Below are 457,520 nucleotides of genomic sequence, written 5' to 3' on the forward strand. Positions count from 1 at the left end.
TTGTGGGATACCCCTTGCCGGCATCATTGCCGCGTAGACCGGCCGGGGAGGGTCTGTGACCGCTCCCCGGCCGTCGGTGAGGTCAGCTGCAGGGCTCCTCCCTGGCCCGGCTGACCCTCACCTGGAGCCCCGTCCCTGGAGCCGCCTTCCCTGGCCGTGCCATCCCTGGCAGTTTCGTTCCCGGGAGAGGCCGATCAGCGGTTGCGGCCTCCGCCGCTGCCGCCACCGCCACTGCCGCCACCACCGCCGCCGGCCTTCACGGCCGTTACGACGGTGGTCTCCGTTACCACGTCGTTCGATGCGTTGACGTCTTCATCTGCCATGACTTCGGCCGTCCATTCGATGGTCGTGGCGTAATCCATGCTGAAGAAGAACGTCCAGCTGGTGGAGTAACCGGCCGCCAGAGTGAACGGTTCGGTGTACTCGGTTCCGGCGAACACTTCGGTCGCGGTGACGATCCCGCCGTCTATCAGGTACAGCGGTCCTACCACCTCACCGTCGCTGCCGATGCCGGTCAGCTTCACGAAGCCGGTCGCGTCAGCGGGTCCCGCATTGGCGACGGTCAGCGTGCCTTCCCGGCCTTCGGTGTCGGCCACCATCCGCTTCGGCACCTGCAACCCGGAGTCGGCGCTGATCGAGACGTCGTAGTAGACGTCCGCGCTGGCCTCACAGGGCACCGGTGTGGCGTAGTCGCCCGGCACCGGCCATACGTGCATGTAGTCGATCACCGCCCGGCTGTCGTCGGCAGCCGTAGCGAACGCGCCGATGTTCTCGCCGGGATAGCTCCCTGCGAGCTCGGGAACCACATCGAGGATCGGTGCTTTCGCAATCTCGAAATAGTGGTTCTGGGTATCGAACTCGTGCAGGTATTCGAAAATGCCGACATCCGTCCCGTAGATATCCGAGTAGATGTAAGCCGGTGCCGGAAGGGCGCCGAATGTGGCGTTGCGGTCGTAGGTGTAACCGAGCACACCGCTTCCGTCATCGTAGCTCGAGAAATCCAGGAAGCACTTCTGGACGTGCTGGATGGCTCCCATCACCTCCTCTTTCACGCTGATGCATCTCCTGTCGAGCACTGCACTTTCCGGAGTCTCGGTGAGGCCGAGGATTTCGTTCAGATAAACGACAAGATCGACTCCGACGAAACCGGACTTGTCCGACGCCGCGCCGAGGCTGGTCGCTGCCGCGTCGATCCAGGACCGTCCGAGGTCGATGTTATCGCCGAGCGTGCCGTTCATCATGAGCGCCTGGTACATGGCCAGGTGCTGCAGCGGGGAGTCGATGGTGGAGGTCTTCACGTAGCTGTCCTCCACGGCCGGTGTCTCCGGGTTGTCACCGATGATCACACTGGACGCGACCGGCCGTCCGGCAGGGTCCAGGCTGATACAGCCAGCGGTCGCTAGGGTCAGGCTTGCTTCCTCGAGCTGCGACTCGAACACGGAGTCCGGCGACCGCGACTCGTTGATGCGGCCGAAATCGACTTCCTGTGTGTAGATGGAATAGGGCCCCTCCGCGGAGCAGGTAGCAGGATCAACCGGAATCAACAGGCACTCACCATCCAGCGGGTGGCCGGAATTCTCGATCATCCCACAGCCATCGAATGTCTCCGCTGCCAGCGGCTGCTGGCAATCGTCGGCCGTCAGGATCGGCACGCCCCACGCATCCCGATACAGGATGAACAGGTCGCCGTAGTCCGGCGGCTCGTTGCCGCTGTCGTGACCTCCGCCGTTGCCGCCGCCGACGCCGGGTGGCCGTTCGGCCATGACGCCACTGCTGAATGCGAACAATCCGACGAGGATCGCTGTCAGCACATAACAGATTCCTTGTTTCTTCATGACAGGCTCCTCCTGCCCCCAATGCCTGCCGCGGGCGGATGCTGCGGGGCGCTGCAGCTGGCGTCCCCGGATGGGGCCGGAGCACCGCGGCGGGAGGTGAAGCGAGGAAGTGGTCCGTCGCGCCGTCTTGTTCGATTTTCGCGCATGGCACCTTCTCCTTGCCTCCTGGGTTCCATGCTAGGGCCGGCGTTTAAAGGGCTGCGCCACCCTGAGTAAACGGTGCGTAATTTCGTTGTGAACTTTTGTAAGCGCCGTCAACCGGGCGCGGCGACGGAACGCGAATCGGTCAGCGCCCCGCCCGCCGGACCGCCGCAAGCAGGTCGGTCTCGCCGTAGGGCTTCGCCAGGATGGGGTAGTCGCCGTCGCCGGCACGGGCGGCCTGGTCGCTGTAGCCCGTGGTGAGCAGGATGCTGATGCGGGGGTAATGACGGCGGACCCAGTCGGCCAGTTCGAGGCCGCTCGTGCCGCCGGGCATCACGATGTCGGTGAACAGCAGTGCGACTTCCGCGTGCCTCATCAGCAGTTGCCGGGCCGTGGTGGCGCCGGATGCCTCCAGTACGCGGTAGCCAGCGGTGGAAAGCGTGCGCGCCGCGTAGCGCCGCAGCCTGGCCTCGTCCTCCACCACCAGAATGGTCTCGGCGGCCGCCGCCTGCGGCGCTGCGGCTTGCGCGGCGCCGTCATGCTCCTGCGCTTCCGCCGCTTCCGGGAAGTACAGGGTTACCGTCGTGCCGCTGCCCGGCTCGCTCTCCATGCGCAGGTCGCCGCCGGACTGGCGGACGAACCCGTAGACCATACTGAGGCCGAGTCCGCTGCCCTTGCCCGGGCCCTTGGTCGTGAAGAATGGTTCGGTCGCCCTGGCCAGCACGTCGGCGCTCATGCCCTCACCCGTATCGGTGATGCTCAGCGCCACGCAGGGTCCGCCCGTCATGTCGAGACTGCTCCCGGCGCGGATCTCTTCCCGCCGCGCCGCGATCCGGATTCCGCCGCCGCCCGGCATCGCGTCGCAGGCATTGATGATCAGGTTCAGCAGCGCGCTCTGCAGCTGCTGGGTATCCACCCGCACGGGCAGCGCAACGGTGTCGGTGTCCAGTGCAATCTCCACTCGGTCTCCCGCCACCCGCTCGAGGAAGCGGCGGTTATCGCGCAGAAAGACGCCGAGGTCGATCGTCTCGGGCTTCAGGGTCTGCTTGCGAGAGAAGGCCAGCAGCTGCTGGATCAGGCCGGTACCGTCCTCGGCCGCCGAAACCGCATCGTCGATCAGCTCGGCGGCTTCGGTATCGCCGGACCGTACACGGCGCTTCAGCAGCCGCAGGTTGCCGAGGATGACCGTGAGCAGGTTGTTGAAATCGTGCGCGATACCGCCCGTGAGCCTGCCCAGTACCTCCATCTTCCGTGCGTGTGCCAGTTCGAACTCCCGCTCCCGACGCTCGGTCGTGTCCACGAAGCTGACCACCGCGCCGACGATCTCGCTATCGCGGCGCATCGGCTGCGTACGGTATTCGGCCGGGAAGCCGGTGCCGTCGGCGCGCCACAGCATCTCGTCGTCGAGCCGCAGCGATTCCCCATGGGAGATGGCGCGGGCAGCGGGGCATTCCTCCCTGCGGTGGGGGCTGCCGTCGGGGTGGGTGTGGTGGATCAGTTCGTGGATATCGCGGCCGAGGAGTTCGGCTTCGCCGCGGTAACCCAGCTGGCCCACGGCGGCCCGGTTGGCGAACGTGCAGCGGCCGTCGAGGTCCATGCCGAAGATGCCTTCGCCGGTGGAGGCGAGGATCAGGCGCAGCCGCTCCTCGCGTTCGTGCAGCGCGCGGACCATCGGGTTGCCCAGGCGCAGGAACAGGAAAGTGGCGGCCCCGATCAGCGCCAGCGCGACGGCAAGGACGAGGGCGCCGGCACGGAAGAACGGTGCCCGGATCTCGGCCAGGTCGATCTTGGCGACAACACCCACCCCGAGTGACTCCACCGCATCGTACGCGGCCAGTACCCGGGTGCCGTGATAGTCGCTGCCGATTACCGTGCCCCTCTCGCCCGACAGGGCGCGATGCATGGGCTGGGAGAAGGGCGAGCCCCAGGGCACCGGGGCCGGCGCCTCTCCCACGGTGTGGTGATGGCGCATCAGGAACACGATGTCGTCGCCTTCGCGCCGCCCGAGCGTCACCTCGGTGGAGCCCAGGATGGTGTGCTCGTGTGTGAACGCCTGGCGGATCTGGGCGAGGGTGGCGTCGGCGGCGGAGCCCGGGTAATCGTGGCGATAGCGCTGGTCGAACTCGCTCATCTGCTCGATCAGCCGAGCCAGCGTATGGGCGCTGTCCACGAGCTGCTCGCGCTGGCGCTCGAACGCGGTGTCGTAGAGCACGCCGATGGCGACAGCCGTGGCCACCGTAACGACGGCGGTCATCGTGAGTATCAGCAGGGCTATACGCCTGTATTCCGCCACTGCGGGATCCTGCGGTCTGTCGCCGCCCTCCGGCCTGTTCGGCAGCCGATTTTCCCGCCAGTCTGAACCCGCACCCCGATTCGCGCTATCCGCAGGGTCCGCATAAATCGCGATAGAAATCCCATGCCGATGGGACATACTGGATTCTCATCGCATGAAGCCGGGAGAAGGTCCTATGGTCAGGGCGAGCGGCATTCTCGTCGTGGACGATGACCCCCGCCTGTGCCGGCTGCTGTCCCGCTATCTGACCGCGGAAGGCTATACGGTTCGCACTGCGGGCTCCGCCCGGGACATGCGCGAGATGATGGCCCTGGAGGAACCGCGGCTCGTCATCCTGGATCTGATGCTACCGGACGAGGATGGTCTGAGCCTCGCACGGGAGATACGAGCGCATTCCGACATCGGCATCCTGATGCTGACCGGCAAGCGGGAGCCGGTGGACAAGATCGTGGGACTGGAACTCGGCGCCGACGACTACATGACCAAGCCCTTCGACGAGCGCGAGCTGCTGGCGCGGGTGCGCAGCATCCTGCGGCGCGTCGCGCCGTCCGAACGCCACGACTCCGGCAACGGCTCCGTTCTGACCTTCGACGGCTGGACGCTGAATCTCGCGGCTTGGGAGCTGACGGATCCGGCAGGTACTCCGGTCGAACTGACCACCCACGAGTTCGAACTCCTGGCGGCACTGGCATCTCATGCCGGACGCGTGCTGAGCCGCGATGCTATCCTGGAAATCGTCGCCGGACGGGACTGGACGCCCTACGACAGGAGCGTCGACGTACTGGTAGGCAAGCTGCGCCGCAAGCTGGGCGACGACCCCCGCGCGCCGCGCATGATCAAGACCGTCCGCGGCGCCGGCTACAAACTGACCCCCCACGTCGACACGATGTAGGAGGGCCTTCAGGCCCGATCCGGTTGGGGGATCGGGGCTAAAGCCCCTCCTACCAGCCCCTCCTACATGCTTCGATAACGCATCAGCGTTCCTTGCGTTGACACGGACGGCCCTTCCAATTCTACGTATTCACGGATGCCCGGCTGCGGCGTTCAATGGACCCTGCGAGGGAGCACGGAAGAGTGACATGGAGGGTTGAATCATGCGTACCAGGAATCTTCTGGTTGGACTCGCCACCACGGCGCTGCTGGCCGGATCCGCCATTGCGGCGGCCGACATGCAGGGCGCCGGCAGCGGCGGGCAGGGTTCCGGCGGCGAACGCGGCGCTGTCGCGCGCGATGCGCAGATGGATCGGGACCGGACCATGGACCGCGATCGCCTGATGGAACGTGAGCGTTTGCAGGATCGCGAATACGCGATGGCCGGCGACAAGGACCAGGATCGCGACCGCGACCGCGACAAGGACCAGATCCGGGACCGCGACATGGATCAGGACATGGATCAGGACCGCGACCGCGACATGGATAAGGACATGGACCGCGACCGCGACCGCGATCGCGATCGGATTCACATGGATGACGAAGGCAAGGGCATCTTCGCCGGTGGACTCATGACCGAGCAGGAGCGTGCACGTTACCGTGAGCGCCTCAACAATGCGGAGTCGGAGCAGGAACGCGAACGCATCCGCGCCGAGCATCGCGAGCAGATGATGGAACGGGCCCGCGAACAGGGCATGACGCTGCCCGAGACCGAATAAGCAACGGAGTGCCGCTATGAATGCCAAGCACGCTGAGTGCCCGGGACGGACGGTGGTGGTGTCGGCGACGCTGGCGGTGCTCGCTCTGGCGGGCGCCGCCGGTACGGCGCTGGCGGAGGAGGGTCGCACGACCCTCACCGTCGGCGCCGAATACACCACCGGCGACTACGGGGGCGACAGCGATATCGACGACATCTACGTGCCGGTCACGCTGTCCTGGACGGGCGAGCAGTTCTCGCTGCGCGCGACGGTGCCATACGCCTACGTGAGTGCGCCCGAAGGCTCCATCATCGGACGCCGCGGCGACGTGATCGTGGGCAGCGGTGACGACGTGTCCGACAGCGGCATCGGTGATGTCCTGCTGTCGGGAACCTGGCTGGGCCTGGCCGAGAGCGACAACGCGGTGCTCGACGTCACCGCCAAGGTGAAGCTCGGTACGGCCGACGAGGACAAGGGACTGGGCACCGGCGAGACCGATTATTCACTGCAGCTGGACGGCTACGTGTTCCAGCGCGACCTCATGTGGATGGGCACGGTCGGCTACAAATGGCGGGGCGATCCCGCGGGACTCGACCTGGACGACACCTGGTTCGTCGCCGGCGGCGTTGCCCTGTGGGCAGGCCGTGACAATCGCGTCGGCACGCTGGTGAGCTACCGGCCCGAGCTGATCGACGGCGGCGATGCCGCCACCGAGGTCTCCGTGTTCTTCGACACCGAGGTCTCGCCCCGGCTCGGCGCCCAGGTGTACGCGCTGGCCGGCCTGTCCGACGGCAGCCCGGATTGGGGCGTCGGCGGATCGGTGAGCTGGTCGTTCTGAAGAGGATGTAGGAGGGCCTTCAGGCCCGACCCGATTGAGCCGTAGGAGGGGCTTCAGCGCCGATTCATTCCAATGGTCGGGCCTGAAGGCCCTCCTGCCCGTGCGCGCTTCGTACGTGGTCTCCACGGTGGTGTCCTGCGGCGCACACGGTCCACAGTGACAGGCTGCAACGCGCAGATCAGCTTCAAGGTGGAACCCACAGGACAGGACGCTGCATGAGATTCGTCGACGAACTGCCCCATCAGGTACGCGAACTGGAGAACGTGGAGGTGCCGATGCCGGACGGCGTGCGTCTGGCGCTGCGCATCTGGATGCCGGAAGACGCGGCCGAGCGCCCCGTGCCGGCGATCCTCGAGTACATCCCCTATCGCAAGCGTTACGGGACGGCGGCGCGCGATGCGCTGGCTCATCCCTACATGGCCGGTCACGGGTATGCGTGCATCCGTGCCGATCTGCGCGGCAGCGGCGAATCCGAAGGCGTGCTGGAGGACGAGTACCTGCAGCAGGAGCTGGACGACGGTTGCGAGCTGATCCGCTGGGTCGCCGAACAGCCCTGGTGCGACGGCAACGTCGGCATGATGGGTATCTCCTGGGGCGGCTTCAACGGCCTGCAGATCGCCGCCATGCAGCCGCCGGCGCTGAAAGCCATCGTCACGCTGAGTTCCACCGACGACCGTTACGCCGACGACATCCACCACATGGGCGGCTGCCTGCTGGGCGACAATCTGTCCTGGGCGTCGACCATGTTCGCCTACAACACGATGCCGCCGGACCCGGAGCTCGTGGGTGACCGCTGGCGCGACATGTGGTTCCAGCGCCTCGAAGGCAGCGGCCTGTGGCTGGCCAAGTGGCTGCGGCATCAGCGCCGCGACGCCTATTGGCGCCACGGCTCGGTGTGCGAGGACTTCGGCGCCATCCGCTGCCCCGTCTATGCCGTCAGCGGCTGGAGCGACGGCTATTCCAACGCCGTGTTCCGGCTGCTCGAGAACCTGGACGTGCCACGCAAGGGTCTGGTCGGCCCCTGGAGCCACAAGTATCCCCATATCGGCATGCCCGGCCCCGCCATCGACTTCCTGGGCGAGATTCTGCGCTGGTGGGACCAGTGGCTGAAGGGCGTGGACACCGGCATCATGGACGAGCCTATGCTGCAGGCCTGGATGCAGGACAGCGTGCCGCCGACGACGAGCTATCTGGAGCGGCCCGGACGCTGGGTGGCCGAGCCCGCCTGGCCGTCGCCGAACGTGGTGGAGCGCCGTTATCGCTTCACCCGTCATCACCTGCGGCCGCCGGAGACGGAGGTGGAGCCCTACGCGATCGGTCTGCAGTCGCCGCTGACGGTGGGGCTGTTCGCCGGCAAGTGGTGTTCCTACGCGGCCGGCCCGGATCTCGCCCACGACCAGCGCCACGAGGACGGAGGCGCGCTCGTATTCCAGACCGACCCGCTGCAAGAGGAAGTGGATATCCTCGGCCAGCCGGTCGCCGAACTGGAGGTTTCCGCCGACCGCCCCGTCGCCATGCTGGCCGTGCGACTCTCCGACGTGCTGCCGGACGGCAAGGCCACCCGGGTCACCTACGGCCTGCTGAACCTGACCCACCGCAACGGCAGCGAGGAGCCGGAGCCGCTGGAACCCGGCCGGCACTACCGGGTGCGGGTGACGCTGAACGAGGCGGCCCACCGCTTCCCCGCCGGCCATCGCCTCCGGGTGTCGGTCTCCACCTCCTACTGGCCGCTGGCCTGGCCGGCGCCGGAAGCGGCGCGCATCGAGCTGCACGTGGCCGGCAGCAGCCTGTCGCTGCCGGAGCGCCCGCCGCGCCCCGAAGACGACGAGCTGCAAGGCTTCGGCGAGCCGGTGGGCACGCCGCCGCTGGAACGCCGGGTGATAGACGGCGGCCATCACAACTGGATCGTGCACACCGATCTCGCCCGGGATATCTCGACCCTGGAGGTCATCAACGACTCCGGGCGCTACGTGATCCGAGATATAGACCTCGAGGTGGGCGCAAAGGCGCTGGAGTGGTACAGCTCCCGCGCGGACGACGTCGCCACGGCCCGCGGCGAAACCTACTGGGAACGCAGCCTGGCCCGCGGCGACTGGCGCATCCGCACCGAGACCCGCACGGTCCTCACTTCCACACCGACCCACTTCCACATCACCGCCACCCTGGACGCCTGGGAAGGCGACAAGCGGGTGTTCAGCCGTAACTGGGACGAAGCCATAGAGCGCGACCTGGTCTGACGGGTTCTTTCCTGGCCGCCCTGGATGCGGCACGGCTTCGATGGGCATGTAGGAGGGCCTTCAGCCCCGATCAGCGTTCGGCCACCTCACGCGAAGATCGGGGCTGAAGCCCCTCCTACATGCTGGTCAGGCCTTCGGCTGCGGCCGCTATGCCGGCGGCGTGGCGCTTCATGTCCGCCCAGGGGTCCTCGATCTGGCCTAGCCGGCGGAACAGGTTGCCGATGTGGTAGCGCTGCGCCGTGAGGTCGCCGGCGCCCAGTTCGTCCCAGGCTAGCGGCGTCGCCACCGGCGCACCGGGCTTCGCGCGCAGGCTGTAGGGCATCACGGCCGTCTGGCCGTACGCGTTGCGCATGACGTCCAGGTACAGGCGGCCCTTGCGCTTGTCCTTGCGCTGCTCCGCCGTGAGGGTGTCCGGGTGGCGTTCGGCGAGCAGGTCGGCGGCGCGGCGCGCGAAGTCCCGGACCGCATCGAAGTCTGCGCTGCGGTCCAGCGGGACCACCACATGCAGGCCCCGGGAGCCGGTGGTCATGACGTAGGGCGTGAGCCCCAGCTCGCGCAGGAAGTCGGCGGTGAGTCGGGCCGCGTCGCGCACGGGCCCGAAGTCGTCGTCGGGCGGGTCCAGGTCGATCACCATCCGGTCCGGGTGGTGCAGCCGGTCGCGCCGGCTGAGCCAGGCGTGGATGGTCAGCGTGCCCTGGTTGGCCAGGTAGACGAGCCCGGCGGCGTTGCGAACCACGATGTGTTCCACCTCGCCGCCGCCCACCCGGTCTGCTGTGACGCCCTCGACATAGTCGGGGAAGTAGTCCGCGCGGGCCTGCTGGTAGAAGCCGTCTTCGCCCAGGCCGTCCGGGAAGCGCTGCAGGGTAAGGAAGCGGTCCGCCGCCCAGGGCAGGGCGTATTCCGCCACGTTGCGGTAGTACTCGATCACGTCGCCCTTGGTGATGCCGGCGTCCGGATAAAGCACCTTGTCCTCGCTGGAGGTTTCCACCACGAGGCGCCCGAAGCTCAGTCGGCGGCTTTCTTCAGACATGGCTCGTCTCAGACATCCTGGTCAGACACTTTGAGGGCGCTCCCGCCGCACCTTCTTCGCCGGCTTGTCCTCGCGCAGGCCGATGTAGCGCGGGTGGCGCAGCTTGCCGTCGTCGGTCCACTCGGTGAAGCCGAATTCGCCGACCAGTTCGGGCTTCACCCAGTGCGGGTTCTTCTCCCGCACCTCGTCGTCGAAAGCCGGTTCGTCCCGTTCGATGTCCTGCATCCGGCCGTGCAGATCCTCGAGCGTCTCGTCGTCGAAGCCCGTGCCTACCTTGCCGGCATAGCGCAGCTCGTCGTCTTCGTAGTAGCCGACCAGCAGCGCGCCGAAGCCCTTGCGCGAGCCCTTCGGGTCCGTGTAGCCGCCGATGACGAGTTCTTGGCGGTTGACGCACTTGAATTTCAGCCAGTCGCGGGAGCGGGAGTGAACGTAGCGGCCGTCTGCCTTCTTCGCGATGACGCCCTCCCAGCCTTTCTTGCAGGCCTCCTCGTAGTACGCCTCGCCCTCGGTGTTGCGATGGCGGGTGTAGCGCAGCCGGCCGCCGAAATCGAAGGCATCGCGCAGCAGACCCTTGCGGCTGCGCAGCGGCAGTTCGTCCAGCATGTAGGGATCGAGGTAGATCAGGTCGAAGAGATACAGCCAGACGCCGATGCCGGTGGCGCGCGCCTCGTCCGGGTCGCTGATGCCGATGCGCTGCTGCAGCCGGCTGAAGCTCGTCACCTTGCCGTCGAAGGCCACGATCTCGCCGTCGGCGATGAAGCGTTCCGGCCCGGCTTCCTCCAGTGCTTCGACCAGTTCCGGGTAGGTGTCGTTCAGCTTCTTTTTATTACGCGACAGGATGCGCAGCCCGCGCCCGTCGCGGAACACCAGGCAGCGTTCGCCGTCCAGCTTGCGCTCGTAGATCCAGTCTTCCGAGGAGAAATGGTCGTCGGTGAGGGTGGCGAGCATGGGGGCCGTCCAGTCCGGCATGCCCTCGCGCTGCAGTTTCTCCCGGGAGGCCTCCGGGAGCGACGCGAACGGCTCCTTCACGAGTCGTCCTCGCCGCCCTTCGCGATCTGATGCATGGTACGGCCGGTCTTCACGGAACGGTTCTGGGTATTGGTCGGGTTGCGGCGGGCGTCGGCCTCGTCGTCGTCCATCTTGATCAGCAGCCACTGGGACTTCTCGCCCGCCTCGATACGCTTCAGCGCATAGCCGCCTTTCAGTTTCTCGCCGTCGAGCCATACCTCGATCAGGCCGCCGCGCAGCGAGCCCGGCATGTCCAGCGAGTCCTCGCCCTTGTCGGCGCGCAGGTTGCGATAGGTGCCGGCGTCCCAGACCATCACCGTGCCGCCGCCGTACTCGTCCTCCGGGATGACGCCCTCGAAGTCCGCGTAGTCCAGCGGGTGATCCTCGGTGCGGATCGCCAGGCGCTTCTCGCGCGGATCGGTCGAAGGCCCCTTGGGTACGGCCCACGACTTCAGTGTGCCGTCGAATTCCAGGCGGAAGTCGTAATGCAGGCTGGATGCGTCGTGTTTCTGGATCACGAAGCGCCGGCTGCCGTCGTCGTCACCATTTCCGCTGCCGCCGGTCGCCGGCTCCGGCGTCCTCGAGAAATCCCGCTTCTTCCGATACGGGCCGAGGCTGTTCTTGTCCGAAGGCATGGATTCAGACTGACGCAGGGAAATCGGCGGCGCAAGTCGCACAAGTCGCAACCGCCCTTGTAACCGGGACGGACTCGCGCCAGCATCGGGCAGTCCGACCGCCGAGGAGATCCCATGGTTCGTAACTGGTTCTACGGCCTGTCCCTGACGGTGCTTACGGTCATCGGCCTCACGGCGCTGCGCTGGCCCGGCGCGCTATGGGCGCTCGTGCCCGTGCTGCCCCTCGTAGCGCTGGGGCTGCGCGACGCGCTGCAGACCCGGCACACCATCCTCAGAAACTTCCCTCTCATAGGCCACTTCCGCTATCTGCTGGAGGGCGTGCGGCCGGAGGTCCAGCAGTATTTCATCGAGTCGAATATCGATGCCTACCCCGTGGAGCGCGAATTCCGCAGCGTCATCTACCAGCGGGCCAAGGGCGATCTGGAGACGCAGCCTTTCGGTACCCAGCGCGACGTCTATCGGGTCGGCTACGAGTGGGCCGAGCACTCCATCGCCGCGTTGGAGCCGCCGGCGGATGTGCCCCGCGTGACGGTGGGGGGGCCGGATTGCACCCGCCCGTACGCGGCTTCGCTGCTGAACGTCTCGGCCATGAGCTACGGCTCGCTCTCCGGCCGCGCCATCCTGGCGCTCAATCGGGCGGCGAAGGCGGAGGGTTTCCAGCACAACACGGGCGAGGGCGGTCTGTCTCCCTATCATCTCGAGCCCGGCGGCGATCTGGTCTGGCAGATCGGCACGGCCTACTTCGGCTGCCGCACGGGGGACGGACGCTTCGACGACGAACTCTTCCGCAGCCAGGCCGCGCGGGAGAGCGTGCGCATGATCGAGTTGAAGCTCTCCCAGGGGGCCAAGCCGGGCCACGGCGGCATCCTGCCCGGCGTCAAGGTGACGGAGGAGATCGCTGCCATCCGCCGCGTGAAGGTTGGCGAGACCGTGTTCTCGCCGCCGAGCCACCGGGAGTTCTCGACGCCGGCCGGCCTGATGGAGTTCATCGCCCGGCTGCGCCGGCTGGCCGATGGCAAACCGGTCGGCGTCAAGCTCTGCATCGGCCGGCGCAGCGACTTCTTCGCCCTGTGCAAGGCGATCCTGGAGACCGGCATCAAGCCCGACTTCATCACGGTGGACGGCGGCGAGGGCGGCACCGCCGCCGCGCCGCTGGAGTTCTCGAATTCGGTCGGCATGCCCGGGCGGGATGCCTGGATACTCGCACACACCGCGCTCGTGGGCGCCGGCCTGCGCGACGACATCCGGCTGTTCGTCAGCGGCAAGATCCTTACGGGCTTCCATATGATCCGTGCCCTGGCACTGGGCGCGGACGCCTGCAACTCGGCGCGCGGCATGATGTTCGCGCTCGGCTGCATCCAGTCCCTGCGCTGTAACACGAACCTGTGTCCGACAGGCATCACCACCCAGAAGCCGTCCCTGGTCTACGGGCTGCACGTGGAGGAGAAGAGCCGCCGGGTCGCTCGCTGGCACCGGGAGACGCTGAAGGGGATGCTGGAGTTGCTCGGTGCCATGGGCTTCACGGACCCCCGCGACCTGCGCCCGGAGCACATCTTCCGCCGGGTCGACGACCTGCGGGTGCGGAACATGAAGGAACTCTACGACTTCCTGGAGCCGGGGCAGCTACTCGAGGACCGGGACCTGCCCCGCGGCATGCGCGACGAATGGGACGCCGCGCGGCCGGATCGCTGGAGTCTGCAGCCGGAGGCCGGCCAGCACGGCGGCGGAAAGATTCGCGAGGAGTGAGCCCTCAGGCGTCGCCGTATTTCGGCAACGCCTCGGTGATGGCCTCGCTCACGCCGAAGATCTTCGCCATCAGCGCCACGCGCATCCACATGCCGTTTCTCTCCTGGCGCCAGTACATCGCCCGGGGATCCCGGTCGACCTCGGGCTGGATCTCGGGGCCCCTCGGCAGCGGATGCATGACGGCGGTGTCCTTCTTCATCAGCCCGAGTTCCCGCTCCCCGACCGTGAAGGGGGCGAGATTCACGCCGGAGGACTCGTCCGCCACGTCGTGCTCGAACTGCATGCGCGTGACGTATAGGGCGTCCAGATCGGGCAGTATCTCGTGCAGGCGCCGCGTCTCGTGGAACTCGACGCCGTGTTCGGTCAGGAAGTTCTTTATGTCCGGTTCCATCTCGTAGGCCGGCGGCGCGATGAAGACGAGTTTGACGCCCTCGTAATAACGCATCAGCCGGCTCAGCGAACGCACCGTGCGGCCGCGTTTTAGGTCCCCCATCATGCCGATGGTCTTGCCGTCGATGCCGCCCCGCTGCTCGAAGCTGCGCTCCAGCGTATAGATGTCGAGCAGGGCCTGGGTAGGGTGCTGGTCCTTGCCGCTGCCCGCGTTGATGATGGGTACGGGCCGCGGAATGTTGTTCATCAGGGCGGCAGCGCGGGCGGCGTAACCGGCCTCGGGCGTGCGCATGATGATCAGGTCCACGTAGGAGCTGAACGTGCGGATGCTGTCTTCGAAGGTCTCGCCCTTCACCTCGGAGGAGACCTCCGGGTTGCGGATCTCGCTGGTGCGGATGCCGAGCACGTGGCAGGCGTTGTTCATCGACAGGAACGTGCGGGTGCTCGGCTGGGTGAAGTAGAGCATGGCCCGCCGGGTGGGCAGCAGGTGCTGCAGGAAGCGGGCGCCCTCGGCCGGCTTGGCGACGGTGCGCACCGCGGTGGTCAGTTCGCAGAGCTCGTCCAGCAGCGGACGGTCGAAGATGTCGGTATCGACGATATGGAACATGGGCTACTCCGGCGGCCGCGGCGATTATCGGCAAAGCCGCCGGGGCTGTCGATGCCGGTAATCCACCATAGCCGCCTCCCCGGGGGGGCGGTCGGCCGGTTTCGATCGATATCCGCGGTCGGACTGGACGATGCCGCCGTCCGCCTTCTATAGTCGCGGCGAACCGCCCCGGAATCCGAAGTCGTTGAGAGCTACCCTATGCAGCCAAGCCCGCAGAGCCTGGTCCGCTCGTTCCTGCTGACCGCCCTCCTGGTCCCGTTCCTGGGCGGCTGCGCGTCGCAACCGGAGTACCCGGGCGCCACGCCGGATCCGCTGGAGCCGGTCAACCGGGCGACCTACCAGTTCAACGACACGTTCGATCGGCTGCTGCTGAAGCCGGTGGCGAAGGGCTACAAGAAGGTGACGCCGTCGCTGGTACGCCAGGGCGTCGGCAACTTCTTCAGCAATCTCGGTTATCCCTTCGTCATCTTCAACAACCTGCTCCAGGGCAAGCCGGGGGCCGCGCTGTCGGACACGGGGCGGTTGCTGGTGAACACGACGGTGGGGCTCGGCGGGCTGATCGACGTCGGCTCCGATATCGGGCTGGAGGAACACGACGAGGACTTCGGCCAGACCCTGGCGGTGTGGGGCGTGCCGGCCGGACCCTACGTAGTGCTGCCTTTCCTGGGGCCGGCGACACTGCGCGACGCGATCTCGCGGCCGGCGGATATCGGCTTCAACGGCCTGTACTACATCGACGAGTCCTCGATCCGTGACAAGCTGTTCGTGCTGGAGATCGTCGACATGCGGGCCCGGCTGCTCTCCGTAGATTCCCAGATCCAGGCGTCGAACGATCCCTATCTCTTCGTCCGCAGCTCCTACCTGCAGCGCCGGGAGTACCTCATCTACGACGGCGATCCGCCGATGGACGACTTCTTCGAGGACGAATTCCTGGACGAGGAATGACGTAGGAGGGCCTGTAGGAGGGGCTTTAGCCCCGATCCCTTAAAAAATCGGGCCTGAAGGCCCTCCTACATGGAGATTTACGCCGCCTGCGGTTTGTCTTCTGCGCCTTCCGGTTCCAGCGCCGCGTCCAGCGCCTGGTCCACGTTCTCCAGCCAGATGAATTCGAGCCGGTCGCGGGCCGATTCGGGCACGTCCTCCAGGTCCTTCCGGTTGCGCGCGGGCAGCAGCACCGTATGGATGCCGGCGCGCAGCGCCGCGAGCACCTTCTCCTTGATGCCGCCCACCGGCAGCACCAGGCCCCGCAGGCTGATCTCGCCGGTCATCGCCACATCCTTGCGCACGTTGCGGCCGCTCAGCAGCGAGGCGAGGGCGACGAACATGGCCACGCCGGCGCTGGGCCCGTCCTTCGGGATGGCGCCTGCCGGCACGTGGATGTGCACGTCGTTCTCCTCGAACGCCTTCGCGGCGGCGTCGAGACGGTCCACCCGGCTCTTGTTCAGGCTGAGCGCCGCCTGGGCGCTCTCCTTCATGACGTCACCGAGCTGACCCGTGAGGATCAGCTTGCCCTGACCGGGGATGCGGCTCGCCTCGATGAAGAGGATGTCGCCGCCTACCGGCGTCCAGGCGAGACCGGTGGCGACGCCCGGCACGCTGGTGCGCAGCGCCACCTCACTCTCGAACTTCGGCGCGCCGATGATCGACTGCAGGTCTTCCGCGGTCACGTGTACGGAGTCCGCCGTGCCTTCGGTGATCTTCATCGCCGCATGGCGCAGCACCGCGCCGATCTGGCGCTCCAGGTTTCGCACGCCCGCCTCGCGGGTGTAGCCGTCGATCAGCTTTTCGATGGCCTCGTCATCGATGGCCGCCTGCTCGGCGGTCAGACCATTCGCCTCGAGCTGGCGGCCCACCAGGTAGCGCCGGGCGATCTCGAGCTTATCCTCCTGGGTGTAGCCGGGCAGCTCGATCACCTCCATGCGGTCGCGCAGCGGCCCCGGGATGTTGTCCAGCACGTTGGCCGTGCCGACGAACAGCACCTTGCTGAGGTCGAAGGGCACGTCCAGATAGTGGTCCTTGAACGTGGAGTTCTGCTCCGGGTCCAGCACCTCCAGCAGGGCCGACGACGGGTCGCCGTGGAATCCCACGCCGAGCTTGTCCATCTCGTCCAGCATGAACACCGGGTTGCGGGTGCCCGCCTTGACGATGCTCTGTACGACCGAGCCCGGCATGGAGCCGATATAGGTGCGGCGATGGCCGCGGATCTCGGCTTCGTCGTGTACGCCGCCGAGGCTCGCGCGCACGAACTCCAGGCCGAGCGCACGGGCGATGCTCTGGCCCAGCGAGGTCTTGCCGACGCCCGGCGGGCCCACGAAACACAGGATGGGGCTGCGCCCGGTCGGATTCAGCTTGCGCACCGCCAGATACTCGAGGATGCGCCGCTTCACCTTGTCCAGGCCGTAGTGGTCCTCGTCCAGGATCTCCCGGGCCCGGGCGATGTCGATGTTTTCCTCGTCCTCCTTCGACCAGGGCACGGAGACCAGCCAGTCGAGGTAGGTGCGGATCATGGAGTGCTCCGCTGCGGCCTCCGGCATCGCCTTCAGGCGCTTCAGCTCCTTGCGGGCCTGCTTCTCGGCCTCCGGCGGCATGCCGGCCTCGTCGATGGCCCGCTCGATCTCCTCCGCCTCGGGTGCGCCCTCGTCCTCGCCGAGCTCCTTCTGGATGGTCTTCAGCTGCTCGCGCAGCAGGTACTCGCGCTGGCGCTCGTCGATCTTGTCCTGGGTCTGCTCGTCGATCTCCTTCGAGAGCTTGAGCACCTTCAGGCGGTGGGTCAGGAATTCCGCCAGCCGCTCGAGGCGCTCGCGCACCTCGACGGTCTCCAGGATGAACTGCTTCTCCGCCGGCTTGATGTCGATGAGTCCTGCGACCAGGTCGGCCAGCAATCCCGGCGACTCGATGCTCTGCAGCGCTGTCGGAAGTTCCGGCGGCACCTGGGGCAGCAGCTGGATCAGCTCGCCGGCCTTCTGCTTGACGTGATTCGCCAGCGCCTCGGCCTCCGGGCTGGTGCCTTTCGGCTCCGGGATGGTGTCGAAGCGCGCCGCCATGAACGGCAGACCGGGGACGAAGTCGAGTACCCGGAAGCGCTCCTCGCCCTGGCAGATGAGGTGGTGCATGCCGTTCGGCGCGGTAATGTAGCGCACGACGCTGACGACGGTGCCCACCTTGTACAGGTCTTCCGGGCCGGGTTCGTCCACGGCGGGATCGCGCTGCAGCACCAGGCCGAGCTTGCGATCGTTCTTCACGGCCTCCTGGGCCGCGGCAATGGAGATCTCGCGGCCGAGCGCCACCTGTGTCACCGCTCCGGGGAAGACGATGAGATTGCGCACGGGCAGGACCAGCAGGACATCCTCGGGGATGCGGGACTCGCCGTTCTCTTCCTCCGCGCGGGGTTCGATCTGTTCGTTGCGTTCGTTCACTGCGTCACAGGGATGTGGTTGCCTCTGGAACGCAGAGATAGTGTCGCAAGCGCTCCCTTTCAATCCCCGGCGCTCGTCGTTGGCATCGGCGCTGGTCGAGTTTTCCCGACCGGATGGTGACTCAGCCGCGTGGGTTCCAGCCGTGGTTGGGATGGCGTTTGACCAGACGCGGGTCGCGGAACAGCAGGATGAGCAGTCCGCCCGCCACGAAGCCGCCCACGTGCGCCCAGAAGGCCACGCCGCCGCCCTGGGAGCCGATGGTGCTGAAGCCGCTGATCAGCTGCAGCAGGAACCAGTAACCGAGCATGAACACGGCGGGCACGGCGATGGTGGTGATGTAGAAGCCGAACACGATCAGCATGTGCACCCGCACCTTCGGGTACAGCAGGATGTAGGCGCCCATGACGCCGCCGATGGCACCGGAAGCGCCCACCATGGGGATGGTGGAGTCCGGGTCGAACACGGTCTGCAGGGCCGCCGCCGCGAGGCCGCACAGCAGGTAGAAGATAACGAAGCGCGTGTGGCCCATGGAGTCCTCGACGTTGTTGCCGAAGATATAGAGGAACCACATATTGCCGATCAGGTGGAACCAGCCGCCGTGCAGGAACATGGATGTGATGGTGGTGTACCAGGTGGAGCTGTCGCCAAGCACGCAGGTGATGCCCGGTCCCAGCGGCACCCGCGTGCCGGGCGACGCCGTCTGCAGCACCTCGCCGGGAATCAGTGCCAGGTTGCACATCGAGCGCGAAAGCGCCGGCTCCGTGCCGAGGCCCTGCACCAGCACCCAGGCGAGCACGTTCAATCCGATGAGTCCCCAGGTCGCATAGGGCGTCAGGAAATGCGGATTCTCGTCGCGTAGCGGAAACATCGATGGCTCTCGTTCGTGCGGCGCCGGGCTATCATGTAGGAGGGCCTTCAGGCCCGACCGGTTAATGAATCGGGGCTAAAGCCCCTCCTACAGGCACCCTGTAGGAGCGCCTTCAGGCGCGATACGCGGTCGGGCCTGAAGGCCCTCCTACACGGTATAGGCAGACAGGATGGTGACGATGCCACAGCTTTTCAAAGTGATCACTGCGATCTTTCTTATTGCGGGTGCGCCGGTGCAGGCCGCGAGCGTCGCCGTCATAGGCACCGGAGACGTCGGCGGCGCGCTGGGACCGCGGCTCGGCGCGCTCGGCCATACGGTGGTCTACGGCTCGCGGACGCCGGAGGCCGATCGGGTGCGCGAACTCGTCGGGAGCACGCCGGGCGAGGCCTCCGCTGCGTCCCCGGCCGGCGCCGCGGCGGCGGCGGAGATCGTGATCCTGGCCGTGCCCGCCGCGGTGGCGGTCGAGTTGACGCAGAGCCTGGGCGATCTGGCCGGCAAGATCGTCGTCGATCCCACCAATCCGTTCCGCTTCACGGACGACCGGCTGGCGGTGCGGACGATCGACGACTCCATCACGGAGCGCATCCAGGCAGCCGCGCCGGGCGCGCGGGTGGTCAAGGCGTTCAACACCCTCTCCTGGCAGACCATGGCGGATCCGGCCATCGCGGGCGGGCCGGTGACCATCCCGCTGGCAGGCGACGACGTGGAGGCGAAGGCGCGGGTCGCCGGGCTGGTCCGGGAGCTCGGATTCGAGGCGCTGGATGTTGGCCCGGCGCGCTACGCGCGTGAGATCGAGGGTATGCTGATACTCTGGATGAACGCGCGGCTGAGCGGCCGGGGATTCGACTACCACCTGCGTCCGACTCCCGGACGCCTGTGATCAACGGAGAGCGGACATGAAACGCAGCGGTGCCTGGCTCGCGGCGAGAGCCCTGGAGAATATCGGTGTGCGTTACACCTTCGGCGTGCCTGGGGTGCACAACACGGAGATCTACGACGAGCTGAACCGCAGCGAGCAGATCACGCCCGTGCTGGTCACCCACGAGCAGGGCGGCAGCTTCATGGCCGAGGCCTGGAGCCGGGTCTCGGACTCCATCGGCTGCCTCGTGATCGTGCCGGCCGCCGGCATGACCCACGCCATGAGCGGCATCGGCGAGGCGTATCTCGACGGCGTGCCGCTGCTGGTGATCTCGGGCGGAATCCGGCGCGATTCCGGCCGGCACTACCAGCTGCACGAGCTGGATCAGCAGCAGGTCTTGGACGGCATCACCAAGGCGGCCTTCCTGGTGGACCGGCACGAGGACGTGGTGCCGAGAATCTACGAGGCGGCAGAGATCGCCACCTCCGGCCTGCCCGGGCCGGTGTTCGTGGAGATCGCGAGCAACGTGCAGATGTTCACGGCCGACGTCGACGAGCCGCAGCCCTACCGGCCCTCGTACGAGTCGCCCCGGCCCGATGCCGCCCTGGTGGAGCGGGCGGCGGAGATGCTGCTGGCGGCGGAGCGGCCCGGTCTCTACCTCGGCTGGGGCGCGCGGGAGGCCACGGAATACAGCGTGGAGATCGCGGACCTGCTGGGCGCGCCCGTCGCGACGACGATGCAGGGCATCAGCGTGTTCCCCCACGACCACGCCCTGCACACCGGCATGGGCTTCGGGCCTTCGGCGGTGCCGGCGGCCCGCAACGCCTTCGCGAAGGTGGATTGCCTGCTGGCCGTGGGCGTGCGCTTCGCCGAACTCGCCACCGGCAGCTACGGCATGGAGATACCGGAGCAGCTGATCCATGCCGATATCGACCCGCGGGTATTCGACAAGAATTACCCTGCCACCGTCGCCGTCGAGGCGGACGGCTCGAAGTTCATGAGGGCGCTGCGTGACGAGCTGAAGAAGCGGCGCGAGACGCCGGTGGCGCACAACGAACTGCGACAGCGCATCCGCGAAGACAAGGAGGCCTTCTTCGCCAGCTGGCGGGAGAAGACCAGCGACGAGAAGGTGAGCCCCGGCATCTTCTTCCGCTCGCTGCGCGAGCAGCTCGACCGGGACTGCTACGTGGTGGTGGACGACGGCAACCACACCTTCCTTACGGCCGAACAGTTCCCCGTGTACGAGTCGAGACATCTCATCTCGCCCACCGACTTCAACTGCATGGGTTACTGCGTGCCCGGCACCATCGGCGTGAAGCTCGCGCATCCGGACAAACAGGTGTGCGCCATCGTCGGCGACGGCGCATTCATGATGACGGCGCTGGAGATTCTGACAGCGGCGAGCAACGGCATAGGGGCCATCTTCTTCGTCTTCCACGACGGCGAGCTGGCGCAGATTTCGCAGTTCCAGTCGCTGCCGCTGAAGGAGAAGACCTGCACGGTCATCGGCGACCTGAAGGTGGAGGGCGTCGCGACGGCCACCGGGGCGGCCTATCTGCCCATGGCGAACGACGGCGACGTGGACCGGGTGATCGGTGAGGCACTGGCCATCGCCGCCGACGGGCGGCCGGTCATCGTGGACGTGAACATCGACTATTCCCGCAAGAGCGTGTTCACGGAGGGCGTGGTCAAGGTCAACCTCGGCCGCTTCCCGTTCCGCCAGAAGGTGCGCTACATCGGCCGGGCGCTGAAGCGCCACACCGTCGGCTAGATTCCCGGCCGGCCGTTCGGTCAGGCGGCGCGGCCGGCGAGTCTGCCGCCGAGCAGACAGCCGCCGAGGAAGGTTCCCTCCAGGCCGCGCTTGCCGTTCATGCCGCCGCCGCCGAAGCCGGCCGCCTCGCCGGCGGCGAACAGGCCGGGGATCGGCTGCCCCGCGGCGTCCAGCACGCGGGAGTCCAGGTCCGTCTGCAGGCCGCCCATGCTCTTGCGGCTGATGATGAATTCCCTGATGACGACGAACGGGCCGGCCTTCGGATCCGCTATCTTCTGCGCGTTGCAGGTGCGCAGACGGTCGCCGGTCCAGCGGCGGGCGAAGGCGATGCGGCGCAGCTGGTCGTCGTTGTGGAAACGCGGCCCGAGATCGATCAGCCGGTCGTAACGGGTCACCGCCTCCTCGACCGCGTCGAGTTCCACCGAGCCGTCGCCGACCAGGTCGTTCATCTGCGCCACCAGCTCTTCGAGGGTGTCGGCGACGAGGAAGTCCGGCGAGTTCGCGACCAGCTCGTCGAACAGCCAGCGGTTGCCCCGCAGCAGGTCGCGGGCCACGGCGAGCCGTTTTTTCTCGCGGAACGACGGATTGAATTCGGCGCCGGAGATGGCGAGCTCCTTCAGCGCGATCTTCCGGTTCAGGAGCTGCCAGGAGTAGGCTCGCTCCTGGCGGCAGATCTGTGCGACGAGGTCGTGGGTGTCGTAGCCGGTCACCAGCGGCTGCGGGCCGATGCGCTCGCCCCGCCAGTTGAGCCACAGGGCGGATTTCGGGGGCACCAGGGACAGGCCGTGGTGGGGCTTGCGGGGCTTCCAGTGCGGGATGCCGGCCGCGTAGTTCCACTGCCAGTCCAGGTGGGTGATGTTCGCGCCGTGGGCTGCGGCCGCGTCGTGCAACATGCCGTCGGCGTACTTGTGGGAGCCGTTCAGGATGACCTCGGGCGGGTCGCTCCAGTCCGTGTGCCAGTTCTGGCGCACGCGCTCCAGGTCGCCGTTGATGCCGCCGGCCGCGATGATGACGGACTCCGCCGTGGCCTCGAACGCCTCTCCGCCGTCCTCCATGCGGCCGCGGCAGCCCGTGACGCGCCCTTCATGCGTCGTCAGCGTACCCACGCGATGGCCGAACCGGCACTCCAGGAACTCCTTGCGCGGGTGGTCGAGCAGCCGCTCGGCCAGCACCACGGCGAGTTCGTGGCCGGTCCCCCAGACGATGTGCCAGCGGGGCACCGAGTTGCCCGGCACGTACAGGCCACGTTCCACCCACAGCGGCATGGGCATGAAATCGACGCCGAGGCCGGTGAGCCATTCATAGACATCGGGTACGGAGCGTTCCACGTAAGCCTCGGCCCAGGCGCGCGGCCAGTGGTCGTCGGGGCCCAGTTCGCCGAATGCCAGCCAGTCGTCCAGGCCGAGGGCGTGGCTGTCGCGGATGCGGTGCTTGCGCTGCAGGGGCGAGTCGGCGAACCAGATGCCGCCGAAGCTCTCCTTCGCCAGGCCGCCGAAGTTCTCCTCCGCGTCGCGGTCCAGGATCAGCACCCGCCGGCCGCGTTCCAGGGCCTCCCACGCGGCGGCGATGCCCGCGATGCCGCCGCCGATCACGATGACGTCTGCCTGGTAGCGGTGCATTTGCTCCCCTCCTGCCGGCGCGGCTGCCGGCTCTGGATTTCTGCCGGATCACCCCCAATTATGGCGCGGCGCGGCCGGTCCGTCTTGCGGGCTGCCCGGATTCCACCGTCGGGCAGGGGTGCGATGTAATGAACGATTTGCCGCCACCGGCATCGAATTCGAGGCCGCAGGCGCGGGAGGCCTTGACTGATTTGGTGCTATAGTTGACTATAACACCATGTCCGGCGTCCACTCGATGAACTTGCCGGTGGACCCGTGGAAAGCCTCGAAACGACGGTTGCCCATGAAACGAAAGATACTCCGCTTTACTGTGATCGTTGCCATCCTCGCCACCGCGGTGGGCGGCACGATATTCATGTCCCGGATGAAGCCGCCGCCCCAGACACGGGAGGTCGCGGAGATCGATCCGCTGGTGGAAGTGATGCCGCTGGAGGAGACCGCGGTGAACTTCCGCGTCACCACCCAGGGCACCGTCAGGCCGCGCACGGAGACCGTGCTGAGTGCCGAGGTCTCCGGGCCCATCGTCTGGACCTCGCCGAAGTTCGTAGCCGGCGGCGTCTTCGAGAAGGGCGAGGAACTGCTGCGCATCGACCCCACCAACTACCGGGTGGCCGTGGAGCAGGCGGAAGCGCTGCTGAAGCAGCGTGAGATCGAGTACGAGGGGTCGAAGAAGCTGCGGCTGAGCGGTTACCGGGCCGAGGCGGACCTCGCCTCCGCGGCGGCTGCGCTCGCCACCGCCCGCGCGGAGCTGACCCGGGCGAAGCGGGATCTGGAGCGCACCCGCATCACGCTGCCCTACGACGGCATGGTGCGGGCCAAGGAGGCCGACATCGGCCAGTACGTGACGCCGGGCACGCGGCTGGCCGTCACGTTCGCCACGGATTACGCGGAGATCCGCCTGCCGCTGACCGACCAGGACCTTGCGTTCGTGGACCTGCCCGAGCCCGGACAGCTTACCGAGGGCGGCGCGGTCGAGGGGCCGTCCGTGCGGCTGACCGCCGTGCGCGAGGGCCGGGCGGGCACCTGGCAGGCGCGTATCGTGCGCACCGAGGGCGTGGTGGACGAGACCAACCGGGTGACCTACGCCGTGGCCCGGATCCAGGATCCCTACGGCCTGGAGGCCGGCAACGACGAGCGCACGCCGCTGCCCATGGGCACGTTCGTGGCGGCGGAGATCGACGGCGTCACCATGGGCGACATCATCCGGGTGCCCCGGCGGGCGCTGCGGGCGAACAACCAGCTGCTGTTCGTCGACGAGGACAGCCGCCTGCGCATTCGTTCGGTCGACATCATCCGTGCCGACGCGGAGTACGCGTACCTGCACAGTGACTCCGTGAAGGGCCAGCGCATCACGCTGACGGCGCTGGAGTCGCCCATCAACGGGATGCGGGTGCGGACCGAAGCCGGCGACCGCGCCGAAAGGGAGCGCCTCGCCGCCGGCGCGGAACAGCAGGGCGGCGCCCAATGAGCAGACCGAAGCAGACCACGGACCAGAAGGGCATCATCGCCTGGTTCGCCAGCAATCACGTTGCCGCCAACCTGCTGATGTTCCTGATCATCGCCTTCGGCGTGGTCTCCACGTTCACCATCCGCAAGCAGACCACGCCCGACTTCGAAGTGGATACGGTGGTGGTGCGCGTGCCCTACCTCGGCGCCGCTCCCCAGGAGGTCGAGGAAGGGGTGGTGATCAAGGTCGAGGAGGCCATCCAGGACATCGACGGCATCATCGAGATCCGCTCGACGGCAAGCGAGGGCATGGGCACCGTGCGCGCCGAGGTGGCCCAGGGCGAAGACCTGAACGAGGTGCTGAGCGAGGTGAAGACCCAGGTCGACGCCATCGCCACCTTCCCGGCCCTCGCCGAGAAGCCGGTGATCTACAAGGAGGAATTCCCCATCCACGTGGTGTTCCTCTCGATCTTCGGCGACATGGATGCCTACATGCGCAAGGAGGTCGCCCAGGAGGTCCGCGACGAGCTCATGCGCCTGCCGGCGGTGAACCAGATCCAGATTCTCGGCGACCGGGACTACGAGATCAGTGTCGAGGTCTCCGAATACGTGCTGCGCAAGTACGGGCTCACGATGAGCGAGATCTCCCAGGCGATACGGGACTCCTCCGTGGACATGCCCGGCGGCGCCATCCGCTCCGAGGGCGGCGACATCCTCCTGCGCACCGAGGGCCAGGTGTATACGGGGCAGGAGTTCGCGCAGCTCGTGCTGCGCACCTATCCGGACGGCACCCGACTCACGCTCGGCGACATCGCCAACATCGACGACGGCTTCGTGGAGACGGACGGCTTCGCCCACTTCAACGGGGAGCGAACCGCCGTGCTGCGGGTGCTCGCCAGCGGTAATCCGAACGAGCTGGAGACCGCCGCGGCGGTGAAACGCTACGTCGCGGAGAAGCGCCCGTCGCTGCCGGACGGCGTGGACATGGAAGTCTGGGTGGACCGGGCCTACTACCTGCAGGACCGCCTCGACCTCATGCTGAAGAACATGTTCCAGGGTGCGATCCTGGTCTGCCTGATCCTGTCGCTGTTCCTGCGCATGAAAGTGGCGGGCTGGGTCATCGTCGGCATACCGGTAACGTTCTTCGGTGCGCTGTGGCTGATGCCTCACATGCCCTGGCCGGTGACCGTGAACGTGATCAGCCTGTTCGGCTTCATCCTGGTGCTCGGCATCGTCGTGGACGACGCCATCATCATCGGTGAGAGCATCTACACCAAGACGCGGGCGGACGGCCACACGCTGGACAACGTCATTGCCGGGGCGAAACGCGTGGCGGTGCCCGCCACCTTCGGCGTGCTGACCACCATCGCCGCCTTCGCGCCGATGCTGTTCGTGGGCGGGTTCGCCGGGCCGTTCTTCGAGGCCATGTCCGTGGTGGTGATCCTCTGCCTGCTGTTCTCGCTGGTGGAGTCCAAGCTGATCCTTCCGGCGCATCTGGCGAACGCGAATATCAAGCCCATCGACGAGGACGACCTGTTCCGGCCACAGCGCCACATCCACTGGCGCGAGCGGGTGCCGCGCTTCTTCCAGAAGCTGCAGCGTCATACCCAGCACGGCCTGCGCTGGCTGGTCGAGACGAAATACCTGCCGTTCCTGGATCGGGCGATACGCAACCGCGGCATCAGCACCACGGTGTTCGTCGCCATCCTCATCCTGACCGTCGGCGTCATGCAGAGCGGCATTGTGCGCACGGTGCTGTTCCCGGAGGTACCGGGCGACTTCGTCCAGTCCAGCCTGCAGATGCAGCAGGGCACGTCGCCGGAGGCGCGCAATGCGGCGCTGTATCGCCTCGAGAATGCCGTCTTCGAGATCAATCGCGAATACACCGCCGCGAACCCGGGCGCCCCGGAGCCGGTGGAACGGGTCGGCATGTTCACGAGCGGCGAAGTGGGAGGACAGGCCATCGTGGAGCTGCACCGCGGCGAGAACCGGCCGATCGAGGGCGAGGAGTTCGCCGACCTCTGGCGCGAGAAAGTCGGCGACATCGCGGGCATCAAGGAACTGGATTTCCGCGCGGGCGATCACATGGGCGGCGGTGCGCCGCTCAGCTTCGGCCTGTCCGGCAGCAATTACGAGACGCTGGAGCAGGCGGCCGAGGAGCTGCAGGCGAAACTGGCCGAATACGAGGGCGTGTTCGACATCCGCAATTCGTCGAGTTCGGGCGGCAAGGAGATCCGGCTGTCGATCAGGCCCGAGGCCGAGGCGCTCGGGCTGAACATGGCATCTCTCGGCCGCCAGGTCCGCCAGGCGTTCTACGGCGAGGAGGCACAGCGCATCCAGCGTGGCACCGACGAGCTCAAGGTGATGGTGCGCTATCCCGAGGAGGAGCGGCGCTCCGTGGCCGATCTGGAGAACATGCGTATCCGCACCCCCGACGGCGCCGAGGTGCCGTTCGGGTCGGTGGCGGAGATCGAGTTCGACGAGGCGTACTCCAGCATCACCCGGCTGAACAGGAAGCGCACGATCACGGTGTCGGCGGACATCGATCCGAGCCGGGTCGAACCCGGCCCGATCATCAGGGAGATCAGCGAGGACTACATGCCGGGCCTGCTGGCACGCTATCCGGGCGTGACCTACGGCCTCGAGGGCGCGAGCCAGGAGGAGCGCGACTTCGTCCGCAACATCTCGGTGGCGTCCATCGCGGCCCTGTTCCTGATCTATGCGCTGATCGCCATCCCGCTGCGTTCCTACTCCCAGCCGCTGATCATCATGTCGGTGATCCCGTTCGGTCTCATCGGCGCGGTGCTGGGGCACATCGTCATGGGCGAGGCCATCAGCATGTTCTCGCTGTTCGGCATCATCGCGCTCGCCGGCGTGGTGGTGAACGACAGCCTGATCCTGATCGACTTCGTCAACCGGGCCCGCGCCGAGGGCATCGCCCGGCTGGAGGCGGTGAAGGACGCGGCGCAGCAGCGCTTCCGGCCCATCATCCTGACCTCGCTCACCACGGCGGCGGGACTCGCACCCATCATGGCGGAGACCAGCACTCAGGCCCAGTACGTGATCCCCATGGCCATCTCACTCAGCTTCGGCATCATCTTCGCCACGATCATCACGCTGTTCCTCGTGCCCTGCCTGTATCTGCTGCAGGAGGATTTCGGCCGCGGCCTGGGCGGCCTGCGGGACTTCCTGCTCGGCCGCGAGCCGGAGCGCCGCTCGGCCTGATCCGCGCCGGACGCGCTGCGATGAGCCGTGCGCGCTCCGCGGCGAGCCGTGCGGGAGCCGCGGGTCGGCCGTGACATACTGGGGGTTACGAGCGTGCCGGAACAGGTGCCGATGAAACCCGATGAATTGCTCAGCGACCGCAGGCGTCTGTTCTGGATCCTGAACACGGGCGGCTGGGTCGGGTACGGTCTCGCCGCCTATCTCGGCGCGCTGGTCTACGAGAAGCCGGACGCCTATTCCCTGGTGATCGCCGGCGCCGCCGTCACCGGCTTCCTGCTGACATTGCCCCTCAGGCTGTTCTACCGCCGTCTCTGGTCGCAGCCGCCGCTGGTCATGGCGGCCGGCGTCGTGGCCGCCTGTTACGCCCTGGCGCTCGTCTGGCGCGTAGTCGTCAACCAGAGCTACTGGACGCTGGTGAAGGACGGCTGGGAGCCGACGGCGCTGACCGACTACGTCGGCGGCGTGATGGGATCCTTCTACATCCTGCTTTGCTGGAGCGGGCTCTACTTCGGTATCAAGTACTACCGCATGCTGCAGGAGCAGACGGAAAAGGCGCTGCGGGCGACGGCCGCCGCCCACCAGGCGCAGCTCAGCATGCTGCGCTATCAGCTCAACCCCCACTTCCTCTTCAATACGCTGAACGCCATCTCCACGCTGATCCTGGATCGGGACAACGAGCGGGCGAACCGCACCGTGTCACGGCTCAGCGACTTCCTGCGCCATACGCTGGACGACGCCGACCCGATGCGGCTCGTGCCCCTGGAGCAGGAGCTGCGTGCGCTGGATCTCTACCTCGATATCGAGAAGGTGCGCTTCGGCGACCGGCTCATCGTCGAGTGGGACATCGAGGACGATACCCTGCAGGCTCTGGTGCCGAGCCTGATCCTGCAGCCCCTGATCGAGAACGCCATCAAATACGCCGTGAGCCCGATGGAGGAGGGCGGCACGCTGCGCATCGCCGCGAGCCGGCGGGACGGCCGACTCGCCCTCACCGTCGCGGATACCGGCCCCGGTCTGCAGGCTTTGAAAGGTGGCGATTCGGCGAAAGACACGCGACGCTCCTGCGGCGTGGGCCTGCGCAACGTGCGTGAGCGTCTGCAGCACCTCTACGGAGACGAACAGTCGTTCCACCTGACCGAGAACCAACCGCGTGGGCTCGCCGCGCATCTGGAGATCCCATACCGCACCGATGACCACCCTGCGCACACTGATCGTCGATGACGAGGACCTGGCCCGCCGGGGGCTGGAGCTGCGGCTTACGCGGCGCAGCGACGTGGAGGTCTGCGGCACCGCCCGCAACGGCCGGGAGGCACTGGAAGCCGTGCGTTCGCTGCGCCCGGACGTGATATTGCTCGACATCCAGATGCCGGGCATGAGCGGCTTCGATGTCCTGGAGCGGCTGGCGGGCACGAACATGCCGGCGGTCATCTTCGTCACGGCCTACGACCGGTTCGCCATCCGCGCCTTCGAGGCCAGTGCGCTCGACTATCTCCTGAAGCCCATCGACGACGAGCGCCTGGCGGAGGCCATCGCGCGCGCCCACCGGCGTGTGGCGCAGCGCCGCGCCCGGGAGCACCGCGACCGGCTGCTGCGACTGGTGTGCGAGATCTCGGGCCGCGAGCTCAGTCTCGAGGACGCGCTCACGGAGGCCGGCAGGGAATCGACGCACTACCCGCGGCGCCTGACCATCCGCGACGGCCGGGAGACGTCCTTCGTACCGGTGGACGGCATCGACTGGGTGGATGCGGCCGGTGACTACATGTGCATCCATGCCGACGGCAGGACTTGGGTGATGCGTGGCACCATGAAGCAGCTGGAGGCCTTGCTGGACCCGGCGGACTTCGTGCGCATTCACCGCTCCGCCATCGTCAACCGCCACCGGGTCGCAAAGCTGCGCGCTCATCGCAACGGGGAATATTTCGTGGCGCTTACCTGCGGCGAGGAGCTGAAGCTCAGTCGCGGCTACCGGGACAACGTGCGCCGGCTGCAGACGGCGCCCTGATCCGACGGCTCGACCCGACATCCGGGAAAGTAGCCGACGGCCCGGTGGCCTGACGCTCCGGGGAGACGACGCCAGGCCACCGGGCCGTCGGGGCGACCCACGGACCGGACTCAGCGCCGGGCGAGCTTCGTGGCGCCGTCGCTGGCCGCGTGGATGCTCGAGAGCACGGGGCTGTCGATGGTCCGGACGGCGCGCTCCAGCGCCTCGGCCGTGCATTCACGCTCGGCCGCCATACGGGCCAGCGAGCGCCGACCCGGCGCGCTGCAGCTCTGCTCCGCGGCGGCCTCCAGCCGTCCATAGAGCTTTCCGGCCAGCAGGACGTCCTGCAGGTCCGTGGCGTGATAGCGAACGGTGACGCCGCCGTCGCCGGCACGGGCGGCGCCGGCCACCGCGAATGCGGCGAGCAGGCCGAGCAGCGTTGCGATGAGGGCGAGCCGAGGTTTCGGCTCTCCGGTGTGACGAGTGATCCTGGTGTACATGACGCAGTCCTCCTGAGCGTTGTGACCGTCAGGAAGTGAGATGCGCGGGTGGTTCCCATGGTTTGGCGGTCCGCGACGAGGCGTGCCGACCGTGCGGTGAAGCGGGAACCGGAGGCCGGAAACCGGAACCGAAAATACGCGGAGCCGCGGCGCTACTGTTCCGAGTCTGCGATCTGCAGGGCCTCGCCCGACCCCTGCAGGCGTTCCAGCACCGGAAACTGGATGCTCATGCCCGGCCGCACCCGGTCGAGCTGGAGGTCGGGGTTGTACTGACGCAGCAGCCACACCGGCACGTCGTAGTCGCGGCGCGCGAGCAGCCATACCGACTCGCCGCGCCGCACGCGGTGGGCGACTGCGTCGCGGATGCGGTATTTGCGGAAGAAGCGCTCCTGCAGATCCTGATGATAGGCGAGCCGCCGTTCCTCGAAGGCCTGCCGCTCCACGTCCTCGAACACCAGCCGCAGCCGGTCGCCGATGCGCACGGGGCGGCGGAAGCTGTAGCCGTTCGCGTCCCGCAGCCGCTGTGTGCGGATGCCCAGCCAGTCCGCGTAGTGGCCGAGGGTTTCCATGGCCTGGATCTCGATGGTGCCATCCTCGGCCACGGAATAGTCGGCGGGGTCCGCCGCCAGCACCGTCTGGCTCGTGGCGAGACCGCTGCCGGCCTCGTCTTCCGGCAAGCCCTCGGCGCCGCCGACGGGTCCGTCGATGGGTTCGGGGCCGATCAGGGCGGCCGCCACCAGGGCGGTGTCGTAGCCGGGCGCGCCGCGGCCGCGGCCGGCCGGCGCCGGGGCCGGCACGGGCGCCGGTGTGCTGGCGGCCGCGGCGGCCAGACGGACGGTGTCTTCATCCGTGGGCAGCCGCAGGACCTGTCCGGCCCGGATATGATGCCGGCTGCGCAGCCCGTTCATGGCCACGAGGTCGGAGACACTAACGTCGTAGAAGGTGGCGATGCCCGACAGCGTGTCGCCCCGGGCGACCGTGTGGATGACGTCCGGCAGCTGGCGCGCGAAGACCGTGTCCGGCCCCAGTCCGGCGAGCAGCGTTTCCATATCCCCGCCGAATGCACCGGTCGGCAGCCGCAGGGTAAAGCCTTTGGGGATGTGCTTGTTGCCGCTCCAGACCGTGTGCTGCAGGGCGGGGTTGTAGCGCTCCAGTTCACGCACGCCGATGCCGAGCGCGCCGGCCAGGCCACGCGCGCTGGTGTAGTTGTCCACCGTCAGTAACTCGTGCCGCTCGGGCCGCTCGAAGGCGACATCGCCGAAGTACTTCTCCGGCTGCCGATCCACCTGTAGCGCCGCCAGGAACGCCACGTAGAAATTCCGTGAGGCAAAGCCGAAGGCGCGCCCGCGGTAGTCGCGCACGATGGTCTCGATGTCCCTGGTGCCGAGCTGGCGGGCCGCCCGGCGCATGCCGGCCACGCCGTGGTTGTAGCCGGTCAGCGCGAGCGGCCAGCTGCCGGTGACGGCGTAGTTGTTCTCGAGCAGGCGGGCTGCCGCCACGGTGGAGAGGAAGGGGTCGCGTCGCTCGTCCACCACATGGTCGATGCGCATGAAGCGCCGCCCGGTGGAGCGGGTGAACTGCCACATGCCCGCGGCGCCCACCTTGGAGTAGGCCTCCGGGTTGAAGGAGGACTCGACGTGGGGCAGGGCGACGAGTTCCTCCGGCAGCCCCCGCTCGGCCAGCACCTGCTCGATGTAGGGGCGGTAGCGTCCCGAGCGCCGCAGCCCGGCCAGGAACCGGTCCGACTGGCCGAGCTGGAATCGCACCTCGCGCGCAGCCTGCGCGAGTCGCTGGTTGCTGACGTCCTCCGGCCACAGCGCCAGCACGCGCCGCTCGTCGGCGGAGAGACCGCTGCGCTTGCCGCCCGCCAGCCGTTCCAGGATGCGGCGGTAGTGATCGCGGCGCTCGCGGATCTCCCGGTAACGGGCGCCGCGGCTGCGGCCGTCGAAGTCCAGCGTCTCGTAGCGCACGGCCAGGTTGCGGGCATCGTGCAGCACGCCGCCTTCGCTCGACACGCCGGTGTAGATATGAGTCCAGAACGCGATGTCCGGCTCGAGGCCCGCCGGGCGCGGGAACGACTCGCTCGCGCCGGCCGTAGCGGCGAAGCAGAGGGTCAGGGCGACGAGGGCCCGGGTGTGGCGCCAGCGCGCTGTCGACATTCGGGGTCTCCGGGGCCGCCGGGGAGCGGCGACAGGCCATACCTGCAGTGTGTCTTTCACAGTGTGCGAGTGCTTGCGCCGCCGGGGCAACGAAAGGCATCACGCTTTCTTGTTATTGCTTCGAGGAATACAGTATCGAAAAGGGCGTTGCAAGAGGGCGCCAGGCAGAGAGCAAGCCACGGGGACCGAGATGAGAAGGCTGAGTATCGCAGACAGCAACTTCCTGCTGGCGGAAAACCGGGAGACGCCCATGCACGTGGGCGCGCTGAATGTCTACACGCTGCCGAAGGGCGTCTCGCAGCGAAGCTACATGAGGGAGCTGTTGTCCATACTGCGCCGCGACGACCCGCTGCTGCCGCCGTTCGGTGAAAGGCTCGACCCCGGCCTGCTCGGCAGGACCGGCCTGGTGCGGCACTGGGTCCCCGATGAGCATATGGACATGGAGTATCACGTGCGTCATGCGGCCCTGCCCAAGCCGGGCCGTTACCGGGAACTGTTCGCGCTGGCCTCGCGGCTGCACAGCACCCTGCTGGACCGCAACCGGCCGCTGTGGGTCATGTACGTGATCGAGGGGCTGAGGAAGCGCCAGTTCGCTACCTACTTCAAGGTGCATCACTGCGCCATCGACGGCACCCGGGGCGTGCACCTGATGCAGAGCATGCTGTCGCCGTCGCCGGAAGGCCATGTCGACTACTCGCCGTTGTCGCTGCAGGCCTGGGAGACCTACAAGCACCGTATCGGCAGCGATAGCGGCGCCGGCTCGCCCTCGCCGACGGACCTGAAGGCGGTGGCCGAGGCACTGCGCCAGCAGCTCGGCGTCACGGTGGACGTGCTGGGCGGGCTGCGCCGCTACGGTCAGGTGTGGCTCGGCATGGGCGGCCGGCTGGCGGCGCCGTGGCACCGGGTGCCCCACGGGCTGCTCACACAGAAGATCTCCGGCTCCCGGCGCCTGGTGGCGGAGTCCTGGCCCTTCGACCGGGTGCACGACGTGGGCAGGGCACTGGGTGCCACGCTGAACGACGTGGTGCTGGCGATGTGTGCCGGCGCCCTGCGGCGCTATCACGAATCCCAGGGCGAGTTGCTGGACCGCCCGCTAAAGGCGCTGGCGCCCATCTCGGTGCGCACCGGCGGCGACATTGATTCGGCCAACGCCATCGGCTTCATCATCACCAGCCTGGCCACTGACATCCCGGATCCTGAGCGACGCCTGCGGGCCATCCAGGCCTCGATGCAGGCAGGCAAGGACCTGTACGCGACCCTCTCGCCGGAGGCGGCCAGCCTGTTCACGGCCGTCGCCTTCTCGCCCATGCTGCTCACCAACTTCCTCGGCACGGCGAACTGGTTCCCCGCCTACAATCTGGTGATCTCGAACGTGCCGGGACCGAAGCAGCCCATGTACTGGAACGGGGCGGCACTGGACGGCATCTACCCGATGAACATCGTCGTCCACGGCCAGGCGATGAGCATCACGCTCGTGAGTTATGCCGGCAATCTCGACTTCGGCGTCGTCGCCTGCCGCCGCTCCGTGCCGCGGGTGCAGCGCATGCTCGCTTATCTCGAGGAATCGCTGACGGAACTGGAGTCCGTCGCCGGCACCCGGGCCGCCTGAAGGCCGTCAGGGCGTGGCGTAGATCTCCACGGCCACCCGGCCGTCGGTGCCGATGCTGGCCCGGTACATGCCCGGGGTGTTGTGCGGCATGGCGATGTTGCCCGCGGCGTCCATGGCGATGACGCCGCCGTCGCCGCCTGCGGCCGGCAGCACCTCGTGGATCAGCCTGCCGGCGGCCTCGTCGATGCTCATGCCGTCGCGCACGTGTTCGCAGATGCTGTGGGCGACGACGTAGCGGATGAAGTACTCGCCGGTGCCTGTGGCGCTGACCGCGCAGGATTCGTTGTTCGCATAGGTTCCCGCGCCGATGATCGGCGTGTCGCCCACCCGGCCCCAGCGCTTGTTGGTGAGACCGCCGGTGGAGGTGCCCGCCGCCAGGTTGCCGTCCCGGTCCAGCGCGACCGCGCCCACCGTCGAATACCAGCGCCCGGCCTCGCCGGCACGCGCCGCGGTCTCCGCCTTCCTCGCCTCCTGCAGCTGCCGCCAGCGCCGCTCGGTGTGGAAATACGCGGGGTCCACGAGTTCGAAACCCTGCTCGACGGCGAAGGTCTCCGCGCCTTCCCCGATCAGCATCACGTGACGCGATTCGGTCATGACGGCGAGCGCCAGGTCGATGGGATTGGCGATGCGGCGCACCGCGGCCACCGCGCCGGCGTTGAGCGTGGCGCCGTCCATCACCGAGGCGTCCAGCTCGTTCTCCCCCTCCGCGTTGAATACCGCCCCCTTGCCCGCGTTGAAGAACGGCGAGTCCTCCAGGATGTTCACGGCGGCCTGCACGGTATCGAGGCTGGTGCCCCCCTCCGTCAGTATCCGGTGGCCGACGCGCACGGCCTGCTCCAGCTCGGCGCGGATGGCCGCCTCCTGTTCGGGCGTGGTCTCCTCCCGGCTCATGGTGCCGGCGCCGGCGTGGATGGCGATGGCGACCGGGGCTTCGGCGGCGGGCAGCGCCGTCGGCGTCGCCATGCCGGCGAGCAGCCCGACGGTCAGCGTCAGTGCGCGGGCGGTCTGTCTCATGGTGTCTCGCGGTCGGCGCGGGTCAGGCGTCGGGCAGCTCGTAGAAGTTGAAGCGCGTGCCCTTCTCGCCGGTCACGATAACACGGCAGTCGCCCCAGCTCTCCGGGATCTCCCAGGTGATTCCCTCGCGCACCCGGTCGTCGTAACGATGCCAGTCGCAGCGGATCTCCAGACGTTCGGCCGTGCCGTTCACGTCGTCGATGGAGAACGCCCGCCGCAGCGGCCGGTAGTGCCAGCTCGTGCGGCAGTCGTCGCAGGCCGCCGCGTCGCCGATGGCGGCCTCGACGAGTATCGGCGCGTTCCCGGCGGCGCTGGCGCGGATCTGCTCCACCGCGTCGGCCAGCGGGCCGAGGCCTTCCTCGTCGCCGCCTGCAGCGAAGTACTCCTCGCTGGTCTCCAGGGCCGTGCCGTAGTCGCCGAGCCGGATCTGAAGCGCCAGGATGGCTCTGAGCAGGCCGGGGTAGAGACTGTCCTCCACATAGTCGCCGTCTCCCGCGGCGGCCCGCTTCAGTGCCGCGAGCTGGGCGCGCTCGTCGCCTTCCTCGCCGGCCACGATCGCCTTCAGCATCCACAGCCGGGCCACCTCGTACAGGTTTAGTCGGCCGTTCCCGGTCTGCGTGATCAGCCGCTTCGCCCGGTCGATCTCGCCGTCCTCCAGCAAGCGTGAAATCTCCGCGTGGATACGATGGAAGCGGGGGGTGGCGCCCAGTACCTTCGGGTCGATCGTGAAGCGGATCATGACGCGGGTGCGCGATTGCTCGATGGGTTCGCCTTCCCGGGTGGCAGGCTCGAAACGCCACTGGCGCGCAGCGTCCAGCGCGGCATCCTCGAACAGCGAGCTGCCGCTGGAATCCTCGACGATGGGGTCGACCACCTCGCCGGACTTCGTGACGACGAAACTGAGCTGCACCCAGCCCTGGCGTTCCCGTTTCAGCTCGAAGCGCGGGTAGGCCGGCGGCGTCCGCTCTATGGGCTTTGCGCGAGTCCCGTGGAAAGGCAGAGCGTCTTCGTCGGGATGGGGAATGGCCGGGGCGGCCGCCAGGTACAGGACCCCGAGCATGGTCAGCCTCGTTCCAGTCCTTGCCATCAACGTCCCCCGCATGCCAATCATTAAATGAGTAAAATAGACCATATAAGGAATAAATTTCAAACCGGGCCGCGGGATTCGAAGTTCCCATACCGGTGCTAGACTGCGCGCATCCCAGCCTGGAGTGCCGTGACATGACTGCCCAGCATCCCGTCAACATCCGCCTCATCGACCACGTGGTCATCCGGGCGCGGGACCCGGGCGCCCTGCTGGCGTTCTACGGGGAGGTGCTCGGCTGTCCGCTGGAGAAGGAGCAGACGGGCATCGGCCTGTATCAGCTGCGGGCGGGCGCCTCGCTGATCGACATCGTCGCCGTCGACGGCGAGCTCGGCCGCAACTTTCCGCAACCGCCGGCGGACGATGCCCCGAACATGGATCACTTCTGTGTGCAGGTGGAGCCGTGGGATGCCGACGCTATCCTGGCGCACCTGCGCGCCCACGGCGTGGAGGCCGGCGAAGTCGTGCAGCGTTACGGCGCGCTGGGCTACGGGCCGTCCATCTACATCCGGGACCCGGAGGGCAACACCGTGGAGCTGAAGGGACCGCCTGCGGACGCGGCCGGCGGCTAGCGGCCGCTTACTCCTTGCGCTCGACCCGCTTGTCCACCCGCTCGGCCATGTCGCGCATCCCGTCCGAGATCTCCACCCGGTAGGGATCGGCCGCCACCGGCAGCAGCGAGAGATCCCGCGGCAGGGCAGCCATCTGCGCCGCGGCGCGTTCGCGGATGTCGGTCAGTGGCTCCGGCTCCCCCAGCCGTTCGCCGGCCCGCATGACCGGCCCGAGCAGCGGTTCGCCGTCCAGCGCTTCGTCCACCAGGCCGATGACGTCGTGGTCGAAGCTGCCGTCGTCCCGGTAGTGGCGGAACACCTGCTTGCGGCCCGGCCAGGTGGCCTTGCCGGCCGATTTCTTCCGCCGCGGGATGCCGGCGTATTCCTGGATCTTGTAGACGCAGTCGAGATAGGGCGCGTCGGCGGAGACGTCCAGGTCCGTGCCCACTCCGTAGCCCGTCGCCGGTATGCCGGCGGCGGCCAGGCCGGCGATGCGGTCCTCGTTCAGCCCGCCGCTGACCATTATCTCGATGTCCTCGCAGCCGCCCTCGTCGAGGATGCGGCGCACGGCTTTGGCGCTGGCACAGAGATCGCCGCTGTCGATGCGCACGCCCCGGATCGTGAAGCCTTCCGGCTCGAGCTTGCGGGCCAGCTCGACCACTTTGCGCGCGCCCTCCTCGGTGTCGTAGGTGTCGATGAGCAGCACGGTGTTCTCGGGCTGGCTGCGGCAGAAGTCTTCGAACGCCTGCATCTCCGAGTCGTGGGCCTGGATGAACGAGTGCGCCATGGTGCCGAATAGCGGGATGCCGTAGAGCTCGTTGGCGAGGACGGTGGCCGTCCCGTCGAATCCGCCGATCCAGGCGGCCCGTGCGGCGAACAGGCCTGCCTCGGACCCGTGGGCTCGGCGCAGCCCGAAGTCCACCAGCCGCTGGTGGTCGTGGGCGGCGAGGCGCATGCGTGCCGCCTTGCTGGCGATCAGCGTCTGCATCTGCAGCAGATTCACCACGCGTGTCTCGATCAGCTGGGCCTCGGGCAGCGGCGCCACCACCCGGGCGATGGGCTCGTTGCCGAAGAAGGCCGTTCCCTCCGGCATGGCGTCCACGTCGCCGGTGAAGCGCATCTCCGCCAGCGAGTCTATGAAGGCATCGTCCAGTTTCTCCGTGCGCCGCAGCGCTTCCAGGTCACGCTCCTCGAAACGCAAATCGACGAGGTAGTCGAGCAGCTGTTCCAGGCCCGCCGCCAGCAGGAAGTTGCGGTGGTCGGGTAGCTTGCGCACGAAGAACTCGAACACGGCGGTGTCGTCCATGCCGATGTGCCGGTAGGCCTGCAGCATGGTGAGCTGATAGAGATCGGTCAGGTTGGGGCTGCCGAGGCGGTCGAGCCAGCGTGAATGGCTCAGGGGATTGCTCATCCGGGGGTTCCTTCGCTCAGGCCGCTTCGAGATGCTCGAAGTCGGTCTTCACCGCGCCCTCCTTCTCCATGGCGGTCACGGCCTTCTCGCCGTCGTTCGGTTCGACGTTGACGGCCCTGACGGCGTCCTCCAGCAGCACGACCTCGTACCCGTTCACCAGCCCGTCGCGCACGGTTTCGCGGACGCAGTAGTCGGTGGCCAGTCCGCCCACGAACACGCGCTTCACGCCGCGCTCCTTCAGCCACTGGTTCAGCTCGGTGCCCTGGAAGCCGCTGTAGGCCTCCTCGTCCGGCGTCTCTGCCTTGGAAACCACCTTGGTATCGCCGTGCAGGTCCAGTCCGGTGGCGAATGCCGCACCCTTCGTGCCGGCGACGCAGTGCGGCGGCCAGGGACCGCCCTGCTCCTCGAACGAGCAGTGGTTTTCCGGATGCCAGTCCCGGGTGGCTACGATGGGCAGCCCCAGGTTCTCGAACAGCTCCGAATATTTGTTGAGGACGGGGATCACCTCGTCGCCTTCCGGCACGCCCAGCGCGCCCCCGGGCAGGAAGTCGTTCTGGACGTCGACCAGGATGAGTGCGTCGCCCTTGTGTGGTTTCAGCAGTGCGTCTCGCGGGGCCATGGAACCCTCCGGTCCGTTGATGTACCTACTGTAACAGTGGGCCCGCTCGACTAGCATCTCAAGGGTGAAGGTATTCGCGCCTGCCACCTCCCGCACCTTCGCCGAGGCGGTCTGCGACCGGCTCGGCACGCTGCCGGCGCGCCTGCGCGAGCGCGATTTCGACGATGGCGAGCACAAGATCCGCCCGCTCGAGCCGGTGCGCGGCGACGACGTCTACGTCATCCATTCCCTCTACGGCGAGCCGGGACAGAGCGTCAACGACAAGCTGTGCCGGCTGATATTCCTGCTTGGCGCACTGCGCGACGCCGGCGCCGGGCGGCTCACTGCCGTCATCCCCTATCTCGCCTACGCCCGCAAGGACCGCAAGACGAAGAGCCGCGATCCCGTCACCACCCGCTACGTGGCGGGCATGCTGGAGTCGTCCGGGCTGGACCGCGTGGTCACCCTGGACGTGCACAACCTCGCCGCCTACCAGAACGCGTTCCGCTGCCGCAGCGAGCACCTGGAGGCGAAGCGGCTGTTCGTCGAGCACATTCGCGAGCGCATCGGCGACGAGCCGATCGCCGTCGTCTCCCCCGATGTGGGCGGCGTGAAGCGGGCTACGGCGTTCCGCGAGGCGCTGGAGGAGGCGCTCGGTCGCGAGGTCGGCGACGCCTTCATCAACAAGAAACGCAGCCGGGACGTGGTGAGCGGGGATACGGTGGTCGGCCACGTCGAGGACCGTGTCGCCATCCTGCTGGACGATCTCATCAGCACCGGCACCACCCTCGCCCGTGCGGCCGGCGCCTGCCGGGAGCTGGGTGCGGGCCGCGTCTTCGCGGCGGCCACCCACGGCCTACTGGTGGATCCGGCCAGCGAGAAGCTCGCGGTGCCGGCGCTGGACGGGGTCATCGTCACCGACAGCGTGGCGCCGATCGGCCGCATCACCGATGCCTTCGCTGGCCGACTCACGACCCTGAGCGTGGCGCCGCTGATCGGCGACGCCATCCGCTGCCTGCACGAGAACGGCTCGCTCGTGCGGCTGCTGGGCGAGGAGGAAGACTAGCCCCGGTCCTGGTCAGCGAGGGCCTCGTCGACGAACTCCCGGGCGAGAGCCAGGTAGCGGCGCGCCTCAGCGATGTAGTGCTCCCGGCCGAACGAGGGGTCTTCCAGGTGCCAGGCCGAAAGCACGGCCCGCACCATCGCGCGGCGGCTGAAGTAATAGGCCATCAGCGACGGCTCGGGCGTGTCGGCACTCGCCGCCTGCCACGCCGCCAGCAGGCGGTCGCGCAGGTCCTGCCCGCCGGCCCGCTCGCATTCCAGCGCGAGGAAGGCCACTTCCTCGGCGCTGTCCTGCACGCGCAGGTCGCGGGAGAATTCCAGGCAGTCGATCACGGCGAAGCGCTCGCCCAGATAGACGTGTTCGGGCCGGAGGTCGCCGTGAGCCTCGACGATACGCCCCGCTTCGGCCCGGGCGCCGATCGTCTGCCGGTGGGCGCGCACGTAGCGGCGCTGATCGTCGAGGATGCCGGGCCAGGGGTCGTCGGCGAGTGCGTCGTCAAGCGCTTCCAGATGCCGCCGCTGCTCGTCGTTCTGGGCGAGCAGGCGAGAGACGTAGGCCTCGGCCTCCAGCGGCTCCGGCGCGAGGTCCGCGTAGAACTCCGCGAGGTGTCGCGCCACCCGGGCCAGCTGATCGTCGCCGACCCGGCCGCGGGCGATCAGCTGCTCCAGCATCTCGTCCTCGGGCAGACGGCGCATCTTCACCAGCCAGTCCACCGCGCGGCCGTCGCCGCCGAGATGCAGGCGGCCGTCCGGGTCCTCGGTGAGGGGTACGACGTCGAGGTAAACCCAGTCCGCCAGGCGGCGGTTAAGCCGGAGTTCCTCCCGGCAGTAGTATTCGCGGTCTTCCAGTCGCCGGTAGTCGATCACCTGCGCCCGGATGGCCTTCTTCATCTTCCAGGCGTGGCGTTCGGTCAGGAACACCCACGCAAAGTGGGTCTCGACCGGCTCGACGGCGGATACCGGCTCCGGATAACCGGACGGCGATGCCAGGAAGCGGACTTTGCGCCCGGCCTCGTCGGGGCGGTCGCCCGGCGCGTCCTGCGAGCGGGTGCCTTCTTCGTCCGGGGTGGAGGGAGTCACGGCGCCATTATAGGCCGCATCGCGGCCGTTACGGATTTGCACCGCCGGCACACGGCGTCACACTGGGGTGTGCACTCAGCAAGGAGAGCGAGATGACGGTATTCGCAGACCGGAGGCAGGCCGGCCGCGAGCTCGGGAAGGAGCTCGGCCGGCGGACCACGGCCCGCTCACCGCTCGTGCTCGGCCTGCCGCGGGGCGGTGTCCCGGTGGCCGCCGAGGTCGCGAAAGCACTCGAAGGGGAACTGGACGTGCTCGTCGTCCGCAAGGTGGGCGTGCCGGGCCAGCCGGAACTGGCCGCCGGCGCCATTGCCTCGGGCGGCGTGCAGGTACTGTCGGACCGCGTCATGGGCATGACCGGGCTCGACGCGGAAGACCTGCGCCCCGTCGTGGAACGCGAGCAGGCGGAACTCGAGCGCCGGGAAAGGGCCTACCGCGGCGACCGGCCGCCGCTGGACGTCGGTGGCCGCGAGGTCATCCTGGTCGACGACGGCATGGCGACCGGTTCCACCATGCTCGCGGCCGTGAGAGCGGTGCGCAAGCTCGGCGCCGAACGTATTATTGTCGCGGTGCCAACAGCGTCCACCGAGGCTGCGGCAGACATGGGGCAGGAAGCCGACGAAGTCGTCTGTCTGGACACCCCGTCGCCCTACATGGCCGTCGGCTACTGGTACAGCGATTTCGGCCAGACCAGCGACGAGGAAGTTCGGGAGCTGCTCCATGAGACAACGACCGCAAGTACACGCACCGACCGATGATGCACTCGGCGATCTCGACGCCGTCGGCGTCGCCGGGCGGATAGCAGCCGGGGACATCAGCGCGGCCGATGCGGTGGCGGCGGCCATCGCGAGACTGCGTGCCGTCGAGGGGGTGCTCAATGCGGTGGCGGCTCCCCGCTTCGAGCAGGCCAGGCAGGAGGCGGCGGGCGCGATCGGCGGCGGGTTGCTCGCCGGCGTGCCCTCCGCCATCAAGGACAACGTGGATCTCGCCGGTATGGTGACCCGCCACGGATCGCGTGCCACCCCGGAGCGCAGCTACGACGCCGACAGCCCCATCACCGCCCAGTTTCGCTCGACCGGGCTCCTCGCCATCGCCAAGACCGCCCTGCCGGAGTTCGGCCTCACGGCCACGACGGAGCGCACCTGGGCTCCGCCGACGCGCAACCCCTGGAACACGCGCCATTCCACCGGCGGCTCGTCGGGCGGGTCGGCGGCGCTGGTGGCGGCGGGCGTCGTCCCCATCGCCCACGGCAACGACGGCGGCGGGTCCACGCGCATCCCCGCGTCCTGCTGTGGTCTCGTCGGGCTGAAGCCCTCCCGTGGCCGTCTGCTCACGGTGGAACTCGCCGAACGGCTACCCGTCGACATCATCGCCGAAGGCGTGCTGACACGCAGCGTCCGCGACACCGCCGCCTTCTATGCGGAGGCCGAGAAGCACCGCGCCGGCGCCGGCCTGTCGTCCCTCGGTTACGTCGACGGCCCGTCCGCCACGCGGCTTCGCATCGGTTTTACGACGCGCCATCCGCTCGGAGCCGAGTGCCACCCCGAAGTCGTCGCGGCGGTCGAGAATGCCGCATCCGTCTGTCGCCGGCTGGGTCACCGGGTAAAGGAGATCCCCGCGCTCGCGGATGCCCGTATGGCCGGGGACTTCTTCCTGTACTGGGCCCGCCTGGCCACGGCCATCCGCTTCCTCGGCCGATTCGCGTTCGGCCGCGGCTTCGACCGGCGCGAACTCGAGCCGCTCACGCTGCAGTTGAGCCGGCATTATCTGCGGAACTTCTGGCGCAGCCCCGGCGCGATCCGCCGGCTGCGCCGCTTCGGCGAGGAACACCGGCGGCGCTATGCCGACTGCGACGTCATCGTGACCCCGGTGCTGGCGCGGCCGCCGGTGCCGCTGGGCTACCTGGCACTGGACATCGACTTCGACACGGCCGCGGAGCGTCTGATGCACTACGCGGCGTTCACGCCGGTGCAGAACGTGGCCGGCACACCGGCCATCTCGCTGCCGCTCGGCCATAGCGTCGAGGGGCTGCCCATTGGCGTGCAGTTCGCCGCCGGCATGGGCGAGGAGCGTCGGCTGCTCGAGCTGGCCTACGAGCTCGAGGCCGCCGTGCCCTGGTCGTACTCGGATTCCGGTATGTAAGTCCCACGGCAGCGGCCGGCCGGCTCGATCTGTTACCGTCGGACCATGGCTGACAATCAAAAGAAACCCCTGATCGCCCGCGGCTTCCCGTTGTTCACCATCTTCGGCTTCGAGGTGAAGCTGAATCTCACCTGGCTGCTGCTGGCGCTCCTGATCACCTGGACCCTCGCCGAGGGCTTCTTCCCGGAGCGTTACCCCGACCTGGCGACGCAGACCCGCTGGTGGATGGGCATTGCCGGGGCCTTCGGGATACTGCTCTCCATCGTCTTCCACGAGCTGTCCCATTCCCTGGTGGCCCGCTATTACGGCCTGAGAATGGGCGGCATCACACTGTTCGTGTTCGGTGGCGTGGCGGAGATGCGCCACGAGCCGAAGGAGCCGAAGGTGGAGCTGCTGATGGCCGGCGCCGGCCCGCTCTCGAGCCTGGTGCTGGCGGGCATCTGCTGGGTGCTGCACGCGGGGGCGGAGGCGTCCGGCCTGCCGACGCCCGTGACCGGCGTGCTCTACTACCTCGCGGTGATCAACGTGGCCCTGGCCGTCTTCAACCTGATCCCGGCCTACCCGCTGGACGGTGGGCGGATGCTCCGGGCGGCCCTCTGGGCCTGGCGCAATGACATCCGCGATGCGACGCGCATCGCCAGCAACATGGGTTCGGGCTTCGGTCTCATCCTGATCTTCCTGGGCGTTCTGTCGCTGATACAGGGCTTCTTCGTGGGCGGCATGTGGTACATCCTGATCGGGCTGTTCGTGCGCGGGGCAGCCAAAGGCTCCTACCGCCAGCTCATCGTGCAGCAGCTGCTGGAGGGCCGCCGGGCGCGGGACGTGATGAATACCGACCCGGTGACCGTGGAACGCTCGCTGAGCCTGCGGGATTTCGTCGACGACTACGTCTACCGTTACCGCTCCCGCCTGTTTCCCGTGGTACAGGAGGGCGAGCTCAAGGGCTGCGCCACCGTGGAGCGGGTGAAGGAGATCCCCGAGGAGCAGTGGGAGCAGACGGCTGTCGCCGATATCGTCGACTCCTGCTCCGACGAGAACACCGTCCGCCCGGACGAGGAACTCACCGACCTCGCCGCCAGCCTGTTCGGCGCGTCCGCCGGCCGGCAGCGGCTGGTGGTGGAGGACGGCCGTCTGCTGGGTGTCGTCTCCGTGGACGATCTGCGCGAACTGCTGCAGCTCCGGCTGGAGCTGGGCGACGACGCGGAGGCGTCGGACGGCCGCAGCTAGGCGCCGGGTCAGCGCACGACCATGACAGTGATCGGGGCGCTGGATGCCACGTAGGCCGCGTTGGAGGCGAACATACGGTCGTCCACGTCAGGGATATGGGATGCCATGACCACCAGGTCGGCACCGCTCTCCTCGAGCGCCCGCATGAGCGCTTCACGCACGTCCAGGCTGTCGTCTTCCGGTATGACCGCCCTCGCGGTCGCCTCGAAGCCGTGCCGCTCCGCCTGGTCGAGGGCGAAGGTGTCGAGCGCCTCCCGGAACTCGTCCGCTTGCGCTGCGGTGAGGGGCGCCGCCCCGGGCGCCACGCTGACATAGCAAACCGGTATGCGATAACCCGCGGCCAGGTCGGCGGCGGTGCGCAGTGCCTTGTCGAGACTGTCGAGGTGGGCGAGGTCCACCGGCACCATGATCTTGTGATATGAGCCCATCGGGATGCTTCCGTCCGTTCAGGTGCTTCCCCGCTCGTGCTCGGGTACCGACGCCATGGCGTGCTCAGCCATGGCCGTAATCGTCAGCGACGGATTGACGCCCGGATTGGCGGGCACGGCTGCGCCGTCGCAGACCAGCAGATTGCGGTAACCGAAAACGCGCTGCCGGCTGTCGATTACACCGGTGTTTTCATCACGCCCGATGACGGCACCGCCGAGGATGTGCGCGGTGGTCGGTATGTTCGCCAGAGCCTCCATCAGCATGCTTTGAGGCAGGCCGCCGGTTCGCTCGGCCAGCCAGGCGGCGGCCCGGTTGGCGGCCTCGATATAGGTGGGGTTGGGTTTCTCGGGATCCTGGGCGGTGTTCAGGCGGACGCCTGTTCCGAAGCGCCGCGGCACGGCCTCGAAGCTGATGGCGTTGTCCAGCGTCTGCATTACCAGCAGCACGACGGTTCGGCGGGCCCAGCCTATGGGCCACAGCGATTTCAGAAAGCGCACCGGATGGCGTACCGCCTGGCCGGCCAGCATCAACGGCCGCGTGAGTCGGGTTCCGTTGCCGGTCAGCAGCGTGAACAGCGTGCCCATGAAGTCCCCCCGCCGCCCGTAGGTCACCACTTCGATATGGGTGTCTTGGTCGACGTGGATGCTGGCGCTGATGGCGACACTGTTCCAGATGTTCTGCGATTCGTCCGGCAGCGTGACCGCGAGCACGGACTCGCTGTTGGTGCGCACCAGCTGACCCAGACGATCGCTGATGCGTGGCAGCGAGCCACGGTGCTTGCAGTTGGCCAGCAGCCGGTTTGTGCCGAGCGCGCCCGCTGCCACGACCACACCGGCGGCCCGATAGCGTCGGCCGTTGCGTCGCAGCCAGGCCCCCGGCCGCGCTGCGGTGAGTATGTAGCCATCGCTGCCATCCGGCCGTCCGTCCGGGCGGATATCGGTGACCTCGGAGTCCGGGATGATCGTGGCGCCGCGCTTCTCGGCAAGATGCAGGTAATTCTTCACCAGCGTGTTCTTGGCGCCCTCCCGGCATCCGACCATGCATGCACCGCAGCGCGTACACCCCGTGCGAGGCGGTCCTTCGCCGTCGAAATACGGATCGTCCACGGTCTTGCCGGGCTCTCCGAAGTAGACGCCGACAGGGGTCCGGCGGAAGGTCTCCCCGGTGCCGAATTCCTCGGCGATGGAGCGCAGCAGATCGTCGCCGGGACTCTCGAACGGTACCTCGGTCACCCCCAGCATCCGCTCGGCGGTGTCGTAATGGGGTTTCAGTGCGGCGGACCAATCGGCGAGATCGGACCATTGCGGATTGGCGAAGAACGGAGGCGCCGCCCGGTAGAGGGTATTGGCGTAGACCAGGCTACCGCCGCCGACACCGGCGCCTGCCGCGATGAATACGTCGCTGAACGGGACGAGTCGCATGATGCCACGCAGCCCGATGGCAGGCGCCCAGAGGAAGCGGCGCAGATTCCAGGCAGAGGCGGCAAAATCCTCGTCCCGATAGCGCGGCCCGCTCTCGAGTACCGCCACCCGATAGCCCTTCTCGGTCAGACGCAGGGCGGCGACGCTGCCGCCGAACCCCGATCCGATCACAATCCAGTCGTATTCGTCGTCGGCCTCACGCATACGCCACCCCCGCTGCGATCATACACCCGGGATGATGGTAACGGGCTTCGCGTCTATCATGCGACATCGGAAACCCACGACAGCACGAATAACCCGAGTCGTAACAGAGGATCGATGAATGAAGGCGTCCGACCTGCTGGTCCGTTGTCTCGAGGCCGAGGGCATCGAATACATCTTCGGTGTGCCCGGCGAGGAGAACGCGGACTTCATGCTCTCGCTGGAGGGAAGCGAGAAGATCCGATTCGTGCTGACCCGTCACGAGCAGGGCGCCGCCTTCATGGCGGAGATCTACGGGCGCCTCACCGGTAATCCGGCCGTTGTCTGGGGACGCTGGGGCCCGGCGCGACAAACCTCATCACGGGCGTCGCCGACTCCAACATGGACCGCGCACCCATGCTGGTGCTCACGGGTCAGGGCTCGACGCTGCGCCTGCACAAGGAATCCCACCAGATCATGGACGTGGTCGGCATGTTCGAGCCGGTCACGAAGTGGGCCACCACCATCCACAACGCCCGCACCATCCCCGAGATCGTGAGGAAGGCCGTCCGGCTTGCGCGCACCGAGAAGCCGGGCGCCGTGCACATCGAGCTGCCCGAGGACGTGGCCAAGCGGGACGTCGAGGCCGAGCCGATGGAACCGCGGCGCTTCCGCCGTCCCGGCCCCGACGACAAGATCGCCGACCGGGCCTTCGCCATGCTGGCCGAGGCGAAGCGACCGGTGATCATCGCGGGAAACGGTGCCATCCGCCGCCGTGCCTCGAAGCAGCTTAGGGTCTTCTGCGAGTCCACCGGCATCGGCGTGCTGAGCACGTTCATGGCCAAGGGCGCCGTGGACATGGACGCCGACTACTGCCTCTACACGATCGGTCTCGGTGCCAAGGACATCCCGACGCTCGCCATCGACGAGGCGGATCTCGTCATCACGCTCGGCTTCGACATGGTCGAATACCACCCGCGGCTGTGGAATCCGAACCGGGACAAGACCATCATCCACGCCGACTTCCTGCCGGCGGAGATCGACCAGCACTATCACCCCGAGGTGGAACTGGTGGGCGACCTCGCCCACACACTCTGGATGCTGAACGAGCGGGTGCGCGGGCGTGGCCTGCCGGACTTCGACCTGGCTTCCCAGCGGGCGGTCCGCAGACGCATGACCGAGGAGCTCGCCGCCTACTCCGACGACGATACGGAGGGCGTCATCCGGCCCCAGAAGATGCTCTGGGATGCCCGCCAGGTGATGGGCCCCTCGGACATCCTGTTATCCGACGTGGGGGCCCACAAGATGTGGATCGCCCGCCACTACCACTGCCACGAACCCAACACCTGCCTGATACCGAACGGATTCTGCTCCATGGGCTCGGCCCTGCCCGGGGCCATCGCCGCGAACATCGTGCATCCGGACCGCAAGGTGCTCGGCATCGCCGGCGACGGCGGCTTCCTGATGAACGTGCAGGAGATGGAGACGGCACGGCGGCTCGCCAGCGACATCGTCATGCTGGTGTGGGAGGACGGCGGCTACGGCCTGATCAGCTGGAAGCAGGAGGACGAGTTCGGCCGCCACACCGCGCTGGGCTTCGGTAACCCGGACTGGCTGAAGCTTGCGGAGTCCTTCGGCTGGGGCGGGCACCGGGTCGAGCGCTCGGCCGAGTTCCGCTCGACGCTGGAGGCGGCCTTCGCGGAGAAGGGGCCGAGCCTGGTGGTGGCCCCGGTGGACTACCGGGAGAACCGGGAGCTGACCCGCCGCCTCGGCGAGATTATCGGGGCGGGGATCGTGGGGGGCTGATCGGACCGCGGCCCGCCGGGCTCCAGGCGAGCATGAGCTGTCCGGCGTAGTAGAGCGGCAGGCTCCAGACGTACGGCGGGAACTCCGGCGCCAGGAACTGCCGCGCGGCGACGCCCAGATCCGAGAAGTAGAAGGCCATTGCGCCGACCGGCAGCAGCCAGGTGGCTCCTGCCCCGCGGGCGCCGACGGCGCCGATCACCATGAGATTGATGACGACGAGATAGGCGAGCACCGGGATGCGCATCCCGTCGCCCACGTGGGGCATGAGCCAGATGGCGACGCCGCTGGAGAAGAGCAGCACCGCGACCGCCGCGCCCGCCACCCAGCCGAGATCGACGCCGCGCAGCAGGAACGCGGTCAGATAAGCGAGGTGCCCGAGCAGGAAGGCGACCAGTCCGAGCAGGAACCAGGAGTCGGTGGTGCCCAGCAGAAACGCATCGCCGAACCAGGACAGGCCCAGACCGGCGAGCAGCGCTCGGCCCCACCCCGTCTCCGGCGCCCCTGCCGACACGGCGACGACGATGAAGGCGGTGGAGGCCGTCAGCTTGGCGATGGCCGCCGCGATGACGAGCCCCTGCAGCTGGAAGCCCACCAGCGCCGCGCATGCGGCCAGCGATATCACCGTCCACAGAGTCCGCCGGTGCTTCATCCGGCGCCGCTCACGGATTGAATCCGACGGCGTCGCCGACGTGGATCGTCAGCACGAGGAAAGCAATGGCCAGCGCGAACAGCTTGACCAGGAGCGGCACGATGAAGCGCACCCAGGCGGTGTAGGGGATGCGCCCGAGCGCGAGCGCTCCCATTACCAGCGCGCTGGTCGGGATCACCATGTTGGTGAAGCCGTCGCCGAACTGGTAGGCGAGCACGGCGGTCTGCTGGGGCACGTCGGTGAGCGTGGCCAGCGGCGACATGATGGGCATGGTCACGAAGGCCTGGCCGCTACCGGAAGGGATGAAGAAATTGCAGATGGTCTGCACGGCGAGCATGCCCACCGCCGAGGCCTCCGGCCCGAGTTCCGTCAGCACGCCGGCGATGGCGTGGATCACCGTGTCGATGACCTGACCGTCGGAGAGCACCACCTCGATGGAGCGGGCGAAGCCCACCATGAGCGCGGCCGCGGTCATGTCGGCGGCGCCGCTGATGAAGGTCCGGCTCGTCTCGCCCGCCGGGATGCGGCCGATGATCGCCGCCAGCAATCCGATGCCCAGGAACACCGCGTTCAGTTCGGGGATGTACCAGCCGTACGCCTGTACGCCCCAGACGAATCCGACGATGCCGCCGACGAAGACCGCGAGCACCGCGATGCGGCTCGGCGAGAGCTCGACGTCGTGGGGCGGCTCGAAGCCGGTGGAGTAGTCCACGTGCGCCACCAGGCTGGTGGAGGGGTCGCGCTGCACCCGGCGGGCGTAGCGGTAGAGATGGTGGAAGGCCACGGCCAGGAAGGCGGCCATCATCACGAGGCGGAACTGCCAGCCCGAGGTGATGGGGAGGCCTGCGATGTTCTGCGCGATGATAACGCCGAACGGGTTGGTGCCGGCGCAGGCCCAGCCGATGCCGTAGGGGATCCAGACCATGCCCATCGCCACGATGGCGTCCATGCGCATCGCCAGACTCATCGTCACGATGATGGGCACCAGCGGCACGTATTCCTCGCCCATCCCTATCGTGAACGCCCCGAGGCTGAACATGACCAGGCAGCCGGCGATCAGTATCCAGGGGCTCGCGCCGAGACGGGCGACAGACTTGTGCAGTACCGCGTCGATGGCGCCGGTGCGGCGCAGGATCGCGATAACGCCGCCGACGATGAAGATGAGGAAGATGATGTCCTGGGCGGCGGCCATGCCCTTCGGGATGGCCATGAGGAAGTGCCAGGGCGGTATCTCGGCGCGCTCGTCGGCGGTCACCGGTTCGTAGGTGCCTTCGACCACCATCGAACGGCCGGGGTTGTCCGGATAGGGCTGGCGCTCGAACTGCCCCTGCGGGATGGCATACACCAGCAGCTGGGCCACGACGATGATCGAGAAGATCAGTACCAGCGAATCGATGGACCAGCCGCGTTTGGTCATGCGTCTCCCTGTGGGAGGGCCTTGTAGGAGGGCCTTCAGGCCCGATTGAATGATGGATCGGGGCTAACGCCCCTCCTACCTGTAATCCCCGGGTGTCAGGTCTTCGATGCCTCGAAGATGCTCTGGATGGCGTCGTCGAGCATCCCGTTGAACTCGTCGTCGCTCTGCTTGACCGACAGGCCCTCGGTGAGCGCCCGCGAGAAGCTCGCTACCATGCGATGCTGCTTCTTCAGCCGCTCGTCGGCCTCCTTGCGGCTGTAGCCGCCGGACAGCGCCACCACCTTCAGCACGTTCGGATGGTCGATGCAGTCGGCGTAGAGGTTGTCCACCTCCGGCAGCGTCAGCTTCAGCATCACGAGCCTGCCGTCTGCGAGCTTGTCGAGGTGCTCCATGATGTGCCGGTGCAGGATGGCTTCTGCCTCCGTCTTCTCGGGGCAGTGGATGTCCACCTCCGGCTCGATGATCGGCACGAGGCCGGCGTCGATGATCTGTTTCGCCACCTCGAACTGCTGCTCGACAATGGCCTTGATGCCATCGTCGTTCGCCTGCTTGATCACCGAGCGCATCTTGGTGCCGAAGATGCCCTTGTCCTTCGCCTTTTTCAGCAGCGCGTCGAGGCCGGGGATGGGCTTCATGAGCTGGACGCCGTCCTTCTCGTCGGCCAGGCCCTTGTCCACCTTCAGGATGGGCACGACCCGCTTGACCTCCCACAGGTACTCGGCGGTGGGCCGGCCCTCGATCTCCCGGTCCATGGTGTTCTCGAACAGGATGGCGGCCAGGATGCGGTCGCCGTTGAAAGCCGGGCTGGTGATGATGCGGCTGCGCATCTGGTGGACGAGGTCGAACATCTGATCCTCGTTGGACCAGGCATTCTCGTCGATGCCGTAGAGGCGCAGCGCCTTCGGTGTGCTGCCGCCGCTCTGGTCCAGCGCTGCGATGAAGCCGTCTTCGTTCCTGAATTTCTCGAGTTGCTGATCGAAGTTGCTCACGGTAGGCCTCGTCGTGTGGTTGTTCGTGGGGTTCTGCCGCCATTCTACGTCATGGCGCGCGCCAGGCGGAAAATCGGGCGTCGCCCGGTCCGGGGCGTCAGCCCGCAGCCGGCACGCTCAGGTAGCGCTCGCCGCGGTCGCACAGCACCGTGACGAGGGTATGGCCGGGGCCGAGTTCCCGCGCCACCTTCATGGCCGCCAGCACGTTGGCGCCGGAGGAGATGCCAACGAGCAGGCCTTCCTCTGCCGCCAGGCGGCGCGCTGCCGCCTTGGCATCCTCGGTGGCGATGCGTACGACTTCGTCGATCTCGCCAAGGTCCACGAGATCCGGGATGAAGCCGTCCGCGAGCCCCTGGATGCCGTGCCTGCCCGGCACGTCGCCGGACATGACGGCGGATTCGTTCGGCTCCACGGCGACGATACGCGCCGGCACGTCCGCGCCGCGCAGCGCCCGGGAGACGCCCATCAGCGTGCCGCCGGTGCCCACACCCATCACGAAGGCATCCAGCCGCCCGGCCGTCTGGCGCACGATCTCGGGGCCTGTGGTCATCTCGTGGGCCGCCGGGTTGTCCACGTTCTTGAACTGGCGTGGCAGGAAGACCCGGGGATCCCGCGCCGCCTCCTCTTCGCTCTCGCGCACGGCGGCCTGGATGTCGTTGATCTCCTCCAGCAGCCGCAGCTCGGCGCCCAGCAGCTCGATCATGCGGCGGCGCTCCTCGCTCACCGTCTTCGGCATGACAATGGTTACCGGATAGCCGCGAATCGCCCCGATCATCGCCAGCGCGATGCCGGTGTTGCCGGAGGTGACCTCGAGGATGCGCGAGTCCGGTCCCAGGTCGCCGCGCCGCTCCGCCTCCAGGATCATGTGCCGGGCGATGCGGTCCTTGATGCTGCCTCCGGGGTTCAGGTACTCGGCTTTGGCGTAGACCTGGCAGCCGGTCTCTTCGCTGGCGCTGCGCAGCAGCATCAGCGGCGTGCAGCCGATGGAATCGAGCACGCCGGAGGTCACGAGACAGGTGGGCCGTTCCCGGGGACAGGGGACGAACTGGACGGGCTCGCTGCTGACTGCGGACATCGGACTACCTCGTGTCGGTTCGGGGCGCAGGTCGTCTAGCTATGACAGAACGGCCCGGGCCGGACCATACGTAGTGCCCGTCACCGGGGCGACGAAATTGCACAGTGGACTCCGATATGGAAAATGGAATCGCGACAAGTCGGTGCGGGGGATGCGAGGCATGACCGACGAACGGGACAACGACCCATTCTCGACCGGGGCAGGACTGGACGTCCTGTCCCGCGTTTCCGGAAGCGGCGGCGAGGCGCTGATCGGTCGGGAGCTGGGTGATTACCGGATTACGGCCCTTATCGCAGAGGGCGGCATGAGCCGGGTCTATCGCGCCGAGCGCACCGACGGCAGCTTCGAGCGCGACGTCGCCATCAAAGTCTCGCCGGCGAGCGGTCTCAGCCGGGAGTTCCGGGAGCGTTTCCTGCGCGAGCAGGGCATGCTCGCCGGCCTGAATCACCCGAACATCTGCCAGCTCTACGACGCCCAGGTAACGGAGGAGGGCTGGCCCTACATTGTCATGGAACTCGTCGACGGCGTTCCCGTCGACGAGTGGTGCCGGGAGCGCGCGCAGGACCGTGAAGCTGTCGTCCGACTGATGATCGGCATTGCCGACGCGCTCGCCTACGCACATGCCCGGCTGATCGTACATCGCGATATCAAGCCTTCCAACGTCCTGGTGAATGCGGACGGCCGCCCGAAGCTCCTCGACTTCGGCATCGCCAAGCTCCTGGAGCCGGACGTGACTGCGCTCACCCGGCTCTCGCCGATGACGCCGCGCTACGCGAGCCCCGAGCAGCTCCTCGGCGACGAAGTCACCATCGGCTCGGACATCTACCAGCTCGGACTCCTGTTTTGCGAGATGCTCACGGGCGAGGCGCTGAACCCGGACCAGACGTTGTCGGACGCGATCCAGCGGGCGGCGTCGAAGCACGCGGTGCCGATCCCCGCGGACCTGCGGCGGCGCCTGCCGCGGGATTTGCTCCTTGTCATCGAGCAGTGCCTGCGCGTGGCGCCGGAGGAGCGCTACAGCGATGCCAACGCGCTGAAGCGCGACCTCGAGGCCTGGCTGGGAGGCTTTCCTGTCAGTGCTGCGGGTCAGGGTGCCGCCTATCGCTTCCGCAAGCTCGTCGCACGGAATCGGCCGGCCACCCTGATAACCGTCATCTCGACGGCCGCGATCATAAGCGGCAGCCTGTGGTACACGTACTCGCTGGCCGAGGCCCGATCGCTGGCCGAGCGTCGTGCAGAGACGTCGAACCGCATGCTGCAGACCATGTCGCAGCTGATCTCCGATACTTTTTCCGGCCTCATCGCAGCGAATGCGGAGCGGCAGGTCGGCGGCGCGGTTTATATCGAGTCCGTGCTGCGTGAAACCGTTACCGTGGTGCAGTCCGAACTTGCGACGGAGCCCGCCGCCCGCGCGGAATTGCTGCGCGTGCAGGGCACCATCGAAATGGTCCTCGGCGATTACGGGGAGGCCGCGGAGACTCTCGAGGCGGCTTACCGCCTGACGGACGCCGCTGAATCGCCTTCGGCGGCGATGCAGATCCTGCTCGACCGGACAGAGGCCGCCGCGCGGAGCAAGGACATGAGGACAGCGAGGCAGATGTTGACGGAGATCGAGCCGCTCCTCGAAAGTCACGATTTTTCGCCGACTGTGCGCGCTCGGTATCACCATCAGGTGGGTCAGCTCCTGCAGCTCGAGGGCGAGTTCGCTGCCGCCGTGGAGGAGTTCGAGCGGGCGCTGGAATTGCTGGAGAACCCGGGTGCGGACGGCAGCCGGTTGATGGCCGATACCCACTACGAGATGGCCTTCGCCTACAGCGAGTGGCAGAAGCACGAAGACGCGCTCGCAGCCGCACGGCGTGCAGTGGCCGTGCTGGAGGAGACCGAGAGCCCGATGAGTCATCTTCTGATCGATCCGCTGCGTCAGATCGGCTGGTCCAATCTCAGGATGAGCGATTTCGCAGCGGCCGGGGAGGCCTATTCGCGTGCAATGGAAATCGCGACGGCGAACTTCGGCGATACGCATCCGCTCGTCGGTACGGTACACGACAGTCTGGGTGCGCTGGCCTACTACGAGGCACGCTTCGGCGATGCCATACGCCACTACGAGGAGCATCTGAGGATACTCCGGGTCTTCGAGGGGGAGGATTCGCGCAATCAGGTCACCCCGCTCGTGAACCTGGGCCTCATGTATGTAGACACGGGACGGATGGCCGAGGCGGGGGAGAATCACAGGCTGGCGCTCGCAGCCACGGATCCGTCCCGGCCGGAGGACCGCAATGCGCGGCGCGTCATCATGGCGAACGAGGCGCGGCGCCTGTCGGCGATCGGCGATCACGCGGCGGCGGCCGAGCTGCATGGGGAGGTGCTGGATCTCACCCGGAAGTTGCTGGATGACGACAGCTTCGAAGTCGTGGAGCAGCAATCGTCTTACGGTCTGGCCCTGTTGAGGGCGGGCCGGCCGGAGCAGGGGCGGCGAGAATTCGAGGAGAGTCTGCGCCGCTACGGCGAGATCTGGGGCTTCGACGGGGAGGGCTATGCGGCCTTTGGCGAGCGTGGCTGGCCGTTCGATCTGGCACGGGGCGACGTGGATGCGGCGTTCGGCAAGCTGCGGGCGCGCGTCATGGAAAGGGTGGAAGAGGACAATCTGGACGTCATCTATTGGGCGGAGCAGCTGGGGGTGTACGCGACGCTGTGCCTGCGAAAAGACGATCTTGCCTGTGCACGCCAGGCGCTGGACTGGGCAGCGCTCGGCACGGCGACGGCACCGGAGCATCCATGGTCTTATTTCGTGCAGGTGGTGGAGGCGGAGTACTGGCAGAGACGGGGTGAGCTCGATCGCGCACGCCGGATCGCCGCCGAAGCTCTGTCCGGGTTGACCGCAAAGTATCCGCTGCATGAGGAACGCATCGGGCGTGCCAGGATCGTGCTGGACCGCTGAGGCGCGCGTCAGTCGCCGAGCGGCGCCGGGCTTGCCATGAGGCAGAGCGTCCGGGAAGCTCTGACCATGGCCTCCGAGATCACCATCCTTCTGGAATCATGCCGCGCCGGCGAGCAGGGCGCGCTCGACCGCCTCGCCGCCGTCCTCTACCCTGAACTGAAGGCCATGGCCCGCCGCCGTACCGCCGGCAAACCGGGCCTGGGCGCCACCACGCTGGTGCAGGAGACCTTCCTGAAGCTGCTCTCCGGCGGCGAGCTGCAGCCTGAGGACCGCCGGCAGTTCTTCGCGCTGGCGGCCACGATCATGCGCCAGGTCATCGTCGACGAGGTCCGCTACGCCATGGCAGGCAAGCGCGACGGTCGCGAGGTGACGCTGACCGAGTCCGTCATGCCGGTGGAATCGCAGGAGAAGGCCCAGTTCCTGCTGGAAGTCGACGAGATGCTCGGCATTCTGGAGGCGGAGGATGAACGCCTGGCGCGCGTCTTCGAATGCCGCTACTTCGCCGGCCTGACGACCGCCGAGACGGCCGAGGCGCTCGGTGTCTCCGAGCGCTCGGTCGAGCGATTCTGGTCGTCCGCGCGTTCCCGCATCGCGGAGCTGATGGAGGAGACGAGGCAGTAGAGCTGCCGGCGCCGCCCGGAGGCCGCGTCCGCCTGTCGGGCCGCGCACTCCCGGAACAACGCCTTGCCGCCGCCGGGTACGAGCCGCTCGCGCACGTCCGGGTCGGGGCCGCTGCGCTCCCCCGTCTGCCGAGGGCGCCCGGGCATCAGTAGTAGTGCTCCAGCGAGAGGGTGATGCGATCGCGGTCGGCGAACTGGCCGAACAGGCCGTCGGCGTCTCCGTGGAACGCGTCGAAGCCGACCTCGAGGCTGGTCTCGTCGCCGACCAGCCAGGTGAGCGCGCCCCGCAGCATGCCGTCACCCTGCCCCACGTCGCCGTACCAGCGCAGCTCCGCCGACAGCCGGTCCTGGGCGAAGTTGCGCCGCAGGAACAGCGTGGCGAGCCGGTTCGTGGCCGGCCGCACCAGCCCGGCGGGCGCGGACTGCACGTGGTCCACAAGGTACTGCAGGCTGACGAAGGTGTCGAAGGGGCCGCGGAAGTCGACGCCAAGTCCTGCCGTGTGCTGGTCCAGCGGCTCGGCGGCGAGCACGCCGTCGCGGCGCAGGTTGAACTCCCGGCCGGGCCGCAACGCGAGTTCCGTCCTCAGCACGAACCGCCCGAGGGAGTAGGCGGCGCTTAGTCCGTAGAGCTCACGGCGCTCGTAGTAGCGTTCGAGCACCGGCCCGGCCGGAGAGACCTTCACCCGCCCCAGGGGCTCGAAGTCGGAACCGGAGAGGGCGACCAGCGACAGGTCCCATCCGCCGAGCATGCGCGACAGGCGGAGCCCGAACGCGGAGTCTTCCAGGCCGTGTTCCGGTTCCTCCGTGCGCACGGGCAGGCGCGGCGCACCGGGCGGCGCGCCGTAGCGGAAGCGCGGTGCGGTGAGCTCGAACCAGGCGCCGTCCGTCGGGATCTCGTGCCCCGTGGCATCCGGGATCCAGGCGAACTCCGTGCGCCACGGGCCGATAAAGAGGTCCGCATAGGCGCTCCAGAGGCCGATGCGGGAGTCCGCGAAGTCCGCCAGGATGAACTCGCGGAAGTGCTGGGGATTGAGCGAGTCCATGACCTTCAGGCCGTCGAGGACGCCCCAGACGATCTGTTGCCTGCCGAAGCGCAGCAGTAAGCCGGGCAGGAAGAACTCGACGTAGGCGTCACGGAGTTCCGCGATGACCTCGTCGCCGATGCCTGCCGGCCGTGACAGTGGGGCATAGGTGTCGGTATCCGGGTCGCCCGGCACCAGGCGGTCGCGGCCGTCCCAGACGAGGCGCGCGGAGGCGACCAGCCGGGCGCCGTCGCCGAGTGCGGTCTCGACGGCGGGCTCGAGTTCCAGGCGGGTGCTCAGCGTGTCGTCCGTGCTCGTCGCATGGCCGTAGTGCAGCGCCGTGCGCAGTTCCGCGTTGCCGGCGCCGTGGGCCGTGCCGGTCAGGACGAGCAGTGCGAGCAGAGGCAGGCATCTCATGGCCGTCTCCATTGCCGTCTCCCTAATAGCCCGGGAGCCCGCGCTGCAGGCTGCCTTGCCGGAACAGATGCTCGGGGAGGTCATCCAGGTACTCGACCGTCTCGAAGTCGAAGACGGTCCGCGACTCCGTCTGGTGGTTCACCGCCTCGATGCGGGTGGCCGTCCAGTAGCCGTCGATGTTCTCGACCGCTGCGACAGTGACGGTCTTCAGCAGCCGGCCGTCGACGTCGGTGAAGTCGATCGACAGCGGCAGCCAGGTATTGGCATCGATGACGGCCTCGAAGCCGCCGTAGCCGAGCTCCCGCGCGATGGTCTCGGTGCGCGGCCTGCCGGAAAGGCGGTGGCGCACGCCGGCGGCCGCCTCCTCGCGGCCTTCATAACTGAACTCGTAGTCGGCGAGGTCGAACTTGAGCTCCGATTGCATGTCGCCGTAGCTGAAGTCCGTGCTCTGGAACGATTCCCAGCGCTCGCCTGCGGAGACACGTCGGGACCGCCGCGCGGCCGGGATATAGAACCAGCGATCATCCTCGGCGCCCTCGGCGTGCCGGTCGTGGACGAGGAACGCAGTCCACCTCCCTCTCTTCGGCGCGGTATAGGTGATGCGGGTGCGCCGCATCTCCTCGTCGTTGAGCTTCATTATCACCGCCGTGTGCTCGATCTTCCGGCCGCTTCGCGGCTCGACGGTGATCTGCACCAGCCGTTCCGTCGCGGTGCCCTCCGGCCGTGCGGCGACCCGCTCGGCGATCTCCCGGCCGGTGGGCGTCTCGGCGCGTGACTCCGCCGGCACCGCGCCGATTGAAAGTGCGAGTGCGAGCCCGAGGCTCGCTGCCGCCGCGCCGGTGGATGCCGACGCGGTTCGCGGCAGCCGGCCCCGAAGCCGCTGCCTGACGGCGAACAGCGCGGGCACGATGAACAGCGCCGTGAGAAAGCTCGCGAAGGCGGCCACCGTCACCAGGCCGCCGAAGCGCTGCAGCGTGGGCAGCTCGCTGGTGAGCAGCACCGCGAAGCCGAGCCCGAGGGCGGCGGCGTTGAAGAAGCAGGCGCGGGCGGTGCCCGGCATCGCGGTCGCAATCGCCTCGCCGAGATCCTCGTCGAAAGCCCGCAGTGCGTGCCGGATGCGGTCGATGAGGTGGATGGCGAAGTCCACGCCCACGCCCACCGATATCGCCGCGAACATGGAAGTGGCGGGCTCGAGGAACACGCCGAGATAACCCATGACGCCGTAGAGCACGAGCACCGTGAAACTCACCGGGATGAGCGCGATCACGCCGGCCCAGATCCTGCCGAAGGTGAGGCAGGAGATGGCGAGCACCATCGCGAGCGACAGTCCCACGCTGAGGAAGTGGGAGTCCTGCAGCCGGCTCATCCAGTGGTAGCCGATGTTGACGTCGCCGGCCAGCGTGGCCGTCAGCCCGCCTCGGTCGAACTCCTTCCGCACGTACTGCTGCAGAGCCTGGACGGTGGGCGCCGTCTGCGAGTAGTAGTGGGCATCGAGCACGCCGCGCACCAGCGCCGTGCGGTAGTCGCCATCGATCTCCTCGGCGAGGTCGCCCGGGTCCCCGGTCACCTCGTAGAGGAAGAGATACTGGCCGACGGCGTCGTCGCCGTCCGGCAGTACCCGGGCCGTGCCGGTCTCCTCGATGGCCCCGTGCAGCAGTCCGATGTAGTCCGCTATCGAGACCGTCTTCTGCACGTGGGGCAGCGACTCGAAGTAGTCCTGCAGCGCGAGGATCCGCTCCATCGCCTCGCCGGTCAGCAGCCCTTCGTGTTCGTCCGCCTCCACGATCACGTCGAGGAACGCGGTGCCCGCGAAGCGCTCGTTGATGCGCTCGTCGGCGATGCGCAGGGGCTCGTCCGCGGCGAAGTTCTCCACCTGGGAGCGGTCGATGCGCAGCTGCAGCGCACCGGCGCCGGCCACGACGACGAGCAGGGCGAAGGTCCCGAGTACCAGCGCGGGCCGCGCGGCGCTCCAGTCCCCGATGCGGGCGAAGAAGCGGCCGATCGGGTCGGGCCGGCGCATGCGCCAGTCGGCGAACGCGGGACTGGGCGCGGGCTTCAGCAGAACCAGCGCGTTGGGCAGAACGAGTACCGAGAAGGCCCAGGCGAGGCCCACGCCCAGCATGGCGTACCAGGCGAACGCCGTGATGGGCGGCATGATGGAGGCGATGCCGATGCCGGCGAATCCGGCCATGGTGGTCAGCGTCGTGAGTGTAATCGGCCGCGCCATCTCGACCATGGCCTGGATTACCTGCTCGCGCGCCTCGCCGTCCGGGTGCCGGGCGCGGAGCACGTAGTAGGCCGTGAGGATGTGGATGGCGTCCGCCACGGAGATCGCCACGAGGATCACCGGCAAGGCGTTGGTGATGGCGAAGTAGGGTGTGCCGACCCAGGCCATGATCCCGAGGGCGCCGCCGGCAGAGCCGAGGATTACGAACACGGGTCCCAGCAACGCCGTGGCCCGGTGGAAGGCGAGATAGATGAAGCCGAGGACCAGCAGAAAGACCAGCGGCTGCAGCTTGCGCGCGTCCCGGTCGATGTAGGCCCCGAGGTAGCCGCTGACGGCGGCGGGGCCGGCCACCAGGAGTTCTGCCGGGGCGTCGTCGTATTCGCGCACGAGTTGGCGCACCGCCTCGTAGGTCTCGGCGGCGAGATCGTCGTCGATCAGCTCCGCCATGATGACGGCGCCGGTCTCGTCGTCGCTCACCAGCGCATCGACATGCGGCGGCATCGCGCGCCAGCGCTTTGCGGCGCCGGCGGCGGCCGCTGCGGCGGGCAGGCCGGTGCGATCTACGTAGCGCTCCACGTACACGGCGCCGTCCTCGCCGCGGATCGAGGATTCGGTGGCGATGCTCGCCAGGCGATCGGGGCGGACGTTCGGGATACGCGCCACGCGCTCCGAGACCTCGCGCACCAGTTCCAGTATCTGCGGGCGGAAGACCGAGCCGCCGTCGGTAGTCATGACGGCGATGGCCATCGGCTTGGAGATGCCGAAGAGTTCCTCTGCGCGGTCGTTCGCGAGCACAGAGGGGTGATCGTCCGGGATGAAGGCCTCCACGGAGGTGTCCTTGACGAGGCGCGTCAGGCCGGCGATGCAGAGGCCGATTACCAGCAGTCCCGCTATCAGCGTGACGACCGGGCGGGCGACGACGCGCCGGAAGAAGCCTTCGGTGAAGTCGCGGTCGAGGAACATCATTCCGCTCCCGCTAGGCCGGGCGCCACCGCCCCGGCCTCGGCGGCGTGGGTCGTCGCCGTGTCGAAGATCCGTTTCTCGAGGGTCAGCCAGTCACGCAGATAGGCGGGCGGCGCGGGCCGCTCCGCTCCGGGACGCACCGCCGTGACCACCTCGGCGGCAGGCACCCATTCGCCCCGGTAGCGCATTGCGGCCCGAGTCGTGCCGACGGCCACGCACCGGTCCGAGGCGTCGATGAACGCGTGTTCCAGGAAGAACCACCGATGGTCCCAGTACAGCAGGCGCGTGCGGACCCGGTAGAGCTGAAACACCCGCAGCGAATGGCGGAAACGCACGACGCCGCCGCCGAGCAGTGCGGCCCAGCCGTACTGGCGCATGGCGGCGATAACGCCCATTCGGGTCATCCACTCGGTCCGCGCCACATCCATGATCTGCAGATAGCGGCCGTTGTTCATGTGGCCGAAGGCGTCCAGGTCGTTGAACCAGACGCGGAAGCGGCTCTCGGCCGGCTCCTCGGGGTGTATCCCCGCGCCGAGCAGGCCGTAGAGGTAGGCCCGCAGCAGACGGAAGTAGAGGTTCATTGTTCGTTCTCCTCCGATCTCTGTGGCGGTCCGCGGTCGGGCGGACGCCGTTCATGACTTCCCTGTTGAGAGAGATCGGAAAAAGGACGAAGAATCCGCCAAACGGGGACGGGGGAGGAACGGATCAGTCGCCGAGGCGGGCCTGCACCTCGGCGTGGAACTCGGCCACGGCGGCCTCGGCGGTGCCGAGCGTCAGTTCGGTGACGGCACCGGTGGCGAGTCCCTCCTGGCCGAGGCGGGCGGCGCGGAAGTCCTCCGCCGCGAACACCCCGCCGTCGAGGAGTTCGAAACTTCGGGCCCAGTGCTCCTCGGCCTGGTCGTCGGCCGGCGGCTCGGGGATGAGCATGAAGTCCTCCACCAGCGTGCGGTCCACGGCACGGGGGTAGAGCAGCATCACGTTGATGTAGTCCGGGCTGACGATGATCACCGCGCCCGGGAACAGGCTGTAGGAGAAGGTGACGTAGTGGCGGAGATGAGCCAGGGAATCGAGGTCGGCGGCGCGCAGGAATTCCTCGCGGCCGACTGCGCTGCGAAAGTGGGGCCCGACCCGGTCGCCCGCCGTTATGGAGTCGGCGAAGAACGGCGCGATGGTGTCCTTGTGCAGTCGCTGCACGTGGTAGGACTCCAGGAACGCATCCATGATCAGCTTCCAGTTACCCGCCACGTCGTGGGTGCGGCGCCGGTACAGGTGCATGCCGGGCAGGCCCAGCGCCTCGAAGTCCGCGGGCAGCTCGCCGAGGAAGGCGTCGAAATCCGGCGCGGCGCCATCGAGTGCGGCCCAGACGAGTCCGCCGGCTTCGTGGCAGGGCAGTGCCGCCAGACCGTAGTCCCGCTTGTCCATGCCCGGGAACGTATCCGGCCGCGGCAGCCCGCGCAGGCTGCCGTCCAGATTGTAGGTCCACGCGTGATAGGGGCAGACGAGGGCGCCGGTGCGGCAGGCCTCGCCGCCCTCGACGAGGCGGGTGCCGCGGTGACGGCAGACGTTCAGGAACACGTGCGCCCGGCCGTCGCGGTCGCGGGTGACGAGCAGCGGCACGCCGTGGCCGTCGTGGGTTACCGCGTGTCCGGGCGCGGGCAGCAGGGCCGAGGGCGCCAGCGGAACCGGCAGCCGGCGGAACAGCGCGGAGCGCTCGGCCTCGAAGCGGTCCCGGTCCAGGTAGCCTGCCGCCGGGACGTGCCGGATCCCGGTGCCCGCATCATCGCCGCAGCCGGCCGACTCGACGAGCTCGGCCACAAGGCGTCTCAGCGCGGGTGTCAGCGTCCCGCTGCCTGTCGCTGCGATGTCTGCCGTGTCACTGGCCAAGAGCATCCCCCTCCCGCCGAAAGCTTAGCACCGTTCGGCGCCGGGTACAGGCGGCGCAATGGTCCATAATGTCGGCCGATTCAACGGAGCGGGAGGTTCGATGGGCACGAGACCGCGGGTCGTCGTGATCGGCGCAGGCGTGGGCGGCCTGGCGGCGGCTCTGGAGCTCGCGTCCGCCGGCGCGGCGGTGACCGTGCTGGAGCGTCACGGCGTGCCCGGCGGGAAGATGCGCGAGGTGCGCGTCGGCGGGACGGGGATCGACTCGGGCCCCACCGTGTTCACGATGCGCCGGGTCTTCGACGAACTGTTCGCCGCCGCCGGGCAGCGGCTCGACGATCACCTGCAACTCGACGCCGCGGATCTGCTGGCCCGGCATGCCTGGCCGGACGGCAGCCGGCTCGACCTGTACGCGGACGTGGAGCGCTCGGCCGTCGCCATCGGCGAGCTGGCAGGCGCGGCGGAAGCCGAGGCCTACCGTCGCTTCGCTCGTCATTCCCGGCGCGTGTTCGAGACGCTGGACGAGCCGTTCATGCGGGCCGAGCGTCCCGGCATGTTCGGCCTCACCCGGAAGCTGGGCCTGCGCGGTCTGCCGGACCTGCTGGCGATCAATGCCTTCCGCTCGCTCTGGACGGAACTCGGCCGCCATTTCACCGATCCCCGGCTGCGCCAATTGTTCGGCCGCTATTCCACCTACTGCGGCTCTTCCCCCTTCCGCGCGCCGGCGACGCTGATGCTGATCGCCCATGCCGAGCGCGCAGGCGTCTGGGTGGTGCGCGGCGGCATGCAGAGGCTCGCCGAGGCACTCGCCGGGACGGCGGAGGCCGCGGGCGCGGAGTTGCGTTACGGTTGTCACGTGTCGCGTGTGCTCACCGGCGGCGACGGCAGTGTCGCCGGCGTTGAGGTGGACGGCGGCGAGCGCCTCGCTGCAGAGGCGGTGGTCTTCAACGGCGACGCCGCCGCGCTGGCCGGCGGGCTGCTGGGCGACGAGGTGCGCCGGGCCGTGCCCGGCCGTGTCGCGCCGCCGTCGTCGCTGTCCGCCCTGACGCTCTCGGCGCGGGCGCGGGCGAGCGGCTTTCCGCTCGCCTATCACACGGTCTTCTTCGGCGACGACTATCCGGACGAGTTCGACAGCATCTTCGCGCGCGGTTCGATGACGAAGTTGCCCACCGTATACGTCTGCGCGCAGGATCGTGGGCCGGCGGCGCGGCCCGGCGACGGCGAGGAGCGCATCTTCTGTCTCGCCAACGCGCCCCCCGGCGACATGGATGCGGCTACAGTGGCCCGCTGCCGCAGCCGGATCCTCGCCGCGCTCGAACGCCACGGGCTGGGTCTGGAGCCGGCGGACGGGGCGATGCTGACGACCGCGCCGCCGGATTTCGGTGTGCTGTTTCCCGCGACCGGCGGCGCCCTGTACGGCCAGCCCACCCACGGCTGGCGATCGTCCTTCCTGCGTCCCGGCTCCCGCTCCCGGCTGCGCGGGCTCTATCTCGCGGGCGGCAGCGTGCATCCGGGGCCGGGCGTGCCCATGGCAGCACTGTCCGGACGGCTCGCGGCCGCCAGCGTGCGGGCCGACCTGGGCCTCCAGGGCGCCTGAACGGGCGCGGCGGCCGGCAGCCGTTTTTGACACGGCCCCGAGTCCGGCTGTTACCCTGCGCGCCTGTTGCCGCGGCATCGACGGTGCCGCGCTTCCCCGATTTAACAAGGAGCGTACCGACGCCATGTCTATGAAGTCCCAGAATTTTCTACGTCCGCTGAACCTCCTTCGCGCCGCCGGGACCGCCGCCGTGCTGGTGTTCGGTGCGGCGAGTGTCGGCGCCCAGCAGATGCCGGAAGGGCATCCGGGCGGCATGATGGCGCCGAATGCCCAGGGCCAGGGCAACGAGCTCATCCAGAAGGTGCAGGCGAAGCGGGCCGAGATTCAGCAGCTGAACCAGCAGCTTATGCAGATCCAGGAGAAAACCATCGAGGCGAATCCCGAGCTCGCCAAGCAACGTGACGACCTGATCTCGTTCGTGGACGAGAAGATGGCCGAGACCGGCTACGATGCCGAGGCGGCCCGCGGCCGCATCGAGGAGCTGCAGGGCGAGATGCAGAGTGGCGAGCTGTCCGCCGAGGAGCAGCAGCAGAACCGCCAGCAGCTGCGCCAGGAGATGACCTCCATGCAGCAGGCCCAGGGCCAGATCATGCAGGACGAGGAGTTCCAGGCGAAGCGCGAGGCGCTGAACGAGAATCTCGTCGCGGCGATGCAGGAGCAGGACCCGCAGACCGACGAGCTGATCTCCCGGCTGCAGACCGCCCAGCAGGAATACCAGCAGCTCGCCCAGCAGGCGATGCAGCAGCACGGCGGCGGCATGGGCTCCCCCAACTAACAGGTCGTAGGAGGGCCTGCAGGCCCGACTCTTCCTGCCAGATCCCCTTCTATTGTGGCCGTCGTGCGGGGTGGCGTGAAGGAAGCGCCAGTCAGTGTCGCCTACTGACTGATGCCAAGCCTTTCCGCTACGGGCCCGTCAGCGGGTGGGGCGGGTTGCGTGGGTCGTCCGGGCCGACTGGAGCCAATGGACAATGGTAGGAGCGGCTTCAGCCGCGATTGATCGGGCCTAAAGGCCCTCCCACATGAGCGTCCCCCGGAGCCCGCCCCAGTCGATGGCGGGCCAAAGCCGATAGAAGGATGCCGCAGCCAGAAGAGCGGATCGGGGCTAAAGCCCCTCCTACCTTGGTTGCGGGTCCGGGACGATCTCGTCCAGTACCTTCGCCGACGAGATGACGCCGGGCAGTCCCGCGCCGGGGTGGGTGCCCGCACCGACCAGGTAGAGGCCGTCGAGCTCCTCGCTGCGGTTGTGGGGGCGGAACCAGGCGGTCTGCAGCAGGATCGGCTGCAGGCCGAAGGCCGCGCCCTTCACCGACCAGAGGCGGTCGCGGAAATCCGCCGGCGTCATCATCCTTGACGTGACCACGTGCTGCTCGAGATCCGGCAGCACGGTCTCCGACAGACTCTTCGCGATCGCCGCCCGATAGCGTTCCGCGGTCTCCGACCAGTCGATGCCGCTGTCCAGATGCGGCACCGGCGAGAGCACGTAGAAGGCGTCGCCGCCCGACGGCGCGAGCGACGGGTCCGTGGCCGTCGGCCGGTGCAGATACAGGCTGAAGTCGTCCGCCAGCCGTTGGCGGCGGAAAATGTCGTCCAGCAGTTCGCGATAGCGCGGCCCCAGCAGGATCATGTGATGGGGCACGTCGTCGTAGCGCCGGTCGGTGCCGAAGTACCAGACGAAAAGGCTCATCGAGTAGCGGGCGCGGGAGAGCTTGCGCTCCGTCCAGCGCCGCGGCCGCACGTGTTCGGGCAACAGATAACGATAGGTTGCGGCCGAGTCCGCGCTGGAGACGACCACGTCGGCAGCCACCGTCTCGCCGTCGCGCAGCCTGACGCCTGCCGCCCGGCCGCCTTCCACCAGGATCTCGCGCACCGGCGCGTTGTAGCGGATCTCCCCGCCGAGGGATTCGATGAGTCCCACCATGCCTTCCACCACGCTGCCGGTTCCGCCCATGGCGAAGTGCACGCCGTGGCGGCGCTCCAGCTGGGCGATCAGCGCGTAGACCGCGGTGGCGGTGAACGGATTGCCGCCGACCAGCAGCGGATGGAAGCTGAATACCTGGCGCAGCTTCGGGTGCGAGATGTAGCGCGAGACCAGACCGTACACAGAGCGGTAGAACTGGGCGCGGAAGAGATCCGGCAGCGATCCGAACATGGAGCCGAAAGAGTCGAAGGAGGCCGCCATCAGTTCGTCGAAGCCGATGTCGTAGAGCTTCGCGCTGGCCGCCAGGAACCGTTCGAAACCCGCCACGTCGGCCGGGTTGAAGCGGGCGATCTCCCGCTTCATGGCCTCGTCGTCGCCGCTGTAGTCGAAGTGGTCGCCGTCCGCGAAGCGGATGCGATAGTAGGGGTCCATCGGCACGATCTTCACGTCGTCCTCGAGCCGCCGGCCGGCCAGCTGCCAGAGTTCCTCCAGCAGGAAAGGCGCCGTGATGATCGTGGGCCCGGCATCGAAGGTGTAGCCGTCCTGGCGGAACACGTAGGCGCGCCCGCCCGGGGCGTCGAGCTTCTCGAACAGCCGCACGCGATAGCCCCGCGCGCTCAGGCGTATGGCGGCGGCGAGCCCGCCGAAGCCCGCACCGATGACCACGGCGGTGGACCCTGCGGTCGACGGAGGATCGTTCCACGGACCAGTGCTCACCGTGCCGTCTCCCGCGACCAGCGCCGCGCCAGATCCGCCGAATGAAAGACGAGCGCGCACAACAACCAGACGGTGACCCACTGCCAGCCGCCGCCGGTCAGCGCCGCCCGCAGCGCGAGTGCGAGACTGCCGCCGGCGCCGGCGTTCAGTATCGCGGGCAACACGGCGATACCGCGGCCGGTGCGCCGATGCCAGAACGCGAGCAGGAACACCTCGAGCACCAGCACCGCCAGCACGATGTCGACGATGCGGCCCGATTCGATCAGCGACTGCACGTGGCGCTCCTCCCCTGTCCCGTTCGCGAAAGGGCATGAGAATAGCGGACCGGATTGCGCCGGGGAATCTCGGTCTGACCGTCGTCGCGGTTCAGCCGGCGTTCAGCGCAACGACGTTCCAATGTACCCACGTCATCGGAAATGGCTGGAGCAAGGGAGACGGACATGGAACGCACATCTCACACGGCGAAGAGACACGCAGGCCGGCGGTCATCACGCGCGTTGCCCGACTGGCCCGCTCGGTGGTTCCCCGCACTGGTGGTCGCCGCGGCCCTTACGGTCGCGGCCGGGGCTTTCGCCGCGGACGCATCCGGCATCGAGCCGCAGACCCGCACCGCCGACGGATTCGCCGCGGAACGCGGCGACAGCGAGCGCCGCCCGGCCTCGGCCCTGGAGGCGTTCGAGGGCGGCGGTGCGACGGCGGAGCATAGTAAGACTGCCCCGTCCTCGCCGGAACAGCGTGCCGTCTCCTGCTGCGGCTTCCGCATCTACGACGCGCAGACGCGGCTGTTCGACGACCTGGACCGGGACGGCTACTACACGTGGCTTCAGGTGACGTTCGACGTGGATACCGATTACACCGAAGCGGACGTCTATGCGGACATCTGGCTGCGCGAGCCGGGCGGCTCCTATACGCTGATCCACGAGACCGATGTCTTCACCATCCGCGGTTCGTCGTCCAGCGACGATTACGAGGTGGAGGCGGAACTGGTGGCCGGTTTCCCGCCGGGCCTCTACGATGTGCTCGTCGAGGTCTACGATGCCTGGGACGACCGCTTCGTCGCCGATTTCGACGCGGCGGATTCGTCCGACCTCGGCCTGCTGCCGCTGGAAGACATCTCCTTCGACGGCGACGCCCCGCCGCCGGTCGTGTACGCGGACGGCAGCGGCGGCTCTGGCTCGTTCTCGCTGGCAGGACTGGCGGCGCTGGCCGGGCTGGGACTGTGGCGCCGACGGCGTCACAGTTTCCGCGGCCCGGCGGGCCGGTGATGCCGCGGGTGAGAAACGGATCACAGCCGCTCCGCCGGCTGCCGGTTCCAATCGCGGGGTCAACGCCACGGAACCTGCGACGGATCATGCCCGAAGCCGACATCATCCCCTTCCCGCTGGAGCGCCGGCGCCCGATCGGCTGCCCCCAGTGCGGCACCTACAGCGACGTGCAGCAGGTGGGTCGCCTGACCTGGGCCTGGTGCGACCGCCACGGCGTGCGCTGGGTCGTGGCCGATCGCCCGCTGCCCGGACCGGCGGCCTTCGACCGGCGGCGGCTGCGTCGCATGGTCGAGTTCCTGGCGGAGTTCACCGAAGTCTCGATGACCTGACCGCCGGGCCCTCCCGCGCGAAAACCCTGATCCGATAAGGGCTTTTCCCGATGACGGCTGCAGATCGGCTGCGGCTACCATGGCTTGTGCGGCGCGCGGATTCTTGTTCCGTGCGCCGGCCCGGCCACGGCATCGGAGCTGCGGGAGGTCAGGGCGATGCAGAAGAAGTCTCCTGTCTCCGGACGCGAGGCCAGTGTGACGAGCGCGATGGATCATGTGCTGGAGGCCGAGCAGGCTGCCCGTGATGCCATACGCGCCGGCGAGCGCCGTGGCGCCGCCATCATCGCCGAAGCCAACGAGCAGGTCCGCCGTATCGAGCAGCGTGCTGCCGAACGCATACGGCGTGCGCACGATCTGTGCGCCGATGCCGTGCGCCGGGAAACCCGTCGGGCCGAGGAGCGCGGCGAGGCGGATGAAGAACCCCTGAATCTCAGTGACGAGGAACGTGAGCGGGTGCGTCGCGCGGCGGATCGCCTGGCCGCGCATCTGTGCGGCGGAAGCGAAGATGACCGGCGCGGGCTTTAGCTATGTGCAGGCACGCATACAGGCGCGGCACGGCAGGCGCCCGGACGATTCGGACTGGAGCCGCCTCGAATCCTGCGAATCGGCCCACGCTTACCTGGAGGCGGCACGCACCGGCGTGCTGGCTGTCTGGGCGGAGGGCCTGAACGCCGAGGACGGCATCCACCGGCTCGAGGCCTCCCTGCGCCGTTCCTGGCGTCACTACGTGCAGCAAGTCGCATCCTGGGCCCCGGAGCCCTGGCGGGATGCGATCGAGTGGTGCGGCTGCCTGCCGGATGTGCCGACGGCCGCCCATATCGTCGTGGCCGAAGAGCCGCCGGAATGGCTGGTCGCGGATGGGGGAACCGAAGCGGAGGCGCCCGGCAGCCTGGACGAGTGGCGCGAGTGGTGGTGCGCGCGCATGCCGTCGACGGACTCGGACGAGCAGGCCGGGCTCGCTGCGCTGGAGAAGGCCGTCGATGACTGGATCGCGGAAAACCGGGATCCGGAGCAGGCCTCCGTCTCCCGCGCGGCCAGTCTGCACGAGCGCCTCGAGCACCGCGTGACGACGGTGTTCCGGCGCCACGCGCTGGGTCCCGCCGCCGTGTTCGCCCATCTGTTGCTGACCGCGCTGGACGTGCAGCGCTTCCGGGGCGGGCTCGTGAGGCGGCAGGCATTATCCGGACGGGGGGTGGCGGGAGCCGCTGCATGAGCTTCCGTTCGCGCCCCGCCCGCTGGTTCGAGGTCCTCACCCCGCGCTCCGAGGCCACCGCCGCACTGAAGGCGCTCGCCGATACGGGCGCGGTGGAACTGCAGTCCCACAGCACCAGCGCGGAGAGCGTTGCGACGCCCGAGCTGCAGGCCGTGCTGGCCGAGTACCGGGAGTTGGCGCGGAGCTACGGCCGCTACTGGCCCGAACCGCCGCCCGCCACGCCGAACCTGGACCCACGAAGCGCCGAGGCCTCCGTGGCGGTCCTGCGCGGCTGGGCCGACGACGCGCAGCCCCTCATCGCGCGGCTGGAGGAACTGCGGCGGGAACGCTCGAAGCTGACCCGTCTCGAACGCCTGCTGAACGAGGCGCCCGAGGCGCTGCCGAGCCCCGCCGGACTTGCCGCGGCGGGTCCGACCATCGGCTGCGGCCTGTTCCGCATGCCGCCGGAGACCTGGCCGGAGGGCGTGCCCGCCGGGGTCATAATCCAGCGCATCGCCCTGGACGACGAGACCTATCTGCTGGCGGTCGGACCCAGGGGCGAGTACGAATCCCTGGCCAGCATACTGACGGGCATGAAGGCGGAGCCGCTGGCTCTGCCCGAGGGGCTCGCCGGCGAGCCGGACGCGGCGCTGGCCGAGATCCGCGATCGCCTCGCCGAACTGGGCCGCGAAGACCAGCACCTGGGCGAACGGCTGCAGTCACTGAACGACGAGCACGGCATCGCGCAGATCATCGGCGCCTTCGAACTGCTCGACTGGATGGCCCACCACGTGCCGAGTTTTCCCAGCAGCGAGAGTTTCGCCTGGATTACCGGCTGGACCAGCGATACCGACGGCGCGGGGATCCACGCTGCGCTGGAGGAGGCGGGTGTCCGCTACCTGATGCGCCTGTGCGAGCCGCCGGCGGGCTATCCGATACCCATGCTGCTCAGGAACCCCTCCTGGGCCCGACCGTTCGAATTCTTCGCCCGCCAGTTGGGCACCCCGGGCGGCGAGGAGACCGACCCCAGCATGATCGTGGCCGTCCTCGCGCCGCTGATGTTCGGTTTCATGTTCGGCGACGTCGGTCAGGGCGCCGTGCTGCTGGTCGCCGGCCTGTTCCTGTACCGGAAGATCCCCCCGCTCGGCATCCTCATCCCCGGAGGCATCGCCTCGATGGGCTTCGGCCTCGCCTTCGGCAGCGTGTTCGCGCGGGAGGACATTATCCCGGCGCTGTGGCTGCACCCGCTCGAGCAGCCGTTGACGCTACTGGGCACGTCCCTCGGCTTCGGCATCCTCGTGCTGCTGCTGGGCCTGGTGCTGGACGCCGTGCAATGGCGCTGGATGGGGCAATGGTCCATCTGGTGGCACCGGCGCGTGGGACTCATGGTGTCCTTCCTCGCGCTGGTGGCGAGCTTCTTCGATGTGCGCTTCCTGTACGTCGCGGTGGCCGGTTCTCTCTGGTATGTCTTCGGCGAGGCGTTCGTCAGCGCCGGGGAGCGGACGCCCGCCGCCCTGGGCCAGGCCGCCGGCGAGTTCGTCGAGTCCCTGTTCCAGCTGGCGGTGAATACGGTTTCCTTCGTCCGCGTGGGCGCCTTCGCACTCGCCCACGCCGGGCTGGGCGTCGCCGTGGTCGGCATGGCCGAAGCCACCGGCAGCGTGACCGGGATGCTGATCGTGCTGGCGCTCGGCAACGCCCTGATCATCGCCCTCGAAGGGCTCATCGTGGGCATCCAGACCACCCGCCTGCTGCTGTTCGAATTCTTCATCCGATTCCTGAAGGCGACCGGCCGTCCGTTCCGGCCGCTGCCGCCGCCCGAAACCCGCACACCCACCAAAGGGAGTAAAGCATGACCAGTATGAAGATGATCCTCGCAGGACTCATCGGCCTTGCCCTGATCACCGTCGGACTCGGCGCGTTCCTGATGATCACCAGCCTGCCGTTGCTGGCTGTCGAGGAAGGCGTCGCCGGCGCCGGCATCGGCGAGGGCGCCCTGCGCTGGGGCTTCGCCGCGGCAGCCGCGTCCGCGGCCCTGTCCGCCGCCGCCGGCGGCTATGCCGTGGCCAAGGTGGGCAGCGCCGCCGTCGGAGCGCTGGCGGAGAAGCCGGAGCTGTTCGGCCGCATCATCATCCTGGTCGGCCTGGCCGAGGGTATCGCCATCTACGGGCTCATCGTCGCCATCCTCATCCTGAACCGACTCGGCTGACGTGCTCGGGGCGGTCTTCATCGGCGACGAGGTCACCGGCGCGGGCTACCGGCTGGCGGGCCTGCGTGTCGTCGCCGCGGGTCCCGACGAGGCGGGAGAAGCGCTGGCGTCGGCTCGCCGGGAGGATGCCGCGCTGATCCTGATCGGGGCCGGCAGCGCCGGCGGCATCGACGGCGACGAACTCGAGCGTGTGCACCGCCAGGGTGCGCCGCCGGTCGTGGTGGTGCCCGACGCGCAGGGCGGCGAGCCGCCCGATCTCGCCGCGGTCATCAACAGGGCATTCGGACTGGAGCAGTGAACGGACAATGAACGACACAGGCGGCATCGTCGAGAGGCAGGTCGACAGCATGGTCGGGCTGGTGCGGCGCTACGAGGCGGCCGAGATCGAGAAGATCCTGGACCGCGCCTACGAGACCGCGCTGGAGCGGGTACATGCTGCCCGGCGCGATGCGCGGCAGCGGGTGCGCGAGGCAATCGAGGAACTGCGCGGCGAGGTCGACGCCGGCATCACGCGCGTGCGCGCGGGCGACGAGGCGCGGGCACGTCGCCGTGAGCTCGGCAAGGCCCGCCTGGTGCTGCGGGCGGGCAGGGAACTCCTGGCCCGGTCGCTGCAGGCGCGCTGGCAGGAGCCCGCCTCGCGGCAGGCGTGGGCGTCGTCGCTGCTCGAGCAGGCGGCGGCCGTGCTGCCGTCCGGCACCTGGGAGGTGGAGTACGCCGCCGGCTGGCCGGAGGAAGAGCGCGAGGCGTTCTCGGCACGTGCCGGCGAGGCGGCCGGCGAACCGCCGAGTCTGAACGCCCGCGAAGACATCGCCGCCGGTCTGAGGATCGGGATAGTCATCGAGGGTGCCGGCGCGAGCCTGGACGGGACGCTCGACGGCTTGATGGGCCGGGGCCCCGAACTCGAAGCCCGGCTGCTGGCCGAGTACTACGGCCTGGCCGACGGGCCGGACGGGCCGGACGGGCAGGACGGATTTGGCGGAGGCGCATCATGACCGTCGCGACCATCCAGTGGATCGGCGGACCGGTGCTGCGCGCGCGCACGCAGCAGCCCTTTCACGTGCAGGAGGCCATTCATGTCGGCCCCGACAAGCTGCTCGGCGAGGTCATACAGCTGCAGGGCGACGTCTTCACGGCGCAGGTCTACGAAAGGACTTCCGGACTGCAACCCGGGGACCGTATCGAGGGCACGGGCCGGGCGCTCAGCGTCGGCCTCGGGCCCCATCTGCTCGGGCAGATATTCGACGGGCTGCTGCGCCCCCTCGGCGACGAGGGCGAGCTGTTCGTGCGTGCCGGCATGACGGCACAGGGCGCGGAGACGCAGCGCTACGCCTTCACGCCGGCCGTCGCCGCGGGCGACGAAGTGGAACCCGGACAGAGCATCGGGCGGGCCGGCGAGAAGGCCCATGCGGTCGAGTGTCTGGTGCCGGCGGGTGCCGGCGGCCGCGTCGCCGAGGTGGCGGAAGCCGGCGAGTACGGTCTCGAGGACGTGGTGTGCCGCATCGAGCCCGACGGGCCCTCGCGCGGCAATGGCGGCAATGGCGGTGACGGCGCGGAGATCCGCCTCATTCAGCACTGGCCGGTGCGCCGGCCCCGCCCGGTGGCGCAGAGACTGCCGGTGGGCGCGCCGCTGATCACGGGCCAGCGCATACTCGACACCCTGTTCCCCATCGCCCGTGGCGGGCGCGGCATGCTCCCGGGCGGCTTCGGCACCGGCAAGACCATCCTGCAGGAGGCGCTCGCCAAGTGGTGCGATGCCGACGTGATCGTCTACGTCGGCTGCGGCGAGCGGGGCAACGAGATGGCCGAGGTACTGGACGAGCTGCCGAAGCTGGAGGACCCGCGCACCGGCCGTCCGCTCATGGAGCGCACGGTGATCATTGCCAATACGTCGAACATGCCGGTGGCTGCGCGGGAGGCGAGCATCTACACCGGTATCACCGTGGCCGAGTTTTTCCGTGACCAGGGCCGGCACGTGGCGCTCATGGCCGACTCCACGAGCCGCTGGGCCGAGGCCCTGCGGGAGGTCTCGGGGCGCCTCGGCGAGCTGCCGGCGGAGTCCGGCTATCCGGCCTATCTCAGCTCGCGTCTGGCGGACTTCTACGAGCGCGCCGCGCGGGTGAAGACGCTGGGCGGCGAGGAAGGTTCGGTGACCATCATCGGTGCCGTGAGTCCGCCCGCCAGCGACTTCTCGGAACCGGTGACCATGCATACCAAGCGCTACGTGCGCTGCTTCTGGGCGCTGGACCGGGAGCGGGCCCAGGCCCGTTTCTACCCGGCGGTACACCCGCTGCACTCCTACTCCGAGGATGCGGTCGAACTCGCCCGCTGGTGGAAGAGCCAGGGCGACCCGGACTGGGACCGCAAACGCCAGCGGGTGCTGGTGCTGCTGGAGGAGCAGCAGAGCCTTGAGCGCATGGCGCGCATCATCGGCAAGGACGCGCTGCCGCCGGTGCATCAGGTGACGCTGCTGAATGCGGAACTGGTGAACGACGGTTTCCTGCGCCAATCCTCGTTCTCCGAGACCGACCGCTACTGCTCGCCGGCCCGTCAGCAGGCCATGCTCGACCTGTTGCTGAAGTTCATCACGCTGGCCGAGCAGGCGCTCGCGGCCGGTGCGAGCCCCGCGGACATCGCCGCCGTTCCATCCCTTGCGCGTCTGCGCCGGCTGGGCGAGGAGGTGGGCGAGGACGAACTCGAGAAGATCGACGAACTCCGGCGCCAGGTGGAGGCCGAGTTCCACGAACTCGACGGAGGCGGCGGCGACGGCGGGGAGAAAGCGGCCGCCAGCCGGGAGGAAGCCGTGGCTGAAAGCGAGGGCAATGGCCAGGACGATGGCGAGGCGAATAACGATGGAAGCTGAAATCACCCTCACGGGCGCCGCCCGCCGCCTGGAAGGCCCGCTTCTGTTTCTGCAACGCACGGTCAGCGTGGGCCTGGATGCTGCCGTCGAAGTCATCGGCCGGAACGGCACGCTGCGCTACGGGCGGGTGGCCGCGCTGGGCGACGATGAGATCGTGGTGGAGATCCTCGGCGCCACCGAGGGCCTGAGCCTCGACGACACGCGCGTTCGCATCCGCGAGAAGCCGCTCGAACTCGGTGTCGGGCCGGGCCTGCAGGGGCGCATCCTCGACAGTCTCGGCCGGCCCATCGACGGCGGTCCGCCGATCCCCGCCGAGCGCTACCTGCCGGTGGACGGCTCGGCCATCAACCCGGTGGCCCGGCATCGGCCGCAGGATTTCATCGAGACCGGCGTCACCGCCATAGACCTGATGAACAGCCTCGTGCGGGGCCAGAAGCTGCCGCTGTTCTCCGGTGGCGGCCTGCCCCACGACCGGCTGGCCATCGACATCGCCAGCCGGGCGCGGCTGCTGGGGGAGGAGGCGGGCGCGTTCGCCATTGTCTTTGTCGGCATCGGCGTCTCCCACGACACCGCCGAGCGCTTCCGGGCTGCCATGCAGGAGACAGGCGCGCTGGAGCACACGGTGATGTTCCTGAACCGGGCCAGCGAGCCCAGCACCCAGCGCCTGCTGACGCCGCGCTACGCGCTGACCGCGGCGGAATATCTGGCCTTCGTCGAGTCGCGCCACGTACTGGTGATCATGACCGACATGACCAACTACTGCGAGGCGCTGCGCGAGGTGTCCGCCGGCCACGGCGAGATTCCCAGCCGCAAGGGCTATCCCGGTTACCTGTACTCGGACCTGGCCACCATCTACGAGCGCGCCGGCTGTCTGCGGGCGCGGGAGGGCACGCTCACCCAGCTGCCGATACTGACCATGCCCGGCGACGACATCACCCACCCCATCCCGGACCTCACCGGCTACATCACCGAGGGTCAGATCGTGCTCAGCCGCGAGCTGGACCGCCGGGGCGTGTACCCGCCCATCGACGTGCTTGCCAGCCTGTCCCGCCTGATGGACGACGGCATCGGCAAGGGAGTCACGCACGCCGACCATCCGGCCCTGGCCCATCAGCTCTTCGCCGCCTATGCGCGCACCGCGAAGATCCGGGTGCTGGCGAGCGTGATGGGTCATGAGGGTCTCACCGAGACCGATCGGCAGTATCTCGACTTCGGCGATGCGTTCGAGCAGAAGCTCATCTCCCAGGAAGGCCCGCGCCGGCTGGACGAGAGCATGAAGGTGGGGTGGGAGATACTGAAGGGCCTGCCGCGGGCCGAGCTCTCGCGGCTGAGCGAGGCGCAGGTACGCGAGCACCTCGGCAAGGCGGCGCAGGCCGGCGAAGGCGAGGGCGGCGCGGACGACGATGGCTGACTTCCGCCGCCAGCAGTCGGCCAGCCGCGGTCAGCTGCAGGAGCTGCGCGACGAGCAGAAGGTCGTGCGCGAGGGCTTCGAGTTCCTGGAGCAGAAGCGGATGCTGATCGCCAGCGAGATCATGCGCGAACTCCGCCGCCACCAGGCGCTGTACGAGGAATTCTCCGCCGCCCACGCCGATGCCGTCACCGCGCTCGGTCGCGCCGTCGGCTTCCACGGCCTGGAGGGCGTGCAGGTCTATCCATCGCGGCCGTTCGAGGATGGTTCGTTGGCGCTGGACGAGCGGAGGTTCCTCGACCTGCGACTGTTCGAGGCGAGCACGCAGGGCGAGACCGTGGATCGCTGCGCGCCCGCGGTGCTGCCGTCCATCGAGGCGGAACTCTGCGCCGAGGCGTTCCGCGCGCTGATCGACGGCGCGGCGAGAATGGCCGCCATCGCCACGAACATCGCGCGCCTGCTGCAGGACTACCGCAAGACCGAGCGCCGCGCCCGGGCACTGGAGAACGTCATCCTCCCGGAGATCGACGAGACCGTAAGGGACTTCGAGGACCAGCTCGAGGCGATGGATCAGGAGGACGCGATCCGGGTCAGGATGCGTCGGGGCTAGCGCCCGGTGAGGCGGCATCGTCCACGGCGTCGTGCCATTGCGCGGCGACGGATTCGATCGACTCCTGCCAGCGCTCGGTGCTGTGGGCGCCGCGGAGGTAGGGCGCGAAACGCAGCTTCACCAGGGTCATTAGCACGTCGTCGGCTTCCGGGATCGTCTCCGGCCTCTGGCGGGTGAGCCGCTTCAGTTCCTCGAGGGCACGGAAAGGGGCCTCGGTGTCGCCGAACCAGGCCTTCACGTGTGCCGTCTGAAGGATGGCGCGGGCCGATTCCAGCGATTCGAGTTCCTGCATCGCGTTCGCCGCCGCCGCCTCCTGTCCGAGCTCGCGCAGCGCGATCGCGTCGACGGCATGACGATCGGCCGGATAGGCGAACTCGTCGACGAGGCTCCGCGCTTCCTCGTAACGTCCCTGGTGGAGGCGGGCCAGCGCGATCAGAAAAGCGGGGTTCAGGGCCGGGTTCAGAGCGATCGCCTGATTGAGCTCTGTGAGCCCTTCGTCCGCACGGCCGGCGAGGATCAGCGTGAGTCCCAGGTTGTAATGGTACGAAGACGCCAGCGGGTTGACGGCGATCGCACGCCGCGACAGCGCTATGGACCCGTCGAGATCGCCCGTCCACATCCGGTATCCCGCGTCGAGCACGAGGATGAGGGGGCTGTTCGGCGCGAGTTCGCGGGCACGCTGCATGTGCCGGCGGCCGGCGGCATACTCTCCCACCGACCAGAGCAGCTGGCACATCCGCGCGTGTGCCTCCGCCAGGTTCGGATCGAGGGCCAGGGCGCGTTCCAGCGCCTGACGCTGGGCCTGCCGGGTCGCGGCGAGCGAGCCCCGACCCTCGTCGTAGAAGCCCGCCATCGCCACCGCAGCCATACCCACCCAGGCCGGCGCCAGAGTCGGGTCGATGTCCAGCGCCTGCCGGTAGCTCGTCTCCGCACGGGCGACGTCACCAGCGCCGCGGCGGTTCCAGAAGAACTGGCCGCGGAGATAGTGTCGGTAGGCTGCGGGATCGTATTCGCCGGATTGGGGGTCCGGGCCACCCAGGTGCAGCTCCAGGACGTCGCCGATCGCCGTGGCGATGTCCTGCTGGACGCTCAGCACGTCCTCCAGTGTTCGCTCGTATGCCTCGGACCATATCTGTGTATTCTGCCTTACGTCGACCAGCTGCGCGGTGACTCGGACGGTGCCGCCGGCCTGGCGGACACTGCCCTGCAGCACGTAGCGGACGCCGAGTCGGGCGGCGATCGCGGGGATGTCCAGGCCGGCATCGCGGAGGGCGAAAGACGAGGTCCGTGCGATGACCAGCAGGTCCCCGGACTGATTCAGTCGATGCAGCACTTCGTCGGCGATGCCGTCCCCGAGATAGGTCGCGTCGCCGTCGGCGCTCATGTCCTCGAACGGCAGTACCGCGACGGATTTCTCCATCGGGATCCGTTCTGCGTGGCCCGGCCCGTCGGGTCCGCCCGTCGTCAGGAGTCCGGGCAGGTAGGCGAGTGCGGTGACGGCGACCACGGCGAGACCCAGCACCAGGATGGCCGACCGCCGGCGGCTGCTTGCACGGGGCCCGCCATGCGGTGTGCCCGCAGTGTTCTCCACTGCCTGCACGTCCGGCAGCAGCCGGTACCCCTGGCCGCGGATCAGAGCAATGTACCGAGGGTGTCTGGCGTCGTCGCCAAGCGCCTGGCGGAGCAGCTTCACACGCTGCGTTATCGTCTCCGGGCTGACCACTCTCCCCGCCCAGATACGCTCTGCGATCTCGTCCTGCATGACGACGGCCGGTGCCCGGTCCACGAGTAGCATCAGCAAGCGGTAGGAGAGCGGCGGCAGCTCGATATGCTCATCGCCCCGGGTGAGCTCATGCGTCCCCGTATCGAGAGTCAGATCCCCGATCCGGTAGCACTTCCGGCTGTGTTCGGTCTCTCCCATGCGTAACCGTCCGCGGGCGGGCAGGGGGTCGTTCAGTGTCCTCCGGGCGGCCGCGTGACGCAACTTCATGCTTTCTTCACGCTGTCTTCATGCAGCCCGTCGCCACTCCTCCTACCGTCGGGAGTACTGCGGAACCGGCCAGGGCAGGGCCGGCCGCTGTCTTCAAATAACAAGAGCGGAGGGAGAGAGATGCGATCACATACGAATTTGACGCTTTGCAGCATGCTGTTACCGGCGGCGCTTCTCTATTCGGCAGCTGTCGCAGCAGGGCCGCAGTTCTCGGGCTGGAGTCCGAGCACGTTCACCGGCCTGGCTGGCGGATGCCCCATTGAAACGCGGGACGGAAACAGGCTGTTCGTCGCGGGTGGCTTCGAGGGTTCGCTCGATATCTTCTACTACGAGCGGAACGGTCGCTCCGGAAGCTTCGGCAACCGGACCAAGGTGGCGGATCCGGTGAGTAAGCCGCCGACGGCGGAAGGCGACGTGCAGGACTTCTGTCCGACCCCGCTGCCCGGAAACATGCTGCTCTTCGTTTCCAATCGCGGTGGCGGCTGCGGTGGCACGGACATCTATGTCTCCTACTACAACCCGGGTCAGGACGTCTGGAGCGAACCACGCAATCTCGGTTGCGCACCGGCCGGGCCGAACACCGCCGGCAACGAACTGAGCCCGTCACTCGTGCAGACGGCAGCGGGGACGCTGCTCTACTTCTCGACAGGACCGGACGCGGCCTCCGGGTACGTCGCGGGCCAGGACATCTACGAGAGCCGCATGCGCATCGATGGTTCGTTCGAGTCCGGCATGGCGGTAACGGAACTCAATACGCCGAGTGCCGACCGGCAGCCGAACGTGGGTCGCGGGGGTCTCGAGATCGTATTCGCGTCCAATCGTGATGCCGACGGCACAGGCGATATCTGGTACGCGTCGCGGAATTCGATCGATGAGGCCTGGTCGGCGCCCGTCAATCTCAGCGATACCGTGCTTTTTGCGACGGCAGCTGCCGACGAGAGCCGCCCGTCGCTGTCCTGGGATCTGAAACGCCTCTACTACGGCAGCGGTGGCGTGCACGTGAGCACGCGTACGGAGGGCGACGGATCTCGGTAACGAGCCGCCCATCATTCCCTGGATCGGCGATGCTCCACAGCCCGCGGCGCGACCGGCGTCGCGGGCTGTATTCTCCGGCGGGCCGACTGTCTACCCCATGAACTTCAGGAATTCCCGTCGTGTCTTCGGCCCGAAGGTCAGGTGGTGGGGGTCGCGCCGGTCGGAGTACTCGGCGCGACGCTGTTCCACGAGATCGTTCCCCGCCCGCATCCGGGCCTCGTCCAGCGAGATGCCGTAGGGCTTCAGCGCATTCAGTCCGAAGATCTTCGCCCGCAGCGTGTCGGTGATCTCGGGATAGCCGTGCTCGTCTCGCACTTCAGGCGCGATCTGGAACGCGCGGAAGGCCTGAATCTGGTCCTGGGGCGAGCCGTACCAGATCGAGTCGGTGCCCCACAGCACGTTGTCCTCGCCCAGGTGCTTCACCAGCTTGCCGATGCCGTGGGCGGCGCCGTCGGTGTCGCGCATGAGCCCGCGCCAGGTGCTGCCCAGTTCTGCGTAGACGTTCGAGCCCTTGCCGATGCCAGCCTCCTCCAGCGAGCGGATCAGGCCGTCCAGTCCCTCGCCCCGGTCGGGGTCGTAGGGTCCTTCGGGCTGACCGGGTATCCAGCCGGAGTGATAGATCAGGAAGTTCACGTCGGGGAAGCGCTTCGCGGCCGGGCCGACGTCGGTGCACAGCGAGTGCTCGTAGGACTGGCGGCCGAACGGGATGCCCTTGTGGATGCAGATATTCTTCACGCCGAGTGAGCGGGCCTTCTCGATGAAGCGGATGCCCACGTCGTCCGTGAGATAGAAGCCTTCTCCATCCGGTCCCCACTGGGTGTAGGTCTTCCACGCCGAGACGCCGTACTTTTCGGCGAGTTCGTCCATGTCCTCGAGGTCGCCTTCCTGGTTCGGGTTCACCCGGCCGTGGATCAGCAGCCGATGGGTGCCCTCCAGTTCGTCGACGATGCGCCGCGTGGCGTCCGCCTCCTCGATGGTGAGCGGCTCGGCATTCCGGCGGGAAGGCACGAAGGAGAGCACCATCATGTCGGTGTCGGCATCCAGGAACACGTCCTTCACGAAGTCGTCTGCGCCGAGGCAGCGCATGTAGTCGCGGCTCACGTAGTCGAACTTCGCGCATTCCTCCTTGCGCTCCTGCGCGACGCTGGGCGGCACGTAATGACCCTGCACGTCGAAGATGAATTCCTTCTTGCCGATGCCGGCCTCGGCGAGTTGCACGTCCAGGCCGGTCTCGTCGTCGAGGGCGAAGAATCCGGCGCCCTTGCCGGCGGCCGCGTTCGCCCGGTTCATGGCCAGCAGCGAGGTGGCGGCGCCGGCCGCGCTGATGAGGAAAGCGCGCCGCGGCATCCCGAGGCGTTTCGCGTTCTCGCTCGCGGCCTCCTGGGCGAGCGCATTCGCATGTTCGTTGCGCGGCTCCAGCGGGATGGGTGCGTACTCGGCGTTGGATGTTGAGTCGAGTTTGATGGGCAGGCGCTGGCCCTCGGGATCGAAGCGGTATTTCATGGCGGCCTCCTCTCGGCGTCCCGCCAATCTGCGGCGTCGGGAATCGGCTGTAAAGTGGCGTTGCGGCATTTTTCCTTGAGCGGGCGACCAATTTGCGTGCGTTCGATTGTGCCCTGCCGGGGGCATGGCTAACCTCTCCCGCGCCCTGGTCCGAAGAAGACCAGTCCAATGAACACAAGGACGAGACCATGACGAGAATCGCCGCTTTCCTGTGCACTTTGCTGACCGCGGTGCTGGCGCAACCCCTGCAGGCGGAGGTCGAACGCCGGGCGCTGAACGACGGCAACCTGATACTGGAGGACATCCCGGCGATCCCGCAGACGATCGTCGACGATCTGAACAGGTATCAGAACGTGCGTTCGGCGGGCTTCCTGGACTGGACGGCGGACGGCGAGAGCCTTTACGTGTCCACCCGCTTCGGCGAGGTGGAACAGATTCACCGGGTGGACATGCCCGGCGGCGCGCGTCACCAGCTCACCTTCTTCGAGGAGCCGGTCTCCCAGGTATCGCGGCAGCCCGAAGGCTCGCACCTCGTCTTCGCCATGGATGCGGGCGGCAACGAGTTCAGCCAGCTGTTCGTCTTCGATCCGGTTCTGTCCCGCTCGCGAATGATCACCGACGGAGAGTCGCGCAATGGGGCCGTGGTCTGGGCCCGGGACGGCGAGCGCATCGCCTTCCAGAGCACGCGGCGCAACGGCGCCTCCAACGACGTCTGGATGATGCCGCTGCAAGAACCCGGGGAGGCGCGCCTGGTGCTCGCCGCGCCCGACGGCACCTGGTGGGGCCCGGTTGATTTCGACGAGGCCGGCGAGCGTCTGCTGATCCTGAATTACGTGAGCATCACCGATTCCCGTATCCACCTGCTCGATCTGGAATCCGGCGATACCACACTGCTGGCCGGCGGCGACGGCGACCTCTCAAGCAACTGGCCGCTCGGCTTCGATCACGCCGGCGAGGGCTACTGGTTTATCACCGACCGGGACGGCGAGTTCAGGCAACTGGCCTGGCAGCCGCTCGAGGCCGGCGCCGAACCGGTCATCGTGACGGCCGACATCCCGTGGGACGTGGAGGGCATGGCATTCAGCAAGGACCGGCGCCGGGCGGTGTTCGCGGTCAACGAGGACGGCCTCAGCCGGCTCTATCTGCTGGACCCGGCGAGCCGCGAGTACCGCGCCGTCGGCGGCATCCCCACCGGCCTCGTCGGCAGCGTCGGTTTCAGCCCGGACGGCAGCCGCCTCGCGATGACGCTGAACACGCCGCAGACGCCCAGCGACACCTTCGTGCTCGCGCTCCGCGAGGATCCGCTTGCCCACAGCGAGCTGACCCGCTGGACCCACAGCGAGGTGGGCGGCCTGGACACCGACACCTTCGTCGAGCCCGAACTGGTGCGCTTCGAGAGCTTCGACGGCCTGAGCGTGCCCGCCTGGCTGTACAAGCCCGAGGGAGACGGCCCGTTCCCGGTCGTGGTCTCGATACACGGCGGACCCGAGAGCCAGGCGCGGCCGGCATTCAGCAGCACCTACCAGATGTGGCTCGCGAAGCTCGGCGTCGCCGTGGTGGTGCCCAACGTGCGCGGCTCCGCGGGCTACGGCAAGTCCTACCTGGCCATGGACAACGCCTACAAGCGGGAGGACCCGGTGCGCGACATCGGCGCGCTGCTGGACTGGATCGGCACGCGGCCGGACCTGGACGCCGACCGCGTGGCCGTGTTCGGCGGCAGCTACGGCGGCTACATGGTGCTGGCCAGCGCCGTGCACTACAGCGACCGGCTGAAGGCCGCCGTGGATATCGTCGGCATCTCCAGCTTCGTCACCTTCCTCGAGAACACCGAGGACTACCGCCGGGATCTCCGCCGGGCGGAATACGGCGACGAACGCGTCCCGGAGATGCGGGCGCATCTGGAGAAGATCAGCCCGCTGAACAACGTGGAGAAGATCGCCGTGCCCATGCTGGTGGTGCAGGGCGAGAACGACCCGCGGGTGCCGGTGACCGAGGCCGAGCAGATCGTCGAGGCGCTGCGAGAGAAGGGCGAGACGGTGTGGTACATGAACGCGCTGAACGAGGGCCACGGCTACCGCCGGAAGGAGAACCGGGACGTCTACCAGCAGGCCGTGGTGCTGTTCCTTCGCCGCCACCTCCTCGACCAGGACTGATTGGCGGGGGCGGCCGGCCCGGGGGTATGCTTGCCGCATGCAGAAGCTCAGCCTCCTCGATGCCACGTTTCTCTACGCGGAGACGGATAACACGCCCATGCACGTGGCCGGGCTGCAGCATTTCGAGCTGCCCCCCGACCAGGATGCAGACGCCTTCTACGAATCCCTGAAACGCTTCGTCGAGGCGCGCGCCCACCTCGTGCCCTTCATGATGCGGCGCCTGCGCCCCGCGCCGCTGGGCATGGATCATCCCGTCTGGGTGCTCGATACCACCTTCGATAACGACTACCACGTGCAGCGGATCACCCTGCCGGCGCCGGGCACGACGGAGCAGCTGGAGGAGGCCGCTGCCGAGCTCCACGCCCAGCCGCTCGACCGGGCCCGTCCGCTCTGGCGGTGGTGGTTTATCGACGGCCTCGAATCCGGCCATGTGGCTTGGTACACGAAGTACCATCATGCCTGCCTGGACGGCATGGGCGGGCAGGCCATATTCGAGATCTTCTTCGGCCCCACGCCGGAGCCGCCGCCCGTGCCCGTCGGACCGGAGGAGCTGGACGAAGACGACCCGGGTACCTGGGGCCTGCTGAAGGACACCGCGCTGCGCTTCGGCGCCAATCCCGTGCGCTTCGCCCGCATGCTGCCGGACCTCGCGCGCACCACCCAGGATCTGGCGACGAGGGCGTTCCGCTCGGTCGGCGGCATGAGATCCGTCATGCCGCGGGTGCCGCGCACGCGCTTCAGCGTCGCCATCGGCCCCGAGCGGGCCCTGGCCCTCGGCTCCATCCCGCTGGCGCCGCTGAAGGCCATCGGCAGGGAGCACGGCTGCACCGTCAACGATGCCTTCATGGCCGTGTGCGCCGGCGCGCTGCGCGGCTACCTGGAGCAGCTCGGCGAACTGCCGGAGCGCTCGCTGGTGGCGGGCACGCCGGTGTCGGTACGCAAGCCGGGCGACACCAGCCTGCACAATCAGGTGAGCATGCTGATGTGCGACCTGGCCACGGACCGCGAGGACCCCGTCGAGCGGATGAAGGCGATCCGCGAGTCCATCGACGGCGGCATCGAGGTTGTGCGCCAGCTCGACAACGTGCATCTCGGCGATCTCACCGTGCTCGGGCTGCCCATCGCATTTCAGGGTGTGGCCACGCTCGCCAACCGGCTCCGCCTCGGCAGCATCATCCGCCTGCCGATGAACCTGGTGATCTCCAATATCCCCGGCCCGCGGCAGACGCTGTATCTGAACGGGGCGCGCCTGCTCACCCACTATCCGGTGTCGATCCCGAGCCACGGCAACGCGCTCAACATCACCGTGCAGTCCTACGGCGAGCGCATGGACTTCGGCCTCGTCGCCTGCCGGCGGACCGTGCCGGATGTACACACCCTGCGCGACCATGTCCTGGAGGCCTGGGACGAGCTGCAGCGTGCAGCCGGCAGGGATCCCGTGCCGCCGCTGGCCGTCGAGCCCTCCGCCTGACCCGCGTCGGGACCTCGCCGCACCCTGGCTCGGTCCGCGCAGGGCCGCTCAGCCCGTCTGCGCCTCCCGTGCCTTGCGCCGCCGCCGGTTTGCGGCGAAGGCGAGACCCTGGGCGTTGATGTCCAGATCCATCGCCAGCAGCTCCCAGGTCTCCGGCCGCCGGCCCAGCTCGCCGAGGCCGTCCAGCAGGCCGGCGTAGTAATCGCGCAGGCGCGTCAGCACGTAGTCGTAGAGTTCGTCGTCCGCCAGGTCGGACGCCTCGGCATCGAGCATCAGCGCCTGGGCGAACTCGAGATGGCGGATCAGCTGGGCCGCGGTCGTGTCGATCTCGGTCACTTCGCCGAAATGGGTGGGGTAGACCCGCGATGGCCGGAGGCCGATGATGCGCCGCACGGCCTCGATGGCGAGTTCGCCGTCGAAGTCCGTCGGCGTGGTCGACGGGAGGGCGAATGGGCCGGCAGCCTGCAGGGCGGGATAGTGCAGGCCGAAGGCATCGCCGCTGAAGACGCTGCCAGTGGCGCTGTCGGCGATGCAGAAATGATGATTGGCGTGGCCGCGGGTGTGCAGGAACGTGAGTTCCCGGTTACCGAATTGCAGCCGCTCGTTGTCGGCCATCTCGCGCACGCGGCCCTCGGGTACCGGTTCGATGGTGCCGTACAGGCGCTCGAACTCGGCCTCGCCGTAGACCTTGCTCGCGCTGGCTACCAGTTTCGACGGGTCGATCAGGTGGGGTGCGGCGCGGGGATGAGCGATCACGGTGGCGTTCGGGCAGGACTCGGCGAGGGCCGCGGTGGCGCCGGCGTGATCCAGGTGGACGTGCGTGACGATGAGATAGCGGACCTGCTCCGGCCGCAAGCCCGCGTCGTCCAGCGCGCCCAGCAGGTGCGGCATCGCGTGATTGGTGTTGTTGTCGACGAAGGCGGCCTCATCGCCCTCGACGATGAGATACGCCGCGGCCAGTTGCGGGCGGTCCAGGTAGTGGCAGTCGATGGTGATGACATCGTTCATGAGTGCCAGCTTCCCGCCTTGTCGCCGTCATGGCAAGCGTCGGGAGCGGCACCAAAGGGGTGCGCCGGTTTGCTCACCGCGATGGCTGGCCTGGCATTGACAGCTACGACGTGGGTTGCTGTCGCCGTAGTCCATTCTCGACTAACGAGAACCGGGTTCAAATAGAAAGCCATCTGCCCGAAAGCTGCGCTCTTGGTTCGTTGCGGCAGGGTTTCCGCTATCGACCCGAGCAGGCATCGCCTCAATTTCGAGAAAATGCGTCGACCTTTTTTACATTCGCGGACATGCACACAGTTAGGAGGTTCGTAAATCATTGTCGATACTCACAATTCCAGTACTGGCCCAATTCCTGCAAGACGCTTGATCAGTGGTTCTTAGCGTACAGGGGAAGACAGTGACACGATTGAAGAATATCTACCTCGCCTCGCTTGCAGTAATGCTGCTGCCTGCAGCGTCTCATGCGGATATCGTGACCTGGACAGATTGGACTGAGATTGGCGGTGCCGCGGCAATTGGGGATCTTGGAGGTATATCCGTTACGGCATCTGCCAGCGGTGCCTCGATGGACGGAGTGTCTCAAACTGGTTGCGGTACCAACTACTGGACCGAACCCAATGCGAGTGATCCAGCATATACGGGGGGCACTGCGGATAACGCGCCGACTGCTTGCGAGCAGGTCGGTCTCAATTCCGCTGTTACGGTGAACGTGACCTTCGGCTCATCGCTCGACAATCTTTACATGGCTCTGTTGAGCGTAGGGCAGCCCAATGTAACGGTTACCTATGACTTTGATACGGAATTCACGGTTGACAGCGACGGAGTTGGCTATTGGTCATTCGCCAACGGCGGCGCCCCTGGACCTTATGTCTTAGGTGCGGGCGACACAATCTCAATGAATGAGTTTCATGGCCTGCTGCGATTTGATGGGCCGATCTCTTCACTGAGTTTTACAACGTCGCCGAACGAAAACTGGCATGCGTTCACGTTTGGCACCGTAACCTCTGTCCCGGAACCTGGCACCCTCGCCCTGCTTGGCGCTGGCCTAATCGGCATGGGTTTCGCTCGTAGACGCAAAGCGGCATAAGAACCGTTCACCGTCTGCGATAGCCCCGCCTAGTGCGGGGCTTTTTATTTCCGATCCTGGCCGGAAAACGACCTTCGACGGCGCTCGAGTTGGGATTTCTGCAGTCGATCCGAAGCGGAGCGCTCGGCACTTTCAGCTGGACTGACGGGCGTGGACGCGGATCACCTAACGGTGATGGCGGGCAGTGGACGATGACTGAATGGCCGCTGCACGCTCAGGGCTGCTCACCGCCCTCGGGTCCATAGAAGATAACCCAAGCAGCGAAATCGTCGGAGAATTGTTCGAATCGGTGGGAAACCCCTGCCGGCACGAAAAGGGCTTCCCCTGCTTCGAAGTTGTGGCGCTCGTCTCCGACGACAAACCGGCCGTAACCAGACTGGACGATGTAAACCTCGTCTTGCTCGTGTGGTTGCTGAGTATCGGTGCCGCTGGGCTTGTAAAAACCGATCTCGAGCGAGCCGTGTTGCAGAAGGGTTCCGTATATCCCATCGTCAGCCGCTTCCACCGCTGCCAATGCAGCGTGCGTCGTCATTCGTGTCGTCATGCCAGTTCGGGCCTCTCGCGGATGTCGTATGTGAAGTAGAGATGCTAGCCGTTGACTGTCGCAGCATGCCAATTCGCTGAAATTCTGCCGAAAATAGCTGGATTCGCGATACGAGCCTTGTTCGCTCATGGTCGGAACGGGATTTCTCGCCGATGAGGGCGTTTTCCTGAACCGTCAGCTAGACTGATGGCCACTGGTCAGGAGTGGCCAGTGATCTCAATCAGGGGGAAATAAAATATGGCAACGACCCCGGTCTTTTCGCATGCGGTATTCATGACGCGACGCTTCGAGGCAATGAAGGCGTGGTATATGACGGTCTTTGGCGCGGAGATCGTGCACGGGGATCCCGCTCTCGCATTTCTCACCTATGACGACGAGAGTCATCGCTTTGCAATCGCGAATCTCGACGTGCTGAAGCCTGACAGGCCCGCGAATTCAGGCCCCGGCGATATCGGTGTCAATCATATCGCGTACACCTACGCCTCGGCGGCAGACTTGCTCGACACGTACGCGAGACTCGAGGAGCAGGGACTCAGTCCCTACTGGGCAGTTCATCACGGCTTCACGCTTTCCTTCTATTACCAGGACCCGGACGGTAATCGAATCGAGCTTCAGGTCGAATCCTGCAGTTCCAGAGATGCCTTCGACTATATGCGAAGTGAAGCCTTCGCAGAGAATCCGGTCGGGGTTGAAGTGGACCCCGAGGCGCTCCTGGCACGCTACCGCGGGGGCGCGAGTGAAGCCGAGCTGACCGCACGGCCCGAAGGAAAGCCATCAGCGATTCCTGAGGCTCATGGCATTGCCTGAAAGGTGAGGAACTGATCCGGATCTGTCCGAGGTTGGCCGAGAGTACACATCGGGTTGATCATGGCTTGGCAGTGTGTCCCGTCAGGCGGGTGAAGCCCGATTCAATCACCAAGGGATCCTCGATAGTCAGGCAGCCTCATGGCATAGACGGGCGTATCGATGTGGCGCACGAGGATCGCCATATCGAACTCACGGAAACTGGCAATACGGAACCGACCAAAGCAATGGGCGAGGTTGACCGGGTGTCGCGATCGGTCGGCGGCATCCGCAATTGGGTCCAGCCTGGCATTCCGATTAACGACGTGCCACTCCGCTGAGTCGTCCAACGCGATGGAATGTAGGGTCGGCCCATCGAGCGGGGAGTAATACACGAGGGCTTCCAGCCTCGGTGAGTATTCCAGTCCGGCAAATTGTCGAATGCGTGGTTTCTCACCCTGAGAAGCCACGGCTGATCCGGGTCCGGCGGGTTCGTCGGGATCAATCAGCTCCAGTCGATCCCGGCAATGAAGAGCTACGGCGAGCTTATCCATCATGGGCTCGTACGTCATCGCGTTGTGATTGGCCTCACCCGGGAATTTGTTCGGATGGAAGTCCCGCCATCGGCCGGTCGTGCCGTCGGTGTTCTCATCATCGGGGCTGTAGCCAACGAATGCATTTCCGCCGCCATCATCGCCGCTGTGTCCCCACAGGATTCGACGTTTCGGATCCCATGTCGTGAATCCACCCGAGTTGAGAATCGCCGACGGATGCCGTGGTCCGTGCCGCCAGGTGAGGGAATCGAGATTGAAGAGGTGTGGAATCGGCGTCGCCTTGACTCTCGGCCCGAGTTCCGTCTGCCCCTTCAGGAGCAGGTAGTCATTACCTGCCGGGTCGTACTGCACGTAATCGTACGTATGCGGTGGCAATGGTGATCCATCGGGATACGTCGAAGTCTCGTAAACGGCCCCTTCGCCGTAGTCTTCGGGGTTGCCAGTCACGAAACCCGTCGTCAGCCGATTCCATCCCCGGCTGGCCACATCAAACGCATGAACGTCCGAACCGAAGTAAGTGGTATGGCCGCCCCCGAATATGACCATCGCGCCCGATTCGCCGAAGCGCGTTGCGAAGATGGCACTGTTCCAGGCCTCCGTGATGGCGCAGAATCCCATGCGGCCACGCCATGGGGCTATCCAGTCTCTCCCCAGCGCTCGCCGGATTCGCTCCTTTACGTCGAGAGGTGGGTTAAGCAAGGGGTCCCGCGCTGGATCCCCGTCTTCCAGGTAGCGCGTTCCTGCGGGAGTCCGCGGCAAGCCCAGATCAGGCTCGTCGCCGGAAATACGGAACCAATGACCCGGTTCCATCCGCCCTGCCCAGTCGGGCGCCTTTACCGCCTGCTCGCTCAAAGCGGGCTTTCGCGAGGCCAATCGAAAAATTTCCCGGTCAGGCGCAGAACCCATCGAGGCTGGTTGATCCACGGACGAAGGTCGGTCATCCGGCTGTTCCGATCACTCCCTGCAGCTCCCCGAACGCCGCCTCCAGACACTCCGCATAGAACGCGGGGTCCGGCATCATCTTCCGGTCGCAAACGAAGGCGATCGCCAGACGGCCGTCGTAGCTGGTGACGGTATGGGCCAGCGCCAGGTCGTCCATGATGCTGGCCATGCCCGTGAATGCGAGCAGCCGGGCGCCGCACAGATAGAGCGGGCGCTCCGGTCCGGGCGTGATGCTGACCACCAGGTTGTGGTTCTTGCGGTACTGGCGGCCGGGCCCGAGGTTCGCCGAGATGGTGCGTGCCGCCAGATTCATGGTGGTCGCCGGCAGGATGTCCTGCAGTTCGCTCATCTCGCCGGCGTCCACTGCGCTCTCCACGCGGGCGTTCTCGATCTCGCCGTGGATGCCCGCAAGACGGGCCTCGGCGTCGGCGACGTGAGTCATGAGCTTGATGCGGGCCAGCTGGACCCGGTGGCCGGGCAGGCCCTCCTCCGACTTCTCCTGATGGTGGAGCGGCAACAGCGCCCACAGGGAGGCGGCCGGCAGCTCCTCCTTCGCCTCCAGGTAGCCGCGCACTGCCCCGGCGCAGATTGCCACCGCCACGTCCTCTGCGGTGCCCCGCGCCAGGCTGGCGGCGATCTCCCGGACGGTTTCCATGGCGAAGAAACGGGTGTCCCACACCCGGTGGGGCGTGATGCGGTGGTCGAAGCGCGTGACCGGTGCCGGGCCGTGCTCGGTGCGCAGCAGCTCCTGCGGCTTGCTCCGGCTGCTGCCCACGATCGGCAGCCGGTCGATCAGGCTCTGGCCGGTCTCGAGGATCTTGGTGGTGTTGTTGAACCAGGAGAGCAGCAGCAGCTCGCCCAGTCCCGGCTCCTGCTCGGCGTGCCAGCGCGCGCCGGGCGGGGCAGCCGGGGCGTGAGGCGCCAGGTCGTGCAGCGCGATGGTGAAGTCTTCCTCGGTGGCGTCGTCGACGGCCGCGTGATGCACCTTCGTCATGACGGCGAAGGCGCCGTCGGGCAGGCCCTCGATGCTGTCCAGTCCCTCGATGACGTACATCTCCCAGGGCGGCCGCGTGAGATCCAGGGGGCGCGCGTGCAGCCGTGAGAGCTGGATGCAGAGATGGCGCCAGTCGCCAGGCTCGGGCAGTGCGATGTGGCGCAGGTGGAAATCGAGCTCGAAGTGGGGGTCCTCGATCCACCAGGGGTAATCCAGGTCGAGTGGCACGCGCACCAGGCGCTGGCGGAACAGGCGCGAGGTATCGAGCCGCTGCTCCATGTGGCGGCGGATGGCGTCGAAGCGAACCTCGCCGCCGGCGGCAGTGGCGGGGTCGTAGATGTAGACGGTGGAGACGTGCTGGTGCCGGCCCGGACGGTCGGAATAGAGAAAGAAGGCGTCGGATCCGCTGAGTTGTCTCATGCTTGGCTCTCGCCGGCCATTGTACCCCGATGGCGTGGTCGTAGCGGTGCCGTTACTCCTGTCGCGGCTCCCACTGCCCGAGCTTGTGCAGGAAGAGTTCGCGGATGCGGCGGGACTGCGGCGCGATGTTCCGCAGCGTCCAGCCCTCGGTCGACACCGGCGGCAGCACCGTCACCTTCACCTCGGCCGGGCGCACGATGAGGCTGCCGTTCGGCAGCGCATCCTGCGCGTTGTGGATGACGACGGGCACTATCGGTACGCCCGCCTGGCGGGCCAGATGGAAGGCGCCGCGATTGAACGCCCCCAGCCGGCCGTCCCGGCTGCGGGTGCCCTCCGGCGCGATGGCGACGGAGCGGCCTTCCTCCAGGGCGGTGACGGCAGGTTTCAGCGCCTTCCTCGGGCCGCCCACGTTGTCCTGATCGATAAACACGGTCCCCGCGACGGTGAGCGCGGGGCCGAGTAAGGGCTGGCGCTGCACCTCCTTCTTCGCGATTCCGACCACATCCTCCCGCAGGAGCTTCGCGACGATGAGCACATCCATAGCGCTCTGGTGGTTGAAGACGAACACCGCGGGTCGGTCGGACCAGAGGTGCTCTTCGCCTTCGATCATCAGCCGGAGGCGGGCGATCAGCGGGGCAAAGTTGGTCCACGTCGCCAGCGACAGGTTCAGCGCGTCCTGTGCGCTTGCCCCCAACAGGCGCAGCGGCAGCCCGGCCGCGAAGCTCGGCAGGATACTGCCGAAGGTGGTGAGCGTGCGGGCGACGTCCAGCGGCCCGATGCTGCCGCGGCTGTCGAAATCGTGCAACGGCCAGCCCTGGCGTTCGGCGACGGGGCGGAGATGGCGGTCCGGGTTGATGACGACGGGATTGCCGACCGCCTCCAGCAGCGGCAGATCCTCGCTGCCATTGGAGTAGAAGTAGCTCTTCTTCAGGGAGATCCTGCGCGGGCGTGCGAATGCCCGGGCGGCCGTGAGCTTGTTTGCACCGTAGCAGGGTTCGCCCCGGATGGTGCCGGTGAAGCGGCCACCGGTCACGCCGAGTTCGGTGCATAGCACGTGCTCGATGCCCAGGTGATCGGCTAGCGGCTCGGCCTGATAGCGAGTGGCGGAAGTCACGATGGCGACGGTGTGGCCCCGGTCCCGGTGCGCGCGCAGCAGGGCCTTGATCTCCGGGAACACCTGAGGAATCAGCCGGTCCCGGCAGACCTTCTGACCGAGCCGTATCAACTCCGTCTCCCGCTGGCCGCGCAGGTTCGCGACGGAGGCCGCCATGCCGTCCTCGAAATCGCCGGTTTTCGTGAGGTAGCGGGCCGACATCGTGACGAGGTCGCGGAGCTCGTCGACGCCGACCTGGCCGGCCTTCAGCCGTTCCACGAAGAAATCGCCGACCGAGTGGCCGGCGATGATCGTGCCGTCCAGATCGAAGAACGCGCCGACGCTGCGGCCGCCGACGCCGTCGCGCACGCTGCGGGTAACCGCCGCATAGGGCTCCCTGTTCATGCCCTCACCATGCCCGTCGTCATGCCGCTCGCTCCTTGTGGATTCGCTGCCTGTGGATACGCCTGCCATAGTAGGCCGGGCCCGGCCCGCCCGCCAATGGACGCCGACCGCGGCAGATCGGCTGCCGCTCCCGCTGCGGGTCGCCGCGGGTACAATGGCCCGGAATGCACCGGTACGAGGATCGCTACGAGGATAGCTGATGCCGGATGGCGAGGACGCAGATACCGGGCGGGTGCAACCGCCCTTCCTGGGCTACGCCTTCGCCGAGTTGCCGCGGGCGATCCTGGAGTTCATGTGCTTGCTGCCGGCCCACCCGCTGGTGCTTACCGCGCCGCGGGGAGACGGCCATCCGGTCATCACCGTGCCCGGCTTCCGCGGCAACGACACCTCCATGCTGATCCTGCGCCGTTATCTGAAGCACTGGGGTTACGATCCGCATCCCTGGGGGCTCGGCACCAATCTCGGTATCGGTTACGACCGCACCGAGTACGAGGAGCGCTTCGTCGCCCAGCTGGAGCGCGTCGCCGGGAAGACCGGCCGCAAGGTCACCCTGATCGGCTGGAGCCAGGGCGGCGTCATCGCCCGCCAGGCCGCGAAGATGCGCGGCGATCTCGTCCGCCAGCTGATCACGATGGGCAGTCCCATCGGCGACACGCCGGAGGCCACCACCATCTGGCGGATCTACCAGCGCACCTCGCCGGAGGACATCACGCCGGAGTTGCTCGCCTTCCTGCGCGAGGTGGCCACGCCCGTTCCCGCCGTGCGCTGCACCTGCATCTACAGCCACACGGACGGCGTGGTGGCACCGGCCATCGCCCAGGACCGGGTATCACCGCTGGCCGAGAACATCAGCGTGGTCGCCAGCCATTTCGGCATGGCCGTGAACCCGGCCGTGCTCTACATCGTGGCCGATCGGCTGGCCCAGACCGAGGACGGCTGGCACCCGTTCAACCCTAATCCCGTCGCCCGCTTCCTGCACGGGTGAAGGAGGAGCCGACATGCTGAAGCAGTTATCCGGTCTCGATTCCCTGTTCCTTTACGCGGAATCGGAGCGGGCGCCGCTGGAAGTGAGTTCGCTGCAGATCTACGACCCTTCCACGCATCCGGCAGGGCGCGTGAAGTTCAGCGAGATTCTCGCGACCTTCGCGGAACGCATCGACCGATCGAAGGTGTTCCGCAGGAAGCTGCTGCCGGTCCCGTTCGCGCTCGACTATCCCTACTGGGTGGAGGACGAGGACTTCGACCTCGAATACCACGTGCGCCACATCGCCCTGCCGAAGCCCGGCGACTGGCGTCAGCTCATGGACCTGGTCGCACGCCTCCAGGCGCAGCAGCTCGATCTCGCCCGGCCGCTCTGGGTGGTCTACATCATCGAGGGACTCAACGAGGTGCCCGGCGTGAAACCCGGCTGTTTCGGGATGTTCATGAAGATGCACCACGCCACCATCGACGGCGTCAGCGGCCAGGAGATCCAGGCGGCCATCCACGACTTCGAGCCGGTGCCGGCGGACGGCTCCGGCTACGAGCCCGAGCCGGGCCGCGCGCAGCCGGCGCCGGGCGCGGCCCGGCTGCTGCTGCGCAGCCCGTTCAGTAATCTCGCGAAGTCGCTGCGCCTCGGCGGTGCGGTGGCCGCCGCCGTGCCGGGCGTGGTGAAAGCCGGCCTCGCCGGCCGCGGTCGGGAGCGCTCACCGGTGCCGAAGACAGTCTTCAACCGGGGACGCGTGTCGCCGAGCCGGGTGGTGGACGGGCACGTCTACGACCTGGCCGAGGTGAAGGCGGTCTCGAAGGCGCTGGAAGGCACCATCAACGACGTGGTGCTGGCAGTCGTGGCCGGGGCGCTGCGGCGTTACCTCGCGGCCCGCGGCGAACTGCCCGAGGAGACGCTGGTGGCGGCCTGCCCTATGAACGTGCGGGGCGAGGATGACCACGGCCGCGAGGTGGACAACCTTGTGAGCGCCATGCTGACGCCCCTGCACACGGAGATCGCCGACCCGCTGGAGCGTGTGCGTGCCATCCACGAGGGCACGGAGGAGGCGAAGGCGGTGATGGAGGCGATCGGCCCGCGGCGGATGGCGGAGATTCCGATGAACCTGCCGTCTCTCGTCGCCCGCGGGCTGTTTCCCCTGCTGATGGAGCTGACGGTGCGCTCCGGCACGGTGGCGTTCAATACGATGGTGACGAACGTGGCCGGCATCCAGAAGCCGGTCTACCTGGCCGGGGCCGAGATGGTGGCCATGCTAGGCATGGGTCCGGTGGTGCACCAGGCCGGCCTGTTCCACGCCGCGTTCTCCTACAATGGCGTCATCTCGGTCATGTTCACCGCCTGCCGGCAGATGCTGCCGGATCCGGAGATCTACGCGGAGTGCATCGATGCGTCCTACCGGGAGGTGCGTGATGCGGCGCTGGCGGGCAAAGGGGGTCGGCGGGCAGGCGGCGCCGGGAACGAGGCATGAGCATGGAGCGGATGGCGGCTCTCGCCGATCAGCCCGAACCCTCCATCCGGGACGAGTTCTCCGTCGACTGGCTGGACTACCACGCGCGCTACGATGCCGATGTGGTAGCCGCGGTGGACGTGGATACCGGCCGCAGTTTCACCTACGGAGAGTTCAACGACCGGCTGCGGCGGCTCGCCGTGGGTCTCAAGTCCGCGTACGGGCTCGAGAAAGGCGACCGCATCGCCATGCTCTGCCAGAACTCGACGGACGTGTTCGAGACTCTGTTCGCCGGCTGGGAGCTGGGCGCGGCGCTCATGCCGCTGAACTGGCGGCTCAGTGCCCGCGAGATCGCGGCCATCCTGAACCACGGCGAGCCGAGCGTGGTGATCTGTGACGAGGAGTTCGGTCATCTCGTCGAGGGGACGGGGCTGCCGAAGCTGGAGCGCAGGAGCGATCCGGCAGACAGCGAGTACGAGCAGCTGATCGAGTCCGAGAGCGGCGATGCGCTCGAGCGCGCGCACCTCACCATCGACGACCTGGCCACGCTGCTCTACACGTCCGGCACGACGGGCATGCCCAAGGGCGTGATCGGCACCTTCCGGATGATGCGCGACACCATCATCCACGCCGCCCTGCACGGCGATCTCACGGCCAGTTCCCGCTCGCTCACGTGTGCGCCCATGTTCCATTCGGCCGGCTTGTACGGGTTCTCCATGCCCGTCTTCCACTACGGCGGCACGCTGTGCGTCATGAAGAAATGGGACCCGCGGCGCTTCCTCGGCATGCTGACCGATGCCGCGGCCGGCATCACCCATTGCCTGGGCGTGCCCGTCCAGTACGCCATGATGGCCGAGCTCCCCGAGTTTGCCGAGGCCGAATTCCCCACCCTGCGGGTGGCCGGCGTCGGCGCCGCCCCGGTCTCCACGGACCTGCTGGCGGCGTGGGCGGCCAAGGGCGTGCATCTGGCCCAGTCCTACGGCCTCACCGAGGCATTCAGCGTGGCGATCCTGCCGCCCCGGCAGGCGGCGGGTCGGGTGGGCTCGGCCGGGCACCGGATGATGCACACCCGGCTGCGCATCGCGGACGAGGCGGGCGACGAACTCCCGGACGGCGAGGTCGGGGAAATTCAGATCAAGGGGCCGGCGGTGACGCCCGGTTACTGGAAGGCGCCCGAGGAGACCGCCAGGGCCTTCGTGGACGGCTGGTTCCGGACCGGGGACGCGGGCCGGCTCGCGCCCGACGGCACGCTTTATATCGTGGACCGCTACAAGGACATGTACATCTCGGGCGGGGAGAATGTCTATCCCGCCGAGGTGGAAAACGTGCTGTGCGAGCTGCCGGAGGTGGCGGCGGCCGCGGTGGTCGGCGTGGCCGACGAGAAGTGGGGGCAGGCGGGCCTGGCGGCGATCCGGCTCCGCGCCGGCGCGAGCGCGGACCCGGACGAGCTGCTGGCCCATTGCGCGGACCGCCTGGCACGGTACAAGCTGCCGAAGTACGTGCGCTTCGTCGAAGCGCTGCCGATGAGTGCGCAGGGCAAGGTGCTGAAACAGGAACTCAAGCGCCTGTACGATCCCGCGGGAAGTGCCGGCGGGACGACTGAACAGAGGAAATGAACGTGAGCAGTGACAAGCGCGAGATCTCGCTGGTGCTGGGCAGCGGCGGCGCCCGGGGCTACGCCCACGTTGGCGTGATCCGCTGGATCGAGGAACACGACCTGAAGATAACCTCGGTGGTGGGAGCGTCGATGGGTGCGCTCATCGGCGGCTGTTATGCGGCGGGCAAGCTGGACGAATACGCGGAGTGGGCCTCGGCCATCCGCAAGAGCGACATCGTGCGACTGCTGGATTTCACCCTCAGCAAGTCCGGCTTCGTGGACGGCACCCGCATCATGAACGTGCTGAAGGATTTCGTGGGCGACCACGAGATACGGGATCTGCCGGTGCGCTTCACCGCCGTGGCCTCCGACATCGCCCGCGAGAAAGAGGTCTGGATCAGCTCCGGCTCGCTGTTCGAGGCGATCCGGGCCTCCATCGCCCTGCCGTTCTTCTTTGTGCCGTTCCGTAAGGACGGCCGTCCGCTGCTGGACGGGGGCATACTGAATCCGGTGCCCATCGCGCCCACCTTCGACGATCCCACCGACTTTACCGTGGCGGTGAACCTCAACGGCCCGCCGGACGAGAACCTGCGGATGCCGGGCAAGCGCAAGGCGCCGTCCGAGGAGAACCGGAAGGACAAGCAGGGCCTCATCGACCGCTTCCTCGATCGCCTGCACGACCAGTTCACTCGTGACAGTTCGGACGGGTGGAGCATGCTCGACATCGCCCAGCAGACCTTCGACACGATGCAGAGCACCATCGCCCGCACCAAGCTCGCCGCCTATCCGCCGGACGTGGTCATCTCCATCCCCCGGGACGTCGCCAGCATCATGGAGTTCGACCGGGCCGACGAACTCATCGAACTCGGCTACCAGGCCGCGGACCGCCAGCTCAGCCGCTTCCTGAAGCGCCGCGCCCGCCTGGAGAAGGAAGAAGAGGAGGCCGCCGCGCAGGAAGAATCGCAGGAAGAATCGTAAGAAGAATCGTAAGAAGAATCGCAGGAGGGCCTTCAGGCCCGATATCTTCCCCGTTCGACCTCGCAAGGAAACCACCGCCCGCCGGTATTGTCTGAACGGTTGATCGAGAACGTCTCCCGAACCCATGCACATCCTCCTCCTCATCGTCATCGGTATCGCCGTCCTCCTGGGGCCCGGTCTCTGGGTAAAGCGTGTGATGGAACGCTACAGCCGGCCCGCCGACCGTTATCCGATGACCGGCGCCCGGCTCGCGCGGGATCTGCTGGACGGCGCCGGCCTCGAGAAGGTGCGCACCGAGAAGACCGAGCAGGGCGATCACTACGACCCCATCGAGAAGGTGGTGCGGCTCAGCCCGGACAACCATGACGGTCGCTCGCTCACCGCCATCACCGTGGCTGCCCACGAGGTGGGTCATGCGTTACAGGATGCGGGCGGGTTCGGGCCGCTGCGCTGGCGCACGCAACTGGTGCGCTGGATCTCGCCGATCGAGCGCGTCGGCGCCGGCCTCATGATGGCCGCGCCGGTGATGGTGGCCGTGACCCGGGCGCCGGTCGCTGGTTTGATGATGTTCCTCGGCGGCCTGCTCACGCTGGCTTCGGGCATCCTGGTGCACGCCACCACCCTGCCGACGGAGTTCGACGCCAGCTTCCGCCGGGCGTTGCCGCTGCTGGCGAAACGTCGCGTGCTGCGGGAGGGCGACGAACGCCATGCCCGGAAGATCCTCCGGGCCGCGGCCATGACCTACGTGTCCGCGTCGCTGATGAGTCTGCTGAACGTGGCGCGGTGGTGGGCGATATTGCGGCGTTGATGCGACGCCGCAGGTAGGAGGGCCTTCAGGCCCGACTTGCCCGCGCATCGGGCCTGAAGGCCCTCCTACGCTTCCTTGCCAGCGCCGCCGCGGGTCTGCGGGGCGGCCCGTTGGTTACATCAGCGCAACGCAAAGCCTATTGACTGTCTTTAGACCGGCGTTCGGATCAGAGTCCGGGCGCGCGTCCTAACTATCTGATCAAAATAATAAAATAAACGGATATCGAGACGACATAAGTGGAGCGATTGGCATAAAAGCAACAATTTATTTCGAGCGACTTTGCAATGCAGCACCAGTCTAGGCACACTAGTTGCTTATCGGACACAGCATTGCTGTTGACGCGGTGCGGCGCTGTCCTGCCGCACCGCCCGATCCGTGAAGCGTCTGAGGGAGATTCGAGTCGGCACCCGGCACGGGTGGCGTCCTCCGGGCGCTGCGGATATCCGCAAACTGCCGGCGCAAAGCCGCAGCGGACGAAGCAGAACCAAGAAACAGAACGTCATGGCCGGCTCCGGCTATGGCCACAACGAAATCGAAGCGACAAACAGGAAGAGGTTATGAGACGGAATACGAAGATTCGCGCGGCCGTCGTATCGGCCCTTGCGGCTGGCGCCGGCTCGACGGCAGTCACGGCAGTCCAGGCGCAGGAAGCTCCCGCGGCCCCGAAGAAAAGGGCCATCGAGGAGATCGTCGTTACGGCGACGAAGCGGCAGGAGTCCATGCAGGACGTCCCCGTCGCGGTCTCGGCTCTACAGGGTGACAACCTCGAGGAGCTGCGCATCAGCAGCTTCCAGGATTACGCGCTGTACCTGCCCAATGTGACCAGCCAGGGCACCGGTCCGGGCCAGCAGGAGATCTACATCCGCGGCGCCGCGACTTCGCAGACCATCCTCACGCTGTCGTCGGTCCAGGGTCTGCAGCCCTCCGTCGCACTCTATCTCGACGAGCAGCCCGTGGCCCTGCAGGGCCGCAACCTCGACGTCTACGCCACCGACCTCGCCCGCGTGGAGGTCCTGCCGGGGCCGCAGGGCACCCTGTTCGGCGCGAGTTCCCAGGCGGGCACGGTGCGGCTGATCACGAACAAGCCGGATCATTCGTCATTCCAGGCCGGGTTCGATACCAGCATCTCGAACACGACCGGCGGCGAGATGAGCAACTCCGTCGAGGCGTATTTCAATCTGCCCATCTCGGATACGCTGGCGTTTCGGCTGGCTGCCTACAACGACAACCAGGGCGGCTGGATCGACCACATCCTCAACGATCCGGACAACGGCGGCTGGAACGGCAGCACCGTCGTCATCGACCGCATCTCGGGCGGCCCGCTGCCGGATCCCGAGAATCAGGAGATCCCGATCCCGCGTAACGATCAGCTCGTCGAGGGTGACTTCAACGACGCCACCTACACCGGCGGCCGCTTCGGCCTGTCCTGGCTGATCAACGACCGCTGGGACCTGCTGGTGCAGCACACCCAGCAGACGCTCGACACCGAGGGCGTCTGGGCCTACGACCCCAACCTCGACGGCGAGAGCTCGGTCAACCGCTTCGCGCCGGACGCGAACGAGGACGACTTCGGGCTCACCACCTGGACCCTGAACGGACGGCTGGCCATGCTGGATGTCGTCTACACCGGCGGCTATCTGGACCGGCAGGTGAATTCCACCGTCGACTACACGTTCTACACGAACGGCGGCCTGTTCTCGGCCTACTACGTATGCTCGGACTTCTCGGACACGACCGGCACCTACTACGACGAGTGCTTCAATCCGCAGAAGTTCTACAAGGAAGACACCGAGAACACGCGGATGACCCACGAGTTCCGCGTCAACACGCCGGACGCCAATCGCTGGCGCCTGACCGCGGGCGTGTTCTACGACGACCAGGAACTGGCCAGCACCGGCTGGTTCAAGATCGCCTCCACGGACAGCCCCTATTTCGAGAACGTGGGCGCCGCCCGCAGCATCCCGCAGGTGGAGGGCACCCGCTACGGCGGCCAAGACATACCCGGCGAGGTCAGCTTCGTCAACGACGTGACGCGCACGACGGATCAGATCGCCGTGTTCGGTCAGGCCGAGTTCGACATCACCGACCGGCTGACGGCCGCCTTCGGCGCACGCTGGTATGAGATCAACGACGAGTACAAGGGCGCCACGACCACGGTCAATGTGACCGAGCGGCTGCGGGCGCTCGGCATCGGCACCGAACAGGCGCTGGCCGACGCCGGCTTCACCGACGGCGACGGCGACGGCACCATCGACGTGTTCGCGGCCATCCAGAGTGGTCAGCTCGACGTGAGTGACCTCGACAGCGACGGCGTACTGACCCAGGACGACGTGATCCTGCGCTTCTCGCTGGATTGGCGCGTGACCGACCGTATCCTGCTGTTCGGTAACTACGCCGAGGGCTTCCGCCCGCCGGTGACGAACCGGGTCGGCGGCGGTGCCGCAAGGTCGGGTAACCCCACGTTCGAGGGTTTCCGCATCCCGGTCTACTCCCAGACGGACGATCTGCAGAACTACGAGCTCGGCTTCAAGGGTGACTTCTTCGACGATACGCTGCGCCTGAATGCGACCGCGTTCTACTCGGAGATCACGGACCTGCAGACCTCGCGTTTCGATCCCACGAACATCAGCTTTCTGTGGTTCGCGGACAACGTGGGTGACGCCGAGATCACGGGTATCGACGGCGACTTCATCTGGCAGCCGACGGCGAATCTCACCATCGCCGGCGCCTTCAGCGTGCTCGACACCGAGATCACCCGTCTGAACGAAGAGCTGCAGGGCATCGCTGCCCCGGTGGGCAGCGAGCTGCCGTTCTCGCCCGAGTTCTCCGGCAACGTCCGGGCCCGCTACGGCTTCGACATGCCGGCCATCGGCGAGGTCGAGAACCTGCGCGGCTACGTGACCGGCGGCGTCGCCTACACCGGCGAAAGCAAGGTCGGCCTGAAGATGGACGCCTACGTGGTCGAAGACACCATGCAGCGTGTGTATCAGGTCTCGGGCTCCGGCCTGGAGATCGAGCGGGAGGCGGATGCCTTCGTCGGCGCCGCACCCGGCACCGAGCTGCTCGACCAGACCGGCATCCCCGGCGGCCGCTACGTTCAGGAGTCCTACACCATCGCCAACCTGGCGTTCGGCGTGGAGAAGGACACCTGGACGGCCGAGTTCTTCATCGACAACGTGTTCGACGAGAATGCGCAGGTGTACATCGACACCCAGCAGTTCACGCCGCACGTGGTGACGAACCGGCCGCGGACCTACGGCATCCGCCTGTCCTACGACTTCCTCTGAAGCATCAGGCGAGTCCGAAGGAGGGCAGGCCCGCATTGCGGGCTTGCCCTCTTTTCGTTCAGGGTTTAGAAGAGAGATCGGCGGGGCGGCGGGCCCGGCGTGACGGGCGCAGGTCGGTATCGGATCGTGAGTGAAGCAGCGGCAAAAGGCGAACGAACGGCACACGAGCGTGCGCTCGCCGGCGCCCGGCAGCTCATCCAGGCGGCGCGCTTCGAGGAGGCCGAGGCCGCCATGCTCGACGTGCTCGGCGAATCGCCGGCGCCCTTGCTGGAAGCCGAGGCTCGCTACACTCTGGCCGTCGCCCGGCGCTACGCGAAGAACTACGAAGCCGCGCTGCAGGCGGCGGACGAACTGCTGGCCCTGCGCCCGGAGTACGGCCGGGCCTGGCAGGAGAAGGGCTACACCTGGCTCGCCATGAACCGCCCGGCGGAGGCGGCGGCCGCATTCGCGCAGGCCACCGAGCTGAATCCGGGTCTGACCGGGAGCTGGAAGGCCCTGGTCAACCTGTACCGCAACGCGGGCCGGGAGCAGAGAGCCCGGCATGCGCAGAACCAGATCGAATACCTGGCGTCGCTGCCGCGGGAGCTGCTCGCGGTGATCGACCTCATCCACGAGGGCAAGCTGTACAAGGCGGAGCAGCTCTGCCGCCGGTTCCTGCAGGAGCACAAGCAGCACGTCGAGGCCATGCGCCTGCTGGCCGACATCGGCGTACGCCTGAAGGTGCTCGACGACGCCGAGTTCCTGCTGGAGACCGCGGTGGAACTCGAGCCGGAGAATACGCGTGTCCGCGTCGACTATCTCAGGGTGTTGAACCGCAAGGGCAAGTTCCGCCAGGCCCGGGAGCAGGCGCTAACGCTGCTGGAGCGGGAGCCGGACAACCCGGTCTTCAAGCTCGCCTCGGCCAGCGCACTGACCGGGCTGGGCCGCTTCGAGGAGGGCCTCGAGCTATACCGGGAGTGCATCGGCAAGACCACGAACAAGGCGGGCATCCACGTGATGATGGGTCATGCCTTCAAGGCCATCGGCCGGCTGGACGATGCCATCGGCGCGTATCGGGAAGCGACACGGCTGCGCCCGGACTACGGCGATGCCTACTGGAGCCTCGCCAACACGAAGACCTACCGGTTCGCCGAAGAGGAGATCGAGGAGATGCGTCGCCGCGAGGCGGAGCCGGGCATTGCGGCCGACGACCGCATCCACCTCTGTTTCGCCCTCGGCAAGGCCCTGGAGGACCGGGCGGAGTACGAGGAGTCCTTCGGCTACTACCGGCGTGGCAATGCGCTCAAGAAGGAACGCTCCGGCTACGACGCGGACAAGACCGAGGCCATGATCCAGGCCCAGATCGACGTGTGCACGCGGTCTCTCTTCGAGCAACGAGCGGACGTGGGCTGCGGCAAGCCCGACCCGATATTCATCGTCGGGCTGCCCCGGGCCGGCTCCACGCTGCTGGAGCAGATCCTCGCGTCCCATTCCATGGTGGACGGGACGATGGAACTCCACGACATCCTGGCGCTGGCGCAGCGGCTGCGCGGCCGCACCGCCGTCGACGAGGGTCGCTACCCGCGCATACTCACCGAACTCGACGACGACTATTTCCGCCGCTTCGGGGAGAAGTTCATCGAGGACACCCGGGTCTACCGGGGCGACGCGCCGTTCTTCACGGACAAGATGCCGAACAACTTCATGCATATCGGCCTCATCCGCCTGATCCTGCCGAATGCGAAGGTGATCGACGCCAGGCGCCACCCGATGGCCTGCTGCTTCAGCGGCTTCAAGCAGCTGTTCGGCGAAGGCCAGGACTTCACCTATGGGCTGGAGGAGATCGGCCGCTACTACCGCGACTATGTGCGGCTGATGGACCACTGGGATGCCGTGCTGCCCGGCCTCGTGCTGCGCGTGCACCACGAGGACGTGGTGGAAGACCTGGAGACCCAGGTGCGGCGCATCCTGGATTTCTGTGGGCTGCCCTTCGAGGAGGCCTGCCTGGAGTTCCACAAGACCGAGCGCAGCGTGCGCACGCCGAGTTCGGAGCAGGTCCGCCAGCCCATCTACCGCAGCGGCCTCGAGCAGTGGCGCCACTACGACCCCTGGCTCGATCCGCTGAAGGCAGCGCTGGGGCCCGACGTGCGGCGCAGCTACGGGATCGACCAGGACATTGACCAGGATCGGCCCGGTTGATCATCTCTCACCGGCACCGCTTCATCTTCATCGCCGTGCCGAGAGTCGCCACGCGGGCGCTGCGCCAGGCCCTCACCATGCATCTCGATGCCATGGACTGGCAGCAGCAGAACCTGTTCGCCGAGTATCGGTTGCCGGTACCCGACCTCGCGGCGGAGGAGCACGGACACCTGTCGGTGCGCGACATCCGGCCCCGGCTTCCTGACGAGCTGTGGAACGCGTATCTCAAGTGCGCGTTCGTCCGTGACCCGTTCGAGCGCTTCGTCGACACTTTCCTGTCGCTGGAAGAGGGGGAAGTGCCGTCCCCGGCCGAGGCGACGCCACGCATGAAGCGCGAACTCGCGACGGAGCGTTTCCGGCGTCGGCGCCTCACGCTGCCCCAGTCCGATTTCCTGATGGACACCGAGGGCGCCCTGGCCACGGACTTCATCGGGCGGTTCGAGACGTTGCAGTCGTCCTGGGAAGCCCTCTGCGGCCGTCTCGGTCTCGAGCCGGCGCCGCTGGAGCGCCGCCGCGTGCCGGAGCGCCGCGAATGGCTGCGCTATTACGACGACGAACTCGCGGGGATGGTGGCGGACTACTATCGGGACGACCTGGCGAACTTCGGCTATGTTGCCCCTGTCGACTCCTAGTCCGCCTCCCGCTCGATATCGCAGCAGAGCACCCGGTCGGGCGGCCTGCCCGCTTCCGTGCTGAGCACGGCGCCGCGCACCGGGTTTGGCCGGAACACCGTGCAACCCTTCAGGCCCAGCTGCCAGGCGCGGGTGTAGACCTCCTCGAAGTCCGCGCGGGAGCAATCCTCCGGCACGTTGATGGTCTTGGAGATGGCGTTGTCCACCACCTCCTGCAGGGCTGCCTGCATGGCCAGGTGTTCCCGCGGCGCGATGTCCCTGGAGCAGCGGAACGATTCCGGCACGGACTGCGGCCGGCCGTGATGCTCGCGCCAGTGGGCGTAGGCATAGTCGGTCACGTCGAAATTGCGGTAGTCGCCCGACTCGTCGAGCACCTGCCGGTGCCCCTCGAGCGCGAAGATGGGCTCGATGCCGCTGGAGACGTTGCCGGCCAGCAGGCTGATGGTGCCCGTGGGCGCGATGGCCAAGAGATGACTGTTGCGGATGCCGTGCCCGGCGATCGCGTCGCGGATGTCCGCGGGCAGGCGCTGGATGTAGGGACCGTCCAGGTACGGTTCGCGCTCGTAGCAGGGGAAGACGCCCTTCTCCCGCGCCAGCTCCACCGAGGCCCGGTAGGCAGCATCGCGGATGACCGTGAGCCACTCGCGGGCCCGGTCGCGGCCGGCGTCGCTGTCGTAGGCGATGCCCAGCATCGCGAGCGCATCGCCGAGGCCCGTGACGCCCAGCCCCACACGGCGGGTCGTGCGGGCCTGCTCCTGCTGGGCGGCCAGCGGGAAACGGGACGCGTCGATCACGTTATCCAGGAAGCGCACGGCTACCGGCACGACGTCGCGCAGCGCGTCCACGTCCAGGGCGGCATCGCGGCCGAATGCGTCCCGTACGAAGCGCGTCAGGTTCAGCGATCCCAGGTTGCAGGCGCCGTAGGGCGACAGCGGTATCTCGCCGCACGGATTGGTGGCGGTGATCCGTTCCCGGTAGTGGAGGTTGTTCTCCCGGTTGACCGCGTCGGTGAACAGCACGCCCGGCTCGGCCGACTCCCACGCGGCGTTCATGATGTGGCGCCACAGTTCCCGGGCGGCGATCCGACCCTGCACGCGGCAGGGCACCGGATCGGTCCCGCCCGTCCAGACCCGCTGCACGGATTCCTCGCCGCCCTCTCCGGGGAAGCACAGCGGCCAGGCGTCGTCGTGCGCCACTGCCAGCATGAACTCGTCCGGCACCTGCACCGAGACGTTGAAGTTGGTGAGCACCCCCGCCTCGCGCTTGGCATCCACGAAGGCGAGGATGTCGGGGTGGTCGCAGCGCAGCGTCCCCATCATCGCGCCGCGGCGCGCGCCGGTGGACAGCACGGTGGCGCACATGGCGTCCCAGACCCGCATGAAGGACACCGGGCCGGACGCGATACCGCCGACGTGGTCGGTGCGGTGACCGGCCGGCCGCAGCGTGGAGAAGTCGTAGCCCACGCCGCCGCCCCATTGCATGGTGATGGCGCCCTCCTTCACGTGCTCGAAGATGCTGTCCAGCGAATCCTCGATGACGCCCATCACGAAGCAGTTGAACAACGTGCGGTGCCAGGCGGTGCCGGCGCCGGCCAGGATGCGTCCGGCCGGCAGGAAGCGGAAGTCGTCCAACAGCGCCTCGAACTCGCGGGCGCGGGCATCGCGATCGGCGTTCTCCGGCGCCGCCACGGCCGTCGCCACCCGCCGCCACGTGTCGCCGATGGTCTTCTCGGCATGACCGCCGGGCGGATGGTAGCGGTACTTCGAGCGCCAGATGTGCTCGGCGAGGCGTGTCTGGAAGTAATGGCGGGTCATCGCCGCGGCCTCCGTCTCAGTCCTGCGTCTGCGCGAGGCGCTCGACGAACCAGTCCCGCGCGAGGCGTTGTACCTCCTCCAGGGCGCCGGGCTCCTCGAACAGGTGGGTCGCGCCCTCGACGATCGCGATCTCGGCCGGGCAGCGCATCCGCTCCCGGGCGCGGCGGTTCAGTTCGAGGACCTGCGGGTCGGCGCCGCCGACGATGAGCAGCGTGGGCGCCTGTACCCGCGGCAGCTCGTCCCCGGCGAGGTCGGCGCGTCCGCCCCGGGAGACCACGGCAGCCACCCGGTCGGGCTTGCGCGCCGCGGCGATCAGTGCGGCCGCAGCGCCGGTGCTGGAGCCGAACAGGCCCGCCGGCAGGGCGGCGGCCGCGGACTGCTCTGCCAGCCAGTCCAGCGCGCCGCCGAGGCGACGCGCCAGCAATTCGATATCGAAGCGGAATTCCCGGGTGACCTCGTCGACCCGTCCTTCCCCCGCGGTCAGCAGATCGAACAGCAGGGTGCCGAGTCCGGCCGAGCGCAGGTACTCTGCGACGGCGTTATTGCGCCGGCTGTAGCGGCTGCTGCCGCTGCCGTGGGCGAACACCACCACCCCGGCGGCGTCCTCCGGTATCTCCAGCCAGCCGGCGAGCGTGGCGTCACCCGCCCGGATCGCCGATTCGGCTCTCGCTCTCCGGTTCTCCATACCGATCGCCACCTCCGCTGTGCGCCGCGGCGGCACCGGCGGCGCGGTCTCTCGCCGGCGCCATGCCGTTCCATGCTAGGCCGGCCCTCGGCGGGCCTTGAATCAGAAGATATACCTAAGGCGCTGCGACGCCCGACCAGTCCGGGACGAGGCAGCCGGCCTGCACGCGGATCCGCGCGGCCTCGCCAGGGGCGGCCTTCTCCAGCCGGCGCGCGAGCCATTCCGCGTCTTCCGGTCGGGCCGTCACGAGGCGCAGCCGCCGGATCGCCAGTGGCACCATGGTCAACGCCGTCGCGCGGCCGCTGCCGGGGTCGACGGTGACGAAGTACATCAGCGACAGCCAGGGGCGGAACGCCTCGTGGCCGCCGATGCCCTCGTAGTCGTTGAGGAAGTCGCCACAGCCGTAGAGGATCAGTTTGCCCCGGTGACGCTCCATACCCTTCGGGTGATGGGACGAATGGCCGTGGATGACGTCTGCGGCCCCGCTGTCGACCAGCCGGCGGGCGAAATGCCGTTCGTCCCGGCTGATCTCGTAGCCCCAGTTCCCGCCCCAGTGGATCGACGCCACCGTGACGTCGCCCGCGCGCCGGCCGGCAAGCATCGCGTCGGCTACGGCGTCGGCGGTCTGCGGCGCGAGATCCGGCAGCCGGTTGACGCCCGCCCGGGCCCGGCCGGCCGCCCAGTCCTCCGGCACGCCGCCCGAGCCGAGGGCAAACCCGTGCACGACCACCCGGGAGCCGTCCGCCAGCGGGAACACAGCCGGTTTGGCGGCCGCGGCCGCGTCCCTGCCGGCGCCCGTCACGGCGATGCCGGCCCCCTCCAGGGTGGTCAGGGTTTCCTCCAGCCCCCGGTAGCCGAGGTCCATGACGTGATTGTTCGCCAGCGTGCAGCCGTCGATGCCCGCCGCCCGCAGGCAGGCGACGTTGTCCGGATGCATGCGGTAATGGATGCCCTTGGACGGCCAGAAGTCGTTGCTGGTGGTGATGCCGGTCTCGAGATTGACGAAGCTGAGGTCGTGCGGCGTTCCGGCCCACACCGGGAGCGCCTCCCCCCAGACGTAGGCGGGATCCACCGGCTGGGGCACCGGGCCGCTCTCCCGCTCGGCCAGGCGGACGTAGTCCATGGCATTCCTGACCCAGGGTTCGTGCAGCTCCGGCGGCACGGAGCGGGCCTGGATCTGGTCGATCCCGCGGCCGGTCATCACGTCACCGCACAGGAACAGCGTCGGGCTGGACCGGGATTCGCCGGCATCCGCCGCCATGGTTGCGTCCCTCGCGCTACGAGCCCGCCTCCAATATGGATCGTCGCGGGCAGGCGCTGCATCCGGGGAAGTGACTACCGGTCCGACTTGCGGCTGGCATTAGTCGTCCGCCGGCGCAAGAATAGCGGGTCATGAAGCGCTTCCTCTTACTCTACGCCACCCGTGAGGGTCAGACCGCCAAGGTCGCCGAACGTATCGCGGGGCAACTGCGTGCCGCCGGGGCCGAGGTGACAGTGATAGACGCGGCAAATACCCTGACCGCGGATGCGCTCGAACTCGCGCGCTTCGACCGGCTGGTATTCGGCGCGTCCATGCACGCCGGCGGACTCGAGAAGGAACTGGTGGGTTTCATCAACGGCCACGCGGACGGGGTGCGGCGCCAGGCGCGTTCCCTGTTCGTGGTGCTGCTCAGCGCGGCGGCGAAGGACCCCGCGCTGCGGGAGGAATGGCTCGGCGATGCGCGCGACAAGATCGAGTCACAGCTCCGCGTGCCGTTCGAGCACGTCGAGATGATCGCGGGTGCGCTGAGCTATTCGAAGTACCCGCTGCCGCTCAGGTGGATGATGCGGCGTATCGCCCGCAAGGCGGGCGGGGACACCGATACCAGCCGGGACTACGAGTACACGGACTGGGAGCAGGTGCGCCGTTACGCGCAGTCGCTGCTCGAGGACTGAAGGAGGACGGCTTGGCGGGGGAGAACGGCCAGTGGCTCGAGGGCGGCTGCCATTGTGGCCGGGTCCGTTTCCGCGTGCGCGTACGGGAGCCGCGGGCGCTCGCCTGCAACTGCTCCATCTGCGCGAAGAAGGGTTTCCTCAACCTGATCGTGGCGCCGCAGGACTTCCGTCTGCTCGAGGGCGAGGACTCGCTCTCCACCTACCGCTTCAACACGGGCGTCGCCGAGCACCGCTTCTGCCGGGTCTGCGGCATCCATCCGTTCAGCCGGCCGCGCTCGCATCCGGGCAGCTACGACGTCAACGCCCGCTGCCTGGACGGCGGCTTCGACTTCCTCGAGATCACGCCCTTCGACGGCCGCAACTGGGAGGAGAACGTGGCTTCGATCAGGGACGAGGCTGACCGCGAACGCTAGCCGTTGAACTTGCCCGCGTTGCGCACGGGCGCCGGGACCTGGGGCTCGAACTCGCGGGCGTCCGCGAAGGCCTTCCCGAAAGCCGGCCGCTGCGCCAGGCGCGACAGATAGGCGCGGAAGATCTCGTCCCGGCACAGCCCGTAGCCCCGGGCCCAGGTGACATTGTGGCCCACCACGCAGTCGGCCGCCGTGAACGCGTCGCCGCAGACGAAGCCGTGGCGCTCGAGGCGCGCCGCGAGCTGCGGCTCCACCTCGGCCTCGAACTTGTCGCGGTAGCGCCGCGCCGTCCGCGGGTCCTGCTGGTCGTCCGCCAGGACGTGTTCGTGGATGCGGATCTGCCAGAGCATCATGTCCATGGACGAGGCGCCGAAATGGGGCATCTGCAGGTAGTCGGCGCGCTGGCGGGACAGGGCGTCCGGAGGTGGCGCGAGTCCCTTGTCCGGGAAGGCGTCGGCCAGCCAGGCCACCATGGCGCCACTCTCGAGCATGTTCATGACCGACCCGTCCGCGAAGGTGACCTCCAGCGCCGGCACGTTGTGATGCGGGTTGCGCTCGAGGTACGCCGTCCGGTACTGCTCGCCCCGGTAGAGATCGACGGTTATCACCTCGAAGTCGTCGTCCAGCACTTCGTGCAGGGCCCATTTAACGCGGGCGCTGCGGGTGGCGGGGAAGTGGAATAGCTTGAAGCGGACGGGTTCCATGGCGGTCTCCTTGCAGCGGGCGCGGGCAGCTCGGCGGTGCCGGAGCATCATAGCGCGTCGGCGCGGCGCGGATGGTATGAGCGGCGCCATTGACATCGGGTGACAATCGGGCGGCAATAGCCGGCATGGATCCCGAGGAAAGACCCGGAGGCCGTTCGCTGCGGCCGCTGGCCACGCTGTGGCCCTTCATCCGGCCCTATACCCCCACGCTGTTTGCGGCCCTGTTCGCCCTGCTGGTGGCCGCGGCCGCGATGTTGGCGCTGCCGGTCGCGCTGCGCTACCTCATCGACCGGGGCTTCGGCGACGGCGACGTGGGCACCATCAACCGCTACTTCGGCTGGTTCATGGCGGCGGCCGCCGTCTTCGGGGGTTTCGCGGCGTTGCGTTTCTATCTGGTGTCCTGGCTCGGCGAGCGGGTGGTCGCCGACATCCGCAGCACCGTGTACGACCGGGTCATCCGCATGGATCCCCTGTTCTTCGAGGTGACCCGCACGGGCGAGGTGCTGTCGCGTCTCACCACCGACACGACGCTGGTGCAGAGCATCTCCGGCGTGAGCCTCTCCATCGCGCTGCGCACGAGCCTGACGCTGATCGGCGCGCTGATCATGCTGATGCTGACGAGCTTCCGCCTCGCCGGCTACATCCTGCTGCTGATCCCGCTCGTGATCGTGCCGCTGATCGTGGTGGGCAGGCGCATCCGCCGGCTGTCGCGCACCGCGCAGGACCGGGTGGCCGACACCAGCGGGCTGGCCGGGGAGACGCTGAACGCCATCCAGACGGTGCAGGCGTTCTCGCTGGAGGAACAGGTGAGCCGGCGCTACAGCGACGCCGTCACCGAGAGCTTCGACGCCGCGGTACGGCGCACCAAAGCGCGCGCCGGCATCACCGCCATGGGCGTGATCCTGGTGTTCGGGGCCATCACCTTCGTGCTGTGGCTCGGGTCGCGGGCGGTCGTGGCCGGCCAGATGACGGGCGGCGAACTCGGGCAGTTCCTGTTGTATGCGGCCTTCGTCGGCTCGTCGGCGGCGGCGCTGAGCGAGGTCTGGGGCGAGATCCAGCGGGGCGCCGGCGCCATGGAACGGCTGTCCGAGCTGCTGGAGGCCCGGCCGGCCATCGCGCCGCCCGCCGATCCCCTGCATCTGCCCGGCCGGGCGAGCGGGCGCATCGCGTTCGAGGACGTGACCTTCCATTACCCGTCCCGGCCGGAGACCCCGGCGCTCGCCCAATTCTCGCTGGCCATCGAGCCCGGCGAGACCGTGGCCATCGTCGGGCCGTCCGGTGCCGGCAAGAGCACGAGCTTCCAGCTGCTGCTCAGGTTCTACGATCCGCAGACCGGGCGCATCCGCTTCGACGGCGTCGATATCGCCCGGGTCGATCCGCGGGAGTTGCGCGGCCAGATCGGCCTGGTGCCCCAGGAGACGGTGCTGTTCGGCGCGAGCGCCATGGAGAATATCCGCTACGGCCGCTCCGGCGCCGACGACGAGGCCGTGATGGCTGCGGCGCGGGCGGCGGCCGCCGACGAGTTCATCCGCGAGCTGCCGGAAGGCTACGACACGTTCCTCGGCGAACGCGGCCTCAGGCTGTCCGGCGGGCAGCGCCAGCGCATCGCCATCGCCCGGGCCATGCTGAAGGACCCGCCGGTGCTGCTGCTGGACGAGGCCACGAGTTCGCTGGATGCGGCCAGCGAGCGCCTGGTGCAGCAGGCGCTGGAGGAGCTGATGCGCAACCGGACGACGCTGGTGATCGCTCACCGGCTGGCCACGGTGAAGCGCGTCGACCGCATCGTGGTGATGGACCGCGGCCGCATCGTCGCGGTGGGCAATCACGAGGAACTGGTGGAGAAGAATCCGCTCTACGCCCGGCTGGCGGAACTGCAGTTCGGCACGGAAGAGTAGGAGGGCCTTCAGGCCCGATCAGTTCAGGCCCGATCAATTCAGGCCCGATCGGACGCGCGGATCGGGGCTAAAGCCCCTCCTACGGGCGCGCGTCGCGGCTGAAGCCGCTACTGCAGGTCGTCGGCGACGCCGCGGTGCAGGGTACGCCGTATCGTGCCTCTCGGCACGAGCTGCCACGCCCGCTCGTGCAGGTAGTAGATCAGCAGTTTGACGACCGGTTCCACGGTGCCGACAGCAAGCGCCACCGCAAGCTCGCCGGTGACCGCCAGTGCGATGAGGGCGGTGGTGATGGTGCCGGTGATCCGGTAGGTGACGGCCTTGAGGATGCTGCGGAGCGGGGATTCCCTCTCCGTCGGCGGTGCGACTGACAACCACATGGTGCGGCGCCTCCGGGACGCCAGTCCAGACGGACGCCGCGGATCATGCGCCCGGTCGGGCCGGCACGCAAGAGCCGGCCGTCACGGTCCCCGATTATCCCCGCGCGATCAGGACCGGCCGTGCCGCGGTTGTCGTTCCAGGAACCCGGACCAGGCGGCGAAGAACTCCGCCGGGCATTCGAAGTGAGGCAGTGCGCCGGTGTCGAAGGGATGCACCGTCCAGTTGTCGCGGTCGGCCGTCCAGTCGGCACCGCTGAAGTCCTGGAAGTCGCCCTTCGTGCCGTGGGCCAGCCATACCGGCTGATGCAGGCGTTCGTAGACGTCGCGGATGTCCTTGCTGAACAGCCGCCCGCTCAGGAACGCATAGGGTGCGTGCTCGGCGCCCGGCTGGTGGGTGGTGAGATCGTCGTAGGCGGCCAGGCCCTCGTCGTAGTCGTCCGACCCCCAGGTGCGCTTCAGGAAGTAGCGGATGCTCTTCGGGCGGACCAGCAGGCTGTACAGGCCCCGGCGCCAGAGAGGCACGGTGAGCGCGGCGTGCAGCAGCGGCACCTCACGGTTGCTGCCCTCGGCCTGCCGCAGGCGCTCCGCATCGGCCGTGAAGCCCGTGGGCGTGATCAGCGCCAGCGTGCTGAACCGATCCGGCGCCTCGGTGGCGGCTCGGGCGAGGAACTCCGAGGCGAGGGACAGGGCGAGGGTATGCACCGGCGCGCCGCCGCAGTCGGTGGCGATGCGCTCCAGCATGTCGTGCACCGCATCGGTGTAGAGCCTGGCGTTGTAATGACGCCGGGAGCGCTCCGCGAAGCCGAAGCCGGGCAGGTCCGGGGCGTACACCCGCCGGGTGCCCCGGTAGTTCTCGAAGACCGGCTTCACCTCGTAGACGGAGCCTGCCGCGTTGATGCTGTGGATCAGCAGCATCGGCGGGCCGTCGCCGGCGACGTAGTAGCTCAGGCCGCCGGCGCGGCCGCTGAACTCGATGCGTTCGGCGTCGACGGCTTTCGGCAGCTCTGGCACGCGGTCCCTCCGGGCAAAATGACCTCGTCGAGGGTACACGAGCGGGCCCGGCGATGCCGGTCGTTCCGCGCCGCGCACGGGGACAGACAGCGGTGCGTCTGGGCGGCCCGCGGGCGCGGGATCAGCGCTGGTTGTCCACCAGCAGCTCCGGATTGCGCCGCTGCATGTCGAGTTCGCGAACCTTCTCCGGGCTGAGGATGAAGGCGAGCATGTCGCCGACCGTGCAGTGGGCTTCCAGCGGATGTCGCAGGTGCTGGCCGGTGTCGATCACGTACATGTTCCGACGGCCGTCCTTCACCCGGGTGAGGATGCCGGCGCGGTCCAGCTCGCTCACGAGTCGGGATGCCGAGCGTTCCGTGATGCCGACCCGCTCGGCCACGTCACGCAGCCTGGCGTGGGGGTCCTCGGCGAGGCATACCAGTATGTGCGCGAAATTGCTGAAGAAATTCCAGTGGCTGGGCGAGTCGTTCATCGCTGTCGTCCGCGGTGCTGGACACGGTTATGGTAGGGCCGAAATAACGCGAAAGCAATTTCTGGTCTTTTCGGTCTGGTTTGGTGGCGTGACGGTGTGATACCGTCCGCTGAACGTCCAATCGCAACCGCAAAGGAAGCATCGATGAATACACCTGTCAGCACCATATCGAGGACACGTGAGAGCACTGTCGCGACCAACCGCGTGCTGCGAAACACGTACGCCCTGCTGGCGATGACGCTCGCATTCAGCGCGCTGACCGCCGGCGTATCCATGGCGCTGAATCTGCCGCACCCGGGACTCATCATCACGCTGGTGGGCTACTTCGGCCTGCTGTTCGCGATCACGAAATTCCGTGACCGCGATTTCTCCGTGCTGCTGGTATTCGCCCTCACGGGCTTCATGGGTTACACCCTCGGGCCGATCCTGAATGCCTATCTCAGCATCCCGAACGGCGGCCAGGTGGTGGCCATGGCGCTCGGCACCACCGCGGTCGCATTCCTCGGCCTGTCGGGCTACGCGCTGAAGTCCCAGCGGGATTTCAGCTTCATGGGGAGCTTCCTGATGGTGGGCATCCTCGCCGGTTTCTGTGCCGGGCTCGGTGCCATCTTCTTAAACATGCCCGCGCTCTCGCTGGCCGTGTCCGGGCTGTTCGTGCTGCTGATGGGCGGCCTGATCCTGTGGGAGACCAGCAACATCATCCGCGGCGGCGAGACCAACTACGTGATGGCGACTGTCACCCTGTACGTGGCCATCTTCAATCTCTTCACCAGCCTGCTGCACATCTTCGGCGTCATGGGCGACGAGTGACCCGTGCCGGGAGCCGTTGACTCGCGTCGCCGAGTCAACGGCTCCCGCGTCAGGCCGTCAGCTTCAGGGTCACGTAACCCGCATACAGACCCAGCAGCAGGGCGCCATCCAGGCGCTGCAGTCCGCGTCGGCGGACCAGGAACAGCACCAGCACCAGAGCGGTCAGTCCGAACAGCCACGGCAGGTCGAACGTCAGGACGCCGCGGTCGAAGGCCAGCGGTGCGATGAGTCCGGCCGTGCCGATCGGTACCAGCGTGTCGAAGATATTGCTGCCCACGATGTTGCCCACCGACAGGGAGACGCTCTTGCGCAGCACCGCATTCACCGAGATGGCGAGTTCCGGGAGACTGGTGCCGAGGCCGATCACCAGCGCCGAGATCAGCGTCTCCTGCAGGCCGAATGTTTCCGCGATACCCACTACCGATCGCACCGTCAGCTCGGAGGCGAGAGCCACGACCAAGAGCCCCGCGGCAAGCCGTATCCACGCCGCCACCCCGCTGCCGGCGGCGCCGAATTCCTCGAGACTGTCGCCGACCTGCTCCCGCGCCAGCAGCGCGACGACGTACATGACGTAGACCACCACCAGCGCGGCACCCTCCACCCGGGAGACGAGCCCGTCCAGTGCGAACAGGCCCAGCAGCGCCGTCGCGCCCAGCAGCATGCCGCCGTGGCGGTAGACGTAGCGCCGCGGCAGGGTCAGATACGTGAGCACGCCCGCCGTGCCCAGCACGAAGCTGATCTGGGCCACGGAGCTGCCAACCGCGCTCCCGACCACCACCCCAGCGGCCTCGCCCGAGAGCAGATTGCGGATGCCGGCGTCGATGGCTACGGCGAGCTCGGGCAGGTCGCTGCCGACGGAGAGCACCAGCAGCCCCACGATGAACTCCGGCAGGCCGTAACGCCGCGCGATCGCCAGGGCACCGCCGACCGTGAGCTCGGTGCCCAGCACCAGCCCCGCGAGACCGAGTATCAGCAGCAGGAAATCCATACGCGCTCTGCAGCCGCTTCCGCCGCAGCCTAACTTAGCCGATGGGCGCGCCGGTCGCCCCCGTAATTTCCGCTATGGCCCCGTCGCAGACGCTGGGCGAGACTGGTCCGGCAGGCAGGAGCCCGACAGTTATGGCCGGTCACGGCACCAGAGGGACAGAGCGATTCCGCATCTCCGCGGATGCCCTCCATGTGCGCTCCGACCTGCGTGACTGCGATTTCGCCAGCACCGACGACCTGCCCGTCCGCGAGCAGGTGGTGGGCCAGAGCCGAGCTCTCGGCGCCGCCCGCCTCGCCGTCGCCGTGGACCGCGACGGCTACAACCTCTATGCCCTGGGCGAGCCGGGCAGCGACCGCCACGGTGCCATGCGTCAGCTCCTGGAAGAGGCGGCCGCGCAGCGCGAAGTACCGAGCGACTGGTGCTACGTGCATGCCTTCGACGACCCGCAGAAGCCGCGGGCACTGGAACTCCCCGCCGGCGAGGGACGCCGGCTGCGCGAGCGGATGAAGCAGCTGATCGACGACGTCTGGTCGTCGGTGCCGGCCGCCTTCGAGAGCGACGAGTACCGCCATCTGCGCTCGGAGATCGACGAGGAGTTCGAGGAGCGCCACCGCCACGCCCTGGAGGAGATGGCGGAGGATGCCGAACGCAACGGCCTGCGGCTGCTGCAGACGCCGGGCGGTTTCGCCTTCGCGCCGGTGCGTGACGGCAAGGTCATCGACGAGGAGGCCTTCGGCGAGCTGCCCGAGGACGAGCAGGAGGAGATCCGCCGCAAGATCGCCGAGTTCGGCGAGCGGCTGGTCGCGCACCTGCGCCAGCTGCCGGCCTGGCAGCGGGAGCACAACGAGCGCGTGCGCCAGCTGGACCGCCAGGTGGGCGTCTCCGCCGTAGGGCCTTTCCTCGAGGAGCTGAAGGAGCGCTACCGGGCGCTGGGGAACGTGAGCGCCTACCTGGAGGGTGTGGAGCAGGACCTGCTCGCACACCTGCCTGCCCTGATCAACCCGGAACCGTCGCCGCCGTTCATGCCGCAATCCGGCCGGCGTCAGCGCCCGAAGTTCCTGCAGCGCTACGAGGTCAATGTGGTCGTGGATAACGGTGGGCTGGATGCCGCGCCGGTGATCTACGAGCAGCACCCCGTGTACCACAACCTGGTGGGCCGCATCGATCACTACGCGGAGTTCGGCTCGCTGGTCACCGACCACCGGATGATCCGCGGCGGCGCGCTGCAGCGTGCCGGCGGCGGCTTCCTGGTCATGGACGCAGACCGGCTGCTGCGCGAACCTTTCGCCTGGCAGGCGCTGAAACGCGCGCTGTCCGGACGCGAAGTCACGATCCAGAGCCTGCAGCAGATGCTGAGCCTGATGACGACCGTGACGATCGAGCCCGAGCCGATCCCGGTGACGGCGAAGATCGTGCTGGTCGGCGAGCGCTGGCTGTACTATCTGTTGAGCGAGTTCGACCCGGAATTCTCCGAGCTATTCCGCGTGGCGGCAGACTTCTCCGACGTGATCGACCGCGACGGCGGGCACAGCGAGGAACTGGCCGCGCTGATCGCCGGGATGGTGCGCCGGGACGGGCTGGCGCCGTTCAGCCGCGACGCCGTCGCCCGGGTGGTGGAGCACAGCGCCCGGCTGGCCGGCCACGCGGACAAGCTGTCGGCCCGCATCCGTCCGCTCGGCGACCTGCTGGCCGAGGCGTGTCACTGGGCCCGGGAAGCCGGGCGCCGGCGCGTGGACGAGGAAGACGTCGAGCGGGCGCTGACGGAGTACGAGCATCGTCACGACCGCATACGCGAGCGCCACCGGGAGGCCATCGCCCGCCGCTCGATCCTGGTGGACGTCACCGGCGAGGCGGTGGCGCAGGTCAACGGGCTGTCGGTGCTGCAGCTGGGCAAATACGCCTTCGGCCATCCCACCCGCATCACGGCGACCGTGCGCGTGGGCGATGGCAGCCTGCTCGACATCCAGCGCGAGGTGGAGCTCGGCGGGCCCATCCACAGCAAGGGCGTGCTCATCCTCGGCTCCCTGCTGGGCGCACGCTACTCGCGGGAGGTGCCCCTGTCCCTGTCGGCCAGCCTGGTATTCGAGCAGACCTACGGCGGGGTGGAGGGCGATAGTGCCTCTGTGGCGGAGTTCTGCAGCCTGGTATCGGCGCTGGCCGAGGTGCCGGTGCGCCAGGGCATCGCGGTCACCGGCTCCGTGAATCAGCACGGCCGGGTGCAGGTGGTCGGCGGCATCAACGAAAAGGTCGAGGGTTTCTTCGACGTCTGCAGTGACGCCGGCCTGACCGGCGATCAGGGCGTCATCATTCCGGCCGACAACCGCAAGCACCTGATGCTGAGGCGTGACGTGCGCGAGGCCGTGGAGGCCGGGCGCTTCCACGTCTACGCGGTGGCTACAGTGGACGAGGCCGTCGAGCTGCTGACCGGCGAGCGCGCGGGCGTCGCCGACCGTGACGGCAAGTACCCGCCCGGGACGGTCAACGGCCGTGCCCAGGCGACGCTGTCCGGTTTCTCCGAAGGCCGGGCCCGGTTCGTCCAGCGGCAGCTCGACATCGTCGGGAAGGCCGGCATCGGCATTGGCGACGGCGATGGCGACCCCGAGTGACCGAAGACTCAGCATCGCCGTCGCGCTGGATCCGGCCGCGCCGCTGGAGAGTGTGCTCCGGTCTGCGCTGTCCCTGGCCGGGCCCTCCGCCACCCTGATCGGTGTCTTCGTGGAGGACACGGAGGCCACGGAACTGCAACGCTCCGGACTCGCCCGGGAGGTGACGACGCTGGGTGAGACCCGGTCGATCGGCGGCGGGCGCCTGGCCCGGCAGCTGGCCGTGCGTTCGCGCGCCGTGCGGCTGTCCTTCGAGCGCGGCGCGGCCAGCCTCGGCGTGCAGCACTCCTTCGAGGTCCTGCGCGGCCCGGGTATCGAGGGTCTGCGCCGCCGGCTGGAGCAGCTGGACGCGCTGGTGATCTCGCGGGCATATCGGCGGGCGGGAGTGCGCAGCTGGTACGGGCTGCCCGTGCACCGACTGGTCGGTAGCGCCGGGCGGATGGTGCTGTTCGTGCAGGAGGAGTGGTCCAGTGGCCGTCGGGTGGTCCTGCTGCCTGCCGAGGGAGAGCGGGGGGCGGCGACTCGGGCGCTGGCCGGGCGGATCGCGGCCGCGGAGGCGCTGGAGGCCGTCGTGCTGGCCGAGCCGGAGACAGGGGCACCGGCGCCGGCCGGATTCCGGTTCCGGCCGCTCGCCCGGGCGACGCCCGCGGAGGTGGCGGCCGCGCTCGGCGCCGAGGACGCGCGGGTGCTGATCGTCCCCCGGGAACACCCGCTGGCCGCGCCGGCCGCATTGGCCGAGCTGCTCCGGCGCACGGATGCCTCGGTCCTGCTCGCCTGAGTTCGGTAAACCCCGGTGTTGAAAGGGCCGGCTGCGGGCGTAGATTGGGAGGGAGACGGACGGAGACCGGCCGCTGGCGGCCGGGAGGAGAGCGTATGGATACCGCCGCTCACGCCCGCGCGGACGAGCTGCGCGAGGAAAGGGACCGGATGGTCACGCGCCAGATCGAGGGCCGGGGCGTACGGTCCGTTGCAGTGCTGGAGTCGATGCGACGGGTACCCCGGGAGGCGTTCCTGCCCGAGCATCTGAGGGAGTTCGCCTACGACGATAATCCGCTGCCGATCGGGGAGGGCCAGACCATCTCCCAGCCCTACATCGTGGCGATGATGATCGAGGCGCTCGCCCTGGAAGGCGGCGAGAAGGTGCTGGAGATCGGCGCCGGCTCGGGCTACGCTGCCGCGGTCCTCGGCGAGATCGCCGGCGAGGTGTACACCATCGAGCGCGTGGGAGCGCTGGCCGATCGCGCCCGCGAGGCCCTCGCTTACCTCGGCTACGACAATGTCCACGTGCTCCATGCCGACGGCACACTCGGCTGGGCCGATGCCGCGCCCTTCGATGCCATTGTGGTGGCCGCCGCCGGGCCGGGGGTGCCCGACTCGCTGAAGAGCCAGCTGAAGGTGGGCGGCCGCCTGGTGATCCCGGTCGGGCCGCGGCCTTATGCGCAGGAGCTGGTCCGGGTTACCCGCGTCTCGGAGTCCGACTTCGCCACCGAAGACCTGGCCGATGTGCGCTTCGTGCCGCTGGTGGGTGAGCAGGGCTGGGACGCCGGCGGCGGCGAGTCCGCAGCGCAGACCGGCCGCCGGCCGGCCACGCTGGAGGCCAGCATCGCGCAGCGGGCGGAGCCCTTCGACGACATCGACGGCGCCGGCCTCGACGGCCTCATGGCCCGCATCGGCGATGCGCGCATCGTCTTGCTCGGCGAGGCGAGCCACGGAACGTCCGAGTTCTACCGGATGCGCGCGCGCATCACGCGGGAGCTGATCGAGCGCAAGGGTTTCGACTTCATGGCCATCGAGGGCGACTGGCCGGACGCCGCCCGGGTAGACCACTACATCCGCCACCTGGAATATCCGCCGTCGGAGTGGACCGCCTTCGCCCGCTTCCCCACCTGGATGTGGCGCAACGAGGAGGTGCGCGAACTGGTGGAGTGGCTGCGCCGGCATAACGGCGGCCTGCCCGGGCCGGAGCGCTTCGCCTTCTACGGGCTGGACCTCTACAGCCTCTACACCTCCATCCGGGCCGTGCTGCGCTATCTCGACGACGTCGATCCGGATACCGCCGCGCTGGCCCGCCGCCGCTACGGTTGCCTGACCCCCTGGCAGACCGATCCGGCCACCTACGGCCATGCCGCGCTCACCGGTTCCTACCGCAGCTGCGAGGAGGACGTCGTGCGCATGCTCACCGATCTGCTGGAGCGGCGCGAGGAGTACGTGGCCGCCGACGGAGAGCGCTTCCTGGACGCGATGCAGAACGCCCGGCTGGTGGCCAACGCCGAGCGCTATTACCGCAGCATGTACTACGGCTCCCGCAGTTCCTGGAACCTGCGCGACACCCATATGTTCGACACCCTGTCGCTGCTGCTCGAGCACCATGGTCCCGAAGCGAAGGCCGTGGTCTGGGCGCACAACTCTCACATCGGCGACGCCGATGCCACCGAGATGTCCGCCCGCGGCGAGACCAATATCGGCCGCCTCTGCCGTGAGGCCTTCGGCGAGGGTGTCTACACCATTGGCTTCGGCACCCACGGCGGCACCGTCGCAGCCGCGTCCGACTGGGACGGGCCAATGGAGGTGAAGATCGTGCGGCCGTCGCTGGCCGACAGCTACGAGCGCCTGATGCACGACACCGGCGTCGGCCACTTCCTGCTGGATCTCTCCGACGACGGGGAAACCGAGTTGCGCGAGGCGCTGTCGCGGCCGCGCCTGGAGCGGGCGATCGGTGTGATCTATCGTCCCGAAACGGAACGCATGAGCCACTATTTCGAAGCGGTGCTGCCGCGGCAGTTCGACGAGTACGTCTGGTTCGACAGCAGCCGCGCCGTCACGCCGCTCGCCACCGACGAGCTGGAGGACATGCCGGATACCTATCCGTTCGGACTGTAGCCTCCGCAGGGCGTCAGCAGGACTCCCGGCCGACGCTTGAAAAACGGCTTCCCGGCCACGATCTATATGCTGACGGGCGGGAGTCTCGCGTATCGAGCAGGGCGTATGAAGTACAAGGACTATTACAAGATCATGGGTGTGGACCGGGATGCCACCCAGGACGAGATCAAGCGCGCCTACCGCAAACTCGCCCGCAAGTATCACCCGGACGTCAGCAAGGAGGCGGATGCCGAGGCCCGCTTCAAGGAAGTCGGCGAAGCTTACGAAGTGCTGAAGGACCCGGAGAAGCGCGCCGCCTACGACCAGCTCGGCGCCGACTGGAAGGCGGGGCAGGACTTCCGTCCGCCGCCCGACTGGGACGCCGGTTTCGAGTTCTCCGGCGGTGATTTCACGGGCGGCGACGCCTCGGCGTTCAGCGACTTCTTCGAGTCGCTGTTCGGCGGCCGCGGCATGGGCGGCGGCATGGGCAACTTCCGCCAGGCCCGCGGCGGCGGTTTCAGCGCCCGGGGCGAAGACCATTACGCGAAGATCCTGATCGACCCGGAGGACGCCTTCGAGGGCGTCACCCGATCGATCAGCCTCACTGCACCGTCGGTGGACCGTGAGGGGCACGTGCGCACCCGGCAGCGCACGCTGAACGTGCGTATACCGAAGGGCGTGCGACCGGGCCAGCACATCCGCCTGGCCGGCCAGGGCACGCCGGGCATGGGCGGCGGCAGCGCGGGCGACCTCTACCTGGAAGTGGAGTTCCGGCCCCACCCCCTGTACCGGGTGGACGGTGCCGACCTGCACCTGGACCTGCCGCTCGCTCCCTGGGAGGCCGCCCTGGGCGCGAAGGTGGAAGTGCCGACGCCGAAGGGCACGGTGGATCTGACCATCCCGCCCAACACGTCGGCGGGACGCAAGCTGCGCCTGAAAGGTCGCGGGCTGCCCGGCAAGAACCCGGGCGACCTCTACGCGACGGTGCGCATCGAGACGCCGCCGGCCGACACGGAGGACGAGAAGGCCGCCTACCGCCGCTTCGCGGACCAGTTCGAATTCGATCCGCGCGGCCGCATGGTCAGGCGCGGCACGGAGGCGGGCCGCTGACCCGCCCGGGACGGAGTCATGAGCGAACGTCACAGCAGGGACACGGGCACGGAGATCACCGGCTTCATCCTGGAGGAGACGACGACGCTGGGGCTGCGGGAACTCAGCAGCGCCTGTGCCGTGCAGGCCGAAGACATCATCGAGCTGGTGGAGGAGGGCGTGATCGAGCCGGTCAGCTATCGCCGCCGGAAGTGGCAGTTCACGGGCGCCAGCCTGACCCGTGCCCGCCGGGCCGTAGCGCTGCAGCGCGATCTCGGCCTGAATATCGAGGGCGCCGCGCTGGCGCTCGATCTCATCGACGAGCTGGACCGCCTGCGCTCGCGACTGCGCGCCGTCGATCCCGGTTACTGAGTCCACCCCCGCACGTTAGGTAGTTGCCGGCATGGGGCCGGCCGGTGTCCTGCGTTACGGTCATCCCGTGGTCCTTTGCAAGGAGAGTGTCATGAGGCGCGCGTGCGTGCTGCTGCTCTGCTGCCTGGCCGTGGTTTCTGTCCGGGCAGCGGATATCGAAGAAGGGAAGCGAATTTTCGGATCGGTCTGCGCATCCTGCCACGGCCCGCAGGGAAAGCCGGATCCGGACAGCCCGGTAGTGCAGGCCCTGGACCCCGAGCCGGCGGATCTGTCGGACCCGCTGTTCAACAGCCGGGAGCCGCGCGGGGACTGGGTCATGGTGGTCGAGCACGGTGGCCATGCAATGGGCCTGTCCGAGCAGATGCCCGCCCAGGGCGAGAACCTCACCGACGGCGAGATCGAGGCCGTGGTCGCTTACGTGAAGACGCTGGCGGACACCAGCGAATATCCGCCGGGCGAGATGAACCTGTTCCTGCCGGTGCGCACCAAGAAGGCCTTCCCGGAGGATGAATGGGTGTGGAAGTCCCGTCTGGAGAACCGGGACGGGGAGGACGTCTTCCGCAACGTGATCGAGTTCGAGAAGCGGGTCGGCAAGGCGGGCCAGACGATAATCGAGATCATCCATGCCGACGACGGCGTCGACTCCGAGTTCGAGGAGGTGGAGGTCGGCTACAAGCACGCCTTCGCCTGGAGTCTGGAGAACCGCTCGCTGTGGTCGGCGGCCTTCGTCGTGGCCGTGCCGCTGCGGAGCGAAGGCGAGGTGGAACTCGCACCGTACCTGGCCTACGCAAAGCAGTTGAACGACGCGGCCATCTTCCAGGGCAGCGCCCGCGTGAAGCTGCCGGTGGACGACTTCGATCAGGGCGAGCTCGAGCTGGCCGGCATCGTGCACTACACCTGGAGCCCGTGGCCCCGCCGCGTGTTCCCGGCGCTGGAGCTCACGGCCACCGCGCCGTTCGACCGTAACGGGGAGGACGCCGTGCAGTTCACGGCGCTGCCGCAGGTGCGCATCGGCCTCACGCGGGGCGGCCACGTGGCCCTGAACCTGGGCGTGGAGTTACCCCTGAGCGATCAGGCGTACGACACTCGTTATCACCTGACCCTGCTGTGGGACTTCGCCGACGGCGGGTTCTTCAAGGGCTGGTAGCGCCGCTCAGAACTTCAGCGTCAGACCGGCCGTCGCCTGCCACTGGGTGACGGTGCTGCCGTCGGCCTCCAGCAGGCAGACGTTGTCGCTGCCTCCGGCGACGCAGAACAGGTTCGAGTCGCTGTCTACGAAGCTGGTGAAGGCGCGGGCTTCCAGCCGGAAGGCCAAGCGTTCGCCGGCTGCGATGCGCAGGCCTGCGCCGAGGGAGGCAGAGAAGAAGGTCTCGTCGTCGAGGTCGGCGTCTTCCGCGTCGGCCGGGGCGAAGCGCGAGATGCCCAGCGTCATGACGACGTAGGGCCTGACGTTGCCCCCCTGCACGATGTAGGTGCCGCCGCCGTGGAAATAGTCGACGTCCACGTCGACCACGGGCGTGCCGGCGAACAGGTCTCCGGTCGTGAACTCGCTGCTCTGGCGCGAGTAGTAGACCTCCCACTGGGTGTTGGCCTCGGCGCGAAAGTTCGCCGTCAGCGCGAAGCCGCCGCCGTCCTCGATGTCCAGGTCCCCGCCGTCCGCGCGGTCGAAGCTGCCGCCGTAGCGCCAGGCGGCCGAGGCGGTGAGTTCGATGTCGCCGGGTTGCTCGTCGGCGGCCGCGGGCGCCGGGCTAAACGAGGCGATGACCAGCAGGGCGAGCAGGGTCGTGGTGGCTGCGCGGTGGGGCGTGATGGTGGGTCTCTCGTGCATGGCTCGAGTCCATGGAATTCCTCCGCGTATGGTAGCGTACGACGCGACCCCCGGAAGGACTCGCTCATCCGCAAAGGCTTCAGACTCATCGGCGACGTCGCCCTGGCCGCAGGCTGCCTCGGCCTGGCGCCGCTGGCCAAGAAAGCCGCGCTGACGGCCGGTGCGGCGCCGTTGCCGCTGTCCGTTGCCACGACGGCCGTGGCGGCGGTGGTCGCGCTCTCGCCACTGCTCGCCGCCGGGCCGGGGCGTACGCTGGCGGGCCATGGCCGCGGGACCTGGCGGCATGTATTCCTGGTTGGGGCGATGGGCTCCGGCGCCGTCGTGCTGCTCAGCGTGCTCGCCATGACGGAGACCACGGCCACCAACCGCAGCCTGTTCCAGTCCATGTATCCGGTGGCCACCGCCGTCGCGGCCCGTTTCCTGCTGGCCGAACGTCTGAGCGGGGTCGCCTGGCTCATTATCGGTGCGATGAGCGCCGGGCTTTTCCTCATGAATACGGGACCCGGGGGTATCGTGATCGGCTGGCCCTTTTGGGCGCTGGCGGCGACGCTGCCGCTGATCGGCCTGGCAGACGTCTATGCAAAGCGCACGTTGCGGGACGCGGATCCCCGCTTCGTGGCCGCCGGAAGGCTCTTGTTCGGCACGGCGGTACTGCTCGCCGTGCTGCCCTGGACGGCACCGGCGCAATGGTCCGCGCTGACCGCGGTCTGGTGGTGGGTGCTCGGCGCGGGCGTCGCGATGGCCGGCGGCGTGCTCGGGCTATACCGGGCGATGCAGACCGCCGGCGCCAGCGTGGCCGCCGCGTTCGTCGGCCTGGCTCCGGTGCTCACCGCCACGGCGGAATGGCTGCTGCTGGGCACCGCTTTCGCGCCCCTGCAGCTCGCCGGGCTCGGCCTCGTCGTGGGAGGGGCCGCGGCGCTGGCATTCCGCCTGTAGCGGGCGATCCGTCGGCGCCGATCGTCGTGCCCGTCAATTCCGACAGGGCGGAAGCAAAACCCGAAGCAAGCCTCTGCAGGTGCTTTTGATATACTCTGTGGGTATGAATCTCGAACACGCACTCGCAGACCCCTCCAGCGAATTCGAAACACCGGAAGCCGTCCTGACGCAGCAGGGCCTGACGCCGGAGCAGAAGAAGGCCATCCTGGAGCGCTGGCGTCAGGACGCCGAGCTGCTGCAGCAGGCCGAAGGCGAGAACATGGCCGGCGGCGAGCCGAGCATGCTCGCCCGCGTGCAGCAGGCGCTGGCGCGACTCTGACCGCGCGCCGACCGGCGGTTTACGCCGGTCGCCATAGGCCGCCCGGCCTGGCCGGCTAGGGCGGAGCCGGGTCCCCCGTGCGGTACAGCACCCGATAGAGCACCGGTACCACGCCGAGCGTCAGCGCCGTGGCGAAGGCCAGGCCGAAGATGATGGCGATGGCCATCGGCTCCCACATGGGCCCGCCGCCGATCCACAGGGGGATCAGTCCGCCGATCGTTGTCGCGGCGGTCAGTAGTATCGGCCGCGCGCGCTGGCGCGCCGCCGCCACGACGGCCTCCGCCTGCCCGAGCCCGTTCTCTTCCTGCTCGATCCGGATCCGGTCGAGCAGCACGATGGCGTTGTTGATGACGATGCCGGCCAGTGATATCACGCCGAGCAGTGTCATGAAGCCGAAATAGGAACGCGCGATCAGCAGCCCCGCGATCACGCCGATGAACGCCAGCGGGATGGTGGTGAGGATGATGGCGGGCTTGCGCACCGAGTCGAACTGCAGCACCAGCAGCAGCACGATGAGCATGACCGCGAACGGCAGCTTCTCCATGATGGAGGCGTTCGCGTCCGCGGAAGTCTCCGCCTCGCCACCCAGGCTCCAGCTCACGCCGTACGGCCAGTCGGCGGATGCCTCCCGCAGCCACGGCTCGATGTTTTCGATGACCTCGCTGGAGGTGTAGCCGGGCTCCAGCAGCGCCTCCGCGGTCATGGTGCGCTGACGGTCGCGCCGCTTGATCACCCCCGGCTGCCAGACGATCTCCGGCACGGCCACCTGGCTCAGCGGCACCGTGCGCGAGCCGCCGTGCGCATACACGGCGATGTTGCCGAGGCGGTCCGGATCCAGGCGTTCCTCGCTCGCGGAGCGCAGCACGATCGGAATCAGGTCGTCGTCTTCCCGGAACTCCGTCGTCTCCAGGCCCGAGAGGTAGGTCTGCATGGCGATGGCCACGTCCTGGTTGGTGACGCCGGCCTGCTGGGCGCGGGTCTCGTCGATGCGCACCTCCACCTTCTTGGTGCGGGCACCCCAGTCGTCGGTGACCTGGGCGGCGCCTGGCGTCTCGCGCAGCTTCGCCTTGACCTCGTCCAGCAGCGAGAACAGCGTCTCCGTGTCTCGTCCCTTCAGGCGGATGGCAATCGGCGGCCAGGCAGGCTCGCCCATCGGCAGGGGGCGCACGGTGACCTTGGCGGGCGGGAAGCGCTCCAGCACGAAGGATTCGATCTCGGGCACCACCAGCCGGTCGATGGTCGCGCGCTCGCCGGTGTGGCCGAGGATCAGTGCATAGCTCGGATTCGGCGGCTCGGGGCTGTACGACAGGATGAAGCGCGGCGCGCCCTCGCCGACGAAAGCCGCCCACTGCTCGATGCCGTCCCGCTCTTCGCTGTCGGCGAGTTCCGTCGCGATGAAACGCTCGAGTTCCGCCGTCATGGCGTCCGTGGCCTCGATCGGCGAGCCCACCGGCAGCTCCAACTCGGCGGTGAACGTGGTCCGGTCGTTCGGAGGGAAAAAGATGTCCGGCACCCAGCGCAGCGCATACAGCGACAGGGCGAATACGGCGACGACGGCGGCGAGAGTCATGCCCGGACGGGCGAGGACGGCGCGCAGTATGGCATCGTAGCGGCGCATCGCGGGCCCGTCCGCTGCGTCCGGGTCCTGTTCTCCGACCCGCAGGAACGTGATGCACAGCAGCGGTATCAGCGTCAGCGCCATCACCCAGGAGGAGAGCAGGGTGATCGTCACCACCTTGAACAGTGGCGCCGTGTACTCGCCGGTGGACGACTCCGCCAGGTAGATCGGCAGGAAGGCGGCGGAGGTGGTGAGCGAGGAGATCAGCAGCGGCAGGCGCAGCTCCCGGGCCGAAGCCAGCGCCGCGGTCTTGCCGTCCTCGCCGTCGCGCATGCGTACCATGATGGACTCGGACATGACGATGGCGTTGTCCACCAGCATCCCGAGCGCAATGATCAGCGCGGCCAGCGACACCTGGTCGAGCCCGATATCGAACAATCCCATGAGCGCGAAGCTGGAGAGGATGGCGGCCGGCACCAGGCTGGCCACCACCAGCCCGGTGCGCACACCGAGGAAAGCCAGCATCACGAGGCCGACGACCAGGACGGCCTGCACGAGGTTGGAGACGAAGTCGTCGATCTTGTCTTCGACCACCTGCGGCTGGAACTGGAGCACGTCCAGCTCGAGGCCGATGGGATAGTTGCCGCGCACCCGCTCGAGAACCTGGCGAACCGAGCGGCCGAGCTCGATGATGTTGCCGCCTTCGCGCATCGAGACGGCCAGTATCAGGCTGGGTTCGCCGCTGTAGCGCACCCGCTGGTCGGGCGGGTCGATGTAGCCGCGGCGGACCTCGAGCACGTCGGACAGACGCACGATCTCACCGCTGGTCGGGATGCGGATGAGCGTGTTGCGGATGTCGTCCACCGAGGCGAAGCTGCCGCTCGGCTCGAGCACGATCTTCTCGTATTCGGTGGTGATGTCGCCGCCGGGCAGGACGATATTGCGCGCCTCCAGGGCCTCGCGCAGCTGCAGCGGGGAGAGCCCGTATTCCGACAGCACGGTGTTGTCGAACTCGCCGAAAATGCGCTCCTCCTGTGCCCCCGCCACCTCCACCTTGGCGGCGTCGGGGATCAGCAGCAGCTCGTCGCGCACCCGGTCGGCCACTTCCTCCAGTTCCCGGTAGCTGTAGCCGTCGCCGGTGACCGCGATCTGGATGCCGTAGACGTCACCGAACTCGTCGTTGACGAACGGGCCGCGCACGCCGTCGGGCAGGTCCGGCGCCACCCGCTCCACCTTGCGGCGCAGGTCGTCCCAGATCGGCTGCATCTCCTTGTATTCCTCTCGGATGTCCACGTAGATGACGGAGACGCCCACCTTCGAGCTGCTGCGCACCGTGTCCAGTTCCGGCATCTCCTGGATCACCCGCTCGAGCTTGTCGGTGACCAGCATCTCCACCCGTTCGGGACTCGCACCGGGGAAGACGGTCTGCACCATCGCCGTGCGCACGATGAAGCCCGGATCCTCCGCCCGCGGCATCTCGCGGTAGGCGAGGCCGCCGGCGACGAACAGGATCAGCAGCGAGACGACGGTGATGCGTCGCTTCTCGAGCGCGATGCGGGTGATATCGAGCATCAGTCCCGGTCCAGCAGGCGCACCTTCTGGCCATCGGCGATGCGTCGCACCCCGGCGGTGACCACGAGCTCATCCGCCGACAGGCCGCGGGTGATGACCATGCCGTCCGGGTCGGGACGGCCGGTCTCGACGGCGCGGCGGCGCGCCGTGTAATGGCCGGATCCGTCTCCGGCCGGCTCCAGTACGAAGACGAATCGTCCCTGCCGATCCTCGCCCACCGCCACCGTCGGCACCATCAGCTCGCCCCGGTCGCCGGTGGCGGGCAGCAGCAGTCTCGCCTCGGCGGCCATGCCGGAGCGCACGACCCCGCAGCCGCCGCCGAGGGCGATGGTGACCGGGTAGGTCGCGCCGCGGGGGCCGGTGGCCACGCCCACCTCGGAGACCGTGCCGGCTATCTCCTGCAGATCGACGGCGTCGATGGACACCGTCGCGTCCATGCCGCTGCGGATGCGCTCGATGTAGGTCTCGGGCACGTTGACGACCACTTCAGCGCAGTCGCCGCAGTTCACGCGGGCGATCGGCTGGCCGGCCTGGACGTTCTGATTGACCTCGGCGACGAGTCTCGCGACGGTGCAGTCCGCGGGCGAGTAAAGGCGGGTGTAGGAGAGCTGCAGCCGCGCCGCCTCGAGTTTCTGCCGGGCCGCGTTCACGGAGGCCCGCGCGGATTCGAACGCGGCGCGGGCGCTGTCCAGGTCGCTGCGGGAGGCGTTGCGATTCTCGTACAGGCCGCGCACGCGCTCATAGCTGGCCGCCGCATTGCGCTCCTGGGCGCGGGCCTGAGCCAGTCCGGCTTCGGCTTCCTCCAGCCGCACCCGGTAGTCAGTGGGGTCCAGCCGGCCGATCAGCGCTCCGGCCTCCAGCCGGTCGCCGAGCGCCACCGGCAGCTCGACGAGGGTTCCGCTCACCTTGAAGGAGAGGTCGGTCTCCATCTCGGCCTGGGCGACGCCGGAGAAGGTCTCGGCCTCCTGCGTGCCGGCCGCCACAACGCGGCTGTAGCGCACCGGCCGCACCTCCGGCTCCGTGCTCGGGGGCGTCGCCTCGCAGGCGGTGAGCAGCGCGAGCGAGATGGCGAGCGACATGACCAGGGCAATGGTGGCCACGGCCGTCCGCGGCGATTCAGTTCTCTTCATGGCTGCTCCCTGTGTCGCTGCCGCCGTCTTCCACGAACGCCAGCGCACGGCGCAGGAATTCCTCCCGATAGGCCGGCTCCAGCACCAGGCGGAAATCCGCCGTTGCCCGCAGTACGTCCATCACGTCTATGAGGTAGCGGAAGCGGGCGTTCTCCGTCCCCAGCTCCGCATCGAGCAGGGCGTCCTGGGCCTCCAGCAGGTCGGTGATGGAAGCGGCGCCGCGGCCGTAGGCGTCCGAGACGATGTCCAGGTTCTCCCGCGCCGCCCGGGCGGCTCCCTCGGTGAGGCCGATGGACTGGAACGAGGCACCGGTCGCGTGCAGCGCGATGCGCATCCGAGCCTCGATGTCCTCTTCCGCGGCGAGCCGCTCGGCCTGCAAGCGGCCGAGTTCCAGTTCGGCCGCCGACAGCCGCGCCCGCAGGGCGCCGCCGCTGAATATGGGCCAGGAGGCCGTCAGGGCGACGTTCCATGAGCGGTCGTCCTGCTGGATGAGGCCCTGAAACAGCGACGAGCCGGAGCCCGCGCCGCTCGCCTGGATGCGCTCGCCGGCTCCGGCCTGGAGCGCGATCTCCGGTATGTAGAATTTGCGGCGGGCCGCGAGTCGCTGGCGCTCGCCGGCGGCGATGCGCTCGTCCAGGCCGGCCAGCTCCGGCGAACGCTCCAGCGCTTCGCGGACCAGAAATGCGCGGAACCGGTCCCAGGCGCTCTGGGAGTCGATGAGGCGGCCGAAGCGTTCGGAGCGGAAGTATCCCAGCGTGGTGTCCACGCTGTCGTCGGCCGGTCGGGGCGGCTCCTCCTGGGAGGCGCCGAGTAGCTGGCCGAGGCGCACGCCGGCCTGATCCAGCGAGCGTTCCGCGTCGATCAGGTCCACCCGGTCCGTCGCCAGGCGGCTCTCCCAGCGCAAGACGTCGGCGCGGCCCGAGTAGCCGATGGATTCCCGCACACGGGCCAGCTGCAGGTTCTCACGAGTGATCTCCAGGTTCGCCTGGCGCACCTCGTAGATGGCTCGGGCGCGCAGTACCTGCAGATAGGCCTCGCCCGCGGAACGCATGACGTCGAGTTCCCGCGCGCGGTAGTCCAGGATGCTGGCATCGACCCGCCGGCCCGCGGCGCGCCAGTCGGCGACCGCGTCGTCCGAGTAGACGACCTGGCGGGCGCTCAGCTGCAGGTCGGTGCTGCGCTCCGGCTGCAGCAGTGCCCGGTCGGCATCGATGTGGGTGCGGGCCGCCTCCAGGCCCAGCTGCGGCAGCAGCCGCGAGCGCGCCGAATCGAGTTCGGTGGCGGCGAGCTCGGGGCCGTAGGCGGCGGCCTGCAGCCGACGATTGCGCCGCACGGCGATGGCCAGCGCCTCGGTGAAGGAGAGCCGCTCTCCCCACTGGCCGGGCTGCGCATTCAGCAAGCGGGCGTCGGCCATGACGGAAAAGTCGGGCTCGTAACCCAGCCGGTCCGCCACCGCCATGTTGATGGTCAGCCACTGCGCGTAGTTCAGCGCCACCGGGATGCCGGCGGCATCGTCGCCGAGCAGGATGCGCTGGACGTTGAGCGCGATGCGCCGCGCGGCGACGATGTCGGCCTGCTCGCCACCGCCCAGGTTCATCAGCAGGCCGTGGTCCAGTTCCTCGCCGCCCAGCATCGAGAAAGAGGGCAGCTCCATGGCGATCAGCCGGTCGGCGAGCCGACGCACGTCGTCTGCGCTGAAACGCAGCAAAGGCGTTACGTAGACGGCGTCGGCGTCCGTCAGGCGGCTGAATACGGACTCGGGCGAGGGGCCCGTCGGCACGATCTCCACCCGGATGCCGAAGCGCTGCTCGATCTCGGTTTCTTTCTCGCGGCGCAGCCGCGGCATCGCCGCCAGGATGTCGGCATCGACGAGGATGGCGAGATCGTCGAACTCGACGGCGCGGCGGAAGCTGCGCACCTGCTCGCCCATGCTGCGGAAGTCGGTCAGGTAGGTGAAGTTCCGCTTCCCGCTGGCGCCGTCCGCCAGCGGGAAGCCCTGCAGCTCCGGGTCCGCCACGATCGCGGCCACCACCGGTTTCGGCAGGGTATCGATGTCGGCGGCGGCCTGGCTGGCGAGGACGCCGAGGGTGATCACCACGTCGATGCGCTCGTCGGCGAGCTGCGCCTCCAGTGCGGCGCGGGCGCCGGCGAGGGTCCAGTCGCCGAGCCGCGTGGTCTCCTCCCCCATCTCGAGATTCCATTCGCCCTGCAGCAGCGCGGCGATCTCGTCGCGGACCCGTTCGCGGCTGAATATCTGTCGGCTGAGCGGCCCGTCCAGCACGACGCCGACCCGGGCGACCGGCAGCTCCTCGCCGAGGCCGGTTGCTGCCAGCGCGAGCAGTAGTGCGAGAGTGAGGCCGCGTGCGATCATACGCGCCATAGTATGGGCGGCAGAGAGCGGAGGCCATTGTGCGTGTTACGCATGTGCAGGCGGTAGCGCCACGTCTGGCGGCGATCCGCTGCTCGATTGCGGCTGTCGGTGCGGCCATTCTGACCGCGATCGGTCTGTTCTCCGCCACGCCATCGCACGCCCAGGAGGCTGCGGAATCGCTGGCCACGGAGGTCACCGCGGCCCTGATCCAGTCACGGCTGGAGCAGGTGCAGGCGTCGTCGGCCTACGACGACGAGACGAAGACGGCGTCGACGGAGCTGTACCGCCGCGCACTCGCGAACCTCGAGGCCGCAGAGGCGCACCGGCAGGCGGCGGCGCGTTTCGAGCAGGCGCAGGTGAGTGCCCCGCAGCAGACCGAGGAGATCCGCCGGTCGCTCGCCGCCACCGCTGGCCGCGATCCGCTGGCCGGACTGGATTTCGGCGAGGATACGCCGGCGCGGGAGATCGAGCAGCGCCTGCAGCAGGAGCGGGCGGCGGTAGCCGCGGCCCAGGCGGAGCTCGCCGAGCTGGAGCAAAAGCTGGCTGCGGCACAGACCAGACCCCAGGCGGTGCGCCAGAGGCAGGGGGGCGTCGCGCAGGAGACGAGGGAGGTTGCGGCCCGGATGACCCAGGCCGCGCCCGCCGGCGAGAGCGATATCGTTACCGAGGCCCGCGCGTGGGCGCGGCAGACTGCCGTCCGCGCGCTTGCCGAGGAGGGCCGCAAGCTCGACCTGGAGCTCCTCAGTCTGCCCATGAGAGTGGAGTTGCTCGAGGCACAGCGCGGCGAGACCCGCCGCACGCTGGAGGCCGCCCAGGCAAGGGTGCGCGAGTTGCAGTCGGCGCTGGGCGAGCGGCGCCGGAGCGAGACGGCGCGGGTAATGGCCGAGATCGCCCCCGGCGAACTGGGCGAGGCCGCGGAGCACCCTCTGGCCCGGGATCTGCTGGAAGGCAACCTCGCGCTGGCAGAGGAGCTCAGGGAGCTGAGCCGGCGCCTGGATCAGCTGACGGCCGACGACGAGAGTGCCCGGGCGCGGCTGCAGTCGCTGGAGCGCCGTTTCCAGAACGCGCGCCAGAAGCTGGAGGTGGCGGGCGTCAGTCCGGCGATGGGGCGTTATCTGGGAGCGGAGCGGCGCGACCTGCCGGCGCTCGCCGACTACCGCCGCGATTCCCGCGAGCGGGAGGAACGGATCGCCGAGGCCGGGCTGCGTGACATCCGGCTGGAGGAGGCGCTGCAGCAGTACCGCGACGTGGACGCGCGGGTGGAGGAACTCCTGCAGGCGCTGCCGCCGGTGGAAGCCGGGACGTTGCGCGGACCGCTCGAGCGGCTGGCCGGCGTGCGTCAGGATCTGCTCCGGCAGCTGTCCGAGGTGAATGACGACTACATCCGTCTGCTGTCGGAGTACGAGTACACCGAGTCCCAGCTCTATCGCGTGGTACGGGAATACCGGGACTTCCTGTCCGAACGCCTGATGTGGGTGCGCAACCGGCCGACGCTGGGGCCGGCCGGGCTTATGGCACTGCCGGGGGAAGTCGCCGCTTTCCTGGCGCCCGGGCAATGGCTGGAGGCTGCAGAGGTCTTTCTGCTGCGGCTCACTCGCTCGCCCCTGCAGATGCTGGCGGTGCTGGCGCTGCTGGTCTTCTGGTGGCGTCTCGGCGTGCTGCGGGCCGCGCTGAGGGCGAGCGCGGCGAAGGTCGGCAAGCCGTCAGAGGACACGTTCGCGAGTACGCTGCGGGCCGTCGGCATCACTCTGGTGATGACCGTGCCCTGGCCTCTGTTCACCGGGGTCACCGGTTACGAACTCAGCGCTTCGTGGCAGGCGACACCGGCGTCCCGCGCCGTGGGCACCGCATTGCTGCAGATCACGCCCCTGCTGTTCTTCCTGCGCGCATTCCGGATCCTGTGCACGCCGGGCGGCGTGGCAGAAGGCCATTTCCGCTGGGCGCCCGAGGGGCTCGCGCGGCTGCGCCGGCAGATGGATCAGCTGATGCTCACCCTGCTGGTGCCGGGCTTCGTTCTGGTGACGGCCATGGGATTCCACCAGGCCGCCTCCGTCGGCGCCCTGGTCCAGGTCGTGTTCCTGGTACTGATCGGCGGTCTGATGGTGTTCCTCTATCGGTTGCTGGTGCCCCGGCGCGGGATCTTGAAGGCCCTGCAGCGTCGGGAGGGCGACGAGCCGGTCCTCGCCTGGCCCTGGTTCTGGCTGCTGTTGTCGCTGGCACTGCCCGCCGCCCTCGGACTGATGGCGCTGGCGGGCTTCCTGTATTCCGCCGGCACTCTGCTCGGCAAGCTGATCAATACCCTGTGGCTGGTCTTCGGCCTGGTGCTGCTGCGCGAGCTGGTAGTGCGCTGGCTGCTGGTGATGCGCCGCCGCCTGCTGTTGCGAGAGGCGCTGCACCGGCGCGAAGCCGCCCGCGCCGCGCGGGAGGCCGAGGGAACCATGCCCGCGGCATCCGACGAGTCGGCAGCCGTGGCCGTCGAAGCCCCGGTGGATATCGGCTCGCTCGACGCCGATACCCGCAAGCTCGTCAACGTGGCGCTGGCCGTGACCGCGTTCCTCGGATTCGGCGGGATCTGGTCGGGGATGCTGCCGGCGCTGGGCGCCTTCAGCGACATCACCCTGTGGCAGTCCGTGCAACAGGTCGGCGGCGAGGAACGCATCCGTGCGGTCACGCTCATGGATATTTTCGCGGCAGCGCTCGCCGTCCTGCTGACCGTGGTCGGCGCCCGCACGGTTCCGTCCCTGCTGGAGATCGTGCTGCGCCAGCGTCCCTCCGTGACACCGGGCAGCCGGCTCGCCTTCGCCACGCTCGCCCGCTACAGCATCGCCGGCATCGGCCTTACATTCGTGCTGGCCACCATCGGGGTGGACTGGTCGAAGCTGCAGTGGCTGGTGGCGGCGCTGGGTGTCGGCATCGGCTTCGGTCTGCAGGAGATCGTGGCCAACTTCATCAGCGGACTGATCATCCTGATGGAGCGGCCCGTGCGGGTCGGCGATATCGTCACGGTCGGCGATACCAGCGGCGCCGTCACCCGCGTGCAGATCCGGGCCACGACGATCCGCACCTGGGACCGGCAGGAGTTGCTGGTCCCGAACAAGGAGTTCATCACCGGCCGCGTGCTGAACTGGTCGCTCTCGGACGAGATCATCCGCATCCACTTCATGGTGGGCGTGGCCTACGGCAGCGACGTCGAGAAAGCGCTGCTGCTGATCGAGGAGGCGGCACGCGAGCACCCGAAGGTGCTGGACGACCCGGCACCGCTGGTGACCTTCGAGTCCTTCGGTGACAACTCGCTGAATCTGGGTCTGCGCTGCTTCGTGCCGGCACTGGATGTGCGCCTGGAGACGAGCACGGACCTGCACCGGGCCATCAACCGCAAGTTCAACGAGGCGGGCATCGTGATCGCCTTCCCGCAGCGCGATGTGCACCTGGACACGACGAGCCCGCTGGAGATCAAACTGATGCGCGGCGCCGACCTGGCGGCAGCCGAGTGACGGTCGGCCGGGGAATCAGTCCGGCTCGTTGCCCGGCTTCCACTTGATGTTGCACCCGATGCTCGGCTTCTGCGGCTCGGGCACCGGCCGCCCCTCCAGCACGGCGTCCAGGGCGGCGCGGAGATCGGCGCCGGTCACCGGCTCGTCGTTGCCGGGCCGGCTGCCGTCCAGCTGGCCGCGGTAGGCCAGGCGACGGTCGGCGTCGAAAACGAAGAAGTCGGGCGTGCACGCGGCGCCATAGGCCTTCGCCACCGACTGATCCTCGTCCACCAGGTAGGGGAAGCTGTAGTCCCATTCGGCTGCCTCCTCGCGCATCTTCGCAGGGCTGTCGTCCGGATGCGTGGAGGCGTCGTTGCTGTTGATGCCGAATACCGCGACGTCGCGCAGCGTGTAGTCCCGCGCCAGCCGGGCGAGCTCCCCGCGCACGTGCTTCACGTAGGGGCAGTGGTTGCAGATGAACATGACCAGCGCGGCGGGCGCGTCCGCGGCATCCGCCAGCGAGTGCTCGGCCCCCTCGCAATCCGGCAGGGTGAAGGCCGGGGCCTCGGTGCCCAGCGGGAGCATGCGGGATTCTGTCAGCGCCATCGCTCGTGTCTCCTGTCAGGGTGCCATTACGGCGTACCCGGTCATGGTAGCAGCGCCGCCGCCTGCATCCGAAGTCCGCAGCGGCACGAAACACTCCCCTGCACGCCGGACCGGCCTGGACGAGGTCGGCGCGGAGGAGGTCGGGGCGGCTCGATCGTTGTATCTGTTGAGAGGGCGACACAGGACATGAGGATAGCGGTCATCGGTGCGGGCGTGTCCGGACTGGTCGCGGCACGCGGACTTGCCGCCGAGCACGAGGTGGTGGTGTTCGAGGCCTCGGACCGGCCCGGCGGGCATACCCATACGGTCGACGTGGAGGCGCCCGAGGGCGCGCTCGCGATCGACACCGGGTTCATCGTCTACAACGAGCGCAATTACCCGGAGTTCGTGAAGCTGCTGGCCGAACTGGGCGTGGAGAGCCAGCCCACCGCCATGAGCTTCAGCGTGCAGTGCGAGCGCAGCGGACTGGAATACTGCGGCAGCTCCATGAACGGGATCTTCGCCCAGCGCAGCAACCTGCTGCGTCCCGGCTTCTACCGTATGCTGCGCGACATCCTGCGCTTCAACGAGGAGGGCACGGCGCTCGCCCGCTCGGCCGCGCCGCAGGGCGAGGAGCTGACCGTCGGCGAGTACCTGGAGTACAACGGCTACTCTTCGGCGTTCCGTGAGCAGTACCTGCTGCCGATGGCAGCGGCCATCTGGTCCGCCTCGCCGGAGCGGGTGGGCGACTTCCCGCTCACCTATCTCGCCCGCTTCTTCGACCACCACGGCCTCATGCAGCTGTCGGACCGCCCACGGTGGCGGGTCATACGGGGCGGCTCGCGGCAGTACCTGGAGCCCCTGATGCGGTCGTACGCCGACAGCGTGCGGCTGGCGACGCCGGTGCGAAGCGTCGCCCGGCATCGTGACGGCGTCACGGTGACGCCGCAGGGCGGGGCGCCCGAGCGATTCGACTACGCCGTGCTCGCCTGCCACAGCGACCAGGCGCTGGCCATGCTCGCGGACCCGAGCGACGCGGAACGGGAGGTGCTGGGCGCCATCGGCTATCAGCCGAACGAGGCCGTGCTGCACACCGACGAGCGCCTGCTGCCGCGCCGGCGCCGCGCCTGGGCGGCGTGGAACTACCATCGGCCCCGGCAGCCGCAGCGCCGCGTCGCGGTAACCTACAGCATGAACATCCTGCAGTCCCTGCCGACGGAGACCCAGTATCTGGTGACACTGAACCGCAGTGCCGATATCGACCCCGCGAAGATCATCCGCCGCATCGATTACGATCATCCGGTATACGACGTTCCCTCCGTCGAGGCACGGGGACGGCGGCGGCAAATCAGCGGCGTCAACCGGACCGCCTACTGCGGCGCCTACTGGGGTTTCGGTTTTCACGAGGACGGCGTGCAGAGCGCGCTGGCGGCAGTGGCGGACGTGCGCGGCAGCCGCCGGGAGCAGATGAGCGATGCAGAGCTGTATCTATCGCGGGTGGGTTAGGCACCGCCGCTTCGGCGCGCCGGAGCACGACTTCCGTTACCGCCTGTTCATGGTGTTCCTGGACCTGCAGGAGCTGGACCGGCTGCGCGGGCGCCTGCTGCTCTGGTCGGCGCGCCGCTTTGCCCCCGTTCGTTTCCGCCGCGCCGACCATCTCGGCGATCCGTCGCGCCCCCTGGACGAGTGCGTCCGCGAACTCGTCGCCGCCCGCACGGGCCGCCGGCCCGCGGGCCGGATCTTCCTGCTGTCCCATCTCGCCTACTTCGGCCATTCCTTCAATCCGGTCAGCATCTATTACTGCATGGACGAGGGCGGCGAGGAGATGGAGGCGGTCGTGCTCGAGGTGAACAACACGCCCTGGGGCGAACAGCACTGTTACGTGCTGGCCGGCGATTCCCTGCGCCCGGCCGCCGGCGGCCGGCGCGCGGGTTTCGACAAGGACTTCCACGTCTCCCCCTTCCTGCCGATGGACATGCGCTACCAGTGCTACTTCTCGCGCCCGGGCGAGATGCTGTCGGTGGCCATGAACGACTTCCAGGACGGCGAGCTCCGCCTGCAGGCCTCGATGGTGCTGCGCCGCCGGCCGCTCACCGGCCGCGAGCTTGCACTGGCCCTGTTGCGCTATCCTTTCATCACGCTGAAGGTCGTGGCGGGCATCCACTGGGAGGCGCTGCGCCTGTGGCTGAAGCGGGCGCGCTACATCCCGCACCCCGGAAAACCCGTGTAACTGTAGGAGGGCCTTCAGGCCCGATAATCCAAAACCGTCATGAGACACCACGACATCGCCATCGCCGCCAAAGACCGCCGGGAGAGGAAACTGCCGTGGAGCGATTCGCTGGCCCGCCGCGGCCTGCTCGGCCGCCTGGCCGGTATCCACCGCGGCAGGATGGTCGTGCGCGAAGGCGGGCGGGAGCACCGTTTTGGTGCAGCGTCCGCGCATTGCCCGCTGGACGTGACCGTGGACATCGTCGACCCGCGCGCCTGGGCGGAGATCGCGCTGGGCGGCGCGCTCGGCGCCGGCGAAGCCTACATGCGCGGCTGGTGGAAGGCCGACGATCTGACCGGCGTCGTCAGGCTGTTCCTGGTGAACCGGGACGTGCTGGAGAGCATGGACCGCGGTGCCGCCCGGCTGCTGCACCCGGTGTTCCGGCTCGCGCACCGGCTGAACCGTAATACCCGCCGCGGCAGCCGCCGCAACATCCAGGCTCACTACGACCTGGGCGACGATCTGTTCCGGCTGTTCCTGGATGACACCATGATGTATTCGGCGGCGGTGTTCGACGAGACACACAGCACGCTGGAGCAGGCTTCACGGAACAAGATCCGACTGCTGTGCGAGAAGCTGGATCTAGCCCCCGATCATCGGCTGCTGGAGATCGGCAGCGGCTGGGGCGCGCTGGCGGTCCATGCCGCGAAGGAGTACGGCTGCCGGGTCACGACCGTCACGCTCTCGGACAACCAGCTGGCCGCGGCGAAGCGGCGCGCGGAGGCGGAGGGCGTCGCCGACCGGGTCGACGTGCGGCTCTGCGACTACCGCGACCTCGATGGCACCTGGGACCGGATCGTCTCCGTCGAAATGCTGGAGGCGGTCGGCCACGAGTACTTCGAGACCTATTTCCGCAAGGTGGACGAGCTGCTCGCCGACGATGGGCTGATGGTGCTGCAGACGATTACCATTGCCGACCAGAACTACGAGCACGCGCGGCGCTCGGTGGATTTCATCAAGCGCTACATCTTCCCCGGCGGCGGCCTGCCCTCCGTCACGGCCATGCTGGACATCATGACCCGGGCGACGTCGCTCACGCTCTGCGACCTGCAGGAGATCGGCTTCGACTACGCCCGCACCCTGGCCGAATGGCGCCGGCGCTTCATGGCGAACCTGCCGGCGGTGCGCGAACTCGGCTATTCCGACGTGTTCATCCGCATGTGGGAGTACTACCTCTGCTATTGCGAAGGCGGCTTCCGCGAGCGCGCCATCGGCGACGTCCAGATGGTGCTCGGCAAGCCCGGCAATCGCAGCCCGGTCGGCGGTTACCGCCTGTGAAGCGTCGCCGGAATATCATGAAGACGGACCGACGGCGTTGAGGAAACGGCGCATCGTCATCGTCGGCGCGGGTTTTGCGGGGCTCGCCGCCGCCACCGCGATTTCCCGGCGCTACGCCGTGACCGTCGTGGATCCGAGCGCCGCGTTCGAGTGGACGCCGAACATCCACGAGATCCTCTCGGGCCTGAAGAGCCGCCGCGACGTGCTGCTCGAGAGCCGCGCGCTGGTGGAGAGTGCCGGCCACCGCTTCCTGCAGGACGCGGTGGAGCGGCTGGACGCGGGCACCCGACGGGTGCACACCGCCGCCGGCACCTCGCTCGGCTACGACGCCTGCCTGCTCGCACCGGGCGGGATCAGGGTGCGCGCCGGCGTAGCCGGCGCCGCGCAGCATGCCGTCGACTTCCGACACGCCGGGGATGCCGCCGTCATCGGGGAGCGGCTGAGCACGCTTGCCGCGCGCGGCCGTGCTTCATCGGCGTCGGTGGTGATCATCGGCGGCGGCGTCTCCGGCGTCGAGGCCCTCGGTGAGATACTGCGCCAGCACCGTGACAAAGTGAGTCTGACCGTCCACGTGGTCGAGCGCGAGCCGGAGATCCTGCCCGGCCTGCCGGCGGCGCTGGCCGCAGACGTTCGCGCGCGCTGCGCCGGGTTGCCGGTCCACTGGCACACCGGTGCGGGCGTCTCCCGCCTCACGGCGAAGTCCGTCGTCCTGGCTTCCGGCGAGCGCCTTCCCGCGGATCTCGCCATCTGGTCCGCCGGCCTGGCGCCGCCGCCCTTCCTGGCGGAATCGGGACTGATCCCCGCCGGGCGGGGCTGGGTGCCCGTGCGCGACACGCTGCAGAGCGAGGCGTGGCCCGCGTTGTTCGTGGCGGGCGACTGTGCCGGTCTGCCCCAGCCGCTGCGCAAGCAGGCCTACCACGCCCTGGACATGGGCGAATATGCCGCCTGGAATCTGCAGCATTTCCTGCGCGGCCGGCCGCTGAAGCCGTTCCGGCCGACGCACAAGCCGCTGCTGATCTCGCTCGGCGACCTGGACACCTACCTGGTCGCCGGAGAGCGGGTACTGGCCAGCCCCCTGCTCGCCGCCGCCAAGGAAGGGGTCTACCAGTACTACATGACCCGTCTCTCCCTCGGCCTGCCCGCCCCCCGCCTCGCGGCCGGCCTGCTCTCCCGCGCGACCAACGCCCTGCGCAAACAGGTGTTGCCAGATGCATTCACGTGTGCAAGTCTTGCGCGGGTCCGGGGGAGCCGCATCGTCAGCGCCGCCGACTAGCACCTGGCGCCCTGGCGTCATATAGGTGAAATCCGTCAGTGACCTGCGCCGCATACGGACGGGCGGTCGCTGAGGGGGGGTGCTACGCTCAGTCGGACACGCTGCGCGGGGATAGCTCGCAGCGGCAGCACAACAAGCTGAAAAAGATTCGATGAGGGGTCCTATGAACAGAATAACTGTGCCGGTGCTTCTGGCGCTGGTCTGGTCCGTCCTCGCGCTACCGGCCCCCGCGTCGGCAGCCGAGTTCACCATCGGGGACATCGAGGGGAGCTTCAACTCCGAGATATCCATCGGCGCCAGCTGGCGTCTCGACGAGATCGATCCGAGTCTCGTGACGCCGGGCAACTGGCCAGGCGGCACGGCGTCCAGTAACACCGCCGACGACGGTAACCTGAACTTCCTGGACGGCAAGATCTACTCGCTGATCCTGAAGGGCACTCACGATCTCGAGCTCCGCTACGAGAACATGGGCGTGTTCCTGCGCGGCAAGTACTGGTACGACCAGGAACTCGAGAACGGCTCGCGTCCCCACGGCAACCTGCTGAACCAGTACTTCCCCGGCCAGGAGTTGAACGATTCGGACTTCAACGACTTCGCGAAGGCCTCGGGCATCGAGCTGCTGGACGCCTTCTTCTACGCCGACCTGACCATCTTCGACAACGTGCCGCTGGACTTCCGCATCGGCCGCCAGGTGCTGTCCTGGGGCGAGAGCACGTTCATCCAGAACGGCATCAACTCGATCAACCCCGTCGACGTCTCGGCGTTCCGCCGCCCGGGCGCGGAGATCAAGGAAGGCCTGCTGCCGGTGAGCATGGTGTCCTTCAATGCCGGCATCACCCCGGCGCTCAGCGTCGAGGCTTTCTATCAGCTCGAGTGGGAGCGCACGGTCATCGACGGCTGCGGCACCTACTTCTCGCAGACCGACCCCGCGGCCCAGGGCTGTAACGGCGTGACGCTGAACGGCTTGCTGCCCGACCGGGTGAACTACGCGAACGGCCTGTTCATCACCCGCACCGAGGACGACATCCCAGACGACGGCAAGCAGTTCGGCGTGGCATTACGCTACTTCGCCGAGAAACTGAACTTCAGCGAATTCGGCCTGTACTACATGCAGCTGCACAGCCGCACGCCGTTCTTCAGCGGCGTCGTGTCCGCCAACCCGACGCTGCCCGACGGCAGCCTCGGTCCCCCGGACGGCAACCCGGACTTCGCCCCCTTCATCCCGGGCAACCCCTTCGGCGGCAACCCGCAGTACACCATCGATTATCCGGAGGACCTGAAGGTCTTCGGTGCCAGCTTCGCTACCAACGTGGCCGGCTTCGCGCTCTCCGGCGAGGTCAGCTACCGGCCGGACTCGCCGGTGCAGCTGAACACGGTGGATCTGCTGCAGGGCGCCGTGGGCCTTGCGCCCTGGAGCCCCGTGACGCCGCGCGTGCTGGCGACGCCGCCGGGCGGCACGGCGCAGGGTTACGACGACTTCGACGTGCTGCAGTGGCAGTTCACGGTGGTGAAGTTCTTCGAGCAGGTGCTCGGCGCCGACCGCCTGTCCCTCGTGGGCGAGGTCGGCGGCAACCGGGTGAGCTCGCTGCCGGACCCCCTGTCCTCCACTCGCTACGGACGCTCGCCGATCTACGGCACGCCCGCCTTTACACCGATCCCGCTGGCATCCCTGGGCATCCCGCTGCCGGGCGACCTGACCTGCGAGGGCTTCTTCCCGCCACCGCCGTTCGATCAGCTGATCGACCCGATCGTGCCGAATTACACGCCGTCAAACTGCACCACGGACGGCCTCGTGACGGATACGAGCTGGGGCTACCGGATCCGCGGTTCGCTGACCTACAACGATGCGTTCATGGGCATCAACCTGACGCCGAACTTCGCCTGGTCCCACGACGTGGATGGCGTATCGCCGAACACGAACTTCAACGAGGGTGCCAAGGCGTTCAGCATCGGCCTGAATGCCGAGTACCTGAACAAGTACACGGCGTCGTTGTCCTACACGGACTTCAGTGGTGGTGATTACAACACGCAGAAGGACCGGGATTTCCTGTCCGTGAGCTTCGGCATCATTTTCTGATATCTTGAATTAACGAATGCAATGGTGAAACGAATGCGCAGATCAGCAATCTCCATGGTGTCGGCCGCGGCTTGCCTGCTGGCCGGAACCGCCGTGGCGGGCGTCTCGCCCGAGGAGGCCGCGCGTCTGGGTGGCCCGGAACTGACTCCGATGGGCGCCGAGCGCGCCGGCAATGAGGCGGGCACTATCCCGGAGTGGACCGGTGGTCTCACCGAGCCGCCGGCGAACTACGTGGACGGCGGTCCGCTGGTGGATCCCTTCCCCGAGGACGAGCCCCTGTTCGTGATTACGGCGGAGAACTACCAGCAGTACGAAGAGAACCTCACGCCCGGGCAGATCGCCGTCCTGAAGCGATATCCGGACACGTACCGCATGCCGGTCTACAAGTCCCGGCGTACCGCAGGTTATCCCCAGGAAGTCTACGACCAGGTCAAGTCCGGCGCCGTGGACGTCCAGCTCGTCGCCGGCGGCAACGGTCTGGAGAACCTCGCTTCCGACTTCCCGTTCCCCCTGCCCGAGAGCGGTATCGAGATCGTCTGGAATCACGTGATGCGCTACCGGGGCGGCAGCTTCAAGCGCACCTACGCGCAGATCCCGGTGCAGGCCAACGGCGCCTTCAGCCCGGTGATCTTCGAGGACCAGCTCACCTACGCACGCTACCTGGAAGACGCACCGGACAACCGGCTGTTCTACTACAAGCAGCGCATCGTCGCGCCGGCCCGCCTTGAGGGCGACGTGCTGCTGGTGCACGAGAACATCAACCAGGTGAAAGAGCCGCGGGCGGCCTGGGTGTACAACGCCGGTCAGCGCCGGGTACGCCGCGCGCCGGACGTCGCCTACGACGGTCCCGGTACCGCTTCCGACGGTCTGCGCACCGCGGACGACCTGGACATGTATAACGGTGCCCCGGACAAGTACAACTGGAAGCTCATCGGCAAGAAAGAGCTCTACATCCCGTACAACGCCTACCGGCTGGCCGACAAGAGCCTGTCCTATGAGGACATCGTCATGCCGGGACACCTGAATCCGGAGTACCTCCGTTACGAGTTGCACCGGGTCTGGATCGTCGAAGCCACGCTGAAGGAAGGCGAGCGTCACGTCTACGCCAAGCGCGTCTTCTACGTGGACGAGGACATGTGGCAGATCGCGGTGGCCGACCAGTACGACGGCCGCGGCGAGCTCTGGCGGGTCAAGGAGGCCCACCAGATCGTCCATTACCAGGCGCAGGTGCCGTGGGCGATCGCCACTTCGTCCTACGACCTGATCTCCGGCCGCCACCTGCCGATCGGCCTCGATAACGAGGTGGACGGTTACGGCTACGTGTGGGGCTACGAGGCGACCGAACGCGAGTACACCCCGGCGGCTCTCAGGAGGTCCGGCATCCGGTAGTCAATCGACAGCGCTGCCGGCCGCCGGGTGATGGCGGCCGGCAGCGATTTCTGCAGAGGGGGAGTCTTTGAAGAAAGCGATTGCAGCGCTGCTGTGCCTGTGGAGCGTGGCAGGCATGGCGCAGGAGCCCTTCGCCTATCGGCCGGCGATCCCGTCTCCGGACGCCGACCACGCCCTTCTGGTCGACCTCGACTGGTCCGGCGACCGACTCGTCGCGGTAGGTGAGCAGGGCCACATCATCTGGTCCGACGACGGCGGCACGGCATGGCAGCATGCCGATGTGCCGGTCTCTCTCATGCTGACTGCCGTCGATTTCCCGCGTGCCGAAGCCGGCTGGGCGGTCGGCCACGAAGGTATAGCGCTGACGAGCGCCGACCGCGGCGAAACCTGGTCTGTCGCGCTTACCGGAGAAGATATCGCCGAGTTGCAGATCGAGGCGGCACAGGAGCTTATCGACGAGGCCCGCGCCAGGCTGGAGAACGCAGCGGACGATGAGCGTGAAGACGCCCAGTGGGCGCTGGAGGAGGCCGAGTTCGCCCTCGAGGATGCCGAGCGCGCAAGAGATGAGGGCATCACCCATCCGGCGCTCAACGTCCGGTTCGAGAACGAACGCACGGGCTATATCATCGGCGCTTACGGCCTGCTGCTGCGCACCGACGACGCCGGCGAGGCCTGGAAACTGCACTCCCACCGGCTGGACAATCCCAACGGTTATCACCTCTACGACATCGGACGCAGCGAATCCGGTGCACTGCTGATCGCCGGCGAGGCCGGTCAGTTGCATCGCTCCAGCGACAACGGCGATACCTGGGAGGCGCTGGACTCTCCCTACGAGGGTTCGTTCTTCGGCGTCCTGACGACCGATGAGGGCAGCGTACTGATCTTCGGTTTGCGCGGACGGATCTTCCGCTCGGAGGACGACGGCGATACCTGGACGGCCATCGACGCGCCGGGCGAGAGTACGCTGTTCGGCGGTCAGGTGTTCTCCGACGGCCGCATCGTGCTGGTCGGCGCTGCCGGCACGGTCCTGGAGAGTCGTGACGACGGGCAGACTTTCACCACTCTGCCGCTCGACAGCCGGGCTTCGCTGGCCGCCGTCGAGAAAATCGGCAACGGCCGGATGTTCATTGCCGGTTTCGGCGGCGTCCGCACCGGTCTCGACATGGCTGGGGGTGACGCACCATGACGGAAGACACAAATCAGGAGTCGCCCGGCGGCGAGGACGAAGAAGCCCGGCAGCGCCGCTTGCAGGAGCAACTCGCCCGCGAGGCGCACGTCGCGCCGCTGCTGTTTTCCAATCGCCCCATCATTCTGCTGCTTTTCGCGGCGGTCACGGCGTTCCTCACCTTCCAGGCAAGTCAGCTGCGCCCCGACGCGAGCTTCGAGAAGATGATTCCGGTCTCGCATCCTTATATCGAGAACTATCTCGAGAACAAGCAGGATCTGGCCTCGCTCGGCAATTTCGTGCGCATCATCGTGCAGACCACGGAAGGCGATATCTTCGACGCGGAGTTCCAGGAGACACTGCAGGAGATCACCGACGAGGTCTTCTACATTACCGGCGTCGACCGCTCGAAGCTCGAATCGCTGTGGACTCCGAACGTACGCTGGAGCGAGGTCACCGAGGAAGGCTTCCGCGGTGGCGCGGTCATCCCGGACGACTACGACGGCTCGCCGAGAGCGCTGCAGCAACTGCGTGAGAACATAGACCGGTCCGGCCAGATCGGCCGGCTCGTGGCGAACAACTTCCGTTCGGCGGCGATCATCGCCCCGCTGGTGGACGTGAATCCGGAGACCGGCGAGAAGCTTGATTATTACGAGTTCTCCCAGGATCTCGAGCGCCTCGTGCGGGACAAGTACGAATCCGACACGATCAAGATCCGCATCACGGGTTTCGCGAAGGTCGTCGGCGACCTGATCGAGGGCGCGACACTGGTGGCCTCGTTCTTCGGCATCGCCTTCCTGATTACGCTCGTTCTGCTCTACTACTACTCCCGTTGCCACTGGGCGACGATGATGCCGCTCGTCTGTTCGACCATGGCGGTGATCTGGCAGCTCGGTCTGCTGAAGACCCTGGGTTACGGTCTCGATCCCTACTCCATGCTGGTGCCGTTCCTGGTGTTCGCCATCGGCATCAGCCACTCGGTCCAGATCATCAACAACGTCGCCAACCGGTTCAGTGCCGGTGCCACCGCCGAGCAGGCCGCGCGCGGCACCTTCCGGGTGCTGTTCGTGCCCGGCATGGTGGCACTCGTCAGCGACGGCATCGGCTTCCTGACGTTGATGGTGATCGACATTCCGGTCATCCAGGAGCTGGCGCTGACCGCCGGTATCGGCGTCGCCGTCATCATCTTCACCAACCTGTTCCTGCTGCCGGTGCTGCTGTCGTACACCGGCATCTCGAAGCACGGCGTGCGCCACCTGCAGAAGCGCCGGGAGAAGCCTCATCCCACCTGGCAGTTCTTCGGCAATTTCGTCCTGCGCGGGCGGGCGACGCTGGCGATCGGCGTCGCGATCGTGCTGGGCGGGCTGGGTTTCTACTTCAGCCAGGATCTGCGCATCGGCGACCTCGACCCGGGCGCGCCGGAGCTGCGACCGGACTCGCGCTATAACCTCGACAACGCGTTTCTGACCAGCAATTTCTCGACCGGTACCGATGTATTCGTGGTGATGGTCGAGACGCCGCCGCAGCAGTGCGGCGAATACGAGACCCTGGCGGCCGTCGATCGCTTCCAGGAGGTGATGAGCGATACCCGGGGCGTGCAGTCCGTCGTCTCGCTGGTGAACGTCTCCAAACTGGTCATCCAGGCGATGAACGAGGGCAATCCGCTCTGGCATACGCTGAGCCGCAACCAGTACATCCTCAACAACTCGCTCTCCCGGGTGCCGTCGAACCTGATGAACGTGGACTGCAGCATGGTCCCGGTGCTGTTGTTCCTGGAAGACCACAAGGCCGAAACCCTGCAGCGCGTGGTCGCCGACGCCGAGGCCTTCGCCGAGGCGAACAACAGAGACGACCTGCGTTTCGTCCTGGCCGCCGGCAACGCCGGCATCGAGGCGGCCACCAACGAGGTGATCGCCAAGGCGCAGTACCAGATGCTGGCGCTGGTGTACGGCGTGGTCAGCTTCCTCGTGCTGCTCGCCTTCCGCTCCTGGCGCGCCGTGATATGCATCATCCTGCCGCTGGCGCTCACTTCCGTGCTGGCGCAGGCGCTGATGGCCTTCCTCGGCATCGGCGTGAAGGTGGCGACGCTGCCCGTGATCGCGCTGGGCGTCGGCATCGGCGTGGACTACGGCATCTACATCTACAGCCGGCTCGACTCCCACCTGCGTGACGGCCTCGGCCTCAAGGCCGCCTACGACCGGACGCTGCAGACGACCGGCCAGGCCGTGGCGTTCACCGGCATCACCCTGGCGGTGGGCGTCGCCACCTGGATCTTCTCTCCCATCAAGTTCCAGGCGGACATGGGTCTCATGCTGACCTTCATGTTCCTGTGGAACATGCTGGGCGCGCTCGTGCTGCTGCCGGCTCTGGCACGCTTCCTGATTGGCGCCGGGCCGGACCACGATGCCGAGCCACGGCTGTCCGGCGCCGCCGGCACGGCGAGCTGAGTTTCCCGGGGCCGCGCCGTGCGGCCCCCGGGTTTTGCGGATGACGACACCCGGGCAGTCGGGTAGCATCCCTGCGGAGGGCTGAACGGAAGCGGTCTCCCCGAGAGCTTTTGTTGGAGTACGACCATGATCGAAGAAGTCAGGAAGCAGCAGCGCGCATTGCAGGACGCCAAGAAGGACTTCCGCAAGGCGGCCGAGTCGGCGACCAAGCGGCTCAGCCGGGAGCGCGACCGCTTGATGCGCGAGGTCAAGAAGGCCAATAAGCGCGTCGAGAAATCCCGCAAGGACATGCAGAAGAAGGCGGAGCAGCTCGCCAAGGCCACCAGTGACAGGACTCGCAAGGAGCTGAAAGAACAGATCGCGAATCTGAAGAAGACGGTCGGCGAGGCGCGGGAAGAAGCCGCCGACATGCGCAAGGATCTCAAACTCGTGCGCGACGATCTCAATTCGGCGCGGAAACACCTCACCCATGCGCTGCGCATCGACAAGGCGATAGATCAGGTCGAGAAGCAGATCGAGAGGATGACCGGCAGGAAGAAGAAAAAGAAGAAGGCCGCGGCGAAGAAGACTGCGGCGAAAAAGACGGCGAAAAAGAAGCCTGCGAAGAAGAAAGCCGCAAAGAAGAAAGTGGCGAAAAGAAAGGTCACGAAGAAGAAGACCGCCCGGAAGACGGCGCGCAGGAAGACGGCCTCGAAGAAGGCATCTGCGAAGAAAACCGCCAGCTGATCGTTACCCGCGCGGCATCCGTCCCATAGCGGTGACCGGATGCCGCCGCCGGGGCCCCGCGGGTGCCCGCAAGTCTCTGACTGCGTGGTAAATCCCGAGCGAGTACGCGCTTGCCGCAATGGCCAGCAAAAACGCAAACGATTATCATTCGGCTCCGAAACAGAGAGCTGAAATGACCCTGAAAGACCTCAAGAACGGCGATCGCGTCCGGATCGCGTCGGTCGATCCCTCGGATCCGGGCGTCCAGCGCCTGATGACGCTCGGCCTCGTGGAGGGCGCGGAACTCACCTTCCTGCACCGCTCCCTGGGCGGTGACCCGCTGGAATTCCGTCTCCATGGGACGTCCATCTCGCTGCGCAAGGACCAGGCCAGGCGGTTCCGGGTGGAGCCCCTGGAAGGTAATAACGTCCCCGAAGGGGAATGAGCGATAACCGGGAAATAGCCGTCCCCCTCTCGTCAGTCGCGATGACCCGCCGGGCAGCGGGCACCATTGCGCTGGTCGGTAATCCGAACGCGGGGAAGAGCACGGTCTTCAACCGGCTCACCGGCATGCGCCAGCATACCGGGAACTATCCCGGCGTTACCGTCGAGAAGAAATCCGGGCGCGCGTCCCTGCCGGAGGGCGAGTTCGATCTGATCGATCTGCCCGGCACCTACGGTATGAGTCCCTACTCCGCGGACGAACGCATCGCCGTGGACGTGCTGCTCGGCCGCATGCCCGGCACGCCGCCGCCGGACGGCATCCTGGCGGTGGTCGATGCGACCCAGCTCTATCAGAGCCTCTATTTCCTCCAGCAGCTGGTCGAACTCGAACGGCCGCTGCTGGTCGCGCTTACCATGACCGATATCGCCCGTCGCAACGGCACGCACATCGACGTGGAGGCGCTGTCCGCGAAGCTCGGCGGCATACCGATCGTCCCGGTGGTGGCGACCACGGGCCGGGGCTTCGCCGAACTGAAGAGCCGCCTGGCGCAGCTGCCGGAGACGGCGCCGCCACCGAAGATCGGCTTCTGGCCGGCACTGCGGGAGAAGGCGGAGCGCCTGAGAGAGGAGCTGGCGGACCTGCCGCCTCACGTCGGCATCGTGGACATCGAGCGTGCCCTGGTGGATGACGACCCGGCCACCGTGGCGTGGCGGCAGCAGACCCTGGGCGAGCACGGCCGGCAGACGCTCGCGGACGCCAGGCGGGAGCTGTTCGGTGAAGAGCCGCCGCGGGCCGTCGAGGCGCGGGAGCGCTACCGCTGGATCCGGGAGGCCCTCGCGGACGTCCAGCAGCAAGGCTCCGCCATCGAGCGCCAGGGGGCGCGAGTGGCCGCCTGGTTCGCCCGCCCCTGGCCCGCCACCGGCCTGTTCATCCTGTCCATGGCCGTGGTCTTCCAGGCCGTGTTCGCCTGGGCGACGCCCATGATGGATCTCATCGACGTGGCGGTCAGCGGCGCAGGGGGGTTCCTGCAGGCCCGGCTGCCGGACGGGTTCCTCGCGAGCTTCCTGGTGGACGGCGTGATCGCCGGCGTGGGCAGCGTGGTGATCTTCCTGCCCCAGATCATGATCCTGTTCCTGTTCCTGATCCTGATGGAGGATACGGGCTATCTCGCGCGGGCGGCCTTCCTGGTGGATCGCGCCATGCGCAGCGTCGGGCTCTCCGGTCATTCGGTGATTCCGCTGCTCTCCGGCTTCGCCTGTGCCGTGCCGGCCATCATGGCGACCCGCGTGATACCGAATCGGCGCGACCGCATCGCCACCATACTGGCCGCGCCGTTCATGACCTGCTCGGCCCGGCTGCCCGTCTACGCGTTGCTGATCGCGGCCTTCGTGCCGGACCGCGGCGTCGGGCCGCTGAACCTCCAGGGCCTCGTGCTGTTCGGCCTTTACATGCTCAGCATCTTCGGCGGGGTCGGAACCGCGCTCTTGCTGAAGCGCTCGGCGCTGCGCGGCGAGCGTCCCACCTTCATGCTGACGCTCCCCGAGTTCCGCTATCCCAACCTGCGCACGGTGGCGATAAAGCTGTTCGACAGGGCGCGCATCTTCCTGCGCCGCGCCGGCACGGTCATCTTCTCGGTGGCCGTGATCATCTGGGCGCTGGCCTATTTCCCCCGCTCCGACGTCGTGGAGCAGGCGGCGGATCAAGCCGCCGCCCGCGCGGTGGCGTCTTACAGCGGCGAGGTGCTGGAGGAGCAGCTACGCCGGATAGAGAACGAGGCGGCTGCCGCCCAGCTCGCCCAGAGCTGGCTCGGGCGTGCGGGTGAGACCATCGCTCCGGTCTTCCACCCGCTCGGCTGGGACTGGCGGGTGTCAGCTGCGGTGCTGGCCGGGTTCCCGGCGCGGGAGGTGGTCGTGGCCGTGCTCGGCACCATCTACGCGGTCGGCGCCGAGGCCGACGACGAACGCCTGTCGGCGCGCCTTAGAGCCGCGACCTGGCCGGACGGCAGTCCCGTATTCACGCTGCCGATGGTGCTCGGGCTGCTGGTGTTCTACGCCTGGTGTCTGCAGTGCGCGGCAACACTCGCCGTCATCCGCCGGGAGACCAACAGCTGGCGCTGGCCCGTCTTCGCCTGGTCCTACATGACCGCGCTCGGCTACCTCGGTGCCTTCACCGTCTATCAGGTATTCAGCTAGTTCAGCCGCACGATGGCGTAGTTCAGGAAGCCGGCGAAGGTCACCCAGGCGAGATAGGGGACCATCAGCAGGGAGGCGGCCAGCGAGATCCGTCTCAGGCCGACGATCAGGGCCACGATCGACAGCCAAAGCAGGACCAGCTCCGCCAGCGCCCAGTCCGGGCGCTTCACCTGGAAGAACATCACGCTCCAGCCCAGGTTCAGGAAGGCATTGAGCCCGAACAGCGCCAGGATGCGGCGCCGGTCGGCGGCGCCGTCGGCGGCAGACCAGGCCAGCACTCCGCCGATGCCGGCCAGCACGAAGATGCTCGTCCAGACCGGCCCGAAGGCGACGTCGGGCGGCTTCCAGTCCGGCTGCGCCAGGTCCTGATACCAGGGGCCGAGGTCGGTCAGCAGCCCTCCGCCGGCGCCCATCGCCAGGACGGCGATGGCGGCGACGAGAATCGGGAGCGGGCGTACGGTCCCCGCGCTCACGGCGAGACGATCCCCAGCAGGTGGGCGAGGTCCTTGAAGAAGATGCGTACGTGGGCGACCGGCTTCGCACGCACGAGACGCTTGTTCATGTACGCCTCCCAGGTGAGGCGCTGCACGTCCGGATCCTCGCAGATGCTGACGAAGCGTTCGCGGCGCTTGTCCGACGAGTACCAGAAACGTTGTAGCAGGCCCAGCACCCAGAACACCCGGCCGTGCTCCTTCAGGAAGCGCTTGCGTGCCTGCTTCAGTGCCTTCGCCTTGCCGGTGGCGCAGAATTCCTCAACCGCCTCCGCGGCGTACTGGCCGCCGACCATCGCGTAATAGATGCCCTCACCGGAGGCCGGCGCCACGATGCCGGCCGCGTCGCCGGCCAGCAGGACGTCGCGGCCGTTGTCCCAGCGCTTCAGGGGCTTCAGAGGTATCGGTGCGCCCTCACGCCGCACGGTCTCGCACTCGCTCATGCCGGTGGCCGCGCGTAGTTCGGCCACGGCGCCGCGCAGGGAGAAGCCCTTGTTGGCGCTGCCGACCCCCACGCTGGTGTGTTCGCCATGGGGGAAGACCCAGGCGTAGAAGTCCGGCGACAGGTGGCCCTGGTAGTAGACGTCGCAGCGCTTGCCGTCGAAGTCTCCCTGCCCTTGGGCCGGCGAGCGGATGATCTCGTGATAGGCGGCGACGTAGGGGATGGCGTCGCCGCCGGGCACCATCTGGTTCGCCACCCGTGAGTTGGCGCCGTCTGCGCCGACGACGGCCCGGGCGCGGACTGCCCGCGGCGGCGCGGCGCGGCCGTCCTCGCGGGCCCGGTAGTGCACGACCGCCGTGCCGTCGGCGTCCCGGGTGATTTCGCGGAACGTGCCCTGCCGCCGGTCGGCGCCGGCGGCGGCCGCCCGCACGCGCAGCCATTCATCGAACTCCTCCCGGTCCACCATGCCGACATAGCCGCCGTCGATGGGCATGTCGACGCCGCGGCCGGACGGCGCGACCATGCGCGCGGAATCCACCCTGGCAACCAGCAGCGCATCCGGTATCTCGAAGTCCCGGATCAGGCGGGGCGGGATGGCGCCGCCGCAGGGCTTGATCCGCCCCTCCCGGTCCAGCAGCAGCACGGAGCGGCCCCGGCGGGCGAGAGTGGCGGCGGCAGTGGCCCCGGCGGGTCCGCCGCCGACGACCACTACTTCGAATTCTTCCATGTCGTTTCCTCTGTCATTGTCTGCCCGTCTCTGTCGCCAGCCGCACGGGGCCGGGCTGCGGAGTCTCGGTGTCGTCTGCTCCGGTATGGCCGACCCGGGCCGCGAGGACGGTGGCCACCAGGAACATCACCGCCTGGCTGGCGAACACCGCGCCGTAGGCGGTGGCCGGCAGGCTCACCAGGCTGCGCATCACGTCGACGCCCATGGTGCCGAGAAAGCCGCCCGCGCCGAAGGCCACGGCCTGGGCAGCGCCCCAGAGGCCCATGCGGACCCCTTCCCGGCGCTCCCTGCCGGCTGCCACCAGCGCCATCATCGAGCCGATGGCGGCCACGGCGAAGGCGCCGTTGGCCATGCCGAGCGCGAATACGCTGGCCCGGAGCGGCCATTCGTCGGCGAAGAAGCCGCCGGCCGCCAGTGCCACCAGGGCGATGGCGGAGGCGATGCAGCCGCCGATGGTCCAGCCCCTCAGGGTGCCGAAGCGCCGCGCACCGACGGCAACCAGGATCATGCCGACGAGCATTCCCGTGTTCTGCACGCCGGCTAGCTGCGTGGACTGGCCTGGTGTCAGGCCGAAGACCGTGCCGGCGAAGGGCTCGACGATCAGCTCCTGGCCGCTGTAGGCGAGCATGGAGACGAATACGAAGACGGAGAACCGCCGGGCCCGCGACTCGGACCAGACTTCTGCCAGAGCATGGCGGAACGGCGGCCCCGGTTCCTCCTCGGCGGCCGCGGCGCCGGCAGCGGCGGCAGGAGAGGCTGCGCTGCCACGACCCTCCAGGTTGTGGATGGTGATAAGCGTCAGCAGGAACGCCGCGCCGCAGACGACGCTGGTCACCGTCACCAGCCGCGGCAGAGAGAAGGGGTCCAGGAAATGACCCGCCACCCCGGCCGTGACGGCGAAGCCGGCGATCATCATCAGCCAGACCGTGGTGGCCGCCGGGGCGCGTCGCTCCGGCGTGACCCGCTTCGCTAGCAGCACCAGCAGCGACGTGCCGGCCGCGCCGACGCCGACGCCGATCAGCAGGAAAGCCAGCGCGGCCAGCGCCGCCCCGGCGACCGGGTCCGTGGCCATCCAGGCCGTGGCGCAGGATGCGGTGATGCCGCCGATCCCGAGCACCGCCATGCCGCCGATGATCCACGGCGTGCGCCGGCCGCCCAGGTCCGAGCCATAGCCGAGCCGTGGCCGGGAGACCTGGACGGCGTAGTGCAGCGCCACCAGCGCGCCGGGCAGCATGGCGGCGAGCCCGAGTTCGACCACCATGACCCGGTTCAGCGTGGAGGTCGTCAGCACGACGATGGAGCCGAGCGCGGTCTGCACCAGGCCGACGCGCAAGATGCCTATCCAGCCCAGCGGCTTCACGGCGTGAGTTCCAGGGCGCGCAGCCCGAACGCGCTGATCATCATCCCGGAGACGTACAGCGTGATGCCCGTACCGTTGTACCAGGCGGCCTTGCCGCGGGGGTCTTTCAGCAGCGTCGGCATGAGCGCGAGCTGGCTGGCCAGTACGGCGGCGACGCCGAGAGCCCATGGCACGAGCCCCCACCACCACAGGAAGCCGATGACCGCCACCTGGGGCAGTGCCATGGTGGCGCAGGCGAGGGTGGCCGCGCGTTCCGGCCCGATGCGGGCCGGGATGGAGCCAACGCCCATGCGCAGGTCGCCTTCCACGGACTTGAAATCATTCAGCGTCATGATGCCGTGGGCGCCCGCGCTGTAGAGCGCTGCCAGGACGAACACTCGCCCGTCGGGCATGGCGCCGCCGATCATCACTGCCGCGCCGGTGATCCAGGGCAGTCCCTCGTAGCAGGCGGCGACGGCCGTGTTGCCCCACCAGCCGTTCTGTTTCAGGCGCAGCGGCGGCGCGCTGTACACCCAGGCGAGGACAAGTCCGGCCACGGCGGCCGCAAGCACCCACGTCCCGAGGGCGGTGGCTACCGCCAGCGACAGCATCGTCCAGGCGATCGCGATATAGAGCCCCCAGCGGCCGGGGATGCGGCCGGACGGGATCGGGCGGTTCGGTTCGTTGATGGCGTCGACGTGGCGGTCGAACCAGTCGTTCGCCGCCTGGCTGGTGGCGCACACCAGCGGGCCCGCCAGCGCGATGCCCGCTGCGATCACCAGCCAGCTGCCGGCCAGCGGCACGCCGGAGGAGACGACCCCGCACATGAAGGCCCACATCGGCGGGAACCAGGTGATGGGTTTCAGGAGTTCCAGGACGGCCCCGGGCGCCGGAGCCGGCGCGTGGACGCTGCCGGTGGCCTGTCCGACCATGGGTCAGGCCTCGGTGTCGGGTCCCAGGTCGCCGAGGCCGTAGCGTCTGAGTTTGACGTAGAGGCTCTGACGACTCAGCCCGAGGAGCTCGGCCGCGGACGCGCGGTTATCGTCGGTCAGCTCGAGGGCGGCTTCGATGCAGAGCTTCTCGATGAGGTCGGTGGCCTCGCGGACGAGTTCCTTCAGCGGCACGCGGCCCACCAGGTCCTTCAGCTGCTCCACCGAACGAGGCAGGGCCTGCATGGCCTGGTTGTCGGTTGTGAGCCGCGGGCCGACGTCCCGGATCACGAAGCCGAAGCGCAGCCGATCCTCGCTGCGGATGGCCACGGCGGAGATCTCCACTTCGGTGACGGTGCCGTAATTGCCCTGGACGGAAGTGGAGAACAGGCGCACGGAACCGTGCTGACGCACGTTGGCGATGAGCACGTTCAGATCCACGCCCGGGCGGCCGAGCCACTGGTCCAGCGACTCGCCCTTGGCTTCGTCCTCGCCGGCGAGTTGCGCCAGCTCCAGGAAAGCCGCGTTGGCGCTGACGATGCGCCCGTCCTGGCTGGTGACCACGATGCCGTCCGGCGCACTCTCCACGATGCTGGCGAGCTGGCGCTTCGCCTCGGAGAGCGACGAGTCAGCCTCGCTTCCGTCCAGCGTATGCAGGCGCACCAGCATGAGCGTTCCGCTCTCCTGCCGCAGCAGGGCGGCCCGCAGGGTGAGGCGGCGATCGTCGGGCAGTCTGGCCTGTATGTCCTCGGCGCGTCCGGCGGCTCGTACCTCGGCCAGGAAGTCCTGGATCGCCGTCGTATTCTTTTTCGTAAAGGCATCGGCGAGCGGCCGGCCGACGATTTTCTTGCTGCGCTCGCCCAGCAGTTTCTCCGCCACCGGATTCACTTCCAGCACCTTCTGACTGCCCGCATCGAGGATCAGCACGGCCTCGGAGGCGGTCTGGAACAGGAAGCGGTAGCGGGTCTCGAGCTGGCGCAGGTTCCAGTAGTCGCGCTCGACAGATTGCTGGGCGTCCACCAGCCGCTGCTGTAGGTTTGCGATGGCATGCAGGTCGCGGCCCACTGCCACGATATTGCCGTCCTTGCGCAGGCGCACGGTGCAATAGCGCACCGGTATGTTGCGGCCTTCGGCCGTGAGATGGTTGACGTGACGCCAACGCGGGCTCTCGCCCCGGGCCGCGTCCTCCAGCAGCGCCTCCACCTTCGGCCGGCTGTCGAGAGCCACCGTCTCGAGCCACGGCTTGCCCAGCCAGTCGTCACCGAGCTCTGGCGGCAGATCGCTGCCGCCGAGGGACAGATCGACGATGACGCCCTTGGCGTCGATCACCAGCGCGATGTCGGCGCTGGCCGCAATCAGGGTGGCAATGGTATTGGCGGTCAGCTGATCCAGGGTGCGGGCCGCGGAGCGGAAGGCCCTCGTTATGGCCGTGTGCCGGCTACCCCTTGCGCTTGCCTGATGCGGGTTGGTCACTAATGCCTCTTCAATTGCCGGGGCAGTCCCAGCGCTTCCAGCGGAGCCTGGCGCCCGTCCAGGGCCGTCGCGTCGGCGCCGACTTCGCGCACCAGCTCGGGGTTGTCGATGAACACCCGGCCGCCGACGAGCACGCCGATCTCCGGGTTGCGGGATTGGTTGCGGATGGTCTGGATCCACTCGGTCAGTTCGTCAAGGCGATCGTCGCAGCTCACCGAGAAACCGACCACCGAGAATTTCTCGGAATTCACCACCTGCAGGACGTCGCTGTGGCTGGCGGACGGGCCGCCCCAGACGTCCCAGCCCTCGCGGCGGAAGAACTCGGTCACCATCAGCAGGCCGAAAGTATGCTGTTCGCCGGGCACCGGCGCCAGCAAAGCCCGCTTTATCTCCACGCCGTTGCCTGCGCGCATGAAACCCGGGCTCATCTCGCGCACCAGCTGGTGCAGCCGGCACAGACCGACGGTCACTTCGGTGAAATCGCAGAGGTCGTCTTCCCACAGGCTGCCCAGGTAGCGGGCCGTCGGGCCGAGCAGGTCGAGGAACAGTCTTTCCCGCCGGATGCCCTTGTCGCGCATCGAGCGGACGTAGGTCAGGGCGAGTTCCTGGTTCGGCGACAGCACCAGCGCGGCGAGTTCGCGCACTGCCTCCGGGTCCACGCCGGGCCCGGCGTGCTCCTGCTGGTCGTCGAGGTCGACCTCTTTCTTATGCGCCAGCACTAGTCTCGGGATGGTTTCGGATTCGATGATGCGAACCAGCTGGGCCAGACGGTCCCGTGGTACCTCGCAATCGTCATCGTCCTCTCTCCATCGGTCCTCGTCCGTTTCGCCGCTCTTCGCCAGCGGATGATGTTTTGGTCCCTGGTCGTCTCCGGCCAGATGCCGAGCTCCCCGTCCGGGCATCGCGCGCCTCCTGTTGTGTCTTCTGCGGCCGGCCGAAATTCTCCGCCCGGGCCGCCGCGGGCCCTTTGAGGCCCCGCTCCGGCATCCACCGTCCTTACCGCTCTGCGGCGGGGCTGGCGGCGGATGTGCTCCCCTCGGGGGTAGTTTATCCGACAGCCGGCGCGCGTCCTTGCAGGGACGCGAGTCCATCTTCGAATTCTCCCCGCAACTTGTCAAGTCTTGTTTACGTCTGGTTTAGTTGACAGATCGAAACAAGGCGTCTAGATTCGTTGACAACAGCACCGAGACCAGCGAGACACGTGGTCGCATGACCCGGCACAAGAACAGAAAACCTCTTTACACCGACGCGGAGCGCCAGAGGCGGGACCAGTCCCGCTGGACACTCGTTCAGGGCATCCTGGCGCCGCTCCAGTTCCTCGTATTCCTGGTGAGTTTCGCCCTGGTGATCCGATATCTCGGCACCGGCGAGGGCTATTACGCCGCGACCGTCTCCGTCGTCGTCAAGACGTTGATTCTGTACGCAATTATGGTGACGGGGTCGATCTGGGAGCGGGTGGTGTTCGGCCGCTGGCTGTTCGCGCCCAGCTTCTTCTGGGAGGACGTCGTCAGCATGCTCGTCATGGCGCTGCATACGGCTTATATCGCGGCTCTTGTCTTTGGAATTATGGAGGCGCGCCATCAGATGCTCCTCGCGTTGGCAGCGTACTTGGCTTATGTCGTCAACGCAACGCAGTTCCTGCTGAAGCTGCGCTCCGCGCGGCTCGAGCAATCGGCGCCGCGGACGGTGCACGGCGGGGCAGCGGGGTATGCCGTCGAATGAACCGGAGCGCGGCAGCCACCAGCCTCCCGAACGGCTGCTCGGAGCGGTCGGTACTCCGCGAGCGAGGCCAGCGGGAGGTCTTCTGCGGCCTCACGGGCATCGTCTGGTTACACCGCAAGATCCAGGATGCTTTCTTCCTGGTGGTGGGCTCGCGCACCTGCGCACATCTTATACAGTCGGCCGCCGGGGTCATGATCTTCGCCGAGCCGCGCTTCGCGACGGCCATCCTGGAGGAACGCGACCTCGCGGGCCTGGCCGACTGCAACGACGAACTGGATCGCATTGCCGCGCAACTGCTGGAACGGCGGCCCGAGATCCGCACCCTGTTCCTGGTGGGCTCCTGCCCCTCGGAGGTCATCAAGCTGGACCTCGCCAAGGCGGCCGAGCGCTTGTCCCACGCCCATCGGGGCCGGGTCCGCGTGCTCAACTACTCGGGCAGCGGCATCGAGACCACCTTCACCCAGGGCGAGGACAACTGCCTGCAGACCCTGGTGCCGGAGCTGCCGGACGGCGAACGCTCGCTGCTGGTGGTCGGGACCCTGGCCGACGTGGTCGAAGACCAGTTCGCCCGGCTGTTCCGTGAGATCGGCATCGATGATGTGAATTTCCTGCCGCCGCGAGCCGCGGCGGAGCTGCCGCCGGTGGGCCCCGGCACCGACGTCCTGCTGGCCCAGCCATTCCTCGGTGAGACGGCGAGGGCGCTGGTCGCGCGGGGCGCACGGCTGATCGACGCACCCTATCCCTTCGGCGTGGAAGGCACGCTGGCCTGGCTCGAGGCGGCCGCCGCCGCCAGCGACATTCCTGCCGAGCGGGTCCGGGCAGCTACCGCCGCGCCGGCATCGCGCGCACGACGTGCCCTGGAGCGCTACCGGGAGAAACTCGCCGGTCGGCGCATCACCTTCCTGCCCGATTCCCAGCTCGAGATCCCGCTGGCCCGCTTCCTGCACGAGGAATGCGGCATGGAGCTGGTCGAGGTGGGCACGCCCTACCTGGACCGCCAGGTGGTCGCGGCCGAGCTGGAGCGCCTGCCGCAGGACGTCCGGTTGTCCGAGGGTCAGCACGTCGAGCGCCAGCTGGACCGGGTCCGCGAGGATGCGCCGGATCTCACGGTCTGCGGGCTCGGGCTCGCCAATCCGCTCGAGGCGGAGGGCTTCCGCACGAAGTGGTCCATCGAACTCGTCTTCACGCCGGTGCACGGCTTCGAGCAGGCGGCGGATCTCGCCGAGCTGTTCGCCCGGCCGCTGAACCGCATGGAAAGGCTGGCGGTGTAACGTGCAGCTCACCCTCTGGACATACGAAGGTCCGCCCCACGTCGGGGCCATGCGCATCGCCACTTCGATGGAGGGTGTGCATTACGTCCTGCACGCGCCCCAGGGCGATACCTACGCAGACCTGCTGTTTACCATGATCGAGCGGCGCCCGACTCGTCCGTCGGTGACCTATACCACCTTCCAGGCCCGCGACCTCGGTGGCGATACCGCGGGTCTCGTGAAGGAGACGCTCAGGGACGCTTATGACCGTTTTCGTCCCCGGGCGATGCTGGTGGGCGAGTCGTGCACCGCCGAGCTGATCCAGGATCAGCCCGGCTCGCTGGCCGAGAGCATGGATTTCCCTGTGCCGATCGTGCCGCTGGAGCTGCCGTCCTACTCCCGCAAGGAGAACTGGGGCGCCAGTGAGACCTTCTATCACCTCGTGCGCACCCTGCTCACCGCCCGGATACCGGCGCCGGGCAGCGAGCCGGCACCCCGACCCGATGGACGCAGACCCGGTGCCAACCTGCTCGGCCCGTCGGCGCTCGGCTTCCGCTGTCGTGACGACGTGCGCGAGATCACCGGCCTGCTCGAAAGCCTCGGCGTGGACGTCAACGTTGTGGCGCCGGAGGGCGCGACGCCGGAGGATCTCCAGCGCATCCCCGACGCGGACTTCAACGTCTGCCTCTATCCGGAGATAGCGCACACCACCTGCGCTTGGCTGGAGCGCATGTTCCGCCAGCCGTTCGTGAAGACGGTGCCCATCGGCGTGGGCGCTACGCGGGACTTCATCGCCGAGGTCGGCGAACTGGCCGGGCTCGACGTCAGCGACGCGCTGGCCACCTCCGCTTCGCGCCTGCCCTGGTACTCGCGCTCCGTCGACAGCACCTATCTCACCGGCAAGCGGGTGTTCATCTTCGCCGACGCCACCCATGCCGTGGCGGCGGCCCGGATCGCCAGGGAAGAGATGGGCTTCGACGTCGTCGGCCTCGGCACCTACAGCCGGGAATTCGCCCGCGAGGTGCGCCAAGCCGCGAAGGAATACGGCGTGGAGCCGCTGATCAGCGACGACTACCTGGAGGTGGAGGCGAGGGTGGCCGAACTCGAGCCGGAACTCGTTCTCGGCACCCAGATGGAGCGGCACATCGCCAAGCGTCTCGGCATCGGCTGCGCCGTCATCTCCTCGCCGGTGCACGTGCAGGACTTCCCCGCGCGCTACTCGCCGCAGATGGGCTGGGAAGGCGCCAACGTCATCTTCGACACCTGGGTGCACCCCCTGATGATGGGCCTGGAGGAGCACCTGCTGACCATGTTCCGGGACGACTTCGAATTCAACGACGAGGCCATGCCTTCCCATCTCGGCCACGGCCGCAAGCCCGCCGCCGGTGAGCGTGCCGCGGAGACCGCCGCCGGCCACGACTTCGAAGACACCGTCGACACTACCGTCGCGCGGTGGACGGAAGACGCCGAGCAGGAGCTGAAGAAAATCCCGTTCTTCGTCCGCGGCAAGGCCCGCCGGAACACCGAGCGCTATGCCACGGAACAGGGCGTGGCGAGCATCACCGTCGAGACACTGTACGATGCCAAAGCACACTTCGGCCGCTGATCAGACGGCGCTGAACTTCGTCATGGTGACGCTCGACAGTCACATGGCGAGTGCCGTCGAGCGCGCCCATCGTCAGCTGCGCCGCGAACTGCCGGGGCTGTCGATGCATCTGCACGTGGCCACCGAATGGTCCGCCGACGAGGATGCGCTGGCCCGCTGCCGGGAGGACATCGCCCGGGCCGACATCATCGTGGTCACCATGATGTTCATGGACGATCACATCCAGCCCATCCTCGAGGATCTGCGTGCGCGCCGGGACGGCTGCGACGCGCTGGTGTGCTGCATGTCCGCCGCGGAAGTGGCGAGGCTCACGAAGCTGGGCAATTTCCGCATGGACGGCAGCCAGAAGGGACCGCTGGCCTTCCTGAAGAAGCTGAAGCCGAAGAAGACCGAAGGCGGCGGCAGCACCGCCGGCGCACGCCAGATGGCCATGCTCCGGCGCCTGCCGCAGATCCTGCGTTTCATCCCCGGCACCGCCCAGGACGTCAGGGCCTACTTCCTGACCCTGCAGTACTGGCTGGCCAGCTCCGACGACAACGTCGCCAACATGGTGCGCTTCCTGATCGGCCGTTACGCCGACGGCCCGCGGCGGGCGTTGCGCGAGCGGGTGAAGGCGGCGTTGCCGGCGGAGTACCCCGAGGTGGGCGTCTACCACCCGCGCCTCAGGCAGCGCATGGGCGAAGACGCGCGCCGGCTGCCCAGGACGGACGGGCGCAACGGCACCGTGGGGCTGCTGGTGATGCGTTCCTACGTCCTCGCCGGTAACACGGATCATTACGATGGCGTCATCGCCGCGCTGGAGGCGCGCGGCCTCAGGGTGATACCGGCGTTCTCCAGCGGCCTCGACGCCCGTCCGGCGGTCGAGCGCTTCTTCCGCCGCGACGGCGAGACACTGGTGGACGCGGTCGTCTCGCTGACCGGCTTCTCCCTGGTCGGCGGCCCGGCCTATAACGACTCCGCGGCCGCCGAGCAGCTGCTGGGCGAACTCGACGTGCCCTATCTGGCCGCCCACGCCGTCGAGTTCCAGTCACTGGAGCAGTGGGAGGATTCCACCCTCGGCCTGATGCCGGTGGAGTCCACGATGATGGTGGCCATCCCCGAGCTGGACGGTGCGACGGCGCCGATGCTGTTCGGCGGCCGCTCCACGGCCGCCGCCGAAAACCGCAAGCGCGACATGCATCCCCAGCCGGAACGCGCCGCCGCCCTGGCCGCCCGGGTGGAGCGCCTGATACGGCTGCGGCGCACACCGGTGGCCGAGCGCCGGGTGGGCCTGGTGCTGTTCAACTTCCCGCCGAATTCCGGTGCCACCGGCACGGCGGCGCACCTCTCTGTGTGGGCCTCGCTGCTGAACACGCTGCGCGCGCTGGCGCGCGACGGCTACGACGTGGAGGTGCCCGAGAACGAGGATGCACTGCGCGAGCGCCTGCTCGGCGGCAACGCCGGCCGCTACGGCGCCGACGCGAACGTCTGCGCCCGTATCGGCACCGACGATCACGTCCGCCGTGAAACCTGGCTCGCCGACATCGAAGCCCAGTGGGGACCGGCCCCGGGCCGGCATCAGACCGACGGCAGCTCGATCTTCGTGCTGGGCGAGCACTTCGGCAATGTGTTCGTCGGCATCCAGCCCGCCTTCGGCTACGAGGGCGATCCGATGAGGCTGCTGTTCGAGCAGGGTTTCGCGCCGACCCATGCCTTCTCCGCCTTCTACCGTTACCTGCGCGAGGATTACGCGGCGCACGCGGTGCTGCACTTCGGTACCCACGGTGCGCTCGAATTCATGCCGGGCAAGCAGACCGGCCTGTCCGCCGCCTGCTGGCCCGAGCGGCTCATCGGCGACCTGCCCAACCTCTACCTGTACGCGGCCAACAACCCGTCCGAGGGCACCATCGCCAAGCGCCGTGCCGCCGCCACGCTGATCAGCTATCTCACGCCGCCGGTGGCCCAGGCCGGCCTCTACCGGGGCCTGGCCGACTTGAAGGCCAGTATCGAGCGCTGGCGCGCACTGCCGCCGGAGTCGGGCAGAGAGGCCGGCGAACTCGCCGCCCTGGTCCAGGCCCAGGCGGCGGAGCTGGATCTGGCCGCACTCGAGCCCGAGTGGACCGCCGGCGCGGCGGAGGCCGAGATCGCCCGGCTGAACGAGGCGATGCTGGAACTGGAATACGCCCTCATACCCCACGGTCTGCACGTCGTGGGCGAGGCTCCTTCGGAGGCCGAGCGGGCCGACATGCTGGCCGCCATCGCCGAGGGCGCCACCGGCGAGCGGCCGCCAGCGGCTGTGGTGGAAGCGCTCGCGGCCGGTGCGTCGGCCGCCGAGGCACTCGCCGCGGGCGGTCTGGAGAAGAACGAGACGAATCTCGAGGTGTTCGGCGAACTGGCCACTGCAGCGGCGCTGCTGTCCGAAGACCACGAGATAGACGCCATACTGAAGGCGCTGGACGGGCGCTTCGTCCGGCCGGTACCGGGCGGCGACCTGCTGCGCACCACCGACATCCTGCCGACGGGGCGCAACCTGCACGGCTTCGATCCGTTCCGCATGCCGAGCGCGTTCGCGCTGGCCGACGGCGCACGCCAGGCGGACAAGCTGCTGGAGCGCCACCTGGCCGAAGGCAACTGCCTGCCGGAGACCACGGCGCTGGTCCTCTGGGGCACGGACAACCTCAAGAACGAAGGCGCACCGATCGCTCAGGCGATGTCGCTGATGGGCGCGCGCCCGCGTTTCGACAGCTACGGCCGCCTGTCCGGCGCCGAGCTGATTCCGCTGGCCGAACTGGGCCGCCCGCGCATCGACGTGGTGGTGACGCTGTCCGGCATCTTCCGCGACCTGCTGCCGCTGCAGACCCGCATGCTCGCCGAGGCGGCCTGGCTGGCGGCCGGCGCGGACGAGCCCTGCGACCGGAACTTCATCCGCAAGCACGTGCTCGCCTACCAGGAAGTCCACGACTGTGACCTGGACACCGCGGCACTGCGCGTGTTCAGCAACGCCGCCGGCGCCTACGGCTCGAACGTCAATCACATGATCGACAGCGGCTGCTGGGACGACGAGGACGAGCTGGCCGACACCTACACCCGGCGCAAGTGCTTCGCCTACGGCCGCAGCGGCAGGCCCGTGCAGCAGGCCGACCTCCTGAAGAACGTGCTGGGCGGGGTGGAACTGGCCTACCAGAACGTGGATTCGGTCGAGCTCGGCGTCACCACCATCGATCACTACTTCGACACCCTCGGCGGCATCAACCGTGCGGTGAACTCGGCCGCCGGCCAGAGCGTGCCCGTGTATATCGGCGACCAGACCCGGGGCGAGGGTACCGTGCGCACGCTATCCGAGCAGGTGGCGCTGGAGACCCGCACCCGCATGCTCAACCCGAAGTGGTACGAGGGCATGCTGAAGCACGGCTACGAGGGCGTGCGCCAGATCGAGTCCCATATCACGAACACCATGGGCTGGTCGGCCACGACCGGTCAGGTGGCGCCCTGGGTGTATCGGCAGCTGACGCAGACCTTCGTCCTGGACGAGGAGATGCGCCAGCGGCTGGCCGACCTGAACCCGACGGCCTCCGCGCGGGTGGCGAGCCGCCTGCTGGAGGCCCACGAACGACGATACTGGACGCCCGACGAGAGCATGCTCGAAGCATTGCAGCGGGCGGGCGATGAACTGGAAGACCGGCTGGAAGGCGTGGTCGAGGGGGTAGCAGTAGCATGAATGTAACGAGCGTTCCGATGTCCGAGATCGGCAAACGGAGCCGTGGCCTGGACGGCGAGGGCAGCGTGCAGGTGCACATGGAGCCCGAGAAGATCGGCCGGGCGAAGGTGTTCGCCGTCTACGGCAAGGGAGGTATCGGCAAGAGCACCACCTCGTCGAATCTCTCCGTGGCGTTCTCGAAGCTCGGCAAGCGGGTGCTGCAGATCGGCTGCGACCCGAAGCACGACTCCACCTTCACACTCACGAAGCGGCTGGTGCCGACGGTCATCGACGTGCTCGAGTCCGTGGACTTCCACCCGGAGGAACTCAGGCCCGAGGACTTCGTGTACGAAGGCTACAACGGCGTCATGTGCGTCGAGGCCGGCGGTCCGCCGGCGGGTACCGGCTGCGGCGGCTACGTCGTCGGACAGACGGTGAAGCTGCTGAAGCAGAATCACCTGCTGGACGACACCGACGTGGTCATCTTCGACGTGCTCGGCGACGTGGTCTGCGGGGGCTTCGCGGCGCCCCTGCAGCACGCCGACCGCGCCCTGATCGTCACCGCCAACGACTTCGATTCCATTTTCGCCATGAACCGGATCGTCGCGGCCATCCAGGCGAAGGCAAAGAACTACAACGTGCGCCTCGGCGGCGTGGTCGCGAACCGCAGTGCCGGCACCGACGAGATCGATCGCTTCAACGCCGCCATCGGCCTGGATCGGGTGGCGCACTTCCCGGACCTGGACGTCATCCGGCGCAGCCGGCTGAAGAAGTCCACGCTGTTCGAGATGGAGGACGCCGAAGGCCTGGAAGCGGTGCGCCAGGAGTACCTCCGCCTGGCCCAGGCGCTGTGGGACGGCACCGACCCCATGGACGCCGCGCCGATGAAGGACCGGGACATCTTCGATTTTCTGGGATTCGACTGATGACGACCATGACCTACCAGGAACGCCGCGGCGAGCTGGAAACCTATTTCGACCGGACGGCGGTCGACGCCTGGCGGAGGCTCACCTCCGACGAGGCGGTGGGACGCATACGCGCCACGGTGCGTGCCGGCCGCGACCGCATGCGTGAGCGGCTGCTGTCCTGGCTGCCGGGGAACCTGGAGGGCCGCACGGTCCTCGATGCGGGCTGCGGCACCGGCGCGCTGGCGGTCGAGGCCGCCCGCCGCGGCGCCTGCGTCACCGCCGTCGACCTGTCGCCGACGCTGATCGAACTGGCCCGGGATCGTCTGCCGTCCGAGCTCGGCGCGGGTCGCATCGACTTCCGCGTGGGCGACATGTTCGACGAGAGCCTGGGCAGCTTCGACCATGTCGTGGCCATGGACTCGCTGATCCACTACGACGCGTCGGACATCGTCCGCGTGCTGAGCGGCTTCGGCCGGCTGGCCGGCACATCTGTCCTGTTCACGTTCGCGCCGCGCACGCCCGCGCTGGCGCTGATGCATGCCGCCGGCCGCCTGATCCCGAACCGCCATCACCGTGCGCCCGCCATCGTGCCGGTGGCCCGGGATGCGCTGCACCGGCGCATCGGGGAAGCCCCCGCCCTGGAGGCCTGGCGGACGGGCCGCGACGCACGCATCGCCAGCGGTTTCTATACCTCCCACGCCCAGGAGCTGATCCGCGCATGAGATCCCTGAACGGCAGGCTGGCGAAGAGCTGGCGGGGCGTGAGTCCCGCGCTGCTGCCCTTCGCCGATGCGGCCTCGGCCGAGCTGCCGCTCGGACGTCTGCTGCGCCTGTCGCTGTTCCAGGTCTCCGTCGGCATGGCCATGGTGTTGATCGCCGGCACCCTGAACCGGGTGATGATCGTCGAGCTGGGCGTGGCCGCCTCGCTGGTGGCCGCCATGGTCGCCCTGCCGATCGTGTTCGCGCCGTTCCGGGCACTGGTGGGCTTCCGTTCGGATACGCACCGCTCGGTGCTGGGCTGGCGCCGCGTACCCTACATCTGGTTCGGCACCCTGTTGCAGTTCGGCGGCCTGGCCATCATGCCGTTCGCCCTGATCCTGTTGTCCGGCGACTCGAATGGTCCGGCCTGGATCGGCCATGCCAGTGCCGCGCTCGCGTTCCTGCTGGTCGGCGCGGGGCTGCATACCACCCAGACCGCCGGTCTCGCGCTGGCCACCGACCTCGCGCCGGAGGAGTCGCGCCCGCGGGTGGTCGCATTGCTCTACGTCATGCTGCTGGTGGGCATGGTGGCGAGCGCGCTCGTGTTCGGCGCGCTGCTGCGCGACTTCACTCAGGTCCGTCTCATCCAGGTGATCCAGGGTGCGGCGCTCGCGACCTTCGTGCTGAACATGCTGGCGTTGTGGAAGCAGGAGGCGATGCGGCCGGAGAAGACCGACCGCAGCCTGCCGCGGCCGTCGTTCGCCGCCGCCTGGCGCGCCTTCGCCGAGGCGCCCGGCGCCCGCCGCTTTCTGGTGGCCGTGGGTCTGGGGACCGCGGCCTTCAGCATGCAGGACATCCTGCTCGAGCCCTACGGCGGCCACATCCTCGGACTGAGCGTCGGTGCCACCACCGCGCTGACCGCGCTGCTGGCCGGCGGCACACTGGTCGGCTTCGCGTTGGCTGCGCGGCATCTCGCCCGCGGCGGCGATGCCTTCCGCCTGGCCGGCGTCGGCGCGTTGGTCGGCCTGTTCGCCTTCCCGGCCGTGATCTTCGCGGCGCCGCTCGCCTCGGCCAACCTGTTTCGGGCAGGCACCGTGCTGATCGGATTCGGCGCCGGGCTTTTCTCCGTGGGCACCCTCACCGCGGCCATGGCGATGAACCGGGGGCGCTACACGGGACTCGCCCTCGGCGCATGGGGTGCAGTGCAGGCCAGTGCGGCCGGCATCGCCATCGCCGCCGGCGGCGCCATCCGCGACCTGGTGTCGGGGCTGGCGAGCGCCGGTGTTTTCGGGCCGGCCATGAACGACGCCTCGGCCGGCTACAGCTTCGTCTACCACCTGGAAATACTGTTGTTATTTGCGACGTTGATCGCGATAGGACCGCTCGTGCGTCATGCGCCTGCGAGCCCCGAGCGGTCGCCATCGAGGTTCGGCCTGGCGGAATTCCCCGGCTGAGCGGTTTGCCTCAAGGAGATTGACTATGGAAACCGGCGCTATTACTGGCTACATCGACGTAGCACAACTCGTTCTCTACGCCTTCTGGATATTCTTCGCCGGTCTGATTATCTATCTGCGCCGGGAAGACAAACGGGAAGGCTATCCGCTGGAGTCGGAACGCTCCGGCAGCGTCACCGTGCAGGGCTTCCCGGCGGTACCGTCGCCGAAGACCTTCCTGCTGCGCGACGGCAGCACGGTGCAATCGCCGCGCCGGGAGCCGCCGGAGACGGATATCAGGGCGAAGCCCGCCGCGCCGTTCCCCGGTGCGCCGCTGATTCCGGAAGGCGACGGCGTCGGCGCCGGCGTGGGTCCGGGTGCCTTCGCCAACCGTGCCGACGAGCCCGATCAGACCTACGACGGGCGTGCCCGCATCGTGCCGATGCGCAGCGTGAGCGAAGCCGAGGTCGACCGTCGTGACGCGGATCCCCGCGGCATGGACCTGGTGGGCACCGACGGCGAAGTGGCCGGCACCATCAAGGACCTGTGGCTCGACCTGTCCGAGCCGCACGTGCGCTACCTCGAGGCCGAAGTGGGCGGTGCGACGGGCCCGCGGCGCATCCTCGTGCCGATCTACTTCGCGAAGATCGACGGCGGCCGCGGCCAGGTGAAGGTCGAAGCGCTCAAAGGCCATCAGCTCGCCCACGTGCCCGGCACGGCCAATCCCGACCTCGTCACGCTGCTCGAGGAAGACCGCATCATGGGCTACTTCGGCAGCGGCACGCTGTACGCCGACGCGATGCGTCAGGAGCCGCTGATATGAGTCATCACGACCACGCCCCCGAGTACATGCCCGGGATCCCGGAGCCCCTGCCCGAGGGCGAGCGACTGCTCTGGCAGGGCTCGCCCCGCTGGCAGAACCTCGCGATCAGCGCGCTGCACGTGCGCAAGCTGGTCTTCTACTTCGTGCTGCTGGCCGCCTGGCGCATCGGCACCGACCTGGCCGGCGGCCACGGTGCGGGCGCCGCGCTGACCGGGGCAGCGGGCCTGGCCGTGCCCGCCGGTCTCGCGGTCGGCGTGCTGCTGCTGATCGCCTGGCAGATGGGCCGCACGACCATCTACACCGTGACCACCGAACGGGTGATGCTTCGTTTCGGCATCGCGCTGCCGATGACGGCCAACATCCCGTACTCGCTGGTGCAGTCGGCGGCGGTGAAGGTCGAATCGGACGGTTCCGGCGACATACCGGTGAACGTGAAGCCCGGCAACGGCGTCTCGTGGCTGATCTTCTGGCCGCACGTGCGGCCCTGGAGCTTCGGCAATGCCCAACCCATGCTGCGCGGCATCCCGGAGGCAGAGCGAGTGGCGGGACTGCTGGCCGATGCCCTGGTCCAATATTCGGGCCAGACCTCGGGCCAGACCTCGGGCCGGACCACGGTTCAGGCGCCGGCGCGCGCCGGCGAGCGCTCGGCCGACGAGGCAACGGCCGGCTCGCTCGCCGCCGCGGCGCGCTGAGGTGGCTCCCGTGGGCGACGCACACGGCGACCGCATCCCCCGGCCGGCCATCTTCGGCGCGCTGGCGCTCGTCGTGGTCACCATACTCGCGGCCGCCGGGGCGCGGCTGACGGGCATGGGTACGGTGGAGGTGCCTCCCTCGGCCGCAGTCGATAGCCGCGAACTGGCGTTCGAGGACGCCGCGGACGGCTCGGTGGTCGTGCGGAATTCGACGGCGGGCGAGGTGCTCTACGTCGTCGAGCCGGGCACCAACGGGTTCCTGCGCGGCGTGCTGCGCGGGCTGGCCCGTGACCGCAAGCTCCGCGGCATCGGGCCGGAACCGGCCTTCGTGCTCACCCGCTGGGCTGACGGCCGGCTCACGCTGGAGGACCCGCAGACCGAGCGCCGGCTCTATCTGGGACCCTTCGGCAGCGACAACGTGAAGATATTCGTCACCCTGTTGCAGACCGGCGCGGAAGAGACCGCGAAGACGGCCGCCAACGGCGCGGCCACGCAACGATAAAGAGGAGAGAAGGATGGAAGCGACGATGGATGCGGGCCGGGACCGGCCCGGGGTCAACGAATCCACCACGGCGGCGACGACGGAGACGCTGCTGACGCCGCGCTTCTACACCACCGACTTCGAGGCGATGGACCGGCTGGACGTCGGCCCGGTGCGCGAGGAGTGGGAAGCGATGATGGACGAGTTCCGCAACGACTCCAATCGCAACCACTTCGTGCGGCCGCCGGAGTTCGAGGACGAGATTCGCGAGCTGCCGGAGGCTCTGCGCAAGGAGTTCATCGACTTCATGGTCAGCTCCGTCACCTCGGAGTTCTCCGGCTGCGTGCTGTACGCCGACATCAAGCGGGCGGTGGACAACCCGGACGTCAAGGAGCTGATGGGTTTCATGGCGCGGGACGAGTCCCGCCACGCGGGCTTCATCAACCGCTCCCTGAAGGACTTCGGCGTGGCGGTGGATCTCGGCTTCCTGCGGCGGGCGAAGAAGTACACCTTCTTCAAGCCGAAATACATCTTCTATGCCACTTACCTCTCCGAGAAGATCGGCTACGCGCGCTACATCACGATCTACCGGTACTTCGAGAAGCATCCCGAGCGCCGCTTCCATCCCATATTCCGCTGGTTCGAGCAGTGGTGTAACGACGAGTACCGCCACGGCGAGGCCTTCGCGCTGATCATGCGCGCCAACCCGCATCTTCTGCGCGGTGCGAACAAGCTGTGGATCCGGTTCTTCCTGCTGGCGGTGTACGCCACGATGTACGTGCGCGACCACACCCGCCCCGAGATGTACGACGCGATGCAGATGGACCCGACGGACTACGACTACCGGGTGTTCGAGATCACCAACGCGATCACGAAGCAGGTCTTCCCGCTGCAGCTCGACATCGACGATCCCCGCTTCCGCCGCGGGCTCGAGCGGCTGCGCCGCATCTCCGAGTCGGCAGCAGCGGCGAAAGAGCGCGGCGGACTCGTCAGTCTGGCGAAGCGAGGCGCGCTCGCGGCGGCCGGCTTCGCCGTGTTCGCCCGACTGTATACTCTGCCGGCGAAACGCAACGAGCTCCCCGCGACGGTGCGCATGGCGCCGGTCTGGTAACAGAGTGAACTGGTAAAGGAGAGCCGCGTGCCCGAATATGTCCTGCCGGTACTCTATGCCCTGTTCCTGTGGTGGTTCAGCACCGGCGTGGTCTTCTATCTGGACGGGCTGCCGAAGCGCACTTTCCCCTGGAGCATGGCCGGCGCTACGGCCGTGCTGATGGCCGCGCTGGCCGGTCTCGCCGCCGCGGCCGACGACACCACCGTCGGCGGCGCCTACCTCTCGTTCAGCTGCGGGCTGCTGGCCTGGGTCTGGGTGGAGGCGAGCTATTACCTCGGTTATCTGACCGGGCCCCGCCGGCACCGCTGCGAAGAGGGCTGCTCGGGCTGGCGGCATTTCGGACACGCACTGCAGACCAGCTATTATCACGAGGCCGCCATCGTGGCCGTGGCGCTCGTGATGGTGTTCGTGACAGCGGGCGAGCCGAACCGGCTCGGTCTCTGGACCTTCGTCGTGCTGCTCGCCATGCACGAGAGCGCCCGGCTGAACGTGTTCCTGGGGGTGCGCAATCTCAACGAGGAGCTGCTGCCAGACCACCTCGACTATCTCGCCAGTTTCCTCCGGCGGCGCTCGATGAATCTGCTGTTCCCGTTCTCGGTCACCGTCGCGACGCTGGTGACGGCGTGGATGATCGGGGCGGCGGCGACGGCGGCGGCGCCCCACGATGCCGTGGCCTGGACGTTCCTGTCCGCACTGATGGCGGTGGCGGTGCTGGAGCACTGGTTCCTGGTATTGCCCCTGGACGTATCGGCGCTGTGGCGCTGGAGTCTCGGCTCCCGCGGTGCGGCGACACCCGAGCCGGAGGGGCGCGCCGACGACGGCCCCGCGTCGGTCTTCGCCGGCCGCTACTGAAACCCGCGACCGGAGTCCCTGAGATGGCCGCACCCTTTCCGTTTTCCGCGATCGTCGGTCAGGACGAGATGAAGCTCGCCCTGATTATCGCCGCCGTCGATCCGGGCATCGGCGGCGTGCTGGTGTTCGGCGACCGGGGCACGGGCAAATCCACGACCGTGCGTGCGCTGGCCGCGCTGCTGCCGAAGATGCGGGCGGTGACGGGCTGCCGCTACGGCTGCGACCCCGATGCAGTGGACGACCTGTGCGACGAGTGCCGCGAGCGCAGTCGGCACGGCGAACTGAAGAGCCGCACGCTGCCGGTACCGGTGGTGGACCTGCCGCTCGGCGCCACCGAGGATCGGGTGGTGGGCGCGCTGGACCTGGAGCTGGCACTGACCCAGGGCGAGAAAGCCTTCGAGCCCGGCCTGTTGGCCCGTGCGCATCGCGGCTTCCTGTACATCGACGAGGTGAACCTGCTGGAGGACCACCTGGTGGACCTGCTGCTGGACGTGGCCGCCTCCGGCGAAAACGTGGTGGAGCGCGAGGGGCTCAGCGTGCGCCATCCGGCGCGCTTCGTGCTGATCGGCAGCGGCAACCCGGAGGAGGGCGAGCTCCGGCCCCAGCTGCTGGACCGCTTCGGGTTGTCGGTGGAGGTGCGCACGCCGGAAGAACTGGCCACCCGCATCGAGGTGGTCCGGCGCCGCGACGAATACGAACGCGGTCCCGCCGCGTTCGTCGAGAAGTGGAAACGACGCGACGGCCGCCTGCGGACGAAGATCCGCAAGGCACGGGAGCACATCGACGGCGTCGCGGTCTCCGACGCCATGCTGGAGCAGGCTGCCCGGCTCTGCATCGCTCTCGGCACCGACGGACTGCGCGGCGAGCTGACGCTTGTGCGGGCGGCCCGGGCCCTGGCGGCACTGGAAGGTGCCGGCGAGGTGACGGAGAAACAGCTCCGCGAGGTGGCGGGCCCGGCGCTCCGTCACCGGCTGCGGCGCAATCCCCTCGACGACTCAGGCTCCGGCGTGCGCGTGGAGCGGGCGCTGGAAGAGGTGTTGGGGCCGTGAGCACCGCCTGGTCCGACGCGCTGCGGGCCGCGTGTCTGTTCGCCATGGACCCGGCGGGTTTCGGCGGCGTGAATCTCAGGGCCCACGCGGGCCCCGTCAGGGACGAGTGGCTCCGGGTATTGAAGGGGCTTTTGCCGGAGGGGAAACCGTTACGCCGGATACCGGTGCATGTCACCGGGGCGCGCCTGCTGGGCGGCCTCGACCTCGCCGCGACGCTGGGTCAGGGACGGCCGGTGGCGGAGACGGGGCTCCTGGCCGAAGCCGACGGCGGCGTGCTGCTGCTGACCTCCGCGGAACGGGCGGAACGAGCCAGCGTCGCCCACATCACGGCGGCGCTCGACACCGGCCGGGTCCTCCTGGAGCGCGACGGCATCGCGGCCAGACAGACCGCCCGCGTCGGCATCGTGGCGCTGGACGAGGGGCTGGACGAGGACGAGCAGCCGGCCGCCGCCCTGCGCGACCGCCTGGCGTTCCACCTCGACCTCACCGCTATCGGCTATCGGGAGACCCGCGAGGTGCCCGCCGGATGCAAGCCCGGCCGGGTCGATGCCGCCCGCCGTGCGCTGCCCGGCGTCGCGGCCGATGAGCGCTACGCCGAGGCGTTGTGCGGTGCGGCGCTCGCCCTCGGCGTGGATTCGCTGCGCGCCTCCCTGCTGGCGCTGCGGGCAGCCCGTGGGCTGGCCGCGCTGGCCGGCCGTGAGGCGGTGACGGACGAGGACGCCGCCGGCGCCGCGCGCCTCGTACTGGCATCCCGGGCCACTCGTCTGCCGCAGAGCGAGACCGACGAAGAGGAATGGCCCGACGAGCGGCCCGAGGACCGGGAGCCCGATACGCCGCCGCAAGAACGACAGGAGGAGGGCATCCCCGACGGCCCGCTGCCGGATCAGGTGCTGGAGGCGGCCCGGGCCGCGCTGCCGGCGGCATTGCTGGATGCGCTGCTGGCGGCCGGCGGGGCGCTGCGCTCCGGCACTGCCGGCAAGGCCGGTGCCGTGCAGACCTCGCGGCTGCGCGGCCGGCCGACCGGCGCGCGAGCCGGCGAGCTTCGGGACGGCGCGCGCCTGAACGTTATCGAGACCCTGCGCGCCGCCGCGCCCTGGCAGCCGCTGCGCCGCGAGGAGAAGGCCCGCGGCAGCGGAGCCGCGCATCGCGACGCGCGGGTGGAGGTGCGCAAGAGCGACTTCCGCATCACCCGCTTCCGTCAGCGCACCGAGACCACCAGCATCTTCGTGGTGGACGCTTCCGGGTCGGCCGCCATGCACCGGCTGGCGGAGGCGAAAGGGGCCGTCGAACTCCTGCTGGCCGACTGCTACGTGCGCCGGGACCGCGTGGCGCTGATCGCGTTCCGCGGGCCGGGGGCCGAGCTGCTGCTGCCGCCCACGCGCTCGCTGGTGCGGGCGAAGCGCGGCCTGGCGCAACTGCCCGGTGGCGGCGGCACGCCGCTGGCGGCCGCCATCGATTCCTCGCTGACCATCGCGGATGCGGCACGGCGCCGCGGGGAGACGCCGCTGGTCGTATTCCTGACCGACGGTCGCGCCAACGTGGGACGCGACGGCATCGGCGGTCGTACCCGCGCGCGCGAGGATGCCCTGCAGGCGGCCCGGTCGCTGCGCGTCGCGGGCTTCTCGACCCTGGTTATCGACACCTCGCCGCGGGCGCGGCCCGACGCGAGGGAACTCGCCGAGGCCATGGCCGCCCGCTATCTGCCGCTGCCTCAGGCGGACGCGGCAACGCTGTCCCGTGCCGTGCGGCAGGAAGGCGAACTGGCGGCGGGAGCAAGCCATGCGGCGGCCTGACGGCGGCGCAGCGGTTAGCAGTCGGGGCCTGGCTCTGGCCGGGCGAGACGATGATAAGGCTCGCACTGGCGAGACGCTGCAATGGGATATCGACGGGCGCGACTGGCCGAACCGGCAGACGAGCCGTTTCGCGGAGGCAGGCGGGATCCGCTGGCACTTCCAGCGGGCCGGCGACGGCCCGGTCGCGCTGCTGCTGCACGGCACCGGGGCATCCGCGCATTCCTGGCGGGATCTGCTGCCGGAGCTCGCGCGTGAGTTCACGGTGGTGGCGCCGGATCTGCCCGGTCACGGTTTCACCACGGCGGCCGCCGACGATGGTTATTCGCTGCCGGGCATGGCCGGCGCGGTCGCGTCGCTGCTGGCGTCGCTCGACGTATCGCCCCGGCTGGTGGCGGGCCATTCGGCCGGGGCGGCCATCTCGCTGCGCATGGTGCTGGACGGCCGCATCCAACCGGACGCCGTCGTGAGCATCAACGGCGCGCTGCTGCCATTCCGTGGGCTGCCCGGTCAGCTGTTCTCGCCGGCGGCGCGGCTGCTCGCCCGCCTGGCTTTCGTGCCGCGGCTGGTCGCCCGGCGGGCGGCCGACCCGGCCGCGGTCACGCGTCTGCTGCGGGACACCGGCTCCCGGGTGGATGACGAGGGCGTGGCGCTGTATCGCCGGCTCATTAGCAGTCCGGCACACGTGGCGGCAACCATCGCCATGATGTCCCGCTGGGACCTGGCGCCGATGATCCGGGAATATCCGGAACTGGCGGTGCCGCTGCTGCTGGTCGTCGGCGAGCAGGACGGCACGGTCGCGCCGCACGAGGCCGAACGGGTCGCGCGGCTGGTGCCGGGCGCGCGAGTGGAGCGGCTGGCCGGGCTGGGGCACCTGGCTCACGAAGAGGAGCCGGAGAGGGTGGCGGAACTGATCATCGGTTTCGCCCGCAGCGTTGAGGCGGGGGGCGCCGGACGATGACGAATCTGGAAATTGGGACACGAGGCGGGCTTCGATTCAGGGACGCGTCGCCGCCGTCGCGGACCGACGGCGACCTGGCCGCTTGCCGGCAGCTGTTGCGCCACGGCTCGCGGACCTTCCACGCGGCCTCCTATCTGCTGCCGCGCCGTGTGCGCGATCCGGCGACGGCGCTCTACGCCTTCTGCCGGCTCGCCGACGATGCCGTCGACGAGACCGCGGGTCATGCCCGGGGCAACCGGGCCGTGCTGGCCGATCTCGACTGCCGGCTGCAGCGTGCCTATGCCGGCAATCCCCTGCCCATCGCGGCGGACCGTGCCTTCGCCCGTGTGGTGCGCGAGCACCGCATTCCGCTGGCCCTGCCTGCCGCCCTGCTGGACGGTTTCCGCTGGGACGCCGAGGGACGGCGCTACGAGACGCTGGAGGAGCTGCACGGCTACGCGGCGAGGGTGGCCGGCACGGTCGGCACCATGATGGCGATGCTGATGGGCGTACGCTGCCGGCAGCAACTGGCCCGGGCCTGCGACCTGGGCGTGGCCATGCAGCTGTCGAACATCGCCCGTGACGTGGGCGAGGATGCGCGGGCGGGACGACTGTATCTGCCGCTGTCCTGGCTGCGCGAGGCCGGTATCGCGCCGGACGACTGGCTGTCCCGCCCCATTCATTGCGGCGCCCTCGGCGGCGTGGTGGAGCGCCTGCTGCGCGAGGCCGACCTGCTCTACGACCGGGCGGAGGCCGGTATCTCACGGCTGCCCCGGACTTGCCGCCCCGGCATCCACACCGCCCGCTTCCTCTATGCCGGTATCGGCGACCAGGTGCGCCGGCGGCGTCTCGATTCCGTGAGTGGCCGCGCGGTGGTGCCTGCGAGCCGCAAGGCCCGTCTGCTGGCACGGGGGCTCGTCTCGACAGCGATGCCGCCCGTGGACAACGCCGCGCCGCCCCTGCCGGCCGCCGCCTTCCTGGTGGAAGCCGCCGCCGCCGCGCCGCCGGCGGCGGCGCCGGATCCGACTGGCCTCACCCGCTGGGCCTACTGGCTGCTGGACCTGTTCGCGCAACTCGAGCGAAGGGAGCGCGCCGGACCGGGCGATGCCGTGGCGGTCGCCGAGGAATAGAGCCCGACCCCCCACGTAGGAGGGCCTTCAGGCCCGATTCCCTTCTTTCTTGGCCGCCATGCGGGGGTATCCATCTTGCTCCCGACAAAAGGTCGCGGCGATGGATACCCCCGCATGACGGCCGCCTCGCAGTGGCGTGAAGGGGCTGCCAGTTAGCGGCCCTTGCTGATCGGTGCCAACGCCAAAAGAAAGCGGGATCGGGCCTGAAGGCCCTCCTACATGGTGTCAGCGGCGCGGTGCGCGGAACGGCAGCAGGCATTGCACCCAGGGCGAGGCGAATCGATCCAGCGACAGGCTCTCGTGGATGCCCGTCAGCGTCTCGCCGAACAGCTGTGCCTCGACGATCGAGCGGGCGTAAAAGGGCGTGTCTTCCAGCGTGCGCAGCACTCTCGCGCCGCCGGGTTCCTCGGCACGGGTGGTTCGCGCCACCCGCCAGCCGGTAGCGGGCAGGATTGCCGCGGGCGGCGCTTCGAAGTTGGTGGTGCCGCCGTCCGGGGCGAAGCGCAGCGCCAGCGAGTGTCGGCTGCCGTCCCGGCGTACGGCGTCGTAGAGCACTGCTGTATCCTGGCCGGCGTCCATGCGCGACCAGTTCCAGCCGACGAAGTCGCGCTCCAGGGCATCGTCGCCCCAGTTGCTGTCCAGGTAGCCGCTGCCGCTCCAGTGGGAGGCGGGCGAGGAGAGGTCGACCTCTACGCGGGCCCGGGGCGCCAGAGGCTGCCAGTGGTGGCGGCCCTCCGTGTCGAGGACGTAGGGGCCGGCGCCGGGAATCTCCGGGCGGACGCGTACGGTGCCGCGCAGGCGTGTGGGCACCGGCACGGTGACCTCGTCGATCTCGAACAGCAGGTCGTCGCCGTCACGCCGGACCCGGCTCGGGCCGATGCGGAACTCGTCGGCGCTGCGCTCGACCCGCGCGGTCCGCCGCTCCGTGAAGGCCCACCGTTTGGATCGGGGTCGGTACAGCACGGCATTCAGGGTGCAGTGACCCAGCGGGTCGGTGGGGGCGCGCCGGCGCGCCATCGCGTACCAGGGCGAGAAGACGCTGCCGACGAATGCGATCAGGGTCAGCGCGCTCCGGCCGTCGGCGCTCATCGCGTCCACATACCACCAGCGATAGCCGTCGGCGGGAACCGGCGCGTCGAAAGGCGGGAAGGGCGTGGACAACCGATTGACTCCGTCTGTGGGTGTGTCTATTCTAGCTGACACTTGTGTTGACAAGCGAACGTGACACTCCAACATGACACCCGGGAGGCGGGCATGGAACGCATATCGCGGATCGAGGCGGCGCTGACTGCAGCGCTGGAGCAGGGGAGCGCGCAGCCGAAGTGCCCGCCAAAGCTCGCCGAGGCGATGCATTATGCCGTCTTCCCCGGCGGCGCGCGGGTGCGCCCGAGGCTGTGTCTGGCGGTCGCCGAGGCCTGCGGCAGCGAGGCGAGCCGTTCGGCGGTCGCGGCCGCGGCCGCGCTGGAGTTGCTGCACTGTGCCTCCCTGGTGCACGACGATATGCCCTGCTTCGACGACGCGGCGCTCCGGCGGGGCAGGCCGTCACTGCACCGTGCGATGGGAGAGCCGCTGGCGCTGCTCACGGGCGACGCATTGATCGTACTCGCCTTCGAGGTCATCGCGGACGGTGCCGCCGGCGCGGGCCGCAGCCTCGCGCCGCTGCTCCTCACGGTCAGCCGTGCGGTCGGCGGGCCCGCCGGCCTCGTGGCCGGCCAGGCCTGGGAGTGCGAGCCGCGGGTGGTGCTGGCCGACTACCACCGGGCGAAGACGGCGGCCCTGTTCGTCGCCGCCACCGAAGCGGGCGCTATCGCCTCGGCCGCGGACCCCGCGGACTGGCGTGCGCTGGGCGAGCGCCTGGGCGAGGCCTACCAGGTTGCCGACGACCTCCGGGACGCCGCGGGCGATTGCGAGGAAATCGGCAAGCCCGTCGGTCGCGATGCCGCGCTGGGCCGTCCGAGCGCGGCCGCGGAGTTCGGCATCGCGCGGGCCCTCGGCCGGATGGAGGAACTGGTGGACGCCGCCATCGCGGCCATACCCGACTGCCCCGGGGCGGAGAGCCTGCAGGACCTGATCCACAACGAGTCCCGCCGCCTGGTGCCGAAAGACCTCGCGCGCCTGGTGGCGTGACGCCGTGGCCCGGCAGCCTGTGCCGGCTCTGAGGGACAGGCTGGCGGGGTGGCGGGACGCGCTGCTCGCGAATCCCCGGTTCCAGCGCTGGGCCGCGGCTTTCCCGCTGACCCGTCCCATCGCCCGCCGCCGCGCGCGGGAGCTGTTCGACCTCTGCGCGGGCTTCGTCTATTCCCAGGTGCTGCTCGCCTGCGTCGAACTCGACCTGTTCGAGCGACTGGCGGAGGGGCCCCGCGACGGCGCCGCGCTGGCGCGGGACTGCGACCTGCCGGAGAGCGCTGCGACGCGCCTGTTCGGCGCGGCGGTATCGCTGCGGCTGCTGAGCCGGCGCCCGGACGGACGCTATGCCCTGGGCCCGCTGGGCGCGGCGCTGCGGGGCAACCCCGGCGTCGCCGCCATGGTCCGCCATCATCGTCTGCTCTATGCGGACCTGGCCGAGCCGCTGGCATTGCTGCGCGGCGAGCGGGCCGATACCGCGCTGGGCGACTACTGGTCCTATGCCACCGCGGCCGAGCCGGCCGGTGCCGCTGCGGAGCGTGTTGCCGACTACTCGGAACTCATGTCGGTCTCCCAGCCCTTCGTCGCCGCCGAGGTGCTCGCGGCGGTTTCGCTGAAGCGCTGCCGCCGCCTGCTGGACGTCGGCGGCGGCCAGGGCACCTTCCTCATCGCCGCCGGGCGGCGATGGCCCCACCTGCAGCTGGCCCTGTTCGATCTGCCGGCGGTCGCCGAGCGCGGGCGGCGGCGTCTCGAGGAGGCGGGTCTCGGCGCGCGTTCCACGGTGACGGGCGGCAGTTTCCTCACCGATGCCGTCCCCGGCGGGGCTGACGTCATCTCTCTCGTACGGGTCATCCATGACCACGACGATGCCGACGCCGCGCGGATCCTGGCCCGTGTGCGCGAAGCCCTCGAGCCGGGCGGGCGGCTCCTGCTGGCCGAACCGATGGCCGGCACCCGGGGTGCCGAACCGGTCGGCGACGCCTACTTCGGCCTCTATCTGTTCGCCATGCGCAGCGGCCGGCCGCGCACCGTCGAAGAGCTGCGCTCGCTCCTCGGTAACGCCGGATTTACCCGCATACGGGCGGTTCCCACGCGCGTGCCGCTGCTGACGCGGGTCATCGTAGCGGAGCGCACACGGACCTAGGCGAAACCCCTGAAAGCCGAAGCGTCAATACAACTTGACAACTCCGACAGTCAAGCTAGACTGACGCCTAAGACGTTAGAGGCTGTCCGTGTCGGACAGCCGGAGTGTGTGACTCAGTGACCATGGATGCCCTTGCCGTCGTGCTGGAGAAACCGGAGCAACTGGTGCTCAGCCGGCTGGACCTGACCTCGCCGGAAGCGGGCGACGTCGTGGTCGACATCCGCTGGAGCGGGATCAGCACGGGTACCGAGCGTCTGCTCTGGTCCGGCCGTATGCCCCCGTTTCCCGGCATGGGTTATCCGCTGGTCCCCGGTTACGAATCCGTAGGCGTGGTCCGCGAGGCCGGTCCCGCCTCCGGCCGCCGCCCCGGCGATTTCGTGTTCGTCCCGGGCGCTCGCTGTTTCGGCGAGGTACGCGGGCTGTTCGGGGGCGCCGCGTCCCGGGTGGTCGTGGCCGGCGAGCGCGTCATACCGGTGGACGAGGACCTGCAGGAAGACGCGGTGCTGCTGGCGCTGGCCGCCACGGCCTACCACGCCATGGCCATCTCCGTTGCCGGCGCCGACCCGCCCGCATCGATCCCCGAACTGATCATTGGCCACGGCGTGCTCGGGCGGTTGCTCGCGCGCCTGGCGGTGATGCTCGGCGATCGTCCCGTGACCGTGTGGGAGAAGAATCCGGCCCGGGTCGCCGGCGCACTCGGCTACCGGGTGCTCGACCCGGCCGAGGACGAGCGCCGCAACTATTCGGTCATCTGCGACGTGAGCGGCGATGCCTCGCTCCTCGACGAACTGATCCCCCGGCTGGCGCCCGGCGGCGAAATCGTGCTCGCCGGCTTCTATCACGAGCCGGTCTCGTTCTCGTTCCCGCCGGCCTTCATGCGCGAGGCCCGGCTGCGCATCGCCGCCGAATGGCGCCCCGACGACATGGTCGCCGTGCGCGATCTCGTCGCGAGCGGCGGGCTGTCACTGGCCGGCCTCATCACCCATCGACGTCCGGCCGGCGAGGCCGCCGATGCCTATCGCACGGCGTTCGGCGATCCCGCCTGCCTGAAGATGGTCCTGGACTGGAAAGACGCGACTGACAAGAACGCAAGTAGCGGGAGAGATTCATGAGCGACAAGCGAACCGAGGGCGGCGTGACCGTGCAGCTTCCCGACAGCATGCAGGCCAGGCTGCGGGCCGAGGCTTCCATAGAGCCCGATCCGGTGCCCACGGGCGAGCCGGCCAAAGAGACGCAGATCATCGCCATCTACGGCAAGGGCGGCATCGGCAAGAGCTTCACGCTCTCCAACCTGAGCTACATGATGGCCCAGCAGGGCAAGAAGGTGCTGCTGATCGGCTGCGATCCGAAGAGCGACACCACCTCGCTGCTGTTCGGCGGCAAGGCCTGCCCGACCATCATCGAGACGTCCTCGAAGAAGAAGCTCGCCGGCGAGGAAGTCGAGATCGGCGACGTCTGCTTCGTGCGCGACGGCGTCTTCGCCATGGAACTCGGCGGCCCCGAAGTGGGCCGCGGCTGCGGCGGACGCGGCATCATCCACGGTTTCGAGCTGATGGAGAAGCTCGGCTTTCACGACTGGGACTTCGATTACGTGCTGCTCGATTTCCTCGGCGACGTCGTCTGCGGCGGTTTCGGCCTGCCGATCGCCCGCGACATGTGCCAGAAGGTGATCGTGGTCGGCTCCAACGACCTGCAATCCCTCTACGTCGCCAACAACGTCTGCTCGGCGGTGGAGTACTTCCGCAAGCTGGGCGGCAACGTGGGCGTGGCCGGCATGGTCATCAACAAGGACGACGGAACCGGCGAAGCCAGTGCCTTCGCGGATGCCGTCGGCATACCCGTGCTGTCCGCCATCCCGGCGGACGAGGACATCCGGCGCAAGAGCGCCAACTACCAGATCGTCGGCATGCCCGGCGGGCAGTGGGGACCGCTGTTCGAGGAACTCGCCAGTAACGTGGCGGACGCGCCGCCGCAGCATCCCACGCCGCTGGAGCACGACGGCCTCCTCAATCTGTTCAAGTCAGAGGACGTCGGCCGGGGCATCCGGCTGCAGCCGGCCACCCAGGCGGACATGTGCGGCAAGAACCACGTCGAGAAACCTTCACTGGAGGTCGTCTACGAGCAGATCTGAGCCGGGGGCAGCAACGACAAGAATGACGGACAAGAGCGACAAGACGGACATCAACGTGGAGGCCACCCGCGGGGACGGCCATGGCTGCCACGCCGGCCGCGACAAGATGCGCGAGGCCGCCGCCGCGGCCGGTAACGGCGAGGCGCTGGAGCGCTACGCGGAGGACTATCCGCTGGGGCCCCACGATCAGCCCCAGAGCATGTGCCCCGCCTTCGGCTCGCTGCGCGTGGGCCTGCGCATGCGTCGCACGGCCACCATCCTCTCCGGCTCGGCCTGCTGCGTGTACGGACTGACTTTCACGTCTCATTTCTACGGCGCCCGCCGCACGGTCGGCTACGTGCCGTTCAACTCGGAGACCCTGGTCACCGGCAGGCTGTACGAGGACATCAAGGAAGCCGTGGAGAAGATGGCCGACCCGGAGCATTACGACGCCATCGTCATCACGAATCTCTGTGTGCCCACGGCCTCCGGCGTGCCGCTCAGGCTGCTGCCGAAGGAGATCAACGGCGTGCGCATCATCGGCATCGACGTGCCCGGCTTCGGCGTGCCCACCCATGCCGAGGCGAAAGACGTGCTGGCCGGGGCCATGCTTGCCTACGCCCGCACGGAAGCCGAGCACGGCCCGGTACAGGCGCCTCGTGAGGGTGTCGAGGAGCGGCCCACCGTCACACTAATCGGCGAGATGTTCCCGGCCGACCCGGTCGGCATCGGCATGATGCTCGAACCCATGGGGCTCGCCGCCGGCCCGGTCGTCCCCACCCGGGAGTGGCGCGAGCTGTACGCGGCGCTGGACTGTGCCGTGGCCGCCGCCACCCATCCGTTCTACACCGCCTGCTTCCGCGAGTTCGACGCCGCCGGGCGGCCGATCGTCGGCTCGGCGCCCGTCGGCCACGACGGCACCGCCGCGTGGCTGGAGGCGATCGGGGAGGCCTGCAACGTGCCCGCCGACCGCATCGCCGCGGCGAAGAACGCGGCGCTGCCGGCGATCCGTGGCGCACTCGCCGAGGCGCCGATCAACGGGCGTATCACGCTGTCCGGTTACGAAGGCTCCGAGTTACTGGTGGCACGGCTGCTGGTGGAGAGCGGTGCGGACGTCCGCTACGTGGGCAGCGCCTGTCCGCGCACCCGCTGGTCCGACCCCGACCGCGAATGGCTGGAGGCGAAGGGCGTGCAGGTGCAATTCCGGGCCTCGCTGGAGCAGGACCTGGCGGCCATGCGGGAGTTCGAGCCCGATCTCGCCATCGGCACCACGCCGGTGGTGCAGAAGGCCAAGGAACTGGCGATACCCGGCCTGTACTTCACGAACCTGATCTCGGCGCGGCCGCTGATGGGACCGGCCGGTGCCGGGTCGCTGGCGCAGGTCGTCAATGCGGCGTTGGCCAACAAGGACCGCTTCGACGAGATGCGGGCGTTCTTCGAAGGCGTCGGTTCCGGGGATACGGCGGGCGTCTGGGAGGACCGGCCGGCGGAGCGCCCCGAGTTCCGCGAGAACTACCGTCGCCAGCTCGAGAGGCTGGCGAAGAAGAAGGCGTCGGAGGCGATGGTCTGATGCTGGTTCTGGATATGGATCGGGCGGGCGGCTACTGGGGGTCGGTGTATGTCTTCACCGCCATCAAGGGCCTGCAGGTCATCATCGACGGGCCGGTGGGCTGCGAGAACCTGCCCGTGACCTCCGTGCTGCATTACACCGACGGACTGCCGCCCCACGAGCTGCCCGTCGTGGTGACCGGGCTCGGCGAGGACGAGCTCGGCCAGCACGGCACGGAAGAGGCCATGAAGCGGGCCCACGCCACGCTGGACCCGGATCTGCCGGCCGTAGTGGTGACCGGCTCCATCGCCGAGATGATCGGCGGCGGCGTGACGCCGGAAGGCACCAACATCAAGCGCTTCCTGCCGCGCACCATCGACGAGGACCAGTGGCAGAGCGCCAACCGGGCCATGCAGTGGCTGTGGACGGAGTACGGCACGAAACGCATCCGCAAACCGAAGAAGCGCAAGGACGGCGAGAAGCCGCTGGTCAACATCATCGGTCCGGCCTACGGTTACTTCAACACGGTCTCCGATCTCGCCGAGATCCGCAGGCTGGTCGAAGGCATCGGCGCCGAGATCAACATGGTGTTCCCGCTCGGCAGTCATCTCGCCGACGTGCAGAGGCTCTCGGATGCCGAGGTGAATGTCTGCATGTACCGGGAGTTCGGCCGGCTGCTGTGCGAGACGCTGGAGCGCCCCTACCTGCAGGCGCCGATCGGCGTGCATTCCACGACCAAGTTCCTGCGCAAGCTCGGTGAACTGCTGGATCTCGATCCGGAGCCGTTCATCGAGCGGGAGAAGCACACCACCATCAAGCCGGTGTGGGACCTGTGGCGCTCGGTCACCCAGGACTTCTTCGGCACGGCGAGCTTCGCCGTGGTGGCCAACGAGACCTACGAGCGCGGCCTGCGCAATTACCTGGAACACGAGCTCGGTCTGCCCTGCACGTTCTCGTTCGCACGCAGCGCGGGCAAGAAGCCCGACAACGAGGCCGTACGCGCGGCGGTGCGGGAGAAGACGCCCCTGATCCTGTTCGGCAGCTACAACGAGCGCATGTATCTGGCCGAGAACGGCTCACGCGCCATGTACATCCCGGCCTCGTTCCCGGGCACTGCGATCCGTCGGCACACGGGCACGCCGTTCATGGGCTATGCCGGTGCCACTTACGTCGTGCAGGAGGTGTGCAACGCGCTGTTCGACGCGCTGTTCCACATCCTGCCGCTGGCCACCGACATGGACCGCGTCGAGGCCACACCGACGCGGCTGCACCAGGAACTGCCCTGGGAGGATGCCGCCAAGGCTGATCTGGACCGGGTGGTGGAGGCGCTGCCGGTGCTGATCCGGATCTCCGCGGCGAAGCGCCTGCGCGACGCCGCCGAGCACCGGGCGCGCAGCCGGGGCGAGGAGCGGGTGACCGAAGAACACGTGGCCGACGCCCGGGCCGCGCTGAAAGAAGGACGGGCGGCGTGAACGGTCCGTTGCCGACAAGAGGAGAGAGAACTGATGGCTGAAATTCACAAGACCATGGCTGCAAGAGCGAGCCTGTCGGCCCGCGGCGCTAAGCAGTATCACCTGATATTCGCGGTGGGATTCACGATCTTCCTGATGATCGCGATAGCCGCGCGGGCAGGGCGACTGTTGCCGCGGCGCCGGCGCAACGTGCCCCCGGGCGCGCCGGCCGACATGTCGATATTCGAAGAGGCCCGGGCCATGGCGAACACCTACGTGCCGTTCGCCTTCATGGCCTGAGTCCGGAAGTTTCGTCCCTTGAGGGGACGGGAAGGGGTCGTGGTCCTGGTCACGGCCATCCCCGCCGCGCGGGATTTGCGCGGTAACCGGCCGCGAGGCCGATCTGGAGGTGAGATATATGTCTGAGTCTTTCACCGGGCTGACAGACGAACAAGCACAGGCTTTCCACAAGCTGTTCGTCGTTAGCTTCATCGTGTTCACGGCAATCGCCATCGTTGCGCACTTCCTCGTGTGGCAATGGCGGCCGTGGCTTCCGCCGGAAGGTGGCTATGCGTCCCTCATCGATGGTGCGCGGATGGCTGCTGAACCGCTCATCCAGTACCTGGCATAGGGAGGACAGAATATGTGGCGTTTATGGCAACTATTCGATCCGCGGAGGACGCTCATCGCGTTGTTCACGTTCCTTTTCGTGCTGGCCCTGTTGATCCATTTCATCCTGCTCAGCACGGATCGGTTCAACTGGATAGAGGGCCCGAGGGCTTCGGCCACGGACCTGCCGGCGGTCACCGCACCGCTGGATCAACCCGCAAGGGTCGCCAGACTGACGTAACCGCGTCGACCGTCGGAGGTGGTGGGCAGGCCGGGACCTGCCCGACCCTGCCCACCATCCTCCGCGGACTATGTGGTGCCGCGTGCGAGCGCGGCCCTGACGGAGAATAAAGCGATGGCGATGCTCAGCTTTGAAAGAAAATATCGCGTCCGCGGCGGTACGTTGATCGGTGGCGACCTGTTCGACTTCTGGGTCGGTCCCTTCTGGGTCGGCTTCTTCGGGGTCACCACCATCTTCTTCACCGTCCTCGGCACGCTCCTGATCATCTATGGCGCGGCGATAGGGCCGACCTGGAATATCTGGCAGATCAATATCGCACCGCCGGATCTGAGCTACGGTCTCGCCCTCGCACCGCTGAAGGAAGGGGGGCTCTGGCAGCTCATCACCTTCTGCGCGCTGGGCGCGTTCAGCTCCTGGGCGCTGCGCCAGGCGGAGATATCACGCAAGCTCGGCATGGGGTATCACGTCCCCATCGCCTTCAGCGTGGCCATCTTCGCGTACTTCACGCTCGTAGTGATCCGCCCGGTGCTGCTGGGTGCCTGGGGGCACGGCTTCCCCTACGGGATCCTCAGTCACCTCGACTGGGTGTCCAACGTCGGCTACCAGTACCTGCACTTCCACTACAACCCCGCGCACATGATCGCGGTGACCTTCTTCTTCACGACGACACTGGCACTGTCGCTGCACGGCGCGCTGATCCTGTCGGCGGCCAACCCGAAGAAGGGCCAGGTGGTGAAAGGCGGCGAACACGAGAACACCTACTTCCGTGACGCGATCGGCTATTCCATCGGCGCGCTCGGGATCCACCGCCTCGGCCTGTTCCTGGCCCTGTCGGCCGGATTCTGGAGCGCTGTCTGCATCGTGATCAGCGGCCCGTTCTGGACGCGCGGCTGGCCCGAGTGGTGGAACTGGTGGCTCGATCTGCCGATCTGGCGCTAGGAAAGGGGACAAGCAATGGCGCAATACCAGAACATATTTACCCAGGTGCAGGTGAACATGCCGCCCGAGTCCGGCGTGGCCCTGCCGCCCGGGAGCTGGCCGCGGCTCGGTTCACCGAGACTGCAGTACTGGTTCGGCAAGATCGGCGACGCCCAGGTGGGCCCGTTCTATCTGGGCTGGCTGGGACTGTCCTCGCTCATCTGCGGCTTCATAGCCATCGAGATCATCGGCCTGAACATGTGGGCCTCGGTGAACTGGGATCCGATCCAGTTCGTCCGGCAGCTGCCATGGCTCGCCCTCGAGCCGCCGTCGCCGGAGTACGGTCTCAGTCTGCCACCGCTCGCGGAAGGCGGCTGGTGGCTGCTGGCGGGTTTCTTCCTGACCGCATCCATCGGGCTGTGGTGGCTCAGGATGTACCGGCGCGCCCGCGCGCTCGGCATGGGTACCCATGTGGCATGGGCCTTCGCGGCCGCCATCTGGCTGTACCTGGTGCTCGGTTTCATCCGGCCGGTGCTGATGGGCAGCTGGGGTGAGGCGGTGCCGTTCGGCATCTTCCCTCATCTCGACTGGACCGCGGCCTTCTCGATCCGCTACGGCAACCTTTTCTACAACCCGTTCCACATGCTGTCCATCGCCTTCCTCTATGGGGCGACATTGCTCTTCGCGATGCACGGTGCGACGGTGCTGGCGACGGGACGCTACGGCGGCGATCGCGAGGTCGAGCAGATCGTGGACCGTGGCACCGCCTCGGAGCGCATGGGCCTGTTCTGGCGCTGGACCATGGGCTTCAATGCCAACATCGAGTCCATCCACCGCTGGGCGTGGTGGTTCGCGGTGCTGTGTCCGCTCACCGGCGGCATCGGCATCCTGCTGACCGGCACGGTGGTCGATAACTGGTACCTGTGGGGTGTCAAGCACGGCATCGCTCCGGCCTATCCGCTGGTCTTCCCCGAAGTACCGGCCGATCCGGGCATGCTGCCGGGAGGTCCGCAATGAGAAACTGGACAATGAAGCCCGCAGGGTTGCTGTTGACGGCCGCGCTGTTGCTTGCCACGGCGGGCTGCGAGTGGCCGCCCCAGGAGACCGAACAGGTCGGCTATCGCGGTACGGCCATGGAGCTCGTCAAGAGTCCCGAGAGCATCGCCGCGAACGCGGACCTGCATGCGGTGCCGGCACCCCAGCCGCCGACGAGCACCGACGGCCCGAAGGCGAGGGTTGTCTACCAGAACGTCCAGGTCCTCGGCGACCTGTCCGTGGGCGAGTTCACGCGCCTGATGCTGGCGATCACCGAATGGGTGGCGCCGGAGCAGGGCTGCAACTACTGTCACGTCGGCGAGAACTTCGCCGACGACTCGCTGTACACGAAGACCGTTTCGCGGCGGATGCTGCAGATGAACCTGGATATCAACGGCAACTGGCAGGATCACGTCAAGCAGACGGGTGTGACCTGCTACACCTGTCACCGCGGTCAGAACGTGCCAGGGGAGATCTGGTTCGACCAGCTGCCACGGGAGTCGGCTGCCGGCTTCACGGCCGACAACGGCACGCAGAACATCGGCGGGATGTCGGCGGTGGCCTATTCGTCGCTGCCCGGGGATCCGTTCGACCAGTTCCTCGACGACTATCGTCAGGTACGCGTGATTGCCGAGACCGCATTGCCGCAGAAGAACAACCGGGGTGCGAGCATCCAGGCCACGGAATACACCTACGGCCTGATGATGCACATGTCCACATCCCTCGGCGTGAACTGCACCTTCTGCCACAACTCCCGGGCCTTCGCCCAGTGGGATCAGAGCACGCCCCAGCGACTCACCTCCTGGCACGGTGTGAACCTGGTGCGGAATTTGAACGCCGAGTACATGGTGCCCCTGCAACCGGTCTACCCCGAGAATCGCCTCGGGCCGAAAGGCGATGCACCGAAGGCGAACTGCGCCACCTGCCATCGCGGCGTGAACAAGCCGCTGAACGGTCAGAGCATGTTGCCGGATTATCCCAACCTGGCCCCCTGAGGACCGGCGCGGGAGACAGGAATCGGCGAGCGGTCGGCCAGAAACCGCACCGATGGTAAAGCGCCGCCTCGTGCGGCGCTTTTCTTATGGCGCCGCCGTGCGCCGGCCTAGGCTTCTTTTTCGACTCGACGTCTTACCCGGCGGATGAGGAACCACACCAGTGCCGCCACCGGTATGACCGACAGCGCCGACAGCACCCGGCCGCTCGGGATCAGCCCCACCTGTTCCATCAGGCCGTAGGGCCGGTCCAGGAGGCCGACGGAATAATAGGTGATGGCGGCCACGGACAGCCCTTCCACGGTGGTCTGCAGCCGCAGCTGCATGCGGCTGCGTCGGTCCATGGACGAGAGCAGCGTCCGGTTCTGTTCCTGCAGGTGCAGGTTGACCCTCGCCTGCAGCAGCGAGGTGGCCGAGGAGAGACGGCCGGAGATCTGCTGGATCTCGGACTGGATGGCCGTGACCGTGCGCATGGCCGGGCCGAGCCGGCGGCCGAGGAACGTCGAGAGCATCGGCACCCGGCCGAACGGCTCCTCGTCGAGCGCCTCGAGCCGCTCGTTCACCAGCTGGTAATAGGCACGGGTCGCGCCGAAGCGGAAACTCGCGCGGGTCTGCAGCTCTTCGAGGCTGCCCGACAGTTCGGTGATGTCGATCAGGATCTCGCGCTCGGCCTCCATGGTATCCGCGTGGCGCAGCTGCTCCAGCAGCGCCGACAGGCCGGTGTTGATGCGGGCGAGCTCGGCGGTCATGCTGCGCGCCAGCGGGAAGCCCAGCAGGGCGAGGATGCGATAGGTCTCGAGTTCCACCAGCAGCTGCAGGAGCTGACCGGTCTGCGCCGGCCTGAGGTCGCCGACGAAGACAACATAGCGTGCGCTGTCGTCGCCGTGCAGCCGGAAACTGGTCCAGACCGTCGCGTGCCCGCCCATCACCCGGGCACCGGTCACCGTGTGGTTCTCCAGGTGCTCACGGACCTTGCTCGCGTCGATTTCGGTGTAGTCGTCCGGGATCAGTTTCACGCTGTTCTGAATCATGAGGCGGCCGGGCAGCTCGGCGAGCCACTGCTCCGGCACCACCCGCTTGCGCACGAGCATGCCGTCCGGGGATTCGCTCTGCCAGATGAACAGGTAGGAGCAGAATTCACGATGCCGCTCGAGCCGCACGTTGTACCCGTCGCCCTCGAGCAGCAGGGTGTTCGATCTGGTCGCATCGGCGGGCGGTGACTGGCCGATCAGGCCGTAGAAATGGCCGATGATGTCGTCCGCGTCGACGTCCGCCGTCATCGTGACCAGGTGCCGGACCGAGGTGGGCGGGGTGATCTTCGGGAACGGCCGCGCGTGGATCTCTTCGTACAGTCGCTGTGCCGTGGCATCCAGCTTCGCGGCAGATTGCTCTTCCATGCTCGACTCCCGGTGCCCTTGCTTCGTCGCGCCCGCCAGCATCCTAGCATCGCGCCGGGCGATGCGCCCGCCGGCCGCGTTAGAATGCGACATTACGACCCGATTACGGATTGCCCACGGAGCAGCCATGTTCGATACCGCCGAACTCGGCCAGAGCGTCGCCAAGGCCGAATTCAAGGAGCGCGAGAAAGCCCTGCGCGGCGAGCTGCTGGAGCTGCAGTACCGCACCCTCGAGCTGGCCCGTTTCCCGGTCATCGTCGATTTCGCCGGCGTCGACGGCGGGGGCAAGTCCACGACCGTGAATATCCTCAACAAGTGGATGGACCCCCGCTTCGTGCGCACGATCGGCTACCAGGATCCCACCGAAGAGGAGCGGGCCCGGCCCCGCTTCTGGCGCTACTGGCTGGACCTGCCGCCGAAGGGACGCACCGGCCTATTCCTGAGCGGGCGCTACTCCCGCCCGTTGCTGCAGCGGGTCTACGGCGAGCTCGACGAGAGCCGGTTCGACGACCGGCTGGGCGAGATCATCCGCTTCGAGAATGCGCTGGGCGACGACGGCGCGCTGATCCTGAAGTTCTGGATGCATCTCAGCCGCGACCGGCAGAAGGAGCGGCTGGAGGCTTTGTCGGCCGACCCGGCCCTTGCCTACAAGGTAGGCGAGCAGGACTGGCGCAACCATGAGAATTACGACACCTTCGTCGCCGCCGCGGAGAAGATCATCACGCGCACGAACCGGGCGCTGGCGCCCTGGTACATCGTGGAGGGTGCCGAGGAGAACTTCCGTCATCTGCGGGTCGGCGAGATCCTGGTCGCGGAACTGCGGCGCCACCTGGAGCAACACGAGCGTCAGGCCGCGAAGGAGGGCCGGTCCGAGCCTGCGCCCGTGCGGCGCGAGGACGGCGATGAAGACGCGGCACGCAGACTTACGGTCTTCGACCGGCTGGACCTCTCGCTGGCCCTGCCGCGCCGCGATTACAAGAAGCGGTTGAAGAAGAGCCGCGCCCGGCTCGGCGAACTGGCCCGGCAGGCCACGGCCGAGGGGCTGTCGACCGTGCTCGTGTTCGAGGGCCCCGATGCGGCGGGCAAGGGCGGCGCCATCCGCCGCACCGTCTGGGGCCTGGACGCGCGCACCTACCGGGTGCATCAGTTCGCCGCGCCCACCGAGGAAGAGCGCGCCCAGCATTATCTCTGGCGCTTCTGGCGGCGCCTGCCGAGGGCGGGGCACGTGGCCATCTTCGACCGCAGCTGGTACGGCCGCGTGCTGGTGGAGCGCACGGAGGGCTTCGCTAGCGAGGACGAATGGCGCCGTGCCTACAACGAGATCAACGATTTCGAGTGGCAGATCACGGATAGGGGCATGCTGCTGATGAAGTTCTGGCTGCACGTCGGCAAGGAAGAGCAGCTGATCCGCTTCCGCCAGCGTGCCGAGTCAGCCTACAAGCACTGGAAGCTGACCGACGAGGACTGGCGCAACCGGGAGCGCTGGGACGACTACGCCGTGGCCGCCCACGACATGATCCAGTACACGAGCACCCGTACGGCACCGTGGATCCTGGTGGAAGGCGATGACAAGCACTACGCGCGGCTGAAGGTGATCGACGCCATCGTCGAGCACCTGGAGCAGAAGCTGAATCAGGCCTAAGCGCCGGCGCCGCTCCGCCGGAGACTCAGGCCGGCGCCGCGCCGGCGTCGGTATAGAGGTGGCAGCGCACGTAATGGGGTTTCGCCGCGGTGCCCGCATTGACCTTCGGCGGCACTACCTCCCGGCACTGCGGCATCGCCTCCGGGCAGCGCGGATGGAACGGACAGCCCGACGGCGGGTGCATGGGCGAGGGCACGTCGCCGCCCAGGACGATGCGTTTCGACTTCCGCTTCACGTCCGGCACCGGTATGGCCGACATCAGCGCCCGGGTGTAGGGGTGTTTCGGATCCCTGTACAGGTCCTCGCTGGTGGCGAACTCCACCAGCGCGCCGAGGTACATGACGCCCACGTCGTCGCTGACGTGCTGGATGACGGCCAGGTCGTGGGAGATGAAAAGGAATGCCACGCCGTACTCGCGCTGCAGCCGGGCGATGACGTTCAGCACCTGGGACTGCACCGAGACGTCCAGCGCAGACACCGGCTCGTCGGCCACGATGAAACTCGGGTTCAGGGCCAGTGCCCGGGCGATGCCGATGCGCTGGCGCTGGCCGCCGGAGAACTCGTGCGGGTAGCGCGACAGCACCTGCTTCCTGAGGCCGACGATGTCCAGCAGTTCCTCCACGCGCCGGCGGCGCTCGGCGGGGGTGCCGATGCCGTGCACGTCCAGCGGTTCCTGGATCGTCTGGCCGATGAGGCGCCGGGGGCTGAGCGAGGCGTAGGGATCCTGGTAGATGATCTGCATCTCCCGGCGCTTGGCCTTCATGGCCTCGGCGGACAGCGCCAGGACGTCCTCGCCGTTCAGATGCACCGCGCCGCCGGTCGGCTCGGTCAGGCGCAGCACCGCGCGCCCCAGCGTCGACTTGCCGCAGCCGGATTCGCCGACCAGGCCCAGGGTGCGCTGGCGCTCCAGCTCGAAACTCACCCCGTCCACGGCGCGCACCCAGGCCCGCACACGCCGGAACATTCCGCCCCGCACGGGGAAGTGTTTCTTCAGATCGACGACTTTCAGCAGCGGGGTCGGCACGGTGCCTCCTCAGGCCAGCGGATGGAAGCAGGAGACCGCGGCGGGCGCGCCGGGGCCGCCGTCCAGGACGGGGCGCTCGCGGCGGCAGTCGTCGCGAACCCGCGGACAGCGGTCCGCGAAACGGCAGCCGGGAGGCAGGTGCATCAGGTCGGGCACCATGCCGGGTATCACCGGCAGCTCGGCGAGCTTCTCGGCCCGTAGCCGCGGGATGGAATCCAGCAGGCCTCGGGAATAGGGGTGCCGGGGCGTCTCGAACAGGCGGTCGATCTCGGCCCGCTCGATGACCTCGCCGCAGTACATGACCAGCGCCCGGTGGCAGGTCTCGGCCACCACGCCCAGGTCGTGGGTGATGAGCACCACCGCCATGTGGAATTCTTCCTGCAGCTTCACGATCTGCTCCAGCACCTGGGCCTGGGTCGTGACGTCCAGCGCGGTCGTGGGCTCGTCGGCGATCAGCACCTTCGGGTCGCAGGAGAGCGCCATGGCGATCATCACCCGCTGGCGCATGCCGCCGGACATCTCGTGCGGGTATTCGTCGATGCGTTTGTCCGGCACCGGGATGCCGACCCGCGCCAGCATCTCCACCGCCACGGCCCGGGCCTGCCGGCGAGTGTATTGCTTGTGCCGGCGCAGCACGTCGACCATCTGGCTGCCCACGGTCAGCACCGGATTCAGCGCCGTCATCGGCTCCTGGAAGATCATGGAGATCTCGTGGCCGCGCAGGTCGCGCAGCTCCTCCTCGGGCATCTTTACGAGGTCGCGCCCGCCGAGAATGATCTCGCCCGAGACGATGCGTCCGGGCGGCGAGGGGATGAGGCCCAGTATGGACAGCCCCGTCACCGTCTTGCCGCAGCCGGACTCGCCCACGATGCCCAGCGTCTCGTTGGGATACACGTCGAAGCTCACCCCGTCCACGGCGCGCACCGGTCCGTAGCGGGTGGTGAACTCCACCACCAGGTCGCGCACGCTCAGCACCGGCTCGCGGGCGCTCACGGCTGGGCCACCTTCTTCGGGTCCAGCGCGTCCTGCAGCGCGTCGGAGAACATGTTGAACGCCATTACCAGACCGAACAGGAACACCGAGGCCCAGACGAAGTTGTTGAAGTAGCCCGCCAGCACCTCCAGCGTGGATTCGGAGATCATCAGCCCCCAGCTCACGCCGTCCTGCACGCCGAGGCCCAGGAACGACAGGATTACCTCGGACTTGATCGCGGCCACGAACACGATGGTGGCCTGCACCAGCAGGATGTGGAACGTGTTCGGCACGATGTGGCGGAAGATGATGGTTGTCTGGGGCACGCCGATGGCGCGGGAGGCTTCCACGAACTCGAAGTTCCTGAGCTTGATCACCTCACCGCGCACCAGCCGGCCGGTGGTGGTCCAGAACACCGACACCATGGCCACGTGCATCGACCAGGCGTTGCCTTCCAGCGCGAAGGCCACGGCGGCGACGAACAGGTAGAAGGGGATGGAGTCCAGCACGCCCTTCATCCACAGGATGATCTCGTCGATCCACGTGCCGCTGAAGAAGCCGGCCAGGGCGCCGAACAAGGCGCCGATGATCGTGGACAGTACCGCCACGATCAGGCCGATCTCGAAGGCCGTCTTGGTGCTGTAGACCGCCCGCTGGAAGATGTCCTGGCCGATGATGTTGGTGCCGAACCAGTGCTCCGCGCTCATGGGCGCCCACTTGGGCCCTTCGACGTCGCTCCACTCCATGCCCCAGACGCCCAGCCACACGCCGAGAGCCATGACGAGATAGGCGAAGACGACGCCGAGTCCGACCATGCCCGCGCGGTCGCGGCGGAACTTGTAGACCGCCTTGCCCCAGATGGATTCGGCGCGGTCGGGTTCGGCCGACGGGTTGGGATCCACGCCGCCGCGCAGCTGGTCCGAGGTCTGCGGTATCGCACTCATTTCAGCGACACCCTGGGGTCCACGGCCCGGTACATGATGTCGGTGAGCAGCAGCGTGATCACGAAGAGCACGGCTGTGAGTCCGACCACCGCCTTCAGCACCGGCTGGTCGCCCGTCGTGATGGCGTCAAAGGTCACCTTGCCGACGCCCGGGATGCCGAAGTAGCTCTCGATCAGCAGGCTGCCGCTCACGATCACCAGCGGGATGGAAAACATGATGCGGGTGATGATCGGGATGGCCGAGTTCTTCAGGATGTGCTTGTACAGCAGCTTGCCCGGGGGGATGCCGAAGGCCCGTGCCGTGCGCACGTGATCCCGGGTCATCTCCTCCACCAGCACGGCCCGGTAGAAGCGGGTGTTGTAGCCCAGCGCCACGAACACCGTGGCCAGCGTCGGCACGGTCACGTACATCACGTAGTCGTGCAGCGAATGCACGTTCCAGCCGCGCACCGGGAACAGGTTCAGCCCGTAGCTCGAGGAGAGCAGCAGCTGGAAGCCGATGATCACGATGAGGAAGGACACGCTCATGCCCACCACCGAGAAACCCATGATGGCCTTGTCGATCCAGCCGCTGCGGTGATAGGCGGCGACGAGCGCCAGCAGGATGCCGAGCACGTTGCCGAGGATGAACCCGGGTGTGATCAGGGCCAGCGAGATGGGGATGCTGCGGCCGAGCATCTCGCTCACCGGTTCGCCGGTGGAGTCGGACAGCCCGAAGTCGAGCGTCACGAGTTCCTTCAGGTATTCGCCGTAGCGCACGAAGAACGGCCGGTCGTAACCGAGTTCCCTGCGGACTTCGGCTATCTGCTCCTCGGTGGGATTCTTGCCCAAGAGCTCGTAGGTCTGGTCGGGCCCGAAGTAGACCATCAGCAGGAAGCTCACGAAGGTAACGCCCAGTATCAGCGGGATGCCGCCGACGAGCTTGCGGACGGCGTACTGCAGGGTCTCCATACTCAGGTTTCCCCGGTGCCGTCGGCGATGTCCACGAAGCGCAGGAAAAAGCCGCCGACGATCTGGCGGTCCGGCATGGCGATCACGTCCTTGTGCCAGAGGTAGACCCGGGTGCGGGACAGGCCGGTGATGGCCACGCAGTCGTCGATGATCAGCTGGTTCATGCGGCGGTAGAGCTCGGTGCGCTCCGGGCTCGGCAGCATCACCGCCGACTGCTCGTACAGGCGGTCGTACTCTTGATTGCGCCAGTTCGCGTCGTTCGAGCCGGGCGAGCCGTTGGGGCCGTAGAACAGCTGCAGCGTGTTCTCGGCGTCCGGGTAGTCGAGGCCCCAGCCCTTGGCGACCAGGGGCAGACGGCTCTGGGAGACGTCCTTGATGAAATCCCCGAAGGTCGCGTACTGCTTCAGCACGATCTTCTCCCGGGGATAGCCGATCTTCTTCATGAAGCCGCGGAACTGCTCGTAGAACAGCCGCTGGCTGACGCCGGCCTGGGCGCCGTAGACCAGCTCCGGGAGGTTGTCCGCGTTCCAGCCGTGCTCGGCCAGCAGCCGGCGCGCTCCCTCGATATCCAGCGTGACGCTGTCCCGGGACAGGTCGGGATCGAACTCCGGTACCGCCGGGGTGATGACGCCGGGGAACACCTCGCCGAGACCGAAGTAGAAGCTCTCGTTACGCCGGTACCAGTCGAAGCCCTTGATCATGGCGCAGCGCAGGGCGTGATTGCGCCGCTCGCGCTCCGGGTCCTCGTTGTAGCCGATCTCCGGGAAATCCATGTTGAAGGTCATGAAGACGAAACCCGCCTCCACGCCATGGTGCATGTGGTAGCGCTCGGCGATCTCCGGCGCGGGCGTGATCGGGTCCTTCGAGGCCAGGATGCGATCGACCTGTTCGTTGGGCACCGTCAGGTACTGGATTTCGTTGCCTTTGGTAAAGGAATTCCAGCGCGCGGCGTTCTCCGTGATGAAGTCGATCTGCAGGCGGTCGACGAACGGCGGCGCGCGCCCCTCGATGGCCTCCACACCGGTGTAGGCCTGGGTGGCCGGGTCGTAGCCCTCGGCCGTGAGGTCCACCGGCTCCTGCCGGAAGTCCTCGTTGCGCTCGTAGACCACCCGGGAGGAGTCGTAGGAGATCACACGGAACGGCCCGGAGCCGACCGGATGGGAGCCGAACTCACGCCCGTACATCTCCACCGCCTCCCGCGGCACGACCGCGGCATAGCCCTGGGCGAGGGTGTAGACGAACTGTGGGTAGGGGTTGGTCAGGCGCACCTCGACGGTGTAGCGATCGACCGCGCGCAGACCCTCGACTTCGGCGTCGTAGTTCGAGCCGGCGTCCTTCCATTCGTCCAGCCCGACGATGCGCCCCTGCCACAGCCAGGCGCCGCGCGGCCGCTGCGAGGGATCGAAATGCCGCTTCAGGCTATAGACGAAGTCCTCGGCCGTGACCTCCCGGCCGATGCCGTCCTCGAAGGCGGGATCGTCGATGAAGTGCACGCCCTGCTTGATGCGGATGCGATAGACCAGGCCGTCGTCGGAGATCTCCGGCATCGCCGCCGCCAGGTTGGGGGTGACCTCGTAGGGCCGCGCCAGGTATTTGAACCGGTACAGGGTGTCGTAGGCGTTCAGGACGACCGTATTGGCGTAGATGTTGGAAGACTGGACGGGATCGATGGTGGAGGGAGCCCCGTCCAGGGCGTGGCGGTAGACCTTGACGCCCGCGGGAGCGGGGGGAGCCGCCGTATTGGTGGCATCGGCCGCGGCCTGCTCGGGCTCGCCGCAGCCGGACAGCACGAGCATGCCGGCGCAGGCCAGCACGATGGGGACGACACTCTGGATTATGATACGTCGCGGATGGGCCATGCCCCGTCTCCGCCCTTCAGGCACAAGCGGCGAAAACTACCACTTCCGGCCCCCGTGCAACAGGACCCGGCGTTCGTTTTTCCTTTCGCTCAGGGACAGCGCCGCCCGGGCTGCAGCTGCACCAGTTCCTCGACGAGGAGAGCATCGCCGTTATCCGTCCGTTCGAGCCGGCCGCGGACTCGCGCCAACGCGTCCTCGCCACGGGGTACCCGGCCGTACTGGTGCAGCAGGCGGCGGTAATCTCCCCGCGGGGCGATCGGCCAGGTGAGGCCGCTGCGGCATTCGCGGAAACGGCGCTCCCCTTCGGCGACCCGGTATTCGCCCTCCAGCACGATCGTATCGGTGAACGGCACCAGATCGCCGCTGCGCTCGAGGCGATGAGGCAGGTCGGAGGCCACCCGCATGGCCAGCAGGCCGGGTCCGCGGTGGTCGAACACGCGCTCGGGCCCGCCGCTTCGCAGCCGGAGCGCAGGCTCGTCCTCGTCCCACTCCCAGCGTCCGATGCCGTAGTAACGCTCGCCGCCGCCGTCGTCGGCCAGGTAGTGCTGGCGCAGGAAGAAGGCACCGTCCGGGCGCAGCCACAACGTGACCTCGATGCCCGGGCAGTCGGCGCAGGGGAAGGTGCCTTTCCATAATCCGGAGGAGGGAGCGGGGACCGGTAACCGACCACCTGTCCGGGCGCTGTCGTCGCCGTCGGTACAGCCACCGAGCAGCAAGAGGGGAGTCAGCAGCCAAATCCATGACCACAATGACTTTTTTCGCCCTGTCACGCCCATTGTGCTGTCCGTTCGGACAGTTTGTGCTTCGCGTCGTCAGACATAAATTGCGCAGCCAGTCAACCCTGTGGTTATACTGAGCCCAGATATACGAACGATAATAAGTCGCCCTTCCAGTAAGTCATCGTCCCCTAATAAGAACCTTTGGCTCAAGGGTTGGAGAATATGATGCGTAGTGCGTTGTCCCGCCGGCGTGCCCGGCCAGGTTTCCTGTGTCTGTCTGCTGTACTAGTCCTGTTCCTCGGCGTCAATGCACCGGCCCAGCAACAGCAGTTCGTCACGCCCGGGCCGAACGTCAACATCGTCGGCCCGACGCCGGATCCGGACTTCGACCGCATCCCGGACTGGCGTCTGAAGCAGCAGCACGAGCCGTCCTGCGTCGTCAGGCCGAATAACCCAGCCTACATACTCTGTGCCTTCAACGACATGCGCGCCTCGGACTGGCCCGCCATCCAGGGCGACGGCTGGATCGGCGTGGCCGAGAGCAACGACTTCGGCAAGACCTGGAAGAGCCGGCTCGCGCCGGGCTATGTCGGCCATCCCACGTCGTCCATCGGCCAGGGTTTCGCGGCGGATCCGGCACTGGTCGCCATCCCCGGCATGGGCACGCCGGGCATGTCGGTGTTGTCGTACATCGCGAGCTTCCGGGACAGCGACCAGGGCGTGCTCGCCCTGCAGCGTTTCGTCGACTTCAATCAGGAAGACGGCGATTTCAACAAGCCGGAGACGTTCGTCCGCGTCATCGATCTCGGTACCGAAGGCCGTTTCATTGACAAGGTGGCGTCACTCTATGCCGTCAAGGAGACCCAGTCTGGCGATACCGGGCAGTCGCAGCCCAGGATCACGCAGTCCATCGAGGTGGAAGGCGTCTCCGAGCCCATCGAGGTGACCACGCCCGACGGCGTCATCGTCGTCGCTTACTCCGTGTTCACGGGTTCCGGTAACTCGGTGAAGCTCTACGCCATCGTCTGCGAGGACAACGGCGCGACCTGTGCCAACCCGAAGAAGGTGTCCGAGGAACTGAATGTCGTCACCGGCGTCTCCCTCGCGTATCTGCCCGGAAAGGGCATCTCGCTCACCTATCGACGCAGCCGCGACTCCAATGAGACCGACGCGATCGTGCATGCTTTCTCGTCCAATCTCGGCAAGTCCTGGGCGAAGACGGAGACCACCTTCCCGATCTGCCCGTTCGACCAGCAGGCGAGCGGCGCCACGTTCCGCAATTTCACGTTCCCGTGGATGGCCGACGACGGCGAGCGGGTCTGGGTGTTCTCCGCGGACCGCGTCGTCTACGACGAGCACGAGCAGAGATGGCGCAGCACCGCGGCTGTGGGCGGCTGCGAGCAACTCGCCAATGCACCGCCGGGCACGTATCCCGGTATCCCGCGCATCGTCGGCATGTCCTCGACGGACGGCAAGAACTGGTACGGCAGCGCCGATCACCCGGATGAGCCGTTCATCCTGGATCTCAATCTCGGCAGCAACGGCAGTGGCATAGCCCGTGCCACCGGGCCGGTGGCCATCGGTCCGGTCGGCGAGAGCCCGGTCGGCTATCAGGTGCTGCCGTTCGCCCATGGCACAAAGGGCCGGGTGGATGTGGCCTGGTGGGATACGCGTCGTGAGGAGGACTCCCGGGTGCGCCCTGCCGATGAGATTCCGCTGATCTACGACTACAACGTCCCCGGGGCGCGCATATTCCGCTCCGCCGACGTCTACATGACGCGCATCGAGGGATGCTCGGCGACCACGGGCCAGGGTGCCTGCACGCCGAGGCAGCCGATCGACGACGGCCTGCTCTCGCCGGTGCGGGTCTCCAATTACGACACTATCGTGCTGCCCGACGGGACCGTGCAGGAGGCGCAGACGAATCGCCTGAACCTGCGCACCCACGCCAGCGGCACGCTGGCCTACAACGGCGACTACGGCTCCATCGCGACGCCGCTGTTGCGCAAGACGCCAAGCGGACGCTGGATTCAGAACAGTCTCCCGGAGCAGCCGGACGAGAGCGGCAGCTTCATAGCGAAGGAGAACATCTTCGTCGCCTGGGGCGAGAACCGGGACATCCGCATCGGTGATCCGTTCGCCACGCAGCTCCTGTTCGCGCCGGTCCAGGGCACCGAGGCGCCGGGTCTGCAGGCACCGGGTCTGCAGGCACCGGGCTTCCAGGCGCCCGGTTTCCAGGCCGCGAATGACGAAGAAAGCGCGGAGGCGACGCTGGCCGGACAGGCCAGGCAGACGCCGGAGCTCGAGGCCGTGACCGAGCCCGACGACGACCCGACCCAGCCGGACGACTCACCGAGTTTCTGCAGTTCCGTGAATTTCAGCCTCAGCCGAAGCCGGGACACGAACGTCTACAGCTCGCTGGTGGAAGACGTGCCGACGCTGGTCGCGCTGACCCAGAGCCGCCGCTTCAACACGGTGCAGCGCATGTTCCCGCTGGTGATCAGCAACCCCGGGACCCAGCCGGCGTCCTACTGCCTGAAGATCATGAACCAGCCGGCAGACTATCAGTGCACGTCGCCGGCCAGCTGCAGCCCCGCGCGCGCCTCGTTCGATCCGCTGCCGGCGTTCAACTACTTCGACGACATCCTCCTTCGGGAGGCGCCCCGGCGCACGCTGCTGGAAGTGCCCGTGGCAGCGCAGGCCTCGGCGGCGCGCTCGGCATTCGTCACCAGCAGCGACGCGAGCACCGTCATCCGGGTGAATGCCTACGAAGGTTCCTGCCCGACCGAGGACAACCCCGCTTTCGGCAATCTCGTCAGCACCGTGGAACTGAGTGACGGCAAGCTGTTCGATCCGGTGTTCTGCGAGGGCAAGACAGATCCGTCCTCGCCGGACTACGACCCGGCCTGCGACTCGGTGGAGAATGCCGAGGCGCACAATATCAGCCTCGCCTCGCCGGGCCTCCAGGCGCCGATTTTGCAGGCGCCGGGACTGCAGGCGCCGGGTCTGCAGGCGCCAGGCTTCCAGGCACCGGGTTATCAGGCGCCGGGATTGCAGGCGCCCGGTTTTCAGGCGCCGGGACTCCAGGCGCCCGGCTACCAGGCCGGATCGCTGACCAGTCCCGGTCTGCAGGCGCCCGGCTTCCAGGCGCCGAGCCTGCAGGCGGCCGCGGAGGGTGACATCGTCTATCAGGACGTGGTGTACGTCGTGACGGCCGACGGTAATGTGACGTCGACCTACTCCGGTGATATCGCACTCTTCGGCCTGGATCCGGACAGCCACCAGGTACAGCTGATCGCCTGGTCGCCGAATATCCAGAATACGACCGGGCTGACCGCTGCGGACGGGCAGTGCGTGCTGGCACCGACTTCCGACAACGAGATACTGGCGACGGCCGACCTGGTCGCCCCGGGCCTCCAGGCGCCGGGTCTGCAGGCGGGTAGCCTCGGCGACGTCGCGCTGCCGACGGCCTTCACGCCCGAGAACCAGACTCCGTACGACGGCGCCCTGTCTTTCGCGGCGCAGCCCGGCGAGCAGGTCGTCATCACCGCCCGCATCTGGGCAACCGGTCCTTCCAGGAACGAGCTGCAGCGTCTCGACGCCTGTTACCAGGCGGCGGAGAACAACGAGCCTGCACCGGCCGGGTGTTCGCCCCAGGACGGGAAGGGCGTCGCCGCCAAGATCGCATTCGGCGCCGCGGCCCACGGTTGCAGCACGGTGGACGTGGATACCGGGCAGCCCGGCGACCCCGATTTCAGCGAGCAGGTCGACTGCATCGACACCGGTTTCGAGAAGATCGCCCCGCCGGATCTGATACCGCCGGAGTTCTTCCCGGCCGACGGCGGCACGGTGACCTACGAGGCGACGTCGCCCGCAGGCGCGCCCGTGCCGACGCCCGGCACGTTGCCGGATGCCATCTCGGTCAGCGATCCGAACCTCGACCCGGCCAGCGTCGGCTGCACGTCCGGGACGCTCACCATCCAGGACGGCACCACTCTCTTCCCGTTCGGCGATACCGCCGTCACCTGTACGGCCAGCGACACGGAAGGCAACATCGCCACAGCCGGCATCACCGTCTCGGTCGACGATTTCACGGATCCGGTGACGAGCGTCACGGGTATCTTCACCGGCATCGAAGCGACGGGTCCCGATGGCGCCACGGTGAGCTTCACCGTCTCCGCCACCGACAATACGGCCACGCAGACGAGCTGTTCGGCAACCGGTGCCACGATCGTCGAGGATGCGGTCACTCCGGGTCTGTTCACCGGCACCTTCGACGTGGGTACGACGGGCGTGTCGTGCACGACGACGGACCAGGGCGGCAACAGCGTCATCGACGCCTTCGACGTCTCGGTGGTCGACACGACGCCGCCGGTGGTTACGGTCTCGACGACCCCGGTCGACACCTCCGCCGTCGAGGCGACCGGCTCCTCCGGCGCATCGGTCTCCTTCACCGTCAGCGCGGTCGATCTCTACGATCCGTCGCCCGGCAGCGTCTGTACGCTGGATGCCGACGGTTCGGCGATCACGTCGCCTGCCACTTTTGCGGTGGGGACGACATCGGTGACCTGCACCGCCACGGACTCTTCCGGCAACGCGGCCAGCGCCCCGTTCTCGGTGACGGTCGTGGATACGACGGCGCCGAGCATCACGGTGCCCGGCGATATCACCGGCGTGGAAGCCACCGGACCGGACGGCGCGATCGTCGATTTCGACGACACGACGACCTACGACGTGACGGCCACCGATACGGTCGACAGCGACGTCGAGATCGTCTGCACGCCGGCCTCCGGCAGCACGTTCCCGCTGGGCACGACGAGCGTCGAATGCACCGCGACCGACGACGGTGGCAACACCGCGACGGACAGCTTCGATATCGGCGTCCGGGATACGACGGCGCCCGACTTCGATCCGCCGCTGACGGACGTTACCGCGACCGCGAGCGGGCTCGCCGGAGCGCAGGTGACATTCACTGCCACTGCGACCGATCTGGTGGACACGGCGGTGGACGTGAGCTGCACCATCCCGGATGGAAGCGGCGGCACGAGGACCGTGGTATCCGGAGATACTCTCCCTCTCGGCTCCACCACGGTCACCTGCGCGGCGACGGACAACGGCGAACTGGGCGACAACCAGCCGCCGCTGAACACCACCACGCAGACGTTCGACGTGGAGGTGGCACTCGGTTTCACGGGCGTCACCACGAACCAGAACCCGAACAATCTGAAGACCGGATCGTCGATCCCGCTGGTCTGGGCCTGGCTGGACGGCAACGGCACATCGGTGAGCGTGGGTAACACCAACCAAAAGCTGGAGGTGTACAGCCTGTCCTGCGCCGATCAGCCGGGGGAACTGGTCTTCGATGAGGACCCGGGTTCGAGCGGTTTCTCGCAGCAGGGCGATGGGACCTACAAGTTCAACTTCCTGGCGAAGTCCGAGCAGAACGGTGAGGACCTGCCCGCGGCGCGGGGCGGCTCGCCCTACTGCGCGATCGTCACTCTCACCATCGACGGGACCGAGATCCAGTCGCAGGTCGGCGATCTGAAGCTGAAGCCGTAACGGCACTCCTGGCAGGGAGTCCCGGCGCTTGCCGAGGCTCCGGGTTCAAGGCAACCGCTGGCGGGCGTCCTCGACGAGGCGCCCGCCGCTCTCCCAGCGCGAGAGGAACGCGCGGTAGTTCTCGTGGGCGGCGGCCTTGATGTCCAGCGCCTCCTGGGCGCGGCCCTGCCAGTAAGGCATCGTCGCCATGTAGCGATAAGTCGGTATGTCGTCGAGGAAGACCGCGGAGGCTTCGCCGCGGCGCTGGTCGGCGACGGTGAACTCGTCCAGCGCCTCCGCGTAGTATTCGCCGGCCAGGTAGGTCTGGCCGAGTTCGAAGTGGATGAGCCAGAGATCGGCGAGATCGATGGCCTCGCGCATGTCGTCGACGGCGGCCACGTAGTCCCCGTCCTCGCGGGCGATCATCCCTCTCAGCATCAGGCCGTAGGCCCGGCTCTGGGGCTGTAGCTGGCCCGCCAGGTCGTCCGCGATCTCGCCCGCCTTCTCCAGGCGCCCGGTCATCACGTAGATGATGCCGGCGGGCACGCGCTCGGCGAGGCCGGAGGCCAGCGCGAGGCCTTCCTCCACTGCGGCGACGGCCTCGTCGTATCGACCCTCTGCCAGCCAGGCGTGCGCGAGAGCGAGGTATTTCCTGGCCGCCGCGCGCGTGTTCCCGTTGGAGATATCCGTCTGGATGGCCTCCGTGAGGATCTGGCGGGCGGCGTCGAAGCGGCCGGTGAAGATGTCGATATCCGCCAGTCCCAGCTTCGCCAGGGACGGGCCGTGCTCGCTCTTCGAGGCTTCCGCCATCTTGCGGTAGGCCTCCCGCGCCACCTCCGGCTCGCCCTGGGCGAGGGCGCCGATGGCCATCGGCAGGTAGGCGGAGCCGTAGTCCGGGTTCCGTTCCAGGACCTTCTGCGCTTCGGTCCTGGCTTTCTCGAATTCGCCCGAGTACATGGCGTAGAGCGCGTAGTTGGTACGATAGAGTTCGCTGGCCGGGTAGATCTCGAGGATGTGGCTGCCCTGTTCCGCCGCCTTGTCGAACTCCAGCCCGAGGAAGTAGGACACCGCCAGGTTGTTGTGGCCGGCCGCGTCGGCAGGATACTTCTCCACCAGGCGCTCGAAGCTCTCGATGGCCTTGTCGATGTTGCCGGTGACCACCGAATAATAGAGGCCCTGCGTTCGCAGCCGCTCGCGCTCGGTCATCGTGTCCATCAGCGACAGGGCTTTCTTCCACAGTTCTTCCGCCTCTTCCTGCCGGCCCAGCTTGAAGGCGCTGAGGGCCCAGCCGGAGTAGGCGCGGCCGAAGCGCGGATCCATTTCGGTCGCTGCCTGGAACTTCGCGATGGCCCTGTCGTGTTCACCCTCGTAGGCGAAGTCGATGGCGGTCGTATACGCCTGTGCCGCCTCGATGGACGCCGCCGTGAATGTCTCGGCCGTGGCCTCCTCTCCGCTCTTGAGGGTGACGTCGCCCAGCGCCTCGCGGATGTCGCCGGACAGTTCGCCCACGGCGGCGAGCACGGCGTCTTTCGCCTTGGCCTCGTGGCTGCTCTCGGAGGCCACTTCGCCGGTCTGGGGATCGATGGCTTTCAGGCTCAGCTCGTAACCCGAGCCCGCCCGTGCGATGCGGCCGGCCAGCACCAGGTCGATGCCCTGGCGGACCGCGATCAGGCGTGCCACCTGGGCACTGATGCCTTTCGTATCCGGCGAGACCTGCCTGGCCACCTTCTCGGCGGCGTTGCGCAGGTACGCCGTGATATTCGGCGCCGACTCGATGCCGATGTTCAGGGCCTGCTCCAGCAGCCCGTCGAACAGGGGGTCGCCGGTGGCGTTCTCGAAGTCGGCTACCAGCACCGACGTCGGTTCCATCTCGACCGGCTCCACCGTCGTGGTGCGGGTGATATTAAGGTAGACGGAGAAGATCAGCGCCACCGAGAGGACGCCGATGGCGATGAAGTCGGCCTGGCGTCCGCCGACCAGTGGCTTGGTAGTGGCATCGACCTCCGACTCGCGTATGACGCCACGCTCGGTGATCTCGAACACCCAGGCCAGGACCAGGGCGACGGGGAAGCCGATGAAGGCGAGGATGACCAGCCAGCGCAGCGTCCAGTCGGGGGCGTCGAAAGTGGGCAGCAGCACGCTCGACGCTTCGATCAGAATCCACGCGACGCCGGCGTACAGGCCGGCAACGCGGAACACGTTCCGTCGGCGCAGTTCCTGTATTAAGTTGCTCATCGCTCCGCCCGCCGTGCCGCCCGAGGCGCAGGGAGTCTAGCATAGCGCTCTGAAGCCCGGTTTCGGCCGGCCGGGCTGCGGATCCTGGGCGCGACCCTGCGTTCCCGGTTATCCTAGCGCGCTTTGTGCCCGGGTCGCATCGTGGTCTGCCCCCCCGGCGTATTGCACCAAAACAGGGAAAGTCACGGCATGGTTGTTCGGCTACTTGCGGCGCGTCTCGTGTTCGGCCTGATCACCGCTCCTGTCTTGGCGGAGGAAGCCATCGACGAGATACAGGTGACGGCCACCCGGATACCGACGACGGTGACCGACGTGCCGACCGGCGTCACCCTTATACCGGCAGACGAGATCGCTGCCCAGACCCTGGTGACCGACGCGCTCGCCCAGACCACCGGGGTCTATCTGCAGCAGACCACGCCTGGCCAGGGCGTGGCGATCATTCGCGGCCTGAAGGGTTCCGAAGTGCTGCATCTGGTCGACGGCATGCGCCTCAACAACGCGATATTCCGTAACGCGCCCACGCAGTACCTGGCGCTGGTAGCCCCGTCCTGGGTAGAGCGCATCGAGGTCGTGCGGGGCTCCGAGGCGTCGCTCTACGGCAGCGATGCCATGGGCGGTGTCGTGCAGGTGCTGTCGCGTAAGCCGGTATTCGAGGGCAGCCAGTATCAGCGCCGCGGCCGCCTGGCGCTGGGTGCCGATACGGCGGAACGCGCCCGCTACATCGCGGCCGACATGGAAGCAGGCACCGAACGTCTGGGCGTACTGGCGAGCGTCGATTACCGCGACATCGGCGATCGGCGCACCGGCGACGGGGAGAGGATCAGCCCGAGCGGCTTCGAATCGCAGGCGGCCCGGCTCGCCTTCGCCGGTCGGCCTTCGCCCGACGTGGGCTGGTTCGTCGACCTGCAGTACCTGCGCCAGCCGGAGACGCCGCGCGTGGACGAACTCGTGCCCGGCTTCGGGCAGACGGAGCCTTCCTCGGCCGAATTCTATTTCGAGCCCAACGAACGCCGCTTCGTGCACGTCCAGGGGGAGCGCCGCAACGGTCCGTTCGCGACGGACTGGACCCTGGACGTCGGCTGGCAGCGGGTGGTGGACGACCGCAGGAACCGGGAGGCCGGATCCGACGTGCGCCGCTTCGAGGACAACCGCAGCGACCTTGTCGGGGTTACCCTCAACGGCGCGCGCGAGGCGGGCGAGACCAGCTGGACGTACGGGGCCGAGTGGTACTACGACACGGTCGACAGCACGCGGGTGGCGCTGGATCTCGCTGGCGGCGAAACGGAGACGGTGGCTGCCCGCTTCCCCGACGGCTCGACGATGGAGCAGCGCGCGGCGTACGTCCATGCCCTGCGCGATATCGGCGAGCGGCATCGTATTTCCGCCGGCCTGCGCTTCAGCTCGGCCCGCATAGAACTGGCGGAGACTGCGACCTCGCCGGCGGCGACGCTGACGCCCGACGACATCAGCGGCGACATCGGCTGGGTCTATCGGCTGACGGATCGCTGGAATCTGGTGGCGAACGCGGGCCGGGGCTTCCGCGCGCCGAATATCTTCGACCTCGGCACGCTCGGGCCGCGCCCGGGTAATCGGTTCAACGTCGCGAATACCTCCCTCGGGCCGGAGCAGGTCTATCAGTACGACGCCGGCTTCAAGGGGGCCGGCGAAGGCTGGCAGTTCGAGTTCATGGTCTACCGGCTCGATTATCGGGACCGCATAACCTCCGTCCTGACCGGGGAGACCACGGCAGACGGGCGGGATATCGTCCAGAGCCGGAACCTCGCCGAGGCCGAGATCTGGGGAATCGAGTCCGGCCTGCGCTTCAGCTGGGGCCAACGGTGGGGGCTGGATGCCGTCGTGAACTACACCTATGGCGAGGAACGGGAGCCGGGCAGCGAGGCGGAGCCGGCGGACCGGATCCCGCCGCTGAACGGCCGGGTGGGGCTCAGCTACGAGCCGGACGATCGGCTGGCGCTGGAGTCTTACGTGGAGTTCGCTGCCGAACAGGACCGCCTCGCCTCCAGAGACATCCGCGACATTCGTATCGACCCGGAGGGCACGCCCGGCTGGGTCACGCTCAACTTCGATGCCACCTACCGTGCCGATGAGAACTGGCGGCTCCGGCTGGCCGCCGAGAACGTGTTCGACAAGGCCTACCGGACCCACGGTTCCGGCGTCGATGCGGCGGGCCGCAACCTGTCGCTGGACGTGTACTACGACTGGTAGCCGCTTACCTGCCCGCGGGCACCGCCCGGTAGAAGGGGAACAGCTGGTCGTCCTGGTCCTGCTCCTCGAAGCGAACGTCGTCCCGGTGAGTGAGCGCAGCCCGGGCGCGTTCGGTCAGCAGCGTCTCGCCGGCCCGGGCGATGTCTTCGCCCAGCTTCGAGGCCTTGTTCATCTCGTCGCCCTGGGCCAGGTTCGGGCCGATGGCGAAGACGGTGCCGAAGCCGATGCCTGCGCAGCAGCGGGTGGGGTGCCGGGAGGCCAGCGGCGAGGCGTTGAAGAGCTCGACGCGCCGATGTATCTCCAGGGCCGCGTCCAGGGCGGCGTCCGTCGACTCGAACAGCGCGACGATGTCGTCGGCGAAGCAGCGCACCAGCCCCGCGCCGTGTTCCTCCAGCACCGGCAGGCAGACCTTCTGGGCATCGAAGATGCGCAGAAGGCTCTCGAGCTCACCCTCGCGTATTGCGCTGGCCGTGAAGCCGGTCATATCCATGTTCAGTATGGCCCGCTCCCAGTGATATTTTTCGTCGAACTCCGCCGGGCTCATCTCGCCCCGCTGCAGGCGCAGGAAGTCCCGGTAGACCTCCTCGCTCCAGCCCTGGTACTCGGCGAGCCGGGCGGCGTCTTCCAGCAGGTCGTGGGGAAAACTCATGCAGTACCTCCGCGGGCAGGATGTTCCCGGTCGAGCCGGTGCAATGTTTCCAGGATCACGCCGAGGGACCCGGCCAGCGCGGAGAAGCGCTCCTCGTCCGTGGCGTCGAAAGCCCGGCCGTCGCGACGGTTCAACAACTGGGTGACGGCGAATACCTCGCCGTCGTGGTCGCGCAGCGGCACGCACAGGACGGCACGGGTGCGGAAGCCGGTGCGCCGGTCCACCTCCGGGTTGAAGCGTGCGTCGGCGTAGGCGTCGTCGATGCGGATGGTCTCGCCCGTGGCCGCCGCGGCGCCGGCGATGCCGGTGCCCGGCGGTATGCGGACTTCGCCCATCTCCGGCAGGTCCTGGGAGACGCGCACGACGAGTTCGCCGGTATCGCGGTCCACCAGCATGAGCGAGGCCCGTTCGGCATCCAGCAGCCGGGCCACCCGGGCGGTGAAGGCACGCAGCGCCCGCTCGAGCATGCTCTGGAAGGCGGCGTCGTTGGCCAGCCGGGTGGCCTGCAGGAAGTGCTGGGACTCCTGGGTGAGCTCCGCGAGCGAGGCGCGGAAGCGGGTCTCGTCCATCTCCTCCACCGCGCTCTCCAGCGGCTGTTTCTGCCGATTCTCCGCGAGCATCTGCATCATGTGCTCGGTGTTGGCGATCACCGCGTCCGTGAAGGTCTGCAGGCGACCGTCCTCCAGATGCATGATCCGGTCGGCTACGTCCAGGATGCGATTATCGTGGGTCACCATCAAGATGGTGGTGCCGTGCTCCTTCGCCAGGGTCTGCATGCGCTCGACCACTTCGCGGCCGGACTGCTTGTCCAGAGAGGCGGTGGGCTCGTCGGCCAGCAGCAGCCGCGGTTCCGCGCCGAGCGCCCGGGCGATGGCCACCCGCTGGCGCTGGCCGCCGGAGAGTTGCTCGGGCTTCTTGTCCCGGTGCTCGGCCATGCCGACGGACTCGAGCATCCCGGCGGCCCGGCGGCGCAGCGCGGCACCCCGCATCCGTCGCGCCATGCGCAGCCCCAGCTCGACGTTCTGCTGGGCCGTGAGTGCGCCGAGGAGGTTGTGTTGCTGGAAGATGAAGCCGATCTGCCGCCGCACGCCTTCCAGCCGGCGCGCCTTCGCGTCGCGGAGTTCCTCGCCGAGTACCCGCACGCTGCCGCTCTGCGCGGAACGCAGTGCTCCCACGATGGTGAGCAGGGTGGTCTTGCCGGAACCGGACGGGCCGGTGACGATGACGATCTCGCCGGCCGGTATCTCGGTGGTGATGCCGAACAGGATCTGTTTCCTGAGCGCACCCTTGCCGTAGCTGTGATCCAGTCCGGCCACCGTGATCGGCGCGTCCATCAGAACACCTCCGCCGGATCGAGCCGGCGTACCTTGCGCACCGCCAGCAGCGCGGAGATGGAACACATGGCCAGTGTCATCAGGAACACGTTCAGGGTGCGTTCCCAGGTGATGTAGATCGGCAGATTGGTGGCGCCGGCGGCAGTGCCGTAGAGCCAGTGGACGATGGCGAGTCCCGGCAGGAATCCGAGCACGGCCAGTATCACCGACTGCTGCAGCACGATGCCGGAGACGAAGCGGTTGGAGTAGCCGATCGCCCGCAGCGTCGCGTACTCGTTCAGGTGCTCGGAGACGTCGGCGAAGAGGATCTGGTATACGATGATGGCGCCCACGACGAAGCCCATGATGGCGCCGAAGGCGAATATGTAGCCGATCGGTGTGGCGGAGCCCCAGTAGGCGGTCTCCCTGTCGATGAAATCCTGCTTGGTCATGACCAGCACGTCCCCCGGCAGGTAGGCGCGCAGGCGGTCGCGTGCCGCGTCCGGGTCGGCGCCGTCGACCAGGCGGATCAGTCCGAGCTGGATGTCGTTCCTCGGCCGTTCCGGGAACAGGCGCAGCCAGTTGTCGTCGCTCATGATGATGGTGCCGTCGATGCCGAAACTGGTGCCCATCTCGAAGACGCCTGCGACGTCGACCCGGCGGTCGTTCACTTCCGTCGTGAGCATGCCCCGCTCGGCCAGCGCTGCGGCCACCGGGCCGAATTCAGGCCGCGCCAGCGCGTCGAAGATGACCGTATCCTGGCGGGACAGCAGGGGCAGGTTCTCGCTGAAGCCCGGCGTCCTGAGCACGTCTTTCTCCGGGTCGATGCCGACGGCATTGATACTGCGCCGGTCGGCACCCCACGGGCTCTTCCAGACCGCCGGGAAAATGTAGACCGGGGTGACGTCGGCCACGGCCTCCAGCGCCAGCGCCTGATAGAGGCGGCGGATCGAGAACGGCTGAGGGCGCACGATGAAGACGCTGTCCGGGCTGAACAGGGCCACGTCGTAGTCGAAGCGTTCCTGGAAGCGCACGGCGCTCTCGAACAACGCCGAGCGGAAGCCCAGCTGCATCATGATCAGCAGCACGGCGAAACTGATGCCGGCGACGGCCACCAGCAGCCGCACGGGGCGGTGGCGCAACTGTAGCCAGCCGATCGGTGCCCTGCTCATCCCTGCCGCCGCCCGTCAGGGCTGGAAGATCACTTCGACCTGGAGGTGGGTCAGGCCGGCAGCCGGAGCGGAGTCCTCCAGAGCCACCTCGACTTCGACGATGCGGGCATCCTTGCGGGCAGCCGGGTCCGTATGCGTTTCGTCCTGTTTCTGCACCTTGGGCCGGATACGTTCGATCCGGCCACTGAGCGGACGGGGCAGGGCGGCGCTGGTCACGGTGGCCTCCTGGCCGGGGCGCAGGCGTGCGACATCGGTCTCGTAGACCTCGGCGATGGCGTACATCCGGTCGACCTGGCCGAGCTCCAGGATGCCCTCCATGCCCACTACCATGCCGACCAGTTCACCCGGGCGCGCATTGATGGCGAGTACGCGGCCGTCCGTCGGCGCATGGATATGGGAGCGGCGCAGTTCGATGCGGTGACGTGCAAGCCGCGCCTCGGTCACGGCGACGGCCGATTCCGCTACCGTCGCATGGCTGCGGGCCGCGGTGCAGTCGGCGGAGTAGGCCTCGGCGTCGCCGCGGGCGCGGTCCGTCTCTTCCTCGGAGGCCAGGTTCTGGTCGCGCAGCCGGGTCAGACGCGCCGCTTCGCGCCCGGCGACGCCCGCGCGCACGCAGGTGGCATCGGCGACGCTGGCGGCGGCTTGCGCCTCCTGCCGCGCCAGCGCGAGTTCGGCTTCCGTCTGTGCGATCTCTGCCTCGTGCAGGGCGGCCGTATCGGATACCGCAAGCAACTGGCCCCGCTCGACGTCGTCGCCGACCTCGACCAGCAGCTCGGCGAGTATGGTGCCGGATATCGCTTCCGGCTCGGAGGGGGCGGACACCGTAATAATGCCGTGTTTCGGCTCCAGGCGGCCGAGCGCGGAGACCGCTGCCGGCGGAGCCGGTTCCGCCCGCGCCTCGTCATCCTCGATGGATGCCGCCGGCTCGACGCAACCGGCCAGCAGCATCACGATCGCCAGCGTACCGGCAAGCGCGGGCCGACGCGAACTCCGACGGGCTTCGAACATGCTGGACTCCCCCTCTTCCCGGCCGGCCCCTGGAGGAGGCCGGCGGGTTGTTGTTCTTGTATATGGGACGAATGCCCCCGGTTCGAAATATAGCACGGGCGCCGCTGGTGCATGCCGCCCGCCTCGCCGGGCGCTATACTGCCGGGCGGGGGACCGGCCGATCCGTTTTGCGGCCGTGTTTCATTACCGGGACATCATCCGGCACAGCATCCGGGAGAGCACATGTTCACCGCCGATCAACTCGTCGCGCACGCGGTCGGCGACTATCTCCTGCAGAGCGACTGGATGGTGCGGGAGAAGACCCGGCGGTCACTCGCGGCGCTGGTGCATTGCCTGTTCTACGTGCTGCCATTCCTGTTCATCACGCAGAATCCCTGGACGCTGGCGCTGATCGCGGGCAGCCACTTCGTGCTGGACCGCTGGCATGTGGCACGCTACGTCGCCTGGCTGAAGAACCGGCCCTGGCCCGGTGCCCGACCCTGGACGGAGTGCTCGCAGACCGGTTTCCCCCCGGATACGCCGCCCTGGATGGCCGGCTGGCTGTTGATCATCATCGACAATATCCTGCATGTCCTGATCAACGGTCTGGCCATCCATTACATCGGCTGAGGGGCTACCAGCCGCCGCCCCCGCCGCCGCCGCCTCCGCCGCCGGAGGAACCGCCGCCCCCGCTGCCCGACGAGGAACCCGGCGGCGTGGCCGCCGAGGCGATCGCCGAGTTCAGCGAACTGCCGACGGCCCGGCTCATCTTCACCGGGTTGCCGGCCTCCCAGCGCCCGGCATACCAGCCCGGGTGCCAGTCGCTGCCGGTCTCGTCGCGCAGCCGAGCGAAGACGTCGGCGAACTGCTCGGCCCAGGGCTGCTCCACCCCCAGTGCGAGCGCGAAGGGCAGGTAGGCTTCGAAGAGTTCCGGCGTTCGCTTGGGCGGATTCCTCAGATTCAGTTCGTCCTTCTCGGCCACTTCGAGGTACAGACGGAAGCCTTCCACCTTGTCGAGCAGTCTGCGACCGTGCGGCGTCGGTGCCTTCAGAAGCCAGGCGAACAGTGCGACGCCGGCGCCGCCGGCGGCCAGCGCGATGGCGCCGGCGAGCGTGAGGCGATCGGCGACCGCCGCGCCGATGCCCGCACCTGCCAGCAGCACGACCGCGGGCAACAGCAGCGCGCTGTTGCTGACGAAGTAGCGCTGGTAATAGTCCCGCTTCAACGCCTTTTCGTGGGCCTTCATGGCGCCGCCGACGATGCTGTGGTACGCGTTGTCCAGCGCCATGCGGTTGGCGCTGGCGAACAGATGTGACAGCACGGCGGATTCGCCCGGAGCCAGGGAGCCGTCGTCGGTCTTCGTCGTGCGGTCGAGTGCGTAGTCGCCGTCGTCTTCCTCGATGGTGACGAAGCCCTTCACTGCCAGGTTGAGTATGGCCGCGGTGAAGGTGCGTTTGTCGTAGCCCATCTCCGCCACGTACCGGAGTGAGGCCGGCGAGTAACCTTCCGGGGGCTCGTAGTGAGGGAAGATCACGCCGGGCTCCGGGTCGACGCCGGTGCGTCGCCAGGCGGTCAGCAGGTAGAACAGGGAGCCGGCGGCGCCCGCGAGGGCGATCAGCAGGCCCAGGTTCTGCGACAGCAGGAAGCGCAGGTCGTCCGCCGCCGTCGGTTCGGCCACGTGGCCTTTCGGCCAGGAGACGACGATGGTCAGCCCCTCGCCGGGACCGAGTTCGCGGGTGCTGCGGAAGACCGCGTTGCCGCGGAAATCCACGCTCGCCTCGTAGTCCTGTCCCGTCGCGCCGAAAGGCCCCGTATAGGCTTCCACCGCGATGTCGGCCGCATCGACGCTCTCCGGCAGGTGCACCGTGGCCGCCGCCTCTTCGATGGGGAAGGCCCACTGGTTGCCGGTGACGTTCCAGTACAGCTCGTCGTGGTCGTCGAAATAGCCGAGCACCCGGTCCACCGTGTAGGTGAGCTCGTAGACGTGCCGGCCGGGCGGCACGAACTCGTCCGCGGAGCCGACGTACAGGCGTATCCCGTTGCCGCGCCGCTCGGTGTGGTGCGGCTCGGCCGATCCGTTGCGCCGCACCGAGCGGAACTCCGGCACGATGCGGACCCGGTTGCCGGCAGCATCCACATAGTCGGTGGGCAGGTCCCGGTAGATGCCGCGCCGGATGCGGTCGCCCTCGGCGGTGACCTCGATGGTCTCGGTGACCGTGATCGGGCCGGCCGCCGGCACGTCGATCTCCGCGTGGTAGCGGTGGATGCGCTCGTCCGCGGCGGCAACCGTCGTCCCCAGCGCGACCATGGCGAGCGCCGCCAGTGCGGCTCTTCCCGCCAGGAGCATCAGTCGCCCAGCTTCACGGCCGGCGCGGCCCCGGTGCCGGCCTCCGCGTCGAAGTACTCGGCCTCGCGGAAGCCGAGGGAGCGGGCGACGATCAGATCCGGGAAAGACTGGATGCGCGTATTCAGGTCGCGCACGGCGCCGTTGTAATAACGGCGGGCGTACTGCAGCTTGTCCTCCGTGTCGACCAGCTGCTCCTGCAGGTCAAGGAAATTCCGGTTGGCCTTCAGGTCCGGGTAGCTCTCGGCCACGGCCAGCAGCCGGTCGATGCCGCGGGCGAGTTCGTCCTCGAGCCGGGCTTTCGCCGCAGGCCGGTCGGTCTCCTCGCTGCGGCGGCGCAGTTCCGTCACCGCCGTCATGGTGGCCCGCTCGTAGTCGGCGTAGGCGCGCACCGCCTCGACGAGCCGGGGAATGAGGTCGTGGCGGCGCTGCAGCTGCACGTCGATGTCGCTCCATCCCGCCCGGGTGCGGTTACGGTCGCGGACCAGGCGGTTGAAGATGAGGACTGCCCAGACGGCGAGGCCGAGCAGCACGAGGATGAGCAGCGGCTCCGCCACCAGCGTATCAGGTATCCGCGCGGCGGGCCGAGGCCAGCAGGTCGTGCAGGGCCGGGTTCTTCGTCTGCAGTTCGTCCGCGTCCAGGCCCAGCACCTCGTGGGGGAAGACCAGCCATTCGTCGGTCTCGTGGTTCCAGTAGTCGGGCGTCATGCTCGTGCGGTTGCGCGCGGGCTTGAACCAGGGGACCGCGATGCGCACGTCCCCGGGCATGTTGGCCCGGGTCTTGCGCTTCAGCTCCTCGATCACGGCGGCGATGCTCTTGCCGCTGTCGAACACGTCGTCGACGATCAGCAGCCGGTCGTCGTGGCAGATCTTGTCCACGATGTAATCGAGGCCGAGCACCTTGACCACGGCGTCCTGCTGGTCGATGCCGCGGTAGGAGGAAGTACGGATGGCGATGTGGTCGGAGTCCACGCCGAAGTAGTAGAGCAGTTCCTGCACCGCCATGCCGACGGGTGTGCCACCCCGCCAGATGGCCATGATCATGGTCGGCCGGAAGCCGCTCTCGAGAATCTTGGCTCCGAGCTGGAACGACTCTTCCAGCAGTCGCTGGGCCGAGATGTAGATTTTGTCCATCCTGTCCTTCGGGGCGTGCGGCCGGCGGCTCGATCTCTATAATGCGGAATCCGGACCACCGATGTTAACGTTTTTGCCCGGGGGCATCGACACGCCATGGAACGCCGCTTCATCGCCGCCAACGACCTGCTGCTGGATTCCTTCCGGCTCGCCGTCGATATCCACGACGCCGGATTCCGGCCCGATTTTCTGGTGGGCCTCTGGCGCGGCGGCACGGCCGTCGGCATCGCGGTGCAGGAGGGGCTGGAATATCTGGGTGTCGAGACGGACCACATCGCGGTGCGCACCTCCTACACCGGCCCGGAGTCCTATCACAAGCGCGATCATGCGGTGGCCGGCATACGGGTGCACGCCTTGCAGTATCTCGTCGACCGCCTCGAGGCGGAGCACCGCCTGCTGATCGTGGACGACGTCTACTCCACGGGCGCGAGCGTGCAGGCGGTCATCAACGAGCTGACGCGTAAGACACGCCGCAACCTGCCCCACGACATCCGCACGGCGACGGTCTGGTATCGGCCCACGGAGCGCACCGTCGCGCCGCCCGACTTCTTCATCCACGAGACCGCCGACTGGCTGGTGCTGCCTTACGAGCTGCAGGACCTCAGCCGCGACGAGATCCGCGCCAACAAGCCGGCGGCGGCCCGGCTGATCGAGGAACTGGCGGGCAAACTGGCGGAAAAGACAGGGCCGGCGTGAAGCCCGCGTGAATCTCGCGACAGGTGACTTCAGGCCGGCGAGACCGGCTCGCCGAGAATATGCGTCGCCCGCACGCAGCGTTCGTCGCCCAGCATCAGCAGGGCGAACAGGAGTTCGGCGATATCCTCCGCCGCGGCCGTCCGACGCCGCTGCAGGGTACCGGCGGCAGGGTCCAGCACCACGAAGTCCGCTTCCTTGCCGGTCTCGAAATTGCCGATGCGATCGTCCCAGGCGAGCGCGCGGGCCGCACCCAGGGTGGCGAGATACAGGGCCTGCCACGGCGACAGCATCTGGCCCCGGAGATGCAGCACCTTGTAGGCTTCCGCCGCCGTGCCGAGCAGGCTGAGCGTCGTGCCGGCCCCGATGTCGGTGCCGAGTCCCACCGGGATGCCGTGATCCCGCGCACGCGCCAGGTCGAACAGGCCGCTGCCCATGAAGGAGTTCGAGGTCGGGCAGAACGCGATCGCGCCGCCCGATTCCGCCATGAGGGGGTAGTCCTCGTCCTCCAGATGCAGGCAATGGGCGAAGACCGCGCGCTCGCGCAGGAGGCCGGCGGCGCGGTATACGTCCAGGTAGCTGCGCCGCTCCGGGAACAGCTCGGTCACCCAGGCCACCTCGTCCCGGTTCTCGGCGAGGTGGGTATGCACGAATACGTCCGGGAACTCTCCGGCCAGGCGGCCGGCCAGTGCCAGCTGCTCCGGGCTCGAGGTGGGGGCGAAGCGGGGCGTTATCGCGTATTCGAGCCGTTCTGTGCCGTGCCAGCGCTGCAGCAGTTCCCGGCTCCCGGCGTAGCCGCTCTCCGCCGTGTCCTGCAGATAATCCGGGCAGTTGCGGTCCATCAGTACCTTGCCGCAGGCCACCCGCAGCCGGCGCGCCAGCGCGGCCTCGAACAACGCGTCGACCGAGGCCGCATGGACCGTGGGGAAGATCAGTGCTGAGGTGGTGCCGTGGGCCAGCATCAGGTCCAGGAATTCGCCCGCGACGCGGTCCGCCAGCGAGCGGTCGGCGTAGCGGCGTTCCGTCGGGTAGGTATAGCGCTCGAGCCACTGCAGCAGCTGCTCGCCGTACGAGGCCACCATGTCGATCTGGGGATAATGCACGTGGCAGTCGATGAAGCCCGGCACGAGGAGGCAGCCGCTGTAGTCGGTGACGGATACCCGGTCGCCTCCCTGTTCGGCCAGCTCCGCCAGCAGGGGCTCGGCCGGGCCGACCCGAGCCACCTTCCCGTCCTCGGTGACGAGCAGGCCGTCTTCGAAAAACTCCAGCGCCGAGCCGGCATCCCCGTCGCCCGGAGCGGCGAGCAGGTGCAGGACGGAGGCCCGGAAGGCGCGGGCCGTCGCGCCGCTCACGGCGCCGCTCCGGCGTCGGGGGGCGGCGAGCCGGGGACGGCGGGCACGACGACAGGGCGGTCCAGCGTGTGGGTGTCGCAATTGTCCGTGCTGGCGACGTCGTCGATGATCAGGAACTCCTGACCTTCGGCCAGGCCGATAAGCGGCACGTGCCAGGTGCCGGCCCGGTAATTCACGCCCTGGCTGCCGTCGGTCAGGAAGGCGCGCAGGTCGTCGGCGAAGGGCGCCGCGCCGGCCGGCGCCACCACCACGACGAAGCGGAACCCGGCGAGCGGCACGAACGCCTGGCTGCCGCGGGGATGACGCTCGACCATCGGGCAGGTCACCGGCTGGCTCGCGGCGCGGCGGCAGCGGGCGATGCTCACGCCGACGCGCCCCTCGGCCGTGAGCCGGGCGAGGTCGTCGTAGCGCTCGAAGCGCGCATCGTTCATGGGGTCCGCATTCGCGATCCCCGCCCCGATCACCTCGCCGTAGGGTCGGAATGCCTCTGCGGACAGCGGCTCGAGGGTCAGCGTGCGCGGCGTATCACTCACCGGTGTCTCCGCTTGCCCGGCCCGTGCCAGGGCCTGTTGCATGACCCGTTGCATGGCTGCTTGCATGGCCCAGGAGGCGCAGTCGGCTCACGCCGCCGTCCGGGTAAATGGCGAGTCGCACGTGGGTCACGGCGCCGAGGTCGTTCAGTTCGTCGCGGAAATGGTGGCGGGTATCGGCGCCGAGCGGCACCGCGGGCAGCAGTTCCGGCCAGTCGGCCGATTGCTGCAGCAGGGAATCGAGGTCCGTGCCCTCGATGCGGGCGGCCTGCAGGGAGGCACGGGCGGGATAGTTGCCCTTGAAGTGCGCGGTGTCGATCTCGGCCTCCTCGATGCGCCCCAACCGGCCGAGAGCGAGTACCACCCAGTCGTGGCCGGGGCCGCGCCGGCGTCGGGTCTCCCAGCCGTCGCCCATGTTGATGCCGCGGCCGGGCACGTTGAGGTTGTGCATGCTGCCGAAGTGCTCGTCGCTGCAGGCCAGCGCCCGGCCGCCGTGCTCCAGCGCGAACAGGTCGATGGGTGCCGACGGTGCCGGGGCGCGCGGCGCGGGCCGCACCTCGCCGTAGATGCGCAGCCGTGCTACGCCGCCGTCGGGGTAGATGTTCAGGCGCAGGTGCGAAACCGGCTCCCGGTCGTCCACCGGCAGGTAGTGGTGAGAGTCGCCCGCCAGTTCGACCCGGGGCAGCAGCACCCGCCAGGCGGCATCCGCGCCCGGCACTTCGTCGTCGGTGAAGCATGCGTCGACGGAGGCCGCCTCCGGATAGTTGCCGGTGAAGTGGGAGGTGTCGATATCCAGGCCGTGCACGATGCCCGGCAGGCCGAGCCGGACGATGCACCAGTCGTGGCCGGGCTCCCGGCGCCGGCGAGTCTCCCAGCCGTCCATCCACTTGCCGTGTTCGTCGTACTCGTCCGGCAGGAATACCGGTGCCTCGGGTTTGATCAGCCGTTCCTTCGCGCCGAAGAACTCGTCATTGGCCTCCACCACGCGGGTGCCGAAGCGGGGCTGCTCCAGCGGCGTCCACTGGTGGAACGGGTGGCGACTACTCATCGGGGGTCTCTCTGACCCGGCTGTTCGCTCATCTGATCCAGTCTGAGCCGGGCGATGCGGTGGATCTCGTCGAGGGCGCGGCGGAATTCGGTCTCCGGCGGATTGCCCAGCCGCTCGCCGAAGGCCTCCAGGATGTCGCCGCGGCTGGCGCCGCGCACCGCCATCACGAACGGGAAGCCGAAGCACCGGTGATAGGCCTCGTTGAGACTCTGGAAGCGTTCGTATTCCTCCGGCGTGCACTGGTCGAGTCCGGCGCTCTGCTGCTCGGCGGTGGACTCTTCGGTGAGCGTGCCCGCCACGGAGGCCCTGCCGGCGAGGTCCGGATGGGCGCGGATGAGCGCGAGCTGGCGCTCCCGGCCGGCGTCCTCGACCACTGCGGCGAGCCGTCCCGCCAGGGCATCGATCGGGATATGGACGGGCGCACCGGGGGCCGCCGGCAGGTCGCCACGGGTCCAGGCCTCCTGCGCCACCCAGGGCGAGGACTCGTAGACGCCGCCATAGCGCGCGACGAAGGCGGCCTCGTCGCCCGGGATCGGCAACAGCGCATCGCGGGAGGAGTTCACGTCGCGGGCGCCTCGTGACGCTCGAGCCAGTGACGGGCGATGTCGATGCGCCGCGCCACCCACACCCGGTCGTGGCCGGCGACGTAGTCGAGGAAACGGGCCACGGCCTGCGCCCGGCCCGGGCGGCCGGCGAGCCGGCAGTGCAGGCCCACGGACATCATGCGCGGCCGGCGCTCGCCCTCCGCGTACAGGCAGTCGAAGGTGTCACGGAGATACTGGTAGAACTGGTCGCCGCTGTTGAATCCCTGCGCCGTGGCGAAGCGCATGTCGTTGGCATCCAGCGTGTAGGGCACCATCAGCTGGGGCCGGCCGCAGCTCGTGTCCCAGTAGGGCAGGTCGTCGGTGTAGCTGTCGGCGCTGTAGGTAAAGCCGCCGTGCTCGACGACCAGGCCGAGCGTGTGGGGGCTGCAGCGGCCGAGATACCAGCCTTCCGGCGGCGTCCCGGTGAGCGCCGTATGGATGCGCACCGCTTCCTGCAGGTGCGCGCGTTCGGTGCCGGGGTCGACGAACTGGTAGTCGATCCAGCGGTAGCCGTGGCTGGCCACCTCCCAGCCGGCCTCGAGCATCGCCTGCACTGCGGCCGGGTTGCGCTGCATGGCCATGGCGACGCCGAACACCGTCACGGGCAGGCTGCGCTCCGTGAACAGCCGGTGCAGCCGCCAGAAGCCGGCGCGGGCGCCGTACTCGTAAATCGACTCCATGTTCATGTGGCGCACGCCCTCATAGGGCTCGGCGCCGACGATCTCGGAGAGGAAGGCCTCCGAATGGGTGTCGCCGTGCAGCACGCAGCGCTCGCCCCCTTCCTCGTAATTGATGACGAACTGCACCGCGACGCGGGCGCGGCCCGGCCAGTCGGCCGCGGGCGGGCGGGGGCCGTAGCCGACGAGATCCCGGGGATAACCGGTCCCGCTCATGGCTGCCGCTCCGTCGCCAGCGAGCGGTACCAGCCGTCGATGACGGCACGCTCCTCCGCGGTCATGCGCGTGAGGTTGCCGATGGGCATGGCCTGGAGCACCACCGTCTGCTGGTGGATGCGGGAAGCGGCGGCCAACACCTGTTCCGGGGTTTCCAGCATGACGCCCGCCGGCGGTGCGGCGAAACCGGGATGGCTCGGCTCGGCGGCGTGGCAGGAGACGCAGCGGGTCTCCAGTACCGCCCGGGCCTGCTCCAGCGACACCGGGCCGCCGGCGCTGCCCCCGTCCGCCCGTGGCGCAATGGCGCCGGCCACGCCGGCCAGCAGCAGCGCCGCGGCCAGCGGCGGCAGCAGCGGATTGCGGCCGGAGTGCCGGGCTACGAAGTACACGCGGATCAGCGCACCGGCCAGCGAGATGGCGATCAGGATGAGCCAGTTGTATTCGTGGGCCCAGGTCATCGCGTAGTGGTTGCTGATCATCACGAACAGCACCGGCAGCGTGAAGTAGGTGTTGTGTACCGAACGCTGCTTGCCGCGCAGGCCGTCCGCCGGGTCCGGCGTCTCGCCCGCGGCGGCCGCCGCCACCATGCGTTTCTGGCCGGGGATGATCACGAAGAAGACGTTGGCCACCATGATGGTGCCGAGCACGGCGCCGAAGTGGATGTAGGCGCCCCGCCCGCTGAAGGTCTGGCACAGCCCCCATGCCGCCGCCGTCACCAGCACCAGTAGCACGGCGGCCAGGCCCTGCTCCGTGCGGCCGAGGGGCGAGCGGCACAGGGCGTCGTACACGAGCCAGCCGCCGGCCAGCCAGGCGACGGAGATCGCGACTGCCGTCGCCGGCGCGAGGTCGGCCACGGCGGGGTCGATGAGGTAAACCCCGGCGCCCAGCCAGTAGACGAGCCCCAGCAGGAACATGCCGGACAGCCAGGTGCTGTAGGCCTCCCACTTGAACCAGTGCAGCGTCTCCGGCAGGACCGGCGGCGATACGCGGTATTTCTGCGCATGGTAGAAGCCGCCGCCGTGCACCGACCAGATCTCCCCGCCCACGCCGCGTTCTTCATCTTTGCGCGAGGCCGGTGGCAGCAGGTGGTTGTCCAGCCACACGAAATAGAACGACGAGCCGATCCAGGCGATGCCGACGATGAAATGCAGCCAGCGGCCGAGCAGATTAAGCCACTCGATCGCGTACGCCGTCATGCGCTCGTCCCGCTTTCCGCCGGCCGTGCCGGCGTAAGATCCGCCTCCGCCGTCATGCGCTCGCGTTCCCGCAGCAACTGGGCGGCGACGGCCACCGCGATCTCCGCGGGCCGCTTGCCGCCGATGCCCTCGATGCCGATGGGGCAGACCATCCGGGCGATCGCCGCCTCCTTCAGGCCGAGCGCTCGGAGGCGCTTCTCGAAGCGCCGCTTCTTCGAGCGGGAGCCGATCAGGCCACAGAAGGGGATATCTTCGCGGGGCAGCAGTTTCGCGCAGATCTCGAGATCCAGCGGATGGCTGTGGGTCATCACCAGGCAGAACGTACCGGCGGGGAGATTGGCGGCCGCATCGGGCGGGTCTGCGGTGACCCGACCGTGGATGTTGTGCGGCAGCGATTCGTCGGCCAGCAGCGGCCGGCTGTCGATCCAGTCGACCCGGCAGGGCAGCGGTGCCAGCATGTGCACCAGCGCGCTGCCGACGTGGCCGGCGCCGAATACGGCGATGCGGAAGTCGGGTTCGCGCTCCGCCGTCAGCAGATAATCGCGCCCGCCGAAGGTGTACACCGCGGCGCCGGCACCGTCGGCGAGGAATGCATCGATGGCCGAGCGGACGTCGTCATCGCCGTCGGCTGCAGCTGCGTCGGCATTGCCTGCCGCATGCACCCGTGCGATACCGTCGGCGTCACCGTCGACGGGGGTGACGAGGACCGTGGTATCGCTCTCCGCCATTTCGTCTGCCATCCCGTCTGCCGTGCCGCCGGCCAGTTGTCCGAGCCAGTCGGCAGCGTCGGTCCGGACCGTCTCGAAATGGATGTCGACGATGCCGCCGCAGCACTGACCGAAACTCGGACCCAGCGGAAAGCACCGCAGCTCGAAACGCGGTTGCGGCGAGTCCGGCCGGAGGCGCTCCCAGGCGAGACGCGCACAGTGGTATTCGAGTTCGCCGCCGCCGATGGTGCCGAGGATCTCCTCGCGGGTGACGACCATGCGCGCGCCCGGCTCCCGCGGCGATGAGCCGCGCGCGCCCGCTACGGTGACCAGCACGAAGGGCTCGCCCCGCGCGCGAAGCTCGAGCGCATTCGCCACCCACTCGTTCACGGCGCCTCCCGGCTGCGCAGCTCGCCGACCGCCGCCAGCACCGCCTCCGGCGTGGCCGGCGCCGCGAGGCGCGGGCTGCCACGGTAATCGCCGGCGGCGGCGACCGCATCCCGGATGGCGTGGAAGACCGACAGCGCCAGCATGAGCGGCGGTTCGCCCACCGCCTTGGAGCGGTGGATGGTCTCTTCCCGGTTACCGACCGAGTCGAGCATGGTCACGCGGAAATCGACCGGCAGGTCCGAGCACACCGGTATCTTGTAGGTGGACGGTGCGTGGGTTCTGAGCGCGCCGGATTCGTCCCACCACAGCTCCTCGGTGGTGAGCCAGCCCATGCCCTGGATGAATCCGCCCTCGATCTGGCCGAGATCGATGGCCGGATTCAGCGAGCGGCCGCAGTCGTGCAGTATGTCCACCCGCAGCACCCGGGACTCGCCGGTGAGGATGTCAATCGCCACCTCGCTCACTGCCGCGCCGCAGGCGTAGTAGTAGAAGGGCCTCCCGCTCAGCGTCTTGCGGTCGTAATGGATCTTCGGCGTGCGGTAGTAGCCGGTGGCGGACAGCGGGATGCGGGCGTAGTAGGCCAGCTGCACGAGTTCCGTGAAGCCGGTCTCCTCCTCGCCGATGCGTACGCGCCCGTCGCGGAATTCGATGCGGTCGGGAGCCACGCCGTAGCGCTCCGCCGCGAAGGTCACCAGGCGCTCGCGGATGGCCCTGCAGGCATCGCGGGCCGCCATCCCGTTCAGATCCGAGCCGGCGGAGGCAGCCGTGGCCGAGGCGTTCGGTACCTTGCTCGTGTCGGCGGCGGTGATCTTGATGCGGTCCATGTCGATGCCGAATTCCTCGGCGACCACCTGTGCCACCTTGGTGTTCAGGCCCTGGCCCATCTCGGTGCCGCCGTGGTTCAGGTGCACGGTACCGTCGGTGTAGACGTGCACCAGCGCGCCGGCCTGATTCAGATGGGTGGCGGTGAAGGAGATGCCGAACTTCACCGGGGTGAGAGCGATGCCGCGCTTTATGACCGGCTCGTCCCGGTTGGCCGCAAGGATCTCCGCCCGGCGGGCGTCGTAATCGCTGTCCCGCCGGAGCCGGTCGATCAGTTCGGGCAGCACGTTGTCCTCGAACTTCTGGCCGTAATGGGTGACGTCGCGCTCGCCGATGCCATAGAGGTTGCGCAGCCGGATCTCCAGGGGGTCGCGGTCGAGGTGCCGGGCGATCTCGTCGATCACGTGCTCGATGCCGAACATACCCTGGGGTCCGCCGAAGCCCCGGAACGCGGTGTTGGAGACCGTGTGGGTCTTGCAGCGGTGCGAGACCACGCTGACGTCACTCAGGAAGTAGGCGTTGTCGCAGTGGAAGATGGTGCGGTCGTTCACCGCGCCGGAGAGGTCCGCCGACATGCCGCAGCGCGAGGCGAAGGTGAACTCGACGCCGCGGATCAGCCCGTCGTCGTCGAAACCCACGTCGTAGTCGATAACGTAGTCGTGGCGCTTGCCGGTCATGATCATGTCGACGTCCCGGTCCAGCCGCAGCTTCGCCGGGCGGCCCGTGCGCCGGGTCATGAGGGCGGCGATGCAGGCGATCAGCGCCGGCTGGCTCTCCTTGCCGCCGAAGCCGCCGCCCATGCGACGGCATTCCACCACCACGTCCTTCGCTTCCAGTCCGACTGCGTGCGCGACCGCATGTTGGATCTCGCCGGGATGCTGCGTGGAGCTGTAGACGTAGAGATCGCCGTCTTCGCGCGGCAGCGCCATGGCGATCTGGCCCTCCAGGTAGAAGTGGTCCTGGCCGCCGACCGCGGTGCGGCCGGACAGCCGGTGCGCGGAGCCCTCGATGGCCCGGCGGGCGTCGCCGCGCTCCAGACGCACGGAGGGCAGCACGAAGGACTCGCTCCGCACCGCGGTATCGGGGTCGTGGACCGGCTCCAGATCGCCGTACTCCACCCGCGCCAGGGCCACCGCCTTGCGCGCCTGGTCGACGGTGGCCGCGGCCACGGCGAACACGGGCTGGCCCACGTACTGCACCACGTTCTCGGCGAAGATGGGGTCATCCGCGACGACGGGGCCGTAATTGTTCTCGCCCGCGATGTCCGCCGCGGTGATGACCGCCTCCACGCCGGGTGCTGCGACGACCGCCGCCAGATCCAGGCGCTCGATCGTCGCGTGCGCGCGTGCGCTCATGCCCACGGCCACGTGCAGGAGGTCGCGGGGTTCCGGGATGTCGTCCGTATACAGCGCGCGGCCGCTGACGTGCAGGTGGCCGCTGTCGTGGGGTATCGCCCGGCCGACGGTGCGCAGGCTGCCGCTTGCGGTGCGCTTGTCACCGTCCATGGGTATCTCTTCCATGGGCATAAAGCCTCGTCGTGATACCGGCAGCGGTGCTCTCGATGTGGAAACGGCGCAGCAGGTTCTTCGCTACATCGCGCCGGTAGGCGTCCCCCGCGCGCATGTCGGTGATCGGCGCGAAGTCGGTGTCCATCGCCGCCATCGCGCGCTCGACTGCGGCCCCGTCCCAGGCCTCGCCCACGAGGGCCTGCTCGGCGGCGGCGGCCCGCTTCGGTATGGCCGCCATGCCGCCGCAGGCGATGCGGGCGCACGCCACGCGGCCGTCCTCGATGTCCAGCGCGAAGGCCGCACAGACGGCCGAGATGTCCTGGTCGAACCGTTTGGAAACCTTGTAGGCCGCCACCAGCCGGCCCGGGCGGCGGCGCGGGATGCGCACGGCCGCCACGAACTCGCCGGGCACCAGGTCGGTCTTGCGGTAGTCGTGGTAGAAGTCCTCGAGGGCGAGCTCGCGGCGGTCGTCGCGGCTCGCCAGCACCACCCGTGCGCCCAGCGCGATCAGCGCCGGCATCGAGTCGCCGATGGGCGAGCCGTTGGCGACGTTGCCCGCCAGCGTGCCGGTGTTGCGGATGGGCGGCGAGGCGAAGCGTAGGAACAGCTCTTCCAGCTCCGGATACTCGTCGACGAGGGGTGGCATGGCGTCGGTCAGGGTGACGGCCGCGCCGATGCTCAGCCACTCGCCATCCGCGGAGACTTCGGCGAGTTCCCGCACGCGGCCGACGTAGATCACCGTGTCCAGTTCCCGGTGCTGTTTGGTCACCCACAGGCCCACGTCCGTGCCGCCGGCGAGCAGGCAGGCGTCCGGGTACTCGGCCAGGAGAGCCGCGAGCCCGGAGGCCGTCGTCGGTGCGTAATAGCGGCGCCCGTCGTGCTCGAGCGCGAGCATACCGGCGCCGGCCGGGTCATCGGCCAGGGACCTCAGCCCGGCCCGCGTGTCACCGTCGGCGGGCAGGTCGGACTCGTAGTCGTACATGCGCCGCGCGGCCTCCACGATGGGACGGTAACCCGTGCACCGGCACAGGTTGCCGGCCAGCGCGTCGTCGATTTCGCGGCGGGAGGGATCCCGGCGGTTGCGGTACAGCGCGAACAGTGACATCACGAAACCCGGCGTGCAGAAGCCGCACTGGGAGCCGTGGCATTCGTACATGGCCTGCTGCACCGGGTGCAGCCCGGTCTGCGGACTGCCCAGGCTCTCCACGGTGATGAGTTCCTGCCCGTCCAGGGTCGGCAGGAACTGGATGCAGGCATTGACGGAGCGGTAGCGCAGACGCTCGCCGTTCCCGTCGAGGCCTGCCAGCACCACGGTGCAGGCGCCGCAATCGCCCTCGGCGCAGCCTTCCTTCGTGCCGGTGCGCCCGGCGTCCTCGCGCAACCATTGCAGCACCGTGCGGGTCGGGTCGACGTCGCGCAGCTCCACCGTCTCCCCGTCCAGGAGGAAGCGCACGGCATCACGAGTCGGCTCGGGCGCGGCCATCAGCTGCCCCGGTAGGTGGAGTAGCTCCAGGGGCTGGCCAGGAGGGGGACGTGATAGTGCTCGTCGGCGTCGATGCGGAATCGAACCGGCACCACGTCGAGGAAGCCCTCCTCCGGGAAGCAGTCGCGCACGTGGAAGAGGATCTCCCACTGGCCCGTGGCGAACGCCTCCTCGTCGAGCAGGGGATGGTCGGTGCGGCCGTCCCGGTTGGTCTCGGTGGCGAGTACGCGCTCGCGTCCGCCGTCGAGGCGGTACAGTTCCACGCGGACGCCGGCAGCCGGTCGGCCGCGGGCGGTATCCAGCACGTGGGTGGTCAATCGGCCCATGGTTTCTCTCCCTGGCGGACAGGATTCCCATATCCGTCCATGTCCGTCGGAAGGGCCATTATCCGGCCCGCGCGAGGGCCGTCGCAAGCGCGGCGCGCGCCCGCTCGCTTTATATGGCGACGCCGAGTGGCTACTATCGCTACCCGGGCTACCCCGGGCTACCCCGGGCTACCCCGGGCTACCTCGGGGCCGCCCCCGCCACGCCACGAGCGCGGCGATCCGCATATCCAGCAAGGAGACCAGATGAGTTCTGCCGTACAGTTGCTCGGCATCAGCAATGCCATCGTCGATATCCTGAGCCACGTCGACCACGGGTTCCTCGAGCGCCTGGACGCCGCGCCCGGCAGCATGACGCTGATTGACGAGAGCCGCGCCGACCAGGTGTACGGCATGATGGGGCCCGCCACGGAGAAGTCCGGCGGTTCCGTCGCCAACACCGTGGCCGTTTTCGCCGGGCTGGGGGGCAAGGCCGCCTACGTCGGTCGTGTGGCCGACGACCAGTTCGGCCGGGTGTTCCAGCACGACATGCACTCGCTCGGCATCGACATGCGGGTGCCGCCGTCGCCCGCGGAGAAATCCACGGCCCGCTGCTACGTGCTGATCACGCCGGACGGCCAGCGCACGATGCAGACCTATCTGGGCGCCTGCACCGAGCTCGGCCTGGGCGACGTGAACGAGGAGACCATCGGCGAGCCGGGCATCGTGCTGCTGGAAGGCTACATCTTCGATCTGCCCGAGGGGCCGGACGTGGCGCGGCTCGCCATCGAGACCGTGCGCCGGCGTGGCGGCAAGGTCGCGCTGTCGCTGTCCGACTCGCTCTGCGTGGAGCGTCACCGTGCGGTCTTCCGCGAACTCGTCGAGGAGCAGATCGATCTCGTTTTCGCCGACGAGGAGGAGATTTACCAGCTGTTCGCCACCGATTCGATCGAGGGCGTGATGTCGGAGGCGTCCATGCTCGCGGGGCTGTTCGTCGTCACCCGCTCGGAGCATGGTTCGGTGGTGATCAACGGCGACGAGTTCATTGAACAGGCCGCCTTCCCCGTGGACAAGGTGGTGGACACCACCGGCGCCGGCGACACCTATACCGCCGCGTTCCTCGCCGCGCTGGTCAAGGGCGAGCCGCTGGACCGCTGTGCCCGTATCGCCTCCTGGTGCGGCGCGCGGGTGATCCAGCAGGTGGGCGCCCGCTACCAGGGCGACATCCTGGAAGGCTATCCGGAGAGCTGAGCGGCAGCATGCGCCGAACCGGTACGAGCGGCGCGGCGGACGCGGCCGCGAGCGCGGCATTCCGGCCCTACGAACAGGGCTTCGCACGGAATCCCTACCCGGTCTACGCCCGCCTGCGCCGCGAGTCGCCCGTATTTCACTCCGCCGAGTTCGGCATGACCTTCTTCACGCGCTACGCCGACGTGGAGCGCCTGCTGCAGGAACCTCGGCTGGGCCGCACCATGCGCCACCGGATGTCGCCGGCCGAGCGGGCGGCGGACGACGAGCCCTGGCAGCACCTGCCCAACTACGCCCGCTACGTCCGGGTGAACGTGCTGGAGACGGAGGGCGAGGAGCACGCGCGTCTGCGCCGGGTGCTGATGCGGGTGATGAACCCGAACCGGATCCGGCGTCTGAAAGCACGCATCGAGAACCTGGCCCGGGAGCGGGTGGCCGCGCTGGCACCGCGCGGCCGCATGGAGTTCGTCTCCGAGCTCGCCACGCCGCTGCCGGTCCATCTCATCGCCGAGCTGCTGGGCTGGCCCGCGGAGGAGCGGGAGCGTCTGCGGCCCTGGTCCGCGGCGATCGTGCGGCTGTACGAGAAGGATGCCACCGCGGCGGACGAGCGGGCGGCGGAGACCGCCGCGGCGGAGTTCGCCGCGCGCATCGGCGAACTGGTGGAGGAGCGGCTGGCGCGTCCTGACGACGGCGTCATCGGCGAACTTGCCACGATGTCCCGCGATGAGGGCCTGCTGGACCGGGAAGAACTCGTGGCCAGCTGCATGCTGCTGCTGAACGCCGGTCACGAAGCCACCGTGAACGCGGCGGGCAACGGCCTGCTGGCGCTGCTGCGCCACCCGGAGGCGTACGCGAGACTGCGTGCCGACCCGGCGCTGGTGGATACGGCCGTGGAGGAGATGCTGCGCTACGACGCGCCGCTGCATCTGTTCCACCGCTACGTGCTGGAGGACATGGAATATGCGGGACGGCGCTTCCGGCCCGGGGATACCCTGGGCCTGCTGTACGGCTCCGCGAACCGGGACCCGGAGGCGTTCGTCGAGCCGGAGCGCTTCGACATCGGCCGCAGTCCGAACCGCCACTTCGCCTTCGGCGCCGGCGCCCATTTCTGCGTGGGCGCGCCGCTGGCCCGGCTGGAACTCCGCGCGCTGTTCAGCGCGCTGCTGGAAGGGCTGCCCGAGCTGAGCCTGACCGACGAGGAACCGGAATACCACACCGGCCTCGTCTTCCGCGGCCTGAAAGCACTGCACGTCCGCTGGCCGTAAAACGCATGTAGGAGGGCCTTCAGGCCCGATTTTTCAAAAGGATCGGGCCTGAAGGCCCTCCTACCGTTCTATTGGGGCAGCGCGTCCAGCATCTGCTGCGCCGACTCCCTGATGCTCATGTTGCCGCCCGTCTCGGTCGCCTTCGTCAGCGCGGCGCGCGCCTCCTCCACATTGCCGAGCTGGCTCGAGACGAAGCCCAGCGTGAGCCAGATGCGCTGGTGCTCGGGATTCGCCTCGGCGCCCTCGCGCAGGTGCCGGAGGGATTCCTCGTGGCGGCCGAGGTAGTGCAGGGTGAGGCCCAGGTTGTTGCGGGCTTCCGCATTGTCCGGCTCCAGCTCCGTCAGGCGCGCGTACAGTTCCGCCGCGCGTCCGTATTGCTGCTCCCGGAAGAGCATGTCGGCCTGTCGTCCCATCTCGGCGGGGTTGTCCGTCGGCATCGTCATCGCCGAGCTCAGGGCTATGTCGTTCGCGGAGATGCCGCCCGGCTGCGGTGCGGGGCGCTGACGAACGGTGGCCGTGTTCGTCGCGGGGCCCGCGGCGGCCGCTGCCTTCGCATCATCCGCATAGTACGCGCGCGTCGCGCCGAATACGGCCAGGCCGAAAGCGATCTGGAAGACCGCCATGCCCGCCCAGAATTTGCCGTTCGTTTCCATGTGCATTCCCGTCGATCGAGCCAGCGGCGAGGATATCCGGACGGCGGCGGCAGGCAAAGCCCCGGAAAACCACACCGGCCGTGGTAGGGTTGGGTCGGTGTCAGTCAAGGAGAGATCGATGAGGATACCGACCCTGTTGCTGGCGATGCTGCTTCCCGTCGCCGTGGTGGCGCAGCCGGAACCCTGGATGCGCAGCGAGACTCCCGGTGAGTTGTCCATCGCGGCTGGCGCAGAGTCCGACTGCCCGGTGACCCCCGAAGACGTGAAGATCCACCTGGAGAGCGTGCTGGAGCAGGCGGGCATCGAAGCGGTGCCCTTCAGCGGCAAGCCGTCGGCGCTGTTCCTGGCGGGAACCGTCGAATGCGAGAAGCATGGCGACGGGGTGTGGGTATTCCGGGCGGCGGTCGAGTTCGATTCGCCGGATCGGGAACTCAGCGACTGGATCGGCGGCAAGGCCTATGTCCAGCTCGGCATCGGCGGGCGCCGCGCCATCATCAAGGCGCTGATGGCGGATATGGAAGAAGCCATCGGGGACTACAAGGCCAGTAACCGGGATTACGATTTCTGAGCCGGCCGGAGAGACAAAGATGAACATCGGACGCCGCCGGTTACTGAAACTCCTCGCCGCGCTCGGCGTCTCCACGACGATGACGGCCGGGAGGTCGGCCGCGGCCGCAGGCGAGCGGGCGAAGTTCGATGTCGTGGTGGTCGGCGCCGGCGTGTTCGGCATCTGGAGCGCCTGGCGATTGCACCGGGCCGGCCGGCGCGTCGCCGTCATCGATGCCGTCGCACCGGCTCATACCCGGGCATCCTCGGGCGGCGAGAGCCGGGTCATACGGGCCGGCTATGGAGACCAGGAGATCTACTCGGAATGGGCCTGGCGCTCGCTCGCCGACTGGCAGGCGCTGTCGGCGCGTAGCGGGCTGCCCGTCTTCCATCCCATGGGCGTGCTGTGGCTGCACGAGGAGCGCGACGCGCTGGTGCGTGCGAGCGCCGACGTCCTGTCGCGCCTCGGCATCCCCCACGAATTCATCTCGGCCGGAGATCTTCGCAGCCGCTATCCGGTGCTCAGGGCGGACGACGGCGAAGCCGGTTTCCTCGAACCCCGGGCCGGCGCGCTGATGGCCCGGCGGGCCGTGCAATTCATGGCCGCGGAGCTCAAAGCCGATGGAGTACCGTTCTTCGGCGCCCGTGTGAACCCGGTACGCGCGGATCAGGCGATCGGCGGCTCACTGCCCGCCGTGACGACCCGAGCCGGCGAGACCATTGCCGCGGAACAGTTCGTCTTCGCGTGCGGACCGTGGCTCGACCAGGCGTGCCCGGAGGCGATGGCCGGGCGGCTGTTCGTCACCCGGCAGGAGGTGTTCTATTTCGGCGTCGTGGCCGGCGCTACCGGGGCACTGCCCGTGTGGGCGGACCTGCCGTTCTATGGCTTTCCCGACCTCGAGGGCCGCGGCTTCAAGGTGGCCGACGACACGCACGGGGCGCCCATGGATCCCGATAGCGGCGACCGGCGTGCCAGCGAGGAGGGCGAGCGCAGGGCGCGGGCATTTCTGGCCCGGCGCTTCCCGGCCCTCGCAGACGCCCCGCTCACGGAGAGCCGGGTATGCCAGTACGAGAACAGCTCCGACGGCCACCTGGTGATCGACCGGCACCCGGGTCTCGATAACGTCTGGTTAGTCGGCGGCGGCTCCGGTCACGGTTTCAAGCACGGCCCCGCGGTGGGTGCGCACGTGGCGGCGCTGGTGGGGGGCAAGGCGAGTCCGCGCGCGCCGTTTCTGCTGGGCGCGAAGGGCAGTCGCCAGCAGCGCGCGGTGCAGTGAGTACACTTTTCCGGTGTCTCCGACGCGGCGGGAACCGGCAGGCAGGACGCCTAGGACGAGGCTTACGGCGTCGCCGGGAACGGCGGTTCTGCATCCCAGGGATGACCGACGTGGAGGCATTCCTCCACCAGCCAGCGGAATTCGCGGAAGCTGTCCACGATCGCGTCGGGCTGATGGGGGTGTGCCTCGGTACCCGGGAAAATCTTGTTGATCCACTCGTGCTCCCAGCCCGTGCCGTTGAAGAACACCGACGTGATGCCCGCGCGCTTGGCGGCGACGACGTCGGTGGTGCTGTCGCCCAGGTACCAGCAGTGCGGGCCGGGCACCGCGTCCAGTTCGTCCAGCGCCTTCAGCACGGGCTCCGGGTTCGGCTTGCGCCGGTAGGTGTCGCCGCCGCAGATGGTGACGTCGAACAGCTCAAGCCAGGCGCCGCCGTCCACCAGTGCGAACTCGTGTTCGAAGAACTCCCGGTCCCGATTGGTGAGGATGCCGAGGTGCACGTCCAGTTCGTACATCTCTGTGAGTAGCTCGAGTTCGCCGCCCTCGAAAGGATGCACCTCGCCGTAGTGGTGGCGGTAGGCCTCGTTGAAGGCTTCATGGGCCGTGTGCTTCGCGTCCTCGTCGGCGCCGAACAGCACCTCGAAGATGTCCGTGCGCGAAATCCGCCGCTCCGCCTTGATCTTCGGATGCAGCCGGCGGTGTTCCCGCACGTAATCGACCAGGCGTGCGTCCTCCGGCGTCTTGCAGAGATCGGGTGGGATCAGGTTCTCCATGAGGCCCAGCTCGGGCAGTCGGGGCAGCACGTCGTCCACGGCGTGGTACATCGCGTCCAGTGTGTCGACCAGCGTGGCGTGCCAGTCGAACAGAACCACGCGGGGCGCGGGCAGGGCGCGGGCCGCTTCGTCGAGTTCGCGCAACATGGGGACCGTCTCCGCTTGCCGTCAGTCGAGGGTCGCGATGTAAGCGACGACGTCACGGACGGTCCGCTCGTCGCCCAGATCGCCGACGCGGTCCGCCATCTGACGGCCCAGGGCATCGTCCGGATGATAGCCGCGGCGGCCGGCGCGGAAGTTCTCGAGCTGGCGGACGAGATACCAGTCGCTCTGCCCAGCCAGGGCGGGGGCGCCGAGTTCCTCGTCGCCGCGGGCTCCCGGGCCGTGGCAGGCAGCACAGGGGGCGTAAAGCGAGCGGCCGCGGACGGGATCGCCCCGCACCCTGGGCTCCGGCCGAGGCGCATCGAGCCCGGCGAACCAGGCGGCCGCCGCCGCGACGTCCGCCGGGGTCAGAGACCGAACCATGGCGTGCATCTCCCAGCCGACGGGATCGTCGTCGTGGGTGCCGCGCCAGCCGTCGCGGAAGGCGTGCAGCTGCCTGCTGACGTACCAGGCTTCCATACCGGCGATGCGCGGCGCGCTGACCCGGGGGTTGCCGCGGCCTTCGACGCCGTGACAGGTGATGCAGAAGGCGAGACGCGCCGGCGGCGTCTGCGGAGCTGTCGGCTCCTGCGCACGGGACACCGGCACCAGGCAGGCGGCGAGCAGCAGCAGCGCGAGTCGGCTCAACGGGGCACTCTCGCTAAGGCCGCACGAAGACGGCTTCCACCTCGACGAGCATGCCCGGGGCCACGAGCCCGGCCACCTCGACGGCGGATCGGGCAGGCAGGTTCATCTGCTCCGCCTCGGCGCCGAAGTAGCGGGTGTAGGCGCGCATGAAGCCCTGGAAGTCCATGCCGTCCTGTCCCGGCGGTGCGACCAGGAAGACTGTCATTTTAACGATGTCGCCGAAGCCGAGGCCGAGATCGTCGAGGGACTCCTCCATGCGGGTGAACACGCTCAGCGCCTGGGCTTCGGTGTCGCCCCAGTACTCCGGACTGTTCCGTTCGGCGTCCGGATTGGCGGGCCGCGGCACCATGCCGCTGTGCCAGACCAGCGTGGCGTCCGCGGATACTTCCACGGCGCGGGCGATGGGGAAGGTGGAGTCGTTCGGCAGCGGGTGCTGGGTGCGATCGCCGGCCTGAGCCAGGCCCGTGGCCAGCAGCATGACGGTGGCGACGACCGCAGTTGTGACGATTCTCGTGACTGGTCTCATGGGGGAATCTCCTGTGAAGAAGCGGCCGGCCGTCACGCCGGTGCCGCGGTCTGCAATTCTGCCTGAACCCGCGCATCGATATCGGCGATCGCGAAATGCGCGGAGCGGATGGCGCCCTCCTGCCATCCCGGGTGGTAGCTGATCTGGTCGCCGATCATGTAGTGGCGCTCCACCGGCGACTGCAGGCGGCGGAAGTGACGGCCGTCGTCGTCGTCCTCGAAGACGCCGGCGCAGCCCATCATGTGATTCATCCGGTTCCAGGGCACGCTGACGCCGTTCTCGATGTAGCGGGCATAGTCCGGGTGGATCTTCGAGCCTTGGCGGACGGCCTCGGCGATCCGCTCCTCGCTGGTCAGGCGGGCCAGACGCTCCGCCGCGCCGGGCATGAAGGTGTAGGCACCCAGCAATATGCCTTTGCGGCCGTGAATGCCGTGGGGCGGATACCAGATCTGGGTGATGTCCTGGTGGGTCCAGGAGATACCGCCGTAGATGCGGTCGCGCTCCCAGAACCGCTCGCTCGCCTGCAGACCGATCTTCATCAGCTCGCCACGGTTGATGTGCGAGAGCGAATCCACGTACTCGCGCGGGAAGTTGTGCCTGAGACCGGTCAGGAGATGGGCCGGGATGCTGTTCAGGCAGTAATCGGCCTGCAGCGTCAGCGGCTCGCCCTTCCTGGTATAGCCGATGTCGACGCCGTCGTGGCGCAGCCCGACAGTGTGGACGACGGAGTCGAGCTGCACGAGGTGGCCCACCTCGCCGAGGAACGCCTTGACGACGTGGTCCATGCCGCCGGTGGCGGTGAGCATGGTGGAGGCCTGGTCGCCCTGCTCGGGGAAGTGCATGAAGTCCTCCCAGAAGCGTCCGTTCAGTATCTCGGAGAGGTCGAACGGCTCGTTCAGTTCGGTCTCCGCGATCCAGCCGCCGCTGCGGCGGCCCGCCCGCTCCGAGCCGACGTAGAGATGGCTCTCGTCGAGGTCGCCGTACATCCTGGCGAAGGCGAGCAGGCGCTCCGTGTCGTGCGCGTCGAACGGCTGCTCGAGTGTATCCGCCGAGAGCGACTTGGCCAGCAGTTCGGACATGAAGCCGCGCGCGTCGGCAACGTACTGGCGCTGGCGCACGGGCCGGCCGCCGAACATGTTGTCGTCCTGGAAGTAGGCGTTGCGGTTGTCGTTGATCCAGACTTCGAGCTGGACGCCCAGTTCGCGGCAGTAGCCCATCAGCGCGGTGTGATCCGGCGGGATGCGTGCGGGACCGGCATTTAGATAGAGCCCGGGCTCGTCGTCGAATTCGCACACCTGGCGGTTGCCGAGTTCGTCGATTATGTCACCGGAACGGAGCGTGAGATTTCGCCCGCCGGGGCGGAAGGAGGCTTCGAGTACGGTCACGTCGTAACCGGCACGGTCCAGTTCCAGTGCCGCGGTGAGACCGCCGATGCCGGCGCCGAGGATGACGACGCGCCGGCGTGCGCCGCCGAGCGGCCTCAGCCTCGCGAGTGGCGTCTGCGCGGGGGCAGCCATGAGCTCCATCGCCGAGGCAACGCGATACATCGCCGCGGAGCCGCCGGCCGCACCGACCATCTCCAGGAATCTGCGGCGTGTGAACTGGGCCATCAGGGGGTTTCTGTCTCAGCCCCCGATCGGGTGCCAGGTGGTCTTCACTTCCTGGGTGTCGCGGATGTGATAGGGGCTCTGCGCCGCCGGGCGGCGCCAGTCGGTGCCCGTGCGGTCGATCACGCGCTTGAGATTGTCCGCTGCGGCAACCTGGATGTCCTTCGCCGCCTCGCCATCGGCCTCGCAGAAGACCACGGCGTTCACGTCCATGTGGGAGGCGAACTGGCCGGTGAGTTCGCCGCGGAAGCCGGTCAGCAGGTTTACCACCCCGCCGGGAACGTCGGAGGAATGCAGCACCTCGGCGAAGCTGACGGCGGTCAGTGGGAGGCCGGCGGAGGCCAGCACCACGCAGGTGTTGCCGCCCACGATGGCCGGCGCCACGTTCGATATCAGCCCGAGCAGACCGCTCTCTTCCGGCGCGATGATCGCGACCACGCCGGTGGGCTCCAGGGCCGAGAAGTTGAAGTGGGATGACGCCACCGGGTTCACCGCGCTGAAGATCTGCTGATATTTGTCGGACCAGCCGGCGTAATAGATCAGCCGGTCGACCGCTGCGTCCACCTCGCTCTCCGCCCGACGTCGGTTCACGCCCTGCAGTGCCAGCTCGGCGACGAACTGTTCCCGGCGGCCCTCCAGCATCTCGCCGATGCGATAAAGCACCTGCCCGCGGTTGTAGGCGCTCGCGCCGGACCAGCCGGCGACGGCGCCGCGGGCGGCCACCACGGCCTCGCGGAAGTCCTTGCGGCTCGAGCGGCAGACGTTGGCGATCACCGTGTCGCCGTCGGGCTGCAGCGGGTAGTAGCGTCCGGATTCGGTGCGCGGGAACTTGCCGCCGACGTAGATCTTGTAGGTCTTGGCGACCGGCAGCCAGCCGCCGCCCTGCTTGCCCGTGGCTCTGGCCCTGCGCTGGCGCTTCGTGGTGTCGTTCATGGTTCAGTCCAGTGCCAGGTAGGCGTCCAGCCCGTGCAGCCCGCCCTCGCGGCCGACGCCGCTCTCCTTGTAGCCGCCGAAGGGCGAGGTGGGATCGAACTTGTTGAAGGTGTTGGCCCAGATGACGCCGGCGCGCACGCCGCCGGTCATGCGGAATATCTTGGCGCCCTTGTCAGTCCAGACGCCGCCGGACAGCCCGTAGGGCGTATTGTTGGCCTTCTCCAGGCCTTCCTGCATGCGCCGGAAGGTCTGCACGGCGAGCACGGGGCCGAATATCTCCTCCTGCACCACCCGGTTCGACTGGGACACGCCGGTGAGCAGCGTCGGCCGACACCAGTAGCCCTTGCGGGGCAGGCTGCAGGATGACTGATGGATCTCGGCGCCCTCCGCCTTGCCCACCTTCAGGTAGTTCCGGATGGTCTCGAGCTGCGCCGCGGAGTTGATGGCGCCCACGTCGGTATTCTTGTCCAGCGGATCGCCGACGATCAGCGTCTCCATGCGCTCCTTCAGCTTGTCGATCACCTCGTCGGCGACGGACTCCTGCACCAGCAGGCGGGAGCCCGCGCAGCAGACGTGGCCCTGGTTGAAGAAGATGCCATTGACGATGCCTTCCACTGCCTGGTCGATGGCCGCGTCCTCGAAGATGACGTTGGCCGCCTTGCCGCCGAGCTCCAGCGTGTACTTCTTCTTCGTGCCCGCCAGCGAGCGCATGATGGTGCGGCCCACTTCGGTGGAGCCCGTGAAGGCGATCTTGTCGACGTCCGGGTGTTCGACGATGGCGGCACCCGTCTTACCCGCGCCGGTGACGATGTTCACGACGCCGGGCGGCAGGCCCGCGTCGCGCACCACCTCGGCGAACTTCAGGGCCGTGAGCGGCGTGGTCTCGGCCGGCTTCAGCACGACCGTGTTGCCGCAGGCGAGCGCCGGGGCGATCTTCCAGGCCAGCATCAGCAGCGGGAAATTCCACGGGATGATCTGGCCGGCCACGCCGAGCGGGCGCGCCTTGCGGCCGGGGAAGGCGTACTCCAGCTTGTCCGCCCAGCCGGCGTAGTAGAAGAAATGGGCGGCGGCCAGCGGGATGTCGATGTCCCGGGACTCGCGGATGGGCTTGCCGCCGTCCAGCGACTCGATTACCGCGAACTCGCGGGCCCGCTCCTGCAGGATGCGGGCGATGCGGTAGATGTATTTGCCGCGCTCGGCCGGGGCGAGCTTCGACCATGGGCCCTCGTAAGCGCGGCGGGCGGCGGCCACCGCCCGGTCCACGTCGGCCTCGCCCGCGTCCGCCACGCGGGACAGCACTTGCTCGCTGGCCGGGTTGATCGAGTCGAAGTAACGCCGCTTTGCCGGCGAGACGAATTCGCCGTCGATGAACAGGCCGTAGCGCTCGTCGATGGTGACGTGGTCCGTGCTCTCCGGGGCCGGGTCGTACTGCCAGCCGGTGTCGAAGGCGAGGGGGCTCGTTTCTCTGTTCACGGTCAGTCCTTCGAGAAGTAGTCGGCGGATTGATAGACGCCGGTCCGTTGCTTGACGAGCTGCATCAGCACGTCGTTCGCGAGGCTGCTCGCACCGAAGCGGAACCACTCCTTCGTGAGCCACGCCTCGCCGAGGGTCTCGCGCAGCATCACCAGGTAGTGCACCGCCAGCTTGGCCTTCGAGATGCCGCCGGCGGGCTTCATGCCGACCATGCGGCCGGTCTCGCGGTGGTAGTCACGGATCGCCTGCAGCATGGTGAGGGTGACCTCCATGGTGGCGGCCGGCTGGATCTTGCCGGTGGAGGTCTTGATGAAGTCGGCGCCCGCATGCATGGCCAGCACGCTCGCCTGACGCACCCGGTCGAGGGTGCCCAGCTCGCCGGTCTCGAGGATCACCTTCAGGTGCGCCGGGCCGCAGGCCTCCTTCACCGCGGCGATCTCGTCGAACACCCGCCGGTAATCGCCGGCCAGGAAGGCGCCGCGGGAGATCACCATGTCGATCTCGTCGGCACCTTCCTCCACGGCCATGCGGGTCTCGGCGAGACGGATATCCATGAACGACATGCCGCTGGGGAATGCGGTGGCCACGGCGGCGACGGCGATGTCCGTGCCGGTGAGCGCCCGTTTCGCCACGCCGATCATCGTCGGGTAGACGCAGACGGCGGCGACGTGGGGCAGGTCGGGCAGGGTGTCGTGCAGGTGGATCGCCTTCTGGCACAGCTGGCGCACCTTGCCGGGCGTGTCCTGGCCCTCGAGCGTGGTCAGGTCGATCATCGAAAGCACGAGTTTCAGGGCCTCCACCTTGGAGGCCGTCTTGATGCTGCGGGTGCGGAAGCGGGCCGCCCGCTCGGCCACGCCGACCTCGTCCACGCGGGGTACCCGTGAGAGGTCGGGCAGTGCCGGTCCGGTCGCTTTTGCTGCGCGCCGGCTCATTGGGCCTGGACCGAGACGGCGGTATCCAGCGCGATACGTATCATCTCGTCGAAGGTGGTCTGGCGCTCGTCGGCGGTGAGGGCGTCGCCGGAGCGGATGTCGTCGCTGACGGTACAGATGGCCAGCGCCTCCACGTCGTGCTCGGCGGCCAGCGCATACATGCCGGCGGCCTCCATCTCCACGCCGTAGACGTTGTAGCGCTCCATCACATCGAACATCTCCGGCTCGGGCGTGTAGAAGAGGTCGGCCGAGAACAGATTGCCCACGTGATGCCGGACGCCGTGCTCGCGGGCGGTCGCCACCGCGCGTTGCAGCAGCGCGTAGCTCGCGATCGGGGCATAGTCGTGGCCGCCGAAACGCATCCGGTTCACGCTGGAGTCCGTGCAGGCGCCCATGCCGATCACCACGTCCCGCAGCCGGACGTCGGGATGGACCGAACCGCAGCTGCCTACCCGGATCAGCCGCTTCGCACCGTACTCGGTGATGAGCTCGCTCGCATAAATGGATGCGGACGGGATGCCCATGCCGTGCGCCATGACGGAAACGGGCCGTCCCTCGTAGCTGCCCGTGTAGCCCCACATGTTGCGCACGTCGGTGACGCGGTCGGCACCGTCCAGGTAGGTCTCCGCGATGTACTGCGCCCGCAGCGGATCGCCTGGCATGAGGATGGTCTCGGCGAAATCGCCCGGCCGGGCGTTGATGTGCTTGGCTGCCATGGCTTCCTGAGCGGCGTGGGGATGCTCGTGGGTGATCGTTGCTGATCGTTTATGGGACGAGCGGGTATTCTAGCGCAGGCGGTCGGCCCTTGTTGATGGCGTGCCCGCCGCCTCAGGAGATTATCGCCATGCCCGAAGAAGTCTGGACCGAAGAACGCTGCTTCATCACCGAACTCCTGAATGACGCAAGCGTGCCGGACGTCTCGCTGGCGCGATGCCGCGTCGAGCCGGGCGTCACCACTCAGCGGCATCGTCTCTCGGTGCGGGAATGGTACGTGGTGGAGCAGGGCCGCGGCCTGATGGAAGTGGGCGATCGTGAGCCCCGTCCCATCGGGCCCGGCGACGTGGTGGAGATCCCGGCCGACTGCGCGCAGCGGGTGACCAATACGGGCGCCGGGCATCTCGTGTTCCAGTGCGTCTGCCTGCCCCGGTTCACGCCCGGCTGCTACCAGTCGCTGGAGTGATTGCCGCGAGGCGCGGGAATCTGTCGGATTTCTGCAACAAATCGGAAACGACGGCACAGAAAGCCTACCGTTCCGCGTCACAACTACGTAAGATTCGCCCTACCTATCCCCGCCCCTCCAAGGAGAACAAGATGCGTGGCAGAAAACCGACATTCCTCGATGGCGCACTGCCGGCCCGCCGGCTCTGCGTGCTGGCGCTCGCGAGCCTGATAGCGCTGCCCGCGCTGCCGGCTACGGCGCTGGCCCAGGACGACAGCGTCCTCGAGGAGATCGTGGTCACGGCGCAGCGACGTGAAGAAAATCTGCAGGAGGTGCCGATCTCGGTTTCCACCCTGTCCGGCGCGCGCTTCGAGAACCTGTTCGACGCCGGCGAGGACATCCGCGCCCTCGCGACGCGGGTGCCCAGCCTTTACGCCGAGTCGTCCAACGGCCGACTGGCGCCGCGGTTCTACCTGCGCGGCCTCGGCAATACCGACTTCGACCTGGCGGCCTCCCAGTCCGTGTCCATCATCATGGACGAGGTGGTGCAGGAGAACGTCATCCTGAAGAGCTTCCCGCTGTTCGACGTCGAGCGCGTGGAAGTCCTGCGCGGGCCGCAGGGCACGCTGTTCGGCCGCAACACGCCGGCCGGCATCATCAAGTTCGATACCCGCAAGCCCACCGACGAGACCGAGGGCCGGGTCGACCTGTCCTACGGCCGCTACGGTTCTACCGTGGTCGACGCCGCCGTCGGCGGTCCGCTGGCGGACAATCTCTCGGTCCGCGCGTCCATGCTGTACATGAACCGGGACGACTGGATCTCGAACGCCTTCACCGAGGAAGACGACGTCATGGGCGGCTTCGAGGACCTCGCCTACCGGCTGCAGGCCCTGTGGCAGATCACGGACAACCTGAGCGCGCTCGCCAATGTGCATGGCCGCACGATGAATGGCACGGCTTCGGTGTTCCGCGCCAATATCCTCGGCCCGGGCAGCAACGACCTGAACGTCAATTTCGACCGCGATACCGTGTTCTTCGACGAGGGTAACAACAACCCGCAGGAAGCCGAGGCGCTGGGCGGCTCGCTGAAGCTCGAATGGGACGTGAGCGACACGATGACGGTGACCTCCATCACCGCGCATGAGACGGTGGAGAACCGCAGCCTGGGTGACATCGACGGCGGTTTCGGTGCCGTCTTCCTGCCGTTCCAGGGCCCCTGTCCTCCGGGCAGCGATCCCGCCACGGACGTGTGTATCCCGTTCCCGTCCCAGACTCAGGACGGCATCGATAACCTGGATCAGTTCACCCAGGAGATCCGGGTGGCCGCGGACGCGAGCGATCGCCTGTTCTGGCAGGCCGGCTTCTTCTACTTCGATTCGGAATTCGCCGTCACGACCTTCCCGTTCTTCGTGCCGCCGACCACGGTCGCCCACGAGAACACCTCCTGGGCCGTGTTCGGTCACGTGAGCTACGACATCAGCGACGTCTGGAACATCACCGGCGGCGTGCGTTACACCGACGACGAGAAGGACCTGTTCTCCGCCGGCGTCACACCGGTGAATGTCTCCGACGAGCAGGTGAGCTGGGACGTGAGTCTGAGCTACGCGCTGAGCGACGACGTGAACCTGTACGGCCGCCTGGCGAATGGCTTCCGGGCGCCCACCATCCAGGGCCGCGACATCGCCTTCGGCGCGCCGCCGTCTTCTGCCGACTCCGAGACGATCACCTCCATCGAGGGTGGCTTCAAGTCCACGCTGCTGGGTGACCGCCTGCGCCTGAATGCCGCGATCTACTATTACGAGATCGAAGACCAGCAGTTCTCGGCCATCGGCGGCGCCGGCAACCTGATCCAGCTGGTGAACGCCGACACCGGCACCGGCACCGGCATCGACGTGGATGCGGAGTGGCTGGCGACGGACAACCTGAGCTTCACCGCCGGCTTCAGCTGGAACGATACCGAGATCGAGGACTCCGAGCTGCGGGTCGCGCCCTGCGGCTCCGGTCTGTGCACCGTGCTCGATCCGCTGGACGGCAACGGCAACGCCATCGTCGACGGCAACCCGTTCCCGCAGGCGCCGGAGACCATGCTGAACTTCACGGCCCGCTACACGGTGCCGGTGGGGGACGATGCCGAGTTCTTCGCCTACACCGACTGGGCCTACCAGGGTGACACGAACTTCTTCCTGTACGAGTCCGCCGAGTTCTCCTCCGAGGACACCTTCGAGGGCGGCGTGAAGTTCGGTTACGGCAAGATCGACGGTTCCTGGGAAGTGGCGATCTTCGGCCGCAACATCACGGACGAGGAGAACGTGAAGGGCGGCATCGATTTCAACAACCTGACCGGCTTCGTCAACGAGCCGAGGATCTGGGGCGTGTCGTTCAGCGCCAACTTCTAGCGCCGACACCGTGCCGCCGCTCCGGCGGCGGCCGTCCCGAACTGCGAAGCCCGGCGCGAGCGCCGGGCTTCTTCTTTTCCGGCGGCCGGATTCCTGCGACTATGCCGCGCATGCTGCCTGCCGCCCGCCTCGCCATATCCGTTCTCGTGCCCGCCGTGCTCGTCGCGGCCTGTTCGCGCGAGACGCCACCCGCCGCACCGTCCGGCGCAGGCTACGTGCGGGCGGCGGTGGCGGGCACCCTGCGGTCGCCGGCCATCGTGGAGGCCAGCGGCCTCGCCCATTCCCGCCGTCGGCCGGACCTGCTGTGGGTCATCAACGACGGCGGGGAAGAGCCCGTGCTGCACGCGGTGACGCCGGACGGAGAGGCGCTGGGGGCCGTCCGCGTCGCCGGCGCCGAGAACCGGGATTGGGAAGACCTGGCGGCCTTCAGCTATGAGGGCTCGACCTGGCTGCTCGTCGCAGACATCGGTGACAACGGCGGCATTCGCGATCACCTGACCCTGTACGTCGTGCCGGAGCCGGATCCGGCCGACGGCGAGGTCGCGCCCGCCTGGACCGTCCGCTACACCTATCCGGACGGTCCCCACGACACCGAGGCGGTGGCCGTGGACGGCGACGCCGGACGCATCTACGTGCTGACGAAGCGTACCGAGCCGGCGGAACTGCACGCGCTGCCGCTGCGCCCGGCGGCATCCGCCGCGGTGCTCACCTCCACGCTCGTGGCGGGCGTCGACACGCTGCCCGGCCGGGAGGAGGCGGTGGGCCTGCTGGCTGCGGCGGTGCCCTACCACTGGCAGCCCACGGGTATGGATATCGCCGCCGACGGCAGCGCCGTCGTCATACTGACGTACGCCGACGTCTATTATTATCCGCGGCGGCCGGACGAGACGTGGGTCGATGCGCTGGCGCGCGAGCCGCTACCGCTGGGCATGCCGCTGGTCCCGATCGCCGAGGCCGTCGCCTTCGACGGACGCGGCCGCTCCCTGTTCATCACCGCGGAAGGAAGACATGCACCGCTGCTCAGATTCGACCCCGAACCGCACGCCGACTGATTTCGGCATCCTGGCCCTCGCGGGCCTCGTGCTGCTGCTGTTGCAGGCCTGCGCCCGGCCCGCCGGCGAGGCGGACGCACCGTCCTCGGCGCCCGACTCCGCGCCGCCGGCGGAGACCGTGACGCTGATGACTTTCAACGTCGAGAATCTGTTCGATACCGAGGACGATCCGGGCAAGAACGACCGCACCTATCTGCCCATCGAGGCGAAGCGCAATCAGGGACATCGCGCGGCCTGCGCGAAGATCGATAATCCCTACTGGCGCGACCAGTGCCTGAACTGGGACTGGGACGAGAAGGTGCTGGAGCGCAAGCTCGCAGCGGTGGCCGCGGCGATCCTGCAGGTAGACAACGGCAGGGGCCCGGATATCGTCGCGCTGCAGGAGGTGGAGAACATCCGCATCCTCGAACGGCTGCGCACCGGGTACCTGCAGGACGCCGGTTATCGGGCCGGCATCCTGGTCGAGGGCGCGGACGACCGCGGCATCGACGTGGCCTTCCTGAGCCGGCTGGAGGCGGTCGGCGAGCCCGAGCTGCACGCCATCCCGTTCCGCGGCTTCCCGGCGGAGCGCATCGCCGATACCCGGGGCATCCTCGAGGCCACCTTCCGCCTGCCGGACGGCACGCTGCTGACCGGCTACTCGGTTCATTTTCCGGCGCCCTATCACCCCCACGAGATGCGCATCCAGGCCTACCGCTTCCTGACGGAACTGCGCCAGTCCCTGCCAGCCGGCCGACCCGCATTTGCCGCGGGGGACTTCAACACGCCCGGCGACGAGGACCGGGAGGAGGGGATGCTGGAGCGTTTCGTGAGACCCGCCTGGAAGGTGGCCCACGAGGCTGGCTGCCCCGGCTTCTGCCCGGGCACCCATTACTACTCGCGCGGGGAGAGCTGGTCCTTCCTCGACATGATCCTTTGGTCCGGCGGCGACGCCGGCTGGCAGCTGGTACCCGACTCCGCGCGGCTGGCGAACCGCACCCCGGCGCAGATGACGCGGGAAGGCCATCCGCGCCGATTCCGCATGCCGGAAGCGGAGGGAGTGAGCGACCACCTGCCGCTGGTGGTCGACATCGCGAAGCGCTGACGCCGTGTAGGAGGGCCTTCAGGCCCGATGTCGTTCTATCTGCGTTGGCCCATCATCGGGTGGGTAAGGGTCGCGGGGACGCTCAGTCGGACGTCCTGTCCTCCTTCGCTCCGGCCAGGCCTCCTTCCCGCCGTCCTGGCTCCAGTCGGCCCGGACGACCCCGCAACCCTTGCCCACCCGCTGACGGACCCGTAGCCGATAGGCTCGGCACCAGTCAGCAGGCGCCACTGATCGGCAGATCCTCCCGGCCACCGCGAGCACGGCCGTCATGCGGGGGTATCCATCGCCGCGACCTTTTGTCGGGAGCAAGATGGATGCCCTCGCAGGGCGGCCGGAGAAGAAGGGTCCGGGTGAGAAGAGATCGGGCCTGAAGGCCCTCCTACGTGGTTGGGGGGGCGGGTTTCTTGGCGGCCTCTATGGCTTCCATGACCGTGCGGCGCGCGGCCTCGGCGTTCTCCCAGCCGACGACCCTCACCCATTTGTCTTTCTCCAGCGCCTTGTACTCCTCGAAGAAGTGGCTGATGCGCTCCACCAGGATGCTCGGCAGGTCGGTGTATTCGTCCACCTCGTCGTAGAAGCGGGTCAGCCGCCGAGAGGGTACGGCGAGGATCTTCTCGTCCATGCCGGATTCGTCCTCCATCATCAGCACGCCTACCGGGCGCGCGCCGAGGACGCAGCCGGGGATGAGCGGCCGGTTGCCCACGCACATGACGTCCACCGGGTCGCCGTCGTCGGACAGGGTGTGCGGGATGAAACCGTAGTTGCACGGATAGTGCATGGCGGTATAGAGGAAGCGGTCGACGAACAGGGCGGAACTCGCCTTCTCCATCTCGTATTTGATGGGGTCGCTGCCCCGCGGGACCTCGATGATAACGTTCACTTCGTGCGGCGGATCGACGCCGATGGGGATGTTGTCGATGTTCATGGCGATCTGCCTCGCGAAGGTATATCGTGACCCGGGCACTCTAACGGACACGCCGCCCGCCGGGTAGCCATGCGTGTGTAATTTGCCGGACAGTTCGATTTGACGGACGATCGTGATGGAATCCGTGATGGAGACAGGACCGGGGACCGTAGCTCACCGACGCCCGCCGCGGATCGAAGTTCGCTGCTGAAGCTGTTCCTGCCCTCCGCCGGATCGATTCGACCGGCTCTCGCGAACCCCGGACAACTGCGCAACGACCTCTTCGGCGGTCTGACCGCCGCCGTCGTCGCGCTGCCGCTCGCTCTTGCCTTCGGTGTCGCGTCGGGCGCGGGGCCGATGGCCGGGCTGTACGGCGCGATCGCCACGGGGTTCTTCGCGGCCCTGTTCGGCGGCGTCGGCGCCCAGATTTCCGGCCCGACGGGGCCGATGACCGTGGTGATGGCGGCGGTCGTCGCCAGTCATTCCCAGAATCTCGCCGAAGCCTTCACGATCGTCATGCTGGGCGGGATCATCCAGATGCTGTTCGGCATGCTGCGTGTCGGGCGCTACGTCGAGCACACCCCTTACTCGGTTATCTCCGGATTCATGACCGGTATCGGCGTCATCATCCTGATCATTCAGATTCCGCCGTTTCTCGGCATGCCCGCGTCGACGGAAGGCGTTGCCGGAACGTTGCGATCGCTCGCGGCCACGGGTCTGTCGTCTGCCGACGCCGCGGCGCTGATCATCGCCGTGGCCTCGCTGTCGCTGCTCGTGCTCTGGCCGGCCCGCCTGGGCGCCCTCCTGCCGGCGCCTCTGGGGGTGCTGGTCCTCGGCACGCTGGCAGCCGTCACTTTCGCGTCCGGCATCCCGCGCATCGGTGAGATTCCGTCGGGCCTGCCGTCGCTCGTGGTGCCGACCGTGTCGGGCGAGGCGCTCCCCGAGGTCGTCCAGGCCGCCTTTGTCCTCGCGCTGCTCGGCTCCATCGATACGCTGCTCACCGCGCTGGTGGCCGATTCCATCGGCCGGACCCGGCACGACCCGGACAAGGAACTGGTCGGCCAGGGCATCGGTAACCTGGCCGCGGGGCTGATCGGCGGGCTCCCCGGTGCCGGTGCCACGATGCGCACCGTCGTCAATCTGCGCGCGGGCGGTCGCACGCCGATCTCCGGGATGCTGCACGGCGTGGTGCTATTGGCATTCGCGCTGGGGCTCGGACCCCTCGTCGCGAAAGTGCCGCACGCCGTGCTTGCCGCCATCCTGATGAAAGTGGGATGGGACATCATCGACTGGGGTTATCTGCGCCGGCTCCGCAGGGCGCCGCGCGACAAATTCCTGGTGATGCTGATCACCTTCATGCTGACGGTGTTCGTGGACCTGATCACGGCGGTCGCCGTCGGCATCATCATTGCGAGCTTCGTCACATCCAGGCGGCTGGCGGCGGAGCAGATCAAGGGCCTGAGGCGCTCGGCCGATGCGGACGAGCTGGACCATCTGAGCGATGCCGAGAGGAGCCTGCTGCGGGAGGCCGGCGGCGACGTTCTGGTGACGATCCTGACGGGCACGTTCTCCTACGCCTCCGCCCGCGAGCTGAGCCGCCGCGCGGGCCTGGTATCCGGTAACCCCCGGGTTGCCGTCTACGATTTCTCCCAGGCCGGCTATATCGATACCAGTGCCGCCCTGGCCATCGAGGAGATGATCGAGCTGTCCCGTTCCGGCGGCCAGACGGTGCTGGTGAGCGGTCTGACGGGAGAGGCGATGCGGACGCTGGACGGCCTGCGCGCGCTGGAACGGGTACCCGAGGCGCAGCGATTCGAGCATCGGCAGGATGCCATCGCCGCGGCGGTGTCACTCTGCCGGGGCTCCCGCTGAGCCGCCGCCGGCGCCGGTGTCGGTCCGCGAGCGACCGAGGCATAATCGTGCCTCACGCAATGCCGAGGATACTGCCGATATGATCCCCACGAGCCGCTCGTCACGCTTTTCCCTGCGTCGCCTGCACGCCGTACTCGTCGCCGTCACGTTCGGCGTCACGACCGGCTGCGTCTCCGTGGAAGTGGAGGAGAAGAGCGAGCCGGCCGCCGAGGTCGAGCGGCCCGAACTCGCGGTGCGCTGGGTGACCGAGAGCGCCGAGTACCACGCGCTGAGCCGCCAGGTGTACCGGACGGCGGGCGCCGCGCTCGACGCCGTGATCGCCGACGAGGACTGGTCGGCGCTGCCGTCGCATCCGGCGGATGCGTCCCTGCCGCCCGCCATCATTCTGGACGTGGACGAGACCGTGCTGGACAACTCCCCGTTCCAGATCCTGCTGGGCGACAAGCCTTTCAACCGGAAGGACTGGGACCAGTGGGTGGCGCGGGCGCAGGCGGACGCCGTGCCGGGCGTGGTCACGTTCCTCGAGCAGGCCCGGCAGGCCGGCGTGACGGTGTTCCTGGTCACCAACCGGGACTGCATGCGGCGGCCGGGCTCCGACGACCGTTGTCCGCAGGAGGACGATACGCTCGACAACCTGCGGCGGGTCGGTCTGCAGTTCGACGCGGAGCACCTGATGCTGAGCAACGAGCGGCCGGAATGGACCGACGAGAAGAAGGTGCGCCGGGAGTACGTGGCCCGGGATCACCGGGTCATCATGCTGTTCGGCGACGACCTCGGCGACTTCCTCGACTGTGTACGCTCGCGGGTGATCGCGCCCTGCGAACGCCCGGCCACGGCCGCCGAGCGCCTGCGCATGGTGCGCGAGCACGACGAGTACTGGGGCCGGGGCTGGTTCGTCCTGCCGAACCCCATGTACGGCTCGTGGGCCTCGGCGCGCTAGTCGGGCGCGCCAGGAGCGGACGCCTGCCGATGACGGAATGGTCCGAACTGATGGATGGCGCGCTGGCGGTTCGCGAGCACGCCCACGCGCCGTATTCCGGCTATCGTGTGGGCGCGGCCGTGATGGACGAGGCCGGCCGGGTGCATGCGGGCTGCAACGTCGAGAACGCGGCGTACCCGGAGGGCTTGTGCGCCGAGGCCGGTGCCATCGCCGCCATGGTCGCCGCGGGCGGGCGGCGCATCCGGGCCATTGCAGTGGCCGGCGGCCACGACACCCCCGGCGCCTGCACGCCCTGCGGCGGCTGCCGGCAGAAGATCCGCGAGTTTGCGGATGCCGACACCCGCATCGTGCTGCTGGACGGCGCCGGCGCCACGGTGAGCTACGGCATCGACGACCTGCTGCCCTATTCCTTCCTGCTACAGACCGATTAGCACGCTCGCGAGCGCCGCGCTCATCAGGTTCGACAGCGAACCCGCGGCCACGGCCCTGAGGCCGAAGCGGGCGATCAGGTCCCGCTTCTCCGGCACCAGGCTGCCGAGGCCGCCCAGCAGGATGGCGATGGACGAGAGGTTGGCGAAGCCGCACAGCGAGAAGGTGATCACGGCTTGGGCGCGCGGGCTGAGGCCTTCCACCAGCTCCCGGTAGTGCAGGAAGGCGACGAACTCGTTCAGGATCAGCTTCTCGCCGAACAGCGCGCCGGCCACCTGGGCCTCCTCCCAGGGCACGCTCAGCAGGAACATCAGCGGCCCGAAGACCCAGCCGAGCATGTCCTGCAGCGTCAGCGCCTCGACGCCGGCAAGGCCGCCGAGCCAGCCGACGAAGCCGTTGAACATGGCGATCAGGGCCACGAAGGCGAGCAGCATGGCGGCGATGTTCACCGCCAGTTTCAGGCCGTCCTGGGCGCCGACGGCGGCGGCCATGATCACGTTCTCGTAATGGCTGGTGCCGGCTTCCACCTTCGGCGTCTCGCCGGGCTCCTCACGCTCGCCGGGCTCGTCCGGGATGATGAGCTTCGCCATCAGCAGGCCGCCGGGTGCGGCCATGAAGCTGGCCGCGAGCAGGTATTCGAGCTTCGCCCCCATGGATGCGTAGGCGAACAGCACGGTACCGGCGACGGAGGCCAGCCCCGAGACCATGATGGCGAAGAACTGGGGCTCGGTCAGGCCGCGCAGATACGGCCGCACCACCAGCGGCGCCTCGGTCTGGCCGACGAAGATGTTGGCCGCGGCGTTTAGCGACTCCACCGACTGGGTGCCGATGATGCGCCGGAGCGCGCCGCCAACCAGCCGCACGACCCACTGCATGACGCCGACGTGATAGAGCACGGCCATCAGCGAGGCGAAGAAGATGATGATGGGCAGCACGTTGATGGCGAACGAGAGGTTCTCGTAGTCGGTGGCGAGCTTGCCGAAGACCATATCGATGCCGGCGCCGGAATAGCCGATGACGGTCCACACCCCGTTCGAAAGCGACTGGATCAGCTGTTTGCCGAATGGCAGGTACAGCACGAAGGCGGCGACGCCCGCCTGCAGCGCGAAGGCGGCGCCGACCACGCGCAGGTTGATCGCCCGCCGGTTGGTCGATAGCAGCACGGCGATGCCGAGGATAACGGCCATGCCGACGAAGCTGATCCAGATGCCCATCCGGTTCTCCTGTGTGTCGCCCGGGGATTCAGCCGGCGGGCAGCCGGCCGCGGATCACCGGCTGCGGCGCCGGAGCTGTGTCTTCTACGGTGCACGCGGCGCGCAGGTTGGCAACCGCGCGGTCGGCGTCTTCCTCGCTGGCGGCGTGGACTAATGCCAGCGGCGTCTCGTCCGGTCCCACCCGTGTGCCCGTCGGCGCCACCGCCGCGAAGCCCACGGACAGATCCAGGGTGTCTTCCACCCGCCGGCGTCCGCCGCCCAGTTCGATGATGGCGTTGCCCACGGCCCGTGCGTCGACGGCGGCCAGATAGCCGTCCTGCCCGGCGCGGATCTCGCGCACGACCGGTGCCGCGGGCAGATAGTGGTCGCTGCGTTCGAGGAAGTCGGACGGACCGCCGAGGGCGGAGACCATGCCGGCGAACTTCTCGGCGGCGCGGCCCGAGGCGACCGCCTCGTCGGCCATGGCGAGCGCCGCGTCCCGGTCGCCCGCGAGGCCGGTCAGGTGCAGCATCTCGGCGGACAGCGCCAGCACGACCTCGTCCAGGCGCGCCTCGCGCTCGCCGCCCGTGAGATAGGCCACGGACTCGGCCATCTCCAGGGCGTTGCCGGCCGTGAGGCCCAGGGTCTCGTTCATGTCCGTGATGAGCGCCCGGGTGGGCAGCCCGGCGCGCTCCGCCGTCGCGATGATGCTCTCCGCGAGCGCGTGTGCATCGTCCAGCTCGGCCATGAAGGCGCCGGTGCCCCATTTCACGTCCATCATCAGGCCCTGGTTCCCGGCCGCGATCTTCTTCGACAGGATCGAGGCGGTGATCAGCGGTATGGATTCCACCGTCGCGGTGATGTCGCGGATGGCGTAGAAGCGCCGGTCAGCCGGCGCCAGGTCCGCCGTCTGGCCGATGATGGCGCAGCCGACCTCTGCCACGACCTTTCTGAAGCGATCGAGGTCCGGCGTCGATTCGTAGCCCGGGATGCTGTCGATCTTGTCCAGCGTACCGCCGCTGTGGCCGAGGCCGCGGCCGGAGATCATCGGTACGTAACCGCCGCAGGCGGCGACGATGGGCGCCAGCAGGAAGCTCACCTTGTCGCCGACACCGCCGGTGGAGTGCTTGTCCGCCACCGGGCCGCCGAGGGCGTCCGCATCCCATTCCAGCATGGTGCCGGAGGCCGCCATGCGGCTGGTCAGCTCCGCCGCCTCGTCGAACTCCATGCCGCGCAGGAAGACGGCCATGGCCAGCGCGGAGACCTGCTCGGCGGGGATGCTGCCGTCGGCGAGGCCGGCGACGAAGAACGCGATCTGTTCCGCGGAGAGGCTGCCGCCGTCGCGTTTCCTGCGGATGACGTTGGTCATTAACATGACGATGGCACCGTATGTAGGAGGGCCTTCAGGCCCGATTCCCCTCGCGGTCGGGCCTCGAGGAATCGGGGGTGGAGGAATCGGGCCTGAAGGCCCTCCTACCCTGGTTTATCGGGCGGGGCCAGACGCGGGCCTTTTCCGCTTCCGGGATGAAGCTCTTCGCCGCGGCCAGGTCGTTCAGGCGCTCGAACTCCGCGCGGGTGTAGTCCTGCTCTTCTGCCAGGATGCGGTATTCGTGGCAGAGGTCGATGCCGAAGAGTCCCGGGTCGTCGGAGTTGATGGACACCGGCACGCCGGCCTCCATCAGCCGGCGGATCGGATGTTCGGCGGTGGAGGGCACGGCGCTGGTCAGCCAGTTGCTGGTGGGGCAGACCTCCAGCAGCACGTCGCGTTCGATGACGAACTCCATCACCGCCGGGTCGCGGACGATGTGGATGCCGTGGCCGATGCGCTCGGCGCCGAGCACCTCGATGGCGTCGCGGACCTGCTGCGCGGCGTCCGGCGTGGGCTCCTCGCCCGCATGGGTGGTGAAGTGCAGACCGGCGACGCGGGCCTTCTCCACCAGCGGCAGGAAACGCGCCTGGTTGCCGTCGTCGTGATCGGCCATGTCCAGTCCCACGAAGGTGTCGCTGCACTCGACGATGAAGTCCGCCGTGTAGGCGGCCCGAACATCGCTCAGGGTCTTCTGGATGATGCCGATGAGCCCGGTGGCAACGGGCAGGTTACGGGCGCGCTCGAGCCCGGCGACAATCGCCCGGTGGATGCGCTCGAAATCGAGATGCGGATGGGCGGCGGCGATGAAGTCGGGCGAGTAGCGGAGTTCGAAGATGCGGATGCCCTGGTCGGCCGCGTATTCCACGGCCTCGTAGGCGAGCCGCTCGATGATCTCCTCGTTCGCCCACACCGACTGGATGTTGGCGAACGCGCGCAGCGCGGTCTCGAGGTCCTGCAGCGGTTCAGTGAGCAGCCATTCCCGGCGGAATGCCGCCTCGTCGGCGGGCACCTCGCGGCCGAGTGCCGTGGCCACCTCGCGCAGGGTGCCGGGACGCACGCAGGCCTCCAGGTGGCAGTGCAGTTCCGCCTTCGGCAGGGCGGCGATCTCTTCCGGACTCATCCCGGCGGCCGCCTGTTATCATTCCGCGCACGCCATGCGGCACCCCTGCACGCACAGTCCATGCACGACCCGGTAGAAACCATGACGAAACCCGATCGATACCCCGACATCCGACGCTCCCTCGCATTGTTGTTGCTGGCGGCGCTGGCCGCCGCCGGTTGCAGCCCGGAAGCGCCGGCAGAGCGTAGCACATCGGTCGGCGAGGATCGGGCCCCGGTGGACCTGATCGTGGCCGGCGACTACGTCGTGGCCATGGACGACGACTGGACGCTCATCGAGGACGGCGCCGTCGCCGTCGCCGACGGGCGCATCGTCGCGGTGGACACCGCGGAGGCGGTGGACGCGGCCTACGCGGCCGCCGAGCGCATCGCCGGCGACAATCGGGTGGTGATGCCCGGGCTCATCAACGGCCACACCCACGCGGCCATGAGCCTGCTGCGGGGCATCGCCGACGACTACGCCCTGATGGACTGGCTGAACAATTACATCTTCCCCGCCGAGGTCGCCTTCGTCGATGCCGAGTTCGTGCGCATCGGCACCGAGCTCGCCTGCTGGGAGATGATCCGCGGCGGCACCACCATGTTTGTGGACATGTACTACTACCCGGACACCATCGCGGCGGTGGTCGAGTCCTGCGGGCTGCGGGCCATGGTCACGACCGCCGTGCTCGACCAGAGGACGCCGGACGCCGAGGGCGCGGGCGACGCGCTGGCGAAAGGCATCGAATACATCAAGCGCTGGCAGGGACGCTCCGAGCGTATCACTCCCGCGTTCGGTCCCCACTCGAACTACACCCTGAAGCCCGAGCATCTCGCGGCGGTCCGCGACGCGGCCCAGCAACTCGGCGTGCCGATGAGCATCCACCTGTCCGAGTCGCCGTTCGAGGTGGAGATGACCCGCGAAAACTACGGCACCACCACCATCAGCATGCTGGAAGAGATGGACTTCTTTGCCGTGAAGACCATCGGCGCCCACGTCGTGTGGCCGCAGCCGGAGGAGATCCCGGTGCTGGTGGAGCGGAGAGTCGGCGCCATCCACAACCCGACCTCCAACATGAAGACCGCCGCCGGCGTGTCTCCGGTGACGGAGATGCTCGCCGCCGGAGTGCTGATGGGCCTCGGCACCGACGGCGCCGCCAGCAACAACGACCTGGACATGTGGGAGGAGATGCGTCTCGCGGCCTTCCTGCAGAAGGTGGAGGAGATGGACCCCCAGGCGCTGCCTGCCGAAGCGGTGCTGCGCATGGCGACCTCCGGCGGCGCGGAGGCCATCGGCATGGGCGAGGAGATCGGCAGCCTGGAGCCGGGCAAGCGCGCCGACATCATCCAGGTCTCCTTCGACGACGTGCACTTCGTGCCCACCTACGACGTCACCTCCCACCTGGTGTATGTGGCCGACGAGCAGGACGTGGTCACCACCATCGTCGAGGGCAAGGTGCTGATGCGCGACCGTGAGATCCTGACCATCGACACGGAACGTGTGACCAGGGAAGCCGACGCGCTGGCTGCGAAGATCACCGCCGGCCTGGTCGAACGCCAGCAGAACCGGTAGGAGGGCCTGCAGGCCCGATCAATCGCGGCTGAAGCCGCTCCTAACTGGCAGCGCCTGCACGCCACCGCGAGCACGGCCGCCATGCGGGGGTATCCATCGCCGCGACCTTTTGTCGGGAGCAAGATGAATACCCCCGCAGGGCGGCCAGGAAAGAAAGGGACTCAGGGCAGGAAGCTCTCGCCGTAGTCCATCGGTTCCAGCCCGAAGTAGCCGGCCAGCGTCTGCCCGATGTCGGCGAAGGTCGCGCGCTCGCCGAGCGGGCCGGCGGCGAGGCCGGCGCCGGTCGCCAGTACCGGGATGTGCTCGCGCGTGTGGTCCGAGCCCTGCCAGGTGGGGTCGCAGCCGTGATCGGCGCAGAGGACGACCAGGTCGTCGTCATTCAGGCCTTTATTGTCCAGGGCCTCCAGCAGCTCCGGCAACCGGGCATCGAAGGCCTCCAGCGCGGTGGCGTAGCCGAGCGCGTTGCGGCGGTGGCCGTACACCATGTCGAAATCCACGAAGTTGGTGAAGACGATGCTGCGCTCCGGCGCCGCCGCCACCGCCTCCAGCGTGGCGTCGAACAGCGCGTCGTTGCCGTTGGCCTTCACTTTCCGGGTGATGCCCTGGTGAGCGAAGATGTCCGCGATCTTGCCCACGCTCACCACCTCGCCGCCGGCGTCCACGAGCTTGTCGAGCACCGTGGGCGCGTGGGGTGGCGTCGTGTAGTCGCGCCGGTTGCCGGTGCGCTGAAAGGTGTCTGCGCTGTCGCCGACGAAGGGCCGGGCGATGACCCGGCCGATGCGGTACTCGTCCACCAGTTCCCGTGCGATCTCCGAGAGTGCCAGCAGACGCTCCAGCCCGAAGGACTCCTCGTGGGCTGCGATCTGGAACACGCTGTCGGCCGAGGTATAGACGATGGGCTTGCCGGTGGCCATGTGCTCCTCGCCGAGCCGGGCGATGATCTCCGTGCCGGAGGCGTGGCAGTTGCCCAGCATGCCGGGCAGGTCGCCGCGCCGGATCAGGGCGTCCAGCAGCTCCGGCGGGAAGGTGTTCTCCCGCGCGGTGAAATAGCCCCAGTCGAACAGCACGGGGACGCCGGTGATCTCCCAGTGGCCGCTGGGCGTGTCCTTGCCGCTGGACAGTTCCTTCGCGTAACCCCAGGCGCCCCCCACCGAGTCCGGCAGCTCGCAGCCGGCCGGTACGGCGCCGGTGCTCGCCTTGGCCGCATGCATGAGGCCCAGACGGGCGAGGTTAGGCAGGGCCAGCGGCCCGCTGCGCTCGCCGGCTTCGGCCGCCGCCACGCAGGCGCGGGCGATGCTGCCCAGCGTGTCCGCGCCGGTGTCGCCGTAGCGCTCCGCGTCGTCGGTGGCGCCGATGCCGAAGGAGTCCAGTACCAGGATGATTGCGCGTCTCATGATTCTTCCGTGCCGATGCGTCGATGCCCCGGTGCCCCGATGGCCTTCAGGCACCCAGTGAGTAGAACAGCCCGGCCAGCACCGCGCTCATCATGTTGGCCAGCGTCGCGGTCAGCACGGCCTTCAGCCCGAAGCGCGCAATGTCGTGCCGGCGGGCCGGGACAATACTGCCGAGCCCTCCGAGCAGGATAGCGATGGAGGTCAGATTCGCAAAGCCGCACAGCGCGAAGGTGACCACCGTCTGGGCGTGGGTGGACAGCTCGTCCTTGATCTGCACGAAGTTCGCGTAGGCATAGAATTCGTTGATGACGAGCTTCTGGCCGATCAGGCTGCCCGCCGCCGGGGCCTCGGCCCAGGGGATGCCGAGCAGGAACGCGAGCGGGGCGAACAGCCAGCCGAGGATCTGCTGCAGGGTCAGGCCCTCGTAGCCGGCCAGCCCCGCGACGCCCCCGATCAGCCCGTTCAGCAGCGCGATCATCGCCACGAAGGCGAGCAGCATGGCGCCGACATTCAGCGCCAGCTTCAGGCCGAGCAACGCGCCGTTGCCGATGGCTTCGAAGACGTTGACCGGCTTCTCGTCCTCCTCCACCGGGCCCACCGCGATCTCCGCCTCCCGCGCGTGGGCCTCGGGCATGACGATCTTGGCCATGGCGAGGCCGCCCGGCGCCGCCATGAAGCTCGCCGTGATCAGGTAGTTCAGATCCACCCCCATGGAGGCATAGGCGGCCATCACGGCGCCGGCGATGGTGGCGCAGCCGCCGGTCATCACGGCGAACAGCTCCGAGCGGGTCATGCCGGCGAGATAGGGTTTCACGACCAGCGGCGCCTCGGTGTGGCCCACGAAGATGTTGGAGACCGCCGACATGGACTCCGTGCGCGTGGTGCCGAGCAGGCGCTGCAACCAGCCGCCCAGCAGTGAGACGACCCGCTGCATGATGCCGAGGTAGTAGAGCAGCGACATCAGCGCCGAGAAGAAGACGATCACCGGCAGCACGTTCACGGCGATGGTGAAGCCGAGGCTCTCGGTGGTGCGGGCGCCGAACACGAACTCGATGCCCTCGTTGCCGTAGTCGATCACGTTCTGCACGCCCCGGACCAGGCCGGCCAGGGCGCCGCGCCCGGGCGGGAAGTAGATGACGAGGGCCGCGATGGCCACCTGCAGGCCCAGCGCGATGCCGACGGTACGCAGCCTGATGCGCCGCCGGTCCTCCGACATCAGGACGGCGAGCACGAGCAGGGTGGCGATGCCGGTTAGGGCGGTGAGGAACTGCATGGCGGGAGCGGCGGCGGGTCAGTCGCCGCCGGCGTAGAAGCGTTCCTTGAAGTGCCGGCGGCACATCGAGACGTAGCGGTCGTTGCCGCCGATCTCCACCTGGGAGCCCTCGGTGACCGCGCGGCCCTCGCCGTCGAGGCGGATGACCATCGTGGCCTTGCTGCCGCAATGGCAGATGGCCTTTATCTCCTTCAGATTATCGGCCCAGGCCAGCAGATACTTGCTGCCCTCGAACGGCTCGCCCTGGAAGTCCGTCCTGAGCCCGTAGGCGAGCACGGGGATGCCCAGCCGGTCCGTGACCTCGCTCAGTTCGAAGACCTGCTGCCGGGTGAGAAACTGGGCCTCGTCGATCAGCACGCAATGCAGGGGCCGCTCGCGGTGTTCGCGCTCGACGGTGGCGAACAGGTCGTCGTCCGTGCGGAAGGTGAGGGCGTCGGTCTCCAGGCCGATGCGAGAGGTGACGCGGCCCACCCCGTAGCGGTCGTCGAGTTCCGGCGCCAGCACGAGCGTGTGCATGCCCCGCTCCCGATAGTTGTAGCTGGACTGCAGCAGCGAGGTCGATTTGCCGGCGTTCATCGACGAATAATAGAAATAAAGCTTGGCCATGGCTGCGGGGCTCGCGGTGAGACGCCGCTAGTTTACCGGCATCCCCAGCCAGTCAGAAATCGCCGGCCCGAAATCGCCGCCTGCCGCTGCCGGGTGGGGACGGGCGGAGGCGGTATAATCCCCGCCGACCCCGAATTATCATTCCGAGCGGCCATTCCGAGCGGCCATTCCGCGCAACCAACGACGAGGCCTGCCCATGTACGTCGAAGTGGATCACCCCTGCATCCAGCACAAGCTCGCCCTGATCCGGAACAAGGACACCGGGCACAAGAAATTCCGCGAACTCACCAACGAGATCACGATGTTCCTCTGCTACGAGGCACTGAAGCAGGTACAGGTCGAGGAGGTGGACGTGGAGACGCCGGTGGCATCGGCTACCTGCAAGCGCATCGCCAACGACATCGTGGTGGTGCCGGTGCTGCGGGCGGGCGTCGGCATGCTGGAGGGGATCCTGGACCTGGTGCCCATCGCCAAGGTCGGCTTCGTGGGCATGCAGCGTGACGAGGAGACGGCGACGCCGGTGGAGTACTACCAGAAGCTGCCCACGTTCCACAAAGACGCGCTGTACATCGTCGTGGACCCCATGCTGGCCACCGGTGGTTCCACCATCGCCACACTGGATCTGCTGAAGGCGGGCGGCGTGGAGAAGATCATCGTGATCTGCATGGTGACCTGTCCGGAGGGTATCGCCGCGGTCGAGAAGACCCATCCGGACGTACAGATCTACACGGCCGCGGTCGACGATCATCTGAACGAGAAGAAATACATCGTCCCCGGTCTGGGGGATGCGGGCGACCGCCTGTACGGCACGATCTGATACCTGTAACCACCCTGCTACAAAGAGCCAACACACCGTAAGCGTACGGACATCGGTCCGATACGACCCTCCCCTATTGTCTCCCTTCACGAGGACCGGCCGCAGTGGCCGGTCGGGACGACTCTCTGGCGCAGGCCGCGGAGATCCTCCGGGCGCTCTTCTGATGAGGGGCGGGAAGATACAAACGGACAACAATTGCCATGCACGGCGACACCGTCCGGATACCTTCCCGCCCTAATCTGGCTCCCATGGACGGGCACACCGCATCGTCCGAGAGAGTGACGACAACCATCGTGAGAGGGAGACGGGAAATGCAGATCGCAGAACAGAATTACGTGACCGATACAGGCCGCTACGCGCGGTGCGTGGATATCTCCAGGCGGGTGCGCTGGGACATCGACGACGACGTCATCCGCGGACGGAGCTTCGATTTCTCGCAGAAGTTCCTGCCGGACGGCCTGTCGCTGGTGGACCGTATGGAGAGTCTGAGCGGCGACGAGAAACGGCTGATCAGCCAGATCCAGGGCCGTTCCTACGCCAATATCTTCGGCCTGGTGGAGCGGTTCATCAACGCCAAGATCCTGGAGGTGAGCCGCGACCACTGGCTGGGCGACCAGACCGCGCTCGAGGCACTGATCCGCTTCAGCGACGAGGAACTGAAGCACCAGGAGCTGTTCCGCCGTATCGAGGGCATGGTGGCCGACGGCATGCCCGAGGGTTACCGCTTCCTGCCGGACCCGAACGACGTGGCGGCCGCCGTGCTCTCCAAGTGCACCTGGGCGGTGCTCGGGCTCACCTGCCACATCGAGCTCTTCACGCAGGCCCACTACCGGCAGAGCATCCGGCCGGATGCAGAGCTCTCCGAGCTGTACAAGGACGTCTTCCTGTACCACTGGAAGGAAGAGTCCCAGCACGCCGTGCTGGACGAGCTGGAGTGGGCCCGCGAGGACGCGAAGCTCTCCGACGCCGAGCGCGACCGGGCAGTGGACGACCTGATCGAACTGGTGGGCGCCGTGGACGGCATCCTGCAGCTCCAGTCCGCGGCGGACACGGCCTATTTCGTGTCGATCTGCGGGCGGGAGGTCGGCGAGACGGAGTACGGGGACCTCGAAGAGGCGATGCTCGCGGCCTATCGCTGGCAGTACATCGTCTCCGGCGTGCAGGAGCCCCGTTTCCAGACGGTGCTGGGCAACCTGGTCAGCGCCGGGCAGATGGCGCGGATCACGGAGGCGCTGGCTCCGCTCATGTAAGCGGCGGCGCCGGCTAACCGGCCAACACGGGCGATGCTATCATCGCCCGTGTTGGCTGTTTGTCTTGCCGGGGGGGCGGGCATGGAACGGTCGCATCGCATAATGGTTGTCGACGACGATCCCGACGTGCGCGGGATGCTGCAGGACTTCCTGGACCTGCATCATTTCGAGGTCGGGATGGCCAGGTCTGCGGACGAGGCCCGGGAGCTGCTCGCGGGCTTCGCGCCGGATCTCATCCTGCTGGACATCGGGCTGCCCGGCGAAGACGGCCTCAGCCTGGCTCGCTACGTCCGCGAGCATCACGACGTGGCGATCATCATCGTCTCCGGGGCCGGCGATACCCTGGACCGGATCATCGGACTCGAGGTGGGCGCCGACGACTACCTCACCAAACCCTTCGATACGCGCGAGCTCCTGGCCCGAGTGAAGAGCGTGCTGCGCCGCTACCGGCGTAATGCCGACACGGCCGACACGGTCGGTGAGTCCGCCGGGCGGGGCGCAGCCGCGGGAGAACTCATACCGGTCGGCCGCTACCGGCTCGATTGCACGGCGGAAGTGCTGTTGGACGAGAGCGGCGAGGAAGTGCCGCTGACGCGCATGGAGTACGAACTCCTGCACGTGCTCGCGGAACGCCCGAATCGCCCGCTGTCCCGTGACCGGATACTGAATCTGACCCAGAACCGGGACTGGGACCCCTACGACCGCAGCGTCGACATCCGCGTGGCGCGCCTGCGCCAGAAGGTCGAGGAAGACCCGGCCAATCCGCGCCTGATCCGTACGGTGCGAGGCGTGGGCTACAAGTTCGTGCCGGCGCCCTGAGAGGGGTCCAGGGCGGACGAGTGCCGCGATTGTTTCAGTTTCGTATCAATTGTTCGCGCTTTGTAGGCGCGGACTCCCGGGGCCGCCGGCACCGCTAGACTCGGAGGCTCCATTCCGCGCCGGACAGATCGACCAGAGATCGACCATGGAAATCGACCGCCATACCGCCAACCGTCCTGCGGCCTTCGCCGAGGAGGTGGCCGTGCTGTGGCTGGAAGACGGGCGCATCGTCTCGGCGAGCGGGCCCGCGGCGGCCTTCCTCGGCCGGCAGGAGTCTCTGGAAGGCCGGACCCTCACCGCCGTCATGGCGACGGGGGTAGTGCCGGCAGCGGCGATCGAGGCCGCCATGGCCGAGGCCGCCGGCAGCGGCTCCCACAGCCTGATCTGGCGGCGGCTGGACGTGCCGAGGCCCTGGCTCGTCGTCCTCGAGAGGGAGGGGCGGCGTCTGCGCGTGTCCTTCCGGCCCTTCCGTCTCAGCCAGATATTGGACAACACGACCACGCTCGTGTTCGTCAAAGACCCCGAAGGACGCTACGTCCTCGTCAACCGGGAGTTCCTCCAGCGCATCGGCCGCGCGGAGCACGAGGTGATCGGCTGCACGGACTTCGAGCTGATCGACCCGCAGATGGCGGCGGGCTACCGGCGGGTGGACCGGGAGGTGCTGAAGACCTGCCGGGAGATGGAGACCGAGGAGCATGCACGGTCCGGCGAGCGGCGCACGACCTACCTCGTGCGCAAGTTCGCGCTCTGCGACGAGAGCGGTCGGGCCTATGCGTTGTGCGGCATGGCCACCGACATCTCGCGCCGCAAGCTCACGGAGAATGCCCTGAAGAATGTGGCGCTGGGTGTCTCCGGTGCGGTCGGCAGCGACGTGTTCCGCGCCATCGTCGAGAAGCTGGGCGAGACCCTGTCCGTGGACTTCGCCTTCATCGCGCAGCTCGGCGAGGACGGCCGCCGGCTCGAGGTGCTGGCCGCCTGGAACCGGGGCGAGCTGACGGCGCCGATGAGTTACGACGTGGCCGGCACGCCCTGCCGATTCGTGCTGGGCGAGGGCTTCCAGTACTACTCCGGCGACGCGCAGCAGTGTTTCCCGGCGGACGGCATGTTCCGAACGTTCGGCTTCCACAGTTACACCGGCGTGCCGCTGAGGGATTCGGCCGGAGAGTCGCTCGGGGTGCTGTCCGTGGCCCACAGCCAGCGGCTGCCGGAACCGGAGTTTCTGGAGTCCATACTGCAGATCTTCGCCGTGCGGGCCGCCGCGGAACTCGAGCACCAGCGCGCTCTCGACCGCCAGCAGCAGATGGAGGAGAGCTACCGGACGATGTTCGAGACCGCCGAGGACGGCATCTATATCCACGACCTCGATACGGGTTACGTCGTCGACGTGAACCCGACCGTCTACAGCAGCTACGGCTACAGCCGCGAGGAATTGCTCTCCAAGCGCTTCAGCGACCTCGGCTCCGGCGAATACCCGCACAACTTCGCCGGCGTCTCGAAGCACATCGAGCGGGCCAGGAAGGGCGAGGTGCAGCGCTACGAATGGCACCGGCGCAATCGCGACGGCAGCCTGCACTGGGACCAGATCGTCATGAAGCGGGTGCGCCTCGGCGGCGTCGACCGGCTGATCTCCTACTCCCGGGACATCACTGACCTGAAGCACCGCGAGGAGGCGCTGAGCCAGAGCGAGGACCGGCTGCGCGCCACCGTCGAGGCGGCACTGGACTGCATCGTCACCATGGACGCGGACGGTCGCATCCTCGGTTTCAACCCGGCCGCCGAGGAATGCTTCGGCATCCACGAGGAGGAGGCGGTCGGCCGCAGGCTGTCCGAGCTGATCATCCCGGAGCGCTATCGGCGTGCCCACGAGCGGGGCATGGCCCGCTATCTGCGCGAAGGCAGCGGACCGTACCTGGGAAGGCGCATCGAGACCTGGGCCCTGCGTTCCGACGGCAGCGAGTTCCCGATCGAGCTCGCCATCGGCGTGGCCCAGGGCGCCGGCGGCGAGATATTCATCGGCTATCTCCGCGACATCACCCAGCGCCACGAGGCGGAGACACAGCGCAAGCGCCTGGAGGAACAGCTCCGCCAGGCGCAGAAGATGGAGGCCCTGGGCCACCTGACCGGCGGCGTGGCCCACGATTTCAACAACATCCTGACCGGTATCATGGGTTATCTGTCCATGGGCGTCGATCGCGCGGCGGAGCTGGGCGACGACACCATGGTCCGGTACCTCGAGCGCGCAAACCGTTCCGCGGAGAAGGCGCGGGTGCTGATCCAGCAAATGCTGACGTTCAGCCGCGGACAGAAGAGCCGGCCGCGCGCGCTCGCGCTGGAACCGGTAGTCACGGAGGCGCTCGATCTGATGCGCTCCACGATCCCGAGCACCGTGCATTTCAGGCCGCTGCTGCAGGGCGGGACGGCGCTGGTGCGTATGGACCCGGTCCAGATCGAACAGATCATCATGAATCTCTGCATCAACGCGCGGGACGCCATGGACGGCGCCGGCGAGATCACGGTGGCCGTGGCGGACGCGGGACTGCGGGACGAGATCTGCTCGTCGTGCCGTCATCCTGTCACCGGCGATTACGTCGAGCTGTCGGTGGCGGACGAGGGGCCGGGCATCGGCGATCATCTGCTCGACCGGCTGTTCGAGCCCTTCTTCTCCACCAAGGAGACCGGCCGCGGCACCGGCATGGGTCTCGCGATGGTGCACGGCATCGTCCACGAGCACGGCGGCCACATCCTCGTGGACAGGGCGCCGGGAGGCGGTGCCTGCCTGCGTATCCTGCTGCCGGCTCTGCACGGCATGGTGCTGGACGAGAACGCGCCCGAGCAGGACATCGGGCGGGCTACGCTCGGGCTCGGCGGCCACGTGCTGCTGGTGGAGGATCAGGACAGCGTGCGCGAGTTCATGATCGACCGGCTCGAGAGCTGGGGGCTGGAGGTCACCGCCTATCGGGATCCGCTGGCCGCGCTGCGCGCCATCGAGGACGGCTGCGGGGCGCATTTCGGGCTGTTCGACCAGTCGATGGCGTCGATGACCGGCCTCGACCTGGCCGAGCGGGTGCGGCTCTCCGATCACCCCTTCCCGGTGGCGATCTATACCGGCTACGCCGAAGACCTGCATGAAGCCCGGCTGCGCGCGGCCGGCGTGATCGAGGTGCTGCGCAAACCCATCGACCAGCAGCGTGTCTTCGAGCTGCTGCGCGATTACATCGCCGCGGACTGATACGAAGCGGCAACAAAACGCCATCGTCCCGAAATCCTGCCGATACGTCGGGCGCCTAGTCTGGCCCCATGGTTCACCACGACGGAGGACGAGACCATGGACGACAAGACACGCAGACGCGACGAACTGGATACGCCGACCACCATCCTGGGGCTGATCCTGGGCTGCGGCATCCTGGCCATGAACATCTGGGCGTTCATGCAGGTTTACTGAAGAACCGGGAGGCGGCGACCATGAAGAAGCGTTACGAGAACATCCTCGGCACCATCGGCGACACTCCGGTCGTGAAACTCGGCCGGATGTCGCCCCCGGGCGTCGAGATCTGGGTCAAGCTGGAGGCCTTCAATCCGCTGGGTTCGGTGAAGGACCGCATGGCGCTCGCCGTCATCGAGGACGCCGAGCGCCGCGGCCTGTTGCGGCCCGGCCAGACCGTCGTGGAGGCCACCAGCGGCAACACCGGCATCGGGCTCGCCATGGTGTGTGCCCGCAAGGGTTATCCGCTGGTGGTCGTCATGGCGGAGAACTTCAGCGTGGAGCGGCGCCGCCTGATGCGCTTCCTGGGAGCGCGCGTGGTGCTGACGCCGGCGTCGGGGAAAGGCTCCGGCATGCTGGCGAAGGCCGAGGAGCTCGCCGACGCCCACGGCTGGTTCCTGTGCCGGCAGTTCGAGAACGAGGCGAATGCGGCCGCCCACAGCGAGACCACCGCCCGGGAGATCCTCAGGGATTTCGCCGGTGAGCGGCTCGACTACTGGGTCACGGGCTGCGGCACCGGCGGCACCCTGGCGGGCGTCTCGCGGGTGCTGGCCGCGGAGCGGCCCGAGACGCGCGTCGTCGTCTGCGAGCCCGACAATGCCCCGGTGCTCGGCAGCGGCCTCAGGCAGAGCCGGAACGACGACGGCTCGCCCGCAGAGAGCCATCCCCGGTTCCGGCCCCACCTGGTACAGGGCTGGTCGCCGGACTTCATCCCGCGGCTGACCGAGACGGCGATGGACGCGGGCCTGGTCGAGCGCGTCGTGCCCGTGGCCGGCGACGACGCGCTGCGCTGCGCCCGGGATCTCGCGCGCCTCGAAGGCATCCTGGCGGGCACCTCCGGCGGAGCCACCCTGGCGGGCGCATTGACCGTCGCGGAGACCGCGCCCGCGGGGAGCGTGATCCTCTGCATGCTGCCGGACACAGGCGAGCGTTACATGTCCACGCCGCTGTTCGACGAGGTCGCGGTCGAGATGGACGAGGAGGAGCAGGCGATCTCGCGCTCGACACCGTCCTTCCGGTTCGACCGGCCCGCGGCGGCGGCGCCGCCGCCGGCGGAGGAACCGCAGGTCGACGACGAGGCGGCGGCCTTCGTGGAGCGCGTCATCGCGGACGAGCCCGTGGTGATGTTCGCGCTGGAGTGGTGCGAGTTCTGCTGGTCGGTGCGCAAGTTCTTCGAACACTGCGGGATCCCCTATCGCAGCATCGATCTGGATGCGGTTGAATGGCAGGAGGACGATCGCGGCGGCCGGATCCGGGCCGCGCTGAACGCGCGGACCGGCATGCAGACCATCCCACAGGTGTTCGTCGGCGGCGAGCTCGTCGGCGGTTGCAGCGAGACCTTCGATGCGTTCGTCAGCGGCGAACTGCAGGCCGCGCTGAAGGACGCCGGAGTGGACTGGAACGCCGACAAAGAGACGGATCCGCACGGCTTCCTGCCGCGCTGGCTGCACTCGCGCGCCTCCTGACCGGCCCGTCACAGGAAGGGACATCCATGCCATACTGAGTGGCGGGCATCGCGGCGGCAAGCCGGTTACGATCTGATGCCCACGGCGATGCGCGGGGGGCGATCAGGCGTGAACAGGCAGTCACTGCAGGAAACGGCACTGGAGTCGGGAGCGGCGGATTCACCCTGGCCCGACGAGGGGCACGGCAGTGTCGTTTTCCTGCTCGACGCCCCCGACCGGTTCGAACACAAGCTGCTCAGGGACTGGATCGAGTCCACCCGCCCGGCGGCCGAGAAGACTGACTATCGCCTGTTCGACCTGCCCCAGGATGGCGAGGGCCTCGCCGGCCTGGATGACATGGAACCGGATACGTGGCTGCAGCCCGTGCGCATCGTCTGGCTGCCCGCGGAGCGGGACGAAGGAGGGAGCCTGCTGCGGGATTTCTTTTTCGCGTGGACCGAGCGGCCGACCCTGTTCAGCCGCCGCAGGATCGCCCGCGGCCAGCCGGACCGCATGCGCTTCATCGCCGGTCAGGGGGCGCCGCTGGAGGACCTGAGGCAGCGCTATCGGGACCAGCACGGCAGCGACGCGCCGACGGTGGGACTGTCGGATTTCGTCCGCCGCCAAGCACTCATAACGCTGGAGCGGGCGGAGCGCGTCGCCCGCGGTACGCGCTACAAGGTGGCCAGGCTGCTGCCGAAGGACGTATTCGCCAACCGGGAATTCCGCGAACAGCTGGCCAACCTGGCGCAGCAGCGCGACGAGAGCGTGCAGAAGGTGACCGACAAGGCGGGCGACTACCTGGAGGAGATGGCCGCCCGGCAGACGCCGTTCTCTCTGGACCTCGCCATGGCCATCTACCGGGCGGCCGCGCGCAGCAATCACGACCCGGAGATCGACGTGGACGAGGAGCAGCTGCGCCATGTCGCAGAGCTGCTCGGCAGCCGGCCGGTCGCCTTTCTGATCAGCCACAAGTCCATGCTGGACACGATCGCGCTGTCGATCGTGCTGTTCGACGCCAACCTGCCGCTGCCGCTGACCTTCGGCGGCATCAATCTGAACACGCCGGGGCTGGGGGCGCTCGGCCGGCGCGCCGGCATCATCTTCCTGCGCCGCTCGTTCCAGGACAACGAGATCTACAAGGCGACCTTCCGCCGTTACATCGACTATCTGATCGACAAGCGCTTCTCGCTCCTGTGGGCGCTGGAGGGCACGCGCTCGCGCACGGGCAAGCTGCTGCCGCCGCGCTACGGCCTGTTCAACTACGTGGTCGAGTCCATCCTGCGCACCCAGCTGCTCGACGTGGCGTTCGTGCCGGTGTCGGTGACCTACGACCAGATCACGGAAGTGGAGGACTACGCCACCGAGCAGCGCGGCCACGCCAAGAAGCCCGAGGGGGCGACCTGGATCGTGCGCTTCCTGCGCTCCTCGGCGCCGCACGGCCGCATCTTCCTGCGCTTCGGCGAGGAGCTGGCGCTGACCGACCTGGCGCCCCGGGACAGCCTCGAGGCGGGGCCGGACGAGTCGGAAAAGCAGTTGCTGGTGCAGAATCTCGCGCTGCAGGTCGCCTTCCGCATGAATGCGGCCACGCCGATTACCGCCACCGCCATCGTCACGCTGATCCTGCTCGCCGCCGGCAACCGGGCGCTGAGCCTGAAGGAGATCGGCTTCCTCACCCGGGTCGGCATGAGCCTCGTGCGGCGTCGCCATCTCGAGATTGCGGGCGACCCGGACTTCCGCCAGCCGGAGACGCTGCCGGCTACGCTGGAGCAGCTGCGCTCCACCGGCATCGTGACCTTCTTCGACGAGGGCACGGAGCGGCTCTACGCCATCACGCCCGACCAGCACCTGAAGGCCGCCTATTACCGCAACACGGCCATCCATCATTTCGTGCTGGACGCGCTGGTGGAGGTGGCCCTGTACCGTGCCGCCGGCGCCCCGGAGAGCGAGCGCGAGGCGGCGCTGTTCGCGCTACTGGAAGAGCTGCGGGAGTTGTTCCTGTTCGACTTCTACTTCCCGCGCCGCCAGGACTATCCGGCGGCGGTGCAGGCGGTACTGGAGGAGCGTTTCCCGAGCTGGCGCGAGGCGCTCGCGGGCGGGGAGGAAGGCGTCGTGCGGGTGCTGCGCCAGAGCCGGCTGCTGCTGGCCCACGCCGTGCTGAGGTCCTTCGCCGATGCCTACCGGGTGGTGGCCCGGGCGCTGGCCGAGGCCGGCACCGAGGCCGTCGATGACCGGCCCGCCTTCGTGTCCGGCTGCCTGAAACTCGGTCGGCAGATGCGTCTGCAGGGTCGGCTCTTTTCCGAGGAGTCCGTGTCGAAATCGCTGTACGAGACGGCGCTGAAGCTGGCGGCGCATCGCGACCTGCTGCAGGGCGGCGGCGCCGCCGCCGAAGGCCGGCAGGCCCTGCTGACCGAGTTGCGCGAGGTGCGGCGCGCGCTGGACGGGATCCTGGCGATTACGCTGAACGGGTCGGGGGAGAATTGAGGCGAGATTCGGGTTGGGAAATGGGGCAAGGAATCGGGCCTGAAGGCCCTCCTACAGCGATGGCTTGCACAACAAGACCGTGCGTACCTAGAATCGTGGATCACCCCTGTTTGAGAGGAGTCGGGTCTGGCGAGCCATGAATAGTCTGTTCGAGAAACATCGCGGGACGCTCGAGAAGGCAGTGGATGCCTGCGAGAAGCGTTATGCCTGGACGGCGTACCCGGAATCGCCCAGTAGCAAGATTCACGGCAGGGAGATTCCCGCTGCCGGGCTCGCGGCCTACGAGTCGATGCTGGGCCGGCCGTTCGAGATCGAGCTGCCCGGCACCGTCGGCGAGGTGGGCGAGGAGGTCTCGCCGCTCACCGGCGAGGCGCTCGGCATCACCTACCCGAAGCTCGACCCTGACCGGGCATTCGCTTCGGTCAAGGAGGCCCAGCGCGCGTGGCGCCGGCTGCCCACCGAGGAGCGCGTCGGCGTCTGTCTGGAGATGCTGGACCGGCTGGGCAGCGCCGAGTCGCTGTTCGTCAATGCCCACGCCACCGTCCACACGGCCGGCCAGAGCTTCATCATGGCCTTCGCCGGCTGCGGCGCCAATGCGCTGGACCGGGGCCTGGAGGCGCTGGCCTACGCCTGGAAGGCCATGGACGACGTGCCGCGCGAGGCGACCTGGCAGCGCCGGTTCGGCGCCGGGCCGGAGACCGAGCTCGAGAAGCGCTACCGCATCATGCCCCGCGGCATCGGCGTGGTGATCACCTGTGCCACGTTCCCGCAGTGGAACGGCTATCCGGCCATCATGGCGGATCTCGCCACGGGCAACGGCGTCATCGTCAAGCCGCATCCGAAGACCACGCTGCCGGTGGCGATCTTCGTGCGCACCATGCGCGAGGTGCTCGCCGAGGCAGGCCACGACCCGGACCTGGTCCTGATGGCGGCGGACACGGAGGCGGAGCCGAACACGCTGGAGCTGATCCGCCATCCGGACTGCGCCATCATCGATTTCACCGGCGGCCCCCGCTTCGGCGGCTGGATCGAGCAGCACTGCGCCGACAAGCTCGTCTTCACGGAGACCGCCGGCTGCAATTCGGTGGTGGTGGAATCCACCGACGACTTCGACGGCATGCGCCGCGCCATCGCCCATTCGCTGTGCCAGGCGTCAGCCCAGATGTGCACGAGCGTGCAGAACATCTTCGTGCCCCGCGGCGGCATCGAGGCCGGCGGGCGGCATCTCTCCTTCGATGAGGTGGCCGCCGGTATCGTGGATGCCGTGGAGGAGTTCCTCGCCAACCCGAAGCAGGCGGGCAACCTGTGCGGTGCGCTGGTGGACCCCCGCATCCTTGAGAGCATCGACCGCATCCGCGACGGCGTGCGTGACCGCGGGCGTATCCTGCGCGACTCCGGGCCCTACGAACATCCCGACTACCCGGATGCGCGTACGGCCACGCCGTTGATCGTGCAGGTGGACACCGACGCCGGCGACCTGTTCGGCGAGGAGCACTTCGGGCCGATCTCCTTCGTCATCGCCGCCGACGATGCCGACGCCGGGCTGGCCCGGGCGACCGACGACGTGCGCGCCCACGGCGCGATCACATCCCACGTCTATTCCACGAACGATGCCTTCCTGGCCCGCGCGGAGGATGCCTACCATGACGCCGGCGCCTCGCTGTCGTGCAACCTCATCGGCATGCCCATCAATTTCGCCGCCGCGTACAGCGACTTCCACGTCACCGGTCTGAACCCGGCGGGCAACGCCTGTCTCGCCGACCTCGATTTCGTGACCCGGCGCTTCCGCTGGGTGCAGACCCGCTGGCCACGCACCTCCGATGCCGCCTGAGGCCGCGTCGTTCGAGGGCCGGGTGGTCGTCATCACCGGCGCCGGCAAGGGACTCGGCCGCGCCTATGCCCGCTACCTGGCGGCGCAGGGCGCGCGGGTGGTGGTGAACAACCGCAGCCACGCGGGTGAGGAGCAGGCCTCGGCGGACCGGGTCGTGGACGAGATCCGTGCCGCCGGCGGCGAGGCCGTGGCGGACTACTCCGAGATCACCGAGGCCTGCGCCGGCGAGCGGCTGCTGGAACTGGCGCTCGACACCTGGGGCAGACTCGACGCCCACATCGCCAACGCGGGTGTCTCCGAGGGCCGGAGCTTCCACAAACAGAGCATCGAGGAGTTCCGGCGCAACTTCGAGGTGAACCTCTTCGGCACGGTGAACGTGCTGCACCCGTTGTTCCGGCATCTCTACGATCAGCGCGGCGGTGCCGTGCTGCTCAGCACCTCGGTGGCCGGACTCTACGGCGAGCACGGGCTGCCGGCGTATTCATCGTCGAAGGCGGCGCTGCTCGGCCTCACCTACGCGCTGGCCCACGAGGGCGCCGGGCGGGACGTGCGGGTGAACGCCATCGCGCCCTACGCGGCGACGCAGATGACCGAGGCCCACCTGCCCGAGACGCTGCGCGAGCGCATGGCGCCGGACTACGTGGCGCCGGTGGCTGCCTGGCTGGTCAGCGAACGCTGCGCCCTGAACGGCGAGATCGTGATTTCCGGAGCCGGCAAGATCGCCCGCGCCCGCATGCAGGAGACCGACGGGCGTTGGATGCAGAGCGCGGATGGGGCCGCGGCCGGCGCCGTGCTGGAGGAACTGGCCGCGCTGCCCTTCGATGCCCACGCGCCGGCGGCGGTGGAGCATTTCCGCCGCTTCGTCGCCGGCGCGCCCGCGACGGGCTGATCGGGCGGGCTGCCGTCCGGACCGGCCGACCGGGCTCAGGGCACCCGCTTCGCGGCCTCGTATTCCTCGGCGATGGCGTCGACGATGTCGGCGAGCGGCTCCACCTTGTGGATGGTGCCCACGCCCTGGCCGGCCGACCAGACGTCCTTCCAGGCCTTCTTCTCGGACAGGTTCATGCCTGTGCCGGCCTCCAGGCTGTCCGGATCCAGGCCGGCAGCCTCGATGCTCTGGCGCATGTAATAGGCGTGGGCGCCGGTGAAGAAGTCGGTGAGCACCAGGTCCGGGAACACCGAGTCGACGACCATCTGCTTGTATTCCTCGGAGGCGATGCTCTCCTCGGCGGCGATGAAGCGGGTGCCCATGTAGCCGAGATCCGCGCCGAGCACCTCCGCCGCGCGCACGGCCCGCCCGTCGCCGATGGCGCCGGCCAGTATCAGGATGCCGTCGAAGAATTCCCGCACGGCCGGGACGAAGGCGAAGCCCGCCATGTGTCCGGTGTGGCCGCCGGCGCCGGCGGAGACCAGGGCCAGGCCGTCGACGCCCACTGCGGCCGCCTTGCGCGCGTACTCGACGCTGTTCACGTCGGCGATCACCAGGCCGCCCCAGCCGTGCACCGCGTCCACCACGTCCTTCGGGCTACCGAGCGCCGTGATGACGATGGGCGGGCGGTATTTCTCGAGGATGGCCAGTTCCTGGTCCAGCCGGTCGTAGGTGCGATGCACGACCAGGTTCATGGCCCAGGCATCGGTGGCGCCGGCAATCTGGTCGCGGCGGAAGCCGGCCAGCCGCTCGCTGATGGTCGAGACCCACTCCTCGAACACGTCGATGGTGCGGGCATTCGGCGCCGGGAACGAGCCAAGCACCCCCGAGCGGGCGGCGGCCACCACCATGTCCGGGCCGGAAACGAGGAACATGGGCGCTACGACGACCGGCAGGCGCAGGCCCGCACGGATCTCGTCGAAGCGCTGTCGTGCGCTGGCGTGTGTCATCCCCCCACCCCGAGGTTGTTTTCCGTATTTCTGAGGTTGGCCGTCACCTGGCCGTCACGGATTGGCAATCAGTGACTTTCACGAATAGACTAACACAGGTTTTTCCAAATGGCGCAACCCTGCGGGCGCCGGGGGAGGGATTATGGAGCCGCTCTGGCAGGATACGGGCCTGGTCTTGCTGGTCAACCTGGGTGTCACCATGGGGGCCGTGATCGCGCTCTGGCTGATCAGCATCCCGCTGCGCGACGTCAGCATCATCGACATGGCTTTCGCGATGATCCTGCTGAGCGTGGCGGGGGTCACCTACGCGATGACGGACGGCGCCGAGCCGCGCAAGAATCTGATCCTGGTGCTGGTGGCGTTGTGGGCCGTGCGCATCACCGTCCATCTGGTGCGGCGCAACTGGGGCCACGGCGAGGACCCGCGCTACACCAAGCTGCGCAGCTGGGTGAACGACGACCGCGCCTTCATCTGGCTGAGCCTCCGACAGGTGTTCCTGCTGCAGGGCATCGTGCTCTGGCTGGTCTCGCTGCCGATCCAGGTGGGGCAGATCTACGCCCAACCGGCGAGCCTCGGCATCGCGGCTTTCGCCGGCGCCGCCCTTTGGCTGGTGGGCTTCGTGTTCGAGACGGTGGCCGATCATCAATTGGCCCGCTTCCGGGCCGATCCGGCGAACAAGGGCAGGGTGCTCGACACCGGGCTGTGGCGCTACTCCCGGCACCCGAATTACTTCGGCGAACTCTGCGTCTGGTGGGGGCTGTTCCTGATCGCCTGCGACAATCCGTGGGGTTTGCTGACCATAATCGGCCCGATCGGCTACACTTACCTCATCGTGAACGTCACCGGACAGCGTACGCTGGACAAGAAGATGGCGCGGGAGAAACCGGGGTACAGGGACTACATGGAGAAGACCAGCGGGATGATCCCCCTGCCGCCGCGACGCTCGACGAACGGCGGGGGCGATGACAGCCAGTAGCCGGGGCGGTAAAGCCGAGCAGGACCTGATCCTCAGCAGCCAGGTGGCCCAGGCCCTGGCGGTGATCGGTGACCGCTGGGCGATGCTGGTGATCCGGGACGTGTTCCTGGGCTTCCGCCGTTTCGAGGACCTGCGACACCGCAGCGGTGCCGCGCGCGGCACGCTGGCGTCCCGACTGAAGCGACTGGTGGAGAACGGGATCCTGTATCGGAACCCGTACCAGATGTCCCCGCCACGCTACGAGTACCGGCTGACCGACAAGGGCCTCGATCTCTACCCAGTCATCCTGTCGATCTGGAACTGGGACAATCGCTGGGGCAGCGGCGACGAGTCGCATCCCGCACTCGTCCACAAGCGCTGCGGACACGCCATGCATGCCGAGTTCCGCTGCAGCGCGTGCGCCGAGCCCATCACCATGTACAGCGTCCGTTTCGTGCCCGGCGCGCCCGACAGCAAGGGCGCCGCCGTGCCGGCGCGGTTCCAGCGCCGCTCCAAGAAAGACAGCAAGTCCAGCCAGGCCGCCGATCAGCGCTTCTTCCACACGCTGGACGTCATCGGCGACCGCTGGACCGGTCTCGTGACCGCCGCCGCGTACTTCGGCCTGCGCCGCTACGACGACATCGCGAAGGGCATCGGCATCGCCACCAACATCCTCTCCGACCGGCTGAAGCTGCTGGTCCACCACGGCATCATGGAGCGAAAGGCGTACCAGAAGCGGCCGGTGCGCTACGAGTACCGGCTGACAGAGAAGGGGATGGATCTCTACCTGGTGGCGCTGACCATGCACGAATGGGCCAATCGCTGGATCGTCCCCCCGGACCGCCGTCCGCTGAAGTTGATCCACCGGCCCTGCGGCGAACCGCTGGTCAGCGCCATGGTGTGCAGCGAATGCGGCGAGGCGCTGAAGCCGGAAGACGTCTACTTCGACCGCGACGCCTACCGGCCGCGCCGGGCTGCCGCCCGCGCCAGCCGCTGATCAGGACGCGGCGACGCGCTCCAGGATGAGCCCGGTGCCGATCCCGGCGGCGCCGGAGACGGCCACCAGGCCCACGCCCAGGTCCTGACGCTCCAGCTCGTCGAGCACGGTGCCGACCAGGCTCGCGCCCGTCGCGCCCATGGCATGGCCCAGCGCGATGGCACCGCCGTTCGGGTTGATGCACTCCGCGTCCCACGGCATGTCGCGCATGAACTTCACGGACACCGCGCCGAAGGCCTCGTTGAACTCCACGAGGTCCACGTCACCGTGGTCCATGCCGGCTTTCGCGAGCACCGCGGCCACCACGTCGATGCCGCCGGTCAGCGCGAGCAGCTCGTTGGAGGAGACGTTGGCCATGGCCCTGATGCGTGCGCGGGGCTTCAGGCCGGCGGCCTCGCCTGCCGCGCGGCTGCCCAGCGCCACCAGCGAGGCGCCGTCCACCACGGCGGGCGAATTGCCGGCATGGTGCAGGTAGTGAAGCTCCCCCAGCTCCGGGAATGCCGACTTGAAGGCCGCCGCATAGCCCTTCTCGCCGAATTCCGTGAACAGGGGTTCGAAGGTGGCGAGCTTCTCCGTGGTCACGCCCGGCCGCACGCATTCGTCCTGTTCCACCGTGGCCCCGCTGCCGGGGTCTGCCACGGCGACCAGCGACTTCGCGAAACGGCCTTCGCCCTGCGCCCGGGCCGCGCGCTGCTGGCTCATTACGGCGTAGGCGTCGCATTCCTCCCGGCTGATGCCGTCGAGGCTGCCCACCAGGTCCGCGGCGAGCCCCATGGGCACGAATCGCGTCTTCTGCGCTACCGCCGGGTCGGAATAAAAGGTGGCCTTGTCCGACAGCATCGGCACGCGGGACATGCACTCCACGCCGCCGGCCAGCACCAGCTCGTCCATGCCGGTGGCGATCTTCATCGCCGCGAAGTTGCAGGCGTCGAGCCCGGACGAGCAGTAGCGATTCACCGTGATGCCCGGCACCGAGGCCGGCAGGCCCGCATACAGCGCCGCCACCTTGGCGATGTTGCCGCCCTGTTCGCCCACCTGGGTCACGCAGCCGAGGATGATGTCGTCGATGCGCCCGGCATCGAGCCCGGTGCGCTCGAGCAGCGCGCCGATCAGCGTCTTCTGCAGATCCAGCGGGGTGAGTCCGTTCAGCGCGCCGCCCTCGCGGCCTTTGCCACGGGGCGTGCGCACGGCATCATAAATGAAGACGTCGGTCATGTCGGTCGCTCCAGGTGCGTGGGTGTCGGCGGCAGGCGGTCCCGATTGGCGTCGACGGGTTCGATGAGTTCGATTGCGATCGCCCCACCGGCATTATATAGTCGCCCCGAGTCTAGTTATGAAAGCCATTGGTTTCAATGAGGTCGTCCGATGAAGAGAGCGATCGATTTCTACTTCGACTTCTCCTCGTCCTACAGCTACATCGGTCAGTACAGGCTGCGCGCCCTGGCGGAGGAGTTCGGCGTCAGGATCGAGTGGCAGCCGATCGCGCTGGGCGCGATCTTCAAGTCCCGCGGCCACGCGCCGCCGCAGCCGGATTCGCTGAAGGGTCGCTACACCTGGCACGACGTCGAGCGCTCGGCGGCGGAATGGGGCCTGCCCTACCACTGGCCCGATCCGTTCCCGTTCAACAGCATCCTGGCGGCCCGCGCCTACTGGTTTCTCAAGGAGATCGACGAAGAAGACGCCGTGGCCTGGATCGGCGCGGTCTTCGACGCGAGCTTCGGCCAGGGCCGGGACTGCTCCGATCCGGCGGTGCTCGCCGAGGTGGCGAAAGGGCTGGACCTGGATGCGGAGGAGGTGCTCCAGGGCACCGCGCGGGACGAGGTAAAGCAGAAGCTGAAGGCGGTTACCGACGAGGCGATGGAGCGGGGTGTGTTCGGCGCGCCGACCTTCTTCCTGGACGGCGAGATGTACTGGGGCGCCGACCGTATCGACCAGATCTGGCGCACGCTCGAGCGTGAGCGGCAGGGGGAACGATGAGCGAGAGAGTCTACGTGCTGGGCGGCTATCAGACCGACTTTGCCGCCAACTGGGCCCGCAACGGTGACGAGCTGTTCGATGCCTTCGCGCACACCGTGCGCACCGGCGTCGACACCGTGGGCATCGAGCCCGAGGAGATCGAGGTGGCCCACGTCGGCAACTTCGCGGCCGAGCTGTTCTGCAAGCAGGGCCATCTCGGCGGTTTCTTCGCCGCGCTGCACCCGGCCTTCTCAGGCAAGCCCGCGTCCCGGCACGAAGCCGCCTGCGCCTCGGGCAGCATTGCGCTCCTGTCCGCCGCCGCGGACATCGAGGCCGGCCGCTACAACCTGGCTGCCGTGATCGGCATCGAACAGATGCGCAACGTGCCCGGGCAGACCGCCGCGGATCTCATCGGCGGGCCGGCCATGTGGAGCGGCCACGAGTGCACGGATGTGGAATTCCCCTGGCCGCATCTCTTCAGCGAGCTGGCGGATGAGTACGATCGCCGCTACGGCCTGAAGCAGGAACACCTGGCCGGCATCGCGAAGAACAACTTCGACAACGCGCGGCGCAACCCGAATGCCCAGACCCGACGCTGGGAATTCACCGACGCGAGCTTCGCCGAGGACGATGAGGCCAACCCGGTCATCGACGGGCGCATGCGCAAGCAGGACTGCGGCCAGATCACCGACGGCGCCGCCATCGTCTTCCTCGCCGGCGCGGAGAAGGCGGCCGAATACGCGAAGCGCCACGGCATGAGCCTGGACGACCTGCCGTGGATACGGGGCTGGGGCCATCGCACCGCGCCGATCACCTATCAGCAGAAGATCGAGGAGAGCAGGGACGCACCGTACATCTTCCCCCACGTTCGCGGCGCCATCACCGACGCCTTCGGCCGGGCCGGCATCGAGGGCGTGGACCAGCTCGACGGCATCGAGACCCACGACTGCTTTACCAGCACCGAGTACATGGCCATCGACCACTTCGGCATCACGGCGCCGGGCCAGAGCTGGCAGGCGGTGGAGAACGGCGACATCGCGCTGGGCGGCCGGATCCCCGTGAACGCGAGCGGCGGTCTTATCGGCCTGGGTCATCCGGTGGGCGCCACCGGCGTGCGGATGATGCTGGACAGCTACAAGCAGGTCACCGGTCAGGCCGGCGACTACCAGATCGAGGGCGCGAAGACGGTGGCCACGCTGAACATCGGCGGCAGCGCCACCACCACGGTCAGCTTCGTCGTCGGGCGCTGAGAGGGAGCGAGGCGGGCGGCGCCGACCCCGTCAGATCCTGCGCTGATCCCGCGCGTCAGGCCGATCCTGCCGGCGCGGCCGCGGATTCGTTGCCGCCTTTGTCCAGTTCCCGCTGGAGATAATCCACCAGCTCCTCCTCGCTGCACAGCGGCGTGCGCGTGTGCTCGAAGATATGGGTCTCGCGCGGTTTGCGGTCGAACCAGATTACTTCCCCGTCACCGATCTCGGGCCGCTCGGCGGCGAGCCACAGTGCGGTGTCGCCGCCCTGCAGCGGCGTGCGCAGGAGGACGTTCTGGATCTTCCAGAAGGTCGGCAGGGAGAACCGGACCCCCGGCGTCTTCGACCAGCCCGGGTGGGTGACGTAGACGCGCAGGCCCCGGTCGCCGTACTTGCGGTTCCAGTAGTTGGTCAGCGCCACCTGGGCACGCTTGTGGAAGCCGTAGGCGATCTTTCCGCTGTAGCGCTCCGGGTCCAGGGTATTCAGGCCCTTGATCGAGCGGGGTACGTTGTACATGCCGCCGGAGGACATGTTCACGATGGTGGCCTCGTCGGCGAACATGCCGGCTTCCATCAGGCCCTCGGTCAGCTGGAAATGGCTGAGCAGGTTGGTGACGAAGCTCTTCTCCCTTCCCTCGGCAGTGACCTCGTGCTCGTTCAGCAAGACGCCCACGTTGTTCATGAGCACGTCGATCCGGCGTCCGTCGGCGACGAGCCTGCCGAGAAGTCCGTCGGTCTCCGATTGCAGCGACATGTCCGCGACCAGCGGCGTGACCCTCTCGGCGGATTCGGCCGGCAGCGCATTCACCGCGGCCGTGAGCCGCTCGGCATTGCGGGCCACGGCGACCACGCTGGCCCCCGCTGCGGAAGCCGTGCGCATGATGGCCTCGCCGATACCGGCGTTCGCGCCGGTGACCACCCAGTGCTGGCCGGAGAAGTCCCACGGGCGGGAGGAGCCCCAGGGCAGCCCGCGGGCGTAATAGCCGATCTTGGTGTAGTTCGGGGTGAAGCGCCCGTAGAAATTGACGATCTTCAGCAATGTTGCCGCGTCCATCCGCTGCTCCAGTCACTTGCAATATAGAACTTAAAATACCCGGCGGGCGCTCCCGCCGTCAACTGGCGGTTGACGGCCGCCCGACTGCTGGCTAAGGTCGGGTTTCTTAATGCAAGTGACTGCACGCGCCGTTGGGGGAGATGCGACGATGAGCGGCGACCGAGTAGAGATCCGACCGCCCTGGTTCGATCCGCGCATGCCGGACCGGGACGACTGCGTCCTGAAAGGGCTGCTGGACAGCCGGGCGCGGCGTTGTCCCGATCGCCGGGTCGCCCTGTTCGAGGACGGCATCGAGTGGACCTACGCGGAGTGTCGCCGTGAGGTCCGTGACACGGCCGCCGGGCTGCAGGCCCTCGGCGTCGGTCGCGGCGATACGGTCATCGCCTGGCTGCCGAACGGCCGGGACATCGTCAGGGTCTGGTTCGCCGCCAACTACCTCGGCGCCGTCTACGTGCCGCTGAACACGGCCTACCGGGGCGGCGTGCTGGAGCACGCCGTCAACCTCACCGGCGCGCGGATCATGGTCACTCATCCGGACCTGGTCGAACGGCTGCAAGGGCTGACGCTCGAGAGCCTCGAGCAGGTGGTCTTGTCGGGCGGCGAGGTGCCCTCGGCCCGGCCCGGTTTGCGCTTCCACGGCGCGGACGCGCTGAATGGCGACGGCGAGGCCTTCGACGACTCCGCCGTGATCGAGCCCTGGGACATCCAGAGCGTCATCTACACCTCGGGCACCACCGGCCCGTCGAAGGGCGTGCTGTCGCCCTACCTGCAGCTCTATACGACGGCGGTCATCAACTACCGGATGGAGGACGGCGACGCCATCCTGGTGAACCTGCCGATGTTCCATGTCGGCGGCACCAGCCCCATCTACTGCGCGCTGGTGAACTCCGGCTCCTTCTATCTGGTGAGCGGCTTCAGCACCACCGAGTTCTGGGACCAGGTGCGGCGTGCGAACTGCGTGACCACGGCCGGGTTGATCGGCGCCATGGCACCGTTCATCGCCAAGTCGGAGCCGCGGCCGGACGATACCGAGAACCCGCTCCGCAACCTGACGATGTTCCCGATCAACGACGAGACCATCGCGCTCGGCAAGCGCTTCGGTTTCGACTACGTGACCGGCTTCAACATGACCGAGGTATCCACGCCGCTCATCAGTGACGTCAACTCCGAGGTCCAGTACGCCTGCGGCCGGCCCCGTACCGGCGTGGAATGCCGGTTGGTGGACGAGAACGACATCGAGGTGCCGCGAGGCGAGCCCGGCGAACTGATCGTCCGTTCCGACCTGCCGTGGACCATGAACGCCGGCTACATCAACATGCCCGAGGCGACGGCCCGTGCCTGGCGCAACGGCTGGTTTCACACCGGCGACGTGTTCCGCCAGGACGAGAACGGCGAATATTTCTTCGTCGACCGGCGCAAGGACACCATCCGGCGCCGGGGCGAGAACATCTCGTCGCTCGAGGTCGAGGCCGAGGTGAACCGCCACCCCGAGGTCGACGAGGTGGTGGCCGTCGGCGTGCCGAGCGAGTACACCGAGGAGGAGGTGCTGATCGTCGTCGTGCCGAAGGCCGGCGCGAGCCTCGATCCGGTGGCGCTCACGGAGTTCCTGGTGGAACGCCTGGCTTATTTCATGGTGCCCCGCTACGTGCGCATCGTCGACGAGATACCGAAGACGGAGACCAACAAGCCCCGCAAGGTGCTGTTCCGCGAAGCCGGCGTCACCGACGACACCTGGGACCGCGAGGCGGCGGGCATACGCCTGAAGCGCGAGCGGCTCGGCTCGTGAAGCCGGACGCCGAGACCGCCGGTCTCCTGCGCCTGATGGCGGAAGCGGAATACCCGCCCATCTGGACGCTGCCTGCCGTCGAGGCGAGGAAGATCCACGACCCGCTCACGGCGGCATCGGCTCACCCGGCCGAGTCCGTGGCGGAGACACGGGAGGTGGAGATCGCCCCGGGGCTGGACGCGCGGCTGTATCGGCCCGAAGGCGCTGAAAGCGGCGCGCCGCTGATTCTCTACTTCCACGGCGGTGGCGGCGCCATCGGCGATCTCGACTCCCACGACGCGGTCTGCCGGACGCTGGCCGATGCCAGCGGCGCCGTGACGCTGGCGGTCGACTACCGCCTGGGTCCGGAGCACCCTTTCCCCGCCGCCTGGGAGGATGCCTGGACGGCCTGGGGATGGGTGCTCAAAAACGCTGCCAGCCTCGGCGCGGATCCTGCCCGTATTGTCGTTGCCGGCGACAGCGCCGGCGGCGGACTCGCGGCCTCGCTGGCGCAGCGCGCTGTGGCCCGCCGCGGTCCCGCGCCGGTTTTCCAGCTGTTGGTCTACCCCGCCCTGGACGCCTCCCGGGACGCGGAGCGTTATCCATCGGTGGCCGAGAATTCCGAGGGCTATTTCCTGACGGGCGAGCTGATGGCCTGGTTCGGTGCGCAGTACCTGGCGCCCGGCCAGGACCCCGCCGACGTGAGGCTGTCGCCCGGTCTGGCCGACACGCTCTCCGGTCTGCCGCCGGCGCTGATCGTGACGGCGGGCCTGGATCCGCTGCGCGACGAGGCGGCGGCCTATGCGCAGGCGCTGGAGCGGGCGGAGGTCACGGCGGAGTATCGCTGCTACGAGCAGACCATCCATGGCTTCGCCTCTTTCGGCCGCTTCCTGTCGTTCACCGCACCGGCCATCCGTGAATGGGGCGAGGCCGTGCGCGCGGCGGCCGCGCGAGGAGACTGACATGACCACCGAAGAGCGACACGGACTCTGCCGTTTCTGCCACGCCTTCTGCCCGATGAAGGTCCACCTCGAAGACGGGCGCATCGTCAGGTTGATCGGCGACAAGCACAACCCGGTGTACGCCGGCTACAGCTGCATCAAGGGCCGTAACTTCCACGAGTTCCACTACGCCGACGACCGCATACTGCATCCGCTGAAGCGGGAAGAGGACGGCAGCCGGGCCGGGATCCCGCTGCCGCAGGCGCTGGACGAGGTTGCGTCGAAACTCCAGCCGATCGTCGCCGAGCACGGTCCCCGCTCGGTGGCGATGTACACCGGAACGTTCAGCCACTTCTGCGTGGGTGGCGTGATGACACGGCACGCCTTCATGGACGCCATCGGCTCGCCCATGCGTTTCACCAATGCCACCATCGACCAGCCCGGCAAGCCGATTGCCATGGCGCTGCACGGGCGCTGGGGTGCCGGCCCCGAGGCCTTCGCCGACTCCGACGTCTGCATGCTGGTGGGGGCCAACCCGCTGGTCTCGATGTGGGGCGGCATCCCGCCGTTCAACCCGGCCAAGCGGCTGCACGAGGCGAAGAAGCGGGGGCTGAAACTCATCGTCATCGACCCCCGCCGCACCGAGAGCGCGCGCAAGGCGGACATCCACCTGCAATGCCTGCCAGGCCACGACCCCGAGATCCTGGCCGCCATCATCCGGGTGATCATCACAGAGGGTCTCTACGACCGGGACTTCGTCGCCAGCGAGGTGAACGGCTTCGACGAGCTGGCCGCGGCGGTGGAGCCGTTCACGCCGGAACGAGTCGCCGCCCGTGCCGGGCTGCAGGCGGACGACATCGTCGCCGCCGCCCGGATGTTCGCCGGGGCGAACAAGGGCAACGCCACCGGCGGTACGGGCTCGAACATGGCGCCTCACGGCACGCTGATGGAATACCTGTTGCTCGCGCTGAACACGATCTGCGGCCGTTGGGTGAAGGCGGGCGAGCGGGTACCGAACCTCGGCTGCCTGTTCCGCATGTTCTCGGGCCGGGCGCGCGCCGAGAAACCGAGGCCCGCGGTCGGCTTCGGCGAGTCGCTGCGCGTCCGCGGCCTGGCAGACACCGCCGCCGGCCTCTCCACCGCCGCCCTGGCCGACGAGATCCTGACGCCCGGCGAGGGGCAGGTGCGTGCGCTGTTCGTCGTCGGCGGCAATCCGCTGGCCGCATTCCCGAACCGGGAGAAGGTGCGCCGCGCGTTGGAGTCGCTGGACCTGCTGGTGGTCATCGACCCGCAGCTCTCCGCCACCGCCGAACTCGCCGACTACGTCATCGGCCCGATGTTCGGCTACGAGATGCCCGCCATCTCCTTCGCCAACGAGGGCATGGTGACCTACGGCCTGTCCATCGGCTTCCAGGAGCCGTTCGCCCAGTACCAGCCCGCGCTCATCGACCCGCCGGCCGACGCCGAGGTGATCGAGGACTGGCGGGTATTCTACGAGCTCGCCCGGCGCATGGAGATGCCGCTTGGCTTCCGCGGCTACGCCTGGGACATGGAATCCCCGCCGACCACCGACGAGCTGATCGAGGTGTTCACCAGCCGCAGCCCCGTGCCGCTGGAGGAGATCAGAAAGTACCCGGAGGGCCATATCTTCGAGGAGCGCTCCGCGCCGGCGGAACCGCGAGACCCTGACTGGCCGTACCGGCTGGAGGTCGGCAACGAGGGCATGATGTCGGAGCTGGCCGGTCTTGCCGGTTCGGAGGACCACGGTGACCCGGACCGTGCGGCCGTGGCCGAGGAGCCGACGCCCGGCGGCGAAGGCCTGCCGCTGCTGCTGGTGAGCCGGCGCCAGCACCACGTCTACAACTCGGTCGGTCACGGGGTGGAGGCGCTGGCGAAGAAAGTGCCGTACAACCCGGCGCACATGAATCCGCGGGATGCCGCCGCGCTCGGGCTGACGGCCGGCGACCGGATCGAGATCGCGAGCGGCAACGGCAGCGTGCCCGCCGTGGTCGAGCTGGCCGAAGACGTGCGGCGTGGCGTCATCTCGGTCGCCCACGGGTTCCCGAACAGCACGGCCACCGATCGTTTTCGCGGCACCAGCACCAGCGCGCTGGTCGACGACGAAACCGACTACGACACCTGGAGCGGCTTGCCGCGCATGAGTGCGCTACCCGTGCGCGTGCGCGCGTCCGGCTGACCCCGCCTGCCGTTCGCACCACCATTGCCATACCGGAACAGGAGACGCCGATGTTTGACTACAGGACCCCGGGCCTCGCAGCCGCAGTACTCGCGCTCGGCTGCGCCTTCGCCGGACCCGCCCACGGCGGGGCGGACGAGGACGCGGTGGCGGCCGTCATCCGCGGGCTGCAGAGCGACTGGAACGCGGCGGACATGAGCGCCTACCTGGACGCCTACGGCAAGGGCGACGACATGCGCCTGGTCTACGGCAAGACCTGGCTCGCCGGCTGGGACGCCGTCAATCGAATGTTCCGGGAGACCTGGCCGGACGAGCGGCGCATGGGCAAGTTCACCATCGATGAGATGGAGGTCCGGCTTCTGACCGACGACGTGGCCGTGGTCACGGGCAGGTTCGAGCACGTGTTCCCCCACGAGACGATCCGGGGCGCCTTCACCCACGTGTTGGAGAAGACCCCTGACGGCATCTGGGAGATCGAGCACGAGCACACCTCCCGCGGCGAGACGATCGTCCACGAGGTGGGCCGCGAAAAGGCCCACGACGGTGCGGACGAAGACGGCTGAGGCGGGTTATTCCTCTACCGTCAGCGCCTCCTCGAGCTGCGCCCAGTCGTAGTAGTCGCGCCAGGCGGCCACCTCGCCGTCGGCGATCTCCAGCACGCCGACGACCGGGATACGGGAATGCTTGCCCTTGTAGACGAAGTCGTCGACCCGCTCGAGGAACACGACGTTGCCGTTGATCGCCACGTTGCGGATCTGCAGCTCGATGCGCTCGATCCCGTCCACCAGCGCGAGGAAGCGGGGCCGGATGGTTTCGCGGCCGATCACCGGGTCTTTCATCATGCTCTGGAACACGGCGTTCTCGGCAAACAGGTCGATCATGCGGTCCCATTCCATGGTGTTCCAGGCGTCCACCATCTCCATCGCGACGGCCTCGGCTTCGGCTTCGATGGCGTCGGTGCCCGCATGATCGTCGGCCTGCAGCGCCGGCGGGACAAGCAGCAGCCACAACAGTAGAACGTGCATTCTCATAGGACGAGTCTCCCCCTGAAAGTGAATCTCACGTGGTCACCCGCTACGCCGGAGCAGGGCAGAACCACAAACTTGCGTAATTAGACTGGGACAGTCTAAGCTAGCCTTCGGTCGCAGGCAATCCGGTCACCGGCGGGGTGCGTGGATGCCGTGACCGGGCAGCAGCGGGGGAGAGAACGCATGCAGCAGACGGAGACCGTCGGCGCGGACGCTCACGACGAAGATGGCGATTGGCCGAATCCGGTCTACTCCTGGTACGTGGTCGGCGTGCTCATGCTCGCCTACACCAACTCCTTCATCGACCGGCAGATCCTCGCGCTGCTGGTGGAGCCGATCCGGGCGGATCTCGCCATCACCGACACCCAGGTGAGCCTGCTGGCAGGCCTCGCCTTCTCCATCTTCTACACACTGATGGGCGTGCCGATCGCGCGGCTCGCCGATCAGAAGAACCGCAAGGTCATCATCGCCTTCGGCGTCGCCTTCTGGAGCGCGATGACGGCGCTGTGCGGCGCGGCGCGCAACTTCTGGCAGCTGTTCGCCGCCCGGGTTGGGGTGGGCGTGGGCGAGGCGACGCTGTCGCCGGCCGCCTTCTCGATCATGGCGGACTACTTCCCGAAGCATAAGCTCGCCCGCGCGTTCAGCGTCTATTCCATGGGGGTCTACTTCGGCGCGGGCCTCGCCATGATCATCGGCGGCATCGTGGTGCGCATGGTGATGAACGCCGGCGTCGTGACGATGCCGGTGCTGGGCGACGTGCGGCCCTGGCAGATGACGTTCTTCTTCGTCGGCGTGCTCGGGCTGCCGATATTCCTGCTCGTGCTGACCATCCGGGAGCCGGTGCGCCGCGGTCTGAAGGCGGCGGGCGTGCCCCGGGACGGCAGCGCGAGCTCGCTGCCGGTGCTGCTGGCCTTCCTGAAGGTGAACGCTCTCACGGTGGCGTTCCATTTCCTCGCCTTCTCGATGATCGGCATCGCCATCGCGGGCTACATGGTCTGGACGCCGACCCTGTTCATCCGCACCTGGGGCTGGGATGCCTCCACGATAGGACTCGCGTACGGCGGCATCATGTTCGTGCTGGGCACGGCGGGCGTCTACGCGGGCGGGTACGTGGCAGACTGGCTGGAGAGCCGGGGCCGCCGCGACGCTATCCTGCGCGCGGCCTTCTACGGCGGTGTGATCACGGTACCGTTCGCGGTGGCGACGCCGCTGATGCCGAACGGCGGCCTCGCGCTGGCCTGCCTGGCCGTGACGAGCTTCCTGCTGGCCTTCCCGCAGGGTCTGCCCGCCGCCGCGCTGCAGGTGATCACGCCCAATCCCCTGCGCGCCCAGATGACGGCGCTGTATTTCCTGGTGGGCAACCTGATTGCGCTCGGCTTCGGTCCCACCCTCGTGGCGCTGGTGACGGACTTCGGCTTCGCCGACCCGATGAAGCTCCGTTACTCGATGGCGGTGGTGAGCGCCACGGTCATACCGGTGGGAGTGCTGCTGAGTTATCTGGCGCTGCGGCCCTATCGGGCCAGCCGGCAGCGCGCGGAGGTGCCGGACGGGTAACCGCGTGCGGCGGTCAGTTTCGTTCGGCGTACCACGCTCGCGACCACTCGCTGAGGCCCATCAGCCGCTCGCCCAACTCGCGGCCCCGCTGCGTGTAACCGTAACCCTCGTCCTCCAGGTCCACGAGGCCCGCCTCGCGCAGTTCGCGGAGTCTGCGATTGAGACTGGTCGGCGAGACGTTGTCGCACCGCTCGCGCAGCTGCCGGAACGAGAGCCGTTGGTCGCGAAGCTCCCAGAGTACGCGCAGGGTCCAGCGGCGGCCCAGCAGGTCCAGGAGCGCCATGATGGGCCGTCGGGCCGACCCGCGGCTCTTATCGCCTGTATTCGGAGTCATGTTGACACTACAGTTTCTGTAGCAGTAAGCTTTGCTACAAATACTGTAGCACAGGAGCAGCATGATGAGAGAGGTTCTCGCACCCGTCGAGCCGCCGTGGCCGGAGGATGTGGCCACCGCGCTGGAGTCGTACCCGAAGCGGGACGGCTACGTCCTGAAGTTATTCCGCGTGTTCGCCAACAGCCTGCGCTTTCTGCGGGGCAAGGGCGTGGTGAACCTGCTGGATCGGGACAGTCCGCTGTCGCTCAGGGAACGTGAACTCGTGATCCTGCGCACCTGCGCGCAGCGCAACTGCGAGTACGAGTGGGGCGTGCACGCCGCCGCATTCGGCGCCGCGGCAGGGCTGAGCGCCGAGCAGATCCGGGCAACACGGCTGTCGCCGCCCGACGATCCCTGCTGGAGGGACGCCGAGGCGGTTCTGCTGCGGGTGGTCGACGGACTCTGCGCCGCCGGCTGCCCCGACCCGGCCACGCTCGATGCGTTCCGGCAGCTCTGGGACCTCGAGCAGCAACTCGAGATCCTTGCCCTGTGCGGCAACTACCATACGGTGAGTTTCGTTGCGAATGTGAGCGCCCTGGAACCCGAGGAGTTCGCGAGCGCTTTTCCGGGCGACGGCCGAGGCGGATGATGATTTGCTATGCTGACCCCCGTTAGCTCAGGGCCGCAATCGGAGGATGCCATGGCCGGTGGCTGGGCCCGCGACGGGGCCGTACAGGAACAGATCGATGCCAGCGTCGAAGACGCCGTGGAGCGCGCCCGTGGCCGGCTGCCCACCGGCCCTTCCCTGACTCATTGCGAGGAATGCGGCGAGGAGATCCCGGCCGCGCGGCGCGAGGCCGTCCCGGGCGTGCGCCGCTGCCTCGCCTGCCAGGCCGAGCTCGACGAGAAAGGGCAGGGCGAAGGTCTCTACAACCGCCGCGGCAGCAAGGACAGCCAGCTGCGGTGACGGAGTCCCGCCAGCGGCTCGAGCAGGTGCTGCGGGAGCTGGCCCCGAGGATCGACCGCGATCCGGCCGCGTTGTCGGAAGAAGCCGAGGGCTATCTCGCGGAGCTGGACAGCCGCCGCGGCGCCACGGGGGTGGGTCTGTTCGCCGCGCTGAGCCGGTTCATCTGCCGGCGCGGCTATGCGCGGGATATCGTCTGCGACGAGGGCGAGTTCGTTCGCGTTGCCAACCTGGCGCGGCGGGGCCCGGTGGTCTACCTGATCACCCACAAGACCTATCTGGATATCTTCGCGCTCTATCATGCCCTGCACGAGCGCGGCATCGACACGCCGTACGTCTTCGGCGGCATCAACATGGACTTCCTCGGCCTCGGCTGGCTCTCCCGGCAGGCGGGCGGCATCTTCATCCGCCGGGGCATCCGCGACAATCCCGTGTACCGGGTTGCACTGAAGACCGCCATCGGCGATCTGCTCTCGGCCGGGGCCTCGTTCATGTGGGCGATCGAGGGGACGCGGTCCCGCACGGGCAAGCTCGTCATGCCGAAGCTCGGCCTGCTCAAGTACGTGGTGGAGGCCAGCCGCGAACTCGACGGAGACCCGGTCCGGTATCTGCCCGTCTCCATCGCCTACGACCAGATTCCCGACGTCCCGGAAATGACGGCGCAGCAGACGGGCGCGGGCAAGGCGCCGGAGTCGCTGTCCTGGTTCGTGCGTTACGTGCGCGGGCTCAGGCAGCCGCTCGGGCGTATCTACGTGCGCTTCGGCGAGCCCGTCTCCCTGCACGATACGCCGGATGCCCCCGCCCTGGAGTCGGCAAGTGCGGAGTCGATGGAGGTGCAGAAGCTGGCGTTCGAGGTCTGCTACCGGATCAACCGGGTTACGCCGCCCACCACCGTCTCGCTGGTCATGATGTCGCTGCTCTGCGAGGAGGGGCTCGGCCGCGCCCGGCTGCGCGACGACGTGATTGCCTTGTTCGGGCACGTGCGGCGCCACGATCCCGAGGCGGTGAAGGCATTGCCCGCCGGACCGGATGCGGAGCTGGATCGCGTGCTGGCGGAACTCGCCGCCACCGGGATGGTGGCCGAATCGGCCGGCCGGCTGACGGTGCCGCCCGCGCGGCACCTCGCTGCGCTGTACTACAGCAACATGGCTGCCCATCATTTCGTGATCGCTGCTTTCGTCGAGCTCGCCCTGCTCCGTGCCGCCGAAGCCGAGGGCGCGGAGCCGCGGCAGGCGTTCGATGAAGAAATCGACCGGCTGCGGGACCTGTTCAAGATGGAGTTCTTCTTCGCCCGCCGTCCCGAGTATCGGGCAGCGGTGCGGGCGGAACTGGACGCACTCGCACGGGACTGGGAGAGGCGGTTGGAGGCGGGCGGGGCGGGGATCGCCGAGCTGGTCACGCACAAGCCGCTGTGCGTCGCCCAGGCGGTGCTGCGCCCCTATGTGGAGGCGTATCGGGTAGTCGCCCGGGCACTCCTGAGCGGTGCCGCAGATCCCGACCCCGGCGACGACCGCCTGATCGAGACCTGCCTGGACCTCGGCCGCCGCATGGCCGACCGCCGTGACATCCGCTGGGCCGATTCCGCCTCCCGGGCGCTCGTGGCCGGCGGTCTGCTGCTGGTCCGCAATCGCGGCCTCATCGCTGACGGCGGCGGGGTGGAAAGGCGCCGGCGCGAATTCGACGTGCGGCTAACCGACCTCTACCACCGCCTGGAACGGCTCTCCAAACTGTAGGAGGGCCTTCAGGCCCGACCCGCAAAGAAAAAGGCGGCACGCATGACACGTGCCGCCCTTCCCTCGATGGCCAGGGCATTGCGCCCGGCGCTCCCCTGTTACTCGAAATTATAGGCGAAATCGACGCCGTAGGTACGGGGCGCCCCGTACTGGCCGACCTCTTCGCCGAAGAAGGGGATGATGTTGGTGCGGTATTCCTCGTCCGTCAGGTTCTTGCCCCAGATACCGAAATTCCAGTTGGCATCCGCCGGCGCATAGGTGATGCGCCCGTCCAGCAGGCCGTAGGCGTCCTCCTCGTTCAGGTTCGCAGGCTGCCAGTAGAGCTCGTCCTGGTAGGAATAGTTGAGGCGGAAGGTCACGTTGCTCGCCCAGCCGGCCGCACCGATCGGCGTGTAGTCGAAGCCGACGTTGTACTGCAGTTCAGGCGTACGCTGCAGCTGGTTGCCCGAGCTGTCGACGCCGCTCGACTCGATGAACTCGATGTATTCCGTGTCCACGAAGGAGCCCGACGCGTACAGGAGCAAGCCGTCGGTCGGCGAGTACTGGAACTCGGCCTCCACACCCTTGATCTCCGCGTCCGAGGCGTTGTCCGTCAGGTTGCACAGGCAGTCCTCATTGGTCTGCTGCACCTGCAGGTCCGTATAGTCCATGAAGAAGAACGACGCATTCAGCCTCGCGCGGCCCTCGGCGAAGTCGGACTTGAAGCCCACCTCGTAGTTGGTGACTTCCTCCGGGTCAAACGAGATCGTGGCCGCGGCGACGTTAGCGGGAGTGTCCTCGTAGCCGCCGCCCTTGAAGCCTTCCGCGATACTGGCGTAAAGGAACAGGGTGTCGGTTGCCTGCCACTCCAGGATGGCCTGGGGCGTGACCTTGCTCCAGTCGTCGCCGTAGTCGGTGGCGAAAGGCGTCACCAGCGGCGTCAGCGGCACGGTATCGCCCGGGTTGAAGCGGTCGCCGGTGGCGACGGCGATACCCTGAACGAAGCCCTCCTTCTCGTCCTTCGTCCAGCGCAGGCCGACGGAGAGCTTCAGCGTGTCGGTGATGTCGAAACCGACCTGACCGAATGCCGCGATCGAATCCATCTTGCCGTCATTCAGCCAGTGGCTCTCGCCGCTCAGTACCGGCAGCGCGCCGGTGATGTTCTCACCGAAGAAACGGTCGAATTTGAAGATCTCGTCGTGCTTGAAGTAGATGCCCGCGATCCAGTCCCAGCGGCCCTCGGTCGTCGAGGTCAGGCGGAACTCCTGGCTGAACTGCTCGATGTCAGCCTGCTCGTTGACCGGCGACGAGAACAACAGGACGGCGCCCAGCGAGCGGGGATCGGTCGGATCCGGGAAGCGATTGGCAACGTAGGCGAGATAGTCGCCGAAGTCGGCTACCGTATCGAACACGTCCGGCCCGCCGCCGGTCTGGTCGTAGAGCTGCTTCGACGTGGCATCGCGATAGCCGGTGATCGACGTCAGCGAGAAACCGTCGAAGTCCTTCTCCACATTGGCCATGAAGCCGAAGCCCTCGCGGCTCATGTTGTTCGTCTGTTCCCAGCGCTCGCCCGCGTAGAGGTTGTCCTCCGGCGTGCTCTGCCGGATGTCGGTCATGCCGAGGAAATCCCTCAGCGTGCTCCAGGGGCGGAAACCGATGGGCCCGCCGGCCACTGCAACGGCGTTCAGGCCGTTGGTCCAGTCGTTGTTGTAGTCCAGCGAGAATCGGGCCCTGAGGTCGTCGTCGTTGTCGTACAGCAGCTGTCCGCGTACCTGACGCGAGGTCAGATTCTCGAGCGGACGATCGTGCAGCACGTCGTGGGCATAACCGTCCCGGTCCCGGGTCTGGAACGATAGCCGTCCCGCCCAGCGGTCCGTCAGGCCGCCGGTGACATAACCGCTGGTCTGCAGCGAGTTGTAATTGCCTGCCGAGACCAGGACGCGGCCCGAGCGATCGAACTGCGGCGCGGCGGTGATAACGCTGAGGGCGCCGCCGACCACGTTCTTGCCGAGCAATACACCCTGGGGGCCGCGTATCACCTCGATGCGTTCCAGATCGAAGAAGTCGGTGTTCAGCCCGCCGGTGCGGCCGATGTAGACCTCGTCGAGGAACAGCCCGACCGAGGGATCCGCCGTCGGCGAGTCCAGCCGGGTGTTGGTCACGCCGCGGATGTTCAGCTCGAGGTCGAGCGGCGTATTCATCGTCAGCGAGAAGGCCGGCACGCTGTTGGCGAGATCCATCACGTCGTAGATCTTGTTCTCCTCCAGCGTCGCGCCGGAGTAAGCCGTGATGGCCACCGGGGCCGTCTGCAGGCCCACCTCGCGTTTCTGCGCGGTGACGACGATCTCCTCGAGTTCCTGCGCGGCCGCGGTGCCGGCCATGGCCAGCAGGCCCGCCGCCAGCACCGTCGTCGCAAGGTGGTCGCGGAGCACGCGAAACCTGGTTTTCTCTCGTGGTTGCATTTGTCTCCCCCTCTCGGTTTTCAATTTGGACCCGGTAGCTCTGCCCGAATCCCGTAGCGGCGACCGATTTGCCCGAACGTTGTTATAACGGGCGCCCCGCGGTATCTCCTCATGCGTTGCTTGACTGCAACACACTTGCATAAGAAGATTTATGGATATTAGTCCGAATCCCGGACAGCTGCAACCGGGCCCTGAATCCGGCGGCCGGGAGGGATGTCGGGAACGCTTCGCCGACCCCTATTGCCGGAAAACGACACTGCGGCGGACGGCCGGCATTCGTTACACTACGCCGTCCCGCTGCGGCGGCGCCGGCGGCGCCAACCATCGGTAACCAGAGACACGAGGCGTTCCCCTGATCAAGAGACTCATTATCGTCGTCGCGCTTACGGGAGCGCTGTTCGGATCCCTGTTCGCGTGGAAATACATGCAGTCGCAGGGCGGTCCGGGGCGCGGCCAGCCGCCTGCCGTCGTTACCACGGTGGAGGTCACGCGCGAGACCTGGATTCCCGCACTCTCCGCCGTCGGCAGCGCGGTGCCGACCAGCGGCATCATGGTGGCCGCCGAGGTACCGGGCAGAGTCAGCGAAATCTTCTTCATCACCGGCGACCGGGTGGAGCAGGGCGCCCGTATCGTCCAGCTCGACGACGAGGTGGACCGCGCAGAACTCGACATACTGCTGGCCGACCGCAAACTGGCTGCGATCACGCTGGAGCGCACTCGCAAGCTGGTGGCCGACAAGCTCGCCTCGGCGTCGGAGCTGGACGAGGCCGAAGCGCGGCTGGAGAGCCTGGAAGCCCAGGTCGCCGCGAAACGGGCCATAATCCGGAAGAAGGACGTGCGGGCGCCTTTCGCCGGCGAACTCGGTATACGGCGCGTGAGCCCCGGCCGCTATGTGGCCGCCGGCGAGGAGATCGTCAGCCTCGTCTCACTGTCGCCGATATTCATCGAGTTCACGCTGCCGGAGCGCCATCTGGGCCGCCTCGCCCGCGACCAGCAGGTGGAAGTTGAGGTACCGGCGCATCCCGAGCGCACCTTCAGCGGGCGCATCCATGCCATCACCCCGGGCATCGAAGAGGGCACGCGCAGCGTGCGGGTCCGCGGCATCTTCGCCAATGACGACCGGGCGCTCAGGCCGGGCATGTTCGCCGAGGTGCGCATACTGGAGGAGCGCCGGCGGGAGGTGCTGACCCTGCCATACCGAGCCGTGACCTACGATCCCTACGGCAGCTCCGTATTCCTGGTGGAGGAAACCGAGGGCGGCCTGATCGCGACCCGCCGCCAGGTGGACACCGGCGAGGTGCGTGACGGCATGGTGGAGATCCTGAGCGGCCTCGCGCTCGGCGACCGCGTCGTCGGCGCGGGCCAGAACAAGCTCAGGACCGGCCAGCCGGTCACCGTGGACAATTCGGTCGAGCTGGAAGAGCGCCGGCCGGGCGGCGCATGAAGTTCACCGACATCTTCATCCGGCGACCGGTTCTCGCCAGCGTCGTCAGCCTGCTGATCCTGGTGCTGGGCCTGCGCTCCATCACCGCGCTGGAGGTCCGGCAGTACCCGGAGACGAAGAACACGGTGGTGACGGTCACCACCAGCTATCCGGGCGCGAGCAGCGAACTGATCAAGGGCTTCATCACCACGCCCCTGCAGCAGGCCATCGCCGAGGCCGAGGGCATCGATTACCTCTTCTCCCGCAGCCTGCAGGGGCGCTCGGTGATCGAGGCCCACATGGTGCTGAACTACGACCCGAACGCGGCGGTGGCGGAGATCCAGGCGAAGGTGGCGAGCCAGCGCAACGTGCTGCCCGCCGAAGCGGAGGACCCGGTGATCGAGGCCACCGTGGGCGGGCGCACCTCGCTCATGTACCTGGTCTTCTACGGCGGCGAGATGAGCGCCTCGGAGACCACCGATTACCTGCTGCGCGTGGTCCAGCCCCGCCTGCAGGCCGTGCAGGGCGTGGCCTCGGCCGATCTCTTCGGCGGCAAGACCTTCGCCATGCGCATCTGGCTCGATCCGGACCGCATGGCCTCCCTGGGCGTCTCGGCGGCGCAGGTGCGCGAGGTGCTCGTGGAGAACAACTACCTGGCGGCGGTTGGCAGCACCAAAGGCCAGTACGTCGCCATCGACCTGTCCGCCGACACCGACATCAGCGACGCCGACGCCTTCCGCGACCTGGTGGTGCGCGGCGGCCAGGATACGCTCGTGCGTCTGGGCGACATCGCCGACGTGGAACTCGGCGCCGAGAACTACGACTCGGTGAGCTGGTACAACGGCGAGCCCTCGGTGGTGATCGCCATCGACCCCGCGCCCGGGGCCAACCCGCTGGATGTCTCACGGCGGGTGCGTGTCGCCATGGAGGACATCGCCCGGCAACTGCCGGCCGGGCTCGCCGGCGAAGTATCCTTCGACGCCAGCCGGTTCATCGAGGAGTCCATCGACGAGGTATTCCGCACCCTCGCCGAGGCCGTGCTGATCGTGCTGGCGGTGATCTTCCTCTCCCTGGGCTCCATCCGTGCCGCGCTGATCCCGGCGGTGGCCGTGCCGCTGTCCCTGATCGGCGGTGCGTTCGTGATGCTGCTGCTCGGGTTCTCGATCAACCTGCTGACGCTGCTCGCCATGGTGCTCGCCATCGGCCTGGTGGTGGACGATGCCATCATCGTGGTGGAGAACGTCCACCGGCACGTCGAGGAGGGACGCTCGCGCCGCGAGGCCGCCATCATCGGCGCGCGGGAGATCGGGCTGCCTATCATCGCGATGACCACCACCCTGATCGCGGTGTACGCGCCGATCGGTTTCATGGGCGGACTGGTGGGCACCCTGTTCACGGAGTTCGCCTTCGCGCTGGCCGGCGCGGTACTGATCTCCGGCATCGTGGCCCTGACCCTCTCGCCCATGCTCTCCGCCCGCGCGCTGACCCGCTACGGCGAACCCGGCCGCTTCGAGCAGCGCGTGGAGCATTTCTTCCAGTGGCTGGCCGACCGCTACCAGCGCCTGCTGCACGCATCTCTGGATACCGTGCCGGTGACGGTCGTCTTCGCGTTGATCGTGCTGGGGAGCATCTGGTTCATGTTCACCACCGTGCCCGAGGAGCTGGCGCCGGTGGAGGACCAGAGCATCCTGTTCGTTCAGGCACGCGGGCCCCAGACGGCGACGCCGGAATACAACGAGATCTGGGCCCGGCGCATGGTGGATCTGTTCCAGGAGGTGCCGGAATACCAGGACAGTTTCCTGTTCCTGGGCATGGGCGGCGACAACAGTACCGTCTTCGGCGGATTCAAGATGGCACCGGGCCAGGAGCGGGAGCGCACCCAGATGCAGGTGCAGCCGGAGTTGCAGCAAGCGATTTCGAAAATAGCCGGCCTGCAGGCGGCGGTGTTCCCGCGGCCGGATCTGCCGGGCTCCGCCGGCGGGTTGCCGGTGCAGTTCGTGGTGACCTCGGCCGCCGATTACGAGCGGGTGGACGGCGTGGTCGACGGCCTGATGGGCGAGGCCATGCAGAGCGGGCTGTTCGCCTTCGTGCGCAAGTCCATCGATTACTCCCGGCCGCGCATCACCCTGCACATCGATCGCGACCGGGCCGGCATCCTCGGCATCTCCATGCAGGACGTCGGCCGTACGCTGTCCACGATGGTGGGCGAGGGATACATCAACCGCTTCAACCTGGAGGGCCGCAGCTACCGGGTTATTCCCCAGGTCGGCCGCGAGTTCCGTCTGGATGCCGCCATGCTGGAGGACTACTACGTGCCAGCCGCCGGTGGCGAGATGGTGCCGCTGTCCGCGCTGGTGAGCTTCGAGCGCACGGTGGAACCCGCCGAGCGCACCCAGTTCCAGCAGCTGAATTCCATCGCCGTCGAGGGCGCGATGGCGCCGGGCGTGACGCTGGGCGATGCGCTGGCGTTCCTGGAGGAACGTGCGCAGGCATCTTTCCCCGTGGGCTTCAGCTGGGACTACAGCGGCGAGTCACGGCAGTACAAGCAGCAGTCGAGCGCGCTGGTGATCACCTTCTTCATCTCGCTGCTGGTCATCTACCTGGTGCTGGCCGCGCAGTTCGAGAGCTGGCGCGACCCCTTCATCATCCTGGTTTCCGTGCCGATGTCCGTCGCCGGCGCGCTGATCTTCATGACGCTCGGTCTGGCGACGATCAACATCTACACCCAGGTGGGGCTGATTACCCTGATCGGGCTGGTGGCCAAGAACGGCATCCTCATGGTGGAGTTCGCCAACCAGCTCCGCGCGCGCGAGGGGCTGGACAAGCGCGCCGCCGTGGAGAAGGCGGCGGCCGTGCGGCTGCGGCCCATCCTGATGACCACCGCCGCCATGATCTTCGCCATGGTGCCGCTGCTGACCGCCTCCGGCGCCGGCGCCGTGAGCCGCTTCAACATCGGCCTGGTCATCGCCAGCGGGCTCGGCATCGGCACCCTGTTCACGCTGTTCGTTGTGCCGGCGTTCTACTTGCTGTTGACCGGCGAAATCGAGCACCAGCAGGAGAACGCGTAGGAGGGCCTTCAGGCCCGATTCATTAATTTCAATCGGGCCTGAAGGCCCTCCTACATCGTCATTTGCGCAGCGGTTTCGTGTGCGCCGTGTCCAGATACTCGTCCAGCGACACGATGCGCCCGTCTTCCACCTTGATGATGGCGCAGGCGGGCATCGCGAAGTGCTCGCCGGACGGCAGCGTGCCGCGCAGTACGTGTTGCTGGTACCAGCCGCCGGGGATCGGCTCTCGGCGCACGATGTCGTACTCCAGTTCGGTCAGCTTGCGGTGCATCCACTGCAGCGACTTGATGTTCTCCTCCACCGGCTGCAGGGCCTGGTCGAAGTTGTGCCAGATCCGCGCGTCAGGTGCGTAGAGTTCGCGCACCGTGTCGACGTCGCAGCCCTCCAGCGCCGCCATGAAGCGCTCGGCCAGTTCCAGGTTGTCGTCCGCCTCCGTCATCATGCCGCTCCCTCTTCTTTCTTGTTATCCATCTCGAAGTAGTCGCGCCAGCGGGCGATCCGGCCGTCGCGGAACTCGAAGATGCCCATGTACGGGTGGGCGATGCGGTCGCCGGTGCGCAGGTCCGTGTACTCCTCGTAGCCCTCGACGAACAGACAGTCGTCCGTCTCCGCCCAGCGGTCGATGCGCCAGTCGGGGTCGGCGCAGATCTCGCCGTACTTGTTCAGGAACTTGCGCACCCACTCCTTGCCGATGAGCGGTCGCGAACCCACGTGGTAGTGGTACTCGATGTCGTCGGTCAGGTAGTCCAGGAACTTCTCGCGCTCGCCGTCGATATTCGCCTGCATCAGCGCCCTGATGGTATCCATCTTCTCGGACATGTCGCTCTCCCCGTTGTCGCCCTGGTCGCAATTGGTCGGTTGTCAGAAGCCGAGCTGGCGCCCGGCGAGGTCGTTCAGAATTTCCTCGGTGCCGCCGCCGAGCGCGAAGATGCGCGCCTCGCGCTGGATGCGCTGCACCCGGGTGTCGCCGCGGTAGGCCTCGCCGCCCAGCACCTGCATGGCCTCGCGGGCGCAGTGCTCCAGCGTGGTGGTGGCCTGAATCTTCAGCATGCACAGATCCGCGACAGGCACCTCGCCGCGCTCGAAGCGCCACACGCATTGGTCCAGGAACGCGTAGCCGGCGCGGATGGCCCGCACCATGGTCACCAGCTTCTGGCGGATGGTCTGGTGATCGATCAGCCGTTTGCCGAAGGTCTCGCGCCGCTGCGCCCAGGCGATGGCGTCGGCGGTGGCGACGCGCGCCATCGCCAGCGTCGCGCCGACGCCGCTGAAGCGCTCCGTGTTGAACTGGTGGGTGAGGCTGGCGAACGCGCGGCCCTCGGGGCCTATTAGGCGGTCGCGAGGCACGCGGACGCCGTCGAACCGGATGGTGCCGTTGGCGGCGCTGTACCAGGCCAGTCCGGGTAGCGGCTCCATGCTGACGCCCGGGCTGTTCGCATCGATCAGCATCAGGGACAGCCCGCCGAGCCCCTCGCCGGCCGTGCGCACCACGGTGAGCAGGTAGTCGGCGCGCAGCGCACCGGAGATCAGCGTTTTCTCGCCGTTCACCACATAGTGGTCGCCGTCCGCCTCGGCGGACGTCACGAAGCCAGACACGTCCGAGCCGCCCACCGGCTCGGTGACCGCGAAGGCGGTGCGCCTCTCCCCGGCGAGTACCGGGCGCACCACCTCGTCGTGCAGTTCGGGGCTGCCGTATTCGACCACGGGTGGTAGTGCGATCCAGTGAGTGGCCAGGTCGGCGAAGACGACACCGGAGCCGAGACGATGGAACTCCTCGGCGAAGATCACCCGATGGTAGAGGTCGGCGGCGCCCTGCCAGCCGCCGAATTCGGCCGGAAAGCCCATGCCCATGAGGCCGGCCTCGGCCGCCTGCCGGTACAGGTCGTCCGGGAAGGTGCCGGCCGCGTTCCAGGCGTCGATGTGAGGCTCCACCTGCGCGGACACGAAGTCACGCAGCCGCTGCCGCCAGGCCTCGTGGTCGGCGGTCAGGCCGGGCGCCGGCGGCCTCAGGCCGTCGAAGTCGATGGCGGGCTTCTTTGCTGGCACGACCTTGCTCCCCCTGCCGGTCTCCGCTGCTTCTCGGCAGGTCGCAACACCGGCCGGACTTGCATCGGACTCGCTTGCTTAGTAAGACTTAGTCATAATAGCACAGGCCCGGGATACCGCCAGCCGGGTCGCCGACAAATGTAAACCGACCGAGGGGAGAGCCGTGCCGCAAGAATTCCTGTCGCTGGCGCTGATCAATGCGTCACTCATACTGGTGCTGATGACTGGCCTGTGGGGTCTCAGTCTCGCTCTGCGCGATTCCAGCATCGCAGATATCTTCTGGGGTTTCGGCTTCGTGATCATCGTCTGGTTCACCTGGACGATCTCCGACGGCGTGGAGGCCAGGCGCCTGCTCGTGGCCGCGCTGGCCACGCTCTGGGGGCTGCGCCTGGGTGTCTATCTCGGCTGGCGCAACTGGGGCAGGGAGGATCCTCGCTACGCGCGCCTGCGCCAGCACGTGGAATCACAGGGCGGAAACTACGCGCTGCACAGCCTCCTGAACATCTACCTCATGCAGGGCTTCTTCATGTGGCTCGTGTCGCTGGTGCTGATCTTCGGGCTGTCCATGGACACGCCGGCCACGCTCGGCTGGCCGGCCTGGGCCGGCGCCGCGCTGTGGACGGTGGGCATGTTCTTCGAAGTGGTCGGCGACATCCAGCTCACCCGCTTCCGTGCCGACCCCGCCAACGAGGGCAAGGTCATGGACCGGGGACTGTGGCGCTATACCCGCCACCCGAACTACTTCGGCGAGGCCTGCGTCTGGGTGGGCTTCTTCCTGATCGCGGTCGAGAACTCCTGGGGCCTGGTCACGATCGTCAGTCCGGCGACCATCCTGTGGGTGCTCACCGGGTCACTGGGCAAGGGGCTGCTGGAGCGCCGCATGGCGAAGAAGCGCCCCGACTTCGAGGAGTACAAGCGGCGCACCAGCGGGTTCTTCCCGCTGCCGCCGAAGAAATGAGCCGTGAGGCCGGACCGGGAGCAGAGGGAGATACCATGACCACAGAACAGCGAGACGACCGCATGCAGCGCATGCTGGATTACTATGAGATACGCGACGTGCTGGCGCGCTACGCCCGCGGCATCGACCGGGCCGACGGCGACCTGCTGAAGAGCTGCTACCACCCGGACGCCATCGAGGAACACGCCGGGCGCTACGACGGCAACGCCCACCAGTACGTGGACGAGGCCATGCCTCGGGTCATGCAGATGGGCGCCATGCAGCATCTCCTGGGCTCGAGCCACGTCGACGTTGACGGCGATACCGCCTACGTGGAGACCTACGTCTGGACTTTCATGCGCCAGCACCGGGAGGACGGCGACTGGGACACGCTGACCGGCGGCCGCCTGGTCGACCGCTTCGAGCGCCGCGACGGCGAATGGAAGATCGCCCACCGCTGGACGGTGTTCGACTTCAACCGGGACACGCCCACCGCCGAGGGCTGGTGCGGCGGCATGTTCGACTTCAGCCAGAAGGGCGCACGTCTCGGGCGCAAGGGCCGCGAGGACCCTTCCTACGAGCGATTCTGAGGAGAACGGACATGCTGATAGAAAAAGTGCACGAGCTCATCGAGACCTGGAAGCGTCAGGACGTCGACGGCGTGCTGGCAATGCTGGACGACGACGTCGTCTACCACTACCACGTGGGCTCGCCGCCGCTGGAGGGCCGGGAGAAGGTGCGCAAGTTCCTGGAGCGCTTCGGCAAGGGCCAGGAGGACATCCGCTGGCGCATCGACAACCATGCCGAAAACGACGATCTGCTGCTGGTGGAGGGGCGCGATATCTACCGCAAGGGCGGCGTCGAGATCGACCTGCCCTACATGGGCATCTTCCGCTTCCGCGACGGCAGGATCGTGGAGTGGCGCGACCACTTCGACATGGGCGAGCTGAAGAAGCAGATGGACGGCTAGTGTGTAGGAGGGCCTTCAGGCCCGACCCGGCCCTGCCAGACCCCCGTTCTTTTATGGCCGCCCTGCGGGGGTATCCATCTTGCTCCCGACAAAAGGTCGCGGCGATGGATACCCCCGCAGGACGGCCGCCTCGCGGTGGCGTGCAGGCGCTGCCAGTCAGCAACGCCTGCTGACTGGTGCCAAGCCTATCGGCTACGGGCCCGTTAGCGGGTGGATCACGGTTGCGGGGTCGTCCGGACCGCGCTGCAAGCCTCGATGGGCATGTAGGAGGGGCTTCAGCCCCGATCTTCGCCCGGGGTAACCGAACGCTAATCGGGGCTGAAGCCCCTCCCACATGAGCGTCCCGCGACCCTTATCCACCCGATGGCGAGCCAACGCCAAAAGAAAGCCGGGTCGGGCCTGAAGGCCCTCCTACATGGATAGTTCCCGCCTCAGCACCTTGCCCAGCGGGTTGCGCGGCAGCGCCTCCATGACCACCATCTCCTGGGGCCACTTGTAGGAGGCCACCTGCAGGCTCTTCAGGTGTTCGACGACGTCCTCCAGGGTGACGCTCTCGCCGGGCTTCGGCACGACGGCCGCGCAGACCTTCTCGCCCAGCACCTCGTCGGGGATGCCGAATACGGCCGCCTCCTGCAGGGACGGGTGGCTCTCCACCAGAGAGTCCAGCTCCGCCGGCGAGATGTTCATGCCGCCGCGGATGATCAGCTCCTTGACCCGGCCGATGAAGCGGTAACGCCGCGGTATCGGCTCGCCGTCGTCGACGATCTCGAACAGGTCGCCCGAATGATAGAAGCCGTCGGCGTCGATCACCTCGGCGTTCAGTTCTTCGTCCTGCCAGTAGCCGTCGAAGCGCATCGCGCCGTCGAAACACAGCTCGCCCGGCCGCTCGGGCTCGGTGATGACCTCGCCGGTCTCCGGGTCCTTGAGGCAGGTGAGGATCTTTTTCTGGAACCGCGACGGCCACTCCAGCCCCTCCACGCCGAAGCGGGGGAAGTACAGCGCGCGATCCTCCGGGTCCGGGAAGTCTTCGGCGGTGCTGAACAGCGAGCAGCCCTCGTTGGAGCCGAAGATGTTGATGACGACGATGCCGTGCTGCTCCTGCCAGCCCTTCACCATCCAGGGCGCCAGCGGCGCGGAGCCGGAGCCGATGCAGCGCAGATGGCTGATGTCGGTCTTCGCCAGCAGGTCCTCGTTCTTCAGCAGCAGGTTCAGGATAGCCGGCGGGGCCACGGTGTAGTTGATCCTCTCCTCCGCCATCTGGCGCAGGAACACCGGGAGGTCGAAGGGGTGATGCTGCACCAGCTTGCCCCGCGTCATGAGCCAGGGCATGACCATGCCGCCGAGAGAGGCGATGTTCACCATCGGGAAGGGGTTGAGGATGTTCTCGCCCTCCTGCAGCTGGCCGCACTCGCTGCAGGATTCCCCGTTCACGACCCAGTGTGCATGGTGGCGGGGCACGCCCTTCGGGCGTGACTCGGTCCCCGAGGTCCAGCACAGGGTGAGGGTCTCGTGGGGATCGATCTCCAGGTTCTCGAGATAGGCCCGCAGCGGTTCCGGGTCGGCGCCGGCGAGCCGCTCCAGGGAGAGATCCGTGGGGTCCGCCTCCTGCTCGCGCCACACCAGCAGGTGACGCAGCCGGTCGAACTCGGGCACCAGCGCCTCGGCGCGGGCGGCGGGCTCGGTGTCCTTGAATTGCGGCACCGTCATGAAGGCGCTGGCGCCGGACTTGCCCAGGATGTAGCGGAGCTCGTGCTCCCGGAACTGCATCGCGACCGGGCAGAAGATGAGGCCGAGGCGTGCGCAGGCGAGGAACGTCACCACGCCCTCCACCGTATTCGGCAGCTGCGTGGCCAGCACGTCGTCCTTGCGCAGGCCCAGCGCGAGCAGCCGGCTGGCCAGCCCGTCCACCAGCCGGTCCAGCTCGGCGAACGTGTAGCGCTGCTGGACGGCGCCCGTCAGCTCCTCCTTGTTCGGGGGGTCCACGACGGCTTCCTCGCCGCCGGCCCTGGCGACGGCGTCGCGGAATACGTCGTCCACGGTGGTCTGTCCCCACCATCCCCGCTTCTGGTACTCGGCGATCCGTTCCGGTGAACTCTGGATCATCTGTTTCCGCCTCTCTCCCGTGTGGGTTCCGACAACCCTTCCAAGTATAGAGTCATGTTATGCAAGCGACCATAGCAGTCGCGGTCGCCGCCTGTCGCGATACCCGTCCTGCGCGGACCGCCACTGTCACTTGCATTATTCGACTGAGTCGGTGAGGATCGGACCATCGACGGACAGTGCCGAGGACACCGTTCCCATGACCGATTTCCGCACCGCCCCGTTCCGGGAGGTCGCGTTCCCTTCGGCCCGCATGGCAGTGGAGGAACGCGCCGACGGCACGCTGATCGTGACGCCCGAGACCACGCTCGAGCCCTACGTGCCGAATCTGCTTCTCGAGCTCGAGCGCCAGGCGGGCGAGCGACCCGACCAGCCGTACCTGATGGAGAGGGAGGGCGGCGACGGGGACTGGATCGCCCAGACCTACCAGGAGACCCGTCGCGACGCCCATGCGGTCGCCCAGTGGCTGCTGGACAACGGAGTGGGGCCGGACCGCTCCCTGCTGATCCTGTCCGGCAATTCCATCCGTCACGCGGTGTTCAAGTACGGCGCCATGGCCGTGGGCGTCCCGGTCTGCCCGGTGAGCGTTAACTATGCGCTGATGGGCGGTGCCGGTGGCGATTACGGACGCCTGAAGCACGTGCTGGAGCTGGTCAGGCCGGCGGTCGTGTACGCCGAGCAGACGCCCCTGTACAAGGCCGCCCTGGAGGCGGTGGACTTCGGCGACGCCATCGTCGTCACCGAGGAGCCGGAGCTGCTCGAGCGCCCCGCCGTCGCCATCTCCGAGGTGCTCGCGTTGCGGGGCGGCCCCGAGGTGCGGGAGTCCATCGAAGGACTGGACCCGGACGCGCCGGCCGTCTATATGCTCACCTCCGGATCCACCAGCCTGCCCAAGGCGGTCGTGCAGACCCAGCGCATGCTCGGGGCCAACCTGGCTCAGGCGAAACAGGTGCTGGGCGAGACCGCCGGCTGGAAGGACGTGATGCTCGACTGGCTGCCGTGGAATCACGTCTCCGGGACGTCGAGCAAGTTCGGGGTGATGATCGCCGGCGGCACCTTATATATAGACGGCGGGCGTCCCTTGCCGGGTCAGTTCGATCTGACCATCCGCAACCTCAAGGACGTCCCGGTCAGCTTCTTCACCAACGTGCCGGCCGGCTACGCCATGCTGGCCGATGCGCTGGAGCGCGATGACGAGCTGCGCGAGACCTTCTTCTCGAAGCTGAGGCTGGCGTTGTACGGCGGGGCCGGCCTGCCCCAGGCGCTGTACGACCGGCTGCAGGCGCTCGCCGTGCGCACCACCGGCAAGCGGGTCTTCTTCACGACCGGCTACGGGGCGACCGAGACGACTTCCGGTTGCATGGCCATCTATTTCGATACGGAAGAGGTCGGCATCGGGCTGCCGATGCCGGGGCTGACGATCAAGCTGGTGCCCCAGGACGACCGCTACGAGATCCGCATGAAGGGCCCGATGATCACGCCGGGCTATCTGCACATGCCCGAGAAGAATGCGGAGATCTTCGATGACGAAGGATATTTTCTGATCGGCGACGCCGCGCAGTTCAACGAGCCCGGCGACATCGAGCGGGGCCTGAAGTTCGCGGGTCGGCTGGCCGAGGAGTTCAAGCTCGCCAACGGCACCTGGGTCTCCGCCGGCAACCTGCGGGCAGCCGTGGTGCAGGCGTGCTCGCCGCTGGTGAGCGACCTCCTGGTGTGCGGGCTCAACCGGGACTATGTGGCCGTGCTCGCCTGGCCCAACCGGGCCGGCGTCGAGCAGGTGCTGGGCGCAGAACCGCCGGCCAGCGCCCGGCAGCTGGCGGGCGAGCCCGCCGTGCGCGAGCGCATCGTGCAGGCGCTGGACGCGCACAACCGGGCCAACCCGGGTTCAAGCACCCGCATCCGCCGTTTCGCCTTCCTGGACGAGCCGCCGAGCATCGACGGGCACGAGCTGTCGGACAAGGGCACGGTGAACCAGTCCGTAGCGCTGCGTCGGCGGGCGGACGACGTGGAACGTCTGTACGCGGCGTCGCCCGGCGAGGAGGTGATCGTCCTCGCATGAGGGGGCCGCTGCCTTGGGTCGCCGACGATCCCGGCAGCCTGGGGCGATTCAGGAGCATAAGAGAGGGGGAGAGACTATGGATATCGAGGGTGCGGCTGCGATCGTCACCGGCGGCAACCGGGGCATCGGCGAGGGTTTCGTGCGGGCGTTGCTGGAGGCCGGCGCGGCCAGGGTCTACGTGGGCGCCCGCGATACGGCTGCGGCGCAGCACCTGGCGGAAGAATTCGGCGATCGGGCGGTGCCGGTGGCCCTGGACGTCACCGACGAGGCGCAGGTGGCGGCAGCCGCCGCGGAATGTACGGATGTCTCCATCGTCGTCAATAACGCCGGTGTGTTCGCGGCCCGGTTGCTGATCGGCGCTGACGACATGAGCGGCGCCCGCCAGGAGATGGAAGTCAACTACTTCGGCACGCTGGCCATGTGCCGTGCGTTCGCCCCGGTGCTCGCCGCGAACGGCGGCGGCGCCATCGTCAACGTGCTGTCGGCGGCGGCACTCACCAATATCCCGAACATGGGCGGCTACGGTCCGTCCAAGACCGCGACGCGATTCCTGTCCGCGGGTGTGCGCGCCGAGGTGGCCGACCAGGGTACCCAGGTCACGGCGCTGATTGTCGGCTCGGTGGATACCCGAATGGCCGCCCACGTGGCCGGACAGAAGGAACAGCCCATCGATATCGGGCGCGCAGGCGTCAAGGCCATCCGCAAGAACATCGACGAGATGGATACCGACTGGATGGCGACCAGCGTCCGGGCCCGGATCGCGATGGACCCGAAGGGCTATGAACGGGGCCTCGCGAAGCTCCTGAAAGCGGACCGGCTCAGCACCGGCAAATAGCCCCGCGCACCCCCGTCCCGCGGCCGCTGCGAATTCGCGTGACGAGCGTAGGTATCTACCAGTATGGATGTCATACCCCGCCGCTCGAACAATATACGCGGATGGGGGACTAGCGCCTGGAACAAAAAGCAGAACGCTACGTGCCGAACCCGTCCGCGCTGGTGACGGCCAGCCGTGTTGCGGCCCTTCGATGGTGGCGCGCTCCGGCTGGCCGATTCAGCGACGAACATAGCAGCAGAAGAGGACGTCGCCATGGCAGCCCGAGAAACCTTATACGAGGTCATGCGCCAGCATGGCATCACCCGCCGCAGCTTTCTTAAGTTCTGCAGCCTGACCGCAGCCGGCCTCGGTCTCGGTCCGGAGTTCGCGGGCAAGATCGCCTACGCGCTCGAAACCAAGCCACGCACGCCGGTGATCTGGCTGCACGGCCTGGAGTGCACTTGCTGCACCGAGTCTTTCATCCGCTCGGGCAACCCGCTCGCCAGTGACGTCGTCCTGTCCATGATCTCGCTGGACTACGATGACACGCTGATGGCGGCCGCGGGCCATCAGGCCGAGGAGATCCTGGAGCAGACCATCGCGAAGTACGACGGCGAGTACATCCTCGCCTGCGAGGGCAATCCGCCGCTGAACGAGGACGGCGTGTACTGCATGCAGGCCGGCATCCCGTACGTCGAGAAACTCCGTCACATGGCCGCTCACTGCAAGGCCATCGTGGCCTGGGGCTCGTGCGCTTCCTGGGGCTGCGTGCAGGCCGCCAAACCGAATCCCACCCGCGCCGTCCCGATCCACAAGGTCATCAAGGACAAGCCCATCGTGAAGGTGCCGGGTTGCCCGCCGATCGCCGAGGTGATGACGGGCGTGCTGACCTACATGATCGCCTTCGACGACCTGCCGGAGCTGGATCGCCAGGGCCGGCCGAAGATGTTCTACGGCCAGCGCCTGCACGACAAGTGCTACCGGCGGCCGCATTTCGACGCCGGTCAGTTCGTGGAGAAATTCGACGACGAGGGCGCGAAGAAGGGCTACTGCCTGTACAAGGTCGGCTGCAAGGGCCCGACCACCTACAACGCCTGCTCCACCGTCGAGTGGAATGACGGCCTGTCCTGGCCGGTGAAATCGGGCCATGGCTGCCTCGGCTGCGCCGAAGACGATTTCTGGGACAAGGGCAGTTTCTACAGTGCGGTCGGCAAGCTCGACGTCTCGCCCGATGGCGCAGAAGCGACGGCCGACCAGGTCGGCGGAGTGCTCGCCGGTGCAGCGGCTATCGGTGTTGCGGCCCACGCGGTCGGTTCCGCCATCAGCCACATGACGCGCAAACAGCCTGAGGAGACCAGTAATGGCTAGCATCACCACGCCGAACGGCTTCAACCTTGACGACAGCGGTCAGCGCGTGGTCGTGGATCCCATCTGCCGGATCGAAGGCCACCTGCGCATCGAGGTCAACGTCGACGAGAACAACGTCATCCAGAACGCGGTTTCCACGGGCAACATGTGGCGCGGTCTGGAAGTCATCCTGAAGGGTCGCGATCCCCGCGACGCCTGGGCCTTCGTCGAGCGCATCTGCGGCGTCTGCACGGGTGTGCACGCCATCCAGTCCGTGCGCTGCGTCGAAGACGCCCTGGGCATCGAGATCCCGGCCAACGCCAACCACATCAGAAACCTGATGATGCTGGCGCAGTACACCCAGGACCATCTCGTGCACTTCTATCACCTGCATGCCCTGGACTGGGTGGACGTGGTCAGCGCGCTCAGCGCCGACCCGAAGGCCACCTCCCAGCTGCAGCAGTCCATCAGCAACTGGCCGAAGTCCTCGCCGGGCTACTTCAGCGACGTGCAGAACAAGCTGAAGCGCTTCGTGGAATCCGGTCAGCTGGGTATCTTCTCCAACGCCTACTGGGGCAGCCCGGCCTACAAGCTGCCGCCCGAGGCGAACCTGATGGCCGTGACCCATTATCTGGAGGCGCTGGACTTCCAGAAGGAGATCGTCAAGATCCACACGGTCTTCGGCGGCCGCAACCCGCACCCGAACTGGCTGGTGGGCGGCGCACCCTGCTCGATCAACGTGAACGACACCGGCGCCGTCGGCGCGGTGAACATGTACTGGCTGAACCTGGTGTCCGACATCATCAACCAGTCCATCCAGTTCGTCGATCAGGTCTACATCCCCGACCTGAAGGCCATCGCGTCCTTCTACAAGGACTGGGGCTTCGGCGGCGGTCTGTCGGGCAAGAACGTCATGTCCTACGGCGACTTCCCCGAGTTCGCGAATCAGTTCGACAACGACAGCTTCATGATGCCGCAGGGCGCGATCCTGAACGGCGACCTGTCGAAGGTCTATGACGTCGATCCGCGGGATCCCGAGCAGGTGCAGGAATTCGTCACGCACTCCTGGTACGACTATCCGGGCGACCCGAATGCAGGGCTCCATCCCTGGGACGGCATCACCGAGCCGAAGTTCGAACTCGGACCGAATGCCAAGGGCACGAAGACGAACATCCAGGCACACGACGAGGGCGGCAAGTACTCCTGGCTGAAGGCGCCGCGCTGGCGCGGCAACGCGATGGAAGTCGGCCCGCTGGCCCGCTACATCGTCGCCTATGCCCGCGGTCACGAGGAGGTCAAGGACCAGGTCGACGGCCTGCTCAGCGATCTCGACCTGCCGATCACCGCGCTGTTCTCGACGCTCGGGCGCACCGCCGCGCGCGGGCTGGAGACCTCCTGGGCGGCGCACAAGATGCGCTACGTGTTCGACAACATGATGGCCAACATCAAGGCCGGCGATACGGCGACCGCCAACATGGACAAGTGGGAGCCGGATACCTGGGCGAAGGACGCCAAGGGTGTCGGCTACGGCGAGGCCCCCCGCGGCTCGCTCGGCCACTGGATCCACATCAAGGAAGGCAAGATCGAGAACTACCAGTGCGTCGTGCCGTCGACCTGGAACGCTTCGCCGCGCGATCACCAGGGCAACATCGGTGCCTACGAGGCCGCGCTGCTCGGCACGCCCATGGCGGACCCGAAACAGCCGCTGGAGATCCTGCGCACGATCCACAGCTTCGATCCCTGCCTGGCCTGCGCCTCGCACGTGATCTCGCCCGACGGCGAGGAACTCACGTCGGTGAAGATCCGTTAGGGCTCCGGCCAACCGAGGAATCGATTAGGAGACGATCATGGCAACGAGCACAGAGGCGATGGGTGGGCGCAGTCCTGCGAACCTGAAGCCGGAGTATATCTACGAGGCGCCGGTCCGCATCTGGCACTGGACTCACGCCATCAGCATCGTGGTGCTGTCCGTTACCGGTTATCTGATCGCGAACCCGCTGCCGAGTGTGCCGGGCGAGGCGAGTGAATCCTTCCTGATGGGCAACATCCGGATGATCCACTTCATCGCGGGTTACGTGTTCGCGATCGGGCTGGCCGTGCGGATCTACTGGGGCTTCGTCGGCAACAAGTACTCCCGCGAGCTGTTCTACCTGCCGATCTGGAAAGGCAGCTGGTGGAAGGAGCTGTTTCACGAGATCAAGTTCTACAGCTTCCTGACCCGCAAGACCTACAAGACGAAGGCGCATAACCCGCTCGCGCAGAGCGCGATGTGGTTCTTCAACTTCATCCTGGGTCTGTTCATGGTCATCACCGGCTTCGCGCTCTATGCACAGGGTCTGGGCGAAGGCAGCTGGGCGGACGTCATGTTCGGCTGGGTGTTCAACTTCTTCCCGAATTCCATGGGCGTGAAGACCTGGCACGACTTCGGCATGTGGCTGATCATCGTTTTCGCGATCATCCACATCTACATGGCGATCCGTGCGGATCTCATTGGCCGGCAGTCGAGCGTGAGCACGATCATGTCGGGCTGGCGGTTCTACAAAGACGACTACCCGGGCGACGATCCGCGGTGACGGAAGGCATCGTTCCAAGCCGGCCCGAGGGAGACCCCGTCGGCTTCGAGACCCTCATTCTCGGAATCGGGAATCCGCTCTGGGCAGATGAGGGTTTCGGGGTCCGGGCCGCCGAGCAGCTGAACGCGCAGTACGAGTTCCCGCCGGAAGTCCGCGTGATGGACGGCGGGACGCTCGGTCTCATGCTGCTGCCCTACGTGCGTTCGGCGAAGAATCTGCTGATCTTCGACGCCATCGACTTCGGCCTGGCGCCCGCCGAGATGAAGGTCATCGTCGGCGACGACGTGCCCAGGTTCATGGGCGTGAAGAAGATGAGCATGCACCAGACCGGCTTCCAGGAAGTGCTGATGTCCGCCGAGATGTTCGGCCAGGCACCGGAGAAGCTCGCACTGGTGGGCGTGCAGCCGGAGCTGCTGAACGACTACGGTGGCAGCCTGCGCGAATCGGTGAAGGCCCGTCTGCCGGAGGCGGTGGACGCCGGCCTGGCCATCCTGCGCGACTGGGGCATCGAGTACCGCAAGCGCGACAAGCCCCTCGAGAACACGGAACTGACCGGGCCCGATGCCATCAATATGGATGAGTACGAGGCCGGGAGGCCGGACACCAAAGAGACCTGGAGATAGCCAGTGGGAGAGACCATGAACCATCCGCTGATCCAGCGGTTGATCGACGAGTTCGGCTACCCGACCGTCGGCCTGGAGGACCACGACGAGTTCGTGGCCGATCCGGCCGTGAACGTCCTGTTCTTCGCGGGCGAGCCGAAGAAGTTCGGCGAGACCGTGGACGTGGCCGTGGTGCTGCCGGAGATCGTCTCGGCTTACGACGGCAGGCTCAGGCCGGCCGTCGTGGAGAAGGAGGCGGAGAAGGACCTGCAGCGCAAATACGGCTTCCGCGAGTGGCCGTCGCTGGTCTTCGTCCGCGAGGGCGGCTATCTGGGCGCCATCTCGCGCATCCGCAACTGGCAGGAGTATCTGGACGAGATCAACGAGATACTGCGCTCCGAGCCGCGGCGTCCGCCGGGATTCAAGATCCCGGTCGTGACGGCCTGAACCGCACAAAGATCGACTGGGGGAATTACAGATGAACATCAGAGACATACCGGTCGTGGCGATCGGGCCCGGCAGCCAGCCGACCGAGAGTGACGGTGCCGAACTCCAGTACATCGACCTGCCGCGCGGCATGGCCATGTACGAGCCGCCCTCCATACCCGATCCCGAGACGGTGGAAAACCTCACCGGCGCGCGCGCGGCGATGGACTGGCTGCAGCGCACGCTGGACGACTGGCAGCCGGGCAAGGCGGCGCTGGCCGACATCTCGGCGCTGGACCCGGAGAACCGGGAACTGGTCAACCAGGTCCTCGGCGAGGGCGAGGTCGCGGTGAAGTTCACCGGCGACTTCCTGTCCCAGACCCAGGAGTCGGTCCTGGCCGGCGTCTGGCGCACCTTCTATCTCAACGAGGAAGGCAAGGTCACCCACGATCTGCTGGAAGTGGCCGAGGCGCCTTTCCTCGCCCGCCTGGGTGAGCTCGGCCGCGACAGGGCGCCGCAGGACATCGTCGGCGGGCAGGCGCCCCAGGGCGCGCTGAACGCCCCGGCGATCCTCACGGAGATCGCCGACCGGGCCGCCAGCCGCAAGCCCGGCGACGAGACCCATGTCATCAACCTCTCGCTGCTGCCCATGTCGGACGAGGACCTGGTGTTCCTGGACCAGACCCTGGGCAAGGGTCCGGTGGACATCCTGTCCCGCGGCTACGGCCACTGCATCATCTCGGCGACGCGGGTGCGCGACGTCTGGTGGGTGCGCTACTTCAACTCGATGGCCAAGATGATCCTGAACTCGCTCGAGATCACCGACCTGCCCCACGTGGTCGAGGCGGCGCCGGAAGATATCCGCGACTCGGGCAAACGCCTGGCGCAGCTGCTCGAGGCCTACTGGACCGACGACTGAACGCGGAAGCCTGCCGCAGGGAGAGACATGGGAGAGGCGATGGAAGGTCGTATCGGCCCCGACACCCGCATGGAGTGCCGTATCTGCTGGTACGTCTACGATCCCGCGGAGGGAGACGATGTGGAGCAGGTACCGCCCGGTACGCCCTTCACGGCGCTGCCCGACCATTGGTGCTGTCCCCAGTGCGAAGCGGAGCGGGACAAGTTCCTGCCCGTGAGCGAGTGAGGCGGAGTTGCCCGTGACCGATCCGGCGCTGGAGCGGCTGATCGATCGTTTCCGCGAGGCGGAGCCGCGCATGCGAGATCTGCCGTTCTACAACGAGCGGCTGTCCACGGAGGCGGTCGGCTTCCGGGACTGGGAAGGCCATCGACTGGGCATCCTGATCACGCCCTGGTTCATCAACCTGATCCTGCTGCCCGGCGAGCAGGACGACTGGTCGGGCGTGGAGCAGGGCGATCAGAGCGACTGGCATCTGCCCGCCGAGACCATCCGCTTCACGGCCAACCGGGCGGACGAGGACGAGCAGACGGAGGCGGGTGACGTCTTCCTGGCGGCTCCCGTATTCACCAACGTCATCGGCGTGCCCGACCACGAGGCGGCGAAGAACATCGCCGAACAGGTGCTGGAGAGTCTGCTGGCGAAACCCGGCAGCGAGAAGGCGGCGCCGGGTCACGCCGTCAGCCGGCGCGACCTGCTGCGCGGCAAGGTCCGGAAGAACCCCGGCTGACCGTGCGGTCTGCCGGTTCGGTCCGCCCGTTTCCGGACCGACAATCTCTCCAATCTAGTCCTTCGCGGCCCGGCTGACAATCCGGAAACTCACGGATTTGGTCACTGCCGGTACCGTCCCATATTCATCGATGACCGGACAGGAAAGCCCGGCAACAGAGAATACAGGAGGTGAACAATGGCCAACGTACGTGATATCAAACCACGCAAAGACAGCGAGCAAGGCACTTCACGGGCAGTCAGGCCGTTCACTCACGGCATGGACGAGTTCTTCGAGAACCTGTTCCCGCGCCGCTGGATGGAAGGGTTCATGGAACCCCATGCCTGGAGACGGCCGCTCTGGAGTGAGTTCGAGACGGCCCTCGAGGGATTCCCGAGAGTCGACGTCGTCGACAAGGGCGAGACCCTGCGGGTCCGCGCCGAGTTACCCGGTGTGGAGAAGGACGACCTCGAGATCACGATCAACGGTGATCGGCTGACGATCGAGGCGAAGCGCGAATACAAGGAAGAGGAGAAAGAGGAAGCCTACTTCCGCAACGAGATGGCCTACGGCCGGATCGCCCGCACCATCTACCTGCCGGTGGACGTGGAGGGCGACAAGGCGAAGGCCGATCTGAAGAAGGGCATCCTCGAAATCACCCTGCCGAAGGTGAAGGCCACGAAGGCCCACACGGTGAAGGTCGCCTGATTTCCCGATCTTGCCTGACGTGGGAGGGGCGGCTGCGGCCGCCCCTCCCTTATCTGGCGGCGCCGACCTCGACGCCGGCCAGCGGTGGCTGCACCGCCCCTTCCGGGGCGGAAACGCCGAGGATGGCGGTGAGCGTGGCCGCCACCCGGCGGGCGTCCGCCACCTCGTCGCTCGCGACCCGCTCGATGCCGTGGCCCCACATCAGCACGGGCACCCTGCGGTCGTAGTCCCAGGGCGTGCCGTGGTTGGCGCCGCCGCCGGGGACGTCGTAGACCGCATTGAACCAGCCGGTGGCGGGTACCACGAGCAGGTCGGCGTCGACGCCCTCGGGCATGGAGGCCGCGGCGAGCCGGTCGATGGCGCTCGCACTGGCCGCCAGCGCCGCGCGGTCGCGGAACGCGTAGACGCGCTCGATGCCCGGCAGATCCGCGAGTGCCGCGGCCACGGCCGCGGACAGCTCGGCGCCACGGGCGTCGCCGGAGGCGGTGAAATAGAGGCTGGAAGATTGGTAACCGGCGATCCAGTCGCCCTCGCCCAGCGCCGCCCGGGCGGCCTCACGGGCGGTGGCGATGATCGTCTCGCTGGGTAGACGCCCGCCGGGTTCGCCGGTCTGCTCCGGCAGCCGCGCGACCCCATGGTCGGCCGTGATGACGAAGGTCACCCGCATCTCGTCGGGCAGGGAGCGGGCCAGGGCGGTCAGTTCCCGGTCCGTACGCAGCAGGTTGTCGACGTACTCGCAGGAGGTGGCGCCCCACACGTGGCCGATGCGGTCGGTGCCGGAGACGCCCAGCACGAGCAGGTCCGGGACGTCGTCCTCGCCCATCCCCTCGGCCCCGATCGCAGCCCGGGCCGCCGCGAAGAACCAGGGGGTGGAGGCCGCGGAGTAACCGAAGGCCTTGTCGGGTTTCTGTGAATCGGCGGGGGCGTAGGGAAATACGTTGTTCCAGCCGACGAACGGCCCCTCGCCGGGCGCGTCGTCCTGGGCGCAGGGGCTGTCGGCCCGCCGCTGCCAGGTGGTGAAGGTGCGCTCCACGGGCTGGTCGGCGTTGAACGCCGCGAGCCAGTCAGGGAGGCTGCCGTCCGGCCGGTACCAGGCGGACGTGGTCATCGCCGGGATGTCGTCGTCGTAGAAGACGGCGAGATCGGCAGAGCGGCCGGTGGCGAGGATGGCGGCCCGCGCCTTCATGGAGACGCCGACGATCACGGCTTCCCCGCCGGTAGCCTCGTGCAGCCGGTCGCCGGCGGTTTCGACCCTGAGCGCCGCCGGGCTGGCGTGGCTCTCCGGGTTGCCGATCACCCGATGCACGCCGTCGTCGACGATGGGCAGGCGGCCCCGGACGGGGTGGTGTACCGCATTGGCGAAGGCGCCGTGCACCGCCGGGGCGACTCCCGTGACCAGGGTGGCATGCCCGGCCGCGGTGGCCGTGTTGGCGTAGCGCAGGTCCACCGAGTGGCGGGCGCCCTCGGCCCAGGCGCGCCGCAGCAGGCTGTCCGGCGGCAGCAGCGGCAGGTGCTCGGCCAGCACCCAGTCGCCGAACTGGTCCAGCACGACCAGCACCAGCAACTGCGGCGGTTCCGTGCCGGCGCCCGGCCCCCCATCGGCAGACCGGTCCGGGCTCGTGGCGCAACCGGCGACGAGCACGATCAGTGCAACGGCGAGGAGGGCGGCGAGTCTCACGATCCGGGGTCCTTCTGTCAGCTATCGACAGCGCAGGAGGATACCGCAGCCCGCGCGGTCATCAAGACTGCCCGGCCGATGTTGCAGCCGGATGACCGGGCCGGAGTCTCAGCCCCAGCGGTTCTGGTAGCTGTCCAGCACGCGCAGATAATTGGCCCGCTCGAAGGCGGCCGGTTCGGCCACGCGCCCGTGGCTCATGGCGCCGCGTACCTGGTCGACGTCCTCGTACCCCCGGGCCTCCATCCAGTCCGCCAGGCCGTCGCGCAGACTGGCGAGATAGGGCGGGCCGAGGCGCAGCAGGGCCGAGGCGGTCATGACCACGTGAGCGCCGGCGAGCAGGTACTTCGCCACCTCGGCCGCGCTGGTCACACCGCTGGTGGCGGCGAGCGATCCCTGCAGCCGGCCGTGCAGCAGGGCCAGCCAGAACAGGCCCTGGCGGATCTCGCCGGAGCCGCTCAGCTCCAGCGTGGGCTCCACCTCCAGCTTCTCGATGTCGAAGTCCGGCTGATAGAAGCGGTTGAACAGCACCAGGCCGTCCGCGCCGGCGGACTCCAGCTGCAGCGCCATATGTCCGAACGAGCTGAACCAGGGGCCCACCTTCACCGCCAGAGGGATCGAGACCGCTTCGCGCACCAGGTGCACCGTCTGCAGATAGCGGCGCTCCACGTCGGCCCCGCACTCCGCCGGATCGGCTGGCAGATAGTAGAGGTTCAGTTCCAGCGCGTGCGCGCCGGCGTCCTCGATGAGCCGCGCGTAGTCGGTCCAGCCCTCGGGGCTCGCGCCGTTCAGGCTGGCGATGATCGGGATGTTGGTGGCCTCGCGGCAGCGGCGGATGTGCTCCAGGTACTGCTGGGGGCCGATCTCGGCGCCGCCCAGGTCGGGGAAATAGCTGAGTGCCTCGCCGAAGCTCTCGCTGCCGGCATCCATCAGATGGGCCTGGGCCGCCGCCTCGTGGCGGATCTGCTCCTCGAACAGGGAGTGGATCACGATGGCGGCGGCGCCGGCGTCCTCGAGACGGCGGACGCCGTCGAGTGTCTGCGACAACGGCGAGGCCGACGCGACGACGGGGTGTTCGAGTTCGAGGCCGAGATAGGTCGTGCTGAGTTTCATGCCTGTTTCCCTCCGGGGCTGTCGCCGGCGGCGAGGTGGCGATACGGGTTGGCCTCGGTGCCGCGGCCGGCCATCTCCTCGTAGATGCGCCAGTGCCGGTCGATGTGTTCCTGCGCCCGGGTCATCAGCCACTCGGCGCGGTCCGGGTCGCTGGCCTCCAGCACCCGGTAGCGCATCTCCCGGCTGGCGTAGTCGCGGAAGCGCTTCGTCGGCCTGGGCGAGTCCAGCAGGAAGGGCTCCTGGCCCTGCTCGGCCAGCAGCGGGTTGTAGCGCATCAGCGGCCAGTGTCCGCAGCTGACCGCAAGCTTCTGCTGCCTGAGGCCGTGCTCCATGTTGATGCCGTGGGCGATGCAGTGGCTGTAGGCGAGTATCAGGGAGGGCCCCGGATAGCGTTCCGCCTCGCGGAAGGCGAGCAGCGTCTGCTGCGGGTTGGCGCCTAGGGCGACGCGGGCGACGTAGACGTGGCCGTAGGCGATGGCCTGCAGCGCCAGGTCCTTCTTGGCCACGCTCTTGCCGCCGGCGGCGAACTTCGCCACCGCGGCCGTCGGCGTGGATTTCGACGCCTGGCCGCCGGTGTTGGAGTAGACCTCGGTGTCGAGCACCAGGACGTTCACGTCGCGCTCCAGCGAGAGCACGTGGTCGAGGCCGCCGTAGCCGATGTCGTAGGCCCAGCCGTCGCCGCCGACGAGCCAGATGCTGTGCCTGACCAGATGGCGGGCCAGCGAGGCAAGGCGCGTCGCGCGGGGGTCGTCGATGCGGCCCAGGGCTTCCCGCAGCGCGGCCACGCGGCGGCGCTGTTCGCGGATCTCGGACTCCTCGTCCTGCACCGCGTCGAGTAGTCCGTCCACCAGGTCCGGCTCCAGCCGGGGGGCCAGTTCGCGCAGCAGCAGCTCCGCGTGACGGCGATGCTGGTCCGCGCTCAGCCGGAAACCGAGGCCGAACTCCGCGTTGTCCTCGAACAGCGAATTGGACCAGGCAGGCCCGCGGCCCTCGTGATTCTTCGCCCAGGGCGTGGTCGGCAGATTGCCGCCGTAGATGGACGAGCAGCCGGTGGCATTGGCGATCACAGCCCGGTCGCCGAACAGCTGGGACAGCAGTTTCAGGTAGGGCGTCTCGCCGCAGCCGGCGCAGGCGCCGGAGAACTCGAACAGGGGCGGCAGATACTGCACGCCGCGGATGTTGGAGAAGTCCACGTGGCCCCGGTCCACGTCGGGCAGCCGTTCGAACCAGGCGAGGTGCGCGCGCACCGGCTCCAGATCCGCCGGCTTCGGGCGCATGTTGATGGCGCGCTCGGCGGGACGCTCGATATTCCGCGCCGGGCAGGCATCCACGCACAGCGCACAGCCGGTGCAGTCCTCGGCGTAGACCTGCAGCGTATAGCGGGTATCCGGGAAGCCCCGCGCGGAGACCGGCGCGCTGGGGAAGCCGTCCGGTGCGTCAGCCAGTCCGTCGTCGTCGAAGAACTTCGCCCGGATGACGCCGTGGGGGCAGACGGCGCCGCACTGGCCGCACTGGATGCAGATCTCCGGGTCCCATTCCGGCACGAAGTCGGCGATGTTGCGTTTCTCCCAGGCCGCGGTGCCGGTCGGCCAGGTGCCGTCGGCGGGCAGGGCGCTCACGGGCAACGCGTCGCCGCGGCCGGCCAGCAGCGGGCCGGTCACGCGGCGCACGAACTCCGGCGCATCCTCCGGCACGGGCGGCCGGCGGTCGGACGTGGCCGTGACTTCCCCGGGCGGCACCGGCGCCAGGTTGGCGACGGCCCGGTCCACGGCCGCGTAGTTCTGCTCGACCACCTCCGGGCCTTTGCGGCGGTAACTCCGGCCGATGGCCTCCTTGATCTGCGCGATCGCCTCCTCCGCGGGCATGATGCCCATGAGCTGGAAGAAACAGGTCTGCATGATCGTGTTGATGCGCCTCCCCAGCCCGGCCTCCCGGGCCACCCGGTAGGCGTCGATCGCCCACACATCCAGGTCCTTGTCGAGGATCTCCCGCTGTACCGAGCGGGGCAGCTGCGCCCAGATGCCGTCGGCGGGCCCCGGGGCGTTCAGCAGCACCCTGGCCCGGCGCCGGGCCAGCCCCAGCACGTCGCCGGTACGCAGGAAATCGAATTGGTGGCAGGCGACGAAATCCGCCTCCTCGATCAGACAGGTGGAGCGGATGGGGCGCGGTCCGAAGCGCAGGTGAGATACCGTCCGCGAGCCGGCCTTCTTGGAGTCGTAGACGAAGTAACCCTGGGCATAGGTGCCCGGCCGGCTGCCGATGATCTTGATGGTGTTCTTGTTGGCGCTGACGGTGCCGTCCGCGCCGAGTCCGTGGAACACCGCCTGGAATGTCTCGCCGCGCACCAGTCGGAAATCCGCCGGCACGGCCAGGCTCGTTCCGCTCACGTCGTCGTCGATGCCGACCGTGAAGCCACGCTTCGGCTCGTCGGCGGCCAGGTTGTCGAAGACGGCCCGGACCATGGCGGGCGTGAACTCCTTCGAGGACAGACCGTAGCGCCCGCCGATCATCAGCGGCCCGTTGCCGACGCCAGGGTGAGCGCCGACGCAGCCACTGCTCAGCGCGGCGGTGACGTCGAGGCACAGCGGTTCCGCCAGCGAGCCGGGCTCCTTGGTGCGGTCCAGTACGGCGATCCGGCGCACGGTGGGCGGCAGCGCCGAGCGCATGGCTTCGGCGTCGAAGGGTCGGAACAGGCGGACCTGCAGCAGCCCCACCTTCTCGCCGCGGGCGTTCAGGTGCTCCACCGTCTCGGCTGCCGTGCCGGCGCCCGAGCCCATCAGGACGATCACCCGTTCGGCCTCCGGATCACCCGTGTAGTCGAACAGCCGGTAGCGGCGGCCCGTCAGCGCGGCGAAGCGTTCCATGGCCCCGGCGACGGCGGCGGGGACGGCTGCGTACCAGGGGTTCGCGGCCTCCCGGGCCTGGAAGTAGACGTCCGGATTCTGGGCGGTGCCGCGCAGTACCGGAGCGTCCGGATCGAGCGCGCGCGCGCGGTGGGCCATCACGAGTTCCTCCGGGACCATCGCCGACAGCACGTCGTCGGGCAGCAGCTCCAAGGTGTTCATCTCGTGGGAGGTGCGGAAGCCGTCGAAGAAGTGCAGGAACGGCACCCGGGTCTCCAGTGTCGCGGCATGGGCGATCAGTGCGAGATCCTGGGCCTCCTGCACCGAGGCGGAGGCGAGCTGCGCGAAACCGGTCGGGCGGGTCGCCATGACGTCCTGGTGGTCGCCGAAGATCGACAGCGCCTGACCGGCCACCGAGCGTGCCGCCACGTGGAAGACCGTCGGCGTCAGTTCGCCGGCGATCTTGTACATGTTGGGGATCATCAGCAGCAGGCCCTGGGAGGCCGTGAACGTGGTCGCCAGGGCGCCGGTCTGCAGCACGCCGTGCACGGCGCCGGCCGCCCCCGCCTCGCTCTGCATCTCCACCACCGAGGGCACGTCGCCCCAGATATTCTGCCGGCCGGCATTCGACCACTGGTCGGCCAGCTCGCCCATGGGCGAGGAGGGCGTGATCGGATAGATCACGCAGATCTCGCTGAGGCGGTAGGCGATGCGTGCGCAGGCCTCGTTGCCGTCCAGCGTCGTCACCGACGGTTGGCGTTCAGCGCTCAAGGCCGGGCTCCGGGATCATCTCGATGGCGTGGCAGGGACACTGTTCGAAGCAGGTCGCGCAGCCGGTGCACAGGGTGTAGTCGAAGCGGTAGCGCTTGCCGGGCCCGAGCTTTATGACGGCGTCCTCCGGGCAGGCGGCGAGGCAGCCGTCGCATTCGTAGCAGTTTCCGCAGGACAGGCAGCGCGCCGCCTCGTGCCTGGCCTCCGCTTCCGTGATGGTGGAGACGACCTCGCCGAAATCCTCCGCCCGGGTCGCCGCCGAGCGCTTCGGTTCCGGCTGCGCGAAGGTGCCCTGGTAGAGGCTCAGACGGAGCATGTCCCGCGTCACCACCGGATGCTTCGGCGCCGGCTCGTGGCTTTCGCCGCGCAGCCATGCGTCGATGTGGCGGGCGGCCTTCTTACCGTGTCCCACGCCCACGGTGACGGTGCGCTCGGAGGGCACCATGTCGCCGCCGGCGTATATGCCCTCGTGACCGGTCATCATCCGCTCGTCCACCACGACGGTGCCGTCGCGGTGGAATTCGATGCCCTCCACCGCGCGCAGGAAGCCGGTGTCGGTATCCTGCCCGAGGGCGAGGATGAGGCTGTCGGCCTCGAGGGTCTCGGTCTTGCCGGTGGGGCGCGGCCGGCCCTTCTCGTCGAGCTCCATCACCTCCACCGTCATGCGGGTGGAATCCAGCTCGCGGATGGAGCGCAGCCAGTTGATGCGGATGCCTTCCTCCTCGGCGTCCGCCGCCTCGAAGGCATGCGCCGGCATGTGCTCCCGGTCGCGCCGGTAGACGATCAGCGCCTCGTCCGCGCCCAGCCGGCGAGCCACCCGGGCCGCGTCCATCGCGGTGTTGCCACCGCCGTAGACCGCGATGCGTCGACCCAGCCGCGGCGCCTGGCCGGCGTCGACGTCGCGCAGGAACGTGACCGCGTCCATGACCCTGCCCGCGTCCCGGGCCGGTATGTCGATGCGCTTGCTGAGATGGGCACCCACGGCGACGAAGACGGCGTCGAAGCCGCCTTCCGCCCGTTCCCGTTCCAGGTCCTCCACCTTGTGATTCAGCGTGATGACGACCCCCGCCGCCTCGATCCGGGCGATCTCGGCCTCCAGCACGTCACGTGGCAGCCGGTAGGCCGGGATGCCCACGTGCATCATGCCGCCGGCCACGGGACCCGCGTCGCGGATCTCCACGGCATGACCGGCCCGGCGCAGGTGCCAGGCCGCCGACAGTCCGCTCGGTCCGGCACCGACCACCAGCACGCGCCGGCCGCTCGCGGCGGCGGGTGCTGCCGCCTGCCAGCCTTCGGCCAGCGCCCGGTCCCCGAGATAGCGCTCCACGGCATGGATGCTCACAGCCTGGTCGATGGGCGTCCTGTTGCAGTGGTCCTCGCAGGGGTGGTAGCAGACCCGGCCGTGTACCGCCGGCAGCGGGTTGTCCGCGACCAGTATTCGCCAGGCCGACTCGTAATCGCCGGCCTGGGCGGCGCCCAGCCACGCCTGGATGTTCTCCCCGGCCGGGCAGGCGGCGTTGCACGGCGGCAGCAGGTCCACGTACACGGGACGGCGCTCCCGCCGCGGCCCGGTCAGGGCGTCGTGGCGAAGATCCGCCGGGCGGGTCAGATCGCGGCTGCTCTCGTTCATCGGGATTCTGTGGGCCCACGGGGAGGAATGCTGCCCCCCAGCACCCTAAATACCGGGTCCCTGCGGCGCAGGGATATCGGGGGATTCCACGACCCCGGCATCGCTTCGCCCAATCGTGAACTGGCTCAACAATGGACGCGTCGCGAGGCGCTAGTCTCTGTCCCGACAGCAGTTTCAATACGCGGGAGCCGCAGCGGCTTTACATAATGCAATCCTGGACCCGGGAAAACGGATACGCGACCGGCGGCGACGATTGCCAGGCGCTGCTGATCGCCTCGCGCGGCGAGGCCCGGGATCTCGTCATGGCGGCGCTCGCCGACGAGGGCTTCCGCGTCGGCGAAATCCCTGCGGCCTCGACTCGCGCCGGCCGTTTTCCGGACGAGCCGCCGGCGCTCATCGTCGTGGATGCCGGCGAGCTCACGGAAGACTGGTGCCGGCGCGTCCGCAGCCGCGTCCGGCTCGAACACGTGCCACTGATCGCCCTGACCGACGGCGACGGCCGCGAGGCGCTGCACCGCCTATACGCCGCCGGCGCCACTGCGGTCTTCATCAAGCCCGTCGATCACGTCTTCCTGCGCGAGCGGTTCCGGTCGCACGGCGACACCGGCCGCACCCTGACCGGCATGCAGCCCGCGCTCATGGCCGATGCGCGCATCCTGCATGCGGTACCGGACACGTTCTTCGTGCTGGGCGAGGACGGGATGGTGCGGGAGTATCTCGGCGGCGGCGAGAAGGACCCGCTGCTCCGGCCCGAGCGCCTCGCCCGACGCCGCCTGTCCGAGGTCCTGCCCCGGGACGTGGCCGCCCTGATCCTGCGCAACATCCGGCGCACGCTGTCGAGCCGCGGACCCTGCAATTTTGAATTCGAGCTCGGCGGTGCGGGCGAGAAACAGCGCTACGAGATGCGCCTGCTGACCCAGGGCCGGGACCGGGTGATGGCGATCACGCGCAACGTCACCGACATGGCCGTGGCGGGGCGCGCCGGCAACGGCGGACCGGACACGCTGACCGGCCTGCCCGGCCGGACCGCGTTCCTCGGCCGCCTGGACGCGATGATCGAGGACGCGAGCCGGCTCGGACGAGGTCTGGCGGTGATGAGCGTCGACCTCGACCGCTTCACACGCATCAACGAAACTCTGGGCCGTGCGGTCGGCGACGCCATCCTGCGGGTGGTCGGCAGCCGGCTCGAGCGCTGCCTGCGCGATGCAGACGCCGTGCAGCGGGCGCGGCCCGGAGAGGGCGGCGCCACGGAGCTCGCACGCATCGGCGGCGACGAATTCGTGGTCGTGCTGCGCGACGTGGACGACCGCCGTACGGTGGCACAGGTTGCCGGGCGCATCCGCGCCGCTTTCGCCGACCCGGTCAGCTATCAGGGGCATCAGCTCGAGGTTACGCCCAGCATCGGTATCGCTCTCTACCCGGCGGACGGCAGCGACGCGCAGGGCCTCCTGCACAGTGCGCGGGCCGCGCTGGATGAGGCGCGCATGGGCGGCGACGCGGGCCAGGAATTCTACTCCGACACCATGCGCCAGCGTGCGCTGCACCGGCTCGACCTGAAGGACGAACTGCGACTGGCCATCGAGCGGGACCAGCTGGAGCTTCGCTACCTGCCGCGCATCGATCTCGAGACGGGACGCGTGGCGGGGCTGGAGGCGCTGCTGCGCTGGCAGCACCCGGTACGGGGTTCGGTGTCCCTGCGGGAACTCATCCCGCTCGCCGAGGCGACCGGCCTGATGCGGCCCATCGGCAAATGGGTGCTGCACGCCGCCTGTGCCCACGCCGCCTACTGGGCCGAGACATGGGAGACGATGCCGCCGGTATCGGTCAACCTCTCCGAGCAGGAATTCTGCCGCGAGGACCTGCCCCGTGTGGTCCACGGCGCGCTGGAGGCGTCCGGCCTGGCGCCCGCGCAGCTCGAGCTGGAACTCACCGAGGCCATGCTGATGCGCGAGAAACAGGCGGCAGTGATGCTGCAGAAGCTCAAGGCGCTGGGCGTCGGCATCGTGATCGACGACTTCGGCATCGGGCATTCCTCGCTCGGCCGGCTGATCCAGTATCCGGTCAAGGCCATCAAGATCGACCGCTCCTTCGTGGAGCAGTGCCAGGCCGACACGGCCCAGCGCTCGGTGTGCTCGGCCATCATCGCGATGTCCCGGGAGCTCGGCCTCGCCGTCATCGCGGAAGGCGTCGAGACGGTGGAGCAGATCGATTTCCTGCGCGAGCGGGGCTGCCACGCGCTGCAGGGGTTCTTCTTCGCCGAGCCGCTGCGCGTCGACGACGTGCCCGCCTTCCTGGCGGCCCATCTCGGCCGCACCCCGGAGGGCGCCGTGATCGATCTCGCCACCATCCGCAGCCGCTTCGCACTGCGTAACACCGGCTGACTACGATGCGCCGGACCGCGACGATGATTATGCTGGGGCTGGCCGCGGCGCTGCCGCTGCTGCTGGCCGACGCGCCGTGGTTCGGCTGGGAACTGCGCCTGCCCTGGCTCGCCTGCCTCGTTGCGGCCGGCGTCTGGGTGCACCGCGTGCGGGAGCGGGAACTCTATCAGGAGACCGAGTACTGCCGACGGCTGGAGGCGCAGGTGCGGAGCCGCACGCGCGACCTGGCCGACCGGAACGCCGAGCTGCAGCTGGCGAACGCCAGGCTGCACGAGGCGAGTCACACCGATGCGCTCACCGGCCTCAGGAACCGGCGTTACCTGTTCGAGCAGATCTCCGACGACATCGACCTGGTGCAGCGCCAGCACGACGGCGGCAGCCGCGGCGGCGGCATGGACAGGAACAACGACATCGTCTTCCTGATGGTCGACCTGGATCACTTCAAGCCGGTGAACGATGCTCACGGACACGTGGCCGGCGACCGCATGCTGCTCGAGGTGCGCGACGTGCTCATCGGTGCCTGCCGCTCATCGGACGTCGTCATCCGCTGGGGCGGTGACGAGTTCCTGGTGATCGGCCGGGAAGCGACCAGCACCGAGGTCTCCTCCCTCGCCGAGCGGATCCGCTCCCGCATCGAGAGCCACGTGTTCGAACTCGGCAACGGCGCGGTGGCTCACACGACGTGCTCGGTGGGCTTCGCCAGCTACCCGTTCCTGGGCTCCCGGCCGGATCTCGTAAGCTGGGAGCAGGTGCTCGGCATCGCCGACATCGCAATGTACCGCGCCAAGGGGCTGCGCAACTCCTGGGTCGGCATCCATGGCGAACACTGGGCGGGGAGCGCGGACGCGCTGTTCCAGGGTCTGCAGGAACGAGCGCATTCGCTGGCCGCCGCCGGCCACGTCCGCCTCGAGCAGCCGGGAGCGGATCTCGCCCGCAAGCTGGCCTGAGCGGGGCCGGATGCTATAACGTCCTCCCCGCGGCGGGCCGGTTCGTGGCAATCTGCGCCGCGGAACGACACGGATCCCATGCACACGCACAGTCACAGCCACGCCGGTGGCGCACACCGGGAAGAGAAATCCGACTCCAGGCGCCTGGCCCTCGCGCTCGCGCTGACCGCCGGTTTTGCGGTCGTGGAACTCGTCGGCGGCATCGCCGCGGGTTCGCTGGCACTGATCGCCGACGCCGGCCACATGATCACGGACGCCATGGCGCTCGCCCTCGCCTGGATGGCAGCGCGGATGGCGGTGCGGCCGGCCGATACCAAGCGCAGCTTCGGCTATCACCGCTTCCAGATCGTGGCCGCCCTCATCAACGGCCTCACGCTGATCGGCATCGTCGGCTGGATCGTGGTGGAAGCGTTCGAGCGCCTGCTGACGCCGGTCGACGTCACGGCCGGCCTGATGCTGGTGATCGCTGCCATCGGCCTGGCCGTGAACCTGCTGGTGTTCTTCATACTGCACGGCGGCAGCCGGGAAAACCTGAATCTGCAGGGGGCGCTGCTGCACGTGCTGGGAGACCTGCTGGGTTCCGTGGCCGCCATCATCGCCGGCCTGGTGATCCTCGGCACGGGCTGGATGCCCATCGATCCGCTGCTGTCGCTGGTGGTGGCGGCACTGATACTGCGCAGCGCCTGGAGCCTGGTGAAGCGCTCGGCCCACATCCTCCTCGAGGGCACGCCCGAGTGGCTCGACGTGCCGCGGATGCGCCGGGAACTCGCCGACTCCGTGCCCGGCGTGTGCGACGTCCACCACGTCCACGTGTGGAGCCTCACGCCGGCCCGGCTCATGCTGACGATGCACGTGACTCTGGACGACGACAACGGCGATCCCGCGGCCGTCATACGCGTCATCAAGCGCCGGCTGCACCAGGAATACGGCATCGATCACTCCACCATCGAGATCGAGTACGGGGACTGCGCGGACGACTTCCCGGCCACGACGGATCCGCCGGTCACCTGACCCGGGATATCGCCCGGCGCGCGCCGGCCGACTTGCGCGGGTTTCGACCTGCTTGCGATCCATGGCGGCCTTGCAGGCGCAACGGACTCATCCCTGCGATACCGGACCTGCGGTGGTCCCTGCGGTGGTTTCCACCCTCGGAAGATCAGGGCCTTGTGAGCGATATCGGAAGCAGAGCGTGAGCCATGAGCGATCACGGGCGGCGACCGGCGATGCCGTTGACGGGCGTTTCGCTTGCCTGACGGCAGCTGGGGAGTATCTTTATGGGTTAAAGGGACCCATAAGAGTCCCCAGGAGAATTGCAGGATGCTCGTCTACCGTACCCGGCTCCATCGCCGGCTCATGGAGGAGTCGGAGAAGGGACTGTTTGCTGCGATAGCCTCGCGGCACGGGCGGTGGGGCCATGTCGCGGAGGAAGTCGCCTACGACTGCCGCAAGTTCTCCGCCTGGGAAGCGAGCCACGCGAGACTGCTGGAGCCCGTTGCAGCGGCGGGCCGGTGGGGGCCTACCATCGGCGTCCTGCGCCGTGCCGAGATGGATCTCGTGCATCGACGTGCGCTGTTCGAGACGCTGCGCGAAAAACGCGTCCGCGGCCACGCGAGAGAACGTCTTTTCCAGCTCTTCTACGGTCCCCGGGACTTCCGCAATTGCGTGCTCACGGAGCATTTCCGGTATCAACTCGCGGCCACGAGCAGCGTTACGGCAGTCAGACTCAGCACCGTCTGCAAGGATCCCGCCGGCAGTCACCTGCTGGGCAGATACGAGAGCGCCTACCGAAGGTATTTCTGGGCGTATTGCGAGTGGCAGCTGAACGAGGATCCGCTGGTGTCCGACGTGCTGCGGCTGACGATGGAGAGTACGAAGTTCCTGGCCGATAGGCTGAAGCAGCAACTCGTCGCCGGACGGGACTTGCAGATTGGCAGGGAGCGGCCAATGTATCTGCAGAGCTAGGGAGTCGAGCGCGACGGTCGGGAATTGCGAGGCATCCCGACAGCGAAGCCGTGTTCAGCTGCGCTTCAGTGCGTCGGCGTGATATTCCAGATGCTCGCCGATGAAGGTGGAGACGAAAAAGTATCCGTGGTCGTAGCCGGGCTGCAGGCGCAGCGTCAGCGGATGACCGGCTGCCTCGCACGCGGCTTCCAGCAGTCCGGGCTGCAGCTGCTCGTCAAGGAAGTCGTCGGCGTCGCCCTGATCCACCAGCAGGGGGATGTCGTTGCCGCCCCGCCGGATCAGGCGGGTGGCATCCCAGGGCTCCCAGGCACTCCTTTCCTCGCCGAGGTAGTGGCTGAACGCCTTGCGGCCCCACGGGCAGTCCATCGGTGCGCAGATCGGCGCGAAGGCCGATACTGAGCGGAACATGCCGGGGTTCTTCAGCGCCACGATCAGCGCGCCGTGCCCGCCCATCGAATGGCCGCTGACCGAGCGGCGGTCCGGGATCACGGGAAAAGCGGATTCGACCAGCGCCGGCAGCTCGCAGGCGACGTAGTCGTACATGTTGTAGTGACCCGCCCACGGCGCCTCGGTGGCGTTCACGTAGAAGCCGGCACCGGTGCCCAGGTCCCAGTCGGTGTCCTCCCCCGGCAGTTCGAGCCCGCGCGGGCTGGTATCGGGCGCGACCAGCGCGAGTCCCAATTCCGCGGCATAGCGCTGCGCGCCGGACTTGATCGTGAAGTTCTCCTCGGTGCAGGTCAGGCCGGACAGCCAGTAGAGCACGGGCACCGGCTCCGATTCCGCCTGCGGCGGCAGGTAGAGCGTGAACCGCATGGGGCAGCCGCACGCCTCGGAGGCGTGCCGGTAGGTGTGGGTGTAGCCGCCGAACAGTCTGCTGCGGTCGATCAACTCCGGCGCTCGCGTACTCATCGGCGTCTCCTGCTCTGTGTGCTGCTGCTTGGTTGCACCAGGAAGCCAGAGCTTAGCCCGCGCGTCCGGAGGGCGAAAGCCCGACAGCGGATCGGGGACGGATCGGTTATGGTGGTGCGGCGATTTGCCACGGAGATTCGCGCTATCACGATGCTGCTGCAGCTCGGAGGAGGCCTGCTCCTCCTGTTCGTCGGCGCGGAGATGCTGATCAAGGGTGCCGTTTCCCTCGGCGAGCGCGTCGGGCTCTCGCCCCTGGTCATCGGCCTTACCGTGGTGGCCTTCGGCACCAGCGCGCCGGAACTCGTGGTCTCTCTCGATGCGGCGCTGGCCGGCTACGGCGGCATCGCCGTGGGCAACGTCGTGGGCTCGAACATCTGCAACCTGGCGCTGATCCTCGGCGCCGTTGCCGTCCTGCGGCCGGCCGAGGTCGACCGCGGGCTGATCCGGGGCGCGGGTCCGGTGATGATCGCCGCCGCCGTGGCCCTTGTGGTGCTGCTGGCGAACGGCCGGCTGTCACGCCTGGACGGTCTGTTGCTCACCGCCGCCATCGTGATCTACACCGTGGCCTCCCTGCGTTCGCGCGACGCATCGGCCCGGCTCGCGGAGGAGAACCAGGAGGGCGGACGCTCGACGGGCGTGGCCCTCGTGCTGTTCGCCGCCGGCCTGGCACTGTTGCTGGCCGGCGGCTCTCTGTTCGTGAAGGGCGGCGCGGCGCTCGCGCTGGCGCTCGGTGTGACGCCGGCGGTGGTCGGGCTGACGGTAATGGCCGTCGGCACCAGCATGCCCGAACTCGCCACCTCGGTGGTGGGGGCCGTCCGCGGTCAGGGGGCGATGGCCACCGGCAATATCATCGGCTCGAACATCTTCAATGCCCTCGCCATCCCGGGTATCGCGGCACTGGTGACGCCGTTCGGGCGAGACGGCGTCGGCGCCGTCGATCTCGGCATCATGCTGGTGGTATCCGTCGTCGCGCTCGGCTTCATGTACACGGGCTCGCGCCTGACGCGGGCCGAGGGCGGACTGCTGCTCGCCGGCTACGCCGGCTATTGCGCGTGGCTGTTCGTCGCCTGAGCCGGCCGAGCGGGAGACCGCCCGTCAGGCCGCGCTGATCCTCCGCTCGCCGAAGGGCACGGAGGCGTTTCTGGCGCTGATCCGGTGCGCCTCGCGCAGCGCGCGGCGCTCGTAGCGGTTGAGGATCTGATCCAGCGCCCGGCTGATCTTGGACGCCGTGCGCAGACGCTCGATCTTCGGGAACGTGGCCCGCTCGCCCTCCTTGATGTAGAACATCAGTTCCTTCTCCGTGGGCGGCGTCAGCAGCTTGGTCGGATTGAAGGTGCGATAGCGGGGCATGATGTTGATGTCGCCGGTGTAGGTCTGGGTGGCTACCGAGTAGAACATGTTGGCGAGGATCTGCAGCCGCGGCGCCGGCTTGGTCAGGCGCTGGGTGATCCAGTGGGTGGAGCGCAGCCATTCCTGGTAGGTCCGGAAGCCGAGATGCAGGCCCGTGGAAAGCAGGCTGGGCTCTTCCTTCGGATCCTGGATGAACCACAGCACGACCGGATTGGTCTGACTCGCGACGTAGTGGTTGACGCCGTAAAGGCGCGCCAGCCGTTTGGCGGGCAGGTCCTCGCTGACCGAGCCGTCCACCCAGCGACGCTGGGGCAGATAAGGCTGGCGGCGGCCGTTCTTGTTCTTCGCCTCGAGGATCACGGGCGGGTAGATGCCGGGCACCGCGCAGGATGCCATCACGGCCTTGCGAATGTAGACGTTCGGCGAGGTGATGGCGTTCAGCAGGCGGGAGGTCTGATGCACCTCGGCCGGCGCCACCGAGATGTTGATCTTGCGTCCGGTGAGTTCGTAGGCCTCCTGGAACGTGAGGTCGGGGATCAGCCGGTCGACGGTGTCCTCGACGTCGTGCACGTCCATGCTCGGCGTGGTGGGCGACATCAGGCGGCCGAGCCAGCTCACCTCCTGGCGCGCCTCCATCAGCAGGTTGCGCGGGTCGAACATCTCGTGCAGCTCGGCGGTGGAATGCGTGCCCAGGACGCCGGCGATCAGCGAGCCGGCGCTGGAGCCGGAGACCACGGAGGGCAGTACGTCCTCCTCCAGCATGGCCTTGACCACACCCACGTGGAAGTGGCCGAGCACGGCGCCGCCCGAGAGCATGAGCGCCGAGCGGCCGAAGCAGTGATCCGCCCGGCGGAAGAAATCCAGCCTTTCCTCGAAGCTGATCTTGTTGGAGCGCAGCTTTGACAGGTAGTGCAGCGCGTCGACGATCTCGTCGACGTATTCCTCGATGAGCTGCTTGGTGCCGAACTTTGCGCGCTTGTACAGCGCCGTCTTGCCCATCCCGGCCATGTTGCCGTGGATGCCTTCGTTGAGGGTGAACAGGAGGCCGTGGTCGTCCTTGCTGGCGCGCAGCTCGCGCAGCGTGTCGAGGCGCTGACGGATGGAGTGGTAGTCGTACAGGCCGGTCTTCTCCACCGCGCGCCACTGATCCATGCCCGTCAGTTTGTCGTGGCTGATCGCGGCCTCGCGCCAGTCGGCGTAGCTGTTGGCCTCGTCCATCGCCCGCTGGAGCAGTCTGCGGCTGGCTGCCATGTTCCCTACCTTTAGTCAGTCTCGTTGAACAACCATCATACCTCGGCCGCGGGGCGGATGTCGCCGCACGGGTCACGATTTCGGCATCGGCCACTATCGTAAGTCATTGAAATACGGTCATCCGCACGGGTAAATCGTGGAAAGCGGCTATAGCGGGCGGGCGCCGACGGGAGCGGCTGCGGCAATCCCCGATGCGGCCCGCCGCCGGGATGCCCTGTAATACCCGGAGAGGACCGGGACACCCGGGTCCCGCCATGTCGCTGGCGGGTATACGGCACGGGACCGGGCAGGGCGGCGGCAAGTGAGCGGCGAGAAGGCGGCAAGGGTCCGGCATGCACATCGAGTTCTGCGGCGCGGCGCGTGAGGTCACCGGTTCCTGCCACGTCGTGCACGTGCGCGGACGACGGATATTGCTGGACTGCGGGCTGATCCAGGGGCGGCGCGCGGACGAGGACCGCAACCGGGAGCCGTTCCCCTTCACGCCTGCGGGGATCGACGCCGTCGTCCTGAGTCACGCGCACATCGATCATTCGGGACGCCTGCCGCTGCTCGCCCGGGAGGGCTTCGACGGGACCGTCTATACCCATCGCGCGACGCGGGACCTGTGCCGCATCATGCTCCGCGACAGCGCCTTCATCACCGAGAAGGACACGGAGTGGGAGAATCGGCGCCGTGCACGCGCCGGGCTGCCGCCCAGGGAGCCGCTGTACACGCGGGACGACGCCGAGGCGGTGATGAAACAGTTCCGCGACGTCGCCTACGGTCAGCCGGCCGAGATCTGCCCCGGCGTCCGGCTGACGCTGCACGACGCCGGGCACATCCTCGGCTCGGCCATCGTCTCGCTCGAGCTGGAGGAGGACGGCGAACGCAGTCGGGTGGTCTTCAGCGGCGACCTCGGGCACCGGGACGCGCCGATCCTGCGCGACCCGGAACGGCTGGAGCAGGCCGACCTGGTGATCCTCGAATCCACGTATGGCGATCGCCGGCACCGCAGTTGGGACGATACCCGGGACGAGATCATCGACATCGTGGCCAGCGCCCGGGAACGGGAGGGCAACATCCTGATCCCGGCCTTCGCCGTCGGACGCAGCCAGCTCATACTCTACTGGTTCGCGCGTCATTTCGAGGAGGCGAAGCTCGAGCGCTGGCGTATCTTCCTGGACAGCCCGCTGGCGATCCGGGCGACCGCCATCCACGGCCGCTATCCCGAACTCTACGATCGGGAAGCCGCCCGCTTCTGGAGCGGCGAGGACCACGAGTCCGCCCTGCCGAACCTGGCGTTCTCCCGCACGGCAGACGACTCCCGGGCGCTCAATTCGATGCGCTCCGGGGCGATCATCATCGCCGGCAGCGGCATGTGCACCGGCGGGCGCATCCGCCATCACCTGCTGCACAACCTGTGGCGCGACGAATGCCACGTGATCATCGCCGGCTTCCAGGCGGCGGGCACCACCGGGCGCCTGCTCGTCGACGGGGCCCGCCGCGTGAAGCTGCTGGGACAGAGCGTGCGGGTAGCCGCGGCCGTGCACACCGTCGGCGGCCTCTCGGCCCACGCCGATCAACGGGGGCTGGCCGACTGGTACGGGGCTTTCCGGGGCCGGCCGCCGGTCGCCCTGGTACACGGTGAGCCGGATGCCATGACCGCCCTCGCCGGCGAACTGGAGTCGCAGTACGGCGCGGTGGTCACGCGCGTCCAGCGGGGGCAGAAGATCGAGCTCGGTGGGCGCGGGTGAGCGGCGGCCGGGCGCATGGTGTCCGTCTCGAGGCCGTGCGCCTGGGCGTCGATACCCGCCACGAGCCGGTGCTGTTTCTGCGACGGGATTCGGAAGTGGCGCGCTCGGAGGGCTTCCAGGCCATGTCCCAGGTGCGCGTCGACACCGGCGCTGCGTCCATCATCGCGACGCTCATGATCGTGGAGTCGCAGTTGCTGAGGAGCGGCCAGGCCGGCCTGTCGGAGGCGGCATGGCGGCGTCTCGGTCTGGCCGACGGAGAGACACTGGTCCTGCACCACCCGCGGCCGGTGGATTCCCTCGCGCACGTGCGGGCCAAGGTGTACGGCGCCGAGCTGGACGCCGTGCAGTTCGAGCGCATCATCGACGACGTGGTCGCGGGCCGCTACATGGACGTGCAGCTCGCCGCCTTTGTCGCCGCGTGCTCCGGGGAGCGGCTGACCCGCGAGGAGATCGTCCACCTCACCCGGGCCATGGTCGGGGCCGGCGAGCGCCTGATCTGGACCGGGTCGCCGATCGTGGACAAGCACAGCGTCGGCGGCCTGCCCGGCAACCGCACCACGCCCATCGTGGTCGCCATCGCGGCCGAGGCCGGGCTGACGATGCCGAAGACGTCGTCCCGGGCGATCACCTCGCCGGCTGGCACAGCGGACACGATGGAGACGCTGACCCGGGTCGACCTCGGCCTGGAAGAGATGCGCCGGGTGGTGGAGCGTGAGGGCGGCTGTCTCGCCTGGGGCGGATCCGCCAGCCTCAGCCCGGCGGACGACATACTGATCCGGGTGGAGCGGGCCCTCGATCTGGACAGCGAGGGTCAGCTGGTGGCCTCCGTCCTCTCGAAGAAGGTGGCGGCCGGTTCCACCCACGTGGTCGTCGACATGCCCGTGGGACCGACCGCGAAGGTGCGCAGCCTCGCCGCTGCCGAGCGGCTCTCCGGCCACTTTCACGCGGTCGCCGGCGCGCTCGGGCTCGCCCTGCACATCGACGTGGGCGACGGCAGCCAGCCGATCGGCCGCGGCATCGGGCCCGCCCTCGAGGCGCGCGACGTGCTCTCGGTGTTGCGCGGCGAGCCCGACGCGCCCGCGGACCTCCGCCAGCGCGCGCTGCAACTCGCCGCCGGCATCCTGCGGCTGTCGGGCCGGGCCCGCGCGGAGGATGCGGTGGCGCTGGCGACGGAGCTGCTGGACTCCGGCCGCGCATGGGCGCGTTTTCAGCGTATCTGCGAAGCCCAGGGCGGGCTGCGGGAGCCGCCGCGGGCGGCGTATCATTACGATGTCTTCAGCGGGCACGAGGGCACCGTCGACGCCATCGACAACCGCAAGGCCGCCCGGCTGGCGAAGCTGGCCGGCGCACCGGCGGACAAGGCGGCAGGTCTCGGGCTGTGCGTGCGGATCGGTGACCGGGTGCGCCGCGGTGACGTGCTCATGACGCTGCATGCGGAGAGCCCGGGGGAACTGGAATATGCGCTGGAGTACTTTCGTGTGCATCCGGATGTGATTACGCTGTCGGCTGACCGATGAACACCCTCTTATTCAATCTCGGCGGGAGCTCCCCGCGGGCCGACGCAGCCGTCCAGATGCCCGCGGAGGCGGTCGTCGAGGCGGTCGTCGCGGCCACCGGCGCGACGAGGGGTGAACTCGACACGCGGCGCTTCCCGGACGGCGAGGTCTACGTGCGGGTGGCCTCGCCCTGCGCAGGCGCCAACGTCATTCTGTGCGCCGGCCTCCAGCCGCCGGACGAGACGACGCTGCGGGTCCTGCTCACGGCCGCGACGCTTCGCGACCTGGGCGCCGCCCGCGTCCTGCTCGTTGCACCCTATCTGCCCTACATGCGCCAGGACAGCCGCTTCCGCGAAGGAGAGGGCATCACCTCGCGCTATTACGCCGGTCTGCTCTCGGCGCAATTCGACGGCCTGGTCACCGTGGACCCACATCTGCACCGTTACGCCGCACTCTCGGAGCTCTACACGGTACCGGCGGTCTGTGTGCACGCCGCGCCGGCCATCGGCGCATGGGTGCGCGAGAATGTGTCGCAACCCGTGCTCATCGGGCCGGACAGCGAGAGCCGCCAGTGGGTGGAGGCGGTCGCCGCCGTTGCCGCTGCCCCCTTCATTGTGCTCGAGAAGGTCCGACGCGGCGACCGGGACGTCTCGGTGAGCGAACCCGACCTCCTTGCCCACGACGGCAGGCAACCGGTGATCCTCGACGACATCATCTCCAGCGGCCGCACGATGGCGGAGGCGGTCGCACGAGTGAACGGCCGCGGCGGCCCGCAGCCGGTCTGCATCGCCATCCACCCGGTGTTCGCCGACGGCGCGGTGGCGGACCTCCGCGCGGCGGGCGCCGGCCGCGTGGTTTCCTGCAACACCATCGCACACGACACCAATGCCATCGACGTATCGCCCCTGATCGGGGCAGCCTGCCGTGGCTTCCTCGGCGACACCGTCCGGCACGCCATCGGTACATGAGACGCACCCTCGCACCGCTGGCGGCGCTGCTGCTCGGCGTCGCCCTCATGCTGGTCGGCAACGGACTGCAGGCCGTGCTGGTCCCGTTCCGGGCCGGCGCCGAGGCCTTCGCCCAGCTGTCGGTGGGCCTGATCGGTGCCAGCTATTTCCTCGGCTTCACCGTCGGTTGCCTGCAGGGCGGCAGCCTGATCCGCATGGTGGGCCATGTGCGAGCGTTCGCGGCGATGACCGCGATGGCCTCGGCCGTCCCCCTCATCCAGGCGCTGTGGGTCGACCCGGTCGCCTGGTTTTTCTTCCGTGCCGCTACCGGATTCTGCTTCGCCGTACTCTATATCGTGATCGAAAGCTGGCTGAACGAACGGGCGAGCAACGAGAATCGCGGACTCGTCTTCTCGACCTATATTTTCATCAGCTTCGGCGCCATGGCGGTGGGCCAGGAACTGCTCCGTGCGTACGACCCGACCGGCGTGGAGCTGTTCGCCGTCATCGCCACGCTGGTGTCGCTCGCCGCGATCCCCGTGGCGCTGACCCGTTCGCCGACACCGCGGCTGCCCGAGGTCACGGTGGTCAATCTGCGCGGCCTGTGGCGCGTATCACCCTCCGGTGTCGCGGGCACGCTGGCCTCCGGGCTCGGCAACGGCGCCTTCTGGTCGCTTGCGCCGCTGGTGGCGGCTGGCGATGCGCTGGACGTCTCGCGTACGGCCACCTTCATGAGCGCGGCGCTCATCGGCGGCGCGGCCGGCCAGTTTCCTTTCGGCGGCCTGTCGGACCGGATCGACCGACGCCGCGTCATCGCCGGCGTCGCGGCTTTCGGCGCGGCCGTCAGCTTCACCATCTGGCTGGCGGCCGGCGCCGGTGCCGGCAACCTGTTGTTCTACTTCCTCAGTTTCCTGTGGGGCAGCGCGTCTTTCACCATCTACCCCATCTCGGTAGCCCACTCCAACGATCACGCGAATCCGGACGATTTCGTGGCCGTCTCCGCCGGCTTGCTGCTGGCCTACGGTGCCGGCGCCACGGTCGGCCCGGTCGCGGCATCGCTGCTGATGTCGGTGACCAGCGCGCCGGCACTGTATCTGTTCATCGCGCTGATGTACGTGCCTCTGGCGGTGTTCGCCGTGAGCCGCACGTTCCGCCACGAGCAGGTGCCGCAGGCCGAACAGGTCGCCTTCGCCGATGCGCTCAGCGCATCCGGCACGGCCTCCCATGCCTACGAGGAGGAATGGAGCGACCAGGTGCTGGAGGAACAGGCGGAGGCGGCCGCCGAGGCTCAGTGACCGGCGTGCTCCGCCGGCATGTCCGGGTCGCGCTGCATGTCGGTCTCCGTGTCGATCACCATGGCCCCGTGACCGCCGTGGGCCGCGGTCATGTGTATGACCGGCATGGCCATGGTCCACAGGCCTGCCAGCACCACCAGCGCGCCCGCCGCCCGGCGCACGCCGGTCCGTCGGGTCAGTGAGGCCAGCCGCGCCGCACCGGCGGTCGCCAGCACCATCGCCGGCAGCGTGCCGAGACCGAAGGCCGCCATCACGAGTGCGCCCTGTGCCGCGCCGCCGGAGACCGCGGCCGCCAGCAATATCGAGTAGACCAGCCCGCAGGGGATCCAGCCCCAAAGCACGCCGAGGGCGACGGCGTGCAGCGGGGTACGCGCCGGCAGGAGGCGCCCGGTGAGCGGGGCGAGTTTCTGCCAACCCCGCGCTCCCCACGCCTCCAGCGGCCGCAGCGGGTTCCAGCCGAAGGCGAGCTGCAGGCCGATCAGCACGATGACGACGCCGAATGCGAGGCGCAGCGCCGGGCCCCATTCGCGCAGACCCAATACGGAGCCGCCGGCGGCGCCGAGGAAACCCACCAGCGCGCCCAGTGCCACGTAGCCGCCGATCCGCCCGGTGTTGTACGCGAGCGCGAAGCCGGAACGTCCGGCGGCGCCTCTGACCGCGGTATTCAGCCCGAGCCAGCCGGCGATGCCGCCGCACATGCCCAGGCAGTGAGTGGAACCGAGCAGGCCGGCCACCAGGGCCGCCAGCAGGCCGCCTTCAGCGCTCATCCTCTTTGTCCTCGTCGCGGGCCGGCGGCGCCCGGTCGTCGTCCATGACCACCCGCCACGCCGGCGTGTCCATGTCGTCGAACTGGCCGCTGCCGACGGCCCAGAAGAAAGCCCAGACGGCCAGGCCGAGCAGTACCAGGCCCAGCGGTATCAGGACGTAGAGCACGCTCACGACGAAGCCTCCAGCGGACCCGGCGAGGGAGCGCGCGCGGCCTCGACGGGGGTCCGGTGTACCCGCGCCGCGGCACCGCCCCGGCGCAGCCGCAGCGCGTTCAGGACCACGAGCAGCGAACTCGCCGACATGCCGATGGCCGCCATCCACGGTGCCAGCAAGCCCGAGGCGGCGAGGGGCACGGCCAGCACGTTGTAGCCGATGGCCCAGCCGATGTTCTGCCGGATGATGCGGCGCGTCCGGCGTGACAGTTCCACCGCCTCGAGCAGCGGGGCGAGCGAGTCGCCCAGCAGGACCGCATCGGCGCTCGACTGCGCCAGCGTCGTGCCCGCGCCCATGGCGATGGAGACGTCGGCGCCCGCCAGCACCGGTGCGTCGTTGATGCCGTCGCCGACGAGGGCGACCTTCTCCCCGCCGGCCTGCAGCTGCCGCACCCAGGCGAGCTTGTCCACGGCGCGCAGGCCTCCGCGGGCCTCATCGATGCCGAGCCGGCCGGCGATGTCCTGCACGGTGCGGGGGCGGTCGCCGCTGGCGATGGCCGTGGCGATGCCGGCGTCGCGCAGGGTGCGGACCACCTCGGCCGCATCGTCGCGGAGGGCGTCGCGCAGCTCGAAGGCGGCCAGCACGCGGCCGCTTGCGTCGCCGAGGAAGACAACGGTAGAGGCAGCGGCGGTTTCGATGCGTGCGAGCGCGGCGCCGGCGGCCTCGCCGACGAATTCCGCCGAGCCGATGCGGTAGTGCTCGCCGTCGACGGTGCCCTCGATGCCGCGCCCCGGCACCGGGCGCAGATCCGCGGGAGTACCGCCAGTATCGTCAATATCGTCAATATCGCCCCGGCGCGGGAACGCGCGTGCCAGCGCGTGCTCGGACCCGCTCTCCAGCCGGGCCGCGATGGTGAGGCACCGCCCGGCATCGATATCCCCGCTCAGCGGCAGCACACGCTCCAGCTCGGGCCGCCCGCGGGTGAGGGTGCCGGTCTTGTCGAACACGATGCGGTCGAAATCGGCCAGTCCCTCCAGGGCGCGGGAGCGGGTGACGAGGATGCCCCGGTCGGCCAGCGCCGTGTTCGCCGCCGCCAGGGCGGCAGGCGTGGCCAGAGACAGGGCGCAGGGGCAGGTGACCACGAGCACCGCCAGCGCGGCGGGGAATGCGACGCCCGGGTCGATCCACCACCAGGCCGCGCCGACAGTCGCCGCGATGGCGATCACGGCGACGACGAACCAGCTCGCCACCCGGTCGGCCAGCACGGCGACCGCCGGCCGTTCCGCCTGGGCCCGTTCCAGCAGCCGCGAGATGGAGGCGAGCATCGTGTCCTGGCCCACCCGCTCGGCCGTCAGCGTCAGGGCCCCGTCCAGGTTGATGCTCCCGGCCGTAACCTCGTCTCCCGGTGCTCGCGGCACCGGCTCCGACTCGCCGGTGATCAGCGATTCGTCCATGGACGCCTGCCCGTTGAGGATGCGGGCGTCGGCGGGCACACGCTCGCCGGGACGCAGCACGAACCGGTCGCCCGCACGCAGCCGGGCGACGGCGATGATCTCTTCGTCGCCGTCACTTCCCTCGGCGACGCGCCGCACGGTGTCCGGCAGCAGCTGGCCGATGGCGGCCGAGCGCTCGGTGGCGCCGTGGCGGGCGCTCATCTCGAGGAAGCGGCCGAGTGACAGGAAGAACACGAACATGGTCGCGGAATCGAAATACACCTCGCCGTGGCCGGTGACCGCCGCGTACAGCGAGGCAGCGTAGGCGCCGCCGACGGCGATGGAGACCGGCAGGTCCATGCCGGGCCGCCCGGACCGAAGCCCGCGCCAGGCCGACTGGAAGAACGGGCGGCCGGCGTAGAACACCACCGGCGTGGTGACCAGCGCGCTCACCCAGACCAGGAAGCGGCGCATCTCCGGGTCGATGCCCTGGAAAGCGCCGGCGTAGAGCCCGACCGCGAACATCATCACCTGCATCATGCCCACGCCGGCGACGAGCAGACGCTTCAGCGCCTGACGCCGCTCCCGGTGCCGCGGCGAGAACGATTCGCTCAGGCTTTGGGGATGCGGCCGGTAGCCCAGCCGCTCGATGGTGCCGAGTATGGCGCTGAAGCGGGTGTCCGCCGGCCGCCAGATGACGTGCAGGCGCGAGGAAGCCGTGTTGACGGTGATCTCGTCGACGCCGGGGAGCCGCCGCAGCACGTTCTCCAGCAACCAGCTGCAGGCGCTGCAATACAGACCCTCGACGTGCAGCACGGCCTCGATGCGGCCGTCCGCCCGCGTGGCCGCGAACAGCGGCAGCGTCTCCGGGTCGTCGAATCCGCGCCAGTGATCGTCGTCGCCAGGCGGCGGCGCGGGGGCCGCGCCCGGCGGCAGCTCACGAAACCGGTAGTAGGCATCGAACCCGGAGGCGCCGATGAGTTCCGCCACCGCCTTGCAGCCGTGGCAGCACATCGGCCGGTCCTCGCCGTCGATGCGGGCGGTCAGGTCCAGGCCCGCCGGCACGGGCAGACCGCAGTGGAAACAGCTGCGCGTGTCAGCCATCGTCGCGGGAGCCGGCGGGCGTCAGCGTGCCGCGGCCGTCCCGCTGTGAAACCTCCCCCGTGAGACGCCAGCCTGCGGCCGCTTCTCCCAGCGATTCCACCGCCGCGTACCAGCGCTCCGCCGCCATCGGCGTGAGGCGCGCCCGGTAGGTCGCCTCGCCGGCGGTCGGTGCGCGGGTGAGCACGATGTCCATGTCTTTTGCCGGCACGGTCGGATGCGACAGCTCGAGCAGCAATGTCTCGGGCCAGGCAAGAGGGTCCGCGCCGGTGCCGCCGTTCTGCGCGAGCCGTACCTCCACAGCGCCCTGTCCTGCGGCGACCTGCAGCCGGCCCTCCAGCCCCAGCCCGGAGGCTGCGTCTGCCATGCGGAAGCGACGCTCCGTAGTCTCCGCGATGCGGCTGTAGTCATCCACCACCAGCGAATCCGGCCGGGTGATCGCCAGGAAGATGGTGAACATGCAGCCGATCACGGTGGCGGCGGGGACCGAGATGATGAACCAGGGCCAGAACTGGCGATACCAGGGTTCGACCTCGGCGGCATTGTGGGCGTTGCGCTGATCCATTGTCCCTTGCCTCTCGCGCTTCGAGGGTGATCTGTCGTCGGTTGTCGGGTCATTCAGCGGCCGACGGGCGCGACGAACTTCGTCTCCCGCGACTGGGTGATTGTAGCGTCATCCTCGGCCTGCAGCGTGAAGGTGACCTCGCTTACGCCGCGCACCGCCTCCCGCGGGGCACGGACGATCACCGGCACGCCCAGCACCTCGCCCGACGGGATGCGGATGTCGCCGTTCGGCACCTCCACGCGGGCGCCCTCGATGCCCGCGACGTCGATCTCGTAGCTGTGGGCGCGGTCGGTCTTGTTGATGAGCTTCAGCTGGTAGGAATTCTCGATGAAGCCGTCGCCCACCTCGCGATACAGTGCGTTGCGGTCGCGGATCACGTCCACGGTGAGCGCCGAACGCTGGGAGAGGGCGTAGACGAAGGCGCCCATCAGAATGGAGAGCAGGACGGCGTAGACGATCACCCGCGGACGCAGCACGCGCGTCTTCTCGCCGTCCATGGCGTGCTGGGTGGAGTACTTGATGAGCTTCTTCGGGTAGCCCATCCGTTCCATGACGTCGTCGCAGGCGTCGATGCAGGCGGCGCAGGCGATGCACTCGTACTGCAGCCCCTCGCGGATGTCGATGCCGGTGGGGCAGACCTGCACGCACATCGTGCAGTCGATGCAGTCGCCCAGGCCGACCTCCTGCGGGTCCACGCCGCGGCGGCGGCTGCCGCGCGGCTCGCCCCGGTCGGCGTCATAGGTGATGATCAGCGTGTCCCGGTCGAACATGGCGCTCTGGAAGCGCGCGTAGGGGCACATGTATTTGCAGACCTGTTCGCGCATGTAACCGGCATTGCCGTAGGTCGCGAAGCCGTAGAAGAGCACCCAGAAGGCCTCCCAGGGACCGAGGGAGAAGGTGGCGAAGCTCACCAGAAGTTCGCGGATCGGTGTGAAGTAGCCGACGAAGGTCAGGCCGGTGAACAGGGCGAAGGTGATCCACAGGAACTGCTTCGAGCCCTTGCGCAGCAACTTCTCCTTGGTCCAGGGGGCCTTGTCGAGTTTCTTGCGCTGGGAATACTTGCCCTCGGTCCACTGCTCCATCCAGACGAAGACCTCGGTCCACACGGTCTGCGGACAGGCAAAGCCGCACCACAGCCGGCCGGCCAGCGCGGTGAAGAAGAACAGCGACAGCGCGGCGATGATCAGCAGCAGGGCGAGGAAGATGAAGTCCTGGGGCCAGAGCGTCAGGTCGAAAAGATGGAACTTGCGCGCCGGCAGGTCGAACAGGATGGCCTGGCGGCCCTCCCAGGTGATCCAGGGCAGGCCGTAGAAGATGCCGAGCAGCACGAAGACGGCGACCTTCCGCAGGCGGGCGAAAGTGCCGTCCACCTCCCGGGCGTGGATCTTCTCCTCACTGCGGTAGAGCGCCGTCTCTGCCGCGGCGCCCGCGTTGCTTCCTGCTGCCATCAGTCCCTGTCCGTCGTGGTCCCGTGCGCGCCGTCACCTCGGTCACGGCGCATGAGGACCAGTGTGATGCCTGCGGCGCCGATGCCGATCGCCCAGAAGAAAAAGAACAGCAACGCGTAGCCGCCCATGCGCGAGAATTCCAGCGGCCAGTCCGCGGCCTCTGCGAGCCGCGCGGGGTCGAAGACGGCGAAGAACAGCACGCTCGCGATACAGGCCGTCAGGAACGACGCCCAGCCGGTCGACATGACCTTGCGCAGTCCGCGACTCCAGGCCGGTGGCCGGGGAGTGTCCTCTTGTGCCGCTCGACCGCCGTGCAGGCTCATGGGGCGCCGGCACCTCCGCCGTCACCGTCCTGCGACAGGCTGTAGACGTAAGCGGCCAGGATGTGGACCCGGTCCTCGCCCAGCAGGTCCTTGTGCGCCGGCATCACGCCCTGCCGCCCCTGGGTGATCGACGTCATGATGGCCTCGCGGCTGCCGCCGTAGAGCCAGGTGTCGTCGGCCAGGTTCGGCGCGCCCAGTGCCTGGTTGCCGCGGCCGTTTGGCCCGTGGCAGGACGCGCACAGCATCTGGTACTTCTGCCCGGCCGCCGTCTCCAGCGCGCTCGTCTCCGAGGGCGTGCCGAACTGGCGGATCAGGCCCACCATCGCATCGAGTTCGTCCTCGGTGAAGTTGGCGGCCCAGCCGGGCATCACCGCCTGGCGGCCGTTCAGGATGCTCACCTTGATGCTCTGCGGGTCGCCGCCCCACTGCCAGTCGTCGTCCGTCAGATTCGGGAAGCTGGCCGCGCCGCGAGCAGCCGAGCCGTGGCACATGGCGCAATGATTGGCGTAGAGGTTGCGGCCGATCTGCAGCGCCTCGGTATCCTTCGCCAGCTGCGGGATCGGCTGCGCCGCGAACGATTCGAAGATCGGCGCGTAGCGGGCCTCTGCCGCCTGGACCTCCTGCTCGTACTGCTTCTCCTGGCTCCAGCCGAGGATGCCGTCGGTGACGACCAGTCCGGGATACAGAGCGAGATACACGCCGGCGAACAGGATCGTGAGATAGAACAGCATCAGCCACCAGCGCGGCAGGGGCCGGTTCATCTCCTGGAGGTCGCCGTCCCACGTGTGGTGGGTGGTCTCCGTCTCGGCCGCTTCGCCGGGGCGGCGTTTCATGGTCCAGGCGATCAGCCAGATGCAGGCTGCCAGGCTCAGAATGGTCGTGATGGCGACAAACCAACCCATCGGTGCAGACATCAGTTCGACTCCTTCTTCTCCACCGGCGGCTGCTCGTCGTCCCCCAGCGGTATGTTCGCGGCTTCCTCGAAATCCTTCTTTCGCCTCGAGCTATAGACCCAGACGACCAGTACGAGGAACAGGATCATCAGCACCAGCGTGATGAGTCCCCGGAAAGTGTTTATATCCATCGTCTATCCACGCCTGCGGCTAGCGCCTCGTCTGCAGGTTCGTGCCGAGGCCCTGCAGGTAGGCGATCATCGCCTCCATCTCGGTCTTGCCTTCCACCGCGGCGGCGGCGCCGGCGATCTGCTCCTCGGTGTAGGGGTCACCGGCAATGTTCTTCAGCATGCGCATCTTTCGCTCCACCAGCGCGCCGTCGACCATGCGGTCCGCCAGCCAGGGATAGCCCGGCATGTTGGATTCCGGCACGACGTTACGCGGATTGATCAGGTGCAGCTCATGCCACTCGTCGCTGTAGCGGCCGCCCACCCGGGCCAGATCCGGCCCGGTGCGCTTGGAGCCGAACTGGAACGGCCTGTCGTAGACGCTCTCTCCCGCCAGCGAATAATGGCCGTAACGCTCGGTCTCGCTGCGGAACGGCCGCACCTGCTGGGAGTGGCAGACGTAGCAGCCTTCCCGCACGTAGATGTCGCGGCCCGCCAGTTGCAGGGCCGGGTAGGGCTCGACCCCCTCGGCCGGCTCGCCGCTGGATTTGGCCATCATCAGCGGGACGATCTCGACCAGCCCGCCGATGCTGATCACGACCACGATCAGCACGGCCATCAGGGTGATGTTTATCTCGACTTTCTCGTGGGACACGTCGGATCTCCTCCTGGCTCAGGCGGGCTGGCGGACGGGCACCGGGCGGGGTTTCTCGCTCGCGACCGTCTTCCAGATGTTGTAGACCATGATCAGCATGCCGCTGAAGAACAGCAGGCCGCCCAGCAGGCGCAGACCATAGTACGGATAGGTGGCTTCCAGGCTCTCCACGAACGAGTAAGTGAGCGTCCCGTCGTCGTTGACGGCGCGCCACATCAGGCCCTGCATCACGCCGGCGATCCACATGGACACCGTGTAGAGCACCACGCCGATGGTGGAGGTCCAGAAGTGCACGTCGATCAGTTTCGTGGAGTACATCGCCTCCCGGTTGAACAGCCGCGGTATCAGGTGATACAGCGCGCCGATGGTCATCATCGCGACCCAGCCCAGTGCGCCGGAGTGCACGTGGCCGATGGTCCAGTCCGTGTAGTGAGACAGCGAATTCACCGTCTTGATCGACATCATCGGCCCTTCGAAGGTGGACATTCCATAGAAGGACAGCGAGACGATCATGAACTTGATGATCGGGTCGGTGCGCAGTTTGTGCCAGGCACCGGACAGGGTCATGATGCCGTTGATCATGCCGCCCCAGGAGGGCGCCAGCAGCACCAGCGAGAACACCATGCCGAGCGACTGGGCCCAGTCGGGCAGGGAGGTGTAGTGCAGGTGATGGGGTCCGGCCCACATGTAGATGGCGATCAGCGCCCAGAAATGCACCACGGACAGCCGGTAGGAGTAGATGGGCCTCTCGGCCTGCTTCGGCACGAAGTAGTACATCATCCCCAGGAAGCCGGCGGTGAGGAAGAAGCCCACCGCGTTGTGGCCGTACCACCACTGCATCATCGCGTCGATGACGCCGCTGTAGATGGGGTAGGACTTGGTCAGCGAGACCGGGATGCTGAGGTTGTTGAAGATGTGCAGCACCGCGACGGTGATGATGAACGCGGCGTAGAACCAGTTGGCCACGTAGATGTGCTTCACGCGCCGCCGGCCGATGGTGGCCAGGAAGACGATGCCGTACGCCACCCAGACCACGGCGATCAGTAGGTCGATGGGCCACTCGAGTTCCGCGTATTCCTTCGACTGGGTGATGCCCAGCGGCAGCGTGATGGCCGCGAGCAGGATCACGACCTGCCAGCCCCAGAAGGTGAATCCGGCCAGCTTGTCGAAGGCCAGGCGCACGTGGCAGGTGCGCTGCACCACGTAATAGGATGTTCCGATCAGTGCCGAGCCGCCGAAAGCGAAGATCACCGCGTTGGTGTGCAGCGGGCGCAGGCGGCTGTAGGTCAGCCAGGGCAGGTCGAAGTTCAGGGCCGGCCACATCAGCTGTGCGGCGATGAACACGCCGACGAGCATGCCCACCACGCCCCAGACGACGGTCATGATCGTGAACTGCCGCACGACCCGGTCGTTGTAGGTTTCCTGGATTTCCATAGCGCTGTTCCTGTACGTGAGCCTGACGCGGGCGCGTGCTGATGCCGCCTGCAGGCCCGCCGGATGGGGCGCGCACCCGTCCTGCCCGCCGCGCCGGTTCGTGGCCACGGGTGGATGGTCGGCATTGTCGGTCGGCGGGGTCCCGTTGGTATCGCCACCGGGAACGGGCGTGTGACCTGCCGGCCGGCGGCCGGCGTGACCCTCCCCGTCACGCACCTGCGTCCCCGGATGATCCGGGACTCGCCGGACACGCTCCATCTGTATTTGTACTTACTAATATAAGCCTGTCGCAGCCGTGTCTTGAAAGGCCCGGCGGCAGGGTTCTAAATGGGGGTCACGGAACGCCGAGCAACGGTTTCCGGGCACGAGGGGAGCGAGGGATGGAGCAACGAAACAGGCTGTTGGTGATCGTCGATACGGGCGATGAGCGGCATGCGGCGCTCGAGCGGGCGCGCTGGCTGGCGCAGCGGCTGGATGCGCCTGTCGATCTGCGGGTCTACTATCAGGCGGTGCCCGGGCTCGGCGAGCAGTTCATCGACTCGCGGGTGCTCGAGATGGCGGTGGAGCAGATGCGCCGGGAGAAGCTCGACTGCCTCGAGGAACTGGCGAAGCCGCTGCGCGGCGAAGGGCTCACGGTGACGGTGGACGCGGTGGCGGGCAGTCCGGTCGCCGAATCGATACTGGCCGACATCATCCGGCTGCAGCCCCGCCTGGTGCTGAAGGCGGCCGATCACCATGTGCCGCTCAGCCGCACGTTCTTCTCGGAGACCGACTGGCAGCTGATGCGCACCTCTCCGGCGCCCGTCCTGATGGTGCGGCGCGAGCACGAGATGCCCGGGCGGCCGGTGGTCATCGCGGCGGTGGATCCGCTGCACGAGCACGACAAGCCGGCGGCGCTGGACGGGACGATTCTCGCGACCGCGAGCGAGCTGGCACGGGTGACGGGGTCTCGGCTGGAGGTCGTGCACTGCTACGACGTGACGCCGCTGGTGACCGGGATGTCGGCCAGCCCCATGCTGCCGGCGCCTCTGCAGACCGAGGAGCTGGCGGAGAGCCTGGAGGCCCATCATCGCCGGGCGCTGGATGACCTGGTGGCCGGTCACGAGCTGACGGCCGACGCGGTCCATCTGCTGGAGGGCGCGCCACGCTGGCGGTTGCCGGAGTTCTGCGCCGAGGCCGATGCCGACATCGTCGTCATGGGAGCCGTGTCCCGGTCGGCCCTCGAGCGGGTGTTCATCGGCGGCCTGGCCGAGAAGGTGCTCGATCGCCTGCCCTGCGATCTGCTGATCGTGAAGCCGGACGGGTTCGTCTGCCCGGAGATGGTGGAACTCGAATCCATGTAGGAGGGCCTTCAGGCCCGATTTTCCTGATTGAATCGGGCCTGAAGGCCCTCCTGCGCGCGGGCAGGGGTCCGCGCGGGCAGGGGCGGATATTCGGGATGCAGAAAAAGCCGGGGGCCTCTTGCGAGGCCCCCATTCGGTTTCGCTGAGGGAGAGAGATCAGCTAACCGGATTCTTTGCGACGGCCATTGCCGGCCTGTTGGCGAGTATGAGACACCGGGGAGCGTGCCAGCGTCTACTGTGGCTTACCACTAGTCGCGTTACGCGGATTCGCAGCCGGCGGCTGCCGCGTCTTAGGTAGATTTCGCGATTGCCCGTCCCGGCCCGCCGGCGGAGCATCGTAGACGTGCCAGGAGAGGTCCTGGGAGATGCCCCGACATCAGGAGGGGACAGTAATGGCAGAGACCAGACAGAGAGCCGCGCTGGTGGTCGTCGCAGACCGCCGGTGCGCGGAGTTCTATACCCAGAAGCAGCGATTCTCCGAACCGAAGCCCCTGTTCACGCTGCAGGCATCCGCCGTCGAGGGGGCCGTGCCGGCCGAGGCGTCGGACCAGCCCGGCGAGTCCTTCGACAGCCACGGACAGGGTCGTCACAAGATGGAGCCACCGACGACCTTGCGGGAGGATGCAGCGACGGTCTTCGCGGATGCCATCGCCGAGCGCATGGAAGAGACCATGAGCCGGGAGAAACTGGATGGGCTGATCGTCATCGCGGAGCCGAAACTGCTGGGCCTGCTGCGTGAGGAGATCGCCGAGCATTCCATCGCCCGGCACGAACGCCTCGAGATCGACAAGGACCTCGTCGGGCGCAGCGCCGCGACGGTGGCCGGGGCGATCGAGGATGCCGGCGGGCTGCCGCGGCTCGACTGAGGGGTGCCGGTAAACGGCCTCGGTGACCGGCCCGGATGACGGGCCTCAGCGCCGGGCGGCCTCCCGGGCGCCGGCGCAGCGCAGGCAGTGCTGTGCGTGGGGATAGGCCTTCAGCCGGGCGGGCTCGATCGGTTCCTCGCAGTCCACGCAGAGTCCGTAGCTGCCGTCCTCGATCCTGTGCAGCGCCTTGCGGATGAGCGTCAGCTCTCGCCGCGCCTCGTTACCGAGCGCGTCGAGCACCTCGGCGTTCTCCATCTCGGTGGCTCTCTCGGAGGAATCCGGATGGAATCCGGAGAGCCGGTTTTCCTTGATGCGGTCCAGCCGGGTCTGCAGGAGCCGTTCCTTCTCCCTCAGCGCCTGCCGCGCTGCCGCTATCTGCTCTTCGCTGAGCCTGTTGCCTGGCGAGTTCATAACGGTTTCCGGATCGACCCCCGGATCGACAATCGAGCGAATCGCGGCGCACACCCCGCTGGCCGGTCTTCCGGCCGGTCGACTGGTCAGAAGACCGGCTCAAGTTATCGGCAGGGCCGCTCCCCAGGTAATGCGTATTCCTACCTAGAGTCCCGGTAGATGGGGTCGACGACTTCTTCCTCCGACGGATTGTCCGGCCCGGCGGGGTCCAGGTGCACGGTGACGTCCACCGGCGAGAAACTCTCCTCGATCCGTCGCCGCAGCCTGTCGCCGGCCGCGTGGGCGGCGGAGAGGTCGGTCGTGCCCGGCAGCTCGAGGTGGAGCTGGACGATGCGTCGCGCTCCGGAGCGCCGCGTGCGCAGCCCGTGCACGCCGGTTACTCCTTCGGCGGCCCGGGCGAGCTCCAGGATGCGCTCCCGCTCCGAGGCGGGCAGTTCCCGGTCCATGAGGACGTGGGCGGCCTCGCGGGCCACCGACCAGGCGCTCCAGGCGATCATCAGGCTGATGCCGAGGGCGATGGCGCCGTCGGCGCGCAGCCAGCCGAGCTCGGCCAGCACGATCGCGACGATCACGCCCACGTTGGCGAGCCAGTCCGAGAGGTAATGCAGCGAATCCGCCTGGATCACCAGCGAGCCCGTGCGGCGGATGACCCGGCGCTGGTACCAGATCAGCAGGCCCGTCACCGCGATGCTGAAGACCATGACTGCAAGGCCGACGCCGGCCAGCGCGATCTCGCGCGGCTCCAGTAGACGGGTGACGGCGTAGGCGCCGGTGCCGATCGCCGAGGCGCCGATGAACAGCGCCTGACCCAGCCCGGCCAGCGACTCGGCCTTGCCGTGCCCGAAGCGGTGATCGGTATCGGCGGGGCGCAAGGCGATGCGCAGAGCGGCGAAATTGGCGCCCGACGAGACGACGTCCAGCGCGGAGTCGGCCATCGAGGCGAACAGGCTGGCGGACCCGGTGGCGAGCCAGGTGACGAATTTGACCGCCGTCAGCAGCAGCGCCGTCAGGAGTGAGACGGCGCTTGCCTGGCGCAGAAGTCGCTCGTCCTTCACAATCGTGAGAGCCTCGAGATGGTCGCCGTCGCCGGTGTGTTGCGCGGAAGCTTAACCCCCTCCACCGGTGCTTGCCAGGCGTCCGCGGCATCCCGTGACATGCGGTCCGGGCGCCGCTAGGTAGTGCCCGCAGGGCGCTACGCAGCTTGGCGTATTCTAGCCCCGGAAGGGGCGGACTATGCTGACTTCAGGCCCTTCGGTTTACCGCAATCGCCGGAGGCGCCGGCCCGGTCAAATCGTCGTTGAAGGAGTCACCACCATGGCCGAATTCCGCAAACTCCTCGCAGTGATCGACCCGACCAGCGAGCAGCAGCCCGCCATGGAGCGCGCGGCCTGGCTCGCGGGCCAGACCGGTGCCCGTCTGGAGCTGTTCGTTTGCTATTACAACCAGTACCTGTCCGGCGACCGCTTCTTCGATTCCCGCGGCCTGAAAGAGGCCCGGGAGGAGACGCTGGAGCATTTCCGCTCCCGGCTCGAGGAGTTCGCCGGGAAACTCCGTGGAGAGGGACTCGAGGTCACTACCGACGCGGCGTGGGACAACCCGCTGCACGAGGGCATCGTGCGCAAGGCGGTCGGCACCGGCGCCGACGTGGTGTTCAAGGACACCCACTATCACAAGCCGGCCGCACGGGTGATCTTCACCAACACCGACTGGAACCTCATCCGTACCTGCCCGGTACCCCTCTGGCTGGTGAAGCCCGGCGGCAACTGGGAAGACGACATCCGCTATCTGGCCGCGGTGGACCCGCTGCACGAGCACGAGAAGCCGGCCGCCCTCGACGACCAGATCATCAATACGGCGAAGCGGCTGGCCGGCGCCAGCGGCGGCGAAGTGCACACCTTCCATTCCTACGATCCCATCATCGCCGTGGCAGATGCCGCCAACAGCACCTTCGTCCCGGTGACCCTGCCGGTGGAGGAGCTGGAGGCGAAGATGCACGAGCGTCACCGGGAGCACTTCAACGAGCTGCTCGAGTTCCACGGCCTTAGCGCCAGGACCGCCCATCTGATACCCGGGCGCACCCAGGAGGTGCTGCCGGCCCTCGCGCGCGACGTGGAGGCCTCGGTCGTGATCATGGGCGCGGTGGCGCGCAACCGGCTGAAACGCATCTTCATCGGCAGCACGGCGGAGCAGGTGATGGACAATCTGCCGTGCGACCTGCTGGTGCTGAAGCCGGCCTGGTTCGAGACGCCTGTGCACCTGGAGAGGAAGCGCAGCACGGACTGAATAGACCTCGGCCCGTATCGTCAGGGAGTCACGGAAAGAGGAGGTGAGTCATGCGCGTCGGCGATATCTGTGCCCGGCGAGTGGTTACGGTAGAGCGGCGGACGTCCATCCGGGACGCCATCGCGCTGATGCGCGACGAGCACGTCGGTGACGTGGTCGTGACCGAGCCGCACCCGTCCGGCGAAGCGCCGGTGGGGATACTGACAGACCGGGACATCGTCCTGGAGCTGCTGGCCCGGGAGGTGGATCTCGATGCCGTGACCTGCGGCGACGTGATGAGCTACGACCTCGCGACTGTCGAGGCGGAGGACGAGATACTGGACGCGATCGAGGTCATGCAGACCCGCGCGGTCCGGCGGCTGCCCGTGCTGGGCGGCAACGGCGAGCTGGCCGGCGTGCTGAGCCTGGACGATCTTGTGGCGGCGTTGTCCGAAGCCATCGGCGGGCTGTGGCCCGTGGTCCGGCGCCAGCAGCGCATCGAGCGCAAGCGCCGCCCCGACTGAGATCGCGGCCCCGGCGCACCGCCACCGCGACGTCGGCCGGGTGCCGGCGTGGGCATCGGCGAACCGAGCGGGTAGAATCCCGCTCTGGCCAGTCTCCCTGCGTGTCCGCGTGGCTAATATCTCCCGACGGCACTCTGCCGCTTTTTCTCCAGCGTTCTGGTTCGCCGCCCTGGCGGCTGCCGCTCCGCCGGCCGTGGCCGCGGCGCCCACCGGGCCGGCACTGGCGCAATGGCTGCCGTGGCTGGTGGCCGGAGTCGCCCTGTTCCTGCTGGGATTCGTGCTCTGGCAGGGCCGCCGGCGCGGCCTGCTCGCCTCCGTGCGGCTGGAGGATTCCCAGAAGATGATGCAGTCGGTGGTGGAGACGGCGGCCGAGGCCATCATCACCATGGGCGTGGACGGGCGCATCCGCACGTTCAATCGGGCCGCCGAGGCCATGTTCGGCTACACCCGGGACGAGATGATCGGCGAGGACGTGAGCACGCTCATGCCGGCGCCTCATGCACAGCAGCACCATCGTTACGTCGCCCGCTACATGGAGACCGGGGAGGCGCGCATCATCGGCATCGGCCGCTACGTGGAGGCCAGGCGTCGGGACGGCACTATCTTCCCCGTGCACCTCGCGATCAGTGAGTTCCAGGACGGCGAGAAGATCTTCACGGGCATCCTGCGCGACATGACCCAGGTGCGCGAGCTGGAGAGCGCACTGCGGGACAAGGAGAAATCGCTGAAGATGGCACTGCGCGCGGCCAACCTGAACGTCTGGGAATGGGAGCCCGCCACGGACGTCTTCCGCACGCTGGAAGGCGACTCGGCCGTGATGCCCGGGCTGGCCACCGGCGAGGCGATCCAGGGGTCCGAGCTGCGCCACCGGGTCCTGCCGGAAGATCGGCGCCGCATCGAGCGGGTCATCGGGCGCGTTCACGAGGGCGATTCCCAGGCGTTCGAATACCGCGTCAAGCAGGACGACGGCACGCTGCGCTGGTTCCGCTCCCACACGACTCCCGTGTTCGGACCGGACCACCGGGTCGAGCGCGTCCTCGGCGTCACCCGGGACATCACCGAGTCGAAGGACCGCGAGGCCGAGCTGGCCTCCCAGCGCGAGCGTCTCACCCACGTGGCGCGCCTGAGCACCATGGGCGAGATGGCGGCCGGCATCGCCCACGAGATCAATCAGCCGCTGACCGCGATCACCACCTACGCGCAGGGCAGCAAGCGCATGATCGCGGCGGGAAACCCCGACATGGAGAAGCTCACGCGGGCGCTCGGCAACATCAGCGATCAGGCACTCAGGGCCGGCGAGGTCATCCGCCGGCTGCGCGCCCTCATTCGCAAGACCGACCAGACCCGCGAGGTGCGCAACATCAACGAGCTGATCTCGGAGCTGGAACCGCTGGTCAGCATCGACGTGCGCGGCAACGACATACCGGTTATCTACGATTTCGACCAGCCGCAGATTCCGGTGAAGGTCGATCCCGTCCAGATCCAGCAGGTGATGCTGAATCTGCTGCGCAACGCCTTCGACGCCTCCGAGGAGCGGCGCACCGGCGACATCGTCGTGCAGACCCGCCTGAATGGCGACGACGAGGTCATGGTCCGCGTCACCGACCATGGCACCGGCATGTCGGAAGAGGTGAAAAGCAACGTCAGCAACCCGTTTTTCACCACCAAGAAGAACGGCATGGGCCTCGGCGTGTCCATCTGCATGTCGATCATCCGCAGCCACGGCGGAGAGGTAACCTACGAAGACAACCCAAAGGGCGGTACCATAGTCACTTTGACGCTGCCGACGGTAGAGGGAGGGGTCCGCGATGGCGGGAACAGCTGAATCGCATCAGCCTACGGTATTCCTGGTGGACGACGACGAGGCGATACGCGATTCGCTGTCGTTCCTGCTGCAGTCCGTGGGGATACCGTGCGAGACGTTCGCCTCGGCCCGCGACTTCCTGAACGCCTACAACGACGACCGGCCCGGCTGCCTGGTGCTGGACGTGCGCATGCCAGGCATGAGCGGGCTGGAGCTGCAGGAGGCCCTGAACGAGCGTCATTCCATCCTGCCGATCATCTTCATTACCGGCCACGGCGACGTGCCCATGGCGGTGGAGGCCATGCAGGGTGGCGCCGCCGACTTCCTGCAGAAGCCCTTCCGCGACCAGGACCTGCTGGACCGCATCAACGAGGCGCTGGCAAAAGACGACGAGAACCGCCAGGCGCTGGAGGAGCACCACGATCTGCAGAAGCGCTGGAACTCGCTCACCAACCGGGAGCAGGAAGTCATGGAACTCGTCGTCGACGGCAAGCCCAACAAGGTCGTCGCCTACGAACTCGGAGTGAGCCAGCGCACGATAGAGATCCACCGCGCCCGCGTCATGGAAAAGATGCAGGCGAATTCGCTCGCGCACCTGGTGCGGATGGCCGTCATGCTCCGCGCAGATACGGGCGAGGAACCCGAACACCACTGATCCCCGCCGTCCCCCGACGACCCTGAGCGATGCCCTCAGCGACCCCCTCAGCGATGCCTGAGCGGCCCTCTGCCGGCGCTGCGGCGGGAGCGTCCGCCGCTAGGTAGAAGCCCGTATGTTTAGGGTGGTTTGATTTCCCGATCATGCCACTGTCGCCAAATAGCATTCTAATTTCGAGCTGTGATGATTACTGGGGACGGCCAGTCCACCGCGGGGGCAAATAATCACCAGGGCACCAAGGCATCGTGCGTTGCCGTCGTGGACCCGGATCCCACAGTCCGCGACGGGCTGGACGCGCTGCTGGGCGACCTCGCAACGGAGATCTGCCACTACGATTCCGCCGAGGAGTTCCTGCGGGCGACGGCGGATCACGTGCCGGACTGCCTCATCACCGAGGTCTGGCTGCCAGGCATCTCCGGTGTCGAACTCCTGGAGCAACTCAACGAGGCGGGCCATCACGTGCCCACCATCCTGCTCGCCCGCGATGGCGACGTGGCGATGGCGGTGCGCGGCATACGGGCCGGCGCCGCGGAATACATCGAGAAGCCCTGGGTCGACAGCCGCCTGCGCCAGTCGATCCGTTCGATACTCGCCCGCCACGATATCCACTGACGGCCCGGTTGCCGGGAGCCGCTGCGCTCAGGAGCCTGGCTGCGACCGGCGGGAGTGTCAGGGATGAGAGCCGAACCCGGAAACGATCGTTCCGGCAATAACGAGAGAAATAGCGTCAGCAGCAGCCGTGCCATATTCGTCGCCCGGGGGCTGACCAAGATCTACCGGGTCGGGGAGGTCGAGGTGCACGCCCTGCGCGGCGTGGACGTGGAGCTCTACACGGGCGAGTTCATGGTGCTGCTCGGGGCTTCGGGCAGCGGCAAGTCGACCCTGTTGAACATCCTCGGCGGCCTGGATACCCCCACCGACGGCACGGTGCGTTTCGACGACATCGACCTCACTGGCGCGAGCGAATCCGAGCTCACCGAATACCGCCGCCATTCGGTCGGCTTCGTCTTCCAGTTCTACAACCTGATCCCGAGTCTGACCGCCCGGGAGAACGTCTCCATCGTCACGGAGATCGCCCGCAACCCGATGACGCCGGAAGAGGCACTCGAGATGGTGAACCTGGGGCCGCGGATGGACCACTTCCCGGCCCAGCTGTCCGGCGGCGAGCAGCAGCGGGTGGCCATCGCCCGCGCCATCGCCAAGCGGCCCGAGGTGCTGCTCTGCGACGAGCCCACCGGCGCGCTCGATTCGAAGACCGGCGTGCACGTGCTCGAGGCACTGGCACGCGTGAACGAGGAGTATGGGACCGCCACGGCGGTGATCACGCACAACGCCAGCATTGCCGATATGGCCGACCGGGTGCTGTTCATGAGCGACGGGCAGATTTCCGGCGAGCGGCGCAACGAGACCCGCAAGCCGCCCTCGGAGATCAGCTGGTAGGCCGATGCGCGCGCTGGACCGCAAGCGCTGGCGGGAACTCTGGCAGATGCGCAGCCAGGCCGCCGCCATCGCCATGATCATCGCGAGCGGCGTGGCCACCTATATCATCTCGCTCAGTACGCTCGATTCGCTGACGCTCACCCAGAGCAACTACTACCAGGCCTACCGTTTCGCGGAGGTTTTCGCCTCGCTGAAGCGCGCGCCGCTCTCCCTGCTGGAGCGGGTGCGCGACATCGAGGGCGTGCGCGAGGCGGAGGCGCGGGTCAAAGCGCAGATCAACGTGGAGGTGCCGGGATTCGAGGATCCCGTGACCGGCCTGCTGGTCTCCCTGCCCGACGACCGCGCACCCCTGCTGAACCAGCTGCACCAGGTCCGGGGACGCACGCCGGCCCCTGACCGGCCGTGGGAGGTGGTCATCAACGAGGCATTCGCCGACGCCCAGGGTCTGGCGCCGGGCGACACGATCATCGGCATCATCAACGGCCGGCGGGAAGACCTCGCCATCGTCGGGGTCGCGCTCTCGCCGGAGTTTATCTACCAGATCCGTCCCGGTGACATCTTCCCCGACTACGAGCGCTACGCGATCATGTGGATGGGCTACCGGGGGCTCAGCGTCGCCTACGACATGGACGGGGCGTTCAACGACCTGGTGATGACGCTGGAGCCGGAGGCCCGGGCCGAGGCGGTCATCGAGCGTCTCGACGCGCTGCTCGAGCCCTACGGCGGGCAGGGGGCCTACACCCGGGAAGACCAGCTCTCCCACCGCTATATCACCCAGGAGATCGTCAGCCTGGAGGCGATGGCGAAGATATTCCCGGTGATCTTCCTCGCCTTCGCCGCCTTCCTGATCAATTTCGTCACCAACCGGCTGATACGCGCCGAGCGGGACCAGATCGGCGTTCTGAAGGCCTTCGGCTACGACAACGTCACCGTGGGCCTGCACTATGTCAGCGTCATCCTCATCATCGTGCTCGGCGGGGCCCTCGTCGGCATCGGCTTCGGCGCATGGGCAGCGCGCGGGCTCACCGGTATCTACATCGAGTTCTTCCGTTTCCCGCGGCTGGACTACGTGCTGAGACCTGACGTGCTCCTCACGGGCGTACTCGTCACCCTCGGCGCCGGCCTGGCCGGCACCCTGCACGCGTTCCACTCGGCGGTGCGCCTGTCGCCGGCGGAGGCGATGCGTCCCGACACGCCGCCGGTCTACCGGCAGAGCCTGGTCGAGCGGCTGTTCGGCCACGCGTTCCTCGACCAGCCCAGCCGCATGATCCTGCGCCACATCGGCCGCGCACCCGTGAAGAGCGCAATGACCGTGCTCGGCGTGGCCCTGTCCACCGGGCTCGTGATGTCCGGCAATTTCCAGGAGGACGCCGTCGACTACATGATGTGGAGCCACTTCAACCTGGCGGCAAGGGAGGACGTGACCGTTACCTTCAACGAGCTCGCCGGCAACGAGGCGGAGTACGAACTGGCCGCGCTGCCCGGCGTGCTGCAGGCCGAGGGCATGCGCGCCGTGCCCGTGCGCTTCCGCTACGGCAATCGCTCCTACCGCTCGGCCATCCAGGGTTACCGGCCCGACGCGGAACTCCACCGCCTCGTGGATACGTCGCTACGGCCGGTGCCGCCGCCGCCGGAGGGCCTGCTGCTCACCAGCTACCTGGGCGAGGAAATCCTCGGCGTGCGTCCCGGCGACACGGTCACGGTGGAGGTGCTCACCGGGCGGCGGCCCGTCATCGATCTGCCCGTGGCCGGTTTCGTGGAGGAGTACATCGGCATCTCCGGTTACATGGAGCTCGCAACCCTGAATCGGCTGATGCGCGACGGCCACGTGCTGACCGGCAGCTTCCTCGCCATCGACCCGGCCGATCAGGCGCGGGTATTCGACGAGCTGATGCGCCGTCCGGGCGTCGGCGCCATCGCCCAGCGCAGCCAGTCCATCGCGAGCTTCTACGAGTCCTTCGCGGAGACCATCCTCGTGTTCACCTTCGTCAACACGCTGCTGGCGGCGAGCATCGCCTTCGGGGCGGTCTACAACAGCGCGCGCATCGCGCTCGCCGAGCGCAGCCGGGAGCTTGCGAGTCTGCGGGTGCTCGGATTCACCCGGGCCGAGATTGCCTATATCCTGATCGGCGAGCTGATGCTGCTCGTCATCGTCGGCGTCGGTTTCGGTTTCCTGGTGGGACGCGGCATCTGCGCGCTGTTCGCGGAGGCGATTTCCTCGGACATCTACCGGGTGCCGCTGGTGCTCGAGCCGAGCACCTACGCTTTCGGCGCCGCCGTCGTGCTCGGCTCGGGACTTATCTCCTCGGCCGTCATCAAGCGTCGGCTGGACAATCTGGATCTGGTGGCCGTGCTGAAGACGACGGAGTAGACCGTGGCGAGTCGCAGGAACATCATCATTGGCATCGTGGCGGTCCTCGCGGCGGTACTCCTCTACCTGGGCTTCCGCCCCCAGCCCCTGCCCGTGGAGACCGGCACGGTGAGCCGTGGACCGCTCAGCGTCACCGTCACTGAGGAGGGCAAGACTCGCATCAGGGAGCGCTACGTCATCACCTCGCCGGTGGCCGGTTTCGCCGCCCGCATCGAGCTCGAGGAGGGGGATGCGGTGGCGGCGGGCGGGCCGCTGGTCGCCATCGAGCCGGTGGCGCCCACGGTGCTGGACCGGCGCAGCCGGGCGGAGGCGCGTGCCCGCGTGTCGGCGGCGGAAGCCGCGCTGGAGGCGGCCGAGACCCGGGTGCGCGCGGCCGAGGCGGAGGCGGAACTCGCCGAAGCGGAACGCGAGCGCATCGAACGGCTGTACGAGACCAATGCCGTTTCCCGTGCGGAATACGACCGCGTGATCTCCGCCGCCCGGCGCGCCGCCGCGGGACTGAGGGCGGCGATGGCCGAAGCCGAGGTGGCCCGCTACGAGCTGCAGGCGGCCCGGGACGTGCTGCGCTATTCGGCGGCGGAGCCGGACGGCGAACCGCCGGAGGAGGTGGTGGTGCGCTCGCCCATCGACGGCAGCGTGCTGGACGTCATTCACGAGAGCGAAGGGGTGGTGGCCGCCGGCGAGCACCTGGTCACGCTGGGGGATCCTTCCAACCTGGAAGTCGAGGTCGAGTTGCTGTCGGCGGACGCCGTCCGCCTTGCCCCGGGAATGCCCGTGCGGCTCCTGCGCTGGGGCGGCGACGACGCGCTCCAGGGCGAGGTGAGGGTGGTCGAGCCCTCCGGCTTTACGAAGATCTCCGCCCTGGGCGTGGAGGAGCAGCGCGTGATCGTGCTGGTGGACATCCTGTCGCCGCCCGGGCGCTGGGCGCGCCTCGGCGACGGCTACCGGGTGGAGGCGGAGTTCGTGCTGTGGTCCGGCGAAGACGTACTGCAGGTGCCTTCCAGCGCCGCGTTCCGGCGCGGCGAGCAATGGGCCGTATTCGTGGTCGAGGACGAGCATGCCGTCTTCCGGCCGATCAGCGTCGGGCGCCGGGGCGAGTTCCGCGTGCAGGTAGTCGACGGACTCGCCGAGGGCGAGACCATCGTGCTCTACCCCGACGACGAGGTGGAGGACGGCCGGAGACTGAAGACGCGCTGACATGGCCGGGGCCGATCGGCGACGCAACGGCGCAAACGGGGTCCGCGCCGGCGTTTCGGGTAGTATGGTCCGATGCCGCCGAGACTGACACGCTACGACCCGCGCGCCTTCCACGATGAACTCGTCACGGCGGAGGGGGATGCGCGTCCCGGCACCGAGCGTCTGATAGATCTGCTGAATACGCTGACGCCGGCCGCGCTGTCGGAGCGGCAGGCGGCCGCCGACCGCGCCATCGCGGAGATGGGCATCACCTTCACGGTCTACTCCGAGGGCCGCAATATCGATCGAGCCTGGCCCTTCGACATCGTGCCCCGGGTGATCCCCGCCAGCGAGTGGGCGCGGATCGACGAAGGTCTCCGGCAGCGGCTGACGGCGCTGAATCTCTTCATCGACGATCTCTACAACGATCAGCACGTCGTGCGCGACGGCGTCTTCCCGGCGGATGTGCTCGGTACCTCGCGCAATTATCTGCCCGAGTGCGCGGGGGTGAGCCCCCGCTTCGGCGTCTGGGCCCACATCTGCGGCAGCGACCTGGTTCGCGACGGCGACGGCACGGTGTACGTGCTCGAGGACAATCTGCGTGTCCCCTCCGGTGTGTCCTACATGCTGGAGAACCGCAGTGTCACGAAACGGGTATTCCCGGATCTGTTCGAGGACCAGACCATCCTGCCCGTCGACGACTACCCTTCGGATCTGTTCGACCTCTTGACGGCCATCGCACCCACCGACGAGCGCGAGCCCGAGGTGGTGGTACTCACGCCGGGAATCTATAACTCCGCCTATTTCGAGCATTCCTATCTGGCGCAGCGCATGGGCGCGGAACTCGTCGAAGGCGGCGACCTCGTCGTGGGTGACGACGACTGCGTCTACATGCGCACCATCGAGGGGCTGACACGCGTCCATTCCATCTACCGTCGCATCGACGACACTTTCCTGGATCCACAGGTGTTCAGGCCGGACTCCATGCTCGGAGTGCCGGGCCTCATGCGTGCCTGGCGCAGCGGCAATGTGGCGCTGGCGAATGCACCGGGCTCGGGCGTTGCCGACGACAAGATGGTCTATACCTACGTGCCGAAGCTGATCCGCTACTATCTGGATCAGGACCCCATCATCCCGAACGTGCCCACCTGGCGCTGCGCCGAGCGGGACCAGCGCGAGCACGTGCTGGCCAATCTGGCCGAGCTGGTGGTGAAGCCCGCCAACGAATCCGGTGGCTACGGCATGCTGATCGGGCCGCGTGCCAGCCGTGCCGAGCTCGCGCGCTTCCGGGAGCTGATCGAGGCGGACCCGCGCAACTACATCGCCCAACCGACGCTCGCGCTCTCCACTACGCCCACGGTACGGGGCGAGGCGCTGGCGCCGCGGCACGTGGATCTGAGGCCGTTCATCCTGCAATCGGACCGGCTCGCGGTGACCGCCGGCGGACTGACGCGCGTGGCGCTGGTCGAAGGCTCGCTGGTGGTCAATTCGTCCCAGGGCGGCGGCAGCAAGGACACCTGGATCGTGGAGGACCGGGACTGATGCTCTCCCGCGTCGCCGAGCGCATGTACTGGGCGGGCCGCTATATCGAGCGCGCGGAGAATACGGCGCGGCTCGTGCGCGTGCACGGCAACATGCTGCTGGACCTGCCCGCCCGTGCCGGGCGCACCTGGGAGCAGCTCCTTACCATCTTCTCGAGTCAGGACGAATTCGCGCGCCGCTACGAGCGTGCCGACGAGTCCGCGGTGGTCGGCTTCTTCATCGCCGATGCCGACAATCCGGACTCCGTGCTGTCGTCACTGGCACTCCTGCGCGAGAACATACGCACCACCCGGGACATCGTCCCCACGGAGGGCTGGGAGTCGGTCAACGAACTCTACCTGTACGCGAGACGGGAGCTGCCGCGGGCGGGCAGCGAACGCACCCGCCACCGGATCCTGAGCGAGGTCATCACCGCGTGCCAGCAGGTAACCGGACTGCTGGCAGGCACCATGAGCCATGGCCCCGGCTACCAGTTCCTGCGGCTCGGCCGCAACCTCGAACGCGCCGACATGACGACCCGGGTGCTGGACGTCCCCGCCGCCTCCCTGCTGAATCTGCCGGAGGAGGTCACCCCCTACCGCTACACTCTCTGGATGAACGTCCTGAAATCGCTGTCGGCCTATCAGATGTACTGCCAGTACGTGCGCCGCCGCATCGTCGGCGAGGACGTCATCGATTTCCTCCTGCTCGACACCCGGTTTCCCCGTTCTTTCCGGCACTGCCTGGGCGAGATCACCTCGTCACTCGAGAGTCTGCCGCGGCACGAGGAGGCGCTGGCCGAGTCGACGGCGCTGCTGGCCGAACTCGAGGATGCCGATGGCGCGAATCTGGATGCCGCGGCACTGCACGAGTGCCTCGACCGGCTGCAGCGGCAGCTGGGAGGACTCCACCATCGCATAGCCGACACCTGGTTCCTGCCGGTGGACCAGCAGTGAAGAAGTTCCACTGCATCTGCGGCAACCGGCTGTATTTCGACAATTCCCGCTGCCTCGCCTGCGGGCGGGAGGCCGGCTTCGATCCCGCGAGTCTGCAACTCGTGGCGGTGGAGTCCGGAGAAGGTGATAACGAGTGGCATCTGGCCGGCGGCTCGCAGCGTTATCGTTTCTGTCTAAACCGCGAATGGCACTGCAACTGGCTGCTCGATGCGGGCGACTCTTCGGGCTACTGCGCGTCCTGCCGCCTGACCCGGACGCTGCCGAATCTGGCGCGGGACGACAACCTGATACTGTGGACCCGGCTCGAGGGGGCAAAGCGGAGACTGCTCTATGACCTCCTGTCGCTGGGCCTGTCCATCGACGAGCAGCGGCTGCGCTTCGAATTCCTGGAGGACAGACGCACGAACCCGATGGTGCGGGAGATGCACGTGTACACGGGCCACCGTGACGGCGTGATCACGATCAACGTCGCCGAGGCTGACGATGCGGCGCGAGAGGCCATCCGCGAGGCGATGGGGGAATCCTATCGCACGCTGCTCGGCCACTTGCGCCACGAGAGCGGGCACTACTACTGGTCGGTGGTGGTCGACACCGAACAATCCCTCGCCGAGTGCCGCAGCCTGTTCGGCGACGAACGCGAGGACTACCAGGCCGCTCTGCAGCGTTATCACGGGCGCGGCCCGGCCGCCGGCGGGGCCTCCGCTTACGTCAGCGACTACGCGTCGTCCCATCCCACGGAAGACTGGGCGGAATGCTGGGCGCACTTCCTGCATATCGCGGACACGCTGGAGACGGCGGCGAATGCGGGCCTCTTACCGGCCGACGTCAGTGTCCGCGACGAACACTGGCTGGATCACTGGACCGAGGTTGTGGTGGCGCTGAACGAGTTGAACCGCAGTCTCGGACTGCGCGACGCCTATCCCTTCAGCCTGTCGCCCGTCGTCCGCGACAAGCTGGCATTCATCCGTCGACGAGTCTTATATTCTTCGTCGCGCGCGTGAAGGGTGGCAATTCCTCGAATGCCCTGCGCAGGCTCTCCTGCCAGGCTGAACGGATCTGCGCCAGATATTCGCTGTCCTCCTCGAACAGCAGCCGCTCGCCCTCCACCTGACTGTCCCGGCGATACAGCAGCACCTCCACCGGCGGGCCGACCGTCGCGTTGCTGCGCATCGTCGAGTCCATGGAGACCAGCGCGCAGCGGGCCGCCGTCTCCAGGTCCGTGGTCCGGGCGACGATACGGTCCAGTATCGGCTTGCCGTACTTCGTCTCGCCGATCTGGAGATACGGCGTGCGATCGGTAGTGTGGACGTAGTTGCCTTCGGGATACACCAGGTACAGACGCTGGGGCTGATTACGGATCTGGCCGCCGAGGATGAAGCTGGCCTCGGCGCTGAAGCCCGAGTCCTCGTCCTTGCCGGCGTGGCGCGCCTGGATGGAGCGGCTCGCCGCGCCGACGTAGTCGGCCACCTCCGCCATGGTCGCGAGCGACGCCAGGCTGGTGTTCTCGCCATTCCGGATGTCGCGGGCCAGTTTGGCGACCACCGCCTGGGTGGTGGCCAGGTTGCCTGCGCTGAGGAGGACGAAGAAGCGCTCGCCATTACCGCAGAACGTGTGCATCTTGGAGAACGTGCTGATCTGGTCGACCCCCGCATTCGTGCGCGAGTCGGAGACGAAGACCATGCCTTCGTCGAGATTGGCGGCGAGGCAATACGTCATCGGCTGATCGGGGCGGGAAGCATCACGGCAGTTTCGGCCCGGCCGGCGGCTTAGTCAAGGAGCCGCACGGCGGGTCCGCAGCCGCCGCGGTTCACGGGTTCTCCGTCTGCTGCGTGCGCCGCCGGTACTCGCCGGGCGCCACGCCGTACCAGCGCCTGAACGCACGGCCGAAGTTCGCGGCGTCCTGGTAACCCAGCCGGTAGCCGATCTCGGCCACGCCCCATCGCGTGCTGACCAGGTACTCGTGGGCGAGGCTGCGATGCACCTCGTCCAGGATGCGCCGGTAGGAAGTGCCCTCGCGCTTCAGCCGCCGGATCAGCGTGCGGCGCGAGACGTTCAGCCGCCGCGCCACGTGCTCGAGGCCCGGTGAGCGGCCGCCGGCCATGAGCAGACACTGGCGCACCTCCACCTCGAGGGCCGAGCGCTCCGCCACCTGCTGCAGCAGCTCCTCGCAGCGTGCCAGCGACACCTTGTGCATGGCCTCGTCGTAGAGCAGGCAGGGCGCCGCGAGCCAGGCGGCGGGCAGAGTGGTCGTGTACTGGTCGCCGTGGAAGCGCAGCGTGCCTTCGAAGTGGGCTTCGAATCCGGTCCGCAGACCCGCCCTGTCGGCGGGCAGGTGCCAGACGAGGCCGGGGCCCTTGCGGCCGGCCGCATGCCCGACCACGTGAGCGATCACCTGCAGCCCCGTCAGCTGCATGATCTCCATCAGGACGGGGCGCAGCGCGCCGAGGTCCTCGCGCTCGTGATAGCGGATCTGCACGGTGTCGCCCGTCTGCCGGATCTCGCCCCAGGCGAACGGCGCGCGGATCTCACCGAACTTGGTCATGATCTTCAGCGCGTCGCCGAGCGTCGGCGACGTGATCGCCGCGATACCGAGGGGGCCGTGGTGGGCCACGTCCATCCGCGCCGCCATCTCGAGATGCCAGCCCGGCTCGAGGCGCCGGTCGATCGCCTGCAGCAACCGCCGCACGGCGGCGAAGGGGACGTAGTGGTCGGTACCCTCCAGCTCGCGCGGCCGGATGCGTGCCGCCCGCAGGATGTCCCGCCGATCGGGTCCGTCCAGGTCGAGCGCGCCGATAAAAGTCCTGACATAGGTGACGGGAAGATGCATATTCTGGCACTTAATAACCAGTCACTGGCATTTCTAGCACTGTTATCCAGCCACGGTCAAAGCACAATGAGCAGATGGCGCGGCGAATGCGCCAGCGGATTGGTCGATCCGGGACCGACTCCCGGCTCCGCAACAGGGGGAAAACATGAAGACCTTCACCTACAGCACGCCTGACGGCGTGGCCATGGCCTACACCGACCGCAAGCGCACCTGGTGGTCGTTGTCCGTACTCTGGGCACTCTACCCGCTGGTCGGCATCGGCCTGCATGCCTGGACCGGCATCGAGGCGATGCTGCTGGTGCCTCTGTTCACGAGCTACGTCGTGGCGCCCGCCATGGACTGGCTCATGGGCGAGGACGAGAGCAATCCGCCCGAGCGCATCGTGCGCGAGCTGGAGGACGACCCCTACTACCGGGTCCTCACCTACATCACCGTGCCCATGCACTTCGTCTCCCTGATCGCCGCGGCCTGGTGGGCCGGCACCCAGGACCTGTCCTGGTGGGGCTACCTGGTGCTGGCGATGACGGCGGGCATGGCGAGCGGCCTCGGCATCAACACCGGCCATGAACTCGGCCACAAGAAGTCGAAGCTCGAACGCTGGCTCGCCAAGATCGTGCTCGCGGTGCCCTTCTACGGCCACTTCTGGATCGAGCACAACAAGGGCCATCACCGGGACGTCGCCACGCCGGAGGACCCGGCCAGCGCCCGCATGGGCGAGAGTATCTACAAGTTCGCGCTGCGCGAGATCCCGGGCGCGATGAAGCGGGGCTGGCGCGAGGAGCGCGTGCGCCTCGAGCGCAAGGGCAAGTCGGTCTGGAGCCTGGATAACGAGATTCTGCAGTCCTATCTCATCTCCATCGCGCTGCAGGCGGGTCTCATCATCGCCTTCGGCTGGATCATGATCCCGTTCCTCGCCATCCATAACGTGCTCGCCTGGTGGCAGCTCACCAGCGCCAACTACATCGAGCACTACGGACTGCTGCGGCAGAAGCAGGAGAACGGCCGCTACGAGCGCTGCCAGCCGCATCACTCCTGGAACTCCAACCACGTCTACTCGAACCTGCTGCTGTTCCACCTGGAACGCCATTCGGACCACCACGCGCACCCGACCCGGCGCTACCAGTCGCTCAGGCACTTCGAGGACCTGCCGCAGCTGCCGAACGGCTACTTCGGCATGTACCTGATCGCCTACATCCCCTCGCTCTGGTACCGGGTGATGGACAAGCGGGTGCTCGCGCTGCCACACATCGACGGGGACCTCTCGAAGGTGAATATCGATCCGGACCGGCGCGAAGAGATCCAGGCCCGCTATGGCCAGGCCGACGCGGAGCCTGCGGCGGCATGACGGAGGCGCAGCCCATGGCCCGGTACGAATGCCCGGACTGCGGTTACGTCTACGACGAGGCGAGCGGCGACGATCACGAAGGCTATCCGCCGGGCCTGAAGTTCCGCGACCTGCCCGAGGAATTCGTGTGTCCCGATTGTGCAGTGCGATACAAGGAGGATTTCGTCCGCATTGGGGAATGATACCCTCGTGCCCGGCGGCCACCGCGTCTATACTGGCCGCACCACGGCGGAGCAGCGAATAGGGACGTTCTGATGCGCGAACAATCCTGGGGACTGGTCATCGCGGTAGCCGCGACGCTGGTGCTGCTCGTCTTCACCGGCTATCAGCTGCTGCAGCGGGAGGAACCGGAGGAGGCGCCGACGGAACCCCAGCCGGCCGCGGAGAGCCGGGAGCCTGCCGCGCCACCGGAGCCGCGCTATCCCATCGAGGAGCCGCCGTCCGAACCGGCCGAGGCCGGGGGGGCGGCCACCGACGAGGCGCCCGCCGAACCCGCGCGGCCGTCCCTGCCAGCCCTCGAGGAGAGCGACGAACCGTTCACCGGCACGGTGGACGAGCTCTTGCCCGAGCCGGAGATCCTCGACCTCGAGCTGCGCGACCGCCTGATCCGCAAGATCGTGGCCACCGTCGACGGACTGGAGCGGGACGACCTGGCAGAACGTGTGCGCCCGCTGGAGCCGCTGCCCGGCTCCTTCCGCGTCTCCGGCCGGGTCGACGGCGACCTCTACATCCTGAGCCCGGCGAACTACGAGCGCTACGACGCCCTCGTCAACGCGGCGGCGGAGATCGACCTGGCGGCGGCCGCCGACGTCTACCGGCGCTACTATCCGCTGTTCCAGCAGGCGTGGGCCGAACTGGGCTACCCGGACAGCTACTTCAACGACCGCCTGGTGGTGGTGATCGATCACCTGCTGGCGACCCCAGACGTGGCCGACCCGGTGCGTCTGGTACGGCCTCACGTGCTGTACCGCTACGAGAACCCGGTGCTGGAGGGCCTGTCCAGCGGCCAGAAGCTGCTGATACGCATGGGCCCGGACAACCGGGCCACCGTGAAGACCCTGCTGCGTCAGTTCCGCGGGGAGATTACCGGCATTACGGAGACGGACGACGAAGGCTGAGCCGGTGTCGGCCGGGGGAGGGGGAGCATGAAGCGGCTTTTGCTCGTCGCGGCGGAAGCCGAGGTGGGCTTGCTGCTCTACAACCACATCGTGCCGCCGCTGCCGCTGGCCCCTCTCGAGGACGCCTTCACCGAAGGCGTCGATGCGGTCTACGCCGGTCCGTTCCGTGTGGGCCGCGACGGCACGCTCGTCGTCCTGCCGGCCGGCCGTGACGCGATCGAGGTCGAGGAGTTGCTGTGATCCGCCGGAGGACCGCGTAATGCAGGCGCTGGAACTGAAGATACCGCCGGCCGCCGTCACCGTGCTGACGGGTATCGGGATGTGGGCGACGGCGGAGGCCTTCCCGGTGCTCGACATACCCCTGCCGCCTTTGTGGCGCGCCGGGCTCGGTGTGGTGCTGGTGGCGGCCGGCGTCTTCGTCGCGCTGGCGGGCGTGGGCGAATTCCGGCGTGCGGCCACCACCGTGAATCCGCTGTCACCGGAGGCGAGTTCGCGGCTGGTGACCGGCGGTGTCTACCGCTACACCCGCAACCCCATGTATCTGGGCATGCTGCTCGCCCTGGCCGGCTGGGCGGTCGCGCTTTCCCATCTCTCGGCACCGCTCTGGCTGATGGGCTACGCGGCGTACATGAACCGGTTCCAGATCATGCCCGAGGAGCGCGCGCTGACGGCGCGCTTCGGCGCGGCCTTCGGCGAGTACCGGCGCCGCGTGCGCCGCTGGCTGTGAGGGAGGGCGCGAATGACCGGGCCTGAACGGATGCGGGAAGGCGGCTGCCAGTGCGGCGCGGTGAGATACCGGCTGCGCTGCGAACCGCTCACCTCCTACGCCTGCCATTGCACCCGGTGCCAGGCCGCGACGGGTGCCGCTTTCAGTCTCTCGCTGATCGTCCCCCGGGAGGCGCTGGAGACGATCGGCGGCGAAGCGGTCGCGACGACATACTCGATGGGCGGCGGCGACCGGCAACGGGCCGGCTGCGCGGACTGCGGCAGCGCCCTGTGGTTCGCGAGTGCGGAGATGCCGGAGATCGTGGCGCTCAAGACCGGTACGCTGGACGACCCGGGCGCCTTCCCGCCGGTGGCCCACGTCTGGACGCGCAGCGCACAGCCCTGGTTCCGACTGGCCGCCGATGTTCCCGCCTGGGCCGAGCAGCCGGACATGGAGGCCCTGATCGCGCTGTGGCGTGACCGGACGGGAGAACCGGCACATGGCGCTGTACCGGCCGGGCCCCGGCAGGTGGTCGAGGCCTGGGTGGAGGCTTTCAATCGGGGCGATGCCGACGAAGTGGCTGCCTTCTACGCGGCCGAGGCGGTGAATCACCAGGTGACCCAGGCTCCGGTGGAAGGCCGGGAAGCCATCAGGGCGATGTTCGCCCGGGAATTCGCGAACGCGGAGATGACCTGCATCGTCGAGAATCTGTTCGAGGACGGTGAGTGGGCCATGCTGGAGTGGCGCGACCCGCTCGGGCTGCGCGGCTGCGGGTTCTTCCACGTCGTTGACGGGCTGATCCGCTTTCAGCGCGGCTACTGGGACCGGCTCTCGTTCCTGCGTCAGCACGGACTGCCGCTGCCGCGCGAGTAACCGTCGCCGGCGGGGCTATTGCCGCAACAGCCAGAGGATAAGCGAGAGCACCAGGCTCACCAGGATCATCGTCGTTATCGGCAGGTAAAAGGTGAAGCCTTCGCGCCGGATCACGATGTCGCCGGGAAGGCGGCCCAGCGGCAGCGTGCTGAGCCAGGGCCAGAGCACGCCGACGATGACGACGGCGATGCCGATGATGATGAGCGCCTTCTGCATGGGTGTCCTCCTGCGGCCGCGTTATGATAACGACAGCCCGGGCGGGACTCGATCCGGGACGAACGAGGAGGGGATATGAGCGCAGCCCGCAGCGGCATCGTCGATGCCTGGATACAGCATCCCACGACGCGTTTCCTGGCGCAGCCCATGTTCGCGTCGCTCCGGCGCTGGACGGGCCGGGACGAGGTACCGGACGTCCCGCTGTCCGCCACCATCGCGGCCATGGACCAGGCGGGCGTCGGCACGGCGCTGGTGTCCGCGTGGTGGGGGCCGCAGGGCGCGCTGATCGACAACGACGAGGTGGCGGCGCTGGTGCGCGAGCACCCGGACCGGCTGGTCGGCATCGCCTCCGCGGACATCACGCGGCCGATGGAGGGCGTGCGTGAGCTGCGCCGCGCCGTGCGCGAGCTCGGCTTCCGGGGGCTCCGGTTCCTGCCCTGGATGTGGGGTCTGCCGCCGGACGACCGGCGCTACTATCCCTTCTACGCGGAGTGCGTCGAGCTGGGCATCCCGTTCTGCCTGCAGGTGGGGCACACCGGGCCGCTGCTGCCGTCCGAACCCGGCCGGCCGATCCCCTATCTGGAACACGTGGCGCTGGAGTTCCCGGAGCTCGTGATCGTGGCCGGCCACATCGGCGCGCCCTGGACCCAGGAGATCATCTCCCTGGCCACCAAGTTCCCCAACGTCTACATCGATACCTCCGCCTACAAGGCCAACCGCTATCCGGCGGATTTCGTCGAGTTCCTGCGCGGGCGCGGCGCGAAGAAGGTGCTGTTCGGCAGCAACTACCCCATGCTGACGCCGGGGCAGTGCCTGGAGGACTTCGATGCCCTCGGGCTGGACGCCGAGGCGGAGGAGCGCTTCCTGCGCGGCAACGCACGCAAGGTGTTCGGCCTCGGCGACGTCGACCCGTCCGGCTAGGTCGACCAGGCCGGCGCTTCAGCCGATATCCAGCCAGCCTTCGGCGAACATCACGGCGCCGCCGCCGATCCAGGCGCCGGTCACGCGTCCGTCCCGTTTCCCCGCCCGGGCCTCGAGCACGCTCGGGCGCCCCATCTCCGCACCCTGCAGGATGCGCCAGCTCAGATCGCAGTCGTCGCCGGGCGCGTAGTGGGCCAGCAGGGCCGCCAGCGCGCAGTTGGCGCTGCCGGTAGCGGGATCTTCCGGCACACCGTCCAGCGGCGCGAACATGCGCGCGCGGAGGTCGTATTGGTCGTCGCTGCGGACGTACATGTGGATGTCGGGCGGCAGCCCCGCCTCCGCGATCACCTCGAACATCTCCGGGTCGATCCGCGCGCGGGCCAGCGTGGCCGCGTCCGGGAGTTCGACCATCAGGAAGGGCAGTCCGACCGAGGCCGCCTGGGGCAGATGGGTCTCCGTGACGAGATCGTCGGGCTCCAGGCAGAGCGCGCCGGCGACCAGCTCGGCGGATGCGGGCTCCGAGAGCTGCAGCGGCTCCGGCGCCGCCAGTTCGCAGCGTATGCGGCCCTCGCCATCGCCATTGGCGCCGCGATCGATGCTGACGCGCACTTCCCCGGCGGTCTCCTCGAACAGTACCGATTCCCGACCGTCCAGCTCGCCGCTGGCGGCGAGCACGAACGCGGTGCCGATGTTCGGGTGGCCGGCGAAGGGGACCTCGACCTTCGGCGTGAATATCCTCACCCGGCGGTCGCCGCCGGCCTCCGGCGGAAAGACGAAGCTGGTCTCCCAGAAGTTGAACTCGCGGGCGATCTGCTGCATCCGCCCGGTGTCCAGGCCGCCCGCGTCCGGCAGGACGGCCAGCGGGTTGCCACCGAACGGCGTATCGGTGAAGACGTCACAGATGAAGTAGCGATAGCGCAAGGCGCAGCCACTCAGTAATCGGCGGGTGGCGTCTGGCGCCGGCGCGGCGGGTCCCAGAATGGCTTATCCACCACCGTGGCTGCGGCCATCTTGCGCGACCAGTGCATCTCGCGCTGATAGTAGATCTCCGCGAACAGCCGGCCGCCCGGCTCGCCGGCCGGCCGCCGGACACTCGCGAGCGCGATATTCGCCTTCGCCACCGGCGACCAGGCCGCGGACGTCACGAAACCCGCCTGTTTCTTGCGCGAGTCGTAGACGTAGGAATGATGGGCGGGCTTGTTGCCCTCGATGTCCAGCTTTACCAGCCGCCAGGTGGAGCCGCGGCGCAGCTCCGCCGCCAGCGCCCTGCGCCCGTTGAAATTGGCTTTCCTGAAATCCACCAGCCAGTCGAGGCCCAGCTCGAACGGAGAGCGGGCACGGCCCGGCCGCACGATCCCGTCGGCGGGCAGGAAGTCGACCCCGGCCTGGATGAAACCGGCCTCGATGCGGCAGAGCTCGAGCGCCTCGCTGCCGATCGCCCGTATGCCGCGGTACTTGCCGGCGAGAAACAGGCGGTCCCAGAGTATCTCGGCGTGGTCCGGGTCGATCCAGAGTTCGTAGCCGAGGTCGCCGGTGAAACCGGTTCGCGATACCGTGAGCTCGGTGCCCTCGAAACGGAAACGGGTCAGTCCGAACGGTTTCAGCTGCTCGACGTCGGTGAGGCCCATCTCCTTCAGCACGGCACAGGAGGTGGGACCCTGCAGGGCGAGGGCGGCGACCTCGGCGGTCTCCTCCGTGACGGTGACGTCGAAGCCGTCGGCGGCATCGAGCAACCATTCCAGGTGACGCTCCTGGGAGCACAGCCGGTACTCGCCTTCGCGCAGGTGGAAGATGGTGCCGTCGTCGATCACCTTGCCGGCGTCGTTGCACCACACGGCGTAGGCCACCCGGCCGGGTTTCAGCTTCGTCATGTCGCGGGTCACCAGGCGGTCCAGGTAGGGCAGCGCCTCGGGCCCGGTGATGCGGTACTTGGTCATGGGGCAGAGATCGAACACGCCCGCGGCATTGCGGACCGCGAAATACTCGAGGTCCGCGGCGGTGTATTCGGCGGCGGTCGTATAGCCTTTCCAGTCCTGCCAGGCGTTGCGGTGATTCGCGGCGGCGGTGCGGGTATGGAAATGGGTGCGCAGGACGCGCTCGCTGACTCCCCGGGCGCTCATGACCGTCCCTCCCGTTTCAGGATTTCGGCCGCGGCATTGCGGCCCGCCGCGCCGGTGATGCTGCCGCCCGGGTGCGCGCCGGCGCCGCAGAGGTAGAGCCCCTCTACCGGCAGCGCGTACTGCGCGGCACCGGGCACCGGGCGGGTGAACAGGAACTGATCCAGCGCGAGCTCCCCGTGGTGCCAGTGGCCGCCGCCCATGCGGTAGAGGCGCTCGATGTCCGCCGGACTCAGCAGCTCCGCCGCAACGATCCGCTCACGCAGTCCCGGTGCGTACGCGGCGATGGTATCGATCACCAGGTCTCGGAATACGCCGGTCTGCGTCTCGTCCCAGCCGCCGTCCAGCCGATACGGCGCGTATTGCACCACGGCCGAGAGGACGTGCTTGCCCGGCGGCGCCAGCGACGGATCGGCGACACTCGGGACCGTGATCTCGATGACCGGCTCCGCGGACCACTGGCCGTACTTGGCGGGGTTGAAGGCGCGCTCGACGTAGTCCATGTCCGGCGCGATGACGAGGCGGCCGTCCAGCGCGGACGGATCGACGCCGGCGAATTCGGGCAGCGAGTCCAGCGCCAGATGCAGCTTCGCCGCATTGCCGCGCATGCGCAGGTTGCGGATGCGCCGGGTGAAGCCCGTCTCGACGTGCCGGGCCCCGAGCAATTCCAGCACCGTGGTCTTCGGGTCGGCGTTGGACACGACGGTGAGGGCGTCGATCGTCTCCCCGTCCTCCAGCTCGACGCCGACCACGCGGCCGTTGTCCACCCGGATGCGTCGCACCGGGGCGTCGCAGCGGATGTCGACCTCGGCGGCTCGCGCGGCGCCGGCGAAAGCCTCGCCAACGCGGCCCATGCCGCCCTTCGGCAAGGCAATAGCGCCGGGGTTGCCGTCGATCTCGCCGGTGAGCCGGTGGATGTAGGTGAGCAGGCTGTTCGGAGAGCGCGGCCCCAGATGGGTGCCGAGCACGCCGTCGAGCGCCAGGGCGCCCTGCACGAGTTTCGTGTCGAAATGCTCGTTCAGGACGTCGTAGATATTGATGGCGATCAGACGCAGGAATTCCTGCATCTCTTTGCGGCCCAGGCGGCGGATGTCGAGTCCGAGCCGGCCGAGCGTCATCTTGTCCGCCGTGTCGTTGTTCACGAGCAGGGGCGGACGGCGATTCAGATACGGGCCGAGCAGTTTCGCGAAGCGCAGCATGCGCTCGCGGAATTCCCTCAGACCGGCGCGATCGCGCTCGGTCACGCGGCCTTCGAGGTCCGCGCCCCGGATGCGCACGTGGTGTCCGTCGGGCGACAGGGCCGTGGTCGCCGCATCGGCCACGGCCATCTCGAGACCGAAACGGGCGAGTTCGAGTTCACCGGCCACCTGCGGCTGCAGCTGATAGAGGAGGTGAGCGCAGCCGGAGACGCGGAAGCCGTCGGCGAAACTCCGCATGGCGGCGGCGCCGCCGACGCCGTCGGCTGCCTCCAGCACCAGCACCTCGCGTCCTGCGCGGGCGAGATAGGCGGCGCAGGCGAGGCCGTTGTGCCCGGCACCGATCACGATCACGTCGGCCGTTTTCTTTTCAGTCATCGCCGAAGTTCTCCGGGACTGTCGAGGGCTTCCTGATGTCGCGCAGGATCTCCCGCGCCGCGTTGGCTCCCGGTGCGGCCATCACGCCGCCGCCGGGATGGGTGCTGGAGGAACACATGTAGAGTCCCTTCACCGGTCCGCGGTACTGCGCAAAGCCGGGTACGGGCCGGTTGAACAGGAGCTGGTCCATGGTGAGTTCGCCCTGGAAAATGTTGCCCTCGGTGAGGCCGACCTCGGCTTCGAGTTCCCGCGGCGTGCGGATCTCGACGTGCAGGATCAGGTCCTTGAAATCCGGGCTGTACTCGGCAATCTGGTCGATCACCGTCTGGCCGAAGGCATCGCGGTCGGCGTCGGTCCATTCGCCGGTGTCCAGCTCCGGCGGGCAGTACTGCACGAAACAGCTCATGAAGTGCTTGCCGGGCGGGGCCATGGTGGGGTCGGAGACGGTGGGGATCACCAGGTCGATGTAGGGGTCCTTCGACCAGGTCTTCGCCTTCCAGTCGTCGTAGGCCCGTTCCATGCGCTCCAGCGAGTCGATGAAGTGCATGTCCGCGTTCATGAGCTGGCTCGACTCCGGCAGCGCGGGGAAGGTGGGCAGGCCGTCCAGCGCGATGTTCAGCTTGCCGGAGGAGCCGCGGATGTGGAAGTTCTCCACCCGGCGCACGAACTCGTCGTCGAGGTCGCCGCGGTCCATCACGTTCAGGAAGGTCCGCTTGAAGTCCAGGTTCGATACGACCCGGTGACCGCGGACCTCGTCGCCGTTCGCCAGTGCCACGCCGGCCACCCGGCCGTTGCGCACGATGATGCGGCTCACCTCGGCGTTGGTGCGTATCTCACCGCCGAAGGAGCGCAGCGCACCGGCGATGGCGTTGCTGACCGCGCCCATGCCGCCGCGGGCGAAGCCCCACGCCCCGATGTTGCCGTCCACCTCGCCCATGTAGTGATGCAGCAGCACGTAGGCGGTACCCGGCGAGTACGGCCCGAGTGCCGTGCCGATGATACCGCTGCCGGCGAGATGGGCCTTGATGACGTCCGTCTCGAAGAACTCCTCGAGATACTCGCCGATGCTCATCGTCCAGAAGCGGATCGTGTCGTAGATGGCTTCCTCGTCCATCTCGAGCACCCGGCCGCCGATCAGGGCGAGTTCGCGCAGGTCGCGTGGCCGGAACGAGGTGGGGTCCGGAGGAGTGCGCAGCAGGAAGTCGCGGATGAAGCGGGTCTGGCGCATCACCTCGGCGGAATAGCGCTGATACGCATCGGCATCGCGTTTGGAATGCCGGGCCATTTCCCGGTGGGCGACCTCGTGGTCCCAGTAGCTGCCGAGATAGTCCCCTTCCCGGGTGAAGGTGACGCTGCCGCCGTAGGGCGTGACCTGGAGGCCGTGCCGGGAGAGGTCGAGCGCCCGATAGATCTCGGGCCGCAGCAGGCTGCACACGTAGGAGCAGTTGGAGTAGATCCAGTCCTCGTAGAGATTGCGGCTGACCGCGGCGCCGCCGATGTAGTCGTTCTTCTCGACGACCACCACGTCGAGGCCGGCTTTCGCCAGGAAGGCCGCGGTGGTCAGGCCGTTGTGGCCTGCGCCGACGACGATGGCATCGTAAGTCTTCAAGTTATCCCTGCCCCGTCCGGTTTGCCCGGTTCATGAAGTGACAGCCACGGGCTGCCTGCCCGAGGCCTTGCGGAAGAAGGCGAGTGTCATGAGCGTCGAGGAGACGGCGACGCCGCCCGTCATGCCCCACCACAGGCCGACGCCGCCCAGCCCGAAGGCGAAGCAGACCACCGTGCCGCTGCCGAGCCCGAGCAGCCAGTAGCCCAGCACCGCGTAGAGCATCGGTGTGCGGGTGTCGCCGAGCCCGCGCATGGCGTTGGCGGCGATGATCTGCAGCCCGATCAGCAGCTGGAACAGGCCGGCCGCGAAGGCGAAGGAGGCCGCCGCCTCGCGCACCGCGAGCGCATCGGGCTGCGCCGGGTCGAGGAACAGCCCGACGATGGCCGCCGGAAAGAACCACAGCACCGCCGCGGCGAGGCCGAGCACCGCCAGTCCCATGCGCAGCGTGATGGCCGCGGCCTGCCGGGCCGCCGGCGGACTGCCCTTGCCCGTGCCGAACGCGACGCGCACCCGCACGGCATCGCCGAGACCGGCCGCGATGCTGAGCGAGACGTAGACCACCGTGTAGACGATCTGCTGCGCCGCCAGCTGGACGGCGCCCAGCAGGCCCACCAGCACGGCTGCCACCGTGAACATGCCGCCGGAGAGCAACTGGGCCCCGGCCACCGGCAGGCCGAGCGAGACGAGCCTGCCGGCCAGCGGCCGATCCGGAGGCCCTATCGCGATAGCGCGCGACCAGCGTACGCGCAGGCCGCCCCGTCCGCCCACGTGCACGGCCAGCGCCACGAACATGAGCCAGCTGACGATGGTCGTGCCGAGCCCGGCGCCGAACACGCCCAGCGCCGGGAAGCCGAAATGCCCGAACACCAGCGTGTAGTTCAGCCCGGCGTTCAGTATCAGCGCCGCGACCGATAGGACGAAGATCACCATCGGCTTCTCGACCGCCGTGACGTAATTCCTGAGGACCGTGAACCACAGGATCGGCAGCACGGCGAACGTCAGTGCATGGGTATAGGGCGCGACGGCCGCCACCACCCGCTGGTCCTGGCCGGCCAGCGCGAGCAGCGGGGCCAGATACCAGGTGGCGATCATCACCGGCAGCGAGAACACGGTGGCGACGAGCAGGCCCTGCTCCACCACCCGTCCGGCCGCCTGCATGTCCCCGCGGCCCCGGGCGTGGGCCACCAGCACGGCCACCATCGACACGGTGCCCATGCCGATCAGCAGCAACACGTAGAACCAGTCGCCGGCCAGGCCCACCGCGGCGAGTTCGATACTGCCGAGGTGGCCGACGATGATCATGTCGATGATCAGCATCGCCATCTCTACCAGGTACGCGGCGATCAGCGGCCCGCTGATCGCCGCCAGGCTGGCCCGCTCGCCCGCGCGGGTCGGCAGCCAGTAGTGTGCTCCGCCGGATTCCGACTTCATCTTCCGGCTCCCCCGGAGCGTCGTTCAGACGTTCCTCAGATACCATTGGTAATCACGATCGGTTATCTCGTTGTGGATGCGCTGGTTCTCGGCCCGGCGCGCATGCTCGTAGACCCGGCAGTACTCGTCGCCCAGGTATTCACGCAGGAAGCGGCTGGCGCCGAAGCGCTCCAGCGCCGCCTCCCAGCGTATCGGCAGGTTCACCTCCGGTTCGATGCTTTCGCCCTCGGCCACCATGGGGCCCGGCTCGATGCCGCGGCTGATGCCATGGTGGATGCCGGCGAGCACGGCGGCCGCCACCAGATAGGGATTCGCGTCCGCGCCCGCCGTGCGGTGTTCGATGCGCAGGTTGTTCGGTCCCGAAAGCGGGATACGCAGTGACACGCCGCGGTGATTCACGCCCCAGTTCGGCGTCACCGGGGCGAAGAAATCCGGCCGCAGCCGGCGGTAGGAATTGGCGTTCGGCGCGAATATGGCCATGCCGTCCGCCATGGTCTCCTGCAGTCCGCCGATGGCATGGCGCAGCGCAGCGTCGAAGGGCGGTTCGGCGAGTGCCGGGTCGCCGCCCGAGAAGAAATTGGTGCCGTCCGCGCGCACCAGACTCACGTGCAGGTGCAGTCCGTTACCGGTGTATTCGCCGAAGGGCTTGGCCATGAAACAGGCGGCCGTGCCGTGGCGGCGTGCGACGGCGCGGATGACCCGTTTCAGCAGCACCGCGTGATCGCAGGCCGCCAGCGGGTCTGCCACGTGGTGGAGATTGACCTCGAACTGCCCCGGTGCGAATTCGGAGATGGTGGTGCCGACCGGCAGCGACTGGGCCCGGCACATCGCCATGAGTTCGTCCAGGAACTCTTCGATGTCCCACAGATCCTGCGGGTGATAGACCTGTTCGCCGCGCTGACCGTGGCCGGTGCCGATGATCGCCGGCATGCGGGGCGCTACGCCGGTATGTGCCGCGTCGAGGAGGTAGAACTCGAGTTCTACCGCCATGACGATCGTGAGCCCCATCTCTCTGAGAGGCCGTGCGGCGCGTTCGAGTACGTGGCGGGGGTCGGCGAAGTAGGGGCTGCCGTCCCGTTCGTACAGCGAGAAAAGCACCTGGGCACAGTCCCGCCGCGCCCAGGGGATCGGCGCCAGGGTCTCCGGGATCGGGCGGGCGTAGACATCCGGGTCGCCGTCGTCGGCACCGTAGGGCAGGCCGTCTATCACGGCGCCCATGGAGTCGAGCATGACCACGCTGCCCGGGATGTTGAAGCCCTTCGAGAAGACTTTCGCGAACTCCTCCGGCAGCACGCGCTTGCCGCGCAGCACGCCCACCATGTCGGCGATCAGCAGCTCCATCATGCCGCAGTCGGGGTGCGCGGCGAGATAGCCCTCCAGCTTACCGTCCGACGCTGCCATTCTCGCTCCTCCCCTGCCTGCGGCTGCCGTCGCCCGCCTCAGGCGAGGCTGATCCAGGCCGATTTGGTCTGGGTGTACTCAAGGAGACTGTCGAAGCACTTGTCGCGGGCGTTGCCGGACTGCTTGTAGCCGCCGAACGGCTGTGTCATGTCAGCCTCGTCGTAGGTATTCACCCAGATGATGCCGGCCTCGAATTCCCGTATGAAGCGGTGGGCGGTGCGTATGTCGCGGGTCCAGATGCTCGCGGCGAGGCCGTAGATCGTGTCGTTGGCCACACGGATGGCCTCGTCGGCGCCGTCGAAGGGGATGACGCTCGCGACCGGGCCGAAGATCTCCTCGCGGGCGATCGTCATCTCGTTGTTCACGTCGACGAACAGCGTGGGATCCACGTAGGCGCCTTTGGGATACTGCTCGGAGGCAGTGCCGCCGAACAACAGTTTCGCGCCTTCCTTTCTGCCGGTCTCGATCATGCCGAGCACCCGCTTCTGATCCTGATGCGTCACGAGCGGACCGAGATTCGTCGCCGGGTCGAGCGGATCGCCGGCCTTATAGGCGTCTTTGCCCTCGGCGACGAAACGCTCCACGAATTCGTCGTAGATCTTGCGGTCCACCATGATGCGAGAACCGGCGTTGCACACCTCGCCCATGTTGGCGTAGATGGCGTGGTAGGCGGTCTCCACGGCCCGTCCGAGATCGGGCAGGTCGTCCATGAACACCTGCGGGGACTTGCCGCCGCATTCCAGTCCGACCTTCTTCATGTTCGACTGGCCGGCATACTGCAGGATCAGCTTGCCCACCGCGGTGGAGCCGGTGAAGGAGATCTTGGCGACGTCGTTGTGCAGCGCCAGTGCCTTGCCGGCGGTCTCGCCCATGCCGTTGACCACGTTGAACACGCCCGGCGGCCCGCCGGCCTCGACGAAGAGTTCAGCTATGCGCAGATTGGACAGCGGCGATTGTTCGGCGGGTTTCAGGACGACGGTGTTGCCGGCGGCTAGCGCCGGCGCGTATTTCCACGCGGCCATCAGCAACGGATAGTTCCAGGGAGAGATCGCCCCCACCACGCCCAGCGGCTCGCGCAGCACGAGATTCATCGCGTCGCTGGCGGTATTGGTGATAGCGCCCTCGATCTTGTCGATGCTCTCGCTCATGAAGCGGATCGTATCCGCCACCAGCGGAACGTCGACGGACAGCATGTCCGAGATGGGCTTGCCCATGTCCAGCGTGTCCATCAGCGACAGTTCCTCGGCGTGCTCCTCGACGAGATCGGCGAAGCGATACATGATCTCCATGCGCTTGCGCGGCGCCATCTTCGACCACACGCCGGAGCGGAAGGCGGCCTTCGCGGCAGCCACGGCGGCATCGATGTCCTTCTCCGTGCCCTCGGCCATCTCGGCGAGCACTTCGCCGGTGGCGGGATTCACGGTCTCGAAGCGGCCGCCGTCGATGGCGTCCACGAATTCTCCGTTGATGAACAGGCGGGTCTCCAGCCGCTTCTTCAGCCGGTCCGCAGCCTGATGCCAGCGCGGGGCGTCGTATTCTGCCAGTGCTTCCAGTGTCATGCTGTTTGCCTCTCTGGGGTCTTGTCGTCGTGCAATACCGTGAGCGCGTCGACGGCGACGCAGCCCCCGGCATGGACGAGGAGGGGATTGACGTCGATCTCACGGACGACGTCGCCGAGTTCGGCTGCCATTACCGAGAATCTTGCGGCCGCGTCGCACAGGGCGTCAACATCGGCCGGCGGCCGGCCCCGCGCGCCGTCCAGCAGCGGGCGCAGACGCAGGCGCTCGATCAGGCGGCCGGCCCAGGCCGCGTCGAAGGGCGGCAGGGCGAAGGCGACATCGGCGTGGAGCTCGGTATGGATGCCGCCCATGCCTATCGCGACCACCGGACCGAGGTCAGGATCCGTGCTCATGCCGAGCAGCACCTCGATGCCGGCCGGCTGCATGGCGGAGACCTCCACGGCGGGGCCGAAGCGGCCGGCCAGTTCCCGCCAGGTCTGCGCGACCCGGGTGCGTTCGTTCAGTCCGAGCCGCACACCGTCGACCTCGCTGCGATGGGCGATGCCCGGCGCCGCCGTCTTCAGCGCGACGGGGCCGCCGAGGCGCCGCCAGGCGGCCACGGCTTCGTCTTCGGTACGTGCGAGTTCGCTCGCCGTGGCCGCGATGCCGAAATCCCGCAGCATCGCCAGTGCGGTGGCGCTGTCCGTTGTGCCGCCGCCCGCCAGTCGTTCGCGCCAGCGCGGACCGGCATCGGCCGGGGCGGGAGGTGCGGCGGGATCGGCCCGTTCGCGGCTGTCCCGCCAGGCGAGCAGGCAGCGCACGGCCGCCAGGGTCGCCGGGACGCCGTCGAGCACCGGGAAGCCGAGGTCCCGGGTGGCGCTGATCACCAGCGGGTCGCTGCCGGTGCCCTGTCGCGAGCCGATCAGCACCACGGGTTTCCCGCTGGCCGCGTGCGCGCGGCGCATGTAGTCCACATAGCTCTCGTAGATCCGGCCGTAGGGCGCGCGATCGTGCACCAGCAGCCCGATGGCGGCGCCCGGGTCGCACATCAGGATGCCGAGGGCCTCCGCCATCCGTTCTTCGGCCTCCGTCCCGCCGCGGCTCCAGCCGTCGAGCGGGTTCACGGCCGGCAGCTCCGGGTCGAGCACGTCCTCCAGCCTGCGCACGGTGGCGGGGGCGAGGTCGGTCAGTTCGACGCCGGCGTCTGCGGCGAGATCCACCATGAGCTGCCGCTCGCCGCCCGAATCGTGCAGGGAGACGACGGTGCCGGCGGCGGGCCGATGGGGCTGGGCGAACAGGATGAGGGCGTTGGCGAGTTCGTCGAGGTCGCGTACGCGTTGCACGCCGTAACGGTCGAACAGGGCCTCGTAGGCCGCGTCGTCGCCGGCCAGCGTGCCGCAGTGGGAGATGGCCAGCTCGGCCGCCCACGCCGTGCGGCCGGTCTTGACCACAACGATCGGGATGCCGCGCTCCCTGGCTTTCGCGAAGCCGGCGGCGAGACCCGCCGCGTTGCGCGCGCGCTCCAGGAACAGTCCCACCGCCCGCGTCTCAGGCAGCTCCAGCGCGAAATCGAGATACTCGTCGAGGCCGGTCGTGAGTTCCTGGCCCGTGGACACGGCGAGATTGAAGGCCAGGCGCTCGTCGCAGTCGACGATGCCGCACATGCCGGCGCCGGATTGCGAGATCAGCGCGACGTTGCCCGGCGGCTCGTGATGGCGCGCATCGAAGCCGGTCGCCCAGACCCGGTCCCGGACGTTGTAGAAACCCATCCCGTTGCCGCCGCAGCACAGCACGCCGGCTTCTGCGAGCCGCGCGGCGACTCGCTCTCTCAGCACCGGCCGCCCGGCCGCCCGTGCCGCGGCGTCGTCAGGGACCGCGAGTGCAGACATGATCGTGACGGCGGCGGTCCCCGCCTGCAGCGCATCCTCCAGCGCGGCCTCGATCCGCTCGTCGGATACCGCGAAGATCACCATCTCCGGGATTTCGGGCATCGAATCGAGGTTCGGCAGGCATTCCAGGCCGGCCAGCTCGGTGTAGCGCGGGTTCACCGGATAGATGCGCCCCTCGTAGCCGCTGGCGAGGAGGTTCGCCAGGGCGAGCTGCCCCAGGCTCGACTGCCGTGCCGAGGCGCCGACCAGCGCGACGGAGCGCGGCCGGAGAAGCGGGTCGAGGCGGTGAGCCGGGGCGTTCAACCTGCGCCGACCCTGTCGTCAGGACCCGGTGCTGCGACGCGCCGCGGCCCGTCCGGCGTCATGGGCCAGCTTGCGTTCCAGTGCCGCCTCGAAGTGTTCGAGGGTCTCGCCGAGGCAGTCGCCGGTCTCGTGCGCCTCGCAGATAAACCAGGGCTCCCGCGAGTCCGGCTCGACCAGGACACCGAGGTCGTGCAGGTGGGGTGCCAGGCTGTCGTAGAACCCGTAGTCGGTGTTGACCCAGTCGCGGTAATCTCGCGGAGGCTCCTCGCGGAAGAACAGTCCGCCCATCGAGGGATGGCCGACGAAGCAATGGGGTATCGACCGGCGGTCCAGTATCTCGCCGATGCCGGCCTGGAGTCGCCGGCCGTAGTCCTCGATGGTGGCGAGCGCGTCGGTCTCCTCGAGGATCTCGAGCGTCTTCTCGGCCGCGGCGAGAGCCACCGAGTGGGCGGTGAACGTGCCGCCGTGGACGACGCCGTCCTCGATCTTGCGCATGAACTCCTCGCGGCCGGCCAGCACCGCCAGCGGGTAGCCGTTGGCGACGGCCTTGGCGAAGGTGCAGAGATCCGCCTCGATGCCGAACAGTTCCTGCACGCCGCCCTTCGCCACCCGGAAGCCGGTCTTCACCTCGTCCACGATCATCAGCACGCCGTAGCGGCTGCAGAGCTCCCGCACGTCCGCGAGATACTGCGCTTCCGCGGTGATCGAGCAGCAGTTGCCCATGATCGGCTCGATCAGGAATGCGGCGATGTCGTCGCCGTGGCGGCGCAACACGTCCTCCAGCGCCTGGGCGTCGTTCAGCGGCACCGTGTGGTGGAGCTTCTTCATCAGGTGCGGTACGCCCTCGCTGTAGGGCATGACCTCCGGCTTGCCGTCCCCCGGCTCCCACTCCTCCACGTCGGAGTACCACAGCACCGAGTCGAACACGCCGTGGTAGCCTCCTTCGACCACCACGTAGGAGTCCTTGCCGGTATAGCCGCGGGCCAGGCGCAGCGCGGCCATGACCGCCTCCGTGCCGGAGTTGGAGTAGCGCACCAGCTCGGCCGAGGGGACCATGCGGGCGATCTTCTCCGCCACCTCGTATTCGCGCTCGGTGGCGAGCGCGAATACGCCGCCGACGTCCATGCCGTCCCGGGCCGCGGCATCGACGCGGGGGTCGGCGTAGCCGAGGATGCAGGGCCCGTATCCCAGCCGGTAATCCACGTAGACGTTGCCGTCGATATCGGTCAGGCGACCGCCCCGGCCCTCGCGGACGTAGATGGTGCGATCCTCTCCCCAGTAGCGGAAATTCGACGCCACGCCCAGCGGCAGCCGGGTGGATGCCTTGCGGAATTGTTCGTTGGATCTGGTCAGGTCACGCATGGTCCGCTCCTCGGCCGCGGCTGTCGGCGGCGCACGCACTGTGGCAAAAAAGTGAATGAACAATCATTCATTAAGCGCTATCATAGACCAATGACGAGACAGCGCGCCACCCGCGCCGCACCGGAGGTCCGCCGGCGCCAGCTCATCGATGCCACGCTCGTATGCATCGAACGCTCGGGCATCAGCGGGCTCACGCTCGGCGAGGTGGTCGCGGAGGCCGGCCTGGCGCAGGGCATCGTGAATCTGCATTTCCAGAGCAAGGACAACCTGCTGAACGAGACCCTGCGCAGCCTGGCGGACCAGTACGAGGCGACCGTCTCGGAGGCCCTGGCGGGCGCGGGGCCCGATCCGGCCGACCGGCTGGCCGCGGTGGTGGCGGCCGATTTCAGCCCGTCGGTCTGCAACCGGCGCACCCTCGCCGTCTGGTTCGCTTTCTACGGCGAGGCCAAGTCCCGGCCCACCTACCGGCGCATCTGCCGCGCCCGCGACGCGGCCAACGAGCGGCGGCTGACTGCAGTGGTGGGGGAGATGCTGGCGCAGGGCGGCGGCGCGGGCATGGACGCGCGCACCATCGCCGATTCGCTGGCGGCGCTGACGGACGGGCTGTGGCTGAACTGCCTCATGAGTCCCGGCGAGTGGAGCCGGCGGCGGGCTCGGAACACCACCTTCGCCGTACTGGAGAGCCTGTTCCCGCAACATCTGGCGGGATTGGCGCAGGGCTGAACGCAGAAGCCGGGAGAACGGGAAGAATGGACATCCAGCTGGACGACACGAGCCGGGAGTGGCAGCAGAGGGCGCGCCGCTTCGCCGAGGACTATCTGCAGCCGCACGAGATCGAGGCCGAGCTGAACGACGGCCGGTTGCCGCCCGAGACGGAGGCGCGCAACAAGGCACGCGCGCTCGAACTGGGTTTCAGCGCCATGGACGTCCCCGAGGAGTACGGCGGGCTCGGGCTTCCTGTCGTGACCCAGGCCGCCGTCTGGGAGCAGCTTGGACGCACCACCAATGCGCTCTCCTGGTGTTTCGCGGAACCGCAGAGCTGGATGTTCGAGGCCTGCAGCGAGGAACAGATCGAGCGCTACATCCTGCCGCTGATGCGTGGCGAGCGGCACGACTGCTATGCCATCACCGAGGCCGGACCCGGCTCGGACGTGGCCGGTCTGACGGCGACCGCCGCCCGCGACGGCGACGACTACCTGCTGAATGGCGAAAAGTGGTACGTCACGAGCGCGAACCTCGCGGATTTCTTCTGGTTCCAGGGCCGCGTCGACGGGGGCGAGGAGCAGGCCCTGTTCTTCGTCGACCAGGAGACGCCCGGCATCGAGATGATCGACCGCCCCCATTTCAGCCATACCTTCGCCGCGCATCATCCCACCTACCGGTTCGCCGACGTCCGCGTGCCGGCCGCGGCGCGCGTGGGGCGGGCCGGGGACGGCATGACCTACACGCGGGCCTGGTTCCGGCGTGAGCGGCTGATGATCGGGGCGCGCTGCTGCGGCGCGGCGGCGCGGCTGATCGAGGAGGCTACGGCGTTCGCGGCCGGGCGGGAGGTGGGCGGCGAGCCGCTGGCCGAGAAGCAGGCGATACAGGCCCTCCTCGCCGACAGCGTCACCGAGCTGTGGGCGGCGCGGCTCATGACCTACGAGGCAGCGGCGGCCCAGGACCGCGGAGAGGACGTGAAAACGCTGCACGCCCGTTGTTCGCTGGTGAAGCTGTACGCCTCTGAAATGGCCAACCGCGTGGCCGACCGGGCCGTGCAGATATTCGGCGGCCGCGGCTACATGCGCGAGAACGTGGCCGAGCGCTTCTTCCGCGAACTGCGCGTCGACCGTATCTGGGAGGGCACCAGCGAGATCCAGCGCCAGATCATCGCCGGCTGCCTGCTGAAGCGCGGACTCGATGGCATGTGATGCCGCGCCGCGGCGGGATCGGCCCGCGCGGTCGCTTTACAACCCGCCGGATTTTGCGCATAAGGAGCCGATGCGAATCTCATCGACTTTATCGGCGGTTTCGTCTGCCCTGGCCGTCATCCTTGTCGCCGGCCTCCTCCTCCTGAGCGCAGGCTGCGGCGGCAGCGAGTCGGGAGCCGACGGCGGCGCGAAAGTGGTGAACGTCTTCAACTGGTCGGACTATATCGGGCCGGACACCATCGAGCGCTTCGAGCGCGAGACCGGTATCGAGGTCAACTACGACACTTACGATTCGTCCGAGATCGTCGATGCGAAACTGCTCGCGGGCAATACCGGCTACGACGTCGTCGTGCACTCGGGCCAGTTCTCGGCCCGGCTGATCCCCATCGGCATCTACCAGCCGCTGGACCGCTCTCGGTTGCCGAACTGGAAGCACCTGGACCCGAAGATCATCGAGCAGGTCGAGGGCTACCCCGGCGCCAACGAACACTCCGCGGTGTATATGTGGGGCACGACCGGTTTCGCCTATAACGTGGACCTGGTGCGCGAGCGCATGCCCGACGCGCCGGTGCACAGCGCGAGGATGCTCTTCGACCCGGAGATCGTGCGGCGCTTCGCCGATTGCGGCGTGACGCTGCTCGACTCGCCCACCGACGTCTTCCCGATGGTGCAGGCCTATCTGGGTCTGCCGCCCGGCAGCCTCGAGCCGGAGCATCTGCAGGCGGCGGAGGAGCAGCTGATGCGCGTCCGGCCCTATATCCGCTACTTCAGCTCGACGAAGATGATCAGCGATCTGCCGAACCGGGAGGTCTGCATCGCCATGAGCTGGTCCGGCGACTACGCGCAGGCGGCGGCGCGCGCGGCCGAGACGGCGGCGCCCGTGCACCTCGAGTACACGGTGCCGGCGGAGGGCACGCTGCTCTGGTACGACGGGCTGTATATCCCGGCGGACGCGCCGCACCCTGACAATGCGTACCGCTTCATCAACTTCCTGCTGCGGCCCGAGGTGATCGCTGACATCTCCAACTACGTCTACTACGCGAACGGCAACCGTTCCTCGCTGCCGCTGCTCGACCCGGCGGTCGTGAACGATCCCGGCATCTATCCCGACGATGCCGTCTGGGAGCGCGCCCATCTCGCCCCGGTGTCGCCGCCGAAGATGGAGCGACCCCGCACACGGGCCTGGGCCCGGGTGAAGAGCGGCATCTGATGCAGGGGGCAGTGCCGGGCGCGAGGACGCCGGAACAGAAGGCGGCGGAACGCCCCTGGGAGGAGCCTGGCGCGCGTCCGTTCATCGAGCTGCAGGGCATCGGCAAGCGCTTCGGCGATTTCGTGGCTGTGGACGGCGTTGATCTCGCCGTCTACCGAGGCGAGCTCTTCTCGATCCTCGGCGCTTCCGGCTGCGGCAAGACGACGCTGCTCAGGATCATGGCGGGTTTCGAGACGCCCAGCGCCGGCCGCGTGATCATCGACGGCGCCGACGTGACCGACCAGCCGCCGTACCGGCGCCCGGTCAACATGATGTTCCAGTCCTACGCGCTCTTCCCGCACATGAGCGTCCGGGACAATGTCGCGTACGGTCTGAAGAAGGAACGCCTGCCCCGCGGCGAGATCGACGACCGGGTGGCCGCCATGCTGGAACTCGTGAAGCTCGCCGAGTTCGCCGGGCGCCGGCCCGGGCAGCTCTCCGGCGGGCAATGCCAGCGGGTGGCGCTGGCACGCGCTCTCGTCAAACAGCCGAAGGTATTGCTGCTGGACGAACCGCTGGCCGCCCTCGACCGCAAGCTGCGCGAGCACACCCAGTTCGAACTCGCCAATCTCCAGGACGAGCTCGGCATCACCTTCGTCGTGGTCACCCACGATCAGGAGGAGGCGATGATGCTGTCGACCCGCGTCGCGGTGATGGAGGCGGGGCGGCTGCGCCAGGTGGATACGCCGAGCCGCGTGTACGAGTATCCCGGCTGCCGTTTCGTCGCCGAGTTCATCGGCAACATCAATATTTTCGAGGGCCGGGTGGCAGAGGCGAAGCGCGACCGCGTGGCCGTCGAGTGCGCCGATGCCGGCACCGTCCTGCATGCGGAGACCTCGCAGAATCCCGCTCCGGGACGGCGCGCGAGTATCGCGATCCGCCCGGAGAAGATCTTCATCGACAAGGAGCCGCCGGCCGGGCGCGAGCAGACGACGCTGCGCGGCGTCGTCTGGGATTTCGGCTATTTCGGCAATCTGTCCCTCTATCAGGTGCGGCTCGCCAGCGGCAAGGTGGTGCTGGTGAGCGCGCAGAACCGGCGCCGCTCGGCCGATCGTCCGATCGACTGGGAGGACGAGGTCTATCTGTCCTGGGACGCGGCCAGCACGATACTGCTCGAGGACTGAACGGCGTGCCTCATCCGGACGGACACCGCCACCGCGACGCTCTCTGGGAGCGGATCGTGGTGGCGGCGCCCTATATCTGGCTGCTGGCGTTCTTCCTCGCCCCGTTCGCGATCGTCCTGAAGATCAGCCTGGCCGATCCGGTGATCGCGCAGCCGCCGTTCACGCCGCTGCTGGATCCGGCCACAGGCGAGCTGCAGGCGAGCATGGACAACTATCTGTTCCTGCTGCAGGACAAACTCTACCTCTACACGTATCTCCGTTCGGTGCTGCTGGCCGCGAGCGCGACCGTCCTCTGTCTTCTGCTCGGCTACCCGATGGCGCTCGCGATAGCGCGCGCCGGCGAGCGGGTGCGCGGCTACCTGCTCCTCGCCATCATCCTGCCGTTCTGGATCTCGTTCCTGCTGCGGGTGTATGCCTGGATCGGTCTCCTGAACAACCACGGCTTCATCAACCAGCTGCTGCTCTGGCTGGGCGTCATCGATCAGCCGCTCGCGCTCCTCTACACGGATCTGGCGATCTACATCGGCATCGTCTACTCCTATCTGCCGTTCATGGTCCTGCCGCTCTATGCGACGCTGGAACGGCTGGACCCGGACACCGTGGAGGCGGCAGCGGATCTCGGCGCGCGGCCCTGGGAAGCGTTCCGCGACGTCACCTGGCCCATGTCGCGGCCGGGCGTCATAGCCGGCTGTCTGCTGGTCTTCATCCCGGCCATGGGCGAATACGTCATCCCCTATCTCCTCGGCGGCCCGGAGAGTCTGATGATCGGCCGCGTGCTGTTCGACGAGTTCTTCGTCAATCGGGACTGGCCCCTGGCGTCGAGCGTCGCGGTGGTGCTGTTGCTGCTCCTCGTCGCGCCGATCATGCTGCTGCAGCGCTACCAGGCGGGGGGCGAGCGATGAGGCACCGGTCCCGTTTCCTGCTGAGCGTGCTTGCCTTCGGCTATGCCTTCCTCTATCTGCCGATCGTGCTGGTCGTGATCTATTCGTTCAACGACTCGCGGCTGGTCACGGTGTGGGGCGGGTTCTCCACGCGCTGGTACGGGGAACTGCTGCGCAACGAGGAGGTGCTCGATGCGGCATTGCTCAGCCTGCGCGTCGCACTGGTTACCGCGACCGTCGCGACCGTGCTCGGCACCCTGGCCGGGCTGGCCCTGGCGCGCTTCCACCGCTTCCGCGGCAGGACGCTGTTCACCGGCATGATCACTGCGCCGCTGGTGATGCCCGAGGTGATCACCGGTCTCTCGCTGCTGCTCCTGTTCGTGACGCTGCAGGGCCTCATCGGCTGGCCGGGAGGGCGGGGCGCGACGACCATCACCATCGCCCACATCACCTTCGCCATGGCTTACGTAGCGGTGGTGGTGCGGTCCCGGGTCGTCGCGCTGGATACCTCGCTGGAGGAGGCCGCCATGGACCTCGGCGGGCGGCCGCACCGGGTGCTCTTCGATATCACGCTGCCGCTGATAGCCCCCTCCATGGCGGCCGGCTGGCTGCTCGCGTTCACGCTCTCGCTGGACGACCTCGTCATCGCGAGTTTCGTATCCGGCCCCGGCGCGAGCACGCTGCCGATGCTGATCTTCTCGAAGGTGAAGCTCGGCGTGACGCCGGACATCAATGCGCTCGCCACCCTGATCATCGCCGTCGTCTTCGTCGGCGTGCTGATCGCGTTCTTCGTCACCCGTCGCCGCTCGACAGAGCCGCCGCCCGGCTGAGTGCGTCAGGCGGCCAGCCCGACGAGGCCGGCGCCCGCGAGATAGACGAGCAGCAGCAGGACGCTCTCGAAACCGATATTGCCCACGCCATGGCGTTCGCGGAACAGCAGGCCGGCCATCAGGACGGCGGTCATCAGCAGGGTCAGCGCCAGCCAGAGCAGCTCGCCGCCTGCCAGTGCCGCGTAGATGGGGCCCTCCCGGTAGGCGAAGTCGGATACGGCCACGAACAGGGTATCGAAGGCGTTGCCGCCGATGATGTCTCCCACCGCCAGCGTGAGGGCGCCCATGCGCACGGCCGAGACGGCGATGACCAGTTCCGGCAGCGAGGTGGCGACGGCGGTGAGGGTACCGCCGACGAAGCTCTCCGACAGCCCCGTCCGGGCGGCCAGCGGGACGGCGACTCTTGCGAGGACCCAGCCCGAGGAGCCGACCAGCGCGGCGCAGCCGGCGAAGATCAGCCACAGCGACGGCAGTCCCAGCCGGGTACGCAGGGGGCGGGCGCTGCCGTCCGGGCGCGTGTCCGCCGTGCGCTTCGGCAGCCACATGGGGCTTTTGTGGGTGCGCACCAGCAGCGACAGGCCCAGCAGGTAGGCGCCGATCAGCACGGCACTCACGGGGTGTACGCCGAGCACGGCGAGCCCGGGCACGGCGAAGGCGATCATCTGCAGCGCGAGCAGGATCATCAGGAACGCGCACATCATCAGGTTCTCGACCGACGCGGCCGCATGTTCCAGGTTGGCCCGGCGATAGAAGATGTCCGCGATGGCGAGGAAGGCGGTCTGCGCCGCGATGCCGCCGAGTGCATTGCTCACCGCCAGTTCCGCGTGCCCGTTCCAGGCGGCGGTCACCGAGGTGGTGATGCCGGACAGCGACGTGGCGCCGCCGATCAGTACGGCGCCCATGAGCGCCTCGCCGAGGCCGGTGCGGTGGGCGAGGTCCCGCGCCGCCCGGGTCATGATCACTCCGAACACGCCGATCAGTGCCGCCGCCGCGCCGAAGGCGGCCACCAGCGCGGTCAGCGGCCAGCCCGTCGGGTCCATGCCGATGCCCCGCAGTCCTGCTCGCAGCCCATGATCATGCGGTCAGCCTACGCGAGAGCGCCGGCCGCTGTCTGCCGTGGCTGACCGCAGCGTGGCCGGAACAGATGAATCCCGCGGCCGGAGTGCGCATAATCGACGACGCGCCACATGACTCGCCACGCCTCGCGCGGCGACGCAGACAACGATAACCGGAAGGGGGATGCCGCATGCAGGTACCGCTGCTCGTCGACGATTTCCTGGAGCGCCCCGTGCGGCTGTACCCGGACAAGACCGCGGTCGTGGACGGCGATCGCCGCTATACCTACGCCGAATACGCGGAACGGGTCTGGCGGCTGGGCAACGCGCTGGCGGGGCTGGGCATCGGGCAGGGAGACCGGGTCTGCATCCTGAGTCCGAACTCCCACTTCTTCCTGGAGAGCTTCTTCGCCACCGCCCGCATCGGCGCGATCCTGGTACCGCTCAACTACCGGCTGACGCCGGAAGACCATGCCTACATCATCGATCACGCCGGCGTGAAGGCGGTGCTGGTCGATTACGAGTACACGGGCATGGTGGACGCCATCCGTGAGCGGCTGCCCACGGTGGAGCACTGGGTGGTGGCCGCCCACGACGGCGCCGAACGGGACGGCTGGACGGACTGGGAGGCGCTCATCGCGGCAGCGTCGTCGGACGCGCCGGCGCCCCCGGCGCGGAACGAGAACGACGTGGTCTCCATCAACTACACCTCCGGCACCACGGCGCGGCCGAAGGGCGTCATGCTCACGCACCGCAACTGCTACCTGAACGCCTACAGCCTGATCGCCCATCTGCGCGTGGCGCATGACGACGTGGAGCTGTGGACGCTGCCGCTGTTCCACGTAAACGGCTGGGGCGGCGTCTACGCGCTGACCGGCATGGGCGGTACCCACGTCGTCCTGCGCGCGGTGGAGGGCCGGCGCATCTACGAGCTGATGGAGCAGGAGGGCGTGACCTTCGCCTGCATGGCCCCCGCGGTGCTGCGCACCATCCTCGACTACCCGGACAAGGACGCCCACGAAATCGCCGTGAAGCCGCGCTTCACCGTGGCCGGCGCACCGCCCCCCGCCGCCTTCATCGAGCGCCTGGAGCGGGAGCTCGGCTGGCAGTTCATCCAGCTCTACGGCCTCACCGAGACGTCACCGTTCCTGACCTATTCCGGCCCTGACTACGGGACGGCGGAGGACGACTGGCAGCGCCGCGCCCGCGCCGGGGTGCCGGCCATCGGCGTCGACATCCGGCTGCTGGACGGCGACGGCAACGAGGTGGCGAAGGACGGGGAGTCCGTGGGCGAGGTCTGCGCGCGCTCCAACGTGGTGTTCGAGGGTTACTGGCAGCAGCCCGAGGAGACCGACAAGGCCATCCGCGACGGCTATTTCCACACCGGCGATCTCGCCGTCTGGGACGCGGTGGGCAACATCCACATTGTCGACCGCAAGAAGGACGTGATCATTTCCGGCGGCGAGAACATCAGCTCGCCGGACATCGAGGATACGCTGTACAGGCACCCGGCCGTCCTGGAGTGTGCCGTCATCGGCGTGCCCCACGAGAAGTGGGGCGAGACGCCGAAGGCGCTGGTGGTGCTGCGCGACGGTCACGACGTCGGCGAGGAGGAGCTGATCGCCTTCTGCCGGGACAACATGGCGCACTTCAAATGCCCCACGTCGGTGGAGTTCATCGAGGAACTGCCCCGCACCGCCACGGGCAAGCTGCAGAAGTTCAAACTCCGCGACCGCTACTGGCAGGGCGGCCGGCGGGTGTCCGGCTAGCGTTCTACGCGGCCGGCGCCACCGGCCGGCGTCGTGCCTAGGCCGCGCGGACCGCTTCCTCCGGCGGCATGTAGCTGTAGCCGAGATCCTCCGCCACGGCCTCGTGCGTGACGTGACCCGCGTGCACGTTCAGCCCGTGGGCCAGGTGCGCGTCGGCCGCCAGCGCCTTGCGCCAGCCGTGGTCCGCCAGCGCGCGCACGAAGGGCAGCGTCACGTTGGTCAGTGCGAACGTGGACGTGCGCGGCACCGCCCCCGGCATGTTGGTGACGCAGTAGTGCACCACGTCGTCCACGATGTAGGTGGGTTCCGCATGCGTGGTCGGCCGGCTGGTCTCGAAGCAACCGCCCTGGTCGATTGAGATGTCGACCAGCACCGAACCGGGCCACATCGCCTTCACGTGCTCCTCCGTGACCAGCTTGGGCGCGGCGTGGCCGGTGATCAGCACCGAGCCGATCACGAGGTCCGCCCGCGGCACCAGGGTGTCGATGGAATGCTGGGTGGAGAACTCCGTCTTCAGGCGGCCGCCGAAGATGTCGTTCAGCTGTCGCAACCGGGGCACGGAGCGGTCGATCACCGTCACCTCGGCGCCGAGGCCGATGGCCATCTCCGCCGCATTCGTGCCGGCGACGCCGCCGCCCAGCACGACGACCCGGGCGGGCCGCACGCCGGGCACGCCGCCGAGCAGGATGCCGCGGCCGCCGCCGGCCTTCTGCAGCGCGAAGGCACCGGCCTGGATGGACATGCGCCCGGCCACCTCGCTCATGGGGGTCAGCAGCGGCAGCGAGCCGCCGGGACCGGTGACGGTCTCGTAGGCGACGGCCGTGCAGCCCGACTTCACCAGGCCCTCTGCCTGCTGGGGGTCGGCGGCGAGATGCAGGTAGGTGAACAGCACCTGCCCCTCGCGCAGCATCTCGCATTCCTTCAGCTGGGGCTCCTTGACCTTGACGATCAGCTCGCCCTGCTCGAACACCTCCGCCGCGTTGGCCGCGATGCTGGCGCCGGCCGCGCGGTAGTCGTCGTCGCTCATGTTGATGGCAAGCCCGGCACCGGTCTCGACGATCACCTCGTGGCCCGCCTGCACCATCTCCTTCACGCCGGCCGGCACCATGCCGACCCGGTACTCGTGGATCTTGATCTCTTTCGGTACGCCGATACGCATGGTGTTCCCCCTGTCTCGCCGGCAGTCTCAGATATCAACAGCATAGCGCCGGGGGCGGGCGGCCGTTGCGAATTACGGGCATGCCGACCGGCTTTCATGGCAGAATCTGCGAGAATAAGCTGTTAATACGCAATTCCCTGCGATGAATACGGATCGTTACGACAGAGCCATACTTTGCGCCCTGCAGCGCGACGGGCGCATCAGCAACGTGGAGCTCGCCGCCCGGGTGAATCTCTCCGAATCCGCTTGCCTGCGCCGGGTGCGAGCTCTCGAGCGGGCCGGGCTCATCGAGCGCTATGCGGCGCTCCTCGACCAGAACCGGGTGGGGCTGCCGGGCAACGTCTTCGTCAGCATCACGCTGCAGCGCGAGGAGCAGAGCGACCTCGACGCGTTCGAGGCGGCCGTGCGCGAGCTGCCGGAGGTGATGGAGTGCTATCTCATGACCGGCGAGTTCGACTACCTGCTGCGCCTGGTGGTCGCCGACATGGCGGACTTCGAGCGCATCCATCGCCAGCACCTCGCCACGCTGCCGGGTGTGGCCCGGGTGCACTCCAGCGTCGCGCTGCGCACGGTGCGGCGCACGACGGAGCTGCCCATCCCCTGAACTTCCCGTCAGGCCCCGCGCGCCGGCGGCATCTACTTATTGGTCGGACACGGGGCCGGCGGTAGCGTGGAAGCGAGGCCGGCAGGCAGCCGCAAGGAGGTCGGTATGACGGATGCACCCCGCAGCCGGCGCGTGGCACTCGACGTCTCGCGCCCCGTGTGGGAGCGCTGCTTCACGGTGGCGCCCCTGGTGCTGGTGGGCACCCGGGACGAGGACGGCAGCCCGGACCTCGCGCCCAAGCACATGGTCTCCCCGATGGGCTGGGAGAACTACTTCGGCTTCGTCTGCACGCCCTCCCACAGCACCTACCGCAACATCCGCCGCACGGGCGTCTTCACGGTCAGCTATCCGAGGCCCTCCCAGGTCCTGTTCGCGGGCCTGGCCGCCTCGCCGCGGTGCGACTCCGGGGAAAAGCCGGTCCTGGATGCGTTCACCACGTTTCCCGCGGAAAAAATCGACGGCGTGTTCATAGAGGACGCGTATCTGTTCCTGGAATGCGAGCACCACCGGACCTACGACGACTTCGGCGTCAACAGCCTGGTCACCGGGCGCATCGTCGCCGCGTGGATCGATGCCGCCGCGCTGCGCGCCTCCGACCGCGACGACCAGGAGCTGATCCGCGACGCGCCCCTGTTCGCCTATCTCCACCCCGGGCGCTTCGCGAGCGTCGACGCGTCGAACGCCTTCCCGTTCCCGGCCGACATGAAGAAATAGGCCATGGACCGGCTGCGTGGACCCGAGATCCTGGCGCAGCTCGAGACCGAGCGGGACCGGCTCATCGGTTTCCTGCGCGAACTGGTCGAAGCGGAGTCACCCTCGTCGGTGCCCGAGACGCAGCGGCGGGTACGGTCACTGCTCGCGGCCGGCCTGGAAGAACTCGGCTACCACACGCAGCCGCTGCACGGCCGTCAGACCGGCGGCCATCTTTATGCGCGGCCCCGCCACCGGCGGCGCGGCGCCGGCGTGCAGCTCGTGATCGGTCACTACGATACGGTCTGGCCCGTCGGCACCCTGGCCGAGCGACCGTTCGAGGTGGACGGCAACGTCATCCGCGGGCCCGGCGTATTCGACATGAAGGGCGGGCTCGCCCAGATCGTCTTCGCGCTGGCGGCCCTGCGCGCCCTCGGTCTCGAGCCGCCGCTCACGCCGGTGGTTTTCGTCAACGCGGACGAGGAGATCGGCAGCCGCGATTCCGGTCGCCACGTCCGTCGGCTCGCGCGCGTCGCCCGGCGGGCCTACGTGCTGGAGCCCTCTCTGGGGCCGGACGGACAGCTGAAGACGGCGCGCAAGGGAGTCGCGCGCTACACCGTGACCGTGCACGGCAAGGCGGCTCACGCGGGACTGGACCCGGAGGCCGGCGCCAGCGCCATCCTGGAGCTCTCGCACGTCATCCAGAAGCTGTTCGCGCTGAACGACGCGGAGCGGGGCGTGAGCGTGAACGTGGGTACGGTCGACGGCGGCATGCGGCCCAACGTGATCGCGCCGCTGAGCCAGGCGGTGATCGACGTGCGCGTGCCGGCCCACGATGATGCCGAGCGCATCGATGCGGCCATCCGCGGTCTCGAGCCGGAGACGCCGCGTGTGCGGATCCGCGCCGAAGGCGGCTTCGGCCGGCCTGCGCTGGAGCCGACGCCCCGCAACCGTGCCCTGTGGGAGGCGGCCCGGGCCCACGGCGAGGCGCTCGGACTCGATCTCACGGAAGGCCGCGCCGGCGGCGGCTCCGACGGCAATACCACCAGCCTGTACACCGCCACTCTGGACGGTCTCGGCCCGGTCGGCGACGGCGCCCACGCCGAGCACGAGTTCCTGTACCTCGACCGCACGCTGGAGCGCACCGCGCTGCTCGGCTCGCTGCTGCTCGCGCCGGACATCGCCGGGGGAGGCGACGCATGACCGGCCTGTTCCTCGGCAGCCTGACCCGTATCGCGGACCTCGACGTGGAGCCGTTCGCCATCGAACGCCTCCCGCACACGGCCTGGGCGGGAGGCGACTACGTGGTGGGCGCCGTGACCGGTACGCCCGGTCCGCTGTACGAGATCGAGACCGCCACGGGCCGTCACGTGCGGGTGCTGCCGGGCGATCTCGTGGTCGGCGCCTTCGGCAACCGGGAGGCCACGCTGGAAGGGGTCGGCAGCTGGCGTGACATCGAGGGCGACGAGATGCATGCGATGACCGGCGCCGGCCTGTTCGGACGCTTCGTTTCGCTCTCGCTCATGCTGCCCCAGCCGCTCACGCTGGAATACCGGGGGCACGTGCTGCGCGACGGCCGCAAGCTCGCGATGGGCGACTTCGTCGAGCCGGCCGAGCCGCAGTCCCTCGAGTGCCCGGTGGTGCTGCTCTACGGCACGTCCATGTCGGCCGGCAAGACGACCGCGGGACGCGTCATCGTGCACGAACTGTCGAATGTCGGCCTCGACGTGGTCGGCGTGAAACTCACCGGAGCGGGCCGCTACCGCGACGTGCTCAGTTTCCAGGACGCGGGTGCGGACGCGGTGTTCGACTTCGTCGACGCGGGCCTGCCTTCCACGGTGGTGCCGGAAGACGTATTCCTCACCGCCATCCGGCCGCTGCTCGGGCGCATCGCGCGGCGCCGGCCCGACGTGGTGGTGGTGGAAGCCGGCGCCTCGCCGCTGGAGCCCTACAATGGCGCCGCGGCCATTGCCGAACTCGGGGAGCGGATCCGCTGCGCCGTCCTGTGCGCCTCCGATCCGTATGCGGTCACCGGCGTCGAGCACGCCTTCGGCCTGCGCCCGGACGTGGTCATGGGGCCGGCCACGAGCACCAGCGCGGCAATAGCGCTGGTGCGCAAGCTGAGCGGCGTGCCGGCCATCAACGTGCTGAACCCGGGCTCGCTGCCGGCGCTGCGCCGCGTGCTCGCGGAGTGCCTGGGAATCCGCTTCCGCTGAACCGGCGGCGCCGGTTATGGCATAGTGTCCCACCCCTTCCGCCCGGCCGTCCGCCGGACGGAAATCCGGCCACACCACCGAAGGATGGATGATGAAGATGTCCGCCAGACTGCTGTTCGCTTCCCTCTTGCTCCCGCTCGCGGTCTTCGCGGCCGACGCGTCCGACGAGGAGGTCGAGCCGGGGCTCAACACGCCGACGCTGGAAGGGCTGGAACTGCGCAATATCGGACCCGCCTTCATGTCCGGGCGCATCGCGGACATCGTGCTGCACCCCGAAGACCCGAGCATGTGGTACGTGGCGGTGGGCAGCGGCGGCGTGTGGAAGACGAGCAACGCAGGCACCACCTGGCAGCCGATCTTCGACGACCAGAGTTCCTATTCCATCGGCTGCATCACCCTCGACCCGAACGACCCGGACACGGTCTGGGTGGGCACCGGCGAGAACGTGAGCGGGCGTCACGTCGGCTATGGCGACGGCATCTACCGCAGCCGGGACGGCGGCGAGACCTGGGAGCGCATGGGCCTCGAGCGTTCCGAGCACATCGGCATGATCCGCATCGACCCGCGCGACTCGAATGTGATCTGGGTGGCCGCGCAGGGCCCGCTCTGGTCGGCCGGCGGCCAGCGCGGCCTGTACAAGTCCGTGGACGGCGGCGAGACCTGGGAGAAGCTGCTCGGCGACGACGAGTACACCGGCGCGAACGAGGTGCATCTGGACCCGCGCGACCCGGACGTGGTCTATGCGGTGACCTGGCAGCGCTACCGCAACGTGGCGGCGCTGATGAACGGCGGTCCGGGCAGCGGCATTCACAAGTCCGAAGACGGCGGCGAGACCTGGCGCGAACTCACCGAGGGGCTGCCCGAGGACGACATGGGCAAGATCGGCCTGGCCATCTCTCCCCGGGACCCGGAGGTGGTCTATGCCACCATCGAACTCGCCCGCCGCACGGGCGGCTTCTGGCGTTCCGAGGACGGCGGCGAGACCTGGGAGAAGCGCAACGACTATCTCTCCAGCGGCACGGGACCCCATTACTACCAGGAGCTGTTCGCCAGCCCCCACGCCCTCGACCGGGTCTACCAGATGGACGTGTTCCTGCACGTCACCCATGACGGCGGCGAGAACTTCACGAAGATGGACTACGCCTCCAAGCACGTGGATCACCACGCGATGGCCTTCCGGCCCGACGATCCCGACTATCTCATCGTCGGCACGGACGGCGGCATCTACGAGAGCTTCGATCTCGGCGAGAACTGGCGCTTTGCTGCCAACCTGCCCGTCACCCAGTTCTACAAGGTCTCCGTCGACTACGACGAGCCGTTCTACAACATCTACGGCGGCACCCAGGACAACTCCACCCAGGGCGGCCCGTCGCGCACGCCGAACATCCACGGCATCACCAACGCCGACTGGTTCATAGCGCTCGGCGGCGACGGCCACGAGCCGGAAGCCGACCCCACGAACCCGGACATCGTCTACGTGCAATGGCAGCAGGGTAATCTGAACCGCTACGACCGGCGCACCGGCGAGACGGTCTACATCCAGCCCCAGCCCGCGCGGGGCGAGCCGGAGGAGCGCTTCAACTGGGATGCGCCCATCCTCATCAGCCCCCACGATCCCGCCCGGCTGTACGTCGGCAGCCAGCGGCTCTGGCGCAGCGACAGCCGGGGCGATGAGTGGCAGGCGCTCAGCGGCGACCTCACCCGCGACATCGACCGGCTGCGCCAGCCGATGATGGGCACGCGCTGGAGCTTCGACGCGCCCTGGGACCTGTACGCCATGTCGAAATACAGCACCATCGCCAACCTGGACGAGTCGCCGCTGGTCGAGGGACTCATCTACGTGGGCACCGACGACGGGCTGATCCAGGTGACCGAGGACGGCGGCGAGACCTGGCGCGAGATCGACTCGCTGCCCGGCGTGCCCGACTACTTCTACGTGAACGACATCAAGGCCGACCTGCACGACCCGGACACCGTGTACGTCGCGGTGGACAACCACAAGGCCGGAGACTTCGAGCCCTATATCCTGAAGAGCACCAACCGGGGACGCAGCTGGCGCAGTATTGCGGACGATCTGCCGGACCGGCACATCGTCTGGCGAGTGATCCAGGATCACGTGGACCCCGACCTGCTGTTCGCGGCCACGGAGTTCGGCCTGTTCTTCACCGTCGACGGCGGCGGCAACTGGACCGAACTGGACGGTGGCATCCCGACCATCTCGTTCCGCGACCTCGAGATCCAGCGGCGGGAGAACGACCTCGTGGCCGCCAGCTTCGGCCGCGGCTTCTTCGTGCTGGACGACTACGCACCGTTGCGCGACCTGAGCGGTGAGACACTCGCCGAAGAGACGGTGCTCTTCCCCGTGCGCGACGCCGCCTGGTACGTGCCCCGCAACTCGCTCGGCTGCGGCACGCCCGGCTGCAAGAGCAGCCAGGGCGCGAGCTTCTACGTCGCTCCGAACCCGCCCTTCGGCGCGGTGTTCACCTACTACCTGCCGGAGAAGATCCGCAGTCGGGAGGAACAACGCCAGGCGCGGGAGAAGGAGCTGAAGCTCGAGGGAGCGCCGATCCCGTTCCCGGACTGGGATGCCGTGCTCGACGAGGAACTGGAGGAGACGCCGGCCGCGTGGCTGACGGTGCGCGACGCGGCGGGCGAAGTCGTGCGTCACATCGAGGCGCCGGCGGAGGCCGGTTTCCACCGGATCGCCTGGGACCTGCGTTATCCGGACCTCAACCGCTGGGAGCCCGAGAGCGAAGAGGAGCCCTCGCCCTGGGAGACCCGTCACGGCGTGCTGGCCGAACCGGGTGAATACACAGTGACCCTGGCCCGGCGCGTAAACGGCCGCGTGGAGACGGTGGGCGAGCCGCGGAGTTTCCGCGTCAACTCCATCCGCGAGCCCGTGCTCGAGGGCCCGGCGCAGAGCGAGCGCGTACGCTTCGACCGACAGGTCGCCGAACTCGGCAGCGCGGTCAGCGCCGCGGTAGCTGCCGTGGAGGAACTCACGACCGAGACCGGCGCCATCAAGGACGTGCTGGCCCGCTCGACCGCGGATCCCGCGCTCTACGCCACGGCACAGAACATCGAGGAACGTGCACGGCGCCTCGGTGTGCGCCTCAGCGGCCACGGCGAACGCGCCGAGATGGGCGATTCGCAGCCGGTGTCGATCTCGCGTCGCCTGAACGTCGCCGGCTTCGGCAGCACCAGCAATGCCTATGGGCCGACCGGCACCCAGCGCACCAGCCTGCAGATCGCCGAGGCAGAGTTCGCGGAGGTGAAGCAGGCGCTGGACCAGCTGACCGACGTGGAACTGGCCGGTCTGAAGGAGCGCCTGAATGCCGCCGGCGTGCCCTGGTCTCCGGGCCGCGGCATCCCGCCCCGCTGACACATGTAGGAGGGCCTTCAGGCCCGACCTTGCTGTGGGAGGGGCTTCAGCCCCGATCCGCTTCTTCTATCGGCGTTGGCCCGCCATCGACCGGGGCGGACTACGGGGGACGCTCAGTCGGACGTCCTGTCCTCCTTCGCTTCGGCCGGGCCTCTTTCCCGCCGTCCTGGCTCCAGTCGGCCCGGACGACCCCCGCAGGGCGGCCAGGAAAGAAGGGGTGTCACGCGGCCTTGCCGCTCTCGAACTGCTCCTTGTTCGCCAGCACGCGCTCCGTGAGGAAGTCGGAGACGGCGCGGATGCGGGCGCTGTGGCGCAGCTCCTCGTGGGTGAGCAGCCACATCGGCGCCTCGAACAGGTTCGTGCCGGCCAGCAACGGCACCAGCCCGCCCTGCATGGCGACCCAGCGGTGTGACAGCACGGCGATGCCGTAGCCGGCCCGGGCGGCGGACATCTGCGCCGCCGCGCTGTTGGTGGTGAAGACGAAGCGGCCGGTCGGCAGATGGGCGAGCTCGTCGCCGGGGACGAGGTGTGCCGGGCTGCCGGCTTGCTCGAGGCCGATCAGATCGTGGTGCGCGAGATCGTCGAGCGACTCGAGCGGCGGCGCGTGCTCCAGATAGGAAGGCGCCGCATACAGCCCGAAGCCCACCGTGACGAGCCGCCGCCCGATCAGCTCGGGCTCCTTCGGTTCGCCCAGGCGCAGCGCGATGTCCGCCTCACGGCGCAGCAGGTCCATGGTGCGGCTGTCCACCCGGATGTTGAGCGTGATGTCCGGGTAGCGCCGGCGGAACTCCGTCAGCTCCGGCGGCAGCCATTCGGTGCCCGTCCCCTCGGTGGCGGTGATCACCACCTCGCCGGCGAGCCCTTTCGACTGCAGGTCCACGGCCCGCTCGATGGCAAGCATCTCGCGTTCCATCCGGCGCGCGTTCTCAAGTATGACCCGGCCGGTGTCGGTGAGCTGCATGCGCCGGCCGGTGCGCACGAACAGCGGCACGCCCATGCGCTTCTCCATCGCCGCGAGGCGTCGCCCCAGCGTGGGCTGGGACAGGGACAGGTGCTCGGAGGCGGCCAGCAGGCTGCCGTGTTCGACGATGGCGAGGAAGAGGCGGATGTCGCCCCAGTCCCGGAGGGAGGACAAAGTATTCATAGATGAATAGTAATTATATTTTTTCTTTATCGCTATGCGTATGCGCAATCCGTACTGTGTCCCCACGGTTCATCGAGAGGGAGACACCCATGAGCATCACAACGCAACTGGCCGCACTGGCATTAACGCTGACCGGCGTCTTCGGCGCTATGGACGCAGAGGCGGCGGGACTCGAGCTGCAGACCACGCCGGAATTCGTGCAGCGCGCCGAGGTGGCGCTGGCGAACGGCAATACGGAGCGGGCGGTCGGGCTGATCGCGCCGCGCATCGATCGCCTGCGTGGTGAGTATGCGCGCAGCCGCGCCTACGGGACACTGTGCAACGCACACCTGCGGCAGAAGGACTACGACCTGGCGGGCGACGCCTGCCGGCTCGCGGCCGCGAACCGCTACGCGACCTGGAGCGACTTCAACAACCTGGGTGCCTGGTACTACCTGACCGGCGACCTGGATGCCGCCCGTCGGCAGTTCGAGAAGGCCGCGGACCTGGCGCCCGGCCGCGAGGCGATCGCCATGAACATCGAGGCGACGCTGGCCGCTTCCGGCCGCTGAAGGCCGAGGCGACACACCCCCTGTGCGGTCCGGCCTCCCTCGGGCCGCATTGACGCCCGCCCCAGGGCGCCCTGCAGCCGGGCCGGTGACGGCCCGGCTTTTTTTTCCTACGGCGCCAGCGGCCGCTCCGGAAGCAGCCCCCGCCGCTCGAGCAATGGCTCGATGACCGGGTCGCGCCCGCGGAAGGCCCGGAACAGTTCGAGCCCAGGCCTCGTGCCGCCCTTCGACAGGATTTCCTCCCGGAAGGCCGTGGCCGTCTCGCGGTCGAACAGCCCCTGTTCGCGGAACGCCTGGAAGATGTCGGCATCCATGACCTCGGACCAGAGATAACTGTAGTAGCCGGCGGAATAGCTGCTGGAGAAGATGTGCCGGAAGTAGGTGCTGCGGTAGCGGGGGATGATGTCGTCGATCAGCCCGATGCGCTCCATCTCCGCGCGCTCGAACTGCTCGGGCACGACCTCCGCGCCGGGCTCCAGCATGTGGTAGGCCATGTCGAGATAAGACGCCGCCATGTACTCGACGGTGCGGAAGCCCTGGTTGAACTTCGCCGTCGCCTGGATCTTCCGTATCAGCTCGTCCGGCAGCGGCTCGCCCGTCTCGTAGTGACGGAAGGTCTTCAGCATCTCCGGTTCGCCGAGCCAGTTCTCCATCACCTGCGAGGGCAGTTCCACGAAGTCGCGCGCCGTGCTGGTTCCGGCCAGCGACGGATAGCGCACCTCAGAAAGCATGCCGTGCAGTGCGTGACCGAACTCGTGCAGGAGGGTCTCGGCCTCGGAGTAGCGGAGCAGGGCGGGCTGGCCCGGCGCGGGCGCCGGGAAGTTGAAGTTGTTGGTCACCACCGGCGTCACGAATCCGTCCATGTCCGACTGCTGGCGCAGCGCATTCATCCAGGCGCCGCCGCGCTTGCTCTCCCGGGCGAACCAGTCCATGTAGAGGATGGCGAGATGGGAGCCGTCCGCATCGAAGACCTCGAATACCTGCTGGTCCGGATGCCAGCGGGGCAGGTCCGGACGCTGCTCGAACGTCAGACCGAACAGCCGGCCCGCCAGCTCGAAGGCCGCGCTGCGCACGGCCGAGAACTCGAACCAGGGCCTCAGCGCCTGTTCGTCGAAGTCGTAGCGCTGCTTGCGCAGCTTCTCCGTGTAATAGCGCCAGTCCCAGGGCTCCAGCTCGCCCTCGATGCCGTCGGCGCGCAGCATCGCCGTCAGCGCATCCCGTTCGCGCTTCGCCATGGCCAGCGCGGGCTCCCAGACCTCGTCCAGCAATTCGTAGACGCGCTCCGGCGTCTGCGCCATCCGGTCCACCAGCACCGAGGCGGCGTGATTGTCGAAGCCCAGCAGCCGGGCCCGCTCGGCGCGCAGCGCCACCATCTCGGTGACGATCGCATTGTTGTCGGCCTCGTTGCCCCGGTCGCCGCGCAGGGCGTAGCCCATGAAGATCTGCTTCCGGAGCTCCCTGCTCGGCGAGTACTCCAGGAACGGCTCGATGCTCGGGCGCTGCAGCGTGAATACCCAGCACGCCTCGCAGTCGTGGCCGCGGCGCTCCGCCTCCGCTTCGGCGGAGGCCACCAGGCTGGCCGGCAGCGCGCCGAGATCCGCCCGGTCCGTGATCAGCAGCTCGAACCGGTTCGTCTCCTCCAGCACGTTCTGCTGGAAGTCCTCCTCGAGCACGGCGAGACGGCTGTTGATCTCCCTGAGACGTGCGCGGGATTCGTCGTCCAGTGCGGCGCCTGCCAGCACGAACTCCTTGTGGGTCTCCTCCAGCAGCCGCAGTGCCTCGGCATCCAGTTCGAGGCCTTCCCGGGCCTGCCAGAGGCCGTCGATGCGTTCGAACAGGGCCGGGTTCAGCAGGATGTCGTCGTCGTGGGCCGAGAGTTCCGGGGCGATCGTCTTCGCCGTCTGCCGGATCACTTCGTCCGAATGAGCCGAGTTCACGGCGTAGAAGACCCGCGCCGTGCGTTCCAGGGACGATCCCGCGCGCTCCAGGGCCTCGACGGTGTTCGCGAAGGTCGGCGGCTCGGAATTGGCGACGATGGCCTCGATCTCCGCGCGCTCCCGGCGCATGCCCTCGCGCAGGGCCGGCAGGTAGTGCTCCGCGCGGATGCGCTCGAAGGGCGGCACCCCGTGGGGCGTGTCCCAGTCGGCGAGCAGCGGGTTGCCGACGGCGGGAGGCTCGTCGGTTTCCGCGGGCGGCGCCGTTCCGTCTCCGGTGGCGGTGGGGGAGTCCGGGCCGCAGGCCGCGATCATCAGGGTCGTGAATACGAGCAGACCTCGTGTATACATGTTGCCTCTTCGGTGTCCGTGGATGATGGAAGCCGCCACCCGGCGCGTCCCGGCCGGGTCGCCTCCCTCAGGCGTCCGCGAATACGATGTTCACGCGCCGGTTGTGCCGGCCCTTCTTCTCGATCTTGCTGACACGGATGGGGCCGATCTCGCCGGTACGCCGCACGTGGGTACCGCCGCAGGGCTGCAGGTCGACGTTCGGAATCTCGAGCAGCCGGATGTGCCCGGCGTTCATGGGCGGTGAGACCGACATGGTGCGCACGAGTTCCGGCCGGGCGCGGAGCTCCTCGCCCGTGATCCAGCGGCACCGCACCTCATGATCCTCGACGATGAGGGCGTTCACCGCAGCCGTCACGACCTCCTTGTCCAGCGTCTCCTCCATGTCGAAGTCGAGCCGGCTCTTGGCGGCGCTGATGTTGCCGCCGGTGACGCCGTGGGGGATCACGGCGCCCACCAGGTGCATGCAGGTGTGCATGCGCATGTGGCGGTAGCGCAGCTCCCAGTCGATCACGGCGCGCACCTGCTCGCCGGGGGCAGGCAGTGCGGCGTCCGCGGCCGGGACGTGACGAATGGCACCGGCCTCGCCCTTGCGGGTATCGACGATGCCGACGCGCTCGCCCGCGGCCGTCTCCAGCCGGCCCCGGTCACCGGGCTGGCCGCCGCCGAGGGGATAGAACACGGTGCGGTCCAGCACGATCCCGTCCTCGTCCGCCGCGACGACGGTCGCCAGGCATTCCTGCAGGTAGGCGTCCTGCTCGAACAGTCTTTCGGTCATGAGCTCTCCGGTCCAGTGGCGGGGCCAGCCCCTGCCGGCTGTGGCCCCGGAGCAACAGAATTCGCGTCCGCCCCGGAGCGCTGTGCGGCCTGTCCCACGGGGTGCGCACGGTTCATTGTACATAAACGGAATCTGCCGCTCGCAGGCGATCCGGGCTGGTCGGATATTGCTGGACTCCGCTTGGACGGCAGCGTTCGAATGGGCCGGATTTGTTGCGGTAACCCGACAATTATCTTGACCGCGTCGAGCGGCCGTCGCTATCCTTGATTCGCAGCCGGCGGCCGGCCACGGCCGATTGCCGCGCTGCGCAAGACCGCGCGCCGGCTTCGGCACGTGCAGACATCACAGGGGGAGAAATCGTGAAACACGGAATATCCGGTATCGCCCGGTGGGCGACCGCAGCGTTCGCACTTGCCGGCATGACTGGCGCAGCGACGCTTGCGCACGCCCAGGGGGCACAGGAAGCCTTCGTCGAAGAGATCATCGTCACTGCGACAAAACGTGCCGGTGGTCAGGAGGTCCAGGACGTCCCTGTGGCCGTCACGGCACTCGGTGAAGAACAGATCGACGCGCTCTATCTGCGCGACCTCAAGGCACTGGGCTACGGCATACCCAACGTCCAGCTCGAGGACATCGGCACCACCCGCGGCGTGGCCAACTTCTCGATCCGGGGCCTTGGCATCAACAGCTCCATCCCGTCCATCGATCCCACCGTGGGCGTGTTCGTCGACGGCATGTACTACGGCATCAACGGCGGCGTCGTGTTCGATACCTTCGACCTGCAGGCCGTCGAGGTACTGCGCGGGCCCCAGGGTCTGCTGTTCGGCCGCAACGTGACGGGCGGTGCGGTGCTGATGCAGACCAGCCGGCCCACCGAGGAACTCTCGGTCAAGGTCAAGGGTGCGGTGGAGACCGGCAACAACGTCGTCACGTCCGGCGTGTTCACGGGTCCGCTCAGCCAGTCCGGAAACCTCCTCGGCAAAATCGCCGTCTACCACAACAAGGACGGTGGCTGGCACACCAACGACTTCGACGGCAGTGACTTCGGCGAGGCGGATACCACGCTGATCCGCACCGGGCTGACCTGGCGTGCCACGGATGCGCTGGAGTTCCTGCTGCGGACCGAGAACGGGCGCAGCGAGGGTGACGGCCCGGCGTCCCAGAACAGCGGTCTGTTCAGCCGCGACAGCTTCGACTTCTCCATCGATTATCCGGGTTCCTATAACAACGAGTGGGACCAGGCGATCCTGGAGACGACCCTCGACGTGGCCTTCGGCGACGGTGAGATCGTGAACATCCTGGCGTGGCGCGACTACGAAAGTCTGTCGGCCGGCGACATCGACGCCTCGCCGTTCTTCCTGTTCCACTCCCGCGCGCTGACCCAGCAGGACCAGATCTCCAACGAACTCCGGTACTCGGGTGCGTTCGGTAACTTCTTCGTCACCGGCGGCCTGTACTACCTGACCCAGGACCTGGATTACCGGGAGGAGCGCAACCTCATCTTCGGCACCAATCAGATCGTGGGCGGCGGCATCCAGGAGCAGTCGACCTGGGGCGTGTTCACCCAGGTGGACTGGCAGCTGAGCGAGCGCTGGACCATCAATCTCGGTGCCCGCTACAGCTCGGAGGACAAGGACGTGCAGATCGCGACCCTCGGCCTGCCGACGCCGGGCGGCACGCCCGCCTGCACCATCGAGAACGGCTGCAGCTTCTACAACCTGGTGGACGACGAGAGCTGGGACGCCTTCACGCCGAAGATCGGCTTCCAGTACCGGCCGAACGACGTGACCCAGCTGTACGGCTTCTACACCCGCGGCTTCCGCAGCGGCGGCTACAACCTGCGCAATACGTCGCCCACCGCCTCGCCCGGGCCCTTCGACCAGGAGACCCAGGATTCTTTCGAGGTGGGTGTGAAGACGGACCTGTTCGACGGCCGTGTCCGCATGAATGCCGCGGTGTTCTACAACAAGCTGGAGGACCTGCAGCGCGAGGTGAACCTGCCCGGCGCCGAGGCGGGCGTCATTCAGATCATCGACAACACGGCGGATGCGACCATCCAGGGCTTCGACTTCGAGGCCCGCGCGTTCGTGACCGACAGCCTCACTGCGACGGTCAATGCGGGTTACGTCGATGGCCAGTACGACGAGGTCATCTTCGACATCTCCGGCGATGGTGTCGTGAACGGAGAGGACAAAGAGCTGGATATCCCGCGTCTCGCCCCCTGGTCCTACGGTGCCAGCCTGATCTACGACCGCGACATCGGCAACGGCATGGCGGTGAACGCCCTGGTGAGCTTCAACCACCGGGACCAGGCCCCGTATACGGATAACAACGAGGGCCTGCTGAAGGAGGCCGACATGCTGGATGCCAGCATCTCGCTGTACCTCATGGACCGGGCGCTGAAGCTCTCCGTCTACGGCAAGAACCTGAAGGACGAGGTGACCATCGGCGGCGATACCCAGCTGCCCGATGTCTTCGCGGGCGGCCCGCTGGCCGGTGCAGTCTTCGGCATCACGCCGGGGCCGGGCGCCACCTTCTCGCCGCTGAACAAGGGCCGGATCATCGGTTTCGAGGCCGAATACTCGTTCTGATCCACCGTCCGGCGACTTGCCAAAGGGGGCCCCTGATCGCAGGATCAGGGGCCCTTTTCTTTCCGGAGACTGTGCATGCGAGTCAATGCGGACTTCACGGCACCCGCATTCGAGCGGACCAGCGAGATGGAGTGGGTGCCTTCGCCCACGGCGGGGGTGGAGCGGCGCATGCTCGATCGCGTCGGCGACGAGGTGGCGAGGGCCACCAGCCTGGTGCGCTACGCGCCCGGGAGCCGCTTCCCCGAACACACCCACGGCAGGGGCGAGGAGTTCCTCGTGCTGGAGGGCCTATTCACGGACGAGCACGGCGAATACCCGGCCGGCACCTACGTGCGCAATCCGCCCGGCTCTTCCCACGCGCCCGCCAGTCGGGAGGGTTGCGTGCTGCTGGTGAAGCTGCGCCAGTTCGCCGACGACGACCTGGTGCGTGTGGTGGTCGATACGCACCATGGCGCGTGGCAGGCGACCGGTGTCGAGGGCGTCGAGCGCCTGCCCCTTCATGCCCACGGCAGCGAGCGCGTGGCACTCTACCGCATGGCATCCGGCTGCCGCGTGCCGGAGCACGAGCATCCCGGCGGCGAGGAGGCATTCCTGCTCGAGGGCGGGCTCTCGGACGGCGAGCGGGAATACGTCGCCGGTGACTGGCTGCGACTGCCGCCCGGGAGCGGGCATGCCGTGAGTTCGGACACCGGTGCCGTCTTCTGGGTGAAGACCGGCCACCTGCCGCCGGCGGACGCGACCGGCTGAATCGTCGGCTCGCGGGCTGTCCGGTGGATCCTCTGCCGGTCCGTCAGGCGGCGCCCATGCGGAATGTGCCGGTCTGCATGTCGGGGTCCGGCGCCGCGATCTGCACCTGGTTGCGCCCGCCCGCCTTCGCGGCGTAGAGCGCCTCGTCCGCCATCTGGATCAGTCCCTCCGAGCTGCGGCGGTCGGCGGCGGGCTGGGTCGTGGCGACGCCCACGCTGACGCTCAGTCTGGCCGGCCGGCCATCCACGCGGTGCGGGATGCCGAGCTGCAGGATGCTCACCCGGATGTGCTCGGCGAGTTTCGCGGCGTACTGCTCGGTCGTACCCGTGAGCAGCACGACGAATTCCTCGCCACCGTAGCGGGCCGCCATGTCGGTGGGCCGGCGGACGGCGGCACGCACCATTTTCGCCACCGTGATGAGCGCCCTGTCGCCGGCCTGGTGACCGTACTGGTCGTTGTATTCCTTGAAGTGATCGACGTCGATCAGCAGCAGGCCCAGCCGGACTTCGTCGGCCGACGCCTTCTGCCAGGCGGAGCGGTAGCGCTCGTCGAAAGCGCGTCGGTTGCTCAGGCCGGTGAGCTTGTCCTGCCCGGCGACGCGCTCCATCAGATTGGCCTCCAGGAAGCTCCGGCGCCGGCCGCGTTCCAGCGAGTAGGCGCCGAAGATGCCGATGAAGTTCGTGAACAGGATGTACAGGCCGTTGTACATCAGGTCCACCGTGACGCCCTGCAGCGCCAGGCTGAGACCGACGAAGGTGAAGAGCAGCGTGAGCGCCGTGGCCGTGGCGTAGTAGAAGCCGAGGCCGAGGAAGAAATAGATATAGACCGTGATGGTCATGAAGCCCGAGAAGTAATAAGGCGTGCCGAGGTCGGCCGCCAGCGCGCCGATGGAGAGCGACCCCAGGCCGGCGACGATCGCGGCGATCATGGTGAACAGTTTGATGATGCGTTGAGCGGGCTGCCAGTAGGAGAGCAGCAGGACGCCGAGGACCGCCGGGATGATCACGAACAGCCGGACGGGGTTCGAGATCCGGGCATACTCCGGCGGCATGAAATAGTGGTCCACGGCGATTAGCGCGAACAGCAGGACCAGCCCCAGTCCAAGGCCGGCGCGGGTCTGCAGGAGCGTCATCGACAGGTGATGCCGCTGGTACTCCTCCTCGAGCCGGCGGCCGAAGCGTAACCACCGAAACCCGGACGCCAGTTGCCGGGCGTAGGGGTTGTCGAGTACCGGCGAGTAGTCCGTCACCTGGGTCTCCGCGGCCCCTGGGGCCTCCATATATTATGTAAAGCGCGCCGGATGCGGCAGCGCCCTCGCCGAGGTCGGAGGCGACGGCACAGGCCGCTCCACGCCTGATTGCACCGGAAAAGCAGCCGGATTGCCCGGGTGCAGGTCACAATCCGGCCGATCCGTCGGCCGGCCTGTCCGGCGGCGGTTTCGCCGTCTCCGCACGCCGGTATGGGCCGTCGGGGTTCGCTACAATACGGCGGTCCGCACAGCGTCGACCGCGGAACGGGAGGGGGAGCATGAGTACAAGTCGTCTGTGGATCCTCATCGGTCTCGCCGCACTGGCGGCGGGTTGCGGCCAGCCGCCCGACGGCGGCGGGCCCGGCGAGCCGCCGGATACGGCGTATCAGGATCAGCTGCTGCAGGAACTCATCGAGGCCCGGCCCGGCGACGTCATCGAGATCCCGCCCGGGGTTCATCGCATCACCCGCAGCCTGACCCTGAATACCGACGGCGTCACCATCCGCGGCGCCGGCATGGACCGCTCGGTACTTTCCTTCGCCGGCCAGATCCAGGGCGCGGAGGGCCTGCTGGTGAACGCCAGCGACTTCCGCATTGAAGACGTGGGCATCGAGGACACGGTGGGCGACGCGCTGAAGGTCAACGAGGGCCGCAATATCGTCATCCGGCGTGTGCGTGCCGAATGGACGGGCGGGCCGGATACGGACAACGGCGCCTACGGCCTCTATCCCGTGCAGGTGGAGAACCTGCTGCTGGAGGATTGCGTGGCGATCGGCGCGTCGGACGCGGGCATCTACGTCGGCCAGTCCCGCAACGTGGTGGTGCGCAACAATCGCGCCGAGTTCAACGTGGCCGGCATCGAGATCGAGAACACCATCGGCGCCGACGTCTACGGTAATCTCGCCGCCAACAACACCGGCGGCATCCTCGTCTTCAACATGCCGGACCTGCCGCAGCCCGGCCATTCGACGCGGGTCTACCGCAACCGGGTGATCGCCAACAATACCGGCAATTTCGCGGCCGAGGGCACCGCCGTATCCGGCGTCCCGGCCGGCACCGGGGTGCTGATCAACGCCAACGACCGGGTGGAGATCTTCGACAACGACATCGCGGACAACGACACGGCCAACGTGAGCGTCTCCAGCTATTTCTCGTCCGGCTTCGAGGGCATGATGGAGGTGGCCGACGACTACGACCCCTATCCGGAGACCATCTACATCTACGGCAACCGCTTCTCCGGCGGCGGCGACTCGCCCGATACCCTCGCGCTGAAGACCCTGAAGGTGGCCATGTTCGGGCTCGGCGGCTCGCTGCCGGACATCCTCTGGGACGGCCATGCCAATCCGGAGAAGACAGACGAGACCGGCTCGCTGAAACCGCCTTACGCGATCTGCGTGGACAACGAGCCGGCCGTGGTGCTGAACGCCGATATGGGCAACGGCAGCGAAGACGTGACCACCGACATGACGGGCCACCGCTGCAGCCATGAGAAGTTGCCGGCCGTGGAGCTGGCGCTGGCCGACGCCGAGGCATGAATCCTGCGCGCGCAGTCGCCGCGGGGGTCGCCGCGCGGGCCACGGCAATGGCAATGGCCGTGCTGGCGCTGGCCGCCGGCTGCGGCGAACGGCAGGCGCCCGTCTTCCACGAGACGCCGCCCGAGCGGCTCAGCGAGTGGGGGCTCGTGCTGGCCGAAGGCGGTCGGCTGGTAACGAACGAGCGGGTGCTGCCCTACACCCTGAACACGCCGCTGTTCTCCGATTACGCGCAGAAACTGCGCACGGTGTGGATGCCGGAAGGGCGCTCGGCGCGCTACCGGGAGACCGGCGACTGGGACTTCCCGATGGGCACCGTACTCACCAAGACGTTCTACTATCCGGTCGCGGGGCCGGGCGTGGTCTACGCAGAGGCCGGGGGGCACCTTTTCGACGGCGCCGCGCTGACGCTGGACGCGGTGCGCCTGGTCGAAACCCGCTTGCTCGTGAAACAGGCCGACGGCTGGGAGGCCTACCCCTACGTCTGGAACGAAGCGCAGACGGAGGCGACGCTGCGTCCGGTGGGCGCCATGCTGGCGCTCCGCCTCGTTGCAGCCGACGGGCGCGAGCGGCCGTTCACCTACGTCGTGCCCGATGCCAACCAGTGCGGCGGCTGCCATCGGCCCGACCACACCAGCAAGGAACTCCGGCCCCTCGGGCCGAAGACCCGGCACCTGAACTCCGTCGGCGCGGATGGCGCGGGAGGCCCCGGCGGCCCCGGCGGCAATCAGCTCGCCGCCTGGACGGAGGCCGGCTATCTCACGGGCGCGCCGTCGGGGGCAGAGGCGCCGCGGCTCGCGCGCTGGGACGCCTCCGACGGAGGCGACGTCGCGGCTCGCGCCAGGGCCTACCTGGACGTCAACTGCGGCCATTGCCACAACCCCCGCGGTGCGGCGGACACCTCCGGCCTTTTCCTCGACATCGACACCGCCGACCCCCGGCGGCTCGGCCGCTGCAAGCCGCCCGTCGCGGCCGGGCGCGGCTCGGGCAACCGGCGCTACTCTATCGTGCCCGGAGATCCGGACGCCTCGATACTCGTCTACCGCATGGAGACCGGCGATCCGGCCGCCGCCATGCCCGAACTCGGCCGCGCGCTCGTACACGAGGAGGGCGTGGCCCTGATCCGCGAGTGGATCGCCGGCATGCGCGGCAAGTGCCGGACGTAGCGGGACAGGACACTAGCCGGGCAGCGCGACGAAGTAGCCCTCTGATTCGACCACCCGGACGGCCGTGCCGTAAAGCTCGCTGAGCCGTGCCGCGGTGAGCAGCTCCCGTTTCGGCCCTTTCGCGGCCACTCGCCCGGCCTTCAGCAGTATCACCCGGTCGATCTCGGGGGGGATCTCGTTCACGTGATGGGTGACCAGCACAATGGTCGTGCCCGCCCGGATCAGTGCGCGGATGCGGCCGAGGAAGGAGAACGCCGCCGCGGGATCCAGGCCGGCCGTGGGCTCGTCGAGGATCAGTGCCTCCGGACGATGGACGAGTGCGCGGGCCAGCAGGCAGCGGCGCTGCTGGCCGGTGGAGAGCGAGCGGAAAGGCCGCTCCTCGAGTCCCGTGAGCCCGAGTTCGGCCGTCACTTCCCGGGCGCGCGCGAGGTGCTCCGGGCCCGGCTCGAAGGGAACGCCCGCGAGTCCCTGGCTGCCCGCGAAGCCGGACAGGACGGCGGTCGCGAGTGGCACGCGGTCCATGTAGTCGTGCTGCAGATCATGGGAGACCAGTCCCAGCCGCTTGCGCAGGTCGCTCACCACCTGCAGGCCCTGGCCCAGCACGCGTACTGCGGGGTCGTCCCGCGCCTCCGGGTAGAGCTCGCGGCTGACCAGCTTCAGGAGCGTGGTCTTGCCGGCCCCGTTCGGTCCGAGTATCGCGGTGTGCTGCCCGCACTCGATGACGAGATCCAGGCCGTCGAACACCCGTGTGTCTCCCCGCCAGACGACGGCGTCGCGGATCTCGATCAGGGGCGGTCGCGGCGGCATCGCCGGAGCATGCCCGGCAGGGTGCAGGCGGTCAAACCGTCGCGCAGCGCCGTTGACGCGCCTCCGGGGCCTGCCCGCGAGTGCACGAGTGCAGTATGGTAGCCGTATCCGTATCCGTATCCGTATCCGTATCCGGAGAGGCACCGCCATGACGATCGCCAAGAATCTGCCCGGCTTCCTGCGGCACCAGGGTTTCTGGGACGGGGAGTACCGTCACCTGGACGCGCGGGGCAGGATCGTCGAACGTCACCACTCCACCGTCGAGGTGCGCTTCCCGAAGGACGGCCCGTGGGACTACGTGCAGAAGAACCGCTGGGTATGGCCGGACGGGCGCTCGAAATACGCGGAACTGCCGGGCACCTATCGGGACGGCAGGGTCCACTTCGACAACGACATCCTCACCGGCGTCGCCTGGCAGGGCGCGCCGAATATCGTGCTGCTCACGTGGACCCGTCACGAGAATCCGGGCATGGAGTTGTTCGAGATGATCGTGATCAACGAGTACGACGACCGCCGGTCGCGCACGTGGCACTGGCTGGAAGAGGGGGTCTGCGTGCGCAGGACGCTGATAGACGAGATCAAGGTCGGCCCGTAGTCCGTCCGCCGAACACAGGGAGAGAGTCATGAGTCCCGAGAACAGCGACAGAACCATACTGGTGACCGGCGCGTCCGGTTTCATTGCCATGCACTGCATCCTGCAGCTGCTGCGGGAGGGCTTCCGGGTGCGTGGCACGTTGCGCTCGCCGTCCCGGGAGACGTTGCTGCGCGCCACCTTCGCGAAGCACGTCGACGCGGACGACCGGCTGTCTTTCTTCACGGCGAACCTTACGGACGACGAGGGCTGGCGCGAGGCCATCGAGGGCTGCGACGCGGTCCTGCACGTGGCCTCGCCGCTGCCGCGCACGCCGCCGAAACACGAGGACGACCTCATCGTGCCGGCGCGCGAAGGCGTGCTGCGCGTGCTGCGCTTCTCGTCCGAGCTGGGCGTCCGGCGCGTGGTGATGACCTCGTCGGTGGCCGCCGTGCTCTACGGCCACGAGCGCGACGGCAGCAAGGTCTACGACGAGTCCAGCTGGAGCATCCCGGAGAAGACCGCCGGCGCCTACGAGAAGTCCAAGACGCTGGCCGAGCGTGCCGCCTGGGAGTTCATGGAATCGCTGCCGCACGACAGCACGCTGGAGCTGGTCACGCTCAACCCGGGCCTGGTCCTGGGCCCCATCCTGGACGAGGACTACGGCACCAGCGGCGAAGCCGTGCGCAAGCTCATGCGCCGCGATCTCCCCGGCTGCCCGCCCATCGGCTATGCGCCGGTGGACGTGCGTGACGTCGCGGACGCGCATCTGCGCGCGATGGACGTGCAGGAGGCCGCCGGCCAGCGCTTCATCCTGGCCATCGACCACGCCTGGTTCGGCGAGATCGCGGACATACTGGACGAACACCTGCGCGAGAGGGGCTACCGCATCCCCACCCGCAGGCTGCCCGGCTTCGTGCTGCGTCTCGCCGCACTGTTCGACAAGACCACGCGGTTGGTGGTCCCCGAGATCGGCCTGCGTATGGACATCTCGAACGAACGCGCGAAGCGGGTCCTCGGCTGGCAGCCGCGCTCGCTCCGGACCATGGTGAAGGACATGGCCGACAGCATGATCGAGTTCGGCGTCGCCTGAGGGCATCGGCCCTCGTAAGCCGGAGCCTCAGCCCTTGTGGGCCAGCTCGTAGCGCTTCACCAGTTCGCTGTTGTCATGCTGCCAGGGATGGAAGTCCCGGCGCAGGAACGAAAGCCAGGCCGGCACGATGCGCCGGAGCGTGCCGGGCCGGCCGAACAGGAACTGAAAGCCGTCCCACCAGGTGCGCCAGCGCCATAGCTGACCGTCGCGCTTCAGCATGATGCGCGCGTTGCGGAAGGTGTCCTTCAGGAAGAAGACGCTGGACATCACCAGCGCGTGCCGGCGTTCCTTCACCGTGCCGCCCACCAGTTCGTGGACGTCGAAGGCGACGGCCTTGTGCTCCGTCTCCTCCACCGCGTGCCAGCGCCAGAGTTCGGCGATCTCCGGGTCGGCACCGGTCAGCACGTCGTCGTGGGAGAGGAGGTCGTGGGCCATGATGGCGGTCAGGTGCTCGTTGGCCACCGTGCCGGCCAGCAGGCGCCGCTCGTTGAAGTGGCCCTTCGCCCATGCGATGCGCCGCCGGACCGGGCCCTCGAACTCCTCCAGATCGTAGCCGCGCGCCTCGCACAGCGCCTCGTTATAGCGCTGGTGCTCGCGGCGGTGGACGGACTCCTGACCCTGGAAGGCCCGCACCTCGGCACGCAGATCGTCGTCCTCGACGCGGTCCGACCAGGCCCGCACGCTGTCGATGAAGAACTTCTCGCCGAGGGGGAAGAGCATCGACATGGCGTTGAACCAGGCCGTGCGGAAGGCGCTGCCGCCGTGCCAGTCTCCCGCCAGAGCATCCTTCAGCTCGAAGCGCCGCTGGCGGGGGCGGAAGCCGCCCTCCGGTCCGTGGTAGGTGTCGCGGAGCAGGGTCATGATGCGGTCCGATCGTCGGTTGCCTCAGGCCCCGATCTTACCCCGTCGCGGACGGCCGGCACAGGACGCAAGGTCCGTACGAGGGTTCCTCGGGTGCTAGCATGAACCCCATGAGTACCGAACTGATTCTCGTCCTGATCTTCCTGGGCGCCGGCGCGATCTACCTGGTGATGTACATCCGCCAGATGATGCGGCGCAGCGAGGCGCAGTGGCAGGCCGCGGACAAGGACAAGCTGCGCACCTGGGACGACGAAGAGGACGAGGAACGGGACTGAGCCGGGCCGTTCCGGTGTTATCCTTGGGCCGTCTGCAACCAGGGGCGGTCGCGCTTGTCCGCCCTCACAGGAGAGAGCATATGATCAGTTCCGTTTTCTGCCGCTTCGTCACCGGTATCGTCGCCGCCGCCCTGCTGTCGTCCGGTTTCGCCGTCAGCGCTTCGGCCGGGGTGATCTCCACCGAGCAGGCCGCCGTGGTCGCGGAGCGTATGGAGCGTCTCGATCGCGTGTCTTCGTTCCTGGCCCGGCAGGACGTGGCTGCCGAACTGGAGCGATTCGGCGTCGATCCGGCCCTGGCCGCGAAGCGGGCCGCTGCCCTGTCCGATGCGGAACTGGCGGAACTCGACGGACGCATCGCCGACGCGGCGGCCGGCGGTGACCTCCTCGCTGTCATCGGCATCGTTTTCGTGGTGCTGCTGATTCTGGAGCTCGTGGGCGTCACGAACGTCTTCAGCCGCATCTGAGGGAGACGCTCTGAGGCAATCCAGGCGCCGGGCGCCGATGCGCCGGCTGCAGCGGCTTGCAGTCTGCGTGGGCGTCCTGGCGCTCGGGGGGTGCGCCGCACCCGGCGTGCCGGTGGCCGACATGACGTCGGCGCCGCTCGAACTCGAGGACACGCCGTTCTTCCCCCAGGAGCGCTACCAGTGCGGTCCCGCCGCACTGGCCACCGTGCTGTCCGCCTCCGGCGTGGCAGTGGCGCCGGAGGCGCTGGTGGACGAGGTCTTTCTGCCCGGCAGGCAGGGTTCGCTGCAGGCGGAGCTGATCGCGGCCGCCCGTCGCCGCGGCCGCGTGCCCTACCGGCTGCCTCCGTCCCAGGAGGCCCTGGCCGCCGAACTCGCCGCGGGACGGCCCGTGCTCGTGCTGCAGAACCTCGGCGTCAGCGCCATTCCGCGCTGGCACTATGCCGTCGTCGTGGGCATGGATCCCGTGCGCGATGCCTACGTGCTGCGTTCGGGCACGGAGCGGCGCCGCGTGACCGGCCGCGGGGTGTTCCTGCGCACCTGGTCGCGCAGCGGGAACTGGGGACTGGTCATGCTGGGTGCCGGCGAACTGCCCGCCGGCGAAGACCCGGGAGGCTATCTGCGCGCCCTGGCCGCCGTGGAGGCGACGGGCAGCCTCGCGCTGGCCCGGGCCGGCTACCGGGCCGCCCTCGGACGCTGGCCCGGCAATCGCCTTGCCCGCCTCGGTCTCGGCAATATCGCTCTGGCAGAGGGGCAGCCGGAGGCGGCGGCATCGCACTACCGGGCACTGCTCGATGGCGATCCCGACGACCTGGTCGCCCTGAACAATCTCGGGGAGGCGCTGGGCCGTGCCGGCAGGCCGGCAGAGGCGCTGCGATACGTAGAGCGGGCGCTGGCGGCAGCTCCGGCCGACCACCCGTTGCGGCCGCTGCTGGAGCAGACCCGGCGCGAACTGGCGCGCGCCGTTAAGGACTGAGCGTCTTTCGGTGGTCGATCAGTCTTTGCGGCGGTCGGCCCGGATCAGCGACTCGAGTTCCCGGGCGGCCTCCCGGGTGGTCTGCACCAGTTCGTCCATGTCGTGGGCAACGGCTTGCTGGCGGCGGAGCGTGGCCTCGTCGTGTTCGGCGAACATCTTCACGATGCGGGCCGCTTCCTGGTCACCGATGCCGTAGTCGCGCAACAGGTGCTCGCTCATCAACAGGCTGGAGTGCAGGGTCTCGCGGATGATCACCTGCACGCCGAGATCCATGAGTGCGTAGGCGTGCAGGCGGTTCCTGGCGCGCGCCAGGATCGTCACCTTCGGATAATGCTGGCGCACCCAGCGGGCGAGTTTAACGGACTTGTCCACGTCGCCGAACGCCAGCACGAAGAAGCGGGCGTGCTCTATCCCGGCCGCCTTCAGCAGGTCGGGCCGCGACGCGTCCCCGAAATGGACGACGTTGCCGAAACGCCTGACTGCGTCGAGCCGCTCCGGGCTGTTCTCCAGCGCGGTGAACGGGATGCCGCGCGAGCGCAGGATGCGGCCGACGATCTGTCCCACGCGGCCGAAGCCCGCGATGAGGATGTCGTTGTGCTGGGCCGGCATCCGGTCGTACTCCGGCTCCGGTACCGCGGGCGCGGTGCGCCGGCCCCAGGCCTCGTTGGCGATGTAGAGAAGGGGCGTCACCGCCATGGACAGAATCACGGCCACGATCAGCAGTTCGGAGGTTGCACGATCGAGCACGCCGGCGGCTACGGCGGCCGTGAAGATGACGAACGCGAACTCGCCCCCCTGTGGCAGCACCAGCGACAGCGAGCGGGATTCGTTATTGCCCAGGCCGAACAGACGGGCGAGCGCGTAGATGACCGTCGCCTTGACCAGCAGGAGGGCGACAACGAGACTGAAGACGTCTCCCGGGCGCGACGCGATCAACCCGAGATTGACCGACATGCCGACGGCGATGAAGAACAGCCCGAGCAGCAGCCCCTTGAAGGGCTCGATGTCGGCCTCGAGCTGGTGGCGATACTCGGAGTCGGCCAGCAGCATCCCGGCGACGAATGCTCCCAGTCCCATGGACAGGTCGGCCACCTCCATCAGGGTGGCGGAGCCGATCACCACCAGCAGCGCCACGGCCGTAAACAGCTCCTCGATGCCGGTGCCTGCCACCCAGCGCAGCACCGGTCGCAGCAGGTAGCGGCCGCCGAATACCAGCGCCAGTAGTGCGGCGATGCCGAGCAGCCAGCGGCCCGCCCCGGTGCCGCCGTCCGGTGCGGTGGTGGCCAGCAGCGGGACCGCGGCCAGGATCGGGATCACCGCGAGGTCCTGGAACAGCAGGATGGAGAACGCCGAGCGGCCGAAGCGGCTCGTCAGCTGCTGCTTCTCGGCCAGCAGCTGCAGCACGAAAGCCGTCGAGGAGAGGGCGAGGCCGCCGCCCGCGACCACGGCTGCCTCCGCGGGCATGCCGGCCGCCCAGGCCAGCCCGCCGATCACGGCGCCCGTCACCAGCACCTGCGCCGCACCCAGCCCGAATACCATGCGGCGCAATACCCAGAGCCGCGAGGGCTGCAGTTCGAGGCCGATCACGAACAGGAGGAATACGACCCCGAGCTCGGAGAAATGCAGGATATGGTCGACCTCGGAGATCAGGCCGAGGGCCCAGGGGCCGATCGCCAGCCCGCCCAGCAGGTAGCCGAGCACCGACCCGAAACCGAGTCGCTTCGCCACAGGCACCGCGATGACGGCCGTGATCAGGTAGACGAGCGCTTCGTGCAGGTACCCCACGTTCTTCTTTTCCCGGGCGGCCGGCGGTGGCGGTAGTGTGTCATCCGGCCCCGCGAGCGGCAACAGACCCGACGACACGCGCCGTCGGAAAACGCTGACAGTCGCCCGGAACGAGCCGCGACGGCGCGTTTTTGTTTACACTTCGGCCATGATCATCGCAGCCCGCCGGTTTCCGTCCGTCCCCTGGTTCATCGTCGCAGCATTCGCCCTGATGACCGCCGCCTGCGGCGGCGGTAGCGACGATGGCGGCGAGGGGAGAGCCCCGCCGGCCTCCGGTGAGAAACCGGCGGCCTCCATGAGCCGCGAGAACGTCGATGCCATGTCCCGGGAGCATGCGGGCGACGAGGCGGTGCCGAGCGGCGCGGCCGGCACCGCACCCGGCGGCGTGGTGAGCGAGGAGCTTCCTTACGCCGACGTCGACGGCAGTCTGGTGCGCGGCTACTTCGCCGCCCCGGGGGACATGGTGGAGCCCCTGCCGGCGGTCATCATGATCCACGAGTGGTGGGGCCTGAACGACAGCATCCGGGCCATGGCGGATCGTCTGGCGGCGGCAGGCTACATGGTGCTCGCCGTCGACCTGTACGGCGGCCGGACGGCCGATACGCCTTCGGATGCCCGCACGCTCATGATGGAGCTGCTCGAGAACCAGGAGGCGGCGGAGGAGAACTTGCGCCAGGCCTATGCGTTCCTGCAGGAGGTGGGCGCCCCCGGCGTTGCGTCCATCGGCTGGTGCCTCGGCGGCCATTGGTCACTGCGCACGGCGCTGTTGTTCCCGGAGCGCCTGGATGCCGCGGTGATCTATTACGGCCAGGTCATCCTGGACGAGGAGGAGCTCGCGCCGCTGGAGGTACCCCTGCTGGGTGTGTTCGCCGAGGAAGACACCGGCATCAGGCTGGAATCCGTGCAGGCCTTCCGCGCGACGATGGAGGAACTGGAGAAGGATCTGACGCTGAAGATCTACCCGGACGTCGGACACGCCTTCGCCAACCCGACGGGTAACAATTTCGACCGGGAAGCGGCCGAGGATGCCTGGGCGCTGACCCTGGACTTCCTGGCAGATCACCTGCCGGCGGCATCCTCCGGAGACTGATCCGCGCCCGGGCACCAGTAGGAGACGTCCACGTCGGTGCTCGCGTAGAGCAGGCGCGAGCCGCGCTCCGCGTGGCTGCAGCGCGCCGAAGCCGTGGCGCTGAACGCGCCCCGCAGCAGCTTCAGGGAACCTTCCGCGGCCTCGGTGTCGGAGCAGAGCAGGCGGCGGTTGATACCCTGCAGCTGGCGCGGCGAGACGGCCAGGGTGACCTCCGTGCTGCCGTCGTCGTCCAGACTGCCGGGATCCGGCGTGAGCCGGGTGTCGGCGATGGACACGGACAGCGAGGCGAGTTCCTCGTCCTCGCCGCAGGCGGCCACGAGGCGCAGGAAGAAGCGCACGGGCTCGTCGTCTCCGAGCAGCGGTGCCGCGCCGGAACCCTCCAGCGCCTGCTGCAGTTCTAGCACGCCGGCGCGACCGGGCGCGGCGGCGAAGCAGAGGCAGGCCGTCATCAGAGTGAGTTGCAGAGTGAGTCTTCGCATGGGGTGCAACGATAATCCGTACGCATATTGATGCACAATATGTGCGCTCGCCTCCGGCGGGCAGGGAGTCCCGAATGATCAAGACCGCCGCAAAAATCACCTACAAGGCCGCGAAGCGCATCGTGGTCTTCGTGGTGGGCGTCACCGTCGCAATCACCGGCGTCGTGATGCTGGTGACGCCGGGGCCCGCCTTCATCGTCATCCCCCTGGGCCTGGCCATCCTCAGTATCGAGTTCGCCTGGGCGCGGCGCTGGCTGCGCCACATCCGGCAACGTATCAGCGACACGGCGTCCGCGACCCGGTCGCGGCGCGCCGATCAGCGCCGCAGCGCCGCCGAGGCGCGGGCGGGTGAGGGGGAAGGCGAGAAAAGAAAACAGGGGCCGGAGGCATAACCGTCGTTTCAGCAGGGGGGCATCCGACTCGGATCACCCTCCGGCCCCTGATGGTCGGCACCGGCGGGGGAACTGGTACCGACGGACCCGCAGCGGGTCCGGGAAGCCCGGCTTCGCGCCGGGGTTTTTGTCGGCGTCCGCTGCCGGCGGCGGGGGAGAGAATGACCGGCCGGGAACGGACGCCTCGAAACACGTTGTCGGCCGGGAGACTCTGTCCTGCCCGGCTTGCGACAAGACTAATGCACGGACCGTGCCAATCTGGTTTTTCCCCTCGAAACAGCCGCTTACTCCTCTCCTGATTCAACACGGAATTCCGTGACTTACGAAAACCCGTGAATAGATTGACGGAATTCCGTATATTCCGGACATGGATGTAGCACAGGGATACCGCCGGTTGTTGCGACGCGTGCCGGTCATGGGGGCTCTCCTCGATGAAGAGGGCAAGTTCATCGACGTGACCGACCGCTTCTGCGAGCGGCTCGGCTACGAGCGCAGCGACCTGGTGGGCCGTCGGCCGCTGGACTTCACGACGGTCAGCTGCGCCGCGCGCATCGAGCGGGAGATACTGCCCAAGCTGAGGCGCACCGGACGAGCGGTGGACGAACCGGTGGAATTCCTCTCCGTCTCCGGGGAGGAAGTCTTCCTGGTATCCAGCGCCGTGATCGAGCAGGAGCCGCAGAGCGGCTATATCCGCACCGTGGCGATCTACCAGGAACTCGGCGATTCCGGGAAGGTGGAGCGCAAGTACCGCCAGCTGTACCGCGCCACGCCGGCCATGCTGCACATCGTGGATGCCGAGGGCCGCATCACCCAGGTGAGCGATCACTGGCTGCAGACCATGGGTTACAGGGCCGAGGAGGTGCTGGGCCGTTCGATCCTGGATTTCCTGTCGGAGTCCTACCGCTCCGAGCTCGGCGGCGGCCGGCTGCAGCGGGTGATCAGCGAAGGAGACGTGAGCGGCCGCGACCGGCAGATGGTCACCCGGGACGGGCGGGTGATCGACACGATCATGTCCAGCGTGTCCGAACGCGACGCGAAGGGCCGCGTGGTGCAGCTGCTGGTGGCGTCCACCGACGTCACGGAACGTAACCGGGCCGAACAGGCGCTGCGCGAGACGCTGGCCGAGAACGCCCGCCTGCGCGAGGAACTGGAACGCGAGCGCGACTACCTCCGCGAAGAGGTGAACGTCGCCATGAACTACGGCCGCATCGTCGGCGAGAGCCCGGTGCTGAAGGCGATGCTGGGCCGGCTGGAGGCCGTGGCCGGGACGCCGGCGAACGTGCTCATCGAGGGCGAGTCCGGCGTGGGCAAGGAACTGGTGGCCCGGGCCATCCACGCTCGCAGCCCGCGGGCGGATGCGCCGCTCGTGAAGGTGAACTGCGCCACCATCCCGGAGGAGCTGTTCGAGAGCGAGTTCTTCGGCCACGTGAAGGGGGCTTTCACCGGCGCCCATCGTGACCGGGTCGGGCGATTCCAGCTCGCCGACGGCGGCACCATCTTCCTCGACGAAGTGGGGGAGATTCCCGTCGAGCTGCAGGGCAAGCTGCTGCGGGTGCTGCAGGAACGCGAGTTCGAGCGGGTGGGCGACGACGTCACCCGCACCGTCGACGTGCGCGTGATCGCGGCCACCAACCGGGACCTGCGCCAGGACGTGGAGCAGGGCCGTTTTCGCGAGGATCTGTTCTACCGGCTCGGCGTGTTCCCCATCGAGGTGCCGCCACTGCGCAGGCGCGGCGACGACGTCGTGCAGATCGCCCAGCATTTCCTGGAGCAGGCCTGTCGCGAGTTCGGTCGCCAGCCGCTGACGCTGAGCACCGCGCACGTCGAAGCCATCCGCGCCTACGACTGGCCCGGCAACGTGCGCGAGCTCAAGAACGTGATCGAGCGGGCCGTGATACTCTCGGCAGGGAACGTTCTGCGGCTGGACCTGTCTCTACCTGAAGGAGAGACATCCGGCGAGCGAAGGCGGGACGAGCCGCCGCGCAGGGAGACGCCGCGTGCTTTCGTGACGGAAGCGGAGATGAGAGAGCGCCTGAGGGAGAATCTCGTTGCCGCTCTCGAACATGCGGACTGGAAAGTCTCCGGTCCCGGCGGCGCTGCCGAGCTGCTCGGCCTGCGGCCGACGACGCTGACCGACCGCATGCGTGCCATGGGCATCCGCCGGCCCGAACGGCGGGGAGCGGCCTGACGCGGAGGGCGGCAATGACGGCAACGGGGGCGAAGGTCCTCACCACCGGGAAGACCGTGGCCATGGCGGTTTCGGGTCTGGCCGGGTGTCTGGCAATCGTGCTGGCCGCCGGCTGTGCCACCGTCCCGTCCCAGCGCCCCGCGCCCCACCCGGCACCCCTGCCCGAACCCTACCTGAGCCGGGTCGCCGCCGTGCAGCCACCGCCCGCCGCCGACGAGATACTCGACCTGACGCCCGAGATGCTCGTCTATCTCGAAACCCACATCGACGGCAGCCGCTTCCGGACCCACAAGGTGCGGTCCCTGTCGCGCCTGCTGCTGCATCCCGGGCTGCTGGGCATCGATTACGATGCGCGCCGTACCGGCACCGCCGCGCAGACCTTCCGCAGCCGCACGGGCAACTGCCTCTCCCTGTCCATCCTGTTCGTGGCCATGGCTCGCGAACTCGGTCTCGACGCCCGCTTCCAGCAGGTTGAGGTGGTGCCCCAGTGGGACATGGAGGGTGATGTCCTGTTCGCCGCGCGCCATGTCAACGTGTACGGGCACCTGCGTGGTTGGGGCGACTACGTGATGGATTTCTACCCCTTCCCGGAGGAGCCTCGCGGCCGGCGCCGGATGCTGACCGACGGCGAGGCGATAGGACAGTTCTACAACAACCTGGGTGCGGTCCGACTGGCGGCCGGCGACTATGCCGGTGCGTGGGTGTATTTTCGCGCCGCCATCCGCGAGGCGCCCGGCTGGAGCGACACCTGGTCGAACCTGGGCCTCCTGTACCAGCGTGTCGGCGACGCCCGCAGCTCGGAAGACATGCTGCGCCACGCCCTCGCCCTGGAGCCGGACAACACTTCGGCCATCAATAACCTCGCCGTACTGCTGCATCGTCAGGGCCGCGACGAGGAGGCGGGGCGATGGCTCGACGAGATCCGGCGGGTCCGCGAGAGCAATCCCTACTATTACTACGCGCTGGCGCGGCAGGCGCAGGCTGCCGGCGACTACGACCGGGCGCTCTCTCACATCGAACATGCCATGCGCATGAAGCGCGACGAGACGCTGTTCCGCCGCAAGGCGGCCGAGATAGTGGAGCTGCTCGAGGACGAGGGTATCGGCGAATCCTACCGCACCACCGGCGGCAGGGAGCCCGCGACCGACGAGCCGGGACCCGCCATCCTCTGAGCCCGGGCGCTCGCCCCTGTACAATGACCACGGCCGGGTTCGCCCGGCCGGCCCGGCCGGCACGATCCGGTGCGCACGATCCAACGGGAGAGAGCATGAACGACGTCAATCGACAGCTGGTCCTCGCCACGCGTCCCACGGGCATGGTGGGCGACGAACACTTCGAACTGAAGGAATCTCCGGTGCCGGAGCCCGGCGACGGCCAGGTGCTGCTGCGCACGCTCTGGTTCTCTTTCGATCCGGCCCAGCGGGGCTGGCTGAACGACGTCAGGAGTTACGTCCCGCCGGTCCAGATCGGCGAGCCCATGCGTGCCGGCGCGGTCGCCCAGGTGGTGGCGAGCCGCCATGATGGCTTCCGCGAGGGCGAGCTCGTTCAGGGCATGCTGAGCTGGCAGGACTACGTGGTGGCGGACCCTGAAGGCCCGCTGCCGCTGACGAAGATCCCGCCCGGGGTGCCGCCCACCTGGTTCCTCGGCGTGCTCGGCATCACCGGCATCACCGCCTACTTCGGGCTGCTGGACATCGGCCGGCCGCAGGCGGGCGACACGGTGGTGATCTCGGGTGCCGCGGGCGCGACCGGCTCGGTGGCGGGCCAGATCGCGAAGATCAAGGGAGCGCGGGTGATCGGCATCGCCGGCGGCGAGGAGAAACGCGGCTGGCTCACCGGCGAATTCGGTTTCGATGCCGCGATCGACTACAAGAACGAGGACGTCGGCGCGCGGCTGGCGGAACTCTGCGGCGACAGCATCGACGTCTTCTTCGATAACGTGGGCGGGCCGACGCTGGACGCGGTCCTGGCCAATCTGGCGCAGCATGCGCGCATCGTGCTCTGCGGCGGCATCTCCACCGGCTACGGCACGGACCAGCCGCCGGGACCGAAGAACTACATGCAGCTGGTCGTGCGCTCCTCGCGCATGGAAGGTTTCATCGTCCTCAATTACCGGGAACGCTTCCCGGAGGCGGTCGAGGCGCTCGGTGGCTGGCTCGGCGAAGGAAAGATCCGGGTGAAGGAGGACATCCCCGAGGGCGGCATCGAGGATTGCCCCGCGACCCTGCAGCGGCTGTTCCGCGGCGCCAATCTGGGCAAGCAGCTGCTGAAGGTGGCCGAACCGCCGCTGCCCCTGCCCTAGGCGATTACAACCGGTCCGGGCGCAGGGGCCCTCCTGCTTTCCTGTCGGCGCGGGTGGCCTGCGCCCGGTCAGCCGGCGCTGGCGACGACCAGCAGCGGGCCGTCCGAAACCACCACGCCGCCGGGCTGCTCGCGCGTGATGGCGAACGCCTGGGGATCGATGACGCCGAGCTTCGCCCGGATCGGCACGATCACCTCGCCGGTGCCGGCCGGGATGTCGAAGACGCCGCCGTCCACCGGCTGCTCGTCCCGCTCCGGGTCGACGATCCAGAGCTGGTACTGGGAGCGCGCCGGGTTATTGGCCGGCATGCCCGCGAGGCGCAGGTAGCCTTCCTGCTTCTCGTTGTTCCAGACCACGTCGCCGCTCACGCCCGCATACTCGTCGATGTCCGGCGGGCTCCAGGGCAGCACCATCGTGCCCGGTTCCTCACGCATCAGCTCGGCGCGAGCCTCCACAGGATCCGCGCCGCCCGGCTCTTCCGGCAGCGGACGGTTCACGACCAGCAGCGCCACCAGCAGCATCGCCGCCGCCGCCCAGCCGAGCCGGTTAAACGTGCTACCGGCGAGGCCGCTGTTGCCGCTCCCGCCACTCTTCCGGCTCTCTTCGCCCCTGCGCGTCCGGCTGCCGATGTCGGTGACGGTGGCCGACGCACGCGGCGCATCGCCGTCTGCGCGGGCGCGGGCGTCCGCCAGCAGGCGGTCCTTCAGTCCGGCCGGCATCTCCTCGCCGTAGCCGGCGCCGGCGGCGAAGGCATTCGTCGCCGCCGCCGCGGCCAGTTCGATGGCTTCCGGGTCCGTCTCGCCGTCGGCTGCGAGCAGCCGCTCGAGTTCCCGCTCCTCCTCCGGCGACAGGCCCTCCGTGGCTCTGGCCACCAGGAGATCCAGCATCTCTTCGTTGCGTGCGTTCATGACAACGCCCCCCCGTCGGCGGCGCCCGTCTCACCGAGTTGCTCCCTGATCTGCAGCAGGCCCCGCCGCAGCAGGCTCTTCACCGTGCCGAGCGGCATGCCGGTTTCCTCGGCGATGGCCGAATGAGACATGCCGAGCCAGGTCGACATGCGGATCACCTGCTGCTGTTCCGGCTTCATGTTATTCAGGACCTCGACCACCTTCTCCGTCTCGGCCGAGGCTTCCAGGGCACGATGGCCGTCGCCCGACAGGGCGTACTCGACGTCTTCGAGATTCTCCCGGTCCGGTTCGCGCCGGCTCTTGCGCAGCCGGTCGATGAGACGCCGCCGGGCGATCATGCTGATGTACGTGGCTTCCGCCGATTTGGATGGATCGAAACGGCCGGCCGTGTTCCAGATCTCGACGAAGATCTCCTGCACGGCATCCTCGGCATCCGCCTCCACGGCGATGAAACGGCGGGCCAGCGACCACACCAGCCCGCTGTAGCGCTCCACACACTGCGCCACCGCGGCCTGGTCGCCGCTGCCGATCCTCTCGAGTAAGCTCGCCTGCCCCGTCACCTGCCGTCCTGGTTGTCGTACTGGTCGCCTGCCGGTTCGGCGTGCCGGCTCGTTGTCGCGGTAGCGCTGTGCCGCATCTGCAGCGGCATTGCCGCCGCAGACAGCGCGTAGCTGCGCGCCGGCACTCACGGGAACAACACTCCCCGGCCAGCGATCACGGGGCGCAAGCTTAGCAATCTTTCCGGGTCCAGCGTAGCCACCCGCCGGCCGTGCGCGCGCACGCTCGCACCGGCCCTGACGGCGACAGGACACGTGTGGTACGGCTTCGAGGCTGAGTTCACGGTATTTCTCATGTTCGGGTCTCTGCCGGCGCTCCCGCGCCGGCCGGCTGTCAGAACCGGTTTTCGCCGTGGCAGCGGCTTCGGATGCAGGGACTGCGCAGCGTCGCGTGAGCCTGAGCGGCGCCGTCGCTCAGGTATAATCCGCTCGTGGCCAATCTAATAACCCTCAGCCGGCTGCTGCTGCTCATCGTGGTGGTCGCCATCGCGTACCAGCCCGAGCATCCGTGGTGGCAGCTGGCCAACGTGCCGCTGTTGATATTCCTGTTCGTTACCGACGGCCTCGACGGCTGGGTGGCCCGGCGGAGGAACGAGACCTCCGTGTTCGGCGCCATGTTCGACATCGCCGGGGACCGCATCGTCGAGCTCACCATGTGGATCGTGCTGGCGGACCTGGACCTGGTGCCGGTATGGGTGCCGCTGGTGTTCGTCGTCCGCGGCACGGTGGTGGACACGATCCGCGCCAATCAGGTCACGAGCGAGGGCAAGTCGCCGTTCAGCATGGTCCGCTCGCCGCTCGGGCAGTGGCTCGTGGGCGGGCGGTTCATGCGCGGCTTCTACGCCGTGCTGAAGGCCACCGCCTTCTGCTGGCTGCTGCTGCTGCAGCCACTGCCGACGCTCGTGCCGGCCCTCTGGTCCGAGTGGTCGGGTGTGCTGGAGACGGTCGGCGCGGTTCTGGTCTACCTGGCGGTGCTGATCTGCATCCTGCGCGGCCTGCCGGTCGTCACCGAATTCGTCTACGAGGAACGCGACAGCCTGATCCCTAAATCGGTTCATGAGCCCGACCGACAGGGAAGGCACTGATGCAGCTCGCGGTATTCGACATCGACGGTACGCTGGTGGCCGGTCCGAGCACAGAGAAGCGCTTCTTCCTGTGGCTGCTTCGCCGCGGCAGGCTGGGTCCGCGGCGTCTGCTCGCCTTTCTGCTGTTCAATCTGCGCTGGCTGGCCCGCTACGGCCGGCACGTGGCGAAGAAGAACAAGGCGTACCTGCGCGGCATGGATGTGGCGACGCTGGAGGACGAGGCCCGGGCTTTCGTTGCCAGCGAGGTCGAGCCCGCCCTGCATGCGCCCGCGGTAGCCAGGCTCCGCCGGCACCGCGCGGCGGGCGATGCGGTGGTGCTGCTGTCCGGCACGCTCCAGCCCATCGCGGAGGAGCTCGCCCGCAGACTCGACGCCGACGAGGCAATCGGTTCCGTCTGCGTGGACAGGGACGGGCGCCTCACCGGGCAACCGCCCGTGCGTCATCCCTTCGGCGCGGACAAGTGCGCGCTGCTGGACGAGATCTGCGCCCGCCGCGGCGTGGCGGTGTCCGCCGTCGCGGCCTACGGCGATTCCCGCTGGGACCTGCCGCTGTTGGAGCGGGTGGGCACACCGGTCGCCGTGCGCCCCGACCCGCAGCTGCAGGCCACGGCCGAAGCGCGCGGCTGGGAGGTACTGTCCGAAGATGCCGGCGGGGGCGTCGGGCACGCCAGCCAGGACACCGTCTGACCCGGTGAGCGAAGCCGCCAAAACCGGCGCCCGGCGCCGTTTCGTCGCCGGCGGCCTGTTCCTGATCGCCATGATCGTGGCCGTCTGGACGCTGCCGCTGGACGTCTGGCTCGACGCGGCTGCCGTCTGGATCGCGGAACACCCGACGCTGGGGCGGGCCCTGTTCGTTGCCGGTTTCACGGTAGGCACCGCCCTGATGGTGCCCGGGTCGGTCCTGACCATGAGCGGCGGTTATCTCTTCGGGCTCGCCGGCGGGGTGCCCCTGGTTTCGCTCGGCACGGCCCTCGGCGGCACGCTCTCCTATCTCGTCGGCCGCACGGTGGCGCGGGAATGGGTGCAGCAGAAGGTGGCCGGCGACCGCCGCATTGCGGCCCTCGACCAGGCCATCGCCCATCGGGGCTTCGTGGTGGTCATGCTCACGCGCCTGTCACTGCTGCTGCCGTTCAACCTGTTGAACTACGCCTACGGACTCACCCGTATCCGGCTGGTGCCTTATTTCTTTGCGACCTGGATCGGGATGATCCCGGCAGTCACCCTGTATGTGTACCTGGGTTCCGTCGCGAAGAACGTGGACCAGCTGGTGGACGGCGACGTAGAGGCCGGCATCGCCGGCAAGCTGCTGTTCGGGGCGGGACTGCTCGCCATCGTGGCAGTCACCTGGATCATCCACCGCACGGCCACCCGCGCATTGCGGCGCGAGATGGGAGAGGACCTCGAGTGACCTGTCAGCGGCGGCCGAGCCGCAGCATGAAGGTGATATCCGGCGAGGTCTCGACGTCGATGTCCTCGGTGAAGCCGAGCTGCAGCCGATAGTGGCGGCCGATGTCGATGCCGGCACCGAGCCCCAGCATGAGGCCGCCGCTCCAGGCGTCCAGCCCGCTGTCGATGGGCGAGCTCGCGGCCTGCAACTGGCCGAGCAGCTCGATACGCGGCGTCAGCCGCCAGCCGACCCCCGCCTGCGCCCAGCCGCCGAATTCCCGGGTACCGATTGCCGGCAGGTCCGTCCCGCCGAAACGGATGATGCCTGCCATGACGTGCGCGCTCCAGCGGCCGGACCGCTCCGCCGTGTGCCGTTCCCAGGCGATTCCCAGGGAATAGTCCGCGGCGCCGTTGCCGGTGAGCTCGTCCTCGTCGCCGGTGGGCAGCTCGACAGCGGCCCGCAGGGAGATCGAGCCCGTCGCGTCCTGGCGGAGCCGGTAACCCGCGCTCAGGCGGATATCGCCAAGGCCGCCCGCGCTGTCCGTCAGCTCCAGTACTGCCCCGGCCGGGTTCCGGTATGCATAGCGCAGCTCGTCCCTTGGCACCTGGTCGCGGATTCCGTCGGGCAGTCCGAACAGGCCATGCCAGTCGTCGATGAGGCCGTCCAGACTGCCGCCGCTGTGGCGGAGCCAGGGCACTTCCACGCCGAACTCCCAGCGCTCCCGGAAACGCGTGCGCAGACGCAGCGCCGTGCGCCAGGTCTCGCCGTCCAGCAGGAGTTCCTCGCCGGCGTCGGCTTCGCTGATCGCGTGGCTGGAGCCCTGGACCAGTATGTCGAGCCGCCAGGATTCGTCCGGCGCCAGCGCGGCCGACTCGCCGGGGGAGGGCAGGCCGAAGAGTCCGGTCAGCGGGCCGCCGTGGCGCACGTCCAGTTCCGTGGCGCCGGCCGGGAGCAGGGCCGCGCAGGCGGCCAGCGCCGTGATGGCGCCGACGCCATTTGAACGGCGTCCGGATTTACCCACACAATGCGCCATGCGCTGGTCCTCGCCGACGGTGAATGGAATGACTGCAACGGCTCGCGAAACGAGAGCGGAGTTTAACCGATGCTGACTGTCGTTCCGGCCGCCGTGCTAACCGCCATCCCGATCGTCATCCCGATCGTCATCCCGATCGCCATCCCGATCGTCATCCCGATCGTCATCCTGACCGTCACACCGATAGCCGCCCCGGGACGGCTGCTCGCCGCGGTGCTCGCCGGCGCGCTGTTGCCAGCTGCCGCCACCGCCGCCACCGCCGCCACCGCTGCAGCGGCGGACCTGCCGCCGCAGGTCCGGTCGGTGCTGGACGGTCATGGCCTGGACCCGGATGACCTCAGCATCCATGTGCAGGAGCTCGGCAGCGGCCGTGAGGTGCTCGCCCATAATGCGGATACGCCGCGCAATCCCGCCTCCGTGCTGAAGCTGCTGACCACCTTCGCCGCCCTCGACGAACTCGGCCCGGCGCATACCTGGCAGACGGAGGTGTATCTGCACGGCGGTCTCGAGGACGGCGTGCTGGACGGCGACCTGATCCTGCGCGGCGGCGGCGACCCCTACCTGGTCCAGGAGCGATTCTGGCTGCTGCTGCGGGAGTTGCGCCGCCGCGGCCTGCAGCGGATCGAGGGCGACCTGATCCTCGATACGGGTTATTTCCAGCCGGCGGCGGAGGATCGGGGCGCCTTCGACAACCAGCCCCTGCGCGCCTACAACGTCACGCCCCATGCCCTGCTGGTGAACTTCAACGTCGTGCGCTTCTGGTTCGAGCCGGCCGCCGACGGCGTGCTGGTGGACATGGAGCCGCCGCTCGCCAACCTGCGCGTGGACAACCGCCTGCAATCCGCGGCGGGCCGTTGCCGCGGATACCAGCGCGGTATCGCCGTGCGGGCCCGCCGGGACGAGCGCGCGGTGACGTTCTCCGGCGAATTCCCCGCTGCCTGCGGCCGCTACTCGCTGGCACGCAGCGTGCTCGGTCACGAGGACTTCGTGTTCGGCCTGTTCACGGCGCTGTGGCGGGAGATGGGCGGCGAGTTCGGCGGTGGCCTGGTGGTGGCGGAGAAGCCGGCCGATGCCGAGCGGTTCTTCACGATGACGTCGTTGCCGCTGGGCGAAGTGATCCGCTCCATCAACAAGTACAGCAACAACGTCATGACCCGCCAGCTCCTGTTTACCCTGGGCGCCGAGCGGTACGGGCCGCCGGGCACGGAGGAGAAGGGGCGCCGCGCGGTCGCGGCCTGGCTGGAGGCGCGCGGCTTCCGCTTCCCCGAGCTCGTGCTGGAGAACGGCGCCGGTCGTTCGCGCGAGGCGCGCGTCACTGCCCGCCACATGGGTGAGCTCCTGAGCGTGGCCTGGGCCAGCCCCTGGATGCCGGAGTTCGCCGCCTCGATGGCCATCTCCGGCATGGACGGCACCTACGGCCGGCGGCGCGGCGGCACCATCGCCGGCCGGGCGCGCCTGAAGACCGGCTCGCTCGACCACGTCAGCACACTGGCGGGATACCTGCAGGCCGGGGACGGCACCCGCTATGCGGTGGTGGTGCTGCACAACGCGGGCGAGGTGCACCGGGGGCCCGGTGACGAGCTGCAGGACGCGCTGCTCGAATGGCTGAACCAGTTCTCACTTTCGCAAGAGGCGCCGTAGTAGACTGCGGCGCCATGGGATTATGTCACGCACAGGGCCGCCGGCCGCGGCGGTACGGTCGGGTGGCGGCACTGCTAACGCTGCTGGCGCTGGCGCCGTCGACGTGGGCGCAGACCGCCTACGTGACCGATAACCTGCGCCTGGGTCTGCACCGCGCGGAGGACACCAGCGACCGTGCGTTCCGCACCCTCGAGAGCGGCCAGGAGCTGACCGTGCTGACCCGTGGGCCGCTGTACGCTCAGGTGCGCCTGCTCGACGGGACCGAAGGGTGGGTGAAGGCGGGCTTCCTGGTGGACGACAAGCCGGCGCGGCTCATCGTCGATCAGACCCGGGCGGAACTCGAGCGCGTCAAGCAGGAACTGGCCGATACCCGCGAGGCCTTCTCCGGCTCTGCGGGGCGCATCGCGGAGCTGGAGAGCACGACGGCCGAGCAGGCGGAGGAACTGGCGACTGCCAGGGCCACCGTCGCCGCGCTGCGCGACGAGAATGAGGGCTTCCGCCGGAGCATGTCCCTGTACCAGTTCAGCCTGCCCTGGCCCATGGTGCTGGGTGCCGCCGTCGTCTCCCTGGCGCTCGGCTTCGTGGCGGGAATGTGGTGGATCGACCACCGCAGCCGCCGCCGCCACGGCGGCTTCCGCATCTACTGAGTCGTTACGGGACCATTCAGGCGGCCGCCGAATAACCGTCGGGGCAGCCGCCCCGCAGCGGCAGCTCGATCTCCCCGAACAGTGCGTCGACGGCGTCCTGGTCCGCCGCGGCGAGGCAGCGGTCCACCAGCGCTCCGGTCAGGTGCGGGGCGAACAACAGCATGAACTCCTGCATGTAGCGCTTCAGCACCGTGTCGCGGCGGAAGCCGATCCAGGTGGTGCTGCGTGGAAACAGGCCGGCCGCGTCGATGGCGACCAGGTCCGCCCGGTCCGCGCAATCGTGGGCCATGGCGGCGACGATGCCGACACCCATGCCCATGCGCACGTAGGTCTTGATCACGTCCGCGTCCCGGGCGGTGAAGACCACGTCGGGCTCCAGCCCCTCCGCGGCGAAGGCCCGCTTCAGGGACGATTCGCCGCTGAAGCTGAAGACGTAGGTGACCAGCGGATAACGCGCGAGGTCGCGGATGCCCGGCTTGCCGCCGCGCCGTGCCAGCTCGTGGTCCCGGGGGACGAGTATCGTGCGGTCCCAGCGATAGCAGGGCAGGCAGACCAGGTCGGAGAACAGGTCTTCCCCGCCGCTGGCGATGGCGAAGTCGATGTTGCGGGCCTCGACCATGTCCGCGATCTGCTCGGAGGTGCCCTGGTGCAGCTCGAGGCTCACGTTCGGATAACGCTCACGGAACCGCCGGATCACCTCCGGCAGGACGTAGCGTGCCTGGGTATGGGTGGTGCCGATCGCCAGCGTGCCCTCCGTCTCCCGGTGGGCATTCGCCGCCACGGTGCGGATGTTCTCGACCTCCTGCATGATGCTGCGCGCGCGCACCACCACTTCCTGGCCGGCGGTGGTGAGTCCGGCGAGGCTCTTGCCCTTGCGCACGAACAGCGCGAGCCCCAGCTCCTCCTCGAGCTGGCGGATCTGCTTGCTGACGCCGGGCTGCGAGGTGTGCAGCCGCTCCGACGCCGCCGTGATGTTCAGGCCGTTGTCGACGACGGCCAGCAGGTATCTCAGCTGCTGCAGTTTCATGGCTCGGTCCGCTTCCGTTTCCCGTACTCTATATAACGACCGGGCATAAGCGAAGAAAATTTCATTATTTTTGGCGACTTGCCCCGGACCGTTATAGTCTCGGACCTTATTCGCAACGGGATGCGACGATGATCTACGACAGCATACTCGACACCATCGGCGACACGCCGGTCGTGCGGCTGCACCGCACGGGTCCCGACCACGTGACGCTCTACGTGAAGGTGGAATCCTTCAACCCCATGGCCTCGGTCAAGGACCGCCTGGCCTACGCCATCATCATCGACGCCGAGCAGCGCGGAGTGCTCGAGCCCGGCCAGACCGTGGTGGAAGCCACCTCGGGCAACACGGGCATCGCGCTGGCGATGGTGTGCGCCGCCAGGGGATACCCCTTCGTCGCCACCATGGCCGAGAGCTTCTCGGTGGAGCGGCGCAAGATCATGCGCGCGCTGGGCGCGAAGGTCATCCTCACGCCGGCGTCGGAGAAGGGCACCGGCATGGTGCGCCGCGCCGAGGAACTGGCCGAAGAGCGGGGCTGGTTCCTGGCCCGCCAGTTCCAGAACCCGGCCAACCCGGCCTTCCACCGCAGCACCACGGGCCCGGAGATCCTGCGCGACTTCGCCGGCCGCCGGCTGGACTACTGGGTGACCGGCTACGGCACGGGCGGCACGATGACCGGCGCCGGCGAGGTGCTGAAGGCCGCGCGCCCGGATCTGCGCATCGTGGCGACGGAGCCCGAGGCCGCCCAGTTGCTGGCCGGCAAGGAGTGGCATCCGCACAAGATCCAGGGCTGGACGCCGGATTTCCTGCCCGACGTGCTGAACCGGGAGATCTACGACGATCTGATCCCGATCGACGACGATACCGCCGCGAAGACGTCACGGGCGCTGGCGGAAAACGAGGGCATCTTCACCGGCGTCTCCGGCGGCGCCACGCTCGCGGCGGCCCTGAAAGCGGCGGAATCCGCGCCGGAAGGCTCCGTGCTGCTGGCGATGCTGCCCGACACCGGGGAGCGCTATCTCAGCACCTTCCTGTTCGAGGACATCGCCGAGGGTTCCGACGACGAGTGGCTGGCCGGCCTGCCCTGAAGTCGCCAATCTGAAGACGGGGCCGCGCGGCCCCGGGGCCCGCCCGGGCTGGCCGGAGCCGCCCGGACCCGGCGCTCGGCCGGTGCTGACCGGCCGGGCAGCGCTGCGACAGGCATCACAGACAGCCTGCCTCTGATTCCGCACCATTCATGGTCGGGGCGGACCATGCCCGGCGGCTGCCGGCAGGCCGCCGTACGCATGGAACGCGGATGGAAAGAACCGGGACAAGCCCTGCCAGCCTCGATTTCCGCGCGGTCGGTGACGCGCTGTCGGCCCTGCTGCCGGCCGCGTGCCGCATCGACTTCTACGGCGACGACGGCCAGTTCGTCTGGAGCAGCGCCGGCGGCCCGGACCGGCGGGTGACGAGCGCGCTCCTGTCCCTGCCGCCGGAGCTGTTCTATGCGGCCTCGACGCCCGCCGAGCCACGCAGGCTGACGCTGCCCGACGGTGACGCTCTGCAAGTATTCCCGCTGGAGGATCCCGCCGGCCGGCGCGCCGGTGTGCTCGCCTGCAATTGGTTCGGGGACGGCGCCGGAGACTGCGGGCCGGCCGCCATCGTCTCGCGGGCCCTGCCCGTGCTGGCCGGATTGCTCGCCGACCGCCGGTCCGACAGCCGGCCGGACGTGGCCGGCGCCCGCGCCGAACTGGACCTGCTCTACGAACTGGAGCAACAGCTGGAGGAGGCAGCTCACGGCCAGGCGCAGCTCGCGGGGCTCGTACGCGCCTGCGGCCGCCACCTCGGCGTGGGTTACAGCGTCCTGATCCTGCCGTCGAAGCAGATCCGCATCGGCGCCACCCATCGCAGCTGGAAGGGCGCCGATCGTCGAGCGCTGGACGAGGTGATCGTCGGGCGCTTCCTGCCGCGCCTGAGCCGCCGCCGCACCCCCAGCGTGCTGGACATCGCGACGGTGCCCGACGGCGTGCGCCAGACCGGTGACGGCTATCAGCTGCTGCTGTGCCCCGTGCGCGAGCGCGGGGGTCGCGTGAGCGGCGTCTTCGCGCTGGCCGGCCGCACCGACGGCAGCCGCTTCGGCGAGCGCGAGCAGCGTTTCGCGAGCCTGGTAGCCCGACGCGCCGAACGGGTGATGGAGAGCTATTACGACGGGCTCACCGGTCTCGTGAACCGGGTCGGCTTCGAGGCGCACCTGCGCGAGAGCTACCGGGAACTGGCCGGGGAAGACGACGGCCACGCGCTGGTCATCTTCGACCTGGACAAGCTCCAGCTGGTCAACGACAGTTTCGGCCACGACGCCGGCGACGACATCCTGCGCCGTTTCGCCGCGGAACTGCAGCACGCCGTCCCACGGGATGGTGTCGCTACCCGTCTGTCGGGCGATAATTTCGGCGTACTGCTGCACCACTGCGACGTCGAGCGGGCGGCCGCCTTCGCCGAGGACGTACGCCGCAGTGCCCGCCGGCTGTCCTACCTGCGCGGCGACAAGGCCGTCACCATCACGGTCAGCGCCGGCGTCGCGGCGTGGCGCCGGGACTCGGGCGGCGCCGCCGCTGCCCTGGTGGCGCCGAAGGTGGCCTGCACGGCGGCCAAGGAACACGGACGCGACCGGGTCGAGGTCTACGACCAGGACGACCGGAGCATCATCCGCCGGGCCGACGACATCCGCATCGTGGCGCACCTGCAGAACGCCCTGGACCGGGACGACTTCGAGCTCGTCGCCCAGCCCATCGCGCCGCTGAATGGCGGCGGCTGCGGCTATCACGAGGTGTTGCTGCGCATGCGCGGCGAGAACGGCGAGTGGCTCGTGCCGGAGCAGTTCCTGTCCGCGGCCGAGCGCTACCAGCTCATGCCCCGGCTCGATCGCTGGGTGGTCGGCCGCGCCCTTGATCAGATCGCCGGCGTTCCCGCCGGTGCCGGTCAGGTCTTCGCGATCAACCTGTCCGGCCAGTCGCTGGGCGACGACGAGTTCCTCGGCTACGTCCGCGAGCGGGTGGAGGCGAGCGGCCTGCCTCCCGCCGCACTCTGCTTCGAAATCACCGAGACGGCGGCGGTGGCCAACATGGACCGTGCCGCCGCATTCATCGCCACCATGCGCGAACTCGGCTGCCGTTTCTCGCTGGACGATTTCGGCGCGGGCCTCAGCTCCTTCGCCTACCTGAAAGATTTCGACGTGGACACGCTGAAGATCGACGGCAGTTTCGTCCGTGACGTCACCGCCAACCGGGTCTCGGAGGCGATGATCGCCGCCATCACCCAGGTGGCGCGGGTGATGGGTCTGGCGACGGTGGCGGAGTATGTCACCAGCGAACCCGCCCGGCGCAAAGTGCGCGAGCTGGGCGTCGACTACGCCCAGGGTTATCACATCGGCGAACCGATGCCGCTGGCCGACGTCCTGGCGGGTCTGGCGGCGGAAGACCGGGCGGCGGCGGGCGCGACCTAGCGGGACGGATCGTGCGTCAGAACACGCCGGCTTCCAGTCCGGCGGCCACGGTCATCCCCAGTTCCTCGCATTCGCCGAGCCGTGTCTCGTCGAATTCCCCGGCGATGACCAGCGCCGGCTGGATCTCCTTCAGCGCCAGTCCGGCGACGATGCGCTGCACGCTGTTGACGGCGCCGGTGCCGTCGTTGCCGGCACGCACGAACAGTGCGTACGGCTTGCCCTCGACCTTCTCGAGGCAGGGATAGTAGACCCGGTCGAGAAAGACCTTCAGTCCGCCGCTCATGTAGCCGAAATTCTCCGGCGTGCCGAGGATCAACGCATCGCTCCAGAGCACGTCGTCGGCATCGGCCTTGAGTGCGCCGAGCACGCGTACGGTGACGCCGTCGATATCCTCGTGACGGGCACCGCGGATCACGGCCTCCGCCATGCGTTCGGTGGTGCCCGACTGGGAGTGGTAGACGATCAGCAGGTGTTTGTCGGCCATCGCTGAATGGTCGTCCAGCGCCGCCGCCGCTGCAACCGCCCGCTGCCCGGGCTACACTGCCGCCATGCTGGCGGATGCGCTCATCGGGATACTGTCATCTTCCATGGAGGCCGATCTGCCGCACCCGCTGGCGGACGATCTTCTTGCGTTCCTGCAGTCGCTGGATGCGCCCCTGGACGAGGTGGCCGGCGCGCTCGAGGCCGCCGGCAGCGAGGCCGTCGCCGCGCGGGTGCTGGCCGCCAGCGAGTTCGTCCGCCAGGCGTTGCGCGCGGATCCGGACGAGTTCGCGGGGCTGATCGCCGGCGGTGATCTGGAGCGCCCGCGGCAGCCGGGAGAGATCGGGGCCGCGGTCGCCGAGGCCGTGGACGACGGCCCGGCGGACGGCCCGTCGCGGCGGCTGCGGCGGCTGCGGCGGCGGGAGATGGTACGTATCGCCTGGCGCGACCTGGCCGGTCTCGCCACCCTGGACGAGACCCTGCATGAGCTGAGTGACCTGGCCGATGCCGCGGTCATTGCCGCCATCCGTCACGCCGGCGAGGCGCTGTCGGAGCGCCACGGAGTGGTGCGCGATGCCGCCGGCGAGCCGGTGTCACTGATCGCCATGGCCATGGGCAAGCTCGGCGGGCGGGAGCTCAATTTCTCCTCGGATATCGACCTCATCTTCGTCTACCCGGATGCAGAGGAGAGCGACGGGCCGAAGCCGTTGTCGGCGCCGGAATATTTCGGCCGCATGGTGCGCCGGGTGGTCGCGCTGCTGGGCGAGGTGACAGCGGACGGATTCGTCTTCCGCGTGGACATCCGGCTGCGACCGTTCGGCGACAGCGGCCCGCCGGTGGTGAGCTTCTCCGCCATGGAGAATTACCTGCTGCAGCACGGCCGCGACTGGGAGCGCTATGCCTACGTGAAGGCGAGACCGCTGTCCGACGAGGCCGGCATGGCCGCCTGGGGCGAGCTGGAGGCGAACGTGCTGACGCCGTTCGTCTACCGCCGTTACCTGGACTACGGCGTCTTCGAGTCGCTGCGCTCCATGAAGGCGATGATCCGGGCGGAGGTGGAGCGGCGCGAGATGCATGCCAACGTGAAGCTCGGCCCCGGCGGAATCCGGGAGATCGAGTTCATCACGCAGTCCTGGCAGCTGGTGCGCGGCGGCAGCGACCAGGCCCTGCAGAGCCGCGAACTGCGTGCCGCGCTGACGGCGCTGGCGGAGCGGCGTTATCTGCCGGCGGAGAGCGTCTGGGAACTGCTCGACGCCTATCGCTTCCTGCGCCGCCTCGAGAACCGGCTGCAGGAGATGCGCGACCGCCAGACCCATGAGCTGCCGGCGGGCGAGCTGGACCGGGCGCGGCTGGCCCTGGTCATGGATCATCCCGACTGGCAGAGCCTCGCCGATGCGACGCAGCGGGTGCGCGCCGTCGTTGCCGGCCACTTCGAGGAGACCGTGTTCCGCGCCGGCGAGGACGTGCGGGCCGAGCGGCCGGCGCTGCGGGCGCTGTGGGAGTCGGCCGGTGCCGATGGGCTGGAGGAACGGGTGGCGGCAGCGGGTTTCGCGCAGGCGGAGGCGGTCGCGCGGGTGCTGGGCCGCCTGCGTGCGGACATCGAGACCCGCCGGCTGGACGAGATCTCGCGCCAGCGGCTCGACGAACTCATGCCGCCGATGCTGGAACGGCTGCGGGACCTGGACGAGCCCGACATCGCGCTGCACCGGTTGACGGGGATCCTGGGCGCGGTGCTCCGCCGCAGCGCCTACCTGGCCCTGCTGCTGGAGAATCGCCAGGCGCTGGAGCGTCTGGTGGAGCTGGTCTCGAAGAGCGCCTACCTGGCGACGGAGCTTGCCGCGCACCCGCTGCTGATGGACGAGCTCATCGATCCGCGGATCGCGGACCGGGAACCCGGCGCGGCGGACCTGCGGGTGGAATACGAGACCCGGCTGTCCGCCGTGGGCGCCGACGATTCGGAGGCCGCGGTGGAGGAGCTGGCGCGCTTCCAGCGGGCGGCCACCTTCCGCGTGGCGGTGGCGGATTTCAGCGGCCGCCTGCCCATCATGAAGGTGAGCGACCGGCTCACCGAGATCGCCGAGATGGTGGTGGCCAGCGCCCTGTCGCTGGCCTGGAAGGACCTGGTGGCCCGGCACGGCCGGCCCTGGTGCACGGTGGACGGCGTGCGCAGGCGCGCCGGCTTCGCGGTGGTCGGCTACGGCAAGCTCGGCGGCATCGAACTCGGCTACGGCTCCGATCTGGACCTGGTGTTCGTGCACGACTCCGCCGGCGAAGACCAGGAGACCGACGGCGACAAGTGCGTCGACAACGCGGTGTTCTTCGGCCGGCTGGCCCGGAGGCTGGTGCACTTCCTCACCGTGCAGACGGTCTCCGGTGCCCTGTACGAAGTGGACACACGGCTGCGTCCCAGCGGCCGCTCGGGTCTGCTGGTGAGTTCGGTCGGCGCCCTCGAGCGTTACCAGCGGGAGGATGCCTGGACGTGGGAGCACCAGGCGCTGCTGCGCACCCGCGCCGTGGCCGGCGACGCGCGCGTGCGCCGGGCCTTCGAGAGCCTGCGGGTGGACATACTGCAGAACGCCGTGCGCAGGGACAGCCTCCGGGACGAGGTCATCGGCATGCGCGAGCGCATGTGGCGGGAGCTCTCATCGGCGGAGTCCGGGCCGTTCGACATCAAGCGCGACCCCGGCGGCGTCGGCGATATCGAGTTCATCGTCCAGTACCTGGTGCTGGCCCACGCCGACCGTCACCGCTCCCTGCTGCACTACACCGACAACATCCGCCAGCTGGGCGTGCTGGCCACCTGCGGCATCCTCGACGGCGTCACCGCGCTCGAGTTGCAGGACATCTACCGGGCCTACCGCCGCCGGCTGCATCACCTGGCGCTCGACCACCAGGACTCGACCGTGCCGGCGGACGCTTTCGCCGCCGAGGCCGACGCCGTGCGGCGCATCTGGCGGCAGACCTTCGGCTGAGGCGGTTGCTATACTTGCGCGGATTTCCGGCCGATGCCGTAAAGCTCCAGAGAGGGAAGCAGCGATGAGAAGATCCGGCACCGTCGATCAGGAATTGATCCGGCCGAACGCCGAACACCGCTACGAGGTGACCAGGGCCGACCTGCCGCTGTCCTGCCCCATGCCGGGCATGTATCTGTGGAATTCGCATCCCAAGGTCTATCTGCCGGTGGAGCAGACCGGCGAGGCCAAGTGCGCCTATTGCGGCGCCGAATACTACCTGCGCGAAGCAGCCAACGAAGACGAGGCAGCCGATGAAGCGGATGAAGCCGAGGAGGCCTGAGCAGGGCCGGGCCGGGGGGGTGCATCCTTGATCATCGTCACCGGCGGCGCCGGGTTCATCGGTTCCAATCTGGTGCGCGGGCTGAACCGCGCCACCGACGAGGACATCCTGGTGGTCGACGACCTGACCGACGGCCACAAGTTCGAAAACCTCGCCGACCTGGACGTGGCCGACTACATGGACAAGGACGAGTTCATGGCGAAGCTCGAGACGGGCGGCTACCGGCGTCGGGTCTCGGCGGTGTTCCATCAGGGCGCGTGCGCCACCACCACCGAGTGGGACGGCCGCTACATGATGGAGAACAACTTCCGTTACTCCCGCGAGCTGCTGCGCGACTGCCTGCGCCACAACACGCCGTTCATCTATGCCTCTTCGGCGGCGGTCTACGGTGCCGGTCCCGGCTTCAGCGAGACGGCGGAGCATGAGCGTCCGCTGAACGTCTACGGTTACTCGAAGCTGCTGTTCGACAACTACGTGCGCCGTCTGCTGCCGGAGGCGGGCAGCCAGATCGTGGGCCTGCGGTATTTCAACGTCTACGGGCCGCGCGAGCAGCACAAGGGCGGCATGGCGAGCGTGGCCTGGCATTTCCACAACCAGGTGGCGGAGTCCGGGGAGGCGCGTCTGTTCGAGGGCAGCGACGGCTACGGGCCCGGCGAGCAGGAGCGGGACTTCGTCTACGTGGACGACATCGTCGACGTCAATCTCTGGTTCCTGCAGCACCCGGAGGTGAGCGGCATCTTCAACGCCGGGACCGGCCGGGCCCAGAGCTTCAACGAGGTGGCCCGCGCCGTCATCGACTGGCACGGGCGCGGCGAGATCCGCTACATCCCGTTCCCGACGGGCCTGAAAGAGGCCTACCAGAGCTACACCCAGGCCGACCTGACCCGCCTGCGTGCCGCCGGCTACAGCGGCGAGTTCCGACCGGTACAGGCCGGCGTACCGGCTTATCTCGACCGACTGGGAGCGCCGTCGGAGGGCGGTTCTGGCTGAGGCGCCCCACGGGCCCGTGCTCATCGTCGGCCCCTCGTGGGTGGGCGACATGGTCATGGCCCAGTCCCTGTTCCGGCTGCTCGCCGCAGGCCACCCGGATGTCTCCGTCGACGTGCTGGCGCCGGGCTGGTCCCTGCCTATCCTCGCGCGGATGCCCGAGGTGCGCGAAGCGATCGAGCTGCCGGCCGGCCACGGCGAGCTGCGCCTGGGCGGGCGGCGCCGCCTCGGCCGCGCGCTGCGCGAGCGCGGCTACGCCCGTGCCATCGTCCTGCCCCGCTCCCTGAAGGCGGCACTCGTGCCCTGGTTCGCCCGCATCCCGCGGCGCACCGGTTTCCGCGGTGAGCACCGCTACGGCCTCATCAACGACATGCGGCCCTTCGATGCCGCCGTGCTGGACCAGACGGTGAAGCGATTCGTGGCGCTCGGGCTCGAGCCCGGCGAGCCGTTGCCCGACGTGCTGCCCCGGCCGCGCCTGCGGGTGGAGGCAGAACGCCAGGCCCGCGCGCTGGGACGGCTGGGGCTGGACCCGGCGGCCGACCCGATCGCGTTCATGCCGGGCGCGGAGTACGGGCCGGCGAAATGCTGGCCGCTGGAGTACTACGCCGAGCTGGCCGCGAGGCTCGCCGAGCGCGGCCACGCCGTATGGGTGTTCGGTTCGGCGAAGGATGCCGCCGCCGCGCGAGCCATCGCCACCGCCGCGCCGGTGCGGGACCTGTGCGGCCGCACGAGCCTGGAGGAGGCCATCGATCTTCTCGCCGCCTGCCGCGCGGGCGTCACCAACGACTCGGGGCTGATGCACGTCGCGGCCGCGGTCGGACTGCCGGTGGCCGCGCTGTACGGCTCGTCGTCGCCGGCCTTCACGCCGCCGCTGACGGACCGGGCGGTGGTACATTATCTCGGCCTGGAATGCAGCCCCTGCTTCGAGCGGGAATGCCCGCTGGGCCACTTCCGCTGCATGCGGGAGATCACGCCGGAGGACGTGCTGGCGTCGCTCGGCGAACTGGCCGCCAGGGCGACCTAGGTGACCTAGGTGACCTAGGCGGCCGGCACCGCGCCGCCCAGCACCTCGTCCAGCCGCGCTTCCACCTCACCGGCCCGGATCAGGTCCATGGCGGCCGGGTCGCGCACCCGCCGACCCCACGCGATCTCGCTCACCGGCCTGCCGAATTCCCGCTGCACCGCCTCCGGATAGGCATTCACGACCAGGTGGCGGCTGAGATACGGGCCGGTACGGTCCGGATTGGAGGTGGCATAGAGGCCGATCACGGGCGTCGGCGCCGCCGTGGCCATGTGGGCGGGGCCCGAGTCCGGGCAGACGACGACGGCGGCACGGCGGATCAGCGCGAACAGTTGTTTCAGCGTGCTCGCGCCGACCAGATTGACGGGCTTGTTCGCCGCAGCGGCGGTGATGGCCTCGCCGTATTCCCGCTCCAGCGCAGTCGGGCCGCCGGTGATAACGGTGCCGGCGCCGTGGCGTTCCGCCGCATGATCGACGAGACGCGCGTAATTGGCCACGCTCCAGTTGCGGTAATTGCGGGCGCGCTGGGAACTGCACGGGCTCAGCAGCATCCAGGGCCGGCCGCCCGGCAGGTGGCCGGCCGCATACTCGCGATCGGCGTCGGAGAGGGGGATGTCCCAGGCCAGGTGGCGTTCCGTTACGCCCAGGTACTCGGCGAAGCCGAACAGGCCGTCCATGACGTGCTCGCGGGGCCGGTGCGGGATGCGTTCGTCGGAGACGAGCCACTGCAGGTCCCGGGCCCGCTCCCGGTCGAAGCCGATGCGCCGCCGTGCCGGGACGAGGCGGCTGACGGCGTTGGCGCGCAGCGAGGCGTGCATCATCAGCAGCGCATCGAAGCGGCGGCCGGCCAGGCGGCGCCTGAGTTCCCGGTAGCCGGCGAGGCCGGCCGACTTGTCGAAGGTGATAAACTCGAATTCCGGGATGTCCGCCATCAGGGACGCTTCGGTGCGGCCGATGATCCACGTGATGGCCGTCTCGGGCCAGGCGGCTTTCAGCGTCCGCAGTACCGGCAGGGTATGGCAGGTGTCACCAATCGCGGACAGGCGCACGGCGCAGAGCGAGCCGGGCGGAGCGCTGTTGTCTATGGGATTCGCCAATACCTCGGAGCCGACTAGCGTGGAAGAGAGGATCCTGCCCACCGCGGACGGCGCCATCCTATACGATCCCCGTATCTTCAACCACTTCGAGCCGGCCTGGCTGGAGCCCGGCGGCTGGGACGCACAGGGCGATGTGCCCGACGCCCCGGGGCGGGGCGCGGTGCGCTTCGTCACCGGCGAGGCGGGCGAGTTCGCGCTGCGTCATTATTGTCGGGGCGGGCTGGTGGGCCGCGTACTCGACGACGAGTTCCTGTGGCTGGGCCAGGCGGCCACGCGGCCGTTCCGTGAGTTCCGGCTGCTCGCCCGACTGGCCGCGGCCGGCCTGCCCGTGCCCGCGCCGGCGGCCGCTGGCTACCGGCGCAGCGGCGGGGTCTACCGGGGCGATATCCTGACCCGCCGTCTGCACGGGGTCCGTTCGCTGGCCGGCATGCTGGGCGAACGTGCGCTGGAGGCGGACGAGTGGCGGCGCATCGGCGCCACCATCCGGCGCTTTCACGATGCCGGCGTCTGCCACGCGGACCTGAACGCCCACAACATACAGCTCGGCGGGAACGGCGGCGTCTGGTTGCTGGACTTCGACCGGGGCCGCATCCGCCCCCCGGGTGCCTGGCAGCGTCGCAACCTCGCCCGGCTGCTGCGGTCGCTGGAGAAACTACGCGCGAGTGTGCCCGGATTCCGCTACGAGACCGGCGGCTGGGGAGAGCTCGTCGCCGGCTACCGGGGCGGCAGCGGCACCGACGCATCCGACCGATCCGGCCAGACCGGCCGATCGCCCCGCTGATTCAGACGTCCTGGTAGTGTGAGGGGTCGCCCTTGAAGCGGCGGTGGATCCAGTAGTACTGGTCGGGTGCCGCGCGGGCGTGGCGCTCCACGACGGCGTTCAGCCGCGCCGCGTCGGCCACCTCGTCGCCACCGGGGAAATCCTCCAGCGCGGGCTCCACGGTGACCCGGTAGCGCCCGTCCGGTTCCCGTCGTCCGGCCACCGGCAGTACGGCGGCGCCGCTCCGGGCGGCGAGCCGGGCCGGGCTGCCGGTGGTCGGGGCCGGCAGCCCGAAGAACGGTGCCACCACCGGCCGGCTGCTGGTCTGGGCCTGGTCCACCGCCATCCACAGCGTGCGCCCCCGTGCCAGTGCATCCAGGATGCCGCGCAGGTCGAATTTCGAATAGACGTCGCGGGCGGCGCGCAGCCGGCCGCGGGTGAGCTGCCGGTCGAGCGCCGGGTAGCCGAAGGGCCGCTGGATGCCGTCGTAGTCGATGGCGAGACCCAGCAGCCGGCAGGCGAGGTCCATGGTGGTGAAGTGACCGGCGACCAGGATGACCGGCCGATCGGCGGCACGGGCGGCTTCGAGGTGCTCAAGGCCCTCCAGCGTGGCCATGGCGCGCAGACGCCGGTCGCTGGCCCACCAGGCCAGGCCGACCTCCATCAGGCCGATGCCGAGCGATCGGAAGTGGCGGCGCAGCAGGCGGCGCCGCACATCGGCGGCGAGCTCCGGGAAACAGAGTTCCAGGTTTCGCGCCGCGATGCGGCGCCGGCGCCGCGCGAGGCGGAAGGCGACCGCGCCGAACCCGCGGCCCAGCAGCCGCTGCGCCGGCCACGGCAGCAGGACCAGGGCGCGCTGCAGAGCGAGCGCCGCCCGGATCAGGGCCTCGCGGCCGCGCGAGTCGCCGGCCGCGGACCGGGTGCCGGCGTCGTTCATCGGCAAAACCTTGGTACGGCGAAGGACATTACTTCGGAATTGTAGCGCCGCCGGCGGGTCATACTCGGGCTCCGGCGCTTGAATCGGCCGGCGGCGGACCCATTATGGATCGTTCTGCAGAGCATTGAGCTCGTACTGCCAGGAGTAGTGCATATGAAGAGAATCCTGTTGTTCGTGGCGACCAACGTCGCGGTGCTGGCCGTCATCAGCATCGTATTCCGGGTCTTCGGTCTGGAGAGCATCGTCTCGGAGACAGGTGGGCTGAACCTGACGTCGCTGCTGATTTTCTCCGCGGTCATCGGCTTTGCCGGCTCGTTCATCTCTCTCGCCATCTCGAAGAAGGTGGCGCTCTGGACCACAGGCGCGAAAGTCATCTCGCAGCCGTCCAACTCCACCGAATCCTGGCTGCTGGCAACCGTGCAGAATCAGGCCGGGCGTGCCGGCATCGGCATGCCGGACGTGGCGATCTACGACGCGCCCGAGGTGAACGCGTTCGCCACCGGCATGAGTCGCAACAAGGCGCTGGTCGCCGTCAGCACCGGCCTGCTGCGCAACATGAATCAGGCCGAGGCGGAGGCCGTACTCGCCCACGAGGTCTCCCACGTCGCCAACGGCGACATGGTGACCATGACGCTGCTGCAGGGCGTGCTGAACACCTTCGTGATCTTCCTCTCGCGGGTGGTCGGTTTCTTCGTGGACCGGGTCGTGTTCCGCAACGAGCACGGTGCCGGGATCGGCTTCTTCCTCACCAGCCTGGTGGCCCAGATCGTCTTCGGCATCCTGGCGACCATCATCGTGCACTGGTTCTCGCGGCGGCGCGAATTCCGCGCGGACGCGGGCGGCGCCGAGCTGGCCGGCCGGGAGAAGATGGTGGCGGCGCTCGAGAAGCTGCGCGCGACTTACGAGCCGAGCGAGCTGCCGAAGCAGCTGTCGGCCTTCGGCATCGCCGGTCTTGGGGCGCACGGCCTGAAGAAGCTGTTCATGACGCACCCGCCGCTGGAGGAGCGCATCAACGCGCTGAAGGCGCGCGGCTACTGATCGCCCGCCCCGGCGCCCGGGGCGTCGGCTTCCCCGGCCGCGTCTTCTACGCCGCTGACGTCGCCGCGGGAGTCCGACGCGGCCACCGACGCTTCCTCGGCTGGCTGCTCCGTCGCCGGCTGGACATCTTCCTCCTCGCCGACGCTGCTGCCGGTTTCCGCCGGCGCGGCGTCGGCCTCGGCGGTCTTCGGTTCGGGTCGCGGCAGCCCGATATGGAAGGCCGCGTAACCGGGCATGACCACCTGATTCAGCGCCATGCCGATCACCCGGCCGTCCGTCGGCGCATAGATATTGGTCCTGGCGTTCGTGATGGGATCGGTGATGGTGCCGAGCAGGTCGCCGGCGTTCACCCGCCGGCCCAGATCCACCTCCGACAGCAGGATGCCGCCGCGGTTGGCGCGCACCCAGGTGGAGCGGTAGTACACGGGTTCCGGGTCGCCCCATAGACTGACCTTGCGCACCATGCCCAGCGTATTCAGCAGGGTCTCGATGCCCTTCACGCCGTGGCTGACCTCCTCGGTCTCCAGACGGGAAGGACCGCCGGCCTCCAGCGTCACCGTGGGGATGCCCGAGTCCGTGGCGGCCTGGCGCAAAGTGCCGTCGGCCGGGATGCTGTTGATGATCACCGTGGCGCCGAAGCCCTGGGTCAGGGTGACAACGCCGGGGTCGCGCAGGTCGGCACGCAGCTGCGGCAGGTTGGCCCGGTCGAAGGAACCCGTGTGCAGGTCCACCAGGGCGTCGCAGTGGCGTACGATGCTGGTAAAGAACGAGTGGGCGATCCGCGAAGCGGCGCTGCCGTCCGGGTTGCCGGGGAAATAGCGGTTCAGGTCGCGGCGGTCCGGCAGGTAGCGCGAGCCGCGGCGGAACGCCTGCAGGTTCACGATCGGCACGCCGATGACCGCGCCCGAGAGCTTCTGCGGGTCGAGGTCGTGGAGCACGCGGCGCACGATCTCGATGCCGTTCAGCTCGTCTCCGTGCACCGCTGCGGTGAGGCACAGCACCGGGCCGGCATAGCGGCCATTCATCACCAGCACCGGCGTGTCCACGGGTATGCCTTCGAAGAGCTCCGTGGCCGACCAGGACAGGCGCTGATAGCTGGCGGGCGGCACCGTGCTGCCCAGTAATTCGAGCGCCTCCGCGTCCGACTCCCGGGCCCGGCCCCACTCCACCGGCTCCAGCGTGGTCAGGGGCCGCTCGGCCTGCGGCCGTTCCCGTGCGGCAGTCACCTCGGGCTCGCTGTCGTCATGCTGTTCGCGGGCGTCCTCCGGATTGTCCACCACCTCTTCGGTGGCGCCTATACCCGGGCCGGCGACGGCGACGCCTGCAACGGCCAGCAGCAGCGCCGCCGCCGTCGCCATGACGGCGGCGGTGAGTGCGGTGCGGCTGTTTTGCATCTCGGTATCCATGGTCGACATCCGGCGGTCGATTTCCCGCGGGCTACGGTCCATTGCTTCGGCAGACGCGGCGGCCGGGGGTTCCCTCCGACGGAGCCGCCGCTCGCAAGGTTACGTAAACTATACGGAAACCGACAGCGAATCTGTGATCTGTTCTCGATATGGCGGATTTCGCTCTCCTTATCATTGATGCCATTGCCGCCGCCCGGAGCCCGATCGCCATGCGCCGAGTCCTGCCGATTCTCCCGCTGCTGCTCTTCTTCGTGCTCGCCGGCTGCGATAGCGGCGACGACGATAAAGCCCTCGTCCGCGGCTATCTGCAGGCGCTCGTCATCGAGGGCCGCTGGGAGGACTGGGACCGCTATTTCGCGCCCGGCGCCACCGTGAACGGCTCCCGTCATGCCCGCGAGGTGCTCTCCTCGATCGGGCGCGGCCTGCACGGCGCCTTTCCCGACCTCGCGCTGGAAGTGTTGGAGCAGGTTGCCGAGGACGGGCGTGTGGCCACCCGTGTCCGCTTCAGCGGTACGCACGAAGGCGTCTTCGACGCCACGCCGCCGACCGGCGCCCGGGTGAGCTTCGAGGGCCTCCTGCTCGACCGGATCGAGGACGGCCGCGTCGTCGAGAGCCGGCAGCAACTGGACATGCTGGGTCTGAGCCGCCGAGTGAAGGGCGCCGCCGCGGGCCGGGGCGGCTGATGTTCGGCCACTGGTCGCTCGTGCCACCCGTCGTCCTGCTGGCGGCGGCGGCCGCCGTGATACTCGAGGCGGAGGACTACGGTCCCCATGCGCTGCCGAACCTGCTGCCCCCGGCGCTCACCCTCGCGCTGCTGCTCTACGCCCTGGCGCGAGACGGCTGGCGCTGGCATGAGGCGGACCGGCGCTGGCTGCTGGGAGTTCTCGGTTTCGCGATCCCGGCGCTGGGACTCTCTCTCTACCTGCACCTCGGACTGATGCTGGACTGGGGCGGCATGGCGAGCCGCGCCCGCACGCCGGAACTCCTGTTCCGCTTTCTTCCCTATTACACGACGGGCGCAGGCGCGATCGGGTTCGCCATCGGCTGGATCATCGGCCGCAATCTCGATGGCGAGCGCCGGGCGCCGCGCCGGCGCCGACGGCAGGAATGAGACGTGTTTGTCTGTTGCCGGCGCCGGCATTAGCATAATCTTCGCCCTCGGGGAGCCGGATACGCGGTGACGATGAGCGGGACGAGAGGACAGAGAATGCGACGCGGGAGGCAATGGCACAGGCCGGGACGCAGGCGGCGGGTGGGGCTCGCGCCGCTGCTGCCACTTGCGCTCGCCGCGCTGGCCGTAGTGGCGCCTGGCGGGGCCGAAGCCACGCTCGAGGTCGCCGACAAGGTGGTGGTGGAGAAATCCGACCGCAAGCTTCACCTGGTGAAGGGCAAGCGGATCCTCGCCAGCTACGAGATCTTCCTGGGCATGGAGCCGGAGGGCCACAAGCAGGAGGAGGGCGATTCGCGCACGCCGGAGGGCCTGTACTATCTCGATCTGCGCAACGAGAACAGCGATTTCTTCCTCTCCATCCGCATCTCCTATCCGAACGCGCGGGACCGGGAGCGGGCGCGGCGTCTCGGCGTGGACCCGGGCGGCCAGATCATGATCCACGGCTACCCGAACGAGCCGCGCTATACCCCGGAGTTCTACCGTTCCGGCGACTGGACCGACGGCTGCATCGCGGTGTCCAATGCCGCCATGGTGGACATCTGGCTGATGACCCGCGAGAACACGCCGATCGAGATCCGCCCCTGAATCCGGCGCGCCGGGCGGCGCGCACCCCCGACAGGCGAACAGCATGGATATCGAAGTCTCTCCGGAGGGCAGCCTCGAACTCCTGTCACAGGAAGAGGTGAACCGGTTGCGCAACCGCGGCGAAGGCGGCCTCTACGGGCTGCTGAGGCGCTGCGCGCTCGCGGTGCTCACTTCCGGCTCCATGACGGACGACACCCGGGAGCTGCTGGCCCGTTACCGGGATTTCGAGGTGGGCATCATCCAGCAGGACCGCGGCGTGCGGCTTGCGCTGCGCAATGCCCCGGATTCCGCCTTCGTGGACGGGCGCATGATCCGGGGCATCCGCGAGCTGCTGTTCTCGGTCCTGCGCGACGTGGTGTTCGTGGACAACGAGCTGCGCGAGGGCGGGCAGTTCGATCTCGCCCGGTCGGATTCCATCACCAACGCCGTCTTCCACGTGCTGCGCAACGCGCGCATCGTGCGGGCGCCGGCCGACACGAACGTGATCGTATGCTGGGGCGGCCATGCCATCAGCCGTGAGGAATACGACTACACCAAGACCGTAGGCTACGAGCTGGGCCTGCGCAGCCTGCAGGTGTGCACCGGCTGCGGCCCGGGTGCGATGAAGGGCCCCATGAAGGGCGCGACCATCGGCCACTCCAAGCAACGCATCCGCGACGGCCGCTACATCGGCATCACGGAGCCCGGCATCATCGCCGCCGAGTCGCCGAACCCCATCGTCAACGAGCTGGTGATCATGCCGGACATGGAGAAGCGGCTGGAAGCGTTCGTCCGGGTCGGCCACGGCTTCGTGGTGTTCCCCGGCGGCGTGGGCACGGCGGAGGAGATCCTGTTCATCCTCGGCGTGCTGCTGCACCCGGATAACGCCGACGTGCCGTTCCCGCTGGTGTTCACGGGACCGGCCGGCAGCGAGGACTATTTTCGCCGCATCGACGAGTTCGTCGGTGCCACCCTCGGCGAGGCGGCGCAGCAGCGCTACCGCATCATCGTCGACGACCCGGTGTCCGTGGCCAGGACGATCCAGTCCGGACTCACCGACGTGCGCGATTTCCGCCAGCGCCACAGCGACGCCTACTACTACAACTGGCGCCTGAAGATCGATCACGACTTCCAGGTGCCATTCCGGGCGAGCCACGAGTCCATGGCCTCGCTTGCCCTGCATCCCGAACAGGCCCCGGAGGAGCTGGCCGTCAACCTGCGCCGCGCCTTCTCGGGGATCGTCTCCGGCAACGTGCGGGAGGATACGATCCGCATGATCGAGGAACGGGGGCCTTTCCGGATCGAGGCCTCCGGCAGGATCATGCCGCTGCTGGACGACCTGCTCCGCGCCTTCGTGGCCCAGGGGCGTATGAAACTGTCCGGCAGTTACAGCCCCTGCTACGAGGTGGTCGCCTGAACCCGGAGCGGCGCGCCGCCGCCTTTTTCCGTAATCGTCCCGCTTAAGTCAAAAAGCCCGCAGCGTGGCGCCCGGCGCCGTTCGTTAAGTCAAATAGGGTGGCTGAACCCGCTGATTTAGCTGTCTTTTTTAACGCTGTTCATTGTGATGCAGTTCCTCGCTCCGGCACCCCTGCCAGCGTAATGTTCGCCCATCTGCTGGGAGTGGGATCAGCCATGCCTGATGACAAGGACATCCGCTGGGCCGCGGGCCCGGAAGAGGACGGGGACCATGACGAGACGGTGTCCGTGACCGACCGGGACGAGGGCCGCGACGGCGAGCCCTGGGACGCCTACCGCAAGTGGCTCTCACGGCGGGGAGACCGGCCGCGCAGCCGCGGTGCTCTGGACCCCTCGCTCTATACCTGGAAGGGCTACCGCAACTGGGCGGAGGAAGTGAAACGGAACTGGAGCGATCGCAACCGCAGTGACCGCGACGAATCGTGAGGCCGGCCCCGGCAGCACGAACCGACTGACAGAAGAACAACGGATTCTTCCCACCTCGATTTCGAAAACTATGGCCAAAGCAAAACCGGGCGCAGAAGAGCAACTGGCGCTGTTCAAGACCGAAGAAACCCGCGAGCGCTGGCGCTGGGTGCACGAAGCCATCGCCTACGCCAAGGAAGCCAATCGCACCGCGATGCTCATGGCGGAGGATTCGCCGCGGGACAGCCGCCCCGTCCTGCGGCGGGTGCGCTGAGGCATCCGGGCTGGCGCCAGGCCGGCTTGCGCTCCGCGGCGTCATCTTATGGTTGAATTCGCACCGCTGACACGAAGAAAGCGTTAGAATATGTTGATTGCTGAGGGATTCGGCGGAAGAGAACATGGAACGGCTGCTGCAGTATCTGGATGACATGGACGACTTCGTCTGGTCCATGCCGTTGCTGTGGGAGCAGGTCCGCCGTCTCCTCGCGCGCCTGGTCGCGCTGCTGGCGGGCGCGCTCATCGGCGTGGGCCTGGCCGTCGCGGCCGCAACCCTGCCGCTGGTCGCCGGCGCTCTCCTGGTGGCCGGCCTGATCGCCGTCCTGGCTCCCGCCATGTCCTGGCTGGCCCGTCACCCGACGGCACGCTGGACCGCACGCCACTCCTGAGCCGCACCCGCCCCGCGGGTTGAAAACTCCGCCAACGTCCCCACACTCCGACCTGCCCGGAGCCGCCGGTGCGCCGTCGTGCCGCGGCCGGGCAACGCACAGGTTCCATCCAGGGGAGGGCGACATGGCAGAGACCCGCAGCGCGGAGACGCTCGGTTTCCAGGCGGAGGTGAAGCAGCTGCTTCACCTGATGATCCACTCGCTGTACAGCAACCGGGAGATCTTCCTCCGCGAGCTGATCTCCAATGCCTCCGACGCCGCCGACAAGCTGCGCTTCGAGGCGCTCGCCGATCCGGCGCTGATGGAGGATCAGCCGGAGCTCCGCATCGACGTGGACTTCGATGCCGAGGCCGGCACGGTGTCGGTCAGCGACAACGGCATCGGCATGAACCGGGACGAGGTGATCGCCAACCTCGGCACCATCGCGAAGTCCGGCACGGCGGAGTTCCTGCAGTCGCTGACCGGCGATACGCGCAAGGACTCACGCCTCATCGGTCAGTTCGGCGTCGGCTTCTACTCCTCGTTCATCGTCGCCGACCGGGTGGAGGTCTACAGCCGGCGGGCCGGCCAGCCGGCCGACACCGGCATCCACTGGGAGTCCGACGGTCAGGGTGAATTCCGCATCGGCTCGGTGGAGCGGCCCGAGCGGGGCACCCGCGTGGTGCTGCATCTGCGCGAGGACGCGAAGGAGTTCGCCGCCGCCGAGCGGCTGCGCCATCTGATCCGCCGTTACTCCGACCACATCGCATTCCCGGTCACCATGCCCATAGGCGATGGGGACGGCGACGGCGAGAGGGAGACGGTGAACGCAGCCACGGCCCTGTGGACGCGGCCCCGCGCGGAGATCGGCGATGAGGAATACCGGGAGTTCTACAAACACCTTACCCACGACCCGACGGACCCGCTCGCCTGGTCGCACAATCACGTGGAGGGGAAGCGTCAGTACACGAGCCTGCTCTACATCCCCGGCCGCGCCCCGTTCGACCTGTGGAATCGGGAGTCGCCCCGGGGGCTGAAGCTCTACGTGCAGCGGGTCTTCATCATGGACGACGCCGAGCAGTTCCTGCCGCTTTATCTGCGCTTCGTCCGCGGCGTCATCGACACCGCCGACCTGCCGCTCAACGTGTCGCGGGAGCTGCTGCAGTCCCATCCCACCCTGGACGCGCTGCGCAGCGCTCTGACCCGCCGCGCCCTGGAGCTGCTGGAGAAGACGGCGGCGGACGATGCGGAGACCTATCAGAAGATCTGGGACGAGTTCGGCGAGGTGCTGAAGGAGGGGATCGGCGAGGACCCCGGCAACGCCGAACGCATCGCCGCGCTGCTCCGCTTCGTGACGACCCGCAGCGAAGGCGCCACCCAGGACCAGTCGCTGGACGACTATATCGGCCGTGTGCAGACGGATCAGGAGGCCATCTACTACCTGGTGGCGGACAGCCTGGAGAAGGCGCGCTCGGCGCCCCAGCTCGAGGTGTTTCGCGATCGGGGCATCGAGGTACTGCTGCTGCACGACCGGCTGGACGAATGGATGATCGGTCAGCTGCCCGAGTACAGGGGCAAGAAGCTGAGCGACGTCGCGAGAGGCGGGGCGGAACTCCCGGGCGGCGAGAGCGGTCCGGAACAGGAGGCGCTGGACGAGGAGCAGAAGCCACTGCTGAAGAAGCTGCGGCGCTTGCTGAAAGATCAGGTGGAGACCGTACGCGTGAGCCGCCGGCTGGTGGATTCTCCCGCCTGCCTCGTGCTCTCGGAGCACGACGTCGGCCGCCAGATGCGTCACCTGTTGGAGGCGGCGGGGCAGAAGCTGCCGGAGACGAAGCCCATCTTCGAGATCAACCCCTCCCATCCGCTGGTGCAGCGGCTGTCCACCGAGAGCGACGAGGGCCGTTTCGAGGATCTGGCGAGGGTCCTGGTCGATCAGGCCCGCCTGGCCGAGGGCGGCTCGCTGGAGGATCCGGGCGCGTACGTGCGCCGCATGAACCGGCTGCTGCTGGAGCTCGCCGGCGACGGGGAGCAATGAACCCGGCCCGACGCGCTAGAATCGATCCACGGCAAACGGCCGCCGGCCGACGGAGGATAACTAGGCAATGACGGAAGAGACGAAAGAGCAGTTGCGCGAACGACTGGGCGACGAGGCCTGGCGGGTGACCCAGCAGGGCGCCACGGAGCCGCCGTTCGCCGGCCGCTACGTCAACCAGAAGGACGACGGCACCTATGCCTGTGTCGTCTGCGGCACCGAGCTGTTCAGTTCGGAACACAAATACGACTCCGGCTCCGGCTGGCCGAGCTTCTGGCTGCCGCTGGCCGGCGAACGGGTCCGCACCGAGCGGGACACGAGTCACGGCATGGTCCGCGACGAGGTCCTGTGCGCCACCTGCGGTGCCCACCTGGGCCACGTCTTCCCGGACGGGCCCGAGCCCACCGGGCTGCGTTTCTGCATCAATTCCTGCGCGCTGTCCTTCGACGGGGAAGACCCCGAGGGTTGTTGAGGGTCGCTGAGCGGTGCTGCGCTTTCTCGCCTCGTTCCTGGCTGCCTGCGTAGTCGTCGCTGCCATGCTGGTGGTCGCCGTCCAGCTGTGGGGCGGCTTCGAGCGGGCGACCGGCGACGACGAGATTGCCGTGGAGGCGCATCCCCTCGACCTGCTCGTGGGTTACGACAGCCTCGACGTGGCCGAACTGCTCGGCGAGCCCCGCCGCCGCCTGCCGGAACTGGAGGCGCCGCCGCCGATGCTGGAGCCGGTGCCGCCCGCTGGCGTAACCGACGAGCGGGAGCGGCGGGGCTTCGTGCAGGTGGAAGTCGAGGTGGATGCCAGCGGCCGGCCGGTGGACGCCCGGGTGCTGCAGGCAGCCCCCGCCGGCGTCTACGAGGACGACGCCCTGGCGCAGGTGCTGGACGAGCGCTATCCGGCGGGCGAGCCCGGCACCCGGATACGGATCGTGGACTTCACCGTCCGCCCGGACGCCGTGCGCTGATCCGCGTGCCGGTGCGGGGCGTCAGCCGACGTCCGGATTGAGCGTGTAGGTGCCCACCAGCCGGGACTCGGCGAGGATGTGCCCTTCCAGCGCCGCGATGACGTCCTGGCCGGTGAATTTCCCCTCGACCGGCACCCGCTCGAGGTCCGTCGCGTAGAGCACGAAGTGGTAATGATGGAGCAGCTCGTCGTTCCACGGCGGGCAGGGGCCGTCGTAGCCGAAGTATTCGCCCGCCATGTCCGGATTGCCGGCCATGAAGCTCGTGTAGTCGTTCAGTCCCTGTCGCGCACCATCCGGGCCGGACGGGTCCTTCTTGCCTTTCGGCGTGACGCCGTCGGAGCAGGAGCCCGCGGGTATGCCGGCGATGCCCGGCGGGATGTCCACCATCACCCAGTGATAGAAATCCACCCGTGGCAGGTCGGCAGGGATGGTGCGACCTTCCTGGTTCACGTCGTCGGCCTTGCTCGGCACGTCCACGTCGACGCAGAGCAGCACCAGCGAGCGGGTTCCCTCCGGCAGGTTCGCCCAGGTGAAGTCCGGGTTGCGGTTCGCGCCCAGGGTCATGTGACCCTCGTCCGCCGGGTTGCCGAAGCAGAACTCGTCGGGGATGCGTTCGCCGTCTCGGAAAGCCGTCGTCGTCAGGTTCATGTTTCCGTCCTCCCTGTCCAGGATGTTTCACCGGCCCCGGGCCGGTACTCTGAAATCAGTGTGCGGGCCTGCTCCACCCAGTGGTCGCGCTCGATGCGGTCCGGGAAGTCCTCCAGGGCCGCCTGCACCCGCTCGACGTCGTCCGGGCCGAACTCCGCGATCTGCTGCAGCCGATGGATGCCGAGATCGTTCAGCAGGCGCTCGAGGACCGGGCCGATGCCGCGGATGCGCTTTAGGTCGTCCCTGGGCCGAGGGACCGGCATCGTTCGGTCGCCCCCGTCGCCCCCGGCATGGCCGTGGCCGCCATTGCCGCCGCCGTCGGCATCGAGCGGCGGATCGGTGAGCGGCAGGATGCGCGTGCGCAGTGTATCCTCCAGCTCCCGCGCCCGCGCCCGCTCCATATCCAGCGCCCGGTGGGCGGCGGTGGCCTCCGCCGCCTTCTCGCGGAAGCGATAGACGAGGGGCGGCAGGCGCTCCTGCCAGCTCTCCAGCTCCCGGCTCAGCGTGAATATCTTCTCGTCCTTCGCCCGGGAGGCCGCCATGAGCTCCCGGCTGCGTGTGAGCAGACGCTGCAGCTGGGCATGCAGCTCGTCGCGCTTGCGATTGGTCGCCGCCAGCGCCACGCGGCAGTCGGTGAGCGCGCTCGACGCCTCGTCTGCCGTGGCCGCCACGCCGGCCAGTTCCCGCGTGGTCCGTGCGTGGCGCTGGCGCGCCTCCCGCTCGGCCCGGCGCGCGGCGTCGAGCCGCCCTGCCAGACTGCGTATCTGCTTGCGCAGCCGCTCCTTGGCCAGTTCCTCCAGCTGCAGCTTTTCCTGCCAGGTGGCAGCCGTCGTCAGTCGCTGGCGACGATGCCGCTCGGCATGCAGGTACCACCCGAGCAATCCGCCGGCCAGCGCCGAGAGCAGTGCCAGGCCGATGATCATGATGGGCGGACCGGGCATGCTCCTGCTGCGCGCGCCTCACGACGCCTTGCGCAGTTGCTCCATGTCGGTCAGTACCTCTTCGATGCGCGCCAGCGCCCACTGCAGCTGCTCCCGGGTGATGGACAGCGGCGGTGCCAGCCGCACCACGGTCTCGTGAGTCTCCTTGCTGAGTACGCCTTTCTGCATCAGGCGTTCCACGACGTCGCGGGCGCTGCCCTTGTCCGGATCGATCTCGAGCCCCACGAACAGACCGCGGCCGCGCACGTCGCGCACCAGCGGGCTGTCGATACGCCGGAGTTCCTCCAGCAGGAAGGCGCCCATCGCCGCGCTGCGCGCCGCCAGGTCTTCCTCGACGATGATGTTCAACGCTTCCAGCGCGACGGCGGCGGCCAGCGGGTTACCGCCGAAGGTACTGCCGTGGTCGCCGGGCCGGAACACGTCCATGACGTCACGGCGGGCCAGGAACATCGACACCGGCAGGATGCCGCCACCCAGGGCCTTGCCGAGTATCAGTCCGTCCGGCACCACGTCATCGTACTCCGAGGCGAGGAAGCGGCCGGTGCGCCCGAGGCCGGTCTGGATCTCGTCGCAGATCAGCAGCACGTTGTGGCGCCGGCAGATCTCCCGGCACTCGGCCAGGTAGCCGGGCGGCGGTATCACGATGCCGCCTTCGCCCTGCATGGGTTCCACCAGGAAGGCAGCGGTGTTCGGCGTGATGGAGGCCTCCAGCGCTTCCGCGTCGCCGAAATCGACCAGCCGGAAGCCGGGCGGGAACGGGCCGAAGCCTTCCCGGTACGCTTCCTCGCTGGACATGCCGACGATGGTGATGGTGCGCCCGTGGAAGTTATTGCGGCAGGCGATGATCTCCGCCTTGTCGCGCTCCACCCCCTTGACCGTATAGGCCCACTTGCGGGCCGCCTTCAGCGCGGTTTCCACCGCCTCGGCGCCGGTGTTCATCGGCAGCGCCCTGTCCTGGCCGGTCAGTTCGCAGATGCGTTTCAGGAACGGCCCGAGCTTGTCGGTGTGGAAGGCGCGGGAGACGATGCTGAGTTCGCTCGCCTGGCGTGTCAGCGCCTGGATCAGGCGGGGATGCGCGTGCCCGTGACTGACCGCGGAGTACGCGCTCATCATGTCGAGATAACGGCGGCCCTCGTCGTCCCAGACGTAGACGCCCTCGCCGCGGCTCAGCACCACGGGCAGGGGGTGATAGTTCTGCGCGCAGTAGGTGTTTTCGAGTTCGATGCGCTTGTTGGACACTGTGCGACTCCGTTCCGCGACGGCGTCTTGCGCCTGCCGCGGATATTCGTCCGTAAATTACTAATTTTACGGTATTTAGGGCATCGACGGCCAGAAAACCGGCGCTGCCCGGGGCCGGTGCGCCGAGGCGTACCCGCTGTTGCGGGTCGCAGGCGCGACCGTTACCGTACGCCGCTGTTTCCTCGCGAGCATCCCCGATGCATGAAGATCAGATCGTCCTCGTCATCGTCGGCGTCGTCGCGCTGGGCGTGGCAGCACAGTGGGTGGCATGGCGCCTGCGCCTGCCGGCGATCGTGCTGCTGGCCGGTTCCGGACTGATCGTCGGCCCCGGTCTCGGCTGGATCAATCCCAGCGCGGAACTCGGCGATCTGCTGCGCCCCGTCATCAGCCTGTGCGTTGCCATCATCCTGTTCGAGGGGGGGCTCAGCCTCAGGCTCGCCGAACTGAAGGAGGCGGCCCGGGGCGTCCAGCGGCTGGTCTATCTGGGGGCGCCGTTCGGCTGGGCGGCCGCCACCCTGTGCGCCCACTACATCGGCGGCCTGGACTGGGCCGTGTCGCTGGTGTTCGGCGCCATCATGGTGGTGACCGGTCCGACGGTGATCATGCCGCTGCTGCGCCAGAGCGCGCTGAACCGCCGCACCGCTTCCTATCTGAAGTGGGAAGGGATCGTCAACGATCCCATCGGGGCGTTGCTGGCGGTGCTGGTGTTCCAGTTCTTCGTCTTCAGCGGCGAGGGCTCGGGGCTGGCGGAGGTCATGCAGGGCGTCGGCCTCGCCATCACCTCCGGGCTGGTGTTCGGCGGCCTCGGCGGCTGGCTCACGGGGCGTGCGTTCCGCGCCGGGATGGTGCCGGAATATCTGAAGAGTCCGGTGATGCTCGGCCTCGTACTCGTCGTCTACGAGGCCTCCAATCTGATGCAGCACGAGGCCGGGCTGCTGGCCGTGACCATCATGGGTATCGTCGTCGCCAACATGAACCTGCCGGGCATCGGCGACATGAAGCGCTTCAAGGAGTACATCACCATCATGCTCGTGTCGGTGGTGTTCGTGCTGCTCACCGCCGATTTGAATGTCGAGTCCCTGACCTCGATAGGCTGGCGCGGCGCCGCATTGATCGCGGCGATCATGGTGGTCGCCAGACCCGCGGCCATCATGCTGGCGACGATCGGCGCGAAGATGGAATTCCGCGAGCGTCTGCTGCTCTCCTGGATCGCGCCGCGCGGTATCGTCGCCGCTGCCACCGCCGGTGTCATGGGGCCGCGGCTGGTGGACGCCGGTTACGACGCCGACGTCCTGCTGCCGCTGGTGTTCGCCGTGATATTCGCCACCGTCTTCGCTCACGGCCTGTCGCTGAACTGGCTGGCGGGACGTCTCGGGCTGTCGTCGCGCCACCGCGACAGCGTCGTGATCGTCGGCGCCTCGCCCTGGACCATCGAACTGGCACGCACGCTGCAGGGACTGAAGGTGAACGTACTGGTGGCGGATTCCTCCTGGCACAACTTGCGCGCAGCCCGGCTGGCCGGCGTGCCCGTCTTCTACGGCGACATCCTCTCGGAGTTCGCCGAGGAGTCGGTGGAACTCGCGCACGTGCGCACGGTACTGGCGGCCACCAGCAACGACGCCTACAACGCGCTCGTCTGCACGCAGATCGCGCCGGAGGTGGGCCAGCGCCACGTCTTCCAGCTGCCCATGGGCACGGAGACCGAGGACGATCCCAAGGCGATCGCGCGGCCGCGCCGGGGCAACGTGGCGTTCGGCAAGGATGCGGTGTTCGAGCGGCTGTGGCGGTTGTACGTGCGGGGCTGGGGCTTTTACAAGACGAAGCTGTCGGAAAACTACAGCTACAGCGATTTCCTGAGCGAGCGGCCCGAGGACGCGATGCAGGTCATCCTGCTGGATTCGGACGGCGACGTGGACCTGTTCTCGGTCCAGCACGAGCTGGAACCCAAGCCCGGCGATACCATCGTCTACTTCGCGCCGGGCAAACCGAAGAAGGCTGCTGCCGAGGGGGGCGCGGATGCGCAAGCTGCCCCGGCGTGAAGAGGTAAATATCCCGGGTCCCGCCGGCGAGCTGGAGGCGTTGCTCGAGCTGCCGCCAGCGGGCGAGCCCGCCGGTTACGGTGTCGCCTGCCATCCCCACCCGCAGCATCGCGGCAGCATGGAGAACAAGGTCGTGCACACGCTGTGCCGCGTGTTCAACGAACGGGGCCTCGCGGCGATCCGATTCAACTTCCGCGGCGTCGGTGCCAGCGAGGGCAGCTACGACGAGGGCGTCGGCGAGGTGGACGACGCCCTGGCGGTGTGGGACTGGGCCGCGCGGCGTTTCGGCGGCGAGGCCTGGCTCGCGGGGTTCTCGTTCGGCGCGGCGGTGGCGCTGCATGCCGCCGCCCGGCGGACGCCGGCGCGGCTGATCACCGTGGCGCCGCCCGTCGGCCGGCTGCCGGTTGCCACGGAGCGTCAGCCCGAGTGTCCGTGGATCATCGTCCAGGGCGAGGAAGACGAACTCGTGGACGCCGATGGCGTCGTGGAATGGGTCAACGAGCTGGCACCGGGTCCGGAACTCCTGCTGCTGCCGGAGGTCGACCATTTTTTCCACGGTAAACTCACGTTGCTGCGCGAGCGGCTCGGCGAGCTGCTCGACGGCGAGGGGAAGGACGCGGACTGATCATGCTCGATGCGCTGGCGCGAAAGCTCGAATCATTGCTGGACGGTTCGGAGGAGGGCGCCTCGGCGCAGGACGAGGAGCACGCCATACGCCTCGCCGCCGCGGCGCTGCTGGTCGAGGTGGCCCGCGCCGATTTCGACTTCGACGCGGAGGAGGCGCTGGCCCTCGAGGAGCTGCTGCGCCGACATTACGAGCTGACCGAAGAGGAAGCCGCTCTGCTGCGCGAGGAGGCCAGCGAGCGGGTGGAGCATTCGGTGTCGTTGTTCGAGTTCACCCGTACGCTGCACGAGCGGCTCGACGAGAAGCAGAAGTCGGAGCTGATGGGCCGACTGTGGGCCGTTGCTTTCGCCGACGGGCGGCTCGACAAGTACGAGGACGCCATGGTGCACAAGATCGGCGAGCTGCTCTACGTCCCG

Annotated in this window: 391 protein-coding genes and 2 pseudogenes (2 of these 393 running past the window's edge); 235 read left to right on the plus strand and 158 right to left on the minus strand. The window is 68.3% G+C overall.

Annotation, left to right across the window (positions count from 1 at the left end; genetic code table 11):
- The 3 genes from ACJMKZ_RS00460 to ACJMKZ_RS00470 all read right to left on the minus strand — a co-directional run.
- Position 1 carries a 1-nt sliver of a hypothetical protein gene (locus ACJMKZ_RS00460; RefSeq protein WP_405231151.1) on the minus strand. It extends 1,889 nt beyond the left edge of the window, so only 1 of the gene's 1,890 nt is visible here; its start codon straddles the left edge of the window (only 1 of its three bases is visible, at position 1); its stop codon lies off the left edge, out of view.
- A gap of 193 nt (positions 2-194) precedes the next feature.
- Complete coding sequence (locus tag ACJMKZ_RS00465) at positions 195-1,835, minus strand: hypothetical protein (RefSeq protein ID WP_405231152.1); 1,641 nt, start codon at positions 1,833-1,835, stop codon at positions 195-197.
- 286 nt (positions 1,836-2,121) lie between these two features.
- Positions 2,122-4,269 carry an ATP-binding protein gene (locus ACJMKZ_RS00470; protein ID WP_405231153.1) on the minus strand — a complete coding sequence of 716 codons (2,148 nt, stop codon included), beginning with the start codon at positions 4,267-4,269 and terminating at the stop codon, positions 2,122-2,124.
- 175 nt (positions 4,270-4,444) lie between these two features.
- Here ACJMKZ_RS00470 and ACJMKZ_RS00475 point away from each other — a divergent pair, with 175 nt between their 5' ends.
- The 4 genes from ACJMKZ_RS00475 (at position 4,445) to ACJMKZ_RS00490 (ending at position 8,972) form a co-directional block, all read left to right on the plus strand.
- Entirely contained in the window at positions 4,445-5,161 is a 717-nt protein-coding gene (locus tag ACJMKZ_RS00475; RefSeq protein WP_405231154.1) for a response regulator, read from the plus strand.
- Positions 5,162-5,363: 202 nt separating this feature from the next.
- The gene (locus ACJMKZ_RS00480; protein ID WP_405231155.1) at positions 5,364-5,918 is read left to right on the plus strand and encodes a hypothetical protein; all 555 of its coding nucleotides are present in this window, start codon (positions 5,364-5,366) and stop codon (positions 5,916-5,918) included.
- 16 nt (positions 5,919-5,934) lie between these two features.
- Entirely contained in the window at positions 5,935-6,735 is an 801-nt protein-coding gene (locus tag ACJMKZ_RS00485) for a hypothetical protein (RefSeq protein WP_405231156.1), read from the plus strand.
- A 215-nt stretch (positions 6,736-6,950) separates the two neighbouring features.
- On the plus strand, positions 6,951-8,972 hold the full coding sequence (locus ACJMKZ_RS00490; protein WP_405231157.1) for a CocE/NonD family hydrolase: 2,022 nt from the start codon (positions 6,951-6,953) through the stop codon (positions 8,970-8,972).
- Positions 8,973-9,087: 115 nt separating this feature from the next.
- Here ACJMKZ_RS00490 and ligD (ACJMKZ_RS00495) read toward each other — a convergent pair whose 3' ends face one another.
- From ligD (ACJMKZ_RS00495) to ACJMKZ_RS00505, 3 genes are read right to left on the minus strand one after another with little or no spacing between them, the layout of a single operon-like run.
- The gene (ligD, locus tag ACJMKZ_RS00495; protein WP_405231158.1) at positions 9,088-10,002 is read right to left on the minus strand and encodes a non-homologous end-joining DNA ligase; all 915 of its coding nucleotides are present in this window, start codon (positions 10,000-10,002) and stop codon (positions 9,088-9,090) included.
- A 21-nt stretch (positions 10,003-10,023) separates the two neighbouring features.
- Complete coding sequence (gene ligD, locus ACJMKZ_RS00500) at positions 10,024-10,971, minus strand: non-homologous end-joining DNA ligase (RefSeq protein WP_405231739.1); 948 nt, start codon at positions 10,969-10,971, stop codon at positions 10,024-10,026.
- Positions 10,972-11,027: 56 nt separating this feature from the next.
- A complete protein-coding gene (locus ACJMKZ_RS00505; protein WP_405231159.1) occupies positions 11,028-11,645 on the minus strand; it encodes a DNA polymerase ligase N-terminal domain-containing protein in 618 nt (205 codons plus the stop codon).
- A 114-nt stretch (positions 11,646-11,759) separates the two neighbouring features.
- Here ACJMKZ_RS00505 and ACJMKZ_RS00510 point away from each other — a divergent pair, with 114 nt between their 5' ends.
- Positions 11,760-13,391, plus strand: a complete 1,632-nt coding sequence (locus ACJMKZ_RS00510) for an FMN-binding glutamate synthase family protein (RefSeq protein WP_405231161.1) — start codon at positions 11,760-11,762, stop codon at positions 13,389-13,391.
- Positions 13,392-13,395: 4 nt separating this feature from the next.
- Here the strand turns inward: ACJMKZ_RS00510 and pyrB are convergent, their stop codons facing one another.
- Positions 13,396-14,388, minus strand: coding sequence for an aspartate carbamoyltransferase (gene pyrB, locus ACJMKZ_RS00515; protein ID WP_405231163.1), 993 nt, complete (start codon positions 14,386-14,388; stop codon positions 13,396-13,398).
- 198 nt (positions 14,389-14,586) lie between these two features.
- Here pyrB and ACJMKZ_RS00520 point away from each other — a divergent pair, with 198 nt between their 5' ends.
- Positions 14,587-15,333 carry an MlaA family lipoprotein gene (locus tag ACJMKZ_RS00520; RefSeq protein ID WP_405231165.1) on the plus strand — a complete coding sequence of 249 codons (747 nt, stop codon included), beginning with the start codon at positions 14,587-14,589 and terminating at the stop codon, positions 15,331-15,333.
- A 77-nt stretch (positions 15,334-15,410) separates the two neighbouring features.
- Here ACJMKZ_RS00520 and lon read toward each other — a convergent pair whose 3' ends face one another.
- Positions 15,411-17,804, minus strand: a complete 2,394-nt coding sequence (lon, locus tag ACJMKZ_RS00525) for an endopeptidase La (RefSeq protein ID WP_405231166.1) — start codon at positions 17,802-17,804, stop codon at positions 15,411-15,413.
- Between the two features lie 121 nt (positions 17,805-17,925).
- Positions 17,926-18,672, minus strand: a complete 747-nt coding sequence (locus ACJMKZ_RS00530) for a rhomboid family intramembrane serine protease (RefSeq protein WP_405231167.1) — start codon at positions 18,670-18,672, stop codon at positions 17,926-17,928.
- 178 nt (positions 18,673-18,850) lie between these two features.
- Between ACJMKZ_RS00530 and ACJMKZ_RS00535 the strand changes: the two genes are divergently transcribed.
- Together ACJMKZ_RS00535 and ACJMKZ_RS00540 are read left to right on the plus strand one after the other, a co-directional pair.
- On the plus strand, positions 18,851-19,552 hold the full coding sequence (locus ACJMKZ_RS00535; protein WP_405231169.1) for an NADPH-dependent F420 reductase: 702 nt from the start codon (positions 18,851-18,853) through the stop codon (positions 19,550-19,552).
- Between the two features lie 16 nt (positions 19,553-19,568).
- A complete protein-coding gene (locus ACJMKZ_RS00540) occupies positions 19,569-21,302 on the plus strand; it encodes a thiamine pyrophosphate-binding protein (protein WP_405231171.1) in 1,734 nt (577 codons plus the stop codon).
- A 20-nt stretch (positions 21,303-21,322) separates the two neighbouring features.
- Here ACJMKZ_RS00540 and ACJMKZ_RS00545 read toward each other — a convergent pair whose 3' ends face one another.
- A complete protein-coding gene (locus ACJMKZ_RS00545) occupies positions 21,323-22,921 on the minus strand; it encodes an FAD-binding dehydrogenase (protein ID WP_405231172.1) in 1,599 nt (532 codons plus the stop codon).
- A gap of 283 nt (positions 22,922-23,204) precedes the next feature.
- Here ACJMKZ_RS00545 and ACJMKZ_RS00550 point away from each other — a divergent pair, with 283 nt between their 5' ends.
- From ACJMKZ_RS00550 to ACJMKZ_RS00565, 4 genes are all read left to right on the plus strand, one after another.
- Positions 23,205-24,389, plus strand: coding sequence for an efflux RND transporter periplasmic adaptor subunit (locus ACJMKZ_RS00550; RefSeq protein ID WP_405231174.1), 1,185 nt, complete (start codon positions 23,205-23,207; stop codon positions 24,387-24,389).
- Positions 24,386-27,592 (plus strand): efflux RND transporter permease subunit, encoded by a 3,207-nt coding sequence (locus ACJMKZ_RS00555; RefSeq protein ID WP_405231176.1) that lies wholly within the window; start codon positions 24,386-24,388, stop codon positions 27,590-27,592. The genes ACJMKZ_RS00550 and ACJMKZ_RS00555 overlap by 4 nt, the downstream gene beginning before the upstream one ends.
- Before the next feature lie 111 nt (positions 27,593-27,703).
- Positions 27,704-28,813, plus strand: coding sequence for a sensor histidine kinase (locus tag ACJMKZ_RS00560; protein WP_405231178.1), 1,110 nt, complete (start codon positions 27,704-27,706; stop codon positions 28,811-28,813).
- Positions 28,782-29,594, plus strand: coding sequence for a LytR/AlgR family response regulator transcription factor (locus ACJMKZ_RS00565; RefSeq protein WP_405231179.1), 813 nt, complete (start codon positions 28,782-28,784; stop codon positions 29,592-29,594). Before ACJMKZ_RS00560 ends, ACJMKZ_RS00565 begins: the two co-directional genes overlap by 32 nt.
- Before the next feature lie 110 nt (positions 29,595-29,704).
- On the opposite strand, the gene ACJMKZ_RS00570 is transcribed toward ACJMKZ_RS00565, so the two are convergent.
- Together ACJMKZ_RS00570 and ACJMKZ_RS00575 are read right to left on the minus strand one after the other, a co-directional pair.
- The gene (locus ACJMKZ_RS00570) at positions 29,705-30,073 is read right to left on the minus strand and encodes a UrcA family protein (protein ID WP_405231180.1); all 369 of its coding nucleotides are present in this window, start codon (positions 30,071-30,073) and stop codon (positions 29,705-29,707) included.
- Between the two features lie 152 nt (positions 30,074-30,225).
- Positions 30,226-32,232 carry a LysM peptidoglycan-binding domain-containing protein gene (locus tag ACJMKZ_RS00575; RefSeq protein ID WP_405231182.1) on the minus strand — a complete coding sequence of 669 codons (2,007 nt, stop codon included), beginning with the start codon at positions 32,230-32,232 and terminating at the stop codon, positions 30,226-30,228.
- 190 nt (positions 32,233-32,422) lie between these two features.
- On the opposite strand from ACJMKZ_RS00575, the gene ACJMKZ_RS00580 reads away from it, so the two are divergent.
- Entirely contained in the window at positions 32,423-33,841 is a 1,419-nt protein-coding gene (locus tag ACJMKZ_RS00580; protein ID WP_405231184.1) for a WS/DGAT/MGAT family O-acyltransferase, read from the plus strand.
- A gap of 6 nt (positions 33,842-33,847) precedes the next feature.
- Here the strand turns inward: ACJMKZ_RS00580 and ACJMKZ_RS00585 are convergent, their stop codons facing one another.
- Together ACJMKZ_RS00585 and ACJMKZ_RS00590 are read right to left on the minus strand one after the other, a co-directional pair.
- A complete protein-coding gene (locus ACJMKZ_RS00585; protein WP_405231186.1) occupies positions 33,848-34,855 on the minus strand; it encodes an isoaspartyl peptidase/L-asparaginase family protein in 1,008 nt (335 codons plus the stop codon).
- A gap of 22 nt (positions 34,856-34,877) precedes the next feature.
- Positions 34,878-35,915: a TonB family protein gene (locus ACJMKZ_RS00590; protein ID WP_405231187.1), complete on the minus strand. Its 1,038-nt coding sequence runs from the start codon at positions 35,913-35,915 to the stop codon at positions 34,878-34,880.
- A 161-nt stretch (positions 35,916-36,076) separates the two neighbouring features.
- Here ACJMKZ_RS00590 and ACJMKZ_RS00595 point away from each other — a divergent pair, with 161 nt between their 5' ends.
- Positions 36,077-36,511 (plus strand): VOC family protein, encoded by a 435-nt coding sequence (locus tag ACJMKZ_RS00595; RefSeq protein WP_405231189.1) that lies wholly within the window; start codon positions 36,077-36,079, stop codon positions 36,509-36,511.
- Positions 36,512-36,518: 7 nt separating this feature from the next.
- Here the strand turns inward: ACJMKZ_RS00595 and ACJMKZ_RS00600 are convergent, their stop codons facing one another.
- The gene (locus ACJMKZ_RS00600; RefSeq protein ID WP_405231191.1) at positions 36,519-37,901 is read right to left on the minus strand and encodes a nicotinate phosphoribosyltransferase; all 1,383 of its coding nucleotides are present in this window, start codon (positions 37,899-37,901) and stop codon (positions 36,519-36,521) included.
- 16 nt (positions 37,902-37,917) lie between these two features.
- Positions 37,918-38,520 (minus strand): nicotinamidase, encoded by a 603-nt coding sequence (locus ACJMKZ_RS00605; RefSeq protein ID WP_405231193.1) that lies wholly within the window; start codon positions 38,518-38,520, stop codon positions 37,918-37,920.
- A 64-nt stretch (positions 38,521-38,584) separates the two neighbouring features.
- Here ACJMKZ_RS00605 and ACJMKZ_RS00610 point away from each other — a divergent pair, with 64 nt between their 5' ends.
- Complete coding sequence (locus tag ACJMKZ_RS00610; protein WP_405231195.1) at positions 38,585-39,565, plus strand: ribose-phosphate diphosphokinase; 981 nt, start codon at positions 38,585-38,587, stop codon at positions 39,563-39,565.
- Here the strand turns inward: ACJMKZ_RS00610 and ACJMKZ_RS00615 are convergent.
- Complete coding sequence (locus tag ACJMKZ_RS00615; RefSeq protein ID WP_405231197.1) at positions 39,562-40,683, minus strand: hypothetical protein; 1,122 nt, start codon at positions 40,681-40,683, stop codon at positions 39,562-39,564. The genes ACJMKZ_RS00610 and ACJMKZ_RS00615 overlap by 4 nt on opposite strands.
- A 50-nt stretch (positions 40,684-40,733) precedes the next feature.
- Between ACJMKZ_RS00615 and ACJMKZ_RS00620 the strand changes: the two genes are divergently transcribed.
- The 3 genes from ACJMKZ_RS00620 to ACJMKZ_RS00630 are packed head-to-tail and all read left to right on the plus strand — an operon-like array spanning position 40,734 to position 44,007.
- Entirely contained in the window at positions 40,734-41,396 is a 663-nt protein-coding gene (locus tag ACJMKZ_RS00620; RefSeq protein ID WP_405231199.1) for a phosphoribosyltransferase, read from the plus strand.
- On the plus strand, positions 41,359-42,780 hold the full coding sequence (locus ACJMKZ_RS00625; protein WP_405231201.1) for an amidase: 1,422 nt from the start codon (positions 41,359-41,361) through the stop codon (positions 42,778-42,780). Before ACJMKZ_RS00620 ends, ACJMKZ_RS00625 begins: the two co-directional genes overlap by 38 nt.
- 45 nt (positions 42,781-42,825) lie before the next feature.
- Positions 42,826-44,007, plus strand: a complete 1,182-nt coding sequence (locus ACJMKZ_RS00630; RefSeq protein WP_405231203.1) for a site-2 protease family protein — start codon at positions 42,826-42,828, stop codon at positions 44,005-44,007.
- Between the two features lie 8 nt (positions 44,008-44,015).
- On the opposite strand, the gene ACJMKZ_RS00635 is transcribed toward ACJMKZ_RS00630, so the two are convergent.
- Both ACJMKZ_RS00635 and ACJMKZ_RS00640 read right to left on the minus strand, forming a co-directional pair.
- A complete protein-coding gene (locus ACJMKZ_RS00635) occupies positions 44,016-44,435 on the minus strand; it encodes a universal stress protein (RefSeq protein ID WP_405231205.1) in 420 nt (139 codons plus the stop codon).
- Positions 44,436-44,453: 18 nt separating this feature from the next.
- On the minus strand, positions 44,454-46,061 hold the full coding sequence (locus tag ACJMKZ_RS00640) for a GMC oxidoreductase (RefSeq protein WP_405231207.1): 1,608 nt from the start codon (positions 46,059-46,061) through the stop codon (positions 44,454-44,456).
- 118 nt (positions 46,062-46,179) lie between these two features.
- Between ACJMKZ_RS00640 and ACJMKZ_RS00645 the strand changes: the two are divergent.
- Positions 46,180-47,843 (plus strand): annotated as a pseudogene (locus ACJMKZ_RS00645) (acetolactate synthase large subunit).
- On the opposite strand, the gene ACJMKZ_RS00650 reads toward ACJMKZ_RS00645, so the two are convergent.
- The 4 genes from ACJMKZ_RS00650 to cysK (ACJMKZ_RS00665) all read right to left on the minus strand — a co-directional run bounded on the left by ACJMKZ_RS00650 (position 47,815) and on the right by cysK (ACJMKZ_RS00665) (position 51,973).
- The gene (locus ACJMKZ_RS00650) at positions 47,815-48,492 is read right to left on the minus strand and encodes a lysoplasmalogenase (RefSeq protein WP_405231209.1); all 678 of its coding nucleotides are present in this window, start codon (positions 48,490-48,492) and stop codon (positions 47,815-47,817) included. The pseudogene ACJMKZ_RS00645 and the gene ACJMKZ_RS00650 overlap by 29 nt on opposite strands.
- Before the next feature lie 10 nt (positions 48,493-48,502).
- Positions 48,503-49,909 carry a YfcC family protein gene (locus ACJMKZ_RS00655; RefSeq protein WP_405231211.1) on the minus strand — a complete coding sequence of 469 codons (1,407 nt, stop codon included), beginning with the start codon at positions 49,907-49,909 and terminating at the stop codon, positions 48,503-48,505.
- 95 nt (positions 49,910-50,004) lie between these two features.
- On the minus strand, positions 50,005-50,898 hold the full coding sequence (locus ACJMKZ_RS00660; RefSeq protein ID WP_405231213.1) for a fructose bisphosphate aldolase: 894 nt from the start codon (positions 50,896-50,898) through the stop codon (positions 50,005-50,007).
- A gap of 97 nt (positions 50,899-50,995) precedes the next feature.
- Entirely contained in the window at positions 50,996-51,973 is a 978-nt protein-coding gene (gene cysK, locus ACJMKZ_RS00665) for a cysteine synthase A (protein WP_405231214.1), read from the minus strand.
- Positions 51,974-52,133: 160 nt separating this feature from the next.
- Here cysK (ACJMKZ_RS00665) and ACJMKZ_RS00670 point away from each other — a divergent pair, with 160 nt between their 5' ends.
- Together ACJMKZ_RS00670 and ACJMKZ_RS00675 are read left to right on the plus strand one after the other, a co-directional pair.
- Positions 52,134-54,911: a serine/threonine-protein kinase gene (locus tag ACJMKZ_RS00670; protein WP_405231216.1), complete on the plus strand. Its 2,778-nt coding sequence runs from the start codon at positions 52,134-52,136 to the stop codon at positions 54,909-54,911.
- A 36-nt stretch (positions 54,912-54,947) separates the two neighbouring features.
- Positions 54,948-55,532, plus strand: a complete 585-nt coding sequence (locus ACJMKZ_RS00675; protein ID WP_405231218.1) for an ECF-type sigma factor — start codon at positions 54,948-54,950, stop codon at positions 55,530-55,532.
- A gap of 145 nt (positions 55,533-55,677) precedes the next feature.
- Here the strand turns inward: ACJMKZ_RS00675 and ACJMKZ_RS00680 are convergent, their stop codons facing one another.
- The 4 genes from ACJMKZ_RS00680 to ACJMKZ_RS00695 all read right to left on the minus strand — a co-directional run bounded on the left by ACJMKZ_RS00680 (position 55,678) and on the right by ACJMKZ_RS00695 (position 62,044).
- Positions 55,678-56,970, minus strand: a complete 1,293-nt coding sequence (locus tag ACJMKZ_RS00680) for a DUF1302 family protein (RefSeq protein WP_405231220.1) — start codon at positions 56,968-56,970, stop codon at positions 55,678-55,680.
- Between the two features lie 22 nt (positions 56,971-56,992).
- Positions 56,993-60,163 (minus strand): outer membrane lipoprotein-sorting protein, encoded by a 3,171-nt coding sequence (locus ACJMKZ_RS00685; protein ID WP_405231222.1) that lies wholly within the window; start codon positions 60,161-60,163, stop codon positions 56,993-56,995.
- Positions 60,160-60,741 carry an acyl-CoA thioesterase gene (locus ACJMKZ_RS00690; RefSeq protein ID WP_405231224.1) on the minus strand — a complete coding sequence of 194 codons (582 nt, stop codon included), beginning with the start codon at positions 60,739-60,741 and terminating at the stop codon, positions 60,160-60,162. Before ACJMKZ_RS00690 ends, ACJMKZ_RS00685 begins: the two co-directional genes overlap by 4 nt.
- Positions 60,742-60,865: 124 nt before the next feature.
- Complete coding sequence (locus tag ACJMKZ_RS00695) at positions 60,866-62,044, minus strand: aromatic ring-hydroxylating oxygenase subunit alpha (RefSeq protein WP_405231226.1); 1,179 nt, start codon at positions 62,042-62,044, stop codon at positions 60,866-60,868.
- A gap of 100 nt (positions 62,045-62,144) precedes the next feature.
- On the opposite strand from ACJMKZ_RS00695, the gene crtD reads away from it, so the two are divergent.
- Entirely contained in the window at positions 62,145-63,638 is a 1,494-nt protein-coding gene (crtD, locus tag ACJMKZ_RS00700; RefSeq protein WP_405231228.1) for a 1-hydroxycarotenoid 3,4-desaturase CrtD, read from the plus strand.
- A 124-nt stretch (positions 63,639-63,762) separates the two neighbouring features.
- A complete protein-coding gene (locus ACJMKZ_RS00705) occupies positions 63,763-64,413 on the plus strand; it encodes a hypothetical protein (protein ID WP_405231230.1) in 651 nt (216 codons plus the stop codon).
- A gap of 339 nt (positions 64,414-64,752) precedes the next feature.
- On the opposite strand, the gene ACJMKZ_RS00710 is transcribed toward ACJMKZ_RS00705, so the two are convergent.
- Complete coding sequence (locus tag ACJMKZ_RS00710; protein WP_405231231.1) at positions 64,753-66,273, minus strand: phytoene desaturase; 1,521 nt, start codon at positions 66,271-66,273, stop codon at positions 64,753-64,755.
- On the minus strand, positions 66,270-66,548 hold the full coding sequence (locus tag ACJMKZ_RS00715) for a hypothetical protein (RefSeq protein ID WP_405231233.1): 279 nt from the start codon (positions 66,546-66,548) through the stop codon (positions 66,270-66,272). Before ACJMKZ_RS00715 ends, ACJMKZ_RS00710 begins: the two co-directional genes overlap by 4 nt.
- Positions 66,549-66,713: 165 nt before the next feature.
- Here ACJMKZ_RS00715 and ACJMKZ_RS00720 point away from each other — a divergent pair, with 165 nt between their 5' ends.
- The 11 genes from ACJMKZ_RS00720 (at position 66,714) to ACJMKZ_RS00770 (ending at position 76,143) form a co-directional block, all read left to right on the plus strand.
- Positions 66,714-67,538, plus strand: a complete 825-nt coding sequence (locus ACJMKZ_RS00720) for a choice-of-anchor H family protein (RefSeq protein ID WP_405231234.1) — start codon at positions 66,714-66,716, stop codon at positions 67,536-67,538.
- Between the two features lie 86 nt (positions 67,539-67,624).
- Complete coding sequence (locus ACJMKZ_RS00725) at positions 67,625-67,867, plus strand: hypothetical protein (protein WP_405231236.1); 243 nt, start codon at positions 67,625-67,627, stop codon at positions 67,865-67,867.
- Between the two features lie 156 nt (positions 67,868-68,023).
- Complete coding sequence (locus tag ACJMKZ_RS00730; RefSeq protein WP_405231238.1) at positions 68,024-68,392, plus strand: hypothetical protein; 369 nt, start codon at positions 68,024-68,026, stop codon at positions 68,390-68,392.
- Complete coding sequence (locus ACJMKZ_RS00735; protein ID WP_405231239.1) at positions 68,373-69,080, plus strand: hypothetical protein; 708 nt, start codon at positions 68,373-68,375, stop codon at positions 69,078-69,080. Before ACJMKZ_RS00730 ends, ACJMKZ_RS00735 begins: the two co-directional genes overlap by 20 nt.
- Entirely contained in the window at positions 69,077-70,912 is a 1,836-nt protein-coding gene (locus ACJMKZ_RS00740; RefSeq protein ID WP_405231241.1) for a V-type ATP synthase subunit I, read from the plus strand. The genes ACJMKZ_RS00735 and ACJMKZ_RS00740 overlap by 4 nt, the downstream gene beginning before the upstream one ends.
- A complete protein-coding gene (locus ACJMKZ_RS00745; protein WP_405231243.1) occupies positions 70,909-71,265 on the plus strand; it encodes an ATP synthase subunit C in 357 nt (118 codons plus the stop codon). The genes ACJMKZ_RS00740 and ACJMKZ_RS00745 overlap by 4 nt, the downstream gene beginning before the upstream one ends.
- A 1-nt stretch (position 71,266) precedes the next feature.
- A complete protein-coding gene (locus ACJMKZ_RS00750; RefSeq protein ID WP_405231245.1) occupies positions 71,267-71,563 on the plus strand; it encodes a V-type ATP synthase subunit F in 297 nt (98 codons plus the stop codon).
- 7 nt (positions 71,564-71,570) lie between these two features.
- A complete protein-coding gene (locus tag ACJMKZ_RS00755) occupies positions 71,571-72,257 on the plus strand; it encodes a hypothetical protein (protein WP_405231246.1) in 687 nt (228 codons plus the stop codon).
- On the plus strand, positions 72,254-74,125 hold the full coding sequence (locus tag ACJMKZ_RS00760; protein WP_405231248.1) for a V-type ATP synthase subunit A: 1,872 nt from the start codon (positions 72,254-72,256) through the stop codon (positions 74,123-74,125). Before ACJMKZ_RS00755 ends, ACJMKZ_RS00760 begins: the two co-directional genes overlap by 4 nt.
- The gene (locus ACJMKZ_RS00765; protein ID WP_405231250.1) at positions 74,115-75,536 is read left to right on the plus strand and encodes a V-type ATP synthase subunit B; all 1,422 of its coding nucleotides are present in this window, start codon (positions 74,115-74,117) and stop codon (positions 75,534-75,536) included. The genes ACJMKZ_RS00760 and ACJMKZ_RS00765 overlap by 11 nt, the downstream gene beginning before the upstream one ends.
- Positions 75,529-76,143 (plus strand): V-type ATP synthase subunit D, encoded by a 615-nt coding sequence (locus ACJMKZ_RS00770; protein WP_405231252.1) that lies wholly within the window; start codon positions 75,529-75,531, stop codon positions 76,141-76,143. Before ACJMKZ_RS00765 ends, ACJMKZ_RS00770 begins: the two co-directional genes overlap by 8 nt.
- On the opposite strand, the gene ACJMKZ_RS00775 is transcribed toward ACJMKZ_RS00770, so the two are convergent.
- Positions 76,124-78,064, minus strand: coding sequence for a winged helix-turn-helix domain-containing tetratricopeptide repeat protein (locus ACJMKZ_RS00775; protein WP_405231254.1), 1,941 nt, complete (start codon positions 78,062-78,064; stop codon positions 76,124-76,126). The genes ACJMKZ_RS00770 and ACJMKZ_RS00775 overlap by 20 nt on opposite strands.
- Positions 78,065-78,517: 453 nt before the next feature.
- On the opposite strand from ACJMKZ_RS00775, the gene ACJMKZ_RS00780 reads away from it, so the two are divergent.
- Positions 78,518-79,168: a hypothetical protein gene (locus ACJMKZ_RS00780; protein ID WP_405231256.1), complete on the plus strand. Its 651-nt coding sequence runs from the start codon at positions 78,518-78,520 to the stop codon at positions 79,166-79,168.
- Between the two features lie 90 nt (positions 79,169-79,258).
- Here ACJMKZ_RS00780 and ACJMKZ_RS00785 read toward each other — a convergent pair whose 3' ends face one another.
- Positions 79,259-80,671 (minus strand): amidohydrolase family protein, encoded by a 1,413-nt coding sequence (locus ACJMKZ_RS00785; RefSeq protein ID WP_405231258.1) that lies wholly within the window; start codon positions 80,669-80,671, stop codon positions 79,259-79,261.
- Positions 80,672-80,859: 188 nt separating this feature from the next.
- On the opposite strand from ACJMKZ_RS00785, the gene ACJMKZ_RS00790 reads away from it, so the two are divergent.
- Positions 80,860-82,824, plus strand: coding sequence for a S9 family peptidase (locus ACJMKZ_RS00790; protein ID WP_405231260.1), 1,965 nt, complete (start codon positions 80,860-80,862; stop codon positions 82,822-82,824).
- Positions 82,825-82,861: 37 nt separating this feature from the next.
- A complete protein-coding gene (locus tag ACJMKZ_RS00795; protein WP_405231262.1) occupies positions 82,862-84,295 on the plus strand; it encodes a WS/DGAT/MGAT family O-acyltransferase in 1,434 nt (477 codons plus the stop codon).
- 48 nt (positions 84,296-84,343) lie between these two features.
- Here ACJMKZ_RS00795 and ACJMKZ_RS00800 read toward each other — a convergent pair whose 3' ends face one another.
- Entirely contained in the window at positions 84,344-85,303 is a 960-nt protein-coding gene (locus ACJMKZ_RS00800) for an MBL fold metallo-hydrolase (protein WP_405231264.1), read from the minus strand.
- A 403-nt stretch (positions 85,304-85,706) separates the two neighbouring features.
- Between ACJMKZ_RS00800 and ACJMKZ_RS00805 the strand changes: the two genes are divergently transcribed.
- The gene (locus ACJMKZ_RS00805; RefSeq protein ID WP_405231266.1) at positions 85,707-86,387 is read left to right on the plus strand and encodes a PEP-CTERM sorting domain-containing protein; all 681 of its coding nucleotides are present in this window, start codon (positions 85,707-85,709) and stop codon (positions 86,385-86,387) included.
- A 214-nt stretch (positions 86,388-86,601) separates the two neighbouring features.
- On the opposite strand, the gene ACJMKZ_RS00810 is transcribed toward ACJMKZ_RS00805, so the two are convergent.
- Positions 86,602-86,931: a cupin domain-containing protein gene (locus ACJMKZ_RS00810; RefSeq protein WP_405231267.1), complete on the minus strand. Its 330-nt coding sequence runs from the start codon at positions 86,929-86,931 to the stop codon at positions 86,602-86,604.
- Positions 86,932-87,168: 237 nt separating this feature from the next.
- Between ACJMKZ_RS00810 and ACJMKZ_RS00815 the strand changes: the two genes are divergently transcribed.
- Positions 87,169-87,738 (plus strand): VOC family protein, encoded by a 570-nt coding sequence (locus ACJMKZ_RS00815; RefSeq protein ID WP_405231269.1) that lies wholly within the window; start codon positions 87,169-87,171, stop codon positions 87,736-87,738.
- Between the two features lie 101 nt (positions 87,739-87,839).
- Here ACJMKZ_RS00815 and ACJMKZ_RS00820 read toward each other — a convergent pair whose 3' ends face one another.
- From ACJMKZ_RS00820 to ACJMKZ_RS00830, 3 genes are all read right to left on the minus strand, one after another.
- The gene (locus ACJMKZ_RS00820) at positions 87,840-88,886 is read right to left on the minus strand and encodes a hypothetical protein (protein WP_405231270.1); all 1,047 of its coding nucleotides are present in this window, start codon (positions 88,884-88,886) and stop codon (positions 87,840-87,842) included.
- 319 nt (positions 88,887-89,205) lie between these two features.
- Positions 89,206-90,624, minus strand: a complete 1,419-nt coding sequence (locus ACJMKZ_RS00825; protein WP_405231271.1) for a wax ester/triacylglycerol synthase family O-acyltransferase — start codon at positions 90,622-90,624, stop codon at positions 89,206-89,208.
- Between the two features lie 52 nt (positions 90,625-90,676).
- Positions 90,677-92,122, minus strand: a complete 1,446-nt coding sequence (locus tag ACJMKZ_RS00830) for an HAD-IB family hydrolase (protein ID WP_405231272.1) — start codon at positions 92,120-92,122, stop codon at positions 90,677-90,679.
- Positions 92,123-92,321: 199 nt separating this feature from the next.
- Here ACJMKZ_RS00830 and ACJMKZ_RS00835 point away from each other — a divergent pair, with 199 nt between their 5' ends.
- From ACJMKZ_RS00835 to ACJMKZ_RS00870, 8 genes are all read left to right on the plus strand, one after another.
- Entirely contained in the window at positions 92,322-93,107 is a 786-nt protein-coding gene (locus ACJMKZ_RS00835; RefSeq protein WP_405231273.1) for an alpha/beta fold hydrolase, read from the plus strand.
- A gap of 13 nt (positions 93,108-93,120) precedes the next feature.
- On the plus strand, positions 93,121-94,575 hold the full coding sequence (locus ACJMKZ_RS00840; protein ID WP_405231274.1) for a WS/DGAT/MGAT family O-acyltransferase: 1,455 nt from the start codon (positions 93,121-93,123) through the stop codon (positions 94,573-94,575).
- Positions 94,572-96,170, plus strand: a complete 1,599-nt coding sequence (locus tag ACJMKZ_RS00845) for an AMP-binding protein (protein WP_405231276.1) — start codon at positions 94,572-94,574, stop codon at positions 96,168-96,170. Before ACJMKZ_RS00840 ends, ACJMKZ_RS00845 begins: the two co-directional genes overlap by 4 nt.
- Before the next feature lie 2 nt (positions 96,171-96,172).
- A complete protein-coding gene (locus tag ACJMKZ_RS00850; protein ID WP_405231277.1) occupies positions 96,173-97,129 on the plus strand; it encodes a patatin-like phospholipase family protein in 957 nt (318 codons plus the stop codon).
- A 130-nt stretch (positions 97,130-97,259) separates the two neighbouring features.
- Positions 97,260-97,937 carry a zinc metallopeptidase gene (locus tag ACJMKZ_RS00855; protein ID WP_405231740.1) on the plus strand — a complete coding sequence of 226 codons (678 nt, stop codon included), beginning with the start codon at positions 97,260-97,262 and terminating at the stop codon, positions 97,935-97,937.
- A 557-nt stretch (positions 97,938-98,494) separates the two neighbouring features.
- Complete coding sequence (locus ACJMKZ_RS00860; RefSeq protein WP_405231279.1) at positions 98,495-101,224, plus strand: TonB-dependent receptor; 2,730 nt, start codon at positions 98,495-98,497, stop codon at positions 101,222-101,224.
- 126 nt (positions 101,225-101,350) lie between these two features.
- Positions 101,351-103,402, plus strand: coding sequence for a tetratricopeptide repeat-containing sulfotransferase family protein (locus ACJMKZ_RS00865; protein ID WP_405231281.1), 2,052 nt, complete (start codon positions 101,351-101,353; stop codon positions 103,400-103,402).
- Positions 103,399-104,034: a sulfotransferase family 2 domain-containing protein gene (locus tag ACJMKZ_RS00870; RefSeq protein ID WP_405231282.1), complete on the plus strand. Its 636-nt coding sequence runs from the start codon at positions 103,399-103,401 to the stop codon at positions 104,032-104,034. The genes ACJMKZ_RS00865 and ACJMKZ_RS00870 overlap by 4 nt, the downstream gene beginning before the upstream one ends.
- On the opposite strand, the gene ACJMKZ_RS00875 is transcribed toward ACJMKZ_RS00870, so the two are convergent.
- The 3 genes from ACJMKZ_RS00875 to ACJMKZ_RS00885 form a co-directional block, all read right to left on the minus strand.
- A complete protein-coding gene (locus tag ACJMKZ_RS00875; RefSeq protein ID WP_405231283.1) occupies positions 104,031-105,848 on the minus strand; it encodes an adenosylcobalamin-dependent ribonucleoside-diphosphate reductase in 1,818 nt (605 codons plus the stop codon). The two genes, ACJMKZ_RS00870 and ACJMKZ_RS00875, sit on opposite strands and share 4 nt — an antisense overlap.
- A gap of 16 nt (positions 105,849-105,864) precedes the next feature.
- Positions 105,865-106,533 (minus strand): dienelactone hydrolase family protein, encoded by a 669-nt coding sequence (locus tag ACJMKZ_RS00880; protein WP_405231285.1) that lies wholly within the window; start codon positions 106,531-106,533, stop codon positions 105,865-105,867.
- Positions 106,534-106,648: 115 nt separating this feature from the next.
- The gene (locus ACJMKZ_RS00885) at positions 106,649-107,794 is read right to left on the minus strand and encodes a CapA family protein (RefSeq protein ID WP_405231287.1); all 1,146 of its coding nucleotides are present in this window, start codon (positions 107,792-107,794) and stop codon (positions 106,649-106,651) included.
- Positions 107,795-107,925: 131 nt separating this feature from the next.
- Here ACJMKZ_RS00885 and ACJMKZ_RS00890 point away from each other — a divergent pair, with 131 nt between their 5' ends.
- Together ACJMKZ_RS00890 and ACJMKZ_RS00895 are read left to right on the plus strand one after the other, a co-directional pair.
- A complete protein-coding gene (locus ACJMKZ_RS00890) occupies positions 107,926-108,468 on the plus strand; it encodes a flavodoxin domain-containing protein (protein ID WP_405231289.1) in 543 nt (180 codons plus the stop codon).
- A gap of 11 nt (positions 108,469-108,479) precedes the next feature.
- Positions 108,480-108,881, plus strand: a complete 402-nt coding sequence (locus ACJMKZ_RS00895) for a GFA family protein (protein WP_405231291.1) — start codon at positions 108,480-108,482, stop codon at positions 108,879-108,881.
- Here the strand turns inward: ACJMKZ_RS00895 and ACJMKZ_RS00900 are convergent.
- On the minus strand, positions 108,878-109,582 hold the full coding sequence (locus ACJMKZ_RS00900; RefSeq protein WP_405231293.1) for a glutathione S-transferase family protein: 705 nt from the start codon (positions 109,580-109,582) through the stop codon (positions 108,878-108,880). The genes ACJMKZ_RS00895 and ACJMKZ_RS00900 overlap by 4 nt on opposite strands.
- Positions 109,583-109,707: 125 nt before the next feature.
- Between ACJMKZ_RS00900 and ACJMKZ_RS00905 the strand changes: the two genes are divergently transcribed.
- Positions 109,708-111,477: an ABC transporter transmembrane domain-containing protein gene (locus ACJMKZ_RS00905; protein WP_405231295.1), complete on the plus strand. Its 1,770-nt coding sequence runs from the start codon at positions 109,708-109,710 to the stop codon at positions 111,475-111,477.
- A 107-nt stretch (positions 111,478-111,584) separates the two neighbouring features.
- Here ACJMKZ_RS00905 and ACJMKZ_RS00910 read toward each other — a convergent pair whose 3' ends face one another.
- The 3 genes from ACJMKZ_RS00910 to ACJMKZ_RS00920 all read right to left on the minus strand — a co-directional run bounded on the left by ACJMKZ_RS00910 (position 111,585) and on the right by ACJMKZ_RS00920 (position 113,337).
- Positions 111,585-111,854 (minus strand): DUF2061 domain-containing protein, encoded by a 270-nt coding sequence (locus ACJMKZ_RS00910; RefSeq protein WP_405231297.1) that lies wholly within the window; start codon positions 111,852-111,854, stop codon positions 111,585-111,587.
- Positions 111,855-111,962: 108 nt separating this feature from the next.
- Entirely contained in the window at positions 111,963-112,865 is a 903-nt protein-coding gene (locus ACJMKZ_RS00915) for an alpha/beta fold hydrolase (protein WP_405231298.1), read from the minus strand.
- A gap of 121 nt (positions 112,866-112,986) precedes the next feature.
- Entirely contained in the window at positions 112,987-113,337 is a 351-nt protein-coding gene (locus ACJMKZ_RS00920; protein WP_405231300.1) for a helix-turn-helix transcriptional regulator, read from the minus strand.
- Positions 113,338-113,481: 144 nt separating this feature from the next.
- Between ACJMKZ_RS00920 and ACJMKZ_RS00925 the strand changes: the two genes are divergently transcribed.
- Positions 113,482-114,147 (plus strand): Bax inhibitor-1/YccA family protein, encoded by a 666-nt coding sequence (locus ACJMKZ_RS00925; protein ID WP_405231302.1) that lies wholly within the window; start codon positions 113,482-113,484, stop codon positions 114,145-114,147.
- A gap of 49 nt (positions 114,148-114,196) precedes the next feature.
- Here ACJMKZ_RS00925 and ACJMKZ_RS00930 read toward each other — a convergent pair whose 3' ends face one another.
- Positions 114,197-115,135 carry a sodium:calcium antiporter gene (locus ACJMKZ_RS00930; protein WP_405231303.1) on the minus strand — a complete coding sequence of 313 codons (939 nt, stop codon included), beginning with the start codon at positions 115,133-115,135 and terminating at the stop codon, positions 114,197-114,199.
- 191 nt (positions 115,136-115,326) lie between these two features.
- Here ACJMKZ_RS00930 and ACJMKZ_RS00935 point away from each other — a divergent pair, with 191 nt between their 5' ends.
- The 6 genes from ACJMKZ_RS00935 (at position 115,327) to ACJMKZ_RS00960 (ending at position 123,205) form a co-directional block, all read left to right on the plus strand.
- Positions 115,327-117,741, plus strand: a complete 2,415-nt coding sequence (locus tag ACJMKZ_RS00935) for a Lon protease family protein (RefSeq protein WP_405231305.1) — start codon at positions 115,327-115,329, stop codon at positions 117,739-117,741.
- Complete coding sequence (locus ACJMKZ_RS00940; RefSeq protein WP_405231307.1) at positions 117,725-118,516, plus strand: hypothetical protein; 792 nt, start codon at positions 117,725-117,727, stop codon at positions 118,514-118,516. Before ACJMKZ_RS00935 ends, ACJMKZ_RS00940 begins: the two co-directional genes overlap by 17 nt.
- 95 nt (positions 118,517-118,611) lie before the next feature.
- The gene (locus tag ACJMKZ_RS00945; RefSeq protein ID WP_405231308.1) at positions 118,612-120,618 is read left to right on the plus strand and encodes a protein-L-isoaspartate(D-aspartate) O-methyltransferase; all 2,007 of its coding nucleotides are present in this window, start codon (positions 118,612-118,614) and stop codon (positions 120,616-120,618) included.
- A gap of 105 nt (positions 120,619-120,723) precedes the next feature.
- Positions 120,724-121,707, plus strand: coding sequence for a DnaJ C-terminal domain-containing protein (locus tag ACJMKZ_RS00950; RefSeq protein WP_405231310.1), 984 nt, complete (start codon positions 120,724-120,726; stop codon positions 121,705-121,707).
- 18 nt (positions 121,708-121,725) lie between these two features.
- Positions 121,726-122,058, plus strand: a complete 333-nt coding sequence (locus ACJMKZ_RS00955) for a chaperone modulator CbpM (RefSeq protein ID WP_405231312.1) — start codon at positions 121,726-121,728, stop codon at positions 122,056-122,058.
- A gap of 91 nt (positions 122,059-122,149) precedes the next feature.
- On the plus strand, positions 122,150-123,205 hold the full coding sequence (locus tag ACJMKZ_RS00960) for a c-type cytochrome (protein WP_405231314.1): 1,056 nt from the start codon (positions 122,150-122,152) through the stop codon (positions 123,203-123,205).
- Positions 123,206-123,211: 6 nt separating this feature from the next.
- On the opposite strand, the gene ACJMKZ_RS00965 is transcribed toward ACJMKZ_RS00960, so the two are convergent.
- Complete coding sequence (locus ACJMKZ_RS00965) at positions 123,212-123,886, minus strand: outer membrane beta-barrel protein (RefSeq protein WP_405231316.1); 675 nt, start codon at positions 123,884-123,886, stop codon at positions 123,212-123,214.
- On the opposite strand from ACJMKZ_RS00965, the gene ACJMKZ_RS00970 reads away from it, so the two are divergent.
- Positions 123,881-124,822, plus strand: a complete 942-nt coding sequence (locus ACJMKZ_RS00970) for a DMT family transporter (protein ID WP_405231318.1) — start codon at positions 123,881-123,883, stop codon at positions 124,820-124,822. The genes ACJMKZ_RS00965 and ACJMKZ_RS00970 overlap by 6 nt on opposite strands.
- Positions 124,823-124,925: 103 nt before the next feature.
- A complete protein-coding gene (locus ACJMKZ_RS00975; protein WP_405231320.1) occupies positions 124,926-125,141 on the plus strand; it encodes a hypothetical protein in 216 nt (71 codons plus the stop codon).
- Between the two features lie 55 nt (positions 125,142-125,196).
- Here ACJMKZ_RS00975 and ACJMKZ_RS00980 read toward each other — a convergent pair whose 3' ends face one another.
- Genes ACJMKZ_RS00980 through ACJMKZ_RS00990 form a run of 3 tightly spaced genes read right to left on the minus strand, consistent with a single transcriptional unit; the run spans position 125,197 to position 131,772 of the window.
- On the minus strand, positions 125,197-128,271 hold the full coding sequence (locus tag ACJMKZ_RS00980; protein WP_405231321.1) for an efflux RND transporter permease subunit: 3,075 nt from the start codon (positions 128,269-128,271) through the stop codon (positions 125,197-125,199).
- Positions 128,271-129,401 (minus strand): efflux RND transporter periplasmic adaptor subunit, encoded by a 1,131-nt coding sequence (locus tag ACJMKZ_RS00985; RefSeq protein ID WP_405231322.1) that lies wholly within the window; start codon positions 129,399-129,401, stop codon positions 128,271-128,273. Before ACJMKZ_RS00985 ends, ACJMKZ_RS00980 begins: the two co-directional genes overlap by 1 nt.
- Entirely contained in the window at positions 129,388-131,772 is a 2,385-nt protein-coding gene (locus ACJMKZ_RS00990; protein ID WP_405231323.1) for a TolC family protein, read from the minus strand. The genes ACJMKZ_RS00985 and ACJMKZ_RS00990 overlap by 14 nt, the downstream gene beginning before the upstream one ends.
- A gap of 38 nt (positions 131,773-131,810) precedes the next feature.
- On the opposite strand from ACJMKZ_RS00990, the gene ACJMKZ_RS00995 reads away from it, so the two are divergent.
- Entirely contained in the window at positions 131,811-135,266 is a 3,456-nt protein-coding gene (locus ACJMKZ_RS00995; protein ID WP_405231324.1) for a mechanosensitive ion channel domain-containing protein, read from the plus strand.
- A 15-nt stretch (positions 135,267-135,281) separates the two neighbouring features.
- Here the strand turns inward: ACJMKZ_RS00995 and ACJMKZ_RS01000 are convergent, their stop codons facing one another.
- On the minus strand, positions 135,282-135,851 hold the full coding sequence (locus ACJMKZ_RS01000) for a thioredoxin family protein (RefSeq protein ID WP_405231325.1): 570 nt from the start codon (positions 135,849-135,851) through the stop codon (positions 135,282-135,284).
- Positions 135,852-136,037: 186 nt separating this feature from the next.
- On the opposite strand from ACJMKZ_RS01000, the gene ACJMKZ_RS01005 reads away from it, so the two are divergent.
- From ACJMKZ_RS01005 to feoB, 11 genes are all read left to right on the plus strand, one after another.
- Entirely contained in the window at positions 136,038-137,336 is a 1,299-nt protein-coding gene (locus ACJMKZ_RS01005) for an NAD(P)/FAD-dependent oxidoreductase (protein WP_405231326.1), read from the plus strand.
- Entirely contained in the window at positions 137,305-138,060 is a 756-nt protein-coding gene (locus ACJMKZ_RS01010) for a DUF1365 domain-containing protein (RefSeq protein WP_405231327.1), read from the plus strand. Before ACJMKZ_RS01005 ends, ACJMKZ_RS01010 begins: the two co-directional genes overlap by 32 nt.
- A 39-nt stretch (positions 138,061-138,099) precedes the next feature.
- The gene (locus ACJMKZ_RS01015) at positions 138,100-139,377 is read left to right on the plus strand and encodes a class I SAM-dependent methyltransferase (protein ID WP_405231328.1); all 1,278 of its coding nucleotides are present in this window, start codon (positions 138,100-138,102) and stop codon (positions 139,375-139,377) included.
- 37 nt (positions 139,378-139,414) lie between these two features.
- Positions 139,415-140,650 (plus strand): NAD(P)/FAD-dependent oxidoreductase, encoded by a 1,236-nt coding sequence (locus ACJMKZ_RS01020; RefSeq protein WP_405231329.1) that lies wholly within the window; start codon positions 139,415-139,417, stop codon positions 140,648-140,650.
- Positions 140,651-140,813: 163 nt separating this feature from the next.
- Positions 140,814-142,727 (plus strand): DUF1302 domain-containing protein, encoded by a 1,914-nt coding sequence (locus ACJMKZ_RS01025; protein WP_405231330.1) that lies wholly within the window; start codon positions 140,814-140,816, stop codon positions 142,725-142,727.
- A 33-nt stretch (positions 142,728-142,760) separates the two neighbouring features.
- Positions 142,761-144,116 (plus strand): DUF1329 domain-containing protein, encoded by a 1,356-nt coding sequence (locus ACJMKZ_RS01030; RefSeq protein ID WP_405231331.1) that lies wholly within the window; start codon positions 142,761-142,763, stop codon positions 144,114-144,116.
- A gap of 67 nt (positions 144,117-144,183) precedes the next feature.
- Complete coding sequence (locus tag ACJMKZ_RS01035; RefSeq protein WP_405231332.1) at positions 144,184-145,302, plus strand: YCF48-related protein; 1,119 nt, start codon at positions 144,184-144,186, stop codon at positions 145,300-145,302.
- Positions 145,299-147,728, plus strand: coding sequence for an efflux RND transporter permease subunit (locus tag ACJMKZ_RS01040; RefSeq protein WP_405231333.1), 2,430 nt, complete (start codon positions 145,299-145,301; stop codon positions 147,726-147,728). The genes ACJMKZ_RS01035 and ACJMKZ_RS01040 overlap by 4 nt, the downstream gene beginning before the upstream one ends.
- 126 nt (positions 147,729-147,854) lie before the next feature.
- Complete coding sequence (locus ACJMKZ_RS01045; protein ID WP_405231749.1) at positions 147,855-148,454, plus strand: hypothetical protein; 600 nt, start codon at positions 147,855-147,857, stop codon at positions 148,452-148,454.
- Between the two features lie 172 nt (positions 148,455-148,626).
- Positions 148,627-148,878: a FeoA family protein gene (locus ACJMKZ_RS01050; protein ID WP_405231334.1), complete on the plus strand. Its 252-nt coding sequence runs from the start codon at positions 148,627-148,629 to the stop codon at positions 148,876-148,878.
- Positions 148,879-148,919: 41 nt separating this feature from the next.
- Entirely contained in the window at positions 148,920-151,070 is a 2,151-nt protein-coding gene (gene feoB, locus ACJMKZ_RS01055) for a ferrous iron transport protein B (RefSeq protein WP_405231335.1), read from the plus strand.
- Here the strand turns inward: feoB and ACJMKZ_RS01060 are convergent.
- Genes ACJMKZ_RS01060 through ACJMKZ_RS01085 form a run of 6 tightly spaced genes read right to left on the minus strand, consistent with a single transcriptional unit; the run spans position 151,067 to position 157,373 of the window.
- Positions 151,067-151,543 (minus strand): TspO/MBR family protein, encoded by a 477-nt coding sequence (locus tag ACJMKZ_RS01060; protein WP_405231336.1) that lies wholly within the window; start codon positions 151,541-151,543, stop codon positions 151,067-151,069. The genes feoB and ACJMKZ_RS01060 overlap by 4 nt on opposite strands.
- On the minus strand, positions 151,540-152,730 hold the full coding sequence (locus tag ACJMKZ_RS01065) for a geranylgeranyl diphosphate reductase (RefSeq protein ID WP_405231337.1): 1,191 nt from the start codon (positions 152,728-152,730) through the stop codon (positions 151,540-151,542). The genes ACJMKZ_RS01060 and ACJMKZ_RS01065 overlap by 4 nt, the downstream gene beginning before the upstream one ends.
- A gap of 13 nt (positions 152,731-152,743) precedes the next feature.
- The gene (locus ACJMKZ_RS01070) at positions 152,744-154,090 is read right to left on the minus strand and encodes a BCD family MFS transporter (RefSeq protein ID WP_405231338.1); all 1,347 of its coding nucleotides are present in this window, start codon (positions 154,088-154,090) and stop codon (positions 152,744-152,746) included.
- The gene (chlG, locus tag ACJMKZ_RS01075) at positions 154,087-155,001 is read right to left on the minus strand and encodes a chlorophyll synthase ChlG (RefSeq protein ID WP_405231339.1); all 915 of its coding nucleotides are present in this window, start codon (positions 154,999-155,001) and stop codon (positions 154,087-154,089) included. Before chlG ends, ACJMKZ_RS01070 begins: the two co-directional genes overlap by 4 nt.
- Positions 155,002-155,004: 3 nt before the next feature.
- Positions 155,005-156,471, minus strand: coding sequence for a transcriptional regulator PpsR (gene ppsR / locus ACJMKZ_RS01080; RefSeq protein WP_405231340.1), 1,467 nt, complete (start codon positions 156,469-156,471; stop codon positions 155,005-155,007).
- Positions 156,471-157,373 carry a cobalamin B12-binding domain-containing protein gene (locus ACJMKZ_RS01085; RefSeq protein ID WP_405231341.1) on the minus strand — a complete coding sequence of 301 codons (903 nt, stop codon included), beginning with the start codon at positions 157,371-157,373 and terminating at the stop codon, positions 156,471-156,473. The genes ppsR and ACJMKZ_RS01085 overlap by 1 nt, the downstream gene beginning before the upstream one ends.
- A gap of 307 nt (positions 157,374-157,680) precedes the next feature.
- Here ACJMKZ_RS01085 and bchF point away from each other — a divergent pair, with 307 nt between their 5' ends.
- From bchF to ACJMKZ_RS01165, 16 genes are read left to right on the plus strand one after another with little or no spacing between them, the layout of a single operon-like run.
- A complete protein-coding gene (gene bchF, locus ACJMKZ_RS01090) occupies positions 157,681-158,193 on the plus strand; it encodes a 2-vinyl bacteriochlorophyllide hydratase (protein WP_405231342.1) in 513 nt (170 codons plus the stop codon).
- On the plus strand, positions 158,190-159,464 hold the full coding sequence (locus ACJMKZ_RS01095; protein WP_405231343.1) for a ferredoxin:protochlorophyllide reductase (ATP-dependent) subunit N: 1,275 nt from the start codon (positions 158,190-158,192) through the stop codon (positions 159,462-159,464). The genes bchF and ACJMKZ_RS01095 overlap by 4 nt, the downstream gene beginning before the upstream one ends.
- 1 nt (position 159,465) lies before the next feature.
- Entirely contained in the window at positions 159,466-161,049 is a 1,584-nt protein-coding gene (bchB, locus tag ACJMKZ_RS01100) for a ferredoxin:protochlorophyllide reductase (ATP-dependent) subunit B (RefSeq protein WP_405231344.1), read from the plus strand.
- A complete protein-coding gene (locus ACJMKZ_RS01105; RefSeq protein WP_405231345.1) occupies positions 161,024-164,746 on the plus strand; it encodes a magnesium chelatase subunit H in 3,723 nt (1,240 codons plus the stop codon). Before bchB ends, ACJMKZ_RS01105 begins: the two co-directional genes overlap by 26 nt.
- A gap of 17 nt (positions 164,747-164,763) precedes the next feature.
- The gene (gene bchL / locus ACJMKZ_RS01110) at positions 164,764-165,651 is read left to right on the plus strand and encodes a ferredoxin:protochlorophyllide reductase (ATP-dependent) iron-sulfur ATP-binding protein (RefSeq protein ID WP_405231346.1); all 888 of its coding nucleotides are present in this window, start codon (positions 164,764-164,766) and stop codon (positions 165,649-165,651) included.
- Positions 165,651-166,355, plus strand: coding sequence for a magnesium protoporphyrin IX methyltransferase (gene bchM / locus ACJMKZ_RS01115; RefSeq protein ID WP_405231347.1), 705 nt, complete (start codon positions 165,651-165,653; stop codon positions 166,353-166,355). Before bchL ends, bchM begins: the two co-directional genes overlap by 1 nt.
- Positions 166,352-167,785, plus strand: a complete 1,434-nt coding sequence (locus ACJMKZ_RS01120) for an MFS transporter (RefSeq protein WP_405231348.1) — start codon at positions 166,352-166,354, stop codon at positions 167,783-167,785. Before bchM ends, ACJMKZ_RS01120 begins: the two co-directional genes overlap by 4 nt.
- Before the next feature lie 25 nt (positions 167,786-167,810).
- Entirely contained in the window at positions 167,811-168,587 is a 777-nt protein-coding gene (gene puhA / locus ACJMKZ_RS01125) for a photosynthetic reaction center subunit H (protein ID WP_405231349.1), read from the plus strand.
- Positions 168,584-169,279 (plus strand): photosynthetic complex putative assembly protein PuhB, encoded by a 696-nt coding sequence (gene puhB / locus ACJMKZ_RS01130; protein WP_405231350.1) that lies wholly within the window; start codon positions 168,584-168,586, stop codon positions 169,277-169,279. The genes puhA and puhB overlap by 4 nt, the downstream gene beginning before the upstream one ends.
- A gap of 10 nt (positions 169,280-169,289) precedes the next feature.
- Positions 169,290-169,781 (plus strand): photosynthetic complex assembly protein PuhC, encoded by a 492-nt coding sequence (gene puhC, locus ACJMKZ_RS01135; protein WP_405231351.1) that lies wholly within the window; start codon positions 169,290-169,292, stop codon positions 169,779-169,781.
- 13 nt (positions 169,782-169,794) lie between these two features.
- A complete protein-coding gene (acsF, locus tag ACJMKZ_RS01140; RefSeq protein WP_405231352.1) occupies positions 169,795-170,871 on the plus strand; it encodes a magnesium-protoporphyrin IX monomethyl ester (oxidative) cyclase in 1,077 nt (358 codons plus the stop codon).
- A 27-nt stretch (positions 170,872-170,898) separates the two neighbouring features.
- Entirely contained in the window at positions 170,899-171,723 is an 825-nt protein-coding gene (puhE, locus tag ACJMKZ_RS01145; RefSeq protein WP_405231353.1) for a putative photosynthetic complex assembly protein PuhE, read from the plus strand.
- A gap of 23 nt (positions 171,724-171,746) precedes the next feature.
- The gene (bchI, locus tag ACJMKZ_RS01150; RefSeq protein ID WP_405231354.1) at positions 171,747-172,772 is read left to right on the plus strand and encodes a magnesium chelatase ATPase subunit I; all 1,026 of its coding nucleotides are present in this window, start codon (positions 171,747-171,749) and stop codon (positions 172,770-172,772) included.
- Positions 172,769-174,565 carry a magnesium chelatase subunit D gene (locus ACJMKZ_RS01155; protein ID WP_405231355.1) on the plus strand — a complete coding sequence of 599 codons (1,797 nt, stop codon included), beginning with the start codon at positions 172,769-172,771 and terminating at the stop codon, positions 174,563-174,565. Before bchI ends, ACJMKZ_RS01155 begins: the two co-directional genes overlap by 4 nt.
- Positions 174,552-175,523 (plus strand): alpha/beta fold hydrolase BchO, encoded by a 972-nt coding sequence (gene bchO, locus ACJMKZ_RS01160; RefSeq protein ID WP_405231356.1) that lies wholly within the window; start codon positions 174,552-174,554, stop codon positions 175,521-175,523. The genes ACJMKZ_RS01155 and bchO overlap by 14 nt, the downstream gene beginning before the upstream one ends.
- Positions 175,520-176,632: a phytoene/squalene synthase family protein gene (locus ACJMKZ_RS01165; protein WP_405231357.1), complete on the plus strand. Its 1,113-nt coding sequence runs from the start codon at positions 175,520-175,522 to the stop codon at positions 176,630-176,632. The genes bchO and ACJMKZ_RS01165 overlap by 4 nt, the downstream gene beginning before the upstream one ends.
- A 225-nt stretch (positions 176,633-176,857) precedes the next feature.
- Here ACJMKZ_RS01165 and ACJMKZ_RS01170 read toward each other — a convergent pair whose 3' ends face one another.
- On the minus strand, positions 176,858-177,793 hold the full coding sequence (locus ACJMKZ_RS01170; protein WP_405231358.1) for a carotenoid 1,2-hydratase: 936 nt from the start codon (positions 177,791-177,793) through the stop codon (positions 176,858-176,860).
- Positions 177,794-177,886: 93 nt separating this feature from the next.
- Here ACJMKZ_RS01170 and ACJMKZ_RS01175 point away from each other — a divergent pair, with 93 nt between their 5' ends.
- The 12 genes from ACJMKZ_RS01175 to pufC all read left to right on the plus strand — a co-directional run bounded on the left by ACJMKZ_RS01175 (position 177,887) and on the right by pufC (position 188,808).
- Complete coding sequence (locus ACJMKZ_RS01175) at positions 177,887-178,759, plus strand: polyprenyl synthetase family protein (RefSeq protein ID WP_405231359.1); 873 nt, start codon at positions 177,887-177,889, stop codon at positions 178,757-178,759.
- Between the two features lie 4 nt (positions 178,760-178,763).
- Complete coding sequence (locus ACJMKZ_RS01180) at positions 178,764-179,900, plus strand: methyltransferase (RefSeq protein ID WP_405231360.1); 1,137 nt, start codon at positions 178,764-178,766, stop codon at positions 179,898-179,900.
- A 122-nt stretch (positions 179,901-180,022) separates the two neighbouring features.
- A complete protein-coding gene (gene bchC / locus ACJMKZ_RS01185; RefSeq protein WP_405231741.1) occupies positions 180,023-181,012 on the plus strand; it encodes a chlorophyll synthesis pathway protein BchC in 990 nt (329 codons plus the stop codon).
- Positions 181,013-181,059: 47 nt separating this feature from the next.
- A complete protein-coding gene (locus tag ACJMKZ_RS01190) occupies positions 181,060-182,031 on the plus strand; it encodes a chlorophyllide a reductase iron protein subunit X (RefSeq protein WP_405231742.1) in 972 nt (323 codons plus the stop codon).
- A 22-nt stretch (positions 182,032-182,053) separates the two neighbouring features.
- Positions 182,054-183,580, plus strand: a complete 1,527-nt coding sequence (gene bchY / locus ACJMKZ_RS01195) for a chlorophyllide a reductase subunit Y (RefSeq protein ID WP_405231361.1) — start codon at positions 182,054-182,056, stop codon at positions 183,578-183,580.
- On the plus strand, positions 183,580-185,031 hold the full coding sequence (gene bchZ / locus ACJMKZ_RS01200) for a chlorophyllide a reductase subunit Z (protein WP_405231362.1): 1,452 nt from the start codon (positions 183,580-183,582) through the stop codon (positions 185,029-185,031). Before bchY ends, bchZ begins: the two co-directional genes overlap by 1 nt.
- Before the next feature lie 33 nt (positions 185,032-185,064).
- Positions 185,065-185,310 carry a hypothetical protein gene (locus tag ACJMKZ_RS01205; RefSeq protein WP_405231363.1) on the plus strand — a complete coding sequence of 82 codons (246 nt, stop codon included), beginning with the start codon at positions 185,065-185,067 and terminating at the stop codon, positions 185,308-185,310.
- Positions 185,311-185,428: 118 nt separating this feature from the next.
- Complete coding sequence (pufB, locus tag ACJMKZ_RS01210) at positions 185,429-185,641, plus strand: light-harvesting antenna LH1, beta subunit (protein ID WP_405231364.1); 213 nt, start codon at positions 185,429-185,431, stop codon at positions 185,639-185,641.
- A 12-nt stretch (positions 185,642-185,653) separates the two neighbouring features.
- Positions 185,654-185,860: a light-harvesting antenna LH1, alpha subunit gene (pufA, locus tag ACJMKZ_RS01215; protein ID WP_405231365.1), complete on the plus strand. Its 207-nt coding sequence runs from the start codon at positions 185,654-185,656 to the stop codon at positions 185,858-185,860.
- Positions 185,861-185,974: 114 nt separating this feature from the next.
- Positions 185,975-186,799 carry a photosynthetic reaction center subunit L gene (gene pufL, locus ACJMKZ_RS01220; protein WP_405231366.1) on the plus strand — a complete coding sequence of 275 codons (825 nt, stop codon included), beginning with the start codon at positions 185,975-185,977 and terminating at the stop codon, positions 186,797-186,799.
- A gap of 15 nt (positions 186,800-186,814) precedes the next feature.
- On the plus strand, positions 186,815-187,795 hold the full coding sequence (pufM, locus tag ACJMKZ_RS01225) for a photosynthetic reaction center subunit M (RefSeq protein ID WP_405231367.1): 981 nt from the start codon (positions 186,815-186,817) through the stop codon (positions 187,793-187,795).
- Positions 187,792-188,808 carry a photosynthetic reaction center cytochrome PufC gene (gene pufC, locus ACJMKZ_RS01230; protein ID WP_405231368.1) on the plus strand — a complete coding sequence of 339 codons (1,017 nt, stop codon included), beginning with the start codon at positions 187,792-187,794 and terminating at the stop codon, positions 188,806-188,808. Before pufM ends, pufC begins: the two co-directional genes overlap by 4 nt.
- Before the next feature lie 107 nt (positions 188,809-188,915).
- On the opposite strand, the gene ACJMKZ_RS01235 is transcribed toward pufC, so the two are convergent.
- Entirely contained in the window at positions 188,916-190,202 is a 1,287-nt protein-coding gene (locus ACJMKZ_RS01235; RefSeq protein WP_405231369.1) for a DUF3422 family protein, read from the minus strand.
- A gap of 127 nt (positions 190,203-190,329) precedes the next feature.
- Between ACJMKZ_RS01235 and pap the strand changes: the two genes are divergently transcribed.
- The gene (gene pap, locus ACJMKZ_RS01240) at positions 190,330-191,844 is read left to right on the plus strand and encodes a polyphosphate:AMP phosphotransferase (protein WP_405231370.1); all 1,515 of its coding nucleotides are present in this window, start codon (positions 190,330-190,332) and stop codon (positions 191,842-191,844) included.
- 25 nt (positions 191,845-191,869) lie between these two features.
- Here the strand turns inward: pap and ACJMKZ_RS01245 are convergent, their stop codons facing one another.
- From ACJMKZ_RS01245 to ACJMKZ_RS01270, 6 genes are all read right to left on the minus strand, one after another.
- Positions 191,870-192,868, minus strand: a complete 999-nt coding sequence (locus tag ACJMKZ_RS01245; RefSeq protein ID WP_405231371.1) for an ABC transporter ATP-binding protein — start codon at positions 192,866-192,868, stop codon at positions 191,870-191,872.
- A gap of 9 nt (positions 192,869-192,877) precedes the next feature.
- Positions 192,878-193,861 (minus strand): ABC transporter ATP-binding protein, encoded by a 984-nt coding sequence (locus ACJMKZ_RS01250; protein ID WP_405231372.1) that lies wholly within the window; start codon positions 193,859-193,861, stop codon positions 192,878-192,880.
- Positions 193,858-194,784 (minus strand): ABC transporter permease, encoded by a 927-nt coding sequence (locus tag ACJMKZ_RS01255; RefSeq protein WP_405231373.1) that lies wholly within the window; start codon positions 194,782-194,784, stop codon positions 193,858-193,860. The genes ACJMKZ_RS01250 and ACJMKZ_RS01255 overlap by 4 nt, the downstream gene beginning before the upstream one ends.
- Entirely contained in the window at positions 194,781-195,734 is a 954-nt protein-coding gene (locus tag ACJMKZ_RS01260) for an ABC transporter permease (protein WP_405231374.1), read from the minus strand. Before ACJMKZ_RS01260 ends, ACJMKZ_RS01255 begins: the two co-directional genes overlap by 4 nt.
- A gap of 2 nt (positions 195,735-195,736) precedes the next feature.
- Positions 195,737-197,593 (minus strand): ABC transporter substrate-binding protein, encoded by a 1,857-nt coding sequence (locus ACJMKZ_RS01265; protein ID WP_405231375.1) that lies wholly within the window; start codon positions 197,591-197,593, stop codon positions 195,737-195,739.
- Positions 197,594-197,682: 89 nt separating this feature from the next.
- A complete protein-coding gene (locus ACJMKZ_RS01270; protein ID WP_405231376.1) occupies positions 197,683-198,369 on the minus strand; it encodes a copper resistance protein NlpE N-terminal domain-containing protein in 687 nt (228 codons plus the stop codon).
- A 165-nt stretch (positions 198,370-198,534) separates the two neighbouring features.
- Here ACJMKZ_RS01270 and ACJMKZ_RS01275 point away from each other — a divergent pair, with 165 nt between their 5' ends.
- Positions 198,535-203,871: an HYR domain-containing protein gene (locus tag ACJMKZ_RS01275; protein ID WP_405231377.1), complete on the plus strand. Its 5,337-nt coding sequence runs from the start codon at positions 198,535-198,537 to the stop codon at positions 203,869-203,871.
- 45 nt (positions 203,872-203,916) lie between these two features.
- On the opposite strand, the gene ACJMKZ_RS01280 is transcribed toward ACJMKZ_RS01275, so the two are convergent.
- Positions 203,917-206,085 carry a tetratricopeptide repeat protein gene (locus tag ACJMKZ_RS01280; protein ID WP_405231378.1) on the minus strand — a complete coding sequence of 723 codons (2,169 nt, stop codon included), beginning with the start codon at positions 206,083-206,085 and terminating at the stop codon, positions 203,917-203,919.
- Positions 206,086-206,274: 189 nt separating this feature from the next.
- Here ACJMKZ_RS01280 and ACJMKZ_RS01285 point away from each other — a divergent pair, with 189 nt between their 5' ends.
- Entirely contained in the window at positions 206,275-208,311 is a 2,037-nt protein-coding gene (locus ACJMKZ_RS01285; RefSeq protein WP_405231379.1) for a TonB-dependent receptor plug domain-containing protein, read from the plus strand.
- A gap of 4 nt (positions 208,312-208,315) precedes the next feature.
- Here ACJMKZ_RS01285 and ACJMKZ_RS01290 read toward each other — a convergent pair whose 3' ends face one another.
- Genes ACJMKZ_RS01290 through ACJMKZ_RS01305 form a run of 4 tightly spaced genes read right to left on the minus strand, consistent with a single transcriptional unit; the run spans position 208,316 to position 212,453 of the window.
- Positions 208,316-208,960 (minus strand): nucleotidyl cyclase domain-containing protein, encoded by a 645-nt coding sequence (locus tag ACJMKZ_RS01290; RefSeq protein ID WP_405231380.1) that lies wholly within the window; start codon positions 208,958-208,960, stop codon positions 208,316-208,318.
- The gene (locus ACJMKZ_RS01295) at positions 208,957-210,294 is read right to left on the minus strand and encodes an ATP-binding cassette domain-containing protein (RefSeq protein ID WP_405231381.1); all 1,338 of its coding nucleotides are present in this window, start codon (positions 210,292-210,294) and stop codon (positions 208,957-208,959) included. The genes ACJMKZ_RS01290 and ACJMKZ_RS01295 overlap by 4 nt, the downstream gene beginning before the upstream one ends.
- Positions 210,294-211,445: an ABC transporter permease DevC gene (devC, locus tag ACJMKZ_RS01300; RefSeq protein ID WP_405231382.1), complete on the minus strand. Its 1,152-nt coding sequence runs from the start codon at positions 211,443-211,445 to the stop codon at positions 210,294-210,296. The genes ACJMKZ_RS01295 and devC overlap by 1 nt, the downstream gene beginning before the upstream one ends.
- A gap of 15 nt (positions 211,446-211,460) precedes the next feature.
- Complete coding sequence (locus tag ACJMKZ_RS01305; protein WP_405231383.1) at positions 211,461-212,453, minus strand: efflux RND transporter periplasmic adaptor subunit; 993 nt, start codon at positions 212,451-212,453, stop codon at positions 211,461-211,463.
- Between the two features lie 222 nt (positions 212,454-212,675).
- Between ACJMKZ_RS01305 and ACJMKZ_RS01310 the strand changes: the two genes are divergently transcribed.
- Positions 212,676-213,062, plus strand: coding sequence for a DUF3307 domain-containing protein (locus ACJMKZ_RS01310; RefSeq protein WP_405231384.1), 387 nt, complete (start codon positions 212,676-212,678; stop codon positions 213,060-213,062).
- A gap of 4 nt (positions 213,063-213,066) precedes the next feature.
- Here the strand turns inward: ACJMKZ_RS01310 and ACJMKZ_RS01315 are convergent, their stop codons facing one another.
- Genes ACJMKZ_RS01315 through ACJMKZ_RS01325 form a run of 3 tightly spaced genes read right to left on the minus strand, consistent with a single transcriptional unit; the run spans position 213,067 to position 215,910 of the window.
- Positions 213,067-214,779, minus strand: coding sequence for a DUF2207 domain-containing protein (locus tag ACJMKZ_RS01315; protein WP_405231385.1), 1,713 nt, complete (start codon positions 214,777-214,779; stop codon positions 213,067-213,069).
- Positions 214,779-215,333 (minus strand): LemA family protein, encoded by a 555-nt coding sequence (locus ACJMKZ_RS01320; protein WP_405231386.1) that lies wholly within the window; start codon positions 215,331-215,333, stop codon positions 214,779-214,781. The genes ACJMKZ_RS01315 and ACJMKZ_RS01320 overlap by 1 nt, the downstream gene beginning before the upstream one ends.
- Before the next feature lie 7 nt (positions 215,334-215,340).
- Complete coding sequence (locus ACJMKZ_RS01325) at positions 215,341-215,910, minus strand: phosphoribosyltransferase (protein WP_405231387.1); 570 nt, start codon at positions 215,908-215,910, stop codon at positions 215,341-215,343.
- Positions 215,911-216,006: 96 nt separating this feature from the next.
- On the opposite strand from ACJMKZ_RS01325, the gene ACJMKZ_RS01330 reads away from it, so the two are divergent.
- The gene (locus ACJMKZ_RS01330) at positions 216,007-216,606 is read left to right on the plus strand and encodes a phosphoribosyltransferase (RefSeq protein ID WP_405231388.1); all 600 of its coding nucleotides are present in this window, start codon (positions 216,007-216,009) and stop codon (positions 216,604-216,606) included.
- Positions 216,607-216,635: 29 nt separating this feature from the next.
- On the opposite strand, the gene guaD is transcribed toward ACJMKZ_RS01330, so the two are convergent.
- Genes guaD through uraH form a run of 10 tightly spaced genes read right to left on the minus strand, consistent with a single transcriptional unit; the run spans position 216,636 to position 227,442 of the window.
- Complete coding sequence (gene guaD, locus ACJMKZ_RS01335) at positions 216,636-217,955, minus strand: guanine deaminase (RefSeq protein WP_405231389.1); 1,320 nt, start codon at positions 217,953-217,955, stop codon at positions 216,636-216,638.
- Complete coding sequence (locus ACJMKZ_RS01340; protein WP_405231390.1) at positions 217,952-218,488, minus strand: ureidoglycolate lyase; 537 nt, start codon at positions 218,486-218,488, stop codon at positions 217,952-217,954. Before ACJMKZ_RS01340 ends, guaD begins: the two co-directional genes overlap by 4 nt.
- Positions 218,481-219,533 carry an allantoicase gene (gene alc, locus ACJMKZ_RS01345; RefSeq protein ID WP_405231391.1) on the minus strand — a complete coding sequence of 351 codons (1,053 nt, stop codon included), beginning with the start codon at positions 219,531-219,533 and terminating at the stop codon, positions 218,481-218,483. The genes ACJMKZ_RS01340 and alc overlap by 8 nt, the downstream gene beginning before the upstream one ends.
- The gene (uraD, locus tag ACJMKZ_RS01350; protein ID WP_405231392.1) at positions 219,530-220,096 is read right to left on the minus strand and encodes a 2-oxo-4-hydroxy-4-carboxy-5-ureidoimidazoline decarboxylase; all 567 of its coding nucleotides are present in this window, start codon (positions 220,094-220,096) and stop codon (positions 219,530-219,532) included. The genes alc and uraD overlap by 4 nt, the downstream gene beginning before the upstream one ends.
- Complete coding sequence (gene puuE, locus ACJMKZ_RS01355) at positions 220,093-221,010, minus strand: allantoinase PuuE (protein WP_405231393.1); 918 nt, start codon at positions 221,008-221,010, stop codon at positions 220,093-220,095. Before puuE ends, uraD begins: the two co-directional genes overlap by 4 nt.
- The gene (locus tag ACJMKZ_RS01360; RefSeq protein WP_405231394.1) at positions 221,007-222,206 is read right to left on the minus strand and encodes a urate hydroxylase PuuD; all 1,200 of its coding nucleotides are present in this window, start codon (positions 222,204-222,206) and stop codon (positions 221,007-221,009) included. The genes puuE and ACJMKZ_RS01360 overlap by 4 nt, the downstream gene beginning before the upstream one ends.
- Positions 222,203-223,303 (minus strand): xanthine dehydrogenase accessory protein XdhC, encoded by a 1,101-nt coding sequence (gene xdhC / locus ACJMKZ_RS01365; protein WP_405231395.1) that lies wholly within the window; start codon positions 223,301-223,303, stop codon positions 222,203-222,205. Before xdhC ends, ACJMKZ_RS01360 begins: the two co-directional genes overlap by 4 nt.
- Positions 223,300-225,630, minus strand: a complete 2,331-nt coding sequence (gene xdhB, locus ACJMKZ_RS01370; protein WP_405231743.1) for a xanthine dehydrogenase molybdopterin binding subunit — start codon at positions 225,628-225,630, stop codon at positions 223,300-223,302. The genes xdhC and xdhB overlap by 4 nt, the downstream gene beginning before the upstream one ends.
- Positions 225,620-227,116: a xanthine dehydrogenase small subunit gene (gene xdhA / locus ACJMKZ_RS01375; RefSeq protein WP_405231396.1), complete on the minus strand. Its 1,497-nt coding sequence runs from the start codon at positions 227,114-227,116 to the stop codon at positions 225,620-225,622. Before xdhA ends, xdhB begins: the two co-directional genes overlap by 11 nt.
- Positions 227,116-227,442 (minus strand): hydroxyisourate hydrolase, encoded by a 327-nt coding sequence (gene uraH / locus ACJMKZ_RS01380; RefSeq protein ID WP_405231397.1) that lies wholly within the window; start codon positions 227,440-227,442, stop codon positions 227,116-227,118. The genes xdhA and uraH overlap by 1 nt, the downstream gene beginning before the upstream one ends.
- A gap of 243 nt (positions 227,443-227,685) precedes the next feature.
- Between uraH and ACJMKZ_RS01385 the strand changes: the two genes are divergently transcribed.
- A complete protein-coding gene (locus tag ACJMKZ_RS01385; protein ID WP_405231398.1) occupies positions 227,686-228,669 on the plus strand; it encodes an adenosine kinase in 984 nt (327 codons plus the stop codon).
- An 8-nt stretch (positions 228,670-228,677) separates the two neighbouring features.
- Positions 228,678-229,931 (plus strand): cytochrome P450, encoded by a 1,254-nt coding sequence (locus ACJMKZ_RS01390; protein WP_405231399.1) that lies wholly within the window; start codon positions 228,678-228,680, stop codon positions 229,929-229,931.
- A gap of 68 nt (positions 229,932-229,999) precedes the next feature.
- On the opposite strand, the gene ACJMKZ_RS01395 is transcribed toward ACJMKZ_RS01390, so the two are convergent.
- Positions 230,000-230,584 (minus strand): tetratricopeptide repeat protein, encoded by a 585-nt coding sequence (locus tag ACJMKZ_RS01395; protein WP_405231400.1) that lies wholly within the window; start codon positions 230,582-230,584, stop codon positions 230,000-230,002.
- 118 nt (positions 230,585-230,702) lie between these two features.
- On the opposite strand from ACJMKZ_RS01395, the gene ACJMKZ_RS01400 reads away from it, so the two are divergent.
- A complete protein-coding gene (locus tag ACJMKZ_RS01400) occupies positions 230,703-231,152 on the plus strand; it encodes a hypothetical protein (RefSeq protein WP_405231401.1) in 450 nt (149 codons plus the stop codon).
- Between the two features lie 19 nt (positions 231,153-231,171).
- On the plus strand, positions 231,172-232,407 hold the full coding sequence (locus ACJMKZ_RS01405) for an FAD-dependent oxidoreductase (RefSeq protein WP_405231402.1): 1,236 nt from the start codon (positions 231,172-231,174) through the stop codon (positions 232,405-232,407).
- A gap of 62 nt (positions 232,408-232,469) precedes the next feature.
- Here the strand turns inward: ACJMKZ_RS01405 and ACJMKZ_RS01410 are convergent, their stop codons facing one another.
- The 8 genes from ACJMKZ_RS01410 to deoD are packed head-to-tail and all read right to left on the minus strand — an operon-like array spanning position 232,470 to position 240,156.
- A complete protein-coding gene (locus ACJMKZ_RS01410; protein ID WP_405231403.1) occupies positions 232,470-233,327 on the minus strand; it encodes an HAD family hydrolase in 858 nt (285 codons plus the stop codon).
- Positions 233,328-233,348: 21 nt separating this feature from the next.
- Positions 233,349-233,969, minus strand: coding sequence for a c-type cytochrome (locus ACJMKZ_RS01415; protein ID WP_405231404.1), 621 nt, complete (start codon positions 233,967-233,969; stop codon positions 233,349-233,351).
- 13 nt (positions 233,970-233,982) lie between these two features.
- Complete coding sequence (locus ACJMKZ_RS01420; protein WP_405231405.1) at positions 233,983-234,495, minus strand: RidA family protein; 513 nt, start codon at positions 234,493-234,495, stop codon at positions 233,983-233,985.
- Positions 234,496-234,527: 32 nt separating this feature from the next.
- Positions 234,528-236,105, minus strand: coding sequence for a flavin monoamine oxidase family protein (locus ACJMKZ_RS01425; protein WP_405231406.1), 1,578 nt, complete (start codon positions 236,103-236,105; stop codon positions 234,528-234,530).
- A 15-nt stretch (positions 236,106-236,120) separates the two neighbouring features.
- Positions 236,121-237,035 (minus strand): aldehyde dehydrogenase family protein, encoded by a 915-nt coding sequence (locus tag ACJMKZ_RS01430; protein WP_405231407.1) that lies wholly within the window; start codon positions 237,033-237,035, stop codon positions 236,121-236,123.
- 3 nt (positions 237,036-237,038) lie between these two features.
- Positions 237,039-238,508, minus strand: a complete 1,470-nt coding sequence (locus ACJMKZ_RS01435; protein WP_405231408.1) for an aldehyde dehydrogenase family protein — start codon at positions 238,506-238,508, stop codon at positions 237,039-237,041.
- 2 nt (positions 238,509-238,510) lie between these two features.
- Positions 238,511-239,440, minus strand: coding sequence for a deoxyribose-phosphate aldolase (gene deoC, locus ACJMKZ_RS01440; protein WP_405231409.1), 930 nt, complete (start codon positions 239,438-239,440; stop codon positions 238,511-238,513).
- Positions 239,437-240,156: a purine-nucleoside phosphorylase gene (deoD, locus tag ACJMKZ_RS01445; RefSeq protein ID WP_405231410.1), complete on the minus strand. Its 720-nt coding sequence runs from the start codon at positions 240,154-240,156 to the stop codon at positions 239,437-239,439. Before deoD ends, deoC begins: the two co-directional genes overlap by 4 nt.
- A 128-nt stretch (positions 240,157-240,284) precedes the next feature.
- Here deoD and ACJMKZ_RS01450 point away from each other — a divergent pair, with 128 nt between their 5' ends.
- The 4 genes from ACJMKZ_RS01450 to ACJMKZ_RS01465 all read left to right on the plus strand — a co-directional run bounded on the left by ACJMKZ_RS01450 (position 240,285) and on the right by ACJMKZ_RS01465 (position 245,131).
- Positions 240,285-240,620: a cupin domain-containing protein gene (locus ACJMKZ_RS01450; protein ID WP_405231411.1), complete on the plus strand. Its 336-nt coding sequence runs from the start codon at positions 240,285-240,287 to the stop codon at positions 240,618-240,620.
- A 131-nt stretch (positions 240,621-240,751) separates the two neighbouring features.
- Entirely contained in the window at positions 240,752-242,995 is a 2,244-nt protein-coding gene (locus ACJMKZ_RS01455) for a TonB-dependent receptor (RefSeq protein ID WP_405231412.1), read from the plus strand.
- A gap of 101 nt (positions 242,996-243,096) precedes the next feature.
- Entirely contained in the window at positions 243,097-244,047 is a 951-nt protein-coding gene (locus tag ACJMKZ_RS01460; protein WP_405231413.1) for a hypothetical protein, read from the plus strand.
- A complete protein-coding gene (locus tag ACJMKZ_RS01465; protein WP_405231414.1) occupies positions 244,004-245,131 on the plus strand; it encodes an endonuclease/exonuclease/phosphatase family protein in 1,128 nt (375 codons plus the stop codon). The genes ACJMKZ_RS01460 and ACJMKZ_RS01465 overlap by 44 nt, the downstream gene beginning before the upstream one ends.
- A gap of 379 nt (positions 245,132-245,510) precedes the next feature.
- On the opposite strand, the gene ppa is transcribed toward ACJMKZ_RS01465, so the two are convergent.
- Complete coding sequence (gene ppa / locus ACJMKZ_RS01470) at positions 245,511-246,056, minus strand: inorganic diphosphatase (protein WP_405231415.1); 546 nt, start codon at positions 246,054-246,056, stop codon at positions 245,511-245,513.
- 99 nt (positions 246,057-246,155) lie between these two features.
- Here ppa and ACJMKZ_RS01475 point away from each other — a divergent pair, with 99 nt between their 5' ends.
- From ACJMKZ_RS01475 to ACJMKZ_RS01485, 3 genes are all read left to right on the plus strand, one after another.
- The gene (locus ACJMKZ_RS01475; protein WP_405231416.1) at positions 246,156-247,907 is read left to right on the plus strand and encodes a SulP family inorganic anion transporter; all 1,752 of its coding nucleotides are present in this window, start codon (positions 246,156-246,158) and stop codon (positions 247,905-247,907) included.
- 79 nt (positions 247,908-247,986) lie between these two features.
- Positions 247,987-248,847: a 5'-nucleotidase, lipoprotein e(P4) family gene (locus ACJMKZ_RS01480; protein ID WP_405231417.1), complete on the plus strand. Its 861-nt coding sequence runs from the start codon at positions 247,987-247,989 to the stop codon at positions 248,845-248,847.
- A 29-nt stretch (positions 248,848-248,876) separates the two neighbouring features.
- On the plus strand, positions 248,877-249,278 hold the full coding sequence (locus ACJMKZ_RS01485; RefSeq protein WP_405231418.1) for a cytidine deaminase: 402 nt from the start codon (positions 248,877-248,879) through the stop codon (positions 249,276-249,278).
- On the opposite strand, the gene ACJMKZ_RS01490 is transcribed toward ACJMKZ_RS01485, so the two are convergent.
- Genes ACJMKZ_RS01490 through add form a run of 3 tightly spaced genes read right to left on the minus strand, consistent with a single transcriptional unit; the run spans position 249,264 to position 252,958 of the window.
- The gene (locus tag ACJMKZ_RS01490; protein ID WP_405231419.1) at positions 249,264-250,490 is read right to left on the minus strand and encodes a NupC/NupG family nucleoside CNT transporter; all 1,227 of its coding nucleotides are present in this window, start codon (positions 250,488-250,490) and stop codon (positions 249,264-249,266) included. The genes ACJMKZ_RS01485 and ACJMKZ_RS01490 overlap by 15 nt on opposite strands.
- A 28-nt stretch (positions 250,491-250,518) precedes the next feature.
- Positions 250,519-251,844 (minus strand): thymidine phosphorylase, encoded by a 1,326-nt coding sequence (gene deoA / locus ACJMKZ_RS01495; protein ID WP_405231420.1) that lies wholly within the window; start codon positions 251,842-251,844, stop codon positions 250,519-250,521.
- A 28-nt stretch (positions 251,845-251,872) separates the two neighbouring features.
- The gene (gene add / locus ACJMKZ_RS01500) at positions 251,873-252,958 is read right to left on the minus strand and encodes an adenosine deaminase (RefSeq protein WP_405231421.1); all 1,086 of its coding nucleotides are present in this window, start codon (positions 252,956-252,958) and stop codon (positions 251,873-251,875) included.
- 81 nt (positions 252,959-253,039) lie between these two features.
- Here add and ACJMKZ_RS01505 point away from each other — a divergent pair, with 81 nt between their 5' ends.
- Complete coding sequence (locus ACJMKZ_RS01505; RefSeq protein WP_405231422.1) at positions 253,040-254,509, plus strand: amidohydrolase family protein; 1,470 nt, start codon at positions 253,040-253,042, stop codon at positions 254,507-254,509.
- A 161-nt stretch (positions 254,510-254,670) separates the two neighbouring features.
- On the opposite strand, the gene ACJMKZ_RS01510 is transcribed toward ACJMKZ_RS01505, so the two are convergent.
- From ACJMKZ_RS01510 to ACJMKZ_RS01520, 3 genes are read right to left on the minus strand one after another with little or no spacing between them, the layout of a single operon-like run.
- Positions 254,671-255,903, minus strand: a complete 1,233-nt coding sequence (locus tag ACJMKZ_RS01510; protein ID WP_405231423.1) for a phosphopentomutase — start codon at positions 255,901-255,903, stop codon at positions 254,671-254,673.
- 46 nt (positions 255,904-255,949) lie between these two features.
- Positions 255,950-257,176 (minus strand): NupC/NupG family nucleoside CNT transporter, encoded by a 1,227-nt coding sequence (locus ACJMKZ_RS01515; protein ID WP_405231424.1) that lies wholly within the window; start codon positions 257,174-257,176, stop codon positions 255,950-255,952.
- 18 nt (positions 257,177-257,194) lie between these two features.
- Positions 257,195-257,782, minus strand: coding sequence for a thymidine kinase (locus ACJMKZ_RS01520; RefSeq protein ID WP_405231425.1), 588 nt, complete (start codon positions 257,780-257,782; stop codon positions 257,195-257,197).
- A gap of 196 nt (positions 257,783-257,978) precedes the next feature.
- Between ACJMKZ_RS01520 and upp the strand changes: the two genes are divergently transcribed.
- The 8 genes from upp to ACJMKZ_RS01560 all read left to right on the plus strand — a co-directional run bounded on the left by upp (position 257,979) and on the right by ACJMKZ_RS01560 (position 270,798).
- On the plus strand, positions 257,979-258,599 hold the full coding sequence (gene upp / locus ACJMKZ_RS01525; protein ID WP_405231426.1) for a uracil phosphoribosyltransferase: 621 nt from the start codon (positions 257,979-257,981) through the stop codon (positions 258,597-258,599).
- 311 nt (positions 258,600-258,910) lie between these two features.
- Entirely contained in the window at positions 258,911-259,849 is a 939-nt protein-coding gene (locus tag ACJMKZ_RS01530) for a hypothetical protein (protein WP_405231427.1), read from the plus strand.
- An 81-nt stretch (positions 259,850-259,930) separates the two neighbouring features.
- Complete coding sequence (locus tag ACJMKZ_RS01535; protein ID WP_405231428.1) at positions 259,931-260,668, plus strand: response regulator; 738 nt, start codon at positions 259,931-259,933, stop codon at positions 260,666-260,668.
- Positions 260,669-260,813: 145 nt separating this feature from the next.
- Positions 260,814-263,897: a hybrid sensor histidine kinase/response regulator gene (locus tag ACJMKZ_RS01540; RefSeq protein WP_405231429.1), complete on the plus strand. Its 3,084-nt coding sequence runs from the start codon at positions 260,814-260,816 to the stop codon at positions 263,895-263,897.
- Positions 263,898-264,130: 233 nt separating this feature from the next.
- Positions 264,131-265,615, plus strand: coding sequence for a pyridoxal-phosphate dependent enzyme (locus ACJMKZ_RS01545; protein ID WP_405231430.1), 1,485 nt, complete (start codon positions 264,131-264,133; stop codon positions 265,613-265,615).
- Between the two features lie 108 nt (positions 265,616-265,723).
- Positions 265,724-268,078 carry a 1-acyl-sn-glycerol-3-phosphate acyltransferase gene (locus tag ACJMKZ_RS01550; protein ID WP_405231431.1) on the plus strand — a complete coding sequence of 785 codons (2,355 nt, stop codon included), beginning with the start codon at positions 265,724-265,726 and terminating at the stop codon, positions 268,076-268,078.
- Between the two features lie 136 nt (positions 268,079-268,214).
- Entirely contained in the window at positions 268,215-269,909 is a 1,695-nt protein-coding gene (gene paaN, locus ACJMKZ_RS01555; RefSeq protein ID WP_405231432.1) for a phenylacetic acid degradation protein PaaN, read from the plus strand.
- Positions 269,899-270,798, plus strand: coding sequence for an SDR family NAD(P)-dependent oxidoreductase (locus ACJMKZ_RS01560; RefSeq protein ID WP_405231433.1), 900 nt, complete (start codon positions 269,899-269,901; stop codon positions 270,796-270,798). The genes paaN and ACJMKZ_RS01560 overlap by 11 nt, the downstream gene beginning before the upstream one ends.
- 35 nt (positions 270,799-270,833) lie before the next feature.
- Here ACJMKZ_RS01560 and ACJMKZ_RS01565 read toward each other — a convergent pair whose 3' ends face one another.
- A complete protein-coding gene (locus tag ACJMKZ_RS01565) occupies positions 270,834-271,787 on the minus strand; it encodes an NAD(P)H-dependent flavin oxidoreductase (RefSeq protein ID WP_405231434.1) in 954 nt (317 codons plus the stop codon).
- Between the two features lie 142 nt (positions 271,788-271,929).
- Here ACJMKZ_RS01565 and ACJMKZ_RS01570 point away from each other — a divergent pair, with 142 nt between their 5' ends.
- Positions 271,930-272,763, plus strand: coding sequence for a DUF1295 domain-containing protein (locus ACJMKZ_RS01570; RefSeq protein ID WP_405231435.1), 834 nt, complete (start codon positions 271,930-271,932; stop codon positions 272,761-272,763).
- Positions 272,750-273,739, plus strand: a complete 990-nt coding sequence (locus ACJMKZ_RS01575) for a winged helix-turn-helix transcriptional regulator (RefSeq protein ID WP_405231436.1) — start codon at positions 272,750-272,752, stop codon at positions 273,737-273,739. The genes ACJMKZ_RS01570 and ACJMKZ_RS01575 overlap by 14 nt, the downstream gene beginning before the upstream one ends.
- Here ACJMKZ_RS01575 and ACJMKZ_RS01580 read toward each other — a convergent pair whose 3' ends face one another.
- Positions 273,740-274,954, minus strand: coding sequence for an acetyl-CoA C-acyltransferase (locus ACJMKZ_RS01580; protein ID WP_405231437.1), 1,215 nt, complete (start codon positions 274,952-274,954; stop codon positions 273,740-273,742). It abuts the gene before it with no gap.
- Between the two features lie 150 nt (positions 274,955-275,104).
- Between ACJMKZ_RS01580 and ACJMKZ_RS01585 the strand changes: the two genes are divergently transcribed.
- Positions 275,105-275,716: a 2-hydroxychromene-2-carboxylate isomerase gene (locus ACJMKZ_RS01585; protein ID WP_405231438.1), complete on the plus strand. Its 612-nt coding sequence runs from the start codon at positions 275,105-275,107 to the stop codon at positions 275,714-275,716.
- Positions 275,713-276,945, plus strand: a complete 1,233-nt coding sequence (locus tag ACJMKZ_RS01590; protein ID WP_405231439.1) for an acetyl-CoA acetyltransferase — start codon at positions 275,713-275,715, stop codon at positions 276,943-276,945. Before ACJMKZ_RS01585 ends, ACJMKZ_RS01590 begins: the two co-directional genes overlap by 4 nt.
- A gap of 55 nt (positions 276,946-277,000) precedes the next feature.
- On the opposite strand, the gene ACJMKZ_RS01595 is transcribed toward ACJMKZ_RS01590, so the two are convergent.
- Positions 277,001-277,996: an SDR family NAD(P)-dependent oxidoreductase gene (locus tag ACJMKZ_RS01595; RefSeq protein ID WP_405231440.1), complete on the minus strand. Its 996-nt coding sequence runs from the start codon at positions 277,994-277,996 to the stop codon at positions 277,001-277,003.
- Positions 277,997-278,144: 148 nt separating this feature from the next.
- Between ACJMKZ_RS01595 and ACJMKZ_RS01600 the strand changes: the two genes are divergently transcribed.
- From ACJMKZ_RS01600 to ACJMKZ_RS01615, 4 genes are read left to right on the plus strand one after another with little or no spacing between them, the layout of a single operon-like run.
- Positions 278,145-279,782, plus strand: a complete 1,638-nt coding sequence (locus ACJMKZ_RS01600) for an AMP-binding protein (RefSeq protein WP_405231441.1) — start codon at positions 278,145-278,147, stop codon at positions 279,780-279,782.
- Entirely contained in the window at positions 279,779-280,723 is a 945-nt protein-coding gene (locus ACJMKZ_RS01605; protein ID WP_405231442.1) for an alpha/beta hydrolase, read from the plus strand. Before ACJMKZ_RS01600 ends, ACJMKZ_RS01605 begins: the two co-directional genes overlap by 4 nt.
- 1 nt (position 280,724) lies before the next feature.
- Positions 280,725-282,899 (plus strand): molybdopterin-containing oxidoreductase family protein, encoded by a 2,175-nt coding sequence (locus ACJMKZ_RS01610; RefSeq protein WP_405231443.1) that lies wholly within the window; start codon positions 280,725-280,727, stop codon positions 282,897-282,899.
- Positions 282,900-282,949: 50 nt separating this feature from the next.
- Positions 282,950-283,462 (plus strand): YybH family protein, encoded by a 513-nt coding sequence (locus ACJMKZ_RS01615; protein WP_405231444.1) that lies wholly within the window; start codon positions 282,950-282,952, stop codon positions 283,460-283,462.
- A 6-nt stretch (positions 283,463-283,468) separates the two neighbouring features.
- Here the strand turns inward: ACJMKZ_RS01615 and ACJMKZ_RS01620 are convergent, their stop codons facing one another.
- Positions 283,469-283,930 (minus strand): nuclear transport factor 2 family protein, encoded by a 462-nt coding sequence (locus ACJMKZ_RS01620; RefSeq protein ID WP_405231445.1) that lies wholly within the window; start codon positions 283,928-283,930, stop codon positions 283,469-283,471.
- A 180-nt stretch (positions 283,931-284,110) separates the two neighbouring features.
- Here ACJMKZ_RS01620 and ACJMKZ_RS01625 point away from each other — a divergent pair, with 180 nt between their 5' ends.
- Positions 284,111-285,481, plus strand: coding sequence for a spinster family MFS transporter (locus tag ACJMKZ_RS01625; protein ID WP_405231446.1), 1,371 nt, complete (start codon positions 284,111-284,113; stop codon positions 285,479-285,481).
- Between the two features lie 13 nt (positions 285,482-285,494).
- Here ACJMKZ_RS01625 and ACJMKZ_RS01630 read toward each other — a convergent pair whose 3' ends face one another.
- Positions 285,495-285,815 (minus strand): winged helix-turn-helix transcriptional regulator, encoded by a 321-nt coding sequence (locus tag ACJMKZ_RS01630; protein ID WP_405231447.1) that lies wholly within the window; start codon positions 285,813-285,815, stop codon positions 285,495-285,497.
- Between the two features lie 61 nt (positions 285,816-285,876).
- On the opposite strand from ACJMKZ_RS01630, the gene ACJMKZ_RS01635 reads away from it, so the two are divergent.
- Genes ACJMKZ_RS01635 through ACJMKZ_RS01645 form a run of 3 tightly spaced genes read left to right on the plus strand, consistent with a single transcriptional unit; the run spans position 285,877 to position 288,491 of the window.
- Positions 285,877-286,443 carry a carboxymuconolactone decarboxylase family protein gene (locus ACJMKZ_RS01635; RefSeq protein ID WP_405231448.1) on the plus strand — a complete coding sequence of 189 codons (567 nt, stop codon included), beginning with the start codon at positions 285,877-285,879 and terminating at the stop codon, positions 286,441-286,443.
- Between the two features lie 51 nt (positions 286,444-286,494).
- Entirely contained in the window at positions 286,495-286,761 is a 267-nt protein-coding gene (locus tag ACJMKZ_RS01640; RefSeq protein ID WP_405231449.1) for a DksA/TraR family C4-type zinc finger protein, read from the plus strand.
- Complete coding sequence (locus ACJMKZ_RS01645; protein WP_405231450.1) at positions 286,758-288,491, plus strand: 1-acyl-sn-glycerol-3-phosphate acyltransferase; 1,734 nt, start codon at positions 286,758-286,760, stop codon at positions 288,489-288,491. Before ACJMKZ_RS01640 ends, ACJMKZ_RS01645 begins: the two co-directional genes overlap by 4 nt.
- A gap of 98 nt (positions 288,492-288,589) precedes the next feature.
- Here the strand turns inward: ACJMKZ_RS01645 and ACJMKZ_RS01650 are convergent, their stop codons facing one another.
- A complete protein-coding gene (locus ACJMKZ_RS01650) occupies positions 288,590-290,902 on the minus strand; it encodes a TonB-dependent receptor (RefSeq protein ID WP_405231451.1) in 2,313 nt (770 codons plus the stop codon).
- A 454-nt stretch (positions 290,903-291,356) separates the two neighbouring features.
- Here ACJMKZ_RS01650 and ACJMKZ_RS01655 point away from each other — a divergent pair, with 454 nt between their 5' ends.
- On the plus strand, positions 291,357-292,376 hold the full coding sequence (locus ACJMKZ_RS01655) for an efflux RND transporter periplasmic adaptor subunit (protein ID WP_405231452.1): 1,020 nt from the start codon (positions 291,357-291,359) through the stop codon (positions 292,374-292,376).
- Positions 292,373-295,423 (plus strand): efflux RND transporter permease subunit, encoded by a 3,051-nt coding sequence (locus tag ACJMKZ_RS01660; RefSeq protein ID WP_405231453.1) that lies wholly within the window; start codon positions 292,373-292,375, stop codon positions 295,421-295,423. The genes ACJMKZ_RS01655 and ACJMKZ_RS01660 overlap by 4 nt, the downstream gene beginning before the upstream one ends.
- A 58-nt stretch (positions 295,424-295,481) precedes the next feature.
- On the opposite strand, the gene ACJMKZ_RS01665 is transcribed toward ACJMKZ_RS01660, so the two are convergent.
- From ACJMKZ_RS01665 to ACJMKZ_RS01675, 3 genes are read right to left on the minus strand one after another with little or no spacing between them, the layout of a single operon-like run.
- Positions 295,482-295,865, minus strand: coding sequence for a nuclear transport factor 2 family protein (locus ACJMKZ_RS01665; protein ID WP_405231454.1), 384 nt, complete (start codon positions 295,863-295,865; stop codon positions 295,482-295,484).
- Entirely contained in the window at positions 295,862-296,242 is a 381-nt protein-coding gene (locus ACJMKZ_RS01670; protein WP_405231455.1) for a nuclear transport factor 2 family protein, read from the minus strand. The genes ACJMKZ_RS01665 and ACJMKZ_RS01670 overlap by 4 nt, the downstream gene beginning before the upstream one ends.
- A 42-nt stretch (positions 296,243-296,284) precedes the next feature.
- Positions 296,285-297,469, minus strand: coding sequence for an acyl-CoA dehydrogenase family protein (locus ACJMKZ_RS01675; protein ID WP_405231456.1), 1,185 nt, complete (start codon positions 297,467-297,469; stop codon positions 296,285-296,287).
- 163 nt (positions 297,470-297,632) lie between these two features.
- Here ACJMKZ_RS01675 and ACJMKZ_RS01680 point away from each other — a divergent pair, with 163 nt between their 5' ends.
- From ACJMKZ_RS01680 to ACJMKZ_RS01690, 3 genes are read left to right on the plus strand one after another with little or no spacing between them, the layout of a single operon-like run.
- Positions 297,633-298,427 (plus strand): DUF1295 domain-containing protein, encoded by a 795-nt coding sequence (locus ACJMKZ_RS01680; RefSeq protein WP_405231457.1) that lies wholly within the window; start codon positions 297,633-297,635, stop codon positions 298,425-298,427.
- 35 nt (positions 298,428-298,462) lie between these two features.
- Positions 298,463-298,996 carry a nuclear transport factor 2 family protein gene (locus ACJMKZ_RS01685; protein ID WP_405231458.1) on the plus strand — a complete coding sequence of 178 codons (534 nt, stop codon included), beginning with the start codon at positions 298,463-298,465 and terminating at the stop codon, positions 298,994-298,996.
- A gap of 11 nt (positions 298,997-299,007) precedes the next feature.
- Positions 299,008-299,376, plus strand: coding sequence for a nuclear transport factor 2 family protein (locus ACJMKZ_RS01690; protein WP_405231459.1), 369 nt, complete (start codon positions 299,008-299,010; stop codon positions 299,374-299,376).
- A 411-nt stretch (positions 299,377-299,787) separates the two neighbouring features.
- Here the strand turns inward: ACJMKZ_RS01690 and ACJMKZ_RS01695 are convergent, their stop codons facing one another.
- On the minus strand, positions 299,788-301,479 hold the full coding sequence (locus ACJMKZ_RS01695; protein ID WP_405231460.1) for a class I adenylate-forming enzyme family protein: 1,692 nt from the start codon (positions 301,477-301,479) through the stop codon (positions 299,788-299,790).
- Between the two features lie 196 nt (positions 301,480-301,675).
- Here ACJMKZ_RS01695 and ACJMKZ_RS01700 point away from each other — a divergent pair, with 196 nt between their 5' ends.
- The 11 genes from ACJMKZ_RS01700 (at position 301,676) to ACJMKZ_RS01750 (ending at position 311,630) form a co-directional block, all read left to right on the plus strand.
- Positions 301,676-303,535 carry a feruloyl-CoA synthase gene (locus ACJMKZ_RS01700; protein WP_405231461.1) on the plus strand — a complete coding sequence of 620 codons (1,860 nt, stop codon included), beginning with the start codon at positions 301,676-301,678 and terminating at the stop codon, positions 303,533-303,535.
- 76 nt (positions 303,536-303,611) lie between these two features.
- A complete protein-coding gene (locus ACJMKZ_RS01705; RefSeq protein WP_405231462.1) occupies positions 303,612-304,370 on the plus strand; it encodes an SDR family oxidoreductase in 759 nt (252 codons plus the stop codon).
- A gap of 252 nt (positions 304,371-304,622) precedes the next feature.
- The gene (locus ACJMKZ_RS01710; protein WP_405231463.1) at positions 304,623-305,717 is read left to right on the plus strand and encodes a hydrogenase small subunit; all 1,095 of its coding nucleotides are present in this window, start codon (positions 304,623-304,625) and stop codon (positions 305,715-305,717) included.
- A complete protein-coding gene (locus ACJMKZ_RS01715) occupies positions 305,710-307,506 on the plus strand; it encodes a nickel-dependent hydrogenase large subunit (protein ID WP_405231464.1) in 1,797 nt (598 codons plus the stop codon). Before ACJMKZ_RS01710 ends, ACJMKZ_RS01715 begins: the two co-directional genes overlap by 8 nt.
- Before the next feature lie 37 nt (positions 307,507-307,543).
- Positions 307,544-308,269: a Ni/Fe-hydrogenase, b-type cytochrome subunit gene (gene cybH / locus ACJMKZ_RS01720; protein ID WP_405231465.1), complete on the plus strand. Its 726-nt coding sequence runs from the start codon at positions 307,544-307,546 to the stop codon at positions 308,267-308,269.
- Entirely contained in the window at positions 308,266-308,892 is a 627-nt protein-coding gene (gene hybD, locus ACJMKZ_RS01725; RefSeq protein ID WP_405231466.1) for a HyaD/HybD family hydrogenase maturation endopeptidase, read from the plus strand. Before cybH ends, hybD begins: the two co-directional genes overlap by 4 nt.
- A 15-nt stretch (positions 308,893-308,907) precedes the next feature.
- On the plus strand, positions 308,908-309,318 hold the full coding sequence (locus tag ACJMKZ_RS01730) for a thioredoxin domain-containing protein (RefSeq protein WP_405231467.1): 411 nt from the start codon (positions 308,908-308,910) through the stop codon (positions 309,316-309,318).
- A gap of 31 nt (positions 309,319-309,349) precedes the next feature.
- On the plus strand, positions 309,350-310,216 hold the full coding sequence (locus tag ACJMKZ_RS01735) for a hydrogenase expression/formation protein (protein ID WP_405231468.1): 867 nt from the start codon (positions 309,350-309,352) through the stop codon (positions 310,214-310,216).
- Between the two features lie 39 nt (positions 310,217-310,255).
- Positions 310,256-310,441 carry a rubredoxin gene (locus tag ACJMKZ_RS01740; RefSeq protein ID WP_405231469.1) on the plus strand — a complete coding sequence of 62 codons (186 nt, stop codon included), beginning with the start codon at positions 310,256-310,258 and terminating at the stop codon, positions 310,439-310,441.
- Positions 310,442-310,454: 13 nt separating this feature from the next.
- The gene (gene hybE / locus ACJMKZ_RS01745; RefSeq protein WP_405231470.1) at positions 310,455-310,943 is read left to right on the plus strand and encodes a [NiFe]-hydrogenase assembly chaperone HybE; all 489 of its coding nucleotides are present in this window, start codon (positions 310,455-310,457) and stop codon (positions 310,941-310,943) included.
- Positions 310,944-311,120: 177 nt separating this feature from the next.
- Positions 311,121-311,630 carry an Hsp20/alpha crystallin family protein gene (locus ACJMKZ_RS01750; protein WP_405231471.1) on the plus strand — a complete coding sequence of 170 codons (510 nt, stop codon included), beginning with the start codon at positions 311,121-311,123 and terminating at the stop codon, positions 311,628-311,630.
- Between the two features lie 49 nt (positions 311,631-311,679).
- Here ACJMKZ_RS01750 and ACJMKZ_RS01755 read toward each other — a convergent pair whose 3' ends face one another.
- The 4 genes from ACJMKZ_RS01755 to ACJMKZ_RS01770 all read right to left on the minus strand — a co-directional run bounded on the left by ACJMKZ_RS01755 (position 311,680) and on the right by ACJMKZ_RS01770 (position 319,662).
- Positions 311,680-313,308, minus strand: coding sequence for an alkaline phosphatase family protein (locus tag ACJMKZ_RS01755; protein WP_405231472.1), 1,629 nt, complete (start codon positions 313,306-313,308; stop codon positions 311,680-311,682).
- Between the two features lie 108 nt (positions 313,309-313,416).
- A complete protein-coding gene (locus tag ACJMKZ_RS01760; protein ID WP_405231473.1) occupies positions 313,417-314,418 on the minus strand; it encodes a dihydroorotate dehydrogenase-like protein in 1,002 nt (333 codons plus the stop codon).
- Positions 314,415-318,032, minus strand: coding sequence for a pyruvate:ferredoxin (flavodoxin) oxidoreductase (nifJ, locus tag ACJMKZ_RS01765; protein ID WP_405231474.1), 3,618 nt, complete (start codon positions 318,030-318,032; stop codon positions 314,415-314,417). Before nifJ ends, ACJMKZ_RS01760 begins: the two co-directional genes overlap by 4 nt.
- Positions 318,022-319,662 (minus strand): NAD(P)-binding protein, encoded by a 1,641-nt coding sequence (locus ACJMKZ_RS01770; protein WP_405231475.1) that lies wholly within the window; start codon positions 319,660-319,662, stop codon positions 318,022-318,024. The genes nifJ and ACJMKZ_RS01770 overlap by 11 nt, the downstream gene beginning before the upstream one ends.
- 206 nt (positions 319,663-319,868) lie before the next feature.
- Between ACJMKZ_RS01770 and ACJMKZ_RS01775 the strand changes: the two genes are divergently transcribed.
- The 4 genes from ACJMKZ_RS01775 (at position 319,869) to ACJMKZ_RS01790 (ending at position 324,952) form a co-directional block, all read left to right on the plus strand.
- The gene (locus ACJMKZ_RS01775; protein WP_405231476.1) at positions 319,869-322,043 is read left to right on the plus strand and encodes a putative bifunctional diguanylate cyclase/phosphodiesterase; all 2,175 of its coding nucleotides are present in this window, start codon (positions 319,869-319,871) and stop codon (positions 322,041-322,043) included.
- Between the two features lie 23 nt (positions 322,044-322,066).
- Positions 322,067-322,990: a GGDEF domain-containing protein gene (locus ACJMKZ_RS01780; protein ID WP_405231477.1), complete on the plus strand. Its 924-nt coding sequence runs from the start codon at positions 322,067-322,069 to the stop codon at positions 322,988-322,990.
- A 78-nt stretch (positions 322,991-323,068) separates the two neighbouring features.
- A complete protein-coding gene (locus tag ACJMKZ_RS01785; protein WP_405231478.1) occupies positions 323,069-324,001 on the plus strand; it encodes a cation diffusion facilitator family transporter in 933 nt (310 codons plus the stop codon).
- Positions 324,002-324,307: 306 nt separating this feature from the next.
- Complete coding sequence (locus ACJMKZ_RS01790) at positions 324,308-324,952, plus strand: hypothetical protein (RefSeq protein ID WP_405231479.1); 645 nt, start codon at positions 324,308-324,310, stop codon at positions 324,950-324,952.
- Positions 324,953-325,006: 54 nt separating this feature from the next.
- On the opposite strand, the gene fghA is transcribed toward ACJMKZ_RS01790, so the two are convergent.
- Complete coding sequence (fghA, locus tag ACJMKZ_RS01795; RefSeq protein WP_405231480.1) at positions 325,007-325,861, minus strand: S-formylglutathione hydrolase; 855 nt, start codon at positions 325,859-325,861, stop codon at positions 325,007-325,009.
- Between the two features lie 108 nt (positions 325,862-325,969).
- Here fghA and ACJMKZ_RS01800 point away from each other — a divergent pair, with 108 nt between their 5' ends.
- Complete coding sequence (locus ACJMKZ_RS01800) at positions 325,970-326,932, plus strand: calcium/sodium antiporter (protein ID WP_405231481.1); 963 nt, start codon at positions 325,970-325,972, stop codon at positions 326,930-326,932.
- A gap of 24 nt (positions 326,933-326,956) precedes the next feature.
- On the opposite strand, the gene ACJMKZ_RS01805 is transcribed toward ACJMKZ_RS01800, so the two are convergent.
- Positions 326,957-328,462: a DUF3336 domain-containing protein gene (locus ACJMKZ_RS01805; RefSeq protein ID WP_405231482.1), complete on the minus strand. Its 1,506-nt coding sequence runs from the start codon at positions 328,460-328,462 to the stop codon at positions 326,957-326,959.
- Between the two features lie 332 nt (positions 328,463-328,794).
- Between ACJMKZ_RS01805 and ACJMKZ_RS01810 the strand changes: the two genes are divergently transcribed.
- The 4 genes from ACJMKZ_RS01810 to ACJMKZ_RS01825 are packed head-to-tail and all read left to right on the plus strand — an operon-like array spanning position 328,795 to position 333,933.
- A complete protein-coding gene (locus ACJMKZ_RS01810; protein WP_405231483.1) occupies positions 328,795-330,195 on the plus strand; it encodes an MBL fold metallo-hydrolase RNA specificity domain-containing protein in 1,401 nt (466 codons plus the stop codon).
- Positions 330,192-331,712: a thymidine phosphorylase family protein gene (locus tag ACJMKZ_RS01815; protein ID WP_405231484.1), complete on the plus strand. Its 1,521-nt coding sequence runs from the start codon at positions 330,192-330,194 to the stop codon at positions 331,710-331,712. The genes ACJMKZ_RS01810 and ACJMKZ_RS01815 overlap by 4 nt, the downstream gene beginning before the upstream one ends.
- Complete coding sequence (locus ACJMKZ_RS01820) at positions 331,709-332,659, plus strand: ribose-phosphate diphosphokinase (protein ID WP_405231485.1); 951 nt, start codon at positions 331,709-331,711, stop codon at positions 332,657-332,659. The genes ACJMKZ_RS01815 and ACJMKZ_RS01820 overlap by 4 nt, the downstream gene beginning before the upstream one ends.
- Positions 332,656-333,933, plus strand: coding sequence for an MFS transporter (locus ACJMKZ_RS01825; RefSeq protein ID WP_405231486.1), 1,278 nt, complete (start codon positions 332,656-332,658; stop codon positions 333,931-333,933). Before ACJMKZ_RS01820 ends, ACJMKZ_RS01825 begins: the two co-directional genes overlap by 4 nt.
- Here ACJMKZ_RS01825 and ACJMKZ_RS01830 read toward each other — a convergent pair.
- The 10 genes from ACJMKZ_RS01830 to ccoN form a co-directional block, all read right to left on the minus strand.
- Positions 333,927-334,700: a sulfite exporter TauE/SafE family protein gene (locus tag ACJMKZ_RS01830; protein WP_405231487.1), complete on the minus strand. Its 774-nt coding sequence runs from the start codon at positions 334,698-334,700 to the stop codon at positions 333,927-333,929. The genes ACJMKZ_RS01825 and ACJMKZ_RS01830 overlap by 7 nt on opposite strands.
- Positions 334,690-334,872 carry a cbb3-type cytochrome oxidase assembly protein CcoS gene (gene ccoS, locus ACJMKZ_RS01835; RefSeq protein ID WP_405231488.1) on the minus strand — a complete coding sequence of 61 codons (183 nt, stop codon included), beginning with the start codon at positions 334,870-334,872 and terminating at the stop codon, positions 334,690-334,692. The genes ACJMKZ_RS01830 and ccoS overlap by 11 nt, the downstream gene beginning before the upstream one ends.
- A complete protein-coding gene (locus ACJMKZ_RS01840) occupies positions 334,869-337,391 on the minus strand; it encodes a heavy metal translocating P-type ATPase (protein ID WP_405231489.1) in 2,523 nt (840 codons plus the stop codon). The genes ccoS and ACJMKZ_RS01840 overlap by 4 nt, the downstream gene beginning before the upstream one ends.
- A complete protein-coding gene (locus ACJMKZ_RS01845) occupies positions 337,384-337,953 on the minus strand; it encodes a FixH family protein (RefSeq protein ID WP_405231490.1) in 570 nt (189 codons plus the stop codon). Before ACJMKZ_RS01845 ends, ACJMKZ_RS01840 begins: the two co-directional genes overlap by 8 nt.
- Before the next feature lie 53 nt (positions 337,954-338,006).
- Positions 338,007-339,401 (minus strand): cytochrome c oxidase accessory protein CcoG, encoded by a 1,395-nt coding sequence (ccoG, locus tag ACJMKZ_RS01850; RefSeq protein WP_405231491.1) that lies wholly within the window; start codon positions 339,399-339,401, stop codon positions 338,007-338,009.
- Positions 339,401-339,646: a hypothetical protein gene (locus ACJMKZ_RS01855; protein ID WP_405231492.1), complete on the minus strand. Its 246-nt coding sequence runs from the start codon at positions 339,644-339,646 to the stop codon at positions 339,401-339,403. Before ACJMKZ_RS01855 ends, ccoG begins: the two co-directional genes overlap by 1 nt.
- A 74-nt stretch (positions 339,647-339,720) precedes the next feature.
- Positions 339,721-340,638 (minus strand): cytochrome-c oxidase, cbb3-type subunit III, encoded by a 918-nt coding sequence (ccoP, locus tag ACJMKZ_RS01860; RefSeq protein WP_405231493.1) that lies wholly within the window; start codon positions 340,636-340,638, stop codon positions 339,721-339,723.
- Positions 340,638-340,808: a cbb3-type cytochrome oxidase subunit 3 gene (locus ACJMKZ_RS01865; RefSeq protein WP_405231494.1), complete on the minus strand. Its 171-nt coding sequence runs from the start codon at positions 340,806-340,808 to the stop codon at positions 340,638-340,640. The genes ccoP and ACJMKZ_RS01865 overlap by 1 nt, the downstream gene beginning before the upstream one ends.
- A 19-nt stretch (positions 340,809-340,827) precedes the next feature.
- Complete coding sequence (gene ccoO / locus ACJMKZ_RS01870) at positions 340,828-341,439, minus strand: cytochrome-c oxidase, cbb3-type subunit II (RefSeq protein ID WP_405231495.1); 612 nt, start codon at positions 341,437-341,439, stop codon at positions 340,828-340,830.
- An 18-nt stretch (positions 341,440-341,457) separates the two neighbouring features.
- On the minus strand, positions 341,458-342,873 hold the full coding sequence (ccoN, locus tag ACJMKZ_RS01875) for a cytochrome-c oxidase, cbb3-type subunit I (protein ID WP_405231496.1): 1,416 nt from the start codon (positions 342,871-342,873) through the stop codon (positions 341,458-341,460).
- Between the two features lie 380 nt (positions 342,874-343,253).
- Between ccoN and ACJMKZ_RS01880 the strand changes: the two genes are divergently transcribed.
- Together ACJMKZ_RS01880 and ACJMKZ_RS01885 are read left to right on the plus strand one after the other, a co-directional pair.
- Positions 343,254-344,216 (plus strand): universal stress protein, encoded by a 963-nt coding sequence (locus ACJMKZ_RS01880; protein WP_405231497.1) that lies wholly within the window; start codon positions 343,254-343,256, stop codon positions 344,214-344,216.
- 392 nt (positions 344,217-344,608) lie between these two features.
- Positions 344,609-345,082, plus strand: coding sequence for a host attachment protein (locus ACJMKZ_RS01885; RefSeq protein WP_405231498.1), 474 nt, complete (start codon positions 344,609-344,611; stop codon positions 345,080-345,082).
- A 45-nt stretch (positions 345,083-345,127) separates the two neighbouring features.
- Here ACJMKZ_RS01885 and ACJMKZ_RS01890 read toward each other — a convergent pair whose 3' ends face one another.
- Together ACJMKZ_RS01890 and ACJMKZ_RS01895 are read right to left on the minus strand one after the other, a co-directional pair.
- Positions 345,128-345,493, minus strand: coding sequence for a TraR/DksA family transcriptional regulator (locus tag ACJMKZ_RS01890; protein ID WP_405231499.1), 366 nt, complete (start codon positions 345,491-345,493; stop codon positions 345,128-345,130).
- 140 nt (positions 345,494-345,633) lie between these two features.
- Entirely contained in the window at positions 345,634-346,548 is a 915-nt protein-coding gene (locus ACJMKZ_RS01895; RefSeq protein WP_405231500.1) for a cation diffusion facilitator family transporter, read from the minus strand.
- Between the two features lie 259 nt (positions 346,549-346,807).
- Between ACJMKZ_RS01895 and ACJMKZ_RS01900 the strand changes: the two genes are divergently transcribed.
- The 11 genes from ACJMKZ_RS01900 to ACJMKZ_RS01950 all read left to right on the plus strand — a co-directional run bounded on the left by ACJMKZ_RS01900 (position 346,808) and on the right by ACJMKZ_RS01950 (position 359,203).
- Positions 346,808-347,776 carry a universal stress protein gene (locus ACJMKZ_RS01900; RefSeq protein ID WP_405231501.1) on the plus strand — a complete coding sequence of 323 codons (969 nt, stop codon included), beginning with the start codon at positions 346,808-346,810 and terminating at the stop codon, positions 347,774-347,776.
- Positions 347,777-347,826: 50 nt separating this feature from the next.
- Entirely contained in the window at positions 347,827-348,279 is a 453-nt protein-coding gene (locus tag ACJMKZ_RS01905) for a CBS domain-containing protein (RefSeq protein ID WP_405231502.1), read from the plus strand.
- Positions 348,280-348,388: 109 nt separating this feature from the next.
- The gene (locus ACJMKZ_RS01910) at positions 348,389-350,104 is read left to right on the plus strand and encodes a PAS domain-containing sensor histidine kinase (protein ID WP_405231503.1); all 1,716 of its coding nucleotides are present in this window, start codon (positions 348,389-348,391) and stop codon (positions 350,102-350,104) included.
- Positions 350,088-350,738: a response regulator FixJ gene (gene fixJ / locus ACJMKZ_RS01915; protein ID WP_405231504.1), complete on the plus strand. Its 651-nt coding sequence runs from the start codon at positions 350,088-350,090 to the stop codon at positions 350,736-350,738. Before ACJMKZ_RS01910 ends, fixJ begins: the two co-directional genes overlap by 17 nt.
- Positions 350,739-350,921: 183 nt before the next feature.
- Positions 350,922-351,350, plus strand: coding sequence for a response regulator transcription factor (locus ACJMKZ_RS01920; protein ID WP_405231505.1), 429 nt, complete (start codon positions 350,922-350,924; stop codon positions 351,348-351,350).
- A gap of 63 nt (positions 351,351-351,413) precedes the next feature.
- Complete coding sequence (locus ACJMKZ_RS01925) at positions 351,414-352,178, plus strand: ABC transporter ATP-binding protein (RefSeq protein ID WP_405231506.1); 765 nt, start codon at positions 351,414-351,416, stop codon at positions 352,176-352,178.
- 4 nt (positions 352,179-352,182) lie between these two features.
- Positions 352,183-354,549: an ABC transporter permease gene (locus ACJMKZ_RS01930; protein ID WP_405231507.1), complete on the plus strand. Its 2,367-nt coding sequence runs from the start codon at positions 352,183-352,185 to the stop codon at positions 354,547-354,549.
- A gap of 3 nt (positions 354,550-354,552) precedes the next feature.
- Positions 354,553-355,746, plus strand: a complete 1,194-nt coding sequence (locus tag ACJMKZ_RS01935; RefSeq protein ID WP_405231508.1) for an efflux RND transporter periplasmic adaptor subunit — start codon at positions 354,553-354,555, stop codon at positions 355,744-355,746.
- Between the two features lie 72 nt (positions 355,747-355,818).
- Entirely contained in the window at positions 355,819-357,267 is a 1,449-nt protein-coding gene (locus ACJMKZ_RS01940) for a circularly permuted type 2 ATP-grasp protein (protein WP_405231509.1), read from the plus strand.
- Positions 357,267-358,202 (plus strand): alpha-E domain-containing protein, encoded by a 936-nt coding sequence (locus ACJMKZ_RS01945; protein ID WP_405231510.1) that lies wholly within the window; start codon positions 357,267-357,269, stop codon positions 358,200-358,202. Before ACJMKZ_RS01940 ends, ACJMKZ_RS01945 begins: the two co-directional genes overlap by 1 nt.
- Positions 358,199-359,203 carry a zinc-binding metallopeptidase family protein gene (locus ACJMKZ_RS01950; RefSeq protein WP_405231511.1) on the plus strand — a complete coding sequence of 335 codons (1,005 nt, stop codon included), beginning with the start codon at positions 358,199-358,201 and terminating at the stop codon, positions 359,201-359,203. The genes ACJMKZ_RS01945 and ACJMKZ_RS01950 overlap by 4 nt, the downstream gene beginning before the upstream one ends.
- Here the strand turns inward: ACJMKZ_RS01950 and ACJMKZ_RS01955 are convergent.
- Both ACJMKZ_RS01955 and ACJMKZ_RS01960 read right to left on the minus strand, forming a co-directional pair.
- Positions 359,163-359,918 (minus strand): peptidase, encoded by a 756-nt coding sequence (locus tag ACJMKZ_RS01955; RefSeq protein WP_405231512.1) that lies wholly within the window; start codon positions 359,916-359,918, stop codon positions 359,163-359,165. The two genes, ACJMKZ_RS01950 and ACJMKZ_RS01955, sit on opposite strands and share 41 nt — an antisense overlap.
- A gap of 91 nt (positions 359,919-360,009) precedes the next feature.
- Positions 360,010-361,029 (minus strand): AraC family transcriptional regulator, encoded by a 1,020-nt coding sequence (locus ACJMKZ_RS01960; RefSeq protein ID WP_405231513.1) that lies wholly within the window; start codon positions 361,027-361,029, stop codon positions 360,010-360,012.
- A 145-nt stretch (positions 361,030-361,174) separates the two neighbouring features.
- Between ACJMKZ_RS01960 and ACJMKZ_RS01965 the strand changes: the two genes are divergently transcribed.
- The 7 genes and pseudogenes from ACJMKZ_RS01965 (at position 361,175) to ACJMKZ_RS01995 (ending at position 365,071) form a co-directional block, all read left to right on the plus strand.
- Complete coding sequence (locus tag ACJMKZ_RS01965) at positions 361,175-362,374, plus strand: alkane 1-monooxygenase (RefSeq protein ID WP_405231514.1); 1,200 nt, start codon at positions 361,175-361,177, stop codon at positions 362,372-362,374.
- 14 nt (positions 362,375-362,388) lie between these two features.
- Positions 362,389-362,556 carry a rubredoxin gene (locus tag ACJMKZ_RS01970; RefSeq protein ID WP_405231515.1) on the plus strand — a complete coding sequence of 56 codons (168 nt, stop codon included), beginning with the start codon at positions 362,389-362,391 and terminating at the stop codon, positions 362,554-362,556.
- Between the two features lie 72 nt (positions 362,557-362,628).
- Positions 362,629-363,492: a DUF3014 domain-containing protein gene (locus ACJMKZ_RS01975; protein WP_405231516.1), complete on the plus strand. Its 864-nt coding sequence runs from the start codon at positions 362,629-362,631 to the stop codon at positions 363,490-363,492.
- Positions 363,493-363,519: 27 nt separating this feature from the next.
- Positions 363,520-363,732, plus strand: a complete 213-nt coding sequence (locus tag ACJMKZ_RS01980) for a hypothetical protein (protein ID WP_405231517.1) — start codon at positions 363,520-363,522, stop codon at positions 363,730-363,732.
- A gap of 19 nt (positions 363,733-363,751) precedes the next feature.
- Positions 363,752-364,219 (plus strand): methyltransferase family protein, encoded by a 468-nt coding sequence (locus ACJMKZ_RS01985; RefSeq protein ID WP_405231518.1) that lies wholly within the window; start codon positions 363,752-363,754, stop codon positions 364,217-364,219.
- Positions 364,220-364,249: 30 nt separating this feature from the next.
- Positions 364,250-364,576 (plus strand): annotated as a pseudogene (locus tag ACJMKZ_RS01990) (GFA family protein); the annotation flags it as partial.
- Between the two features lie 90 nt (positions 364,577-364,666).
- Complete coding sequence (locus ACJMKZ_RS01995; protein ID WP_405231744.1) at positions 364,667-365,071, plus strand: nuclear transport factor 2 family protein; 405 nt, start codon at positions 364,667-364,669, stop codon at positions 365,069-365,071.
- A gap of 15 nt (positions 365,072-365,086) precedes the next feature.
- On the opposite strand, the gene ACJMKZ_RS02000 is transcribed toward ACJMKZ_RS01995, so the two are convergent.
- The gene (locus tag ACJMKZ_RS02000; RefSeq protein ID WP_405231519.1) at positions 365,087-365,287 is read right to left on the minus strand and encodes a DUF2905 domain-containing protein; all 201 of its coding nucleotides are present in this window, start codon (positions 365,285-365,287) and stop codon (positions 365,087-365,089) included.
- Positions 365,288-365,362: 75 nt separating this feature from the next.
- Between ACJMKZ_RS02000 and ACJMKZ_RS02005 the strand changes: the two genes are divergently transcribed.
- On the plus strand, positions 365,363-366,208 hold the full coding sequence (locus ACJMKZ_RS02005; RefSeq protein ID WP_405231520.1) for an amidohydrolase family protein: 846 nt from the start codon (positions 365,363-365,365) through the stop codon (positions 366,206-366,208).
- A gap of 18 nt (positions 366,209-366,226) precedes the next feature.
- Here the strand turns inward: ACJMKZ_RS02005 and ACJMKZ_RS02010 are convergent, their stop codons facing one another.
- Genes ACJMKZ_RS02010 through ACJMKZ_RS02050 form a run of 9 tightly spaced genes read right to left on the minus strand, consistent with a single transcriptional unit; the run spans position 366,227 to position 379,393 of the window.
- Entirely contained in the window at positions 366,227-367,129 is a 903-nt protein-coding gene (locus tag ACJMKZ_RS02010) for a PhzF family phenazine biosynthesis protein (RefSeq protein ID WP_405231521.1), read from the minus strand.
- An 11-nt stretch (positions 367,130-367,140) separates the two neighbouring features.
- Positions 367,141-368,328, minus strand: coding sequence for an aminomethyltransferase family protein (locus ACJMKZ_RS02015; protein WP_405231522.1), 1,188 nt, complete (start codon positions 368,326-368,328; stop codon positions 367,141-367,143).
- Entirely contained in the window at positions 368,325-369,899 is a 1,575-nt protein-coding gene (locus ACJMKZ_RS02020; protein WP_405231523.1) for a phytoene desaturase family protein, read from the minus strand. Before ACJMKZ_RS02020 ends, ACJMKZ_RS02015 begins: the two co-directional genes overlap by 4 nt.
- Positions 369,892-371,508 (minus strand): phytoene desaturase family protein, encoded by a 1,617-nt coding sequence (locus ACJMKZ_RS02025; protein ID WP_405231524.1) that lies wholly within the window; start codon positions 371,506-371,508, stop codon positions 369,892-369,894. The genes ACJMKZ_RS02020 and ACJMKZ_RS02025 overlap by 8 nt, the downstream gene beginning before the upstream one ends.
- Before the next feature lie 30 nt (positions 371,509-371,538).
- A complete protein-coding gene (locus ACJMKZ_RS02030; RefSeq protein ID WP_405231525.1) occupies positions 371,539-372,939 on the minus strand; it encodes an MATE family efflux transporter in 1,401 nt (466 codons plus the stop codon).
- A 24-nt stretch (positions 372,940-372,963) separates the two neighbouring features.
- On the minus strand, positions 372,964-374,340 hold the full coding sequence (locus tag ACJMKZ_RS02035; protein WP_405231526.1) for a glutamine synthetase family protein: 1,377 nt from the start codon (positions 374,338-374,340) through the stop codon (positions 372,964-372,966).
- A 38-nt stretch (positions 374,341-374,378) separates the two neighbouring features.
- Positions 374,379-375,899: an aldehyde dehydrogenase gene (locus ACJMKZ_RS02040; protein WP_405231527.1), complete on the minus strand. Its 1,521-nt coding sequence runs from the start codon at positions 375,897-375,899 to the stop codon at positions 374,379-374,381.
- A complete protein-coding gene (locus ACJMKZ_RS02045) occupies positions 375,896-378,031 on the minus strand; it encodes an acetate--CoA ligase family protein (RefSeq protein WP_405231528.1) in 2,136 nt (711 codons plus the stop codon). The genes ACJMKZ_RS02040 and ACJMKZ_RS02045 overlap by 4 nt, the downstream gene beginning before the upstream one ends.
- A gap of 18 nt (positions 378,032-378,049) precedes the next feature.
- A complete protein-coding gene (locus ACJMKZ_RS02050) occupies positions 378,050-379,393 on the minus strand; it encodes an aspartate aminotransferase family protein (protein ID WP_405231529.1) in 1,344 nt (447 codons plus the stop codon).
- 90 nt (positions 379,394-379,483) lie between these two features.
- On the opposite strand from ACJMKZ_RS02050, the gene betI reads away from it, so the two are divergent.
- The 6 genes from betI to ACJMKZ_RS02080 all read left to right on the plus strand — a co-directional run bounded on the left by betI (position 379,484) and on the right by ACJMKZ_RS02080 (position 385,387).
- Positions 379,484-380,116 (plus strand): transcriptional regulator BetI, encoded by a 633-nt coding sequence (gene betI / locus ACJMKZ_RS02055; protein ID WP_405231530.1) that lies wholly within the window; start codon positions 379,484-379,486, stop codon positions 380,114-380,116.
- Positions 380,117-380,142: 26 nt separating this feature from the next.
- Positions 380,143-381,303 (plus strand): acyl-CoA dehydrogenase family protein, encoded by a 1,161-nt coding sequence (locus tag ACJMKZ_RS02060; protein WP_405231531.1) that lies wholly within the window; start codon positions 380,143-380,145, stop codon positions 381,301-381,303.
- A 70-nt stretch (positions 381,304-381,373) separates the two neighbouring features.
- Complete coding sequence (locus ACJMKZ_RS02065) at positions 381,374-382,513, plus strand: polyamine ABC transporter substrate-binding protein (RefSeq protein ID WP_405231532.1); 1,140 nt, start codon at positions 381,374-381,376, stop codon at positions 382,511-382,513.
- On the plus strand, positions 382,513-383,676 hold the full coding sequence (locus ACJMKZ_RS02070; RefSeq protein WP_405231533.1) for an ABC transporter ATP-binding protein: 1,164 nt from the start codon (positions 382,513-382,515) through the stop codon (positions 383,674-383,676). The genes ACJMKZ_RS02065 and ACJMKZ_RS02070 overlap by 1 nt, the downstream gene beginning before the upstream one ends.
- A gap of 5 nt (positions 383,677-383,681) precedes the next feature.
- The gene (locus ACJMKZ_RS02075) at positions 383,682-384,578 is read left to right on the plus strand and encodes an ABC transporter permease subunit (RefSeq protein WP_405231534.1); all 897 of its coding nucleotides are present in this window, start codon (positions 383,682-383,684) and stop codon (positions 384,576-384,578) included.
- Entirely contained in the window at positions 384,575-385,387 is an 813-nt protein-coding gene (locus ACJMKZ_RS02080) for an ABC transporter permease subunit (protein WP_405231535.1), read from the plus strand. The genes ACJMKZ_RS02075 and ACJMKZ_RS02080 overlap by 4 nt, the downstream gene beginning before the upstream one ends.
- A 5-nt stretch (positions 385,388-385,392) precedes the next feature.
- Here the strand turns inward: ACJMKZ_RS02080 and ACJMKZ_RS02085 are convergent, their stop codons facing one another.
- The gene (locus ACJMKZ_RS02085; RefSeq protein WP_405231536.1) at positions 385,393-386,427 is read right to left on the minus strand and encodes a sodium:calcium antiporter; all 1,035 of its coding nucleotides are present in this window, start codon (positions 386,425-386,427) and stop codon (positions 385,393-385,395) included.
- A gap of 206 nt (positions 386,428-386,633) precedes the next feature.
- On the opposite strand from ACJMKZ_RS02085, the gene ACJMKZ_RS02090 reads away from it, so the two are divergent.
- On the plus strand, positions 386,634-388,211 hold the full coding sequence (locus tag ACJMKZ_RS02090) for a long-chain-fatty-acid--CoA ligase (protein ID WP_405231537.1): 1,578 nt from the start codon (positions 386,634-386,636) through the stop codon (positions 388,209-388,211).
- Positions 388,212-388,248: 37 nt separating this feature from the next.
- Here ACJMKZ_RS02090 and ald read toward each other — a convergent pair whose 3' ends face one another.
- Entirely contained in the window at positions 388,249-389,370 is a 1,122-nt protein-coding gene (ald, locus tag ACJMKZ_RS02095; protein WP_405231538.1) for an alanine dehydrogenase, read from the minus strand.
- Between the two features lie 142 nt (positions 389,371-389,512).
- Here ald and ACJMKZ_RS02100 point away from each other — a divergent pair, with 142 nt between their 5' ends.
- The 5 genes from ACJMKZ_RS02100 to ACJMKZ_RS02120 all read left to right on the plus strand — a co-directional run bounded on the left by ACJMKZ_RS02100 (position 389,513) and on the right by ACJMKZ_RS02120 (position 396,262).
- Positions 389,513-389,974 (plus strand): Lrp/AsnC family transcriptional regulator, encoded by a 462-nt coding sequence (locus ACJMKZ_RS02100; protein WP_405231539.1) that lies wholly within the window; start codon positions 389,513-389,515, stop codon positions 389,972-389,974.
- Between the two features lie 105 nt (positions 389,975-390,079).
- Complete coding sequence (locus ACJMKZ_RS02105) at positions 390,080-390,688, plus strand: flavin reductase (RefSeq protein ID WP_405231540.1); 609 nt, start codon at positions 390,080-390,082, stop codon at positions 390,686-390,688.
- A gap of 3 nt (positions 390,689-390,691) precedes the next feature.
- Positions 390,692-391,867 (plus strand): M20 family metallopeptidase, encoded by a 1,176-nt coding sequence (locus ACJMKZ_RS02110; RefSeq protein WP_405231541.1) that lies wholly within the window; start codon positions 390,692-390,694, stop codon positions 391,865-391,867.
- On the plus strand, positions 391,864-392,880 hold the full coding sequence (locus ACJMKZ_RS02115; protein WP_405231542.1) for a hypothetical protein: 1,017 nt from the start codon (positions 391,864-391,866) through the stop codon (positions 392,878-392,880). The genes ACJMKZ_RS02110 and ACJMKZ_RS02115 overlap by 4 nt, the downstream gene beginning before the upstream one ends.
- 91 nt (positions 392,881-392,971) lie before the next feature.
- Positions 392,972-396,262 (plus strand): VPS10 domain-containing protein, encoded by a 3,291-nt coding sequence (locus ACJMKZ_RS02120; RefSeq protein ID WP_452233298.1) that lies wholly within the window; start codon positions 392,972-392,974, stop codon positions 396,260-396,262.
- Between the two features lie 220 nt (positions 396,263-396,482).
- On the opposite strand, the gene ACJMKZ_RS02125 is transcribed toward ACJMKZ_RS02120, so the two are convergent.
- On the minus strand, positions 396,483-397,406 hold the full coding sequence (locus ACJMKZ_RS02125; RefSeq protein WP_405231544.1) for a LysR family transcriptional regulator: 924 nt from the start codon (positions 397,404-397,406) through the stop codon (positions 396,483-396,485).
- A gap of 89 nt (positions 397,407-397,495) precedes the next feature.
- On the opposite strand from ACJMKZ_RS02125, the gene ACJMKZ_RS02130 reads away from it, so the two are divergent.
- A complete protein-coding gene (locus ACJMKZ_RS02130; protein ID WP_405231545.1) occupies positions 397,496-397,957 on the plus strand; it encodes a tetratricopeptide repeat protein in 462 nt (153 codons plus the stop codon).
- 107 nt (positions 397,958-398,064) lie between these two features.
- Here ACJMKZ_RS02130 and ACJMKZ_RS02135 read toward each other — a convergent pair whose 3' ends face one another.
- Both ACJMKZ_RS02135 and ACJMKZ_RS02140 read right to left on the minus strand, forming a co-directional pair.
- A complete protein-coding gene (locus ACJMKZ_RS02135) occupies positions 398,065-400,239 on the minus strand; it encodes a M3 family metallopeptidase (protein WP_405231546.1) in 2,175 nt (724 codons plus the stop codon).
- A gap of 67 nt (positions 400,240-400,306) precedes the next feature.
- Positions 400,307-401,014, minus strand: coding sequence for an alanyl-tRNA editing protein (locus tag ACJMKZ_RS02140; RefSeq protein ID WP_405231547.1), 708 nt, complete (start codon positions 401,012-401,014; stop codon positions 400,307-400,309).
- Between the two features lie 359 nt (positions 401,015-401,373).
- Between ACJMKZ_RS02140 and ACJMKZ_RS02145 the strand changes: the two genes are divergently transcribed.
- Together ACJMKZ_RS02145 and ACJMKZ_RS02150 are read left to right on the plus strand one after the other, a co-directional pair.
- Entirely contained in the window at positions 401,374-403,605 is a 2,232-nt protein-coding gene (locus tag ACJMKZ_RS02145; RefSeq protein ID WP_405231548.1) for a TonB-dependent receptor, read from the plus strand.
- 75 nt (positions 403,606-403,680) lie between these two features.
- Positions 403,681-404,352: a cupin domain-containing protein gene (locus ACJMKZ_RS02150; protein WP_405231549.1), complete on the plus strand. Its 672-nt coding sequence runs from the start codon at positions 403,681-403,683 to the stop codon at positions 404,350-404,352.
- Positions 404,353-404,395: 43 nt separating this feature from the next.
- Here the strand turns inward: ACJMKZ_RS02150 and ACJMKZ_RS02155 are convergent, their stop codons facing one another.
- Positions 404,396-405,601, minus strand: a complete 1,206-nt coding sequence (locus ACJMKZ_RS02155; protein ID WP_405231550.1) for a GGDEF domain-containing protein — start codon at positions 405,599-405,601, stop codon at positions 404,396-404,398.
- A 278-nt stretch (positions 405,602-405,879) separates the two neighbouring features.
- On the opposite strand from ACJMKZ_RS02155, the gene ACJMKZ_RS02160 reads away from it, so the two are divergent.
- Together ACJMKZ_RS02160 and ACJMKZ_RS02165 are read left to right on the plus strand one after the other, a co-directional pair.
- Positions 405,880-407,136, plus strand: a complete 1,257-nt coding sequence (locus ACJMKZ_RS02160; protein ID WP_405231551.1) for a parallel beta-helix domain-containing protein — start codon at positions 405,880-405,882, stop codon at positions 407,134-407,136.
- The gene (locus ACJMKZ_RS02165; protein ID WP_405231552.1) at positions 407,133-408,299 is read left to right on the plus strand and encodes an SO2930 family diheme c-type cytochrome; all 1,167 of its coding nucleotides are present in this window, start codon (positions 407,133-407,135) and stop codon (positions 408,297-408,299) included. The genes ACJMKZ_RS02160 and ACJMKZ_RS02165 overlap by 4 nt, the downstream gene beginning before the upstream one ends.
- Positions 408,300-408,311: 12 nt before the next feature.
- Here ACJMKZ_RS02165 and ACJMKZ_RS02170 read toward each other — a convergent pair whose 3' ends face one another.
- Complete coding sequence (locus ACJMKZ_RS02170; RefSeq protein WP_405231553.1) at positions 408,312-409,106, minus strand: ABC transporter ATP-binding protein; 795 nt, start codon at positions 409,104-409,106, stop codon at positions 408,312-408,314.
- A gap of 148 nt (positions 409,107-409,254) precedes the next feature.
- On the opposite strand from ACJMKZ_RS02170, the gene ACJMKZ_RS02175 reads away from it, so the two are divergent.
- Complete coding sequence (locus ACJMKZ_RS02175) at positions 409,255-409,701, plus strand: hypothetical protein (RefSeq protein ID WP_405231554.1); 447 nt, start codon at positions 409,255-409,257, stop codon at positions 409,699-409,701.
- Between the two features lie 28 nt (positions 409,702-409,729).
- On the plus strand, positions 409,730-410,770 hold the full coding sequence (locus ACJMKZ_RS02180) for an SDR family oxidoreductase (RefSeq protein WP_405231555.1): 1,041 nt from the start codon (positions 409,730-409,732) through the stop codon (positions 410,768-410,770).
- A gap of 27 nt (positions 410,771-410,797) precedes the next feature.
- Here ACJMKZ_RS02180 and ACJMKZ_RS02185 read toward each other — a convergent pair whose 3' ends face one another.
- On the minus strand, positions 410,798-411,631 hold the full coding sequence (locus ACJMKZ_RS02185) for a metal-dependent hydrolase (protein WP_405231556.1): 834 nt from the start codon (positions 411,629-411,631) through the stop codon (positions 410,798-410,800).
- 110 nt (positions 411,632-411,741) lie between these two features.
- On the opposite strand from ACJMKZ_RS02185, the gene ACJMKZ_RS02190 reads away from it, so the two are divergent.
- The 3 genes from ACJMKZ_RS02190 (at position 411,742) to ACJMKZ_RS02200 (ending at position 413,343) form a co-directional block, all read left to right on the plus strand.
- A complete protein-coding gene (locus ACJMKZ_RS02190) occupies positions 411,742-411,906 on the plus strand; it encodes a hypothetical protein (protein ID WP_405231557.1) in 165 nt (54 codons plus the stop codon).
- Positions 411,907-411,986: 80 nt separating this feature from the next.
- Complete coding sequence (locus ACJMKZ_RS02195; protein WP_405231558.1) at positions 411,987-412,370, plus strand: PA2779 family protein; 384 nt, start codon at positions 411,987-411,989, stop codon at positions 412,368-412,370.
- Between the two features lie 37 nt (positions 412,371-412,407).
- Positions 412,408-413,343 (plus strand): PA2778 family cysteine peptidase, encoded by a 936-nt coding sequence (locus ACJMKZ_RS02200; RefSeq protein ID WP_405231559.1) that lies wholly within the window; start codon positions 412,408-412,410, stop codon positions 413,341-413,343.
- 18 nt (positions 413,344-413,361) lie between these two features.
- Here the strand turns inward: ACJMKZ_RS02200 and ACJMKZ_RS02205 are convergent, their stop codons facing one another.
- A complete protein-coding gene (locus ACJMKZ_RS02205) occupies positions 413,362-415,128 on the minus strand; it encodes a monovalent cation:proton antiporter-2 (CPA2) family protein (protein WP_405231560.1) in 1,767 nt (588 codons plus the stop codon).
- A gap of 148 nt (positions 415,129-415,276) precedes the next feature.
- On the opposite strand from ACJMKZ_RS02205, the gene ACJMKZ_RS02210 reads away from it, so the two are divergent.
- Complete coding sequence (locus ACJMKZ_RS02210) at positions 415,277-416,218, plus strand: dienelactone hydrolase family protein (protein ID WP_405231561.1); 942 nt, start codon at positions 415,277-415,279, stop codon at positions 416,216-416,218.
- Here the strand turns inward: ACJMKZ_RS02210 and ACJMKZ_RS02215 are convergent.
- Complete coding sequence (locus ACJMKZ_RS02215; RefSeq protein ID WP_405231562.1) at positions 416,188-416,697, minus strand: hypothetical protein; 510 nt, start codon at positions 416,695-416,697, stop codon at positions 416,188-416,190. The two genes, ACJMKZ_RS02210 and ACJMKZ_RS02215, sit on opposite strands and share 31 nt — an antisense overlap.
- 74 nt (positions 416,698-416,771) lie before the next feature.
- Here ACJMKZ_RS02215 and ACJMKZ_RS02220 point away from each other — a divergent pair, with 74 nt between their 5' ends.
- From ACJMKZ_RS02220 to ACJMKZ_RS02235, 4 genes are all read left to right on the plus strand, one after another.
- Positions 416,772-417,089 carry a PGPGW domain-containing protein gene (locus tag ACJMKZ_RS02220; RefSeq protein WP_405231563.1) on the plus strand — a complete coding sequence of 106 codons (318 nt, stop codon included), beginning with the start codon at positions 416,772-416,774 and terminating at the stop codon, positions 417,087-417,089.
- 367 nt (positions 417,090-417,456) lie between these two features.
- A complete protein-coding gene (locus ACJMKZ_RS02225) occupies positions 417,457-419,277 on the plus strand; it encodes a sigma 54-interacting transcriptional regulator (protein WP_405231564.1) in 1,821 nt (606 codons plus the stop codon).
- Positions 419,278-419,291: 14 nt separating this feature from the next.
- Positions 419,292-420,449, plus strand: a complete 1,158-nt coding sequence (locus ACJMKZ_RS02230; protein WP_405231565.1) for a tetratricopeptide repeat protein — start codon at positions 419,292-419,294, stop codon at positions 420,447-420,449.
- A 95-nt stretch (positions 420,450-420,544) separates the two neighbouring features.
- Entirely contained in the window at positions 420,545-421,579 is a 1,035-nt protein-coding gene (locus ACJMKZ_RS02235; RefSeq protein ID WP_405231566.1) for an NADP-dependent oxidoreductase, read from the plus strand.
- Positions 421,580-421,647: 68 nt separating this feature from the next.
- On the opposite strand, the gene ACJMKZ_RS02240 is transcribed toward ACJMKZ_RS02235, so the two are convergent.
- Positions 421,648-422,487, minus strand: coding sequence for an anti-sigma factor domain-containing protein (locus ACJMKZ_RS02240; protein WP_405231567.1), 840 nt, complete (start codon positions 422,485-422,487; stop codon positions 421,648-421,650).
- Positions 422,484-423,047 carry an RNA polymerase sigma factor gene (locus ACJMKZ_RS02245; RefSeq protein WP_405231568.1) on the minus strand — a complete coding sequence of 188 codons (564 nt, stop codon included), beginning with the start codon at positions 423,045-423,047 and terminating at the stop codon, positions 422,484-422,486. The genes ACJMKZ_RS02240 and ACJMKZ_RS02245 overlap by 4 nt, the downstream gene beginning before the upstream one ends.
- Positions 423,048-423,475: 428 nt before the next feature.
- Here ACJMKZ_RS02245 and ACJMKZ_RS02250 point away from each other — a divergent pair, with 428 nt between their 5' ends.
- The 3 genes from ACJMKZ_RS02250 to ACJMKZ_RS02260 are packed head-to-tail and all read left to right on the plus strand — an operon-like array spanning position 423,476 to position 425,536.
- Positions 423,476-424,129 carry a CDP-alcohol phosphatidyltransferase family protein gene (locus ACJMKZ_RS02250; protein ID WP_405231569.1) on the plus strand — a complete coding sequence of 218 codons (654 nt, stop codon included), beginning with the start codon at positions 423,476-423,478 and terminating at the stop codon, positions 424,127-424,129.
- A complete protein-coding gene (locus ACJMKZ_RS02255; RefSeq protein WP_405231570.1) occupies positions 424,129-424,815 on the plus strand; it encodes an HAD family hydrolase in 687 nt (228 codons plus the stop codon). Before ACJMKZ_RS02250 ends, ACJMKZ_RS02255 begins: the two co-directional genes overlap by 1 nt.
- A 4-nt stretch (positions 424,816-424,819) precedes the next feature.
- Positions 424,820-425,536, plus strand: a complete 717-nt coding sequence (locus ACJMKZ_RS02260) for a TVP38/TMEM64 family protein (protein ID WP_405231571.1) — start codon at positions 424,820-424,822, stop codon at positions 425,534-425,536.
- Positions 425,537-425,540: 4 nt separating this feature from the next.
- On the opposite strand, the gene ACJMKZ_RS02265 is transcribed toward ACJMKZ_RS02260, so the two are convergent.
- Entirely contained in the window at positions 425,541-426,548 is a 1,008-nt protein-coding gene (locus ACJMKZ_RS02265) for a DUF3187 family protein (RefSeq protein WP_405231572.1), read from the minus strand.
- Positions 426,549-426,617: 69 nt separating this feature from the next.
- Between ACJMKZ_RS02265 and dacB the strand changes: the two genes are divergently transcribed.
- Positions 426,618-428,189 carry a D-alanyl-D-alanine carboxypeptidase/D-alanyl-D-alanine endopeptidase gene (gene dacB, locus ACJMKZ_RS02270; protein WP_405231573.1) on the plus strand — a complete coding sequence of 524 codons (1,572 nt, stop codon included), beginning with the start codon at positions 426,618-426,620 and terminating at the stop codon, positions 428,187-428,189.
- Positions 428,190-428,251: 62 nt separating this feature from the next.
- On the plus strand, positions 428,252-428,836 hold the full coding sequence (locus ACJMKZ_RS02275; RefSeq protein ID WP_405231574.1) for a TIGR04211 family SH3 domain-containing protein: 585 nt from the start codon (positions 428,252-428,254) through the stop codon (positions 428,834-428,836).
- A gap of 16 nt (positions 428,837-428,852) precedes the next feature.
- Here ACJMKZ_RS02275 and cysB read toward each other — a convergent pair whose 3' ends face one another.
- Positions 428,853-429,863 (minus strand): HTH-type transcriptional regulator CysB, encoded by a 1,011-nt coding sequence (gene cysB / locus ACJMKZ_RS02280; RefSeq protein WP_405231575.1) that lies wholly within the window; start codon positions 429,861-429,863, stop codon positions 428,853-428,855.
- A 128-nt stretch (positions 429,864-429,991) separates the two neighbouring features.
- Here cysB and cysK (ACJMKZ_RS02285) point away from each other — a divergent pair, with 128 nt between their 5' ends.
- Together cysK (ACJMKZ_RS02285) and ACJMKZ_RS02290 are read left to right on the plus strand one after the other, a co-directional pair.
- The gene (gene cysK, locus ACJMKZ_RS02285) at positions 429,992-430,948 is read left to right on the plus strand and encodes a cysteine synthase A (protein ID WP_405231576.1); all 957 of its coding nucleotides are present in this window, start codon (positions 429,992-429,994) and stop codon (positions 430,946-430,948) included.
- A 209-nt stretch (positions 430,949-431,157) separates the two neighbouring features.
- On the plus strand, positions 431,158-433,344 hold the full coding sequence (locus ACJMKZ_RS02290; RefSeq protein WP_405231577.1) for a putative bifunctional diguanylate cyclase/phosphodiesterase: 2,187 nt from the start codon (positions 431,158-431,160) through the stop codon (positions 433,342-433,344).
- 16 nt (positions 433,345-433,360) lie between these two features.
- On the opposite strand, the gene ACJMKZ_RS02295 is transcribed toward ACJMKZ_RS02290, so the two are convergent.
- Positions 433,361-433,828: a flavodoxin family protein gene (locus ACJMKZ_RS02295; protein ID WP_405231578.1), complete on the minus strand. Its 468-nt coding sequence runs from the start codon at positions 433,826-433,828 to the stop codon at positions 433,361-433,363.
- Here ACJMKZ_RS02295 and glnE point away from each other — a divergent pair.
- The 4 genes from glnE to waaF all read left to right on the plus strand — a co-directional run bounded on the left by glnE (position 433,818) and on the right by waaF (position 439,129).
- Positions 433,818-436,796: a bifunctional [glutamate--ammonia ligase]-adenylyl-L-tyrosine phosphorylase/[glutamate--ammonia-ligase] adenylyltransferase gene (glnE, locus tag ACJMKZ_RS02300; RefSeq protein ID WP_405231579.1), complete on the plus strand. Its 2,979-nt coding sequence runs from the start codon at positions 433,818-433,820 to the stop codon at positions 436,794-436,796. The genes ACJMKZ_RS02295 and glnE overlap by 11 nt on opposite strands.
- Before the next feature lie 64 nt (positions 436,797-436,860).
- Positions 436,861-437,118 (plus strand): zinc-finger domain-containing protein, encoded by a 258-nt coding sequence (locus ACJMKZ_RS02305; RefSeq protein ID WP_405231580.1) that lies wholly within the window; start codon positions 436,861-436,863, stop codon positions 437,116-437,118.
- Between the two features lie 27 nt (positions 437,119-437,145).
- Positions 437,146-438,108: an ADP-glyceromanno-heptose 6-epimerase gene (gene rfaD, locus ACJMKZ_RS02310; protein ID WP_405231581.1), complete on the plus strand. Its 963-nt coding sequence runs from the start codon at positions 437,146-437,148 to the stop codon at positions 438,106-438,108.
- A 16-nt stretch (positions 438,109-438,124) separates the two neighbouring features.
- A complete protein-coding gene (waaF, locus tag ACJMKZ_RS02315; RefSeq protein ID WP_405231582.1) occupies positions 438,125-439,129 on the plus strand; it encodes a lipopolysaccharide heptosyltransferase II in 1,005 nt (334 codons plus the stop codon).
- Positions 439,130-439,143: 14 nt separating this feature from the next.
- Here waaF and ACJMKZ_RS02320 read toward each other — a convergent pair whose 3' ends face one another.
- Complete coding sequence (locus ACJMKZ_RS02320; RefSeq protein ID WP_405231583.1) at positions 439,144-440,280, minus strand: glycosyltransferase family 9 protein; 1,137 nt, start codon at positions 440,278-440,280, stop codon at positions 439,144-439,146.
- On the opposite strand from ACJMKZ_RS02320, the gene ACJMKZ_RS02325 reads away from it, so the two are divergent.
- Positions 440,243-441,004 carry a 3-deoxy-D-manno-octulosonic acid kinase gene (locus tag ACJMKZ_RS02325; protein ID WP_405231584.1) on the plus strand — a complete coding sequence of 254 codons (762 nt, stop codon included), beginning with the start codon at positions 440,243-440,245 and terminating at the stop codon, positions 441,002-441,004. The two genes, ACJMKZ_RS02320 and ACJMKZ_RS02325, sit on opposite strands and share 38 nt — an antisense overlap.
- Before the next feature lies 1 nt (position 441,005).
- Here ACJMKZ_RS02325 and ACJMKZ_RS02330 read toward each other — a convergent pair whose 3' ends face one another.
- Complete coding sequence (locus ACJMKZ_RS02330) at positions 441,006-441,920, minus strand: LpxL/LpxP family acyltransferase (RefSeq protein ID WP_405231585.1); 915 nt, start codon at positions 441,918-441,920, stop codon at positions 441,006-441,008.
- 153 nt (positions 441,921-442,073) lie between these two features.
- Here ACJMKZ_RS02330 and htpX point away from each other — a divergent pair, with 153 nt between their 5' ends.
- Positions 442,074-442,958 (plus strand): protease HtpX, encoded by an 885-nt coding sequence (htpX, locus tag ACJMKZ_RS02335; protein WP_405231586.1) that lies wholly within the window; start codon positions 442,074-442,076, stop codon positions 442,956-442,958.
- Here htpX and ACJMKZ_RS02340 read toward each other — a convergent pair.
- Positions 442,952-444,364 carry a succinylglutamate desuccinylase/aspartoacylase family protein gene (locus ACJMKZ_RS02340; protein WP_405231587.1) on the minus strand — a complete coding sequence of 471 codons (1,413 nt, stop codon included), beginning with the start codon at positions 444,362-444,364 and terminating at the stop codon, positions 442,952-442,954. The genes htpX and ACJMKZ_RS02340 overlap by 7 nt on opposite strands.
- Before the next feature lie 209 nt (positions 444,365-444,573).
- Between ACJMKZ_RS02340 and ACJMKZ_RS02345 the strand changes: the two genes are divergently transcribed.
- The 10 genes from ACJMKZ_RS02345 (at position 444,574) to ACJMKZ_RS02390 (ending at position 451,612) form a co-directional block, all read left to right on the plus strand.
- A complete protein-coding gene (locus ACJMKZ_RS02345) occupies positions 444,574-445,047 on the plus strand; it encodes an ester cyclase (RefSeq protein WP_405231588.1) in 474 nt (157 codons plus the stop codon).
- Entirely contained in the window at positions 445,047-445,475 is a 429-nt protein-coding gene (locus tag ACJMKZ_RS02350; RefSeq protein ID WP_405231589.1) for a hypothetical protein, read from the plus strand. The genes ACJMKZ_RS02345 and ACJMKZ_RS02350 overlap by 1 nt, the downstream gene beginning before the upstream one ends.
- Before the next feature lie 96 nt (positions 445,476-445,571).
- A complete protein-coding gene (locus ACJMKZ_RS02355; RefSeq protein WP_405231590.1) occupies positions 445,572-446,120 on the plus strand; it encodes a L,D-transpeptidase family protein in 549 nt (182 codons plus the stop codon).
- Between the two features lie 43 nt (positions 446,121-446,163).
- A complete protein-coding gene (ppnN, locus tag ACJMKZ_RS02360) occupies positions 446,164-447,516 on the plus strand; it encodes a nucleotide 5'-monophosphate nucleosidase PpnN (RefSeq protein ID WP_405231591.1) in 1,353 nt (450 codons plus the stop codon).
- Positions 447,517-447,731: 215 nt separating this feature from the next.
- Complete coding sequence (locus ACJMKZ_RS02365; RefSeq protein WP_405231592.1) at positions 447,732-448,001, plus strand: hypothetical protein; 270 nt, start codon at positions 447,732-447,734, stop codon at positions 447,999-448,001.
- A complete protein-coding gene (locus ACJMKZ_RS02370; RefSeq protein WP_405231593.1) occupies positions 447,982-448,254 on the plus strand; it encodes a hypothetical protein in 273 nt (90 codons plus the stop codon). Before ACJMKZ_RS02365 ends, ACJMKZ_RS02370 begins: the two co-directional genes overlap by 20 nt.
- 124 nt (positions 448,255-448,378) lie before the next feature.
- On the plus strand, positions 448,379-448,645 hold the full coding sequence (locus ACJMKZ_RS02375; RefSeq protein ID WP_405231594.1) for a hypothetical protein: 267 nt from the start codon (positions 448,379-448,381) through the stop codon (positions 448,643-448,645).
- 124 nt (positions 448,646-448,769) lie between these two features.
- The gene (gene htpG, locus ACJMKZ_RS02380) at positions 448,770-450,659 is read left to right on the plus strand and encodes a molecular chaperone HtpG (RefSeq protein ID WP_405231595.1); all 1,890 of its coding nucleotides are present in this window, start codon (positions 448,770-448,772) and stop codon (positions 450,657-450,659) included.
- Between the two features lie 67 nt (positions 450,660-450,726).
- Positions 450,727-451,128, plus strand: a complete 402-nt coding sequence (gene msrB, locus ACJMKZ_RS02385) for a peptide-methionine (R)-S-oxide reductase MsrB (protein ID WP_405231596.1) — start codon at positions 450,727-450,729, stop codon at positions 451,126-451,128.
- Between the two features lie 13 nt (positions 451,129-451,141).
- Positions 451,142-451,612: an energy transducer TonB family protein gene (locus ACJMKZ_RS02390; RefSeq protein WP_405231597.1), complete on the plus strand. Its 471-nt coding sequence runs from the start codon at positions 451,142-451,144 to the stop codon at positions 451,610-451,612.
- A gap of 21 nt (positions 451,613-451,633) precedes the next feature.
- Here ACJMKZ_RS02390 and ACJMKZ_RS02395 read toward each other — a convergent pair whose 3' ends face one another.
- Genes ACJMKZ_RS02395 through rocD form a run of 3 tightly spaced genes read right to left on the minus strand, consistent with a single transcriptional unit; the run spans position 451,634 to position 454,440 of the window.
- Positions 451,634-452,260 carry a YbhB/YbcL family Raf kinase inhibitor-like protein gene (locus tag ACJMKZ_RS02395; RefSeq protein ID WP_405231598.1) on the minus strand — a complete coding sequence of 209 codons (627 nt, stop codon included), beginning with the start codon at positions 452,258-452,260 and terminating at the stop codon, positions 451,634-451,636.
- On the minus strand, positions 452,257-453,201 hold the full coding sequence (locus ACJMKZ_RS02400; RefSeq protein ID WP_405231599.1) for a hypothetical protein: 945 nt from the start codon (positions 453,199-453,201) through the stop codon (positions 452,257-452,259). Before ACJMKZ_RS02400 ends, ACJMKZ_RS02395 begins: the two co-directional genes overlap by 4 nt.
- Positions 453,202-453,219: 18 nt before the next feature.
- Positions 453,220-454,440 (minus strand): ornithine--oxo-acid transaminase, encoded by a 1,221-nt coding sequence (gene rocD, locus ACJMKZ_RS02405; protein WP_405231600.1) that lies wholly within the window; start codon positions 454,438-454,440, stop codon positions 453,220-453,222.
- Between the two features lie 197 nt (positions 454,441-454,637).
- Here rocD and ACJMKZ_RS02410 point away from each other — a divergent pair, with 197 nt between their 5' ends.
- The 3 genes in view from ACJMKZ_RS02410 to ACJMKZ_RS02420 are tightly spaced (at most 2 nt apart) and all read left to right on the plus strand, a layout consistent with a single transcriptional unit that may run on beyond the window.
- Positions 454,638-456,479, plus strand: coding sequence for a cation:proton antiporter (locus tag ACJMKZ_RS02410; RefSeq protein ID WP_405231601.1), 1,842 nt, complete (start codon positions 454,638-454,640; stop codon positions 456,477-456,479).
- The gene (locus ACJMKZ_RS02415) at positions 456,457-457,104 is read left to right on the plus strand and encodes an alpha/beta hydrolase (protein ID WP_405231602.1); all 648 of its coding nucleotides are present in this window, start codon (positions 456,457-456,459) and stop codon (positions 457,102-457,104) included. Before ACJMKZ_RS02410 ends, ACJMKZ_RS02415 begins: the two co-directional genes overlap by 23 nt.
- A gap of 2 nt (positions 457,105-457,106) precedes the next feature.
- A protein-coding gene (locus ACJMKZ_RS02420; protein WP_405231603.1) for a tellurite resistance TerB family protein crosses the window boundary here: on the plus strand, positions 457,107-457,520 show its 5' portion. It continues 51 nt past the right edge of the window; only the first 414 of its 465 coding nucleotides appear in the window; the start codon lies at positions 457,107-457,109; its stop codon lies beyond the right edge, outside the window.

The sequence above is a fragment of the Lentisalinibacter salinarum genome, from assembly GCF_040706555.1.
GTDB lineage: Bacteria > Pseudomonadota > Gammaproteobacteria > Steroidobacterales > Woeseiaceae > Lentisalinibacter > Lentisalinibacter salinarum.

Bases quoted from the DNA above. Each gene is read 5' to 3' on its own strand.
- ACJMKZ_RS00465 (WP_405231152.1), bottom strand. From the start codon at position 1,835: ATGAAGAAACAAGGAATCTGTTATGTGCTGACAGCGATCCTCGTCGGA.
- ACJMKZ_RS00475 (WP_405231154.1), top strand. From the start codon at position 4,445: ATGGTCAGGGCGAGCGGCATTCTCGTCGTGGACGATGACCCCCGCCTG.
- ACJMKZ_RS00480 (WP_405231155.1), top strand. From the start codon at position 5,364: ATGCGTACCAGGAATCTTCTGGTTGGACTCGCCACCACGGCGCTGCTG.
- ACJMKZ_RS00485 (WP_405231156.1), top strand. From the start codon at position 5,935: ATGAATGCCAAGCACGCTGAGTGCCCGGGACGGACGGTGGTGGTGTCG.
- ACJMKZ_RS00490 (WP_405231157.1), top strand. From the start codon at position 6,951: ATGAGATTCGTCGACGAACTGCCCCATCAGGTACGCGAACTGGAGAAC.
- ligD (WP_405231158.1), bottom strand. From the start codon at position 10,002: ATGTCTGAAGAAAGCCGCCGACTGAGCTTCGGGCGCCTCGTGGTGGAA.
- ligD (WP_405231739.1), bottom strand. From the start codon at position 10,971: ATGCCGGACTGGACGGCCCCCATGCTCGCCACCCTCACCGACGACCAT.
- ACJMKZ_RS00505 (WP_405231159.1), bottom strand. From the start codon at position 11,645: ATGCCTTCGGACAAGAACAGCCTCGGCCCGTATCGGAAGAAGCGGGAT.
- ACJMKZ_RS00510 (WP_405231161.1), top strand. From the start codon at position 11,760: ATGGTTCGTAACTGGTTCTACGGCCTGTCCCTGACGGTGCTTACGGTC.
- pyrB (WP_405231163.1), bottom strand. From the start codon at position 14,388: ATGTTCCATATCGTCGATACCGACATCTTCGACCGTCCGCTGCTGGAC.
- ACJMKZ_RS00520 (WP_405231165.1), top strand. From the start codon at position 14,587: ATGCAGCCAAGCCCGCAGAGCCTGGTCCGCTCGTTCCTGCTGACCGCC.
- ACJMKZ_RS00530 (WP_405231167.1), bottom strand. From the start codon at position 18,672: ATGTTTCCGCTACGCGACGAGAATCCGCATTTCCTGACGCCCTATGCG.
- ACJMKZ_RS00535 (WP_405231169.1), top strand. From the start codon at position 18,851: ATGCCACAGCTTTTCAAAGTGATCACTGCGATCTTTCTTATTGCGGGT.
- ACJMKZ_RS00540 (WP_405231171.1), top strand. From the start codon at position 19,569: ATGAAACGCAGCGGTGCCTGGCTCGCGGCGAGAGCCCTGGAGAATATC.
- ACJMKZ_RS00545 (WP_405231172.1), bottom strand. From the start codon at position 22,921: ATGCACCGCTACCAGGCAGACGTCATCGTGATCGGCGGCGGCATCGCG.
- ACJMKZ_RS00550 (WP_405231174.1), top strand. From the start codon at position 23,205: ATGAAACGAAAGATACTCCGCTTTACTGTGATCGTTGCCATCCTCGCC.
- ACJMKZ_RS00555 (WP_405231176.1), top strand. From the start codon at position 24,386: ATGAGCAGACCGAAGCAGACCACGGACCAGAAGGGCATCATCGCCTGG.
- ACJMKZ_RS00560 (WP_405231178.1), top strand. From the start codon at position 27,704: ATGAAACCCGATGAATTGCTCAGCGACCGCAGGCGTCTGTTCTGGATC.
- ACJMKZ_RS00565 (WP_405231179.1), top strand. From the start codon at position 28,782: ATGACCACCCTGCGCACACTGATCGTCGATGACGAGGACCTGGCCCGC.
- ACJMKZ_RS00570 (WP_405231180.1), bottom strand. From the start codon at position 30,073: ATGTACACCAGGATCACTCGTCACACCGGAGAGCCGAAACCTCGGCTC.
- ACJMKZ_RS00575 (WP_405231182.1), bottom strand. From the start codon at position 32,232: ATGTCGACAGCGCGCTGGCGCCACACCCGGGCCCTCGTCGCCCTGACC.
- ACJMKZ_RS00580 (WP_405231184.1), top strand. From the start codon at position 32,423: ATGAGAAGGCTGAGTATCGCAGACAGCAACTTCCTGCTGGCGGAAAAC.
- ACJMKZ_RS00585 (WP_405231186.1), bottom strand. From the start codon at position 34,855: ATGAGACAGACCGCCCGCGCACTGACGCTGACCGTCGGGCTGCTCGCC.
- ACJMKZ_RS00590 (WP_405231187.1), bottom strand. From the start codon at position 35,915: ATGCTCGGGGTCCTGTACCTGGCGGCCGCCCCGGCCATTCCCCATCCC.
- ACJMKZ_RS00595 (WP_405231189.1), top strand. From the start codon at position 36,077: ATGACTGCCCAGCATCCCGTCAACATCCGCCTCATCGACCACGTGGTC.
- ACJMKZ_RS00600 (WP_405231191.1), bottom strand. From the start codon at position 37,901: ATGAGCAATCCCCTGAGCCATTCACGCTGGCTCGACCGCCTCGGCAGC.
- ACJMKZ_RS00605 (WP_405231193.1), bottom strand. From the start codon at position 38,520: ATGGCCCCGCGAGACGCACTGCTGAAACCACACAAGGGCGACGCACTC.
- ACJMKZ_RS00620 (WP_405231199.1), top strand. From the start codon at position 40,734: ATGACGGTATTCGCAGACCGGAGGCAGGCCGGCCGCGAGCTCGGGAAG.
- ACJMKZ_RS00625 (WP_405231201.1), top strand. From the start codon at position 41,359: ATGAGACAACGACCGCAAGTACACGCACCGACCGATGATGCACTCGGC.
- ACJMKZ_RS00630 (WP_405231203.1), top strand. From the start codon at position 42,826: ATGGCTGACAATCAAAAGAAACCCCTGATCGCCCGCGGCTTCCCGTTG.
- ACJMKZ_RS00635 (WP_405231205.1), bottom strand. From the start codon at position 44,435: ATGGGCTCATATCACAAGATCATGGTGCCGGTGGACCTCGCCCACCTC.
- ACJMKZ_RS00640 (WP_405231207.1), bottom strand. From the start codon at position 46,061: ATGCGTGAGGCCGACGACGAATACGACTGGATTGTGATCGGATCGGGG.
- ACJMKZ_RS00650 (WP_405231209.1), bottom strand. From the start codon at position 48,492: ATGAAGCACCGGCGGACTCTGTGGACGGTGATATCGCTGGCCGCATGC.
- ACJMKZ_RS00655 (WP_405231211.1), bottom strand. From the start codon at position 49,909: ATGACCAAACGCGGCTGGTCCATCGATTCGCTGGTACTGATCTTCTCG.
- cysK (WP_405231214.1), bottom strand. From the start codon at position 51,973: ATGTCCGCAGTCAGCAGCGAGCCCGTCCAGTTCGTCCCCTGTCCCCGG.
- ACJMKZ_RS00670 (WP_405231216.1), top strand. From the start codon at position 52,134: ATGACCGACGAACGGGACAACGACCCATTCTCGACCGGGGCAGGACTG.
- ACJMKZ_RS00675 (WP_405231218.1), top strand. From the start codon at position 54,948: ATGAGGCAGAGCGTCCGGGAAGCTCTGACCATGGCCTCCGAGATCACC.
- ACJMKZ_RS00680 (WP_405231220.1), bottom strand. From the start codon at position 56,970: ATGAGATGCCTGCCTCTGCTCGCACTGCTCGTCCTGACCGGCACGGCC.
- ACJMKZ_RS00685 (WP_405231222.1), bottom strand. From the start codon at position 60,163: ATGATGTTCCTCGACCGCGACTTCACCGAAGGCTTCTTCCGGCGCGTC.
- ACJMKZ_RS00690 (WP_405231224.1), bottom strand. From the start codon at position 60,741: ATGAACCTCTACTTCCGTCTGCTGCGGGCCTACCTCTACGGCCTGCTC.
- crtD (WP_405231228.1), top strand. From the start codon at position 62,145: ATGGGCACGAGACCGCGGGTCGTCGTGATCGGCGCAGGCGTGGGCGGC.
- ACJMKZ_RS00705 (WP_405231230.1), top strand. From the start codon at position 63,763: ATGTCTATGAAGTCCCAGAATTTTCTACGTCCGCTGAACCTCCTTCGC.
- ACJMKZ_RS00720 (WP_405231234.1), top strand. From the start codon at position 66,714: ATGGAACGCACATCTCACACGGCGAAGAGACACGCAGGCCGGCGGTCA.
- ACJMKZ_RS00725 (WP_405231236.1), top strand. From the start codon at position 67,625: ATGCCCGAAGCCGACATCATCCCCTTCCCGCTGGAGCGCCGGCGCCCG.
- ACJMKZ_RS00730 (WP_405231238.1), top strand. From the start codon at position 68,024: ATGCAGAAGAAGTCTCCTGTCTCCGGACGCGAGGCCAGTGTGACGAGC.
- ACJMKZ_RS00735 (WP_405231239.1), top strand. From the start codon at position 68,373: ATGACCGGCGCGGGCTTTAGCTATGTGCAGGCACGCATACAGGCGCGG.
- ACJMKZ_RS00740 (WP_405231241.1), top strand. From the start codon at position 69,077: ATGAGCTTCCGTTCGCGCCCCGCCCGCTGGTTCGAGGTCCTCACCCCG.
- ACJMKZ_RS00745 (WP_405231243.1), top strand. From the start codon at position 70,909: ATGACCAGTATGAAGATGATCCTCGCAGGACTCATCGGCCTTGCCCTG.
- ACJMKZ_RS00755 (WP_405231246.1), top strand. From the start codon at position 71,571: ATGAACGACACAGGCGGCATCGTCGAGAGGCAGGTCGACAGCATGGTC.
- ACJMKZ_RS00760 (WP_405231248.1), top strand. From the start codon at position 72,254: ATGACCGTCGCGACCATCCAGTGGATCGGCGGACCGGTGCTGCGCGCG.
- ACJMKZ_RS00765 (WP_405231250.1), top strand. From the start codon at position 74,115: ATGGAAGCTGAAATCACCCTCACGGGCGCCGCCCGCCGCCTGGAAGGC.
- ACJMKZ_RS00770 (WP_405231252.1), top strand. From the start codon at position 75,529: ATGGCTGACTTCCGCCGCCAGCAGTCGGCCAGCCGCGGTCAGCTGCAG.
- ACJMKZ_RS00775 (WP_405231254.1), bottom strand. From the start codon at position 78,064: ATGGGAGAGACCGAACACAGCCGGAAGTGCTACCGGATCGGGGATCTG.
- ACJMKZ_RS00785 (WP_405231258.1), bottom strand. From the start codon at position 80,671: ATGAAATACCGCTTCGATCCCGAGGGCCAGCGCCTGCCCATCAAACTC.
- ACJMKZ_RS00790 (WP_405231260.1), top strand. From the start codon at position 80,860: ATGACGAGAATCGCCGCTTTCCTGTGCACTTTGCTGACCGCGGTGCTG.
- ACJMKZ_RS00795 (WP_405231262.1), top strand. From the start codon at position 82,862: ATGCAGAAGCTCAGCCTCCTCGATGCCACGTTTCTCTACGCGGAGACG.
- ACJMKZ_RS00800 (WP_405231264.1), bottom strand. From the start codon at position 85,303: ATGAACGATGTCATCACCATCGACTGCCACTACCTGGACCGCCCGCAA.
- ACJMKZ_RS00810 (WP_405231267.1), bottom strand. From the start codon at position 86,931: ATGACGACACGAATGACGACGCACGCTGCATTGGCAGCGGTGGAAGCG.
- ACJMKZ_RS00815 (WP_405231269.1), top strand. From the start codon at position 87,169: ATGGCAACGACCCCGGTCTTTTCGCATGCGGTATTCATGACGCGACGC.
- ACJMKZ_RS00820 (WP_405231270.1), bottom strand. From the start codon at position 88,886: ATGGGATTCTGCGCCATCACGGAGGCCTGGAACAGTGCCATCTTCGCA.
- ACJMKZ_RS00825 (WP_405231271.1), bottom strand. From the start codon at position 90,624: ATGAGACAACTCAGCGGATCCGACGCCTTCTTTCTCTATTCCGACCGT.
- ACJMKZ_RS00830 (WP_405231272.1), bottom strand. From the start codon at position 92,122: ATGAACAGGGAGCCCTATGCGGCGGTTACCCGCAGCGTGCGCGACGGC.
- ACJMKZ_RS00835 (WP_405231273.1), top strand. From the start codon at position 92,322: ATGCCGGATGGCGAGGACGCAGATACCGGGCGGGTGCAACCGCCCTTC.
- ACJMKZ_RS00840 (WP_405231274.1), top strand. From the start codon at position 93,121: ATGCTGAAGCAGTTATCCGGTCTCGATTCCCTGTTCCTTTACGCGGAA.
- ACJMKZ_RS00845 (WP_405231276.1), top strand. From the start codon at position 94,572: ATGAGCATGGAGCGGATGGCGGCTCTCGCCGATCAGCCCGAACCCTCC.
- ACJMKZ_RS00860 (WP_405231279.1), top strand. From the start codon at position 98,495: ATGAGACGGAATACGAAGATTCGCGCGGCCGTCGTATCGGCCCTTGCG.
- ACJMKZ_RS00875 (WP_405231283.1), bottom strand. From the start codon at position 105,848: ATGACCCGCCATTACTTCCAGACACGCCTCGCCGAGCACATCTGGCGC.
- ACJMKZ_RS00880 (WP_405231285.1), bottom strand. From the start codon at position 106,533: ATGGAGAACCGGAGAGCGAGAGCCGAATCGGCGATCCGGGCGGGTGAC.
- ACJMKZ_RS00885 (WP_405231287.1), bottom strand. From the start codon at position 107,794: ATGGCGGCGGATGCCGGCGAATCCCGGTCCAGCCCGACGCTGTTCCTG.
- ACJMKZ_RS00890 (WP_405231289.1), top strand. From the start codon at position 107,926: ATGAAGCGCTTCCTCTTACTCTACGCCACCCGTGAGGGTCAGACCGCC.
- ACJMKZ_RS00900 (WP_405231293.1), bottom strand. From the start codon at position 109,582: ATGGAACCCGTCCGCTTCAAGCTATTCCACTTCCCCGCCACCCGCAGC.
- ACJMKZ_RS00905 (WP_405231295.1), top strand. From the start codon at position 109,708: ATGGATCCCGAGGAAAGACCCGGAGGCCGTTCGCTGCGGCCGCTGGCC.
- ACJMKZ_RS00910 (WP_405231297.1), bottom strand. From the start codon at position 111,854: ATGTGGTTGTCAGTCGCACCGCCGACGGAGAGGGAATCCCCGCTCCGC.
- ACJMKZ_RS00920 (WP_405231300.1), bottom strand. From the start codon at position 113,337: ATGAACGACTCGCCCAGCCACTGGAATTTCTTCAGCAATTTCGCGCAC.
- ACJMKZ_RS00925 (WP_405231302.1), top strand. From the start codon at position 113,482: ATGAATACACCTGTCAGCACCATATCGAGGACACGTGAGAGCACTGTC.
- ACJMKZ_RS00930 (WP_405231303.1), bottom strand. From the start codon at position 115,135: ATGGATTTCCTGCTGCTGATACTCGGTCTCGCGGGGCTGGTGCTGGGC.
- ACJMKZ_RS00940 (WP_405231307.1), top strand. From the start codon at position 117,725: ATGGCGACCCCGAGTGACCGAAGACTCAGCATCGCCGTCGCGCTGGAT.
- ACJMKZ_RS00945 (WP_405231308.1), top strand. From the start codon at position 118,612: ATGGATACCGCCGCTCACGCCCGCGCGGACGAGCTGCGCGAGGAAAGG.
- ACJMKZ_RS00950 (WP_405231310.1), top strand. From the start codon at position 120,724: ATGAAGTACAAGGACTATTACAAGATCATGGGTGTGGACCGGGATGCC.
- ACJMKZ_RS00955 (WP_405231312.1), top strand. From the start codon at position 121,726: ATGAGCGAACGTCACAGCAGGGACACGGGCACGGAGATCACCGGCTTC.
- ACJMKZ_RS00960 (WP_405231314.1), top strand. From the start codon at position 122,150: ATGAGGCGCGCGTGCGTGCTGCTGCTCTGCTGCCTGGCCGTGGTTTCT.
- ACJMKZ_RS00965 (WP_405231316.1), bottom strand. From the start codon at position 123,886: ATGCACGAGAGACCCACCATCACGCCCCACCGCGCAGCCACCACGACC.
- ACJMKZ_RS00975 (WP_405231320.1), top strand. From the start codon at position 124,926: ATGAATCTCGAACACGCACTCGCAGACCCCTCCAGCGAATTCGAAACA.
- ACJMKZ_RS00980 (WP_405231321.1), bottom strand. From the start codon at position 128,271: ATGCTCGATATCACCCGCATCGCGCTCGAGAAGCGACGCATCACCGTC.
- ACJMKZ_RS00985 (WP_405231322.1), bottom strand. From the start codon at position 129,401: ATGAAGAGAACTGAATCGCCGCGGACGGCCGTGGCCACCATTGCCCTG.
- ACJMKZ_RS00990 (WP_405231323.1), bottom strand. From the start codon at position 131,772: ATGATCGCACGCGGCCTCACTCTCGCACTACTGCTCGCGCTGGCAGCA.
- ACJMKZ_RS01000 (WP_405231325.1), bottom strand. From the start codon at position 135,851: ATGGCGCTGACAGAATCCCGCATGCTCCCGCTGGGCACCGAGGCCCCG.
- ACJMKZ_RS01005 (WP_405231326.1), top strand. From the start codon at position 136,038: ATGAGGATAGCGGTCATCGGTGCGGGCGTGTCCGGACTGGTCGCGGCA.
- ACJMKZ_RS01010 (WP_405231327.1), top strand. From the start codon at position 137,305: ATGCAGAGCTGTATCTATCGCGGGTGGGTTAGGCACCGCCGCTTCGGC.
- ACJMKZ_RS01015 (WP_405231328.1), top strand. From the start codon at position 138,100: ATGAGACACCACGACATCGCCATCGCCGCCAAAGACCGCCGGGAGAGG.
- ACJMKZ_RS01025 (WP_405231330.1), top strand. From the start codon at position 140,814: ATGAACAGAATAACTGTGCCGGTGCTTCTGGCGCTGGTCTGGTCCGTC.
- ACJMKZ_RS01030 (WP_405231331.1), top strand. From the start codon at position 142,761: ATGCGCAGATCAGCAATCTCCATGGTGTCGGCCGCGGCTTGCCTGCTG.
- ACJMKZ_RS01040 (WP_405231333.1), top strand. From the start codon at position 145,299: ATGACGGAAGACACAAATCAGGAGTCGCCCGGCGGCGAGGACGAAGAA.
- ACJMKZ_RS01045 (WP_405231749.1), top strand. From the start codon at position 147,855: ATGATCGAAGAAGTCAGGAAGCAGCAGCGCGCATTGCAGGACGCCAAG.
- ACJMKZ_RS01050 (WP_405231334.1), top strand. From the start codon at position 148,627: ATGACCCTGAAAGACCTCAAGAACGGCGATCGCGTCCGGATCGCGTCG.
- feoB (WP_405231335.1), top strand. From the start codon at position 148,920: ATGACCCGCCGGGCAGCGGGCACCATTGCGCTGGTCGGTAATCCGAAC.
- ACJMKZ_RS01065 (WP_405231337.1), bottom strand. From the start codon at position 152,730: ATGGAAGAATTCGAAGTAGTGGTCGTCGGCGGCGGACCCGCCGGGGCC.
- chlG (WP_405231339.1), bottom strand. From the start codon at position 155,001: ATGGTCGGACAGGCCACCGGCAGCGTCCACGCGCCGGCTCCGGCGCCC.
- ACJMKZ_RS01085 (WP_405231341.1), bottom strand. From the start codon at position 157,373: ATGCCCGGACGGGGAGCTCGGCATCTGGCCGGAGACGACCAGGGACCA.
- bchF (WP_405231342.1), top strand. From the start codon at position 157,681: ATGACCCGGCACAAGAACAGAAAACCTCTTTACACCGACGCGGAGCGC.
- ACJMKZ_RS01095 (WP_405231343.1), top strand. From the start codon at position 158,190: ATGAACCGGAGCGCGGCAGCCACCAGCCTCCCGAACGGCTGCTCGGAG.
- ACJMKZ_RS01105 (WP_405231345.1), top strand. From the start codon at position 161,024: ATGCCAAAGCACACTTCGGCCGCTGATCAGACGGCGCTGAACTTCGTC.
- bchL (WP_405231346.1), top strand. From the start codon at position 164,764: ATGTCCGAGATCGGCAAACGGAGCCGTGGCCTGGACGGCGAGGGCAGC.
- bchM (WP_405231347.1), top strand. From the start codon at position 165,651: ATGACGACCATGACCTACCAGGAACGCCGCGGCGAGCTGGAAACCTAT.
- ACJMKZ_RS01120 (WP_405231348.1), top strand. From the start codon at position 166,352: ATGAGATCCCTGAACGGCAGGCTGGCGAAGAGCTGGCGGGGCGTGAGT.
- puhA (WP_405231349.1), top strand. From the start codon at position 167,811: ATGGAAACCGGCGCTATTACTGGCTACATCGACGTAGCACAACTCGTT.
- puhB (WP_405231350.1), top strand. From the start codon at position 168,584: ATGAGTCATCACGACCACGCCCCCGAGTACATGCCCGGGATCCCGGAG.
- acsF (WP_405231352.1), top strand. From the start codon at position 169,795: ATGGAAGCGACGATGGATGCGGGCCGGGACCGGCCCGGGGTCAACGAA.
- bchI (WP_405231354.1), top strand. From the start codon at position 171,747: ATGGCCGCACCCTTTCCGTTTTCCGCGATCGTCGGTCAGGACGAGATG.
- bchO (WP_405231356.1), top strand. From the start codon at position 174,552: ATGCGGCGGCCTGACGGCGGCGCAGCGGTTAGCAGTCGGGGCCTGGCT.
- ACJMKZ_RS01165 (WP_405231357.1), top strand. From the start codon at position 175,520: ATGACGAATCTGGAAATTGGGACACGAGGCGGGCTTCGATTCAGGGAC.
- ACJMKZ_RS01175 (WP_405231359.1), top strand. From the start codon at position 177,887: ATGGAACGCATATCGCGGATCGAGGCGGCGCTGACTGCAGCGCTGGAG.
- bchC (WP_405231741.1), top strand. From the start codon at position 180,023: ATGGATGCCCTTGCCGTCGTGCTGGAGAAACCGGAGCAACTGGTGCTC.
- ACJMKZ_RS01190 (WP_405231742.1), top strand. From the start codon at position 181,060: ATGCAGGCCAGGCTGCGGGCCGAGGCTTCCATAGAGCCCGATCCGGTG.
- bchY (WP_405231361.1), top strand. From the start codon at position 182,054: ATGACGGACAAGAGCGACAAGACGGACATCAACGTGGAGGCCACCCGC.
- bchZ (WP_405231362.1), top strand. From the start codon at position 183,580: ATGCTGGTTCTGGATATGGATCGGGCGGGCGGCTACTGGGGGTCGGTG.
- ACJMKZ_RS01205 (WP_405231363.1), top strand. From the start codon at position 185,065: ATGGCTGAAATTCACAAGACCATGGCTGCAAGAGCGAGCCTGTCGGCC.
- pufB (WP_405231364.1), top strand. From the start codon at position 185,429: ATGTCTGAGTCTTTCACCGGGCTGACAGACGAACAAGCACAGGCTTTC.
- pufA (WP_405231365.1), top strand. From the start codon at position 185,654: ATGTGGCGTTTATGGCAACTATTCGATCCGCGGAGGACGCTCATCGCG.
- pufL (WP_405231366.1), top strand. From the start codon at position 185,975: ATGGCGATGCTCAGCTTTGAAAGAAAATATCGCGTCCGCGGCGGTACG.
- pufM (WP_405231367.1), top strand. From the start codon at position 186,815: ATGGCGCAATACCAGAACATATTTACCCAGGTGCAGGTGAACATGCCG.
- pufC (WP_405231368.1), top strand. From the start codon at position 187,792: ATGAGAAACTGGACAATGAAGCCCGCAGGGTTGCTGTTGACGGCCGCG.
- ACJMKZ_RS01235 (WP_405231369.1), bottom strand. From the start codon at position 190,202: ATGGAAGAGCAATCTGCCGCGAAGCTGGATGCCACGGCACAGCGACTG.
- pap (WP_405231370.1), top strand. From the start codon at position 190,330: ATGTTCGATACCGCCGAACTCGGCCAGAGCGTCGCCAAGGCCGAATTC.
- ACJMKZ_RS01255 (WP_405231373.1), bottom strand. From the start codon at position 194,784: ATGAGTGCGATACCGCAGACCTCGGACCAGCTGCGCGGCGGCGTGGAT.
- ACJMKZ_RS01260 (WP_405231374.1), bottom strand. From the start codon at position 195,734: ATGGAGACCCTGCAGTACGCCGTCCGCAAGCTCGTCGGCGGCATCCCG.
- ACJMKZ_RS01265 (WP_405231375.1), bottom strand. From the start codon at position 197,593: ATGGCCCATCCGCGACGTATCATAATCCAGAGTGTCGTCCCCATCGTG.
- ACJMKZ_RS01270 (WP_405231376.1), bottom strand. From the start codon at position 198,369: ATGGGCGTGACAGGGCGAAAAAAGTCATTGTGGTCATGGATTTGGCTG.
- ACJMKZ_RS01275 (WP_405231377.1), top strand. From the start codon at position 198,535: ATGATGCGTAGTGCGTTGTCCCGCCGGCGTGCCCGGCCAGGTTTCCTG.
- ACJMKZ_RS01280 (WP_405231378.1), bottom strand. From the start codon at position 206,085: ATGAGCAACTTAATACAGGAACTGCGCCGACGGAACGTGTTCCGCGTT.
- ACJMKZ_RS01285 (WP_405231379.1), top strand. From the start codon at position 206,275: ATGGTTGTTCGGCTACTTGCGGCGCGTCTCGTGTTCGGCCTGATCACC.
- ACJMKZ_RS01290 (WP_405231380.1), bottom strand. From the start codon at position 208,960: ATGAGTTTTCCCCACGACCTGCTGGAAGACGCCGCCCGGCTCGCCGAG.
- ACJMKZ_RS01295 (WP_405231381.1), bottom strand. From the start codon at position 210,294: ATGGACGCGCCGATCACGGTGGCCGGACTGGATCACAGCTACGGCAAG.
- devC (WP_405231382.1), bottom strand. From the start codon at position 211,445: ATGAGCAGGGCACCGATCGGCTGGCTACAGTTGCGCCACCGCCCCGTG.
- ACJMKZ_RS01305 (WP_405231383.1), bottom strand. From the start codon at position 212,453: ATGTTCGAAGCCCGTCGGAGTTCGCGTCGGCCCGCGCTTGCCGGTACG.
- ACJMKZ_RS01310 (WP_405231384.1), top strand. From the start codon at position 212,676: ATGTTCACCGCCGATCAACTCGTCGCGCACGCGGTCGGCGACTATCTC.
- ACJMKZ_RS01315 (WP_405231385.1), bottom strand. From the start codon at position 214,779: ATGCTCCTGGCGGGAAGAGCCGCACTGGCGGCGCTCGCCATGGTCGCG.
- ACJMKZ_RS01325 (WP_405231387.1), bottom strand. From the start codon at position 215,910: ATGGACAAAATCTACATCTCGGCCCAGCGACTGCTGGAAGAGTCGTTC.
- ACJMKZ_RS01330 (WP_405231388.1), top strand. From the start codon at position 216,007: ATGGAACGCCGCTTCATCGCCGCCAACGACCTGCTGCTGGATTCCTTC.
- alc (WP_405231391.1), bottom strand. From the start codon at position 219,533: ATGAGTAGTCGCCACCCGTTCCACCAGTGGACGCCGCTGGAGCAGCCC.
- puuE (WP_405231393.1), bottom strand. From the start codon at position 221,010: ATGAGCGGGACCGGTTATCCCCGGGATCTCGTCGGCTACGGCCCCCGC.
- ACJMKZ_RS01360 (WP_405231394.1), bottom strand. From the start codon at position 222,206: ATGACGGCGTACGCGATCGAGTGGCTTAATCTGCTCGGCCGCTGGCTG.
- xdhB (WP_405231743.1), bottom strand. From the start codon at position 225,630: ATGGACGGTGACAAGCGCACCGCAAGCGGCAGCCTGCGCACCGTCGGC.
- xdhA (WP_405231396.1), bottom strand. From the start codon at position 227,116: ATGGCCGCGCCCGAGCCGACTCGTGATGCCGTGCGCTTCCTCCTGGAC.
- uraH (WP_405231397.1), bottom strand. From the start codon at position 227,442: ATGGGCCGATTGACCACCCACGTGCTGGATACCGCCCGCGGCCGACCG.
- ACJMKZ_RS01385 (WP_405231398.1), top strand. From the start codon at position 227,686: ATGAGTTCTGCCGTACAGTTGCTCGGCATCAGCAATGCCATCGTCGAT.
- ACJMKZ_RS01390 (WP_405231399.1), top strand. From the start codon at position 228,678: ATGCGCCGAACCGGTACGAGCGGCGCGGCGGACGCGGCCGCGAGCGCG.
- ACJMKZ_RS01395 (WP_405231400.1), bottom strand. From the start codon at position 230,584: ATGGAAACGAACGGCAAATTCTGGGCGGGCATGGCGGTCTTCCAGATC.
- ACJMKZ_RS01400 (WP_405231401.1), top strand. From the start codon at position 230,703: ATGAGGATACCGACCCTGTTGCTGGCGATGCTGCTTCCCGTCGCCGTG.
- ACJMKZ_RS01405 (WP_405231402.1), top strand. From the start codon at position 231,172: ATGAACATCGGACGCCGCCGGTTACTGAAACTCCTCGCCGCGCTCGGC.
- ACJMKZ_RS01410 (WP_405231403.1), bottom strand. From the start codon at position 233,327: ATGTTGCGCGAACTCGACGAAGCGGCCCGCGCCCTGCCCGCGCCCCGC.
- ACJMKZ_RS01420 (WP_405231405.1), bottom strand. From the start codon at position 234,495: ATGAGACCAGTCACGAGAATCGTCACAACTGCGGTCGTCGCCACCGTC.
- ACJMKZ_RS01425 (WP_405231406.1), bottom strand. From the start codon at position 236,105: ATGGCCCAGTTCACACGCCGCAGATTCCTGGAGATGGTCGGTGCGGCC.
- ACJMKZ_RS01430 (WP_405231407.1), bottom strand. From the start codon at position 237,035: ATGAACGACACCACGAAGCGCCAGCGCAGGGCCAGAGCCACGGGCAAG.
- deoC (WP_405231409.1), bottom strand. From the start codon at position 239,440: ATGAGCCGGCGCGCAGCAAAAGCGACCGGACCGGCACTGCCCGACCTC.
- deoD (WP_405231410.1), bottom strand. From the start codon at position 240,156: ATGGCAGCCAAGCACATCAACGCCCGGCCGGGCGATTTCGCCGAGACC.
- ACJMKZ_RS01450 (WP_405231411.1), top strand. From the start codon at position 240,285: ATGCCCGAAGAAGTCTGGACCGAAGAACGCTGCTTCATCACCGAACTC.
- ACJMKZ_RS01455 (WP_405231412.1), top strand. From the start codon at position 240,752: ATGCGTGGCAGAAAACCGACATTCCTCGATGGCGCACTGCCGGCCCGC.
- ACJMKZ_RS01460 (WP_405231413.1), top strand. From the start codon at position 243,097: ATGCCGCGCATGCTGCCTGCCGCCCGCCTCGCCATATCCGTTCTCGTG.
- ACJMKZ_RS01465 (WP_405231414.1), top strand. From the start codon at position 244,004: ATGCACCGCTGCTCAGATTCGACCCCGAACCGCACGCCGACTGATTTC.
- ppa (WP_405231415.1), bottom strand. From the start codon at position 246,056: ATGAACATCGACAACATCCCCATCGGCGTCGATCCGCCGCACGAAGTG.
- ACJMKZ_RS01480 (WP_405231417.1), top strand. From the start codon at position 247,987: ATGATCCCCACGAGCCGCTCGTCACGCTTTTCCCTGCGTCGCCTGCAC.
- ACJMKZ_RS01485 (WP_405231418.1), top strand. From the start codon at position 248,877: ATGACGGAATGGTCCGAACTGATGGATGGCGCGCTGGCGGTTCGCGAG.
- ACJMKZ_RS01490 (WP_405231419.1), bottom strand. From the start codon at position 250,490: ATGGGCATCTGGATCAGCTTCGTCGGCATGGCCGTTATCCTCGGCATC.
- deoA (WP_405231420.1), bottom strand. From the start codon at position 251,844: ATGTTAATGACCAACGTCATCCGCAGGAAACGCGACGGCGGCAGCCTC.
- add (WP_405231421.1), bottom strand. From the start codon at position 252,958: ATGAGTCCGGAAGAGATCGCCGCCCTGCCGAAGGCGGAACTGCACTGC.
- ACJMKZ_RS01505 (WP_405231422.1), top strand. From the start codon at position 253,040: ATGACGAAACCCGATCGATACCCCGACATCCGACGCTCCCTCGCATTG.
- ACJMKZ_RS01510 (WP_405231423.1), bottom strand. From the start codon at position 255,903: ATGAGACGCGCAATCATCCTGGTACTGGACTCCTTCGGCATCGGCGCC.
- ACJMKZ_RS01515 (WP_405231424.1), bottom strand. From the start codon at position 257,176: ATGCAGTTCCTCACCGCCCTAACCGGCATCGCCACCCTGCTCGTGCTC.
- ACJMKZ_RS01520 (WP_405231425.1), bottom strand. From the start codon at position 257,782: ATGGCCAAGCTTTATTTCTATTATTCGTCGATGAACGCCGGCAAATCG.
- upp (WP_405231426.1), top strand. From the start codon at position 257,979: ATGTACGTCGAAGTGGATCACCCCTGCATCCAGCACAAGCTCGCCCTG.
- ACJMKZ_RS01530 (WP_405231427.1), top strand. From the start codon at position 258,911: ATGCAGATCGCAGAACAGAATTACGTGACCGATACAGGCCGCTACGCG.
- ACJMKZ_RS01535 (WP_405231428.1), top strand. From the start codon at position 259,931: ATGGAACGGTCGCATCGCATAATGGTTGTCGACGACGATCCCGACGTG.
- ACJMKZ_RS01540 (WP_405231429.1), top strand. From the start codon at position 260,814: ATGGAAATCGACCGCCATACCGCCAACCGTCCTGCGGCCTTCGCCGAG.
- ACJMKZ_RS01545 (WP_405231430.1), top strand. From the start codon at position 264,131: ATGAAGAAGCGTTACGAGAACATCCTCGGCACCATCGGCGACACTCCG.
- paaN (WP_405231432.1), top strand. From the start codon at position 268,215: ATGAATAGTCTGTTCGAGAAACATCGCGGGACGCTCGAGAAGGCAGTG.
- ACJMKZ_RS01560 (WP_405231433.1), top strand. From the start codon at position 269,899: ATGCCGCCTGAGGCCGCGTCGTTCGAGGGCCGGGTGGTCGTCATCACC.
- ACJMKZ_RS01565 (WP_405231434.1), bottom strand. From the start codon at position 271,787: ATGACACACGCCAGCGCACGACAGCGCTTCGACGAGATCCGTGCGGGC.
- ACJMKZ_RS01570 (WP_405231435.1), top strand. From the start codon at position 271,930: ATGGAGCCGCTCTGGCAGGATACGGGCCTGGTCTTGCTGGTCAACCTG.
- ACJMKZ_RS01575 (WP_405231436.1), top strand. From the start codon at position 272,750: ATGACAGCCAGTAGCCGGGGCGGTAAAGCCGAGCAGGACCTGATCCTC.
- ACJMKZ_RS01580 (WP_405231437.1), bottom strand. From the start codon at position 274,954: ATGACCGACGTCTTCATTTATGATGCCGTGCGCACGCCCCGTGGCAAA.
- ACJMKZ_RS01585 (WP_405231438.1), top strand. From the start codon at position 275,105: ATGAAGAGAGCGATCGATTTCTACTTCGACTTCTCCTCGTCCTACAGC.
- ACJMKZ_RS01590 (WP_405231439.1), top strand. From the start codon at position 275,713: ATGAGCGAGAGAGTCTACGTGCTGGGCGGCTATCAGACCGACTTTGCC.
- ACJMKZ_RS01595 (WP_405231440.1), bottom strand. From the start codon at position 277,996: ATGGACGCGGCAACATTGCTGAAGATCGTCAATTTCTACGGGCGCTTC.
- ACJMKZ_RS01600 (WP_405231441.1), top strand. From the start codon at position 278,145: ATGAGCGGCGACCGAGTAGAGATCCGACCGCCCTGGTTCGATCCGCGC.
- ACJMKZ_RS01610 (WP_405231443.1), top strand. From the start codon at position 280,725: ATGACCACCGAAGAGCGACACGGACTCTGCCGTTTCTGCCACGCCTTC.
- ACJMKZ_RS01615 (WP_405231444.1), top strand. From the start codon at position 282,950: ATGTTTGACTACAGGACCCCGGGCCTCGCAGCCGCAGTACTCGCGCTC.
- ACJMKZ_RS01620 (WP_405231445.1), bottom strand. From the start codon at position 283,930: ATGAGAATGCACGTTCTACTGTTGTGGCTGCTGCTTGTCCCGCCGGCG.
- ACJMKZ_RS01625 (WP_405231446.1), top strand. From the start codon at position 284,111: ATGCAGCAGACGGAGACCGTCGGCGCGGACGCTCACGACGAAGATGGC.
- ACJMKZ_RS01630 (WP_405231447.1), bottom strand. From the start codon at position 285,815: ATGACTCCGAATACAGGCGATAAGAGCCGCGGGTCGGCCCGACGGCCC.
- ACJMKZ_RS01635 (WP_405231448.1), top strand. From the start codon at position 285,877: ATGATGAGAGAGGTTCTCGCACCCGTCGAGCCGCCGTGGCCGGAGGAT.
- ACJMKZ_RS01640 (WP_405231449.1), top strand. From the start codon at position 286,495: ATGGCCGGTGGCTGGGCCCGCGACGGGGCCGTACAGGAACAGATCGAT.
- ACJMKZ_RS01655 (WP_405231452.1), top strand. From the start codon at position 291,357: ATGCAGTCGCAGGGCGGTCCGGGGCGCGGCCAGCCGCCTGCCGTCGTT.
- ACJMKZ_RS01660 (WP_405231453.1), top strand. From the start codon at position 292,373: ATGAAGTTCACCGACATCTTCATCCGGCGACCGGTTCTCGCCAGCGTC.
- ACJMKZ_RS01665 (WP_405231454.1), bottom strand. From the start codon at position 295,865: ATGATGACGGAGGCGGACGACAACCTGGAACTGGCCGAGCGCTTCATG.
- ACJMKZ_RS01670 (WP_405231455.1), bottom strand. From the start codon at position 296,242: ATGTCCGAGAAGATGGATACCATCAGGGCGCTGATGCAGGCGAATATC.
- ACJMKZ_RS01685 (WP_405231458.1), top strand. From the start codon at position 298,463: ATGACCACAGAACAGCGAGACGACCGCATGCAGCGCATGCTGGATTAC.
- ACJMKZ_RS01690 (WP_405231459.1), top strand. From the start codon at position 299,008: ATGCTGATAGAAAAAGTGCACGAGCTCATCGAGACCTGGAAGCGTCAG.
- ACJMKZ_RS01695 (WP_405231460.1), bottom strand. From the start codon at position 301,479: ATGATCCAGAGTTCACCGGAACGGATCGCCGAGTACCAGAAGCGGGGA.
- ACJMKZ_RS01700 (WP_405231461.1), top strand. From the start codon at position 301,676: ATGACCGATTTCCGCACCGCCCCGTTCCGGGAGGTCGCGTTCCCTTCG.
- ACJMKZ_RS01705 (WP_405231462.1), top strand. From the start codon at position 303,612: ATGGATATCGAGGGTGCGGCTGCGATCGTCACCGGCGGCAACCGGGGC.
- ACJMKZ_RS01710 (WP_405231463.1), top strand. From the start codon at position 304,623: ATGGCAGCCCGAGAAACCTTATACGAGGTCATGCGCCAGCATGGCATC.
- ACJMKZ_RS01715 (WP_405231464.1), top strand. From the start codon at position 305,710: ATGGCTAGCATCACCACGCCGAACGGCTTCAACCTTGACGACAGCGGT.
- cybH (WP_405231465.1), top strand. From the start codon at position 307,544: ATGGCAACGAGCACAGAGGCGATGGGTGGGCGCAGTCCTGCGAACCTG.
- ACJMKZ_RS01730 (WP_405231467.1), top strand. From the start codon at position 308,908: ATGAACCATCCGCTGATCCAGCGGTTGATCGACGAGTTCGGCTACCCG.
- ACJMKZ_RS01735 (WP_405231468.1), top strand. From the start codon at position 309,350: ATGAACATCAGAGACATACCGGTCGTGGCGATCGGGCCCGGCAGCCAG.
- ACJMKZ_RS01740 (WP_405231469.1), top strand. From the start codon at position 310,256: ATGGAAGGTCGTATCGGCCCCGACACCCGCATGGAGTGCCGTATCTGC.
- ACJMKZ_RS01750 (WP_405231471.1), top strand. From the start codon at position 311,121: ATGGCCAACGTACGTGATATCAAACCACGCAAAGACAGCGAGCAAGGC.
- ACJMKZ_RS01760 (WP_405231473.1), bottom strand. From the start codon at position 314,418: ATGAAACTCAGCACGACCTATCTCGGCCTCGAACTCGAACACCCCGTC.
- ACJMKZ_RS01770 (WP_405231475.1), bottom strand. From the start codon at position 319,662: ATGAACGAGAGCAGCCGCGATCTGACCCGCCCGGCGGATCTTCGCCAC.
- ACJMKZ_RS01775 (WP_405231476.1), top strand. From the start codon at position 319,869: ATGCAATCCTGGACCCGGGAAAACGGATACGCGACCGGCGGCGACGAT.
- ACJMKZ_RS01780 (WP_405231477.1), top strand. From the start codon at position 322,067: ATGATTATGCTGGGGCTGGCCGCGGCGCTGCCGCTGCTGCTGGCCGAC.
- ACJMKZ_RS01785 (WP_405231478.1), top strand. From the start codon at position 323,069: ATGCACACGCACAGTCACAGCCACGCCGGTGGCGCACACCGGGAAGAG.
- ACJMKZ_RS01790 (WP_405231479.1), top strand. From the start codon at position 324,308: ATGCTCGTCTACCGTACCCGGCTCCATCGCCGGCTCATGGAGGAGTCG.
- fghA (WP_405231480.1), bottom strand. From the start codon at position 325,861: ATGAGTACGCGAGCGCCGGAGTTGATCGACCGCAGCAGACTGTTCGGC.
- ACJMKZ_RS01800 (WP_405231481.1), top strand. From the start codon at position 325,970: ATGGTGGTGCGGCGATTTGCCACGGAGATTCGCGCTATCACGATGCTG.
- ACJMKZ_RS01805 (WP_405231482.1), bottom strand. From the start codon at position 328,462: ATGGCAGCCAGCCGCAGACTGCTCCAGCGGGCGATGGACGAGGCCAAC.
- ACJMKZ_RS01810 (WP_405231483.1), top strand. From the start codon at position 328,795: ATGCACATCGAGTTCTGCGGCGCGGCGCGTGAGGTCACCGGTTCCTGC.
- ACJMKZ_RS01820 (WP_405231485.1), top strand. From the start codon at position 331,709: ATGAACACCCTCTTATTCAATCTCGGCGGGAGCTCCCCGCGGGCCGAC.
- ACJMKZ_RS01825 (WP_405231486.1), top strand. From the start codon at position 332,656: ATGAGACGCACCCTCGCACCGCTGGCGGCGCTGCTGCTCGGCGTCGCC.
- ACJMKZ_RS01830 (WP_405231487.1), bottom strand. From the start codon at position 334,700: ATGAGCGCTGAAGGCGGCCTGCTGGCGGCCCTGGTGGCCGGCCTGCTC.
- ACJMKZ_RS01840 (WP_405231489.1), bottom strand. From the start codon at position 337,391: ATGGCTGACACGCGCAGCTGTTTCCACTGCGGTCTGCCCGTGCCGGCG.
- ACJMKZ_RS01845 (WP_405231490.1), bottom strand. From the start codon at position 337,953: ATGGATCAGCGCAACGCCCACAATGCCGCCGAGGTCGAACCCTGGTAT.
- ccoG (WP_405231491.1), bottom strand. From the start codon at position 339,401: ATGGCAGCAGGAAGCAACGCGGGCGCCGCGGCAGAGACGGCGCTCTAC.
- ACJMKZ_RS01855 (WP_405231492.1), bottom strand. From the start codon at position 339,646: ATGTCGACCGGCTGGGCGTCGTTCCTGACGGCCTGTATCGCGAGCGTG.
- ccoP (WP_405231493.1), bottom strand. From the start codon at position 340,638: ATGTCTGCACCGATGGGTTGGTTTGTCGCCATCACGACCATTCTGAGC.
- ACJMKZ_RS01865 (WP_405231494.1), bottom strand. From the start codon at position 340,808: ATGGATATAAACACTTTCCGGGGACTCATCACGCTGGTGCTGATGATC.
- ccoN (WP_405231496.1), bottom strand. From the start codon at position 342,873: ATGGAAATCCAGGAAACCTACAACGACCGGGTCGTGCGGCAGTTCACG.
- ACJMKZ_RS01880 (WP_405231497.1), top strand. From the start codon at position 343,254: ATGGAGCAACGAAACAGGCTGTTGGTGATCGTCGATACGGGCGATGAG.
- ACJMKZ_RS01885 (WP_405231498.1), top strand. From the start codon at position 344,609: ATGGCAGAGACCAGACAGAGAGCCGCGCTGGTGGTCGTCGCAGACCGC.
- ACJMKZ_RS01890 (WP_405231499.1), bottom strand. From the start codon at position 345,493: ATGAACTCGCCAGGCAACAGGCTCAGCGAAGAGCAGATAGCGGCAGCG.
- ACJMKZ_RS01900 (WP_405231501.1), top strand. From the start codon at position 346,808: ATGGCCGAATTCCGCAAACTCCTCGCAGTGATCGACCCGACCAGCGAG.
- ACJMKZ_RS01905 (WP_405231502.1), top strand. From the start codon at position 347,827: ATGCGCGTCGGCGATATCTGTGCCCGGCGAGTGGTTACGGTAGAGCGG.
- fixJ (WP_405231504.1), top strand. From the start codon at position 350,088: ATGGCGGGAACAGCTGAATCGCATCAGCCTACGGTATTCCTGGTGGAC.
- ACJMKZ_RS01920 (WP_405231505.1), top strand. From the start codon at position 350,922: ATGATTACTGGGGACGGCCAGTCCACCGCGGGGGCAAATAATCACCAG.
- ACJMKZ_RS01925 (WP_405231506.1), top strand. From the start codon at position 351,414: ATGAGAGCCGAACCCGGAAACGATCGTTCCGGCAATAACGAGAGAAAT.
- ACJMKZ_RS01930 (WP_405231507.1), top strand. From the start codon at position 352,183: ATGCGCGCGCTGGACCGCAAGCGCTGGCGGGAACTCTGGCAGATGCGC.
- ACJMKZ_RS01940 (WP_405231509.1), top strand. From the start codon at position 355,819: ATGCCGCCGAGACTGACACGCTACGACCCGCGCGCCTTCCACGATGAA.
- ACJMKZ_RS01945 (WP_405231510.1), top strand. From the start codon at position 357,267: ATGCTCTCCCGCGTCGCCGAGCGCATGTACTGGGCGGGCCGCTATATC.
- ACJMKZ_RS01955 (WP_405231512.1), bottom strand. From the start codon at position 359,918: ATGACGTATTGCCTCGCCGCCAATCTCGACGAAGGCATGGTCTTCGTC.
- ACJMKZ_RS01960 (WP_405231513.1), bottom strand. From the start codon at position 361,029: ATGCATCTTCCCGTCACCTATGTCAGGACTTTTATCGGCGCGCTCGAC.
- ACJMKZ_RS01965 (WP_405231514.1), top strand. From the start codon at position 361,175: ATGAAGACCTTCACCTACAGCACGCCTGACGGCGTGGCCATGGCCTAC.
- ACJMKZ_RS01970 (WP_405231515.1), top strand. From the start codon at position 362,389: ATGGCCCGGTACGAATGCCCGGACTGCGGTTACGTCTACGACGAGGCG.
- ACJMKZ_RS01975 (WP_405231516.1), top strand. From the start codon at position 362,629: ATGCGCGAACAATCCTGGGGACTGGTCATCGCGGTAGCCGCGACGCTG.
- ACJMKZ_RS01980 (WP_405231517.1), top strand. From the start codon at position 363,520: ATGAAGCGGCTTTTGCTCGTCGCGGCGGAAGCCGAGGTGGGCTTGCTG.
- ACJMKZ_RS01985 (WP_405231518.1), top strand. From the start codon at position 363,752: ATGCAGGCGCTGGAACTGAAGATACCGCCGGCCGCCGTCACCGTGCTG.
- ACJMKZ_RS02000 (WP_405231519.1), bottom strand. From the start codon at position 365,287: ATGCAGAAGGCGCTCATCATCATCGGCATCGCCGTCGTCATCGTCGGC.
- ACJMKZ_RS02005 (WP_405231520.1), top strand. From the start codon at position 365,363: ATGAGCGCAGCCCGCAGCGGCATCGTCGATGCCTGGATACAGCATCCC.
- ACJMKZ_RS02015 (WP_405231522.1), bottom strand. From the start codon at position 368,328: ATGAGCGCCCGGGGAGTCAGCGAGCGCGTCCTGCGCACCCATTTCCAT.
- ACJMKZ_RS02020 (WP_405231523.1), bottom strand. From the start codon at position 369,899: ATGACTGAAAAGAAAACGGCCGACGTGATCGTGATCGGTGCCGGGCAC.
- ACJMKZ_RS02030 (WP_405231525.1), bottom strand. From the start codon at position 372,939: ATGAAGTCGGAATCCGGCGGAGCACACTACTGGCTGCCGACCCGCGCG.
- ACJMKZ_RS02035 (WP_405231526.1), bottom strand. From the start codon at position 374,340: ATGGCAGCGTCGGACGGTAAGCTGGAGGGCTATCTCGCCGCGCACCCC.
- ACJMKZ_RS02040 (WP_405231527.1), bottom strand. From the start codon at position 375,899: ATGACACTGGAAGCACTGGCAGAATACGACGCCCCGCGCTGGCATCAG.
- ACJMKZ_RS02050 (WP_405231529.1), bottom strand. From the start codon at position 379,393: ATGCGTGACCTGACCAGATCCAACGAACAATTCCGCAAGGCATCCACC.
- betI (WP_405231530.1), top strand. From the start codon at position 379,484: ATGACGAGACAGCGCGCCACCCGCGCCGCACCGGAGGTCCGCCGGCGC.
- ACJMKZ_RS02060 (WP_405231531.1), top strand. From the start codon at position 380,143: ATGGACATCCAGCTGGACGACACGAGCCGGGAGTGGCAGCAGAGGGCG.
- ACJMKZ_RS02065 (WP_405231532.1), top strand. From the start codon at position 381,374: ATGCGAATCTCATCGACTTTATCGGCGGTTTCGTCTGCCCTGGCCGTC.
- ACJMKZ_RS02070 (WP_405231533.1), top strand. From the start codon at position 382,513: ATGCAGGGGGCAGTGCCGGGCGCGAGGACGCCGGAACAGAAGGCGGCG.
- ACJMKZ_RS02080 (WP_405231535.1), top strand. From the start codon at position 384,575: ATGAGGCACCGGTCCCGTTTCCTGCTGAGCGTGCTTGCCTTCGGCTAT.
- ACJMKZ_RS02085 (WP_405231536.1), bottom strand. From the start codon at position 386,427: ATGGACCCGACGGGCTGGCCGCTGACCGCGCTGGTGGCCGCCTTCGGC.
- ACJMKZ_RS02090 (WP_405231537.1), top strand. From the start codon at position 386,634: ATGCAGGTACCGCTGCTCGTCGACGATTTCCTGGAGCGCCCCGTGCGG.
- ald (WP_405231538.1), bottom strand. From the start codon at position 389,370: ATGCGTATCGGCGTACCGAAAGAGATCAAGATCCACGAGTACCGGGTC.
- ACJMKZ_RS02100 (WP_405231539.1), top strand. From the start codon at position 389,513: ATGAATACGGATCGTTACGACAGAGCCATACTTTGCGCCCTGCAGCGC.
- ACJMKZ_RS02105 (WP_405231540.1), top strand. From the start codon at position 390,080: ATGACGGATGCACCCCGCAGCCGGCGCGTGGCACTCGACGTCTCGCGC.
- ACJMKZ_RS02110 (WP_405231541.1), top strand. From the start codon at position 390,692: ATGGACCGGCTGCGTGGACCCGAGATCCTGGCGCAGCTCGAGACCGAG.
- ACJMKZ_RS02115 (WP_405231542.1), top strand. From the start codon at position 391,864: ATGACCGGCCTGTTCCTCGGCAGCCTGACCCGTATCGCGGACCTCGAC.
- ACJMKZ_RS02120 (WP_452233298.1), top strand. From the start codon at position 392,972: ATGAAGATGTCCGCCAGACTGCTGTTCGCTTCCCTCTTGCTCCCGCTC.
- ACJMKZ_RS02125 (WP_405231544.1), bottom strand. From the start codon at position 397,406: ATGAATACTTTGTCCTCCCTCCGGGACTGGGGCGACATCCGCCTCTTC.
- ACJMKZ_RS02130 (WP_405231545.1), top strand. From the start codon at position 397,496: ATGAGCATCACAACGCAACTGGCCGCACTGGCATTAACGCTGACCGGC.
- ACJMKZ_RS02135 (WP_405231546.1), bottom strand. From the start codon at position 400,239: ATGTATACACGAGGTCTGCTCGTATTCACGACCCTGATGATCGCGGCC.
- ACJMKZ_RS02140 (WP_405231547.1), bottom strand. From the start codon at position 401,014: ATGACCGAAAGACTGTTCGAGCAGGACGCCTACCTGCAGGAATGCCTG.
- ACJMKZ_RS02150 (WP_405231549.1), top strand. From the start codon at position 403,681: ATGCGAGTCAATGCGGACTTCACGGCACCCGCATTCGAGCGGACCAGC.
- ACJMKZ_RS02160 (WP_405231551.1), top strand. From the start codon at position 405,880: ATGAGTACAAGTCGTCTGTGGATCCTCATCGGTCTCGCCGCACTGGCG.
- ACJMKZ_RS02165 (WP_405231552.1), top strand. From the start codon at position 407,133: ATGAATCCTGCGCGCGCAGTCGCCGCGGGGGTCGCCGCGCGGGCCACG.
- ACJMKZ_RS02170 (WP_405231553.1), bottom strand. From the start codon at position 409,106: ATGCCGCCGCGACCGCCCCTGATCGAGATCCGCGACGCCGTCGTCTGG.
- ACJMKZ_RS02175 (WP_405231554.1), top strand. From the start codon at position 409,255: ATGACGATCGCCAAGAATCTGCCCGGCTTCCTGCGGCACCAGGGTTTC.
- ACJMKZ_RS02180 (WP_405231555.1), top strand. From the start codon at position 409,730: ATGAGTCCCGAGAACAGCGACAGAACCATACTGGTGACCGGCGCGTCC.
- ACJMKZ_RS02185 (WP_405231556.1), bottom strand. From the start codon at position 411,631: ATGACCCTGCTCCGCGACACCTACCACGGACCGGAGGGCGGCTTCCGC.
- ACJMKZ_RS02190 (WP_405231557.1), top strand. From the start codon at position 411,742: ATGAGTACCGAACTGATTCTCGTCCTGATCTTCCTGGGCGCCGGCGCG.
- ACJMKZ_RS02195 (WP_405231558.1), top strand. From the start codon at position 411,987: ATGATCAGTTCCGTTTTCTGCCGCTTCGTCACCGGTATCGTCGCCGCC.
- ACJMKZ_RS02200 (WP_405231559.1), top strand. From the start codon at position 412,408: ATGCGCCGGCTGCAGCGGCTTGCAGTCTGCGTGGGCGTCCTGGCGCTC.
- ACJMKZ_RS02210 (WP_405231561.1), top strand. From the start codon at position 415,277: ATGATCATCGCAGCCCGCCGGTTTCCGTCCGTCCCCTGGTTCATCGTC.
- ACJMKZ_RS02215 (WP_405231562.1), bottom strand. From the start codon at position 416,697: ATGCGAAGACTCACTCTGCAACTCACTCTGATGACGGCCTGCCTCTGC.
- ACJMKZ_RS02220 (WP_405231563.1), top strand. From the start codon at position 416,772: ATGATCAAGACCGCCGCAAAAATCACCTACAAGGCCGCGAAGCGCATC.
- ACJMKZ_RS02225 (WP_405231564.1), top strand. From the start codon at position 417,457: ATGGATGTAGCACAGGGATACCGCCGGTTGTTGCGACGCGTGCCGGTC.
- ACJMKZ_RS02230 (WP_405231565.1), top strand. From the start codon at position 419,292: ATGACGGCAACGGGGGCGAAGGTCCTCACCACCGGGAAGACCGTGGCC.
- ACJMKZ_RS02235 (WP_405231566.1), top strand. From the start codon at position 420,545: ATGAACGACGTCAATCGACAGCTGGTCCTCGCCACGCGTCCCACGGGC.
- ACJMKZ_RS02240 (WP_405231567.1), bottom strand. From the start codon at position 422,487: ATGAACGCACGCAACGAAGAGATGCTGGATCTCCTGGTGGCCAGAGCC.
- ACJMKZ_RS02255 (WP_405231570.1), top strand. From the start codon at position 424,129: ATGCAGCTCGCGGTATTCGACATCGACGGTACGCTGGTGGCCGGTCCG.
- ACJMKZ_RS02265 (WP_405231572.1), bottom strand. From the start codon at position 426,548: ATGGCGCATTGTGTGGGTAAATCCGGACGCCGTTCAAATGGCGTCGGC.
- dacB (WP_405231573.1), top strand. From the start codon at position 426,618: ATGCTGACTGTCGTTCCGGCCGCCGTGCTAACCGCCATCCCGATCGTC.
- cysB (WP_405231575.1), bottom strand. From the start codon at position 429,863: ATGAAACTGCAGCAGCTGAGATACCTGCTGGCCGTCGTCGACAACGGC.
- cysK (WP_405231576.1), top strand. From the start codon at position 429,992: ATGATCTACGACAGCATACTCGACACCATCGGCGACACGCCGGTCGTG.
- ACJMKZ_RS02290 (WP_405231577.1), top strand. From the start codon at position 431,158: ATGGAAAGAACCGGGACAAGCCCTGCCAGCCTCGATTTCCGCGCGGTC.
- ACJMKZ_RS02295 (WP_405231578.1), bottom strand. From the start codon at position 433,828: ATGGCCGACAAACACCTGCTGATCGTCTACCACTCCCAGTCGGGCACC.
- ACJMKZ_RS02305 (WP_405231580.1), top strand. From the start codon at position 436,861: ATGAGAAGATCCGGCACCGTCGATCAGGAATTGATCCGGCCGAACGCC.
- ACJMKZ_RS02320 (WP_405231583.1), bottom strand. From the start codon at position 440,280: ATGGCGCCGTCCGCGGTGGGCAGGATCCTCTCTTCCACGCTAGTCGGC.
- ACJMKZ_RS02330 (WP_405231585.1), bottom strand. From the start codon at position 441,920: ATGAACGACGCCGGCACCCGGTCCGCGGCCGGCGACTCGCGCGGCCGC.
- htpX (WP_405231586.1), top strand. From the start codon at position 442,074: ATGAAGAGAATCCTGTTGTTCGTGGCGACCAACGTCGCGGTGCTGGCC.
- ACJMKZ_RS02340 (WP_405231587.1), bottom strand. From the start codon at position 444,364: ATGGATACCGAGATGCAAAACAGCCGCACCGCACTCACCGCCGCCGTC.
- ACJMKZ_RS02345 (WP_405231588.1), top strand. From the start codon at position 444,574: ATGCGCCGAGTCCTGCCGATTCTCCCGCTGCTGCTCTTCTTCGTGCTC.
- ACJMKZ_RS02350 (WP_405231589.1), top strand. From the start codon at position 445,047: ATGTTCGGCCACTGGTCGCTCGTGCCACCCGTCGTCCTGCTGGCGGCG.
- ACJMKZ_RS02355 (WP_405231590.1), top strand. From the start codon at position 445,572: ATGCGACGCGGGAGGCAATGGCACAGGCCGGGACGCAGGCGGCGGGTG.
- ppnN (WP_405231591.1), top strand. From the start codon at position 446,164: ATGGATATCGAAGTCTCTCCGGAGGGCAGCCTCGAACTCCTGTCACAG.
- ACJMKZ_RS02365 (WP_405231592.1), top strand. From the start codon at position 447,732: ATGCCTGATGACAAGGACATCCGCTGGGCCGCGGGCCCGGAAGAGGAC.
- ACJMKZ_RS02375 (WP_405231594.1), top strand. From the start codon at position 448,379: ATGGAACGGCTGCTGCAGTATCTGGATGACATGGACGACTTCGTCTGG.
- htpG (WP_405231595.1), top strand. From the start codon at position 448,770: ATGGCAGAGACCCGCAGCGCGGAGACGCTCGGTTTCCAGGCGGAGGTG.
- msrB (WP_405231596.1), top strand. From the start codon at position 450,727: ATGACGGAAGAGACGAAAGAGCAGTTGCGCGAACGACTGGGCGACGAG.
- ACJMKZ_RS02395 (WP_405231598.1), bottom strand. From the start codon at position 452,260: ATGAACCTGACGACGACGGCTTTCCGAGACGGCGAACGCATCCCCGAC.
- ACJMKZ_RS02400 (WP_405231599.1), bottom strand. From the start codon at position 453,201: ATGCCCGGTCCGCCCATCATGATCATCGGCCTGGCACTGCTCTCGGCG.
- ACJMKZ_RS02410 (WP_405231601.1), top strand. From the start codon at position 454,638: ATGCATGAAGATCAGATCGTCCTCGTCATCGTCGGCGTCGTCGCGCTG.
- ACJMKZ_RS02415 (WP_405231602.1), top strand. From the start codon at position 456,457: ATGCGCAAGCTGCCCCGGCGTGAAGAGGTAAATATCCCGGGTCCCGCC.